The sequence below is a fragment of the Candidatus Saccharibacteria bacterium oral taxon 488 genome (genome assembly GCA_005697215.1).
Lineage (GTDB): Bacteria > Patescibacteriota > Saccharimonadia > Saccharimonadales > Saccharimonadaceae > Nanosynbacter.
The window spans coordinates 459271-889964 of sequence record CP040003.1 but is presented as its reverse complement, the minus strand read 5'-3'; the positions used below and the strand labels follow the sequence as shown (position 1 = coordinate 889964).

433 protein-coding genes, 22 tRNA genes and 3 pseudogenes (1 of these 458 running past the window's edge) are annotated in these 430694 nt (G+C 49.7%); 312 read left to right on the top strand and 146 right to left on the bottom strand.

Going from position 1 to position 430694, the window contains the following annotated elements; all coding sequences use genetic code 11:
* The first annotated feature begins 220 nt into the window (after positions 1-220).
* The 4 genes from FBF24_04710 to FBF24_04695 are packed head-to-tail and all read left to right on the top strand — an operon-like array spanning position 221 to position 2206.
* Positions 221-358, top strand: a complete 138-nt coding sequence (locus tag FBF24_04710; GenBank protein QCT41157.1) for a 50S ribosomal protein L34 — start codon at positions 221-223, stop codon at positions 356-358.
* 51 nt (positions 359-409) lie between these two features.
* Entirely contained in the window at positions 410-757 is a 348-nt protein-coding gene (gene rnpA, locus FBF24_04705) for a ribonuclease P protein component (protein ID QCT41156.1), read from the top strand.
* A 24-nt stretch (positions 758-781) separates the two neighbouring features.
* The gene (locus FBF24_04700) at positions 782-1735 is read left to right on the top strand and encodes a YidC/Oxa1 family membrane protein insertase (GenBank protein ID QCT41155.1); all 954 of its coding nucleotides are present in this window, start codon (positions 782-784) and stop codon (positions 1733-1735) included.
* A gap of 9 nt (positions 1736-1744) precedes the next feature.
* Complete coding sequence (locus tag FBF24_04695) at positions 1745-2206, top strand: KH domain-containing protein (protein QCT41154.1); 462 nt, start codon at positions 1745-1747, stop codon at positions 2204-2206.
* Here the strand turns inward: FBF24_04695 and FBF24_04690 are convergent.
* From FBF24_04690 to FBF24_04680, 3 genes are all read right to left on the bottom strand, one after another.
* Positions 2203-2571 (bottom strand): GtrA family protein, encoded by a 369-nt coding sequence (locus FBF24_04690; protein ID QCT41180.1) that lies wholly within the window; start codon positions 2569-2571, stop codon positions 2203-2205. The genes FBF24_04695 and FBF24_04690 overlap by 4 nt on opposite strands.
* 81 nt (positions 2572-2652) lie before the next feature.
* Positions 2653-3810, bottom strand: coding sequence for a glycosyltransferase family 4 protein (locus FBF24_04685; GenBank protein ID QCT41153.1), 1158 nt, complete (start codon positions 3808-3810; stop codon positions 2653-2655).
* Between the two features lie 7 nt (positions 3811-3817).
* On the bottom strand, positions 3818-5017 hold the full coding sequence (locus tag FBF24_04680; GenBank protein ID QCT41152.1) for a glycosyltransferase family 4 protein: 1200 nt from the start codon (positions 5015-5017) through the stop codon (positions 3818-3820).
* On the opposite strand from FBF24_04680, the gene FBF24_04675 reads away from it, so the two are divergent.
* Entirely contained in the window at positions 4919-5818 is a 900-nt protein-coding gene (locus FBF24_04675; protein ID QCT41151.1) for an ABC transporter permease, read from the top strand. The two genes, FBF24_04680 and FBF24_04675, sit on opposite strands and share 99 nt — an antisense overlap.
* A complete protein-coding gene (locus tag FBF24_04670) occupies positions 5819-7000 on the top strand; it encodes an ATP-binding cassette domain-containing protein (protein ID QCT41150.1) in 1182 nt (393 codons plus the stop codon). It abuts the gene before it with no gap.
* A 48-nt stretch (positions 7001-7048) separates the two neighbouring features.
* Here FBF24_04670 and FBF24_04665 read toward each other — a convergent pair whose 3' ends face one another.
* Positions 7049-8053, bottom strand: coding sequence for a glycosyltransferase family 2 protein (locus tag FBF24_04665; protein QCT41149.1), 1005 nt, complete (start codon positions 8051-8053; stop codon positions 7049-7051).
* Between the two features lie 97 nt (positions 8054-8150).
* Here FBF24_04665 and FBF24_04660 point away from each other — a divergent pair, with 97 nt between their 5' ends.
* Both FBF24_04660 and FBF24_04655 read left to right on the top strand, forming a co-directional pair.
* Entirely contained in the window at positions 8151-8744 is a 594-nt protein-coding gene (locus FBF24_04660; GenBank protein ID QCT41148.1) for a hypothetical protein, read from the top strand.
* A complete protein-coding gene (locus FBF24_04655) occupies positions 8741-11404 on the top strand; it encodes a hypothetical protein (GenBank protein ID QCT41147.1) in 2664 nt (887 codons plus the stop codon). The genes FBF24_04660 and FBF24_04655 overlap by 4 nt, the downstream gene beginning before the upstream one ends.
* 9 nt (positions 11405-11413) lie before the next feature.
* On the opposite strand, the gene FBF24_04650 is transcribed toward FBF24_04655, so the two are convergent.
* The gene (locus FBF24_04650) at positions 11414-13552 is read right to left on the bottom strand and encodes a glycosyltransferase (protein QCT41146.1); all 2139 of its coding nucleotides are present in this window, start codon (positions 13550-13552) and stop codon (positions 11414-11416) included.
* Between the two features lie 67 nt (positions 13553-13619).
* On the opposite strand from FBF24_04650, the gene FBF24_04645 reads away from it, so the two are divergent.
* The 5 genes from FBF24_04645 (at position 13620) to FBF24_04625 (ending at position 19228) form a co-directional block, all read left to right on the top strand.
* Positions 13620-14972, top strand: coding sequence for a hypothetical protein (locus tag FBF24_04645; protein QCT41145.1), 1353 nt, complete (start codon positions 13620-13622; stop codon positions 14970-14972).
* The gene (locus tag FBF24_04640; protein QCT41144.1) at positions 14965-16080 is read left to right on the top strand and encodes an FAD-binding oxidoreductase; all 1116 of its coding nucleotides are present in this window, start codon (positions 14965-14967) and stop codon (positions 16078-16080) included. Before FBF24_04645 ends, FBF24_04640 begins: the two co-directional genes overlap by 8 nt.
* The gene (locus tag FBF24_04635) at positions 16067-17071 is read left to right on the top strand and encodes a glycosyltransferase (GenBank protein ID QCT41143.1); all 1005 of its coding nucleotides are present in this window, start codon (positions 16067-16069) and stop codon (positions 17069-17071) included. Before FBF24_04640 ends, FBF24_04635 begins: the two co-directional genes overlap by 14 nt.
* Positions 17068-17901: a glycosyltransferase family 2 protein gene (locus FBF24_04630; protein QCT41142.1), complete on the top strand. Its 834-nt coding sequence runs from the start codon at positions 17068-17070 to the stop codon at positions 17899-17901. Before FBF24_04635 ends, FBF24_04630 begins: the two co-directional genes overlap by 4 nt.
* Positions 17902-17983: 82 nt before the next feature.
* Positions 17984-19228, top strand: a complete 1245-nt coding sequence (locus FBF24_04625) for a hypothetical protein (GenBank protein QCT41141.1) — start codon at positions 17984-17986, stop codon at positions 19226-19228.
* On the opposite strand, the gene FBF24_04620 is transcribed toward FBF24_04625, so the two are convergent.
* Positions 19229-21346, bottom strand: coding sequence for a hypothetical protein (locus tag FBF24_04620; GenBank protein QCT41140.1), 2118 nt, complete (start codon positions 21344-21346; stop codon positions 19229-19231).
* 102 nt (positions 21347-21448) lie between these two features.
* Here FBF24_04620 and FBF24_04615 point away from each other — a divergent pair, with 102 nt between their 5' ends.
* From FBF24_04615 to FBF24_04595, 5 genes are all read left to right on the top strand, one after another.
* A complete protein-coding gene (locus FBF24_04615) occupies positions 21449-22210 on the top strand; it encodes an NAD-dependent epimerase/dehydratase family protein (protein QCT41139.1) in 762 nt (253 codons plus the stop codon).
* Positions 22211-22228: 18 nt separating this feature from the next.
* Positions 22229-23062 (top strand): sugar phosphate isomerase/epimerase, encoded by an 834-nt coding sequence (locus tag FBF24_04610; protein QCT41138.1) that lies wholly within the window; start codon positions 22229-22231, stop codon positions 23060-23062.
* Between the two features lie 15 nt (positions 23063-23077).
* Positions 23078-23896 (top strand): sugar phosphate isomerase/epimerase, encoded by an 819-nt coding sequence (locus FBF24_04605; protein ID QCT41137.1) that lies wholly within the window; start codon positions 23078-23080, stop codon positions 23894-23896.
* A 50-nt stretch (positions 23897-23946) separates the two neighbouring features.
* On the top strand, positions 23947-24915 hold the full coding sequence (locus tag FBF24_04600) for a hypothetical protein (GenBank protein QCT41136.1): 969 nt from the start codon (positions 23947-23949) through the stop codon (positions 24913-24915).
* A 78-nt stretch (positions 24916-24993) separates the two neighbouring features.
* Positions 24994-26037 carry a mannose-1-phosphate guanyltransferase gene (locus FBF24_04595; protein ID QCT41135.1) on the top strand — a complete coding sequence of 348 codons (1044 nt, stop codon included), beginning with the start codon at positions 24994-24996 and terminating at the stop codon, positions 26035-26037.
* Between the two features lie 76 nt (positions 26038-26113).
* On the opposite strand, the gene FBF24_04590 is transcribed toward FBF24_04595, so the two are convergent.
* From FBF24_04590 to FBF24_04575, 4 genes are read right to left on the bottom strand one after another with little or no spacing between them, the layout of a single operon-like run.
* Positions 26114-27220 (bottom strand): glycosyltransferase family 4 protein, encoded by a 1107-nt coding sequence (locus FBF24_04590; protein ID QCT41134.1) that lies wholly within the window; start codon positions 27218-27220, stop codon positions 26114-26116.
* Positions 27204-28349 (bottom strand): glycosyltransferase family 4 protein, encoded by a 1146-nt coding sequence (locus FBF24_04585; protein ID QCT41133.1) that lies wholly within the window; start codon positions 28347-28349, stop codon positions 27204-27206. Before FBF24_04585 ends, FBF24_04590 begins: the two co-directional genes overlap by 17 nt.
* Positions 28349-29773 (bottom strand): sugar transferase, encoded by a 1425-nt coding sequence (locus FBF24_04580; GenBank protein ID QCT41132.1) that lies wholly within the window; start codon positions 29771-29773, stop codon positions 28349-28351. The genes FBF24_04585 and FBF24_04580 overlap by 1 nt, the downstream gene beginning before the upstream one ends.
* Entirely contained in the window at positions 29757-31253 is a 1497-nt protein-coding gene (locus tag FBF24_04575) for a hypothetical protein (protein QCT41131.1), read from the bottom strand. The genes FBF24_04580 and FBF24_04575 overlap by 17 nt, the downstream gene beginning before the upstream one ends.
* Positions 31254-31298: 45 nt before the next feature.
* Here FBF24_04575 and FBF24_04570 point away from each other — a divergent pair, with 45 nt between their 5' ends.
* The 20 genes from FBF24_04570 (at position 31299) to FBF24_04475 (ending at position 50276) form a co-directional block, all read left to right on the top strand.
* Positions 31299-31631 (top strand): hypothetical protein, encoded by a 333-nt coding sequence (locus tag FBF24_04570; GenBank protein QCT41130.1) that lies wholly within the window; start codon positions 31299-31301, stop codon positions 31629-31631.
* Between the two features lie 41 nt (positions 31632-31672).
* A tRNA-Asn gene (locus FBF24_04565) sits at positions 31673-31747 on the top strand.
* 198 nt (positions 31748-31945) lie between these two features.
* Complete coding sequence (locus FBF24_04560) at positions 31946-33058, top strand: TIGR02391 family protein (protein QCT41129.1); 1113 nt, start codon at positions 31946-31948, stop codon at positions 33056-33058.
* A complete protein-coding gene (locus FBF24_04555; protein ID QCT41128.1) occupies positions 33051-33755 on the top strand; it encodes a hypothetical protein in 705 nt (234 codons plus the stop codon). Before FBF24_04560 ends, FBF24_04555 begins: the two co-directional genes overlap by 8 nt.
* Before the next feature lie 293 nt (positions 33756-34048).
* The gene (locus FBF24_04550) at positions 34049-36769 is read left to right on the top strand and encodes a glycosyltransferase (GenBank protein QCT41127.1); all 2721 of its coding nucleotides are present in this window, start codon (positions 34049-34051) and stop codon (positions 36767-36769) included.
* A 19-nt stretch (positions 36770-36788) separates the two neighbouring features.
* Positions 36789-37262, top strand: a complete 474-nt coding sequence (locus FBF24_04545; protein ID QCT41126.1) for a hypothetical protein — start codon at positions 36789-36791, stop codon at positions 37260-37262.
* A 173-nt stretch (positions 37263-37435) separates the two neighbouring features.
* Entirely contained in the window at positions 37436-37855 is a 420-nt protein-coding gene (locus FBF24_04540) for a DNA-binding protein (GenBank protein ID QCT41125.1), read from the top strand.
* Between the two features lie 221 nt (positions 37856-38076).
* Complete coding sequence (locus FBF24_04535) at positions 38077-38490, top strand: hypothetical protein (GenBank protein QCT41124.1); 414 nt, start codon at positions 38077-38079, stop codon at positions 38488-38490.
* A gap of 89 nt (positions 38491-38579) precedes the next feature.
* Positions 38580-38852: a winged helix-turn-helix transcriptional regulator gene (locus tag FBF24_04530; protein ID QCT41123.1), complete on the top strand. Its 273-nt coding sequence runs from the start codon at positions 38580-38582 to the stop codon at positions 38850-38852.
* A gap of 495 nt (positions 38853-39347) precedes the next feature.
* A complete protein-coding gene (locus FBF24_04525; protein ID QCT41122.1) occupies positions 39348-39722 on the top strand; it encodes an ASCH domain-containing protein in 375 nt (124 codons plus the stop codon).
* A 149-nt stretch (positions 39723-39871) separates the two neighbouring features.
* Positions 39872-40864: an LD-carboxypeptidase gene (locus FBF24_04520; protein QCT41121.1), complete on the top strand. Its 993-nt coding sequence runs from the start codon at positions 39872-39874 to the stop codon at positions 40862-40864.
* Between the two features lie 75 nt (positions 40865-40939).
* Entirely contained in the window at positions 40940-41614 is a 675-nt protein-coding gene (locus FBF24_04515) for a response regulator transcription factor (GenBank protein QCT41120.1), read from the top strand.
* A gap of 215 nt (positions 41615-41829) precedes the next feature.
* Positions 41830-42624 carry a HAMP domain-containing histidine kinase gene (locus FBF24_04510; protein QCT41119.1) on the top strand — a complete coding sequence of 265 codons (795 nt, stop codon included), beginning with the start codon at positions 41830-41832 and terminating at the stop codon, positions 42622-42624.
* Between the two features lie 27 nt (positions 42625-42651).
* A complete protein-coding gene (locus FBF24_04505) occupies positions 42652-43401 on the top strand; it encodes a hypothetical protein (protein ID QCT41118.1) in 750 nt (249 codons plus the stop codon).
* The gene (locus tag FBF24_04500) at positions 43314-43652 is read left to right on the top strand and encodes a hypothetical protein (protein ID QCT41117.1); all 339 of its coding nucleotides are present in this window, start codon (positions 43314-43316) and stop codon (positions 43650-43652) included. The genes FBF24_04505 and FBF24_04500 overlap by 88 nt, the downstream gene beginning before the upstream one ends.
* Positions 43649-44188: a uridine kinase gene (locus FBF24_04495; GenBank protein ID QCT41116.1), complete on the top strand. Its 540-nt coding sequence runs from the start codon at positions 43649-43651 to the stop codon at positions 44186-44188. The genes FBF24_04500 and FBF24_04495 overlap by 4 nt, the downstream gene beginning before the upstream one ends.
* Positions 44189-44346: 158 nt before the next feature.
* On the top strand, positions 44347-46482 hold the full coding sequence (locus tag FBF24_04490; protein ID QCT41115.1) for a ribonucleoside triphosphate reductase: 2136 nt from the start codon (positions 44347-44349) through the stop codon (positions 46480-46482).
* Positions 46430-47173, top strand: coding sequence for an anaerobic ribonucleoside-triphosphate reductase activating protein (locus FBF24_04485; GenBank protein ID QCT41114.1), 744 nt, complete (start codon positions 46430-46432; stop codon positions 47171-47173). Before FBF24_04490 ends, FBF24_04485 begins: the two co-directional genes overlap by 53 nt.
* A complete protein-coding gene (locus FBF24_04480; GenBank protein ID QCT41113.1) occupies positions 47158-47820 on the top strand; it encodes a hypothetical protein in 663 nt (220 codons plus the stop codon). The genes FBF24_04485 and FBF24_04480 overlap by 16 nt, the downstream gene beginning before the upstream one ends.
* Positions 47817-50276: a hypothetical protein gene (locus FBF24_04475; GenBank protein QCT41112.1), complete on the top strand. Its 2460-nt coding sequence runs from the start codon at positions 47817-47819 to the stop codon at positions 50274-50276. The genes FBF24_04480 and FBF24_04475 overlap by 4 nt, the downstream gene beginning before the upstream one ends.
* Here the strand turns inward: FBF24_04475 and FBF24_04470 are convergent.
* On the bottom strand, positions 50165-50962 hold the full coding sequence (locus FBF24_04470) for a hypothetical protein (GenBank protein ID QCT41111.1): 798 nt from the start codon (positions 50960-50962) through the stop codon (positions 50165-50167). The genes FBF24_04475 and FBF24_04470 overlap by 112 nt on opposite strands.
* A 117-nt stretch (positions 50963-51079) precedes the next feature.
* Here FBF24_04470 and radC point away from each other — a divergent pair, with 117 nt between their 5' ends.
* The 8 genes from radC (at position 51080) to FBF24_04430 (ending at position 61451) form a co-directional block, all read left to right on the top strand.
* Entirely contained in the window at positions 51080-51736 is a 657-nt protein-coding gene (gene radC / locus FBF24_04465) for a DNA repair protein RadC (GenBank protein QCT41110.1), read from the top strand.
* Between the two features lie 101 nt (positions 51737-51837).
* Entirely contained in the window at positions 51838-52971 is a 1134-nt protein-coding gene (locus tag FBF24_04460) for a Fic family protein (GenBank protein ID QCT41109.1), read from the top strand.
* 1 nt (position 52972) lies between these two features.
* Positions 52973-54817, top strand: a complete 1845-nt coding sequence (locus FBF24_04455; protein QCT41108.1) for a site-specific DNA-methyltransferase — start codon at positions 52973-52975, stop codon at positions 54815-54817.
* On the top strand, positions 54817-56334 hold the full coding sequence (locus FBF24_04450) for a hypothetical protein (GenBank protein ID QCT41107.1): 1518 nt from the start codon (positions 54817-54819) through the stop codon (positions 56332-56334). The genes FBF24_04455 and FBF24_04450 overlap by 1 nt, the downstream gene beginning before the upstream one ends.
* An 11-nt stretch (positions 56335-56345) precedes the next feature.
* A complete protein-coding gene (locus FBF24_04445) occupies positions 56346-57305 on the top strand; it encodes a virulence RhuM family protein (protein ID QCT41106.1) in 960 nt (319 codons plus the stop codon).
* A 3-nt stretch (positions 57306-57308) separates the two neighbouring features.
* Positions 57309-57914 carry a hypothetical protein gene (locus FBF24_04440; protein ID QCT41105.1) on the top strand — a complete coding sequence of 202 codons (606 nt, stop codon included), beginning with the start codon at positions 57309-57311 and terminating at the stop codon, positions 57912-57914.
* A gap of 87 nt (positions 57915-58001) precedes the next feature.
* Positions 58002-60758: a DEAD/DEAH box helicase gene (locus tag FBF24_04435; protein QCT41104.1), complete on the top strand. Its 2757-nt coding sequence runs from the start codon at positions 58002-58004 to the stop codon at positions 60756-60758.
* A 90-nt stretch (positions 60759-60848) separates the two neighbouring features.
* On the top strand, positions 60849-61451 hold the full coding sequence (locus tag FBF24_04430) for a hypothetical protein (GenBank protein ID QCT41103.1): 603 nt from the start codon (positions 60849-60851) through the stop codon (positions 61449-61451).
* Here the strand turns inward: FBF24_04430 and FBF24_04425 are convergent.
* Both FBF24_04425 and FBF24_04420 read right to left on the bottom strand, forming a co-directional pair.
* Complete coding sequence (locus FBF24_04425; protein QCT41102.1) at positions 61448-61840, bottom strand: hypothetical protein; 393 nt, start codon at positions 61838-61840, stop codon at positions 61448-61450. The genes FBF24_04430 and FBF24_04425 overlap by 4 nt on opposite strands.
* Complete coding sequence (locus FBF24_04420; protein QCT41101.1) at positions 61837-62343, bottom strand: ImmA/IrrE family metallo-endopeptidase; 507 nt, start codon at positions 62341-62343, stop codon at positions 61837-61839. Before FBF24_04420 ends, FBF24_04425 begins: the two co-directional genes overlap by 4 nt.
* A 119-nt stretch (positions 62344-62462) precedes the next feature.
* Here FBF24_04420 and FBF24_04415 point away from each other — a divergent pair, with 119 nt between their 5' ends.
* Positions 62463-62693 carry a DUF167 domain-containing protein gene (locus tag FBF24_04415; protein ID QCT41100.1) on the top strand — a complete coding sequence of 77 codons (231 nt, stop codon included), beginning with the start codon at positions 62463-62465 and terminating at the stop codon, positions 62691-62693.
* A 38-nt stretch (positions 62694-62731) separates the two neighbouring features.
* On the opposite strand, the gene FBF24_04410 is transcribed toward FBF24_04415, so the two are convergent.
* The 3 genes from FBF24_04410 to FBF24_04400 are packed head-to-tail and all read right to left on the bottom strand — an operon-like array spanning position 62732 to position 65573.
* Positions 62732-64252 carry a hypothetical protein gene (locus FBF24_04410; GenBank protein QCT41099.1) on the bottom strand — a complete coding sequence of 507 codons (1521 nt, stop codon included), beginning with the start codon at positions 64250-64252 and terminating at the stop codon, positions 62732-62734.
* Positions 64252-64968, bottom strand: a complete 717-nt coding sequence (locus tag FBF24_04405) for a hypothetical protein (GenBank protein QCT41098.1) — start codon at positions 64966-64968, stop codon at positions 64252-64254. The genes FBF24_04410 and FBF24_04405 overlap by 1 nt, the downstream gene beginning before the upstream one ends.
* Positions 64965-65573, bottom strand: a complete 609-nt coding sequence (locus tag FBF24_04400) for a hypothetical protein (protein ID QCT41097.1) — start codon at positions 65571-65573, stop codon at positions 64965-64967. Before FBF24_04400 ends, FBF24_04405 begins: the two co-directional genes overlap by 4 nt.
* A 198-nt stretch (positions 65574-65771) precedes the next feature.
* Between FBF24_04400 and FBF24_04395 the strand changes: the two genes are divergently transcribed.
* The 3 genes from FBF24_04395 to FBF24_04385 are packed head-to-tail and all read left to right on the top strand — an operon-like array spanning position 65772 to position 69242.
* Positions 65772-66314 (top strand): PadR family transcriptional regulator, encoded by a 543-nt coding sequence (locus tag FBF24_04395; protein ID QCT41096.1) that lies wholly within the window; start codon positions 65772-65774, stop codon positions 66312-66314.
* The gene (locus FBF24_04390; protein QCT41095.1) at positions 66295-67020 is read left to right on the top strand and encodes an ABC transporter ATP-binding protein; all 726 of its coding nucleotides are present in this window, start codon (positions 66295-66297) and stop codon (positions 67018-67020) included. The genes FBF24_04395 and FBF24_04390 overlap by 20 nt, the downstream gene beginning before the upstream one ends.
* On the top strand, positions 67017-69242 hold the full coding sequence (locus tag FBF24_04385) for an ABC transporter permease (GenBank protein ID QCT41094.1): 2226 nt from the start codon (positions 67017-67019) through the stop codon (positions 69240-69242). Before FBF24_04390 ends, FBF24_04385 begins: the two co-directional genes overlap by 4 nt.
* Before the next feature lie 169 nt (positions 69243-69411).
* On the opposite strand, the gene FBF24_04380 is transcribed toward FBF24_04385, so the two are convergent.
* The gene (locus FBF24_04380; protein QCT41093.1) at positions 69412-71553 is read right to left on the bottom strand and encodes an AAA family ATPase; all 2142 of its coding nucleotides are present in this window, start codon (positions 71551-71553) and stop codon (positions 69412-69414) included.
* A gap of 169 nt (positions 71554-71722) precedes the next feature.
* On the opposite strand from FBF24_04380, the gene FBF24_04375 reads away from it, so the two are divergent.
* Positions 71723-72208, top strand: a complete 486-nt coding sequence (locus FBF24_04375) for a hypothetical protein (GenBank protein ID QCT41092.1) — start codon at positions 71723-71725, stop codon at positions 72206-72208.
* On the opposite strand, the gene FBF24_04370 is transcribed toward FBF24_04375, so the two are convergent.
* Positions 72156-72896 (bottom strand): hypothetical protein, encoded by a 741-nt coding sequence (locus FBF24_04370; GenBank protein ID QCT41091.1) that lies wholly within the window; start codon positions 72894-72896, stop codon positions 72156-72158. The genes FBF24_04375 and FBF24_04370 overlap by 53 nt on opposite strands.
* Positions 72897-72943: 47 nt before the next feature.
* Here FBF24_04370 and galE point away from each other — a divergent pair, with 47 nt between their 5' ends.
* A complete protein-coding gene (gene galE, locus FBF24_04365) occupies positions 72944-73957 on the top strand; it encodes a UDP-glucose 4-epimerase GalE (protein QCT41090.1) in 1014 nt (337 codons plus the stop codon).
* A 71-nt stretch (positions 73958-74028) separates the two neighbouring features.
* Here the strand turns inward: galE and FBF24_04360 are convergent, their stop codons facing one another.
* A complete protein-coding gene (locus FBF24_04360; GenBank protein QCT41089.1) occupies positions 74029-75549 on the bottom strand; it encodes an LTA synthase family protein in 1521 nt (506 codons plus the stop codon).
* A gap of 84 nt (positions 75550-75633) precedes the next feature.
* Here FBF24_04360 and FBF24_04355 point away from each other — a divergent pair, with 84 nt between their 5' ends.
* The 5 genes from FBF24_04355 to FBF24_04335 all read left to right on the top strand — a co-directional run bounded on the left by FBF24_04355 (position 75634) and on the right by FBF24_04335 (position 79530).
* Positions 75634-76458, top strand: a complete 825-nt coding sequence (locus FBF24_04355; GenBank protein QCT41088.1) for a basic amino acid ABC transporter substrate-binding protein — start codon at positions 75634-75636, stop codon at positions 76456-76458.
* On the top strand, positions 76455-77171 hold the full coding sequence (locus tag FBF24_04350; GenBank protein QCT41087.1) for an amino acid ABC transporter permease: 717 nt from the start codon (positions 76455-76457) through the stop codon (positions 77169-77171). The genes FBF24_04355 and FBF24_04350 overlap by 4 nt, the downstream gene beginning before the upstream one ends.
* 40 nt (positions 77172-77211) lie before the next feature.
* Positions 77212-77937, top strand: a complete 726-nt coding sequence (locus FBF24_04345) for an amino acid ABC transporter ATP-binding protein (GenBank protein QCT41179.1) — start codon at positions 77212-77214, stop codon at positions 77935-77937.
* A 12-nt stretch (positions 77938-77949) separates the two neighbouring features.
* Positions 77950-78561 carry a hypothetical protein gene (locus FBF24_04340; GenBank protein QCT41086.1) on the top strand — a complete coding sequence of 204 codons (612 nt, stop codon included), beginning with the start codon at positions 77950-77952 and terminating at the stop codon, positions 78559-78561.
* 117 nt (positions 78562-78678) lie between these two features.
* Entirely contained in the window at positions 78679-79530 is an 852-nt protein-coding gene (locus FBF24_04335; protein QCT41085.1) for a hypothetical protein, read from the top strand.
* 101 nt (positions 79531-79631) lie between these two features.
* On the opposite strand, the gene FBF24_04330 is transcribed toward FBF24_04335, so the two are convergent.
* Positions 79632-80099, bottom strand: a complete 468-nt coding sequence (locus FBF24_04330; GenBank protein QCT41084.1) for an NUDIX domain-containing protein — start codon at positions 80097-80099, stop codon at positions 79632-79634.
* Positions 80100-80167: 68 nt separating this feature from the next.
* Positions 80168-80244 (bottom strand) — tRNA-Pro (locus tag FBF24_04325).
* A 108-nt stretch (positions 80245-80352) separates the two neighbouring features.
* Between FBF24_04325 and FBF24_04320 the strand changes: the two are divergent.
* The 3 genes and pseudogenes from FBF24_04320 (at position 80353) to FBF24_04310 (ending at position 84082) form a co-directional block, all read left to right on the top strand.
* Positions 80353-80595, top strand: a pseudogene (locus tag FBF24_04320) (ABC transporter ATP-binding protein).
* A 95-nt stretch (positions 80596-80690) separates the two neighbouring features.
* Positions 80691-81536: a DUF1837 domain-containing protein gene (locus FBF24_04315; protein ID QCT41083.1), complete on the top strand. Its 846-nt coding sequence runs from the start codon at positions 80691-80693 to the stop codon at positions 81534-81536.
* A complete protein-coding gene (locus FBF24_04310) occupies positions 81536-84082 on the top strand; it encodes a DEAD/DEAH box helicase (GenBank protein QCT41082.1) in 2547 nt (848 codons plus the stop codon). The genes FBF24_04315 and FBF24_04310 overlap by 1 nt, the downstream gene beginning before the upstream one ends.
* A 91-nt stretch (positions 84083-84173) precedes the next feature.
* Here the strand turns inward: FBF24_04310 and FBF24_04305 are convergent, their stop codons facing one another.
* The gene (locus FBF24_04305) at positions 84174-84635 is read right to left on the bottom strand and encodes a YbhB/YbcL family Raf kinase inhibitor-like protein (GenBank protein QCT41081.1); all 462 of its coding nucleotides are present in this window, start codon (positions 84633-84635) and stop codon (positions 84174-84176) included.
* A 9-nt stretch (positions 84636-84644) separates the two neighbouring features.
* Positions 84645-85379: a hypothetical protein gene (locus FBF24_04300; GenBank protein QCT41080.1), complete on the bottom strand. Its 735-nt coding sequence runs from the start codon at positions 85377-85379 to the stop codon at positions 84645-84647.
* Between the two features lie 93 nt (positions 85380-85472).
* Here FBF24_04300 and FBF24_04295 point away from each other — a divergent pair, with 93 nt between their 5' ends.
* From FBF24_04295 to FBF24_04260, 8 genes are all read left to right on the top strand, one after another.
* The gene (locus tag FBF24_04295; protein ID QCT41079.1) at positions 85473-86090 is read left to right on the top strand and encodes a hypothetical protein; all 618 of its coding nucleotides are present in this window, start codon (positions 85473-85475) and stop codon (positions 86088-86090) included.
* Between the two features lie 46 nt (positions 86091-86136).
* The gene (locus tag FBF24_04290) at positions 86137-87165 is read left to right on the top strand and encodes a VanZ family protein (protein QCT41078.1); all 1029 of its coding nucleotides are present in this window, start codon (positions 86137-86139) and stop codon (positions 87163-87165) included.
* 88 nt (positions 87166-87253) lie between these two features.
* The gene (arcA, locus tag FBF24_04285; protein QCT41077.1) at positions 87254-88489 is read left to right on the top strand and encodes an arginine deiminase; all 1236 of its coding nucleotides are present in this window, start codon (positions 87254-87256) and stop codon (positions 88487-88489) included.
* Complete coding sequence (gene argF, locus FBF24_04280; protein QCT41076.1) at positions 88490-89479, top strand: ornithine carbamoyltransferase; 990 nt, start codon at positions 88490-88492, stop codon at positions 89477-89479.
* The gene (locus FBF24_04275) at positions 89480-91066 is read left to right on the top strand and encodes a YfcC family protein (GenBank protein QCT41075.1); all 1587 of its coding nucleotides are present in this window, start codon (positions 89480-89482) and stop codon (positions 91064-91066) included.
* Positions 91066-92019 (top strand): carbamate kinase, encoded by a 954-nt coding sequence (gene arcC / locus FBF24_04270; GenBank protein QCT41074.1) that lies wholly within the window; start codon positions 91066-91068, stop codon positions 92017-92019. Before FBF24_04275 ends, arcC begins: the two co-directional genes overlap by 1 nt.
* Before the next feature lie 110 nt (positions 92020-92129).
* Positions 92130-93056, top strand: coding sequence for a magnesium transporter CorA family protein (locus tag FBF24_04265; protein ID QCT41073.1), 927 nt, complete (start codon positions 92130-92132; stop codon positions 93054-93056).
* Between the two features lie 59 nt (positions 93057-93115).
* Entirely contained in the window at positions 93116-93688 is a 573-nt protein-coding gene (locus tag FBF24_04260; GenBank protein QCT41072.1) for a hypothetical protein, read from the top strand.
* A gap of 49 nt (positions 93689-93737) precedes the next feature.
* Here FBF24_04260 and FBF24_04255 read toward each other — a convergent pair whose 3' ends face one another.
* Positions 93738-94394, bottom strand: a complete 657-nt coding sequence (locus FBF24_04255) for a CHAP domain-containing protein (GenBank protein ID QCT41071.1) — start codon at positions 94392-94394, stop codon at positions 93738-93740.
* A 156-nt stretch (positions 94395-94550) separates the two neighbouring features.
* Between FBF24_04255 and FBF24_04250 the strand changes: the two genes are divergently transcribed.
* The 6 genes from FBF24_04250 to FBF24_04225 all read left to right on the top strand — a co-directional run bounded on the left by FBF24_04250 (position 94551) and on the right by FBF24_04225 (position 101850).
* Positions 94551-95315 carry an ABC transporter ATP-binding protein gene (locus FBF24_04250; GenBank protein ID QCT41070.1) on the top strand — a complete coding sequence of 255 codons (765 nt, stop codon included), beginning with the start codon at positions 94551-94553 and terminating at the stop codon, positions 95313-95315.
* A gap of 1 nt (position 95316) precedes the next feature.
* On the top strand, positions 95317-96435 hold the full coding sequence (locus FBF24_04245; protein QCT41069.1) for an ABC transporter permease: 1119 nt from the start codon (positions 95317-95319) through the stop codon (positions 96433-96435).
* A 608-nt stretch (positions 96436-97043) separates the two neighbouring features.
* Positions 97044-98570 carry a lysine--tRNA ligase gene (gene lysS / locus FBF24_04240; protein QCT41068.1) on the top strand — a complete coding sequence of 509 codons (1527 nt, stop codon included), beginning with the start codon at positions 97044-97046 and terminating at the stop codon, positions 98568-98570.
* A gap of 74 nt (positions 98571-98644) precedes the next feature.
* Entirely contained in the window at positions 98645-99016 is a 372-nt protein-coding gene (locus FBF24_04235) for a nucleotide pyrophosphohydrolase (GenBank protein QCT41067.1), read from the top strand.
* A gap of 224 nt (positions 99017-99240) precedes the next feature.
* Entirely contained in the window at positions 99241-100893 is a 1653-nt protein-coding gene (locus FBF24_04230; GenBank protein QCT41066.1) for an MFS transporter, read from the top strand.
* A gap of 36 nt (positions 100894-100929) precedes the next feature.
* Positions 100930-101850: a magnesium transporter CorA family protein gene (locus tag FBF24_04225; GenBank protein ID QCT41065.1), complete on the top strand. Its 921-nt coding sequence runs from the start codon at positions 100930-100932 to the stop codon at positions 101848-101850.
* Positions 101851-102212: 362 nt separating this feature from the next.
* Here the strand turns inward: FBF24_04225 and FBF24_04220 are convergent, their stop codons facing one another.
* A complete protein-coding gene (locus tag FBF24_04220) occupies positions 102213-102914 on the bottom strand; it encodes a hypothetical protein (GenBank protein QCT41064.1) in 702 nt (233 codons plus the stop codon).
* A gap of 46 nt (positions 102915-102960) precedes the next feature.
* On the opposite strand from FBF24_04220, the gene FBF24_04215 reads away from it, so the two are divergent.
* Together FBF24_04215 and FBF24_04210 are read left to right on the top strand one after the other, a co-directional pair.
* A complete protein-coding gene (locus FBF24_04215; GenBank protein QCT41063.1) occupies positions 102961-103995 on the top strand; it encodes a CBS domain-containing protein in 1035 nt (344 codons plus the stop codon).
* Between the two features lie 27 nt (positions 103996-104022).
* Positions 104023-104880 (top strand): PH domain-containing protein, encoded by an 858-nt coding sequence (locus FBF24_04210; protein ID QCT41062.1) that lies wholly within the window; start codon positions 104023-104025, stop codon positions 104878-104880.
* Between the two features lie 16 nt (positions 104881-104896).
* Here FBF24_04210 and FBF24_04205 read toward each other — a convergent pair whose 3' ends face one another.
* Positions 104897-105289 (bottom strand): type II secretion system protein, encoded by a 393-nt coding sequence (locus FBF24_04205; GenBank protein ID QCT41061.1) that lies wholly within the window; start codon positions 105287-105289, stop codon positions 104897-104899.
* Between the two features lie 87 nt (positions 105290-105376).
* Here FBF24_04205 and recA point away from each other — a divergent pair, with 87 nt between their 5' ends.
* From recA to FBF24_04185, 4 genes are read left to right on the top strand one after another with little or no spacing between them, the layout of a single operon-like run.
* A complete protein-coding gene (gene recA, locus FBF24_04200; GenBank protein ID QCT41060.1) occupies positions 105377-106447 on the top strand; it encodes a recombinase RecA in 1071 nt (356 codons plus the stop codon).
* A 3-nt stretch (positions 106448-106450) separates the two neighbouring features.
* Positions 106451-106888 (top strand): NUDIX hydrolase, encoded by a 438-nt coding sequence (locus FBF24_04195; GenBank protein ID QCT41059.1) that lies wholly within the window; start codon positions 106451-106453, stop codon positions 106886-106888.
* Positions 106885-107487 carry a hypothetical protein gene (locus FBF24_04190; GenBank protein ID QCT41058.1) on the top strand — a complete coding sequence of 201 codons (603 nt, stop codon included), beginning with the start codon at positions 106885-106887 and terminating at the stop codon, positions 107485-107487. Before FBF24_04195 ends, FBF24_04190 begins: the two co-directional genes overlap by 4 nt.
* Positions 107474-108133 carry a hypothetical protein gene (locus FBF24_04185; GenBank protein QCT41057.1) on the top strand — a complete coding sequence of 220 codons (660 nt, stop codon included), beginning with the start codon at positions 107474-107476 and terminating at the stop codon, positions 108131-108133. Before FBF24_04190 ends, FBF24_04185 begins: the two co-directional genes overlap by 14 nt.
* Before the next feature lie 11 nt (positions 108134-108144).
* Here FBF24_04185 and FBF24_04180 read toward each other — a convergent pair whose 3' ends face one another.
* Positions 108145-109410, bottom strand: coding sequence for a hypothetical protein (locus FBF24_04180; protein QCT41056.1), 1266 nt, complete (start codon positions 109408-109410; stop codon positions 108145-108147).
* A gap of 80 nt (positions 109411-109490) precedes the next feature.
* On the opposite strand from FBF24_04180, the gene FBF24_04175 reads away from it, so the two are divergent.
* The 8 genes from FBF24_04175 (at position 109491) to FBF24_04140 (ending at position 113357) form a co-directional block, all read left to right on the top strand.
* On the top strand, positions 109491-110153 hold the full coding sequence (locus FBF24_04175) for a hypothetical protein (GenBank protein QCT41055.1): 663 nt from the start codon (positions 109491-109493) through the stop codon (positions 110151-110153).
* A 63-nt stretch (positions 110154-110216) separates the two neighbouring features.
* Positions 110217-110423, top strand: coding sequence for a hypothetical protein (locus FBF24_04170; GenBank protein QCT41054.1), 207 nt, complete (start codon positions 110217-110219; stop codon positions 110421-110423).
* A 151-nt stretch (positions 110424-110574) separates the two neighbouring features.
* Positions 110575-110892 carry a hypothetical protein gene (locus FBF24_04165; GenBank protein ID QCT41053.1) on the top strand — a complete coding sequence of 106 codons (318 nt, stop codon included), beginning with the start codon at positions 110575-110577 and terminating at the stop codon, positions 110890-110892.
* A gap of 122 nt (positions 110893-111014) precedes the next feature.
* Positions 111015-111090: transfer RNA gene (locus tag FBF24_04160), tRNA-Met, on the top strand.
* Positions 111091-111274: 184 nt separating this feature from the next.
* The gene (locus FBF24_04155; protein QCT41052.1) at positions 111275-111460 is read left to right on the top strand and encodes a hypothetical protein; all 186 of its coding nucleotides are present in this window, start codon (positions 111275-111277) and stop codon (positions 111458-111460) included.
* Between the two features lie 665 nt (positions 111461-112125).
* Positions 112126-112566 (top strand): hypothetical protein, encoded by a 441-nt coding sequence (locus FBF24_04150; GenBank protein ID QCT41051.1) that lies wholly within the window; start codon positions 112126-112128, stop codon positions 112564-112566.
* 28 nt (positions 112567-112594) lie between these two features.
* A tRNA-Met gene (locus FBF24_04145) sits at positions 112595-112671 on the top strand.
* A gap of 131 nt (positions 112672-112802) precedes the next feature.
* On the top strand, positions 112803-113357 hold the full coding sequence (locus tag FBF24_04140) for a hypothetical protein (GenBank protein QCT41050.1): 555 nt from the start codon (positions 112803-112805) through the stop codon (positions 113355-113357).
* A 3-nt stretch (positions 113358-113360) separates the two neighbouring features.
* Here FBF24_04140 and FBF24_04135 read toward each other — a convergent pair whose 3' ends face one another.
* The 4 genes from FBF24_04135 to FBF24_04120 are packed head-to-tail and all read right to left on the bottom strand — an operon-like array spanning position 113361 to position 116095.
* Positions 113361-113681, bottom strand: coding sequence for a divalent-cation tolerance protein CutA (locus FBF24_04135; protein QCT41049.1), 321 nt, complete (start codon positions 113679-113681; stop codon positions 113361-113363).
* Positions 113681-115105, bottom strand: coding sequence for an FAD-binding protein (locus tag FBF24_04130; GenBank protein QCT41048.1), 1425 nt, complete (start codon positions 115103-115105; stop codon positions 113681-113683). The genes FBF24_04135 and FBF24_04130 overlap by 1 nt, the downstream gene beginning before the upstream one ends.
* Positions 115065-115364: a hypothetical protein gene (locus FBF24_04125; GenBank protein ID QCT41047.1), complete on the bottom strand. Its 300-nt coding sequence runs from the start codon at positions 115362-115364 to the stop codon at positions 115065-115067. Before FBF24_04125 ends, FBF24_04130 begins: the two co-directional genes overlap by 41 nt.
* A complete protein-coding gene (locus FBF24_04120) occupies positions 115364-116095 on the bottom strand; it encodes a hypothetical protein (GenBank protein QCT41046.1) in 732 nt (243 codons plus the stop codon). Before FBF24_04120 ends, FBF24_04125 begins: the two co-directional genes overlap by 1 nt.
* A gap of 437 nt (positions 116096-116532) precedes the next feature.
* On the opposite strand from FBF24_04120, the gene FBF24_04115 reads away from it, so the two are divergent.
* A tRNA-Met gene (locus tag FBF24_04115) sits at positions 116533-116609 on the top strand.
* 141 nt (positions 116610-116750) lie between these two features.
* Positions 116751-117068 carry a hypothetical protein gene (locus FBF24_04110; GenBank protein ID QCT41045.1) on the top strand — a complete coding sequence of 106 codons (318 nt, stop codon included), beginning with the start codon at positions 116751-116753 and terminating at the stop codon, positions 117066-117068.
* Between the two features lie 5 nt (positions 117069-117073).
* Here the strand turns inward: FBF24_04110 and FBF24_04105 are convergent, their stop codons facing one another.
* Entirely contained in the window at positions 117074-117757 is a 684-nt protein-coding gene (locus FBF24_04105; GenBank protein QCT41044.1) for a hypothetical protein, read from the bottom strand.
* On the opposite strand from FBF24_04105, the gene tilS reads away from it, so the two are divergent.
* The 12 genes and pseudogenes from tilS to FBF24_04045 all read left to right on the top strand — a co-directional run bounded on the left by tilS (position 117749) and on the right by FBF24_04045 (position 131290).
* Positions 117749-118612 carry a tRNA lysidine(34) synthetase TilS gene (tilS, locus tag FBF24_04100; GenBank protein ID QCT41043.1) on the top strand — a complete coding sequence of 288 codons (864 nt, stop codon included), beginning with the start codon at positions 117749-117751 and terminating at the stop codon, positions 118610-118612. The genes FBF24_04105 and tilS overlap by 9 nt on opposite strands.
* A gap of 27 nt (positions 118613-118639) precedes the next feature.
* Positions 118640-120508, top strand: a complete 1869-nt coding sequence (hflB, locus tag FBF24_04095; protein QCT41042.1) for an ATP-dependent zinc metalloprotease FtsH — start codon at positions 118640-118642, stop codon at positions 120506-120508.
* Positions 120509-120544: 36 nt separating this feature from the next.
* Entirely contained in the window at positions 120545-122176 is a 1632-nt protein-coding gene (gene murJ, locus FBF24_04090) for a murein biosynthesis integral membrane protein MurJ (protein QCT41178.1), read from the top strand.
* A complete protein-coding gene (locus FBF24_04085; protein QCT41041.1) occupies positions 122176-123207 on the top strand; it encodes a GTP-binding protein in 1032 nt (343 codons plus the stop codon). Before murJ ends, FBF24_04085 begins: the two co-directional genes overlap by 1 nt.
* A 7-nt stretch (positions 123208-123214) precedes the next feature.
* Positions 123215-123850: a hypothetical protein gene (locus FBF24_04080; GenBank protein ID QCT41040.1), complete on the top strand. Its 636-nt coding sequence runs from the start codon at positions 123215-123217 to the stop codon at positions 123848-123850.
* Positions 123851-123899: 49 nt separating this feature from the next.
* Entirely contained in the window at positions 123900-124136 is a 237-nt protein-coding gene (locus FBF24_04075; protein ID QCT41039.1) for a hypothetical protein, read from the top strand.
* Positions 124126-124803: a YdcF family protein gene (locus FBF24_04070; protein QCT41038.1), complete on the top strand. Its 678-nt coding sequence runs from the start codon at positions 124126-124128 to the stop codon at positions 124801-124803. Before FBF24_04075 ends, FBF24_04070 begins: the two co-directional genes overlap by 11 nt.
* A gap of 348 nt (positions 124804-125151) precedes the next feature.
* Positions 125152-125760, top strand: coding sequence for a GIY-YIG nuclease family protein (locus tag FBF24_04065; GenBank protein QCT41037.1), 609 nt, complete (start codon positions 125152-125154; stop codon positions 125758-125760).
* 44 nt (positions 125761-125804) lie between these two features.
* A complete protein-coding gene (locus FBF24_04060) occupies positions 125805-126119 on the top strand; it encodes an RS21-C6 protein (protein QCT41036.1) in 315 nt (104 codons plus the stop codon).
* Positions 126120-126353: 234 nt separating this feature from the next.
* On the top strand, positions 126354-129134 hold the full coding sequence (locus FBF24_04055) for a hypothetical protein (GenBank protein QCT41035.1): 2781 nt from the start codon (positions 126354-126356) through the stop codon (positions 129132-129134).
* Positions 129135-129408: 274 nt separating this feature from the next.
* Positions 129409-130237 (top strand): annotated as a pseudogene (locus FBF24_04050) (nitroreductase).
* A 93-nt stretch (positions 130238-130330) separates the two neighbouring features.
* Positions 130331-131290, top strand: coding sequence for a GTP-binding protein LepA (locus FBF24_04045; GenBank protein QCT41034.1), 960 nt, complete (start codon positions 130331-130333; stop codon positions 131288-131290).
* Between the two features lie 56 nt (positions 131291-131346).
* Here FBF24_04045 and FBF24_04040 read toward each other — a convergent pair whose 3' ends face one another.
* Positions 131347-131802 (bottom strand): hypothetical protein, encoded by a 456-nt coding sequence (locus tag FBF24_04040; protein QCT41177.1) that lies wholly within the window; start codon positions 131800-131802, stop codon positions 131347-131349.
* A 187-nt stretch (positions 131803-131989) separates the two neighbouring features.
* Between FBF24_04040 and FBF24_04035 the strand changes: the two genes are divergently transcribed.
* The 7 genes from FBF24_04035 (at position 131990) to dnaK (ending at position 139114) form a co-directional block, all read left to right on the top strand.
* Positions 131990-132457 carry a hypothetical protein gene (locus tag FBF24_04035; GenBank protein QCT41033.1) on the top strand — a complete coding sequence of 156 codons (468 nt, stop codon included), beginning with the start codon at positions 131990-131992 and terminating at the stop codon, positions 132455-132457.
* Between the two features lie 143 nt (positions 132458-132600).
* Positions 132601-133470 (top strand): hypothetical protein, encoded by an 870-nt coding sequence (locus tag FBF24_04030; GenBank protein QCT41032.1) that lies wholly within the window; start codon positions 132601-132603, stop codon positions 133468-133470.
* A 52-nt stretch (positions 133471-133522) separates the two neighbouring features.
* A complete protein-coding gene (locus FBF24_04025) occupies positions 133523-134242 on the top strand; it encodes a hypothetical protein (GenBank protein QCT41031.1) in 720 nt (239 codons plus the stop codon).
* Positions 134243-135643: a hypothetical protein gene (locus FBF24_04020; protein QCT41030.1), complete on the top strand. Its 1401-nt coding sequence runs from the start codon at positions 134243-134245 to the stop codon at positions 135641-135643.
* 43 nt (positions 135644-135686) lie between these two features.
* A complete protein-coding gene (locus FBF24_04015; protein QCT41029.1) occupies positions 135687-136397 on the top strand; it encodes a transcriptional regulator in 711 nt (236 codons plus the stop codon).
* 145 nt (positions 136398-136542) lie between these two features.
* Positions 136543-137067, top strand: a complete 525-nt coding sequence (locus tag FBF24_04010) for a nucleotide exchange factor GrpE (GenBank protein ID QCT41028.1) — start codon at positions 136543-136545, stop codon at positions 137065-137067.
* Positions 137068-137221: 154 nt separating this feature from the next.
* On the top strand, positions 137222-139114 hold the full coding sequence (gene dnaK, locus FBF24_04005; protein QCT41027.1) for a molecular chaperone DnaK: 1893 nt from the start codon (positions 137222-137224) through the stop codon (positions 139112-139114).
* A gap of 45 nt (positions 139115-139159) precedes the next feature.
* Here dnaK and FBF24_04000 read toward each other — a convergent pair whose 3' ends face one another.
* Positions 139160-139906 (bottom strand): hypothetical protein, encoded by a 747-nt coding sequence (locus FBF24_04000; protein ID QCT41026.1) that lies wholly within the window; start codon positions 139904-139906, stop codon positions 139160-139162.
* A gap of 92 nt (positions 139907-139998) precedes the next feature.
* Positions 139999-140541: a CYTH domain-containing protein gene (locus tag FBF24_03995; protein QCT41025.1), complete on the bottom strand. Its 543-nt coding sequence runs from the start codon at positions 140539-140541 to the stop codon at positions 139999-140001.
* 82 nt (positions 140542-140623) lie between these two features.
* Between FBF24_03995 and dnaJ the strand changes: the two genes are divergently transcribed.
* From dnaJ to aspS, 17 genes are all read left to right on the top strand, one after another.
* Entirely contained in the window at positions 140624-141739 is a 1116-nt protein-coding gene (dnaJ, locus tag FBF24_03990; protein QCT41024.1) for a molecular chaperone DnaJ, read from the top strand.
* A gap of 120 nt (positions 141740-141859) precedes the next feature.
* Entirely contained in the window at positions 141860-143140 is a 1281-nt protein-coding gene (locus tag FBF24_03985; GenBank protein QCT41023.1) for a hypothetical protein, read from the top strand.
* Complete coding sequence (locus FBF24_03980) at positions 143141-143641, top strand: hypothetical protein (GenBank protein ID QCT41022.1); 501 nt, start codon at positions 143141-143143, stop codon at positions 143639-143641.
* 2 nt (positions 143642-143643) lie between these two features.
* Positions 143644-144588, top strand: a complete 945-nt coding sequence (locus FBF24_03975; GenBank protein QCT41021.1) for a RimK family alpha-L-glutamate ligase — start codon at positions 143644-143646, stop codon at positions 144586-144588.
* The gene (locus FBF24_03970) at positions 144585-145073 is read left to right on the top strand and encodes a DUF192 domain-containing protein (protein QCT41020.1); all 489 of its coding nucleotides are present in this window, start codon (positions 144585-144587) and stop codon (positions 145071-145073) included. Before FBF24_03975 ends, FBF24_03970 begins: the two co-directional genes overlap by 4 nt.
* Positions 145070-145561: a hypothetical protein gene (locus FBF24_03965; protein ID QCT41019.1), complete on the top strand. Its 492-nt coding sequence runs from the start codon at positions 145070-145072 to the stop codon at positions 145559-145561. Before FBF24_03970 ends, FBF24_03965 begins: the two co-directional genes overlap by 4 nt.
* Before the next feature lie 69 nt (positions 145562-145630).
* Positions 145631-145707, top strand: a tRNA-Lys gene (locus FBF24_03960).
* A 97-nt stretch (positions 145708-145804) separates the two neighbouring features.
* Complete coding sequence (locus FBF24_03955; protein QCT41018.1) at positions 145805-147259, top strand: ComEC family competence protein; 1455 nt, start codon at positions 145805-145807, stop codon at positions 147257-147259.
* 164 nt (positions 147260-147423) lie between these two features.
* On the top strand, positions 147424-148311 hold the full coding sequence (locus FBF24_03950; GenBank protein ID QCT41017.1) for a hypothetical protein: 888 nt from the start codon (positions 147424-147426) through the stop codon (positions 148309-148311).
* Between the two features lie 57 nt (positions 148312-148368).
* Positions 148369-149085 carry a YebC/PmpR family DNA-binding transcriptional regulator gene (locus FBF24_03945; protein QCT41016.1) on the top strand — a complete coding sequence of 239 codons (717 nt, stop codon included), beginning with the start codon at positions 148369-148371 and terminating at the stop codon, positions 149083-149085.
* 115 nt (positions 149086-149200) lie between these two features.
* Positions 149201-151093 (top strand): hypothetical protein, encoded by a 1893-nt coding sequence (locus FBF24_03940; GenBank protein QCT41015.1) that lies wholly within the window; start codon positions 149201-149203, stop codon positions 151091-151093.
* A gap of 69 nt (positions 151094-151162) precedes the next feature.
* On the top strand, positions 151163-151645 hold the full coding sequence (gene ruvC, locus FBF24_03935; GenBank protein QCT41014.1) for a crossover junction endodeoxyribonuclease RuvC: 483 nt from the start codon (positions 151163-151165) through the stop codon (positions 151643-151645).
* A gap of 7 nt (positions 151646-151652) precedes the next feature.
* Positions 151653-154079 (top strand): PBP1A family penicillin-binding protein, encoded by a 2427-nt coding sequence (locus tag FBF24_03930; protein QCT41013.1) that lies wholly within the window; start codon positions 151653-151655, stop codon positions 154077-154079.
* On the top strand, positions 154076-154654 hold the full coding sequence (gene ruvA, locus FBF24_03925; GenBank protein QCT41012.1) for a Holliday junction branch migration protein RuvA: 579 nt from the start codon (positions 154076-154078) through the stop codon (positions 154652-154654). The genes FBF24_03930 and ruvA overlap by 4 nt, the downstream gene beginning before the upstream one ends.
* 137 nt (positions 154655-154791) lie before the next feature.
* Entirely contained in the window at positions 154792-156591 is a 1800-nt protein-coding gene (locus FBF24_03920; protein ID QCT41011.1) for a DUF262 domain-containing protein, read from the top strand.
* Positions 156591-157592, top strand: a complete 1002-nt coding sequence (ruvB, locus tag FBF24_03915) for a Holliday junction branch migration DNA helicase RuvB (protein ID QCT41010.1) — start codon at positions 156591-156593, stop codon at positions 157590-157592. Before FBF24_03920 ends, ruvB begins: the two co-directional genes overlap by 1 nt.
* A gap of 8 nt (positions 157593-157600) precedes the next feature.
* Positions 157601-159448, top strand: coding sequence for an aspartate--tRNA ligase (aspS, locus tag FBF24_03910; GenBank protein QCT41009.1), 1848 nt, complete (start codon positions 157601-157603; stop codon positions 159446-159448).
* A gap of 45 nt (positions 159449-159493) precedes the next feature.
* Here the strand turns inward: aspS and FBF24_03905 are convergent, their stop codons facing one another.
* Positions 159494-159844, bottom strand: a complete 351-nt coding sequence (locus FBF24_03905; GenBank protein ID QCT41008.1) for a MerR family transcriptional regulator — start codon at positions 159842-159844, stop codon at positions 159494-159496.
* A gap of 64 nt (positions 159845-159908) precedes the next feature.
* Between FBF24_03905 and FBF24_03900 the strand changes: the two genes are divergently transcribed.
* From FBF24_03900 to FBF24_03890, 3 genes are read left to right on the top strand one after another with little or no spacing between them, the layout of a single operon-like run.
* Positions 159909-160739: an SDR family NAD(P)-dependent oxidoreductase gene (locus tag FBF24_03900; GenBank protein ID QCT41007.1), complete on the top strand. Its 831-nt coding sequence runs from the start codon at positions 159909-159911 to the stop codon at positions 160737-160739.
* Positions 160740-160786: 47 nt separating this feature from the next.
* Positions 160787-161200, top strand: coding sequence for an NUDIX hydrolase (locus tag FBF24_03895; protein QCT41006.1), 414 nt, complete (start codon positions 160787-160789; stop codon positions 161198-161200).
* Between the two features lie 54 nt (positions 161201-161254).
* On the top strand, positions 161255-161776 hold the full coding sequence (locus tag FBF24_03890) for a hypothetical protein (GenBank protein QCT41005.1): 522 nt from the start codon (positions 161255-161257) through the stop codon (positions 161774-161776).
* 11 nt (positions 161777-161787) lie between these two features.
* Here the strand turns inward: FBF24_03890 and FBF24_03885 are convergent, their stop codons facing one another.
* Positions 161788-162321, bottom strand: coding sequence for a hypothetical protein (locus FBF24_03885; GenBank protein ID QCT41004.1), 534 nt, complete (start codon positions 162319-162321; stop codon positions 161788-161790).
* A gap of 58 nt (positions 162322-162379) precedes the next feature.
* Between FBF24_03885 and FBF24_03880 the strand changes: the two genes are divergently transcribed.
* The 5 genes from FBF24_03880 (at position 162380) to FBF24_03860 (ending at position 164780) form a co-directional block, all read left to right on the top strand.
* Positions 162380-163144, top strand: a complete 765-nt coding sequence (locus tag FBF24_03880; GenBank protein ID QCT41003.1) for an A/G-specific adenine glycosylase — start codon at positions 162380-162382, stop codon at positions 163142-163144.
* Between the two features lie 94 nt (positions 163145-163238).
* A complete protein-coding gene (locus FBF24_03875) occupies positions 163239-163460 on the top strand; it encodes a hypothetical protein (protein QCT41002.1) in 222 nt (73 codons plus the stop codon).
* A gap of 49 nt (positions 163461-163509) precedes the next feature.
* Positions 163510-163785 carry a hypothetical protein gene (locus FBF24_03870; GenBank protein QCT41001.1) on the top strand — a complete coding sequence of 92 codons (276 nt, stop codon included), beginning with the start codon at positions 163510-163512 and terminating at the stop codon, positions 163783-163785.
* A gap of 43 nt (positions 163786-163828) precedes the next feature.
* Positions 163829-164371 carry a hypothetical protein gene (locus FBF24_03865; protein QCT41000.1) on the top strand — a complete coding sequence of 181 codons (543 nt, stop codon included), beginning with the start codon at positions 163829-163831 and terminating at the stop codon, positions 164369-164371.
* Positions 164364-164780 (top strand): hypothetical protein, encoded by a 417-nt coding sequence (locus FBF24_03860; protein QCT40999.1) that lies wholly within the window; start codon positions 164364-164366, stop codon positions 164778-164780. Before FBF24_03865 ends, FBF24_03860 begins: the two co-directional genes overlap by 8 nt.
* A 7-nt stretch (positions 164781-164787) precedes the next feature.
* Here FBF24_03860 and FBF24_03855 read toward each other — a convergent pair whose 3' ends face one another.
* Positions 164788-165690, bottom strand: a complete 903-nt coding sequence (locus FBF24_03855; protein QCT40998.1) for a mechanosensitive ion channel family protein — start codon at positions 165688-165690, stop codon at positions 164788-164790.
* Between the two features lie 12 nt (positions 165691-165702).
* On the opposite strand from FBF24_03855, the gene trmB reads away from it, so the two are divergent.
* Positions 165703-166422: a tRNA (guanosine(46)-N7)-methyltransferase TrmB gene (gene trmB / locus FBF24_03850; GenBank protein QCT40997.1), complete on the top strand. Its 720-nt coding sequence runs from the start codon at positions 165703-165705 to the stop codon at positions 166420-166422.
* Here trmB and FBF24_03845 read toward each other — a convergent pair.
* Entirely contained in the window at positions 166398-167549 is a 1152-nt protein-coding gene (locus tag FBF24_03845; protein ID QCT40996.1) for a hypothetical protein, read from the bottom strand. The two genes, trmB and FBF24_03845, sit on opposite strands and share 25 nt — an antisense overlap.
* An 88-nt stretch (positions 167550-167637) precedes the next feature.
* On the opposite strand from FBF24_03845, the gene FBF24_03840 reads away from it, so the two are divergent.
* A complete protein-coding gene (locus FBF24_03840; GenBank protein QCT40995.1) occupies positions 167638-168342 on the top strand; it encodes an NUDIX hydrolase in 705 nt (234 codons plus the stop codon).
* Positions 168332-168673: a hypothetical protein gene (locus FBF24_03835; protein QCT40994.1), complete on the top strand. Its 342-nt coding sequence runs from the start codon at positions 168332-168334 to the stop codon at positions 168671-168673. Before FBF24_03840 ends, FBF24_03835 begins: the two co-directional genes overlap by 11 nt.
* Here the strand turns inward: FBF24_03835 and FBF24_03830 are convergent, their stop codons facing one another.
* Positions 168674-169312 carry a hypothetical protein gene (locus FBF24_03830; protein ID QCT40993.1) on the bottom strand — a complete coding sequence of 213 codons (639 nt, stop codon included), beginning with the start codon at positions 169310-169312 and terminating at the stop codon, positions 168674-168676.
* An 84-nt stretch (positions 169313-169396) separates the two neighbouring features.
* On the opposite strand from FBF24_03830, the gene FBF24_03825 reads away from it, so the two are divergent.
* From FBF24_03825 to FBF24_03770, 12 genes are all read left to right on the top strand, one after another.
* A complete protein-coding gene (locus FBF24_03825) occupies positions 169397-171178 on the top strand; it encodes a type II/IV secretion system protein (protein QCT40992.1) in 1782 nt (593 codons plus the stop codon).
* Positions 171179-172405 carry a type II secretion system F family protein gene (locus FBF24_03820; protein ID QCT40991.1) on the top strand — a complete coding sequence of 409 codons (1227 nt, stop codon included), beginning with the start codon at positions 171179-171181 and terminating at the stop codon, positions 172403-172405.
* Between the two features lie 60 nt (positions 172406-172465).
* Entirely contained in the window at positions 172466-173515 is a 1050-nt protein-coding gene (locus tag FBF24_03815) for a pilus assembly protein PilM (protein QCT40990.1), read from the top strand.
* The gene (locus tag FBF24_03810) at positions 173508-174068 is read left to right on the top strand and encodes a hypothetical protein (GenBank protein QCT40989.1); all 561 of its coding nucleotides are present in this window, start codon (positions 173508-173510) and stop codon (positions 174066-174068) included. The genes FBF24_03815 and FBF24_03810 overlap by 8 nt, the downstream gene beginning before the upstream one ends.
* A complete protein-coding gene (locus tag FBF24_03805) occupies positions 174065-174694 on the top strand; it encodes a hypothetical protein (protein ID QCT40988.1) in 630 nt (209 codons plus the stop codon). The genes FBF24_03810 and FBF24_03805 overlap by 4 nt, the downstream gene beginning before the upstream one ends.
* The gene (locus tag FBF24_03800; protein QCT40987.1) at positions 174691-174978 is read left to right on the top strand and encodes a hypothetical protein; all 288 of its coding nucleotides are present in this window, start codon (positions 174691-174693) and stop codon (positions 174976-174978) included. The genes FBF24_03805 and FBF24_03800 overlap by 4 nt, the downstream gene beginning before the upstream one ends.
* A 27-nt stretch (positions 174979-175005) precedes the next feature.
* Positions 175006-175590 carry a hypothetical protein gene (locus FBF24_03795; protein ID QCT40986.1) on the top strand — a complete coding sequence of 195 codons (585 nt, stop codon included), beginning with the start codon at positions 175006-175008 and terminating at the stop codon, positions 175588-175590.
* Positions 175587-176063, top strand: a complete 477-nt coding sequence (gene tsaE / locus FBF24_03790) for a tRNA (adenosine(37)-N6)-threonylcarbamoyltransferase complex ATPase subunit type 1 TsaE (GenBank protein ID QCT40985.1) — start codon at positions 175587-175589, stop codon at positions 176061-176063. Before FBF24_03795 ends, tsaE begins: the two co-directional genes overlap by 4 nt.
* Positions 176060-176434, top strand: coding sequence for a hypothetical protein (locus tag FBF24_03785; protein QCT40984.1), 375 nt, complete (start codon positions 176060-176062; stop codon positions 176432-176434). Before tsaE ends, FBF24_03785 begins: the two co-directional genes overlap by 4 nt.
* 155 nt (positions 176435-176589) lie before the next feature.
* A complete protein-coding gene (gene rny / locus FBF24_03780; protein QCT40983.1) occupies positions 176590-178080 on the top strand; it encodes a ribonuclease Y in 1491 nt (496 codons plus the stop codon).
* On the top strand, positions 178077-178613 hold the full coding sequence (locus FBF24_03775; protein ID QCT40982.1) for an NUDIX hydrolase: 537 nt from the start codon (positions 178077-178079) through the stop codon (positions 178611-178613). The genes rny and FBF24_03775 overlap by 4 nt, the downstream gene beginning before the upstream one ends.
* Positions 178474-179262, top strand: coding sequence for a 2,3-diphosphoglycerate-dependent phosphoglycerate mutase (locus FBF24_03770; GenBank protein ID QCT40981.1), 789 nt, complete (start codon positions 178474-178476; stop codon positions 179260-179262). The genes FBF24_03775 and FBF24_03770 overlap by 140 nt, the downstream gene beginning before the upstream one ends.
* A 13-nt stretch (positions 179263-179275) precedes the next feature.
* Here the strand turns inward: FBF24_03770 and pncB are convergent, their stop codons facing one another.
* The 4 genes from pncB to nadE all read right to left on the bottom strand — a co-directional run bounded on the left by pncB (position 179276) and on the right by nadE (position 182833).
* Positions 179276-180514, bottom strand: a complete 1239-nt coding sequence (pncB, locus tag FBF24_03765) for a nicotinate phosphoribosyltransferase (GenBank protein ID QCT40980.1) — start codon at positions 180512-180514, stop codon at positions 179276-179278.
* Positions 180511-181149: an isochorismatase family protein gene (locus FBF24_03760; protein QCT40979.1), complete on the bottom strand. Its 639-nt coding sequence runs from the start codon at positions 181147-181149 to the stop codon at positions 180511-180513. Before FBF24_03760 ends, pncB begins: the two co-directional genes overlap by 4 nt.
* A gap of 135 nt (positions 181150-181284) precedes the next feature.
* The gene (locus tag FBF24_03755) at positions 181285-181962 is read right to left on the bottom strand and encodes an NUDIX hydrolase (protein QCT40978.1); all 678 of its coding nucleotides are present in this window, start codon (positions 181960-181962) and stop codon (positions 181285-181287) included.
* A 43-nt stretch (positions 181963-182005) separates the two neighbouring features.
* The gene (gene nadE, locus FBF24_03750) at positions 182006-182833 is read right to left on the bottom strand and encodes an ammonia-dependent NAD(+) synthetase (protein ID QCT40977.1); all 828 of its coding nucleotides are present in this window, start codon (positions 182831-182833) and stop codon (positions 182006-182008) included.
* Positions 182834-183062: 229 nt separating this feature from the next.
* Between nadE and FBF24_03745 the strand changes: the two genes are divergently transcribed.
* A complete protein-coding gene (locus FBF24_03745; GenBank protein QCT40976.1) occupies positions 183063-183551 on the top strand; it encodes an NUDIX hydrolase in 489 nt (162 codons plus the stop codon).
* A 548-nt stretch (positions 183552-184099) separates the two neighbouring features.
* On the opposite strand, the gene FBF24_03740 is transcribed toward FBF24_03745, so the two are convergent.
* Positions 184100-184726: a CPBP family intramembrane metalloprotease gene (locus FBF24_03740; protein QCT40975.1), complete on the bottom strand. Its 627-nt coding sequence runs from the start codon at positions 184724-184726 to the stop codon at positions 184100-184102.
* A 108-nt stretch (positions 184727-184834) separates the two neighbouring features.
* On the opposite strand from FBF24_03740, the gene FBF24_03735 reads away from it, so the two are divergent.
* Positions 184835-184911 (top strand) — tRNA-Pro (locus tag FBF24_03735).
* A 156-nt stretch (positions 184912-185067) separates the two neighbouring features.
* The gene (locus FBF24_03730; GenBank protein ID QCT40974.1) at positions 185068-185457 is read left to right on the top strand and encodes a hypothetical protein; all 390 of its coding nucleotides are present in this window, start codon (positions 185068-185070) and stop codon (positions 185455-185457) included.
* 12 nt (positions 185458-185469) lie between these two features.
* On the opposite strand, the gene FBF24_03725 is transcribed toward FBF24_03730, so the two are convergent.
* Complete coding sequence (locus FBF24_03725; GenBank protein ID QCT40973.1) at positions 185470-186189, bottom strand: glutamine amidotransferase; 720 nt, start codon at positions 186187-186189, stop codon at positions 185470-185472.
* Positions 186186-187451 (bottom strand): DUF1727 domain-containing protein, encoded by a 1266-nt coding sequence (locus tag FBF24_03720; GenBank protein ID QCT40972.1) that lies wholly within the window; start codon positions 187449-187451, stop codon positions 186186-186188. The genes FBF24_03725 and FBF24_03720 overlap by 4 nt, the downstream gene beginning before the upstream one ends.
* 44 nt (positions 187452-187495) lie before the next feature.
* Here FBF24_03720 and FBF24_03715 point away from each other — a divergent pair, with 44 nt between their 5' ends.
* From FBF24_03715 to FBF24_03705, 3 genes are read left to right on the top strand one after another with little or no spacing between them, the layout of a single operon-like run.
* On the top strand, positions 187496-187876 hold the full coding sequence (locus FBF24_03715; GenBank protein QCT40971.1) for a hypothetical protein: 381 nt from the start codon (positions 187496-187498) through the stop codon (positions 187874-187876).
* Entirely contained in the window at positions 187786-190338 is a 2553-nt protein-coding gene (locus tag FBF24_03710; GenBank protein ID QCT40970.1) for an ATP-dependent Clp protease ATP-binding subunit, read from the top strand. Before FBF24_03715 ends, FBF24_03710 begins: the two co-directional genes overlap by 91 nt.
* A gap of 40 nt (positions 190339-190378) precedes the next feature.
* On the top strand, positions 190379-191767 hold the full coding sequence (locus FBF24_03705) for a hypothetical protein (GenBank protein ID QCT40969.1): 1389 nt from the start codon (positions 190379-190381) through the stop codon (positions 191765-191767).
* A 5-nt stretch (positions 191768-191772) separates the two neighbouring features.
* Here the strand turns inward: FBF24_03705 and FBF24_03700 are convergent.
* Both FBF24_03700 and FBF24_03695 read right to left on the bottom strand, forming a co-directional pair.
* A tRNA-Arg gene (locus tag FBF24_03700) sits at positions 191773-191849 on the bottom strand.
* Positions 191850-191898: 49 nt separating this feature from the next.
* Positions 191899-191975 (bottom strand) — tRNA-Arg (locus FBF24_03695).
* Between the two features lie 47 nt (positions 191976-192022).
* Between FBF24_03695 and murB the strand changes: the two genes are divergently transcribed.
* From murB to FBF24_03670, 5 genes are all read left to right on the top strand, one after another.
* Positions 192023-193051: a UDP-N-acetylmuramate dehydrogenase gene (murB, locus tag FBF24_03690; GenBank protein ID QCT40968.1), complete on the top strand. Its 1029-nt coding sequence runs from the start codon at positions 192023-192025 to the stop codon at positions 193049-193051.
* Between the two features lie 20 nt (positions 193052-193071).
* Complete coding sequence (locus FBF24_03685; GenBank protein ID QCT40967.1) at positions 193072-193686, top strand: prepilin-type N-terminal cleavage/methylation domain-containing protein; 615 nt, start codon at positions 193072-193074, stop codon at positions 193684-193686.
* A complete protein-coding gene (locus FBF24_03680; GenBank protein ID QCT40966.1) occupies positions 193656-194069 on the top strand; it encodes a prepilin-type N-terminal cleavage/methylation domain-containing protein in 414 nt (137 codons plus the stop codon). The genes FBF24_03685 and FBF24_03680 overlap by 31 nt, the downstream gene beginning before the upstream one ends.
* Positions 194047-194712: a hypothetical protein gene (locus FBF24_03675; protein ID QCT40965.1), complete on the top strand. Its 666-nt coding sequence runs from the start codon at positions 194047-194049 to the stop codon at positions 194710-194712. The genes FBF24_03680 and FBF24_03675 overlap by 23 nt, the downstream gene beginning before the upstream one ends.
* 187 nt (positions 194713-194899) lie before the next feature.
* On the top strand, positions 194900-195325 hold the full coding sequence (locus FBF24_03670; GenBank protein ID QCT40964.1) for a prepilin-type N-terminal cleavage/methylation domain-containing protein: 426 nt from the start codon (positions 194900-194902) through the stop codon (positions 195323-195325).
* An 89-nt stretch (positions 195326-195414) separates the two neighbouring features.
* On the opposite strand, the gene FBF24_03665 is transcribed toward FBF24_03670, so the two are convergent.
* Together FBF24_03665 and FBF24_03660 are read right to left on the bottom strand one after the other, a co-directional pair.
* On the bottom strand, positions 195415-195837 hold the full coding sequence (locus FBF24_03665) for a type II secretion system protein (protein QCT40963.1): 423 nt from the start codon (positions 195835-195837) through the stop codon (positions 195415-195417).
* 29 nt (positions 195838-195866) lie between these two features.
* On the bottom strand, positions 195867-197138 hold the full coding sequence (locus tag FBF24_03660; protein QCT40962.1) for a serine hydroxymethyltransferase: 1272 nt from the start codon (positions 197136-197138) through the stop codon (positions 195867-195869).
* Between the two features lie 67 nt (positions 197139-197205).
* On the opposite strand from FBF24_03660, the gene FBF24_03655 reads away from it, so the two are divergent.
* On the top strand, positions 197206-198729 hold the full coding sequence (locus tag FBF24_03655) for a UDP-N-acetylglucosamine 1-carboxyvinyltransferase (protein ID QCT40961.1): 1524 nt from the start codon (positions 197206-197208) through the stop codon (positions 198727-198729).
* Between the two features lie 24 nt (positions 198730-198753).
* On the opposite strand, the gene glgP is transcribed toward FBF24_03655, so the two are convergent.
* Positions 198754-200523 (bottom strand): alpha-glucan family phosphorylase, encoded by a 1770-nt coding sequence (glgP, locus tag FBF24_03650; protein ID QCT40960.1) that lies wholly within the window; start codon positions 200521-200523, stop codon positions 198754-198756.
* Positions 200524-200558: 35 nt separating this feature from the next.
* Positions 200559-200633 (bottom strand) — tRNA-Gly (locus FBF24_03645).
* A gap of 43 nt (positions 200634-200676) precedes the next feature.
* Here FBF24_03645 and FBF24_03640 point away from each other — a divergent pair.
* Both FBF24_03640 and FBF24_03635 read left to right on the top strand, forming a co-directional pair.
* Positions 200677-200753 (top strand) — tRNA-Arg (locus FBF24_03640).
* Positions 200754-200775: 22 nt separating this feature from the next.
* A complete protein-coding gene (locus FBF24_03635) occupies positions 200776-201204 on the top strand; it encodes a hypothetical protein (protein QCT40959.1) in 429 nt (142 codons plus the stop codon).
* 58 nt (positions 201205-201262) lie between these two features.
* Here the strand turns inward: FBF24_03635 and FBF24_03630 are convergent.
* Together FBF24_03630 and FBF24_03625 are read right to left on the bottom strand one after the other, a co-directional pair.
* A tRNA-Lys gene (locus FBF24_03630) sits at positions 201263-201339 on the bottom strand.
* A gap of 73 nt (positions 201340-201412) precedes the next feature.
* Positions 201413-201489, bottom strand: a tRNA-His gene (locus FBF24_03625).
* 41 nt (positions 201490-201530) lie between these two features.
* On the opposite strand from FBF24_03625, the gene FBF24_03620 reads away from it, so the two are divergent.
* Positions 201531-202379 (top strand): bifunctional 5,10-methylenetetrahydrofolate dehydrogenase/5,10-methenyltetrahydrofolate cyclohydrolase, encoded by an 849-nt coding sequence (locus FBF24_03620; GenBank protein QCT40958.1) that lies wholly within the window; start codon positions 201531-201533, stop codon positions 202377-202379.
* Between the two features lie 4 nt (positions 202380-202383).
* On the opposite strand, the gene FBF24_03615 is transcribed toward FBF24_03620, so the two are convergent.
* On the bottom strand, positions 202384-202755 hold the full coding sequence (locus FBF24_03615) for a response regulator (GenBank protein ID QCT40957.1): 372 nt from the start codon (positions 202753-202755) through the stop codon (positions 202384-202386).
* A 1055-nt stretch (positions 202756-203810) separates the two neighbouring features.
* Here FBF24_03615 and FBF24_03610 point away from each other — a divergent pair.
* Complete coding sequence (locus FBF24_03610) at positions 203811-206159, top strand: hypothetical protein (protein QCT40956.1); 2349 nt, start codon at positions 203811-203813, stop codon at positions 206157-206159.
* An 11-nt stretch (positions 206160-206170) separates the two neighbouring features.
* On the opposite strand, the gene FBF24_03605 is transcribed toward FBF24_03610, so the two are convergent.
* Entirely contained in the window at positions 206171-206386 is a 216-nt protein-coding gene (locus FBF24_03605) for a hypothetical protein (protein ID QCT40955.1), read from the bottom strand.
* Between the two features lie 66 nt (positions 206387-206452).
* Entirely contained in the window at positions 206453-207685 is a 1233-nt protein-coding gene (locus FBF24_03600) for a DUF11 domain-containing protein (protein QCT40954.1), read from the bottom strand.
* Between the two features lie 136 nt (positions 207686-207821).
* On the opposite strand from FBF24_03600, the gene FBF24_03595 reads away from it, so the two are divergent.
* The 3 genes from FBF24_03595 (at position 207822) to FBF24_03585 (ending at position 209254) form a co-directional block, all read left to right on the top strand.
* Positions 207822-207896: transfer RNA gene (locus tag FBF24_03595), tRNA-Glu, on the top strand.
* A 542-nt stretch (positions 207897-208438) separates the two neighbouring features.
* Complete coding sequence (locus tag FBF24_03590) at positions 208439-208879, top strand: hypothetical protein (protein QCT40953.1); 441 nt, start codon at positions 208439-208441, stop codon at positions 208877-208879.
* Positions 208880-208915: 36 nt separating this feature from the next.
* Positions 208916-209254 (top strand): hypothetical protein, encoded by a 339-nt coding sequence (locus FBF24_03585; protein QCT40952.1) that lies wholly within the window; start codon positions 208916-208918, stop codon positions 209252-209254.
* Here FBF24_03585 and FBF24_03580 read toward each other — a convergent pair.
* The 3 genes and pseudogenes from FBF24_03580 to FBF24_03570 form a co-directional block, all read right to left on the bottom strand.
* A pseudogene (locus FBF24_03580) lies at positions 209231-209578 on the bottom strand (hypothetical protein). The gene FBF24_03585 and the pseudogene FBF24_03580 overlap by 24 nt on opposite strands.
* Positions 209556-209738, bottom strand: coding sequence for a hypothetical protein (locus FBF24_03575; GenBank protein QCT40951.1), 183 nt, complete (start codon positions 209736-209738; stop codon positions 209556-209558). Before FBF24_03575 ends, FBF24_03580 begins: the two are co-directional and overlap by 23 nt.
* 29 nt (positions 209739-209767) lie before the next feature.
* Positions 209768-209980, bottom strand: coding sequence for a hypothetical protein (locus FBF24_03570; protein QCT40950.1), 213 nt, complete (start codon positions 209978-209980; stop codon positions 209768-209770).
* A 276-nt stretch (positions 209981-210256) separates the two neighbouring features.
* Between FBF24_03570 and FBF24_03565 the strand changes: the two genes are divergently transcribed.
* Positions 210257-211063, top strand: a complete 807-nt coding sequence (locus FBF24_03565) for a hypothetical protein (protein QCT40949.1) — start codon at positions 210257-210259, stop codon at positions 211061-211063.
* A 454-nt stretch (positions 211064-211517) separates the two neighbouring features.
* Here the strand turns inward: FBF24_03565 and FBF24_03560 are convergent, their stop codons facing one another.
* Positions 211518-212369, bottom strand: coding sequence for a hypothetical protein (locus FBF24_03560; protein QCT40948.1), 852 nt, complete (start codon positions 212367-212369; stop codon positions 211518-211520).
* Complete coding sequence (locus FBF24_03555; GenBank protein QCT40947.1) at positions 212366-213550, bottom strand: hypothetical protein; 1185 nt, start codon at positions 213548-213550, stop codon at positions 212366-212368. The genes FBF24_03560 and FBF24_03555 overlap by 4 nt, the downstream gene beginning before the upstream one ends.
* Positions 213551-213741: 191 nt before the next feature.
* On the opposite strand from FBF24_03555, the gene FBF24_03550 reads away from it, so the two are divergent.
* From FBF24_03550 to FBF24_03540, 3 genes are read left to right on the top strand one after another with little or no spacing between them, the layout of a single operon-like run.
* Positions 213742-214476 carry an SDR family oxidoreductase gene (locus tag FBF24_03550; protein ID QCT40946.1) on the top strand — a complete coding sequence of 245 codons (735 nt, stop codon included), beginning with the start codon at positions 213742-213744 and terminating at the stop codon, positions 214474-214476.
* Positions 214463-215020, top strand: a complete 558-nt coding sequence (locus FBF24_03545; GenBank protein QCT40945.1) for a hypothetical protein — start codon at positions 214463-214465, stop codon at positions 215018-215020. The genes FBF24_03550 and FBF24_03545 overlap by 14 nt, the downstream gene beginning before the upstream one ends.
* On the top strand, positions 214974-216911 hold the full coding sequence (locus tag FBF24_03540; GenBank protein QCT40944.1) for a glycosyltransferase: 1938 nt from the start codon (positions 214974-214976) through the stop codon (positions 216909-216911). Before FBF24_03545 ends, FBF24_03540 begins: the two co-directional genes overlap by 47 nt.
* Here FBF24_03540 and FBF24_03535 read toward each other — a convergent pair.
* A complete protein-coding gene (locus tag FBF24_03535) occupies positions 216906-217556 on the bottom strand; it encodes a hypothetical protein (protein ID QCT40943.1) in 651 nt (216 codons plus the stop codon). The genes FBF24_03540 and FBF24_03535 overlap by 6 nt on opposite strands.
* 48 nt (positions 217557-217604) lie before the next feature.
* Here FBF24_03535 and FBF24_03530 point away from each other — a divergent pair, with 48 nt between their 5' ends.
* Together FBF24_03530 and FBF24_03525 are read left to right on the top strand one after the other, a co-directional pair.
* Complete coding sequence (locus FBF24_03530; GenBank protein QCT40942.1) at positions 217605-218195, top strand: NUDIX domain-containing protein; 591 nt, start codon at positions 217605-217607, stop codon at positions 218193-218195.
* On the top strand, positions 218192-219148 hold the full coding sequence (locus FBF24_03525; protein QCT40941.1) for a hypothetical protein: 957 nt from the start codon (positions 218192-218194) through the stop codon (positions 219146-219148). Before FBF24_03530 ends, FBF24_03525 begins: the two co-directional genes overlap by 4 nt.
* On the opposite strand, the gene FBF24_03520 is transcribed toward FBF24_03525, so the two are convergent.
* Complete coding sequence (locus tag FBF24_03520; GenBank protein QCT40940.1) at positions 219129-219560, bottom strand: NUDIX domain-containing protein; 432 nt, start codon at positions 219558-219560, stop codon at positions 219129-219131. The two genes, FBF24_03525 and FBF24_03520, sit on opposite strands and share 20 nt — an antisense overlap.
* Positions 219561-219800: 240 nt before the next feature.
* On the opposite strand from FBF24_03520, the gene FBF24_03515 reads away from it, so the two are divergent.
* Positions 219801-220187: a helix-turn-helix transcriptional regulator gene (locus FBF24_03515; protein QCT40939.1), complete on the top strand. Its 387-nt coding sequence runs from the start codon at positions 219801-219803 to the stop codon at positions 220185-220187.
* Here FBF24_03515 and FBF24_03510 read toward each other — a convergent pair.
* On the bottom strand, positions 220182-220490 hold the full coding sequence (locus FBF24_03510) for a hypothetical protein (GenBank protein ID QCT40938.1): 309 nt from the start codon (positions 220488-220490) through the stop codon (positions 220182-220184). The genes FBF24_03515 and FBF24_03510 overlap by 6 nt on opposite strands.
* Before the next feature lie 258 nt (positions 220491-220748).
* Here FBF24_03510 and FBF24_03505 point away from each other — a divergent pair, with 258 nt between their 5' ends.
* The 9 genes from FBF24_03505 to FBF24_03465 are packed head-to-tail and all read left to right on the top strand — an operon-like array spanning position 220749 to position 231423.
* The gene (locus FBF24_03505) at positions 220749-221090 is read left to right on the top strand and encodes a hypothetical protein (GenBank protein ID QCT40937.1); all 342 of its coding nucleotides are present in this window, start codon (positions 220749-220751) and stop codon (positions 221088-221090) included.
* Between the two features lie 7 nt (positions 221091-221097).
* Positions 221098-222615, top strand: a complete 1518-nt coding sequence (locus FBF24_03500) for a type IV secretion system protein (GenBank protein QCT40936.1) — start codon at positions 221098-221100, stop codon at positions 222613-222615.
* Positions 222612-223118 carry a PrgI family protein gene (locus tag FBF24_03495; GenBank protein QCT40935.1) on the top strand — a complete coding sequence of 169 codons (507 nt, stop codon included), beginning with the start codon at positions 222612-222614 and terminating at the stop codon, positions 223116-223118. The genes FBF24_03500 and FBF24_03495 overlap by 4 nt, the downstream gene beginning before the upstream one ends.
* A complete protein-coding gene (locus FBF24_03490) occupies positions 223090-223731 on the top strand; it encodes a hypothetical protein (GenBank protein QCT40934.1) in 642 nt (213 codons plus the stop codon). Before FBF24_03495 ends, FBF24_03490 begins: the two co-directional genes overlap by 29 nt.
* Positions 223709-225502: a DUF87 domain-containing protein gene (locus FBF24_03485; protein ID QCT40933.1), complete on the top strand. Its 1794-nt coding sequence runs from the start codon at positions 223709-223711 to the stop codon at positions 225500-225502. Before FBF24_03490 ends, FBF24_03485 begins: the two co-directional genes overlap by 23 nt.
* Complete coding sequence (locus FBF24_03480; protein QCT40932.1) at positions 225499-226101, top strand: CHAP domain-containing protein; 603 nt, start codon at positions 225499-225501, stop codon at positions 226099-226101. Before FBF24_03485 ends, FBF24_03480 begins: the two co-directional genes overlap by 4 nt.
* Before the next feature lie 14 nt (positions 226102-226115).
* Positions 226116-228653: a hypothetical protein gene (locus FBF24_03475; GenBank protein QCT40931.1), complete on the top strand. Its 2538-nt coding sequence runs from the start codon at positions 226116-226118 to the stop codon at positions 228651-228653.
* Between the two features lie 44 nt (positions 228654-228697).
* The gene (locus FBF24_03470) at positions 228698-229753 is read left to right on the top strand and encodes a DNA cytosine methyltransferase (GenBank protein ID QCT40930.1); all 1056 of its coding nucleotides are present in this window, start codon (positions 228698-228700) and stop codon (positions 229751-229753) included.
* Complete coding sequence (locus FBF24_03465; protein QCT40929.1) at positions 229750-231423, top strand: DNA mismatch repair protein; 1674 nt, start codon at positions 229750-229752, stop codon at positions 231421-231423. Before FBF24_03470 ends, FBF24_03465 begins: the two co-directional genes overlap by 4 nt.
* 13 nt (positions 231424-231436) lie before the next feature.
* Here the strand turns inward: FBF24_03465 and FBF24_03460 are convergent, their stop codons facing one another.
* Positions 231437-231661 (bottom strand): hypothetical protein, encoded by a 225-nt coding sequence (locus FBF24_03460; protein ID QCT40928.1) that lies wholly within the window; start codon positions 231659-231661, stop codon positions 231437-231439.
* Positions 231662-231663: 2 nt separating this feature from the next.
* Positions 231664-232233, bottom strand: coding sequence for a hypothetical protein (locus FBF24_03455; protein QCT40927.1), 570 nt, complete (start codon positions 232231-232233; stop codon positions 231664-231666).
* Between the two features lie 164 nt (positions 232234-232397).
* Between FBF24_03455 and FBF24_03450 the strand changes: the two genes are divergently transcribed.
* The 4 genes from FBF24_03450 (at position 232398) to sbcB (ending at position 237398) form a co-directional block, all read left to right on the top strand.
* Positions 232398-233195 (top strand): hypothetical protein, encoded by a 798-nt coding sequence (locus FBF24_03450; protein ID QCT40926.1) that lies wholly within the window; start codon positions 232398-232400, stop codon positions 233193-233195.
* 324 nt (positions 233196-233519) lie between these two features.
* The gene (locus FBF24_03445; protein QCT40925.1) at positions 233520-234560 is read left to right on the top strand and encodes a LysM peptidoglycan-binding domain-containing protein; all 1041 of its coding nucleotides are present in this window, start codon (positions 233520-233522) and stop codon (positions 234558-234560) included.
* A gap of 64 nt (positions 234561-234624) precedes the next feature.
* Positions 234625-235944: a GTPase ObgE gene (obgE, locus tag FBF24_03440; GenBank protein QCT40924.1), complete on the top strand. Its 1320-nt coding sequence runs from the start codon at positions 234625-234627 to the stop codon at positions 235942-235944.
* 38 nt (positions 235945-235982) lie between these two features.
* Positions 235983-237398, top strand: coding sequence for an exodeoxyribonuclease I (sbcB, locus tag FBF24_03435; GenBank protein ID QCT40923.1), 1416 nt, complete (start codon positions 235983-235985; stop codon positions 237396-237398).
* A 42-nt stretch (positions 237399-237440) separates the two neighbouring features.
* On the opposite strand, the gene FBF24_03430 is transcribed toward sbcB, so the two are convergent.
* A complete protein-coding gene (locus FBF24_03430; GenBank protein QCT40922.1) occupies positions 237441-237860 on the bottom strand; it encodes a hypothetical protein in 420 nt (139 codons plus the stop codon).
* A gap of 147 nt (positions 237861-238007) precedes the next feature.
* Between FBF24_03430 and uvrA the strand changes: the two genes are divergently transcribed.
* Positions 238008-240842, top strand: coding sequence for an excinuclease ABC subunit UvrA (gene uvrA / locus FBF24_03425; GenBank protein ID QCT40921.1), 2835 nt, complete (start codon positions 238008-238010; stop codon positions 240840-240842).
* 43 nt (positions 240843-240885) lie between these two features.
* Here uvrA and FBF24_03420 read toward each other — a convergent pair whose 3' ends face one another.
* The gene (locus FBF24_03420) at positions 240886-241539 is read right to left on the bottom strand and encodes a DedA family protein (GenBank protein QCT41176.1); all 654 of its coding nucleotides are present in this window, start codon (positions 241537-241539) and stop codon (positions 240886-240888) included.
* Positions 241540-241583: 44 nt separating this feature from the next.
* The gene (locus FBF24_03415) at positions 241584-243347 is read right to left on the bottom strand and encodes an ABC transporter ATP-binding protein (GenBank protein ID QCT40920.1); all 1764 of its coding nucleotides are present in this window, start codon (positions 243345-243347) and stop codon (positions 241584-241586) included.
* Positions 243348-243602: 255 nt separating this feature from the next.
* Between FBF24_03415 and def the strand changes: the two genes are divergently transcribed.
* The gene (def, locus tag FBF24_03410) at positions 243603-244148 is read left to right on the top strand and encodes a peptide deformylase (GenBank protein ID QCT40919.1); all 546 of its coding nucleotides are present in this window, start codon (positions 243603-243605) and stop codon (positions 244146-244148) included.
* A 151-nt stretch (positions 244149-244299) separates the two neighbouring features.
* Positions 244300-245013, top strand: a complete 714-nt coding sequence (locus FBF24_03405) for a phosphohydrolase (protein ID QCT40918.1) — start codon at positions 244300-244302, stop codon at positions 245011-245013.
* Here FBF24_03405 and FBF24_03400 read toward each other — a convergent pair.
* Complete coding sequence (locus tag FBF24_03400) at positions 244994-245446, bottom strand: hypothetical protein (protein QCT40917.1); 453 nt, start codon at positions 245444-245446, stop codon at positions 244994-244996. The two genes, FBF24_03405 and FBF24_03400, sit on opposite strands and share 20 nt — an antisense overlap.
* Positions 245447-245526: 80 nt before the next feature.
* Here FBF24_03400 and FBF24_03395 point away from each other — a divergent pair, with 80 nt between their 5' ends.
* Positions 245527-246105, top strand: coding sequence for a uracil-DNA glycosylase family protein (locus FBF24_03395; protein ID QCT40916.1), 579 nt, complete (start codon positions 245527-245529; stop codon positions 246103-246105).
* A 42-nt stretch (positions 246106-246147) separates the two neighbouring features.
* On the opposite strand, the gene FBF24_03390 is transcribed toward FBF24_03395, so the two are convergent.
* Entirely contained in the window at positions 246148-248112 is a 1965-nt protein-coding gene (locus tag FBF24_03390; GenBank protein QCT40915.1) for a 1,4-alpha-glucan-branching enzyme, read from the bottom strand.
* A 39-nt stretch (positions 248113-248151) separates the two neighbouring features.
* Here FBF24_03390 and tgt point away from each other — a divergent pair, with 39 nt between their 5' ends.
* Positions 248152-249354: a tRNA guanosine(34) transglycosylase Tgt gene (gene tgt / locus FBF24_03385; GenBank protein ID QCT40914.1), complete on the top strand. Its 1203-nt coding sequence runs from the start codon at positions 248152-248154 to the stop codon at positions 249352-249354.
* A gap of 10 nt (positions 249355-249364) precedes the next feature.
* Here the strand turns inward: tgt and glmS are convergent, their stop codons facing one another.
* Together glmS and FBF24_03375 are read right to left on the bottom strand one after the other, a co-directional pair.
* Positions 249365-251191: a glutamine--fructose-6-phosphate transaminase (isomerizing) gene (glmS, locus tag FBF24_03380; protein QCT40913.1), complete on the bottom strand. Its 1827-nt coding sequence runs from the start codon at positions 251189-251191 to the stop codon at positions 249365-249367.
* 136 nt (positions 251192-251327) lie between these two features.
* Complete coding sequence (locus FBF24_03375) at positions 251328-251846, bottom strand: hypothetical protein (protein ID QCT40912.1); 519 nt, start codon at positions 251844-251846, stop codon at positions 251328-251330.
* A 128-nt stretch (positions 251847-251974) separates the two neighbouring features.
* Between FBF24_03375 and tuf the strand changes: the two genes are divergently transcribed.
* From tuf to FBF24_03345, 6 genes are all read left to right on the top strand, one after another.
* Positions 251975-253159: an elongation factor Tu gene (tuf, locus tag FBF24_03370; GenBank protein ID QCT40911.1), complete on the top strand. Its 1185-nt coding sequence runs from the start codon at positions 251975-251977 to the stop codon at positions 253157-253159.
* A 148-nt stretch (positions 253160-253307) separates the two neighbouring features.
* Positions 253308-254234, top strand: a complete 927-nt coding sequence (locus FBF24_03365; GenBank protein QCT40910.1) for an L-lactate dehydrogenase — start codon at positions 253308-253310, stop codon at positions 254232-254234.
* Positions 254235-254275: 41 nt separating this feature from the next.
* Positions 254276-254857, top strand: coding sequence for a hypothetical protein (locus tag FBF24_03360; GenBank protein ID QCT40909.1), 582 nt, complete (start codon positions 254276-254278; stop codon positions 254855-254857).
* A 151-nt stretch (positions 254858-255008) separates the two neighbouring features.
* Positions 255009-255326: a 30S ribosomal protein S10 gene (rpsJ, locus tag FBF24_03355; GenBank protein QCT40908.1), complete on the top strand. Its 318-nt coding sequence runs from the start codon at positions 255009-255011 to the stop codon at positions 255324-255326.
* A 114-nt stretch (positions 255327-255440) separates the two neighbouring features.
* Positions 255441-256355, top strand: a complete 915-nt coding sequence (locus FBF24_03350; GenBank protein ID QCT40907.1) for a hypothetical protein — start codon at positions 255441-255443, stop codon at positions 256353-256355.
* 92 nt (positions 256356-256447) lie between these two features.
* Entirely contained in the window at positions 256448-256780 is a 333-nt protein-coding gene (locus FBF24_03345; protein ID QCT40906.1) for a hypothetical protein, read from the top strand.
* 8 nt (positions 256781-256788) lie between these two features.
* Here the strand turns inward: FBF24_03345 and FBF24_03340 are convergent, their stop codons facing one another.
* A complete protein-coding gene (locus FBF24_03340) occupies positions 256789-257313 on the bottom strand; it encodes an RNA methyltransferase (GenBank protein QCT41175.1) in 525 nt (174 codons plus the stop codon).
* Positions 257314-257365: 52 nt separating this feature from the next.
* Here FBF24_03340 and FBF24_03335 point away from each other — a divergent pair, with 52 nt between their 5' ends.
* Positions 257366-258988: a type II/IV secretion system protein gene (locus tag FBF24_03335; protein QCT40905.1), complete on the top strand. Its 1623-nt coding sequence runs from the start codon at positions 257366-257368 to the stop codon at positions 258986-258988.
* 75 nt (positions 258989-259063) lie between these two features.
* Here FBF24_03335 and FBF24_03330 read toward each other — a convergent pair whose 3' ends face one another.
* A complete protein-coding gene (locus FBF24_03330) occupies positions 259064-260197 on the bottom strand; it encodes an NADP-dependent malic enzyme (GenBank protein ID QCT40904.1) in 1134 nt (377 codons plus the stop codon).
* 176 nt (positions 260198-260373) lie between these two features.
* Here FBF24_03330 and FBF24_03325 point away from each other — a divergent pair, with 176 nt between their 5' ends.
* From FBF24_03325 to FBF24_03315, 3 genes are read left to right on the top strand one after another with little or no spacing between them, the layout of a single operon-like run.
* The gene (locus FBF24_03325; GenBank protein ID QCT40903.1) at positions 260374-260895 is read left to right on the top strand and encodes a 50S ribosomal protein L19; all 522 of its coding nucleotides are present in this window, start codon (positions 260374-260376) and stop codon (positions 260893-260895) included.
* Positions 260896-260955: 60 nt separating this feature from the next.
* Positions 260956-261453, top strand: coding sequence for a hypothetical protein (locus FBF24_03320; GenBank protein ID QCT40902.1), 498 nt, complete (start codon positions 260956-260958; stop codon positions 261451-261453).
* Positions 261437-262513, top strand: a complete 1077-nt coding sequence (locus tag FBF24_03315) for a ribonuclease HII (GenBank protein QCT40901.1) — start codon at positions 261437-261439, stop codon at positions 262511-262513. Before FBF24_03320 ends, FBF24_03315 begins: the two co-directional genes overlap by 17 nt.
* A 44-nt stretch (positions 262514-262557) precedes the next feature.
* Here the strand turns inward: FBF24_03315 and FBF24_03310 are convergent, their stop codons facing one another.
* Entirely contained in the window at positions 262558-265074 is a 2517-nt protein-coding gene (locus FBF24_03310) for a M1 family metallopeptidase (protein ID QCT40900.1), read from the bottom strand.
* Between the two features lie 20 nt (positions 265075-265094).
* Here FBF24_03310 and FBF24_03305 point away from each other — a divergent pair, with 20 nt between their 5' ends.
* From FBF24_03305 to FBF24_03270, 8 genes are all read left to right on the top strand, one after another.
* On the top strand, positions 265095-265787 hold the full coding sequence (locus FBF24_03305; protein ID QCT40899.1) for an HNH endonuclease: 693 nt from the start codon (positions 265095-265097) through the stop codon (positions 265785-265787).
* Between the two features lie 63 nt (positions 265788-265850).
* The gene (locus tag FBF24_03300) at positions 265851-266303 is read left to right on the top strand and encodes an RpiB/LacA/LacB family sugar-phosphate isomerase (GenBank protein QCT40898.1); all 453 of its coding nucleotides are present in this window, start codon (positions 265851-265853) and stop codon (positions 266301-266303) included.
* On the top strand, positions 266300-266950 hold the full coding sequence (locus tag FBF24_03295) for a hypothetical protein (GenBank protein ID QCT40897.1): 651 nt from the start codon (positions 266300-266302) through the stop codon (positions 266948-266950). The genes FBF24_03300 and FBF24_03295 overlap by 4 nt, the downstream gene beginning before the upstream one ends.
* Positions 266951-266956: 6 nt before the next feature.
* Positions 266957-267817 (top strand): transketolase, encoded by an 861-nt coding sequence (locus FBF24_03290; protein QCT40896.1) that lies wholly within the window; start codon positions 266957-266959, stop codon positions 267815-267817.
* Positions 267814-268776, top strand: a complete 963-nt coding sequence (locus FBF24_03285) for a transketolase family protein (GenBank protein QCT40895.1) — start codon at positions 267814-267816, stop codon at positions 268774-268776. Before FBF24_03290 ends, FBF24_03285 begins: the two co-directional genes overlap by 4 nt.
* A gap of 260 nt (positions 268777-269036) precedes the next feature.
* On the top strand, positions 269037-269948 hold the full coding sequence (locus FBF24_03280) for a class II fructose-bisphosphate aldolase (GenBank protein QCT40894.1): 912 nt from the start codon (positions 269037-269039) through the stop codon (positions 269946-269948).
* Entirely contained in the window at positions 269948-270910 is a 963-nt protein-coding gene (locus FBF24_03275) for a sugar kinase (protein ID QCT40893.1), read from the top strand. The genes FBF24_03280 and FBF24_03275 overlap by 1 nt, the downstream gene beginning before the upstream one ends.
* On the top strand, positions 270910-271551 hold the full coding sequence (locus tag FBF24_03270) for a hypothetical protein (GenBank protein QCT40892.1): 642 nt from the start codon (positions 270910-270912) through the stop codon (positions 271549-271551). Before FBF24_03275 ends, FBF24_03270 begins: the two co-directional genes overlap by 1 nt.
* 17 nt (positions 271552-271568) lie before the next feature.
* Here FBF24_03270 and FBF24_03265 read toward each other — a convergent pair whose 3' ends face one another.
* Positions 271569-272255, bottom strand: coding sequence for a TIGR00730 family Rossman fold protein (locus FBF24_03265; protein ID QCT40891.1), 687 nt, complete (start codon positions 272253-272255; stop codon positions 271569-271571).
* A gap of 89 nt (positions 272256-272344) precedes the next feature.
* Here FBF24_03265 and uvrB point away from each other — a divergent pair, with 89 nt between their 5' ends.
* From uvrB to FBF24_03210, 11 genes are read left to right on the top strand one after another with little or no spacing between them, the layout of a single operon-like run.
* Positions 272345-274315, top strand: a complete 1971-nt coding sequence (gene uvrB, locus FBF24_03260; protein QCT40890.1) for an excinuclease ABC subunit UvrB — start codon at positions 272345-272347, stop codon at positions 274313-274315.
* 31 nt (positions 274316-274346) lie between these two features.
* A complete protein-coding gene (locus tag FBF24_03255) occupies positions 274347-275192 on the top strand; it encodes a hypothetical protein (GenBank protein ID QCT40889.1) in 846 nt (281 codons plus the stop codon).
* Positions 275185-277032 (top strand): hypothetical protein, encoded by a 1848-nt coding sequence (locus FBF24_03250; protein QCT40888.1) that lies wholly within the window; start codon positions 275185-275187, stop codon positions 277030-277032. The genes FBF24_03255 and FBF24_03250 overlap by 8 nt, the downstream gene beginning before the upstream one ends.
* Before the next feature lie 32 nt (positions 277033-277064).
* On the top strand, positions 277065-277352 hold the full coding sequence (gatC, locus tag FBF24_03245) for an Asp-tRNA(Asn)/Glu-tRNA(Gln) amidotransferase subunit GatC (protein ID QCT40887.1): 288 nt from the start codon (positions 277065-277067) through the stop codon (positions 277350-277352).
* Positions 277352-278722 (top strand): Asp-tRNA(Asn)/Glu-tRNA(Gln) amidotransferase subunit GatA, encoded by a 1371-nt coding sequence (gene gatA, locus FBF24_03240; GenBank protein ID QCT40886.1) that lies wholly within the window; start codon positions 277352-277354, stop codon positions 278720-278722. The genes gatC and gatA overlap by 1 nt, the downstream gene beginning before the upstream one ends.
* Positions 278722-279141: a hypothetical protein gene (locus FBF24_03235; protein QCT40885.1), complete on the top strand. Its 420-nt coding sequence runs from the start codon at positions 278722-278724 to the stop codon at positions 279139-279141. Before gatA ends, FBF24_03235 begins: the two co-directional genes overlap by 1 nt.
* A complete protein-coding gene (gatB, locus tag FBF24_03230) occupies positions 279138-280640 on the top strand; it encodes an Asp-tRNA(Asn)/Glu-tRNA(Gln) amidotransferase subunit GatB (GenBank protein ID QCT40884.1) in 1503 nt (500 codons plus the stop codon). Before FBF24_03235 ends, gatB begins: the two co-directional genes overlap by 4 nt.
* Positions 280640-281212, top strand: a complete 573-nt coding sequence (locus tag FBF24_03225) for an NUDIX hydrolase (GenBank protein QCT40883.1) — start codon at positions 280640-280642, stop codon at positions 281210-281212. The genes gatB and FBF24_03225 overlap by 1 nt, the downstream gene beginning before the upstream one ends.
* Entirely contained in the window at positions 281209-282117 is a 909-nt protein-coding gene (locus FBF24_03220) for a UTP--glucose-1-phosphate uridylyltransferase (protein ID QCT40882.1), read from the top strand. The genes FBF24_03225 and FBF24_03220 overlap by 4 nt, the downstream gene beginning before the upstream one ends.
* Positions 282104-282448, top strand: coding sequence for a hypothetical protein (locus tag FBF24_03215; GenBank protein ID QCT40881.1), 345 nt, complete (start codon positions 282104-282106; stop codon positions 282446-282448). Before FBF24_03220 ends, FBF24_03215 begins: the two co-directional genes overlap by 14 nt.
* A 58-nt stretch (positions 282449-282506) precedes the next feature.
* Positions 282507-286274 (top strand): DNA polymerase III subunit alpha, encoded by a 3768-nt coding sequence (locus FBF24_03210; protein ID QCT40880.1) that lies wholly within the window; start codon positions 282507-282509, stop codon positions 286272-286274.
* A 14-nt stretch (positions 286275-286288) separates the two neighbouring features.
* Here FBF24_03210 and FBF24_03205 read toward each other — a convergent pair whose 3' ends face one another.
* A complete protein-coding gene (locus FBF24_03205) occupies positions 286289-287707 on the bottom strand; it encodes a threonine/serine exporter family protein (GenBank protein ID QCT40879.1) in 1419 nt (472 codons plus the stop codon).
* Positions 287708-287785: 78 nt separating this feature from the next.
* On the opposite strand from FBF24_03205, the gene FBF24_03200 reads away from it, so the two are divergent.
* From FBF24_03200 to FBF24_03155, 10 genes are all read left to right on the top strand, one after another.
* Positions 287786-288112 carry a hypothetical protein gene (locus FBF24_03200; GenBank protein ID QCT40878.1) on the top strand — a complete coding sequence of 109 codons (327 nt, stop codon included), beginning with the start codon at positions 287786-287788 and terminating at the stop codon, positions 288110-288112.
* A gap of 46 nt (positions 288113-288158) precedes the next feature.
* Positions 288159-288527, top strand: coding sequence for a hypothetical protein (locus tag FBF24_03195; GenBank protein ID QCT40877.1), 369 nt, complete (start codon positions 288159-288161; stop codon positions 288525-288527).
* Between the two features lie 18 nt (positions 288528-288545).
* The gene (locus FBF24_03190) at positions 288546-289361 is read left to right on the top strand and encodes a hypothetical protein (protein ID QCT40876.1); all 816 of its coding nucleotides are present in this window, start codon (positions 288546-288548) and stop codon (positions 289359-289361) included.
* A gap of 16 nt (positions 289362-289377) precedes the next feature.
* Positions 289378-290961, top strand: coding sequence for an excinuclease ABC subunit UvrC (locus tag FBF24_03185; GenBank protein ID QCT40875.1), 1584 nt, complete (start codon positions 289378-289380; stop codon positions 290959-290961).
* 2 nt (positions 290962-290963) lie between these two features.
* Positions 290964-291332: a prepilin-type N-terminal cleavage/methylation domain-containing protein gene (locus tag FBF24_03180; protein ID QCT40874.1), complete on the top strand. Its 369-nt coding sequence runs from the start codon at positions 290964-290966 to the stop codon at positions 291330-291332.
* Positions 291333-291357: 25 nt separating this feature from the next.
* A complete protein-coding gene (locus tag FBF24_03175) occupies positions 291358-291729 on the top strand; it encodes a phage holin family protein (protein ID QCT40873.1) in 372 nt (123 codons plus the stop codon).
* Between the two features lie 9 nt (positions 291730-291738).
* Positions 291739-291975, top strand: a complete 237-nt coding sequence (gene secG / locus FBF24_03170) for a preprotein translocase subunit SecG (GenBank protein QCT40872.1) — start codon at positions 291739-291741, stop codon at positions 291973-291975.
* A 9-nt stretch (positions 291976-291984) separates the two neighbouring features.
* Positions 291985-293778, top strand: coding sequence for a peptide ABC transporter substrate-binding protein (locus FBF24_03165; protein QCT40871.1), 1794 nt, complete (start codon positions 291985-291987; stop codon positions 293776-293778).
* A gap of 24 nt (positions 293779-293802) precedes the next feature.
* A tRNA-Leu gene (locus FBF24_03160) sits at positions 293803-293890 on the top strand.
* A gap of 13 nt (positions 293891-293903) precedes the next feature.
* Positions 293904-293977 (top strand) — tRNA-Cys (locus FBF24_03155).
* A gap of 20 nt (positions 293978-293997) precedes the next feature.
* On the opposite strand, the gene FBF24_03150 is transcribed toward FBF24_03155, so the two are convergent.
* Entirely contained in the window at positions 293998-294723 is a 726-nt protein-coding gene (locus FBF24_03150) for a hypothetical protein (GenBank protein QCT40870.1), read from the bottom strand.
* A 10-nt stretch (positions 294724-294733) separates the two neighbouring features.
* Positions 294734-295324: a hypothetical protein gene (locus FBF24_03145; GenBank protein QCT40869.1), complete on the bottom strand. Its 591-nt coding sequence runs from the start codon at positions 295322-295324 to the stop codon at positions 294734-294736.
* 22 nt (positions 295325-295346) lie between these two features.
* On the opposite strand from FBF24_03145, the gene FBF24_03140 reads away from it, so the two are divergent.
* Positions 295347-295432, top strand: a tRNA-Leu gene (locus FBF24_03140).
* Between the two features lie 78 nt (positions 295433-295510).
* Here FBF24_03140 and FBF24_03135 read toward each other — a convergent pair.
* Genes FBF24_03135 through FBF24_03125 form a run of 3 tightly spaced genes read right to left on the bottom strand, consistent with a single transcriptional unit; the run spans position 295511 to position 297194 of the window.
* Complete coding sequence (locus tag FBF24_03135; protein ID QCT40868.1) at positions 295511-296260, bottom strand: ABC transporter permease; 750 nt, start codon at positions 296258-296260, stop codon at positions 295511-295513.
* Complete coding sequence (locus FBF24_03130) at positions 296257-296982, bottom strand: ABC transporter ATP-binding protein (GenBank protein ID QCT40867.1); 726 nt, start codon at positions 296980-296982, stop codon at positions 296257-296259. The genes FBF24_03135 and FBF24_03130 overlap by 4 nt, the downstream gene beginning before the upstream one ends.
* Positions 296979-297194 carry an AbrB/MazE/SpoVT family DNA-binding domain-containing protein gene (locus FBF24_03125; GenBank protein QCT40866.1) on the bottom strand — a complete coding sequence of 72 codons (216 nt, stop codon included), beginning with the start codon at positions 297192-297194 and terminating at the stop codon, positions 296979-296981. The genes FBF24_03130 and FBF24_03125 overlap by 4 nt, the downstream gene beginning before the upstream one ends.
* A gap of 158 nt (positions 297195-297352) precedes the next feature.
* Between FBF24_03125 and FBF24_03120 the strand changes: the two genes are divergently transcribed.
* The 9 genes from FBF24_03120 to FBF24_03080 all read left to right on the top strand — a co-directional run bounded on the left by FBF24_03120 (position 297353) and on the right by FBF24_03080 (position 304637).
* Entirely contained in the window at positions 297353-297922 is a 570-nt protein-coding gene (locus tag FBF24_03120) for a LemA family protein (protein QCT40865.1), read from the top strand.
* A gap of 71 nt (positions 297923-297993) precedes the next feature.
* On the top strand, positions 297994-298869 hold the full coding sequence (locus tag FBF24_03115; protein QCT40864.1) for a protease: 876 nt from the start codon (positions 297994-297996) through the stop codon (positions 298867-298869).
* Between the two features lie 2 nt (positions 298870-298871).
* On the top strand, positions 298872-299987 hold the full coding sequence (locus FBF24_03110; protein QCT40863.1) for a hypothetical protein: 1116 nt from the start codon (positions 298872-298874) through the stop codon (positions 299985-299987).
* Positions 299968-301998 (top strand): NAD-dependent DNA ligase LigA, encoded by a 2031-nt coding sequence (gene ligA, locus FBF24_03105; GenBank protein ID QCT40862.1) that lies wholly within the window; start codon positions 299968-299970, stop codon positions 301996-301998. Before FBF24_03110 ends, ligA begins: the two co-directional genes overlap by 20 nt.
* A gap of 13 nt (positions 301999-302011) precedes the next feature.
* Complete coding sequence (locus tag FBF24_03100) at positions 302012-302416, top strand: hypothetical protein (GenBank protein QCT40861.1); 405 nt, start codon at positions 302012-302014, stop codon at positions 302414-302416.
* 430 nt (positions 302417-302846) lie between these two features.
* Complete coding sequence (locus FBF24_03095; protein ID QCT41174.1) at positions 302847-303077, top strand: DUF1653 domain-containing protein; 231 nt, start codon at positions 302847-302849, stop codon at positions 303075-303077.
* 5 nt (positions 303078-303082) lie between these two features.
* Complete coding sequence (locus FBF24_03090; GenBank protein QCT40860.1) at positions 303083-303628, top strand: non-canonical purine NTP pyrophosphatase; 546 nt, start codon at positions 303083-303085, stop codon at positions 303626-303628.
* Between the two features lie 20 nt (positions 303629-303648).
* Entirely contained in the window at positions 303649-303999 is a 351-nt protein-coding gene (locus FBF24_03085; protein ID QCT40859.1) for a hypothetical protein, read from the top strand.
* Positions 304000-304067: 68 nt separating this feature from the next.
* Positions 304068-304637, top strand: coding sequence for a hypothetical protein (locus FBF24_03080; protein ID QCT40858.1), 570 nt, complete (start codon positions 304068-304070; stop codon positions 304635-304637).
* Here the strand turns inward: FBF24_03080 and FBF24_03075 are convergent.
* Positions 304627-305490 carry a phosphate acetyltransferase gene (locus FBF24_03075; GenBank protein QCT40857.1) on the bottom strand — a complete coding sequence of 288 codons (864 nt, stop codon included), beginning with the start codon at positions 305488-305490 and terminating at the stop codon, positions 304627-304629. The two genes, FBF24_03080 and FBF24_03075, sit on opposite strands and share 11 nt — an antisense overlap.
* A 20-nt stretch (positions 305491-305510) precedes the next feature.
* Between FBF24_03075 and FBF24_03070 the strand changes: the two genes are divergently transcribed.
* The 4 genes from FBF24_03070 to FBF24_03055 all read left to right on the top strand — a co-directional run bounded on the left by FBF24_03070 (position 305511) and on the right by FBF24_03055 (position 311406).
* Complete coding sequence (locus FBF24_03070; GenBank protein QCT40856.1) at positions 305511-305948, top strand: GNAT family N-acetyltransferase; 438 nt, start codon at positions 305511-305513, stop codon at positions 305946-305948.
* Positions 305949-306128: 180 nt separating this feature from the next.
* Positions 306129-307442 carry a hypothetical protein gene (locus FBF24_03065; protein QCT40855.1) on the top strand — a complete coding sequence of 438 codons (1314 nt, stop codon included), beginning with the start codon at positions 306129-306131 and terminating at the stop codon, positions 307440-307442.
* A 30-nt stretch (positions 307443-307472) separates the two neighbouring features.
* The gene (locus tag FBF24_03060; GenBank protein QCT40854.1) at positions 307473-308798 is read left to right on the top strand and encodes a hypothetical protein; all 1326 of its coding nucleotides are present in this window, start codon (positions 307473-307475) and stop codon (positions 308796-308798) included.
* A 13-nt stretch (positions 308799-308811) separates the two neighbouring features.
* Positions 308812-311406: a leucine--tRNA ligase gene (locus FBF24_03055; GenBank protein QCT40853.1), complete on the top strand. Its 2595-nt coding sequence runs from the start codon at positions 308812-308814 to the stop codon at positions 311404-311406.
* Positions 311407-311420: 14 nt separating this feature from the next.
* Here the strand turns inward: FBF24_03055 and FBF24_03050 are convergent, their stop codons facing one another.
* Positions 311421-311885 carry a hypothetical protein gene (locus FBF24_03050; protein QCT40852.1) on the bottom strand — a complete coding sequence of 155 codons (465 nt, stop codon included), beginning with the start codon at positions 311883-311885 and terminating at the stop codon, positions 311421-311423.
* Positions 311886-312233: 348 nt separating this feature from the next.
* Between FBF24_03050 and nusB the strand changes: the two genes are divergently transcribed.
* From nusB to FBF24_03020, 6 genes are read left to right on the top strand one after another with little or no spacing between them, the layout of a single operon-like run.
* A complete protein-coding gene (nusB, locus tag FBF24_03045) occupies positions 312234-312689 on the top strand; it encodes a transcription antitermination factor NusB (protein QCT40851.1) in 456 nt (151 codons plus the stop codon).
* Complete coding sequence (locus FBF24_03040; protein ID QCT40850.1) at positions 312664-313167, top strand: NUDIX domain-containing protein; 504 nt, start codon at positions 312664-312666, stop codon at positions 313165-313167. Before nusB ends, FBF24_03040 begins: the two co-directional genes overlap by 26 nt.
* On the top strand, positions 313168-313884 hold the full coding sequence (gene rnc / locus FBF24_03035) for a ribonuclease III (GenBank protein QCT40849.1): 717 nt from the start codon (positions 313168-313170) through the stop codon (positions 313882-313884).
* Positions 313885-313930: 46 nt separating this feature from the next.
* On the top strand, positions 313931-315355 hold the full coding sequence (pyk, locus tag FBF24_03030; GenBank protein ID QCT40848.1) for a pyruvate kinase: 1425 nt from the start codon (positions 313931-313933) through the stop codon (positions 315353-315355).
* Positions 315356-315367: 12 nt separating this feature from the next.
* Entirely contained in the window at positions 315368-316603 is a 1236-nt protein-coding gene (locus FBF24_03025; protein QCT40847.1) for a phosphoglycerate kinase, read from the top strand.
* A 16-nt stretch (positions 316604-316619) separates the two neighbouring features.
* On the top strand, positions 316620-317384 hold the full coding sequence (locus FBF24_03020; protein ID QCT40846.1) for a triose-phosphate isomerase: 765 nt from the start codon (positions 316620-316622) through the stop codon (positions 317382-317384).
* Positions 317385-317634: 250 nt separating this feature from the next.
* On the opposite strand, the gene FBF24_03015 is transcribed toward FBF24_03020, so the two are convergent.
* On the bottom strand, positions 317635-318579 hold the full coding sequence (locus tag FBF24_03015) for a hypothetical protein (protein QCT40845.1): 945 nt from the start codon (positions 318577-318579) through the stop codon (positions 317635-317637).
* Here FBF24_03015 and FBF24_03010 point away from each other — a divergent pair.
* The 22 genes from FBF24_03010 (at position 318578) to trmD (ending at position 341464) form a co-directional block, all read left to right on the top strand.
* Entirely contained in the window at positions 318578-319537 is a 960-nt protein-coding gene (locus tag FBF24_03010; GenBank protein QCT40844.1) for a hypothetical protein, read from the top strand. The genes FBF24_03015 and FBF24_03010 overlap by 2 nt on opposite strands.
* A gap of 5 nt (positions 319538-319542) precedes the next feature.
* The gene (locus FBF24_03005; GenBank protein ID QCT41173.1) at positions 319543-321636 is read left to right on the top strand and encodes an ATP-dependent DNA helicase PcrA; all 2094 of its coding nucleotides are present in this window, start codon (positions 319543-319545) and stop codon (positions 321634-321636) included.
* Between the two features lie 19 nt (positions 321637-321655).
* Positions 321656-322879 carry a DUF348 domain-containing protein gene (locus FBF24_03000; protein QCT40843.1) on the top strand — a complete coding sequence of 408 codons (1224 nt, stop codon included), beginning with the start codon at positions 321656-321658 and terminating at the stop codon, positions 322877-322879.
* A gap of 54 nt (positions 322880-322933) precedes the next feature.
* Positions 322934-323995 carry a hypothetical protein gene (locus FBF24_02995; protein ID QCT40842.1) on the top strand — a complete coding sequence of 354 codons (1062 nt, stop codon included), beginning with the start codon at positions 322934-322936 and terminating at the stop codon, positions 323993-323995.
* The gene (gene rsmA / locus FBF24_02990; protein QCT40841.1) at positions 323996-324787 is read left to right on the top strand and encodes a ribosomal RNA small subunit methyltransferase A; all 792 of its coding nucleotides are present in this window, start codon (positions 323996-323998) and stop codon (positions 324785-324787) included. It begins immediately after the preceding gene.
* Positions 324772-325521, top strand: coding sequence for a polyphenol oxidase family protein (locus FBF24_02985; protein QCT40840.1), 750 nt, complete (start codon positions 324772-324774; stop codon positions 325519-325521). Before rsmA ends, FBF24_02985 begins: the two co-directional genes overlap by 16 nt.
* Before the next feature lie 57 nt (positions 325522-325578).
* Entirely contained in the window at positions 325579-327090 is a 1512-nt protein-coding gene (locus FBF24_02980) for a methionine--tRNA ligase (protein ID QCT40839.1), read from the top strand.
* A gap of 26 nt (positions 327091-327116) precedes the next feature.
* Positions 327117-327911, top strand: a complete 795-nt coding sequence (locus FBF24_02975) for a TatD family deoxyribonuclease (protein QCT40838.1) — start codon at positions 327117-327119, stop codon at positions 327909-327911.
* Positions 327912-327924: 13 nt separating this feature from the next.
* Positions 327925-328287, top strand: a complete 363-nt coding sequence (locus FBF24_02970; GenBank protein ID QCT40837.1) for a hypothetical protein — start codon at positions 327925-327927, stop codon at positions 328285-328287.
* A gap of 13 nt (positions 328288-328300) precedes the next feature.
* Positions 328301-328804, top strand: a complete 504-nt coding sequence (locus FBF24_02965) for a hypothetical protein (GenBank protein ID QCT40836.1) — start codon at positions 328301-328303, stop codon at positions 328802-328804.
* 45 nt (positions 328805-328849) lie between these two features.
* Complete coding sequence (locus tag FBF24_02960) at positions 328850-329992, top strand: cysteine desulfurase (protein ID QCT41172.1); 1143 nt, start codon at positions 328850-328852, stop codon at positions 329990-329992.
* On the top strand, positions 329989-330585 hold the full coding sequence (locus FBF24_02955; protein QCT40835.1) for a YdcF family protein: 597 nt from the start codon (positions 329989-329991) through the stop codon (positions 330583-330585). The genes FBF24_02960 and FBF24_02955 overlap by 4 nt, the downstream gene beginning before the upstream one ends.
* The gene (gene mnmA / locus FBF24_02950) at positions 330585-331754 is read left to right on the top strand and encodes a tRNA 2-thiouridine(34) synthase MnmA (protein ID QCT40834.1); all 1170 of its coding nucleotides are present in this window, start codon (positions 330585-330587) and stop codon (positions 331752-331754) included. The genes FBF24_02955 and mnmA overlap by 1 nt, the downstream gene beginning before the upstream one ends.
* A 78-nt stretch (positions 331755-331832) precedes the next feature.
* Complete coding sequence (rpsP, locus tag FBF24_02945) at positions 331833-332195, top strand: 30S ribosomal protein S16 (protein ID QCT40833.1); 363 nt, start codon at positions 331833-331835, stop codon at positions 332193-332195.
* Between the two features lie 128 nt (positions 332196-332323).
* Positions 332324-333853, top strand: coding sequence for a BspA family leucine-rich repeat surface protein (locus FBF24_02940; GenBank protein ID QCT40832.1), 1530 nt, complete (start codon positions 332324-332326; stop codon positions 333851-333853).
* A 42-nt stretch (positions 333854-333895) separates the two neighbouring features.
* Positions 333896-335779, top strand: a complete 1884-nt coding sequence (locus FBF24_02935; GenBank protein ID QCT40831.1) for an alanine--tRNA ligase — start codon at positions 333896-333898, stop codon at positions 335777-335779.
* Between the two features lie 67 nt (positions 335780-335846).
* A complete protein-coding gene (locus FBF24_02930; GenBank protein ID QCT40830.1) occupies positions 335847-337109 on the top strand; it encodes a hypothetical protein in 1263 nt (420 codons plus the stop codon).
* Entirely contained in the window at positions 337110-338723 is a 1614-nt protein-coding gene (locus FBF24_02925) for a hypothetical protein (protein QCT40829.1), read from the top strand. It begins immediately after the preceding gene.
* Positions 338713-339117, top strand: coding sequence for a Holliday junction resolvase RuvX (ruvX, locus tag FBF24_02920; GenBank protein ID QCT40828.1), 405 nt, complete (start codon positions 338713-338715; stop codon positions 339115-339117). Before FBF24_02925 ends, ruvX begins: the two co-directional genes overlap by 11 nt.
* A complete protein-coding gene (gene mltG / locus FBF24_02915) occupies positions 339114-340202 on the top strand; it encodes an endolytic transglycosylase MltG (protein ID QCT40827.1) in 1089 nt (362 codons plus the stop codon). Before ruvX ends, mltG begins: the two co-directional genes overlap by 4 nt.
* A gap of 61 nt (positions 340203-340263) precedes the next feature.
* Positions 340264-340656: a KH domain-containing protein gene (locus tag FBF24_02910; protein ID QCT40826.1), complete on the top strand. Its 393-nt coding sequence runs from the start codon at positions 340264-340266 to the stop codon at positions 340654-340656.
* Positions 340657-340792: 136 nt separating this feature from the next.
* Complete coding sequence (gene trmD / locus FBF24_02905) at positions 340793-341464, top strand: tRNA (guanosine(37)-N1)-methyltransferase TrmD (GenBank protein QCT40825.1); 672 nt, start codon at positions 340793-340795, stop codon at positions 341462-341464.
* On the opposite strand, the gene FBF24_02900 is transcribed toward trmD, so the two are convergent.
* A complete protein-coding gene (locus FBF24_02900; GenBank protein ID QCT40824.1) occupies positions 341461-342585 on the bottom strand; it encodes a hypothetical protein in 1125 nt (374 codons plus the stop codon). The two genes, trmD and FBF24_02900, sit on opposite strands and share 4 nt — an antisense overlap.
* A gap of 247 nt (positions 342586-342832) precedes the next feature.
* On the opposite strand from FBF24_02900, the gene FBF24_02895 reads away from it, so the two are divergent.
* A complete protein-coding gene (locus FBF24_02895; protein QCT40823.1) occupies positions 342833-343336 on the top strand; it encodes a hypothetical protein in 504 nt (167 codons plus the stop codon).
* A 21-nt stretch (positions 343337-343357) separates the two neighbouring features.
* On the opposite strand, the gene FBF24_02890 is transcribed toward FBF24_02895, so the two are convergent.
* Positions 343358-343432, bottom strand: a tRNA-Gln gene (locus FBF24_02890).
* Between the two features lie 4 nt (positions 343433-343436).
* Here FBF24_02890 and FBF24_02885 point away from each other — a divergent pair.
* The 3 genes from FBF24_02885 to FBF24_02875 are packed head-to-tail and all read left to right on the top strand — an operon-like array spanning position 343437 to position 345637.
* A complete protein-coding gene (locus FBF24_02885) occupies positions 343437-344012 on the top strand; it encodes a phosphatase PAP2 family protein (GenBank protein ID QCT40822.1) in 576 nt (191 codons plus the stop codon).
* A gap of 41 nt (positions 344013-344053) precedes the next feature.
* A complete protein-coding gene (locus FBF24_02880; GenBank protein QCT40821.1) occupies positions 344054-344548 on the top strand; it encodes a hypothetical protein in 495 nt (164 codons plus the stop codon).
* Positions 344549-344566: 18 nt separating this feature from the next.
* Positions 344567-345637: a DNA recombination protein RmuC gene (locus FBF24_02875; GenBank protein QCT40820.1), complete on the top strand. Its 1071-nt coding sequence runs from the start codon at positions 344567-344569 to the stop codon at positions 345635-345637.
* Between the two features lie 60 nt (positions 345638-345697).
* Here the strand turns inward: FBF24_02875 and FBF24_02870 are convergent, their stop codons facing one another.
* Positions 345698-346693 carry a hypothetical protein gene (locus FBF24_02870; GenBank protein ID QCT40819.1) on the bottom strand — a complete coding sequence of 332 codons (996 nt, stop codon included), beginning with the start codon at positions 346691-346693 and terminating at the stop codon, positions 345698-345700.
* A 56-nt stretch (positions 346694-346749) separates the two neighbouring features.
* Between FBF24_02870 and FBF24_02865 the strand changes: the two genes are divergently transcribed.
* Genes FBF24_02865 through FBF24_02810 form a run of 12 tightly spaced genes read left to right on the top strand, consistent with a single transcriptional unit; the run spans position 346750 to position 358739 of the window.
* A complete protein-coding gene (locus tag FBF24_02865) occupies positions 346750-346986 on the top strand; it encodes a hypothetical protein (protein ID QCT40818.1) in 237 nt (78 codons plus the stop codon).
* A 1-nt stretch (position 346987) separates the two neighbouring features.
* Positions 346988-348031 carry a phenylalanine--tRNA ligase subunit alpha gene (gene pheS / locus FBF24_02860; protein ID QCT40817.1) on the top strand — a complete coding sequence of 348 codons (1044 nt, stop codon included), beginning with the start codon at positions 346988-346990 and terminating at the stop codon, positions 348029-348031.
* 29 nt (positions 348032-348060) lie between these two features.
* On the top strand, positions 348061-348987 hold the full coding sequence (locus tag FBF24_02855) for a hypothetical protein (protein QCT40816.1): 927 nt from the start codon (positions 348061-348063) through the stop codon (positions 348985-348987).
* A complete protein-coding gene (locus tag FBF24_02850; protein QCT40815.1) occupies positions 348977-349447 on the top strand; it encodes a hypothetical protein in 471 nt (156 codons plus the stop codon). Before FBF24_02855 ends, FBF24_02850 begins: the two co-directional genes overlap by 11 nt.
* A 49-nt stretch (positions 349448-349496) precedes the next feature.
* Complete coding sequence (locus FBF24_02845) at positions 349497-351209, top strand: hypothetical protein (protein ID QCT40814.1); 1713 nt, start codon at positions 349497-349499, stop codon at positions 351207-351209.
* Between the two features lie 37 nt (positions 351210-351246).
* Entirely contained in the window at positions 351247-351702 is a 456-nt protein-coding gene (locus FBF24_02840) for an HIT family protein (protein ID QCT40813.1), read from the top strand.
* Between the two features lie 29 nt (positions 351703-351731).
* Positions 351732-352238 (top strand): hypothetical protein, encoded by a 507-nt coding sequence (locus FBF24_02835; protein QCT40812.1) that lies wholly within the window; start codon positions 351732-351734, stop codon positions 352236-352238.
* An 18-nt stretch (positions 352239-352256) separates the two neighbouring features.
* On the top strand, positions 352257-354770 hold the full coding sequence (gene pheT / locus FBF24_02830) for a phenylalanine--tRNA ligase subunit beta (protein QCT40811.1): 2514 nt from the start codon (positions 352257-352259) through the stop codon (positions 354768-354770).
* Complete coding sequence (locus FBF24_02825) at positions 354770-356569, top strand: ABC transporter ATP-binding protein (protein QCT40810.1); 1800 nt, start codon at positions 354770-354772, stop codon at positions 356567-356569. Before pheT ends, FBF24_02825 begins: the two co-directional genes overlap by 1 nt.
* Positions 356570-356599: 30 nt before the next feature.
* Complete coding sequence (locus FBF24_02820; GenBank protein ID QCT40809.1) at positions 356600-357277, top strand: hypothetical protein; 678 nt, start codon at positions 356600-356602, stop codon at positions 357275-357277.
* Positions 357270-358202 carry a thioredoxin reductase gene (locus tag FBF24_02815; GenBank protein ID QCT40808.1) on the top strand — a complete coding sequence of 311 codons (933 nt, stop codon included), beginning with the start codon at positions 357270-357272 and terminating at the stop codon, positions 358200-358202. The genes FBF24_02820 and FBF24_02815 overlap by 8 nt, the downstream gene beginning before the upstream one ends.
* A 3-nt stretch (positions 358203-358205) precedes the next feature.
* Positions 358206-358739 (top strand): inorganic diphosphatase, encoded by a 534-nt coding sequence (locus FBF24_02810; protein QCT40807.1) that lies wholly within the window; start codon positions 358206-358208, stop codon positions 358737-358739.
* 331 nt (positions 358740-359070) lie between these two features.
* Here FBF24_02810 and FBF24_02805 read toward each other — a convergent pair whose 3' ends face one another.
* Positions 359071-360594: a bifunctional (p)ppGpp synthetase/guanosine-3',5'-bis(diphosphate) 3'-pyrophosphohydrolase gene (locus FBF24_02805; GenBank protein QCT40806.1), complete on the bottom strand. Its 1524-nt coding sequence runs from the start codon at positions 360592-360594 to the stop codon at positions 359071-359073.
* 66 nt (positions 360595-360660) lie between these two features.
* Here FBF24_02805 and gap point away from each other — a divergent pair, with 66 nt between their 5' ends.
* Positions 360661-361689 carry a type I glyceraldehyde-3-phosphate dehydrogenase gene (gene gap, locus FBF24_02800; protein QCT40805.1) on the top strand — a complete coding sequence of 343 codons (1029 nt, stop codon included), beginning with the start codon at positions 360661-360663 and terminating at the stop codon, positions 361687-361689.
* A gap of 75 nt (positions 361690-361764) precedes the next feature.
* Here gap and FBF24_02795 read toward each other — a convergent pair whose 3' ends face one another.
* On the bottom strand, positions 361765-362094 hold the full coding sequence (locus tag FBF24_02795; GenBank protein QCT40804.1) for a hypothetical protein: 330 nt from the start codon (positions 362092-362094) through the stop codon (positions 361765-361767).
* Between the two features lie 370 nt (positions 362095-362464).
* On the opposite strand from FBF24_02795, the gene nusA reads away from it, so the two are divergent.
* From nusA to FBF24_02770, 5 genes are read left to right on the top strand one after another with little or no spacing between them, the layout of a single operon-like run.
* The gene (nusA, locus tag FBF24_02790) at positions 362465-363586 is read left to right on the top strand and encodes a transcription termination/antitermination protein NusA (GenBank protein QCT40803.1); all 1122 of its coding nucleotides are present in this window, start codon (positions 362465-362467) and stop codon (positions 363584-363586) included.
* 40 nt (positions 363587-363626) lie between these two features.
* A complete protein-coding gene (locus tag FBF24_02785; GenBank protein ID QCT40802.1) occupies positions 363627-366083 on the top strand; it encodes an ATP-dependent Clp protease ATP-binding subunit in 2457 nt (818 codons plus the stop codon).
* Positions 366067-367044 (top strand): hypothetical protein, encoded by a 978-nt coding sequence (locus FBF24_02780; protein QCT40801.1) that lies wholly within the window; start codon positions 366067-366069, stop codon positions 367042-367044. Before FBF24_02785 ends, FBF24_02780 begins: the two co-directional genes overlap by 17 nt.
* A complete protein-coding gene (radA, locus tag FBF24_02775; protein ID QCT40800.1) occupies positions 367044-368393 on the top strand; it encodes a DNA repair protein RadA in 1350 nt (449 codons plus the stop codon). Before FBF24_02780 ends, radA begins: the two co-directional genes overlap by 1 nt.
* 25 nt (positions 368394-368418) lie before the next feature.
* Complete coding sequence (locus tag FBF24_02770; GenBank protein ID QCT40799.1) at positions 368419-369324, top strand: hypothetical protein; 906 nt, start codon at positions 368419-368421, stop codon at positions 369322-369324.
* A 76-nt stretch (positions 369325-369400) separates the two neighbouring features.
* On the opposite strand, the gene FBF24_02765 is transcribed toward FBF24_02770, so the two are convergent.
* Entirely contained in the window at positions 369401-372109 is a 2709-nt protein-coding gene (locus FBF24_02765; GenBank protein ID QCT40798.1) for a penicillin-binding protein, read from the bottom strand.
* Between the two features lie 73 nt (positions 372110-372182).
* On the opposite strand from FBF24_02765, the gene FBF24_02760 reads away from it, so the two are divergent.
* The 7 genes from FBF24_02760 to FBF24_02730 are packed head-to-tail and all read left to right on the top strand — an operon-like array spanning position 372183 to position 379687.
* Positions 372183-373400, top strand: a complete 1218-nt coding sequence (locus FBF24_02760; protein QCT40797.1) for a tyrosine--tRNA ligase — start codon at positions 372183-372185, stop codon at positions 373398-373400.
* Positions 373401-373402: 2 nt separating this feature from the next.
* Positions 373403-375169, top strand: coding sequence for a phospho-sugar mutase (locus tag FBF24_02755; protein QCT40796.1), 1767 nt, complete (start codon positions 373403-373405; stop codon positions 375167-375169).
* Positions 375166-377208, top strand: coding sequence for an ATP-dependent DNA helicase RecG (gene recG, locus FBF24_02750; protein ID QCT40795.1), 2043 nt, complete (start codon positions 375166-375168; stop codon positions 377206-377208). The genes FBF24_02755 and recG overlap by 4 nt, the downstream gene beginning before the upstream one ends.
* Positions 377209-377218: 10 nt before the next feature.
* Positions 377219-378037, top strand: a complete 819-nt coding sequence (locus FBF24_02745; GenBank protein QCT40794.1) for a hypothetical protein — start codon at positions 377219-377221, stop codon at positions 378035-378037.
* The gene (rsmD, locus tag FBF24_02740; protein QCT40793.1) at positions 378000-378578 is read left to right on the top strand and encodes a 16S rRNA (guanine(966)-N(2))-methyltransferase RsmD; all 579 of its coding nucleotides are present in this window, start codon (positions 378000-378002) and stop codon (positions 378576-378578) included. The genes FBF24_02745 and rsmD overlap by 38 nt, the downstream gene beginning before the upstream one ends.
* Positions 378571-379131: a hypothetical protein gene (locus FBF24_02735; protein ID QCT40792.1), complete on the top strand. Its 561-nt coding sequence runs from the start codon at positions 378571-378573 to the stop codon at positions 379129-379131. The genes rsmD and FBF24_02735 overlap by 8 nt, the downstream gene beginning before the upstream one ends.
* A gap of 13 nt (positions 379132-379144) precedes the next feature.
* Positions 379145-379687 carry a hypothetical protein gene (locus FBF24_02730; protein ID QCT40791.1) on the top strand — a complete coding sequence of 181 codons (543 nt, stop codon included), beginning with the start codon at positions 379145-379147 and terminating at the stop codon, positions 379685-379687.
* Positions 379688-379738: 51 nt separating this feature from the next.
* On the opposite strand, the gene FBF24_02725 is transcribed toward FBF24_02730, so the two are convergent.
* Both FBF24_02725 and FBF24_02720 read right to left on the bottom strand, forming a co-directional pair.
* Entirely contained in the window at positions 379739-380395 is a 657-nt protein-coding gene (locus FBF24_02725; protein QCT40790.1) for a hypothetical protein, read from the bottom strand.
* A gap of 75 nt (positions 380396-380470) precedes the next feature.
* A complete protein-coding gene (locus FBF24_02720) occupies positions 380471-382063 on the bottom strand; it encodes an alpha-amylase (protein ID QCT40789.1) in 1593 nt (530 codons plus the stop codon).
* 96 nt (positions 382064-382159) lie between these two features.
* Here FBF24_02720 and FBF24_02715 point away from each other — a divergent pair, with 96 nt between their 5' ends.
* The 3 genes from FBF24_02715 (at position 382160) to FBF24_02705 (ending at position 383975) form a co-directional block, all read left to right on the top strand.
* The gene (locus FBF24_02715) at positions 382160-382477 is read left to right on the top strand and encodes a TrpR YerC/YecD (GenBank protein ID QCT40788.1); all 318 of its coding nucleotides are present in this window, start codon (positions 382160-382162) and stop codon (positions 382475-382477) included.
* Between the two features lie 85 nt (positions 382478-382562).
* Entirely contained in the window at positions 382563-383228 is a 666-nt protein-coding gene (locus tag FBF24_02710) for a hypothetical protein (protein ID QCT40787.1), read from the top strand.
* Positions 383229-383255: 27 nt separating this feature from the next.
* On the top strand, positions 383256-383975 hold the full coding sequence (locus tag FBF24_02705) for a hypothetical protein (GenBank protein ID QCT40786.1): 720 nt from the start codon (positions 383256-383258) through the stop codon (positions 383973-383975).
* Positions 383976-384018: 43 nt separating this feature from the next.
* Here FBF24_02705 and FBF24_02700 read toward each other — a convergent pair whose 3' ends face one another.
* From FBF24_02700 to FBF24_02665, 8 genes are all read right to left on the bottom strand, one after another.
* Entirely contained in the window at positions 384019-384975 is a 957-nt protein-coding gene (locus FBF24_02700; protein ID QCT40785.1) for a DUF4238 domain-containing protein, read from the bottom strand.
* A gap of 100 nt (positions 384976-385075) precedes the next feature.
* Positions 385076-385151: transfer RNA gene (locus tag FBF24_02695), tRNA-Gly, on the bottom strand.
* Positions 385152-385304: 153 nt separating this feature from the next.
* The gene (locus tag FBF24_02690) at positions 385305-386189 is read right to left on the bottom strand and encodes a hypothetical protein (protein QCT40784.1); all 885 of its coding nucleotides are present in this window, start codon (positions 386187-386189) and stop codon (positions 385305-385307) included.
* Positions 386190-386454: 265 nt separating this feature from the next.
* Positions 386455-386634: a hypothetical protein gene (locus FBF24_02685; protein ID QCT40783.1), complete on the bottom strand. Its 180-nt coding sequence runs from the start codon at positions 386632-386634 to the stop codon at positions 386455-386457.
* Between the two features lie 422 nt (positions 386635-387056).
* Positions 387057-387284 (bottom strand): hypothetical protein, encoded by a 228-nt coding sequence (locus FBF24_02680; GenBank protein QCT41171.1) that lies wholly within the window; start codon positions 387282-387284, stop codon positions 387057-387059.
* A gap of 118 nt (positions 387285-387402) precedes the next feature.
* Positions 387403-388509, bottom strand: coding sequence for a LysM peptidoglycan-binding domain-containing protein (locus FBF24_02675; GenBank protein ID QCT40782.1), 1107 nt, complete (start codon positions 388507-388509; stop codon positions 387403-387405).
* A complete protein-coding gene (locus FBF24_02670; protein QCT40781.1) occupies positions 388506-388721 on the bottom strand; it encodes a hypothetical protein in 216 nt (71 codons plus the stop codon). Before FBF24_02670 ends, FBF24_02675 begins: the two co-directional genes overlap by 4 nt.
* Before the next feature lie 91 nt (positions 388722-388812).
* A complete protein-coding gene (locus tag FBF24_02665; protein QCT40780.1) occupies positions 388813-389217 on the bottom strand; it encodes a hypothetical protein in 405 nt (134 codons plus the stop codon).
* Between the two features lie 102 nt (positions 389218-389319).
* On the opposite strand from FBF24_02665, the gene FBF24_02660 reads away from it, so the two are divergent.
* Entirely contained in the window at positions 389320-389712 is a 393-nt protein-coding gene (locus FBF24_02660) for a hypothetical protein (GenBank protein QCT40779.1), read from the top strand.
* On the opposite strand, the gene FBF24_02655 is transcribed toward FBF24_02660, so the two are convergent.
* The 11 genes from FBF24_02655 to FBF24_02605 all read right to left on the bottom strand — a co-directional run bounded on the left by FBF24_02655 (position 389709) and on the right by FBF24_02605 (position 407227).
* A complete protein-coding gene (locus tag FBF24_02655) occupies positions 389709-390608 on the bottom strand; it encodes a hypothetical protein (protein ID QCT40778.1) in 900 nt (299 codons plus the stop codon). The two genes, FBF24_02660 and FBF24_02655, sit on opposite strands and share 4 nt — an antisense overlap.
* A 20-nt stretch (positions 390609-390628) precedes the next feature.
* The gene (locus FBF24_02650) at positions 390629-392632 is read right to left on the bottom strand and encodes a hypothetical protein (GenBank protein ID QCT40777.1); all 2004 of its coding nucleotides are present in this window, start codon (positions 392630-392632) and stop codon (positions 390629-390631) included.
* Entirely contained in the window at positions 392632-393285 is a 654-nt protein-coding gene (locus FBF24_02645) for a hypothetical protein (GenBank protein ID QCT40776.1), read from the bottom strand. The genes FBF24_02650 and FBF24_02645 overlap by 1 nt, the downstream gene beginning before the upstream one ends.
* Positions 393286-393295: 10 nt before the next feature.
* Positions 393296-399730, bottom strand: a complete 6435-nt coding sequence (locus tag FBF24_02640; protein QCT40775.1) for a hypothetical protein — start codon at positions 399728-399730, stop codon at positions 393296-393298.
* 23 nt (positions 399731-399753) lie between these two features.
* The gene (locus FBF24_02635) at positions 399754-400914 is read right to left on the bottom strand and encodes a hypothetical protein (GenBank protein ID QCT40774.1); all 1161 of its coding nucleotides are present in this window, start codon (positions 400912-400914) and stop codon (positions 399754-399756) included.
* A 272-nt stretch (positions 400915-401186) separates the two neighbouring features.
* Positions 401187-401960 (bottom strand): hypothetical protein, encoded by a 774-nt coding sequence (locus FBF24_02630; protein QCT40773.1) that lies wholly within the window; start codon positions 401958-401960, stop codon positions 401187-401189.
* Positions 401961-402344: 384 nt separating this feature from the next.
* A complete protein-coding gene (locus tag FBF24_02625; GenBank protein ID QCT40772.1) occupies positions 402345-402800 on the bottom strand; it encodes a hypothetical protein in 456 nt (151 codons plus the stop codon).
* 55 nt (positions 402801-402855) lie between these two features.
* A complete protein-coding gene (locus tag FBF24_02620; protein QCT40771.1) occupies positions 402856-403773 on the bottom strand; it encodes a N4-gp56 family major capsid protein in 918 nt (305 codons plus the stop codon).
* 40 nt (positions 403774-403813) lie between these two features.
* Complete coding sequence (locus FBF24_02615) at positions 403814-404695, bottom strand: hypothetical protein (protein ID QCT40770.1); 882 nt, start codon at positions 404693-404695, stop codon at positions 403814-403816.
* Positions 404696-405042: 347 nt separating this feature from the next.
* Positions 405043-405396 carry a hypothetical protein gene (locus tag FBF24_02610; protein ID QCT40769.1) on the bottom strand — a complete coding sequence of 118 codons (354 nt, stop codon included), beginning with the start codon at positions 405394-405396 and terminating at the stop codon, positions 405043-405045.
* A 1-nt stretch (position 405397) separates the two neighbouring features.
* Positions 405398-407227, bottom strand: a complete 1830-nt coding sequence (locus FBF24_02605; protein ID QCT40768.1) for a hypothetical protein — start codon at positions 407225-407227, stop codon at positions 405398-405400.
* Positions 407228-407420: 193 nt separating this feature from the next.
* On the opposite strand from FBF24_02605, the gene FBF24_02600 reads away from it, so the two are divergent.
* The gene (locus tag FBF24_02600) at positions 407421-408137 is read left to right on the top strand and encodes a DUF3800 domain-containing protein (protein QCT40767.1); all 717 of its coding nucleotides are present in this window, start codon (positions 407421-407423) and stop codon (positions 408135-408137) included.
* 154 nt (positions 408138-408291) lie between these two features.
* Here the strand turns inward: FBF24_02600 and FBF24_02595 are convergent, their stop codons facing one another.
* The 25 genes from FBF24_02595 to FBF24_02475 all read right to left on the bottom strand — a co-directional run bounded on the left by FBF24_02595 (position 408292) and on the right by FBF24_02475 (position 420271).
* Entirely contained in the window at positions 408292-408822 is a 531-nt protein-coding gene (locus tag FBF24_02595; GenBank protein ID QCT40766.1) for a hypothetical protein, read from the bottom strand.
* Complete coding sequence (locus tag FBF24_02590; GenBank protein ID QCT40765.1) at positions 408809-409060, bottom strand: hypothetical protein; 252 nt, start codon at positions 409058-409060, stop codon at positions 408809-408811. Before FBF24_02590 ends, FBF24_02595 begins: the two co-directional genes overlap by 14 nt.
* Entirely contained in the window at positions 409047-409544 is a 498-nt protein-coding gene (locus FBF24_02585) for a class I SAM-dependent methyltransferase (protein QCT40764.1), read from the bottom strand. Before FBF24_02585 ends, FBF24_02590 begins: the two co-directional genes overlap by 14 nt.
* Positions 409541-409999: a hypothetical protein gene (locus tag FBF24_02580; protein ID QCT40763.1), complete on the bottom strand. Its 459-nt coding sequence runs from the start codon at positions 409997-409999 to the stop codon at positions 409541-409543. Before FBF24_02580 ends, FBF24_02585 begins: the two co-directional genes overlap by 4 nt.
* Positions 409992-410333, bottom strand: coding sequence for a hypothetical protein (locus FBF24_02575; GenBank protein QCT40762.1), 342 nt, complete (start codon positions 410331-410333; stop codon positions 409992-409994). The genes FBF24_02580 and FBF24_02575 overlap by 8 nt, the downstream gene beginning before the upstream one ends.
* Positions 410334-410370: 37 nt before the next feature.
* Positions 410371-410787, bottom strand: a complete 417-nt coding sequence (locus tag FBF24_02570) for an adenine methyltransferase (protein ID QCT40761.1) — start codon at positions 410785-410787, stop codon at positions 410371-410373.
* Between the two features lie 10 nt (positions 410788-410797).
* The gene (locus tag FBF24_02565) at positions 410798-411148 is read right to left on the bottom strand and encodes a hypothetical protein (protein QCT40760.1); all 351 of its coding nucleotides are present in this window, start codon (positions 411146-411148) and stop codon (positions 410798-410800) included.
* Positions 411141-411386, bottom strand: coding sequence for a hypothetical protein (locus FBF24_02560; protein QCT40759.1), 246 nt, complete (start codon positions 411384-411386; stop codon positions 411141-411143). Before FBF24_02560 ends, FBF24_02565 begins: the two co-directional genes overlap by 8 nt.
* The gene (locus FBF24_02555; protein QCT40758.1) at positions 411383-411616 is read right to left on the bottom strand and encodes a hypothetical protein; all 234 of its coding nucleotides are present in this window, start codon (positions 411614-411616) and stop codon (positions 411383-411385) included. Before FBF24_02555 ends, FBF24_02560 begins: the two co-directional genes overlap by 4 nt.
* A 181-nt stretch (positions 411617-411797) precedes the next feature.
* Positions 411798-412256: a hypothetical protein gene (locus FBF24_02550; GenBank protein QCT40757.1), complete on the bottom strand. Its 459-nt coding sequence runs from the start codon at positions 412254-412256 to the stop codon at positions 411798-411800.
* On the bottom strand, positions 412257-412844 hold the full coding sequence (locus FBF24_02545; protein QCT40756.1) for a hypothetical protein: 588 nt from the start codon (positions 412842-412844) through the stop codon (positions 412257-412259).
* Positions 412845-413022: 178 nt separating this feature from the next.
* Positions 413023-413988, bottom strand: a complete 966-nt coding sequence (locus FBF24_02540) for a DUF4868 domain-containing protein (GenBank protein ID QCT40755.1) — start codon at positions 413986-413988, stop codon at positions 413023-413025.
* Between the two features lie 78 nt (positions 413989-414066).
* The gene (locus FBF24_02535; GenBank protein QCT40754.1) at positions 414067-414396 is read right to left on the bottom strand and encodes an HNH endonuclease; all 330 of its coding nucleotides are present in this window, start codon (positions 414394-414396) and stop codon (positions 414067-414069) included.
* Positions 414383-414706, bottom strand: a complete 324-nt coding sequence (locus tag FBF24_02530; protein ID QCT40753.1) for a hypothetical protein — start codon at positions 414704-414706, stop codon at positions 414383-414385. Before FBF24_02530 ends, FBF24_02535 begins: the two co-directional genes overlap by 14 nt.
* Positions 414707-414738: 32 nt before the next feature.
* A complete protein-coding gene (locus FBF24_02525; GenBank protein QCT40752.1) occupies positions 414739-416127 on the bottom strand; it encodes a hypothetical protein in 1389 nt (462 codons plus the stop codon).
* Positions 416124-416744 carry a hypothetical protein gene (locus FBF24_02520; GenBank protein QCT40751.1) on the bottom strand — a complete coding sequence of 207 codons (621 nt, stop codon included), beginning with the start codon at positions 416742-416744 and terminating at the stop codon, positions 416124-416126. The genes FBF24_02525 and FBF24_02520 overlap by 4 nt, the downstream gene beginning before the upstream one ends.
* A complete protein-coding gene (locus tag FBF24_02515; GenBank protein ID QCT40750.1) occupies positions 416692-416928 on the bottom strand; it encodes a hypothetical protein in 237 nt (78 codons plus the stop codon). Before FBF24_02515 ends, FBF24_02520 begins: the two co-directional genes overlap by 53 nt.
* A 108-nt stretch (positions 416929-417036) precedes the next feature.
* Entirely contained in the window at positions 417037-417300 is a 264-nt protein-coding gene (locus FBF24_02510) for a hypothetical protein (GenBank protein QCT40749.1), read from the bottom strand.
* An 81-nt stretch (positions 417301-417381) separates the two neighbouring features.
* Positions 417382-417639 (bottom strand): hypothetical protein, encoded by a 258-nt coding sequence (locus tag FBF24_02505; GenBank protein QCT40748.1) that lies wholly within the window; start codon positions 417637-417639, stop codon positions 417382-417384.
* 14 nt (positions 417640-417653) lie between these two features.
* A complete protein-coding gene (locus tag FBF24_02500) occupies positions 417654-418010 on the bottom strand; it encodes a RusA family crossover junction endodeoxyribonuclease (protein ID QCT40747.1) in 357 nt (118 codons plus the stop codon).
* Complete coding sequence (locus FBF24_02495) at positions 418007-418240, bottom strand: hypothetical protein (protein QCT40746.1); 234 nt, start codon at positions 418238-418240, stop codon at positions 418007-418009. The genes FBF24_02500 and FBF24_02495 overlap by 4 nt, the downstream gene beginning before the upstream one ends.
* Positions 418241-418279: 39 nt before the next feature.
* A complete protein-coding gene (locus tag FBF24_02490) occupies positions 418280-418813 on the bottom strand; it encodes a hypothetical protein (protein ID QCT40745.1) in 534 nt (177 codons plus the stop codon).
* A gap of 320 nt (positions 418814-419133) precedes the next feature.
* A tRNA-Gly gene (locus FBF24_02485) sits at positions 419134-419209 on the bottom strand.
* A 49-nt stretch (positions 419210-419258) separates the two neighbouring features.
* A tRNA-Phe gene (locus tag FBF24_02480) sits at positions 419259-419334 on the bottom strand.
* A gap of 49 nt (positions 419335-419383) precedes the next feature.
* Positions 419384-420271, bottom strand: a complete 888-nt coding sequence (locus FBF24_02475; GenBank protein QCT41170.1) for a glycosyl hydrolase family protein — start codon at positions 420269-420271, stop codon at positions 419384-419386.
* A 398-nt stretch (positions 420272-420669) separates the two neighbouring features.
* Here FBF24_02475 and FBF24_02470 point away from each other — a divergent pair.
* A tRNA-Gly gene (locus FBF24_02470) sits at positions 420670-420744 on the top strand.
* A gap of 78 nt (positions 420745-420822) precedes the next feature.
* Complete coding sequence (locus FBF24_02465) at positions 420823-422025, top strand: alpha/beta hydrolase (GenBank protein ID QCT40744.1); 1203 nt, start codon at positions 420823-420825, stop codon at positions 422023-422025.
* Between the two features lie 62 nt (positions 422026-422087).
* Here FBF24_02465 and FBF24_02460 read toward each other — a convergent pair whose 3' ends face one another.
* The 4 genes from FBF24_02460 to FBF24_02445 all read right to left on the bottom strand — a co-directional run bounded on the left by FBF24_02460 (position 422088) and on the right by FBF24_02445 (position 425132).
* Positions 422088-422336, bottom strand: a complete 249-nt coding sequence (locus FBF24_02460) for a DUF4342 domain-containing protein (GenBank protein ID QCT40743.1) — start codon at positions 422334-422336, stop codon at positions 422088-422090.
* Positions 422337-422384: 48 nt separating this feature from the next.
* Positions 422385-423251, bottom strand: a complete 867-nt coding sequence (locus tag FBF24_02455) for a hypothetical protein (GenBank protein QCT40742.1) — start codon at positions 423249-423251, stop codon at positions 422385-422387.
* 78 nt (positions 423252-423329) lie between these two features.
* Positions 423330-424073, bottom strand: a complete 744-nt coding sequence (locus FBF24_02450; GenBank protein QCT40741.1) for a slipin family protein — start codon at positions 424071-424073, stop codon at positions 423330-423332.
* Between the two features lie 24 nt (positions 424074-424097).
* Positions 424098-425132, bottom strand: coding sequence for a D-alanine--D-alanine ligase (locus FBF24_02445; protein ID QCT40740.1), 1035 nt, complete (start codon positions 425130-425132; stop codon positions 424098-424100).
* A gap of 61 nt (positions 425133-425193) precedes the next feature.
* On the opposite strand from FBF24_02445, the gene FBF24_02440 reads away from it, so the two are divergent.
* Together FBF24_02440 and FBF24_02435 are read left to right on the top strand one after the other, a co-directional pair.
* Positions 425194-426036 carry a hypothetical protein gene (locus FBF24_02440; GenBank protein QCT40739.1) on the top strand — a complete coding sequence of 281 codons (843 nt, stop codon included), beginning with the start codon at positions 425194-425196 and terminating at the stop codon, positions 426034-426036.
* Positions 426036-427211: a replication-associated recombination protein A gene (locus FBF24_02435; GenBank protein QCT40738.1), complete on the top strand. Its 1176-nt coding sequence runs from the start codon at positions 426036-426038 to the stop codon at positions 427209-427211. Before FBF24_02440 ends, FBF24_02435 begins: the two co-directional genes overlap by 1 nt.
* Before the next feature lies 1 nt (position 427212).
* On the opposite strand, the gene treF is transcribed toward FBF24_02435, so the two are convergent.
* Positions 427213-428811, bottom strand: coding sequence for an alpha,alpha-trehalase TreF (gene treF, locus FBF24_02430; GenBank protein QCT40737.1), 1599 nt, complete (start codon positions 428809-428811; stop codon positions 427213-427215).
* A gap of 93 nt (positions 428812-428904) precedes the next feature.
* Positions 428905-430694, bottom strand: partial view of a translational GTPase TypA gene (typA, locus tag FBF24_02425; protein QCT40736.1) — the 3' portion only. 34 nt of this gene lie beyond the right edge of the window; only the last 1790 of its 1824 coding nucleotides appear in the window; its start codon lies off the right edge, out of view; its stop codon occupies positions 428905-428907.

Below are 430694 nucleotides of genomic sequence, written 5' to 3'. Positions count from 1 at the left end.
AATACCTTCCCCCTCGGAACTAGCTTAATGACTTTACTATAGCAAAAAATCAGACTTTTCCACAAGCACAGGCGCCATCATAAAATCCAGGGCCTCTCGAGGTGACTTTTCCACAGCGATGAGCCACCCCTGATAAATATGTGGAAAAAGCAGCGGAAACGGTGGAAAGTTTATCCATGGCTTGCAAAAAATGTCAAAAAAGGCTACACTAAATGACGATATGCCAAAGCGAACATTTCAACCACACAAGCGACATCGCGCAAAGACGCACGGTTTTCGAGCTCGTGTTTCGACCAAGGCTGGTCGCGCTGTTCTGAAGCGCCGTCGCCTCAAGGGTCGCGCCAAAATCGCTATCTAACTGTGAACTCCCGCCTCGCCTAACAGGGCGGGATTTTGCTATACTGGACCTATGTTACGTCACGTCAACCGATTTCATGGTCATGGTAGCCTGCGCTACGTCTATATGCGCGGGCAGGCAATTCGCTCGTCGCAGCTCACCATGAAATATATTGCCAATCCACGCCGCCGTCATGGCCGCTTTTCGGTAGTGATTAGCAAAAAGGTGCTCAAGTCTGCCGTTAAGCGCAATCGTGTTCGCCGCCGAATTTACGAAATTGTCCGACTAGAATTGCCACATATTCGGGGCGGGTTTGATGTTGTCATTATGGTGTTTTCGCCGGAGGTGCTACTGATGCCGCATGACGATTTAAGAACGGCAGTAAAACAACTCTTTTCGCAAGCCGGGCTGTATAAATAGCGCCACCTCTGGTATAATGAGGACATGAATATGTTTGATGTGGTTATTGTGCAGCCAATTTTTAACTTGCTGATGGCGATTTACGCGCTGATCCCGGGCGGCGATTTTGGAGTTAGCGTTGTACTATTTACAATAATTGTGCGGTTACTCTTGTGGCCACTAGTTAAGAAGCAACTCCACCAGGCTAAAGCGATGCGCAAGATACAGCCCGAGCTTGCCAAGCTGAACAAAAAATATAAGAGCAATCCACAGATGCGGGCGATGGCGATGATGGATGTGTATAAAAAGCATAACATCAAGCCGATGAGCTCTATCCTAGTACTCCTTATCCAGCTGCCAGTACTGATCGCGATTTACCGCGTGGTGCAGATATTCGTATTGCAGCGCTCAGAGCTCGCCAAGTACACCTACGACGTAATGGAGCAGTGGGGACCGGTCAAGCACTTGATCGCTAATCCGGATCACTTTAACCAGAATTTCTTGGGGCTGATGGACTTGACGAAGCAGGCGTTATCATCAAATGGCGTATCAATCGGGCTGCTCATCCTCGCCCTGGTGGCAGCTGTTTTGCAGTATTTATTATCAAAGCAGATGTCGCCAAGTTCGGATAGCAAGAAGCGACTGCGCGATGTGCTGATGGAAGCGGGCGAGGGTAAGAACGCCGATCAAACCGAAGTTAACGCCATCGTCACGCGCAAAATGATGAAGGTTATGCCGGTGTTTATGTTCCTTATTATGATCAGTCTGCCGGGGGCGCTGGCGCTCTACATGGCAACCTCAAATATCGCTGCTTATATCCAAAACGCCATTATTCTCAAGCAAGACGGGACAGAAATGCAGCAAATTGCCGGCGAAAAGCGAGCGTCGAAATCTACGAGTAAGTCAGCGACAACGTCAGTGAAAAAATCAAAAGCCGCTTCGCAACGAGCAGCCACAGCGACTGAGGCGAACATTACGCGGATAAAGGCGAAGGATTAAGGGGGTTATATGGATCAAATCGCGACCATTGAATTTGTCAAGAAATACCTAGAGGATTTTTTGGCGTTCTTTGATCTCAATCTGGATGTTGATGTTAGCGTTGAAGACGATGTTATCAAGGCCGTTGTGCCATCGAGTGAGCGCAATAGCTTGCTGATTGGGCGGAATGCTGAGACGTTACGGAGTCTACAGACGGTGGTGTCAGCGATTTTGCGCAACCGTCAGGCGGCGCTGGTGCGAGTGAATGTTGATATCGCTGATTATAAGAAGCAGCATGCCGAAAAGATTGCTGACAAGGCGCGCGGCTGGATCGAAGAAGTGCGGCGGACGGGCGAGACGAAAATTATTGAACTAAATTCGGCCGATCGCTGGGTGGTGCATCACGTGGCGAGCGACTATAGCGATATTGAGACCCACTCTGAGGGCGAGGGCCGTGCACGGCACTTAGTAATCTCGCAGAAGAGCTCTTAATCTTTGAAGACAACGTTGGTATAGAGCAGGTAGTTCCAGATGAGGCTGGCGACGGTGGCGATGAGCTTACTGGCGAATAGTGCTACCGGCTGACTGAGGTTAAAGCCAATGAAAATTGGCGCGAGTAGCGCAATAATGATAGTCTGAATTACCCAGAGACCAAACAGAGTGACGAGGGTAAAGAGGAGTAGCTGACGGCGAATATTGCCGGTGCGTGAGCGAAAGGTGAATGATCGATTGGCGACGAAGCTGAAACTAAAGGCGATGGTTGTCGAGATAATATTGGCTAATTCTTTCGGCGTGCTGATAAACCAGGTCAACATAAACAACACACTAAAATCAATGGCGGTGTTGATGGTGCCGATGAGGACGAAGCGGAGCTTAGTGGCGTGGTTGGTGATGTAGTGTTTGAAGCGAGCCATAATGATAAGTATAACCCATAAACCCTAGTTGGTGCGATGTTTTTTAGCGGCAATGGCCTCCTTGAAAGCAGCGATGAGGCGATCGGTATTATTCTGCCAGGAAATAGTATTGAGATGAGCCTGAACCTCAGTTTTCATATCAAGGCGTGCTTTTTGCGGGTCAGCGATGATAGAGAGCATTTTTTTCATGAAGTCATCGGGATTTTTAGGCTGAGCGTAAAGAACCGCATTTCCACCAGCCTCGCGGAGCACAGGAATATCGGAGGCAACAACCGGTGTACCGCTAGTCAGCGCCTCAACAATCGGCATGCCGAATCCTTCGTAAATGGAGCTCATGCAAAAAAGGTCTGCTTGCTGATAAAATGCAGGTACGTCTTCTTGGGGGATGTAGCCCGGACGGATAATATGTTCACCTGCAGCCTGGGCTTCAGCGATGGTACGTTCAGTAGTTTCGGTCTTCCAGCCCTTACCGCCAGCCAACACTAACGAATATTGTTTGCGGATTTTTTCTGGCAGGGCCCGAAAAGCAGCAATCATTGTCGGTAAATCCTTGCGCGGTTCGAGATTGCCGATTGAAAAGATATACCGCTTGGTTGGTAAGTTGTATTTGGTGGCGACGTCGATTGCACCCGGTTGAGAATAAATTGGGTCAGCTGGTATTGGCGTGACGATAATTTTTGAAGCAGGTACGCCGTATTCGGCGATAATTTCTGATTTGACTGACTCCGAGACGGTAATGATGAGGTCGGCTACTCGGGTTGCATGGGCGACACGGCGGCGTAAATGGGCTAAATTGCGCCGTTCAATCGTCTCAGGAAAATAAAGATAGCCAAGGTCGTGAATAACGACGGCAGTGATAGTTACTTTACTGGTTGTCCAGCGGTCGAAATTCGGAAAAATCGCGACATCAACAGGTGAAGAGAAAAGGTCATACGGCAATGGCAGGCCGTAGCTTTGGAGTTTAGCAAATAGGCGCTGCGGCATGAGCGTGTGTTTTTCATGCTTAACTGAGCCGTCTAACATAGGATCTTGATGTTTGCTCAGAAAATTGAAATAAAACACTGAAACCTCAGTTCCTGGCGGTGAATAAAGGGCTAAACTATTGGTTAACATACGGGTGTAATGACCAACCCCGGATATATTAGGGGCGGTGAGGGCAGCGGTTTCAACACGAATCTTCATAGGTATATTATAAACCGTTTTCGTATAAAGGAATAAATTGTGTTTCAACGATGGTATGAAAAATAAACGAGGCGAGATATTGACGGCGGGCAGCGGTGGCTAGATGTGCGCGAAGCTTGGGGTCAGAATATAGCTGCTCCATGGCGTGATGCAGTGCTGTCGAATCTTTAGCGGGGACGAGGAGGCCGGTCTTATTATGATGAATAATCTCCGGATTGCCACCAACGTCAGTGGCGATAATTGGTAATTGGAGCATGCTGGCTTCAACAAGTGAAACACTAAACCCCTCGTGGTACGTTGGATGAAGATATACGTCAGTGGTGGCAACTTCAGGGAGGGGGTCTGTTTGGTGGCCACGAAAGGTGACCGGTAATCCCGTGGCCTGTTTTTCAAACCGTGAGCGATCTGGTCCGTCACCGATCAGAATGAGGCGCGTGTCGTGATGTGTAGCGTGAAGTCGTTTGAATGCAGCGATCGCTTCACTAACTCCCTTATCAACAACTAGGCGACCGGCGATACAGAACGTGAACGGGCGGCTTTTGATGGGTGTGTGTGTTGGTTTCTGGTCGTTGACACCATTATAGATAACGGTTAATTTACGATGAATTGGTGAGGTTAACGGCAGATTATCAGAAACGAGACGGCATTCACTCTGGCTAACGAGGGTAATTGCGTCGGCAAAGCGTGCCGCCCAAGCAACCAGCTTACCAGTCGGGTTTTTATACCATACGCCGAGCTGCTTCCAGACATGTTTGAGGTCGGCGTGATCAGTCCAGATAACATGGGCACCGATAAGCTTACCAGCAACTGACCCAGCAATAAAATCATCCTTACTCTGCAGGTGAACAACGTCAGCTTTGTAGCGATGAAATTGGATAATATAATACAAAGTGAGTAGCAGCTGCCAGAGTATATATAGTGGTGTTAATACAACTCGCCGGCCGCTCCAGTTTTGTCGAGACCACCACCAAGAGCGGTGATAAGTCAACCGTTCGTGCTTAGCGTAGTCACAGAGTGTCATGTGGTGACTAAAAATAACCGGCAAATGGCCCAGCTCTCGTAGCTCCTGAGCTAAGAACACTGGAAATCGCTCGCCACCACCAAAATCATGAGGTGCGGCATTTCGTACGATAACAACTCGCAACCGATTCATTTTACAAGTATATATCTTTTTGGTGTAATTTGGTATAATCGGGGGGTGAAACATCTCTTTGGTAATGAAAAAAATCGGGCAATTTTGCGCGCAATGGTTAGTACGGACTTTAAGGTTCGTTATCAAAACTCTGCCCTCGGGTATGTATGGTCGCTTCTGAAGCCACTCTTCATATTTGGTATCTTGTATGTACTTTTTACCTATGCATTCCCGCAAGGTAGCAGGGGGATTGAATATTTTGGTGTCTGGTTATTGATTGGCGTTGTGCTGTGGAACTTTTTCTCCGAGGCAACCATGGTAGGTACTCGTTCGGTGGTAGAAAATGGACAATTAATTCGTAAGGTGGCAATCCCGAGACACCTCCTGGTGATCGCTAGCTCTGTCTCAGCACTAATCAATCTTGGCCTCGGGATGGTTGTGGTGGTAATTTTTGCGCTACTGAGCGGTTTGATGCCAACCTTGTTATGGTTGTTGTTAATCCCAATAATTGCCCAGTTATTTTTGCTATCAATTGGCCTATCTCTGCTACTCTCGGCACTCTACGTAACGTTTCGTGATATCGCGTATATCTGGGAGATTTTGTTGCAGGCTGGGTTCTATGCTAGTGGTATCATCTTTGCCATCATCTATATGCCTGCAGTTATCCAGAAGGTGGCGTTTTTCAACCCAGTCACACAAATTATTCAGGATGCTCGGTACGCATTAATGCCTAATAACCCAGCGTCTCAGACAATTTGGCAGACATTTCACAACCCACTACTATGGTTCATCCCGATTGCGACAACTATCGGGTTATTTGGGCTGGGGTGGTGGCATTTCCAGCGTAAGCAACGTTCATTTGCGGAGGACATTTAGATGACGAAGCCGGCTATTGTAATCAAGGATATACATAAAGAGTTTATATTGCCACAGACCAAAAACTCAAGCATTAAGCATGCCTTTGTTAATATTATCAAACGAAATAAAAAGACCGTCCAGAAAGTACTAGACGGGGTTAGTTTTACTGTTAATCAGGGCGATTTTTTCGGCGTTGTTGGTCGGAATGGCTCGGGAAAAAGTACCATACTTAAGATTCTCGCCGGTGTATATCAACCAACGAGTGGAGATGTCCAGCTAAATGGTAAGTTGACGCCATTTATTGAACTAGGCGTTGGCTTCAATCCTGAGCTGTCTGGCCGGGACAATGTTTTTTTGAATGGAGCGCTACTTGGGTTCACTCGTAAAGAGATGGAGGCGATGTATGATGAGATCGTTGCCTTTGCTGAACTTGAACCGTTTATGGATCAGAAGTTAAAAAATTATTCGTCGGGCATGCAGGTACGGTTGGCGTTTTCAGTAGCAATTAAGGCGCGTAACGATATTATGATTTTCGATGAAGTGTTGGCTGTCGGTGATGAGGCGTTTCAGCGCAAGTGTATTGATATATTTGAGCAGTACAAGGCAAGTGGCCAGACGGTTGTTCTGGTTACCCATGATATGGAAACAGTCAAGAAGTTTTGTAATCGTGCCGTACTAATCCAAGACGGCACAATTATCAAAGAGGGAGACCCAGTGCAGGTGGCTGACGAGTATAGTCGGCTGAACCAGGCAGTGATTGACGCGAGTATTGATAAGAACCGGCAGTATACTGGCGGAAATGTTGATGTTACACTCCGCGACGCGACAGGTAAAAAGCAGCGTAGCTTTAAGGTTGGCGAAACCATCTCGTTTGATATCGCTTGGCATCATGATAAGACGCGAGCAATCATGGTTGATTTGTATCGCAAGGACAGTGATTTGGTATCGAATTTTATTACTAATCGTGAGGGTTTTGCTGAGCTACCGAAAGACAAAAAACTGACACTTGATATCGAGGCAAACTTGGGCCCGGGGTCGTATTATGTTGATGTTAATCTTCTCAATCACGATGGGTCAGTAAAGTATGACGTTGCTTATCGTGCCGAGGAATTTACTATCACGAAAGACTTTTCAGTGGTTGGGCAGTCGTTTGGGGGATTAACATTGATTCCGCGGCAGTGGCGCCACGATCACAGATAGAAAAGGATAGCCCGTCCAATAGTTTGGTGATCTTCTGTCTTCGTACTACTAAGCTGCTGTTTTTGTTTTTCGACGTGATGGTCTAAGCTTAATCTTAATGATATCAAGTCCCCACTTAACAACGATCTTGGCGGCAGTACGCCCGGTTGATGCCACGTTCCAAAGCTGACGGAGCCCCTTGCCAACCTGTCCCTTTTGAAGCATACGATAACCAATGCGCATTAGTACAAAAGTGTAGGCGTGCTTGTGGCTAATTCCAAAATCATGGTTAATTGGATTTTTGATATAATAGGCGAAAGCACGTTTGATGTCGGCACGACTAGTGACCGTCGGCTGAACGATATCCCAGTTGCGAAACGAAAACTTTTTAGCGAGACGATTTTGCTCATCGCGGCGTTTAGCCGAGATACTGCCGTCACTAATGCGATAGCGAAAAACGGGGTAAGGTACGTTAGCAAGTTCACCATGTTCGGCAAATTTACTAAACAGGTCATAATCCTCGGCTGGACAGGTGTCAGGGTAAAGACCAGCATCAAGTGCTGCCTGGCGGCGATAAATGACCGATGAATGGCAGAATTGATTAAAAATGCAAAGACCGAGTCTAATATCTTCGTCACGAGCAACGTTAAAAATAAAACCAGTCGGTACGCTATTTTGGTTCATGATTTCTGCGCCACCGCCAACCAGAACCAGGTTTTTGTTTTTCTCTAGCATAGTGACTTGAGTCTTGAGCTTGTGCGGTAGCCACTCATCGTCGCCATCAATACGGGCAATGTAGGTGCCACGCGCTTCAGTAATGCCGCGGTTGAGTGAAGCCACGAGGCCGCTATTTTTTTGATTAATGAGGCGAATGCGGCTATCTTCTTTTTGAAGGCGCTGAACGATTTTTTTTGTATTATCGGTTGAGCCATCATTAATAATAAGGTACTCGAAATCAGTAAAATCTTGTGACAGCACGGAGCGAATTGAGGACTCAATGTATGTTTCGTCATTATAGGTGGCGGTAATAATTGACACCAATGGTGTTTTAGCTTGGGACTTCTGTGCACTCATACAGGATATTATAACATCTTTATCTATAAAAACATTGAAAACTCAGCGATTAATTGTTATGCTTAAATCTGTAGTATAAAACAAGGGAAATAACACTATGCGAGTTAAACAAACATCGCCAAAGAAGACCAAGATTGTAATAATTAGTTTAGTAAGTGCGATTGTCGTGATTGCTATTGCGGCGGCTGTTTATGCGATAACGCGGCCACAACAAACAGAGCGGGCCAAGGATGATGCTAATTCGTCCCGAGCAAAGGAAAATAACAGCAACAAAGATGGCAATAAGAAAGTTGACGACAGTAAGACGAAGCCAGAAGAGCGCGATGGTCGAAGCCCCGATAAGCCAGCCGGTCCTAGCGAGCAACGCGGCTCAAGACGAGCAGTGACGCCAATCGTAAGTGGTTACGGTCTGAGTGGTGATCGCCAGCGTCTACAGATTGATGGCGGCGTTAACGCTATTGTCGAAAATGGTGGCAGCTGTACCTTCACAGTCTACTGGTCTGGTGGTCAAGTTTCGCGCCAAACTGGCGCATACGCTGGTCCGAGCTCGACGAATTGTCGGATGGCCGAGATTCCACTGTCAGAATTACCATCGGGCACTGACATGTCAATTAAAGTTACTTACTCATCGAGTGCATATGTTGGAGAATCTACAAATGGGCCGTCGTTCCGCAAGGAGGGGTTACGATGATTCAGTTACAGAATATGAAACCGTCCTGGCTAAAGCGTGTCGGGTATACACTGATCGTCGTTGGTGTTGTTGGTCTAGGGGTTGTCTTCTGGCCAAAAACAGGAGCATTGTCACCATGGAGTCCCGGGCGAATTATTGATGACAATGTTTTTTATGACACCAATACATTTTCAAGTGTTCAAGATATCCAAAACTTTATCAACAGTCATACGCCAGCCTGCGATACGTGGGGAACTGGGCCGTCCGAGTATGGCGGAGGTACGCGAGCGCAATATGCAGCCAAACGCGGTTGGCATGGGCCACCGTATGCCTGCCTGCGTGATTATCATGAAAATCCAAGCACGAAAGAAACCTCGTTTGAAAAAGGAGGCGGCTGGTTTGCTGGTGGCCTGTCGGTGGCCAATATTATCTGGAATGTATCAAAAGAGTTTGGCATTAATCCACAAGTAATGCTGGTGACGCTAAAGAAAGAACAGGGGTCGCTGTTCACCGATGTTTGGCCGCTCAAGAGCCAGTACAAGTACGCCATGGGCTTTGCTTGTCCAGATAGCGGCCCGGGTAATACAGCAAACTGTTCAAATGAATATGCTGGCATGTATAATCAGCTACGGATGGCGGCGCGCCAATTCCGGTTGTATACTAATCGGCCGGGTGAATATCGCTACAAGGCTGGTCGGTCAAATTATATCCAGTATAACACAAACGCAGCCTGTGGCGGCTCATGGGTATATATCGAGAATCAAGCAACAGCCAACTTGTACAACTATACCCCATATCAGCCAAATCAAGGTGCACTCAACGCCTATCCAGGAACGGCCCACTGTGGCGCGTATGGCAATCGTAATTTTTGGCGCTTCTTTAATGAATGGTTTGGTTCGCCGCTGAAATCTGTGCGAATTGAATCGCCGCTGTCGGTGAGGACGGAGGGGACCGGGTCAAAACTATTTACGGACATGACAATAACCGCATCGTTTACTATCCGTAACGCCACAAATCAGCGCCGTGATCTAGGCACTATGGCAATAGCTGCCCGTGATAGCAAGTGGAACAACTATGACTTTGGTAGCCAACGGGTTATTCTTGAGCCATGGCAGACATATACCTACCGAGTGACAACTAAGTTAACGAAAGAGGAGAATTATAAATTCTGGATCACAAATTACCGTGAGGGCAACGGTTGGAGTAATAATTATCCAGAATCAGCTCCGGGCCATAGTCGTGAAGTATCGGCGTTCGTGCAGACAGCACCGACCGTCACCTCTCCGGTGACTGTTCAGAATCAACGAACCCACGTTGGGCAATCAACGCGGATCCGCTTTACTGTCAAAAACAACAGTCCGAAGCCAATCGACCTCGGTTATTTTGGCGCGGCAATTACCAGTCCGAGCGGACGAAATGCTGATGCTCGTTTTGATACGGTTAATAACCTTGCGCCGGGTGCGACTCATACCTATGACCAAGAGTTTATTCCGCGAGAAAGCGGTGTATATAAGGCACGCATTAGCGGCACTCTTGACAAGGGGGTAACCTGGACCGAGGCGCAGTATCCAGTGCCAACACCAGCTAGTGTTGGTAATCGGGCGCAGTTCACCATCCTCCCCAACCCCACACTCACCCAGGGCATCACTTTCTCTAATTCCACTCCACGCGCCGGTGAGCCAGTGACTGCCACCTTTAAGATCAAGAACTTTGCTAGTCAACCCATCACCACGACCAACCACATCTGTTTTGTCATGCGCAACCAATATGGAGCAAACTACGACCTCGGCTGTCTCCAGCCGGCCACCATCCAACCTGGGCAAGAACAAGAATTCAAGACCACTCGTTCCTTCCCAGTTGGTGTCTACCGCGCCTACTTCTCCACCTTTGACGGCCGTACGTGGCACGAATATGCCGCTCCACCGCTTGAGACTGGTAATGAGGTGGTGAAGGGTGAGATGAGGGTGCTGCAAGATGTCGTCATGTCACAGGGACTATCAATAACGCCAGCGCCAGCGCGTGCTGGTGACAAGCTGACCGGCTCATTCACTCTGCGTAATCTTAGTTCGGCGGTGTCGCAGACTGATCAGCGCTTGTGCTACATTATTCGGGGTCCACGTGGCGAGAACCATGACCTCGGCTGTCAATCGACAAAGGGAATTGCTCCAAATGGTAGTGTGCAGTTTTCGCTCAGTCGTCTTTTTGACAAGCCGGGTACGTATAGAGCCTTCTTTGCGCTATACGACGGCAGTCGCTGGCACGAAGGGGTGGCGCTACCGGGGTTGACTGGTAAGGAAGTAACCAGCTTATCATTCACCATCCTCCCCAACCCCACACTCACCCAGGGCATCACTTTCTCTAATTCCACTCCACGCGCCGGTGAGCCAGTGACTGCCACCTTTAAGATCAAGAACTTTGCTAGTCAACCCATCACCACGACCAACCACATCTGTTTTGTCATGCGCAACCAATATGGAGCAAACTACGACCTCGGCTGTCTCCAGCCGGCCACCATCCAACCTGGGCAAGAACAAGAATTCAAGACCACTCGTTCCTTCCCAGTTGGTGTCTACCGCGCCTACTTCTCCACCTTTGACGGCCGTACGTGGCACGAATATGCCGCTCCACCGCTTGAGACTGGTAATGAGGTGGTGAAGGGTGAGATGAGGGTACGCGAGTAGGACGGACAATTATCGCTTAAGCATACGCCTAACTTCTGTCAAAAACCTTTTTTGTGAAAAGTCACGTAGCGCCTGCTTTCGTAGAGATTGGGCGTTGGCAAACGCTGTCTTGGGATTGTCCAGAACAACAGTTAACGCATCAGCGTAGGCTTTTGGATTGGTGATATCATCAACAATCTGTCCATATGTACCAACAAAGTCTGCTACTCCACCAACTCGCGCTGCCACGAGCGGCAATCCGCACAGGGCTATCTCGATTGGTGTATTTGGCATGCCATCAAAGAGCGATGTATAGAGAAAGGCGTCATAGTTGTCAACAGGCAGTGACGGTACACCATTAAAGCCACCGCGGTAATGAACCCGCGGATGTGACGGTAGTTTATGAGTGGGAAACTCGCTCGATGCGTCACCGTACATATCAATGTGGACATCACCCGGTAACAAATCAGCAATGGCTGCGACTAATTGAGGTAATTTCTCTGGTGATAGGCGGGATGCCCAAAGGACTCGCCTTTGACCAGCCAGCTTTGCTATCGGTGTGTACGTGCTGCTATCAAGTGGCTGATGGTGAACGGTAATTGCATCCGCGTCATAAGCATATTCATTAACCCACATCGACTTGACGGCTTCATTGTCGGTGGTTATCTCAGAGAGCAGGTGATAGACCTGCGGTAGGTGACTGTGCGAAAAACCAAACACTCGTCCAGTTTCATCGGTGCTTTGGCTATAGGACGTAGCAATAACTTTTTTACCAGTGGCCTTGATATATACTGCGTGATCTCGCACAAAATCATAGGCTAGCTCTGAGTTGAGAATATGGAGTATGGGCGCATGAATATTCTCGATTAATTGTTCTAGCAGTCTATATTTTTGTTCTATTGGGAAGAATCGGGTAATTGTTCCGAATGGCACGAAGTCTACATCGGTATGAAGTCGTGGTCGCCACTCTGAATAATTAGCATCAACCTCATTTGTGGCAATGACCAAAACTTTCTTGCCGAGTGACGCAGCGGTGTTGGCATAGTTAAGAGCAAACAGATCAGCGCCGCCACGCTTAAGCCACGGTACAAACAACGCATAATCATACGTATCATTTCGTAAATCACGACATATTTGCCAGTAGGCTAAACCAACGCGATAATGATCGTCAGTAATTGTGTGGTATACTGTCGGTAATGGATGTGGTGGAAAAATTAGTTTCTCAATATGATGTAATGCTCGCCATTCAGCATCAAGCCACGCTGGCAGCACCTCGGTCGCCGGCGTCGACTTCTTTTTTTTGAGCACATTGCGTCCGCGTCGGATAATTGCCAGCGGCCGCTTGACTAACCCTAGTGGAACGCGAGAACGAATTAGCAGCTCTTTGATGGTATTTTTCGTTTGGCGCCGCTGCTCTGAGGCAGGCGTGGCAACCGAGTCAAGCTTGATGGTACGAAAGTGCGATGGACTAAAGAGTGGGTGGGCGTGGAGCACTGAGCGGCTAGTTTTTTGACGTGCCCATTCCGAGCCGGTGGCCTTACGGCGAACAAAGATAGCGGTTTCCGGAATGAGGACATTTTTGACACCATGCTGGATGAACTGACAGCTCATAAACCAATCCTCGTAGCCATATCCGGGGCTATTTGGTGTATATGGGAATTGGCGAAGTAAAGTACTTGGCGCAATAATGACCGAGTTCCATCGTCCCGAAAGTACACTCAGCAGGGTGTCGCGGTCTTTGTTAGTATGGCCGACTTTTTCGACAATGGCGCTCGCCCCCTCAAACTCAATAGTATATGCGCTATGAGCAACGTACTTACCATAGGAATGGGCTGTTAAAAATTGTACACCATCGCGCAACCAGTTAGCGCTCATTAAATCATCCGCGTCAATAAATGCGATAAAACGACCATGTGCCTTGGTGATTGCACTATTGCGAGACTGTGCGAGGTCGCCATGATCCCATTGGTGTATAGCGATCGGTAGAGCGGTATAATTACTGAAGTAGCGAATTGTTTCTTCATCGCCACGGTCAATTGATATAATTATTTCGTAAGAAATATCGCTATCACGAAGAAGACTAACAGCGCGCTCAATAGAGCGCATGGTTTTATGGGCAATAAGGCCTTCGTGATGGGCAGTAACGATGATGGATAAAAGTGGTTTCATGACGCTATTATAATTTAGGTAGTCACTTTAGTCTATCGTTAAGTTATGATACTATATGGTAAGTATTATGGAGAGAAAAAAGAGCATACTGTTTTTTGGAGTTGTCTGGGGAGTTTTGTTTTTATCTTTCTTTGGTAATATTTTTGGAGTCGGTTTGTGGCGCGAATGGTTTGATGGCTTTCAGCGCGACTCATCGGCTATAGTAGAAAAGACGGCTCGTTGCAAGGAAAAATCTGGTTATAGCGGGCCGCTAATCGTTGCTAAAAATGAAGACTATAATTCAGTCATGACGACTGGGGGTTGTGATGCCAGCCTGCTCAAACCGTATGCTTCGCAATATGGTCTACAGGCGAGAATAATTACCGCACTAGCACCAAACGATAGTGCGAAATTACCGGTATATTTTAAGAAAGTTAATGTGGTTCTGTCTGCGGCCATGGCGGCCCTTATGGCACTTGTAACCCTTAGAGTCAGGAAGTTGTTTGGCCTTGTTGCCGCAGCAGTATTCGCGACACTGGTTGCATTTAGCCCGTGGATTGTCGGCTACGCCCAAAACATGTACTGGATAGAACCGCTGATGTTTGCTCCGTTTGCCTTTGCCTTTCTGAGTTACTCATACTGTAAATCATCGAAGAAAATGTGGCTATTCTACCTCGGTGAAACCATATTGCTATTCTTAAAACTTCTGGGCGGCTATGAGTATATATCAACAATTGCTATATCTGTATTTGTACCAATTATATTCTTTGAGCTCGTCAACAATAAACAAAAAATTATCAAGCTATGGAAGCACGCCGTCATGACAGGTGTCGTGGTTGTCATAGCCTTTGTCGGTGCATATGTAACCAACTTTATGGCACTCGCTGATTACTACCACTCATCGGACACCGCCCTCAAGATGATTAATGAGCGGGCATCGGAGAGGGGGCTTTCGGGGATTCGAAAGATGCGAACACATGCTGTTGGTAACTTAAAGACGCTTCTACCTGAATCATATGAATTTGCCAATCGATTTATTAACATGGAGGAGCTAGCGGAGGACAAGGGCTCAACATATCAGTATCTAGCAATAAACGCAGGTAACTATGTGCTATTGCCAGCATTAAGCTTGCCGCTATCGATCAAGGGGGTGTTTGGTGAGATTGTTCAGTCGATACTCATTTGGGTACTTGTGGGGTATTTAGTGTTATTCTATCTTAAGAGGCGACACCCGTCTTTCAAGTATTATCGTTCATTCCTATGGTCGTTACACATTTCATTAGCTGGGGCACTGAGTTGGTTAATTCTTATGCCTGGACATGCTTTGCCTCACGCCCACATTAACGGTATCGTATTCTATATGCCGCTGCTTCTGTTTGTCTATATGGTAGTTGGTTTGTATATTGGTAACATAGTTAAAAAACGGAGAAAACGTGCATAACAAAACGATAATAATTGGCGGTGGTTTTTATGGATTGAGTGTAGCGCTGTACCTGTACGACACCCTGGGCGTCAAGAATATTGATATTTTAGAGAAAGAAAAGCAGACGATGACTCGGGCGTCATATGTTAATCAGGCCAGGGTACACAATGGCTATCACTACCCGAGAAGTATTCTAACGGGATATCGTTCAGCGGTTAATTTTCCACGCTTTACGAAACAGTTTGGGGCGGCAATTCATTCAGATTTTAATAAATATTATGCTGTTGCCAAGCATCTATCCAAGGTTAATGCACATCAATTCAAGAATTTTGCGGATAAGATTGAGGCAGATATAGCGGTAGCTCCGCTAAACATTCAAAAAATGTTTAATAAAAATCTCATTGAAGAAGTCTTTAAGGTTAAAGAATATGCCTTTAATGCCCACGCCCTGAGAGACGACTTGTTGCGGCAAATTAACGATCGTCCGGGGATAACGCTTCACACGGGCTGTCGCGTTACGATGATTGATGAAACGCCAGATGGGCTGTGCGTTGTCACTGATGGTGGCAAATTCAGGGGCGACTTCGTATTAAATTGCACGTATGCCAATATTAACACGCTCCATCGTGCATCAAATATACCACTTGTTGGCTTGAAGCATGAAGTTACAGAAATGTGCTTAGTAAGTTTGCCGGAGCACCTAAAGGATTTTAGTATTACGGTGATGGATGGTCCATTTTTCTCCATTATGCCGTTTCCCTCCAGGGGATTATATACACTCTCTCATGTCAGGTATACGCCGCACGAGTCATGGGTTGACAACGAGGATACGCCGGCTGAGAAAATTGACACTCACGCCTATCTCGACAAAAGTTCTTTCCAGAGTAATTATAAACAAATGTATAACGATGTGGTGCGTTTTATCCCAGCCCTCAAGGACATGAAATACGAGGAGTCGATCGTTGAGGTAAAGACAGTGCTCGTTAAGAGTGAAGATGACGATAGCCGTCCTATTTTGTTTAAGGCCCACTTGGGCTATAACGGGTATGTTTGTATAATGGGCGGTAAGCTAGATAATATTTACGATGTATACGAGGAGTTAGACAAGCTATATGGCAAAAAATAGTTCGACTAAGACAAATAAAAAATCGAGTAAACAAGATATCTTTGTGTCGGTTATTGTCGTAACGCGCGACTTTGATGATTTTCCCGACTATTGTCGCAGGCTCTCACAGAGATTAATGGGTAGCTACACAAATTATGAGATTATAATTGTCGATAATGATTTGAGTCAAAATAGTGTGATTGCTGTCAGTGGGCTTCTCGATGAACTGCCATGTATGCGGCTTATCCGCCTCTCTCGACAATACACATATGATATCGCCATTATCGCTGGTCTTGAAGGGGCAATTGGCGACTATGCGGTAGTAACTAATCCCGCTATTGACGGTATAGAGGATGTAATGAACATTGTTGAGGCGAATAAAAAACACGATATCGTGCAGGGTGTTGCCGACATAACCACAAAGCGCCTTCTGTCAAAATCTGGTATCGGTCGCAGGTTGTTTTATTGGTATAATCGCAAATACATCAATATAGATATTCCACTACAAGCAACATATCTTATATCTCTCAATCGTCGTGCCATGCGAGCGATAACTCTATCAACTCGACATGATAGCCACATTCGGCACATGATCAGGACTATCGGCTATTCATATACCGAGTATACCTATTCACCTCTGGTTGATCCTGTAAAAAAACATGGCTTCGGGCGAGGGACACTAGAGGCGCTCGATATCATTACCAGCCACTCGACACACCCGCTCCGCTTTATGTCGTGGGTTGGGTTCTTTGCCAGTGTTGTAAATATGATGTATGCGCTTTATGTTGTGGTCATAGCTCTCACCAAAAAGAATGTTGCAGAGGGCTGGGTATCGACTTCGCTTGAGCTATCAGGAATGTTTTTCATCCTATTTTTATTTATGGTAATTCTGTCCGAATATATTGGTAAGATATTAGTGGAATCACGGCGGGATGCTCGGTATTATGTGCTTGACGAGCTAAGTAGTACAACGTCACTAGCGAACGCAGAAAGGAAGAATATTACATCATGACAAAAGCTCCGACCAACAAGCAAGATCGTATCCGCCGAGATCATCCAGGGTGGGAGTTTCCAGACTTTGAGGTAAATGAAATAAACAAGAAAAAGCATAAATATTGCGTGTGCGTTTTCGTCATTAATGAGGGAGAGCGTGTTCAAAAGCAATTGCAAAAAATGAAGCCGCTAGCAAAACAGATTGATATTGTAGTGGCTGACGGCGGTAGCACTGATGGTTCACTTGAGGCTGATTTCTTGAAATCTCAAGACGTACGCGCTTTATTGACAAAAAGGGGCAAGGGTAAATTAAGTGCACAGATGAGAATGGCGTTTGCCTGGGCTCTTTCTGAGGGTTATGAAGGAGTGGTTGTTGTTGACGGTAATGGCAAGGATAGTGTAGAGAGAATTCCTGACTTTATTAAGCTGCTTGATCAGGGATATGACCATATTCAGGGTTCACGGTTTATACCGGGCGGCAAGGCGGTAAATACGCCGCTTTCGAGAGAGATAGGTCTTCATCTTATTCATGCGCCGCTGATAAGTCTGGCGGCTGGTCAGAGGCATACCGATACTACAAACGGCTTTCGTGCTTATAGCACAAAGCTGCTCAAAGACCCAGACATTGCCGTATTCCGTGATATATTTCAAACCTATGAACTTCATTATTACCTCGCTATCGAGAGCAGCCGCCGTAAACAGTATAAGACAGCCGAAACGCCAGTGGTGCGAACCTATCCGAAGAAGGGCAAGACACCAACAAAAATCAGTCCCATTAAGGGAAACATGCACGTTCTGAAGGTGTTATTCTATGCGGTGGCCGGAAAATATCGCACGCATAAAAAATAGCCTCTCAAAATTTCACACCCAGTCTGCGCTAGTAGCAGTGAGTATGCTAGCGCTGCTTGCCATTGTTTTCTATCCTGGATATATGTCGCCCGACTCCATTAGCCACCTTGAGCAAGCCACGGGCGTAGCTCACCTCACTGATTGGCATCCGCCAGTGATGACGCGGCTGTGGGGATTTCTGATCGGGGTAACTGGCCACATTTCATCGATGTTGATTTTTCAGCTGGTACTGCTTGTCGCGGCTATGTTTATGCTGTCGATTCTCGTGTATCGGCACACTCGTAACCGCGCATGGGCTCTTTCCGTCTACATAATTATACTACTGCCTAATATAGTGAATATTGCTGGCGTGATATGGAAAGATGTTCAGATGGCATTCAGTTTAACATTGGCGGTGCTGCTCATATGGTTCATCATAACTAGTAAAAAATCACTAGGACGCATTGCTATGTGTGGTATCGTCGGACTGGCGCTGCTATTGATTCTCTATGCTGGTATCTTACGATATAACGCATTGTTTGCAGTGCTACCTATCTTGTTTGTATTGCCGAGCTTATTTACCAAGCGACCTCCTGTGTGGAGCGGTCTTGCCAGTGTAATAATTGGTTTAGTGGTAACGATTGGTGTCACCATTGTTATTAATCAGCCTAGTGAAAAAACCCATCCAATTACCGCTGTGCAGCTTGACGATATAGTTTACGTTGCTAATCTTGATGGAGAACACCACGGTAGGTGGTCTATGTATAAAAAAATTCATGGTACCTGTCGCGATAAAACAAAAGATATCATGAATTCTTACATCATATGCACGACAGCGGCCCAGCGAGAAGTGCTCAAAAATGAACACCAAGGTGTATTTAACGATTGGCTATCGACGATCATAAGACATCCAATAAGATATGCATCATATCGGTTGGCAACTTTTTCGATATTTCTCTTTCCGCAACCAGAGCGTATGTATATTTTTCAGCCTGGAATTGAGCAAAACCAGGTCGGTGCCGCGGTAAAGAATGAATATGCTACTAGTGGTCTAGCGGCATATGTTAAAGGCGGTGCCCAGGCGAATATCCCTCTGATTTTTCAGCCATGGCTATATCTTGCTGTCCTTGTCTTCATTTACTATAAGAGCGGGAGAATACGAGAACAGGTACAGCGACACTTTATCCGCGCGGTGACTTTGTCGGGTCTTATATATATCGTGGCGTACGTTCCTATGGCTGTGGCGGTTGATTATCGGTATATTTACTGGTCGGTCTTTGCAACGATATTGTCCGGACTATTCACGATAATATTAAGTCGACCAAAGAAAGAAGGCCGCCGCTCGTAGCTAGCGTTTATTAATCCCTTCACATTTATTAGCGTTATGTAGGCAAAAGTTACTTTGATAGATGTACAGGTTGTTTTGGGCGGTGACCTCGCGGTAAGATACGTCTTGTATTTCCAGAGAAGCCCCCGGTATCAAACTATAAACTTTTGGCGAAATTCGTATGGATGAATCGTTTGGTGCTAGCGCCACAGGGAAGCTCCAGCTCGTGTCGTATTGTGGTAGCGACACAGGATGTTTTTGTAGTGATGATCCAGATAACTCTAAGAGGTATCTGGGTAATTTAGCGGTCATAGGTAGAACGCTTCTAGCACTGTAGCGAACCGACACCTCAAACACGCGTATATTGTTTGCGGCACCAGCAGTAATGACATAATCTCCGTTTGTGTCTTTTTGTATGCGGTGTTTCGGATGGCTCGTCTTTTTCTGTGCCGCAGTACCCGCCCGGCGTTTCCACAAAACATGAGAATCATTTGTTGCAATGATAGTGTAGTTATCCTGAAGCTCCTTATAAAATGCCCAGTGACGAGTCCACAGCCACTCCTCATACTTAAAATATGAGGGATTTAGGGTTATGACGTAATCAGGCTTTTGGGTTATAAAATCTTGAGTGTAGTGATTTCTTCTGGCGGGGCCTAGGGCGTGTATAATATAGTCTTCACCCCCCGAAGACCCATTCTTCTGTTGGCGAGTCGAGTCATAAACACTGGTGTAGGTAGACCAGACACGTGCCCCCTTTTCAATATGTGGAGCAAAGGCCTCGAGGCGCTTCCTCCAGGCGGTGCTGACATATTCAGCATCATCAGTAGAATGCCTGGCCTTTTTTGACTCGGCAATAATGTGTCTTAGCGGCATCCAATCAATTTTTTGTAGAAATACCGCAGTGTTATATCCTAGGGCAATGATGCTACCAAGCAACAACCCGAATGCTAAGACCGAGAAGCCTTTACTTTTAGCGCTAGGAGTCGATTTTTTTGCTCGGATCAGGTTATATATCATATGAGTTACTATCGTCACAAGAATAACTCCTGCTGCTCTCTCCAGTGGTATGAGCTGCGCACTGGGTGCCCAGTAACCAGTGGCAGAAACAGCAAACACCACCAGGCCATATAGTAGCAAGATAGAGAAAACGAACGTTTCTTTTTTGGACAGTAGAGCTTTCTTTACACCAATTATATAGGCAACAACACCGCCGATAATGATGGGCAGCATGTAGAATAGCATCCTGTTGGTGAATAACTGATCAAGATTGCTTAATTGCAAAAAACTGTTCGGCGGAGCGCCAAAGTACCATCCTTGGTCGCCTGAAACCTCAACGAGTGCATAGTAAAGTGCCTCATACGCATGGCCAAGCGTCATAATTGAAAGCACGACATACGTAGCCAGTGCTACACCACATAACTCACCAATAAATGCCAGCACTCGCTTTTTTATCATCTCTTTGGAACGAATATATTGAATTGCCCTGATGAGCACATAAGCAAGAATGAATGCGAGGCCCTGTTCGGTTCCGCACGCGACGGAAATCCCCATGAGGGTATAGAGAATAGGATAATAAAAGTCGACTCTCGTCTTATGTTTACCGATATTAACATGCCAGTCTGGGTGCCATAACATAAATGCTGCTGCAATGAATGGAAAGGCTGCCCTGAGACCTAGAAGGGAATTACCCGCCCAAATCGCATCGATGCACAGCAGTGAAATAACGGTAAATATACTTGTCGTAAAGACCGCTTTCTTTACGTTTTTGAAGTAAGCCCAAAATAGCAAGAAAGACGAGATAAGGAATAGAAGCGGTGACACTAGTAACTTTGCAACCTCTACAGCAAATAAGTTGTGCCCCATGATGTAAAACAAGGGGAAATGAAGCAGGGGAACTCCTACCCCATGAAAGAATGGAAAGTCTCGTGCTAAAACTTCACCATCAAGTAATCGACGGAGGGGGTTGTATAGCTGGAACGTCCCATTGGCCGCATAGGAATCCATCGCCAGGCCATTCCCGAGAGCTGCGAACACAGCGTAGCCTACGAAAACCAACAAGTGGGCAATACTTACAAATACTGCGGTAAAAAGCAGTGCTTGTTTAAGAGTTATCTGGCCTAAAATTTTAGGTTTCTTCATAGTGCCTAAACCATTCTATAATTGATATCGCTCCATGTCCATACTGGCCATCGTTGTGTTTTATCTGGAATTTGACATAATGAGACATAGGAGGAATATATTATGAGAACCGCATTAATTGGGTACACCGGGTTTGTTGGTGGAAACATAAAGGGTCAACATGAGTTTGACGACTATTATAACAGCAAAAATATAGCTGACATTGAAGGTCAAGAGTACGACCTGGTGGTGAGCGCTGCAAACCGTGCTGAGATGTGGCGGATCAATCAGGAGCCAGAGGTTGACCGTGCGGAGATTGAAGGGTTTATCTCACATATCAAAAAGGCAAAGATCAAGAAGCTCATCCTGATTTCAACAGTCGGTGTTTATAAAAACCCAAATGGCGCTAACGAAGATACGCCCATTGAAACCGAAGGGCTTTTGCCATACGGAGTTAATAGATATTATCTTGAGCAATTCTGTCGTGAGAACTTTGACACAACAATTGTTCGCCTGCCGGGGCTATTTGGCGACGGGCTGAAGAAGAATGTTATTTATGATCTGATGAACAATAACATGGTTGAAAAAATTCATGCTGATGGCATGTATCAGTACTATAATCTCGCCAATATTTGGCGCGATATCACCATTGCTTTAGAGAATAATCTGCCACTGGTTAATTTTGCGACGCCACCAGTCAGCACGCGGGAAGTCGCCAAGGTTGCCTTTGGTATAGAGTTTACCAACACACCAGAAGGAGTAACACCGGCCTACTGGGATATGCACAGTAAATATGCTGAGGTGTATGGCGGTGAAGGTGACTATCTATACACAAAGGAGCAAGAGCTGGCAGGCATCAAGGAGTTTGTTGCAAAAAATAAGTAATCATGGTATAATGCGAGCATGAGTTCAAAGGAGTCAATGAAGCTTGCTATCTCGAATATTGCTTTTGGTGAAGATCAACAAGAAGCGCTGAAGCGTGTGTCGCAGTGTGGTGTTGAGGGGCTTGTAATTGCGCCGACAATGATTTGGCCGGAGGCGCCAAGTGTTGGACTGAAGGAAGCAGATGAATATCGCAAAAGACTTGCAGAACGTGGTATGGTAGTTGTTGGATTGCAGTCTTTGGTGTTCGGGGTTGATGGGGCGGCGCTTTTTGGCGAAGAGTCGGGGCGCCAACGTTTAGCTGATCACTTAAAGAAACAGGCCGAGCTTGCCGGGAGGCTTGGTGCGGTGTCAATGGTGTTTGGTTCTCCTGGTTTGCGTAAAGTAGGAGACCTTAGTGCTGAACAGGCTATGAGTGAGGCAGCTGAGCTATTCAGCTTGGTTGCCGTTGAGGCTAATAACAACAATACGCGGCTAATGATCGAGCCTCTATCGGGTTATGGTAATGAGTTTGTGCGTACAGCACCAGAGGGTATGGAGTTGGTTGATCGTGTTGACAATCCAGGGTTTGGAATTCATCTTGATTCGGCGGCGATGGCTGGCGCTCAGGACGATCCAGTGCATTTAGTTCGTGCGGTTCGCTATTATGGTATGCGCAGTTTTGATATAAGTGCTCCAGGACTGGCGCGTCCTTCACTTGCGCCGGAAATTCCTCATAAAGACTATGCTGCTGCCCTTAGAGAGGTAGGTTATGGCGGTTGGTTGTCAATTGAGATGAGAGGTCCTCTGGGTTTGGATGATATTGGTCAAGAAATTGATTATGCTAAAGGTCAGTATGGTCTTCGCGATAAGTAGTGATATAATGACTACATGAAACTAGCTATATCGAACATCGCATGGACAAATGAAGAAGAAGCGGACGTCGCCGCAAAGCTGCGGGAGCTTGGCGTACGCTACGTCGAGATCGCGCCGACGAAGCGCTGGGATGATCCGACCAAGGCGACTCCCGAGCAAATTAACGAGTATGTCGAGTGGTGGAGGGGGTATGGCATTGAGATCGCGGCCTTTCAGTCGATGTTGTTCGCGCGCCCCGATCTGAAGATGTTTGAATCAAGCGAACTTCGCGACGAAATGCGGCAATATTTGGCTGACTTTTTGCGATTGGCTGGAGACATGGGTGCTGGTCGATTGGTGTTTGGTTCGCCAAAGAATCGACAGCGCGGTGCGGTGTCGGTAGAAGAGGCGGACAGCATCGCAAGCCGTTTCTTCGCCGAGCTCGGTGACATTGCCAAGCAGCATAACACCATGCTCTGTATCGAACCGAATGCACTTCAATATAATTGTGACTACGTAACAACGGCGGATGAAGGCGCGCGGCTGGTTCGTACGATTAACTCGGAGGGGATCGGTCTGCATCTTGATACGGCGTGTATGGCGTTAGCTGGCGATGATATTGGCGAATCGATACGAAATAATGGCGATATCTTGAAGCATTTTCATGTTAGCGCTCCGATGCTTGATCGAGTTTATGATCGCGACGACGTTGACTATCGCGCCGCAGCTGGTGCGCTAAAACACATTGGCTATAAGGGCGTTGTATCAATCGAAATGCGTCCGGGCGAACAGGGTGAGAACGTGAAGCGTGTAGTAGACGCGATATCGTTTGTACAAAGCGTTTTTGAAGTGTAAGAGGACTGATCTGTTATTGACAAATTAAACTTATATGTTAAAATGAATACATGAAGCGAGTAGAGAGCCCTCCTATAGATGGAGCACCGGTTGTTATGGTGACGGGAACAAAGTATAAGCGTAACGATCTCCGTTACGACCTCGCGCGCACGACCGTAAAGAGATGTGTCAAAGACCATGAGCTGCCATGCGTTGTGGTTGATGCGTCGCCTGATCCGCTTATTGCAAAGGACCTCGGTCAGCTCGGGGCTGCCGTAGTATGTGTTAAACCAGAAGAAGGAGGAATTCCCAAGCAGCGACAGATTGGTGCGAGGTGTGTACTAGATCAAGGTGGAAATAAAATTATCACCTCCGAGCCAGAGAAAACGGGTATGCCAGATTTTGCAGAAGAGATTAGTAGGATGCTGGATGAGTTTTCAGTCGTCGTTATTGGGCGGACAGAGCGTTCAAAAGAATCAATGCCGCCATTCCAGCGGCGTACCGAGGAATTGATCGGCTGGTTATTCGAGTATATACTAGGAATGCCGGCGGATGCGCTCGCTGGTCCACGGGGCTATAATCGTCAAGGGATGCAGCACCTATTAGATTATCCTTCAGATGCACCGGGAATGAACAACTGGTTATATATGTACTATACTGTTCTGGCGGCAATGGCTAATGGAGAGCGTGTCGGTGGAACTGAGGTCGACCTGATGTATCCAGAATCGCAGGTTAAGCAGGAAACAGATAATCTTGATTTTGACAGAAAGCGCGACGAACAAGCTAGAATGCAGGCCCACGTATTACTAGGAAAGAAGTCTGAGGCTCCTCAGGACTATGAAGCCGAGATACAGCGCATCAAATTGCTGAGTGAGCTTGATGCCGAGAAGGCTGTTCTGCGCGAAATGATACTAAAAGAGCTTACATTAATGCCAAAAGATCCAACGATTGAGCGGATACAGCAGTTCTTTGGTAGGGTAGAAGCTATAGCGATGTTATTTGGCTACGAGGGCGGTGTTGACGCTGACAGGTCCCGCTAGTGGCTCATTGTGATATGGATACAGAATCCTCTAAAGAATAGGTGGCGTTTGTGTGCCTAACTCGGTATACTATATAGTATGATAGCTGTAATTATTGCCGGTGGTTCAGGTACGCGTCTCTGGCCACTCTCAACCTCCACTCAACCAAAACAACTTTTGGCGTTAACTAGTGAGCGCACCATGGTCCAACAAGCCTATGACCGGGCCAGAAAGCTGGGTGATACAATTTATGTGGTGACCGAGGCTAGTCATGCTAGGGCGCTGCGGGCGCAGCTACCCGAGCTGCCGGACGAGGCCTTTCTGATCGAGCCGGGACGGCGGGGGACAGCGCACTGTATCGTATTGGCCCTGGATTATATCAATCGCCACCATGACCGGACTGAGCCGATTGCCTTTATTCACTCTGATCATAATGTGCGTGACACCCAGGGGTTTGCCCACTCGTTCGATACAGCAGCGCGCATTTCTCGTGAGCGTGGTTGTATTACGCTTATCGGCATTGAGCCGACCTTCCCGTCGACTGGCTTTGGTTATATTCAGCGCGATGGGGTGATTGATGCTCAAGCGGGCGTCTATAATGTCGAGTCGTTCAAGGAAAAACCTGATTACGAGACAGCGAAGCGGTATGTTGAGTCGGGAAATTATTTGTGGAACTGCGGCTATTTTGTTGGCTCGGTTGAGGTGTTTAGGAATGAAATGCAGCGGAGTGCTCCAGATCTGTGGTCAAATTACCAGACGTTAGCGTCAATTGCTGACTTTGGTAGCGAGGCTTACAATCACGCATACCTGGCGCTAGATAATCAAGTCATCGACATCGCCCTGATCGAAAAAGCTCATCAGCTGGCTATGGTATCGGCCAGCTTTGACTGGATGGATATCGGTAATTTCAAGGATCTACACGACGCGGTTACCAAGGATGAGGCGGGTAATTACGCATATGGTGACAACATTCATACCATTGATGTCGCTAATACCTATATTCGCAACGAGCAGCCGGACAAGCCGGTGGCGGTGATCGGCCTTGATAATGTAGTGGTGGTTAACACACCAGACGGTGTGCTGGTGGCACGGCGGGATGTGGCCGCCAAGTGTGGTGACATCGCAAAGCAGTTGCAAAGATAGCCCAGCAGCCGAGCCACGACCTAACGACTATGATTACAAATGTAAGTATCTAGTGTGGATAAGCCAGGATCATCCGCTATGAGTTGGATTCTTTGCGGCCATACTGCTCATACACCGCCAGCGTCTGCTCGGCCATTCGCTGCCACGAGAAGGTTTTGACGTGCTGCTTACCCTTCTTGATGAGCTCACGGCGTCGTTTCTCGTCCGTCAGAAGCTCGTCAATTGCCCGCGCCATGTCCTCGACGCTATACGGATCAAAGTAGTGAGCCGCCTCGCCATGCGTTTCCGGCAGGCAAGTGGCGGTGCTTGAAGCGACCGGCGCGCCGTGCAGCATGGCTTCGAGACCCGGCAGGCCAAAACCTTCGCTCAGCGATGGGAAGCAATACACAGCCGTATGCTCGCACATCCAGCGCAGTTGCTCGTCCGACACAAAACCAGTGAAAACGACATTTGTAATACCGCGTTCAGTAACATACGCCTCATGGCGAGCGTAGTTACCGTCCTTTTTGCCAGCCAACGCCAGCGTCAGCTCGGGGTGCTTTTGTTGCAATAATTTAAATGCATCAATCAGCCGCCGCAAATTTTTATGCGGTGTCGGTCGGCCAACATACATGATGAACTTTTTTCCAACCAGCTCTTTGACTGGATCATTGCCCTTTGGTAGCTCGTCGGCTGACTCAAGCGTCACGGTAATCTTGTCTGGACTGACTCCGGTAAAATCCACCAAGTCGCGCTTGACAAACTCAGAAATAGTAATGACATGAGCTGACTTTCGGGCAACTTTTTTGTTGACCCATTTATAAATTTGCTGCTTTATCCAGAAGACCATCGGGTTCTTGTCGGGGTTGTTGAACCGAACGGTGGTCAGGTCTTGCATGGTGGTGACGACCGGGCTGGCCCGGTACCACACGGGCTGCTGAACCATTGCAAAATGCACGAGATCTGGGCGCAGCTCCTCCAGCTGTTTCTTAAAACCTCGTTGCTCGGCAAATGAAAATTCAGCAAATGGACAGGCGACTTTCTGAAAGCGCGGGTTATCGGCCTGCCAGCTATCCATGTCCTTTGGCTTGAGTAAGATAATATAGTCATTCCTGTTATCAATTTTTTGTAGATAATGAATCAGCCGTTCGACGTAACGGCCGGTGCTCGTCCGTAGCGTACGAGCATCAATGGCGATGCGCATGAGTGTTCCTCCATTCGTTGGTTACAAGTTTCTTTATAGCGAGTGTAAAAGCATGTTCAGCAAATGGTTTGGCGGAGGTGGCGATGGTTCGCGGCGAGATCTGTTGACCAGGCAGTGTCTGTAGCGTTGCCACCAAGCTCTCAACGGTTTGTTCAGCGAAAAACCAGCCGTTCTTACCAGGGTTGATATAATCCAGTGCGCCACCGGCCTGGTATGCTACCACCGGCAGTCCAGCGGCCAAGGCCTCAACTGGTGCGACACCAAAGTCTTCATGGGCGGTAAATAGGAATAGGTCGGCTTGTTGAATGGCGGTAGCCCGGGCCTCGTCACCGACGTAGCCAAGCAGGCGCGTCGAGTCACCCGCCAGCTTCTCCAGCCGCTCACGATCAGGCCCATCGCCCATAATGTCGAGTGGCCAACCGAGCTGCTGGCAGGCTTGAATTACCAAGTCTAGCCGCTTCATCGGCACCAGTCGCCCCCACACCAGGCAGCGCGGTCGGTCAGGTAGCGTCACGGAGCGCGGCCTGGTTTTTGCGAGCGCCATAAAGCTGGTTGTTTGCACCGGCGGAAAGACGACAATGCTGTCCCGGTCATAGAATTGCTTGATATCGGCTTGAATGGCGGTGGAATTAGCCAAGAAAACATCAACGTGCTGGGCTGCTTGATAATCACGTCGCCGGAGGGGCCGGACCAGCAGCCGCAAGCCCAGTCGCGCCAGCCACCGCGGCCGAAAGCTCGGTCGACGCAAGTATTCCTGATAGTGTCGCCAATAAAAATGCGTCGGCGTATGACAATAACAGATATGTTGTTGATCGGGACGGGTGGTTCGGATAAACTTCGCCTCGCCGTTACCAGAGCTGGAAATGATAATATCAAATTGCCCTAAATCCAGCCGCGCAAACCACCGCTGTCTGAGCACCGGCAGCAGTCGCCTGAGCTGAGCGAATGGCCAATGCTGCAAATAACCAGTTACTACCTTGTTATCAAGTTTTTTCCGCCACTTTCTCGAGCAATACGAGGTATAAATTGGGGCGTCAGGATAGAGCCGGTGTAGCGCCAGGACAACTTGCTCGGCGCCACCGCCATACAACCAGTCATGAACGATCGCGATGGTCGGCTGGGTGCGCATCAAGACTCCTTTTTAAAGATGACCAGGCAGGTCTTGAGGAGGATGGTGATATCCAGCCATAAACTCCAGTTTTGTACATAGTAGAGATCCAGTCGCCGCCGCTCTTCAAAGCCGATACTGCGCCGCCCCGACACAACCGCTAGGCCAGTCAGGCCAGATTTGACCGTCAGCAGCGTGTGCTTTTTTTCATAATTACTCAACTCATGCGGCACCAGCGCCCGCGGCCCAACGAGGCTAATATCGCCCTTGATAACGTTAAATAACTGCGGCAGCTCGTCGAGGCTAAACCGGCGGATGAAACGACCGACTGGTGTGACGCGAAAGTCATGATCGAGCTTGTCGCCGTTCTGCCGATATTCGTCGATCAGCTCTGGCTTGCCGATCATCGTGAATACTTCCTCGTCAGTCTTGCCGTCAAACTTGGCGTAGTGCGAGCGAAACTTATACACCTTGAACGGGCGATTAAACTGAGTCAAGCGTCGCCGCTGCTGCCCATGCATCAGTACGGGGCCGCGCGGGTCGCCGAGCTTAACGGCGATTGCCACTAGCAGCATAATTGGTGAGGTGATAATAATGCCGATGGTCGCACCGATGAGATCCATCAACCGTTTGACCACGCGTCCGTAGCCGGTGGCTAGCGGTGTTGGGTGAATATACGCTAGTGGCACGGAATTGATAATCTCGACCGTATGCCGTGCGGTCATCAGACCGTCGAGGGCTGGCGCTTGATAAAAATCGAGATAGTGCTGCTCCGCCAAGTTATAGTGCGCTTCGCTGCGAGCAGTGTCGGTCTGAATAATGGCGTCAATTTTATCGCGAGTCAAGGCCGATGCCAGTGTCGAGCGCCGCAAACCCTTGAGCCGTGGCGGGATGAGTCCGTCTTTGGATATGATGGCACTGAGATGAAAGCCGGTTGAGGGATGGGCGCTGATAAACTCGGCCAGCGTCCGCGTCGATTCGGCATTGCCGACCAGCGCCACGCGCTTGATGCCGATGTTTTTGCGCAGCAGATGCAGCCGCACGATATTGGCAGCGCTACGCAGAATGAGTAAGATGACAAAGCTGATGATCAGCGCGTAAATCACCACCATCTTGGCCGGAAAGAGCGGCGTGTTGCTAAAGAAGCTGAAGGAAATCATCATCATGATGCCGCAAACCGCCGCCATACCAAGCCGCCAAAATTCACGCAGCGGATGAATATAGTGTTCACGGTCGTATAGCCCAAAAAACGAGAACAAGACAACCCACAGCGGCAGCATCAGCACAATCGACGTGATAAACTCCAGCGCTCCAATTTGCACATGGAAGGGTCGCGTGTCGAGTGATACGCGCATGATGTATGCCGCCGTGAACGCACCAACTAGCGCCAGTACGTCCAGCCCGATCAACACCAATTTGAAGTAAAAATCAGAGTTCTTCTTCATGACCTTTGGGGTGATTATACAAGAAAATACCAATCCATGCAAGGCAATGTACCGAGTTGATCAAGCTGCCAAAAAACCAAAAGTGGATGGCGATGGCCGTCGTTAACAGTAAGGCAAATCGCCCCCACGGTTTTAGTAGCCATCGGCCACTGCGCCATAGCGTGACAGTGAGCAGGGCTAGAAGCGGTAGCACACCGACAACGCCGATATTACTCAGCAGCAAAACGTAGAAAATATACACCGTGTGGTCGGTCGATACCGGTTGATGTAGCTGATGTTGGATAAAGCTGCCGAGATTGCCAAGGCCAGTCCCAAAGAGTATGGTGCGTGGACTTGCTGCCCAGGCTCGGAGCGCCAGTTGAGCGGCGTTGAGTCGGTCATTAGCCGAAGCGGCGACGAAACCCGATGGCTGGAAATTGGCTGGTGGTGTGGGCTGGTTTGGTTGGGTGGCGGGCGGTGACGGTGATGATTGCGGTGCCGTGGTCTCGTTGGTTGGTGGTGCTTGCGGTGAGGGTGTGCTGCCCGGCGTCGGGATGGTATTTTTCTGCGGTAATTTGATGCGGCCGAGCGACAACTGGTCAAGCATGCTCACTGCAGTATTATAGGCAATGTGCGGTGTGTTGTGATAGCGAACCACCGCTGATACCAGCAGTAGAGTGCATCCAATCACGAACCCGGCCGTGATGATGCCGAGTTGACGCCACACGTCACGATGAATAGGCTCCGCGGTGTCAATGGAACGAGCCTCGCTTCTACACCGCTGCCAACAGCGGACGATACCATACACGATGCACGCACCGATTATCGCGATAAACGCACCGCGCGAAAAGGTCAGGCTGATCGCCACACTGCTACTAAAAACGCTCCAGCCTGCCAGTTGCCGCCTTTCTCGCCAGCACAGTCCAACAAACAGGGCTGGCAGTAAGCTACTTGCTAAAAATTGCGGCTCAGCGGCAAATAAATTGATCCTGACAAAGCCAAACACGCCGGCGTGACAACCTGAGCAGAGCGTACCGAACGCCGTTGGCTCAATGTGGGCGATGATGAGCTGCAGCACCGCTAATATACCAAACACAATGCCGCTCCACAGGCCAATTGTCATGAGACGGCGCCGATCACTCGTCGATAATGACCGGTACATCAGGGCAGCGCATACTGCGGTTATCAGCAGCAATAAAAGCGATGCCGTGTATAATGCGGTACGCGCTCGGACATAGGATAATAACAGCCCAACGATACTGGTGATAGCCAGCATGCTAATGCCGAGCCACCACCATCGCCCTTGGAGCCACAGTCGCTGGCGCACCGCTATACCCAGACCGCAGCCAACCACACTGATCACCGCCACTTGATATAGTCCAATGCGGAATGATGGAAAATCAAGCATCGCCAGACTGATGCTCGGCTGTAGTGACAGCGCGCCGCCAAACAACACAACGGCCAGTAGCCACACATACATCGTTGATGATACTCGCTTCACCTCTTTAGTATAGCGCAAATAGTGCGGGCAGGTTATACTAAAGGCATGCAGCCAACAAAAAAGCAAAAAATACTGCTGGATTTTATCGATGGGTTTATTAAGGGCAATGGCTACAGTCCGACGCTACGGGAAATTATGCGGGCGCTGGGGTACAAGTCGGTCTCAACGGTGGCCAAGCATGTCGATAATTTGGTGGCGGCCGGGATGCTAGATAAGCGCGACGGCGAGGTGCGGTCATTGGTGCTGCACCAGGTGGAAAAAGAGGCTTGGTGGCAAAACTTGGTGAAGGAGATTAAGCAGCGGGAAGCGGCGGATGATGAGAAATCGCGCCTGGAGGCAGAAATCTTGAAAAAAGCCCTGGAAATCGTCCGCCGGTAACTTTACAACTGATTGAAAACTCGCTATAATACGACACGTATTCCGGGGTAGCTCAGCGGTAGAGCGGTTGGCTGTTAACCAATAGGCCGCGGGTTCGAACCCCGCCCCCGGAGCCAAGAAAAGACACTTCCCCAGGGAGGTGTTTTTTCTTTGTTGACTAAAATGGCCAAAGGTATTGGTTATTCCAAACAGTTGTCTTAGCAGTCGTATGGAGCTGTAAAGGGATTAAGTAGAATCTCAAAATACTATTTAAAGGGTAATTCAGGCTAATTTATCACTTTTCTGATTGATGTATAATCTAGGTGGAGATATGTATGAAAAATAGCGCACAAATACGGTTATTGAAAGATCAGATTGATAAGATTGATGACCTTGAAAGGGCTGAAAATTATGATAATTATAAATCATGGCACACACAAACTGAGCTTTTATTAAGAGATATATTAGGTGAAAAAGCTGGTGAGGTTCGGGATTTCCATCTGCTCAGTGGTGAACATAGAGCTGTTATCAACCTTAATCCTAATATTAATGCTAAGCGAAGGACTGAAGCTTATTTTATAAATTTAAATAAGTGTCGTAGTCTCTTAATTGGTATTCTAGAATTTTTAAAGAGTAAAAAGGTGAGTAACACTGAGAAGCCGATAAGCACTCAAGCTTTAGAGAATTTGCATAAAAATGTTAAACAAAAGTGTTCTAAACTGTATACAGATGGGTATTATCCAGAAGCTGTCGAAAAAAGTTTTAAGGTTGTTCGCGATAGGCTCCGCGAACTAACTACATACGAAACTGGATCTGAAGCATTTGGTAAAGGTGGGCTGTATATTAAAGGCGCGTCAGCAGAAAATGTTGACAATGATTTCCAGAGTGCCGTCAAATTCTTGACTATGGCTATTGATCGGTTTCGTAATGAAAAGAGCCATACATCAGATGGTAATATAAATGATTCAGTACGTGCCTATGAGTATCTCACGTTGAGCAGCTTAGCAATGCGTCTATTAGATGATAGTGAGGTGCGAGAAAAAATTGAGCAACCAAAAACGAAGCTAGATAGCACCAGTTCCTCAAAAAAGATACAAAAAAACGCTATGGATGAAACTCGAGTAACACTTGATGCAATTCAGATTTTAGCACTGAGGCTCTTTGGAGCCATGACTGACTACAAGGAGCTACTCGTTTTGCGAACTATGGGTGGCAGTTTCATTCGTCCGGTAGGAGAGATTAAAAACGCTAGTCTTATGGACGAATTGAATAAAGTAGATGCGGCCGAATTTGAAGCGAACCTTGACCAAATGGTTTTATGGGGACTGTTAACTCTCGAGTATAGCTCAAGGGGCACGCCACGTTATAAACTTGCAAAACCCGGATATGACATCCTAAAGGAGCATCCTGAGCTCACTTCATGTTCAAGCGGTAAAACTGATGTCTAGAGTTTGTGTTTTTTGCGGTTCTAGTAAAAATATTTCGCGAGAACATATATTTTCCGACTGGCTATCTCAGAAGTTTGCGAAAGGCACTAAAGGTAATAATGAAGTAAGGGGCGATGATTTAAGCAGAAATTGGCAAAGCTCAATTTTTCAAGACAAGATAAAAATTGTTTGCGAAAAATGCAATAACGGATGGATGTCTGATATAGAGACAAGAGCCAGTAAGCTACTCGGTCCGCTTATTTTTGAACATAGACCAGCTAGTTATTCTAGAGATGAACAGGCCATTATTGCATTATGGGTGCAAAAAACCGTACTAATAATTAGTAAGACAATAGGAGGTGCTTTTCAGATACCAAAAGAATTTTATTCACAACTGTATAATTCAAGAATTGTACCACTAGATAATATGATGGTTCATATTGGCTGGCGACTTGAGTTTGGAGGTATGAAACACACCGAACAGCCGATTTCTTCATTTGAAATAAAACAAGTAACGAGAGCTGAAGTCGATAGATTATCAGTAAATAAGATAAAGGATCAGATTAATGATGGAAAAATGATTTGGGCTGCATCATTGGCTATAGGTTATGTGGTGTTTAATATATTTGGGTCTAATCTTGATGGTAATGTTCAAGTTGGTAACAGTGATGATCGCATTTTCGTATGTATACATCCCTACCTAAGTGATTTTGACTAGCCAACTGAATGGCCAATTAACGCTGTAGGGGGATTGATAGGTGTTCGCAAAGGACTTTATGGTGATTAAAATTGCTTAGCCAAAGTTATAACTTCATTTATCGTAGTGAGCAAAGAAAATACACTCCTATGGAGGCGTCTTTTCTTTGCTCTGATTTTGTGATGGCTGATGATAGTTTGTTAAAAATTTTACCTAAACTCATAGGTCTACTTAATTTGTGGTTGGCCAAAATATAATATTCCCCGAAAATGGCTTAAAGTATTTTTACAGAGAGATTATTTATAGTTGCTAGCATGACTATGAAAGCAGCAACCATAACCCAACCGCTGGCTCGGTCGCGACACCTCGCCGCTACTGAGAGCCAGCCGCCATTTCGGGCGATTACCCGTCCGCTCATTGATATTGTCGTGCCGGTGCTCAATGAAGAAAAGATTCTCCAAAAAAGTATCACGACGCTTGATGAGTATATGGCAAAGCATTTGCCGTATCGTTACCAAATCACCATCGCGGACAACGGTAGTCAGGACAAGACGCTGGAAATTGCCGAGAACTTAGCGGAAAAACATCAGTCGGTGCGGGTGGTCAGCCTGGCGGAGCGCGGTCGCGGGCGAGCGCTCAAACGAGTCTGGCAGAATAGCCCAGCCGACATCTTGACCTATATGGATGTTGATCTATCGACTAGCCTGGATGATTTTCTGCCGATGATTCAACCACTAGTGGCGGGCGAAGCTGGCGTGGCGATTGGTTCGCGGCTGATGAAAGGTTCTAGAACTAGCCGTGGGCTGAAGCGGGAGCTCATCTCGCGTTGCTATAACAACATTATCAAATGGACGTCAGGCACCAAGTTTAGCGACGCGCAATGTGGTTTCAAGGCGATTCGCCGGGATGTCGCCGCAAAATTCTTGCCGAAAATCAAAGACAATGAGTGGTTTTTTGACACTGAATTACTGATCAAAACTGAGCGGGCGGGTGTGCCGATTCACGAGCAGCCGGTAACCTGGATTGAGGATATGGATAGCCGCGTGAAAATTGTGAAAACGGCCGTCGATGATCTGAAAGGGCTGTACCGCGTCAATAAGGAGCTAGACAAGCGATCGTGGTTTGAGAAGTGGACGCTACCGGTGTTGTTGGCGCTGACTGGTGGGTTGTATTTGTTTGGTGTGCTGCATAACGGCATGGCCAATAGTTACTATGCGGCGGCGGTGCAGGCGGCCAGTCAGGATTGGACGGCGTGGTTGTTTGGTAGTTTGGACGCGGCAAATTACGTGTCGATTGATAAGCCACCATTAGCGACGATGGTGATGGGACTATGCGCTCGGTTGTTTGGTTTTTCAAGCTTCTCGATGTTGCTGCCAAGTGTGCTGGCGGGAGTTGGTTCGGTGTGGCTGGTGTACGAGGCAGTAAAACGGCAGTTCGGTTTCATGAGTGCGGCAATTGCTGGGGCGGTACTGGCATTTACACCAGTGGCGGCACTGATGTTTGGCTTTAACAACCCTGATGCTATTTTGACATTGATGTTGACGGCTAGTGGCTATGCGTTTTTACGCTCGCTGGAGGGTAAGCGGCCGCTACTGTGGCTGGGTCTGGCGGGACTATTCACAGGACTGGCGTTTAACACCAAAATGCTCCAAGGGCTGATGGTATTACCAGCGATGGTAGTGGTCTATCTGGTGTTTGCCAAGCCACCGATTGTGATGCGATTTTTACACGTGATGTTTGCCGGCATAATCACCACGATGTCGACGCTGTGGTGGAGTGCGTTGGTCTGGCTGACGCCAGCTGGTAGTCGGCCGTGGGTGGGCAGCACTAACGATAACAATATTTGGAGCTTGATATTTGGCTATAACGGCTTTGGTCGATTGCTCGGTGGGCGTGGTGGAGGTGGTGGCCCGGGTGGTGTGCCACCAAGTGGTGGAATAGGCGGTACGACAACACTTCAAACTGCTGGTAATACCACGCAGACTATGGCAGATGGCGCCGGTATGATGCCGGGTGGTATGGGCGGTGGCCCTGGTGGCGGGCATGGTCCGGGTGGTACGGGCTTTGGTGGGCAAACGGGAATTTTCAGGATCTTTAACAATGATTTTGGGCCAAATATTGCTTGGTTGTTGGTCTTGGCGCTGGTGGGTGGTGGGCTGATGCTATGGATTTTGCGAAAAACGCCACGCACCAATCGTGGACGAGCGGCAGTAATTTTCTGGATGCTGTGGCTACTGATTCACATCGTGATTTTCAGCATGACCAGCGGTGTGATTCACCCGTACTACGTGGTGGTGATGGCGCCGGCGGTGGCGGCACTCGTTGGTATTAGTCTGCCGTTTTTGTGGGGTGCTTATACTAGGCGCAAACCATATGCGTGGCTACTACCAGTACTGGTCGGCGTGACGGCGGTGATTGCAGTAATTATCCTCGGTTACGCCGGCACGATGACGTGGCTGGTGTGGATAGTGGGCCTGTTGGGTCTGACGGGAATGATTGGATTGTTAGTTAATCTTTACGCACCGCGGCGGTGGCTGCAAAACTTGGCAATTATCACTGCCCTAGCTGCCTGCACACTCGCCCCGACGGTGTATACGTTGGCAACAGTCAATGTCGTACACACTGGCAGTATCCCAACGGCCGGGCCGAGTTCGACGGCGATGCAGGGTAGTAATAATGAATCGTCGCAGGCGGACAGCCAGTTGGTGCAGTATCTCGTAGAGCATCAAAACGGCGCAACCTGGCTGGTAGCGGTGGCCAGCGCCAATGAATCAGCGGCGCTTCAGCTGACCAGCGGCCAGCCAGTCATGGCGGTCGGTGGATTCAATGGTAGCGATACGCCACTGACGCTGGAGCAATTCAAGCAATTAGTGAAGGACGGCAAAGTCAACTATTACGCCATCGGCTCACATGGTCGCGGTGGTGGCGGCCCAGGCGGCGGTAATAATGAAATCACGGCGTGGGTCAAACAAACTGGCACCGTCGTTAATTATGGAGGTAGCGATGTAACACTGTACGAATTATCGAGAGAGTAACGTAACGAAAGGAGAAATTATGGCAATTTCACAAACCAAGCAAGCACAGCTCACCACGCCAGAAGCGGTTTATGATCAGCCACCAGCGCCGCGTCCGAATGGCACAAACTCTAGCAAGAACGGTTTAAGTGCCGGGGTAATCACTGGTTTAGCGGTTAGCGGTGTGGTGGTTTGCGCCCTGAGTTTCGTTGTCGGCATGCAAGTCGGTGGCACGCAAAACGGCATGAACAATCAGGCTGGCGGTCCACCCGGCATGAGCCGCGGCCAAAATAGTCAGCAGGGCGGGACGGGTGGACAAATGGGCGGTGTGCCAGGTGCTAACCAAAATCAGACTGGCCAAAACTCACAAACACCAGCAACACAGAATAATAATAGTGCCAACCAAAACAACCAAACTGCTCCGTCGGGTCAAACCGACTCAGCACAGCCGCCAACCACTAACACCGCGCCGCAGACTAATTCAGCGAAAGGGGGTGCCGGTCACGTTTTCTAGTTAACAGGGGTGATACGCAGATTATCGGGAAGCTAATTGCCACATATCCCGATAGCAATATATATCGATTAAAACATAAAGGCTGTTTTTGAAAACATAAAGGCTGTTTTTGAAAATATAAAGGCTATTTTACAAAACATAAAGGCGATTTTGCCGAATAGATAGGAGTATATATGCCAATTCATTATAAAGCAGTTGAACGAACTAATCCAACCAAGCCAAGCGAACCAAAAAAGTTCTATGCCACCGTTACCGGGCGCCAGCCGGTCGACCTGAAAACCATTGCCCAAAGTATATCAGACACATCGACCACTGTTAGTCATGTCGATGTCTATGCTGTGCTGATGGCACTTACTGATGAAATCCGGCACCGGCTGCTGAATGGCGAGAATATTCACCTGGGCGACCTTGGCTATTTCCATATTACCCTGCAATCTAAAGGCGTCGATAAAGCAGAAGACGTCAATGTTGCGACCATTGAAACCGCGAAAGTGCGCTTTGTCTCGGGCAAAGACCTAGAAGCCGGTCTGGCTGCTGCCGAATTCAAAAAAGCCGCCGAACCAAAGAAGGAGAAGTCGACGCCGCAGCCGTAAGGGTGCCGGGGTAGCAGCTACCTGTGCTTTGTTGTGACGAAGAGACCCAGGCATGTCGGTAAACTGCTCGCCTTTTCTGAGGTAGATATATGATTCCGTTTCTTAAACTTCCGGCTACGTCCCAGGCCGACTGCATTACCATAAAAGAGGTGCTTCGTAATGATATATGGCGGCTGTTGTTGTCCACCGCCGTGCTTTTAGGGGTGTTCTATGGCGCCGGTATGCTAATTGCCGATGTCGCCAATAATAAATATCCAGTTCGTTATTATACGCAACTAGTCTTTGGCTATACGCCAGCACTAAGGCTAATCGTACCGCTTGGTTTTTGTGTACTGGTGATGGGAATAAAGCGCGATGAGCGGTGGTGGTCGTGTTTGATAGTATCGGAGCTAATATTCGTTATTAACATGAGCAATCAGACGCACCGATTTGACTTTAGCGGTATGATTTCGCTTGGTTGTGTCGTTCTCCTAATCATCTGCGCCTGGCGTTTGTGGGATTATTATGAGCTGCGGCGGATATACCATTATGATACGCCGTATCTGACCCGACCGGCGTTGGGGTTGTATATTGGACTGGCTGTAGTTTCGTTGATTATGCTGCTGCCATCGGCGTGGATACCGTGGTTTTGGTAGGTTGTTTTATAGAGGCTACCGCCACTTACAGCAAAATTACAGATCGTCTGGTTATCATATACTCACGATAACCATAAGAAAGGATAAGTATGAAGACGATACAATCACAAGAAGCAATCTTAACCACCAACGAAGCGCTGGTGTTGCAGCAAGTCTATGAGGATGGCAGCGATGAGGCGGCTATGCTGGCGGCACAAATGGGTATGCCGCGCCGAACGGCGATGCATGTGCTGGTGGATCTGCGGCGTAAAGGTTTGATGGCGATCGACCAGGTCTATGGCGACGCTTGGGTGCGGCTAACCACGCGCGGCAAACGGCTGGTGCAGCGAATTTGGCCGGAAGCGCAGGCGATGGCTGTTTAATTTACCTAATCTGAAGATTTTTGACTACACTTCATAATCAAAGTAGAATTTATCATATAAATGCACTATATACACAGCTAGCCTGGTCGGCGCGATATATGCGTTAGTGGATATATCGTGAAAAGTAAAGTAGGAGACGGATTTAGTACTTTATAAAATCTAGAGCACCTATATCTAGAAGATATCGTCAATTAAATTATCTGAGTATGGTTTGTAGTAGGTATCTGTCCTAAACATTGGTACCTTTTGGCGTAGGAAATCATAAACAATTTTAGCTACCTTTCACGCAAGAGATATCTGATGTTATCACGGGCAACACATTGCCATCTTAGAGGTTTTAGCTTATGGAGGGCTATATTCATAAAATATACCCTAATATATCCTTGTAGGCATGCCTAGTAGAAACACTTTTATAGGCTGTGCTATAATTCTATGGCATCGCTGTTGGCAAGAAGTTAAGAAAAACTATAAAAAAGATACAACACTGTAGGAATTATGAAAATCTGGCACTCAGGACGAGAATCAAAATTACTCGACGATATTATCGCCGGGCGGAAGACGGTTGAAGGTCGGTTGAATCGTGGAAAGTTTGCCGAGTACCGAGTCGGCGATAAGATTCGCCTGCGCCGCGATGTTCGCGATGCCGAAGGAATACTACACGACGGCGAACCAGATCAAGCACGCGTGGAGATTATCGCTATCCGCCACTACAATTCCTTTTTAGAAATGGTGCAGGCCGAGGGTTACCACCGTGTTATCCCGCACGCCACCAGTGCCGAAGCTGCCGCTGCCGAATACAACAAATATTATTCCGTTGCTGACCAAAAACATTATGGCGTGCTAGCAGTGGAAGTTCGTTCGTTGCTTTAATCTTTCAGTATGGCTATGATGTACTGAAGCCATGACGAATTTACTCTCAATTTGTTACCATCTCCACGTGTAAGCAGAAGGCGTTTTATTGTTGTGTTTTGCCTCCTGCGGGAGGTTTTTTGCTTGATCAATTTTAGGAAAGGAAATATATGATACCAGAGAAATTACAGCCAGGTGATGAAATAAGGGTGATTGCACCGGCGCGTTCCGCGAGTGATATTGATGAAAGAGTTTTAGATCGGGCGAAAGCAGCCCTAGAATCACTGGGACTAAAAGTTACGTTTAGCAAAAATGCTTTTTCTCGCAATCAGCGAGGTTGTCCGACGGACGACGAGAAGGTTGAGGATTTGCACGAAGCGTTTATGGACGAAAACGTGAAGTGTATTCTGGCGGCGATTGGCGGATTTAATTCAAATCAGATGCTGGGTAAAGTTAACTGGCAGATTATAAAAGACAATCCGAAGATCTTTGGTGGCTTTTCTGATATCACCGTTCTCAATCATGCGATTTTGGCAAAAACTGGTCTGGTGACTTATGCGATGCCAAATTTCTATTGTTTTGGTTTGCCGCCAGAAGCTAATTATTCGTTGGAGTATTTTCGGCGGTGTTTGTTTACCAATCAGCCAACAGAACTTGTCGTTCAGCAATCGGAAACATTTTACGATTTCCCGTGGAATTATGACGAAGCTTCGCCGCGCCAAGCTTTGAAAAATAATGGACCGCGAGTTGTACAGAGCGGATCGGCTGAAGGAGTAATGATTGGCGGCAATTTGTGCAGTCTAAATCTGTTGAATGGTACGGAATATTTTCCGAAAGTTGAAGGCGATATTATTTTGTGCATTGAAGACGATAGCTATGATTCAATTCCTGAAACGTTTGAACGCCACGTGCAGGCGTTGATGCAACAGCCGTTCTTTCGTCAAGTAAAAGCAATTTTAGTTGGGCGTTTTCAGGGCGAATCTCGGGCGACAGACGATATGATTAGCGACATCATTCTTTCAAAGAATATCGATTCAAAAATTCCAGTAATAGTTGATCTGGATTTTGGTCACACTGACCCGAAGTCCACGTATCCGGTGGGCGGTAAATGTAAGGTCGTAGCGGGAGATAGTACTAAAATTGTCATTCGTTGCGGCGACTAATTTCTTTTTGAGAGGGGTGCTTTCAGCAGTTTTTCAGATGCCTGTGCTAAAGTTGAAAAAGAGGATAGTTAGTTAATGAGAATTTTACTAGTAGAAGATGACGTGGCGATTGCGCGGTCGCTGAAAGAGGGTCTGGAGGATGAAGCTTATGCGGTCGATGTGGCGCATGACGGCGACGAGGGCTACCGAACGGCGACGGCGGATGACTATGATGTGATTATTCTTGATGTGATGCTGCCGGAAATGAATGGCTATGAGGTTTGCCGGGTGCTACGTCAAGATGGTAATCAGACGCCGATTTTGATGTTGACGGCGCGTGATGCTGAGCGGGATATTGTCGAAGGCTTGGATATGGGCGCTGATGATTATCTGGCGAAGCCGTTTAGTTTTGAGGTGTTATTGGCGCGTCTTCGTGCTTTGCTGCGTCGTCCGAATGAGAAGCTGGAAGAAGTCTTGCGAGTTGGTGATTTGACGCTTGATCCGAGTTTGAAAAAAGTGACACGCGCCGCACAGGAAATTAGCCTGACTGCCAAAGAATACGCTGTGTTGGAGTATCTGATGCGTAACGCCGGCAAGGTCCTGTCCAAAGAGCAAATCATCTCGCACGTGTGGGATTTTGATGCCGATGTCTTGCCGAACAATGTTGAATTATTCATCATGTTTTTGCGCCGCAAAATTGATAAACCATTTGACGCAAAATTGATTCACACCGTCCCGGGCTTTGGCTACAAGCTGGAGGATAAATCATGAAACAGCAGCGCGTCAGACGCCTGGCACTGAGCTATCTGGCGGTGATCATGACGTTATCACTAGTGTTTAGCGTGATTATTTATGCTATCACTTCCGTACAATTAGATCGTCCGTTGCCGCCGAGTGAACATGCTCAGCAGCCACCATAGCTCGTCGAACGTCAGTTCAATCGCCGCCTGGAACGGCGCAACCGCGAGACGCGCGGGTCGGTGATTATGTCGCTGGCGGTATTGAACGGGGTGATGCTACTGGTTGGTTATTGGCTGAGTTTGCTATTGGCGCGGCGGACGCTCAAGCCAATTGAGCGGGCGATTAAACAGCAAGCACAGTTTGTGTCTGACGCTAGTCACGAACTGAGAACACCGTTAGCGGCGTTGTTACTTGTGAACGAAGTGGCACTCAGAAAATCAACGCTGACCGATAAGAAAGCTCGCCAGGTTTTGAGTCAGAACGTTGCAGAAATTAAGAGATTGACCGAGCTCAGTAATTCACTGCTTGACTTAGCAAAGTCGGAGGGTGTCGTAACTGATCCGGAACTAGTTAATCCAGCTACGCTTATCGAAGAAGTGGTGACGCGGTTTACACCAGCTGCGCAGGCAAAGCGGGTAAAGCTCGTGTATGACAATCAATCACCGACCGGCGACGTGCCGCTTCAGGCAAATGCGGTTCGTCAAATTCTAGCAATTTTCATGGATAACGCTATCAAATACGTGCCACCAAAAAACGGCGAAGTGAATGTGATTGCGTGGGTGAATCGTAAAAAACACGCACTGGAATTCGCGGTGAGAGATAATGGCCCAGGCATTGCGCCGGGTGACCAAAAGCACATTTTTGAGCGATTTTACCGGGCAGACGCGGCGCGGACGCGGACCGATGTGTCGGGTCATGGTTTGGGGCTGGCGATCGCCAAGTCGCTGGCGGATCGCTGTGGCTACACAATTCGGGTTAAAAGTCAGCCGCCAAGTGGCGCGGAATTTATGTTGGTTGTTTCGCACGTCGACTCGCGGTAAACTCGAGGTCAATGCTATAATTTCCATATGAAAACTTCGCTCAGTCCCAACAAATTGCTGACCAATAGAGCGCTGCAGTGTGCGGCAGTGGAACTCGGTGTTGACTCTTCCGACCTGCGAGTTACTTCGGTGAGCGGCGGCTTTTCGCGTAATCGCCGGGCTTTGGTGTCGGCCGGCGATCGGACAATTTTTGTCAAAGAAGTTGATATTGATGTGTTGCCTGATGATGGTAAGACCGAGTTAGCTTGGCTGAAAAAAGATTATGAAGTGATGCGGTTACTGCAAAAAGTTCACCCGCAATATGTTGCTGATTGGGCTAAGCTGGAGGGCGACGGACACGTGCTGATGACCAGTAGTTATGCGTCAGCCGACGGCTGGTTGTGGCAACCGCCAGCAGAAAAATCCCTGGTAGAACGATATATTTCAGCGGTGGTAGCGGCAACTCGCGAGCTGGAAAAAACAGATTTGCAACATGAGGTGATTGAGAAATTGCAATTGCAGCCATTTACGACGGCGGAGCTCGGCTTGAATAACGGCATTGATCAAGTTATTGCCGAGGCTGATATTCGCCGTCAGTTGATTGATAATTATCGAACATTATTACCGGAGCAATCAGAAGTCAACCAGCGGCGCTGCCAAAAGATGATTGATTTACTGGGCGAGAGCGATAAATTAGTTGATATTTCGGTATGCGCCAAAAACAACCAGAAGACTGTTTTGATCACAGTGATGTTCGCAGTGATAACTTGGCGTTTCATCCGCAAACTGGTCAGTTGAAATTGGTCGATTGGAATTGGGCTTCCTATGCGCCGCGAGGGGCTGGTGCGACGGAGTTTCTGGTCGATATGGCGCGACACGGTCAGGACGTAACGCCGTGGCTAGACGAACTCAATGCAGAGATGCTAGCAGCGTTTGTTGGTTTTTACCTTATTCGTAGTCTTAAACCGCTGCTTAAGCCAGGCGATAATCTTCGTCAAATGCAGGCGCTGTCAGCGGCCACCGCTTATGATTTACTGGAGCGCACGTGACGACCTCTCATCCGCTGATCATTCTCCGCGGTAATTCTGGCTGCGGTAAAACCAGCACGGCGCGCTTGCTCCAGCGTCAACTAGGCTACGGCACGATGTTGGTGTCGCAGGATGTGGTGCGCCGAGAAATACTTCGCGTGAAAGACAGTGAAAGCAACCCGGCGATTCAGTTGATTTATGATCTATGTATGTACGGCAACAAAGTTGGTTATACGGTGATTTTGGAAGGTATTTTGAGTAATAAAAAATACGGCGCGATGCTACATCGGCTGCTGAATGATTTTCAGGGCGAAAAACTGATTTATTATTTTGATATATCGTTTAAGGAAACGGTGCGCCGCCACGCCACTAAGCCAAACGCTCATGAATTTGGCGAATCGGAAATGCGCCAGTGGTGGAAAGATCAGGATGTTTTGGATGTGCCAGGTGAGCGGCGAATTGGCGAGAAGCTGGCTCAGGCGGAAATTGTTGATATGATTTACCGTGACGTCTTGGCGTTATCAGAGGAAACAAAGACTTCCGCACTTCATATGTAAATAATACAATGTATTTTCGTTGACAAACGCTATATATTGCGTGTATATTCTATATTAAGCACTACATATGGTGTCTTAGAAAATAAATAACGTTTTTTGCAACACGAGCCCCTCGGGGAGGTTGGGGCTGGTTTGCTATTGCCATAATAAGGAGGGGTATGTACAAATCAATCAAAAAACGCGATGGTCGGACTGTTAAATTTGACCGTAAAAAAATTGAGAAAGCCATCGAGAAGGCGGGCCTGGAGACTGGCGAATTTGATGCCAAACAGGCTGTCAAATTGACTGACAAGGTGCTGGCAGTACTGGAAACCCGCAACCCAAAACGCTTGCCAGGTGTCGAAGATATCCAGGACATTGTCGAGGATATTTTGATTGATTCTAAGTTTAAGAAAACCGCCAAGGCCTACATCATTTACCGCGACCAGCATAAAAAACTGCGTGAAATTACATCCAACGCGCACGTCGATTTGATCGATAAATACGTCAATAACTTGGATTGGAAAGTCAAAGAAAACTCCAACATGGGTTATAGTTTGCAGGGTCTGAATAATTACGTTTCGGCGGAAATTACCAAGACCTACTGGCTGGATAAGATCTATTCGCCGAAAATCGGCCGGGCGCACAAAGAGGGTGATCTGCACATTCACGACCTCAATTTGCTAAGTGTCTACTGTGTCGGTTGGGATCTGATGGATTTGCTGCGCCAAGGCTTCACTGGCGTTAAAAACAAGGTTGCTTCCAAGCCGGCTAAGCATTTTCGTTCAGCTCTTGGGCAGGTGGTCAATTTCTTCTACACTTTGCAGGGCGAGGCGGCTGGCGCTCAGGCGTTCTCTGACTTTGATACTCTCTTGGCGCCGTTCATTCGCACTGATAAGCTGAGCTATGACGAGGTCAAGCAAGCGCTGCAGGAGTTCGTCTTTAATGTCAACGTGCCAACTCGGGTTGGTTTCCAGACGCCGTTTACCAACATTACGCTTGATCTGGAATGTCCGAAGCATATGGCCGGCAACCCGGTGATCATCGGCGGCGAGATGCAGGATACCAACTACGGCGATTATCAGGAAGAGATGAACATGCTTAATAAAGCGCTATTGGAGGTGTTGTCCGAGGGCGACGCCAACGGACGAGTCTTTACCTTCCCGATTCCGACAGTCAACATCACCAAAGATTTCAACTGGGATAATCCGGTCATTGAAAATCTTTGGGAAGCTAGCGCCAAATACGGCATTCCGTACTTCTCGAACTTCATCAATTCCGACATGGATCCAGAAGATGCGCGCTCGATGTGCTGTCGCTTGCGCATTGATAATCGCCAGCTGGAGTATCGCGGCGGCGGCTTGTTTGGCAGTAATCCGATGACCGGTTCAATTGGCGTGGTGACGATTAACCTGCCGCGCTTGGCGCTGAAATCGAAGAACGAGAAAGAGTTTTTCAAGGGCTTGGGCGAGCTGATGGATATGGCGCGCGACAGCCTGGAGACCAAACGCAAGGTGCTGGAGCAGCTGACCGATTCGGATATCAGCCTGTATCCATACACCAAGTTTTATCTGCGAGATATTAAAAAGCGCTTCAACGAGTACTGGAAAAATCACTTCTCAACCATCGGTTTGATCGGCACCAACGAGGCAGCGTTGAATTTGCTGGGCGTTGACATCGGCACTGAGAAGGGTAAGGCATTTGCCGAGAAAACGCTTGACTTCATGCGCGATCGGCTGGTCGAGTACCAGAAAGAAACGGGCAATAATTACAACCTGGAGGCGACGCCAGCCGAGGGCACGACCTACCGTTTGGCGCAGCTTGACAAGGCCAGCTTCCCTGACCGAGCACACTTTGCCAATGGTTTGGGCGCGGCGGTCAAGCATCCGTTCTACACCAACTCCAGCCACTTGCCGGTCAACTATACTGACGACCTGTTCGAGTTGATGGATTTGCAGGATAATTTGCAGACCAAATACACGGGCGGCACGGTGATTCACTTCTTCCTGGGTGAGCGCATGGATGATCCACAAACGCTCAAGAAATTGGTCAAGACAATTTGCGAAAACTACAAATTGCCATACTTTACCTTCACGCCAAGCTTCTCGATTTGCGCTAATCACGGCTACATCGTTGGCGAACATCCGGCTTGCCCGAATTGCGGCGAAAGTACCGAAGTTTACTCACGTGTGGTTGGCTTCTTGCGTCCAGTTTCTCAGTGGAATAACGGTAAGCAAGCTGAATTTGACATGAGGGAGCATTATGACGATGCCGCCGAACACCAGCGAGCTAGCGCCGTCGCTATCCCAGCTTAAGGTGGCGATTGGCGGGATTCAGAAGCTGTCGCTGGTGGACTATCCAGGGCATGTGGCGGCAGCGCTGTTTCTCTCCGGCTGCAATATGCGCTGCGGCTATTGCCATAATCCGGAGCTGGTACTACCCGAGCGGTTAGCGCCGAGCATCCCGGTCGAGGAGGCGATGATTTTTCTGAAATCGCGCATCGGCAAGCTAGACGGCGTGGTGATTTCTGGCGGCGAGCCGACGGTTAACGAAGATTTGCCGGTGCTGTGCCGGATGATCAAGAACCTAGGTTTTGATGTCAAGCTGGACACTAACGGCACGCATCCTGACATGGTGCGCGGCATGGTCGAGGAGGGGACGATTGACTTTATCGCTATGGACGTCAAGGGGCCGCTGGAAAAATACGTAGAGATTGCGGCGCGGCCGATTGATCTGGAAGCCATCAAGGAGAACGTGCGGTTGATGATTGACTCAGGAATTGGTCATGAATTTCGAACGACGATCGTCCGCGAGCAGTTGGAGGTAGCGGATTTTGAAAAGATTGGCGAGCTAGTCAAAGGCGCCAAGCGATTTGCCTTGCAGCATTTTCGCACCGGTACAACCATTAGCCCGAAATTTGCCAACTACCACACCTTTACTGATGAAGAATTTAGAGCCGCTCAAAAAATAATGGAAAGGTATGTCGAGGAATGCGTGATTCACTAACTGTCGAAATTGTGCGGGTGCGCCAGGAAAACCCCGAGGTGACGACACTGTATGTTGCGCGGCCGTTTGACTTTATGGCGGGGCAATACATCACGGTGTTCATCGAGGGCAGCCAGGTGCGCGAAGGCAAGGCCTATAGTATTTCTTCGCGCCCGCACGAGGAATTGATGTCAATTACCGTGAAAAATGTTGGCGGTGAATTCTCCAGCTATTTGTGTTCACGCCAGGTTGGTGACACACTGCAGATTAGCCGGGCGTACGGCGATTTCAATCCGCAGACTGAGCGGCCATTGGTCGGCATTGCGGCAGGGTGCGGGCTGAGTCCAATTTGGAGTATTTTGGCGGACGCCCAGCAGCCGACCTTTCTCTATTTCAGTCAAAAATCGCCAGAATATATGGTGTTCTCGGAGGAGTTGGTAGCATCAAATATTACGGTCAAAAAGTTTAGTACCCGCCAGCAGGTTGAGGAACGAGACGGCTGGCATAATGGACGGTTTGAGGTGGCTAAAATTGTGAGTGAAGTGCCAAATGATGCGCATTTTCTGGTTTGTGGCAGCCTGCCATTTGTGCGCGATGTTTGGCAAAAACTAACTGCCGCTGGCGTTGATGAATCACATATTTCAACGGAGACATTTTTTGAACAATGATTGAGGCGACGACTACAGTAGAATTATCACCGACAGGAATTGACGGTGATGGTTTTGATGTGTTTTCGTCGTTGAGGAGTGGTGCTGAGAGTGACAATTTTTCGTCTGGTGCTGGCGAAGCAGGTGGTGCTGATACAGACGAGGCGGCAAGCAGTCTTGATTTGGTGGCGGTGGCCAGCGGTGAGGCAGAACTCAACACTGTTACAAACAGCAAACCCGAATCAAAAGAAACATCAGCACCAGTCAATCCCGAGCAGTGTCAAAAGTATGGGACGATTGCTTGTATTGGCTGCGGTCTCAGACAATTTTGTGAAGAGCGTCAAGCCGCAATGATGGCAGACAATACTGAACTTCAGCCCGGGGAACAGCTAAGCACCCTAGAGCAATTACTCCGAGAAGACGACGCGCCGGGCGAGATTGTCTGGGCACGGCCCTTACCTGACGACTTTGATGGCAGGGAACTGCCAATTGCTGATAGTCCAAGAGTGATTGAAACTAGCGCCGACAAGACAGATGGGTCAACTGAGAAGATCACGCCGCAGGAACAAGAAAGTAAAGCTTCGACTAGCGAGCCGGTCGGAACTTCGGGCGAAGATATGGATACTGAAGCGGCAGAAGCGCCATTCTTTGGACTAAAAACAACCCCAGAAACTATCGCTGACGATACTAAAGATGTCGGAGAATCTCGGCCAGAAAGTGCTAGCAAAATTTCTGACGAAGGGTATTTTACCGGAGCGGCAGAGGCGAGTAATTCTTCAACAGATGCGAAGCCGCGCGTCATTGATGCCACTTCTGATGCAGATGATGATAACAAACAGCTGACGCTAGAACCCCTAGATACACCGGCGCAGGCGGGAGCTGCGCCAGTACCATTAGAGATAAATAAGGATGCTCAAACTGGTGATGAGAATCGCAATCCGCTGAAAAATGAAACAGCTTATCCTATGGTTAGCGAGGATAAGGCTATCGCTAATGTTGTAGAAAATACATATGATGGCGATGAAACTACTGGACCGTCAAGCGTAACAACTCCATCAATTGAACGTCAAAAAGAAAATGATTTGGTTATAGCAGGGTCAAAATCAGCCAATTCTGAGCCGAGCCGGGTAGCAGAAAATGATGAAAGTGCTACGCCAGTTTCCGAGCAGCAGCACTTGGCAGCGCAGTTTGAGGCGGTAAAGGCGGATGAATCTGCGACCACGGGGCCAATTGATAATTCTGGCACGAAAGCATCAACAGACGCTCAATCTAGCGAGATTAATATAGATGCGGCGCCGGATTATAATAATTTTGTTGAATCGACCGATGGCGTTGATGTCGAACAGTCTAAGCGCGTAACTCCAACCGCAACTAATGTACCGTCGTCTCAGGCGCAAGAGGACGCCGTTAACGTATCGGCGGAATACGAAACAAACGAGACGTCTATTGAAAAGATGGTTAATGCGACCGCATCAATTCCAGCGAAAGAGCAGCCTGATCAGCCGGCGATTGTGCCATTATCAACTCAAGATATCGTTGAATATGGCGAGAGCTTGCTTTCTGTGGGTAAGGAATGTGCGGTTGATCGCAGCCCGACACGGCCCGATGTTATTAACAAGCCTACGACACATGAGGTTATAGAGGCGACACATGAGGCTAATGAGATGGTAGAACTAGATGTGATGAATGTAACCTTGCCAGCTGCTGTCGTTGCGGTTAGCGAGGGTAAAAGTCAAATTGATCTGCCGCCAGAATTGAACGAGAAATTGGTAGTAGACCAAAGGGTTTATGAGGCGCAGACTTCCCTGATTAAACAACTTGATCATAACCATGTGGCGGTAGAGTGTGATTATGAGGAGGATGGCGAAGTTTGGGCTGAGGAGGGTATGGTGTTTTTTGTCGAACAACAGTTGCCAGTAGTAGAGCCGGGAGTATCTTCGGCTGAAGTGGTGATGATTGCGCCGCCAATGGAGGCAACTACGGTGCGTGAAGAATATGGTGATTTGAAACTCTCTGTAGACGACGAGATTGGTGTTGATATGGATTCTGTGGGGCAATTGGACAACTTCAAGACATCATCAGTGCCTGAAATCACCAATGATGATTATGAGTTAGAGGAGCAGATAGTTACTTCCACCTCACCAGCCGTTGAGCTAATACCTGATGCTGAGTTGGACGAGGCGGTAGAGTCTGAACTGGGCGAGCAGAACGATTTGGCGGTTGCTGGCGCGGTTAACAATTACGGTTATGATAGCGAAATGAGCGCCGTGAGTGACAATGTCTTGATTGTCAACAACCACCCACCCTCCGGCTTATGGATGGATGACAGTCGGCTGAATCCGGAAGAGGAAGCTACGGCAACAATTCAATCTGGTGCGGATGATGCGTCATTGGTATCGCGACTGGTCGGTGTGTTGGTGGTGGCGATGTGCGTGGCGCGCGGTCGACAAGCCAGGGCGATTTTGAGCAGCCGATAGCCTTGGCGCGTGGCCAGCGATGAATGAGCTACGCGAGGCACGCGGATCACAGGGATTGGTAATTGATATTTGGTAAGATTTTGTTTTATGATACGAAGTGGAAATAGCGTGTCATGCTTTCCTGATATTATGACGATGCGGCGATTGTGACGATGAACCTGCTGAAGGTCGCTGAAGCTATTAACAGATAATCCATGGACAAATTGGTGCTTGATTGTGGCGTTAGTAAGATTAACTCGCTTCATGACGGTGCGATAATTACGCCGCATATATTTGTCAGTGAGAAGCGATCCGAATTGACGCAACATATTTCTTGCTACGCGCCGTCGAAATAACGTGATAACGCGCCGGCGGGATTGGTAATAGTTATGAGTTAGCCCAAGTGGTTGAATGAGACTGAGATGACTGAGACGCGACAGATACTTTGGCTGCGCACAACAAAACATTGTTGGCGGGGCGGCCTGTGACTCGGCGATGATGTGAAGCTGATTTTGAGCGTGTGCTAACAAAAAGTCAAGCACTTGTTTTACAAAGGTAGCCATAAAATTGTTAGCATTATCTTCGGTAATAAGCCAGTGGGGTGCACCCTGAACGACGGCGATGTTGGGTGGGCATATCTGTGCCACCCGGTGAAATATTTGCTCAACTTGGCCGCTACCAAGCAAAAGAATTGTATCAAACGACATGTCATCACTCGTGAAAAGTATTTCGCACGGTATGGTGTGAGAATTGTAAGAAAAGGAAATAGTTTGCCGTCGCATTGGCCCTAGTATAGCATGGCGAGAGCTTGATATAATAAGATTATGAAGGTGCTCGACAAGCCGAAAATCGACCGTCCGCGCGAGAAATTGGCGCGTTACGGTACGGCGCGGCTGAGCGACTTGGAGTTGTTGATGGCGATTATCGGTAGCGGCAATAAACAGGCCGATGTCGGTAAAATTGCGCGCGAAGTGCTGAAAATTTTGCGTCAAAAAGGCGGTGATGTTTCGTATGATGATCTGAGCAGTGTGGTTGGTTTGGGTGAAGCGAAAATTCCGGTGATTGTGGCGAGTTTGGAACTGGCGCGGCGGTACTTGCTGGATAGCGACCAACCAATCATCGACAGCCCAGAAAAGGCCGTCGAGCTGCTGGCCGACATTCGCGACAAAAAGCAGGAATATTTCGTCTGCCTGACACTGGACGGCGCCAATCGTTTGATCGCCAAGCGGGTGGTGACCATCGGCACGCTGACGGCCAGTCTGGTGCACCCGCGCGAGGTCTTCGCCGACGCCATCGCCGACCGCGCCGCCAGTATCATCGTGGCGCATAATCATCCGAGCGGGAGTTTGGAGGCGAGTCAGGCTGATAAAGATGTCACGAATAGGCTAGCAGAAGCGGGAAAATTGCTCGGTATTACGCTTAATGATCATATTGTTGTTACTAAACTGTCGTATATTTCGATACATCACACAAATAACTAGTGCTTTTATGTATCATGAGTGATACATAAATACCGTTAACCTATTAACGATAATACATAAAAAAACTTCCCATTTGTTTATGTATGGTATATACTTAAATTATGAGTTATAACCCAGAGGTACCATATAAATTACCGCAGATATCAAAAGATACGTTGCTTGAAGTGCAAGCAAATGTATTACAGGAATTAACTAAGGCGAATATAGCTATGGCACAGCTAAAAGGTTATCTGAGAGGCCTACCGCAAACAAGTGCCATGCTCATGAATCCTATTTTTATCAAAGAAGCGGTTGAAAGCTCCGAGGTTGAAAATATTAACACTACATTGCTTGAGGTTATGCAACGTCAAATAGCGCCAGATGTTGAAAGTAAGTCTAGTAGCCAGCTGGTTGTAAATTATCTATCAGCTTCTCGTTGGGGATATAATCATATTGAAAAATATGGCCTTACGCACCGTATCATTACTGGCATTCAGCATAAACTTGTTCCTGATGGCGTTGAAGGTTTTCGAAGATTACCAGTGGTGATTGGTGACGGTCGAGGTAAGGTTCATTATACCCCTCCTGTGGCATCAGATATTCCGAATCTTATTGCCGAGTGGGAAAAACTTGTAAACAACAATAAGCAAGTTGACCCACTATTATTAGCTGCTGCTGGACATTATCAATTTGAGGCGATTCACCCGTTTGAGGATGGTAATGGTCGTACTGGTCGTATGTTGATTAATCTTCATTTTATTAACGCAGGACTGCTCGATGTGCCGGTCGTTCATGTCAGTCAGTATATTAATGCGCATAAGTCACAGTACTATAAACTACTACGAGCTGTTACTTCAGAAGGTAATTTGGAAGATTTTGTGCGCTTTATGTTAAAGGCGTTTACTACTCAGGCTAATCATAGCTTTGCATTACTTCAGCGAATTCAGGAATTACAAGAAGAATACCGAGATCAGGTCCGTACGAAGTTGCCGAGTATATATACTAATGAACTACTTAATGCTATCTTTGCAAAGCCAGTTCGAACACCGTTTCAGCTAGCAAAGGATATGGGATCGCACTATATTACCTCAAGTAAATATTTGAGAAAACTTGAAGAAATAGGCTTACTCACTAATGTTAAACAGGGTAGATATATGTACTACGTGAACCATAAATTGCTTGCCTTGATTGAGAATAAAAGACATATGGAGCCTAAAAAAGCGGCAATCATAAAAACAGAGGCAAGAGAGGTGTAGAATGAACGGCTACAACGACAATATACATCAGCAACAGATTGATAAGCTCAAGCAGCTCTTCCCCGAGGTAATCACCGAAGGTAAGATCGACTGGCAGAAGCTCCAGGCGACTCTGGGTGAGGCGGTTGATCTGGGTGAGCGCTATGGGCTTGGCTGGAAGGGCAAGAGCGACGTCTTCGCTACCATCCAGGAGAAGACCGTTCAGACGCTCCACCCCGACCGGGCGAATTCCGTCGATTGGGATACGACGGGCAATATGTTTATCGAGGGCGACAATCTGGCGACGCTGAAGATCTTGCACAAGGCGTATTACGGCAAGGTCAAGATGATTTATATCGACCCGCCCTACAACACTGGCAATGATTTCATCTACAATGACGACTTCAAGCAGACACGCCGCAGCTATGAGGCAGAGGCAGGCATCACCGATGATGAGGGTAATGTTGTCCGAGATGACGGCCTGCGCACCAATACCGGCGGGCATAAGCACAGCAACTGGCTGAACATGATGTATCCACGCCTCTTCTTGGCACGCAACCTGCTTCGCCAAGACGGCGTCATCTTCGTCAGTATCGACGACAACGAAGTCCACAACCTCCGCCTGATGATGAATGAGATATTTGGAGAGGAGAATTTTGTAGCGCAGATTATATGGGAGCGAGCTTATGCGCCAGTCAACCTAAAGTATCATTTTTCTGAAAGTCATGATTATATCGTTTGTTTCGCACGTAATATTGATCAGCTAGGTAGGCTGTCATTAAAGCGTAACGAGGAGGCTGATGCACGATATAAAAATCCAGACAATGATCCGCGTGGCCCATATAAAGCAGATAACTTCTCTGTAGGTCCTGCGAATCCAAAGAATATCTATGAAATTATAACACCAAATGGACGAAGGGTATTGCCTCCGAGCGGATACTCCTGGCGTTTTTCGGAAGAAAAAACACGTGAATTGATAGCTGATAACCGTGTGTGGTTCGGAAAAGACGGTAACAATGTTCCTGCATATAAACGATTTTTATCAGAGGTAAAAGACGGCGTAACGCCAATGACAGTTTGGAAATATACTGATGTTGGACACTCGCAAGATGCAACAAAAGAAGTAAAGGATTTATTTGACGGTGTTGCGTATTTTGACTATCCAAAGTCAGTTAAACTAATCAAGCAGCTAACAAGCCTATGCACTAGTAACGACGATATTATCCTCGACTTCTTCTCTGGCTCTGGCACAACCGCTCATGCTGTTGCTGAACTTAACGCCGAAGACGGCGGCAATCGCCGTTGGATTTGTGTGCAGCTGCCTGAGCTGACTGACGAGAAGTCGGAGGCGTATAAAGCCAGCTATCGCACTATCGCTGACATTGCTCGTGAGCGTATCCGCCGGGCGGGTGCCAAAATCCGTGCTGACCAGGCGGACAAGTTAGCTTCTCGTAATGCTCCGCTTGACCTTGGCTTTCGGGCGTATCGGGTGGGTGATAGCAACTTCAAACAGTGGAACGAGCTGGTTTCTGACCCAGAGGAGATTCGCCAGCAGGCGCTCGCCAGCCTTGACCCGCTAGAGGAGGGTACGACTGATGACGACCTGCTGACTGAGCTCCTGCTCAAGCGTGGCATCTCGCCATTGACGAAGATTGATCAGCATGATAAACTCTGCTTTATCCTGTCCGAAAAGCTCGCCATTTGCCTGGCGCACTCCATGACAGAGGAACTATTTACAGCCATCCTCGCCACCAAACCATCATCCATCATCCTCCTCGACCGAGCCTTTGGCGACGACGACATAAATCTAAAAGTAAACCTACTCCTGCAAGCCGAGTGGCAAGGTGTTGAGGTGGAGGTGGTGTGATGGCGAAAAAAAATATACATACAACACCGAAAGTGTACTTTTCTGATCATTTTAATGTAGATCGCTCGATGATAGAAGACTATGGTGCTGTAGATATATCACTAGTAGCCGATATACCGTTATTTATTGACCCGTTTTTAATCTTTGAGAGCGATAAGGAGGAATACAAGAAACTCCATGAATCTATTATTGATTATCTAAAGTTCCTTAAAAAAATGGCACCATTAGCTCACGATAATATCGCTATGCAGAAAGCTTGGTTTCGTTTTGGAGAAGTTAAGCAAAATTGGCTAGGATTTTCAAAGAATTCAAATAGGGGCGCTGGTTTGGGTGAAAGATTTGCACGAAGCCTTAGCAGTGGACTAGGTAAGATATTGGATAGTATTGATGATAAAGGGTTGGCTAGGGGGGTGCACTTAGAGAAGTTGTGTATCATAGAAGAGGGTGTGGGTCGTGATAGAATAAGTGACTTCACTGTTAATTTAATTAAAGGTTATCTTGCTGAGTATACGGAGAAGTTTGCAAAGCTTTACATCGACAATAAGTTGGTCAAGGAGGTAAGTGTAGAGCGTGCGTTCTTTAACTATAGAACAAGAAGATGGATGCCTAAGAAATATAAGCTGCCTTATATTTCTAGCTACAGCAGTTACGTATTGTTGACACCTGTTGATATATTAACAAAAGATGATACATGGATTAGTAGTGCCTCGTTCTATTCAGAATTACCCAATTTACCTAATGCTGTTGAAAATGAAGAATTAAGGCTTGCTGTAAACAACTACATTAACTCCTTGATGCCTGATGATCCTGTAGCAAGCGATAAGAAAGAGGTCTACCTACGTACTGCTAAAAAATTTCCAGAACTTGTAGATGTATATATTCGTAGACAGGAAGACAGTGGAGAACAAGCTGTTCACCAAAGTCTATCTAGAGTTCAATACGCAAAAGATATCTTTACAGGAAATGCTAAAGATGCTATAAATAGGCTTTCTCATGAGACTAATTTTTATGCCGACACTCCTCAATCACAAAGTAGTTTTGAGGAGGCTATAAGACGTGTTCATATACTGAAGAGCTTTATAGAAGACAACGATGGTTATAAGTGCTTTTTTGATAGGAAAGGAATACGCATTCATAATGAAGATGAACTTCAGCGTCTATTCAAACTAATATGGGTTGCTAACAAGTCTCATTATGACGTTAATCCCGAAACAAACCACGGGAGAGGTCCGGTTGATTTTGTTGTATCTTTTGGTTCAGAAGATAAGACATATGTAGAATTTAAACTCGCGTCCAATACAAAATTAAGAAATAATCTCAGTAAACAAGTAGAGATTTATCAAAAAGCCGACATAGCATCTTTAGATACGAAATCATTAAAGGTTATCTTATTTTTTGACGAAGATGAATACAGGAGAGTTAACATGATATTAGAAGAACTGGGTATTAAGAATTCAAACGGAATAGTTATGATTGACGGTAGTTATAATAATAAGCCATCTGGCTCAAAGGCATAAGGAGTGTTCTAATGACGGATTTTCTCCTCTACAAAACCTCCGACAACAAAGTCTCCATAAGCGTCCAAATCCAAGACGAAACAGTTTGGCTGACACAAGAGCAAATGGCGGAGCTGTTCGATAAATCAAAGAAAACCATAAGTGAACACATTCGAAATATTTATCTTGAAAGCGAGTTGACCGAGCTAGCGACTATGAGAAAATCTGGAAATTCCGGATTTTCTACAAAACCGACGAATTATTACAATCTTGACGTCATCATCTCTGTTGGTTATCGGGTTAAGTCATTGCGCGGCACGCAGTTTCGTCAGTGGGCGACTAAGCGGCTGCGTGAGTACATTATCAAAGGCTTTACGATGGATGACGAAAGGCTAAAGCAAGGCGGAGGGCGTTATTTCAGGGAACTTCTCCAGCGCATTCGCGATATCCGTAGTAGCGAGCGTAATCTGTACCAGCAGGTGACGGATATCTATGCGACGAGTATTGATTATAAAGAGGACGCCAAGCTGACCAGACAATTCTTCGCAACAGTGCAAAATAAAATGCATGTTGCGGCGCACGGCAAGACTGCGGCTGAGCTGGTTTATGAGAGAGCGGATGCTAAGAAGCCCAATATGGGACTGACGAATTTCAAAGGTAATTATATTACTTCGGACGACGTTAAAGTCGCTAAGAACTATCTAAGTGAGGAAGAGTTGAATATTCTGAACCTGATTGTCTCGCAGTACCTTGATTTTGCTGAGCTGCAAGCAACCAGGCAGAAAGCGATGACAATGCAGCAGTGGATAGACAAGCTAGATGAATTTCTGAAGCTTAGCGATTCATCAGTGCTGGTCGGAGCCGGTAAAATTAAACACGAACAAGCGATGATTAAGGCGAGGTGTGAGTTTAAGAAATACCGTGATGAGGAAATGCGTCGGCTGGAGAGTGATTTTGATAAGGTAACAAAAGAGCTAAGAAGAAGGGGTTGATTCATGAAGGGTGCTATAGAAGATAATTTAGAAGCTGCAATAGATATTTTTTCAAAGAGTATCTCTGGTGATAAGCTAACAGATCAGCAGCTAGATATACTAACTAATATACCTGTTGTTAAAAATATAACTGCTATAGCTAGGTTTTACAGATCCATACGCGAAGCTTCTACGGTGAAGAAAATTGTGAAATTTATAGAAACACTGCAAAAGGGACACCTAGATAAGGAATATTATGAAAGATTAAAGAAAAAATATGGTGATGAAAAAATACTAGAAGAGGTATTATTTCGCATTGATCGTATGAGATCTGTGGCACATGTTAAAATCCAAGCCCATCTATATAGAGCGCTTTTGGAAGAAAAGATTACTTGGGACAGGTTTATTCAAATATGTGATGCTGTTGAACAACTGAGTGTTGTAGACATAGACAAGGAAACTGGCCTAGGCAATCCTGGTTCAAGCTTTATATCTTCCGGTCTTGCATATCTATATTACAATAACGATGTTCCACCTAGGATTGCTCGTAATGGCCGTTTCTATAATGATTTTTGGAATTATGGGCTAGAACCCTATCAGAAAGAGGTTAATAATGAATCAACTATCTGATGATGCGAGTGATTTATTACTATTAAACAGATACGTAAAGATGGAAGAGCTTTTTGTTAAAGAAAACTTAGAATTCGGGGCAGTGTTATGAAGCTCCAATTCGAATCCAACCAACAGTACCAACTCGACGCCATCAACGCGGTAGTGGATATATTCGCTGGGCAGCCAGCGGATAGTGACGATACGACTCGCTATATGGATCAGGATAGGCAGTTAAGCCTGGAGGCGACTATCGCCAAGGGAAATAGCTTGATGCTGGATATAGCGCAGATAATTGAGAATACGCATAAAATTCAAGAGAAAAATGGTATCGAGAAAAGCGAGACGAAAGAAGGTGGCTTTAGTATTCCGATGACTTTTCCGCTCGAAATTAACGAAAAATCTCTGAAGTACGGCATGAACTTCTCCATCGAGATGGAGACCGGTACCGGAAAAACGTACGTATATCTGCGGACGATTCATGAGTTACATCAGTGCTATGGCTGGAAGAAGTTTATCATCGTGGTGCCGAGCGTGGCGATTCGTGAAGGCGTGCTGAAGAACTTGGCGATTACCAGGGAACACTTCGCTGATCTCTATACCAAGCCGGAGATGGACTACTACGTCTGGGACGGCAAGAAAACTGGTCAGGCTCGTGAGTTTGCGACGAACGATACGTTGCAGATCATGGTGATTACCATCGACAGCTTTGCCAAGGCACAGAATGTGATGAATCGGCAGAGCGACTATGGTCGACCGCTCGATTTCATCAAGGCTACTCATCCGGTGGTCATTCTCGATGAGCCGCAGAATATGGAGACGGACATACGGCGGAATGCTATTGCCAGCCTTAATCCGCTGTGCACGTTGCGCTATAGTGCCACGCACAAGCACTTATACAATTTGCTTTACCGGCTGACTCCGGTCGATGCCTATGATAAAGGTTTGGTCAAGAAGATCGAGGTGCATAGCGTCCAGAGTGAGGATAATTATAATGATGCATATATCAGTGTATTGTCGTTGGAGCGTCAGTCGAAGACTCGCTCATTTGCCAAGATAGAGGTGGATGCGAGTGATGAGTATGGCTTGCAGCGCAAGATTATCAAGGCTTTTCCGGGTGATGACCTGGAGGCGAAGACAGGGCGTTCGGTCTATGCCGGCTACTATGTCGAGTCGATCAATCACGGCGATGATTGCGTCGAGTTTAGTAATAGTAAAGTAGTCTACGTTGGTCAACGTGATGAAAGTCTGCATGATGACATCATCAAGCGACAGATTGAACTGACGATTGATGATCACTTTGATAAACAGCACCGACTGGGGAGTAGCGTCAAAGTGCTGAGCCTATTCTTTATCGATAAAGTGGCAAATTATCGTGAGTATACGGCGAATGGTGCCCGGAAAGGCAAATTTGCTAAGTGGTTTGAGGAAGCCTACGCCAAGGTGGCATCTAAACCAAAATATGCCGGTGTGATGGACGGTTTGTCGGCGAGTGAGGTGCACGATGGCTACTTTGCGGCGGACAAGAGTGGTCAGTGGAAAGACTCTCGTGACACCAAGGGTGAGGGCGGCCGTACTAAGGATGACGATACGGCGTATAACTTGATCATGAAGGACAAGGAGAGGCTACTGGATACCGGCGAGCCGTTGCGGTTTATCTTTAGTCACTCGGCACTGCGTGAAGGCTGGGATAATCCTAACGTATTTCAGATTTGTACGCTTAATGAGACGTCGAGTCAAATGAAAAAGCGCCAAGAGATCGGACGAGGGTTGCGCCTGCCGGTGAATGTTGACGGGCAACGAGTCTATGACGATAATGTTAATATACTAACGGTGATTGCTAATGAGAGTTACGCGGATTTTAGCCGTAAGCTCCAGACGGAGATTGAAGAAGAGACTGGTATCTACTTCGGTGGACGGATCAAGAATCGTGACAATCGGCGAGTCGTCAGATTTCAGAAATCACGGGTGCTTGACCTGGCCTTTAAGGAACTATGGGATAAAATTAAACATAAAACGACCTACCGGGTGGCGATTGATACAGAAAAGTTGGTGACGGAGGCGGCTCATGAATTAGCACAAGTCACTATTAGCAAACCGAATATCGCTGATGTTAAAAACCTGATTGATTCCATGGGTAATGATAATGGCTTTATGGTGCGCGAGACCGGTTTCAACGCCTATGCAGCGCGCCAAACTGAGGTAAAGATACCGAATTTATTAGCGGATATTCAGCGTCAGACACAAATGACGCGTCGGTTGATATTTGAGGTGCTTGATCAAGCGGGGATGTTTGCGCAGGTAGCTATTAATCCACAGCAGGTGATTGATGAAACAGCTCGGGCGATTAATCGGGTAAAACAGCGCTTGGCGGTTGACGGCGTTAAATATCACAGGACAGGCGAGTATTATGACATGACGTTGTTTGAGAATGGTGAGCTACAGGCGTACTTGTATGATGTGGCAACAAAGAGTGGGGCGATTGCAGTGACCGACCAGGCAAAAACAATCTACGATTACGTGGCGGTTGATTCAGAAGTTGAGCGTGAATTCATGCAGTCGCTGGAGGATAATGCTGACGTGAAATTCTACATCAAGCTACCAGGTTGGTTCAAAATTGATACACCGGTTGGTAAATATAATCCGGATTGGGCGGTGGCATTTGATGGCGATAGGCGGATTTACTTTGTGGCGGAGACGAAAGGCTCGGATGATATTAACGATAATCACTTGAGCGCCAATGAGCGAAGTAAAATTACTGCGGCCCGCCAGCATTTTGCAGAAATTAATGTACCATATGCGGCGCCGGTGCGGAGTTTGCGGCAGGCGTTGACTATGGTCGGAGATGGTAATTGTGACATCTGATACACACGCAAACTATTCTTTTCGCTCATTGTTGGTCGCCGGGTGTCTACAAGTGCTTTCCGAGTGGCGTAAAAATATCCAGGAGAATGTGTGAATAAGACGAGCAAAACCATCACCATCGCTCGCGCCATCATCCGCATTGGCGATGCTGCTAGAAATGCTAATGATTATAGTTTGCTGGGCGCGCTGCATGAAATGGTGGAGCAATTGTCGCAGCATGGCGTTAAAGACACTGACGTCGATATGGATTTGCTGCTGGAATATGTCGAGGCGGCAGACGGTTGCGACTATTGCCGAGCAGGCGACGGTAAGCCAAGTGTTGATGAATTGACAACAAAAATCAATCAGCAGCTAGCGCGTCGCGGTCAGGCGCAGGTGGAGGCGAGCGATCAGTCTGTTCTGAAATTTGAGCCAGTGGTCCATCTGGCGACGGCGGCGTATGCTAAAAACGAAGATGGCATGACGTCGGGCTTATCGATAGCACTGGTTGTCAATCAGGACGGTTCGGTGGATCTGCCGCGCGAGCATTTTTTGAATGCGGAATTGCTCGATTATTTTGACGAGAACCACCCGATCAACTGGCGCCGTGCCGAGAGTGACTTGCCGCGACAGTTGCAGGGTTACCACTTGGTGGCGGGCTCGGTCGAGGTGCAGGAGATTTTGCCACGGGAGTTGGAGGCGATGTCGTTTTAGTCGGTATTTGTGCGAAATAAGAATTTAACAACTATAATACTCAGAGCAAATATTTGAGCAAGGTTACTGCCAATAAATAGAGGTAGAGATATTCCCGTAAACTTTAGAATTCCGAAACCTGTTAAGTAGGTAATTCCAATATCACTTATAATTATTAATATAACTAGTCTGAGTAATTTTACGCTCCATTGCTCTCTGAGATGTATAATACTTTGTAATTCTTGTATTTTAATTAAACTCCAGTCACTTTTAGCCTTAACTTCATCTTCAGTAGAAGTCTCAATTTCAGAATCGTCTTCAATTTGCCCTGGAACGGCATCTAGAGCTTCAAGCATATTTTCTACGTTATCTATAATCTGGTCGTTAGCAGACTCTTCTTCTTCGCTCATCGCTTTATTATCCTCAGATTCATCAGTCTGTAAGCCATTGCGCTAGGAGAAACTCCAAACCTGTCGGCTAGTAGTTGGATGGAGCTTTTCAGGAAGGGATATTCTCTTAGTTCTTTTCTGATCATATTTTCAGGCATTAATAGATTAGCCGCAAAACAATCAGCCTCTTTTTCTTTTTGCTCTTTTATTTCGTCGTATGAATTGTTTCGTCGATATAAACCATACTCGTCGGGTTTATGTTCTAGAAAATAATGTCCAAGTTCATGTGCGACAGTGTATGTGCGGCGAGCTATGGAGTTATCTACATTTACGTAAATCGTTCTTGTTGTGCTATCGAAAAACCCCGAGACATCAGTATTGCCTTGTGGCATCTTTCTATATTCAATTGAAATACCCTCTCCATTTGCTATATCAAAAACATTAACAAAAGGCTCTATTATGTAATTATCGGACAGCACTTTTGAGGCTTTTTGTTCAATTCTTTTAAAGTCTTCCTTAGTCATATGCTCTCCGTTTATAATACTATATTATAGTTTATGCAAGCATAACCTACTTACTAGTATAGCAAAATATACATTAAAATAACGTATAATGATAAGTATAAAAGTATTTATATATAACCATGAAAATCTCCATCCATCTCAAACCTAACTCCCGCCATCGTGAAGAAGTGGTGGCGAATGACGATGGTTCACTGACGGTTTATACCAAGGCGCCAGCCATTGAGGGGCGGGCGAATGTGGCGGCGGTGAAGCTATTGGCAAAGCATTTTGGCGTGGCACCGTCAACGGTGAAGCTGGTGCGCGGCGTGGCTTCAAAGCACAAGGTTTTTGAAGTAGATAAGTCAGAATAGCCGCTACAACGAACATCTGCAACATCTAGCTACGGATTCTACGGATACCCAGCTCCCGCCGCCATATTGCCGAGTAGTCCCTGTACGGTCACAAACGAATACCCCTGCTGCTTCAGTGTGCTGAGGATGCACGGTACGGCATTGACTGAGGTTTGGTGAATGTCGTGCATCAAGATGATGGCTCCGGGGTGGGCGCCAGCGACGGCGCGCGAGCAGACGATGTCGCTATTGCGATCAGCCCAGTCGCGGGTATCGACCGACCACAAGATTGACGACATGCCGCGCAGGCGAAGTTGCTCCAAGACAGCGCTGTTGACCGCACCATAAGGCGGGCGCATAACAGTTGGTGTGACGCCGGTGGATTGCTTAATGGCGTCGTTGGTACGGTCAATTTCACCGGCAATTTGGTTAACTGGTAGCTTAGGCAGCTCTGGATGCGACCACGAGTGATTGCCTAGTTGGTGGCCGCGTGCATGGATGCTGCGTACGACGTTGGCTTGGCTGGAGACTTTGCTGCCAATCAGGAAAAAGGTGGCCTTAGCGCCATGTTGGTCCAAAATATCCAGCAGCTGCGCGGTGTACGGGCCTGGTCCGTCGTCAAACGTCAAGGCTATCACTTTACTCCCAGAATTCGCGGCTGGCGGCGCGGCTGGCGCCGGTGTTGGTTTTGGCTCGGGCGGTTTAGGAACATTAGCCAGTTTCCGGGCTGTCGGATTTTGCAGATATTTGGCAACGGCGGCGATCGGCACTTTGATCATCGTTTCGCCGTAGGCTGACGGCAAGAGCGACGCCTGTCCGATTGGCCAAGCCAAGGTGTTACCATCATCAGTGATGGTGAAGTTCGATAACGCCTCCTTGGTGATCATCTCCTCGAGATTTGCTTCTGGTTGGTGGCGTTGTTTGATGGTTTGCGCGACGTCGTGCCGGGCAGCTGCCACGATTGCCTTGATGGCTTCCTCCGATTTCTCGGTCAAATTATCCAAGCTGATCATCTCACCAGACTTCTTGTCAAACGTCCAAAAATGCGTTAGTGACACCGGATGCGCGCCGTGCATATCTTGCTTAATATTGACAATGATCGATAAAGCTACCGAATTATTATGCGTCACTTGGTAGCTAATCGTCTCTGTCATTGGTCGGTCGAATGTCGGAGCGTTAGTGGCGGTGTGGCGAAAATCGCCGTCGGCGCGGTCAATTGTTCGGGCGATGAGTTTGTTGATTTTGGAATTGCCGGTGATTGGGTATTCAATTGAGACTTTTTCGTGTTTGGTGTCGCGCGTCACGAACTTGGAGCGAATGCCAGCATAGCGTGAATCGGTGAAGTAATATTTTTCATCTTCCAAGACCGTTGGGCGCTGTGCTGGTGGTTGCTTGGAGTGGAAGTAGAACAATATACCTATCGCGGTCACTACCAGTAAAAGCAGTGTAGTGAATAAAATACTGCTCAGTTTGGGTCGGTTCGCAGGAACTGTATTAGTTTTTGGCCCACGACTGGGCCGAGCTGATTGTCGTTTTGCCGATGATTTTTGAGGCTTACTTTGTATTTTTTTGGTGGGCATCAGTCCGCTCCGCCGGCTTTCAAAATTGCCTTCAGCCCATTTTCGCCGCCCATAAATCCACTGGCGACATAGTCATTGACTACCATGTATGGCAGGCCGCTCACGCCAAGCGAGAGGGCTTTCTTGGTATTATTCTCAATCTCGTTTTGGTGCGGTTTCTTAGTCATACAATCAGCAAATTTTGCCTCGTCCATGCCGACACTCTTGGCAGAAGTTAGGAAATATTCTAACGGTAGTGGTGGAATTTTTTGCGGTGTGGCGACGTTTTTTACGCCAATTCCCTTATCAAAATAATCACGTTTGATGCGCGGCACGATGTCGTGGGTATATTGCCAATATTTGTCTTGGTCGGCGGCACAGAACGCAGCGTGGGCGCCAGATTCGGTGTTGTTAGTGACCTCTTTGAGCAGCGTGACTACGCGGTGTTCATAACGAACTTTGCCTGATTTGATATAGTCATTCTTGAAAAAATTGGTGTTGGTGGCTGCTTCGACTTCGGCACAAAACGAACAAAAATAATCAGTGTAATCAACGAACACGTGCTTGGCTTCGCTAGAGCCTTGCGACATTTTTTCATTCCACGGCTTGCCGTCACCAATGTGGCGATTTGGCGGGCGATTGACAATACCATAAATAAATAGTGCCACAATGCCTGCGATCATAATCCCCAAGATGACCCGAATGAGCGCTATGCCGGCTGTTTTTTGTCGATTCATACGTCCCCCTGTTTTGCTAATTCTGTATACATAAAGGCGATTTGTCCAGATTTGTAGAGTGAAAAGAGGCTCAGAAGTAGCGCTAAGATCAGAACGAGGGTGCTGGCGACAGTGGCGGCAGTGGCTGCAGCAGCGCCTGAGAAGAACACGGCAACGAGCGGCAAAATGAGTGACGTGCCGCAGGGAACGCAGCCCAAACCGATAGCGGTAGCTACGGAGGCCAGGCCGCTGAGTCCGACCTGTTTGGTGACAGCTTGTTCATTACGCTTATTTTTCTTGGCGGTGAAAATGACGACGGTAATTGACAGGCCCTGGAGGGTCGACACCATGAGTAATAGTGCACCGTTTGGCGAGGTGAAACCTTGTTTGAATATATCAATAAACATGGTTCCCAAAAGGGCGACCTTGTCCAGTACTGGCAGCCGCGACATCATCAGGGGGCCGTAAAAATTAGCGTTGATGGCAAAGAAAATAATGAGTGCAAAAAGCAAAGATAAGACAACTGCTAGTAGTAAGTATCGTGGCAAGCTGAGAATTTTGCCAATTCCCAACAGAGCTGACTTAACCGATCGCTGTTTACGGTATACCCGGCAAAATTGTGCCATGAACCTATTATACGCCAAAATTGAATAATAGTCTGTATTCTGGCGAGGTGGGCTACTGATCGTGGCGGTTTGGTGGGGTGAGCTGTCTGTGATGGGGCGGATGCTGTGTCAATAGGGTGAATGGACGTTGTAATAGCAACTATACACTGAGTGTATAAAACTCTTGCAATAACTAAACACTGGGTGTATAGTAAGGGTATGAACGTTCAATATACACTGTTAGGTTTTTTAGCGGAAGAGTCAAATTATGGCTATGAGTTGAAGAAAAAATATGACGGCTATTTTGGTAAGGATAAACCAATTTTAACCGGTCAGATATATTCAACTCTGGCACGGCTCAAACGCGATAATAAGGTCAAGGAAATCGCTGACGTTAGCGAATCGGGCGGGCCGGACAGGGTGCGCTACCAGATTACCGAGCAAGGCAAACAAGATTTGCAAGCTTGGCTGGAAGCTCCCGAGGCGCCATCGCCGCAGCTGCAAGCGACGATGTATATAAAGGCGGTATTGGCGATTTTGAAAGACGGCGATGCATCACCGTATTTGGATAACCAACGGCAGGCGCACATCCAGCGGATGCGCGAGCTGACAGCGCAGCGGCGCGATAGTAGCTTGTCGGACATGCTGCTGATCGACCATGCTTTGTATCATTTGGAGGCGGATTTGCGCTGGATTGAATTAACAATTTCGCGTTTAACGCGGCTAAAGGAGGAAATTTTGCATGAGCAAACCAATAATTAGCGCTAAAAATATTAAGAAGTCGTTCGGGCAAACGCACGCGCTGCGCGGCGTCAGCCTGGATGTCGAGGCGGGCGAAGTCCTGGCGATTATGGGTCCGTCAGGTTCTGGCAAGTCGACGCTGCTGCATAGCTTGGCGGCGATTACCAAGATTGATAGCGGCGAGATTGATTTCGACGGACGGCGGATCGACAAACTGAGCGATGATCAGCGCAGTATTTTACGGCGCACCAGCTTTGGCTTTGTCTTTCAGTTTGGACAGTTGGTGCCAGAGCTGACAGCGCTGGATAATGTGGCGCTGCCGCTGCTACTGAACGGTGTCAAGCGTAAAGAAGCCTATCAGCAGGCGAAAACATGGCTGAATAAGGTTGAACTAGGCAATAAAGCCGACAGTATGCTAGGCGAGTTGTCGGGCGGGCAAATGCAGCGGGTAGCGATTGCCCGGGCGATGGTGATTGAGCCAAAAGTGCTGTTTGCTGATGAGCCGACAGGTTCGCTGGACAGTTTGAACTCAGAGAGAGTTATGGAGCTATTCATCAAAACTGCTAAAGAGCACGGTACGACAGTCATCATGGTGACGCATGAGCCGACGATTGCCGCCTATGCTGATCGGGAAATTATTGTCCGCGACGGGCAGATTTCTGGTGTTGATACAGCGGTAAATACATCAAGCAAACCCGGTAAAACCAATGCGGGGACTGTCAAATGAGTGTCAGTTGGATGTTATTAAAAAAGTCTGGCCGCCAGTCAGTAGTGCGTTTGGGTTTGACTACGGTGGCGGTGGCGCTGGGGATCGTGCTGGTGTGCTACTTTACGGCTGGTGTCAACGGTCTAATGGGGCGTGCTAGTGGACTAGCAATTAATACGGCGGCGTATCAGGCAACCCGCGGTGTAGCCGAACAAAAACCGATTGCTGGTGTCGAGCCGCTGAAAGTTGGCGGTACTCGGCGCGGTGATGCGTCGAAATGGCGCGGTCAATATATCCAGTATTACTCGATGTACGGTACGGCTAAATCACCGCAGTTTGCTAAACTGAAAACGCCGCGTCCTGGCGAATATTACTTATCAAAAGCGTTGGCTGATGCGGTCGCTAAACACCCAGAGGATAATATCTTGGCGCGTTTTGGTAAAAATACCAAATACCTCGGCGTAATTCCTAGCGAATATACCGCCAGTCCGGATGCGCTGATGATAGTGCGCGGTGCTAGCGCCGAGGAAGTGGCCGAGAGCGATGCTTTTACCAAATCTCAGGGACAGCCATCATACTTTGCTGATGTTTATCGGACGGATGCTAACGGATTAAAATCGGACGCTAAAATAGGTCCGGTTGCCGTCATCGTATTTAGTGTCGGCGGGACGATTCTGCTGTTTCCGATTGTCATTTTCGTGTCAGTAGCAACGCAGCTGGGCGCTGCGCAACGCGAGAAACGCTATGCTGCTTTGCGGCTGATCGGCGCGACTAAGCGGCAGGTGGGACGGGTGTTGATGTTGGAATCGCTACTGGCGTCGGTGGTTGGCGTGATTATCGGGCTAGGCACGTTCTGGCTGTTGCAAGCGCCGCTGCAGGATTTCAAGATGGACGGCATGCGGTTTAATCCTGGTGATTTGGTGTTAACTGGCACGCAATATGCGTTGATTATCGGTTTGACGCTGGGACTAACGATGTTTGTCAACTGGCGGCGGATGCGCCGGGCGCAGATTTCGCCGCTGGGTGTGTCGCGTTCGGTTGAAAAGGTGAAGAAATTGCGCGCTTGGCGGGCGCTGGTGCCGGCACTTGGTATTGCGTTCTTTGCTTGGCTGTCGTCGAAGCCAGGGCGGGATTGGCTGGCGGCTAATAAAGAATCAGCTCTGCCGTCGGTACTATTGATGGCGGCGCTGCTGCTGGTGATGTTCGGCTTGATTCTGGCTGGCGGCTGGCTGACTAATAAGCTGTCGCTGTTGGCAGCGCGCTGGGCTAATAACGCTTCAATGTTGATTGCCGGTAAGCGTACGGCGGTGCATTCGCGGACAATTTTCCGCAGCGTCAGCGGCGTGGTATTGGCGCTGTTTGCGGGCAGCTTTTACTTGACGGCAACTAGCGGTATTGAAGGCTTAAACGCTCAAGCGCTTAAGGACAACGGCTTTTCGCAATTAAAGCGCGGCACGGCAGTTGTCATCGGCCGGTCGCTGCCAGGCGACATGGCAGAGCAGCTGCAGCAAAAATCTTACATCACGTCGGTGGCGACGATCTATCCGCGTGAGGATGGTGACGCAATTCGCTGCCAGGATTTGGCAACGTACACCGAGCATGCTTGCCCGAATAACGCCCGACCCGACCAATTTGCGCTGTTGAATTTTGACGCGCCAGTGGTTAAAAACGTATCGCTGATTAATGACCGGGTTGATACGAATGGCGCCAAAGAATATTTGGTGACACTGAAGTCAGATAATGATATCGAGAAATTGCGTACCTTGGTGACGGCGAAGGCTAATCAGTACGATTTAACCTATGCAGTGAGCGGTACTGATGCCAAGAAGCCGCATATCAATCCAACGATTCGCGAGTTTGCTGACTTGGCCTATGTCGGTATCGGCGTAACGCTTTTCGTGGCGGTGGCAAGCTTGATCGTCTCGACGATTGGCGGGCTGATGGAACGCCGCCGTTCGCTGTATACGCTGCGGCTGAGCGGTATGCGCCTTGCGCAATTGAAACGTTTGGTGATGGTTGAATCGGTGGCGCCGCTGCTCACCACCTCGATTCTGTCGTGCGGTTTTGGCGTGTGGACGGGAGCGGTGTTTACCAGCACATTCTCGACGACGCTGAAGCCGGTGCTGACGCCAACTTACTTCGCCATCGTTAGTATCGGTCTGGCGGCAGCTATCATTGGTATTTACTTGATCCTGCCGATGGTTGATAAGCTGACGCGGGCGGAAGCCAACCAGACCGAGTAGTGTGTTTGTATCGGCCCGAGGATACTCTACCGAAAAGCGTTCCAGTTGGTGACTGGGACGCTTTTTCTTGCTCTGCATTGATTCAATCAAGGCGGGGCTTCGGACATTTGCAATCAAATGCGGCCGTACGACGATGGGGGTGTTAATCAGGGAAATAGGTGAAAATTAATTATTGTTTTTGGAACTTCACGCGGTCGTTAATTATATTCACTTTTACTGCCATACCGTCATGAATTCGTCCGTCGATCAGCTCCAGCGCCAACGGGTCAAGCACTCGCTTTTGCACCAAGCGCTTGAGCGGCCGAGCGCCAAAGGCCGGGTCGTAACCGTCGCGGGCCAGCATGTCGCGGACGCTATCGTCAAATTCCAGCGTGATGTCGCGGCTGTCTTTGACTTGGCGGGCGACGCGTTTCAGCTGGACATCGACAATTGCCCGCATGGCCTCTGGTCGAATGCGGTCGAAGATAACGATGTCATCGATGCGGTTGAGGAATTCTGGGCGGAAGTGCTGCCTGAGCACCTCAAGCATTTGATTATCCAGTGCCGACAAATCGTCGCCAGAAAAATCCATGATTGCCTGCGAGCCGACATTGCTGGTCATGATGATGACCGTGTTGGAAAAATCGACTGTTCGCCCCTGGCCATCGGTCAGGCGGCCGTCGTCGAGTACCTGGAGGAGCACGTTAAAGACATCGGGGTGGGCCTTTTCGATTTCGTCAAACAGCACCACGCTGTAGGGGCGGCGGCGCACCGCTTCGGTGAGTTGCCCGCCTTGGTCGTAGCCGACGTAGCCTGGCGGTGAACCGATCAGACGGGCCACGGCGTGGCGCTCCATGTACTCGCTCATATCGATGCGGATCATGGCGTGTTCATCGTCAAATAATTCGCGGCACAGGCTGCGGGCTACTTCTGTTTTGCCGACCCCGGTCGGGCCGAGGAAGAGGAAGGAACCAATTGGCCGGTTGGTATCACTGAGGCCAGCACGCGAACGGCGAATAGCGCTGGCGACTGCGGCGATGGCTTTGTCTTGACCAATCACTTGGGTGCTGATATGTTCCTCTAATTTGGTTAATTTGCTGGATTCGGTCTCAATCAGCCGCTCCACCGGTATGCCCGTCCAGCGCGCCACCACACTGGCGATGTCGTCAGGAGTGACTTCTTCGCGCAGCAAGCGGTCAGCCGGCGGGATGGCAGCCAGTTCCTGGCGAGCGGCAGCCAGCTTTTTCTCCAGCTCTGGCAGGTCGCCGTATTTGATGCGGCTGGCGGTGGCCAGATCAGCGTCGCGTTCAGCAATTTCCAGTTGCGAGCGCAGACTATCCATTTTTTCAGTGGCGGTATTGACGGTCTGGAGAATGTCTTTTTCGTGCTGCCATTTATTGTCAATCACCTCGGCCTGAGCTCGAAGGTCAGCGATTTGCTGATTGATTTCTTCTTTGCGGGCCTTGGCGTGGTCGGATTTGTCTTTTTTCAGCGCGGCTTCTTCAATCTCCAGCTGCAAACGGCGATTATTCAGCCGATCGAGACTAATCGGCACACTCTCCAGCTGCATCTTCAGCGCGCTGGTCGCTTCATCCAGCAAATCGACCGCTTTGTCAGGTAAAAAGCGATCAGGCAGATAGCGGGTGGACAGCCGCGCCGCCGCCACGATGGCATCGTCAGAAATTTTGACGCCGTGATGCACCTCGTATTTTTCTTTCAAGCCGCGCAAAATCGCCACGGTGTCGTCAAAACTCGGCTCGCCGACATAGACTGGTTGAAAGCGCCGCTCCAGGGCCGCATCCTTCTCGACATGCTGGCGATATTCCGCCAAGGTTGTCGCACCGATCATGTGTAGTTTACCGCGGGCCAGGGCGGGTTTGAGCATATTGCCGGCATCCATGCTGCCTTCGGTTTTGCCGGCACCGACCATGGTGTGAATTTCATCAACGAACAAAATAATTTCGCCAGCAGCCTCCTCAACTTCTTTCAAAATTGTTTTGAGGCGCTCTTCAAATTGACCGCGAAAACTCGCTCCCGCCAGTAAGCTAGAAATTTCCAAGCTAATCAATCGCTTATCTTTCAGCGATGCCGGTACGTCGCCCTTGACGATGCGCTGCGCTAGGGCTTCGACGATGGCGGTTTTACCGACGCCCGGCTCACCGATCAGCACCGGGTTGTTCTTGGTGCGCCGGCTGAGGATTTGCATGGTGCGGCGAATTTCCTCGTCGCGCCCGATGACCGGGTCGAGTTTATGTTCCTTGGCGAGCGCCGTGATATCGGTGCCGAATTTCTCCAGCGGCTGTTCAAGCTCTTCTTGCATATTTGGTGGCATAGGTCCTCCTTTGATTTTTGGGCTTTTCTAAGTCCGTATTTATGATGCGCCGCGACGAGAGACAGAGCGGGGATAATTGATACGATTATCATAGCAAATTAGCACTCTCAGTGCAAGAGTGCTAATTCGGGATTTGCCACCCGATAAACGTGTACCGTATACTGAAGACATGAGCCAAATTCGCATTCTGATGTCCATCCAAACCCGCTATGCCAAGAAGATTTTTTGTGGTGAGAAGCAGTGGAAGTTTCGTAAATCCTTGCCGCGCCACAGCAAAGACGATGAGCTAACCGTAGTCGTTTACTCGTCAGGGGGCGACCGAGCGGTTATTGGCGAATTTCGGGTTGGATGTGTCATGCGCTGTCCACTGGATGAGTTGATGCGGCTTACTGGGTATGATGCAGATGAGCAAGCCGTGCAGTGGTTTTCGCGCTATTATGCGGGGCGGAAACAGTGTGGCGCGTTAGAGATACTGGCGCCGGTGCGCTACAACCAGCCAATTTCTCTGGCGCGGTTGCGTCAATCTATGCCAGCATTTCGCCCGCCGCAAAACTTTAGGTATATTTGGCCGGGTAGTGAGCTGGCGGCGCTACTTAATGGCATTAGTGTGATGCGCCCAGATACTCCTCCCAAACCCTTAAAATACCGTCGCTAAACTCTGGCAAGATTTGCTCCTCATCAACCAATTCTCTGATAAACTCGTAATATGTTCGCTCTTTACTACGGATGTCGCTGGAAAAGAACAATCCTACGATCTCATCGTTATGCTGCTTGTCTAGTTCCTTATATATATTTTCAGCCGGGCGACCTGCACTTCGCGCTTGGGCTAATTGCTCGATAAATCCGTGATAACACTTGTACGCCGACCAATACTCCTGGCGATGCCGATGTTTGACATAACGCAGCGAACCTATCAAAATATCCAGATATTCATGCTGCCGGGGCGATTCTGTCCATGTTTTGACGGACTTTTTATCTGGTTGTTTGGCGTGGTTATTGTTGAACAGCAAGGCTGAGTTCGGGAATAATTTGGTTTGATTAGGCAAGGAAAAACCAATGTCAAGTTTATGAAACAAGCTCATACCGCTCAGGAAAAACGATCGGGCGATTTCATGATTGTTCTGAGAAATAGTGTACGTCGCAATAATACCAAACTGACCTTCGAGGGTTTTGCGCGTGTAGTCCTCGGCGCCAGTCGGAAAGCTGGTGATGGCTGTCATATTGATGTCGGAAAATTCATCGTCATCCAGTGTTGCCCGCGAGCCGAACATATACAATTTGTCGATATATGGATTGGCAGTCAGCGCTGTAAGTAGCTTTGGTGGTATGGGAATATTACACATCTGCTATAATAGTACTATTCCATGAATCATAGCAAAAGGGGTACTTCATGAACATTCTCGTTACTGGCGGCGCTGGATATATCGGCAGCCACACTATCATTGAACTGCTGGCGTCGGGTCACGGCGTGGTGGTGGTTGATAACTTATCAAATTCATCTGCCGAGAGTTTGCGGCGGGTTGAGGAAATTACCGGCCAGTCGGTGCCGTTTTATGAGTTTGACCTACGTGATCGGGCGCGGCTGGCGGAGTTATTTACGTCTGAGACGATTGACGCAGCGATTCATTTTGCGGGCCTGAAAGCCGTTGGTGAGTCAGTGGAAAAGGCGCTGCTCTATTATCAGAACAATTTGGAAAGCACGTTGACACTGCTGGATGTCATGCAGGAATTTGACGTGAAAAAGCTGGTTTTTTCTAGCTCGGCAACGGTGTACGGCGATCCGGCACGGCTGCCGATTACCGAGGATATGCCGCTGTCAGCCACTAATCCGTACGGTCAAACCAAGCTGATGATCGAGCACATCCTCCGCGATGTGGCGGCAACCAAGCAGGGTTGGCAGTTTACCTCGCTGCGCTATTTCAATCCCGTTGGCGCCCATCCGAGTGGTCGCATCGGCGAAGATCCATCGGGCATTCCGAATAATTTGCTGCCATTTGTATCGCAAGTGGCAGTCGGCAAGCGCGACCATTTGAACGTGTTTGGCGATGACTATGACACGCCGGACGGCACGGGCGTGCGCGATTATATTCACGTGGTTGATCTAGCGCGGGCACACGTGGCGGCGTTGGAGCACCTGGGAGAGCCGGATGAGTATAAGGTGTACAATGTCGGTACTGGTCGCGGTACGTCGGTGTTGGAATTGGTAAAAGCGTTTGAAGCGGCGTCTGGTCGGGAGATTCCATACCAGATTACGCCACGCCGGCCGGGCGATATCGCCGCGTGTTATGCTGACCCGGGCTTGGCAGAGACAGAGCTAGGTTGGCGGGCGGAACTGACGATTGAGGATGCCTGCCGTGACGCCTGGAATTGGCAGAGCAATAATCCAAACGGCTACGACGCATAAGGCAAGGCGCTTGATATATAGTTAAATCCGGCGGGGCGACTCGTCGGATTTTATATGGGCAAGACGTCTATTTATGAGCTACTTAAGATCCGCCGCTCGTAGTAGGTCGAGCGTTTGGCGAGCTCTGCATTGAGCTGGTCAATGCCGCCAAATTCTTCAACCAGCGTTTGGCGATTCGAGAATAAATTCGTGCCTAGTCCCATACGGTCGCCGTCCACTGTCACGCCCAGTGCCGCCAAGGTCGATGGATACATGTCAAAGGCAGCAAACTGGCGGTTGGTGGCGCGAGTTGGCTGGACGGCGGGGTTGATGAAGGCGTTGTAGACGGTTCGTTGGTAGGGAGCGCCGGCGATTTTCTCTTCATAATATGGCGTTTGCATACCGAGGTGATCACCACTGATGATGATAGTGGTGTTAGCATAAAACGGCTGCTGCTTGGCCCACTCGACGAAGGACGCGATTTGTTTGGAGGCGCAGGAATGAACATTGTCGTATTTTGCTGCAAATTGCTCCTTGCAAACATCTTTATCCATCCAGCCATCAGTGAAGTGCGTATCAACGGTCAGCATTTGTAGGTTGAATGGCTTGTCGGACTTACTGAGACGGGTGGCCTCGTCGCGGGCAAATTGAAAAAGCTTTTTATCTTCGTAGCCCCACCACACCTCGTAGTTTTGTGGGATTAAACCATGCTTTCGGGCATAGGTGAGGTCAATGATGTGGTAATCGCCGTGTTGCTCCAGTAGTTTATCGCGCCCGCCGAAGGCTTTGTTTGAGCCCATGAGGAATGATTGGTTGTAGCCAGCTTTTTCAAGCACTTGCCCAAGGGTATAAGCGCCCGGCAAGAATTTATTAAAATCACCCATGCCGTTGCGGTCGCGATCACCGAACACACCGCCGTCTTTGAGTGGTACACCAGCTGATTGTGCAGTCATACCAGCGACCGTCCAGGTAGTACCGTGGGCAGGTAGGGCGCCGCCGAGGCCTGAGGCTCGGTGTGAAAAGGAGGTATTAGTCAGTGCCAATTTCTCCAGCTCTGGAATGACTGATTTGTCGCTCATGCCGCCGTTGGCTTTGGAGGCCGGTGTATTTTCCAGCGACTCGACGTAGATATAAATCAAGTTTCGTTTGGTACTAGGAAACGTCAATTTAACGCCGCGCGGATCGATATAATGCTGATCATAGATCTTTGACGACTGGGCGAGGGCGATGACGTAGGCGGGGATGCTGAAACTTTGAACCAACAGCGCTAGGCTGATCATGAATAGGCCGCCTGCATAATAGGCTTGGTGACGCAAGCGGAGCGGTCGTTTTTTCCAGCGTAGTTTGAGAATGATTGGCAGTAGCAAAATGATGAGCAGCCCAATGACGTAGGGGATATTTTCCCAGACGGCTGAGGTAAAGCTGCTAGACTGCCCACCCGCCAGGCCGTTCTTGAAATAAAATAAAATCTCGTCAATCTTGGCGTCACGAAATTGCACAATTTTATAGCGGCTAGCGACAAAGAAAACAGCGCTACATAGTAATAGCAAGACGATAACCACGCGAATGATAATGCGGTTGTTGGCGCCGCGGCCAGACGGAGAGGTGCTCATAATGATATTATACAACGTTTGGCTGGGCGCGTGGGCTGGTTTGGGGGCTTATCATTTCTTTTCAAAGCGCGTATACTGATAAGCATGAACAGAACGAAAGCGCATCATCGGGGGTTTGGTGTTAGTTGGTGGATAGGCCTGGGGCTGTTTGTGGCGTTGATTGGCTTTATGGCGTTTGACATTTTGCAGCGCGAAGGCGGGTTTGGTAAAAGTAATGATGTGTTGGTGATGGGCACCAATGCTGGGTTCAAGCCGTTTGAGTACAAGCAGGGCAATGAAATTGTTGGCTTTGATGTTGATTTGGCAAAGGAAATTGCCCGCAGCGTGAATAAAGAGCTAAAGATTGAAGACATGGCGTTTGACGGATTGCTGCCAGCGCTGGAATCAGGGCAAATTGACATGGCGGTGGCTGGCATGTCGGTGACGCCAGAGCGTGCCAAAAATGCGTTATTTTCTGAGCCGTATTATTCAGCCTCGCAGCGGATCATTGTCAAAAAGGGTAGTCCGATTCGGAATCGACATCAATTGACGGGCAAGAAAATTGGTGTGCAGTTGGGTACGACGGGCGATACGCTGGCCAGGAAGATTGTCGGCGCTAACGTGTCGCAATTTCCAACCGCGCCAAGCGTGTTGACAGAGCTTAATGCTGGCGGCGTCGAGGCGGTTATTTTGGATGATGCGCCCGCGGCTCAATACACGACTGGCTTTCCAGACCTAGAAATTTTGCCGGGTGAGTTGTCGAGCGAGCACTATGCGATTGCCATCAAAAACAATAATCACGACTTGCTAAAAAAAGTTAACCGAGTGCTGGTGGAGATGAAAAAGGACGGCCGATATGACAATCTCATCCGCAAACATTTTGGGCCGAGGGCTCTTGAATCGATGAAGAAAAAGGAGCTTGAACCATGAATTTCCTGGAAGTGATCTTCGGCGACGGTCGATGGCTGTATTTGTGGCACGGTCTAGAAGTGACCTTGGTATTGACCGTTTTGTCGCTGCTGCTCGGTACGGCCATTGGTGTTATCATCGCTCTTTTGCGAACTTCAGACGTGCGGCCATTTAAACGACTGGGTCGCTATGCATGGGCCAGGGGATTGAGCCGTTGGAATCCGCTGGCGTGGACCGGGAAAGTGTATGTCGACATCATTCGGGGCACGCCGCTTCTGGTCCAGCTGTTGATTATGTACTACGTTGTTTTTGGCTCATATCAATTCATGCCGAAGATTTTTGTGGCAGCAATTGCCTTTGGTATCAATAGCGGTGCGTACATTGGCGAGATTATCCGCGGTGGTATCGAAAGCGTCGACAAGGGGCAAATGGAAGCGGCTCGTTCGCTGGGCTTTAGCCGCTGGCAGGCCATGCGTTTGGTGATTTTGCCACAAGCGCTCAAAAATTCGTTGCCGGCGCTGATCAGCGAATTCATCGCTCTGTTGAAAGAGACCTCAGTCGTCGGTTGGATTGGGCTAAATGACATCATGCGCGGCGCTGATAATATTCGTTTTCAAACTGCCACGGCGTTTCAGTCATTGTTTGCTGCAGCGGTGATGTACTTGGCATTGACCGCGATATTTACCCGTGTGATGACCCGAGTGGAGAGGAGATTGAAAGATGGCAGTGAATAAGGTGAAGGAAGCGGTGCAACTAACCGCTGAGCGCCCAGTAATTATCACAGTAGCCAACCTCAAGAAACAGTTTGGTAGCAACCGTGTGCTCAGGGACATCGACGTTGAAATTCACGAAGGCGAAGTTGTCGTCGTCGTTGGCTCAAGTGGTTCAGGCAAATCAACCTTTTTGCGCTGCTTGAATCTGCTGGAGACGCCGACGGGCGGGCGCATTGTCATCGACGGCGTGGAAACAACAGCGCCGAAAGTCGACCTGAACGCTTTGCGCCAAAAAGTTGGCATGGTGTTTCAATCGTTCAATTTGTTCCCCAACTTGAGCGTGCTGGATAATGTCAAACTAGCGCCGCGAAAACTGCGCAAATTATCTGATCGAGCGGCGACTCGCCTGGCAAAGAAATTGCTCGCAGACGTGGGGCTGGCGGACAAAGCCGGGGCCTTTCCTTCGCAACTCTCGGGCGGGCAAAAGCAGCGTGTCGCCATCGCCAGAGCTCTAGCCATGGAGCCAGATATCATGCTGTTTGATGAGCCAACCTCGGCGCTTGATCCAGAGATGATCGGCGAGGTGTTGGATGTGATTCGTGAGGTGGCCGCCAAAGGTATGACCATGGTTATCGTCACGCACGAAATGAAATTTGCGCGCGAAGTAGCTACGCGGATGATTTTCCTGGACAAGGGTGAGATCATCGAAAACGGTCCACCAGAGCAGGTGATGGATCATCCAGTGACCGAGCGGGCGCGGAAGTTTTTTGGCGTCAAGGATAACTAACAGGAGGTCCAGATGAAACATGCGAAAACAGCCAAGAACTATACCAAATGTATGCTTCTTGTTGCGGTAGTTGCTGGTATCATTACCATCGTTATATGCGGTTGGTATATCTGGTCGCGCCCGCACGCGCCAGCGTCACCGCAGCCGTCAGACGCCGCTCGCTTTAAGGCTGCGTATTCTCGCGTGGCGAATGACAACCGCTTCGTCTTTGCTTCGGCTGGTGAGGTTTTGGAGAAATTTGAATCAGGCAGCGGCTTGATTTTCCTTGGCTTTCAGCAGTGTCCGTGGTGTCAGCAGCTAGCGCCAATCGTCGATGAAGCCGCCAAAGCCGAAGGGCTGGACAAGATTTACTATCTCGACATTCGCCATGCCCGCGAAACCAATGATGATACCTACAAAAAATTAGTTGAGAAGTTAAAGCCTCATCTTCGCACCGATGAGAACGGACAACCGCGAGTGTATGTTCCTGACGTGACGGCGCTGAAGGACGGCCGTGTCGTTGGTCATTTCCTCCAGGAGACTACCGCTGACGGCGAAAAGGCTACACCTGATACCTATTGGACAAAAGAACGCCGCGCTCGGGCGGTCGAGCAGCTGAGGCAGATGATTCGGGCTATGCGGTAGTACGATATAGCTATTTTCAAAATAATAATTTTATGTTATAACACAAATATGGATACCGAGCGTGGAGCAGCATGTCGCCTTTTGGTTGAGACAACTAGAAGGCCGTTTTTGCCTGACATGTCAGAGCAAGTTGATCATATGTCCAGGGAGTTTTATCCAGAGCTTGATTTAGACAATAAACCATTGCTGTATGTTACACCGAACTTTCCCCCTGTCACTACAGCTGAGCCACACAGAGATTTATCACGTGAAGGCTCGTCTCGCAACGGAGCATTTACCGTAGATGTGAAAACAGTTAGTGGCTCCAAGGAAGAGTTTGCTATTAAGCGGCTTCCGCTGACAACTGCTCTTGCCGAGGTCGCCATGACCCAGTATGTTGGTACGCAGGGGCTGGCCCCCTTCTCAGTTCAAGCACTTATGATAACAGGGAAGCCCAGTGGTTCCAAGGACCGTTTGGCATGGATTATGACTCAATTCAATGGAAAAGCGGTCAACTTTGAGGGTCTTGCATGGCGTGAAATGAGCTCAGAGAATATCAAACAGCATTTAATGGATGCTCTTTTGGCATTATCTGCGTTGCATAAAATGCATATTGCTCACAAGGATGCCTTTATGCGTAATCTTATCCGGCTGTCGGGTTCTGATGGTGATAATTCAGCGACTCGCTATATTGACTTTGAATATGCGAGGAGTTTTCGTGGTGATGTTGAGCAAGTTGATCGCGGTGAGGATATTCTTCGTGCGCAAGGATATATCAATAGATCAGTTCAAGGTGACCTCCGGTCGTTACTTATTGATGCTATATCAGTTTTGGCGAATCAGCTCAACCAGTCTCCAGCCGATAGGTGGAAGCTATTAGAAAAATGTCTGGGCAGTTACCGAGAAGTGGTGTCTGCGAGTGAAAATTCACCCGCACTTAAGGAGGCGGCTGTTCATGCAATAACCACCCTACGGCGTGACTATACGTAGCAAATTATTGGGGTGTTAGCTAAAAATGGTACGTTAAGCACGATAGATTATCCGAAAACTGACTATAGTAAAATCTTTGGTAAATAGTCTCGGTGGGATTGTTACAATTCACTCATTATCTGAACATCAGTCGATTCATTAACCAGCCAGTTTAGGTCAACCTCTGTTAGGTAACTCGGTAAAATCCGTGTGGTTTTTGAATCGACAAAGCCGCACTCTGCTACTTCCTCGACGCCGTGCGATGTTTGCTCCAGGTCGATATGCTGGTAATCTTGCCAGTTGGTGACGGAAAAGAAAAACTCAAGTTGCTCGGTCATGCCGTGTTTAGACGAGGGGTTGGTGTCGGTAAATTGTTGGATGAATAATAGCTTGCCAATGGTTGGTTTGATGCCAGTTTCCTCGATCATCTCTCGGCGTAAACCGTCCAGTAAACTTTCACCCATCTCCAAACCGCCGCCCGGTGCACACCAAAACTCTCGCCCCGCGCCGTTATTGGCGGTCAATTTTTGGCAAAATAGCTCGCCCTGATCGTTGATAATAATTCCGCGTACGTTAACTCGCCGCCGCATAAAACCTCCTTTTCTTTTGTACTCGCCAGAGGTTCTAATTGGTGAACGTGCGCTTCAAATAATTCCTATGGTCGGGGTGATCCGATTTGAACGGACGACCTCACCGTCCCGAACGGTGCGCGCTACCAAGCTGCGCCACACCCCGACGCTAAAAATAGTATAAGCCGAGTGGGTGATTTTGTCCAATCGGGTTAGTGTTGGGTAGTATATAAAATAAACCATCGGCCTTAGATGATAAAAGAGTAGTATTTCTATTCTGGATGAAGCCATCAGCTCGGTCGACACCCGCACCGAAGTGCTCATCCAAAAAACTATGGATAAATTAATGCAGGGCAAAACCAGCTTTGTCATCGCCCATCGCCTGAGTACCATCCGCGACGCTGATCTGATTTTGGTCGTCCGCGACGGCAACATCATCGAGCAAGGCAAGCACGACGAATTGCTGAAGCAAAATGGCTTTTATGCCGAGCTGTATAATAGTCAGTTTGCTGAGTGAGCAGTTGGATGTTGATAAAAACTAACAGCTGATTGTATTAATCGCTAAAATGATATAATGAATATTGAATTAAGTATTTTAGATAAAAATATTATATGTGGAGTAAACCCAGTACAATGACTCTATCTGATGATGTATTATGTGTGGATGATGAGCATAATCGTGTGAAGTATAGAATACTAAAGATTAGTAGTCATCATTTTGACGGTCTCAAAGAAATGATAAGGGATCAATTGGCAGAGGTTTGTTATGGTGCAGAGCCTATTGCTATTGAGCCCGATCAGTATACCTATCATGCTGCTTGTAGGCAAATGTATAACAATCTAATGAGATATAAAGACGAAACTAAGAAGTATGGACTTGTTGGCGAATTATTGATGCATATTTTAGCTCCAAACTATCTAGATTTTTCAGCTGAAAGCATAAGTAGAATATTTGCACTTCAAAATCAGAATATAAAGCAGGGTTTTGATTTAATTTTCTATGATAAGGACTGTAAAAAAATATGGTATGGCGAGGTAAAATCTGGGCTAGTTGGAAAAGCTAATCGCAGAGAGTTAATTAATAAGGCGAGTAATGGTCTTAAGAATTACTTTGATAATATTATGGCGGAAGGAAATGATTCCACGCAGTATAGATGGGAGGCTGCTAAGGCGGAGGTGGCGGTAATGTTTGCGTCTGAGAAAAAAATAGAGCTAATCAAGCTGCTGCCTAATAGTAAAAACATGATCCGTCAACGAAAAGGGTTTAATCGTAACGCAATTCTTATGGCGGTTAATTTTGGAGATTTTGCTTATAATATAACAGATACGAAAGATGTTATTAAGAAAATTGATAGCATAAAGAAGACAGGGTGTTTTGATAATTTTATAATTATTTGTATTCATCGTAAAATATTCGATGATATTATTGATTTCTTAGGGGCTGAAGGAGGGGTTTGATGTACAAGATTACTCTTAGCTCTTTAAGATCAGCATTAACAAGGAAAGCTGAGGATCATAATTTCTTATTTGCTAAAGTATACAGAAAAATAATGTTGAGACAGCATCTAACTCAAGATGAGGCGCAATTTATATATAGGATCTTAAACTATTTTTCACTTTATGGCGATGAGTATGTGCAAAAAATGGCATATTCAATAGCCCTAAATTACGGGCTTCTTAGTAATAATTTTTATGCATTATCCCATTTTGCTAGCTTATTACGATACTATCCTGTCCTTATGCTCATAAGAGCCATGCACGATAGTCATATTGCAGAATTAGAGTCCGTGGACGATATGAACAGTCTATTTAATAAAGCTTTAGCAGAATCATACAAGGAAGAGTATTACAAATCAGAGCAACAATTTAGACTAAGTCGTAGTGTCAGAAATGTTTCTAATCTTGCTATCGTTGCGCCAACCTCTTATGGTAAGTCTCATTTGATGGTGTCTAAAGCTATTGAAAAGTTCAATAATGGTTTGTCTGTTTGTATAGTTGTGCCCACTAAATCATTGATAAATCAAACTGTATCAATGGTTTTGAACAAAAAAGGAAGTCGAACTGATGTTATAACTCATCCTGACATGTATGTTGAAAAATACAAGCACAGCCAATTTATTGCTGTGCTAACACAGGAGCGACTAATGGCATTATTGGCGAAACATAATGAGCTAATAATAGATTATCTATTTATTGATGAATCTCATAATTTATTTAAAGATGAGGATAGATTCTTAACTCTCTCGAGGGCGATCATAATCGCTAGTAATAGAAAATCAAGTGTGGCCATCGATTACTACTCTCCTTTCATTGTAGATCCAAGGTCAAGTCTACGTCCTATAAATGATAAACATAATTCAAAAAAGATACAGTCAAGGGAAATTACTGAGTATATGAAAATACCACGTTATTTTCTTTGGGATAATAATAGTCAATGTTTAGAGCTGTTTGATCAGTTTACGGCAAAATTTTACGAAATAACTGAATCGTCTACAGACTATTACCAAATATTATTTAGTAGAGGTGGGGATAAAAATATTATTTATGTTAATAAGCCAAGCGGAGTTGAAAAGCTTGCCGATGCGCTAGCTGCTAGGACGCCAGAAATTAAATACAGCCCTGAAAGCCAGGTTATAATTGATGATGCATGTAATGTCCTATCAAGCTATGTTCATCCTTTCTATAATCTAATAAAGCTCGTTAAACGCGGCATAGTTATCAGTCACGGTAAGATACCGGACACTATTAAGGAATATGTAGAGTTTTTGTATCGTAATATTCCTGAGATTAGATTTATTGTCACTACGAGCACATTACTCGAAGGTGTGAATATCCCTGCAAGTAAATTATTCTTAATGAGCTATTCCAAGGGGGCTAAATGCTTGGACGTTCCTGATTTCAGAAATTTAGTGGGCAGGGTGGGCCGTTATAACGTAATCTTTGATTTTACAAACCCAAGAATGGAACTATTAACACCAGAAATATATATAATTAAAAATGATGATTATATGAAGAAGGGGGCAAATGCTAGTAAATTCTTATCGGAGCATGCCAAGGAGGGGGTTGTAGTTGAGGACAGTATCAATAACCCGCTCCTTGCTTCTTATAAAGGAAGCGATAAGGAATATAGAATTGCCGATGAAGTTAACATACTTGCAAATATAGATAAAACAAGAGAAGCCATGTATTCGCAAATTAACAACTCAAAGCCATTATTGGCGCAGACTGAGCTAGGTGCTAAGTGTTATGCCCATAACGTGAAAATATTTGATATTGTGAAATATGAACAAATCATCTCTAAAAAGATGGAGCATTTCTTGAACACTCAAATAATTGATGATGGTAATAAGTTATTAAATACGATTATTAGTGTTTTTCTTGAGGTGACATATCAGACAGGTCTCAGGATCGATAAGCATAAGTATGGGAATTGGATATATTTACTATACACAGAGCCATCTATAAGGGATATTTATATAAGAATTATTGACGAAAAAGCTAATAATGAAGCCAGCTTTTCTACGTTGATTGCAAGGTCTGTTTCTATGTGGCGCGGTAAAATCGGAAATCCAGTATATGTTGGCGATATAGGAAGTTGTGGTATCGATGGCAAGACTGGATCGTGGAATAAATATCATATATTTCAGCAGCAGACTCAAAATTTGATGCCAAGTTATGCGGCTGCTTTAGCTAAGGAGAATCTTGATAATGTTGACCATTATATTATTCCATTTCTTGAGATATTGAATGATTTTGGCGTAGTCAAGGAGTCGTTTTATAAACGTATAAAGTATGGTACTGATAACGACTTTAAAATTGCTCTTATTAGAGCGGGAGTTGACTTTAGTTTAGCAAAAATAATTCACGAAAATGATAATCTAAGAGTGCTTATCTCAATTAATCAAGAAAGTCCTATGTGTACCGATAAGGCTTCTTTCTTAAAAATCATGCGCGAAGAAGGCATCTCTTTGATGTATATTAACCTAGCGCGTGAACTATTATAAATTAAAAAATATAGATGGCAGAATAGGGTTAGCGGTGTCGTTTAATAGCCTGTAGACTTTTGCCCAGTAAATTATTGGTAGAAAGTGGTACTTAATTCTGCCGAAAAATATCCAACACACCAAACTTTCCAGTCAGCATGGCTTGGCTAATGATGTGCGGCGTGAGGGTGGCGATTAGTTCTTTTGGTTTGGTGTTGTCTGGTAAATCTAACGTCGTGTCCAGCGCGTACACATAAAATTGATAGCGGTGCGTGCCAAATGGCGGTTGCGGTCCGCCCCAGCCAGGCTGACCCCAACTCGTAACACCTTCGACCGCGCCCGCGGGCAGTGATTCGCCAGAAATTTCAGCGGTTTTGCCCGGCACGTTCCAAACCGTCCAATGATAAAATCCATCGCGCCCAGGCGCGTCAGGGTCGTGACAGACGATTACCAGACTTTTAGTATCTGCTGGCACGTCGCCGATCTTGAGCGGCGGGCGTTGATTACCGCCGAGCTTGGAGTAAATTTTTGGTATTTTAGCGTTTTCGGCGAACGCAGGACTGGTAATTTTCATACTACAATTTTAGCATAATGATATTCTTGTCGCCCTTGGTACATGTAGATCAAAATCAATATCGGTTTTCTGGACAATCTCGTAATAAGATGATACTGCTAGGTTGTCTGGTAATTCAATTATTTTTCCATCATTAAATAGTTGCCCTTGTCGATAGATATTGTGAATAAACGGTACATTTGGTTTTGTTTTTCTCAGGCGATATAATGCTGATTCATGCCGTATTTCGCCATCTGTAACAACTTTGGGCTGCGTATGCCATTGTCCCATAATACATAATGTTGGTAGAGAGTCGTCAATCCCGAGGATATTTTTAGCTAGCTGCTCTTCTCGTTCCTGCGGGCTTGGTGGTATGACGGCGTCCTCATCTAAATTGTCAAAAAATGTATCAATAAAAACGAGCTCTTTAAGTTGATTTTGCTGCAGAAGAATTGCTATCGTTTTTATCACCTCAAGAGATAAAATGCTTGAGTCAAAAAGGTCTTCATCAATCAGGGAAAAATCATAAGAACCGGTTTTTACTGAATTGATGAAGTTAAGTACGGCGGGGCCGGCTTCAATAGCCAATTGCTGGATGTCAAGTTTTCTAACCAGGGTATAGATAATATCGGCATTTTCTTTGATGCCGTGAATTTCGCCATATACAATTAGGTTCGATTTTTGTAAGGCAAACTGCAGGAGGTCTCGGTGTTTTATATCTAGTTGTTTTGGTAAAAATGTTTTGATAATTTCATATACATTCATGATCTCTAATTGAGAGTTTACTGTATGGAGTTATCAACATACAAGAGCAACATTATTTGCCGATGACCCATAGACTATTTATAATAAACCGTTATGAACATAGCCGACCGACTCCTCGCCAAATATCCCATCATTTCCGACCAAGTTGACGCCAAAGAACTCGGCGTGTTGCTGCGGGAGCTGGAAAAGGTGCTGCAAAGCGGCGCGGCAGGAAACATCGTCGAGTTTGGCTGTTACGTCGGCACGACCAGCTTGTTCATTCGGCGACTGCTGGACGCCTATGATTTTGCTGGCGAGTTTCACGTTTACGATTCGTTTGCCGGGTTGCCAGAAAAAACCCAGGCGGATAACAGCGCTGCGGGTGAGCAGTTCAAGGCGGGTGAACTGTTGGCGCCGCGTAAAACCTTCGTCCAGAATTTTAAAAAGGCTGGCTTGAAACTGCCAATTATTCACAAAGGCTGGTTTGCTGATTTCACTCCTGAGGACGTGCCGGAATGTATCATCTTTGCGTTTTTTGACGGCGATTTTTATGAGTCAATTGCCGATTCATTTCGCGTGTGTGACGGCAAATTTCAGGAAACGGCGACCATCATTGTTGATGATTACGCCAATGAAGCCTTGCCGGGCGCGGCGCGGGCGGTCGATGAGTGGCTGAGACGCCATCCGGCTCGGCTGACAGTCGAGGCATCCTTGGCGATCATTCGAGAATGAGGCATATTTGACGATAGCTAATTTTTCCTGCATAATAATTAAGGCTATGATGGCATTTTTTACTACATTCTCCTCGTCATTTCAGCTGGCGATATCATTCTGGCCATTTGCTGCACTGCTCTTGACATTTCCGCTGCTCGTCGTACAGTATATGCGATTACGACGGCTAGTAGTCGGCAGGATGGTCATGGTGTATTTGGTTGTATTGTATGCACTGGGACTCGTGGCGTTTACGCTCTATCCGATGCCAGATAATCCAGCATGGTTCTGTGCGCATCATGCAGTCTCACCACAACTACATCCGCTCGCATCAATTATGGACATACAGGCTGAAGGGTTGCGGGCTGTTCTACAGGTAGTGATGAATATAGTCTTTTTTATGCCGTTCGGTATGTTTTTACGAGTGATGTACCCTGTACGCTGGTACATGGTTGTACTATTAGGACTCACCCTATCATTAACGATTGAAGTAACCCAACTGACAGGTGCGTTTGGGCTGTATCCATGTAGCTATAGGCTGTTTGATGTTGATGACTTGTTGCTCAATACCGGAGGTGCTTTGGTCGGCTATTGGTGTGGTCGGTTGCTACCAGATCTGCGCAATGTAAAGCATGGCGAGACCGTGACAACACAGCCGGGCCTAGTGCGGCGATTAGTGGCGTTTATACTTGACGTGGTTGCGGTGCTTGTGGTGAGGACGTGTATCGGTATTATATTGTATATCACGATGCCGGGTTTGGCGGGAAATACTGTTGCGGGACTGTCATATGGTATTCTCGCTGGCGGTGAGTTAGTAGTCCAGCTGATCATGCCGCTCATGATGGGTGGGCAAACGATTGGCGGCTGGATGACGGGAATATCATTGGATGATCGTGAACGTTCTTGGCCTCATCGATTGACAATGTATCTGCTGCGATTGGGGTATATTGGCTTGTTCATGTATGGCATTGTGCTAGGGCCTAGGGCTGGTATGCCTGTTGTCATTGGCTGGCTTGGGGTGACATTAGTTAGCTGGTGGCGATACCGGCGTTTGCCGTATACGATTATTGATGCAGTTTGGCCTCGTAGGCGGTAATTCACACGGCTCGCTAAGCGATACTTGTGTTCTTGGGCGTATATGCTACTATTGTTAGTATAACCATAAACAAAAAGGGGATGGGGGTATGGATCCATTACATATTACATCAGAAATTGGCCGACTCAAGGCGGTGCTGTTGCATCGTCCGGGCGAAGAATTAGAAAACTTAACACCAGACTACTTGACTGATCTGCTGTTTGACGACATTCCGTATTTGCAGGTCGCCCAAAAGGAGCATGATGCGTTTGCTCAGGTGCTGCGTGATCACGGTGTCGAGGTGTTGTATCTCGATCAGCTGGTGACCGAAGCGCTACACACTGATCAATTACGTGAGCAGTTTGTTGATGAAATGTTGGCAAATTCGAAGCAAGGCTCGCGCCGTGTTACCAGAGTGCTGCGCCAGTTCCTGCTGGACCTGCCAACGAACGCGATGGTGCGTAAAATTATGGCCGGTGTGCGCAAGGACGAGATTACGCTGCCGCCAGATCAGCATCAGCAGCTGCACAATATGATCGAGAAAAATCACTATCCATTCTATCTCGATCCGATGCCGAACTTGTACTTTACGCGTGACCCGGCTGCAACCATTGGTCACGGTCTGACGATCAACAAGATGCACTGGCCAGCTCGTCGTCGTGAGTCGCTGTTCATGCGCTACATCATTGATCATCATCCGCGGTTTGCTAATAAGAATGTGCCGGTGTGGTATGATCGTCACGAAAAGTTCTCAATCGAAGGTGGCGATGAGCTGGTATTGAGCAGTGAAGTGATGGCCATCGGCGTATCGGAGCGCACCACGGCTGAGGCGATTGAAAAGATGGCGACGAAACTGTTTGCTGGCTCTGGCTTTAAGAAAGTCGTTGCCATGGAGATTCCAAAGTCGCACGCCTTTATGCACCTGGACACGGTGTTTACCATGATTGATCGGGACAAGTTTACCATTCATCCGGAAATCCGCGATCGCGGCGGCAAGATGAATTGTTTCGTATTGGAAAAGGTTGAGGGACAGCCGTTTCCGCGCATTACGCATGAGACGGATCTCGAGCATGTCTTGCGGGTGGCCTTGGGTCTGCCGAGCGTTACCTTGATCGAATGTGGTGGCGGTGATCCGATCGCAGCAGCCCGCGAGCAGTGGAACGACGGCTCGAACACCTTGGCGATTGCGCCGGGCGTGGTGGTGACGTATGACCGCAACTACGTCACCAACCAAAAATTGCGCGAGCACGGCGTTGAAGTTATCGAAGTCAGCGGTGCTGAGCTTGGCCGTGGCCGTGGTGGTCCGCGCTGTATGAGCATGCCACTAGTACGGGAGGATGTATAAATGGCACAAAGTTTGAAAGGGCGATCATTCCTAACGCTGGGTGATTTTACTGCGGGTGACATTCGGTTGCTACTAACGACGGCAAATGAGTATAAGCGGATGAAGTACGCTGGTACGCCGCATCGGATTCATGAGGGCAAGAATATTGCGTTATTGTTTGAAAAAACCTCGACCAGGACGCGCTGCGCCTTTACGGTGGCGGCTAACGACCTCGGTATCGCGCCGGAATATCTCGGTAAAGACGATATTCAGCTTGGCAAGAAAGAGACGGTCGAGGACACCGCCAAGGTGCTGGGCCGGATGTTTGACGGTATTGAGTTTCGCGGTTTTGCACACAAAACGGTAGAAGATCTAGCGAAGCACGCCGGCGTGCCGGTGTGGAATGGATTGACTGATAAGTTCCATCCAACGCAGATTCTAGCCGACTTTATGACTATCGAGGAGCACCTCGGTCGGCTGCACGGCGTCAAGCTGGTGTTTGTCGGCGACGGCCGCAATAACATGGCTAATAGCTTGCTGCTCGGCTCGGCAATCATGGGGCTGGACTTTCGGATTTTAGCGCCGCGTGAATTGTTCCCTGAAGAGGGCCTTGTCCATCACGCGCATGAGCTGGCGCACCAGAATCACGGGCGGATTACTATCACTGATAATTTTGAGGAAGCCTTGCGCGGTGCCGATGTCATTTACACTGATGTTTGGGTGTCGATGGGCGAAGAGGATAAGTTCGCTGAGCGCATCAATCAGCTGCGTCATTTCCAGGTTAATCGTGACATGTTGAACCTCACCGGCAATCCTGAAGTCAAGTTCATGCACTGCCTGCCGGCCTTTCATGATGCATTGACCACGACCGGTCAGCACATCAGGGACGACTTCGGGCTAGAGGCGATGGAGGTGACGGATGATGTCTTCCGCTCGCCAAATTCGATCGTCTTTGACCAGGCGGAAAATCGTATGCATACCATCAAAGCGGTTATCGCTTTGACGCTGTAGATGTCTAATACAGGAGTAAAGGAGGCTCCGGACATGGTAGAAAAAATGAAAAAAATTAAGAAAAAGCTGCGCTCGCCCTCAGCCTTTACCGTGCTGTTTGTGGTGATTGCCTTGATGGCAGTCCTAACGTGGATTATCCCGTCTGGTGTGTACAACACAAAACCAGATCCAAATGATGCGGAAAAGACAGTGCGCATCGCTGGTACGTATAAACAGACTGATAAAGTCACTACTAAAAAAGCCGATGACGGCACCGAGACAACCACTGACTCCCGCCAGGGTTTGTGGGATGCAGCACTTGCGCCGATCAAGGGCATGAGTGAGAAGCTCGACGTCATCGTCTTCGTGTTGATCCTCGGCGGCTTCCTCGGGGTGACGATGAAGACTGGCGCGCTGGATGCGACACTGGGTGCCATGCTGCGCAAGATGAAGGGCAAGGAGAAATGGCTCATCCCAATTCTCATGACGTTCTTCGCTATCGGTGGTACCACCTACGGTATGCAGGAAGAGGCCGTGGCCTTTTATGCGCTGGTGGTGCCGATCATGATGGCGGCTGGCTACAACGCTATGACCGCGGTGATGGTGATCGTGCTGGGTGCTGGTACTGGTGTGCTTGGTTCAACGTTAAACCCATTTTCAACTGGTATCGCTGCCAAGTCGGCTGACGTGCCGCTCGGTAATATATTGGGTCTCCAATCAATCATTTTGCTGCTCTGTTTGATCGCGGCTATCGTGTTCACCATGCGATACGCGTCAAAGGTAAAGGCTGGTAAGTATAAAGATGATGTTCGGTATAAGCCAGCCACCACCGCACTTGATATGAGCAACGTGCCAGAATTTACCGGTCCGCGTAAAGCAGTGATGGCGGTCTTTGGCGTCACTTTCCTACTGATGATCATCTCGCTTATCCCGTGGGGCAACTGGGGGATCACACTGTTCGCCGATATCCATAAATGGTTTGCAGAGCTACCGGTCGTTGGTGCTATCTTGGGTCTCGATCATGTCTTGCCATTTGGTGAGTGGTACTTCAACGAGATCTCGACCCTGTTTCTGTTGTCAACCTTAGTCATCGCAGCGATTTATTATCGCCAATTCAAGAAAGAAGAAGTCTTCGTTGTTGACACCTTCCTGAAGGGTACAGCCGATCTACTGAGTGTGGCGCTGATCATTGCGGTGGCCGCCGGTGTCGGCGTGGTGATGCAGAATGGTGCCATCCAAGACACGATTATTAGCTGGGGCGAATCTGCCCTGAAGGGTGCGGGTAGCTTTGTTGGTATTCTCGCCTATATCTTCTACTTGCCGATGAGCTTTATCATTCCGTCATCATCAGGTCTAGCGGCGGCAACTATGCCAGTCATCGCGCCAGTGGCTGATCTAGTCGGCTCCAGCAAGGAGATCATCGTTGTCGCATTCGCAGCAGCATCGGGTCTGTTGAATATGATGGCGCCAACCATTGCTTCGTTGATGGGCGGTCTGGCCCTAGCCGGCGTGTCGTACCGTGCATGGTTGAAGCGTTCAATGCCAATCATGGTGGTCTTTGCGATAATTAGCCTCGTAGCTATCACGGTATACGGAGCCATCGCCTAATGAATCAGCAGCGAACCATTGTCGTCGCGCTTGGAGGTAACGCCCTGCAACGTCAGGGCGAGGCCTCGTCCCAGGCGCAGCAGCGAGTGGCCGACGAAACCATCGCCCAGCTTCTGCCGCTGATTCAAGCCGGCCACCGCGTAGCCATTGTCCACGGTAATGGCCCGCAGGTCGGCAACATTGTCCTACACGAGGAGGCGATTAACACCGAGGCGGTGCCGAGCTTGCCGCTGGAAGATTCTGGTGCGATGAGCCAGGGGCTAATTGGTTTTTGGTTGCAGCAAGCGATCCACGATGCGCTGGCAACTCGTGGTGTGCATGATAAGTATGCAGCGAGCATCGTTACCCAGACGGTGGTTGATCAGGCTGATCCAGCATTTCAAAATCCAACCAAGCCGATCGGGCCATTCTATTCGGAAGAAGAGGCCAAGAAAGTGCAGGCTGAACGCGGCTATACAGTGCGCGAGGACTCGGGCCGTGGTTGGCGGCGCGTTGTGCCGTCACCGAAGCCTCAGGAAATTGTTGAGGCTCCCGTCATCAAGGCGCTGGTCGATGCCGGCGTGTTGGTAGTCTCGACTGGCGGCGGCGGCATCCCGGTGCTGCGTGACGCATCGGGTCAATTGAGCGGCGTGGCTGCAGTGATCGACAAGGATTTTGGAGCGGCCAAGCTGGCGGACACGCTCGGGGCGGATACATTGCTGATCCTAACCTCGGTTGATGCAGCTAAGGTCAATTTTGGTCAGCCGACGGAGCAGGCGCTTGGCGAAGTATCAGCCGAGGAGCTGCAGCAGCATATTGATGCTGGGCAGTTTGCGGCTGGCTCAATGCTACCGAAAACCCAGGCGGCGTTAAGTTTTGTGGCCGGTGCTTCGGGGCGCACGGCGATCATTACCTCGCTCGAAAAAACCGCTGACGCTATCAACGGTGCCGCTGGTACGCGCATCAAGAGTTAGCTCTCATATAAATAAACACTCAAAACCACCAGTCAGACAGCTCGGCTGGTGGTTTTCGATGATGGCCTCCGCAAGCTTATTGTCATCTAACCGGTACCAAAATATTTCAAATGAGCTATACTGAGTACATGATAGAATACCTGCATTCAACAGGCGAGGCGATCGCACCGATTCAGACATTGCGTAGCGGCAGTTGGCTGCGCTGCGAACGGCCAACCGAAGAGGAAGTGTCCGAGCTGCTAACGCTGGGGATGGACGAGGACATGATTAGTGACGCGCTTGATCCGCACGAGGTACCGCGTATTGAGTTTGATGATGAGTGGACGTACTTGATCGCCCGGCTGCCGGATACGGATGATGATTTTAATGATTTTACCACGCCAATTTTGTTCGGCATTCACAAAGAGTATGTGGTGACATTGTCGCGCGATAGTCTGGGTCGGCTGTGGCAGCCGTTTATCGACAAAACCAGAGTGCGGACATCGCGGCGGATTGAACTGGTGGTGGCGATGATTGAGGCGGTGTCAAGTCAGTACCAGCGGCGGGTGGCGACCATCAATCGTCAGATGCGGGCGGCGACTGACGATATTCACACCTTGCGGGCGCGTGATATCGTCACCTTGACCGAGTATGAGCGCAAGTTAAATGATTACCTGGATGCCTTGCTGCCGATGAACTGGGCGATTGAGCGGCTGATCGCCAATCGCAGCTTGCGGCTCAAGGATGACGACAAGGATGACGTCGAAGATATTTCCATCGACCTTGAACAGGTAATTAGCCGTTGTAAATCGCTGCTGCGAACCATCACCAATGTGCGTGATAGCTACCGGGCGGTGATGGATACGCGGTTGAATGAGACGATTCGGCTGCTGACGGTGATCACGGTGGCGCTGACTATTCCGACGATGGTGGCCGGGCTGTATGGCATGAATGTGCCCTTGCCGGCCGCGGAGAGTCCGGTGACCTTTTGGGTGGTTATTGGCGGCAGCGCACTGGCAGCACTGGCGATTGGCTATTATTTTTTGAAGCGGCGCTGAGATCCTTGGGCGGGGATGGCGCTTGTGCTTACCATTGTTTTTAGGTATAATAAAACGACATGGACATCAAGAAACTAATTCACTTTTTTAAGGATAAATTAGCGCAGCTACCGGCTATGCGCGAGCTGCATGATCCTGAGAATTCGCGGTTCGTTGCCTGGTGGAGTGAGGTGATGGCAACTGGTGAGGAAATGGGTGATGCCTATATGCACCGAGTCATGCGGATCGAGTTTTTGCCGGCAATTGTTTCCGAGGGCGGGGATAATTCTGAGGAATTTGCCCAGGCCTATCAACGCGGCATGGACGAGGTGGAGGCCTTGATGCGGGCAACGATTGAAGGCCTCGAAAACCTCCAACGCAAAGCCGAAGCCGCCAAGCGCAGTCCCAAGCATGCTCACGAAGTGGTCTCGCCCTACGTTGCTCTCAGCGACGAGCAGGTCAAGCAAGTCACTCAGGCGATGCGCCTCGATCGGTATGATGGCCAGACGCAGCGGACGGTCAAGCGCCTCCTCGATGAGCTCAAAAATGGTGGCAAGAACAAGGATGCTATCGTTGACGCCGTAACGTGGCTGGCTGAGCAGCAGCCCGATGCGTTGGTGGCGTTTTTGCTAGCGGCAAGTCACGCGGCGTAATGCGGCGACTCGGTTAGGCGCGGGCGATCCCGCATTAGATGGGCCAGGCTTATTCTGCCAGTACGCCATATCCCAGCAGTCCATCGTAGCGCTTATCGCGGTTGACGAACACGCGGATGCGGTTCGCCTCATTGCCGCCGACGGTGGTCAAAACGCCGTCGTCATTTTTGAGGACGATGTTAGTGTGATCACCAAACACTGGCGAACCACGGTAAATTGCTACGTCGCCAGGACGCGGTTGATAGCCAGAGCCGGCGGGCTTGAATCGACCGGCCGCTTCGTAATACTCGCGCAAGGTAAACGTCCCCGGGATGCGCCAGCCGCCAGTATGCGGATTTTTCAGCGGCGCGCCCGCCTGCTGCATGATCCAGCTCACAAAATCGGCACACCACGCTTCACGAACACCTTGGCTGAATTTGGTACCGGCGGATTGTGCTTCGAATTCGGTTTTGGCGAGGCTGATAATTTTTTGCCGAGTCAGATGTAAATTTGTGGTATCAATTTGCGGGAACGTCGCCTCGCCGCGTGATGAATCAATGCTGCCGGCCACCCTCAGCGAGTGAAGTTTATGAGTAATTTTTGGCCAATACAGCGCGCCGAGGCTGATACAAACAGCCGTCAGCGGTACTAGCACCAACGCGAACACATACCGTTTCTTGAGACGACTGCGCGGCCGCGTGATGGAGAGGTGGGGCTTCTTCGGCATATGGTTAGTATAACGGTATCGTGTCGGCTTGGCTAGCCCTCTCGGGTTGCATACCCTACACAGAGTGTTATAATGACTAACTAAAGATAGGCTGGCAGGGAGTCATTCTATCGCTGAGATATGAGATGCTTAAAGAGAGCACGGAAAGGAGTTTATATGGCTCAACCCGAACCAATCATAACAGTTGACCAACTCGTCAAGACGTATGGGGATAAGAATGTCGTCGATAGCGTGTCGTTTGAGGTACAGAAAGGCGAAATCTTTGGTATCCTCGGGCCGAATGGCGCCGGTAAGACGACGACACTAGAGATGCTGGAGGCGCTCCGGCCGATTGACGGCGGCACGGCGACCATCGACGGAATTGATGTTGCTAAGCAGCCGAAGCACATTAAAAACATCATCGGTATCCAGCTGCAATCGACAATGTTTTACGACAAGCTAACCTTGCGCGAACAATTGAAAATGTTTGCCAGCCTGTACGGACAAACGGTCGACGCCGACGCGCTGCTGGCCAAGGTGCAATTGACCGACAAAGCCAAAAGCTACGTCGAGCAGCTGTCGGGTGGGCAAAAGCAACGCTTCGCTATCGCTTCGACGCTGGTCAATAACCCGACGGTGCTATTTCTTGACGAGCCGACCACTGGGTTGGATCCGCAGGCTCGCCGTAATCTCTGGGATTTGATCAAAGAGATTCGCGGTGAAGGTATTACTATCGTGCTGACAACTCATTACATGGACGAGGCCGAACTGCTGTGCGACCGCTTGGCGATTATGGACAATGGTAAAATCATCACCATTGATACGCCACATAATCTGATCCAGCAGCTGCTGGCGCGCGGTTTCAAGAAAAAGCAAGTTGTCGAGCAGGCCAATTTGGAGGACGTATTTATTGACTTAACAGGAAAGGCGATTCGGGATTAGTATGAAAAAATATTGGACTGGTGTATTCGGGCAAGTACGCGCCCAACAAAAGCGTTTCATCCGCGATAAAATGTCGCTGTTCTTTACCTTCCTGTTTCCGCTCATCTTTTTGTTGGTGTTCGGCTCGATTTTTAATAATCAATCGACCAGCTTTGACATCGCGATTATCAATAATTCGCAGACGGAATTTGCTAAAGGTTTTGTTAAAGGCGCCAAAGAAAATGCCAAAGACTCGATTCTCAAAATTAAAGATGTCAAGGATATGAACGAGGCTCGCGAGAAGCTCAAGCGTTCTGAGCTGAACGGCATCATTGAACTGCCCAGCGATTTCGGCGAAGTGAAGGGTGAGGGCAGAGATGCTCGCCCGACTGGCACTATCAATGTCTTGTACGCCAAAGGTTCCGAGCAAACTGGTAGCGCCTTAACGGCGGTGATGAATCAGATTGCCAATGAAATAAATAAGCATTTGGGCCAGCCAGAGGCACCGCTCAAGGCTGCGGGCAAAGCGGTCGGCGACGAGCGGTTGAAGCCATTTGACTATACATTCACTGGACTGTTGGCATTTAGTTTAATGAGTATGGGCATCTTTGGTCTGGCCAATCAGATGCCGGCCGAAAAACAGCGTGGCTCCTACCGCCGACTGCGCGCGGCGCCGTTTACCTCGGGTCAGCTGATTATTTCTATGGCGATTCACTACACGATTATTTCGCTGCTTAGCCTGACTATGATGGTTGTCGTTGGCATGTTGATGTTCCAGTTTAATATGCGCGGCGATTGGGGGCTCTTTGTCCTTATGGCGGTGCTGGCGGCCTTTATGATGGTAGGTATGGGTCTCATGATCGGTGGCTGGGCAAAGAATGAAAATCAGTCCGCACCGCTGAGCAACTTACTGTCTTTCCCGATGATGTTCTTGTCTGGTGCATTCTTCCCGCTGTACATGTTCCCAGAGTGGTTACGCGGTGCCGCCCAGTTTATCCCGATGACGCCGATTACTGATGGTTTCCGTTTAATCATGACTGAGCATGCCAGTTTTATCGAGGCTCTGCCGCAAATTGGTGCTGTCGCTGCCTGGACTCTCGTTATCTATGTCGCTGCGATTAAGCTGTTTCGGTGGGAATGAAATTTGAGAGTTGGCGGTAGGGTAGCTACCATTCCTGCTCTTATTCTGTTAATCCAGACTTAGTTCTATATGCTGTTAGCCACGAATCGAGTTCAGTGTAAAACTTCTCAGGATTACAACCGAAGAATTGATGTCGCAATCGCGATGAAATACGCTCGTGTAGGGAATGTGGTTGGTAGATTCGCAGATATTTGAGCGGTGCCATAGTTATCGTACTCGAAATTCCATCCCATTGAGATATTGGTAAAATTGATACGAGTTTGTTATCAACTGATGGGTCAATGTCGCAGGCTGATCCATTAATAAATACACGAAGCATAACGTGTCGCTCGTTTCGACATTGACGTAGTTTAAGAATACGATCAGGTATTGGTAAATCCTGCCAATTAAATACGCCAATTAACAACTGGCTTACTATGTCAACTTTTTGTAATTCTCGCTGTAAATACACGCATTTTTGGTAGCATGACCATATCCCATTATTACCACTTGTTCCGTATGGCAAGTCGCGGATCTTCTCGAATAAGATAACTGCTTTTTGAATATTCATAAGGCGAATGGTTGGGCTAATGTGCAGAATAATATTTTCATGATGTATAATAGCACATATGAAGTGGCTTAATGATATCGTCGATCAGTTTCGAAATCTAGATAAAGAGGTGCTCGTTTCTTCGGGTGCGTCGCCGTCGGGGGTGTATCATGTGGGGCATTTACGTGAAATTGTTATCGCTGATGCCGTAGTACGGGCGTTGAAGCAAGCAGGTATTCGGGCGCGCCACGTTCACGTTTCGGATAACCTGGACGCCTTTCGTAAAGTACCGGTTAATTTGCCGGCTAGTTACGAGCAGTACTTGGGTATGCCGCTCTGTACGGTGCCCTCACCAGATGATCGGTATGATTCGTGGGGGGATTTTTGCCTGAAGCCATTTCTTGATAGTGCTGATAAAATTGGCGTCACCATGGACGTGATCTATGCTAGCGATAAGTATCGGAGCGGGTTTTTTGTGCCGGCCATTGAGCGCTCGCTGAGCCGCATTGACAAAGCCAAGTCGGCCATCCAGGAGGTATCGGGCCGGCAGCTGGATGACCAGTGGTCGCCAATTCAGATCATGGAGCATGGTCGGCTGAAAAATCGCCGGTTCATCAGCATGGATAGCGATGCTAAAACGATCACCTATCGTAGCCACGATGACTCGGAGCACACAGTTCGGTATGATGACGGGCAGGTAAAGCTGGACTGGCGGCTGGACTGGCCGGGGCGATGGTGGTTGCTCGGGGTTGATGTTGAGCCGTTCGGTCGTGATCACGCGACGAAGGGCGGCTCGTATGATACCGGTAAGCGGATCGCCCGCGAGGTTTATAACATTGATGCGCCAGTACCGGTGCCGTACGACTTTATCAATCGCACTGGTGATACCAAAAAGATGAGTGCCAGCAAGGGTACTGGCGTGAACGCACACGACGTTGTTGATATGCTGCCGCCTGAGGTAGTGCGCTACTTTATCCTTCGGTATTCGCCGGCCAAGCGACTGTATTTTGACGAGACCGATAGCCTGGTGCGGTTGGTTGACGACTTTGCGGCGATGAGGCAGCATCCGCAAAATGAACTTGATGAACGGTTGCTATTCTTGTGTACTGATGGGTTGAACCAGCTAGCGGTTAGTTCAGTTCCATTTTCGCATCTAGTTATTTCATACCAAGCGGCTCTGTGCGACACGGCAAAAACGGTGGAGATTTTGCGGCGTAGTGTGGAATATGCGGACATTGTTGATAAGGAAGAAGCAGTGATCATCACGGAACTAGGCTATGTCAGTCGGTGGCTGGAGCGATGGGCGCCTGAGTCATTGAAGTTTCGCTTGGCAGACGAGGTACGTCCCGATGAGTTTTCGCCAGAGCAAAAAGAATACCTATGGCGACTAGCTGACGACATCGCCGGGGTGTCGGCTGAGGCTGATGGTAATTGGTTTCATCAAGCAATTTACGCCTACAAGGAAAGCGGTTTGCTGCCGCCGCGGGAGCTCTTCACCACCATCTACCGCGTGCTCATTGGCAAAGATTCCGGGCCGCGCGCTGGCTGGTTTTTATCAATCCTGCCAAGAGACTGGCTGGTTGAGCGACTACGGCTGATGAAGTAAGAGTTTTGGCGAGGCCGGGTTGGGACTGAGCTATCAGTAGTACCATAGACGTGACAATAGATAAAGGAGACAGCATGACATTTGAAGAAGTACAAAAGTTAGTAATGAGTCACGTCTGTGCTCGTCAGTGGGATAAGACGAAGGATTCACGTGGTTTAGCAATTTCGTTATCGTTGGAGGTCAATGAGTTGCTTGAATATTTTCAATGGAACGACACGCATATTGGCACAAAAGAAGATATGGCAAGCGAGCTGGCTGACATCATTATCTATGCGATTCAATTTGCCGACCGATTTGATATCAATATTTCCGAAGCAGTTGCTGCAAAAATTGCTAAACTAGATGAAAAGTATCCAGTTGAAATTTTTGAGATCAAAGATAAAGTTGAACAAAATCGCCGCTTGCTAGAGGCTAAGAAAAATTATAAAAAGGATACGACGCTATAAGGCTGCTGCCGTAGAATGTCATTGCGGCTATTTTGCATTGCAGGTATCGGGGTGGTTTGGGTGATGGGCTTCACGGCGCGATGTCACTTGCGGCAGCTCGGCTTGACACCCACTGCCCATCCGGCGTAGAATATTACACTTGGGTGCAGGGTAGACCGTACTGAGTAGTTGGAGAATTCTTACATTTATGGGCTACTGATACTTGAATAACGTGAAAGGTAACAATGCTACACGAATTATCAATCAGAAATAAATTAATCGTCATGAGTGCGGTGATGAGCGCACTGTTTTTGGTGGCGCTGGATCAAACGATTGTCTCGACGGCGCTGGCGGCGATTGTCAAGGAATTTAATAGCTTTTCATCGCTTGGCTTCATCGTGACTGCTTACATGTTGACCACCACGGTGACCGTGCCGCTGGCTGGTAAGTTGAGCGACATGTATGGCCGCAAGCCGCTACTGCTGGCTGGGGTGAGTATCTTTACCATCGGCTCGCTACTGAGCGGCCTGGCGCCGACAGTCGAGTGGCTGATTGCGTGGCGGGCGCTGCAGGGCATCGGCGGCGGTATCATCACTGCAAACGCCTTTACCATTGTCGGCGACCTCTTTCCGCCAAAGGAACGTAGTAAATGGCAAGGACTGTTTGGTGCGGTCTTTGGGATGAGTTCAGTAGCCGGGCCGTTAATCGGTGGTTGGCTGACAGATGGTGTGTCGCTATTTGGCATGGTCAGTGATTGGCGCTGGACGTTCTTGATCAATGTGCCGATCGGGGTAATCGCCACGGTGCTCATCATTCGCTATTGTCCGCAGATCAAGCATGACCGCACGCACAAGCCTGATTACATCGGTGCGCTATTGATTACCATTGCTCTGGCGACACTGGTGCTGGCGGTAGACAACACAGAGATGCTCTTTAAGGGACTAATCGAGCGCGGTGTTAGCCTAGCGTTGGTTCAGGGCATGCTACTAACGATATCAGTACTGGCGGCGCTGAGTTTTGTGCTGATCGAGCAGCGAGCCAAGCAGCCGATTCTGCCGCTACGGTTCTTTGCCAATCGGACATATAGTTTGATTATGGCGGCGGCTAGCCTGTTTGGCGCGGCCTTTATGGGGGCAATTTTATATCTAACACAGTTTAACCAGCAGGTGTTTGGCGCCACTGCCTCGCAGGCTGGGCTGATGCTGCTACCGATGGTAGCAGGCAGTATAACAAGCTCGATAACTATCGGTCGGCTGGTTGCTAAAACCGGTGCATATAAACGCTGGATAGTGGCCGGTTTTGGGCTAACGGCGGTCGGTGTCGCCGTGCTAACAATTCTACAGCCAGAATCGCCATATTGGCACGAAGCTATCGTGGCGGTATTTGTTGGGCTTGGATTCGGCGCGGCGATGCCGATCTTGACCTTGGCGGTGCAGAATGAGTTTACGCAAAAAGACCTCGGTGCGGCGACCTCCAGCGTGCAGCTATTTCGTGGGCTGGGCTCGACAATTGGTGCGGCAGTATTATCGGGCATATTAACCGCTGGCATCCTAGCACATGTTGGCGATCCACATCAGCTGCCATACATCCAGAGCTTACAGCGCTCACCAGCTGCCCAGCAGATGTTGTCTGGCGAATTGAATGCTGACGTGCTGCTGCGGCTGAATGCTCAAAAAGAGACGATTGCCAAGGCGGCAGCTCAAGAGTTTGAGCGGCTACCAGCGCCGGCCCAGGCCCAGGCAAAACAGCAGTTCAGCCAGCAGCAGGAGGAATTTACCAATGTCATTCTCCATGCCTTTGCCGATGGGCTGCATCAGGTATTTTTGATCAGTTCAGGGCTGATGGTTGTCGCAATGATCGCGGTGATGCCAGTTAGGGAAAAGCGGCTACGCGGCTAATTGCCAGAGTGGTGTTTTCTGGGGTATAATTTTTGCATGACGGTGGGCTACTTTGAGCGGCGATGTATGGGTGATTCGTTGGGGCGAACGCATCAGTTTCATCGTGGCGTCTGGGCGCATGTCAGCGGCACGCTGCGCCCAAGCGAACTCGCCGAGCAGTTCGGCCTTGATGAAAATATCGTCCGTGACGCGGCCGATGTGCGCGAGCTGCCGCGGATGGAATATAGCGGCGGCATTGAGTATGTCTTTGTGCGGCTGCCGCTGGTTCGAGACAATGCCATAAAGACCGCGCCGCTACTGGCCGCTGTATCAAAAACCCAGTTCGTGACGATTAATCCTGCCAATAATTTCTCGCCGCAAACCGCCGAGCCGTTTCTCACAACTACGACCGACAAGCCCGGCGCCCTCCTCGCAGCGACCATCGCTTGTGCGGTGGCTGCGTACGAACAACAGATTCATGACCTTGCTGGTAATATCGCTGCGGCCAGGCACCGGCTGTCGCGCCACGAGGTGAAAAACGCTGACTTTATCGAGTTTGTAGCCATCGAAGATAGCCTCAACGAATTTCACTCTAGCCTCGAGGGGTTAGCGAGCGTGCTCGGCCAATTAGCGCTCAATCGCCGCGGCCTGTTCACGGTGCGCGACCTCGAGGCGCTGGGCGATCTGGTGCTGCACGTCAAGCAATTACTCGTCATGGTCGCCGCCAACAGCCAGACCATCACCAGCATCCATAACGCCTATTCAACCATCGCCAATAATGTCCTCAACCAGCGAATGAAAGTCTTGACCGCCATCACCATTCTCCTGGCGATCCCGAATGTGTTTTATGGTATGTACGGCATGAATATTGCCCTGCCGTTTCAGGGCGAGGTGTGGGCCTATCCGGTGATTACCGGGTTTACGGTGCTGCTCATCGGCATTGTATATATCTTCGCCAAGCGGTTGCGCTTGTTTTGAGGCTGGTATCAGGGGTCAGATCAGAGGTAGCTTCTGCTTGACGTTCGTATCAGTCTTTGCTATCATGGCTGATGTGTCTCGCGCCGAAGCATGTCGCTGCTTATCATAAAGTGGGCAATAAAGGTCGAAGCGCGTGAGGCTGCACTAGTACAAAGGAGTACGAAACACATGCCAATAGCAATCAATGTTGTGTCGACCAGTCGGCGCAAAAAGGTCGCAGTGGATGTGGTGCCTGCCAAATGGCAAACATACATAGCACAATAAGTGCGCTCGTCCATAAAAAGGGACGGCATAAAATCACCCCACAGGCACCGGGGTGATTTTTACTTGGTCACTAGTTAATGCTTTTGATCAATTTGATGTTATTTTTTTGCTTCATCAACTGCGACGCCGGCTTTTTTCAGGGCGTCTTTGACAGCATTTTCGATAGAGCTAGCGTCACCGAGGTTAAGCTTGTTGCCATTGATGAAAAAGGTTGGTGTGCCATCAATTTGTAACTGTCGCCCGACCGCCACGTCAAAGTCAATTTTCTTCGTGACAGCGCTGCCGGCTAAGTCAGCATTAAATTTCTCAACATTTAGGCCCAGCTGCTTGGCGTAGCCACTGAAGACGTCGGTGCGTTCTTTGGCACGGGCATTGCTCCACGCACCTTGGTTGGTGTAGAGTAGATCGTGCATCTCCCAGAACTTGCCCTGCAGCCCAGCTGCCTCGGCGACCGCCGCTGCCGCTCGGGCGTTTGGATGGAGCGACGGGATCGGATAATTACGAAAGACCAGCGCGACGTGATCCTTGTATTTCTCGGCCACACGCTTGGCTTCTGGTGCAGCAGTGCGGCAGCCCGGGCACTGGTAGTCGCCGTATTCGATCATCAAGACTTTGCCGTTGGTATTACCGATAGTGTGCTCGCTGATGTTACCAGTGCGCGCTTCGGCCGGTATGATGCGCATAGCTGCGTCATTTGAGATATCACTAACGTTCAAACGATTCTGTGTTGACAGATAAATCATACCGCCGACGATAGCCGCGACAACGATTGCAAAGATAGCCCAGGTTTTTCCGTTCATATTTCCTCCAAATTAACTCTGGCTATTATAGCATAAAAAGTATACAATGAACAGCATGAGCGATATTTTGCTAGGAATGCTGTATATGATAGTGCTGATATTGCTCGTAATAGTCATGGGCGTTCATCCGCAGGCCTCGTCACACAGTAAGTTTGAGCTGCAGCGGCGAGCGCGCCGCGGTGATCAGGATGCGCGCCATTTGTTAAAGCGACATGCGCTGATGCGGGATATTTTCTCATTGCAGCGGGTGATCGCAGCGGTGCTGCTGGTGACGCTCAGTGTCATCGGTGTGGAGTTGTTTCATTGGCTACTGGGTATTATTATCTCGCTAGTGATCGCATTGGAGATAGGAGCACTGGCGCGGATTTCATTATGGCAGCAATATTCCCAGCGGCTCTACGAGCGGTATGAGGGGCGAATTTTGGCGCTGATCGAGAAATTTCCGACGTTGTTTGCAATGATTCGCTCGGTGGCGCCGATGCCCAATGACGGCTATGACATTGAGTCAAAAGAAGAGCTCGTCGCCATGGTCGAGCAGGCGGGTGAGGCGCTTAGCGAGGATGAGAAAAAGATGGTCATCGGTGTGCTGTCGTTTGACGCAGTACCGGTCAAGGAAGTGATGACGCCGCGTAGCGTGATTGATACGGTGGATCAGGATGAGGTATTGGGGCCGCTGGTATTGGATGCGCTGCACAAGACCGGACATAGCCGCTTTCCGGTCATCAAGGGTGATATTGATCATGTGGTAGGGATGCTATACATTCAAGACTTACTGACAATTAACCGTTCGTCAACAAGTAGGCGAGTGCGAGCGGTCATGGAGAAAAAGGTGTATTACATCCGCGAGGATCAGACGTTGCAGCATGCACTGGCGGCATTTTTGCGAGTGCAGCATCACTTGTTCATCGTGGTGAATGAGTTTCGCGAGACGGTTGGTATCGTCAGCCTGGAGGATGTGATGGAGCGGATGCTGGGGCATAAGATCATTGACGAGTTTGATGCGCACGAGGATCTGCGGCGGGTGGCGCAGCGTAATCCACGCCATAACAATCGGACAAAACATGCTCGCGACGTCGCATAATTCGGTCGATATGCTATACTAGAACTAATGAATCCGAACCAGACTAACCCTGAGCCTGACTATACCCAGCCGGTTGCGTATGATTCTGATGGTCGGCCGCTGTATCATCATCCGCCGGCTGCCGCGACACCGCCACCGGCGACGACCGCGCCGCCGATTGAGCCACAGCCAGCCTCGCACGTCACCATCCAGCCAGAGATGATTGAGGGGCAGAATTTCAATCCGCAGATCCGTGCCCAGTACGCTAACGAACCAAATGTTGTTCATGCTGCGCGGCCGCTTGAGCCGACCGTTCCCGCAGTCAGCCCAGAGACCAAGGCGCGTCACGACCAGTCCGTTCGCGATTATCCGCAGCTCAATCTCAGCGAGGGCGAGTACGTCATTCTCGACATCAAGCGCCACCCGATCGGCATGGTCATTCCTACAGCCATCACCCTCCTGTTGGTCGTCGTGCTGCTGGTATTTGCGGCCTCGTTCTCGTCGCTGACCGCTAATATTCCGCTGTTTCCGGCGGTGAATCCGGGAGCAGTGCTAGGTATTGCGCTGCTGCTCGTTGCCTTGGTGGTGCTCGGCGGCGCGATCACTCTGTGGGTGTATCTACAGAATCATTTTTTCATGACTAATGAAAGCGTCATCCAGGAAATCCAACAGAGCCTCTTCGTTCGGCACGAGCAGACAGTCAGCCTCGGTAGTATCGAGGACGCCAGCTTTTTCCAGGCCGGCATCGCCCAGACAATCTTTAACTACGGCACCATTCGCCTCAGTACTGAGGGTGAGGAGACGACTTATATTTTTCATTACGTGGCCAATCCCAAGCACCAAGTGGCCATCCTCAACAACGCCATTGAAGCCTTCAAAAACGGCCGGCCAGTCTGTTACGATTAGTTTGGTTATGATTTAGCTATTTATGGCGGCTGTCTTTGACGAAATCTGCCTCACCATCAAGCATGGCCCTGAGCGAATATGATTTACATTTACCACCGGTACAGTTTGTTGGTTCGTAGCGATAGGCGCTGCCATTGTCGCCAAGCTTTTTACCACTCGGATCTTTGAGTAGCTTCTTATCCATGGTCGGCAGCGTCTCGTCGGTAATTTTTTCCGGATAAGAGCCGTGCTGCTTGTAATAGGCTTCCTCGAGACTATAATGCACGGCATTAATAGCGGTTTTTTTCCGGTCGTTTTGGTGCTCGCGTTGGATCGTCACCAGCTGGGTGAACGCCACCGCCGTGGCCACGCCGAGAAATATAATCGCCACCAGCACCTCAATCACCGTAAAGCCCGCTTGTCGTTTCATGTGGTCTATTATAACAAAGTTTCATCGCTCGCGGTAGGCGCTTGATTTATGGTATACTATACAGCATAAGATAACGGAGGGAGAGGTATGGCTAGCACAGCGAAAACCGATGACAAACATCAAACAGACGCCGCGACTGGTACGGCTCGGGTGACAGAGAAAAAGATTGATGACGGGAAGTTAAAAGCCTTGGGTCTGGCGATGGATCAAATCACCAAGCAGTTTGGTGATGGCTCGATCATGAAGCTGGGCGAGGCGCACAAAGTTGATGTTGAAGTGATTCCGTCGGGCTCGCTGAGCCTTGATTTGGCGCTGGGTGGTGGCTATCCAAAGGGACGCATCATCGAGATTTACGGCCCCGAGAGTTCGGGTAAGACAACTTTGACATTGCATGCCATTGCTGAAATTCAAAAACAGGGCGGCACGGCGGCGTTTATCGACGCTGAGCACGCGCTTGACCCGAGCTATGCCAAGCGGTTGGGTGTGGACACCGAGAATCTGCTGGTATCGCAGCCAGACAACGGTGAGCAGGCGCTGGAAATTACCGAAACCTTGGTGCGCTCAAACGCGGTGGATCTGATTGTGGTGGACTCGGTGGCAGCATTGACGCCGCAAGCAGAAATTGACGGCGATATGGGTGATTCGCACATGGGTCTGCAGGCGCGGCTGATGAGCCAAGCGCTGCGTAAATTGACTGGTATCATCAACAAGTCGAAAGCGACGGTGATTTTCATCAACCAGATTCGCATGAAGATTGGTGTGATGTTTGGCAATCCTGAGACTACGACGGGCGGTAACGCACTGAAGTTTTACGCCTCGCAGCGGGTGGATATTCGTCGGATTGGGCAGATCAAGGTTGGCGATGATATTCTCGGTAACCGCACCAAGATCAAGGTGGTGAAGAATAAGATTGCGCCGCCATTCCGCATCGCTGAGTTTGACATTATGTATAATGAAGGCATTTCTAAAACTGGCGACATTCTGGATTTAGCAGCTACGCACGGTATTGTCGAAAAATCTGGCGCCTTTTACAAGTATAACGGCGAGACTATTGGCCAGGGCCGCGATAAAACTAAATTGTATCTGAAAGAAAACCCTGAGGTTCTGGCGGAAATTGACCAGAAGGTTCGGGAGAAGGTCAAAGAAGCAGAGGGGTAGCCAATGGCTGGTCAGCGAGTAACGCTGCGTGATGAATGGGGAAATCTAGCAGTCACGCTGTCATGTAAAGCAATTGTTCGTGATGGTAACAGTATATGGCTACGAAAAAATGAGCGCAATGATTGGGAGTTGCCCGGCGGTCGGCTTGATGAGGGTGAGCAACCAGAACAGACGATCGTTCGTGAAATTGCTGAGGAGCTGGGTGTTGAGCTAGTATCACCACGTCTTGTCGATGTGTATATTTGGAAAAAGGATTTTGGAACGACAACACATATCGGGATCGTTACCTTTGCTGGTGATGTAGGCCGAAAGGTCGGTGGGCCTGAGCTTAACGGTGAGGCTGGCAAGGCTGAGTTTCAAAAGTTTATTATTCGTGCGGCGCTTCAACTCGATAATCTGCCAGAGGTATATAAACGGGCAATCCGAAAGATACTTATATGAGAAAGGCGGTCTTACTTCATGGGACAGATGGTACACCAGGAGAGCATTGGTTTGTTTGGTTGCACGATTGGCTAAAAGCGCATAACTACAAAGTTTTTGAACCGCAACTACCAAATTGCCACACGCCCAATAGGGAGGAATATCATCATTTTCTGTTGAGTCAGGGCTGGGATTTTACAGATAATCTTTTAGTTGGACATTCTTCTGGTGCGACGACAGTTTTGAATCTATTGCAGTCAGACGATATCCCTGTAGTCGAGACGGCAATTCTCGTCGGTACATTCTTGAATGAACGATTGACGATCGGTACGGATCAGTATGAACCAGGTCAATTTGATAGATTATGGCCTGATACTGGTTTTGATATTGAGAAGATTCGCTGTGGCGCAGGGCGGCTGCTATTTATTCATAGCGACAACGATCCATATTGCTCATATGGTGACGCTAGGGTGTTTGCTGGGCGGCTTGGTGCAGAATTCGTAACTGTCCACAATGGTCATCATCTTGGATCAGAGTCGGGGCTAAAAGCGTTACCGCAGATCATTGATTACCTTGAGGATACCGGGAGGAGTGATAGGTTGCTTCATGAAAATCACTGACATCTCTCTCCAAACTCGCGACAAAAACCGCGTTAACGTGAGTATTGACGGTAAATACCGCTTTAGCCTCGATGTGTTTCAGGTAGGTGAGCTGGGGATTAAGGTTGGGCGAGAATATAGCGACGAAGAACTGACGGCGCTAGAGGATGAGAGCCAGTTTGGTAAGCTGTACGCCCGCGCCATGGAGTATTGCTTGGCGCGGCCGCGCTCGGTTAAAGAACTGCGCGATTATCTGTGGCGTAAAACCAGGCCGACCAAAAAGCGTTCGCCAAAGACCGGTGAAATTACCGAGCGTCCGGGCGTGAAACTGGAAATTACCGAGCGGGTGCTCGCGCGGCTGATCGAGAAAAAGTACCTCGATGATGAGAAGTTTGCCCGCTTTTGGCTGGAACATCGTTTTTTACAGAAAGGCACTAGTGTCAGGCGGCTAAAATTAGAATTGGCGCAAAAGGGCATCGACCGCGAGACGATAGGGCAGCTGGTTAGCGAAAATATCCGCTCCGACGACGAGGAGCTACGAAAAATTATCGCTAAAAAACGTTATAAATATGCCGGCGACCAGCAAAAATTCATGGCGTATCTAGCCCGTCAAGGATTTTCATATGACGATATCCGGGCAGCACTTGGTGGTGAGTCTGACGAGTAGGCGAACCGTGATCAAGCGTTGCGGCCTAGCTGTTCGCGTAGCCACCCGTCGATTGTCCCGGCACCCATACCGATTACCAGCGCACCGCGTGTTCGCTGCTGCTCAATCGTGTGCCACAGCGCCTCATCCAACTGCGCGATATGCACCTTGTCCATCGTCAATTGGCGCGTCAATTCCTCCGGCGTCAGCACCGGCAGGTTCGGGTCTTCGCGGGTCAAGTACGTCGGCAGCCAATATATCTCGCTGGCATGGGCAAAAATCTCATCAGTGTAGCGCTCACGAACCTCGTGCTGGCGAATATTTTGGTGTGGCTGGTAGACGAGTATCACGTGGTCGTTTAGTTCATGAGCCAGCTGCAACGTAGCAGCAATCTCTGACGGATGATGGCCATAATCGGTGTAGAGATTGTCAGCCAGTTTCTCAAAGCGCCGGCCTGTACCCGGAAAGGTATTGAGCGCCGTGATAATCGCCTCAGCCTCAATCTCGAAGGCAGCCGCCTCTCGCACCAGCATCGCTGCCCGTGCTGCCAGCGTGCCGTTACGCCGGTTGTGTTCGCCAGCCAGCGTTATCTGTGGATCAGTCTGTTCAAGTACTGTTGCATTAGCCGGAGTAAATACGTCAGCGTCCTCTCGCCACGCGACCACCCGCGTCGACTGCTCGCCAAATTGCCGAAACGCCGCTCGGTAATCATCTGGCGTCGGAAAGGTGTCGGGATGGTCATAATCGACTGCGGTAATGAGGCTCAGCCACGGTGAAAAGTGGAGGAAATTACGATCAAACTCGTCGCATTCATACACCAAAAACTGACTGGCCGGATCAAACCGACCGCTCGGGCCAAAACTAAGCGTCGAGCCAACCAGGTAGCTCACTGGCACGCCGAGCTGCTGCAGGGCCCACACCAACATACCGGTCGTCGTCGTCTTGCCGTGCGTACCGGTGACGGCGATGAGCTTGAGCTGCTTATCAGCAATAATCTGAGCGAGTAGCTCGTCACGCTTGCTGGTGCGAATCCCTAGCTGTCTCGCTAGTACCAACTCTGGATGATCCGCCGGCAGGGCCGCCGTATACACGAACCAGTCAAAGGGCTCTCGCTGATGCTTGCTGCGCAAAAACTCGCCCGACTGATCAAACGACACCGTGATGCCGGCCTGCTTGAGCGCCTCTGTCATCAAACCGGCCGCCCGGTCAGAGCCGCAGACCTCGTGCCCAGCGCCAATGGCCATTTCTGCCAGTGGTCCAATTGCCACACCACCAATTCCCGAAAAATAAATCCTCATAGCGTCATTATACCACTGACGCTAGCCCCGTGTCGCATTCACTCACCATCTTTGGTATAATGAGATGAGAAAGGTGGGGAATGGCAGATAAGCGAGGCACCCGTCGGGCGATTCGGCGACTAGAAGAAATCAAGACATGGCAGCTAGTCATTTTGCTAGTGATGGCGTCGTTTATCAGCGCGACATTCCTCAGGCTAAATAATATTGGCATGATCGAACGCCGTGATGCCGTCATCAATGCCGACAAGGAGGGTGACGAGGGAGCACTGGAGCGGCGGGTGTATGACTTGCAGCGCTACGTGGTTGCGCACATGAACGCCGATCCGGGGCGCATCGCTCTGGAGCACTCGTACAAGCGGGCCTACGAGGCGGCCTGGAAAGAGTTTGAGTCAAAGTCAGCTTCTCGCTCCAGCAACGACACGGTCGCCAAAGTCCGCCAAGTCTGCGACGCCCGAGCCCAGGCTGGTGGTTGGGGGCGATTTTATGCTACAGCCGACCCGCGCTACGTCAGCTGTATCAATGATGAATGGGCAAAGTACCCGGCTGCTTCGTCACTTGACCTCAAATTTACGCCGCCTGCCACCGCGCCGTATTATCAGACATTTGTGCCGCCACTCTGGTCATCGGACTTGGCGGGTTGGTCATTGGTGGTAACAGGGGTAATTATGCTGATTATCATTGCTCGACTGGTAGCTTTGGCGGTACTGAAACTACTGCTTCGGTATCGTCAAAAACCGCTTTAGGCTTGACAGGGGTTAACAGAGGCGCTAATCTAGAATAGTATAATACTAACAGGAGGTATACGAATGGCTTATAAGCACACAAACTCAAAAGGCATTACATACTACTTGCATAAAACGGAAGTCACGCTGCGCGGTGGCAAAACGCAGACGATTTATTTTTTCGCCAAGGTTGAAAAGAACGCCAAGGGCGAGCCATGCGACTTGCCAGATGATCGAATCGTTACCGAAAATCCACGCAACGGCTTTTTGACGATCAAAAAGAAGAAATAAGCACTTGCATTATACACCTGGTTACCGGTACAATGGTATCAAACAAACAGGTGCCTCAAAGACTCTCGCTCATGCGGGAGTCTTTTTGTGGTAGGGGTTGTGCCACCGAGATAGCCTTGCTTTTATGAGTAAAATGTGATATTTAATAATTATGAGTGAACTGTTGCCGGTTAGTGAGTGGGATCGTGAGTTAACTGATGAGGAGTGGGAGCAAATTGAGAGGGATGTTGACATGGGCTACCTGTCATATGATGATGCGCGGCGGAGGAAGTTGGGGGTTGAACCGCCAGTTGATCAGAACGCCCCCTCGAATAGCCAGCTATCGTCTGGTCAGAGCGTCCCTGCGGATGAGAAGCCGCGACCTCGTCGGCGCTGTTATTTTGCAGCATTTGATACACGTACTGGGGATGCTATGTCGGCCTATGCATCAAAGCAAGAGCCGTCGGATAAGGAACGGGGGATAGATTAGTAGGCGTGGAGCTGCGATAGCGCGCGCTGCATTCAGGAAGGCACGAACAGCTTGACGGTCGGTAGTGGGGTAAATTGACGCCACTTCTCACTCGGCCACTTTTACGGTATAATATCGCTCATGGGGGTGTAGCTCAGCGGTTAGAGCAGCGGGCTCATAACCTGTTGGTCGCTGGTTCGATCCCAGCCACCCCCACCAAAAGCGTCATCTTAGAACCTCCGGCCACCGGCTGGAGGTTCTTCATGTTGTCCGGGGTTACGGCATCCCGCTGCTTGTCAGGGGTCACGGCGTCCTGTCGTGTCTTGGTCTCGGATGCCACCACGCCCTGCTGCCTCTTGGCTTCACCCTCCAAGACTGCTGGGAGGTTGCTGTCGAGGAGGTAGTGGTAGACGGCTTTGTGTTGGCTGCTGGTGATCTCGTCGTCGTCGAGGTAGATCTTGTCGAAGACGGCTTGGTTGAGGTCGCGGCGGGAGTTGTCGGTGGCTGCGAGGTATTGCTGTTGTCCGTTGTGGAGGACGGAGAGGCATTGGTCGAGGGCGGTGTGGAGTTTGTCTCGGGAGGTTTGTAGGTGGCGGAGTTGGCGTTCGGCGGTTGTTCTGTCGGTTCTGATGCGGTCTTGTTCTTTGCGGAGTAGCTCGACATCGATGGCTCCGGCGTAGTAGGCCTGCATGAGGCGTTCGCTGTGGGTGGTGGCTTCGGCGAGGGTGGTGTATACGGGAGATGTGCCTACTAGTTCCTGAGAGTTTGTGTTATATTAAAAAGTAGGATGAAGAAACGATGGCGACTATTCCGATCACGAGAGCAAGAGCCACCAGTAGCTCAGCAGCCAGAGGCTACATCTGCCGCAGATGCAGCTCACGGGAGAATGTCTCACGAGGAAACAGTGTGTGAAAAATGCGGACGCCGTATGAGCATACGAGAAAGCTTGGGGAGAGGGCCCTGGAAACAGGCAAACAGGAGGCGCCTAAAGTGTCAAAACGACGGTTCGAGACAGCTGAAGAACTTGTGCATGACTTCTCTCTCAGATATCCAGAAGCAGCGGCACAAATTCGAAAAAGATTGTCGCCTGAATGGGAGCGCCGAACATGGGAGCGTATTGACAAAAACTGGAATTTGCTCACTATCGATGACCTTCCATAGGATACTATCATAAAAACCCTCCGTATACTCACTCATCTTGACTAACCCCACCTGACCCCTCATAATATAGCCATACCTTCTGATAAAACCAACATGAACATGCTGAAACTCAAACGATTTTGGTACCACGTGCGTCACGATTATTTGACGCTGAATAATGTTGTGGTTGCGGCGGCGGCACTGATCGCGCTGAGTTGGGCGTGGGGGTCGATCGAGTCGATGCAGCGCAATTATGAACTGCAACAGATGGTCGATCAAAAAAAGTACCAGCTGATGGTCGAGAAATTACGCACTGAGCTGCTGGCGTATGAATCGAAATATTATGAGAGTGATGAGTACCTTGATCTCGCGGTGCGCCAGCGCCTGGGCCGTGGCTCGCCCGGCGAAAAGCTGCTGATCGTGCCGTCAACCGACGCGGCCAAGCAGCAGCCGACCGCCCACAATACGCCGCAAAAGCAACCGACCAGTAACTTCCAGCAGTGGATCAATTTCCTCTTTGGTGCGCGGCGGACGAGTCAGAACTTGCAAAAATAATTCGTGTTTGCTAAGATGGACAATGTGCCGCGGGGTAGAGCAGTCTGGTAGCTCGTTTGGCTCATAACCAAAAGGTCGCAGGTTCAAATCCTGCCCCCGCAACCATGTTTCATTGATTTTTCGGCCTCATGAGTTGAGGTCGTTTTTATTTTGATACATGTGAAGCTATGACGTAAATTGACCGCAGTGGCCTAGTTTCTGGCCTTTTTGACCTGGTCATGCTATATTAGAACATCATGACAGAGCGTCTAAGTTCATTGCCTCAACTACCCGCTAGACAGTTTCCTCCAGAAATCGATGCTCAGTGGAGGAGTCAGATTTATAGAGATTTTAGAGAGGGCTGTCCTGATGGTTTGAGTAATTCGAGGTCGCCAGAGTATCAGATGTACCTCGGGGCAATTGCACGCGCCAATGAGGCGAGAAATCAACTCTTGAAAGAAAATCAATTCCTGACGACAGAAGAGGCTGTCAAAGAACTTGGTGGTGGGGAGTATGCTTCCAGCATTACACTTGCTGCGGTGCGCCGCGGTAGCGTTCTTGCAGTTCCTGATCACGGATATCACCTTTATCCGACCTTTCAGTTTGATAGTAATAGAGTATCGCCGCTGGTAGGTTTACTTCATGATGTGCAGATGCAACGTTTGGACGGGGAGAAGCCCGATCCCTGGGATTTATTAACTTTTTTCAGTGTTAGAAGGAAACTTCTCGGGGGTGTGGCCTTAAAGGATTGTCTGTGGAAAGAGAAATTTGCAGAGGCCCCTCAATACATTATTGAGAATGCTCTTGTTTAGCATTCATCTACATGTCTCATCGATCCAGTCAAGGTATAGCTGTGATCCAGCAGTAATATCAAATGAGATTATCTCTGCTACGTCATAGCTATGGAGCGACCTGACTACTCTTTCAATTGCCACAAAGTCATCTTTGCGCGACTTGATAAGCATCAAGATCTCTGCATCGCATTCAAAATTTCCTTGCCAAATGTAGGTTGACTGAATCGGCAGCAGCTGCACACACGCGGCCAGTTTTTGCTCGACGAGAGCTTTGGCGATGTTCTTCGCTTCGCTCTCTTCTCCTACTGATACCATAGTCATGGAGTATTTACTCCTTACCATCACGCTGCCAATTTCCCCGCCGCAATACGCACCGCCTCTGACCAGGCAACGAAACAGTTTGGCGTGCTCATCAGTTGTTTGGCGGTCAGGCCGTGGCGGATGGCGAGGCTGAGGCCGGTCATCAAGTCGCTGGCGCCTGGTGCGACGATGGTGGCGCCGAGCAGGACGCCTTTTTTGTCGCTGATCAATTTGACAAACCCACTGCGTCGGTCGGTGATGTTGCTGCGAGCGGTCAAGGTCAGTGGCGCAAGGGCAATGCTTACTTTCAAATCGCGGCGCAGACAGTCGTCCTCGTCCAGTCCCGTCCGAGCAATCTGCGGGTCGGTGAAGGCGATCGTCAAACGCGGCCTATCGTCAAGCGCGATGAAATTACGGTGTAGTAAGTTGTGTGCAGCGGTGCGGCTGTGGCTGAGAATGGTGTGTGTCTGTGCCTGAAGGTCAACGACGCTGCCAGCCGCAAAGATGTGCCGCGCCGAAGTCTGCATCGCTTCGCTGACTTGAATGCCATGTTCAGTATATGCTACGCCCGCATTTTCTAGGCCAATGTCGGTCGTCGGTAGGCGGTCGTCGGCGATGAGGATTTCATCAACGCGCACTGAATGCTGCTGGCCACCACGAGCGTAGGTGACGCGCTTTGCGATGCCGTCTTTCTGGACGGCGACCAGCTTTGTCTGGGTGAGGATGTTCATGCCGCGCTGTGCCTTGGCGTCAGCGGCGATCAGCTCGCCAACTTCTTGATCAAACTCGGGCAAGATGCGCCCGGCGGTTTCGGCGACATACACCTTGCTGCCAAAGGTCGAGAACAAATATGCGAGCTCCATCGCCGTTGTGCCAGAGCCGACAACGAACAGCGTTTTGGGCGGGCGTTTGAGCGAGAGGATGGTTTGCGGCGTGTGATGAGCCACTTCGTCGAGACCCGGGATGTGATCATCGCGCCAGGTTGAGCCGCTGGCGATCAGGAATTTGCGCGCTGATAAGTGGCGGCGGCTAACGGTAATCTCGTTAGGACTGAGAAAGTGGGCGCTGCCGGTAAAGACGCTGATGCCTTGTTTTTCGTAGTAACTGCGGTTGCCGCCGGTGCCGGTGCGCTTGATGGCGGTGTCTTTCCAGGCGAGTAGCGAAGGATAATTATAGCCGACCGTGCTGGTGCGCAGGCCGAACTTGGCCGCTGTTTTGGCCTCGTGGTAGACGTCGGCAGTGTAGAGTAGGGCGCCCGTCGGAATGTCGCCCCAGTTTGGGGATTCGCCGCCAAAGGTACCGCGCTCAATGATGGCGACTTTCTTGCCAGCGCCCGCCAAGACAGTTGCGGCTGGTGAACCGCCGGCCCCGCTGCCGATAACAATTACATCATAGTCAAAAGTTGGTTTTTGTGCCATGTGCCCCCTACATGATCGTCTTATGGTGTTGATAAACAAATGCTGCATCGGTGTGTAGTTTCTGCAGCAGCTGCGTCGCGCGGTGTCGGATGTCGTTTGTGGTAATTTCTGGCCGGGTCTCGCACCAGCTCATCACGCCGAGAGTGACTGACTTGGCGATATCATCAGCTTGGCCTTCGGGCGTGCGGATACTCAGGCAGGTCGCCATGATAGAGTGGTGGAGCTTTGTCGGATCAAACTCTTCGCTCGGCCGCTTGCCGCGCTTAACGACATCGATGATTGGTCGGTTTGGGTGCCCTTCTGACATCAAAAACCTCCGTAGCTGACGATGCCAAGTACTCGATCAACGAACAAAAAGCTGCCCAAGATGATCAAGCTGCCGCCAGCTGCAAATTGCAAGAAACGTTTATGCGCCATCCGCCACTGTTGCAGATGGGCGAGGGAATGGCCGCTACCGACCAGCATTAATACGACGACCAGTGATAGCAGCGATATGACGACGTAAAGGGCGATGGCGATGAGCCGCCACTCGGTTGATGGTAGTAGGACGGTTGCCAGCCCCGCCGCTGCCATTGGCCCGATGATAAACAGTAACTCGGCCACCACGCTCGCCATCCCGAGACTAAAGGCCTCGGCGCTGTGACGCGTCGCTTTTGAGCGCTTTGATAGGTAGGTCGCGAAGCTGCGCGGTAGCCACAAGGCCGTACCTTCGCCTCGTCGGTAGTACACCGCCCAAGTCGCCACACCCAGCCCGACCATCAGCCCGCAGATGATGGCCGCTACCAGCTGCTCGGCCTGAGCGGCGTGATGAATGACCAGCGACAGATAGTAGACGATCGCCGATATTAGCAGTGCGGTCAGCACCAACACTCCACACACAAATCCATTCATCAGTCGCAATACTTTTCGGCGGGCGGTTTGCTTGCCGAGGGAATGGCCGCTGAGCAAGGTCAAGACGCTGACGCTGAGCTGAAAACTAGCGTGGATCAGTGCCGAGAAGGCGACGATGGCGAGTGATGAAATGATAGCCGGGGTCATGTTTGTGTAAAATCCTCTCCCTCCAGTTTATCACAAGCGGTTTGCTGAGGGAAGCCGGTGGGAGCATTGGTCGGGTAATGATGCGAACTGTCATACTATTGCACTTATGTCAAATGTGTGCTATAGTAAAGCCACGGTTTAACAAACACAGAAAGGCAACAACATGGATATCACTGAGCACGAGCTTGGGCAATTTTTAGCTGCGGTCAATAATGACCAGCTGCGGACATGGCAGCGCCGGCGGACGTGCGAGGAGCTACGTTCATTGGTAGTGCGGCGACTGGAGCTGCTGGACGAAGAAGGCGTGGAGCTGGCAGCTTAGCTCTGTGGGCAGTACGGATCGGCCTTTGTTTGGGTAGCAGTTTGGTCTCATCTGACAGATAGGCTTTTGAGGCGGTTGAGATTTTCTGACTCGTTTGGTACAATTGGTGACGTGTGGCACCGTAGCTCAGCTGGTTAGAGCGCAGGACTCATAAGCCTGAGGTCGGTGGTTCGGGTCCACCCGGTGCTACCAGAATTGTTTTTTATCCGCGGTCTGTACGGGCCGCGGTATTTTAATGTAGTGTATGAGGAACATATTACCCTCCTTGTTGCAAGAGTTGACGATATGATGATATACTTGTGAAAATAATATCGGGGAGGATATAGACAAACTATGAGCGAAATGATGCCAACTATGCCGACGAAGGAATTACCATCTCAAGACCATGGGGGGTGGGACACTCTGCGTCAGCCCGAGGCTTCTCCGGCTGACGCCAATATTAGTGAAGTGGCAAAGTTTATCCTACGTCGTGCTGGTGATGCTGGTATAAAAAGAGCTGATTTTTTCAAAAATCTAGCCTTTAAGGGGTTAACAGAAGAACGAATTTCCTCAGTATTAGCGGCAGCAGCAGTGCCTATTTTTGAGGCTGGCGATCGAGTCTATTGGGTGGGGCCCAGCGAAATCGAAGACATCAAACTAACTGACGTTTGAGTATTCTACGCTATCTCACGTATCATCTGGGCGATTGCTCGGGCAAATCGCTCGTGACCCGCTGCTGTCCAGTGCAGTCCGTCTACACCGGCCTTGGCATATGTGTTGGCGTCGAAAAACGCAACATTATATTTAGTAGCATAGGTTCGAATTTTTTCAGGCAGTGCAGTTAGTGTCGCCACGGCTGTATCATCAAAGTGCCATGCCGATCGCGGTACGATTGCCTCGTTGAACAGGCCAGCAGGGTCTGGGATGAGTGGTGCAACAAGTAGCGGTGTGACGTCTGATTCGTGACAATACGTGACGTAGTGCGCCAGTGCCGTCACGATCGCCTCAACTGGTCGCTGGTGGCAGAGCTGGGCATCATTTGTTCCCAGTATGATGATGGCGATGTCGGGCTGATGACTGGCCAGGCACGGCGGAAAATACGTCCAGCCATTTCTCGACGGCTTGGCTGGGTCAGGATGATCAAGGTCAGTCCGCCGACCGCCTAGCCCCTCCTCGATGACATAATATTGGCGTGCCTCGTCCGCTAGTAGCACCCCCAGCCGCCGCGGCCAGCGCACCGACTCGTCATATCGCGCGTTCATATCGGGCCGCTGTCCAAAGGTGTTGGAATCACCAAAGCAGAGGATGGTTGTCTCGTGCATAGTGAGTATTGTATCACGTAGCCCCGCAGTATGTGTCATAATATCCTCATGAAGCGACTGATTGCGGTATCGGGTGGGGTGGACAGCGTGGTACTCCTCGACAGCGTATTACGGCATGGGCAAGACGAGGTGGCGGTGGCTCACTTTGATCATGGCATTCGGGCAGAATCGGCGGCCGATGCGCAGTTCGTGGCAGGGCTAGCACGCCGGTACGATGTACCGTATATTACGAGGCGTGAAGAATTGGGCGCGGCAGCCAGCGAAGATGTGGCGCGTCAGCGGCGGTATCAATTTCTCTTTGACGCGGCGGCACGTTGGGGTGGGCGCGTGATGACAGCTCATCACCAGGATGACGTGATTGAGACGATAGCACTCAATCTGCGGCGTGGTACGCGCTGGCGGGGCTTGGCGGCTATGGGTGATCAGCGGATTGAGCGGCCGCTATTGGAATGGACGAAGCAAGACATATATGATTATGCACTGCGCCATCGGCTGGAGTGGGTAGAGGACGCGACGAATCAGTCAAATGCTTATCTGCGTAATCAGCTGCGTCGGCAGCTTCATATGAAATTGACTGATCAGCAGCGGGTGGCGCTTGGTCGGTTATGGCGTCAGCAATGGCGGCTACGCCGAGAGATTGATAAAGAGACATTGCGGTTGTCGTCACGTCTTGGCAGTCGTTATTTTTGGGCGCATATCCCAATTGAGCCGGCGCGCGAGCTACTCCACCGAGAAGTGCAGCGACTGACTGGCGTGTCGCTACTCTCAGCACAGCTGGATCGACTGCTGATTGCTATCAAAATTGGCCGAGCAGGAACGGTGTGGCAGCCAGCCGCTAATGTGCGGGTGAAATTGTCCGTAAAAAGTGTTACAATAAAACGAGTGACTCGCTAGGACGAAAGAGAAAGGATTATGTGACGTATGGCAGGAAAGACGCCAAAGAATACTAAGAAAGGGGTCGGGCAGGTTGCTCGGCTGGGACTGTTTTGGGCAATCATTGTGTTTCTTGGGCTGGCAGTGTACGCGGCGCTGTCACCAAATAGCAACTTGAAGAATGTCGCGTTGACCGATGTAGTGCGACGGGCAAATGCCGGGGAAATTGCCAAGATTGATATCCAGGGCAATGATTTGAAAGTTACTCCCAAAGGCCAAAAACAGCCGACCGAGAAATCAGTCAAGGAATCCGGCAGTACGATTTACGAGCAAGGTTTGAACAAGGACGCCAAGGTCGAAATTAACGTTCTACCGCCATCGCAAACCGGCGAGGTGCTGTGGAATCTGACAGTGATGATCGTGCCGGTAGTGATCATCGTGATCTTCTTCATGTTCATGATGCGCCAGGCCCAGGGGCAGAATAATCAAGCGATGGGCTTTGGCAAGTCAAAGGCGCGGCTGTATGGCGAAGACAAAGAGAAGGTGCTGTTTGAGGATATCGCCGGTAATGACAACGCCAAGCAGGACTTGCAAGAGGTTGTCGATTTCCTGAAGCACCCGAAAAAATACAAGGAGCTGGGTGCTAAGATTCCGAAGGGCGTATTGCTAGTCGGTAATCCGGGTACCGGTAAAACCATGCTGGCGCGGGCGGTGGCCGGCGAGGCCGGCGTGCCGTTCTTCTCGATTTCTGGTTCGGAGTTTGTGGAGATGTTCGTCGGTGTTGGGGCCAGCCGGGTGCGTGATCTCTTTTCTAAAGCTAAGAAAAATGCGCCGTGTATCATTTTCATCGACGAGATTGACGCGGTGGGCCGCAAGCGCGGCTCGGGTATGGGCGGCGGCCACGATGAGCGCGAGCAGACCTTGAACCAGATTTTGGTGGAAATGGATGGCTTTGATGGCGACACTAACGTGATCGTGCTGGCGGCGACCAACCGGGCGGATGTGCTGGACCCAGCATTGCTGCGGCCGGGTCGGTTTGATCGGCGAGTGACGATTACTCTGCCGGAGCGCAAAGACCGCGAGGCAATTCTGAAAGTTCATTTCAAGAAAAAGCCGACCGACGAGACGGTTGACCTGGATAAATTGGCCGCCAAGACGGCTGGCTCATCGGGAGCGGATCTCGCTAATATCGCCAACGAAGCAGCAATTATCGCGGCGCGCCGTAACAAAAAGAAGATTTCAAACAATGAGCTGACCGAGGCATTTGAACGAGTGGCAATTGGCCCAGAGCGCAAGGCTAAGGTGATGAACGACCACGAGAAGGAATTGACGGCGTATCACGAGGCGGGTCACGCCATTGTTGGTCACGTCTTGCCGGATTCTGATCCGGTTCACAAGGTGACGATCATTCCGCGCGGCGGCACTGGCGGCGTCACCTGGTTCTTGCCGCCAGAGGATAAGAGCTACACCAATGTCTATGAGTTCAAGGATATCTTGGCTCGGGCGATGGGCGGCCGGATCGCTGAGCAGATTATTTACGGTGATGACGGCATTACTACTGGTGCTGGCTCAGACTTGCGTAAAGCCACCGAGATTGCCCGGGAAATGGTGATTGAGCAGGGTATGGGCAAGAGCTTGCGCGACCAAGTGTTCCACGAAGACAACGGCGGGCTGATGTTTGATAAGATGACTCGCGAGCGGCCGTACTCGGATGAGACTGCTAAATTGATTGATCAGGAAGTGTCGCAGCTGATCACCGAGGCCAAGCAGCGGGCAATGCTGGTACTAAAAGCTAACCGTCCGTTCCTTGACAAATTGGCTGAGGCGCTGCTCAAGGACGAAACGCTGGAGGAAGCGGCGGTGGACGAGATTCTTTCGGGAACGAAACTACCAAAGGAAGCAAAGCTGCACGCATAAATTGGTATGGGGCGCGTTCGTAATGTTGTCAACAAGATCAATCAGCGGCTGACAGTCAAGTTAGCCGCCACGATTTTAGCGAGCTCAATGTTGCTGTCAAGCTTGCTGGGGCTGCTGCGCGATCGCTTTTTGAACGCGGCGTATTTCCCTAACGAGAAAGCTCACTTGGCTGGTTATCCAGTCGGGCTGGACGCTTATACCGCAGCGTTCATGGTGCCGGATTTTATGTTTGCGATTCTAGTGTCGGGAGCGCTGAGTGTTACTTTCATCCCGGTATTTAACGAACGGTGGATCAAGGGCAACAAGCAATCAGCCTGGCAAATTAGTTCGAGCATGATTAATCTCATGGCGCTGGTGACGCTAGTAACCAGCGTTCTGATCATCGTTTTTGCTGATCCGCTGATGAAATATCTGATCGCGCCGGGGTTGAGCGAGGCTGGTCACGCGTTGGCAGTTAGTATGATGCGGGTGATTGCCGTAAATCCACTGATCTTTGCGGTGGCAGCGGTGATCGCCAGCATCCAGCAAGCGGTCGGTCGCTTCACCTTCTATGCGCTGGCGCCGATGCTGTACAACGTCGGGATTATCATCGGTACGCTATGGTTTACTAATGGCATCAATCTGTTCGGTTGGCAGATCTTTGATGGCGGTATTATGGGCGTGGCGCTCGGCGTGGTGCTCGGGTCAGTGCTGCAACTCATCGTCAGTGCGGTTGGATTGATCGGCCTCGGTTTTGATTATGATTTCAAGATTTATTGGCGCAACCATGGCTTTCGCAAAGTCTTGTCGCTGCTACCAGCCCGCTCAATTGATCAGGGGATGGATTATGTGGTTAGCCTGGCCGAAGTCAACTTGGCGTCGCGGATGGGGGACGGTGTCATTCGTCGCTATAACCAAGCATTGACGCTTCACATGATGCCGATCAACCTCATCGGCGTCGCTATTTCCAACGCTGCCTTTCCGCAGCTAACTGAACGCCTTGCCTCAGAGCGGCCGGATCTATTTCGCAGAGACCTGCGGTCATTTCTCAGGACGGTAATCTGGATGATTATCCCGATCTGTGTGGTGACATTTTTCGCGCGCGGCTACATAGTGCACTTTATCAATAATAATGGCGATCCGGTCATGGCGAATATTCTCGGTTGTCTGGTGATGGCGATTTTATTCAGGACGGTGTATCACATGGTGGCGCGCGGATTTTATGCGCAGCAGGACACCAAGACGCCGATGTATGTGTCGATTTTTGCGATTGTGCTGAATGTGGCGCTGGCGGTGATACTTGGCTACTACGTGAAACTTGGCCCGTACGGCCTGGCCTGGGCGCAGTCGATCGTGGCCTTTGTCGAGGTGGTGATTTTATGCGTCATTTTAGGTCGGCGCATGCCACAGCTGTTTGATGCGACGTTTGTCAAAGCGGTCGCCAAGATGGCGCTGGCCGCAGTGCCACTAGCGGTAGCGTGCTACGTCAGCGTGTTGGTAATTCCATTTCGAGCGTCGGATGACAGCTTTTTAGGGGCGCTGCCCAAGTTTGGGGCGATCACGATTTTCAATTTTGTCGTGTACGGTGCGCTGTCTAAGTGGCTAAGGCTGCCAGAAATCGACCCAGTTTTGGCGCGAATTAAACGCCTGCTGTTTTCGCGATTTGATATGGGTAAGTTGAGGCGCTGATGAAACCGCTGACTAGTATTCGGAATTTTTGTATCATCGCTCACATCGACCACGGTAAATCAACGTTGGCGGATAGGATGATGGAGATGACGGGGACGGTGGAGAAGCGCGAGATGAAGTCGCAGCTGCTCGATAGCATGGATCTCGAGCGCGAGAAGGGGATCACCATTAAGCTCGCGCCGGTGCGGATGAAATATCACTATACAGCAACTGATCCAACACCATTCGCACCAACGGCTTCCGCGCGCCGTGAATCTTCCTCGCCAATCTCTGGGGATTCTGCGGGACTCGCTTCGCTCAAACAGTCCTCGAATCGCCCGGAACTTAGCGAGTCTGATTCTCGGGCTTGTGTAGATATTGGTGTGAATGGGTTGGCTCAGCCAACTGTCTACGATCTCAATCTCATCGACACACCAGGTCACGTTGATTTTAGCTACGAAGTCAGCCGCTCATTGCAGGCTTGTGAGGGGGCGGTGTTGGTGGTTGACGCCAGCCAAGGCATTCAGGCGCAGACGCTGGCGAATGTGTACTTGGCGATGGAGCAAGATTTGACGATTATCCCGGTGCTGAACAAGGTTGATTTGCCGGCCGCTGATGTGCCACGGGTGTCCAAACAGGTGATTAATTTGCTGGGCTGCGATGAAAGCGACATTATTCATATTTCTGCCAAAACTGGGCAGAATGTTGACCAAGTTTTAGCGGCGATTGTTGAGCGAATTCCAGCGCCAACTGGCCAGCCGGACGACCCGACGCGGGCACTGATTTTTGATAGTTATTATGACGATTACCGCGGGGTGATTTTGTATGTGCGGGTGGTTGACGGCCAAATCAAAAAAGGTGAAGCAATTCATATGATGGCGACTGGCGCTAACGGGCTGGCACTAGAAGTTGGCCATCTTAGTCCTGGCATGATCCCTGACTCATCGCTGGATACCGGTGAAATTGGCTACATCGTCACCAACTTGAAGACTACGCGTGAAGCACGGGTGGGTGATACGGTGACGTTGAAAAAGTATATGACAAAGGAGTGAGATAGTGGTGAAGCAAGGCAGTCGGCGTATTTCGTATATTGGTAGCATTGTATGGCTGATGGGTTTTGGTTTGCTTGCCGCGGCCTGCATTAGTATTGCAATGTCACTGCCGATACCTTCAGTAGATGCTTCAGGTGTGATGGCGTGGGTGCAACAGCATCAGACTCTTCTTCAGTTGGCGGATGAAATACTGGCATGTGGGGCATCAATATTGTTGGCGATCGTTGTAGTGCTGTACGGTAAGTTTAGGGAGCGACATCCTGTGGGCGCGAGCGTCTTGCTTGCTTTAGGCGTTATCGCGACAATTGGTGCATTTTACGCGATGATGGCGCTCGGCCGTCTCGTTTATCCGGTAAATGGATTACCGATTGCTTCAGAGACAAGTGTGCTATCCGCGAGCCAACTGTTTGCGGGGTTGCATTGGATGGCACTGGCATTAGCTGCATGTGTTATTGCGGTAGCAATTATTACGAAATCTCGGCTGATTATCCTAACGAGCGCGTGTGTTGCACTACTAAAGGTCGTCGGCACATACTATGCGGGTGAGGTTTCGGTGCCATTGACGGTAGTGTCGGAGGTGTCACTATTTGGCTGGTCTATCATGATGGTCGTGTGGATATCTCGTAAGGAAGTTGAAACGTAAGTAACCCTGTGGATGTCACTCCATCTTTGTAAGATGCTATACTGAATGAATGACATCCTTCTTCAGAGAATACAACACGCATTTGGCAGTTGCTTTCGCAGCGTCGTCGGTCGCGTTTGTGGTACCGGAGTTTTGGCAGCGGTGTCATAATCAATCTCAGTCAGGGTATGATCCTAGCCCATCGCTGGACACCGGTGAAATTGGCCATATCGTCATCAACTGTGAAGTGCGGGTGGGCGATACAGTGACACTGAAAAAGTCTCGAGAGCGTATACATGTCGCGTAGTCAGCTAGCTCTCACTGATCAAGACTGGCACCATCTTCATGTGCTGTGGGAATATCTTTGTGTTGAGAGTCGGCTACCGGTGCGGGCGGATGCTATTGTGATCGGTGGCGCGGGAGCTATGATCGATAGCGCCGAGCGAGCGGCCGAGCTATATCATGCGGGCGTGAGTCAACGGATCGTGGTGTCGGGATTTGCTAATCCCTATCATAGGGCCACGGAAACCGAAGCGACACTGTTAGGGCGACAGCTCCAACGTTTGGCGGTGCCGAACTCGGCAATCCTGTTTGAGCATCAAGCCGCCAACACCGGTGAAAATATCACCCGTTCGGCTCGGCTGCTGGCAGAGATGATGATTCAGAGTAAGGACATTATCTTGGTTCATAAACCATATATGACGCGTCGATTTTTGGCAACTGCCGAGGCTCAGTGGCCGTATCCGCGGCCGCGACTGTATGTAACTAGTCAGCCGACAACATTAGAGGCATATTATCGCTTATACGAGGCAACCTATGGGAGTGCCGCTATGATGCTGACGTTGATGCTGGGTGATTACGAGCGGATAAAGACCTATCCTGCTAAGGGATTTTCAACGCCTCAGCCATCATCTCTCTCGGCGGACATGGCTTGGCAGGCGCTCGTGGCGCGCGGTTTTTTGCCGAAAGCATAGTGAGTTAAGAATGAGCTGCCATTATTTATAAAATAGAATAAAATGCTACAACATTATGTATAGAGCGATTGGGGCGACTGAATATTCCGGAAAGGAAACACTGCTACCCGGCTACATTATTACCAACCTCAACACCACTCGTGAGGCGCGGGTAGCTGACACGGTTACGTTGAGAAAATGCAGAGTAAACTGTGATTGATACTTCAGACGACCCGGTCAAAGTGTCTGCCAGCCAATATTTTCAACTGAGAGACCGGCTGGAGGCTTCTCAGGTTATAAATAGGGATTCTTCAACAAGCTAGGTTCTGTGAAAGTAGTGTAGAATATTAGTTATAAGGAGGAATTATAATGAGCAAAGGCATCATCTACGTCATGACCACCGCAGTGTCGGGCCTTATCAAAATCGGCAAGACACAAACCAAGCAGTACCCAGAGCGGATGCGCTTTCTCGAGGCGAATGGCTACTACAATGTGGTTGGTTTGAAGCGGTTGTTTGCGATCGAGGTGGCTGACTATTCCGAAAAGGAAACGCTACTGCACGAAATATTCGCCAAGCATCGAGTCGGCAGTAGCGAGCTTTTTGCGCTTGATTATGATTTGGTACGGCAGCTGTTGCTATCGTTTGAGGGCGAGGTGGTCTTTCCGGAGCAGAAAAATAAAGAAGCGGAATTTGATAAAATCACCAAAGCCAAAAACAGTAATCAAAAGTTTAGCTTTTACCGGAAAGGTCTCAAAAATGGCGATGAGGTTGTCTTTCTCAAAGATAAAACAATTGTAGCAAAAATTGTTGGCGAGCGCGAAGTTGAATATGGCGGGCAGAGGTGGTTTTTGTCGCCGCTGGTGCGAAAAATATTTGAGGATAAAAATCAAGTCAACAACAGCGGTGCCTACCAGGGCGCAGCATATTTTTGTTTTGAGGGCAAGAAGCTGAAAGACTTGCCGGATGTTAAATTATAAACGCAAGCCATTCGCGTCGATAGCGAGATAAGTAGAGGAGAAGTATGAATCCACAAACAATAAGCTTAACTGAATTACAAAAACACCTCGATCAAACGTGTAAAGAAAAAGGATGGGATAAAAATTCTGTTACCGAAGTATTCTTATTGTTTACTGAGGAGGTTGGCGAGCTGGCGAAAGCGATTCGCAAAGAGACGGGATTTAAGGGAGAAAAAAGACCTGATAACCATGATAATCTGCGCGAGGAGTTTGCGGACGTGTTGAATTATTTGATGGAATTGGCAAATCGGTTTGACGTCAATTTGGCGGAAGTGTATTTTGAGAAGCACGAGATCAATAGCACGCGGCGGTGGGAGTAAACCAAGTATTTTGCTAAATCAAGCTGGTTGAAAAACCATGTCAAGACCCGATCCCCTCAGCCGATCCACCATGACCATAGTCGTTAGATACGCCATGCTAAATATGGCGGAACAGTCCTCTCTGAGCTGCAAACCTAATCCTGCGAGTAAGACACTTTAGAATAGAATACTTGCGGCGTTCAGTGTCTATATATTACAATATAGACCATAATCATCAATAGGTAAAAGGAAAAAATGAACGGTCACGAAACAGGAAAAATTATAAGAGTAGATGATTCTGAACACATAACCGAAGGTTCACTGGACTCTGAAGACTTGACAGGGGACTCTGCGGGTCGGGCAGAGAATCACGAAGGTCTTTCTTGTGTCGAGAATTCTCTTGTTGGTCATGTTGCGCGAGATGGTGAGAGAGGGTTTAAGCAGGCGGTAGAAGATACATACACTGTTGATGAGTTGCTTGAGACTCTGGTAAGCGAGAATTCTAACCATCAATTGACGAACCATGACATCCACAAACTCATCAATGCCGGCCATGGTCGGGCAGTTGCCCGCAACCTCGATAGCTTTACCGGCCTTGATGCTAGTATCGCCTACGAACTCATTGATGCTGGTTGTGGTGGGAGAGTCGGCCGCTACCTCAAGAACTTCACCGGCCTTGATCACAATGAAATTGCCCACAAACTCATCGACGCTGGCTATAGTTGGGTAATCGCCCACGTCCTCACAGACTTTACCGGCCTTGATGCTAGTATTGCCCACAAACTCATCGATGCCTGTGAGAGTGGGACAGTTGCCTACTACCTCAAGAACTTCACCGGCCTTGATCACAATGAAATTGCCCACAAACTCATCGACGCTGGTAATTGTGGGACAGTCACCTACTACCTCAAGAACTTTACTGGTCTTGATCATAATGAAATTGCCCACAAAATCATCAATACCGGCCACGGTGATGTAGTTGCTGGCTACCTCAAGAACTTTACCGGCCTTGATGCTAGTATCGCCTACGAACTCATTGATGCCGGCTATGAATTACAGGTACTGCAATGCGTATATGTCTTTGGTGAAGCTGCCCCAGAAATAGTCCTTAGCCGTATAGATAAGATAAAATTAAGCGACGATCTAGCAGATGCCGTCCTTAGTCATTTATCATACTACGGTATGGACACAGTCGCACGGAGTACTGTATTGTGGGCATGTGCAAACCACTACTCGACTGCGCAAAAAGTTACTCAGCTTGACCTGGAGGGGCTTATTGGTGCAGAAGAGGCGTCTAGGTTACGTGCATATATTGCCGAACTCAAGCCAGAGCTGCGCGGTATAGTGAAATATCATCCATACGCAGACGAGGCGGGTGACATAGAGCATGTGACATCATCTCGACCGGGGACGGAATTTCACAAAAGAGCGGTTCAGGCCGATCGACGTTTGCGACTTCCCAAAACCGAAGATGATAGGAGATTGAGAGAGACTATTAAACAGGCCTACGATAAACTACAGAAGGATATAGCGTCGCGGTACGGAGACCGGTATGCCCAAGAGTTATTCGGTGGGCGAGGAGACAAGACGGGTGATGCCTGGCCGACCTACCGCAGGCTGGTGGCAGACTATATAGCCGAGATGGGAGAGATTGATATATCTGAAACCCTGGAAAGAGCGGCTAAAATATTCAATCAGGTACTTGAAGTTGATACTGGCTACTACGATAGACTGTTTGCCGAGTGGGACACTAAGCGGATAGGCGAGAGAGAATTTGAAGAAGTATTCCTCGGTCGTGACGGTGTCTATGCGTACGTGGGGCGCCGTGCTCAACTCTACGCCCGCCGCCGCAAACTCGGTATGAGTAGCCGTGCGACAGGCGGGTCGCTCATAGAGTTTCCTACCTACCTTGTGTATCCGCGAAAGTTTTGCAATAACTTTAACGACGAAGTAAAAGGCGAGTACCTGCGTTCTCATATCCAGCACCCAGACGCCGCCCATTACTATGACACTGGATTTATAGGAACGATTCCTGACGATATCATGAGCGTGCTAGGGGTGCCAGGGTCAGACTATGATTATGATAGCCGAATTAGACTGCTTAGTGCGAGAGACCGACCAAGAACGGTGCTGGGTCTGAAAGGTGACAAGCTGGAAAGAAATAATATAGTAGATACTATAGAATACAATGTCAAGGACGAAGAGTCAGCAGGGGGTTTGTATCGCACTGAAGATGGCCGGTTGGAACCGTATAGTCGACCGACTAGCCCCAGTGAACGTCTGGCTTTTCGTATGACACAGCTAGCTCTGCACCGGCATTACTATACTCGCGAGCTAAAAAACACGGAGCCGGTTAACTTGGGTTACGAAGTGAGAAGCCTGGAAAATCAGCGAGAAATGAGGATCGACAGTAGTTATAGTGAGGCAGTAAAAGGCCAGTTATCCGAACTGTTCTCAAGTCCTGATATTGGCACCGAACTACTGCAGTCGGCGACATCACTCAAAATAGCGAACCCAAACGATCCGTATCCTGGTGAGGCAGTTTTTGGGCTATCGCTTGCTGGCGACACCGAGGTGATTGTGAAGAATGTCGTGGAGGCAAAGCGTCGGGGGCCAGTCGATGAGTTCGAGGCGCTTTTGTTGCTGCGCAAGCTTGGCGTTGACGCGCCAAAGCCAATTGCTCGGGTCTTTACGAACGGGCAACAAGGTTTTGTTGTGATGGAGAAGATAAATGGCGAGAGCGGGCGAACGGTCCGCAATTTCTTTGCAGACAATGCTGTGCCGGAGTCAAATCAGCGAGAGCTGATGACTGACGCTCTTTCGCGCATACAAGACATCGCTGAGACCGTACGGCGCGATACAGGGATTGATAAACCATGGCGTTTGAAAGATTTTATCATTGAGTATAGCAGGGACGATAATGGGCAATACCGCATTGCATCAATGCGGCCGATCGATTTTGAATGCGCAGAAGTTTTTGATCCAGCTTATCCTTACAGTATCAAACTTGGCCAGGGGCTAGATAGTCTCGTATAGGAACATGCATACGAGTTGGTAATATAGACCAATCTAGCCTGCGATATCTGTCTGGCAATACATAGAACACTCTCGCCCGCCTAAGGTCAGGACTCAGGCGGTTAGAATGGTGTAAGTAGGATAGTCAGGCTTTTTCCTGGCATCTAACGAAGATTACAATGATTTCAAGAAGAATGGCTGAAAGCTTGACTCGGCAATATTGATTGACCTTACAGTATACTTTATTACAATAAGTAGCTAACGAGATAGAAAGGCTTGCGTATTGGGTAGAATTATGGCAAGAGTGTCTCGCAGTAACAATATATCACCAGCTAACTTTGAGTTTTTGGTTTCTGAGGCTGTCAAAGCGCCATCAGGCCACAATACTCAGCCGTGGCGCTTTCGTCAGAGCGAGTCGGCAGTAGAAATTCACCCTGATTTCGACAGAAGATTGCCGGTGGTCGATCCTCACGATAGAGAGTTGTTTGTGAGCTGTGGCTGTGCGACAGAGATGAGGGAATTACCCAGACGCGCTAAAGAAGTTACAATCTGTCCGTAGTGAAAAGGGTATCTCGGTTCATTATTACGCGCGCCAAACTAAACAGTTTAATGATATTGAACAATACGTTCTTCAGGGGAATACGCATCAAATGCAAAATGAGGCGTTTAAGGTTGAATTGAAAAGCTGGATGCGATTTAATAAGAAGCATCAAGATCAAACACTTGATGGGCTGAGTTACGCCGTGTTTGGCGCGCCTAATGTGCCGCGCTGGATGGCTGAGCCAATCATGTCGATGGCTATCAATGCTAAGGCGCAGAATAAGGCCGATCGCGAAAAGATAGCATCGGCTTCTCATCTGGTTCTTTTTACGACGAGAGAAAATAGTCGGCGCGAATGGGTGAGTTTGGGTCGGACGCTGCAGAGATTTTTGTTGACTACTACGGAACTTGGGATTGTGCACGCCTATCTAAATCAGCCAAACGAAGAAGTGGAAATTGCCTTAGAAATGACGAGGACGCTGGGTTTGGCCGGAGAGTGTCCAACTATTTTGCTACGCATCGGTTATGGCAGGCAGCAGGCTTATTCTAAGCGTCGAGCCGTTAAAGACGTTATTGAGCACTAGACCGTCGTGAATTATAGATATTGTTGTGTTTGATTGACGACGATATAAGTGGAGTGCATCATTCTTCGCCAGGAGGGTGGTATAATTGACTATATGTCAAATATCACTGTCCAACTCCTGCCTGGCTACAAAGAAGTCAAACCCTTCGTCTATGCGGGCTTCTTTCCGGTGAGCAATGAAGATTATAATGACCTGAAAGATGCCATCGAAAAGTTGAGCCTCAGCGATTCGGCACTGCAGTTTGAGCCGGAGAATTCGCCAGTGCTGGGCTATGGTGTGCGAATCGGCTTTTTGGGGCTGCTACATATGGATATCATTCGCGAGCGGTTGGAGCGCGAGTATAATCTGGACCTCATCGTCACCAATCCGAGCACGGATTATCAAGTTAGTCTCACCAACGGCGAGGAGTTGGATATCAAATCAGCCAGCGAATTGCCCGATCCAGCACAGATCACGGAGGTTCGCGAGCCGTGGATTGACGGCGAAATTGTGGTGCCGCAAGATTATATCGGTGCGGTGATTCAGCTGATTGTCGCCAAGCGCGGCCGGCAAAAAAACCTCAGCTACATCGATGAGCGCGCCCTCATTTCCTTTACGGCACCGCTGGCAAATCTGCTGACGGATTTTTATGATCAATTGAAGTCGGTAACTAGCGGCTACGGTTCGTTTAATTATGAGCTAGCGGGGTACCAGCCGGAAGATTTGGTGCGGGTGGATTTTTATGTGGCGGGCGAAATGGTTGATGCGCTGAGCGTGATGTGCCACCGCTCAGAGGCGCCAGGTTTGGGTCGGGAGATCGTCAAAAAACTCAAAGACGTGGTGCCACGCCAGAGCTTTGAGGTGGCGCTGCAGGCGGCGATTGGTGGCAGGTTCATTGCCCGCGAGAATATTGGAGCTTATCGCAAGGACGTTACCGGCTATCTGTACGGCGGTGACGTCAGTCGTAAGAAGAAGCTCCTCGCCAAACAAGCCCGCGGTAAAAAGCGCATGAAACGCTTCGGCAAGGTTGACATTCCGAGTGAAGCGTTTATGGTGATGTTAAAGAGAGATTAAAATAGTCCGCAAACGTCGGACTATTTATTATTGCATGCTGCGGTCTATATAATTAATTAGAACCCAGTAATTTCTTTGAACCGTACTGTCTCGATATTTTGACCAGAACACATTGCTTCAAACTTCCACTTGCCATTGGCATCAACAGTATTAGCATTAGCAAGGCAATCTCCGACATTAGCGCCACTAGCATCAAGTCCTGAAAAAGTAATTTGAATATAGCCATTAATTGCCTGGTTAGAATTATTTGAAACCGTGCCGACAACCTTTGTGAGATATTGATTGCTTTTATCAATTTTCCAGCCGTCATCCAGTGTCAAGCGTGCTTTGTTTTCACTGGTTTTTTGCTCCGGTTGTGATTGGCTTGTCGAGTTATTGGTTGATTTGGTCGTTTCATTGGCTTGATTCTTTGTGCCGTTCATGCCAGCGCCAATTGCGCCTATGATGACAACAGCCAATACCCAAAACCAAACCTTTTTGTAAATTGGCTTTTTCTCTTTTGTATTCATAATCCCTCCTTTAGGAATGCTGCCCAACAAAAAGGACAGCCGTTAAATTGGCTGTCTACACCTAGAACGTAAATTCACACGTCCGATAACGGCTGCCCATTATGCGTGTGAATCAACTCCCGATTGGACATGTTCTAGATGTAGACGTCTTTATTGTACTACAAAAGTGCTATAATTGGTGAAGTAATTTATGAAATTAAATAGCAAACCAATCATCTACATCGATATGGATGGCGTGCTGGTTGATTTTGAATCAGCTTTGACGAAGATTCCGCCCGAGATGCTTGAGAAGTTTGCGGGTGAGTATGACAATATTCCGGGTGTTTTTGCATTGATGGATCCGATGCCGGGCGCCCTTGAGGCAGTGGATGCTTTGAAAGAAAAGTATGATTTATACATCCTGTCGTCATCGCCATGGGAAAATCCGACGGCGTTGGGCGACAAACTGGCGTGGGTGAAGAAGTATTTTGGCGGCGATGGCCAGGAAAATATTTTCTATCGTAAGGTTATCTTTTCGTCGGTCAAACAGTTGAGCCGCGGCGATATTTTGATCGATGATCGGACGGCCAGGGGTGCTGCTGAGTTTGTTGGCTGGCACATTCATTTCGGTACTCCGCAGTTTCCTGATTGGCAATCAGTGCTGGACGAGTTGCTCTAGTGGCTGAGCGGTTGGCTGCTTGAAATCACTGAGCATAACCAGTATAATGGTGACAGAATCAATCAGAGGAAGGAGAGTCATATCGACCAGCTGACCGTAATCATTTTCGGTATCGACATCTCCCAGGGGATGAGGTGGCGCTGATGAAGTTGACAAAGCTATTCAAAAAAGCTCGGCTCGGTAAACGCCGTAAGGGTGAGGTATCAGATGTTGATACGGGAGCCCCAGTGCCGCGTCAGCGTCCAGTGGCTGCATCAGTACCCGCCGCATCTCCCACATCACCCGCGCCACGTTCTCCTCACTCCGCTCCGGCTCGGCGTCATAGTATTCAGCGGCAAACTGTAGCCGCGCAGCCGGCTCGTCCTTCGGCTGCGTCTCGCGTTGTGCCGCCGCAACCTTCTACTCATTTACCTCGCTCGCGTTCTGCCGCTCCTCAAAAGACTCCCGTTCCCAATCCGCCGGCTAAACCTTACCCTAAAAAGCCGGCAGTCTTTCATGACATTATGCCGCCGCGTGGCGTCCAGCGCTCGCGAAGCGCATCATTTACCAAGCCATCCGTCAAGCCCCAGCCGCCAAAGCACGCCCTCTCACCGTCACGCGCTTCATTGATCAAGCCCACTGCTTCGGCGCCGGCCCCGGCCAAGCGCCCGCTCAACAAACTTTCTTCCGTCAAGGCTCAGCCAGTCAAGCCGCTCTCATCACATCCGCCGCACCCGCCGCTAACAAAACCGCCGCTTTCATCTCAGCCTTCGAGCCCGACTCGTCCGCTCAATCCTGCAGCGGCCGCACCTCGTGCTGATGCACCACGCACCGACACGCAATTGACTATCAAGCGCCCACTATCCCAGCCGCACCAACTGCCGACCCAGCCAAAATTACCGCCACAGCCAAAGGAGTTGACCCACCCGCAAGCCACCGCTCATTCCCGTGCTCACATCGCTGTGCCGTCTCGCCGCCCTCAGCTAACGCATCGTCCGCCGCATATTCGGGCGATGGACATGGTGCATAGATAAGAAGTCGCAGCTGCCCCCGGAAGCTTAGTCAATAATCTGGTATAATACTCATATGTCAGATCTTGAACGTGTCATTAGGGAGTACCAGCCGATCGAAGCGGCCATCGCGCTAGTACGAGATACTAAAATTGCACTGCTAACCGGTATTTCCGGCGCGGGCAAGGATACGATTAAAAGGCGGTTATTGCGATCGCCGTCATTTCGTGATATCGTGTCGCACACCACGCGGGAGCCGCGGGCAAATAACGGTCAGCCAGAGCGCGACGGCGTTGATTATCATTTTATTGATCAAGCAACCGCACTGACCATGCTCAAAAATCATCAGTTCATTGAGGCCAAGTTCGTCCACGGCAAGGTGTATGGCACCTCGACAGCCGAGCTGCAGTTGGCGCACGATCATCAGCAGACGGCGATCACCGACATTGACGTACAGGGCGTGGCTGAGTATGAGCAATTGGCACCGGGCTGTATCGCTATCTTTATCGTGCCGCCGGATTATCCGACATGGCTGGAGCGATTAAAGCAGCGGTACGCGACGGAAGCAGAATTTCAAACGGCCTGGCCGAAGCGCCGCCAGTCGGCCATCGCCGAGCTCAGTCACGCGCTGGAAGTACCGTATTACCACGTGATTATCAATGATGATTTGACTCGAGCGGTGCGGGTTTGCGGCGAAATTATTGAGCGCGGTGACGTATTCAACCGGCGCGATGATGAGGCGCGGTTGATAGCACGGGACCTTCTTGATTATTTGATGGGTGAGGACGCAGTCTAGATGGCGACGAAGAAGTCGTCGTTTTCGCTGAGACGGCCGTTTTGGTCATTGTCGGGGTTGCTTGACCAGATATTTTTCTTATTAGCCGGTGCGGCGTCGTTCTGGCTGGCGTGGCTCGTGTGGCGCGAGGGTTGGCATTCGGGCGGCTGGTGGATGGTCGGGCTGTTTGTGGTGGTGTGGCTGATTACGGCTTACCTGGCACTGCCGCGGCTGCATCGTATCCTGAGTAGTCTATACGTACCGAATTATTTCATCGGGCGGACACGGACGGCGGACGGGCTGCTGGGTGATCCAGTTAATCTAGCCTTACGCGGCTCGGAGGCACAGGTCCATCAAGCGATGACCGCGGCTGGCTGGACGTTAGCGGAGGAAATAACCGTGCGTTCATCGTGGCGGATGATGCTGGCGACACTGACGCGACGTAGCTATCCGCAGGCGCCGGTCTCATCACTGTTTTTATTTGGTCGGCGGCAGGACTTTACCTACCAGCAGGAGGTTGACGGCAATCCCGGCAAGCGCCATCACGTGCGCTTCTGGCGTTGCCCGCAAGGCTGGCTGCTGCCGGGTGGTCATCAGGTGGACTGGCTGGCGGCGGGCACGTACGACAGAAGCGTCGGTTTTAGTCTGTTCACCTTGCAAATCACTCATAAGATTGATGAGAATACTGACATCGAGCGGGATTATATCGTCCAGTCAGCGCTCAAGGCGCGAGCCTCAATTGAGGTGACTACCCTGAAAGATTTTTCCACCGGGTATCATTCGCGCAACGGCGGTGGCGACACCATTCAGACCGATGGCGATCTGCCAGTGCTTGAGGTCGGGCGAGTGCGCGCCAACCAGTCCTTGATAGAGGAGCGCGACGAGGTGATTCTCGATGCTACTTCGCACGAGGTAATGCCGGTGGCGCACGATACATTGATACAGCAATTTTGGAGTCGGCGACCGCCACAGATTGCGTTTGGCGTGGTGGCAATGTTTGCGGCGCTGGCGGTCAGTATCATCAATACCGTTGTTGAATTACTTGCGATTGACCAATTTCATAGCCAGACGGTGGCTGAACTGATGGTGGATGGTCAGGTGAATGACGCGGCGGTGATTGCTAATTGGCTGATTGGTTCGTCGATTATCATTGGCGTGGTGTGGGTGATCACGACCATCGTGCTGGTGAGCCGGACATTTAGCGGTAGTAATCGATTGCGGCTGGTATTGATGATGATATCCGGGCTGGCAGTTATCGCTAATTCACTCACCTTGACCATCGGCAAGATAACTTGGTCGACAGCCAGTACGCTGCTGTTCATCGGGCTGAATATTGTAGCGGTACTGATGTTTTCATCAGACGCCGCCCGGCGATTTACGCGAGCGCGTAGCCAGGCCAGGCGCGCGGCAAGGTCGCATTAGCACTCGCTTGCGATGAGTGCCAGATTCATGCTACAATGAGCCTATGACCGAACGTCAACAGGCGATTTTAGCTACCATTATTGAGCAATACGCCGAGATTGCGGCGCCAGTTGGCAGCGTGACGCTAGCCAAGTTGTTTGGCGTGTCCAGCGCCACCATTCGCAGCGAAATGGCCAAGCTCGAGGAGATGGGTTTTATTGAAGCGCCGCACACCAGCGCTGGGCGAATTCCTACCGACAAGGGCTATCGATTGTACGTCAATGGCATCACCAACGCCCAGATGACCGAGCTGCCGAGCGGCATTGATCGCAGTGCGAGAGCGATCGAAGCGCATGTTAATTCGCACGTTGACAAGTCTGACCGAGCGATTCGCAGTGCGGTTGATAGTCTGGTGGAGTTGACGGGTAATTTCGGCTTTGCCTCGTTTGGTGATCATCTGTATATGAATGGTATGACGCAGCTGTTTAGTCAGCCGGAATTTATCGAGGGTGGACACGTGCAAGCGATTGCCAGGTTGATTGATAACATCGAGCCTTGGCTACGTGAAGCGGCACCGAATGAGCCGTTGAATGTGTTTATCGGCAGTGAGAATCCGATTGGTAAAAGTTCTGGAGCAACGTTGATTATTAGTAGGTTTTGTTCAAAGTTTAGTAATGATAGTTACATCGGCGTGATCGGCCCGACTCGGCAGAATTACCGTCGAACGATGGAGCTGGTTAGGCGAACGGGTGCGATGTTGGAGGAGGTATTGTAATGGCTGAATGGATTGGCGGACTACTGAGCGGCTTGCCAACGTGGTTAGTGGTGATTATTTTGATTATTATTTTCATGGCTATGATCGCGTTCTTTCCCTGCACATATGGCGACGAGCCGTTTTGGCCGTTTAGAAGGAGGAAAAAATGACGAAGAGTAAGGCTAAAAAAGCTGAAGATTTGGAGCAGCAGTTGGGCGAGTTGACGTTGGATTTGCAGCGGACGCGGGCCGATTTTGAGAATTATCGCAAGCGCGTCGAGGCGGAAAAGCAGTCAGCGCATCAAATGGGCCAGGCGAAGTCGGTGATGAAACTGCTGCCAGTGATTGATACGATTGAGCGGGCGACTGCTAATGTGCCGGAGGAGCTAGCGGATAATGCTTGGGTGAAAGGCGTGTCTGGCCTGAATAAACAGCTTGACAAGCAGCTCAAAGAAATTGGCCTCGAGAAAATTAACGCTAAACCTGGCACGCCGTTCAATCCCGAACTTCACCAAGCTATCCAGTTTAATGAAGAAGCCGAGGGCGAAAAAGAAGTTATTGCTGAGGAACTGCGTGCCGGCTACACGCTAGACGGTACAGTGATTCGCGACGCGATGGTTAAGGTGACGCGCCAGCCGTCAGCGCCGGAACAGGCGGAAACCGGACCAAACGCTGCCGCACCAGCGGCATAATTAGCAACTAGTAAAAACCTGAATTAGCACTCTTGACACGGGAGTGCTAATTATTTATACTGAAATAGTTGGCACTCGTGAATAAAGAGTGCTAAAATGAATATAGAATATAAGCAAAAACCAGATGTGATCATAACAAAGAAAGGGGAATCATATGGGTAAAATTATTGGAATTGACCTCGGTACAACCAACAGCGCCTTTGCGTATATGTTAGCGGGCAAGCCAGAAGTTATCGCTAATGCTGAGGGTAACCGCACGACGCCATCAGTGGTGGCGATTAATAAAAAAGGTGAACGCTTGGTCGGACAAGTGGCGCAGCGTCAGCGCGTGACTAATCCAAAGAACACAATTTATGGTGTCAAGCGCTTTATTGGCCGTAAGTTTGATGACAAAGAAGTCCAAAAAGACCGTGGCCTCATGCCGTTTAAGATCGTCAAGAAAGGTGCGGGTGTGGCCGTGGAAATGGGCGGCAAGGAATACACGCCAGAAGAAGTCTCAGCCATGATCCTCAGTAAAATCAAAGCTGATGCTGAGGCATTCTTGGGCGAAAAAGTCACCGAAGCTGTCATCACCGTGCCGGCTTACTTTGACGATTCGCAGCGCCAGGCAACCAAAGACGCTGGTAAAATAGCTGGCTTGGAAGTCAAGCGCATCATCAATGAACCCACGGCTGCTGCCTTGGCGTACGGCCTGGAAAAAGGCAAGAATGACGAGACCATTGTGGTATTTGACCTTGGTGGCGGTACCTTCGACGTTTCCGTCCTGGAACTCGGCGACGGCGTGTTTGAGGTGAAGGCGACGAATGGTGATACCCACCTGGGCGGCGAGGACTTCGACAATGTCATTGTTAACTACTTCTTGGATGATTTTAAGTCTAAAGAAGGCATTGACCTACGCAAAGACAATGCGGCCATGCAGCGCCTCAAGGATGAGGCCGAAAAAGCTAAGAAGGAGCTGTCAACGGTTACTGAATATGAAGTCAATATTCCGTTTATCACCGCCGATGCTGACGGGCCAAAGCACTTTGAGTTGAGCCTGACACGAGCGAAGCTGGAAGACTTGGTGAAAGATCTGTTAGACCGCTTGGATGGTCCAGTCGAAAAGGCACTCAAAGATGCTAAATTATCAAAATCTGACGTCAATGAAATCGTCATGGTTGGCGGTATGACCCGCATGCCAGCAGTGGTTGAGCGGGTAAAGAAGTTGTTTGGTAAAGACCCAATGCAAGGTGTTAACCCAGACGAAGTGGTGGCTGTCGGTGCGGCTATCCAGGGTGGCGTGTTGGCCGGCGATGTCAAGGATGTGCTGCTGCTGGACGTGACGCCATTGAGCCTTGGTATTGAGACGATGGGCGGCGTATCGACCAAGCTGATCGAGCGTAACACCACAGTGCCAACCAGTAAGTCAGAAGTATTCTCGACCGCCGCTGACAATCAGCCGCAAGTGGAGATTCACGTCTTGCAGGGTGAGCGCGAATTTGCCAATGACAACAAGAGCTTGGGCCGCTTTGTGCTTGACGGTATCGCGCCAGCACCGCGCGGCGTGCCGCAGATTGAAGTGACGTTTAATATCGACGCTAATGGTATTCTTAACGTTACTGCCAAGGACAAAGGCACTGGCAAAGAGCAATCGATTACCATCCAAAACTCTGGCAATATGAGCAAGGAAGATATCGAAAAGGCACAAAAAGAAGCCGAGCTGCACGCTGATGAGGACAAGAAAAAACGTGAAACCGTTGACGCTAAAAACCAGCTAGAAAACGCCATCTACCAAGCAAAGAAAATGCCGGATGAGTTCAAAGATAAGATTTCTGACGACGACAAGAAGGCGATTGACGAAGCGGTCAAAGAAGCAGAAAAACACAAAGACGCTGACGACAAAGACGAGCTAGAGGCGGCAGCCAAGGCACTGCAGGATACCATCATGCCAATCGGCGCCAAAATGTACCAGCAAGCCGCTGAGGACAAAAAGGCTGATGAGTCTAAGGACGACAAAAAATCTGACAAGGACGAACCAGTCGAAGGCGAGGTGGTCAACGAGAAATAGCAGAGTCTAATGCAGGCTAATATAATACCCCAAGTCTCCGGGGTATTATATTTTTCGCTGGACGACACAGTTGAGCGGTGGAACTTCGGTAGTTGGCGGCGCGCGATCAACTACGACAAGATCTTGGACAGAGTGAGCGGTAAAAAGTTGATTAATCGCATAGATCATTGCATCTGTATAGCGCTCCTCATCTGGCGGCGGCTGGTAGTTGGGATGGCTAAAGCCAGGTGTTGCCCAACAGGCGCTAACCTGTACATGACGAGTATCTTCATGCAGAAAGGATGGCGCCACGATCATGTCGGCGCAGATTAATGACTGAGTTGAATATGGCTGTTGGAGTGCTTGAGTAGTTAAGGCTGGCCAAAAGTTGCCCTCTTCACTGGGTGTAAGTAGCCATTTCCGTACGTTTGTTTTGTATTGACCATTGGTGATCTTCAAGAGAGTATTATAGGGCAATTCCGTATCATCATAAAAACTGGGCGTGCCAACCATGAAGTCAGCATTGGGTAAATCGCGTGAAAGTTCGCATAGTTGCAAAATCCTTCTACTAATTTCTCGTTGAAACCTTGTCGCTTTCTCAAGTGGTATATCAGTAATGGTTATCAATTCTGGACTAATGACTTGTCCTGAAAATTTACTTGGCAAATTTTCGATATGATTTAGATAATCTTCCCATGTCTGAGCCGATATACCGATTACTGGCTTGTCATCTGAGTTGGTGAAATTAAACAACCCATTCTGGCGATACCAGGTGATTTCAAGATCGGGACGAGGCATTGTGCGGAAGATCATAGTAACTATAAATATAACAATAATGTATAGTATGTCAAATCACAACTATACTAAATACGGACTGGGCTAAAAAAGGTCAGCGTAGAAGGGCCCTATGTCGCTTGAATATCGTCACCATACTCCAACAAATCATTATACGAGCCAACCACTAAATCCGTATCCTTGATACCAAGTTCACGCATGTAGTGTGAGCATTGCTGTTCCAGTTCCTTGGCGTTTCGTTTACCATTGGCATCGATAGCTTCAATTTCGACAAAATTCCCGAGACCCTTAACGGTGTCGATGTGAAACTTGACATTGTCGATGAAGTAAATCTCGCGCTGCTTATCAACAACCGCACGCACACCAAGCGCTGCTGTTAGCACCTCGCCGATGGTCGAGTCCGGCGCGACCGGCGATAGGTTGATAGTCGATTGTTTTGGCCCGTCGGTGTCCGCCCGCTGATAAAAGATAAGGTTATTTTCGATCGGTCCTTGACGTAGCTTCAGGCGCCCCTCGGGTACATCAAAATACATATCAATTTGATGATCCGTCCCCTTAAAGTCCGCGCCGTGCTCACGTAGATATTGGCGCACCGACTCTTGATCGGCGCACCGGGCCTTGATTTCTGAATTGATAATTGCTGTTTGTTTCATAACACCTCCTACATTTTAAGTATACCACGGGCGAGGCTAGCACTCTTGCATGTCGAGTGCTAAAAGCGTATAATGAACACATATGAGTAAGCGCGATTATTATGAAGTGTTAGGTGTGTCGAAAACCGCTTCTGAGGATGAGATTAAGAAGGCTTTTCGTAAGGCAGCGGTGAAGTACCACCCCGACAAAGAGGGTGGCGATGAAGCCAAATTTAAAGAGGTCAACGAGGCATATGAAGTCCTAAAGGACAAGCAAAAGCGCCAGCGCTACGACCAGTTCGGTCATGCTGGTGTCGGCGGCGCAGCAGGCGGTGGCTTTAGCGGTAATCCGTTCGAAGGATTTGGTGGCTTTGGTGGGCAAAACGTGCAGTTCGACTTTGGTGGTGATGGCGGCATGTTCGGCGATATTTTTAGCCAATTTTTCGGTGGTAGCGCGACTGGTTCACGGGGTGGCTCGCGGCGTGGTCGTGATGCTGAAACCAATGTGACGCTAACCTTTGAGGAAGCGGTGTTTGGTGCAGAAAAGAACCTGAACATAACCTTAGACGCTGAGTGTGAGCATTGTCATGGCGATAGCGTCGAGCCGGGCCATAGCTTGAAAACCTGTGAGGACTGTAAGGGCTCTGGTCAACAGACTCGCGTCATGAACTCGATTTTTGGACAAATTCAGCAAGCAGTCACTTGTCCGACCTGTCACGGTCGCGGTAAGATTCCGGAGCAAAACTGTTCAGTCTGTGGCGGTAAGGGTACGACTCGCCAGCGCCAGGAGATTACGGTCAAGATCCCAGCTGGCATTGATGATGGCGCGACGATCCGCCTGCGTGATCGCGGTGAAGCTGCTCAAGGCGGACCGCGCGGCGATCTATACGTTCACATTCGGGTCAAAGCGCATAAGAAGTTCACGCGTGAAGGCGATATCATCCTTTCAGAAGAGCATATCTCGATGGTTGATGCGGCATTGGGAACGGAAATTGACGTGGAAACCGTGGACGGCACGGTGCGGATGAAAATCCCAGCCGGCACCCAGTCGGGGACTGATTTTAAGTTGTCAGGCCACGGCGTGCCACATCTGAGAAATGATGAACGCGGCCCGCACATTGTCGGCGTCATTGTCGATACGCCAACTAAGCTCAGCAAGAAACAGCGAGAACTCCTGGAGCAGTTTGATGGCGCACGGAAGCGGGGGTTGTTTTCGTAGTCTTTGCTATACTGTGAATGTGGCTGGATGTGCTAACTGACATTTTATATTTTTAACGGTATGTTAGATCACAACAGTGGTTTACTTTGTAATCATTATATGATATAAATTGATTCGTATATGCATAGATTTGATTCAATCATCACGGTTACTGGCACAAAGGGCAAAACAACAACAGTTCATGTTATTGAGGATGTTTTGCGCCATCTTAATCTTCATACAATAAAAGTCGATACAACGGGGCATTTTGTGAATGGTGTGCGTCGAAGCACGCTGGATGATTCTAGGAGAACTTGGCGTTTGGTGCCGACAGTATGCCCGGGGCGTTATTTATGGGAAATTCATGGTAATCCGGAGTTAGTAGATGGTGTTGCAGTATTCGAGGCGGCTCTTGGCAGTAGCGCCTCCTCCGGGCTGGGATATCGAAACCATAAAGTAGGGGTCTTTCTTAACGTCTTTGAGGACCATATCGGTAGTTCTGATCGGATCCAGAGTAAAGACGATATTGTCCGTGCGAAGGATTTTGTCTTTCAGCGTATTAAGCCAGGTGGTTGGGCAGTGTTTAATGCCGATGACGAATATGTCGCTAAAGCACTTGATAAAATTCCTGATAGTGTCAATAAATTACCGGTTGGCTTTGCATTTTCACACTTTGATGTTGGGGCGCATTTGCGATCTGGCGGGGTGGCTATCACTGTCGATGAGTCTGGTAGTCAGATTGTCTTGCTAAAGAGTGACGAGAAAAGAATTCTGGCAGACATATCAACTATTCCATGGTCGTTTGGTGGTAAATTTCAGCCGTCGGTTTGGAATCTTTTATCTGCGATGGGGGCAATATATGGTTATTTTGATGGTAAGCTTCCGGACGATTTACGCCTAGCGTTTGAAGCGGTACGACTTGATAAATATGGTGGTCGTCTGACATTGCTGCAGAATCAGCAAGGTGTGAAGATCTTAGCTGATTATGCGCACGAAAAGTTTTCCTTGCGACAAGTTGCCGAGCTAGCTCGCACCATGACGGGAAAGGGTGGTCGAGTGATCGGTGTGGTACGTTTGGCTTACGACAGGACAGAAAAATTGATTAAGGAAACGGCTGAATATATCGCGAAAATTTACGACGCCTTTGTTATTTACGATAAAATTGACGGTTATTGGCGCCAGCCTGATGCAACACTAAATGGTTCACGTTTTCCACAAAAGATCGGCTATGTATCACAGATGTTGACTGATGAGCTGAGAGACAATAATATGAATGTGGAGCGAATCATACGTGAGGACAAAGCGATCCAGCGTGCCGCAGAAATTGTGCATCCCGGTGACGTCGTTGTCGTGATCGTCAACGATAATATTGAGCGCTCAATTAAGTTTATCCAAGATAGTTTTGAGGCGGAGTTTGCATAGATGGGTCTGCCTGTACTTGGCCGTACCGTTCGTGTTAACTTTGGTAACCGTGCTATCGGTGTAGCAGCTAAGGTTGACACCGGTGCGGACGGCTCATCAGTGTGGGCAAGTAATATTCGCGTTGATAAAGATGGCGTGTTAAAGTTTTCGCTATTCGGCAAGGGGTCGCCCCACTATAACGGCAAGGTGTTTCGGCGTACCGATTATTCGGTAGCGATGGTTAAGAGCGCCTCTGGCCATGAAATTATAAAATATCGGACACATTTTACCATTATATTGGCCGGCAAGAAGATTAAAGCGTTATTTAGCCTGTCTGATAGGGCTGTGCATAATTTTCCAGTGCTAATTGGACGACGGACATTAAGCGGTAAGTTTTTGGTTGACGTAAGTATGAATGAAGTAAAGAACCCGAAGAAATCACAGACTATAAGGCTAAATAGAGAACTAGCTGAAAATCCTCACAAATTTTATAAAAAATACCATAAACCAAAGGATAAGTAGTCATGAATATTGCAATCCTCAGTAACGGTAACATCAACTACTCCACCCTCCGTCTCAGAGAAGAGGCTGAAAAACGTGGTCATCAAGTCAAGGTTATTAAGTATAAAAATTGTTATGTGTCAATTGATGAGCGGCACCCAAAGGTTATTTATCGTGGTAAGGAGATCGGTAATTTCGATGTGCTCATCCCGCGGATTGCTAGCTATATGACGCGTTACGGGACAGCAGTGGTGCGGCAGCTAGAGATGGCGAATCCGCAGGCGTTTTTTATGAATCGGTCAATCGCCATTACGCGGGCGCGGGATAAACTGCGCTCGACGCAGTTACTGGCGCGGGCTGGTGTGGCGATCCCAAAGACGGTGTTCTCGCGCAACGAAACGGATATCGATGTGCTACTGGATGAGATTGGCGGTACGCCGGCGATTATCAAGCTGGCGCGCGGCACACATGGCAACGGCGTGGTGTTAGCCGAGACAATTAAAGCTGCCAAGTCGGTCATGCAAGCATTTTATCTCAGTAATTCTGACGGCACAAACGTGCTATTGCAGGAATTTATCAAGGAGTCGGCCGGCACCGATATTCGGGCATTTGTGGTTGGTAGCCAGGTGGTGGCCAGCATGAAGCGGCAAAGCTTGGATGATGATTTTCGCAGCAATTTGCACAAAGGCGGCGAGGGGACGGTCGTTAAGTTGACGCCGGACGAGCAAAAAATGTGCGTCAAGGCCGCCAAGGCGATGGGCTTGGTGGTAGCCGGCGTTGATTTTATGCGCTCGAACCGCGGCGCGCTGGTGCTGGAGGTGAACGCCAGTCCAGGATTTGGCATCGAAAAAGTCACGGGCCGCAATGTAGCTGGTCGGATTATTGATTATATTAATCGCAACGCCAAGCGTGGCAACAAAAAGATAAAGTCGGCGCCTGACGATAAGCTTGCTATAATGAAGGTATGAGTGCAAAGTCGGCGTCGATAGTGCAGCGGATCATCGTTTGGATGATCGTGCTCGGCGTGTTGGCCGGGATCGGCTACGGCGTATGGGCGGTGTCGCGCCAGATGAATAAAACGTACACGACTGTTGACATCGGCAAGGGCACATTTCGAGTAGAGGTCGCTGATACGGACGAGACGCGGGCGCGGGGCTTGGGCGGTCGGCAGGAGCTGGGTAAGAGCGAGGGGATGTTGTTCGTGGCCGAGAAAGACGGTGATATACCAATTTGGATGAAGGATATGCGCGTCCCGATTGATATTATCTGGCTAGATGCCAAGAAAAAGGTCGTGCACGTCAAGCGTGATGTCTGGCCCGACAACGAGCCGCATGAGGTATATCACACGCCAGTTCCGGCGCGGTATGTGTTAGAGCTGCCGGCGGGTAGTGCCAAGGAGCATGGTATCAAGCCGGGCGTCACTGCGCGGTTTAGTACGGGGGCGCAGCGATGAGCATGGTGTTGTTGTTTGGCGGCGTGGCCGTGGCGCTGACAGCACTAGCGTTCGTGCTGAACCGGCGATTTGGCGTGTTGGCACTGGCACTGGCAGCTGGTGCATTGCTGGCGGAATTGTGGGCCGAGTGGTTGGCCGGGGTGATCGGCGGGCTGGGTGTTAGTAGTGTGGCGGGACTGCCAAATGGCGTGGTGGCGACGATCATCCTCACGGTGGGGCCGCTGGTGCTATTATTAATTGCCGGGCCAAAGGGACCTGGCAAGTTGCTACGGCTGATCTCGGCGGTGCTGGTCGGCGTCTTAGCAGCGGCGGTGCTGGTGCGGCCACTGGGCAAGTTTATGACCTTGGACGCGGAGGCGATGAAGACGTACAAATTGCTGAGTGACTGGTGGCGCTATGCGGCGACCGTCGGACTAGTGGCGGGGCTGCTTGACATGAGCTTGCCGCTTCGGGCCAAGGCGCCCGCTGCCAAGAAAACAAAGCGTTGAAAATGCCGCTCCTCTGTGATAAAATGTGAAAAGTCGCGTTCTCGCTTCGTTGCGCTGCGCGTCATGTGCGGGCCCATAGCTCAGTTGGTTAGAGCACCTGCCTTTTAAGCAGGGTGTCCCGGGTTCAAGCCCCGGTGGGCCCTCCAAGTGGAGTACAATCCTAGTTCATGAACTAGGATTTTTATTGTATCCATTTCAGGTGATTTGATGTAAGTCTGGCCGCACTTCGCGTATACTAACTATATGAAGTCTCTCGGCCTCACTCAGCGTTTGCATGTGTCGTGGCTGTTGGCGGCAGCTGGTGTCGGCATCGTCATCAGCGTTATCGGCGTGATGCGAGCGCCGTACGGGTTGTTTGCTGGCTGGATGTGGTTGGGGGCGGGAGTGATATTGGCCTTAGCGTCGCTCGTCGGGGCGCGGCGCTGGCTGATCATAGTGGCTCTAGTCGGCGGAGTGCTGGTTGGGCTGTGGCGAGGCAGTTTGGGACAGATTGGATTGGAGCACTATCAAACGCTAATCGGTCAAACGGTGCGGCTGAGCGGACGGGTGCTGGAAGATCCTGATGTCGATAAAAAGGGGCAGACAGTGCTGCGGCTGGGCGATATCGTGAGTAATGATCGGCGGCTGCCTGGCAGTGTCTGGGTGGTGACGAGGCATAGTCAGGCGATTAAACGTAGCGACGTGGTCACCGTTCGGGGCACGCTAACCGATGGGTTTGGGTCATTTGCGGCGCGGATGTCGCGGGCAGCGGTTGAACGAGTGACGCGCGAGCAGCCGGGCGACGTGGCGGTGGGCGTCCGTGACTGGTTTGCGGAGCGGGTGCGACGGTATGTGCCGGAGTCGGAGGCGGCGCTGGGCCTCGGGTTCTTGATGGGTTTACGGCGGGCATTGCCGCTGGAATTGATGACGGCGCTGCAGGTTGCGGGTTTGACGCACATTATCGTGGCCAGCGGCTATAACTTAACGATTTTGGTGCGGCTGGCACGGCGGCTGTTCGTTCGGGTGTCGAAATATCTGGCGGCACTGAGTGCCGGTGTGATGATCATTGGCTTTATGGCGATGACCGGCCTCAGTCCGAGCATGTCGCGGGCCGGGCTGGTGGCGGGCCTGAGCCTAGCCGCGTGGTATTGTGGACGGACGATTCATCCGTTGGTGCTATTACCGGTCGCTGCGGCGATGACGCTACTCATCAATCCGCAGTTTGGCTGGAACGACCTTGGTTGGCAATTGAGTTTCGCGGCGTTTAGCGGGGTGATTATCCTGGCGCCGCTGCTGCAGCGATACTTTTTTGGTACGAAGCCGCCCGGGGTGATCTGGCAGATTATCGGCGAGACGGTGTCGGCACAAATCATGACGTGGCCGCTGCTCGTAGCGTCATTTGGTGTGATGAGTAACGTGGCGCTGATCGCGAATGTGCTCATTCTGCCATTGGTGCCGCTGGCGATGCTACTGACCTTTGTGGTTGGCGTGTGCGCGGATGTGCCGGTGGTGGCCGGACTCGTCGCCGCGCCGACGACGTGGCTGCTCCAGTATATGGTCGGCGTTGCCACGTGGCTGGCAGGGCTGGACTGGGCGCAGCTGGAGGTGAACTTGAGCTGGCTGTGGGTAATCATTACCTACCTTATCATTATCGGGGCAATGTGGTGGATGCGGCGACAGACCGGGCTGCGGCTGCGTGAGAGTAATGTGGTTGAGTAGCGTGGACGATTGTGGCAGGCTACCGATCTCGCTCATGCTTGAGGAAACCTGATGGATGTACTACTATCAGGTTATTTGGCTGATCACTTGGGACAGGTGGGTACAGGTTCAATCCTCGGGCGATGGCTAGAGAGGTATAACATTATTCAATCTGGAGGAGTGAAATGGGCAAAGAAAGAATAGGTGGAGATAGCAGTAATCAAGGCCAGGGCTTGACGGGTCCATGGGAGGGGCTGGCGGTCGCATCGACTAATGATGGTGAGCAACAGCCTGATGGGGTCGAGGGCTATAGTGATGTGCAAGACGATGAGACGCAGGAACTGGGCAGGCCAATGACACCTCGGCGGTTGAACGCGATACGTGATGAAATCACTGAGGTATATAATGCGTACCTGGAAGAAGCCGCTAGACAGCGCGCTGAGAATAAGGCCCCGACAGACGGAGAGGGTCTGCACACTAAGGAAGTATTACAGACTGCTCAAGCCGCAATTGAAGAAAAGTATTTAGAGCGGATGCGAAAGGTAGTAGCGCCTCTTGTTGAATCCGACAAGCTTAGCGATGCAATTATGTATCAGTTTATCGGTGACTTAAATATGTGGCGAGGACAGGGTAGGTTGAGCTCCTATGAGATAAGCGTATCGGATCTTGTGGTGGGGATTGCTGAGGATAATTCTCGGCGTCGAAAAGAGGTCTTGCAGAACGTTATGGATCTCGAGCATGGCAACCCCAATATCTGGGTGCCGAAGTTAGATGAATCACTTCCCAAGGCATATTTAGTAGGTTCTGATGTGACTTTGCCAGAGGACGCCCACTGTCCTGCCATACAAGTCCCATGTGGGATTTTGCAGCAGAATAACGACAACGCGGCCAGGTGGTATGTCGCAGGGATGCTGGGTTTGTATGTCCACGAGGGAATCATCTCCTCTCAATATGGGTTGCGCATTAAGGACAAGAAAGGCCTCAATGACGTACCTGTTAAGGTGATATATATAGAATCAGATTGCGGTGGCTTTACCTTTCCGGAAAACATTGACGACCGGATCAATAGTTAACCCTTCTCCTGTTTTCTGCTATACTAAAAGAAACGAATTTTCTGGAGGCATAGACACATGGCAGGACATAGTAAATGGGCGACCACGCACCGGCAGAAAGCGATTGTTGATGCGAAGCGCGGCGCGATTTTCACGAAATTGGGTAATCAAATTGCGATCGCAGCACGTGGCGGCACCGATCCAACATTGAATGCAAGTTTAGCAATGGCCATTGAAAAAGCCAAGGCTGCCAACATGCCGAGTTCTAATATCCAGCGGGCGATTGACCGCGTGGCTGACAAAAGCGCGGCGGCACTGGAAGAAATTACCTATGAAGGCTACGGTCCGGGCGGTGTCGGTATCATCATCGAAACAGCGACCGACAATCGTAATCGCACGTTGCCGGAAGTAAAAACCGCATTGGTGAAGAACGGTGGGCGAATCGCTGACGCTGGCAGCGTGGCGTTTCAATTTACTCGCAAGGGTGTGATCACCGTGGAAGGCACGGGCGAAGAATTGCTACTGCAAGTGCTGGACGCTGGCGCTGAAGACGCGGTCGAGGAAGACGGCGAGATCATTGTTTACACGGAGCTGAAAGATTTGGCGAACGTTAGAAATCAGTTGGTTGAGCAGGGTTTGAACGTAAAAGACGCCGAGCTGCGCTACATTGCCAATACGCCAGTTGAGATTGCCGACTCGGAAACTGCGCAGAAATTGATGAAGGTGGTTGATGCACTGGATGACCTGGATGATGTGGTGAATGTGCATACCAATGCCGATATCACTGCGGAGTGACCTTCGCTTAGGTTATTGACTGTATATCGAGCGCCTCCGACGGCGCTCTTTTGCGTTTCGGAGGAATTTCTTTTACAATATAATCAGTCAACATAAGCCAAGCAGGGAGTTCACAATGAAGGTTTTGACCCGCCTACTACTTATGTCAACGATAATTGCGCTGGTGTTTCAGCCGGTGGTGGCGTTTGCGAGCGACTCCCCACCAGAGGCCGCACCTCCTGCTAGCGGCTCGACACCGGTTGCGCCAACCCACACGCCCGCGCCGCGCCCAGCCAATCCAGCACCCAGCCCGACCAGGCCATCAGTCCCAGCAGTGGCTACACCGGACACGACTTCTGGCAGTACGTCTGCATCTACGTCTACGCCTGCTCCGTCGATGCCACCCAGAGATCCATCGACACCCACACCAGTTAAGCCAACGCCTTCCGAACCTCCTGCGCTACCAGCTGCGGCTCGTACATCGGCTAAACTCTTGATCACTAAAATTGGCCTCGATACAGCGCGCGGCGCGTACGTCGAACTCTACAATCCGTCGCCAGGGCCAGTCAATATCGCTGGCTGGACGCTGCAGTATGTTAACCAAAAGGGGCATGTGACAGTGCTTAAAACAATATCGACTGACCTAATGGTGCCGGCGGGCGGGGCGTTGGTGGTCGGTGATAGCCAGCTAGCTGATGAGCAGGCTGACCTGCGGTTTGATAGCAAGAAGGTGCTGGCAAAAACCAGCGGCTCTGTCAAATTGGTGATGAGTGATGGGCGGGTGTCGGATCTGGTTGGCTGGGGCGCGGCGTCAGAGCGTGAGGGTAGCCCGATTAAGCTAGGCGGCAAGCTACACGCCTGGCGCTGCCAAACAAATGGCGTGGTGACTGATACGGATAATAACGCCAGCGATTTTTCGGTCGGCGAGGCGCCGCACTTACGTGAACTGCCAGCCTGTACTGAGCCTGACGAGCCGCGTCCGCCAGTTGATCCGGTGCCACCGAGCAATCGTTGCAGCGGCTTGAAATTACATGAGATCGCGACCAATGTCGACGCGCCGTTTATTGAGATTATCAATGCCGGGACCGGCGACCTCGACCTCACTGGCTGCACCATTCTCGTGAAAGGTCGAGGCAAGAATAAGGACACGACGCACACGTTCAGGGGTGTTGAGCTGGCGGCCGGGGCGCTGCATGTCGTTCGCCTGGCAGAAACAAATCTCAAACTGACAAAAACCGGCGGCGGCGAGGTGTACGCACTGGACGAGAGCGGCAATGAAATTGACCAGACATCGTTTGCTGGCCTGGCCAAGGACTCGTCGTGGAGTTTGCTTGACGGGGAATGGAAGGTAACATTTTCACCGACGCCGGCTCGGCCTAACGAATTTAAGCAGTGGCCAGATTGCAAGGCGGGCTATGTGCGTCACGAGCTCACGGGCCGTTGTGTCAAGGAGCCGGTGGAGCCAGTGCCGACGCCGTGCCGTCCGGGGCAGTACCGTTCGCCGGAGACGGGCCGCTGCCGTAATATCGTGAGTGAGCCGGAGCTCGCGCCGTGTAAGCCCGGCCAATATCGTTCGCCAGAAACCGGTCGGTGTCGCAACATCGGCAAGCTCAAAACCCAAACGCCGTGCCGTGAAGGGTATTATCGGAGCGAGATAACCGGTCGGTGCCGGTCAATTGCAGCCGCGGCCGCCAAAACCTTGAAGCCATGTCCTGATGGTCAATTTCGTAACCCAGCAACTGGCCGCTGCAAGAAAATTGCTGCCGCCGATGACATTCTAAAAGACCGTCCAGAAGGATTTGAGCGCAACCCAAAGACGAAACGTTGCCGTAAGGTTGCGCTGGCTACTGCGCCGAAAACTGGCTTTGCGCCGGAACAGGTCAAGCAGGTGACAGGCGCGGTGTGGGGCTGGTGGGTGCTCGGCGGCGTCAGTCTGCTGGCGGTTGGTTATGCTGGCTGGCAGTGGCGCTGGGAAATCGGCCGGGCTGCTACGCGGCTGAAACACACCATCACGCGCGGCAAGCGATAATTTGGCACGAGCTCGTCGAGGTGGCCCTCGCATTAATTATTGTCACCGGCCGGGTGCTATAATAAACGCATGAGAATTATTGGCATTGATCCGGGGACTGGTATCTTGGGCTTTGGTGTGATTGACACGAAGCGGGGCGGCTACCGGCTGGTGACGGCTGGTGTGATCAAGACGCCCGCGCACACGCCACTGGACGAGCGGCTGGCGGAGATTTTTGATGGCCTGACGGAGATCATCGCTGAGACCAGACCTGAGGTGATGTCGATTGAAAAATTGTTTTTTGCGCGCAATGTCACCACCGCTATTTCTGTGGCTCATGCTCGCGGTGTGGCGATGCTGACTGGACACAAAGCGGGCCTCGTGATCAGTGAATACACGCCGCTTCAGATCAAGCAAACACTGACTGGCTATGGCAAGGCTGACAAAAAGCAGATTCAGGAAATGGTGCGCCTAAATCTAGGCCTCAGCCAAGTGCCCAAGCCAGATGATTGCGCTGATGCGCTCGCGGCGGCTATCACCCATGCAGCGATGTCACGCCTCAGCGTGGTATAATTGATATATGGTGCAATTAGGCAAGGGAAAACGAGCTCCGATAAAGAAGCAGCCGCCGCACATGGGTCGGTATGCCAATCTCGGTCAAGTCAAGGCAAAACCTGGTAAATTACCGCGTCAACACAAACACTTTTTGTGGTTCTGGCGGCTGAGTCGGCCGAAAAAAATTATGGTGTGTCTGCTGCCGATTCTACTGTTCTTGATCATCGTGCCAATTGCCAGCTATTTTTATTATGCGCGTGATATCGGCGATCAGGAGCGGCTAATGAACCGCAATAATACCGGCATCGTGCTGACTGATGCCAATGACAAGGTGATTTATAGCGTTGGCAATGCCGAGCGGCGGAACTTGGTGCAGCTTAAGGATATCTCCGAGAGTATGAAAAAGGCATTGATCGCCAGCGAGGATAAGGATTTTTATAAGCACAGCGGCTTTAATATTTTCAGTATTTTCCGGGCAGCGGTTACGCGGCATGGCGGCGGCTCAACCTTGACACAGCAGTTGGTCAAGAACAATTTGCTCAGCAATGAACACAGCTTTATGCGCAAATACCAAGAGCTATTTATGGCCATCGCCATCGAGCAAAATTATAGCAAAGAGCAGATCTTGATGATGTATCTGAACTCGGTGTACTTTGGTGAAAACGCCTTTGGTATCGAGGAGGCGGCCAAGGTTTATTTCAATAAATCGCCGAAGGATTTGACGCTGGCCGAGAGTAGTATGCTGGTTGGCGTGCTGCCGGCACCGAGCCGGTATTCACCGATCAGCGGTAATGCCGAATACGCCAAGCAACGCCAAAAGACGGTGCTCGGTCGGATGCAGACCGAAGGCTTTATCACCGAGGAACAGAAGCAGCAGGCGGAAGCCACACAGCTGGCATATACTGGCGGCGGTGCGGCTCACACAAATTCCGAAGCGCCGCATTTTGCCGAGATGGTCATCAAACAGCTCAGCGACAAATATGGCTACGAAAAAGTCATGCGCTCGGGCTACCGCGTCAAGACCTCGCTGAATCTCGACACGCAGCATCTCCTCCAAGAAAATATTGCCAAACAAATGAAGCAGATCAATCGCCTCGGTGGCACCAACGCCAGCGGTATCGTCATTGATCCGAAAACCGGCGAAGTGCGGGCTCTGGTCGGCAGCGCTGATTATAATAACGCCCAGTGGGGCAAGGTCAATATGGTGACCACCCCGCGTCAGCCCGGCTCGAGCTTCAAGCCGCTGTATTATGCGCAGGCGATGGCTGATGGCGCTATCACGCCGGCGACAGTTTTTGATGATAAGTTAACTAACTTCAATGGTTATGTGCCCTACAACGCTACCCGCCGCTGGAACGGCAAGGTGACGACGCGCAAGTCGCTGAGCTGGTCGCTGAACATCCCGAGCGTTCTGATCATGCAAAAGTATGGCATCAATCGTTCCATCCAAGCCGCCAAGAAGCTCGGCATCAGCACGCTGGACGAAAACAAAAATTACGGATTGTCACTGGCGCTTGGCTCGGCCGAGGTGCGCCTGAGCGAGATGACTAACGCCTACGCGGCCTTTGCCAATGGCGGTACGCAGTACGAATCGCTCAATCTTATCACCGAAGTTAAGGACAAATTCAACAAAAATGTTTCGTGGAAAGCAGCGAACACACGCCAAGCTATCAGCCAGGGCGGTGCCTATCTCATCTCTAGCATCCTGTCGGACAACGCTGCGCGGGCGGGGATGTTTGGCAGCAGCCTGACGGTGGGCGGCAAAACGGTTGCTGTCAAGACGGGTACCACCAATGATAACCGCGATGCCTGGACGATTGGCTACACGCCGCAATATGCTGTCGGCGTGTGGGTTGGCAATAACAACAATAAGGTCATGAACAGCGGCGGTTCGGATGTGGCGGCGCCAATTTGGCGGGCGACAATGACCAAGCTGCTGGCGGGCGCGAAAACTGGTTTTGATGTGCCAAACGGCGTTGTCCAGCGAAGTGTTTGTAGTAGTAATGGTGGCCTGGCTGATGATTCTAGCCCCGGTGCTTACAAAGAATATTTCCTCTCGAACGCCCTCCCGACCGAGAAATGCGATCAGACCAAGCCAAAGATTGAGGTGTGTAACCTCGCGACCAAGCAAATGGAGTCGATTTTTGAAGATCAATTTGACGCCGCTAAATATTCCAAAAACGCTGCGGATTGTCGGCAAACGTCCACCACTAAGCAGATTACCGTCTGCGACCTAGCTACCAAGCGTCTCATTACTATCACCGAAGATAAATTTGATGCGACGAAGCATTCGCGAAAGACGACGCCGTGTGGCAATACGGGCAATGATGACCAAAATCCGGGTGGTGGCAATGGCAGTGGTGGTGGCAGCGGTGGCGGTTCGGGTGGTGGCGGTGGCGGCACCTCGCCTGGCCCAACCAATCCTCCGGGCGGCGGAGACAGACAACCGTGATCGCCCATCTCTCTGGCACGATTGCTGAGAAGTTTGGCGCGGGCAGCATCGTGATTGATGTTCACGGCGTCGGCTACGAAGTCAGCGTGTCGGCTGGTGATTTCGAGGCGGTGACGCTGGATCAAGACGCTAAGTTTTACACCTACCATCATGTGCGCGAGCAGGCGGAAGAATTGTTTGGTTTTTCGAGTCTGGCAGCAAAGAAGATGTTTGAAATGCTCATCACGGTTCAGGGCGTTGGTCCGAAGGCAGCATTGGCCATCCTTGGCCTCGGCGATGCGGAGCAGGTGCGCAATGCCATCGCCAACGCCGACAGTACGTTTGTGCAAAAAGCTGCTGGCGTCGGCAAAAAAACCGCTGAGCGCGTGGTGGTTGATTTGAGTGATAAAGTTGGCTTGCCAACGCAGTATGGTCGAGCGGCTGCGCCAGTCCAAACTGAATTGAATACTTCCGATGAAGCGTTAGAGGCGCTAATGGCACTGGGTTATACCTTGGCTGATGCCACAAAGGCGCTAGAGAACGTTGATGTCAATCTGCCGACAGCGCAGCGGGTGACCGAGGCGCTGAAGAAGTAGGGTCTCTTTATTTGAAATATTTAGTTCGTGATGTTGTTTATGGAGTTTGTGTTTTTGGATTTGTTGGGAGACACTTGAGGGGTGATTACTACTACATCTTAACGTAGGTCTTATTCTCAGGATGCTATAATGGATATATGGAAGATACAAAATTTTCTCTTAATCAAACGCCAATTAGTACTATTCTGGCCTGGGTAGAAAGCGGTGCAATTGCTATTCCGGAGATCCAGCGGCCGTTTGTATGGATGAGTTGGCAGGTACGCGATTTGATGGATTCGTTATATCAAGGCTATCCAGTCGGCTATATCATTACTTGGCAAAACCCAGACGTGAAGCTGAAGGATGGGTCGACGTCGCAGGGCAAGCGTATTTTGATTGATGGCCAGCAACGTATCACTGCACTCAGGGCAGCGATTAGCGGGCTTGATGTGATAGATAAAAAATATAAGAAAAAACGGATTGCTATATCGTTTAATCCGCTGACTGAAGAGTTTCGTACTCGTACAGTTTCAACTATTCGCGGTAAAGAATGGATTAGCGATATTGCTGAAGTGATGGTAAACGGCTATGATACGCTGACGTTTGTTGAAGAATATGCAGAAAAAAATCCGTCGTTAACGCGCCAAGAGGTTAATACGCGACTTAACCGTTTGATCCAGATTAAAAATAAGCAAATTGGTGAAATCCAGCTTAGTCCGTCTTTGGATATCAATATAGTAAATGAAATATTTGTCCGAATTAATGCCAGCGGCGTTAATCTCAGTAATGCCGATTTTGCAATGAGTAAAATTGCGGTCTATGAGAACGAGCCGGGCGATGAAATGGGCATGAAACTCCGTAAATTTATTGATTATTTTGCACATCTGTCGGTTGCCCCCGAGCAGTTTGACATTATTAAGGAAAACGATACAGAATTTGCTAAAACTGATTATTTTACGAAAATATCTTGGCTTAAAAATGAAACAGACGACCTGTATGACCCATCTTATAATGATATTATTCGGGTTGTTGGTTTGACGCAGTTTGCAAGGGGCAAGCTTGGCGATATCGTGGCATTGCTTTCGGGTCGTAATTTTGAAACTCGCCAGGATGAAAAAGAAATTGCCGACGAGTCCTTCCGAAAGCTTGAGAAGGGTTTGTACCAATTTACAAACGAAAATAAATTTAAGCATTTTGTGCAAAACATTTTGCGCGGCAGCGGTTATGATGAACCTAGTATGTTGATTGCTCGCAATGCAGTTAATTACGCCTATGCAATGTACCTGCGGCTATTTGATATTGGCGAAAATCATGCCGAAGCTAATTCGCTAGTTCGTAGATTGCTGGCAATTTCGTTACTGACTGGTCGCCATTCCGGTAGTTTTGAAACTAAGTTTGAGCAGGATATTAAACGGATTCAAAATCCTGGAGATTTGGCTAAATTTGTTGCTACGCTGGAAAAGCAGGAGTTGTCTGATATATTTTGGGACTCAACATTGGTTGATGAGCTTGATAAGCCGACGATAAATAATCCGTTTTGGCACATGTTTGTTGCGGCGCAGAATAAATTACTGAAGCAAGGATTCTTGTCGAAAAATAATATTGCCAGAGACTTGGCGACTGATGACGTGCATCACATTTTTCCTAAAAATTATTTAGTTAAGCATGGTTATGATAAAACTAAATACAATAGAATTGCTAATTTTGTACATCTGCGCAATGATATAAATATTTCAGTCGGAGATTTAGCCCCTCGCGATTACTTAAGCGATATTTTAAGTAGTAAAAATGACCATCACAGTGATATTACTGGCGAGGATGAACTAAAAAGCAACTTTAGTGACAATGCAATTCCAATTTTATTAATGAAGGCGGTGGCCGTTGATTATGAAGAATTTTTAAAACAGCGGCAGCGACTGATGGCTAAGATGCTAAAAGAATATTACAGGAGCTTATAATGGCAATTCAGAGAATAGTCGATACCAGTTCGCACGATGATGATACTGAGGAGCAACGGATTGAAGTCAGTCTGCGTCCGCAGAGTTTTAGCGAGTATGTCGGTCAGGAGCGATTGAAGCGTAATCTGCGGTTGGCGATTGAAGCGGCAAAGAAGCGCGGCGAGCCGCTGGATCATGTGTTACTCTACGGCCCGCCAGGACTAGGCAAGACGACCATGGCGACGGTGATCGCTAACGAGATGGGTACGAATTTGCGCATTACCAGCGGCCCGGCCATTGAGAAAGCGGGTGATTTGGCGTCGATTTTGACCAATTTGGCAGACGGCGATATCTTGTTCATTGATGAAATTCATCGGCTCGGTCGGGCAGTGGAAGAGATTTTATATTCGGCCATGGAAGATTTCAAGCTGGATATTGTCATCGGCAAGGGGCCGGCGGCTCGGTCAATTCGGCTGGATCTGCCGCGGTTTACGGTGATTGGCGCGACGACGCGGACGGGCAGCTTGGCAGCGCCGCTGCGCGATCGATTCGGGCATATTTACCGCTTGGAATTTTACGAGCCAGAGGATATCGCTAAGATTGTGACGCGGAGCGCGGCCATACTGGAGTCGTCGATTCGGCACGAAGCGGCGGATTTACTATCGACGCGGGCTCGCCTGACGCCGCGTATTGCTAACCGCCTGCTCAAGCGCGTACGCGACTACGCTGACGTGAATGGCGATGGCATAATTGATGTGAAAACGACAACGAGCGCCTTGGAAATGCTAGAAGTAGACGAGCTGGGATTAGACCCAGCCGACCGTAATTTACTGCAATCAATCCTGGAAAATTACGGCGATAATCCAGTGGGGCTAACGACCATTGCTGCGCTGACGGGTGACGAAGCGACGACGATTGAGGATTTTTATGAGCCGTATTTACTACAAATCGGCTTCATTGAGCGCACGCCGCGCGGCCGGCGGGTGACGCCAAAGGCGAAAAAACACATCAATATGCTATAATAACAGATATGAAAAAGAGAGTTTTGGCGATACATACCCCTGATAGGGTTGGGGAAATGATTACGGTGGCTGGTTGGGTGCACTCCCGGCGCGATCACGGCGGGCTGATTTTTATTGACCTGCGCGATCATACCGGGTTGGTGCAGTTGGTGATTAATCCTGATAAGGCGGAGGCCTTTCGTCTGGCAGAAAGCCTGCGTGATGAGTTTGTGATTCGTGTCAGTGGTGTGGTGACGGAGCGTGGCGAAGGTTTGAAAAATCCAAATATTGCCAGTGGTAATGTGGAAATTGTGGTGGAAAACTTGGAGATTCTTAACCGTGCTGAAACCTTGCCGATCCAGCCATTTGCTGAGGAAAACCAAGCGGGTGAGGATTTGCGTTTTAAGTATCGTTACCTCGACCTACGCCGTCCAAAGATGCAGCAGATGCTGAAAAAACGCGCCGAAATGTACCGACGGATGCATCAGTACATGGATGACCGTGATTTCATTGAGATTCAGACGCCAATTTTGGCAAATTCCAGCCCCGAGGGTGCGCGTGATTTTCTGATCCCCAGTCGTTTGCAGGAAGGTAAGTTTTACGCCCTGCCGCAAGCACCGCAGCAGTTCAAACAGCTGCTGATGGTTGGCGGCGTGCCGCGGTATTATCAGCTGGCGGCGTGTTTTCGCGACGAAGATCCGCGGGCTGATCGACTGTACGGTGAGTTTTACCAGCTGGATCTCGAGATGAGCTTCGTTGAAGACGGCGAGGAAGTTCGCCAGGAAGTTGAGCCGTTGATGCAGCAGCTGGCGACTGAGTTTGCGGGCAAGAAATTACTGGATTTGAGTGGTCTCGCGGTCGGTGACGGCAGCCCAATTCCGCGCATTTCCTACCGCGACGCCATGGAGACGTATGGCTCGGACAAGCCGGACCTACGTTTTGGCATGGAACTGATTGAGCTGACCGACGTGTTCGCCAATACCGAGTTTGGCGTGTTCAAAAACGCTGAGTGCATCAAGGCGATTTGCGTGAAAAACGGCGCTAGTTTGAGCCGCAAGCAAATGGACGAATTTACAAAGATTGCACAGTCTGAGGGGGCTGGTGGACTACCGTACATAAAAGTTGGTGAAAACGGCTCATATACAGCAGGAGTTAAGATTAATCTAAATAGTGGCGATGGAGTAAAGTCGGATTTTATAGAGGCTCTATCCTCTCCAATTATTAAGTTTCTTACTCGAGATGAAATGGTGCAAACTGCGAATATATTGGATGCTGAATCTGGTGATCTCATTGTTTTTGGCGCTGATAACCGCTCGGTCGTCAACGCCGTGCTTGGTCGCCTGCGAAACGAATTTGCCGCTCACTTCAACCTGAAAAAATCGGATGAGGTAGCCTTGGCTTGGATTATCGATTTTCCGTTCTATGAATGGGACGACCACGGCAAGAAGCTCGACTTTGGACACAACCCATTTGGTATGCCAAAGGGCGGCTTAGAGGCGCTGGAGTCAGCGGCGACTGACGCCGACAAGTTGGCCATCGTGGCTGACCAGTTCGACATGGTGATGAACGGCTATGAGATTTGCTCTGGCGGTGTGCGCAACCACAACCCAGCGGTGCTGTACAAAGTATTTGACCTGCTAGGTTTTAGCGAAAGCTACGTCGAGGAAAAATTTGGTGCTATGCTAAACGCCTTCAAATACGGCGCGCCGCCGCACGCTGGCTGTGCCTTTGGCGTTGACCGCATCCTCATGGAGCTCATCGACGAAACAAATGTCCGCGAAACCTTGGCCTTTCCAAAGAACGGCTCGGGCGTTGACGTGATGATGGATTCGCCGTCAACGGTTGATCCAGCGCAGATAAAGGAGTTGGGACTGTAGTAGCCTCCCAAAGTAGGTAGCAGATGCTCAATTACGGCAATGTAGCTAGGGGCGTAGCTGTGTTATCTTACTTTTTAATATCGCTTCTATTGCATCAAGCTCAGACTTTTTCTTTCGTACCATCGCAATCTTTTTATGCAATATATCAATAGCCGTATCGGGTGTAATCTGACCGTCATTCCATTCCTTGATGTATTGCTTAATCTCCATCAGCGTAAAGCCTGCTGACTTAGCGAGGCGTATTTCCGTGAGGTACTCGAGTGCACTCTCGTCGTAGTCTGAATAACTGCGGCTTCCAGCAGGACGTTGTGTTACCGGTAAAATACCGAGTTTTGTATAGTAACGAATGGTGTCAATAGAAACACCAGATTTTTTGGAAAGTTGATGAATTAGCATGGTAAAACCTCTCTCATCATTACCTATTGACTATAGAGTATACTCCATAGATTATACTACTATTATGAGTAGAAAAAAGTATAATTCAAATCATAAAGTAGTGTTAATTACTGGAGCATCCAGCGGTATCGGAAGAGCGACCGCCGAGCTGCTTTTGCAGAAAGGCCACATAGTGTACGGATTTGCTCGAAATAGTGAGGTGCTTCAAGAAATTAAAGGCCTTCGGCCAATACCAGGTGATATGAAAGATGAAAAATCACTTGAGGCTGCGGTAAAAAAGATTTGTGACGAGCAGGGAAGAATAGATGTACTTATCAATAATGCTGGCTATGGATTACTGGGGGCGGTAGAGGACGTTCCAATTGAACAGGCCCGCAGGCAGTTTGAGGTGAATGTATTTGGGTTGGCTAGGCTGACGCAGCTTGTGCTGCCTAGCATGAGAGAGGCGGGCTCGGGCTTGATTATTAATATGTCATCGGTTGGAGGCAGAGTGTATTTTCCGCTCGGTGCCTGGTATCATGCTTCAAAGCACGCTATCGAGGGGTTTTCCGATAGCTTGCGGCTAGAGCTGCAGGAATACAACATCAAGCTTGTGATAATTGAGCCTGGCTTGATCGCTACAAATTTCTACAAATTAGCTGAAGAGCCGCTTACTCGTTATTCGTCAAATGGGGCCTATAGCGGCGTGGCAAAGGCAATATCGCACAACTTATCTCAGTCATATAGGACCATGTCACCGCCTAGCGTGGTCGCGTATACAGTAGCGACAGTTATTGAGAGTAAGCATCCACGACGTCGGTATCTTGTTGGTAAATTGGCGAGAGTTCTCTTCTACGCACGGCATCTCTTGGGCGATGGCGTCTTTGAGCAAATAGCTAAAAAACAGACGAGGTAAGTGAAGTTACTTGCCGGTCGGGGTCTAGGTTTGGTATAGTGACATTGATGTATGATCGACACGAAGTTAGCGTAAAAGTAGCGTTGTATAGTAGTGATGGCGAGCGTGCGCTAGTGATGTATTATCCGCGCGATGATGGTTTTGGCCTGCCGGGCGGGCATATTGACTTTGGTGAAACGCCTGACGTGGCATTGAGGCGGGAATTACGCGAGGAGCTGGGCGTTACAATTGATGCGACGCCAGCTAATTTTTATGTGCGCGATCCGCAGGGCGGTGCTGTCAAAGACCATAAAATTATTCTTGGCTACACGGCCATAGTTGACGGTAACATTGAACTACCGGACCGAGCGTGTGATGGCGGTGAGGAGCGACCAGTCTGGTTGACGCGGATAGAAGTTGAAGCTACCGACAAACTCGCGCCGGGCTACCGGGATTTTTTATTGAAGTGGTGGCCCGATTGATGTGTGGTGTATAAATTTGACCATATTTTTATAGTATGATATAAAATTCACACGATGCACGAGAAATTACGTCGCGTTACTGCCGAAGAATTTTACGTGGCAATAAAACAAGCTATGGCTGGTGATAGCAGGGAGTGTTTTTTGTCTGATTACTCACAGGTTGATTACGAAACGATGGTGACGGTTCTTATGTATAATGATCAGGCTGGGTTTGCTCTTGAGGGGGATAATTTGGCAAATATCTTTAGCTCAAGACAAAACCCTGTGAAACAGTCGCTAGATATTATGATGCCGTCGGTGTTATCTTTTGGAGTGACAAAATTAGATTGTTTTGGTGAGGATTTATGTCGTAAATACGCTAAGTACGGGTTCGCGGCAGTTGCTGTAACACGGTTTCTTGATGAATATGCCCCTCGTAATTGGGATTACGGGAAATTTGGCAGGCCCGCCGTATACTTTATGGCGCAAGCGCAAAAACTACCAAAGGGATCTCTCAATAATGTAACAGATAGTGTACCGTATCTATCGTATGATGAGGCCTGGGCGTACCGGGAAAGATTACTCGGTGGCATCTGACACGCTATTGATTATAACTGAACACCCAGCCACGCCGCCAATACATCACCGGCAAAGTACGCCAGTCCAGCGGCGACCGCCCCGAGGAGTAGGGTGATAGCAGCTTCTCGCCATGGTGATTGCTTGCCAACTTTGCCTTTGATGAAGCCAATTGCTAGGAAGGCAACCGCTGTTAGCGCGGAGCTGACATAAAACAGGGTGGTGCCTGGTACTTTTGAGACTGCAACGACATCAATCAGGTAAGGCAGCACCGGTACGCTACCGACGGCGACGAAAGCCAGGAAGGTGACTGCACCAATGATCTTAGGGGAGGCTCGTTTTTGCGTATCGCGGGCTGACTCTTCGTGTTCGGCGCTGGCTGCCAGGTAAGCACTAGAACCCATTGAAAAGCCGTCAGCAATTAAATTTGCAACGCCCAAAATGAGGATAACTGCACTGGAAATACCGGCGCCAGCCGAAGCTGCCACTACGGCAAAGGTTGTGACTGTGCCATCAACTGCACCGTACACAAATTCCGAAATGTATCGTCTAAAAAGTATTTTCATAACCGTGCCATTATAGCACAATTAGGTGTTGTGAGTTTTATTCGCGTATACTAAAGCAATGACGACTGATGATTTTCAGGCGCTGATCCACCAAAAAGGCCGCGAGCTCTACCGACCAATGCCGTGGCGCGATCAGCCAACGCTCTACTATGCGTTGGTGAGTGAGCTGATGCTGCAGCAAACCCAGGCTGCTCGCGTCTTGACGAAGTTCAGCGAGTTTACTGCGAAGTTTCCGGACATTGAATCACTGGCAGCTGCTGAGCTGACAGAAGTACTGCGTGCGTGGCAGGGGCTGGGCTATAATCGCCGCGCTCGATACCTCCACCAAACAGCGCGAGCCATCGCTGGTGGTGCTCTGGCGGCCACCCTTCATGACCTTGTCCGGCTGCCGGGCATCGGCATCAATACCGCCGGTGCCATCATGAACTACGCGTACCAAGTGCCAACGCCGTTCATCGAAACCAATATTCGTACAGTCTATCTCAATCATTTCTTTGCGGACCAGACGGCAGTCGCGGATCGTGACATACTGCCCATCGTCGAGCAGACGATGGACCAGGCAAATCCGCGTCAGTGGTTTTGGGCACTGATGGATTATGGTAGTGAATTAAAAGCTCAGGGCAAGGGTAAATTGTCCGCCAGTCGCCATTACGCCAGGCAATCGCAATTCACTGGCAGTCTCCGCCAGATGCGCGGTGAGATTTTGCGTCGATATGTTGGCGGGCAGTCGCTGGCCGAAATTACCGCGAAGTTACAGGACGATCCGCGATTTGCGGCGGCACTGGATGGTCTGCGGCGGGACGGTCTCATTGCTGCAAAGTGACAGAATAGATCGCTAAACTATTGACATTTCAAATTGCCTATGCTATCATAGCCACAGTCAATACGACAAACATAAACAGTAACAAAGGAAGGGTATGGAAGACATGCAAACAGTTATTATACTGATGACCGTAGTGATCATTATCCACTCGGTGACGATTATCGTCTTGTTCGGTGTAATAATTTCACTGCTGACGAAGCTCAAGCGCCTCGTCAACCAGGCTGAAGCGGCGGTGTCCAACATCGCTCAAGCAACTGAGTGGCTGTCTCCAGTAAAGTTATTTACTGAAGTCGTGCAACTCTTTCGCAAAAAATAATCATCTGTTCCATATATCAATTTAATAGAAACAAACAAGGAGATATTATATGAAAAAAGTATTAACAGTTCTCGGCGCCGCAGCGGCTGGTTTCGCGGCTGGTATTTTGACCGCACCAAAAAGTGGCAAGGAAACTCGCGCTGACATCAAGAAAAAAGCTGGTGAGCTAAAAACTGCCACTGTCAAGACTGCCAAAAAAGCCCAGGCCGCCGCTAAAGACAGTGCTGAAGCGGTCAAGGCAGGCGCTCAAAAGGTTGGCGATGTCGTTACTGGAACCGCTCGTACCGTCAAGGCCGATACCGAGAAGCATTTCAAGAAGTCGTAGTAGCAGTTTGACCTAAACGCAAAAACGCGAGATAATAAAAAAGATGAAACATCTTCGTAGTCTCGCGTTTTTTGTGTGCGGTGTTAGCCTGGCCGGCGTAATGATACGGTCGGGTATTGCTGTGGCACAGACTGCGCCGAGTTCGCCGCCGCTCCATCTGATCCGCAGTCAGTGTCAGTCCATTCGTTCGACATTGCAGCGGATTCAGCATAACGATGCCTTGCTGCGGGTTAATGCTGGCCAAGCATACAACACGATATCGACCAATCTCATCGCCAAACTAAACAGCCGCTTGGCATTGGCGCAGATCGATAGCTCGCGGATGGTGATGATCGCTCGCGACTACGAGGAGGCACGCAAGGCGTTTGCCCAGCAGTACAATGAGTATGAGTCCAATTTGACGGCGCTGGTTAAGACAGATTGTACCGACAAACCGGGCGAGTTTTATACACAGCTGATCAAGACGCGCGACGCACGTCGACAGGTCAGTGAGTCGGTGACGACGATGAGTAAACTGGCGGCAGATTATCGTGTGGCGGTGGAACAGCTCAAGGTGAAGCTATCGAGCGGAGGCAGTCGTGGATAAGTTCAAGCGACTCAGTCGCCGGATGGCCAGGTTAGTTATGCAGCATAAGTTACCGACGATGGTAATTAGCGTGATCGTGGTGTCGATCGTGCTCGTTGGTATCTCGATGCACTTATATTACTCGTCAGATGCTTTCCGAGTGGATTTGAGTCGGCCGGACTATGTACCGTATCGAGCGCAGATTGATAATTCCAATAATCATAATCGAGACATGTTTGAGGCGCAGGGTGAGGTGACGGGCAAAGTGCTGGATGATTTTCTGCAAAAATATAAGCAAGAAGAAAAGAAAGCCGATGGTGCGCGGGCGTTTGCTAGCGATGTGTTGAGCGATGATCAGCTGGGCGTCAGTGGTAGTGGCAATGGCGCGGGCAGTACGACGACACAGGGTCAAGACGGTTCGTCAGAGTGAGCTATGATTATTTTTTATGCGTTATCGCTGTTGGGATAACAGCTAGTTCGATCTCTTGTTTTTCAAATTCTTTAAGGAGCCGGCGGCGCATCTCTGAGGTAACCGCCCATTGATCGGATGGCTGAACCTTACCGGCAACGATCAATTCAACCGAGCGGCCGGTGATATCACCGACGGAGACAAATTTTGGCGGTTCAATGATTTTCTTGTCCCAAGACTTTTCCTTGCTCAGTTGCTGACCGGTCTCGTTGATGATATCAGCGGCGCGGCTGATGTCGGTACTTGGATCAAGCTGCAAGGTAAAGCGCGACATGCTGTACCCCATCGTTTTGTTGATGACATGCTGGATGGTGCCATTTGGTAAGTAGTGCACATTACCATCAGCATCACGGAGTACAGTTGACCTGGTACCGACGCGTTCGACAGTACCGCTTGCACCCATAACGTCAACGACGTCGCCGACGCGATATTGATTTTCAGCGATGATAAAGATGCCGGCCAGAAAATCTTTGACAAGTGATTGTGCACCAAATCCGAGCGCTACGCCAATGATGCCGGCGCTGGCAAACAGTGGTGACAAGTCGAAGTAGAATAACTTACTGGCGACCATGGCGGCGATGTAGGCAATGATAGTGATGCGCCAAAAACTACGGATCAGCTGCGTCAGCGTATTTTCGCGCTTTTCGATATCTTTGCGGTGCCATGAGCGGTGCTTGGCGGTGGAGTGGATCGCGTAGCGAATTGCCCAAGTAATGAAGATGCGGCCAAGATAATAAACGATAACCGCGCCAATGACGATACTGACTGTTTCAACCATCCGCTCGCTTACCAGCCAGCCTAGTCCATGCTCAGTCATCCATTCATCAAAGCGCGACGAATTTAACAGTTGTTTGATAAGTGTATCCGTCATGAGTTTAGTATAATGAAAAGTATGAGTTTTGTCGATCCAAATCAATTCGTCATCACCCGGCGACGCAAGAAGTATAAATTTGCATTATTTAACAATTCGCCGCTTTGTTTTGAGTATGATGAATGGACGCCGCGGTCGATTGATGTGCTGGAGGTCGGTGCTGGAACGGGACTGTTTAGTGTCGAGCTGGCGGCGCGACATCCGGAGCAGCGGTTTCTGGCAGTTGACGTCAAAGCCGATCGACTACAAAAAGGGGCACGCACGGCCGAGCAGCGTGGCCTCACGAACATCTGGTTTGTGCGGGCACGAGCAGATCAGCTGGGAGAATTGTGCGAGGCTGGATCGCTCAGTCAGTTGTGGGTCACTTTTCCTGATCCGTTTCCACGCCGGCGTTCTAGCGGTCGACGCTTGACGCATCCACATTTTCTAACACAGTACGCAAAGTTGCTTGATGGGAGGGGTGAGCTACTACTCAAGCATGATAATCACAACTTTTTCTGCTGGAGCTTGGAGCAGCTGGTGGTGGCTGGCTGGCAGCTTCGGGAGCTAACGTTTGATCTGCACGAATCGGAGCGACTTGATGAGGAGAGCGATGCCCGGATCATGACAACCTACGAGCAGCGGTGGGTTGGCGAGGGGAAGGTGATTGGGTTTGTGCGAGCAGTCGACCATCGGATTAATGAAAGCCAAAGTGAGCCCTCATCCCCTCAAGCATTGGTTGGTTGCTGTTGAGCACGATATGCTGGCTCGGCCTCACTCAATAAATAGAGTAGATTTTCCGAGGGGTCGCAAAATTGCGGGCGTTCGTTAAGGTCACGCAGGATACGCCGACCGATACAGGTGGCAAGTGGGGTTGGTATCTCATAGACAACACTGTTGTCGGTGATAATGTCGGGCGACTTGGCGTAGATGCCCTCAATGATAATTACTTCTGCTGGGCTGACCGTACCCTGTACATAAGGCTCCGCGGTTTGCCAATTCATGTGGCGATGGTATATCTCCTTATTATTAATGAGGTTCTGTAGATCGACGGCCATTGTTTCGGTGTCGTATACAAACGGGTCATCCCAGTGCTGCCATGGCTGATGATTATTGCGGTAATAAAGATAGGTTGCGCCACGGTGGTAGTCATCAGTCGACATAGTAATTGAGTTAATGTTGAGCTCATCCAGCCGCTTGCGGAGTTGTTTGACGATGGTTGATTTACCAGAGCCACTACGGCCAGCGATATGGATGATGCGCGGAGAGTTTGCGGTAGGGGTGAGAATATCAGAGACGATATTTTCAATGTTGAGGTCCGGCTGAATTGACAGTGCCTCGCGACCCTCGTGCTCACGCCGGAAGTCGTAGTGCGCCTGCCACTCACTGGTAGCCATTATTTCACCGGTCACTTCCATGAATATATTACCAAACTGGTCAGTAAATTGTTGCCATGATCCATTATCTTCTAATTCAGCTTGTACTAGACCGTCGTTTTCGAAAAAATCAATAACGACACCGGGTAGCGGTTCGGCGCGTAGTTTGCGGATAATTGGTGTCTCGTCGTTACGGTAGTATTCATATAACTCGGGGCTAATCTCAGTCGTCACCTCTAGTCGACGCAGACCATCGCCACTCTGGAAGCCATTGTCTTTGAGGGTTGCTTCGTAATGTAGCTTGCCGGTATCACGCTTAAGGGTTGAGCGGAGGCGTAGACTAAATGGCTCGTCCGGGTGTGATAGATATAACTGTTCAATCGGCTCGGCTTCTTTGCGCAGATCGGTGAGTTTTTCCGGAAAGATAGCCATGAATTTACGCTCAGTCTCTACGGGCAATCTCCCTTCAAATTCGGGTGTGTGGATGAGTGATTCGATTGACATAAGCGTCGCTCCTTTAGTTGTGTTGATGACACCAGTGATTGTAGTGTAGAATTACTAGTATGAATAGCAAGTATAATTTGACTCAACTATGATTGACCAATTTATCCCCGAACATCACATCCAGAAGCATATCCTTGGCGTGTTGATGCATATGAAATATGCGCGATTTCGGGATATGCGGCCGCCAAAAGTCGATACTAATCTCTATACCTATCACTTAAATATATTGAAGAAGCGAGGATTCGTCATCAAGACGGATGATGGATACTGCCTCGGGCGGGAGGGGTTGTCGTACGTCGATAGAGTTAGTATTAAATCGCTCAAAGTTCGTACCCAACCAAAAATTATTACTATGATTGTCGTCCAAAATGCCAATGGCGATGTGCTGCTCCAGCGGCGCACCAAACAGCCGCATATCGATACCTGGACACTGCCGTACGGCAAGCTACATATTGATGATGAGTCGGTCTTGGCTGCCGCTCAGCGGGAGGCGCGCGAGAAATTGGCGGTGGATAAGCTGCCGCTAACCCATGCAGGTGATTGTTATATTCGTGTCCTTGTGGGGAAGGAAATATTATCATCAACGTTGGCGCACGTGTTTTATGGTGAGACTGATGAAGTCGTGGCGGGCAGAGAATTGGTGTGGGCCCGTCCGCATCGATTGGCCGATTATGACTTGGCGCCAGCGGTTGAGCAAATCGTAGCACGGACGTTCTTTCACGACCCGTTCTTTTTTGAGGAATTTGTGGCAGAATTAAATGAGGTAATTGAAAGGAGAGACTATGACAATTGATGAGTACGCCAAGAAAGCCATCGCGACACTGATTGGTACGCATGAGTATGGGGAGATTGATGCGCGACTGATGGCGCAAGTGCTTGGGCTGGTCGGCGAGTCAGGGGAGGTAGCTGAAAAGTTCAAAAAGCTGGTTCGCGACAAGCAGGGAATACTGACAGACGATGACCGTACAGAAATTCTCAAAGAATTAGGCGACGTGTTGTGGTATGTTAATGCAGTGGCGCACCTGCTCGGTTCTAGCCTCGAGGAAGTTGCCCAGATGAACAACCAAAAGCTCGCCAGCCGCCAAGCCCGCCAGCAGCTGCACGGGCGGGGTGATAATCGCTGATCATAGCACAACGCCAAGGGACAGTAGTTTATCGGTTATTCCCATAATGATCGTTTGCTCAGTTTGCGCTTGTGTTGCTTGGCGCACTACGAGGAGGGTATGCATGCCACAAGCCGCTGCTGCGTCGAGGTTATTTTGATGATTGTCAATAAACAGTACGTGCTCTGGATTATCAGATAGGTTTAATGCTGAGAGGGCAGATGTAAATGCACCCCGTTCAGGTTTGTGGTGACCAATCTGCCACGATAAAAGACATGGTCTAAAACCGTCATAAATACCTGCTTGCTGCAAGATAGCAGAGTGGCTCGGCATAGCATTGCTGAGGATACCGATCTGTAGTCCATGCGTCGTCAATGAACGTGCAAATGTGATGACATTTTGGAAGTATACTTGATGATCACGGAAGCCACGAGTTAGCCGATCGTATTGCTCTGGGGATGGATGATCACAACCTAGCCTCCGTAGAAACACGTTCTTGTCTATGAAACCACTTTCGTAGTCGTGCAAAGCTTTTGGCCATTGTTGGTCGAAATGTTCGGGGTTATGCAGGGCGTTTCTCAGGTCACTTTGGATGTCGTAGTCACTTACAAGTACACCACCAACATCAAAAAGGATTGCTGAAATTACTAAATCGTTCATGTCTGATATTGTAACATGTACTACTTTTTCTCTTTTTATTGAACTCCCATACGATATGCGCTATACTCAAGCATAAGGGTAATTATGCGCATTTCTGACAGTAGTATTGAGAAGATTTTGCGCCAGGGTGAGGTAATTTCTGAGTCACAGCTGGCCGAGTTAAAGATGGAGGCGGAACGTACGCACCATTCATTGCAGACGATTATCTTGGAGCACAAAATCCTGAGCGAGGTACAGCTCGGGCAAAAGATTGGTGAATATATCAATGTGCCGTTTGTGACCATTGAGCCAAAGGATATCCCTGATGACGTCCTCAAACGGATCCCCGAGCATATCGCCCGTCAGTACAATGTCGTATTGTTTGCAGCTGATGATAACGGCGTCTTGAGTCTGGCGATGGAAGATCCCGACGATGTGCAGGCGCTGAACTTCATCCAGAAAGAGATTGGCTACAACATCAAGGTGTTCCTGGCGACAAAAAATAACATTCTTGACTGCCTGGAGAATTATCGCGGTAATATTACCGATGAGCTGGATGAGGTGGTGTCAATCCAGAGCGGTGCTGAGTCAGACTCACAAAACGTCTCTGAGGAGGAGATCTCTGAAAATTCGCCGATCGCCCAGACGGTTAACTTGCTGCTCGAGTATGCTATTAAGTCGGGCGCTTCGGATATCCACATTGAGCCGCGTGAGGATTTCGTCCAGGTTCGTTACCGAATTGATGGTGTACTCAAGGAAGTAAATAAGTTGCCGCGCAATGTCCAAGGTGCGCTGGTTAGTCGTATCAAGATCTTGTCAAACCTAAAAATTGACGAACGCCGCGTGCCGCAAGATGGTCGCTTCAAGATCAAGGTCTCGGGTAAGCAATACGCGCTGCGTGTGTCGACGCTGCCGATCGCTGATGGCGAGAAAATCGTTATGCGTATTTTGGACGAGTCCAATCAGGCGGTTGCCCTCGATAGTCTCGGCTACTGGGGGTTGTCGCTGAGTACACTTAAAGACGCCATGGCGCAACCAAATGGTATGATCTTGGTGACCGGGCCAACTGGTTCGGGAAAGTCGACTAGCTTGTTTAGTGTGCTATCAGAGCTTAATACGCCAGATGTGAATATCTCAACCATTGAAGATCCGGTTGAATACAAGATCCCCGGGGTCAACCAAACCCAGACTAACTCGAAAGCCGGCATGACCTTCGCTTCAGGACTGCGCGCACTGCTCCGTCAAGACCCGAACATCATCATGGTTGGAGAGATTCGCGACGGCGAGACCGCCAACCTGGGCGTGCAGGCAGCGCTGACCGGGCACTTGGTGTTTTCAACCCTCCACACCAACAACGCAGCGACCTGTCTGCCGCGTCTATTGGATATGGGAATTGAGCCGTTCCTGATCGCTTCGACGGTCAAGGCGGTGATCGGCCAGCGCTTGGTGCGGCGATTGTGTATGCATTGTCGTCAGCAATATGTGCCGGACACCGGAGAGCTGGCCTACATCGTTCAGATGTTTAATCTCAAGCAGGGCTCGATGCAGCGACTGCATGCGCTGGAGCAGCAGGCGGCAGCTGACAAGATTGGCGGCAATACACCGCTCGGCTCGACTGACGTGACGATTCAATATTTATGGCGACCAAATCCCGAGGGCTGTGACGAGTGCGGCCATAATGGCTTCAAGGGGCGCGTCGGTATCTACGAGGTTCTCGGTATTTCGATTCCGATCCAAAAGATGATCACCGCCAATGCCACCAGTAATGAGATTCAGCAGCAGGCGATTACTGAAGGAATGGTGACAATGCAGACGGACGGTTTTGTCAAGTCGCTGCGTGGCGTGACAACGCTAGAGGAAGTTTTGAGAGCAACAAGGGAGCAATAAATGACAAAATTTAAATATATCGCAACTAAAAATAACAATCAGCCGATCAACGGCGAGCTAGAAGCCAGCAGTCGCGCCAGTGCTATCCAGCTCATTCAAGCTCAGGGTATGAGGTTGGTCGACCTCAAGGAGGCTGGTGACGAGAAGAAAGGTTTTCGCTTTGGGGGTGGCAAGAAGTCAGTGCCGACCGAGGAGTTGGTTGGTTTTACCAGGCAGCTTAGCACCATGGTGTCTGCCGGTGTGCCGATTCTCAGGTCGCTCAACTCAATGGCGCAGCACGCCGAGAGTCCACATTTTCGCGAGATTTTGAACGCAGTATCTAAGGAGATCGAGGGCGGTGCCTCGTTTGCTGATGCGCTGAGTAAGCACCCCGAGGCCTTCAGTGATGTGTATGTGAACATGGTGCGTGCTGGTGAAACGGGTGGTATTTTGGACGATATCTTGAAGCGCTTGGCTCTGCAACAGGAAAAGAATTCGTCAATGAAAAAGAAGATCAAGAGTGCTATGACCTATCCAATGGTGCTGATCGTCATCACCATCGGGGCGTTCTTTGGTTTGATGATTTTTGTCTTGCCAATGATTGGCAAGACGATTAAGGATCTGGCGGGCGAGGACGCAGAGCTGCCGGCGCTGACGCAGATACTGATGAGTATCAGCCAGTTTATGGTAAGTTTTTGGTATATTATTTTCCCGTTATTATTTGGCGGTGTGTACGTCCTTCTTCGCTACATCAAGTCGCCAAAAGGTAAAGTCAAGTTCCATCATTTCGTCCTGAAAGCGCCGATCATCAGCAAGATTATTCGCAAGGTGGCGGTGGCGCGGTTTACGCGTACCTTTTCGGCGCTGATTGGTGCGGGTGTGTCGGTACTCGAGGCGCTGGAAGTGACGGCCCGGGCAGTCGGTAACACGGTGTATCAAGATTCATTGCTTGACGCCGCCAAGCGCATTAAGAATGGCGAGGTTTTGTCGCGGATTATCAATGAGCGCGAAGATCTCTATCCACCAATCGTTGGCCAGATGCTGGCGGTCGGTGAAGAGACGGGCCAGACGGATAAGGTGCTGGTCAAGGTGGCGGATTTTTATGAGGAAGAAGTCGATGCGGCGATTAGCGGTTTGAGCTCGACGATTGAGCCGGTGATGATCGTCTTTATGGGCGGTATGGTCGGCTTGATCGCGGCGGCGGTGATGATGCCGATTACTGGATTAGCAAATCAAATTAAGGGATAGTTGGTTTTTCAAAATGCTTATGCTATACTTAACAAAAAGAAGAGATGTGGGCAAACGATAGTGGCAAATATTTTCTACAAGTCAAAGCCGATCATCGGGCTTGATATTAACAAGGCCGGCGTTCGGGTAATGTCAGTCGATATGGCGCGGATGACGGTGCACGGATACGGCGCAATTGAGCTGGATCCGGCGAAGGACGAGAGCGATGACCGGGCAGAGTATCTCTGCGGCAAGATTAATCAAATGTTTGAAAAGAATATTGTCGGGCGGCTCGGCAGTAACCGCGTGGTGCTGGGATTGCCGACGACCAAGACGTATGCGCGCACCTTTGCGCTGCCGATCAAGCAGGAGAATAAGATTGAAGAGGCGGTGAATCTCGAGGTCGAGCAGTACGTGCCGATGCCGCTTGATTCGCTCTACGTCGATCATCAGATTATCAAGCGCGGCAAAGAAAATTTATCAGTCTTGATGTGCGCGGTGCCGCAAAAGATCGTTGACGAGCAGCTAGCAATTGTTGAATCGTGTGGCATTGAAGTGGCGATGATTGAGCCGAGCATCAATGCGGTGGCGCGACTGCTTGAGCGCACCAAAGAGGGGTCGCTGCCGACAGTCATCGTTGACATCGGCCCGGCGACGACCGATATCGCTATTCTTGATGCGGCAATTCGCGTGACCGGTGGTCTAAACATTGGTGGCAATACATTGACGCTTGACATCGCGAAAAAATTGAACGTACCACTTGAGACGGCGCACCAATTCAAGGTGCTTAATGGCCTCAACACTGGTCCGCGCCAAGAAAAAATTACCGAGGCACTAAAGCCGAGCCTGCAGCGGATCATCGGTGAAATCCAGAAAGTTATTCGCTACTACACCGATCGCTTCCCGGATGAATCGCGCCTTGAACAGGTGCTAATCGTTGGTAGCGGCAGTAGCGTGCCGGGGCTTGGTGAGTACTTTACGGGCGAGCTGACCTTACCAGCACGAGTGGCCAGTCCGTGGCAGTCGCTGAACTTTAATAATTTAGCACCGCCGGCCAAACAGCTACGACCGCGGTTCATGACGGCAGCTGGTTTGTCGCTGGTGCGAGCGGAGGAGATTTGGCATGATTAATCTGTTACCGCCGAAAGTTAAACGCGAGATTGTCGCTGGCCGGTCAAATGTAATATTGTGGCGCTACTGCGTGGTGTCGTTGATTCTTGGCTTCTTACTCATCGTGGCGACAGCGGGTATCTACTTTATTATGGCGCACACTCGGACAACTGCTCGACAGACGATTGAGACGGGTAATCGTCGAGCGCTGCAATATCAAAAAGTTCAGCAGGATTATGAATCGTTCAGCGCGAACCTCAAGATTGCCAAGGCGATTCTCGATAAAGATGTGCGGTATTCAAAGGTAGCACTCAAGATCGCTCAGGCGATGCCGTCAGGAACAATTTTACAAACGTTGACGCTAGATAGCAAGAAGCTCGGCACGCCGATGACTATCAACGCACGCGGTAAAACGTATGGCGATGCGCTGCGGCTCAAGGACAGTTTTCAGCAGTCAAGCCTCTTTAAGGATGTTAATCTCGCCTCGGCGGTGGCCGAAAAAGAAAACAAGGACGGTTACCCGATTAATATTACAATTAATGTGACGATGGTGCCGGAGGTTGCGAAGCAATGAGTGAGAGAAAACGAGAAAAAATGACACCGGCGGTGACCATGCGGATCGTCTTTGCGCTATCGCTGGTACTGATCTTGGTCGGCATGGGAGGGGTCGTCTATTTTGGCTACACCATGCTGCAAGGTACTGCCGAGGAAGTTTCTAAAATTCAGACTGAGGCAAAAGCGGTTGATGCTAAAGTGCAGAATCTAGCGCGGCTGGAAAAAGAGATGGAGAAATATAAGGATAGTGTTGCCAAGGCGCAGCAGCTAGTGGCAGAAACGCAGCAGTATCAGTATCAGAACCAAATTATCAATGACCTCACGGCCTACGCCAATAAATCTGGTGTTGGCATCGCTGGGTTCACCTTCACATCAGGCTCGGCTGGAGCCAAGTCAAACTCGGGTTCATCAGGAACCTCGGGTACGAATAATAGCTCCGGTTCAAACAGCGCTGTTGGGCCAAAAAGCATGAAAGTGTCGGTCCGCCTCAACGAAAAAACAGATTATATGGCGCTGCTTCGGTTTATGCATTTGATTGAGCAGAACTTGACACGGATGCAGATCGCTAGTGTCAGCATGTCCAAGACCGAGGGGACAGGTCAAGTGAATACACAAACCTTGGAAGTGGAGGTATATGTTCGATGAAAAACTCACCTGATATTTCACAAATCGGTACGCTAGTATCGCGGTTTTTCCATCGCTACCACGTTATTCTCTATACGTTGACAGTGGTGGTTGGCGTATCGGTGGCAATTTTCCTGCTCTATAGCCTACTCGCCTCGTCAAATCCAAAAGAAGATACCATCCAACAACAGACGACGCGATTTGACCAGAAGACAATTGACCAGATCAACAGTTTCCGCACGCGCGATACCGCCAACGCCAATTTTAGTCTGCCGGCGGGGCGGACGAATCTGTTTGCCGAATAGCGTGGATATCGCTATAATGTGAGAAGTATGCTAATTTCTGCTGAACGATTTGATAACGCACCGGTGATGAGCCTGCAGACTGGCTCGGAACTGGCACGGACATCGCGGGCGGTGATCGACCCGCGTAGTTTATCGATCGTGGCGTATGAGCTGGAGGGGCCGACGCTTGATCAGTCACCGAGCTTACTACGGATCGCCGATGTGCGGGAAATTGGGCCGCTGGGTCTGATCATTGATTCGGCGGACGAGCTGATTATGCCGAGCGACGTCCTGAAGATCAAGGAAGTGTATGAATTTCAGTTCGCACTAGTCGGCAAGCACGTTATTGACGGGAAAAAACGTAAGGTCGGTAAGGTCATTGGCTATACGCTAGAGGCTGGTAATTTTGTTATTCAACAGCTTCGGGTACGGCGACCGCTACTCAAGAGTTTTGGCGATACTGAACTGCTGATTCATCGTTCGCAGATCGTTCGTGTGACTGACGAACATATCGTTGTCAAGACGCCAGAGATCCGCCACAAGGAGCCAGTCGTGCAGCCACAAGCAACGTTCGAAAATCCATTCCGAAAGGCGCACCCTGCGGCCGAAGCTGACGGCAGTGACAGCAAATGAACCAAATTATTACCAGCACCGCAGCGATGCAGCGGCTGGGTCAGGTGATTGGGCGCAGCCTCAAGGGTGGGGAAGTTATTGAGTTAATCGGGGACATCGGCGCTGGCAAGACGACGCTAACGAAAGGTGTTGCCAAGGGGCTCGACATTACTGAACCGGTGCAGAGCCCGACGTTTACTATTTCCCGTGTGTACCAGTCGCCGGGCGGCTTGACGCTGGCCCATTATGATTTTTATCGATTGGGCGAGGCGGGCATCATGGCAGAGGAAATTCGCGAGGTAACCATGCAACCGCAGACCGTGACAGTGGTTGAGTGGGCTGGTGCCGTCGAGCAGGTGCTGCCGGCCGATCGACTGACGGCGAGGATTCTAGCAATTAACGAGCAATCGCGGCGTGTCATACTGAGTGCTGGCGGGCCAACGAGCCAGACGCTCCTCGCGGCAATCAGCGCGGCGGACGAGGAGTTGGCGTGATTATTCTGCTTGATACATCAACGATGACGTGCCGTTTAACGATTGTTCAGGGCGATACCCGGCGAGAGGTGACTTGGGAAGCGGGTCGTGGTTTAGCCCGAGGGTTGCTACGATTTTTGGACGAGCAGGTCGGCGGCATTCACCACATCAGTGGTATCGGTATCATGCGTGGGCCGGGCAGCTTTACGGGACTGAGGATTGGTTGTGCGGTGGCAAACACGCTGGCGGAGGGACTCGGTGTTCCGATCGTTGGCAGTAGTGGTGATCACTGGCGAGATGACTGCTTGGAGCGGCTGAAGCGCGGCGAAAACGACACGATTATTCTCCCCGAATATGGCGGCGAAGCTCACATCACGGCACCGCGCAAATAGTGGTATTTTCATCCGCAATATCGTACAATAAAAGTAAGGCGGCTTTAGATTAGTGGCTTGGGCCGTTTTATTGCATCAGTTGAATATGGTCAGTCGTTGATACATTTCTCGGGGTGTATACCCGGGGCGATTGGTCAGAAAAGAAAGGAAATCATATGGTAGGAATAGTTATTGGCGGCCTGGTTGGCGCGGCACTTGGCGTGGGCGGTTTTTACGCCTATCAGCGAACAAGGCAAGCTAATGGCAAGTCGCAAATTGAGCGTGACATTGCCGAGGCAAAGAGTAAGGCCAGCGACATTGTCCTGAAAGCTAAGGACGAAGCCTTAAAAATCGAAAATGAGCGCCGCCGCGAGTGGCAAAAGACTGAGAATCGGTTGGCGGATCGCGAGCAGACGCTGGATCGGAAATTGGACGAACTAGATAAGCGGGCGGAGAAGCTGCGCACGCACGAAGATGAGGTTGACAATCTCAAGGAAGAGATTCGCACTATTCGCACGCGCCAGCAGGAGAAGCTCGAGAAGATTGCCGGCCTAAAGAAAAAGGATGCTGCCGACAAGCTCATGCAAATGACCGAGCGCGATATCAAGAACGACCTAGTTGGCTTGGTGTCGAAATTACAACACGAGGCTATGGATGATGCCGAAGAGCGGGCGCAGATGATCTTGCTCACGGCGATGGAGCGGATGAGCAGCGAGGTAACGGCTGAGCGAACAGTTACGGCCGTCAAGCTGACTGATGATGAGATGAAAGGTCGGATTATCGGTAAGGAAGGCCGCAACATTCAGGCACTGCAGCGCGAGACTGGTGTCGATATTTTGGTGGATGACACGCCAGGTATGATTGTGCTCTCAAGCTTTGATCCAATTCGCCGGCAGGTGGCTCGCTTGAGCCTCGAGATGCTGATGAAAGATGGCCGTATCCATCCAGCGCGCATCGAAGAAGTCGTCGCCAAGGCAAAAAAGCAGATCGATAAAGAAGTCAAGCAGGCCGGCGAGGACGCCATGCGCGAAACTGGCGTTGTCGGCGTCCCGAAGGAAATGCAGCGACTGCTAGGTGAGCTGAAATTCCGAACGAGTTACGGGCAGAACGTATTGAAGCATTCGACCGAGATGGCTCAGATGGCTGGAATGATCGCTGAGGAGGTTGGGGCTGATGTGCGCATCACGAAAATTGCGACATTGCTACATGACGTTGGCAAGGCGGTAACGCATAAGATCGAGGGTAAGCATCACCACATCGGTGCCGAGCTAGCGCGCAAATACGGCATGGACGAGCGGATTGTTCATGCTATCGAAGCGCATCACGATGATATCGAGGCGACGACACCAGAGGCACTGATCGTGCGAGTGTGCGACGCTGCCAGCGCTGCTCGGCCAGGAGCGCGCAATATTTCGGCTGAGAACTTTGCTGAGCGGATGCGCGATCTAGAAAATGTAGCAACCAGCTTTGCCGGCGTTGATAAGGCCTATGCGATATCGGCTGGGCGTGAAGTGCGGGTGATTGTCCGGTCAGAGGACATTGATGATCTAAGCGCATTCAAACTGTCGCGCGATATCGCCACCAAGATTGAATCGACCATGCAGTACCCAGGCACCATCAAGGTTAACGTTATCCGCGAAACACGGGCGATCGAGTACGCAAAATGATAAAAAGTGGTTGGTTACCGTATGAGGAATGGCAGAAGGCGCAGGACACTCGGATCGCCAGCGCCGCACTACTGATCGAAAATTCAGCGGGCGAGCTGCTCACAGTCAAGGCGTATTACAAGACGCATTGGAGTCTGCCTGGTGGTATGGTTGACGCTGGCGAAACGCCGCTACAGGCAGCACTTCGCGAAACCCAGGAAGAGGTCGGGCTGGTCGTTACCGAGGATGAGGTTTCATTTTTTGCGGTAGCCTCACGCTCCAGCGACAAAGGACTGGCGCATCAATATATCTTTCGGGTGGTTCTGGATGATGCGCGACTGGAACGAATTGTCTTGCAGCAATCAGAAATTGATGCCTATCAGTTCCTGAGCCGCGACGCAGTGCTGGCAAGCAATGAAGGATTCGCGTGGTCAATACCACATTGGGCTCATCATCGGCCAGGCGGCTATGTCGAGACGCAAATCATCGACAGCGATGACAAACGTCAAGAGGCGGTTACGCAATTCGTGGGATTTGGCTCGAAGGAAAAATAAACGGAGGAGGAAGATGGGAATATTAGTGATTAGTCGACACGGTGAAAGTGAATGGAATCTGCTCGGCAAGTGGACGGGCTGGACTGACGTGGAACTTACGGAAAAGGGGCGAGCTGATACGGTGCGGTTGGGCGCACTACTGAAGGATATCAAGCTCGACGAGGCGTATACGTCGGCGCTTAAGCGGACGCACCAAACGCTGAAAGCATTGCTTGAGGGGCGCGGCAAGGGCAGTTTACCGACGACACAGACGGCCGAGCTGAACGAGCGTGATTATGGTGATCTGACCGGTAAAAATAAGTGGGAAGTCAAGGCTGAGATCGGCGAGGAGGCGTTCAATGGTATCCGGCGCGGTTGGGATTATCCAGTGCCAGGCGGTGAAACGCTCAAAGATGTTTATGCGCGGGTCGTACCATACTTTGAGCGAGAGATTTTACCGAAACTACAGGCAGGTGAGAACATTCTATTGGTGGCGCATGGTAATTCTATCCGCGCGCTGATGAAACATCTCGACCACGTGCCAGAAGCAGACATGGCCCATGTGGAAATGCCGTTTGGCCAGCTATTGGTATACACCTTTGGGCCGACGTCTGATCTACCGACGAATAAAGACGTATTGTCGGTGGAGATTGAGGCGGTGAACGCGTAGCTGATTGCGTTACTCATGCGGCAACCGATTGGCGTAACGCCTGATGTCCGATCGCTGTTTTTACGTACGTTTTATATTCTTCAATTTTATCGTCTGGGCCCGTGTGCTTGCCCTCAACGTCGCTCAGTTTAACTGTCGGCACACCATCAACCGCCGTGGCTTTCATGACGAAATTATTCGCCTTAACCCCGAGGTCATTTGTCAGTGTTGTGCCCCAGCCAAATGTCACCTTGATACGATCCTTGAAATAATCAGCCAGTTTGATAATTGTCTCGATATCCAGTCCATCGCTAAAGACGATCGTCTTTTCGTGCGGATCAATACCATGTTGTTCATAAAATGCAATCACCGTATCACCAAACTGCATCGGGTCGCCAGAGTCATGACGCAGAGCCTGCCATGAAGTCATTTGCTCCGGTGTGAAGTCAGCGAAAAAGAACTCTGTCGTAAATGTGTCGGTTAGGGCGGTTGATAAACCTTCGCCATACAGCTGCCGCCAGTCTTGGAGTACCTGATAGTGGCCATCTAACGGATTGTCGCCGGCCTTGTCGGCTAGTGCTGCGTAAACCATCGGTAATTCATGTGCGAATGTACCAATTGGCTGCAAGCCAAGCTCATGTGCCAAATAAATATTTGAAGTGCCAACGAAATTATCAGGCAGTTCACGTGCGACGCGCTCAATGACATGCTTTTGCCAGTCGTAGCTAAACCGTCGTCGCGTGCCGAAGTCCGAGAACTTGATGTCTGGGCGATTTTTTAACATATCAATTTTCTCGCTTAAGCGCCGATCTCCTTCGGCATATAGTTCTTTTAGCGAACTACCTTCATGGGCAAGTTTATTCTGGAAATATAATTCGTTCAGCTCGCTCATGACCACTGTTTCCCAAAATGTAACCAGTGGCCATTTGCCTGTAGTACTAACCGCTAAATCACCGCGCTCATCATAACCAATGTCAACAGGCGGTAGGGGATTGTCATGTAAAAAGTCAAGGTATTCTGGCGTGAATTGTGCTGTGCCGTCTTGATTTTGTAGGCTGGCGAGATAGGCGATCTCATCAGGTTGCCAACCGTTTGCTACGTTACTGAGCCGGTCGCGTAATTCTTCTGCGCTTACAAATTCTGATAGCAGGGTAGAGGCGCGATTCTTCAAGGTGAAGGTGACCTCGGCGTCAGGATGCTTGTCATACTCCAGCTGCCCCATGGTCGCTTTATAATAATCTAGTCCCTGTGATAATTTAGGTTCACGGTTCATTGAACACTCCTTTTGATTATCATCTTAGCTTCGTCGGTTGAAACCGCCAGGACGCGGGCCTCTTTCATGGCGGCTAAGGCCTCTTCTTCGTCAGTTGGTGTGAGTCCGACGGCACGGATAGCCTCTCGCAGTAGATGGATGGAAACTCGCGCATCGTCTCGGAAGTGGTTGGCAATATTCAGAGCAGTCGCTTTGACGCAAAAGTCAGTTGCGAGTCCGCCGAGAAATACTTTAACCTTCTCGTGAGGTGTTCGTGGTGTGATGATAGTCTCTAGCGTCTCGCCTGTGTCACTTTGACCCTCCCAACCAGAATACCCGTCAGTTTGACCCATGCCTTTATTGATAATAATATCATTGGGCTGCACGTCAAGCTTATCATGAAAGCTAGCGCCAGTTGTGCCAGCGACACAATGAACTGGCCACTGGCCGCCAAAGTTGGTAAAATGTGGTGTTTTAGCGGGGTGCCAGTCGCGAGTAAAAACCACTTGTCCATCATGGTGCCGCACCGTCTCGGCGATGGTATTGAGCGGGGCAACGACCTGCTCACCCTTGGTAACTGCCAGGCTGCCGTCGATGAAATCATGCTGCACATCAACGGCAACAAGTACATTTCGAGTTGATTTTACTGTTTCCATAGATTACCTCCTTACTTAATGTATAAATTACACTTACTATATAGTCTAGCAACTAGTTATTGTGTAGTCAACACTAATTGGTAAAATAATATAAAAAATTGATACCCTATCCCGCCCCCGGCTTGGTGATATTAGCTAATCAAAGCTCCGCGATAACGTCTCGAGATTCTGGGAATTAAATTCGTATAGTTTTGCTGGACGGTGTGCGCCGTCACGCCACAGCTCGTTGGTTTCATGAATGAGGTTGAGGCTGAGGAATTTTTTGCGAAAATTACGCTTGTCAAATTCACGATCAAAGATAATTTCATAGGCGTTCTGCAGTTGGGTCAGGGTAAAACGCCGCTTCAGAAATGCCGACACAGCATTCGTATATGTTAGCTTGGCGATCAGCCGCTCTCTAGCGTATTCAATAATACTGGCGTGATCATAAGCCAGCGGCGGTAGATTGTGTACATCAAAAAATGTCGCGTGTGATTTCGTCTCATCTAGCGTGATAGCGCGTCCACACCCGAGGTACGTCACTGATACAGCATGTCCTCGTGGGTCACGGTCAACTGTGTCAAAGGTGTAGAGTTGCTCAATGTAGCTCAAGTCACTCTCGACATCCACGCCTGTTTTTTGGGTAACAATACGTCTCAGCGCGGCTATCGTCGTCTCACCTTTGGCGTTGTATCCGCCGGGTAGCGCCCATTCACCCTTGAACGGCTCACTGGGGCGCTTTAGGAGCAGGACTTCTAATACACCGCTGCTAATTTGAAATATCACTGCGTCGACGGTTAGTGTAGGTGGAACGTATGGTTTCGTGTATTTCATACAATATATCTTACCCTGAAGTAGCTAGTTTGCCAAGGTAGATTTACTGCCTACTCCTATATGCTACCGGTAGGTTTCGTTTGTGTTGAGTCTTGTCGTAGCGTTCTTCTATCTTCTCAGCAATCTTGGGGTCAACTTCTTTGCCCTCGAGATAATCATCAATATCATCATATCTTAGGCCCAGTTCTACTTCATCAGGTTGGGCCGGGCGATCATCTAATAAATCAGCAGTCGGCACTTTGTGAAGGAGGTGTTCGGGAACGTGTAATGCATTCAGCATGGCCCAGCCTTGACGTTTAGTTAGGCCAGATAGGGGCATGATGTCGGCAGCGCCATCGCCAAACTTGGTGAAAAATCCCGTGACTGATTCGGCGGCATGATCAGTGCCAACTACCAATAACCCGCAGGCACCAGCAATAGCATATTGTGCCATCATACGGGTACGAGCCTTGATGTTGCCTTTGTCGAAATCACTAATTACTTGACCATCGGTGCATAGGTCTGCAACAAGTGCGTCGACGCTAGGTTGTATATCAATGTCATGTTCTATGACGCTCGATTCGCCATAAGACTTAATAGTCTCAACAGCTAGCTCAGCATCCACGCGGTCATATTGATCACCGTAGGGCAGCAGCATAGTGTGGAGGCAGCAGTCTTGGCCGCTTTGGCGTCTCAGCTTGATGGCGCGCTGTGCTAAAATTCCTGCGAGCAGTGAGTCCTGACCGCCAGAAACCCCCAACACAAAACCCTTAAGACCAGTTTGCCCCAGATAGTCAGCTAGGAATTTACTACGCTTCTCAATCTCTTTAATTGGTTGGATGGTGGGTTCGACACCGAGGGCGGCGATAATCTCTTGTTGCTTGGCTCGCATATATAACTCCTTTATTATTTCTGCAGGCAGCCTGGGGCTGTACATAGAGTGTAACATAGTTAGTGTTTATTCAACAATAAGCCACAAAAAGTATGTGAATACATCAATTATTTGTTAAGCTAATTCTTGTGAATAGAGACACTATACCGTACAATGTGCGTATGATAGAGCAAAAGGAAACGATTGAAGTTAAGTCACTCGCCCGGCCTTATTTGGTTAAGCGGGGCGTTTGCCAGTTTCTGTTAAGGCTGTCATCTCCCTTAACGGTCAGATTCCGCTCTTGCGAAATGAGCGTAACGAATGGGAGCTGCCGGGAGGAAAATTAGATCTTGGGGAAAGTCCAACAGTGTGCGTACAACGTGAAGTTCATGAAGAATTGAACATTGATATATCAGTTGGGATGAATGTTCACAATTGGGTGTATACAATTTTCCGTATCATCACGTTTTTGTGGTCACATATTTTGCGAAAGCGGTCGAGAGCGCAACGCCGCACTTTAGTCATGAACATAAAGAGTTGGCGCTTGTTTCTCCGGATAGGGTCAATGGCCTCAACATGCCCGAGGGATATAAGGTTGCCATTGGTCGGGCTTTGGAGCTTGGTTTGTTCAAGCAAAAATAGTGTCTGCGCTCCAACGTGCATGAGGGACGTATCGGTCTGTGTGGATGAGTTCGTCGACGCGATCTCGCTCTTCGAGGACGAAGGTGCAGACTTTTAGCAAATCTTGATACTTTTCTTCTAGTAGATCATACTCACTTTTTGACATTCTCTTGGTAGTGCGCTCCTCGTATGCCAAAGTCATCGCTTTGATGGCTCCAAGCTGCTCGATTAAATGAAAATACAAATCATTCCAAGCATCTCTCCGTTCTTCCATCTCTTTGCGAGTTGTTTCCGATTGCTTTAGCCCTGGAAGCAATTCCGCCGGGAAAGGGTACCGATAGAGCGAGTCATCGAGATTGATATACGGGTATTGAATATCCTCTTCTGGCGAATTTGAATCTTGCCCAACCGTATTATTAGCTGGATTTTTAACCCTCCCGAGTAGGGCACATTTCACCGCCTCAGGGGAAAGCTCGGACATCTGCCTGCGCTTTTCCTTCCTGCGCCCAAGCAGGCTACCCATTGCTCGTGCCGCCCAACGTACTAGTCTTAGTGCTTGATTTTGCTGTGCCTCGCAGTTCAACGGTGATCTCTCTGGTTCCTGGGCTTGTTCCATCCCTCTCATCTTGTTTACTATTAAACAAAATGGGGGGTAACTTGTCAATGTTAATCAATAATCCCCAAAGCAATCGTCATCACACCAAGTACCACGTGGCTTATCGTTACGCCGATGAGGTTTGATGAGCGCTGGTACGCTCGGTACCAGAAAAGGCCAACGATGCCCATGATAACAACAGTGAGTATGTCGCCGTAGATGATATGTACGTAACCGAAAAGGGCGGCTGCTACGCCAAGCTCCAACACCCGGTGTAGCCGTAGTTCTTGCAGCATACGGCTGAGGATGCCGCGAAATAACAGTTCTTGCGCCGGGCACGAGATGAGAACATAAAATACATAAAACCCTATTCCTTCGGTTGGTGAGAATCGAGGCTTTTCGAGGAGTAGAAACAGCCCGGCTGCGATAATGAGGGCTATGGTTATCGGTAGCACGGTTCTGAGTGAATAGATGGTACGTTGCTGTGTGATACCGATGTCACTATGCGTATAGCCGAGAATTCGCATCACTATGTACATCGCTACTACACCGACGACGAGTGCCGCGAACTTCATACTCCAGGGGATAACGCCGATACAAATGAGGATGGGCAACATGAGATATACGCAGACAATGGCATAGAGATATATCATTTGTCGGCGGTGAGTAGTGAGGGTAGTGTGATTAGTATTGGGCATAATTATGAGAGAGTACAGTTATATATTAACTGAAATCGCTAATTATTGCTGTATTTAATGTGTAATATGTGATAGAATGAAGCGGAGTGAGTATCGAGATTAGCTTCTCGGGGTGTGGCGCAGTTGGCTAGCGCGCGCGGTTTGGGACCGTGAGGTCGAAGGTTCGAGTCCTTTCACCCCGACCACAACACTCATCTTGTTCGAACACGCGCCCTCGGAGTTCCGCTCCGGGGGTGTTTTCAGTCTGTCGTGGCTATGATACACGCCCGTTCCTGTAATTTTACGCTATTAACCAGCCTCTGATATAATCAAATAGTGACTATAATGGAAGGAGTGTAAGAATGAATGGAGGTCGTGAGCAGATTTCTAAAAACCCCAATTTTGAGTGGCCTGTCCCGACGGATGAATCACGCGCTGAACTCACTGAATTGGGCATTTCTGAAGAAGAGCAAGGTCAGCGGCTGAGCCGTGAGGCGGCAGGGGAAGCCTTAAGCAGGGCTGCAGTTGGGGGTCAGAAAATAACTGTATGTGAGCATAGAGAGCGCCAAGCGACTGTTCGAGAAATATTACAGACTAACGGTGGAAGCATGTGTTGGTCAGATCTTATAGGCGTAATGACCAAGCCTCCCCACAGCTTTTTTGAAGGAGAAGCTGTTATGGCACTCATTGATGATCCTAAAGGTTTTGAGGTTGATCATTTTAACCTCATCGTCTCCATTAGCGACCGCTAGACCGCACTGAGCTTATCGCCCTCGCTCCATCGCCACCCGCTGGGCATGTTCTGCGGTGCGGTCGATGGGCAGTGCGCTGAGTTTATCTGTATAGCCTTTTCGCGTGAGTGCCGCGGTGATCAAAAAATCAGCGAGTCGTGGATTCTTTGGCAAGATCGGCCCGTGCAGGTACGTCGCCACGATATTGTGCAGCCTCGCGCCCTCGATTTGGCCAGTCTCGTCATTACCAGCGCCCCGCACCACGCGCCCCAGCGGCAACCCTCCTTCATCAAGCAGCGTCTGGCCGCTATGGTTTTCATAGCCAACGATCTGCCCAAACTCCTCGCTCTCGAGCGTGATATTGCCGATCAGTCGTTCTGCCTTGGCGTATGTCTCTAGCGGTAAAATCCCCGCACCGCGAATCACGCGCCCATCGTGTGTGGTGAACGCTCGGCCAAACAATTGATACATGCCACAGACCATCAACATCGGCACGCCACTCTCGGCTAGTTGCCGCAGCTCGTCCGCCCGCGCTAGCAAATCGTCCTGGATAATTTCTTGCCCAGCGTCCTGACCACCACCGCCGATGAATATATCTCCCGCCGCAAAGTCAGTCGTATCGCCCGGATTATGATCAATAATGCGCACCGTAAAGCCGCGCCATTCCAGCCGCTTTTTCAGCGCCAGCGTATTGCCCCAGTCGCCATAGAGATTCATATCGCGCGGATACAATTGAATAATCGTGATCGTCATCGGATGGCCTCCACATCGGTTTTGATTGATAATAATTTGCGCAGTCGCATCATCGCCGTGTAGGTACAGTAAATGTGCTTTGGCTGGCGTGGATGATGGGCTAGCAATTTTTCCAGCGCCGCCGCCAAATCCGGCTCGATAATTTCTGGCGTAATGTCGTCATACTCCAGCCGCAGCGCCATATCATGAGCGCGCACACCGCTGACCACCGCCACCTGCTCGAGGCGTGAAACATCCACGTCCCACAGCCAACTAACGTCGCGTCCGTCAGCATAATTATCGTTGATAGCAATCATCGTATCCGCTGTTCCGTCGGCAAATGACAGCAGGCTGAGTCGAAAGCCGCTCGGGTTTTTCACGAGAATTAGCTCAATCGGCGTGCCGTCAATCACGATGGTCTCGCCTCGACCGAATGCTGGCGCTACGTCTGACAGGGCGCCTAGTAACGTCGTTAGCTCGGCTTTCTCTCCCATAATTTGCCGGACCAAACTCAGCGCCGCTGCTGCGTTCAATAGATTATACACACCATTCAGCCGCATTCGCACCGCGTGCTTGGCATTGTCAATCTGAAAGGTCGCCGTTTGCTTATCGATGTCAGCGAGCAGCACGTCGGCTGGGGCTAGGTGATTTGCCTGAGCCTGGCCAGTCTTGAGTGCATCGTCAGTTGGCATCAGCTTGAGCAGCTGGTCGGTTGTGCCAAAAAACGTTACGTCTGCCGCCGTTTTTTGGTGCAGGCGATAGATGCGTGGGTCGTCGCGATTGAGCACCACGGTATCAGTGGTTGCCTGGGCGATTTTTGCCAAGAAACCAGCCGCCGTGTCGATCTCGCCAAACCGATCCAGCTGATCGCGCATGACGTTGAGTAGCAGGCTGTAGCGCGGCGGTACTAGCTGTACAAACTTGACCGCCCAGGCCTCGTCAAGCTCCAGCACCGCGATGTCGGCATCCAGCCGCCCGCGCATATCTACCTCGCCGAGCAGCGCTGCCGCCACGCCGCGCGAGAAATTACTGCCCGTGCGATTGGTAAAAACCTTAAGGCCGGCCGCCTCGAGCAGTTCAACGACGATTTTAGTAGTAGTGGTCTTGCCGTTGGTGCCGCTAATAACCACCACGCCGCGCGGTACTTGCGCCAGGGTGCGAGCGATAAAGCCCGGGTCGATCTTTTCGATGACCAGCCCCGGGAGCGCCGAGCCGCCACCGCGTAGGCGAGCAGCTTGTTTGACGGTTTTGCCGATGAGTGTGCTGAGAATCTGTCGTGACATATTTCGTATTATACCGCGCCCAAGCAGTGTGCTACAATAGAACTATGTTTTTGGTGGGTATTTTCCAGTGGTGGTATGGCGCAGGTTGGCGGCGGCATATGCAGCGAGTTGGTCTCGGTGTGTTGCGGACAGCTGATTTTTTCTCAATCGGTTTGTTGGTGCGGACGCTGTTCGATCCATTTCGCCAAATTTCCGCAGGGCAAGTTCGTGCTCAGGCGCCGCTCGCTGTCAAGATGCAGGCCTTTTTCGACCGGCTGTTCTCGCGGGCAGTTGGTGCGGTGGTGCGGCTTTTGGTGCTGTTTGCGGGGCTGGTAGTTATCAGCCTGCGGGCAGTATGGGCGGTCGGCAGCATCGTGGTGTGGGCGCTGTTACCCGTAACGCCGGTGATAGGAATTGTCTTGTGGCAGATGAGGGTTTTGGCATGAACGAGGTGCGACCGGAGTTTCGCTATCACAGCTTACGGGCGCAAAAGGCACGGTTTACGGCGCGGTTTGGTACGGTCTGGCATGTGTTGGTAGTGCTCGTCGCCGTTGCATTGGGCCTGGGTGGCGTTTGGCTATTGATCAAGCACGGGCCGATTGGTTGGTTGATGATTGGTCTAGTGGGGCCATTGGCGATGCTCAGTGTGTGGTGGCAGGGCGATCTCAAGACGATGGCGGTGAGCGCACGGGCGGAGACGATTGATGATGTGATGGCGGCGGACGTGCTGGGCCGCCTGAGCCAGCGGCCGTCGCCAAAAGAAATCGCCCTGGCGGTTGGTCGGTCGCGGGCCGGGCAATTCCTCGGAGTGCGGTTGGGTCTCACGCCGAACTTTTTAGCGAATATCGCTTCGGATGATCCAAATAATACGCCGGCCCTATGGCAATCAGCGCTGCAGATTTGGCGTGACACTAATAGCCCGAAAGTAACAGGTGCGGTGTTGGCGGCGGCGATCGTTGAGCAATTTCCGAATCATGACGCTCTGCTAGCAAATCTAAAAATTGATTTTCGCGATGTATTGGGCGGTATCATGTGGTATGAGCGCCTCAAGTCGTTGATCGAGCAGTTCAAGCAAAAGCCGCTCCACACTGGCGGTATCGCCCGCGACTGGTCATTTGGTTATACGCCGCTTTTAAGCCGGTTCGCTCAGAACCTTAGCCTCCAAGTATCGGGCGGTACAATGATCGCGCAGCTGGACGCTCATCAGGCGGCGCTGGATCAATTGATGACAATTTTTGGCTCGAATGGTCGGCAAAATGCAGCGCTGGTCGGGCTTGATGGGGCTGGCAAAAGTACGGTCGTGGCGGCGTTCGCCGAGATGCTCATTGACGGACATAAAACCGTGCCGTCGTCGCTTCTCTATCGGCAGATTTTCCTGCTGGATGCCTCGTCGCTGATCTCGGCGGCGGCTGGTCGGGGCGAGCTGGAAGCGCTGGTGACGCAGATTCTCAACGAAGCATTTTTATCAAAGAACGTCATTTTGTGTCTCGATAATGCTCAGCTGTTTTTCGAGGAGGGCGTTGGTTCAGTTGATCTGAGTAATTTGCTACTGCCGATTTTAGAGGCGGGTAGGCTGCGAATTATCCTCACCATGGATAGTCAGCGCTACTTGCAGATTTCTCAGCGTAATGCCCAGCTGGCGACGGCGCTCAATACTATCGTTATCGAGCCATCATCACCGGAGGAGACGGTGCGAATTATGCGCGATCAGCTGATCAGCCTCGAACATCGCCATAAAGTGACCTACATGTATCAAGCCCTCGCTGAAGCCTACCGCGTTGGCGAGCGCTACGTCCAAGACGTGGCGATGCCGGGTCGGGCGCTCAAGGTGCTGGAGGCGGCAGCTCACTATGCGTCGTCCGGTCTGGTGACAGCTCAGTCGGTCGATGATGCGGTCGAAAAAACCATGGGCATCAAGATCGCGACCGCCTCGACTGACGATGAACGAGAGAAGCTCTTGAATCTCGAAGACCTGATTCATCAACGGATGATCAATCAAACGCGTGCCGTCAGCGTCATCTCTGATGCCATCCGGCGAGCACGGGCTGGTGTACGCAACCCTGATCGGCCGATTGGTACGTTTCTGTTCCTTGGCCCGACTGGTGTCGGTAAAACGGAATTATCCAAGGCGTTGGCGGATATCTATTTTGGCGGCGAGGGCAATCTCATCCGGCTGGATCTCAACGAATTTGTCCGGGCCGAGGATGTGGCGCGGCTGATCGCTGATGGGGCGAATGATCCGATGAGCCTGACCGCCCAGGTGCAAAAGCGGCCGTTTTCGGTGGTGTTGCTCGACGAAATTGAGAAGGCGCATCCGCAGGTGCTCACGACGCTTTTGCAGTTACTAGACGAGGGAATTTTACGTGACGAGAAGAACCGCGATATTAGTTTTCGTGATTGCTTAGTCATTGCGACGTCGAATGCTGGTGCTGAGAGAATTCGCGAATACATCGAGCGCGGCTACCAGCTGGAGCAGTTCGAACAAACATTTATCAACGAGCTGATTAATGCCAATCTGTTTCGTCCGGAATTCTTGAACCGCTTTGATGAAATTGTGCTATTTCGTCCCCTGGGTAAAGAAGAGCTGCTGCAGGTCGTTGATCTCATTTTGGCTGGTATCAATCGAACGCTGGCGCCACAAAAAATCCAAGTTGCTGTCGAAGAGGCGGGCAAAAAATTATTGGTTGATGCTGGCTATGACCCGCGCCTCGGCGCTCGTCCGATGCGCCGCGTGGTGCAGCGAGCCGTCGAGAATACCGTCGCCAAGCAGCTGCTCGCTGGCTCTGTCGCGCCGGGATCAACGACGATTATCACGGCGGAGCAGATACGAGCGGTGGTCGGCGAGGCGGCTAATGGTAGCAGTATGGTGTCCCCGGGCCCGGGCGTGCCACCGATATCACTCGGATAGTAGAGTTGCCAATGCGGTAGCAATATTGTATGCTAGGCACATGGCTAAGAGCGGTATGGAGTCTTTCGGGCGCGGAAGTGAGGTTAGAGAACGATCGCCCAGCTCAATCGAGGGGCTTGTAGAGAGTGGTTTTATTGATGAAAGTGGGCAACTAACCAAGCGGACACGTCGTGCCATACCGCGAGGGGGTGTGGAGATACTAACACCTATTAAGGTGCTAGAGGATGGAGAATTGGTTGACCCGAAGCTTTCAAGAGAGGTGCAGGACTCCTGTTTTGTTATCGCGGACGGGGTAATTGTAGGGGGGTGTTTTCTTGATCTCCCCGGGTCTGAGATGGTTGAATATAACGGCCGCATCTCCAGCCAGGGCTTTGTTACCATATGCCAAGATCCTATGCTCGTGAATATCGTCGAGCAACTTGAAGATATAGCTCGGGAAGATCGACATACTAGGCTAACACTACGGGATATGGGTGCTCTCGGATTTGGCGGCTTTGTCGCTGGTGGAGGTATGTCATGGCTAGGTTCTGGCGAGCCATTTCTGACGACAGCTGGGACTGTTGTGGGTGGTGCGGCTGGGTCGATTGGCTTTCGACTGACTGAAAGAAAATGGCTTGAGGGGCAGGTAGAACAACTTAGTCGGGTAATACATGAACGCCCCGACAACATTACCATTAACCTCGACCTTATTGACAAGGCGCGAGCGAGCAAGCCGTCACCGGTGGTATCTAGTCTGCAGTGGTTTTGGGAGACGAGCAGAGTCGACCCTAACTTTAGATTTGATGCACAGATAATAACTATCAATAATATTATTCGGTTTATATTTAGAGATCCGCGATATAACTCGGACGCCCTTATGTTTGCCAAGAAGTGCCAAGAGTGCCAACAAGAGTATGACGCAATACAGCGTGAGCGAGCCGCACTGGAAGTTCGTACTAGCATGGGCATAAAAACTAACGATGGTCAATTGGACGCGCGTGAGAGTCATACTGATGAATATTTGGCGGACTGTTTCTTGCAGCTGTTCGATGGTGTGAAAGAGACACACGACCGACTAGAGCGGGAAGAACAGCAACGACAATCGCGGCGCGAGTTTGATGCCACAATAGAGCGCCTCACGACCGTTACCGAAGAAGAAATTAAGTGTCAATCAGCGAAAGTATTTCATGATGAGTTGATGCGGTCTCTGAGCGGAGAAACGCTGATAGGTTTTAGTGGAGGCGAACAAGGCGTCTATACACCAGCAATAATATGGGCAATGGACTTCATCCATAAATTACCGCAGATGATCACCCCCAGTCTGTCGATACACGAGGCGTATGATTATTTTCAAGGTGAAATCAAAGACATGACGGATGGCAAGTTGACATTGCCAACAACTGAGGAATTCCAACAAAAATACCCCGTCATCGACCAGGGTATCGTCTAGTATAGTGGTACCCCGCACAGGAATCGAACCTGCAACCTTTGGTACCGGAAACCAACGCTCTATCCAGTTGAGCTAACGGGGCACACTAACGCGCTGATAGGAAAAGGTCCGGTGGGAAAGCGCGAAATTCATGGTACACCCGGCAAGATTCGAACTTGCGACCCCTTGGTTCGAAGCCAAGTACTCTAATCCACTGAGCTACGGGTGCACACGAGGATATTATACCACGCACCGCGCCGAAATAGAAATGATATAATGTATCACATGGAGATACGAACAGAGATTCCGTTGCAACAATATACGACGATGCGGCTCGGCGGCAAGGCGCGCTTTATGGCATCGGCGACGTCGGTGAATGAAGTCAGAGAGTTATATAAGAGTGCCAAGATGCAAGGTATCCCGATCTTTGTCCTCGGCGGCGGCAGCAATGTTATCGCTCGCGACGAAGGGTTTGAGGGGGCGGTGCTACTCAATCGAATCAAGGGGTTTGCAGTGCTGACTGATGATGGCCAGACGGCAACGATCAAGGTTGGTGCGGGTGAAATATGGGATGAGGTGGTTAAGCGTACAGTTACCATGGGACTGAGCGGCATTGAGGCGATGTCGGCCATCCCTGGTACAGCCGGCGCTGCGCCGGTGCAAAATGTCGGTGCGTATGGCCAGGAAGTTGCTGATGTGCTCACTGAGCTAGAGGCGTACGACTCACTGACTGACCGGGTGGTAACCTTGAGCGCGGCAGAGTGCGGGTTTTCGTATCGGCATAGTATTTTTCGCGGTGAGGCGAGCGGTCGCTACTGCATTCTCTCAATTACCATCAAGCTCCATCACGCAGCGCCGAAACCGCCGTTCTATGCCGGCTTGCAGCGGTATTTGACCAACATGAATATCACGACCTTTACGCCGCAGGTGATCCGCGACGCGGTGATGGCGATTCGGTTTGATAAGTTACCTGATCCGACCGAGCGACCTAATGCTGGCTCATTCTTCAAGAACGCGCTGATCGAATCATGGCAACTGAATGAACTTCGTGAACGGTATCCAGATGCCCCATCCTATGATATGCCGGACGGCCGACACAAGGTGCCAACGGGCTGGTTGATCGAGCAGGCTGGGCTCAAGGGGGCATTGCTTCACGGCATGCGGGTGCACGACAAGAACGCGCTGGTATTGATCAATGAGTCGGCGACCAGCTACCACGATCTGGCGGCGGCACGTGACGCTATCATTCAGTCAGTCTACGATAAGTTCCACATCCAGATCCAGCAAGAACCGTTGGAAATTTGAGCGCCAAAACGCTTGCGCTTATGCATATTTCCGAGTATGATGGGGGTATGAAGGGACGGGGGTTTACGCTAGTCGAGCTGATCATTGCTATTGCCGTCATGGCGATTTTGCTGGTGCTCGCGACATTAAGTTTTCGTAATTATCAGGCAGCGGCACGCGATAAGGAGCGTGAAGCCGATGTGCTAGCCTTGCAGAACTACCTCGAGAGCGTCTATCCGCGGGAAATTCGTGACAGTGCCGGTAACGTCATCAAGCCTGCTGGCGGCTATCCGGCGTATGTTTCTGGCGCCAGCGGTGCTGGCAAGATGACTGCGGCGCAGTTTGCAGCGGCGTTTGACGAACTGGGTGGTGCCGCCAAGACCGGCCCACTGGATCGAGAACGCCTTATTTCGGCGATTAACGGTACATTCGGTGTCAATCCGATCGCTAACGTGGGTCAGCTGTTTGCCAAGAAGGATGATTACGAAAACACCAAGATTACTAATTATCCGAACGGTGCGTACGTCTACATTGCTGGGGTTTACGGTGGCGTGTGTGACGAGATAGGTACGGCCTGTCGGCGCTATACGATTTTTTATCATTTAGAAACAAAGGAGCCGGGTAAATGGCAAGTACTCAACAGCAAACGTCTCTAAAGCATGCGGGCGGTTTCACCGTTGTCGAACTGATGATCACCTTGATTATCGCTGGGATCTTTTTGATGAGCGGCTACCAGCTGTACGGGGCGGTGTTGGCGCGCAATACTGAGGCTCGCCGTACGTCGGAGGCCGCTAGTATCGGATACAGCATTCTGCGTGAACGCGGCCTATACAAAACGGTGTCCGAGGTTTGCGGTAGTGGTGCGGTCAAGACTGAACAGGTGACGCCACCAACCACACCAATACTACCGAGTCCGGTTCGTGCCCGAGTCGAGTATTGTAAAGTGCCAAACAGCGTCGCAGTGATTCGCGTCGCAGTGATTATTACTTATGGAACGCCAGCGCAGGAGGTGGTGCATGCGACGTACATTTCGGGCTAATTCTAACCGGCGGCAGCACAGCCAGGGCTTTACGCTGATCGAGATCTTGGCGATTGCGCCAGTCATTATCTTGGTGCTGGCAGGTATCATCGGCTTGATCATCAACCTTACTGGCTCATCGATGATCACTAGTGCCAGGTCACAACTACAGAGTGATGTGCTAACGGCACTTGATCGGATTGAGGCGGACGTGCGGCTTAGCACTACGCTTGAGGGAACAACCTCGTCATATGTACGCATGCATAGTCTCGCCACCAGTGATAACCCCTACAGCCCGACGCGGCGTCTGATCCAAAAAAGTGATTGCGGTGTGGCGTGGGGAGCGGTTGCCATCGCTGATGCAAAGACCTATACCACTGAGTATTTCCAGAGCGGCTCGGAACTCAAGCGCAAGACGATGTACGATGGCTCATGCCCGAGTGCCAGTGATCGTATCTGGCAGCTGAACGGGGCAGTCGAAACAATCATCGACACCAGTACAGTGCTTAATTTCAATGTCTGCAAGATTAATGACGGTACGCTCAAGGTCAGCCTCGGGGTGACTAAAACCGTTGCTGGTGAAAACATTCAGTACTCCAGCCAGCGCCTCATCAAGTCAATCAATGTTCCTGTAAACGGCACTGCCGGCGCCTCGTGTCCATAGCGGGTTCGGGTGGGTCGTGTGGATAACGCCTGTTCCGAGCAGGAAGTGCTTTGAGGTACTACCTCTGTTTTTATGGCCAACGTGAGTCGAATCAGGGAATTATTCATAAAATACTTGCGCTTTTATAATCGCTTTGCTACAATCAAGTTACAATAATAACTAACTAAAAATAGGGGGCAAATCAGAAATGATTTCTTCAAACAAAACTAAAGGTTTCACATTGGTTGAGCTCTTGATCGTTATCGTGGTCATCGCTATCTTGGCTGCTATTTCGATTGTGGCGTACAATGGTGTGACAAATAAGGCTCGGGATGATGAGCGTGCAACCGATGCGCGTAACATTATTAACGCAGCAGCTGCATATAATTCTGAAAAGGATAAGTGGCCAACGGATACCGAAATCAAGGGATTTGATACGATTAAGCTATCAAAGAATGCGAAGGATAATATAGGCAACACTGCCCCAGGTCCAAACGATAAGGGCAAGTACAAATACGAACTTTGTCAGGACTCAAACAATAACAACACCGGTGCTAAAGTTACCTACTGGAAAGATATTATCGAAGGAAGTGCTCAGCACGAGCAGGTGATTACTACTGGTAGCAACTGCTAGTAAGCTTACTGTAGTATTATTACACTAAAGCCCCGGAATTACCGGGGCTTTTTATACGAGCAGCATAACAGTTTGTTTGTCTCTTTGTTTTAACAACCGCTACCGCTACTGACTATCTTCTCGTGAGCTTCGTGTCCATCAATAGCTTCTTTCCAGTAGGTAACTTTTGCTCCGGTAACGTTTGGAGCAGTTCCGCACAACTCGTATAGATACTTGCTTTTATCGGTTGGACTTGGTGCGGTAGTTCCGAGGCGACTTTTTACCTGGTCAGGTAACCTAATCGTATTAAATGACCCCAGCTCTGCTATTGTCGGCCAGTGGCCTTTTTCTGAGTTGTACACGGCGGCAGCATTGATGATGTCGCGTGCGCTGGCTAACCTCTCGCTATCCCGAGCTTTGTTGGATACACCATTGTACGCTGCTATCGAAATAGCAGCCAAGATAGCGATGACCACGATAACGATCAAGAGCTCAACCAATGTGAAACCTTTAGTTTTGTTTGAAGAAATCATTTCTGATTTGCCCCCCAAGTTATTTAGTATTAGTTATATGGTAGCGGAAAACGCGCCGCAAGGCTAGTAGTTTGTTGCTTAATTTTTGCGTATTCTGCCGGGTCCTCTGTAGTTATCGCTGTAATAATCCACTCAGCAATTTGCTTAATTTCCGCTTCCATCATGCCGCGCGTAGTGAGCGCTGGCGTGCCTAGACGCAAGCCGCTGGGACGGAATGGCGGCAGAGTATCGTTCGGGATGGCGTTGGCGTTGGCGGTGATACCGCTGGCTTCCAGTCGCTCCTGAGCAGTTTTACCATCAATACCAAAGCTGCCGTAAATATCCGCCAGCACCAAGTGGTTGCTGGTGCCGCCTGTCACTAACTTCAAACCGCCGCGCTTCAGCTCATCCGCCAGAACGGCTGCATTCTTTACGATTTGCTGGGCGTATTCCGTGAACTCTGGGCGGAGCGCCTCGCCAAAGGCTACTGCCTTGGCAGCGATGGTGTGCATGTGCGGGCCGCCCTGGGTGCCAGGGAAGACCGCCCGGTCGATCAGTGTCGGCAAGTTTTCCAAGGTTTTTTCCGGCCGCTTCAAAGGGTTGCTGGCTATGCCCCTCGACAAAATCAAGCCACCGCGCGGACCGCGCAAGGTTTTGTGCGTGGTAGTGGTGATAACGTGAAAGCCATAATCAAACGGATTTTTAGCCACGCCGCCAACGATTAATCCAGCGATGTGGCTCATATCCGCCATCAACATAGCGCCGACTTCGTTGCCAATCTCGGCAAACCTGGCGTAATCCAGCTCTCTCGGATAAGCTGAAAATCCCGCCAAGATAATCTTTGGCCGATGTTTCAGCGCCAAACGGCGAATTTCTTCATAGTCAATTTCACCAGTCTCGACATCCTTGATACCGTAGCGGACGAAGGTATACTCACGGGCTGAGCGGGTGACTGGCGCGCCATGCGTCAGGTGGCCGCCATGCGCCAAATCCATCGCTAGGATAGTATCGCCAGGCTCGCACCATGCATAATACACCGCCTCGTTGGCCTGGGCGCCAGAGTGCGGCTGGACATTGGCGTGATCAGCACCGAATAGTTGTTTGGCGCGGTCAATCGCCAGCTGCTCAATCTGGTCGGTGTTTTCTTGTCCGCCGTAATAGCGTCGTCCGGGGTAACCTTCAGAATATTTGTTGGTAAAGACGCTGCCCAGCGCCTTGAGTACACTAGTTGAAACGTAATTTTCGCTTGGGATCATTTCGATCCCCAACTGCTGCCGTTTTATTTCTGCCGCAATCAAATCGGCGACCTGTGTATCTTGCATGACACTCCCTCCTTTTCCTCTATTATAGCACTTTACAACATATATCATGTGTGATATATTGTACGCTATGAGCATGAATGACTATCTCCAAAAAATCGGCGTTATTATCACCGAAAATCGTAATCGTAAAGGCCTCACCCAGACACAGCTAGCTGAGGCCATTGGTACATCACAAAGTGCCATTAACCGTATCGAGAACGGCGGTCAGAATATTAGCGTCGAGATGCTAATGAGGATTAGCGATGTACTCAATTGTGATATCGTTACGCTCAATCACTCAGGCAAGATGAACTTTCGGGTGCATGGCGGTAAAAAACTTTCTGGTGATATATCGGTCAAAACGAGCAAGAATGCAGCCGTGGGGCTGCTCTGCGCCAGCCTGCTCAACAAGGGAAAAACGACGCTGCGCCATGTGGCGCGTATCGAAGAGGTTAACCGGATCATTGAGGTGCTCAACTCGATTGGCGTTAAAACCCGTTGGCTGCGAAAGAACGACCTGGAGATTATACCACCGGCGCGGCTGAGGCTGGAGGATATGGACATCGCTGCCGCTAAACGCACGCGTACCGTGATCATGTTCCTTGGCCCGCTACTTCATCAATATCATGATTTTCAGTTGCCATTTGCCGGTGGCTGTAACCTCGGCAAGCGCACGGTGGAGCCGCACCTGTCGGGCCTGAAGCATTTTGGGATGCAGGTAGCGGCCGAGGGTGGGTACTATCATGCGCGCGTCGAGCCGACAACGGGCGATCGGATAATTTTATTGACTGAGCGCGGCGACACGGTGACGGAAAACGTTATCATGGCGGCGGCGCTGTCACCAGACACCACCATCATCCGCAACGCCAGCCCGAACTACATGGTGCAGGATGTGTGTTTCTTCTTGCAGAAATTGGGCGTGACCATCGAAGGAATTGGTACAACGACACTGAAAATCACGGGCCGGTCGCACGTCAATACAGCAGTTGATTATTACCCGTCTGAAGACCCGATTGAGGCGATGAGCTTTATCGCGGCGGCCGTGGTGACTGATTCAGAAATCACGGTGCGCCGGGCGCCAATTGAGTTTCTGGAAATTGAGCTGGCAACATTGGCTGAGATGGGTTTGCAATATGAGTTAAGTGAGGAATATGCAGCCAACAACGGTCGTACTCGCTTGGTGGATATCACGCTGAAACACTCCAAGTTGGTTGCGCCAAAGGACAAGATTCACGCGCTGCCGTTTCCGGGGATTAATATGGACAACCTGCCGTTCTTGGGGCTGATTGCGACCGTCGCTAAAGGCCGGACATTGGTGCACGACTGGAGTTACGAGAACCGAGCGATTTATTTCACCGAGCTGAGTAAATTGAACGCACAGATCGAACTGGTTGACCCGCATCGGGTGTATATCACTGGCCCGACCAGGTGGAAGCCCGCTGATGTTGTGGCGCCGCCAGCGCTGCGGCCGTCGGTTGTGGTACTGCTCGCCATGTTAGCGGCGCCGGGCGTGTCAATCTTGCGTGATGTGTATTCAATTAATCGCGGCTACGAGGAACTAGCGCAGCGGCTCAATTCACTGGGTGCAGAGATTGAAGTTATCACCGAGTAGCTACGCAGTGTTCTGCTATCGGTTCTATTTGGTTGTATGGCGGGCGGGAAACAGAAACTTGAGGTAATCTTTGAGCATCCGTGCACCCGATATGATCGGTAGATAGGCTATGAGCTGGCGATGAATGTGCTGCGTCAGTAGCTCATCACTAGCGACGATTTGCGCTGCTCGCCGCATATTAGCGTAGAGCGAGATGGTCTCGTCCTCTGAGCTCACACCGCTTACCTCGAGACAAGCGATTGGCTTGATATCGGCAACGCCGCCGTCGCTGGTGGAGATGAGTAGCTTGAGATTGGCGATATCTTTTTCCCATGATGTACCGCAGGCCTCGAGGCCAATGATCGGCACGTTGATAGCAACATCTGAGCCAATCGCCAGCGCTCGCCCCAGGGTCTCGTCGTAATCTTGAATGTAGTGGACGCGCTCACGCAGGACAGGGTCGCTATCGACGAGCTTGAGGATGGTCAGGAGCTGCTGATACATACCATGATCGCCCTGATGGACCTTGCCGGCGAGAATGTAGTGAGCATTGTTATCAAGTAGAATCTGCTTGAGTACTTCTGGGCGCTCAAATGCCAGGTGTGGCCGCTTGTAATTGGCGAATCGCCGCTTGAAGTCAAACACCAGAGCATTCTCGGGCAGGTGAACTGGGTTGTTGTATTGATCCTTGCGCCTTGCGAGAATTCGATTTAATTTCAGCCGACCAGTACGCTTGAGCGATCGAATAGTAGCGGCTGATAGCCCAGTGATTGCCTCTTGATACTGCTCTGTTGGCAAGCCAAACTTATCAAGGATAGTATGCTCACGATAGGCCTGTAAGATTTCTGGCAGTACCCATGTCTCGAGGTCGATGCCGTTGGTGATGGCGTGGAATTTGACTTTGTCGTTGTTGCGGTCGCGGAAATTTGCCACACGGGCGTGCAGTTTACTGACGCCATTTTTGGCTTCGGTCAGCTCAATTGCCAACAAGTTTGGTCGCAGGACGTCGCCCCGAAATTGCTCCATCAGCCAGCAGCGCACAGCATTGCTTTTGAGGTTTGGCAGTACTAATTTTTCAAATTGCGAGCGGTGGAACTCCGGTTCAGCTGCCTGGAGTAGAGTGTGGTTGGTGTAGAGCGTGTGTTTGCGGACGTAAACAATTGCTTCATATAAATTCATGCCGTTGGCGCATAGCTCGTCCAGCCGGGCCAATGCCGCAAAAATTGTTGCGGTTTCATTGAGCTGGATGACGGCTGGCTTGATGCCGAGTAATTTCAAGGCTTTATAGCCGCCAAACCCAAGCGCCACTTCTTGGTACAGCCGGTGATCACCCGAGCCTTCGCCTTCGTACAATTGCCCAAAGTTTGGCTCTGAGATGGTAACAAATTGCGTTGAGCCGAGTGTCTTGCGAAAGACGCTGAGGCTAGCATCGGGAAAGCCGGCGGAGCTAACCGAAACCTCATCAATATAATGAAAGCCATACTCCTGGGGCGAGACCTTCTCAACGTATTCAGTTTGTGCGAGGTCGGTAATTTTTTGGTGTGATTCGCTGCGGTAAAATGGCGTCACCACCACAAATGGTACTTCCAGCTTTTCGGCTACCCGCCGCGTGTCTGCCGCCAATACGCCCAAGCCGCCACCGCCTTTGATGCCGTTGGCCTTGTCATAAATTTCCATTGTCCAGTAAACGTACGGCCGTGACTCAGACAATTGATGCGTCAGGCTACTACGCTCAATTACGTCATAGAATTCGGAGGCGTCTTCAATGTCCTGTGGCTGGTATGGTGAAGTGTTTGTGTATGAATATGAATCCATGATGCCCTTTTTTGCGGATTGAAATTATCTTACATTGGTGCGGGTGGGGAGAATCGAACTCCCATCTCAAGTTTGGAAAACTTGCATACTAGCCGCTGTACTACACCCGCGAGCTTGCACTATTGTACCAGAAAGATGCTATAATGTGAACATGCCCTGATAGCTCAGCTGGATAGAGCAGAGGACTTCTAAGCCTAAGGTCGTAGGTTCGAATCCTACTCGGGGCGCCAGGAATGATCAAAGGAGGGTCATATGGATGCTAGTGGTAAACCGCGAATGTCGCGTCGGTTAGTTCAGCGGTTAATGGCGCATCGGCCACGGACGCAGCCGGCGTTTGGTAATACCGGTCGAAGTCGTCGAGTGAGCGACCGTAACTGCGATCGCCAGCGGATCGGGAATTATCAGTCATCAGCGCTGGGCGCGCGTGGTTATGTACCATCAGCAAGCACCGACGATACAGCGGAAGACTATGACACGACTAGCGACGTTCCGCTCTCTAATCGTACCTTTGTGGACAATTCGCTGCGCCAAGCAGAGCCATCGTCCCTGTCACGAAATTCACAAAATACCCCAGGCGCTGCGCCACTAGGTGGTCCAACGGGGGGCAATAATATCGCTCGGTCGCCATCATCACCTCGATTTCAAGAGCCGCCTTCGCGCGGCTATAACCCATTTTCATAAACGGTATGATTTACCAGGCATACTAAAACCCCAGGCAAACTGGGGTTTAATAATTCCTTGGAGGGCCAGGAGGGGCTCGAACCCTCGACACCCTGCTTAAGAGGCAGGTGCTCTAACCAGCTGAGCTACTGGCCCAATCAGTCCAGATTATAGCATAATGAGTGGTGAAGGTAAACATAGCGTCGCACCTTTTGCTACGGACAATGCTTGGGGCGAATGATGGGGCTCGAACCCACGGCCTCCGGAGCCACAATCCAGCGCTCTAACCAACTGAGCTACATCCGCCAAGCTTCCCGATTATACCACAGACGGCTACCATCCTCAAGGTGCTCGACGCGCCCATGCTGATTTGCTACAATCAAACAATGAAATCTCTCAATGGTGCAGAACTTGCGTCGTTTATCAAGCGGCGTCAGGCCAAGCAAGTGCGCATGCTCCGCCAAGCGCACCACATTCAGCCACGCCTCGCCATCGTCACCGATTCGGACAATCCAGTCATCGCCACCTACATGCGCCTCAAGCAGCGCTATGGTGCGGATATTTTGATTGAGGTAGAAATTTGTCGTGTGGCGACTCAGCAGCTACCGGAGACAATCGCGACGCTAAACCAACGCGATGATGTCCAGGGAATTATCGTCCAGCTGCCACTAGCCGAGCCAGAGCAGACCGATCAAATTGTGCGGCTGGTGGCACCGGAAAAAGACGTCGATGGCCTTAATTCTGAGCGAACGCTGTTTGACCCGGCGACACCGATGGCCATCAATTGGCTGTTAGCGGGCTATAGTGTGGAGCTGGCTGGTAAAAGGTTGGCTATTGTCGGGCGTGGGCGGCTGGTCGGTGCGCCGCTGGAGCGGATGTGGCGAGCGTCGGGACTGGACGTAACGGTATTTAGTAGGGGTGATGATTTATCGCGACTACACGAATATGACGTCATCGTCACGGCAACCGGCGTGGTAGGACTGATTCAGCCAAATATGATCCGACCTGGTGCGGTGGTGGTTGACGCAGGAACCGCCTCGGAGGATGGTAAGATTGTTGGTGACGTGGCACCGGCGAATCGGACGCGCACCGACATTCACTTGACACCAGAAAAGGGCGGCGTCGGCCCACTGACGGTGAGTGCGTTGTTTGATAATGTGATTACGGCGTGCCTGCGCCGGGTTAATGCTCGGTAGAAACTCACGGCTTTGCGGTGATTGCCTTGACCTGGGCGACAACTTGGCGCGGGGTGAGATTAGCCTTGACGATATAACCCTGGATGCCGAGTGAACGCATCTCGCGCGGGGCTTCTTCCTCACCAAGGTTGGTTAGCACAATGACTGGTATCGTCTTGCCCCATGCGTGTGAGCGAATACGCCGTAAAGCTTCGGCTCCGTCCATCTCGGGCATTTGGATATCAAGCAGAATGACATCTGGTCGGAATGATTCAATTAAGCTAACGCCAATGATCCCATTGCCGGCTAGTCGCACGTCAAATCCGTCAGCCTCGAACTTCATTCGGTACATCTGACTGATTGTCGCATCATCCTCGATGATAGCAATTTTAACCATAATTGTATTATAGCAGGCAGTAGTGTATTGTAAAACTATCACTATAAAGGTGGGCAAAGTGGGGATAGAGTGGAGTGACGAGATAGATATTCAGCCAGATCGTGGTGACTGGGCTAAAATACTGGCCGAAGTGCCAGGGTACGGCATGGAAATTGGTACAGCCGATTGGCAGATTCATCAGGTGTCGATACGTGACCGATATCAGACGCAATCCCACGAGAAGGTAGTGTTGGAGCTAGAAGAGCTGACTGATATGGGCTTTCGTGGTGAGACTGATTTAACGGCGGCAATTAAACGCCAGCGAACGACAATTGATTATACGAATCGAGCGACACGTGAGTTGATCGCTCGGGTTCCCGGCGTTGAAAACTGGTTGGAACTGATACCGACGGCGGCGGCACTGGACCTGTTGTATGATCCGAGCATTGAGCGATTAGCAAATGGTAAGCCAGTCTCACCAGAGGTGCGCGACTGGGCCTGTAATATTTTGGATGCTCACGGTATTCGTAGTCGTGGTGAAATTGTTCAGGCTATTCTTGAGAGGCATGGTATTGATCAAGCGTCTCCGGGTGCTATAGGACAGCAGTGGGTTAGTCTAGCTTGCGGTGCTGCTCAGCCAGTTTGTCATGCACTCCGGCACATCAAAGAGAGTGGTCATGCTATGCCGCAAGTCACACTGGTTGATCTTGATCGGTCGGCGCTCAAGGCCGCAAAAACGTATGCTCAGGCAATGAAAGTCAAGCAGTCTATTGATGTTCGCTGTATGAATATTCTGCGCCCTCAGGGTTTAGCCTTGCCCGCAGTAGACGCGCAAACGAACGTGGCAGCTCGAGCACTGCGGCAACGGGTTGGCCTTGAGGGGGCCGCATATGATGCAGTCGATGCTGTTGGAATTTTGGAGTATGTGCCCGAGGCGCTTTCAGATGAAAGTCCGACGGCGTTGCAGGTTAATGCCGCAACTTTCCTAGCTAATGCTGCCCAACTGGTGAAATCCGGCGGACTGCTGCTAGTCGGCAATATGCGCGATACGCATCCACAGCTAGGCTTTACGCTTAATGTTGTGCAGTGGCCACATATCCAGCCTCGGTCAATCGAAACAATGCAGCGGATTGTGGAGGTGGCGGGTCTGGGTGATTGGCGGGTTGATGTGTATTGTCCTGATGATGGTGTCTACGCAGTATATGCTATGCGTAGACCGGAGTTTGGTGATACACTATAGACATGATAGGGGAGTGGGCATGGAAATAGCGGGGCTGATCATTGCCGGGGTAATGTCGCTGATATTCGGTATTATGGTTGTAGCTAATCAACCACAACAGCCGGCAACCCGGTTCTTTTTTGTGCTGACGGTTGGCATTGCCCTGTGGGCACTGGGTGTTGCGGCATTTTTGGCGACCAATGATCTGGCGGCGGCACTGATATACATCAGAATATACTATATTGGAGCAGCGCTAATTGCGGCAGCCATGATCTCGATGGCGGCCCATATCGGCTCTCGACGAACGATAAAATGGTTACCGGTCACTGCTTGGGTGTTATTTAGTATCGTTGCTGCGGTGATTGTCGTGCGAGTTGATTGGCTGATAGCGCGGGTGGTCTTGAATGATCATACGGTCGTGATTCATCCGATCGGCTATTTCATCTATATGGCATATTTCATACTGCTGTTTTTGGCGGCACTTATCATCCTCGCTCATCAAGCTCGTCGTCGCAGCGCACTCTTGGTACGCTCTCAGCTACGACTTATTTCCTATGCCTATGGCATTGCTGGTAGCGTAGGTATGGTATTTAATTTATTGCTGCCAGCTGTCGGCCGCTATGACCTCATCTGGATTGGGCCGCTGAGCACCTTTATTTTTATACCGCTGGCGTATCTGACAATTGTCAAGCATCGTCTCTTTGGTCTGAAAGATGCGGCGGTGCGAACGATTGCATATGCGATGTTGTTGAGCTTGTTAGCGATCGTATATTACGCGGCGACGTATATTATTTCGGCGATTGTCAGTGCGCTCAGCGGTCATGACATCGGTGGGATACCGGGCTTTTGGGGCGTGCTGGCAGCATTGTTTTTAGGGTTTTTGTTTCAACCGACCAAGCAGTTTTTTGATCGCCTGACCGACAAGTTGTTTTATCGACAGGATTATACCATTGAAAGTTTTATCAACGAGATTGGGCAAATTTTGCTGCACACAATGGGGCTGCGGCTGCTGACGACTCGATTAGCGGCGTGCCTGACGCGGCTCCTCAAGGCTCGTCAGGTGATCTTTGCGGTCTATGATGACGGGCGCTTTCGGATATTTGGCTCACGTGGACACACTCGTCCGCCGCAAGTGGACCTAACGGGATTGGCAGCGCAACACCAAATTGAACAACTTGATGACGTAGCGGTCGTCGAATCGCTGCCAGAGCAGCTACGGCGGACGATGAAACTACAAAAACTGGCTATCGTCATGACATTATCGCTGCAGGAAGACATCGTTGGTTTTGTGCTGATCGGCGAAAGTCAGAAAAATAACTATGTCGAGCGTGATCTCTCAATGCTTCGGGCGGTGCGCGGTGAACTAGCGATCGCCATTAAAAATGCTCAGTCGATGGAGGAGGTGAATGAGCTGAATGCCGAGCTACAGCAGCGTGTCGAGGCGGCGACGCAGGAACTGCGGATGAGTAACCAGCAGCTACAGCGGCTAGACGAGGCGAAGAATGAGTTTATTTCTATGGCGTCGCATCAGCTGCGGACGCCACTAACCAGTATCAAGGGCTATCTCGACATGCTGCTCCAGGGTGATCTCGGCCCAGTTCGTCCGACCCAAAAAGCTGTTCTGCGCGAAGCCTTTTCCTCGAGTGAGCGCATGGTACAACTGATCAATGACTTTCTCAGTATCTCTCGCTTACAGACCGGGACATTCACTATGAATCGTCAGCCGGCTAACCTCGGTGATATTGTACAAAGTGAAATGGCTCTGCTGAAGATTGTGGCCAAGCAGCATAACATCACTCTTTCGGTGCATATTGACGATGATGTTCCGACGTTGCCGATTGACGCCGAAAAACTCCGCCAAGTCATCATGAACATGATTGATAACGCAATCTTTTATTCTAAAGAACAAACAACTGTCAAGGTGTCGCTTTGCTGTGACGCGCAGGAAGTGGTGTTTACGGTTGAAGATCAAGGTATCGGTGTGCCAAAAGCTGAGCAGTCTGGCGTGTTTGGTAAATTCTTTCGCGCCTCAAATGCTCGCAAGCGTCGTCCTGACGGCACAGGCGTTGGCTTGTTTTTGGCGCGTAAAGTTGTGTTGGAGCACGGTGGGGCGATGATTTTTGCCTCAAAAGAAAACAAGGGCAGCACGTTTGGTTTTCGTCTGCCACTTGATAGGCCGAATAAGAAAAAAGCAATGAGTCGCTGAGGAAATATTGATTATCGGAACAGACTAATAATACCCGTGATAATCACAATAACGATGATGACTATTACTACGCCGATGCCGACACCACGCAGTAATTTTTTGCGTTCATATAGCCATTGACCGGCCGACGAGCGGCTGACCGCCTGGATGCGCGTGACACTGGGCCGAGTTGTTGCGGCGTCAACGCCAGAGTATTTCTTAGAGCGCTTTTTCTTCTGTTTTGCCATAATACTATTGTACCATGAAATGCCCCTCGGGGTGCGAGGGGTATCCAAGTCAACCAGATTTATGATTTACACATGACGTCGACTGATGAGGTAGGCGACTCCAGCAGTGAGCAGGGCGCCAAGACCCAGTCCACCAACGAGCGTGTCAGTGGCGTTACCGGTCCGTGGCAGCTCGCCAACGGTCGTCGGTGCGGCAGGTGGGTTGGTGGTTTGTGTGCCGCCCGAGGCTGAAGGTGACTGCTGATTATCGTTGGTCGATGGCTGCTTCGACTGGTCTGGCGTTTTTGGCTCAGGTTTTGGTTGGGGAGCTGGTTGGGCTGGGTTTGGTTGTTTTGGGTCAGCCGGTGCTGGCTTTGGTTGCTTTGGCTGTGGCGTTGGCGCTGGTTTCGGTTGGGGAGCCGGGGCCTGCGGCTTAGTCACCTCTATAGTGGCGCTGCTACAATTGCTATGACCCTCAAGCGAAGCCTGCTCGCTCTTGAGGCAGGTTGTGCTGGTCAATGTGCCCGCGACGTATTGTTTAACGACTGCGTCAATAGTAAATGTTTTTGACTCATTTGGCTTGAGCTCACTAATCAATGTCTGCCAGGTATTATTCTGAATTGTGCCGCCAGACGCCTTTAGATAGGTTACACCTTGTGGTGCGGCATTGGTGGCGTACGTATCCCGCAGCGTAACCGTCCCCGTGTTGGTGACAGTTACCTGGTAAGTGAAGGCCTCGTTGACGGCGACTGTCTTGTGTTGCGCACCATTGACGGTAGTCTTGACGGCAAGCGCTAGAGTGATTTTCGGTGGTTTATCTGGCTTCGGTTCAGGCCTCGGTTGTGGCTTTGGCTCAGGTTTTGGTTGGGGAGCCGGGGTTTCGCCGGGGACTGTGGCCTGTTTGGTGCAGGCATCGCTGGTCACCATCTCTTCTTTGCCGTTTACGTCAACGACGATAAAGGCTTTGACCGTGTATGTACCTGGTGCGAAGCCCTTGAACTCGTTACCAGTTCGGTATACCTCTTTGCCGCTGGCGTCGTAGACTTTGTAAATTGTTGTCTTATAGGTAGCGCCGCCATGAGCGGAATATTTGACTGAGAACTTGAAACTAGTAGCCGAAAACTGATCAATACTGAGCGCATTACAGCTGTAAACTGGCGTAGGTTTTGTGTTCGTCGGCGCTTGGGTATTGGTGTTGGCGGAGTGATCAGAATCTAGCGCCCATAATGTAGTTGGCACTGCCGCTGTAACTGCGACTACCGCTAAAACAGCGTAGTGACGCAGCGATAGCGAGCGGAATAGTGATGATAAGTTTCGCATAGCTTCCTCCTTTATCCTCATAACTCTATGTAGAATACACCAAAATGTTGTAAAAGTCAATTTTTGCCACAGCCAGCAACCGCAGCTAATTCCTAGACAAAATATTGCCAATCTGCTACAATACGACCTGTTTGATGGCCTCATCGTCTAACGGTCAGGACACCAGGTTTTCATCCTGGCAATCGGAGTTCGATTCTCCGTGAGGTCACCATAAAGGGATTTGTATTCCGTTCGGATTTGAAACAGCTCGTTTACCTCTGGTGGCGAGCTGTTTTTGTGGGTTCCAAAGTTTATTTGTTCGTAGGTTGGAAGTTTGTTGAATATAGCACCGAAAAAGGCGGCTTTTCGCAGTGGATTACAGAGGTCGAGTAGTAGTTCTGGCAGGTGTTCCAAAATATATTTTGCATATTGCAAAACTTGGTCAAATTCGGCTTGCAGATTGGGCTGATTGGCGATTTCTTTGTCTAGTTTTTCTAACTCATTTTCGGCATTAACTATATCCTCCTCTAGGTACGCAAGCGCTGTCTCGCTCGTGACAACGCGCATTCTGTCCACGGTCGCCCGAATTTGGTTTTGCAGGCTCTGGCGGTGCTCTAGGCGCTGCTGATCGGCTTCTAGCTGATTCGCTTGGCGTTCGCGCCACAGCTCGGCAATAGCAGCGATAATGTCATCAACATACTCTGGTTTTACAGTAATAGTCCGCACAAAATCGTCAAGCGTCTTGTCAAATTCAGCCTTAGGCACACGGAAATAATGCCCATCACGACTGCAATGATACGCCGGATAATACGCGCCCATCTTGCCACGCGAAGCGCTGCCAGAAAGAGTTTTGCCGCACTTCGGACAAGCAACGACCTGTTTATACGGATATTCTGGATTGTAAATTTGTTTATTTTTCAGGTGCTCAGGCACAGCTCTGCGTTTGATAGTTATCATGTCACGACTGTCAATCTCCACAAAAATCCGCCCGCGATTCGCTTCATTAAAAAGCTCGACGCCAACCAACCCATCAAACTGCGCTTTGACTGGCTGGTCGTGCGTCCATTTTTCTTTGATGATGCCACAATAAACCAGTTTACTGGCGTACTGGTCGATCATTTTGGCGGTCATTTGTTTGCCGCCAATTTGCCGCTTAATTTTCGTTCGGTCGTATTTGTCGCGCACAATCGTAACACGCGAGCGAAAGCCCATTGAATTTAGCTCGTCGGCAATTTGCTGATTGGTATAAATATGAGCGGCGCGCATTTCAAAAAGTTTGATGATGAATTTCGCCTCGTTCTCATCAGGCTTCAAAATCGTGCGCCGACCATTTTTCGTATCCACCTTGACACTGCGAAAACCATAGTGCGGACGGCGCATCCAATAACCGAGCTGCGTGTAACGAATCTCCGCACCAATCATCCGACTCATAATGTCGCGCATCTCATCTTTAGCGCGTTCCGCTTCCAAATACTCCGACTTTTGCGTCGGGTTAAACTCGCTCCAATAATACTTAAATCCAGTGTGCTCCAGCGTGTTTATTTGCTGCTTGCCAATCACGCCATACATATCCTCAAGGGCGATGCCTAGACGCGTCAACTGTCGTTTCAACGGCGAATAATAATCGCCGCCACCGCGCGTAAAACGGTCGATTGACTTAATCAGCACAACTTGAAAACCTTTGCTTTTGTCCTTGCAAACGTCGATTACTTTTTGCATCGGCTGCGTTTCGTGCGACGCCGATTCAAGCAAAATAATCGTCTCGGTGATTATAATATTGTGCGCCTTGGCGTAAGCTTCGCCTTGCTCGCGCTGGGCTTCGGGTGAGTCGCCGTCAAGACCTTGCTTGTCAGAAGAAACCCGTATCGCCAGCAAGCCAATTCTCGGCTGGTTATTTGGAGACATTTTTATCATCCTCCAATATTGTGATGAGCTTTTTGGCAAATGCGCCGTCTTCGATGATCTTCTCAACGATTAAATTTGCCACCAACCTAATCCGCTGCTCGGTCGTGAACGAAAACTGCTTCACCAGCGGGGCTTTTGGTTTATTTTTACTTCCTTTTGGTCGCGCCATAATCCCTCCTGTCGCGACTCGTTATAACATCAACTAGACTTGGACTGCTGCGGACGACCGCGCCCGGAACGCTCCTGCAAATCCTTTTCAATCAGCTGTTTCAGCTCCTTGTCGCCAGCCGTCGCCAGCGCTTTTAACACCAATTCTGTCAGACTCATGCCTTGGCTATAAGCAACGGCTTTGGCTCGGTTGCGCACTTCTTTTGACGTGTCGATTTGTAGCTGAATTCTTCCTTGACTCATTAATCCCAGTATACTACACAGGGCGATAACCAAAAAGCGCTACTGTTTGAAGCCTAGTTTTATCGTGTTATTAACGAGCCAGCTTTATGATTAAACCTCTACTTAAATTGTACTACTTGTACTACAAATATTCAATAGTTTTTAGTTACTTTATGCTATAAAATATACCGAATGTCGATATACGTTATAAGTCATCTATAAAATTACTGTTAACTATTGCTATTTTTCTCTTCTTTTTATATAAATATACTAGAAAGGAATCGTGAAAGGCTGATAATGAAAATAGACAAACGTTTAGCGCTCAAGCAGGGACAGATAGACATCCTGGAAACGCTATACAAATATCGGTTCGGTAGTCGTCAATTGTTGGCAGATAGTCTGAGTATTAAGTCGGGTTCAAATTTGTTTGAAAAGTTGAATGTACTGATGAAACATGGTTTTGTGGCTAGACGATATGACAAAAGCTATAAATTGCGGGGTGTGCCGGCAGCGTATTATTTGACACCAAAAGGACTTAAGCAACTGCAGTTGATTTATGGCAGCGAACGCGTTACCAACGCCATCATCAAGGCGAGCTACCGCGACAAAGTCGTTGGTCAATCATTCGTTAATCATGTAGTTAATGTGTATTCGTGCACCAATAAACTACAGCACCAATATCCACCGCTAAAAGTATTTTTGCGGCGCGAAATGGCGCTTTATAGCTATTTTCCGGCTAATCCGCCCGACGCATTTTTGTCGCTCAAAACAGCCGATGGGTTGCGGCGATTTTTCTTTGATGTCGTGCCTAAAGACATGCCGCCTAGCGCCATCAATCGCCGTCTGGTAAATTATATGGAATTTTTCGATGATGGCGGCTGGGACGCGACGAACAGCAACCTACCGAGGTTCTTATTTTTACTGGAAAATCCAGCCGCAGAAAACCGCTTGCGGCGCGCTACTCATGCCGTGCGGAGTCGGTTTGACTTGGATGATGAAATTGAGGTATATACAGCGACGGCTGAGAATTTGCTGAGTGAAGATGCCGCGATTTGGTCGAACATTGATGAGTCTGGTGAGCTTCTTTCATTAGGTGAGTTGTAAATTAATTTAAGGATGCGTATGTGTCAATCGGCCGTGCGATGATTGCAAGCGCGCCCCGGCGAGGTTGCAATGATCGCACGAAAGCCATAGCGTAGCTTGCAGGGTGAGGCTTATTTCGCAAATGACAGACAGATGGCGCGTTTTGTGCGCTAGCGCAGTACGCGCCAGCTGACTTGTCTTTTTGTGAAATAAGATAACGATTCATCAACTAATATTGCCAGCTTCCGGCCTAAGCGCGTTCATTCTTACCTCCGCTCATCTTGACTGCGCCAATAAGGCGTATGTCAAGTGAGCGGGGTAAGTATGGACGTTGTCTGGTGAGGTAAATTGAGTGTACGCTCAATAACTAAGCTGTCTTTGTTCTGGGTAGTTTCTTGTCATACCCAGGACGGCGAAGTTAGCGATTATTCTCTATGATCTCTTGCCAACTGACTCGACAGAGAAAATATTGACCTTACGGATGTATGGGCAGTTTAGTAAACCCTAAGTCCTGCAAGAAGATCTCTTTTACATCAGATGCCTGTTGTACACATATAAAACGATCGATTATATCTACGTACCGTAGGCAAACTTCGTTTGTTATGAGAGACTTTGTGATAGTAGAATATTCTTTGGTGTATAGAAACTTTCTGATGATGCTTAGATTAAATAAAATATAGTCAGCGTAGGTAGCGCATAATTTTCTGTCTATCTTCTGCTTATTCAGGTAGTTGTCTAGATTGCTCCCTGTAATCCTTGTTTGGTCAAGTCCTGCTTTGACAAGATGTTTGGTGTCTCTCATTATTTCGTCTTCTAGTCTAGTTGGTGCTGTTATGCATGCATTTTCTATATCGTCAATAATGGTTACTATCTTCGCCCAAGCCAGAGCCTCTTGAGGCAACGAAGCTGCAGTAGATTGATCAAGAAACTCAACGGTTCCATGATACTTAATAACAGTTCGCACAAGGCGAGCCTCTGGAGTGTTGGCTATAGACTTTTCCAATATTGCTGTGTTTATAATATCCTCTCCTAAGTCATTGTGATGAATTATCTTGTCATCATACGACCCTATCATTGCCAATTGTTTAAATCTTCCGATGTCATGTGCTTTGACGGAGACCCTAAGAAGCTTACAGTAAGCTTCTTCGCACTTGGGATATAACATATCAAAAATCTTACAGCATGATTCAGTATGTCTAATTTTTCTTTCAGCATCATTGTTTCCCTGAAATAGATTGTGCTGCTCTAACAAATAGGTGTTAATAAAATTATCTACCTCTGCTACAGCACGCAAGTCAAAGTTGTTTTCTTCTTTTGAGTGTGTCATATGCTTATTCGTATAACACCTAAAATAAAAGGTTGACCATCAATAACGTTAAAAGGGTTATACGGCTCATTAGTGAGTCGTTCTACAGCTCCGATAGCCACATACTCGCTATCATTTATTGTCGTAGCTGTCATAATTCCGTATACGCGCCTTGCACCACCCCTAATCTCTCCTATACTTTCGGCTTTAAGGGTGTCTTTATTAATCATTATAAATTGCGAGAATCCACTAGCCATCTCTGTTCTGTTATAGTCGAATAACCCTATTGAGCTAGCGTAAAACATATAATCTTTACTTTGTGCTAACGAAAGAGTAGGAAAAATATTAGATTTTCTATCAGGAGAAGTGTTATTAGAAGATAAATCCTCCCCTAGGGTAATAGACAGACTTAATGGGTCTAGAGTAAATATTCTAGATTCTGAGCTTAATATTCCAAAAAATTTTTTACGGTATTGACAGAAGTAAATTCCTCTCCATAAAGATCTGTCTAGCCTATTAACACCCCCTCGAGAAGAACTGTTCCATTGTTTTGTTGATGATGTAGGCAGAAAATTATCATGTAAACTCAACTTCTCTTTCTCTGGATCGTAGACGAAGAGCCCACCTCCTTCATAACATCCAAAGACCCTGCCATCATGATCTATCGCGAAATTACGACTTACGCATGTAGTGCTCGGAATATCGCCTACGCGTATGAGCTCGTTGTCTGATATATTATACCTGAATAAGCTAGCATCGGGGATTGTCAGTAAGTAGATGACACTTCGCTTATTATCAATAGCTGTGTAGATAACTCCATTACCGGGTTTAATGAGCCCAAGGTCAACCGCGTCTCCATACTTACTTACCTTTATAAGCCTGCTTCCAGGGTAGTTAATCGGTTGCGGCAACCCGTACGGATAGGCAAAGTGGGTAGCACAAAAGCGATCTCCGTATTTATCCGTTACTATAGGAGTGTGAATTTTGCCGTGAAGACTGCTATCAGGCAGTATTAGGTTGGTATCAGAAAAGCGAGCTACAGAGTTGTCTCTAATATTGTAACTATAAATTACGGCTGGTTTTTCGGGCATGTGTGTGCAGCAGGCAAAAAGTAGAGACTCGCCAACTAAAGAGTCGCTTATAGCTGAATATGAACTATCTACTTCCGATTGATTATTAATTGGTATTATAGTTACTTTCATGTTCTTTACTATATCATATCTAGGGTTCGTTCCGTACATACGCTGACCCGCATGTATTCGTATCTTGATCTTCCTTGAGACTATAGAATGCTCTTGGAGTGGTATGAAGCTTACCTACGCATTAGTGGCGTGAATGTGGCCTTACTAACCTATTGACGATGAGATTTCTACATTGTATTATATGATAGTAGATGATAACGAATGTAAACAATAGGGTAATTTTTATCACAGGTTCAACTAGAGGTATTGGTAGAGCCGTTGCTGAGGCCGCAATCAAAGTAGGATATACAGTCATCTTACACGGCAGAAAAGAAAGTGAAAAGGGGTTGGTGTTGGCGAAGATGCTTAAGTGTGACATTTACTACTTTGATGTGTCAAATAAGGTGGCTGTTGATTTCGCAATGAAGAGACTGACACAGAAGTATCCATGTTTGTCGTCCGTTGTAAATTGTGCTGGTATTGTCATGCCTCAATCCTATAACGACTACGCGACTAAAAACTGGATGGATCATTTCGCCGTTAATGTACTAGGGGCTGTCAATGTAGTTACTGCATTACGTGACAACATCCGGTCGGGAGGTGCTGTTGTTAATGTGGCCTCAATCCGGGGCGTACACGGGTCTGCGTCTGACAGAGTAGCTGCATATTCTGCCTCAAAGGCTGCCCTGCTCAATGTGACAGAAACTATGGCAAAGCACTACAGTCCTTTTATTCGTGTTAATGCTGTTTCTCCGAGCTTTACGTTAACAGATATGAGTAAGTCCTGGGACGAGTTAACTATAGCATCTACTAAAAGTAATTTACTCCAACAGCCAGCAACTACAGAGGAGGTGGCATCAGCCATTATGTTTCTTGCGAGCGATAGCTCGTCGCACATTACGGGACAAAACCTAATAGTCGATGGAGGTTTTAATGTCAGAAATTAACAAGCCCTCGCATGATGTACTAGCTATAGTTAAAAATGATGCCATTGAGGATGGTATAGCTGACGCTATAGTTGATAGACTGGACCAAACAGAGAGGTTGAGGGTAGTATCACGCCATATAATAAATTTAACAATTAGTGATGTATTGCATATATATAAACACGAGCACGAAGTTGATCCAACCGAAGTGCGTGAGATACTCATTGCTATGAATGCTATAGCAATGAGAGGAGATAACCTACTGGTAGGCCTAAATGCACAAGGTTTCGCAAACACTAGCGATGCCCTTTTACATCTTGAGTCAGTTAAGGGTAAAGTAGGTCGTGATACGGAAGATACTATCCGTTCAAATTTTCCGTTTTCAAAGCCTGATGACTTTAGCTCCCATTCGTTCTGGTTTCAAGCTCCATTTTTTGTGAGAAATCGCATTCACTCACCGCACGATGAAGTCGATTTAAGCAATATAGAAACTATAGCTTTAGAAAAAGGCATCTCCATTGATGATATTTACCCGAGGCTTGGTCATGAAGATTTTAATATTTAGCATGGAGTATCCTCCTATTAAGGGAGGCGGCGGAACATATGCGCTTAATCTCGTAAATGCACTGACTGCACACTATCCTGACACGAGTATAGCCGTTATGACAAGCGGCACAGAAGACAGTGTCGATCACTTGAACGAAAGAGTGAGTATTTATAGGTTTAGGAGCTGTCAACACGCATACGACAATAATTCTCTGTCTGCAAAATTAATAGACGACTTCAAGGCTGTAGTTACATCCATTAAACCCGATATTATCCATGCTTTCCACTCCATTCCTATTATCGTTGCATGTCTTACTCGTGAGCAAATTAAAACCCCCTACGTATGTACACAGCACCGAACACCGGAGCCGGGCTGGATGTCAGAAAAGCTAGATGGTAAAGGTGAACTAGCTAGTTTAGCCTACGATCTAGGGCTTAACAGTACTTGGATAGCTCCATCTGTATGTTTTCGCAATAATTTATTGAAACATGGCGTTAGCCATACTAACATAAAAACAATATATACATCTATAAACGAAAACTACTTTTACTATAAAGATTTTAGCAAAGCTAGAAAAAGGCTGCATAAAATGCTTCGTATTGATGATGACCAAAAGATAGTCACCATGCCTGTTGTCAATAGGCCTAGGAAGGATATCAGGTTCTGTTTGCGGGCGGTTGATGGCCTTGATCCTGCTGAAAGAGCGGACATAAGTGTTCTGATAACGGGTGTTAATGCTGGATCAAATGATATTCTTGAATTTCGTGAATTATATCCGAAAGTTAACATCGTAGAACATGGAAGCTTTGATAATAGTATTATGCCTTCAATTATTGCAGGATCTGATGTAGTAGTAATGAGCTCGCTTTACGAAGGCTTTGGCATATCTTGCATTGAGGCACTTGCGAGTGGAGTAAGAACTGCAATTCGTGTTTCACCAGGCCAAGAGGAAATAATTAAACTTATGAAGCAGTATGCGTATCCGTTTTCAACTATACAAGAGCTGCAGCAAATAATCTCTGGCTCTACTTTTACGACCGAGCAGCACAGAGAAAGCCAAGCAGTTCAAACAAAATCTATTTTTTCACAGGAGAAACAAGCATCTAGCCATATGGAGGTGTATAGCCGTGTGCTTACACAGGCAACACCAATACCAACGGTTGTGCAGCTGCAAGATGAACTTGAAAAAGTATTTAAGAATAGATCTAAGGTGTTATTAAAAGAGGTTGACGCAATATTCATATCTGGTAGCGTAGCAAAGGGCGACTACATACCAGGATGGAGTGATATTGACATTGTTGTAATATGTAAAAATGGAGCTGCTTCAGATGCGGTAGTTTCAAAGATTAGAAAATTTCAGCAAAATCTAACAGCAATTTATAAATGTAAAGTTGGTATAGATTACATATCATCCCAATATCTTCTGAGTCAGTCTAAATCATCGCTCATATCGCAGCATGAAGTCCCGAATCTTATATTATTTCATGAAGGTAATGTAGATCATACCCAAAAGGGAGTTCTATACAAAGATGGTTCATTCAAGTTTCCGGTTTTTGCAAATGATAAATTTCAATACCTATCTCTTGATGAGTATAAAGAAATGTGTAGAGGAATAGTTCACGAAACACTTTTTAGGGCAGGTGATTCGCTAGCTTCTTCTGTAAAAGCGCTACGCATTGTCACTAAGACCTGCGTTTACTTGTTGCGTATGCGTGTACTAGTGCAGAGCGGGGAGTATATACAAAGTTATGACGAACTTATATCCGATCATGTTCAACAGTACAACACTAAAATACTACAAGATGTATATGCGTCAGCAAGAGGTGCGAGACTCAATAACAGGCATGATGTTGAAAAATATACGAAGAAGGCTCTTGCCTGTTTCCATCGCCTGGTCGAAACACTATAAGTACTCTATGCCGGGGCTATCTATTTTGCTGTTATATAGTTTATGTACGTGAGAAGCAAATTCATCAATCCATGCATAGTATTCCGTCTCGGTTCCGTTATTCTGTATAACTAGATCAGCTCGTTCTCTTATATCGTATAGTCCACAGGCAGCTTTACTAGAGTCTTTGTCTATAATGTATTCTAGCATCTTTTCCCCGGAAACATTTAGTCGGCTAGACTCACGATCTACTCTTATGTTGATGTCGGCATCTATGTATATGACATAGATGCACGCGTCTATTGCGGCCTTTCCAAAACTGTGAAGTAAGTTTGGATGCTTGAGCGACTCAATAACCGATATACGATTGCCCTCGCTTGCCACCTGATCAATAGTCTGCCAAGTGCCTATTTCATTTTGCATACGCTGATGCTCATCTGCTGTACTTAACATATAGAACGGATCTGTAACAGAAGCACCATTTAACGTGCCATAACAGTGTGTAGCTTTTAAGTATTTAATTCTATTTGCACTATGCTCGTGTAGCATTCTTTTACTAAAAGAACTTTTGCCGGATTCACTAGAGCCACTTAAACATATGAAAAGTTTTTCTGTGCTGTTTCTAGGAGGTGCAACCGATTGCCTTGTTTCAACTGTTAATTTCATAGGTTGAGATGATTTTATCATGTAGCAGCAAGCATTTGCAATACAGTAATGGTCGTATATAATAGTTTCATGGAGATGCCTATGGAGTTTAAAGATCAGAAGTCGGAGTATATGTGCAACAATCTTGGTATTGTCCGCAATCTTATTAGTGCATTGCCCGACAGCATTAATCGTATTGATATGTTAGCTCAAAATGTCGAAGGTGGCGATATGCCTAAACGATGTAGGGCTCTGTTGTTTAGCAATGATGGAAAAAATATTGCTATTATTGGTAGAGAGCGTGATGGGTGCAGTTATGCTGTTCTGCCGGGTGGGGGCGTTGAGGGCGCAGATTTTAATGCTATAGATACTGTCAACCGTGAGCTTTATGAAGAGCTTTCTATTAAGGCAGATCAATTTACCGTGTACGAAGAAGAGGCTATAGAAATGGAGCCTGATGTATGGGTATTTTTAGCGGTGGTAAACGATAAGAATATAGAACTATCGCTTGGTGACGATAGCCCAGAGGCTTTCAGAAACGGAAATTCTGAGCGTGGATTTTATTATCCTATGTGGCTTCCAGTAGAGAACTTGGCATCTCTAAACTTACGGCCATATCATTTTAGGGACGCTATAGCAGAGGCTATTAGCAAACAATGACCTTCATTAAAAATTTTTCTGACATAGAACATCTAGAACTAGAGCTTGCTGGATATGACTTCTTTAGGCAATATTACAAAAGAGTACCAAGCATAATATCGATAAACAAGAAAGGTCTCTATATAGAATATAGTGACTTATGTGATACCGGCAATCAAACATTATTTCACATTCTTCGTAGTGGCACGGGTATAGATATGTCTGAGTTTTTCAAAGATCTGTCTAACCTTGCAAACACAATGGGTATTTGGTCTCATGTTGAAGCTGGAGGCACAAAAATTTTTTATATTAATCGATTGCATATGATAGAATCGCCGCAGCTCTTGAAACAATACGAGGAATTTTGTGCGGATGAGTCGCTAAAAAGCGTGAATGACTTAAGCGTCTATATACGAAACGACCTGCTTTATATGGTAAAGAAATACGTTAAAGATATGCAAAAGAACATGAATAATACATACGTTATACCCTCTCAAGGGGATGTTCATGATATGAATATATTTCAAAATGGCTATCTTGTTGATTTTGAGGCGGCTGGATGGAACAGGCTATCTACTGACATATCAACATTTATCCATCACATTATGTGTGGAGGAAACCATTTTGGACCCCTATATGCGAAATGGGCGAATCCTGAGCCTAATCCGCTAAACAGATCTAAAGAAATCACTTATACTGACGGTAGGGCGTGGATAAGACTCAATACATCGCGTCAAAGAATAATTCGTGATTATATGGAGTACTATATAAAAGGCATAGACAAAAGTATTCTTAGCAAAATTAATAGAGAGGTGTGTGTAATGATGTCTCTGAGGTTGTTGACTGTTTTTAATGTTGCTGCTATGTCTCCAGAGGATAGAAGTACCATATTTATCCTAGCAAATTACTTTTTCTCGCACTACACCATAGAGGAGTCTGTAAACAGCTGTTGCTTCAGTGATGATACATTTTAATTGCCATGGCAAGAAGTTGTCTCGTGTTTTTGTGGGTGAGGAGTTGAAAAGCTTTTGGTAAGCTGACCCACAAGGGGCGTATATTTTCTCCTGGCTGAAGCTGTTGTTCTTGTCGAGGTACTGAACTATTAATAGACATAGCATAGTATGAAACCTCTTTTGCTACGTGGCCATCACCTGTTGAGAATTCATATATTAGGGTATCAATAAATCCTAGGATCGTTGCGTGGTATCCAGTTTCCTCGAGTATCTCTCGCACTGCAGTGTCACGGCTATGTTCTCCGGGTTCTATAGAGCCTTTAGGGAAAGAATATTCCTTGGCTGGCTGTAGTGATTCAATTATAAGAACCTCATTATCTTTAACGATAACCCCTCCCGAACTATAATGGTGAATAATATTTTTTGAAGCCATGTGTATCTAAGTATAGCATAGGATTGTTAGTATTTTCTTAAACACAGCATAAATTTCACGAGGTACTTTTAATAACTTACACTTAGGCGTTTATCCGGGCAATATTTTGACATTTGACCAAAAATCTGCTATATTTACCTAGAGGTCATTATTAATACACATCTCTGGAGGGCATCTCCAGAGATATTTTATATCAGCCATTCTGCGCCAAATATACATTTACATCAATGGGAGGTAACCATGACAAAAACTACTGTATCCAAAAATCAGTACGCCGATTCGCGCGATTTCATGACAAGCCTACTGTTTCGCAAATGGACTATCGCAATTATTCTTTCGCTTGGTGTTGAGACTAAGCGCTATTCTGCATTGCACCGTTCTCTTCCGGGAGTGACTCAAAAAGTGCTCACCGAGCACCTCAAACAGCTAGAACGCGCCGACATCGTCCGGCGCTTTTTCTATCCGACAATTCCGCCGCGAGTTGAATATAAATTAACAAAAACCGGTCTCGAATTATTAAAGCTAACGGATGATATAACTATTTGGTTTGATTCTCATTCTGAAACTCTGCACAAATCCCAGAAGACCTACGACAAGAAACGCGCGACCGTGTTGCGGCGGCTATAAGTTACGATTTTTCTCTATTGCCTCCAGCACTTCACGATGCCGCAATTTTGTTTGCTTTTGCTTGCGACTACTTCGCCGCAGTAGCCGATACGGAATGAACAAAATTCCAAAAACAACGTAAATCAGCACATACCAAAACGCCACAAAAACCCAAGCAAACAGAATGAGCACGACAGCCACCAAACCAAGCAGTGCCTTTATCGCTGGATTATCTACGTCCGTAATTTTCCAAATGCGTTTTGCTGAACCGCTAAACGATAGCGGCGAAGATATAACAACCTTTTCAGATTTTAGTTTGCCCATGTTTTTAGTTTACTTGTAATTTTTATTAGTGTAAAGTTAGCGATAAAATGTCATTTTTTGGTAAGTTCGTTAATTTAATTTTTGACTCAAACTAAAACATAACTATACCTCTATAAATTTAGCGAACTTACCAGAAACTAACACACTAACATGGCTGCAACAGACTTTTAAGTGCCGTCTTGCCAAGTAAATTAATGCCTGCTAACGTAAAAATAACAGAAGTAAACACAAAGTTTACGCTCTGGTGAAAGGGAGTTTATGGTGTCAATAAAAACATATTGTTTGGCGGCAATATTTATCGCGGTTGGAGCGCCACTTGTGCTGGCGAATGTAGCCCTAGCTGCGCCGGCGGGCGTCAGCAATGTCGAGAATTTTATACGAAGCGTCATCCAAGTAGTGGCGGGGCTAGCCGGTCTGGTGGCGACCGGCTTTTTTGTTGCTGGCGGTTTTACTTATATCACTAGCTCGGGAAATCCTGAGCAGCTCGACAAAGCAAAGCGCACTATCACGTGGTCAGCAATTGGTCTGGCGATTGTCATTGCGGCGTTTGTTTTGGCGAACATCGTAACGACCTTAGCGCGACAAGCCTTCGGAGGATAACCCGTCCATGTTCGACTTTGTCGATATTTTCACTAGCAATTTAGTATTCTTTGCCGATGCGGCTGGCGCCATAAAAACCGTGCGCGACTATGTTTTGCCGACAGCCAAAATCTTATCGGGCATTGCGTCGCTGGCTTGCGCTTTCTTTTTGGCGCATGCTGGCTATATTTACATAACCAGCAGCGGCAAACCAGACCGCATGGAGCACGCTAAAAGTATCGCCAAGAAAGCGGTGATCGGGCTGGTCATCGTACTGGCTGCCGTGACAATAGTTTCTATCCTTAATGGTTCGTATCAAGCGGTGCAAAATCCAAATGACGCAAACCTACCGAACCTACAGGCAGTCACGCCCAAATCAGAAAACAACGGCTTGATCGAGATGATCATCAAAGCTGTGACGGGGCTATTGTCGTCGATCATTAACGCCATAGCCTCGCCATTTTTGAGCGCGCTAGAATTTTTCACCAAATCGACGCCGTTGATGGCGAGCAATAAAGCCGTGTTTAATCTATGGCTAGCGATTGTCGGCATCGCTGATGTGCTGTTAATTTTAGTTGTGGCGCTAGTCGGATTTCAGGTCATGAGCGCGTCGAGTTTTGGTTTTGACGAAGTTGAAGTCAAGCACCTACTGCCACGCATAGCGCTGATATTTTTGCTGATGAACACCTCGATATTTTTGATTGATGGCATCATTAGTTTATCCAACGTTCTCATCTCGGCAGTCAACCAAATTTCGGGTGCATCGACCGTCTGGAGTACGCTCATCAAAGTTGTCGAAAAAACGTCTGGTCAGGGCGTGGCGGCGCTGCTGATCATGGTGGCTTTTCTGATTTGCTCGGTCATATTGTTGGTGTATTATGTTATGCGTTTAATCACTTTATTTATCGGCACTGTCCTGTCACCGCTGGTAAGTATGTTGTGGTTAGTGCCGGGGTTTCGTGATTTTGCCGAAACTTCGATGAAGACGTTCTTATCAACAATTTTCGTTTTGTTTGTCCATGTGGTTATATTGCAATTAGCGTCGTCGCTGTTTTCTGGTATGGCGACTAGCGGCAGTAACAATGCATTTCCCGACACCTTGATGGCGATGGTAGCAGGCATAGCAACTATTCTGACTTTATTAAAAGTTCAAGGCGTGATGATACAATTTAGTTTCGTTAGTATGGGTGCGCGCAATCTAAAGAAGCTGGGTGGTCAGTTTATGAACGGCGTCGGCTACATGACAGGCACTGGCTCGAAAGTGGCGCACAAAACGACCCAGCGCGTGAAGAATACCACTCACGCCGCCAAAAAAGCCCGGGTTCACTCGACTCTCGAAACGGTGGCGCGTCAAACAAAGTCGCCGATGAAAGTGAGTTATCTAAACAAAAAAGGCGACGCGGAAATCACCTACGCCGTAAATCCGCGCAGCAAAAATAATCCAACCGTTGTTAATATGCCTGAATCAAAACCACTCAAAACCGGCACAACTTACCGTGCCGGATCGAAAATAAAATCGACTAAACAGCGAGGTAAAAAATCATGAAAACGACAGTCGTTCCTGCGCAGGTTACTACCGTAGAAGATCGGATTATCGGCAAGCTCGGTTTTTCACAAATCGTGCTCTTGATGATTCCTGTTTTCTTTAGCGCGGGAGTTTTCGCGCTGCTGCCGCCGGTTATGAACGGCGCGCTTTATAAATACGTTTTGATGACGTTAAGTTTGATGATTTGTGGAGTTTTGTCGGTTCGTGTTAGGGGTAAAATCATTGCGCTTTGGCTGGTGACGGTACTGCGTTACAATTTGCGACCAAAATATTATCTGTTCAATAAAAACACTACTGCGTTTCGTGATGAATATAAAAGTGCTCCACCTGAAGACGAAGAAGCCACAAATCAACCAACCAAAAAGCCGCAAAAGCTAGAAAAATTGGATGACGCATCAACCATCAAAACCCGCCAAATTATAGACGACCCAGCCGCTGATGTTCGTTTTGAAACTGATAAGAGAGGGGGTTTGCATGTTCGGTTTACGAAAGTCAAACGCTAAATCTAGCGCCAGGCGGCAGATTGCGCTAAAGGGTGTGCGCGACGGAATTTTGTTATTGCCACAGAATAATTATCGGGCAATCTTGTCCGTTTCGGCGCTGAATTTTGAGCTGCGTAGCGAGGATGAGCAAGACGCAATCATTGATACCTACGAAAGTTTTCTCAATTCAATTGGTTGGCCGATTCAAATTTTAGTACGTACGCGCGAAATTGATATGGACGGATATTTAGAGGATTTGAACTACCGATTGCAGAGCGAGACGATTCCCGTTTACAAAACTCAACTGAAAAATTACGATGAATTTATTCGTTCGCTCATCACCGACAACAAGATTTTGACACGGCATTTTTATATCATTATTCCTTTTCGACCGACCGACAACAAAGCTGATTTTGATTTAATCCGCGAACAGCTCAAACTCCGCATTGATATTATCGCCAAAGGTATGGCGCGGCTCGGCATGCGCGCTGATCAGCTAGATAGCCTCGAAGTGCTTGATTTATTCTACAGTTTCTACAGCCCAGCGCAAGCAAAAATTCAGCCGCTAACTGAACGCGCTTTGCAGACAATTCACACCGCGTTAATGCGAGATGGGAGTAAAATTAATGATTAAAAAACCGCGCACACCAGTATTTATCAAAAGAATTAGTGACTCAATTAGTGCTCCGAAACGACGCCGCGACCGCCAGCGCGAGGAACAGCAAAAAGAGCTCAATATCACATTTGGCAAACAAGATGCGCTGGATATTTTATCCTACGCTGGGCTGGAAGAAAACGTTGATTATCTTTGCATCGACGGTGTGTACATGCGCACGTTGTTTATTTCTGGATATCCGTTCGTAGCGAGTTCGGACTGGATGGATAGCTTGATTCATTTTAATCACGACATCGACATTAGTTATCATCTGCATGAAGTAGACGCCCGAGCGGCACTGCCAAAACTAAATCGTAAAATTACCGAGCTTGAATCCACACGCCGGGCGATGATGCGCGAGGGACGAATCGTTGGCTCGGAAATTACCGACCCGCTTGAGTCGGCGATTGATTTGCGCGATAAAATTCAGCGCGGTCAGGAAAAATTATTCCAAATGGCGATCTATATTTGCATTCATTCTGAGACCAAAGAAGAACTTGATAAAACCACCAAGTTGCTTGAAGCTAATCTGTCGGCGCGGTTGTTTTACTCAAAAGTAGCGCGCTATCAGCAGTTAGAGGCGCTGCAATCAATTTTGCCACGCGGCGAAGACCAATTGGCGCAAAAGCGCAACCTTGATAGTTCCAGCGCCGCTCTGACTTTTCCGTTTATGTCATCAGAATTGGTGCAGGAATCGGGTATTCTTTATGGTGTCAACAAATCAAACAACTCGCTGGTTATTTTGGACAGGTTTAGTTTACACAATGCTAACTCAATCACATTTGCGCAGTCGGGTGCTGGCAAAAGTTACACCACCAAAGTCGAGATTTTACGCCAACTCATGCAAGGCACGCGTGTCATCGTCATCGACCCAGAGCGTGAATACAAGCGCCTCGCCGAATCAGTAAAAGGCACGTATATAAAATTATCAGCCAAGAGTAAGCAGAAAATTAACCCTTTTGACCTAGCGACGACTGTTCACGAAATTAGTGATTTATCTGAGCATGCACAAGATCTAATGGACGTAATCGGTTTGATGGCTGAAAGTTTAACGGCGCGCGAAAAAGCCGCCATTGACAAAGCGGTTTTGAAAATCTACAAAAAGTCAAAAACCAAACCGCCGCTTTTAGAAGATTTATACGCGGAACTTCGAAAGTTGGGTCAGCTAAAATTGTGTGAAAAGTTAGAAAAATATATTTCCGGCTCGCTGGCGGATGTATTCAATGCGCAAACAAATGTTAAATTAGACAACCGCTTGGTTATTTTCGATATCAAAGATTTACCAGAAAATCTGCGCCAAATTATGATGTTAATTATCTCTAATTTTGTGAAAAATCAAGTCATGGCTAAGCCAGAAAAGCGGCTGCTGATTATCAATGAGGGCTGGATTTTATTGCAACACGAGGAGTCGGCGCGGTTTGTGGCGGGGCTGGTACGGCGGGCGCGCAAATATTACCTCGGCGTGTCAATTATATCGCAACAAGCTAATGACTTTCTCAAAAGTGAGTATGGTCGCGCTATTGCTTCGCAAAGCGCACTGCGGATTTTAATGCGCCAGGATACAACGACTATCAAGGGTGTGGTTAACGAATTTAATCTCAGTGAATATGAGCAAAGTTTTCTGCTCACTTGCGAACGAGGCGATGCTTTGCTTATCGCCGACCAAAACCACGTCGCCGTTAAAGTTGTGGCAGCTGAAAAAGAACACCCGCTCATCACTACCAACCCCGCGGAGCTATATTCATCATGAATGGCGTGACAGTTTTGTTTACGAATTTTGGTTTCAGCATAAAGAAAATTCTGGCTATAGTCATCGCTACTTTACTGCTTATTTTGATGTTTCCGATTTTAGCTATTTCATCGCTTGGCTTGCCGGCAGTGAGTTTTTTGGCAAATGCGCCGAGCGCCAAAGCGGCGGAAGAGCGTGGTTTTTATAATGGCGGTGTGATGCCCGAGAATACCTACGCTTGGGGCAATTGCACTTGGTGGGCGTATGCGATGCGCCGGTGGGCAAACAGTCCGATCCCGAACACTTGGGGCAACGCTAATACCTGGGATGACAACGCCAAGCGTGACGGCTACATCGTCAACGATACGCCAGCGGCTGGCGCAGTTTTCCAGACCGATGAAGGTCCTTATGGTCATGTTGCGTATGTGATAGAAGTTAATCAAACCAGCGGCGATTGGAAGATTTCTGAAATGAATGCACGCGGTTTGAATATAGTGTCGCAGCGCACTTTTTCTAAAGAAGTCGCCAAATCGTATAAATTTATTCATAATAAACCAGGAGCACAGCCGTGGAATCCACAGCCGATTACCTCGCCACCGCCTTATGGCTTGGGTCGATAGTTTTAGGCATAATCGTGCTTGCGATTAGCACGGTCATTTTATGGCTGGCGATTCGCTTTGTTTTGAATCGTCGATATTTACGAACGCGAGAAATGGTTTGGCTAGAAATTACGCCACCCACCACGGTCTCCAAAACACCCGAAGCAACCGAGCAATTATTTTCGGTGATTCATGGGTATCGGGCGGCGCGTTCACTCAAAGAAAGACTACTTGGTAGGGCACCAGTTACGGGTTTTGAAATTATGTCAACTAAAAAGAGCGGTGTGCGGTATTTGGTGCAAGTCGAACAGCGTCACATCGCGAACATGCAAAAAGCTATTACATCGTACATATCCGACTCAAAAGTTCGCGCGGTTGAGCGGGAGAATGGTGATAATTACCAAGTTGTTGAATTTCGAGAAACTGGGCATTATGTTTTGCCACTAGCTACAAATTCGGCGCTGGAACAGCGCGATCCGCTTAGCTATGTAATTGGCGCGATGACTAGACTAAACGATGACGAGGAAATTATTCTGCAACTTATATTAACACCGACACGCTTACGCGAAGCAGAGATCTTGTCGCATAAAATTCTCGGCAATGAAAATATTTTACAATATGTTAGCGGTAAAAATCTATCAATTCTCGGCAAGCTAGTTAGCTTCTTTGGTAAAATTTCTTCTGGCGCAACCGACCTCGTTAGCGAAGTTCATACCAGCCTAACGACTAGCCATCGTAATTATTACAATTCAAAAACTACACCCTCACGGCAACAAGTTAGACTACCGCGAGACGACCGTCCGGCGCGCATGCTCAGCGCTTTTGAATTAGAGCTAATGGAAACCATGCATCAAAAAGTGACCCGTCCGCTATTTCGCATCAACCTTCGCGTCGTGGTAAATAGCCCAGAACCGAAGAGGCATATCGCCGCGCTTAAATCCGCGCTGGACGGTTTTAGTGCGCCGCCATATCAATCGCTCAGGGCGAAATATAGTCTGCCGATTTTGAGCAACTTGCTAACTCGCGCAGCTACAAAACGCCTGCCATCGCTACATAAAAACAACTCCATAATCCTCGCTTCAAGCGAGCTTGCCAGTTTATTTCATTTTCCTTCAAGCTATCATAGCAAAACCGATAATTTGATAACTTCACTAAGTCGCACCCTACCAGCGCCGATTTCACTCAAACAATCGGAAAAGTTTGATGTGGTTATTGGCGAAAATCACCATCACAATACGACGACGCCGATTGGTTTGACGGAGGCTGAACGCGAGCGTCATCAATACGTCATCGGCGGCACGGGTAGTGGCAAAACTACGATGTTGCAATATCAAATCATGCAAGATATTTGTAGAGGTAAAGGTGTGGCTGTAATTGATCCGCATGGTGATATGGCGGAGACGATTTTGAGGCACGTTCCGCCGGAGCGCCTCAGCGATGTGATTTATTTCAATCCTGATGACTTGGATTATCCGATTGGCTTGAATTTATTAGAGCTAACGCTCGGGCTAGATGGCAGCGAATTGATGCGCGAAAAGGATCTTATCACTGAGTCGGTTGTGTCAATTTTTCGAAAAATCTTTAGCGACGAAGATTCGGGTGGGCATCGTATTGAATACATTTTGCGCAACACAATTCAAACCGCACTCACGCAAGAAGAATCCACGCTTTTCACTGTGTTCGATTTGCTAAACGACCCGAAATATCGCCGAAGTGTTGTTAAAAATCTTGATGATGCAAACTTGATAAACTTCTGGAAAAACGAGTTTGGTAAAGCTGGCGACATGCAGAAAGTAAAAATGTCGGCAGGAATTACGGCGAAAATTGGGCGGTTTTTGTTTTCGGCGTCAGCCCGGCAAATTCTTGAGCAGCCAAAATCGACGATTGATTTTGACGACATCATCAACTCGGGGAAAATACTGATTTGTAATTTATCTAAAGGTTTGCTCGGCGAAGACACGTCTGAGTTGTTTGGAATTACCGTACTTGCGAAGCTTCAGCTCGCAAGTCTTCGCCGCGCCCGCCTCAAACAGGCGGAGCGGCGGACGTTCTATTTGTATGTCGATGAGTTTCAGAATTTCGCTACGACGTCATTTGTGCAAATGCTGTCTGAGAGCCGCAAATATCGTGTCTTTATAATTATGGCTGAGCAATCCACTTCGCAGCAAAGCGACCGACAAACGGTAAATATAATCTTGGCAAATGTCGGCACAATCGTCTGCTTCCGAACCGGCAACCCTCAGGACGAGCAGCGTTTGCTACCGATATTTAGTCCGTACATTGAGCCGGGCGAAATCAGCAATCTGCCAGCGTACAATTATTACGCTCGGCTGGCGGCAGTGCATGCGCAAGAGCCGCTATCTGGGCAGACTTTACTGCCAGAAAGCGAAGGTGATGAGACGGTACGAGATGAAATTGTTAAACATTCACGAAAGGAGTTTGCTAAGAAGCGAGAAGAGACTTTTGAACGAAAAAAGGTTGGCATAACTGCATCAAGAAAAGTCGCCAAAGCCGATAAGCGAACAAGGAGGCAGTCACAGGTTAAGACGGAGCCGATGATAGATGAAATCTGAGGCTTTAGCTAGGCACAAGCGGTATATATTGCTATACTATAAATATGAATAGTAACGTTGCCGTCGTAGACCTGTTTTGCGGCGTGGGTGGGTTAACTTGCGGACTAAAAAAAGCTGGCTTGGACGTCGTTGCCGGTATAGACAATGATGCAACGTGCCGATACGCTTACGAAGAAAATAATCATACAAAATTTATTGAAGCAGATGTGTCGAAATTGCCAAGTTCAGATGTAGACAGCATGTTCGGAAAGGCTGATATTAAGGTCTTGGTAGGATGCGCGCCTTGTCAGAGATTTTCGCGTCACGCCAACAAATACCGTAAAAGTATAGACACCAAGACGGACGTCCGCTGGAATTTATTAAGGTCGTTCGCTCAGTATATTGAAGATATAAAACCAGACATTGTATCTATGGAAAACGTCCCAGAACTTCATAAGTACGACATATTCGAAGATTTTCTGGAGAAACTAGATGAATTAGGTTATCACACAAGCTACAAAATAGTCGACTGTAGCAAATATGGGCTGCCACAGAAGCGTCGTCGGCTTGTTCTATTGGCATCAAAACACGGCAACATTCAGCTAATCCCGGAAACTTCCATAGAGAAAAAACTTACCGTCAGAGACGTATTAGCGGAACTACCTGTGATATCTCAAGGACAAATTGACGAAAGCGACCCTCTTCATAGAAGTGCTGGATTAACCGGGATAAATCTTAAGAGAATCAAGCAATCAAAACCAGGTGGCACATGGCGAGATTGGGACGAATCTCTACTGCCAGAATGCTACAAAAAGCCGTCTGGCAAGTCATTCGGTAGCGTGTATGGTCGTATGGAGTGGGACAAACCTTCTCCGACCGTTACAACGCAATTTTATTCATTCGGTACTGGTCGTTATGGTCATCCTGAGCAAGATAGAGCGATATCTCTTAGAGAGGGCGCACTACTTCAGACCTTCCCAAGAGATTATAAATTCTTTGAAGACGTCAACAATGTTTCAATCGGCACAATTAGCAGGCACATAGGTAACGCTGTACCGGTTGATTTAGGGAAAATCATAGGCATGTCTATTAATGAGCATTTGGAGAATATAAAATTATGAACGATGAAAAAGATAGTCAATTTACTTTCAATATATCTCTAGCAGTACTAAACAGTCTGGGCAGAAATCTCTATCGAAATTTTATAACCATACTAGGTGAGGCCATATCCAATTCTTGGGATGCGGATGCTGATAATGTCAAAATAATTATAAATAGAGAAAAATCAGAAATGCTCGTTATTGATGACGGCGATGGTATGTCTGCATCTGATTTTAGTGGCAAGTTTTTAAGAATTGGCTATTCAAAACGAGCAAATGGATCAAACTCACGAAAGGGTCGCCCGTATATAGGCAGAAAAGGAATCGGGAAGCTAGCCCTTCTTTCGTGCGCCAATCGTGTCATTATCGTGACAAAAAAATCTGGTGATTCAGTAACTGGCGGGGTGATAGATAATAGTAAGCTGGATGAGGCCATACAGGATGATAGGGATCATGAATCATATAAACTAGAAGGGCTTTCTGATGAGGATATAAAGTTGCTAGACGAGATAGACCATGGGACTGTTATTAAGTTCATTAATCTCAAGGGTGGCATAGCTAATACGTTAGAGAATATACGAAAAGCTATTGCGCTATATTTTCGCTTCTCTCTCGTTGACAAAAGTTTCAAGATTTATGTTGATGGCAATGAGATAGACTTAGGCGATATAAAGGACTTAACTGATAGAACTCAATTTTTGTGGTCAATTAATAAAAATGGTCAAGACCCGTTTATTTATACTCTATCGGCATTAGCAATACGAACAGAGAATATCAATATTGCTAAGAATATTAGCGGTTTTATAGCCTCGGTCGAAAAGCCGAAAGATTTGAATATATTAGGAACCGGAGAAAAGGTTGGTATAGATTTATTTGTCAACGGTCGCCTTCGTGAACGAGACATACTGAAACACATTCAGAGCGCGAGAGTCCCGGAAAGCTATTTGTATGGCCAGATCCACTATGATGACCTTGATGGGGATGAAATAGATAGGTTCACCAGTAGTCGTGAAGGTATAGTTTCCGACGATACCTTATTTCTTGAGCTACTTGAAAATATTAAGCCCACTATCAAGTCTATTATTGACCAATGGGATAAGTGGCGTATTGAGATTAAGCAAGACGGAGATGATGATAATCGTCGTTTTTCGCGCAAAGAACGTGCATCAAAGAAGTTATATAATGAGACGGCAAATGAATATAAGCCAGACCTATCGGATATTTCGGAGCCTGCCACAAGAGTAAGAAAATGGATAAATGAGCTTGAGGGAGATGCTACATTTAACCTTCAATCGTATACCGAATGTTTTATATCAGAGAATCTCGTTCGTAAGTTAATAAAGCATAAAGCTATAACACTTGAAGGTGATGAAAGGCGAAAAAAGGATGCCAGGAATCAAATTCAACAATATAGAGAATCCGAAGAGACCGGAAAAATTAAAGGGAACCTAGTCATAGATATACGTGAAAGTAATGATGATTTATTCTATCTTGACCTAGAAGGATTAGCTTCAATTGCAGATCCACCAAGAAATGGTTATCAAGGAAGTATTCTAAATGATGAAAAAACTTTTACACCTATTCGCAACGCATTGATGCATACATCAAGACTTACGCTGGATGCAAAGAGTAGGTTAACGACAGTATATGCTAATATAAAAGCAAAAATTAAGAACCTACTCTCTAACTAAGCATTACTGAGCATTAAGAATTTGAAGACTTCTTATACCTTTCCAAAAACCCCTCAAAATCAAACCCTTCACTTTTGCTGGCAGCATGCGCAAATCGCTGCATAAACTTCAAGAATCCGACCGCGTATTCACGATTAGCGTTGTCTGGGTCGTGAAGCTCCAGATAGTGGATCGTTTTCTGAATCGTTTCTTCGTCTTCGTACAGATGAAGATTTTTGATCGTGTCCTCGTCGTTCATAATTATTTCACCTCCATAAATTTATTTAAGCCGATAAAACCTATCAACATCTCCGCCTCCAGCGCGGATGTCGTCCTTCTCATTATCTCACAACTGTCACGATATGAGAGAATATTTAGGCTACCTTCGTAAATAATTTCTCTGTCGATGATGGCTAATTTGCGGTGATGCTTGACTGTAAAAAGCACTTCGACGCCTGCTGATTGTAGTAAACTCAGAGACTTTTGGGCTTGTAGTTTGTATATTTCGTCGTGTTCTTCAAGTGGTTTGGTGTTAAGTAATATTGCCACGCCACGCTTTTTGAGCCGGTGGAGTATTGGAGTGAATTTTTCAACTCGGGCGACTCTAAGGAACGGGCTTTCGATGATAATGCTTTTGCGGGCTTTTCGTAAGTCGCGCATAAACTGGTTGTCAAAAGTATTTTGGTCGTAGAGTTTTGAATCTGGTTTTCGCAAATTAAACATCGTGCTCCTCCAAATCCGGCAAATACACCTCGCCATTTTTGATAACCATACCAATCCCCTTGAAGCGATCTCGTAGCACAAACAAATCGCGAAGAAGGAGTTCCACATTTATATTGGTTGGCTCACCATTTTTATGAGATGCTTATCTCGTTCGTATTTGCAGTAGCTCGCTCAGCTTTGATAGCGAGCTATTTTTGTTGACGTCAAAACGTAAAAATACTCTGGTATAATAGACAGTAGGATACTTCAAAAAGAAAGGAGAAAATCCTCGAATGACAAAGACGACGACCACAAAGGATAAGCCCAAGAAACAAGCTACGTCTTCGCCAGAGCGTAACATTCGATGTGAGGCAGTCATTATTATTGAGGCGGCAATACTTGTTTGTTCAGCAGGGGTATTCATAGGTCAGCTGCCGCTATTCTTTAGGAACCTTCAGGATATGCCACTAATACTGGCTATTATCGGTATGGCTATCACGTCGCTCCTCGTCCAGGGCCTCATTGTCTTGAAGCAGTCCCGTCGAACTGACCAGTACCGGCAACGAATCACTGCGCTTGCCATGACTGTGGTGTATCCGGTGGTGCAATTTATTGTGTTGGCGCAATTTTATGTCTTTCAGGTTGGTCCATTTAGTTCAGCGCTTCGAGAGGCTACCCGTGCGATATTTAGTGCTACACTAGCCTTTAATAACTCGCTCCCGGCTATATTGTTTATGGTGGCGTGTACGACTATTGGCTCACTGTGGCTATGGAAGATTATCGCGATGCCTAAGGGGGCGTCATATTGGCAGCCACGTCCAGCCGATCAACTATCTGAGGCGGAGAAAACCAAGCAGGAGCGGGGACTACGTTGTCGCAAGATTGGCGTGACCTTGATGGTGCGAGTGCCGTTCGCACTCATATGTGCGTTCATACTTGTCGCGACACTGTTGTATATTACTCCTGCTACCATTCTCTTTGTGATGATGATGGCGATGTCTGCGGTGGTGCCACATGCAGTTATATTGAGTTTTGTTGTTGGGCTGGTGTATATGCTAAAGGGCGAGGTGTATTACAAGATAAAGCATTGACAAATTATGAGAGGATCGCGTATAATAGAAACAAGCTTGCGCTCATACAGGGTATACGCCGTGTAGGCGCGCGGGCCTACCAGAACGGTCGCACGGATGCGGAAAACTAATCGTTTAGCAATATTAACTAATTATTAGGTCGACAATGCATCCTGTTCTTGTGCGAGAAGAAAGACTTAGTACGGTAGTCAGTGTTGATGGAGACATTGACACGGGAGAAGCGTTATTCGTAATCAAGTATCTGCCCGTCGGGGCAAAAAACTCAAGTTAAGCGCAGTATCGGCGTACGGTGGGATTTTTCTGTTAGTTATTTCATTTTTGGCATTGAGCTACCAAACGGGCGGGGTTGCCAGCCGGCAGGGCTCGGTGTCCGCCTCCCAGCCGGTCGCACCGTCTGCTGGTCCAGCTCATGAGACGAATAAGGCCAATAAGGTTTCGGTAGACCAGCTAGCGGCTGCTAATGCGGTAACTGATCTAGCTGAGACAGTTAATCTGCCGACTGCGGGTGACTTGCGCGAAGCGACGGCAACACTGTCGATCAAAAAAGAACTGGCTCAGGGCGATACTGAAGTTATCTCCAAGCCACAAATCGTCCAGCCAGAAAAGTCGGCCCAGCGCGGTATCAAGACTTATGTCACTAAACAGGGTGATACGATCAATTCTATTGCCAAGAAGTTTAACGTGACAGCACAGACGGTACGCTGGGCGAACAATACGACATCTGATGCGGTTGAAGCCGGTAAAACATTGACTGTCCCGATGGTTGATGGTGTGGTTTATACGGTCAAAGACGGCGATACTATTGAAAAGTTGGCAGAAAAGTATAAAGCGAATCCTGAACGGGTGGCACTATATAACGACCTAGCAAATGGGGCGGCGCTAACCAAAGACACACGGATCGTCTTGCCGGGTGGCGTACTGCCAGAAAATGAGCAGCCAGGCTACGTGGCGTCGCGCTCGGGTCGTCGAGGCCATACCGGGCGGACAACGGGCGGTGCGATCGGCGGCATTAGTTATGGCTACGCTCGGGCATCAGTCGGCAACCGATACGCTCTCGGTAACTGTACGTGGTATGTATATGAGCGACGGGCAGCACTTGGTCGACCAATCGGTAGCTTCTGGGGCAATGCGATATCGTGGGCGGCAAGTGCTCGGGCAGCAGGTTTTGTTGTTAATCATACACCAGCGCCAGGGGCAATCTTCCAGACGACATGGGGCGGTGGCGGTCTTGGCCACGTCGGTATGGTCGAGCGGGTTGAAGGTGGCACGATCTACGTTAGCGACATGAATTATGCTGGGTATAACGTCGTGACGCATCGAACAATCCCGATGTCTGAAGTTGGTCGGTATAACTTTATCCACTAGGATGTTCTAAGGCAACAAAGTGCCTCCGCTATCTCTCGGGGGCGCTTTTTGGTATACTGAAATTATGTTTGCAGATACAGCGAAAGTATTAGTGCGAGCTGGCAAGGGCGGCAACGGCGCAGTCAGTTTTCGGCATGAGAAATATGTTGACAAGGGTGGCCCTGATGGCGGCGATGGCGGACGCGGCGGTGACGTTGTGTTTTTGGCGACCAAAGACCTGAATACGCTACTTAACTTTCGCTATAAACCAGAGTTAAAAGCGGAACATGGCGGTGACGGTAGTAAGCGCAATAAACGCGGCAAGAGCGGCTCGCCGCTGGTTGTCAAAGTGCCAATGGGTACGTTGGTCAAGCGTGACGGCAAGGTGGTGGTAGACTTGACAGTAGACCAGCAACAAGCAGTGGTCGCTCGTGGCGGCGATGGCGGCTTTGGTAACGCGCATTTTACGTCCAGTACGCGCCAAGCACCAAAGATCGCTGAGCTCGGTGAGGCGGGTGAAGAATTTGAGGCAGAGTTGGAGCTAAAATTACTGGCCGACGTTGGTTTGGTTGGGTTTCCTAATGCTGGTAAATCGACATTCTTAAGCGTGGTTTCTAACGCCCGACCGGAAATTGCTAATTATGAGTTTACGACATTGACGCCAAATCTGGGCGTAGCGGATATTGATGATAGTTCGGTGTTGATTGCCGATATTCCAGGGCTGATTGAAGGCGCCTCGGAAGGTAAAGGCTTGGGCGATCAGTTCCTGCGCCACGTTGAGCGGACAGCCGTGTTGCTGCACATGATTGACGCGTATAGTGACGACCCAGCAGAAAAATACCAGACCATTCGCCGTGAGCTGGAAAAATATTCTGAGGAACTAGCGGCACGTCCAGAGATCATCGCCCTGACGAAGTGCGAAGGATTAGACGATGAAATTATTGCCATGCAGTCGACGGCGCTACAAAATGTAGCCAATGGTTCGCCAGTGGTGGCGATTTCCTCGCAGACACATGCTGGCGTGACGGAACTACTACGCTTGCTGCGCCGGGAAGTTACTGAATATCGGGCACGTGAGGCGGAGATGGTTGAGGAAGAGGGCGATGATCTGCCGGTAATCGCGCTGGATGCACAAGCAGCGTCTGACGCCTGGACGGTAGAGCGGGTGGTTGGCGCGGAGCCTGACAATGTAGACGATGAAGATGCGGTCAGTTTCATTATCCACGGGGCTAAGATTGAAAAGTTTGCTCGCCGTACTAACTTTGATCAATTTGAATCGGTCAATCGCCTGCGGGACATTATGCGAAAAATGGGCATCACTCACGAACTCATTCGCCAGGGTGCAGTCGGCGAGACCGTAGTGCAGATCGGCGAATCGACACCGTTTACGCTGGTTGAGCAGTAGATTTGGGTGTCATCTCGTGGCTTTGCTATACTATAGTTATGGCACAAACATTTTTCTTCTATGACCTGGAAACCAGCGGACTAAATCCGCGGCAAGACCGCATTATGCAGTTTGCTGGGCAGCGAACAGACATGAATCTCGAACCGATTGGTGAACCGTATAATCTGCTGGTGACATTAAATGATGATACCTTGCCGAGTCCTGACGCGCTGATGGTAACTGGCATCACGCCGCAAAAAACGGTCGAGGAAGGCTACACTGAGGCACAGTTTGCACGGATGCTGAGTGAGGAGATTTTTACGCCGGATACCATCGCAGTTGGATTTAATAATATTCGGTTTGATGACGAGTTTATTCGCCATTTGTTGTGGCGTAATTTTCATGATCCGTACGAATGGAGCTGGAAAGACGGCCGCTCGCGTTGGGATTTGCTAGACGTGGTGCGATTGACGCGGGCGCTCAGGCCGGAGGGGATTAACTGGCCAGTTGACGATAAGGGTGAGCCAAGCAATCGCCTGGAACTAATAACTAGCGCCAATGGTATTGCCCACGAAAATGCTCATGACGCCTTAGCGGACGTGACGGCGCTGATTGCAGTGACAAAATTGATCAAGCAAAAGCAGCCGCAACTGTATGATTATTTGCTGAAAATACGCGACAAAAAAGTAGTCCAGCAGCTGGTCAACGTGGACGACAAAAAACCGTTTATCTATGCCAGTGGGCGTTACGATAAGGAATTTGCCAAAACCACGGTGGCCTTTCCGCTGACGACTAGTCGAAACGGCGGCGTGGTTGCCTATGATCTGCGCTATGATCCGACGCCGTTTGTTGGGCTGGATACGAACGAGCTAACGGCGAAGATTTTTGCTTCGTGGGAGGAGCGTCAAGCTGAGGATTTCGTTAAATTACCGGTAAAAGAATTACAATATAATCGCTGTCCGGCGGTGGCGCCGCTGGGTGTACTGGAGCAGGGCGACGGCTGGCAGAAGATTTCGCTTGATCTAAAGACAGTACAGAAACATCAAAATATTTTACTGAATCACCCAGACTTTGCCGAAAAATTACGGACTATTTTTGAAAATAAGCCAGCTTTCAAAAAACTGCCTGATCCAGAAGCACAATTATACGACGGCTTTTTGAACGACCGTGACCGCCTGCGAGTTGAGGCGGTGCGCAATGCTGATGAGCGTGAGCTGGCTGATTTTCATCCAGAGTTCCAGGACGAACGTTTAGCGCCGCTATTGCTGCACTACAAAGCACGCAACTTTCCGCGTTCGCTCAGTGAAGATGACCTGGCTCAGTGGGAAGTCTGGCGGGCGCAGCACTTGCAGACGCAACTACCACAATTCATGGCGTCTCTGCAGCGTCTGGTGCCGACAGCGACTGATGAACAACAGTTTATATTACAGGAATTGCAGCTGTGGGTAGAGGCAATAGTGCCGACTGAGGACTAGGATGAGAACTTAGCTAAACTTGAATAAGTCAGGCGTAGCGTACTAATTCGTCGCCACGGCCAATCGTGCGGTTGATTGGTCATCTGCTTTTGTAGTGGCATCAGCCTGTGTTAAATAGCGCTGTGTTATTGCTAGCCACGTGGCAACCATTGCTAAACTCACCTGTTGTGTGGCAGCGTGATGAGTTCGCGCTGCCAGGCGGAACTGTCGATTAATACGGCGCTGATCAAATCGTCCTAGCATCTCAATGCTGTTCCAGAACGTGACGCTGATCGACTTGGCCCAAATAATGCATGCTGGTACAATGATCATCCAAAAACCCATCATCATAGCTGCTGGCAGAATGATACCGGTGAACGGAAGTCTGCCGATAACCATGAATGAAAACCACTCTTCACGAGTCATGTAAAACAAGGTTGCGACGGCAACGGCGATTCCACAGATGATCACAAACCTCTTCATGTATTTTACTATAACAGCCGATTATTATATTTGCAATCATAAGCATAATATGTTTTTATAAATACATTTATGGTGTGGTATCAGGGGAAATTATCTCGTCCGCTGCAACTGGAAAAATAAACGTCTATTCGGTATAATAGACCAGATATGCCAGAGGTAATTCGCGTCAAGGGCGCCCGTGAACACAATCTGAAAAATATTGACGTGGAAATTCCGCGCGATAAATTAGTGGTGATCACTGGCCTGAGTGGCAGCGGTAAGTCGTCGCTGGCGTTTGATACGATTTACGCCGAGGGACAGCGCCGCTATGTCGAAAGCCTGTCGAGCTACGCGCGGCAATTTTTAGGCATTATGGATAAGCCGGATGTTGATAGCATCGAGGGCCTGAGCCCGGCAATTTCAATTGATCAAAAGTCAACCAGCCGTAATCCGCGTTCAACCGTGGCGACGGTGACCGAGATTTATGATTATCTGCGCCTCTTGTTTGCGCGGATTGGCACGCCGCATTGTCCGGCTCTCAAGCCAGACGGCACGCGCTGCCATAAGCCAGTGTCGCGCCGTACAGCCGAGGCGATTATCCAGGAGATTGCTAAGCAATATGATGGCAAGCGATTGCTGCTACTCGCACCAATTGTCAAGAATAAGAAGGGCGAGTTTGCGCACATTCCAGAGCAGTATCGGCGGCTAGGCTACGCCCGGGTGCGCGTGGATGGCGTGGTGTATGCACTGGATGAGTTTCCGCAGTTACAGAAAAGTTATAAGCACAGTATTGAGTTAGTGGTTGATCGCCTGGCAATGAACAATGACCTGACTAGCCGGTTGAGCCAGAGCGTCGAGCAGGCGCTGGAGCTTGGTCAGGGTGTGGTTGAGGTGCTGGATGCTGATACTGATGAATTAAAGACATTCTCGCAGCGTTATGCCTGTGTTGACCATCCGGATGAGGAGATTCCAGAGCTTGAGCCGCGTCTATTTAGTTTTAATGCACCGCAAGGGGCCTGTCCGAGTTGTACTGGACTTGGCAGCCGATTGGAAGTCGATCCTAGTTTAGTACTGAATGAGAATCTGACGATTGCCGAGGGGGCAATTCGGCCATACAACCGGATTAATGTTGATAACTTTTACATGCGCAAGATTTCGGCGGTAGCCGAGGCGCATGGTTTTAGTATTCGGACGCCGGTTGGGCAGTTGTCTGATGAGGCGCGCCAGAAAGTACTCTACGGCACGGGCGATCAGAAGTATCCAGTGCAGCTTGGCAATGGGCGGCATTATGATACAACCTATGAAGGGGTGATTCCGAATTTGGAGCGGCGCTGGAAAGAAACCGATAGCGAATTTATGCGCAAGGACATTGAGCGGTTTATGCGCCAGCGGGATTGTTATGTTTGCGGCGGTGCGCGGCTAAAACCGGTTGTTTTGGCGGTAACCGTGCAGGGTCTGAATATCATGGATATTTGCGACCTTGGCGTTGATGATGCGCTCGACTTGTTCACTCACAAGTTAACATTGAACGAGCAGCAGGCAATGATCGCGCGGCTTATTTTGAAAGAGATTACCGCCCGCCTCGGCTTTATGAGTAATGTCGGGCTGAATTATTTGGAGTTAGGGCGCGCCGCCAATACACTGAGCGGTGGCGAGGCGCAGCGAATTCGGCTGGCGACACAGATTGGCAGCGGTTTGCAGGGTGTGCTGTATGTGCTGGATGAGCCGTCGATTGGCTTGCATCAGCGCGATAATGATCGGCTGATTGCTACGCTGAAGCACCTACGTAATCTCGGCAATACGGTGCTGGTAGTCGAACACGACGAGGATACCATTCGGCAGAGTGACTTTTTGATCGATATGGGCCCAGGCGCTGGTGTGCATGGCGGCGCGGTGGTGGCGCTGGGTTCTCCTGAAGAGGTAGCCAAATGTGCAGATAGCGTGACTGGCCGGTATCTGTCGGGTGCAGAAAAAATTGCCGTACCAAAACATCGCCGCCAGGTTGATGCGAGCCGTCAACTAATCGTCCGCGGGGCTCGCGAGAACAATTTGAAGCAGATCGACGTGGCGTTTCCCTTGGGTCTAATGACGGTGGTGTCGGGCGTATCAGGTAGCGGTAAGTCGACGCTAGTCAATGATATCGTCGCCAAAGAATTAGCGGCACGGCTTAATCGAGCCAGTGACGTACCAGGGGCACATGATAAAATTGAGGGTATTAAGCAGCTAGATAAAGCTATCGTCATCGATCAGTCGCCAATTGGCCGCACGCCGCGTTCTAATCCAGCGACCTACACTGGCATTTTTACGCCAATTCGCGAACTGTTTGCTAGTACTTCTGAGGCTAATGTCCGCGGCTATAAGGCGGGCCGGTTCAGCTTTAATGTCAAGGGCGGCCGCTGCGAGAATTGCCAAGGCGACGGTATGATCAAGATCGAGATGCACTTTTTGCCGGATGTCTACGTCCAGTGTGACGAGTGTCATGGTCGGCGCTACAATCGTGAGGCGCTGGAAATTAAGTATAAAAATAAGACGATTGCTGATGTACTCGATATGACAGTCGAGCAGGCGGCGGAGTTCTTTGATAGCGTGCCAAATATCGCTCGGAAACTACAAACGCTGGTGGAAGTTGGCCTTGGCTATATCAAGCTCGGCCAGCCAGCAACCACCTTTTCGGGCGGCGAGGCGCAGCGGATTAAACTAGCGACGGAACTGTCCAAGCGCTCGACGGGCAAGACGATGTACATTCTGGACGAGCCGACAACTGGGCTGCATTCTGCTGACGTCAAGCGGCTGCTGGGAATTTTGCAGCAGCTGGTTGATGGCGGTAATAGCATGATTATTATTGAGCACAATTTGGATGTCATCAAATCGGCTGACTGGATTATCGATATGGGGCCTGAGGGTGGCCTCGGCGGCGGTACGGTGGTGGTAAGCGGCACGCCAGAAGAAGTCGCCAACGTGCCAGAATCGTTTACCGGTACGTATCTGAAAAGTTTGCTGTAGTTTGACGTACAGTTACTAACGAGCAGTCTTCATACATGAAGGCTTATTGCTTTTTGCGGCGAGTCTTGCCGAGCAGGACTAATACTTGTTGGCGCAGTGCCGCGCGAGTGTGCTCCTGCTTGAGGGCGTGAATGATCATTGGCAGTACTGACAAAAAGATGATGACCAGTGCGGCGACTTCTATATTAACACCAGCGTCGGTGAGCGCCTTGCCAGCAAAGAATCCGAGGTAGGTGAAAAGCGTGGCCCAAATAACGCCACCGAGAATATTAAAAATAATAAAAGTTCGATAGTGCATCTTGCTAGCGCCGGCCACGATTGGCGCAAACGTACGTACAATCGGTACAAACCGTGCCAGCACCACAGTAAGTGAGCCATGCTTTTCGTAAAACTTTTCGGCTTGCACGAGATATTTCTTCTTAAAGAAGCGAGAGTTTTTGCGTTCAAATAATTTACGGCCAACTTTATGTCCAAATGCGTAGCCGACGCTATCGCCAAGGATAGCCATCAGCGAGAGTAACAGCGCAAAGAGGTGGATGTCAATTGGTAAAATATGCTGCTGCACCATATAGCCAGCCGTGAATAGCAGACTATCGCCCGGAAAGACGAAACCAAAGAGTAGGCCCGATTCGGCAAAGACAACCAGCAAAATCGCGACAACACCAAAATGAACAATAAAATCAATAAACGCGTGCATCATATCATTATGCATTATAGCATACTACCTAGAGACTGTGCTGGTTAGGCGTCAATAAAGCCACCAGACTGATGCTGCCATAGCTTTGCATAATGACCACCGCGCTTGATAAGCTGGTCATGCGATCCATCCTCGACTATCTTGCCATTATGCATCACGATAATCCGATCAAGCTTGGCAATCGTTGAAAGTCGATGAGCAATGACGATAGAGGTCCGGTTTTTCATCAGCGTCTTGAGTGATTTTTGGATTAACGCTTCTGATTCAGAATCAAGCGCTGAGGTTGCCTCGTCCAGCACCAAGATAGGCGCGTCTTTTAATATTGCTCGGGCGATAGCAATGCGCTGGCGCTGTCCACCCGACAACTTTACGCCGCGCTCACCGACCAGTGTGTCAAAGCCGTCCTGCAGCTGAGTAATAAAATCATAGGCCCCCGCCTTTTTGGCTGCTTGTTCAATCTCGGCATCAGTAGCGTCGGCCTTGCCATAGGCAATGTTCTCACGCACCGAACGGTGAAACAGCAGCGGCTCCTGCGGCACGTAAGCGATCTGCGAACGGAGGCTGGCCTGTGTGACCTCGGCAATGTCCTGCTCATCAATCATGATTGCGCCCGAGTCGATGTCGGCAAATCTCAGCAGCAATTTCGTCAGAGTCGTCTTGCCCGAACCACTAGAACCAACCAGCCCGACCTTTTCGCCTGGCGTAATATGCAATGAAAAGTCGCGAAACAGCATCGCCCCCTTGCCTTCGTCATGCGTAAAGGTTACGGCATCAAAATCAATAACACCGCGATTAACATGAAGCTTTTTGTCACTTCTATCAACAAGTGATGTTGGTGTGTGTAATATCTCGATCATCTCATGAGCGTCACCGATGATCCGGTTATAATTGCGCATGATGCTATTCATATTCCACAGCTCACGGGCAACACTACCAGTGTAGGTAATGATTAAGTACACCGCTGCGACCGAAACGACATTATACTGTGCTGCATAAATAGCGAACACGATGGCACCGATTCGGATGCTGGTGTTTATCGTTGAGTAAACACTGCTGACAGTGAGGAACCCTCGCATGGTGGCCAGGCTAGCCTTGCGCCATGCACGATTCGTTTTATCAAATCGCTGCTGCTCAATTTTTTCAGCGCCGGATGATTTGACAGCAAGTACATTCGACACCATGTCAGCGAGGTTACCGCTTACCTTATTGCTGGCCTCTGCTTCACGCTGGCTTAATTTTGCCATTGGGCGCGAGCCAAAGAAGACGGCTACACCAAAAACAATCGAGAACATGAATAGAAAGAGCGCGTATTGCCAGAGTAACATCGACAGAATGACAATTGATCCGGTGAGTGAGATGACTAGCGGCAGTACTGCCCATACTAGCTCATCCCAAAATCGTTCAACACAGCCACTGAGCTTGCTGTTTTGGCTAACGAGCGAGCCGCCAAATTTATTGGAGTGGAAAAACATGGTCTCGCCAGACAGCTTGGCGAATACCTTGTTTGCGATGTCGCGCTGCATAATGGTTTCTAGCGTCCACATCAAATACAGTACTATTCGCCATCCAATAATCTCTGACCACAGTTGGCTGAGGCCATAGAGAATGACAAGAGTCCACACAGAGCCGGTCTGTAGCTGACCATGTTGAATCATATCCAGGAGCTGTGCGATAATCAGCGGCCCGACGATTGTGCCTACTGCCAAGGTTAAGGTAGCTGTAATGAGCGCTAGATTGCGTCGCCATTTGTATGGACGTGACGCTCGCCATAGTAGTTGTAATGTTGTTTTTGCGTGTTGTTGTCGCAAGGTAAAACTCCTTAGATTTATATTTTGATATAAAGATAGGTCATCCACGATCCGTTATGGTTGGCTCGTTGGCTCGGGCGACCAAGACTCACGATAATAATACAAATTTCATTGTATAACAGAGGTGTGTCGACTGTCAACTGATGGAAGAACCGTCAATATTGCGATGGTCTTACTATTTATTACCCGATAAATATGGTATAATAAAGACATGAAACGCGAAATTATAAATTTTTTACTGAAGATGGCCATGAAATACTAACGCGAGAAGCGATACCCGTCGAACATGAGGACATAGGGAGCGGTCATGTACAGCAGACCATAACAGATATGCTCGATACGCTGCGCTCACAGGGTCCCGAGGGTGTAGGTATCGCTGCCAATCAAATTGGGAGCAATCTCGCAATCTTTGTTATTGATGTGCGGCCGCCTGAGGATGCTAAAGCCAAGCCATTTCGGCTCGTGGCAATTAACCCCGAGATTGTTGAATATAGTGGTGAACCTGTGAAGAGCTCGAATCCAGAGGGCTGCCTGAGTGGAGTGACGGGTGATTCCGAAACGACACCAATGGGCTTTACCACGCGTTACCCTAAGGTGACGTTGCGCTGGACAGATGAGCAGGGCGAGACGCATGAACAGGCCTTTAATGGTATGCATGCTTGGGTTATCCAGCACGAGACAGATCATCTGAACGGTATCTTTTTTACAGACAGGATAGAAAAAAGTGAGCCGCGGACAGAGGAGGCCGACCTGGCCGAGCTGGCGATCCGCAGCGCCTCGGCTGACAGTGCTCAGGAATAGTGTAACTACCGAGATGAATCGAGCAGTCTGATGTTATCCTGCTGCATGTTACGTTGTTCCGAGTGTGTATGATGCATTATGCACCTTGGGGTTTCGTAGCTAATAAATAGATTTACGTCCATAACTTGCATGGGGGTGTATAATAAAGTCTATGAACAAATCAATGACGATAGTAAGACGGGAAGTTTGCCGACTGCTTGGCGGCGATACGTCAGGCCATAGCGACGATCACGTTGAGCGTGTAGCACGGCTAGCGGAGCGATTCGCGAATGAGCATAAAGAAGCGGCTTCGATGGACGAAGTGCTGTTGACGGCATGGCTGCACGACGTTGATGATTATAAATTAGTTGGCAAAAAGCAGGCGGATAAACTCAATAATGCCACGTCAATTATGGCGAAAGCTGGTGTTGCGGCTGATTTGCAGGATGCGGTGCGTCATAATATTGCTCGGATCGGCTATAGTCGTTATCTACATGGTGTGCGGCCAGAGCGTCTAGCTGGTCGGTTGGTGTCTGACGCTGATATGTGTGATGCAATTGGGGCATGCGGTATCGAGCGGGCACTTATTTATGCGGTGAATCACGGTAGTTGTCGGATATTTGATCCAACTGTTTGGCCTGATGTGAACATTGATGCGCATCGATATAACGCTAATGGTGGCACGCATGATGGCGATAGCTTCATTAATTATTTCTTTGAAAAGTTATTGAAGCTACCAAAGATTATGATGACCGACCCGGGCCGAGACGAAGCATTAATTCGTCAGCAAACTATGGTTACTTTTCTTCGTGCCTATTTTCGAGAAAAGAATGCACCGGAGTGGGGCGATTTCCTGGAAGAATATCTTACTTCGATGGATGAGTAGAGGTATATTGCTCTTCCCAGGTCGTTATAGCCTGCCAAATTGTTTCGTTGATTACGCTACACAGCTCAGCTATCGTGGTGATATCTGATGAAAAATCACTGTCTGCTTGTTCGGCTGACGCTGCGTGTAATTCGTCAGCCAGTTTGTCGAACAGCAACATACGTTGTTGAATGTAGGTGACGAGCGGCTTGATAGCAAGGGCGATATGCTGCCGCCGTGAACTGTCTATCCGGTAGGAGATCATATCAAGTGTTTCTAGATAGCGTAGTCCACCGGTGATAGCTGCTTTGCTAAAGCCAGTTTGCTCATGCAGGCTTGTGTGGCTATGGTGGTACGGTGGGGTGATAAGGAGGCAATGGATAATTGTCGCTGAGGCTGGTGGGATGCCGAGCGAGATCAAGGTAGCTATGATATTTTTTGAGTTTATATCCATGTGAACAATATATCACATAATATTGACGAAGGGTAGTCTGAAGCGTGAACAGTATAGAATGATTGTGATATACTAATGTGATGACTAGGCCGTTGCTATATGATGAAATCGATCAAGATAGTATGAATGCTTCGTTTCACGCTCGTGGTTGGCCGCCAGTCTATACCGCTTCACCCTGCTCACGTATCGTGCTGGTTGGTCAGGCGCCGGGACGAATAGCGCAGGAAACACGCACGCCATGGAATGATGCCAGTGGTCGCACGTTGCGTCAGTGGCTGGGGGTTACCGATGAACAATTTTATGATCCTGATTTGTTTGCTCTAATGCCAATGGATTTTTATTATCCAGGTAAGGCTGCGCATGGTGATTTACCGCCGCGATCGGAGTTTGCCAAAAAGTGGCATCCACGGCTGCTAGCACAGATGCCGGATGTGAGGCTGACGATTTTAGTTGGTGCTCATGCTCAGCAATACTATCTTAATAAGCAGGCGAAGCGCAACCTGACCGAAACAGTCGCGCATTATGTGGAGTATCTGCCTCATTATTTTCCACTTGTCCATCCATCACCGCTTAACTTACGCTGGCGGGCGCACAATCCGTGGTTCGAAATGAACGTCATTCCGATTCTGTCTGAGATGGTCAAAGAATTAGCACAGTAGTCAAGATCATGGTAGGGTATTCATACTAACATAGCTTCGCGGTCAATCTTTTTGTAGCACGAGGCCACTTCGTGTCGGTGTGTATACACGTATAATATGCTCGTTGCCATGTGGCGTCGTAAAGTAGCGGCCATTAGGATCAACCCGGCCCTGTCCACCAAACTGTTGGTCGTCGCTGCTGAGTGCTACCCGGTATGACCCAGCCGCCGCTGGTACGCCGTAATCCGTCCACGACTGGTTGGGTGAAAAATTCATGATAAACAGCAGATCGCCGCGTATGAAACTAACCACATGGTCGTGTTGGCGAATGTTCAGATAGTGAATGCCCAGGTCGTCAACCGCTTGGACGATTTTCATCAGCGCCGCGTCAAATTCGCCCAACCATTGGTATTTCAAAAATCCATTGTCGCGTAAACTCCACTGGCGCCGCGCGTGCTTGAATGACCAATTATTACCTTGGCGCGGAAAGTCGATCCACTCGGGATGTCCAAATTCATTGCCCATAAAATTAAGGTAGCCGCCGCCGTGCAGTCCGGCTGTCAGCAGTCGAATCAGTTTATGTAGGGCTATGCCACGTTCCACGGTCAGGTCCGGATCGTCTTTGTTCATATGCCAATACATGTCTTTGTCGATCAGCCGAAAAATCAGTGTCTTGTCGCCGACCAAGGCTTGGTCATGGCTCTCGGCGTAGCTGATGACTTTTTCCTCTGGGCGGTGCGAGCTCAGCGTATGCGCCAGCTCGCCCAAATCCCAATCTTCATCACGCCTCTCCTTCAATGTCTTGATCCAGAGGTCGGGCGCACCCATCGCCAATCGATAATCAAAGCCTAGGCCGCCGTGTTCTGTCGGTGCCGCCAAGCCCGGTAGTCCGCTCATTTCCTCAGCAATGGTCGTGGCATCGGGGCGAACGGCGTGAATGATGTCATTGGCCAGTCTGAGATAGACCAAGGCGTCCTTATCGACATCATCAGTAAAATAATCATCATAGCTGGTGAAACTTTTGCCTAGACCGTGGTCGTGATATAGCATGCTGGTCACGCCATCAAACCGAAAACCGTCAACGTGGTATTCATCCAACCACCAGCGGCAATTGCTGGCCAAAAAGTGCAGTACTTCCGGCTTACCATAATCAAACAGCCGCGAATCCCACGCTGGATGGTCGAGAGCTTTGAAATACTGCGTCAGGCTGCCCACGAAATTGCCGAGGCCCTCGACTTCATTTTTAGCGGCATGAGCATGGACGATATCAATGATGACGCGCAGCCCCAGTCCGTGTGCTATGTCAACTAATCGCTTGAAATCATCCGGTGTGCCAAACCGTGATGACACCGCGAAAAAGTTGCTGACGTGATAGCCGAAACTGCCATAGTACGGGTGCTCGGCGATGGCCATCAGTTGGATGGTGTTGTAGCCGGCTTGTTTGATGCGCGGTAGGACGCCCGCGGTAAATTCATTGAAAGTGGCGACCTTTTCCTCCTCGCTGCTCATACCGACATGCGCCTCATAAATTAACGGCACGTTTGGCGCAGATGGAATGTTGTGCTGCCACTGATATGGCTCATCGGGCTGCCATACCACGGCCGAAAAATCCACCGAATCATCATCTTGAATAACGTAGGTGGCATATGATGGCAAGCGCCAACCAGCTCCGCCCGGCCAATAGACGCGCAGCTTATATTTCTGCCCGTGGTGCAGTGCGTCTCTCGGCAAATCAACACTCCATTCGCCATGCGCACCGGGTTGCAGGGTAAATTCTTCACGCTCCTGCCAGTCAGAAAAATCGCCGACCATTACTATGTGTGTAGCGTTTGGCGCCCATTCTCTAAAAATCCAACCGTCTTGAGTGCGGTGCAGTCCAAAATGATGAAACCCCAGCGCAAAATCTGCCGGCGATTTTCCATCCAAAACCTTTTCGAGTGTCGACGAAACATAGGCCTCGCGCGCCTTGATGACGGGTTCATGCGGCGCCAGCCACGGATCAAGCTCAACCAGGGTTTTCTTGCTCATGGTTATAGTGTAGCGGAAAAAACTGATATAATCTATCAAATGAAGCCATTTTCTTTTGAAATAACGTCTAGGCTCGACGACACTTTGGCGCGCACTGGCGTTATTCATACACCGCACGGCGATATTAAAACACCGGCGTTTATCGTGGTCGGCACTAAGGCTAATGTCAAGGCGATGCTGCCCGAGATGGTGGCGGATGTCGGCGCGCAGGCGGTGCTGGCGAACGCCTATCATCTGTATTTGCAGCCGGGTCATGAACTGATTGAAAAGGCTGGTTATTTGGGCAAGTTTATGAATTGGTCGGGGCCGACATTCACTGATAGCGGTGGCTTTCAGGTGCTGAGTCTGGGTTCGGGTTTTAAGAAAGTTTTGGCGATGAGTACGGATGTTGACGAGGAGATCGCCATCGCCAAAAAATCGTCGCGCCACGCTTGGGTTGATGAAAATGGCGTGATGTTCAAATCACACCTCGACGGCTCGTACCATAAGTTTACGCCGGAATTATCCATGCAAATTCAGGCGGGCATTGGCGCCGACATTACTTTTGCTTTTGACGAGCTGACCTCGCTGATTGATCCGTATGAATATCAAGTGGAAGCCTTGGCGCGAACGCACGCGTGGGCGGAGCGGAGTTTGGCGGAAGTGAAACGTCTGCGCAAGGCTCGTCCCGACAAGCCGTATCAGGCATTATTTGGCGTGCTGCAAGGCGCAAATTATGAAGATTTGCGCAAGCAAACGGCTGCGTTTTTAGGCGCGATAGATTTTGACGGCTATGGTATCGGTGGCGCGCTGGAAAAGGAAACCATGGCCCAGACGATTCAGTGGGTCAATCAGATCTTGCCCGAGAACAAGCCGCGGCATTTGCTCGGTATCTCCGAGCCGGACGATATCTTTGCGGCGATTGAGCAGGGAATCGACACCTTTGACTGCGTCAGTCCGACGCGCGTGGCCAGAAACGGCGCGGCCTATACGCCGTTTGGCCGGGTCAATGTTCGCGGGAGAAAATACCGCGAAATGTTTGAACCAATTATGGAAGATTGTGACTGTTATACGTGCCGTCACTATACCGCAGCTTACCTCTGTCATTTGCTGCGCGCCCGCGAGTCTTTGGCTGGCACGCTATTATCAATTCATAACGAACGATTTATCGTCAAATTGGTTGATGACATTCGCGCTAGCCTGGAGGACGGGACATTTTATGAGTTTCGCGAGGCGTTTTTAGCGACGTACTATCGCCACTAGCGCGAGAGCATTATTCGACCGTCACGCTCTTGGCCAGATTGCGTGGCTGATCGACATCATGACCGCGCCTGACAGCCACGTGATAGGCTAGGAGCTGCGACACGACATTGAATAAGAGCGGCGTGAGGTGCGTCAATTTGGTTGAGACGCGGATAACGGTTTCGCCTGGCACCTTTTTCGTCGTATCGGTGATAACAATGGCATGAGCGCCACGAGTGTTCATCTCGATCAAGTTGCTCTGCGACTTCTCGTACAGCCAGTTGTCTTGGAGGTAGCAGACTTCAAAGAAACGATCATCGATCAGGGCAATCGGGCCATGCTTCAGCTCGCCAGCGGCATACGCTTCAGCATGAATGTAACTCACCTCCTTGAGTTTTAGCGCACCCTCCATAGCGATCGGATACAGCGTATCACGACCGATATAGAGTGCGTGATTGTAATCAGCATACGCCCTAGCGATGGAAGGTATCTCGGCACCTTGTTTATCGAGGACTTTTTGGATCTCGCTTGGTAGTATCGCTAATTCTTGCACAAATTCATCAATAAATTGTGGGTTGGTGCCCTTGGCATTGGCGAGCATGATACCAAAGATCGTCAGAGCGGCGACTTGTGAGGTAAAGGCCTTGGTGCTGGCGACACTAATCTCGGCGCCAACGTGTAAGTACACGCCGCCATCAACCGCTCGGGCGATTGTGCTGCCGACGGCATTGACGACGCCGAGGCATTTAACACCACGTCGCTTCAATTCATTCAGGCAGGCGAGGGTGTCAGCTGTTTCACCGCTCTGGCTAACAATCATAGCGACCGAGTGCTCAGGTACATTGAATGCGCGGTAGCGTAGCTCACTGGCAATCTCGACGCTGATAGTCACGTCATCGGTCAGTTGCTCGATAAAGTAGCTGGCTTGCACACCAGCAAAGTAGGCAGTGCCGCAGCCAACGATGATGACATGTTTGACTTGGCGTAGTTCATCATCGCTCATATTGAGACCGCCGAGGCGCGCATATTTTTGGTCGGGTAGTACGCGGCCAGCCAGAGTGGAGGTGAGACTGGTTGGCTGTTCGTAAATTTCTTTGGCGAGGAAATGGTCAAAGCCTTGCTTCTGAATCGCCTGCATATCCATGTCGAGCATTTCGATTTTAACATCAAGCTTCTGTGACTCGATTGTCTGTAGCTCTAACCCATCGCGAGTGCAGCGGCCAATTTCACCATCGTGTAGATACACCACTTGATTGGTGTAGCCAACCAGCGCCGAAGCATCACTAGCGATATATGTTTCGCCATCTCCGACGCCAATGATCAGCGGGCTGCCTTGGCGAGCCACGATAATTTCTTCGGGGTTCGTAGTGTCAAACACTGCGATACCGTACGCTCCAACCACCATTTTCAACGCGCCAGTGACTGCTGTCAGCAAATCCGGCGAGTCACGCCGTAGATAGTCAATCAGGGCCGCCAACACCTCGCTATCGGTATCGCTCTTAAACTCGTACTCATGGCCAGAAAGCATCGTTTTAAGGTCTTGGTAGTTCTCAATGATACCGTTATGTACCAGATAAATCTCGCCAACATGGTGTGGGTGAGCATTGCGTTTACTTGGTTCACCATGCGTTGCCCAGCGGGTGTGTCCGATGCCGACCGTATCGCTCGTCTTATGTTGTCCGACGAGCTCTTCCAGCGCTGCCACCTTGCCTTTGGTGCGCAGCAGGGTTGGTGTGGCAGAACCCGACAGGGTGACAATTCCGGCGCTGTCATAGCCGCGGTACTCGAGCCGCTTTAGTTCGGCGACAAGGATGTTCTGCGCCTCGCGCTCACCGATATAGCCAACAATTCCACACATAGATTATTTCTCCTTTAGCATTAACTGATGCACATTCTTCAGTATACGACATCACAGAGAAAATAATAAACAAAAAGTAATAATTACAACAATCTACCCCTGTAAGAAACTGTTGTATATAATACAATCATCGATATTACCACTCAAAATGGACGCAGCATTTGGCGAGTATACTCGTCGCAACGTAGTGTCCACCAGTAGCGACCAACAAAGTTGGGAGCGGCAGTGACAGAAGTGTATGAAAGGGAGCGACACCGAGTTGGTGGCAGCACCCGAGTACGACACTAATGAGTGCGACGTAAACGATAACAAATTTTGTGCCACTAACGCTGAGCCTATCAAGGGTACGCTTGACGTAGAAAAATGTGACACCGTAGCAGATCGCGATGAAGATAAATAGAAAGAATAATAGAAAGACGGCAGACTGTCCGCTGGCCTTGATAAATAAGGTGGTGAGCTTGATGAACATCCAGGTTGCTGCGAGCGCTATGGTTAGAAGGAAGGCGATACTTAAGGAGGGTAGCTTCGGTAGACTGGTTTGATGACGACGATCATACTCGGCATTTAGCTCCTGACGCTCGTCATACGATAATCGTTTTGGGTACACACCAGCGCGAGCTGCTTCGGGTGTTACTTTCTTAGAAAAGATACTCATGCCCTATAGTATAAACCCTATTTACAACAGTTTGCAAACCAGTTATAATCAAGAACATACGCCGTGAGGTCTGTTTAATGGACTGTACCCGCGTGAAAATATAATTAAGTAAAGGAGAACTTCTACAAATGGCAGATGCATTTGACCGAAGCAAGCCGCACGTGAACGTCGGTACTATGGGCCACGTTGACCACGGCAAGACGACACTGACCGCCGCAATTACGGCAGTGCTCGCAAAGCGCCTCCCAAGCGCAGTTAACAAACCAATTGCGTACGACCAGATCGACAACGCACCAGAAGAGCGCCAGCGCGGTATTACTATCGCCAGCTCGCACCAAGAATACGAGTCACCGAACCGTCACTACGCACACGTTGACATGCCAGGCCACGCTGACTACGTCAAGAACATGATCACTGGTGCTGCCCAGGTTGACGGCGCGATCCTAGTGATTGCGGCGACCGACGGTCCAATGCCGCAAACCCGCGAGCACGTGCTGCTGGCAAAGCAGGTTGGCGTGCCAAAGATCGTTGTCTTCCTCAACAAGATGGACATGGCTGACGCAGATATGGTCGAGCTAATCGAGGAAGAAGTTCGTGAACTTCTCGAGAAGAATGGCTTTGACAAAGACGCTCCAATTATCAAGGGTTCGGCTCTTAAGGCGCTGGAAGGCGACGAGAAGTACGAAGACGCCATCATGGAACTGGTTGACGCGATGGATAGCTACATCCCAGAGCCACCACGCGACATGGATAAGCCGTTCATTATGCCAATTGAGGACGTCTTCTCAATCAAGGGTCGCGGTACTGTGGCAACCGGTCGTATTGAGCAGGGTGTTGTTAAGCTGAACGACGAGGTTGAAATCGTTGGTATCCGCCCAACTCAGAAATCAGTAGTCACTGGTATTGAGGCATTTAAGAAGTCTCTGGATCAGGGTCAAGCAGGCGACAACGCTGGTGTCTTGCTACGCGGTATTGAGCGGACTGACATTGAGCGTGGCCAGGTCTTGGCAAAGCCAGGCACCATTACGCCGCACACCGAGTTTGAGGCTGAGGTTTACATCTTGAAGAAGGAAGAAGGCGGTCGCCACACTCCATTCTCCAAGGGTTACAAGCCACAGTTCTACTTCCGCACCACTGACGTGACTGGTGAAGTTGAATTGCCAGCTGACAAAGAAATGGTCATGCCAGGCGACACCGTAACCTTCAAGGTTAAATTGCTCGCCCCAATCGCTATGGAGCAAGGTTTGAACTTTGCTATCCGCGAAGGCGGCCGTACCGTTGGTGCTGGTGTGGTAACAAAGATTAACAAATAATCTTCATAACCTAAGCATAAAAATCCCCCGGGAAACTGGGGGATTTTTGATGGGCTACATTGGCGACGGACTATCATAAGCATCTTGACAAATTAACAAGATAGCGTTACAGTAGAGAGGTTATCGCAATAAAAATTAGGAGACAAACATGAATAAACAGAAGTTGGTGATCGTCGGTGCGGGTGGCATGGTCGGTGCGACGGCGGCGTACGCCTGTGCGCTCAGGAGTGTAGTTGAGGAAATCGTGCTGATTGACCGTGACCCCGATCTGGCGTGGGGTCAAGCGGCGGACATCACTGATGGAATGGGAATTGATCGGTGTGTCGTGGTGCGGCCTGGTAGTTATGATGACATCAAGACTGATGATATCGTGGTTATCACCGCTGGTGCACCGCAACAGCCGGGGCAGACGCGACTGGAGCTGCTCGGCGTGAATGCTGAGATTATGCGTGGGACAGTGAGAAATATTATGAGGAACGGTGCTCGTCCGTATATCCTTGTGGTATCAAATCCGGTTGATGCACTAACGTATGTGGCGCTGAAAGAATCGGGCCTGCCAAAGAGTCGGGTGTTTGGCACGGGGACAACGCTTGATACGTCGCGGCTTAAGTCGTATATCGCGGATCAGCTAGATGTACATAGTCGAGAGGTTGACGCCTATATTCTAGGGGAGCATGGTGATTCGTCATTTGCGACAATTGAATCAGCGCAAGTCGGTGAGGTGCCGCTCGCTGATTATCCGGGATTTAAGCCAGCGATGGTCGACGGTATTGAGGAGCAAATTCGTCAGCGAGCGTATCGGGTAATTGAGACCAAGCGGTCGACGTATTATGCAATTGGTTTCGTTATCTCCAAGATTGTCTCGGCACTACGCTCGTCGTCACGCTCGGTCTATCCAGTCTGCTCACTGGTTGAGGGCGAGTATGGGCTGCACGATGTAGTGCTCGGCCTGCCATCAACGATTTGTGCGGATGGTGTGAAGATCTTGACTGGGTATCCGCTTAATGAGCGCGAACAGGCGGCACTGCGTCATTCGGCCAAAGTGGTGACAGAAGCCATTCGTAGTTTAGAGTGATGTTTGACGGAATAAATATTATATGTTACAGTTAGATTACTATGGAAGAGTTGTCGCACAAAAAAGCGCAAAAATTAAGAGTCGAAAAACTCGGTGAGTGTATCAATCCGCTAGCAGGCGATATTTACGAGACCGCCTTGAATTTGTTTCCGGCTCGGACACTAGAGGAGATGCAAATTGTTATTGATGAGAACAGTGGTGACTTCAGGGGTGGTGAGGGTGAGACATGGAATGGTGAGAAAATTCCAATGATTGTCATCGGCACGAGGGAGACGCTGTCTAGTCCGAATCTTATAGCACGGATGTCGTCTCGACTGGGTGTGCCGCGTGAGCGACTTGAGGATGCAGAAATAGGTCGTCAAATCGTCGGGTTGATAGCGTTTTGTCATGAGTTAGGGCACGTAATCCAGCTTGACGAAAAGATAATGCAGGTTTTTGGTGAGATAGATAATACCATCGTACCTCTGCCGGTGGACTATACTAGTGAGCAATACCAAGAATATGTCCGGTCTGACCACGAAGCTAGTGCCGACTATATTGCAGCCTGTATTTTGGCGGCGAGCCGGTTGGGTGAAGCTATGGGTTATCGACCGCCGATTGAAGATGTCGCGCAGTGGCGTTAGTGGGTGGCAGCAAATCCGGTAGTTCTTGACTAGCCATACTTCAGGTATTGTGATATAATCGCCAAACAGTATTAATTTACTCCGAGAACTCGGCCATCCGCGAGGCACGGACGTGAGCAGAGGTTACGGAGTCGCACATAAAGGAGGAGCTATGGCTCAAGACACTGGTATCAAGATTCGTATTCGCCTGAAAGCGTACGACCATAAAGTCATCGACCAGTCAGCAAAACAAATTATCGATACGGCAATTCGCACCGGCGCGAGCGTGGCCGGCCCTGTGCCGCTGCCGACTCGTCGCAGTACCTACACGGTGGTAAAAAGCCCGCACGTCTATAAAATGGGCGGCGAGAGCTATGAGATGCGCACCCATAAGCGCCTCATTGACATTACCAATGCCACGCCAAAAACGATTGATAGCCTGCAGAATCTGAGCTTACCGGCTGGTGTTGACGCCGAGATTCGGATGTAATTGGTCGCTAATCCTACAGCAGAATTTACCACGATCCCGCTTGATAATCACAAGCGGGATTGCTTTTATTTAGAAAACGTAGTACGGTAGGAGTGTACTAAATAAATACCGTCTATGACGGTGGAGGGACGTATGGGAATACTAAAGAAAACGGTAACGGTGCTTGGGCTGTCGGCGACGGTGTTTGGCTTGGTGCTGAGTGGCGCACCAGTTGCGAATGCTACCGAGGGTGTTGTCTTCAGTGACGCAGTTGGCTTGAGCAAAGATGGCTCGTTGTGGCTATATCAGAACAATGCTATCCCGGGTTGGCCATTTAGTGGCGGTTCGACAAAGATCGGGCAGGGCTTTAATAAATACACAAACATTACATTTGCTGACATGGATGGTGATGGTCGTCCGGATATCGTTGCCTATTCAAAGAATCAAAAGGCTCAAGTATTCCGTAACAATGGCTCAGCAACGACGCCATTTGCCGACAAGCCGGTTGCGAGCGACATCGACCATCATGGTGGCGCGGTATTTGCTAAATTGAACGGTAAGGATAGCCCAGTCTCACATGTTTATGTCGACGCTAACGGTAACTTGATGGCAGGCAAGGTCTATCTGCGCTACAAGAAGCTTGAAGGGACGTATGATTTCGTGTCAGATGAAGCCCGTCAAATCGGTCACGGTTGGAATAATGTTCGATCGATTGTTGCTGGTGATTTGAATGGTGATGGTTATGATGATATCGTCGCAGTACGCCAGGACGGTACGATGTGGGCATATCTCAATCGTGGACGCGACAACAAGACGACAATGTTCGAGAGCGGTCGTCAAATCGGTCATGGCTGGAACGGGTTTGATACCATTATGCTCGGTGATATGAACACTGATGGCCTGGCGGATATTGTCGGTCGGACGAAAGACGGACGGTTGCTGCAATATACAAATAGCGGTAATATGAATTGGCCGTTTAGTAGTGGTTTAGCAGAAGTTGGTCACGGCTGGAATGGATTTAAGTCGGTCCATCTGACAAACATGTGGTAATTTATTTCACATAATCTGAGCCTAGGGCAGCCTCGCTTTCATGCGGGGCTGCTTTGCTATGGTATGCATGGTATGATATGATAAAAAAGCTTATGGCAAAACAAAAATCGCGAACGTACGCTCGTAATCGCTCAAAGGCAAGTAGCATTACCAACCGCAAAGGTCGGGAGCGGCTGTACGAAACTGACAGCACCTTTTTCGTAAAGTTGGTGGTGTGTGTCGTGCTGGCGGCATTGTGGTTGCGACTGAAGCAGCCGATTGAGCTGGGCGTGGTAGCGATCCAGGCGCTGCCGGTTGGACTGATTGTCGGCCTGCTTTTAGTGGTGTCGGTCGAGAAGTATCAATTTAATCGCAAGATTTGGTACGTGACGCTGATTTTAATGGCAATTGTGACATCATTTACACCTGTAGGGATTATGATCTAGCCTAGAGCTTATATTGAGTGCGGGAAACAGAGGCCGTAGAGTGCGATGCCGGTCGCGACCGAGACATTAAATGACTCCTTGGTACCTCGCATGGGGATTTCGACGATGTAGTCGCACTGCGCTAGAATGTCCGGCTCAATGCCATAGACCTCCTCACCGAGAAATAGGGCAAAGCGGGCTGGTGGCCGAAACGTGTTAAGTTCTGTGCTCGACACTGATTGCTCTAGGGCGACCACGGGCAAACGTTCCCTGTTGGCATTCTCCGCCAACCACTGACGAATATCGGCTACGTAGCTAAAAGGCAGCATTGTTTCTGCGCCTAATGCAGTCTTGTGAATCTGGGCGGTCAACCTTTCGGTAATATGCGGTAGCCTTGGGTCGATAGACCGGGGGTTGACCAATCGTAAATCGGGGTACGGCGTATAGCCGCTAAAGATAATTTGCCTGACGCCAAAGCCTTCGGCTGTTCTCATAATTGCACCGACATTGTACGTCGAGCGAATGTTGTGCAGGAGGAGGGTAATTTCTGGCATGATATCATTATAGCACTCGCCCAAGGATAAGCTTTTTGCTATAATAAAATTGATGGATGAAGATCGAATTCAACAACAACGTCGCGATCAAGATGAAGACGCAACCCGGAAACGAGCGGCGATTTTAGGCCTACAATATCTGGATGCTCGCGAGTTTGAACAAACAATTCCGCTGATTCGTGATATTTTGACGATTGAAGAGATGTATAACGGACACGTTGTGCCACTGGCGATAAACCCTGACGAGCAGTCATATCGATTTGGCATTACGTCACAGACGCCACAATCATTAGTAGCGACGATGACTAATAACTACCGCGAGCAGGGTATTATTGCTAAGTTCTTCCTGATATCGGCCTCGGGCTTTCGGGCCTTAATGCTGCGATTTGATCCGCCGAAAAAAGTGATTTATGATAATATCAAAATCGCCAAAGAGGGCGATAGTGACACACTCCAGCAGGTCAGCCAGACATTGGCGACCGTCGGTACAAACGACGTGTTTAACTATTTGATCGATCAGGCGGATCGGCTGAATGCATCGGATATTCATATTGAGAATCAGCGCGACACCATTCGGGTGCGGATGCGCGTTGATGGCGCGCTGCACTCGGTGGCGGAGCTGGGCCGTGATCGTTATCGAGTTATCATGGCGGCACTGGCTTCGCGAGCAAATATTTCGACGGCGTCCAATGAGCCGCAGTCGGGGCACATGCAGCAAGAAATCCATCGTGACGGGGTATCACACCTCCTTAACCTCCGTGTCGAAGCGGTGCCAACCATGTATGGTCAAGACGTAGTGCTGCGCTTATTTAATTTTGACACCTCGATGCTGAACCTAGACTTGCTCAGTATCGGTGCGGCTGAACGGGCGCAAATTGATGAGATTATTTCTCATCCGCGTGGCCTGGTGCTGTTAGTTGGGCCAACCGGTTCGGGCAAGTCAACGACTTTGTACAGCATTCTCAATGCGCTCAATACGCCGGATCGTAAAGTGATTACACTGGAAGATCCAGTAGAAAATACCATTCCCGGCATTACGCAGATCCCGATTGATACGACGGCTGGCCAGCGGTTTGATGATGGGCTGCGTAGCGTGTTACGTCTTGACCCAGACGTGGTGATGGTTGGTGAGATTCGTGATCAGGAAACTGCCAAGACAGCAATTCAGGCGTCGATTACTGGGCATCTGGTTCTGTCAAGCTTTCATGCTAACTCGACGTCAGCGGCATTTAGCCGAATTATTGATATGATTGGGCAGAATCCAATTTTTAGTTCAGCGGTGCGACTATTGATCGCTCAGCGGCTGGTGCGGCGGCTACACGATGAGAGCAAGGAAGAGTATGAACCAGATGAGGCAACGCGCAACTGGGTAAAGGAAGTCTTACAGGATCTACCGTCACATGTTGATTGTCCTGATCTTGATACGTTCAAGCTGTGGCGACCCGTGGCGACCGACGAGGTACCGTTCGGTTACAAGGGGCGTATCCCGGTGATGGAACAGCTGGTGGTGACTGAGGAAATTCAGAAATTCCTACGTGGCGATATTGCCGATGTTCACACTGAAGCAATTGAGGCTACAGCCAAGAAACATGGTATGGTGACATTATTGCAGGCGGGCGTGCTGGCGGCTTTGCGCGGCGAGACGACACTTGAGGAAGTTAATCGAGTTATCTAGTGGATATCAAAAAGCCGCGCTGAGGCCAGCTCTCCGACAGCTTTTATTATGATCGTTAGCATGTGGCGAATAGGGTTATATGATAACACGAGCGACGGTTGGCGCTACTCGCTCATCAAACGGCGAAGGAATGACTTCCTCAGCAGTTGGGTTTTCGACTAGTCCAGCTAGCGCTTCGGCGGCCGCCAGTTTATGCTGGTCGGTGATTTTTTTCACACCATGATCCAGGGCGCCGCGGAAGATGCCTGGGAAGGCCAAGGAATTATTAATTTGGTTTGGAAAATCACTGCGGCCAGTGGCGATGACTGCTACGCCCGCCTCTCGAGCGATGTCTGGCATGATTTCTGGTACTGGATTTGCCAGGGCAAAGACGACAGGATTTTTGGCCATTTTTGCTACCATTTCCGGAGTTAATAGTCCTGGCTTTGATACGCCGATGAAAATGTCGGCATCGGTAATTGCGTCGTCTAGCGAGCCGCTAATGTCGGTTTTCAGGTATTGTTTTAGGGCGGTTTTTTCGGTGTTCAAATCATCGCGCTCATCGGAAATAATGCCGCGGCTATCAACAGCGTAAATATTGTAAACACCATAAGCGTATAGTAACTTAGCGATGGCTGTGCCAGCAGCTCCCGCGCCAATCATGACCACTTTACAGTCAGGCAGATTTTTACCAACGACTTTCATAGAGTTAATCAACCCTGCTAACACCACAACTGCGGTACCGTGCTGGTCGTCATGAAACACGGGGATGTCCAGCTCAGCTTTCAGGCGCTCTTCAATCTCAAAACATTTTGGTGCAGCGATGTCTTCGAGATTAATTGCCCCAAAGCTCGGTGCGATTGCCTTGATCGTAGTAATAATTTGTTCCGGCTCGTGAACATCCAGTACAACTGGCACAGCGTCAACATCAGCAAAATGCTTGAACAGCAGCGCCTTGCCTTCCATGACTGGCATGGCGGCTTTTGGCCCCAAATCGCCCAAGCCCAGAATCGCTGAGCCGTCAGAAATCACGCCGACTAGATTATTCGTCCAGGTATACTTTGGCAGGTCTGCTGGGTTTTCGGCGATCGCCTGGCTGACCGCACCCACGCCTGGGCTGTAATAGGCGCTTAATTTATCGCGATCCAACTCCTCCTGGTCGCGCAAACTGGTGGTAATTTTACCCTTATATTTTTTGTGTAGTTCAAGTGCTAATATATTGTAATCCATGCGACCAATTATAGCGCAGTTTAGTGAAGTTTTCAGGAGTTGTCATCTTTGGGTAATTGTGCTAAAATCGGTAACTGATTGTATCGGTGATATTAAATATCGAGTCTTTCAGTGTGGAGCTATAGGGATACAACTATATGGCCAGCTGTTAAGATCCCGAAACAGAGGAAAACAGTATGAGTTTTGAACTAATCAACAAAGTCAACCAAGCGCAGAAAAAACAAGCAGTTGTCGATGTCCGCAGTGGTGACACCGTGCGTGTGTACCAGAAAATTAAGGAAGGTAACAAAGAGCGTATTCAGATGTTTGAGGGTGTGGTTATTCGCACCGACAACAAGCAGTCACACACCTCGCGTATCACGGTTCGCAAAATTGCGTCAGGTGTTGGTGTGGAAAAATCATTCTTGCTGCACAGCCCACTGATTGAGAAGGCGGAAATCATCCGCCGTGCCAAGGTTCGCCGTAAGTTCCTCAGCTTCTTGCGCAAGCGCTCTGGCAAATCAGCTCGTCTGACTGCCAAAAACTTTGACCGCGCTGCCGTCAATGATGTCCACGATGCTAAAGCCGAGGCTGAAGCGGAGCGCCTGAAAGAAGAGGCTGCTAAGGAAGCCGCTGCCAAGCAGGCTGAGAAAGACGCTGCTCAGGCGGAGCTTGACGCCAAGGCCGCCGAAGTAGCAGCTCGTCACAAAGAAGCGTAAGTTTTGAAGCATACAGGGCCGCCCTCTCTGGGGGCGGTTTTCTCGTGGTATAATGCCAATATGTCAATCTTTCATTATATTTCCGTGTTTGTTCCGGTGACACTGGCATTTATAGTGCCGTATGTATTGCGCTATCATGGTTTCACTGACGAAAAGAAGTATCGTTGGTTGTTATATCTAGCGTGCGTATTGTTTTTCATCTCGTGGTATTTGCCGTCGCCGCTGATTGAGGGGCGAGACACCAGCTTTACCACGCATTTCGTGGGCGGTGGATTGTTCACTGGGCTGGTGTGGGTGTACTTGGTGTTAGCAATACGGTGGCGAGCACACTGGCTAGTGATGGCGTTCTCAGTATTTGCGTTGGTGTCGGCGCTCGGCTGTGTTAATGAGCTAGCTGAATTATTGATGGTGAAGGTAGGACTAGCACGTATCACGCTGGATGATACTAATTGGGATATTTTGGCAAATACGCTGGGCGCGGCAGTTGTATGGCTTGGTTGGGTAGTCGCAAATTTGGCGGCGAAAAAAGGTCGGCGTGCACATGATCCTCGGCATTGATGAAGTTGGACGCGGGCCGTGGGCCGGGCCACTGGTGGTGGGTGCAGTGATTTTGGGTGGTGTCGAGATTGAGGGTCTCAATGATAGTAAAAAGTTAACCAAAAAATGCCGTGAGGATCTGGACGAGGTGATTCGCGAGCAGGCGGCTGCATGGGCGCTAGGCTGGGTGAGCGCCAGGGAATTGGACGACGTTGGCATGAGTCAGGCGCTAAGGCTGGCGACACGGCGAGCGGTCAAGCAAATTCAGGCGCAGTGTAAAGAGAAAAATTTGGCATTTGATGAAATTATCATTGACGGGACGGTTAATTTTCTGGCGGATACAGCGCTGGAGCGATACGTGACGGTGATGGCCAAGGCCGACGGTTTGATTCCCAGTGTGTCGGCGGCGTCGATCATCGCCAAAGTAGCGCGTGATCAGTACATGACCGAGCAAGATGCGGTCTATCCAGGGTATGGCTTCGCGTCAAATGCTGGCTATGGCGTGGCCAAGCACCGTATGGCAATTGAGCGGTTGGGCGTGACGCCATTGCATCGACTGAGTTTTGCGCCGCTACAGAAGTATGTGGAGGCTGGTTCGCTACCATTCTCCTCCAGAGTACACTCTTCACTCGCACCTCCACCGGAGATGGCTCGTGAGCGTTCGGCTGAAACGTCCGCTACTCGCGAACATTTCACAACCTCTGTCGGAGGAGATAGCGAACCCGCTGCTCGCCTATCCACTACTCGCGACATTGGCAACGCGGGCGAGCAGGCCGCCGCAGACTGGCTAGTGGCGGACGGCCATGAGATCATCGCCCGCAACTGGCGGACACGGTACTGCGAAATTGATATTGTCAGCTCGAAGGACGATACGTTGCATTTTACAGAGGTAAAATATCGTAAAAACGACAACTTTGGCGGTGGACTGGCGGCAATTACCGCCAAAAAACAGCGTCAAATGCGCTTCGCGGCGGAATTGTTCGTAGCGAAGCATCCACAGTATGAGGGGCGCGACATGCAGATACTAGCGATAGCTGTTGACGGAGAGCAGAGTAGCAAACAATCTGTCGTTATCGACTAGCTATGCCACTACAACATAGAGGTAACGCCTAAGGCCAAATAGATCTAGTTACTAAGTGCATCAATAACCGCCGCCTGATCCCGTTCAATCAGTGCTACTCTACCGGCTATCTCACGGATACCCAAATCAATGGTGCGGGTCAGGGCTGGTTCGGCGCGCAGCGGCTTAGTGAATTTGGTGAAGTCGTTTAGCTCATCGCGGGTCAACAGAGCGCTGGCGGCGTAGCGGATAAAATTATCGTAGCTTTTATCGCCGCCAAAGGTATCTTTCACCCACGACCAATTTTCTTTCAGCCAATTCCAGGCAATTTGCCGATTTTCCCGCGTGCGGATGAGGTAAATAAACCAGCGGCTGGCGTCTTGCGGGCGGATAATGTCAGCATCCTTGATCGCCGTTAAAATTCGTTCGGCGGTTGCTGGATTTTTCGTCGAGGTCAGGCTTAGCGCGATATCAACTTGCAAGTCGGCTGACGGTGTATTCTGGTATATCGTAAAAAGCTTGTCAATCATTTCTGGCGTCTCGAAGTATCTGACATTGGCGTTGATGATCAGCGGGCGAATTTCAGCTGGTAAATCCTCTGGGTTAGTCTCATTAAAACGTCGTTTGGCCTCCGCGAGCGCTGCTGAGTCTTCGCCGTATAACATCAAACCTAGCGCTGCCGTGCGCCGTTCGCGGTCGTCATCAGACTCGCCGTCCTGCTCATCCCAGCCAAGTTCCATGAATGTATCGCGGGCAAATTCAGCAGAAATCTGCTTTAGCCGAGCGCGTCCTGCTTCACTGTCATCGACGAATTTGCGCAATTCCACCAAATTTGTCCCGGCTTTATTAAAGACTCTTTCATTGGTCTCGTGCTGAAAAACGCGTGCCAGCGGCAGTAGCGCCGCCGAACTTTCTCGTCCAGACCGCGCCAACAACGTCATGTCTTGCAATAAGCAAATTTTATCTAACGTCGGTAATTCTGCCGCTTTTTCGATCAATCGATCTCGTGTTGCTGAGTCGTAGTGCGTTACGAAATGTCCGTTCAGTCCGCAGTTTAGCCGAACGTCGCCATTTGCCGTAAACGTTTTCTCGTGCTCGGTCAGAATATCATCAAGCGGCTGATTGGCGAACAGTGGAATTGGCCACAGGGCGTCGGACGGCTGATGGTCGCCGATGAAAAAGCGTTCCTGGCGGAGGGTGACAGTGGACTGCTCGCCAGAACTATCCTGCTCGACCTGCACAATCGGCAACCCCGGCTGAGAAATCCAGGCATTCATCAATTCAACAACTGGCTGGCCGCTGGCGGTTTCTAGCTCTTGCCATAAATCATTACCAACAGTGTTTTGATAGGCAAATTTTTCAAAATATGACTTTAGTCCTGCGCGAAACGCCTCCTCGCCGATCAGCCGCCGCACCATCACTAATAGCCGTCCGCCCTTGGCATAGACAATCGCCGGGTCAAACAAAGTGCTGATCTCGTCCGGATGATTAACGTCGGCCTGCACTGGCTGCACACCATCCAAGCTGTCGCGCCGCAGCGCCGCGGTGACCTCGCTGGTGGCGAAATCCTCCCACATTCGCCATTCTGGATGCAGCGCGTCGACTGCCACGTATTCCATCATATTAGCGAAACTTTCGTTCAACCACAGGTCATTCCACCACTGCATGGTCACCAGATTACCAAACCACTGGTGGCTGAGTTCGTGAGCGATGACGGTGGCGATGAAGCGCTTGGACGATTCTGGCGTTAATTTCGGGTCAGCCAGCAAGCAGCTTTCGCGGTAGGTGATGAGTCCCCAGTTTTCCATGGCACCAGACGAGAAATCTGGCAGCGCCACGTGGTCAGATTTTGGTAGCGGATACGGCACGCCAAAATATTCATCATAAAAATCAATGGAGCCAGTGGCGATGTCCAGCGCAAAATCCAGTATGTCTTCGCTTTGGGCTGGTGTGGCCCAAACATTTACCTCAACGCCAGAGGTGGTGTGGGCGGATTTCTTGTGGAGTTCACCGACGACAAAAGCCAGCAAATAACTACTCATTCGTGGCGTGGTGGCGAAGGTGGTTGTCAGCGCGCCGTTCTTTTCAGATGATTCAGTGACGGGCATATTGCCAAGGACAGTCAAGTCCGGAGCGGTCACGAGTGTCACGTCATACGTGGCTTTGGCGGCTGGCTCGTCAACACACGGAAAGACTTCGCGGGCGTGGTGCGATTCAAATTGGGTAGCAAACAGCTGCTTTTTGACACCGTCGTGAGTGAAATAGCAAGGGTATAATCCATGCATGGCGTCGGTGATGGCGCCGGAAAAGTCGATGCGAACGGTGTGCTGTCCACTGGACAGCTCTGGGCGTGACAGGCGTAATTCGTCAAATTCACCAAGAGAAAACTCAGCTGGCTGGTCGTCAATCAACGCTGAATGAATAGTTAATTCTTTGGAATGTAGTGAAATTGACTCGCCAGTCGACTCGCCAGAAATAATTACCGAGCCAGAAAAAGATTTTTCTTCGGCGTGCGTCAGATCAAGAGTTAATGCGTAATGATGTGGCATAAAGGTGTCGAGTAGGCGTGGAACTGTTTTCATACTTTCATTATAATATAAATATGGCAACGAGGAAAATTAGACGGCGGCAGATAATGGTACTGCTTGTCACGGCGGTAGTGGGTGCAGTAGTGTGGGCGGTGCAATTGCAGCAGCCGCGGGTTGCACCAACTTCGCCGTCTATGCAGCGGCAATTATTTGGTGATTCAAACGCTCAGGCGGAGTTAGCTAAACTAGAGGTTAAAGGTCGCGCACCCAAAACGGGCTATAGCCGCAAACAATTTAGTGATGGTTGGGGTAAAATGAGCGGCTGCTCAGTGCGTGAAGTAATTTTGGCGCGGGATCTAATGGAAACAAAAATTGATGATAAATGTCGCGTGTTGGCTGGGACACTACGTGACCCGTATACTGGTCGGACAATCAAGTTTCAGCGCGGGCCAGAGACCTCGTCGAAAGTACAAATCGATCACGTGGTGGCGTTAAGTGATGCGTGGCAGAAAGGTGCACAGCAACTACCACGTGAGGAACGAGAAAAATTGGCAAACGACCCGCTGAATTTGTTGGCTGCCGACGGTCCGGCCAACCAAGCCAAAGGTGATGGCGACGCGGCAACCTGGCTGCCTCCCAACAAGCCGTTTCGCTGTCAGTACATTGAACGGCAGGTGGCGGTTAAGCGTAAATATCGTCTGTGGGTAACAAATGCAGAGAAAGAGGTGATGGATAAGGTGTTGGCCAGCTGTGGATCGGCGTCGTAATGGGCCGGACTTCCAAGGACTTGATTGGTTGCAAATATCGCCCAAACCGCTTATACTAAACCCATGAAGATTTATCTTGGTTCAGATCATCGCGGGTTTACGCTGAAAGAAAAAGTATTTGCGTATTTGGCGAAAAGTGGCTACGCAGTCGAGGATGTCGGTGGTCGTGAGCTTAATCCTGATGACGACTTTCCGCAGTTTGCGGCAGCGGCAGCGCTGCGAGTGATTGGTGATAGCGAGGATGATCCACGGGCAATTTTAATTTGTGGCGGCGGTCAGGGTATGTGTATGGCGGCGAATCGTTTTAAGGGGATCCGCGCCAGTGTTATTTGGGATGCACATGAGGCGAGGATGACGCGGCGTGACAATAATTCGAATGTATTATGTCTGCCGGCTAGGGTCCTCGAGGATAACGAAGCTGCCTGGAAGGGCATTGTTGAAACGTGGCTCAATACTGCATACACGGATGCCCCGCGGTATAATCGGCGCAATGCGCAACTGGATGAGATCGTATGAGTAGTGTTATCGCCCCGGCAATTTTGGCAGAAAATGCCCAGCAATACAAAGAGCAAGTCGATAGAATTACCGGCTTTGCTGAGCGGGTGCATATCGATTTGACTGATGGTGAATTTGCGCCAACCTTTACGGTCAGCATCCCAGAATTATGGGCACCAGAAGGTTGGACGATTGATATTCACGCCATGGTGAACAAACTAGATGAGTATGTACCGAAGTTAATCGCACTGAGGCCGCATTTGATTATTATTCATGCCGAGGCCGAAGGCGACGTGTTGGGGGCACTCAAAGAAATTAAGCGCTCGGGTATTATGGCTGGGCTAGCACTGCTCAAGCCAACAGTGCCGCAAACCGTCGAAGAGCTTATCAAAGAGGCAGAGCATGTCCTGATTTTCAGCGGTGAGCTAGGTAAGTTTGGCGGAACAGCCAGCCTGATGCAGCTGGAAAAAATTCGGCTCGTCAAGATGATTAATCCGAATGTTGAAATTGGTTGGGATGGTGGTGTGATGGTTGACAATGCTTATAGCCTTGTTCAGGGCGGCGTGAACGTCCTGAACGTTGGCGGGACAATCCAAAAAGCAACTGATCCACCAGCAATGTTCGCTAAACTCCAGCAGGAAATTAGCAAGACGGGTGTGCTCGGGTAGTTTACCATGAGCCAACTCACGACTGGCCAGCTAGAAAAGAAGGCGCAAGAATTACGGCAGCTGATTATTCGCCAAGTGACGGCTGCTGGTAGTGGTCATGTGGCGGGACCGCTGGGGTTTGCTGATGTGATGGCGGTGCTGTATTTTCGGATTCTTAGATTGCGGCCAGAAGAGCCGGATTGGCCTGATCGCGATCTGTTCGTCATGAGTAACGGCCATTATGCACCACTGCTATACGCGGCGATGGCGATGCGCGGATTTTTATCGGAATCAGAGTTAATGAGTTTGCGGCAGTTTGGCTCGCGGCTACAAGGGCATCCGGAGCGGGTAAAATTACCAGGGCTAGAGACGACGAGCGGGCCGCTTGGCTGCGGTCTCAGTCAGGCTGCTGGCATGGCATATCATTTGCAGTATTTACAGAATTCGGAACGCTTCATATATTGTAGTTTAGGTGACGGTGAACTTAATGAAGGCAATATTTGGGAGGCGGCGATGTTTGCAGCCAAGTATAAATTAGGCCGGCTAATCACTATCGTTGATCGTAATACTATTCAAATTGGCGGCGATACAGAAAAAGTCATGCCGCTGAATGATTTGGGTGAGAAGTGGCGCAGTTTCGGTTGGCAGGTGCAGGAAATCGACGGGCATGACGTGGCGCGAATTATCGCGGCAATTGAAGCAGCACAGGCAGTACGCGAGCAACCGAGCGTGATTATCGCGCATACGGTACCTGGGCGCGGCGTTGATTTTATGGAGGGAGATTATCGATGGCACGGCAAGGCGCCAAATGCCGAGCAGGCCGCCGCGGCGCTGACACAATTGGGTTTACTGGCTAAGAAACAGTCGGAAGAAGGGGTGGGCGTATGAGCATGCTGCGGGATGATTGGCGCGCGGGAAATACCGCGTCGATGCGGCTCGGTTTTGGCCGTGGACTAGTTCACACAGCAATGAACAATAGTCAAATTGTGGCGCTAAGCGCTGACCTGGCAGACAGCGTCGGCTTTGGCGAGTTTGCCGAGCGAATCGGCGCGCCGCGGTTCATTGAGGTTGGTGTGGCAGAGCAAAATCTGGTGACGGTGGCATCAGGGCTAGCAGCCATGGGTAATATTCCGTTTGCAGCCAGTTATGCGGCGTTCAGTCCGGGGCGTAATTGGGAACAAATTCGGACGACAATTTGCCTGAATAGTCAGCTGGTCAAGCTGGTCGGTTCGCACGCCGGGCTGAATGTCGGTGCGGACGGCGCGACGCACCAAATGCTGGAGGACATCGCGCTGATGCGGAGTCTGCCAAACATGGTGGTCTTGGCACCAGGTGATGCCTACGAGGCCGAAATGATGGCAGCAGTGATGGCGGCTGATCCGCGGCCAAATTATGTGCGGTTGCCGCGAGCTGACATGCTGCTGTTTTTGGATGGTGAGGTGGCCATAGGCCGAGCGTCCGTACTGCGGCAGGGTAAAGATGTAGCGTTACTAGGTACTGGCACGATGACCTATCAGCTGCTCATGGCGGCAGAACAATTGGCGTACTCCGGCGTTCAGGCAGAAGTCGTGCATTTTAACACTATTAAACCGCTGGACGAAGCAGCGGTCGTTGCCGCCGCCCAAAAATGCGGCCGTGTGGTGACAGCAGAAGAAGGGCAAATTGCAGGCGGATTTGGCAGTGCGGTGGCGGAAGTACTCGGCGATAAATTGCCAGTCAAAATAAAGCGTATCGGCGTCCGCGACCAGTTCGGCGAAAGCGGTACGGTAGCTGAATTATGGCAGAAGCATGGACTTGATGTTGAAACAATTGTCCGGCACGTAAAAGATAACCTGTCATTTATTTAGGCTTACGCAGGCGCCAGGGAATTTCTCGAGCGTCTACAGCTATACAGGAAATTGTCACAAGTGTTGCGATCTCCCATGCTGCTGCATAAGTAAAAATACCAAGTTCCCTCATGAGGATTGACCCCATGATGAGCCAAAAGATAAGACCAGCATTTTGACGAAAACCGTACAAAAATAAATCATAAAACCCCTTCGCCTCTTTTCATTTTCCATCGCCGTTGCTATAATAACCATAAATAGCATAAGGGATAAAAGGGTATATGGGACTGACAATTTCTGACATTCGGCGCAATACCACGCATGCACGCCATTTGATGCAGCGGACACGGGCGCAACATTTTGCGGTCGGGGCGTTTAATATTGATAATCAAGAAACGCTGATCGCGGTGGCGCGGGCGGCGCAGAAGCTCCAGTCGCCAGTGCTGGTGGAAGTATCAGACGCCGAGGTGAAGGCCATGGGTCTGGAGAATGTGCGCGATTTGGTGGATAATTATAAGGCTGAATACGGCATTGAGATGTATTTGAACTTGGATCACGGGCCGACAGTGGAGGGCTGCAAGCGGGCGATTGACGCGGGTTATGAGTTTGTGCATATCGATATTTCCCAGGCAAATCACGATGCCTCGGATGAGGAAATCATCGCCAAAACCCGCGAAGTTGTCGAGTACGCCAAGTTCACCGGCGCGTTGGTGGAAGCCGAGCCGCATTATTTTTGGGGTTCATCAAACGTCCATACCGAGGCGATTGACTATGAAGAAATTAAGAAAACCTTTTCCACGCCAGAGGGCGCGCGTGATTTCGTAGAGGCGACGGGAATTGACACGTTTGCGGCGGCGATTGGTAATTTGCACGGGTTGTATCCGGTGCCGAAAGTGCTGGATTTGGAATTATTAGCGCGTATCCGCGAGGCGCTGCACTGCCAGATTTCGCTCCATGGCGGATCAGGCACGCCGCTGCATTATTTTAAGGATGCGGCGAAAATTGGCGTTTCTAAGATTAATATTAATTCCGATATGCGTTACGCTTTCCGCACGACGCTGGAAAAAACCTTGCGCGAAAATCCGAACGAATACGCCATTGTCAAGCTGATGCCACCAGTCTATGCGGCCGTACAGGAAGTGGTCGAGACTAAAATTCAGGCCTTTGGTTCAGCCGGAAAGGCAGTGGTGTAGTGGCAAAAATTATTACTGTCGGTGCAGGCGTACAAGATGTTTTTTTAAGTCAGTCAGATGCACTAACACCCGTGTGCGAAAGTCCAGAACATTGTTTTGCCAAGTTGGAACTCGGCGCCAAGGCTGATGTAAATCAAATCCACTTCTCGACGGGCGGCGGTGCGACGAATGCTGCGGTGACCTTTGCCAGACAAGGTCATGAAGTTATGTTTATGGGAGTTGTTGGCCGCGATCCGGCTGGTCAAGCGGTGTTGGACGATCTGGACGCCGAGAATGTTGATACGCGATATGTTCGATTTTCCCAAAAATACAATACGGGCTACTCGGTGCTATTGTTGGCGCCAAACGGTGAACGGACAATTTTGACGTATCGCGGCGCATCAACGCATTATCACGCGGCTGATTTTACCGTGGCAGGTGTCGAGGCTGACTGGCTGTATGTATCAACACTGGCAGGTCAGATGACGGTCTTGGATAAGGTATTTCGTGAGGCGCGAGCAGCTGGTATGAAAATTTGCTTTAATCCAGGCAAGCGAGAGCTAGCACAGCGCGAGAAGTTAATGGGACTGCTGGATGATGTGGAGGTATTGGCACTGAACAAAGAAGAGATGCAACAGTTAGTGCCGGGTGATGATCTGGAACAGCTGGTGCGGCGAGCAAAAGAGCTCGTGCCGGTGGTGTTGCTGACAGACGGCGTGAATGGCTCGATGGCGTCTGATGGTGTAACGATTGTCAGAGCAGCGATGTACGAGGATGTGCCAGCAATTGATCGGACTGGCGCAGGTGATGCATTTGCCAGTGGCTTTTTGAGTCAGTGGGCTCATGGCGCCCAGCTGAAGGACGCAGTAGTATTTGCCAGCGCAAATTCAAGCTCGGTCGTCAATCATATTGGTGCTAAAACCGGTATCTTATATCAAGGTGCGCGACTACATGCCATGCCACTAAGCGAAAAGGAGTTTTAATGTCAAGAAACTTAACAAAATTATTGGGTGATTCAGTGCGGACACGAGTTGCCGTGAGCGAGCTCAGACGAATGGCCGGCGATGATAGCGATGTGAGGTTGATTACTGAGATTTTAGCTCGGGCTCATTCAATTATCCGTGCACTTGGGCTTGATCCGGCGGACACGACGGGCAGAGAAGTGTACCAGGCGCTAATGGCTGCTGCGCCGCGAATTGACCAGATAGCCTGGGCGAGAGCTAGCGACTGGGTGATGATGGATTTTGACGGGCAGGTTATCTCGTTTCATCCGGTGGATATCGTTGAAAATTATCATCATCAATTACCATACGGTCAGCATCGTATCGAATCTGGTAAGCGCGGGCTTGGCTATAAAATAACCCGTCGTTTTTCAGCCCATCCGCGCACGCACACGCCGACTGTTGAGCGCGTCGTCTGCGAGGGCGGGATTTGCTATGTTGCCTCGGCCGTCAGTGAGCCAGTCAAGTCCGCGTCGCCGTTCCAGCTACCGGTAGCCAACGCTAAACCAAAATGCCGCAAGTCAGCTGCCGTGCCCGTAAAATCTAAAAAATCTGCTAGCAAAAAACCTCATAAAAAGTCCCAGCAAAACGCAAATACCCTGAAGAAATCCCAAAAAGTCTGAATTGACACGATAGGTGATCAGCAATAGGTCTTATTTGCTTGTACCAGCTCAATGATCTCATCGACGCTGTCGGTGATGGTGTAAATATCCAGGTCTTTCTCGACGATAGCTCCCTCGGCCAGCATATGATTACGGAAAAAGGCGTCCAAATCACTCCAGAATGCTGTGTCAAATAGGATCACCGGTGCGCGGTTGGCTTTCTCAGTCTGGATTAGTGTCAATATTTCTGCTAGTTCATCCAGTGTACCAAAGCCGCCCGGGAAGTAGATATACGCGTCGGCAAACATAGTCATGACAATCTTTCGCGGGGCAAAGTGCTGAAACTCAAACACCTCGGTAGCATACTTATTGACCTCCTGTTCATGCGGCAGGCGGATATTGAACGCGATCGACTCGCCGCCAGCAGCTCGCGCTCCCTCTTGGACGGCCTTATTAGCGCCTTCGTTGGCGGCGCCCATGATGCCGTGTCCACCACCAGAAACAATAGCATAGCCGAGTTTGGCTAGCCGTTCAGCCGTTTCTTTCGCGGCGTGGTAATAGGCGCTATTCGGGTCGGTGCGCGCCGAACCAAAGATAGTTACTGTTTTCTGATATTTCCGGAGAATTTCGTAGCCGCTCTGGATTTCATCTTCCATCTTACCGAGGCGGAACATCGCAGCCTGCAGCTGCACATCGCGCGGAATACATGTATTTTGTGGAGTCATTGAAGTGCCCTTTTTGTTTTATCGCTAATAACTGGTTAACTATATCATGAAAAGTTGTTATTTGTCAATAATGCTACAATAGTAATGATATGAGCGCCTTTAATCTCGTCTCCAACTATCAGCCGACCGGTGACCAGCCGACGGCGATTGCTCAGTTGGTGGATGGTTTGAAGCGGGGCGAGCGTGAGCAAACCCTACTAGGCGTGACGGGTTCGGGTAAGACCTTTACTATGGCAAATATTATTGCTCGAGCCAATGTGCCGACGTTGGTGCTGGCGCACAACAAGACGTTGGCAGCGCAGCTATTTTCTGAGTTTAAGGAGTTTTTTCCGGATAATGAGGTACATTACTTCGTCAGCTATTTTGATTATTATCAGCCAGAAGCCTACATTGCCAGTAGCGACACCTACATTGAGAAAGACTCAAAAATTAATGATGAAATCGATCGGCTGCGGCATGCGGCGACCTCGGCGCTGCTGACGCGGCGCGACGTTATTATCGTGGCCAGCGTGTCTTGTATTTACGGCATCGGTTCGCCGGAAACGTATGCTGATATGGCGATTCAATTGACGGTTGGTGAGCGGCGGGTTCAGGACAAGTTTATTCGCTTGCTAACTGATATTCAATATAAGCGCAACGACGTTGATTTTGCGCGCGGGACTTTCAGGGTGCGCGGCGATGTAGTGGATATTTTCCCAGCTGGGCAGGACACGGCGGTGCGAGTGGAGTTTTTTGGCGATGAGGTCGAGAGACTTACGCGAATTGATCCGCTGACTGGCGAGATTTTGGATCAGCCAAAGCAACTGACGATTTTCCCGTCTAGTCACTATTCGACGCCGCGTGAACGAATTGAAAAAGCCATCACTGGTATTGAAAAAGAGTTTGATGAGCGGCTGAAATGGTTTGAATCGCACGATAAGTTACTCGAGGCACAGCGTCTCAGCCAGCGCACCAAATATGATCTAGAGATGCTCAAAGAAACTGGCTTTGTCAAAGGTATTGAGAATTATTCGCGCTATTTGACAGACCGCGAGCCGGGCGAGCAGCCAGCGACCTTGATTGATTATTTTCCCGACGATTGGCTGCTGCTGGTCGACGAGTCGCACATGACCTTGCCGCAAGTTCGCGGTATGTATAACGGCGACCGAGCGCGCAAGGAAGTGTTGGTGGAGCATGGTTTTCGTTTGCCGAGTGCGCTGGATAACCGCCCGCTGAGGTTTGATGAATTTGATCAGCACATTCATCAGGCGATTTATGTGTCGGCTACACCGGGTGACTATGAAATTGCTCATTCGCCAAAGCCGGCCGAGCAGTTGATTCGGCCGACGGGGCTGCTTGATCCGCCGATTGAGGTGCGGCCAACTGAGGGGCAGGTTGATGATTTGATGGAGGAGATTCGCCAGACCATCGCCAACGGCCACCGCGTGCTGGTAACCACCTTGACCAAGCGCATGGCTGAGGATTTGAGCGCCTACTTGACCGACAATGGTGTGAAAACAGCGTATCTACACAGTGAAATTGACACATTGGAGCGCGGCGATATTCTGAAGGATTTGCGGCTGGGGACGTACGACGTCTTGGTTGGTATTAATTTACTGCGTGAGGGGTTGGACCTGCCGGAAGTTAGCCTGGTGGCGATTATGGATGCTGATAAAGAAGGCTTCCTGCGCTCTGAACAGGCGCTGATTCAGACGATTGGCCGGGCGGCGCGGCATGTCGATGGACGAGTGTTGATGTATGGTGATAATGTAACTGACAGTATGCGGCGAGCGATTGACGAGACGAATCGTCGGCGTGCAATTCAGCAGCAATATAATGAAGAGCACGGCATCACGCCGCAAACCATCCAGAAGAAGATTGACGATGGCCTGCGCTCTATCATCCCACAAAAAGAATCAGACAAAAAGCCAAAACTTGATTTGAAGAAGATTCCAAAGGACGAATATCCAACGCTGATCAAGGAGTTGACTGGTCAAATGGAGCTCTATAGCGCCAACCTGGAGTTTGAAAAAGCCGCGGAGCTGCGTGATTTGATTGCAGAAATTCGCCAGACCATGTAGAATGAGGGTAGCATAAGCGGAGGTAATAATTATGACACAAAAGAAAACAGCATCAACACCAGAGATGGTGCAACCGGTACAGGACGCAGATGTTCCGCCAGTTCCACAGTATGCATCGCAGCCAACGGCGTATTACCCTCAGGCTACAGTTGATCCAAATCGCGGCAAGGCAAAGTGGCTGACATTTGAATATCTGCTGGCGATGGTATCAACAGTCGTTTCGGCGTTGTTATTTGCGCAGGTATTGGTGGCGTTGTTTGGCGCTTGGGTGAAGGCTAATGGTGCAACGACAACGACTTCGACTTCGATTGGTGGCTGGTTGGCTGACATACTGTCAATAAATATGGTGACACCAGGGACGGGTATCGTCATGGCGGGTGTGTTGGCGACACTATTTGCAGTCGTTGCGCTCATCACATTTGGTCGTGTCTCACGGGCTATCTCGGATCGCGACAACTACACTAGCCGGACAGCGTATAAAGTAGTAACATACGGCGCATTTGGTGCATTGATAATTCCAGCAATAGTGCTTGTAGCAAAAATAATAACAGTTCTCATTAGTTCACTACTGTTTATCGGTGCGGGCAGTGCCGATAGGGTGTACGGGGCGCTATATCTCGCCGAATTTGTGCCGTATCTCTTGGCGCTAGGGGTGATCGGCGCGACATTGTGGATGCTCAAGGGGATTATTTCTGGCCGTAACACATCTAAGACAATGTCTCTGATTTTGCTGGGTGCAACCGGAGCAGTGCTGGTCGCCGGGGCGATTACGGCAGCCGTCCAAGTACACGATACCGGGTCGACATACACTAGAACCAATGTGCAGCGCAACATTCGTTCGACAATGTGCGATAAGTACGGAGTTGGATGTGACTAACAAAGCGTCTGGGTGGGATAAGGACGGTGGGTTCGTCTTGCCGACCGTCCTTGTAGCGAGCATTATGCTGTTGCTGATTTTGTTGGCTGGTCTCCAGCTGGCGTCGGCAGCAGCTAATGCCTTGATGGAGCAGTATTATAATCAGCTGGCGCGTGAAGCGGCTGAGGCAGGCGTGGTGCGGATGAATGAATGTATCAGTCGTGGTCATGACAGTGCCATTGCCTCGGGCGTGCGTCCAGGTACCGATTGCCGCGGCAATGGTACGGCGATTGACGTATTTCGTAATGACAAATTACGTTCATATTTTATTGGTGAATACACCTCAACAACTAATCCGCGGCGTGCTGATGTCAAGGGCTACCTTGAGTTGATTCGAAAATCTGATGGCCGCCCGTATAAGACCTATATTTACAATTCACGCCAGCAAGCTATCCCGGAAGTTGATTTTAAGGGGACGCGCGCCAGTAAGCGCTGGTGGTGTATCGGTGGCTCAGTCTGTCTCGATTTCGGTGCGGGCGGGTCAAATAAACCGACTCCACACCCTCATCCAACACACTCAAGTGGCCCATCCCATGAGGGTCTAACGACAATTTCCGATCGTAATGGTAATTTGAAATTCTACTCTGACGGACTTCGTATCTGGAACTCGGCACGGAATATTATGCAGGTTGATAGCTCGGCTCCCGACGGCAATCCAACATGTGACGATGGTCAAACAGCATACTATAGTGAATCACCACAGGGATTGTGTGGCTCGCGTACTGGCACGCAGGCGGTAGTTGCTTTCCCGATCAATAAGGAGGAGTCTAAATATCTCGTAGTATCAAACTCGGCGAATGGTCGAGAGCGGGCAAAATTCGGTACGCTATATTACCACGTCGTTGATTTTACCAATGATCCACTCGGACGAGTGACGAAAAAGAACATGTCCATTGGCATGGCGGGCAGTTTTTCGCGCAACTATTCTGGCGAGGCGATGAATGCCGTGCCGAATAATGCGGGAAATGGTGCGGTGGTATATACCTATCGGCCGGGTTCGCCGAATCAAGTCTATGCCTTCAATATTTTCTCGACTGACAACGGAGCAACTATTCAGACGCCAAATGCAGCAGTGTATAATGTGCCGTCTGGTCCGGCTCAGCCGTGTATCGTGCAACCAAATCCATCAAGTCCTTCGCGAACGGGATTCGGTTCAATTAACTTTAACAACGAGGCCACCAAAATGCTGGTGTTTATGGGGGGTAGTGTCTGTCCAAATCGTAATGGTAACGCTGGAGTATTACACGTATTTGATATATCTGGGGCTGATACTAATATGACACCAATAGCTCATTGGTCGGTCGGTGTATATAACAATGATCCACTTGATAATAGTCTAGGCTATGCAGCTGATTTCTCGCCTAATGGCAGCCATGTCTATGTGTCAAAAATATATACTGGTGAATTATTCCGCTATGATATAACGAGTCGCAATGGTAGTGCTATCAAAGCAAGCGAGCGATTTATCGGCTTTACTGGCTGTGAGCACTTTAGGGATTGCATCATAGCTGATTCGCTACCCAACTCGCCAACCCCAAATCACCCTGACTGGAAAGGCCTTGGTGGTGATGGCGGTGGACAAGTTTTGCGCGGCCCAGATGGTCGAGTGTACGTAGCGGATCGTGGGGCCAACAAGATTAGCTACATCGAACGACCAGACGCACCAAATGCGGCAACCGATGCGGCAACGGCGGCGGCTATCGGCTGGAACCGCGGTGGGTTATCACTTGGTTCAGGAATGAGTATGTACGGTCTGCCACAGATGGTGACGCTCCATTCGCCGCGACTGCTGAGTTATTAGATTTTCCTCGAGACAGTGCTATAATAGACTGCATGACAACTATTTCTACCAGTGATATTCAGCACTTGGCGAGTTTGAGTAGTCTGGCTTTGGCCGATGATGAAGTTGATGGACTGCGCCAGGATTTGGAAAATATAATTGGCTACATTAAGCAGCTAGGTGAGCTTGATACAGCGGGCATAGAGCCGACTTATCAAGTGACGGGACTAGAGAATGTCTGGCGCGAAGATGAGGTTCAGCCGGGTATTCCTGCAGAAAAGCTGCTTGAGATGGCGCCTGAGAAACAGAATAATCAAGTGAAAGTGCCGCAGGTATTGTAATGAGTAGGATTAGTGATTTTACCGGGAAAAGCGCAGTCGAAAATGTTAAAGAAGCATTACGACGGGCGCGCGAAGTTGAAAAATATCATGCACTGCTGAGTTTGACAGAAGAGCGGGCGCTGGAGCGAGCCGCCAAGGTTGATGGGGGTGAAATTTCTGGCAGGCTGGCTGGTGTGCCATTTGTTGTGAAAGATAATTTCTTGGCCTTTGGCGCACCGACAACTGCTGCTTCAAAAATGCTCGAGAATTTTGAGGCGCCGCTCCAGGCAACAGCGGTTGAAAAATTAGAGGTCGAAGGTGCGATTTGCATCGGCAAGGCGAACTTGGACGCCTTTGCTCACGGCGGTTCGACAGAAAACTCAGCCTTTGGTCCAACCAAAAACGCTGTAGATAAAACCCGAGTAGCCGGTGGCTCGTCGGGCGGCTCGGCGGTGGTGACGGCGCTTGACGTGGTGCCATTTGCGCTGGGAACAGACACTGGCGGTTCGATTCGTCAGCCTGCCAGCTTTAACGGCGTGGTCGGTGTCAAGCCAACCTACGGCGCAGTCAGCCGTTACGGCGTGGTAGCCATGGCATCAAGCACGGACACCATTGGTTGTTTCGCCACGAACGCTGATGATGCTAATCTGGTGATGGAAATCATGGCGGGCCGCGACGACAAGGATATGACGACACTGCCGGACTTTTGGCAGAACCAGCCAGGCTTTACCAAGAAAAAGATTGGTTTGGTTAAGCAATGTATGACTGACGATGTGGACGCGGCAGTTCGCCAAAAAACCCTCGACTATGCTGAAAAATTGAAGCAGCTGGGCTATGAAATTGAAGAAGTGAATCTGGACATGATGCAATATTCGCTGGCGATGTACTATATTATTGTGCCGGCAGAATTATCATCAAATCTGGCGCGCTATGATGGCGTGCGTTATGGTCACCGGGCAGCTGAGGTAAAAACGCTGGCGGAATTGTACGGCCGCAGCCGTAACGAAGGTTTCATGACGGAGAATAAGCGGCGGATTATGATCGGTAGCTTTGTATTGTCGAGCGGCTTTTTTGACGCCTATTATATGCAGGCGCAGAAAGCACGTACGCTGCTTATTAACGAGTTTAAGGAATTGTTTGCTGAGTACGACGCGCTATTAATGCCGACAGCACCAACGCCAGCGTTCAAACTTGGTGAAAATACCAATGATCCGATCAAAATGTACCTAGCGGATATTATGACCGTACCAGCCAGCCTGGCCGGACTGCCAGCAATTTCCGTGCCGGCTGGAAGTAACGACGAGGGCTTACCGATCGGCGTGCAGCTAGTTGGTAATTACCGTTCGGATGGAAGCCTGCTGAAACTGGCGGCGGAAGTGGAGGTCATCTGATGGATGGATTGTTGATCGCACTGGTGGTAGCGGCGCTGGTGATCGGTGGCCTATTGATGCTATTCATTCAGTTGACGTCAAAACAAACGGAGAAGCTCGACCGGGAACTATACCGAAAAGTCTGGCAGGCGGTGCAGCGGGTGGCTGATACAAACAACCCCGACAGTCTGCAAATGGCGATTATCAAAGCTGACAAGTTGCTCGACCGGGCGATGCGCGAATACGGCGTTAGCGGTACGACGATGGGTGAGCGGCTCAAGGCACGGCATGGTCTGTGGACGAATGAGGACGCGGTTTGGTCGGCGCATAAGCTGCGTAATCAAATTGCCCACGAAAGTCGGGTCACCATCACCACCCAGACATTCAAGCGGGCAATGGCCGCCTTTGAACAAGCATTAAAAGATTTGGGAGCGTTATGATGAGTGTATATGATGAGTACGAAATGACCATTGGCATTGAGTGCCACGTCCAGCTGGCGACCAAAACCAAGCTGTTTAGTCCGGCTGATAACGACGCTCGCGACGCTGAGCCAAACGAAAAAACGCACGAGATTGATTTTGGCTTGCCTGGCATGCTGCCAGTGCTGAATAAGCACGCCGTCGAGTTGGCGGTGCGTGCTGGTAAGGCGTTGAATGCGCCGATTGCCCGCGTTAGCCGGTTTGATCGCAAGCATTATTTCTATCCTGACCTGCCAAAGGGCTACCAGACATCGCAAATGTACCAACCGATCATTTTGGCTGGCTATGTCGACGCGCCGCTGGAAGACGGCTCGCTCAAACGGGTGCGGATTCATCACGCGCACATGGAAGAGGATGCTGGCAAGTTGACGCACCACGACGGGTACTCGTTGGTCGACCTCAACCGCGCTGGTACGCCGCTGATCGAAATTGTTTCTGAGCCGGACATGCATTCTGCCGAGGAGGCGAGGGCATACGCTTCGGAGCTGCACAAATTGATGGTGTATGCTGGCGTCACGCACGGCGATTTATACCACGGCAACATGCGTTTTGACGTCAATATTTCAGTGACCAAGAAAGGCGCGACCGAGCTCGGTAAGCGGGCGGAAGTGAAGAATCTCAATTCATTCCGCAGCGTCGAGCGTGCCGCTGAATACGAGTTCAAACGCCAAGTTGACCTATTGGAGCGCGGCGAACCAGTGGTTCAGGAAACTCGCGGCTGGAGCGATGACCAGCAAATTACTACCTCGCAGCGCTCGAAAGAGGATGCCCAGGATTATCGCTACATGCCTGATCCGGATATCCCGCCGATTGTTTTGACTGACGAGGAAATCGCCGGTATGCAGGAATATATGCCACTGATGCCGGGCGAGTGCCGCGAGCGTTGGGCTGATCTGGGGTTGGATCATTCGGTGATTACGACGATCCTCGGCCATCAGCCGCTCGCGATATTGCTTGACGCTATCAAGACGCTGACGGTGCATAACGAGCAAGCTGTTCTTGATGAGCTGGGAGTTGACAAGATAAAATATCAGCGGCTGGTCAAGCGGATCTTTAACTGGTTTGCTTCGACGCCGGAGGAGTTGATTGATATGGATCTCATCGGAGAGGGCTATGTCGGGCCGCGTCGGTTGACAGAGTTATCACTGCTCGTCGAGGATAACGAGGTCAGTTCAACTGGCGGCAAGGAGATTTTCCTTAGTCTATTCGACCGACAATATCTCAGACAGGGGCCGCGTGAGATTGCTCAAATCAAGAACTTGCTGCAGGTATCTGACGAGGGGGTGATCGCAGCCATCGTTGACGAAGTATTGAATGACCCAGCCTCGGCGGCATCCATCGCTGATATTCGCTCGGGCAAAGACAAAGCTATCGGCTACCTCGTCGGTCAAGTCATGAAGCGCTCTAAGGGCCAGGCCAACCCGAGTCTCGCCCAGAAACTAATCCGAGAGCGACTGTAATGAAAACATTCACGCGTATTCAGCCAACCACCACGCAAACAGTCGGCGAGGCGTTCAAGCGTTCGGCCGTCATCAAGCGGTATCAAGCAGAGGATGGTGAGCAGCATGAGTTTACAACCTTCTTTTCTGAGGAATTAGTGTCAGTGTTGGTGGTGGCAGTGACGACGGATAGCAAGATCGCTATGACCTACCAGTTTCGAGCTGGTCCAGAAAAATGGCTCTATGATTTTCCCGGCGGTGACGGGGAGCCGGGTGAATCAGTAGAGACAGTGGCGCGGCGTGAGCTAGTGGAAGAGACTGGTTGTACACCGGGGCACTTTGAATATATTGGTGAATGCTATGAGGGCCCGTACATTAACATTAAGATTGCAGTGTACTTGGCGACTGATTGCGTGTACAATGAAGATGCAATCCACCTTGATGAAGCTGAAAGCAGCCAAGGCGCTGAATTACGGTTTGTTTCGGCGGCAGAGTTGTTTGCCATTGCTCGGGCGGGTGATTTATGTGTGACAGGGCCATTCGCACTTTTGTTTGATTATTTAGATAACCTACGACAGGAGGAACTATCATGAAAAAACCAACCAAAGCTATCATCGCCGCCGCTGGCTTCGGTACGCGGTTCTTGCCGCAGACCAAGGCCATGCCAAAAGAAATGATGCCGCTGATCGACAAGCCGATTATCCAATACGTCGTCGAGGAATTAGTCGAGGCCGGCATCAAAGATATCATTATCATCGGTAGCGCCAACAAACGAGCAATTGAGGATCATTTTGACAGGCCGAACGAGGAGCTGCTAGTCAATCTGCGGGCGGGCGGCGCCAAGAAGCAGCCACTGATTGACATCGTGAATAATTTGTCAGAAATGGCTAACTTTGTCTATATCCGCCAGAAAGGCCCGTACGGCAATGCCACGCCGTTGACCTGCGCCGCACATTTGATCAATGGTGATGAGCCGGTTATTTATACGTTTGCGGATGACTTTATCGCTGCTAGCCCTAGCCGATTTCGCCAGATGATCACTGCGGCGCAAAAATTAGACGGCGCGGTGCTATCGTGCAAGAAGATTATTGATGATGCTGAATTTGATCGCTACGGTGTGGTTAACGGTGAGCAGGTTGCTGACGGCGTGATCAAGATGACAAACATCGTTGAAAAGCCAGGTAAGGCCAATGCTCCGTCCGATCTTGCAAGCGTCAGTAGCTATTTGCTGCCGGGCGAGTTCTTTAGCTATCTCGAAAAAGCCAAACATACGTTTGATGGTCACGGCGAATTTACAGTGCAGCCGATTATGCAGAGTATGATTGATGACGGCCATAGTTTTTATGGCGTGGAAATTACCAATGGCACGTACTATGACACTGGCGACAAGCTAGAGTATCTCAAGACAGTGATCGATTTTGGCATGCGTGATCCGAAGCTTGGTGCGAGCCTTCGTGAATATCTAGTCAAGCAGCTTGAGGAAAATGGCGCCAACTAAATCGTCAAGAGAAAGTGGCCATGAGGACAAGAAGGCCGCCGACCCACGTCCCTCGGTAGCCCGCCGAGCCATTCATCGCATCAAGCGTGACAATGAAAACGGCGCCCGGCAGGCAGTGATCGAAGATTTGTTTTTTGATTTTCATCGATCGCGGCGGCAGATCTATTGGATAAACTTTTGGCGCGGCTTTTTCTTTGGCATGGGTAGCCTTGTGGGCGTGACGGTACTGATCATGGTGTCGGCTTGGCTGCTGGGGCGGTTTGCCGACGTCTTTCCGGCGCTGGCGGATTTTCTCAACCAGCTGATTGATACCATGCAGCGGCGGCGCTAGCATGCTATACTGGGTGGAGAAAGAGGAGGTGGCGCCCACAAGGGAGGCGCAATAAATAATGGCTACCAAACATACGACAGCTTCAGTCCAAGCCGCGGCCGCGTTGCAGCCGTCTGATTACGTACACCTCCATAATCACACCCACCATTCGCTTCTGGATGGGCTGACTAAAATTCCTGACATGGTGGCTCGTGTGAAGGAACTGGGCATGGAGGCCTGTGCCATTACTGACCACGGCACGATGTCGGGCGCGATCGAGTTTTATAAAGCGGCCAAGAATGTTGGTATCAAGCCAATCATCGGCATCGAAACCTATGTGGCGGCGCGCACTCGTCACGACCGTGACCCCGCCAAGGACAAGGCACGCTATCACCTGACGCTGCTGGCGATGAACCACAAGGGCTATCAAAACCTGATGCAGCTCAGTACCATTGCTAATCTTGAGGGCGTCTACTACAAACCGCGTATTGATCACGAGCTACTCGAGCAATACAATGAAGGCATCATCTGTATGTCCGGCTGTATCGGTGGTGAGCTGGGTGAGAATTTGCGTAATGATGATTATGAAAAGGCCAAGGAAATTGCTGGCTGGTACAAGTCAGTCTTTGGCGATCGGTACTACATGGAGCTGCAAGACCATGGCCACCCGGAGGCGCGCAGTCACTGGCCGGAGCAAAAAAAGGTCAATGATTACATTGAGCGTATCAGCGAGGAACTAGACATTCCGTGTGTGGTGACCAGCGACGGCCATTACCTCAATCACGAAGACCAAGAAGCGCATGAGATTTTGCTGTGCGTCGGTACTGGTGCGTATTTGAGTGATGAAAAGCGGATGAGCTTGAAGGATTTTGAGCTGCATTTGACGACGCCAGAAGACATCATTTCGCGGTGGCAAACAACCAATCCTCAGGCAATTGCCAATACCAAAGCCATCGCCGACCGCTGTGACGTGGAAATCAAACTGGGTGATATTCTCATCCCGAAATTTCCAACGCCAAACGGTGAATCCGAAAAAGAATATCTGGATCATCTGGTGTATAGCGGTATGGCAGTACGGTACGCTGGCATGAAGTTGGAGGACGCGAAGAAGCTCCCGAATGATCAGCTGCGAGCCAAGTTATCAGAGGCGCAGCTAGAGCGACTGGACATGGAGTTTGGTGTGCTCGACAACATGGGTTATAACGGCTACTTCCTCATTGTTCAGGATTTTATCAACTGGGGCAAATCCCAAGGAATTATCTTTGGCCCGGGACGTGGTTCGGCGGCTGGTTCAATCATCGCTTATGCGCTGAATATCACCGACCTTGATCCGCTGCATTACGACTTGCTGTTCGAGCGATTCCTCAATCCCGACCGTATTTCCATGCCCGACATCGACATCGATATTCAAGATACGCGCCGCGGCGAGGTGATCGAATATTGTGCCAAGAAATATGGCTCAGAACGAGTGGCTAACATCTGTACCTTTGGCACCATGGCGGCGCGCGCTTCGGTGCGTGATGTGGCGCGGGTGCTGCAGGTACCATATGGCGAGTCGGACCGGCTGGCCAAGCTCATTCCGCCACCTGTGCAGGGTCGTCATGTACCCATCAAAAAGTCGCTGGAGGAAGACCCTGATCTCAAGAAAGAATACGAAAGTAATCCAACCGCCAAAACCGTCTATGACTTTGCCTCGCGGCTGGAGGGAACGATTCGTTCGCACGGTGTGCACGCTGCTGGTGTGGTGATCGCGCCGGATGATTTGGTGAAATACGTACCGCTCGAGATGGCGCAAAAGGGTGTGGTGGCAACGCAGTATCCAATGGGCCCGGTTGAGGAACTCGGGCTGCTGAAGATGGACTTTTTGGGCTTGTCTAACCTGTCCATCATTAACAACGCTCTGCGTATTATTCGTAAAGTCTATAAAACGGAAATAGATTTATCAACGCTGCCGCTGGATGATGAAGAAACCTACAAATTATTCCAGCGCGGTGACACCACTGGCGTGTTTCAGCTAGAATCGGCCGGCATGAAGCGGTACCTGCGCGAGCTCAAGCCGAGCGTCTTTGAAGACATCATCGCCATGGTGGCCTTGTACCGCCCGGGGCCGATGCAGTTTATCGACTCATTCATCAAGCGTAAACACGGCGAAGAAGAAATCACCTACTTGCACCCCGGTATGGAAAACTCGCTGAAAAACACCTATGGAATTTTGGTTTATCAAGAGCAATTTATGCAGATTTCCAAAGAGTGGTGCGGCTTTACCGGCGGCCAGGCCGACACCTTGCGTAAAGCAGTGGGTAAAAAGAAAATTGACCTGATGAAAAAGGTCAAGCCAGAGTTTGTCGAAGGCGCGGTCAAGGTTGGTGGTGCGACTAAGGAAATCGCTGAGCAGTTTTGGGACGCGCTGGAAGAATTTGCTAACTACTGTTTCAATAAGTCGCACGCGGCGTGTTATGGCCTGATCGCCTACTGGACGGCGTATCTCAAGGCGCATTATCCTGACGCATTCATGGCGGCGCTGATGACCAGTGACCAGGATGATACTGAGCGCCTGGCCATCGAGATGACCGAGTGTAAGCACATGGGCATTGAAGTGCTCAACCCGGACGTTAATGAATCATTTGTCGAGTTCGCGGTGGTGCCTGGTGAAAAGAAGATTCGTTTCGGTATGGCGGCGGTCAAGGGCGTTGGTGTCGGCGCGGTGGAAGAAATTATTCGTGCTCGCGAGGCTGATGGCCCGTTCAAGTCGGTCGAAGATTTTGCCAAGCGAGTGTCGACCAGCAAGTTTAACCGCAAGGCCTGGGAGTCGCTGATCAAAACTGGTGCCTTTGACGGCTTTGGTGATCGGTCTGATTTATTGTTTAATCTTGATACCATTGTCGCCTTTGCTCAAAAAACTCAGAAAGAGGCCGCGTCGGGGCAGACTGACCTATTTGGTATGCTTGGTGATGAGTCGGCTAATGTTCAGCCAACGATGCAGCTACAGCCAGCGCCGGCCAAACATACCAACAAAGAGCGGTTGATGTGGGAGCGCGAGCTGATGGGGTTGTATATTTCGGCGCATCCGCTCGATGCGTATGAAACATATCTCAGCGAGCAGGCGCAGCCATTAACGCAGTTAGTGCCAGAATACGACGGTCGCCTGATGACGATCGGCGGTATTATCACGACCGTGCGCACCATCGTTACCAAGTCAGGCAGCAAGATGGCATTCGTTGGGATCGAAGATAAGTTTGGCGAAGGCGAAGTTATCGTCTTTCCGAATTTGTATGAGCAAGTCGGCGCCAAGCTCGTCCAGGACGCTGTCATTCGGGTGACCGGCAAAAACTCAGCCCGCGATCGGGATGGTAATTTGGGATCAGAGAGCAAGATGATTGCTGATGAAATTGAACTGATTTCTGACGATGACCTCCGGCAGTATCAGTCGACTGGCCGTAAAATGGAAGCGCCAAAGATGAGTAGCAAGGTCAAGCAAGAGCGGCGTACGGCATTTCGAACTCAAACGACTCAGCGAGCAGGCGCAGCCCGAGTATCGACAGCGAAAGGGACGAACATGAAGTCAACACCGGCCGACACGACAAACACGCCACCGCATCCAGCAGCCACGCACGCCGTGCCCGAGACAGAAAAGCTATTTCTTCATATCAAAAACCCGAGCGACCATGATAAACTAGTAGCACTCAAGTCGCTCTGCTCCGAATACGCTGGTGCGACTGACGTGGTGTTGGTGCTGGGTGAGGCAAATAAGTCTGCCATGCGCATGCCGTTTCGTGTTGAGGCTGGCGATCAGCTCATGAGTCAGCTGCGTCAGACACTGGGCGACGAGTGTGTAGTCTTGAAATAAAATTTGCGCGTACTTTATTGAACTTTTATCTCTCGTCGTCGCAGGAGCTCATTATACCAGCGAATCATACCGCGCCGTACTGGTCGGCCGACCATATTACCAAGCGACGCGCCGATCGCGATGGCCACGCCGATCATGATAGCTCGCGCCAATATCGCTAGGGACAGTAAAAATTCAGGGTCGGTCGGTGGATTTTCGATCACCCCCATCAAGCCGTTGTAGAGCGATAAGCCCGGCACCAGCGGCACGATGCCAGCAGCGATAATGGCCACTGAAGGAAAGCGCCATAGTCGGGATAATAGCACCGACATCAGTCCAACAACTGTTGCAGCAACGCCACTTGCGATAACGACTCCGAGCGGCCCAACGAGTGCACTCGATATCCACCACCCCAAGACGCCGATACCACCAGCGATCAGCATCCCGAATAGGCGCGCATGATTGCCTGCTGCAAAAGCAGCGGCAATGATCAATGCCCCTAAGTATTGCGCTCGTATGTCTGCTGCTAGCCCCAGCCGATCTGGTGTAGCCGGAAAGCTAATCCCAAATCGCTGAATAATATATAGCCCGGTCATTACACCGACAACAATACCCATCGTCGCCATAGTTACCCGCAGCAGTCGGGCATTTGCTGTTACATAATATTCATCAATCGCATCCTGAAAAGCACCGACGATCATCAGTCCTGCCACCAACAACACGATACCGCTGATCACCAGCATTGTTGTATCAACCTGCCAGCCCAGCCAGCCATTCAGCCACTGGGCAGCGCCCGCCGCCAGGGTGATTAGGAGTGCGGTAATGATTTGGAGGTAAAATGTTGCGAGGCCCCATTTGTCCAGAATCCTCATCGTCGCCGTCGCCACAAAGCCCATCACAAACGCCAGTCCGCTCATCAGGATCGAGCCGTTAAATAAAATCACCACGCCCATTGACACGCTACCGCCTGCTAGGCAGACGATCCAGCGCGAGTGCTCTCGTGAGCCTGCTAATAATTCCTCAGTGCGTTTTTCAGCTTCGGCCAGTGGTAAATGATGGTCACGGATTGTGAGGGCGAGGTTTTGCAATGCCTGAATTGTCTGGTAATTAACGTATTTTAAGGTAATCGTCCGCACTAATGTGAGTGGTTCACGTTCGGTACCGCGATCTTGAGATATGGTAATGAGCGTTGAGCTGATATCAATATGAACCCGTCGCCTACAGTACGTGCCGGTGATCCCCAACGCCATATGCACGACGTCCCGTGCGGCCACTCCCATCGCCAGTAGTTCCTCGGCGATTGTCATTGTCATCCGCAGCGCTCGCATATTTGGCGTCAGGCTCTCGTCGATTTTATCTAATTGCCAAATGGGTTCTGGCGTTGGTAATCGTGGAATTCGTCCCAGTGATCGCTTGATAAATTCAGGTACTTTTCTTTTGACAGTTGTTTTCACATCACTACTATAGCGCCTCTTGGCTAAAATGAAAATAGTTTAGTGGGTCGAGACCTGCATGGGTGATACAATAAGCTTATGGACGAACGGCAGATAGCTCAACTTGAGACAATAAAAAATAAAGTGCGTGATATATTAGGCGGCGATCCATCAGGCCATGCTGATGATCACGTTGAGCGAGTGGCGCTGCTGGCGGAACGTTTTGCGAGCGAATGTAATGAGCCGGTAGACCTGTACGAAGTGCTATTGACGGCTTGGTTGCATGACGTTGATGATTACAAATTAGTCGGCAAAGCGCAGGCAGAGAAATTGACGAACACGGTCAATAGTATGGCGGAGGCGGGAGTGGCCGCTGACTTATGCCAGGCGGTATTAGAAAGAAAATATTGCGGCGATTGGTTATAGCAAACGGCTGAACGGCCAGCAGCCGCGGCGGCTGGCGGGGCAGCTGGTGTCTGACGCTGACATGTGCGATGCTATTGGTGCGGTTGGGATTGAGCGAGGGTTGATGTATGCCTGCCATCACGGTGGGCGGATTTTTGACCCCGCGGTTTGGCCAAATGTTAATCTGGCGGCGGAAGAATACGACATTAACGGCAACACGCATGATACCGACGGCTTTATTAATCACTTTTTTGAAAAATTACTGAAATTAAAAGGCTTGATGTTGACGGAGCCCGGGCGAATAGAAGCAGGGAAGCGTCAGTACGTTATGGTTGATTTCTTACGTGCCTATTTCCGCGAAAAGAATGTGCCGGAGTGGAGTGAGTTTTTGGAAGGGTATTTACTTGATATAACTAAGGCAAATGATTTACAATAGGCGGACAAGGACTATAGTATGAGTGAAGTTTCAGAAAATATATACCCACTGCTGGTAGAACACAGCATTCATGACAGAATGAAAGATCGCAAAGTTCCGTATAACGTTGTCGGCGGGCTGGGTCTACATGCAGTTACCAATGCTGCCGAAATTGATTGGGATAATCATGTCGTTTGTCTGCCTGATGACGTGGATTTACCGCGTCTACGTGATAACGGCACGGTGCGAGACCTTGATACATTAGTGCAAAGCACAGATAAGGTTGTTGTGAAGGGTTGCCAGCAGGAAATGACCGATGCTATCGGTGATAAGTTAGTAATTTCAACCTTTGGACTTAATCCATACGAAGAAAATCGTCGTGGTATATTTGATTTTGTTGGTGATCGTTATGTTGCTGTTGAAGGAGAAGAAGAAAGTCGTCTATACTGGCGTCTTGGCGGTATTGAGACGGAAATTCCTTTATCTAGTCTTGATCAGTGGCTTGTGAAGAGAGATGGCGAGACAGTATGTGCTATCCTTAATCCAATTGCTCAATTAGGAGCGTACGGATGTCGTTCAATTACCGGCTGGCGTCCAAAAGACAAAGAAAAAGTCGAGGAGTTAATAAAAGTTATAATGCCAAACCGCAAAATTTCAGATATTCCGCAAGATTGTCGCGACCAGTATTATACGTTCAGGGAACAATCAAAAAAAGTTGCCGAAGCTAGAAAAAAGTTAGGCTGGTTTGGGCTAAAGGCTGGATTGCTATCATTCCTTGAGCGTCAAGAGTGGGCGGTACGACTTGCTCAGGGTGAACTGGATGGCGTACTAAGCGGCATTGTCGGTAAGGCTTGACTGTTATAATGATACTGTGAATAAACGGTTGCAGCAAAAACTCAAAACCCTGCCCCGCACACCGGGCGTCTATTTCCACAGGTCGGTCAGCGGCGAGATTATTTATGTAGGCAAAGCGGCGGTGCTGAAAAACCGCGTGCGCCAGTATTTTCAAGATTCGCGCGGGCGGGACAATAAAACCATGGCGTTGGTGGCGGAAATTGCTGATACTGATTGGATTGAGACCGAGAGCGAGGTTGACGCGTTGTTTCTGGAAAGCGAGATGGTCAAGCGCTATATGCCGCGCTACAACGTACTGCTGCGCGATGATAAATCGCAGATGTATGTGCGAATCGACATGAAAAGCGAGTGGCCGATCGTCAGTTTTACGCGCAATCCAGCTGATGACGGCGCGGAATATGTTGGCCCGTTTTATAATGGCTTTGCCTTGAAAAAAGCCCTACGATATCTGCGTCGGGTGTTTCCCTATTTGACCAGGCAGCGGCGACCAGGGCAGTCGAAGTTGGATGAAGATTTGGGACTAAGTCCGCGGCTGAGTGATGGGCCGGAGCTATACAAGGCTAATCTACGCAAACTCATCAGCTATATCAAGGGTAATCGTAAAGCCATCGCCGCCGAGCTGGAACGCGACATGAAAACGGCGGCTGGGCTGCATGATTTTGAGCGGGCGGCTGATCTTCGCAATAAGCTGCGTGCCATGCAGGAGTTGCAGCGGCGGGTTTGTTTTGGTGACAAAGAGTTTTTGGATATTTCTAAGGACAAGGCGCTGGCTGATTTGGCGAAATTGTTGGGTCTAAAGAATATCCCAGTGCGCATCGAGGGTTATGACATTTCGCACATGAGTGGCCAGCAGGTTGTCTCCAGTATGGTGGTGTTTACTAATGGCGCCAGCGACCGGGCGGAGTACCGCAAATTCAAAGTCAGTGAGAAAAATGATGACACGGGTAATATGTACGAGACGATTTTTCGCCGGCTGAGTGAGCGTAATCTGAAAAGTTGGGGTCGTCCTGATCTGCTACTGATTGACGGCGGTAAAGGCCAGCTAGCGGCGGCCATCAAAGCGCGCGATGAGCGTGGTGTCACCGTGCCGATTGTCAGCATCGCCAAGCGCGAGGAAGAACTGCTAGTGCATAAGATTGGTTCGCAGATTGATACGGCGTTTATCAAACAGATCCAGTCGCAGCCACGGACAGGCATTGCAATTCACGAAGACGGTGACGTCTATGTGGTGAATTTACACCCAAGTCAGCGTAATGCCGGTTCGCATTCAAAAAACTTGCGAGCCAGTACCGAGCAAAATCGTAAAGAACGTCCGACGACAGACGAGAGCGGTCTCGCGACAACCGACATAATCAAACTGTTCCAGCGCATCCGCGATGAGTCGCACCGCTTTGCGGTGAGTTACCACACGGCGCTGAAGCGTCAGCAGCAAACGAAAAACCAGCTGGAAGAAATTCCTGGTGTGGGGCCAAAAACCCGCGCCAAATTGCTGAAAAAATTTGGCAGCATCAACCATATACGGAACGCCTCGCTGACTGATCTCGAAAAAATTATAGGTAAAGAGCTAGCGAAAAAGATTATGCTTATGCTATCATCATAAGTATGAGTCGAAAATATGGATTTACCGTCATAGAAATACTAATTGTCGTTGTGGTTATCGGCATCTTGGCGGGCATCGGTCTCGTCAGCTATAACGGGTGGCGCAAAGAGACGGTACGTAAAGCCATAACATCAGATCTACAGAACGCGCTATCAGCGGCGGAGCAGGAGAAAAACTTCAAAGGGTCATACCCAACGACATTGCCGCAGTCGTTCAAAAGTGGCTCGCCAGACATCGTAATCACTGTACGAACAATCCCGCCGTCTGGCTCGACGCCGGCCGCGATCTGCATTGAGGGGACGAGTAGTCGCCAGCAACTCCAGATGCACATCAAAAGCACCGAGCGCAAGGTAGTCGACGGCGCCTGTTAGCGTTATGATATAATGAAATGTAGTCATGAGACGACAATTTGCAATATTTTTTGTCAGGTGGATACTTAATTCTGTTGGCATCTGGGTGGCGGTGCGGCTTCTCGGGACGAGTGAGCCAGTGGTCGAGACGACGGCAACGTTTGTCCTCGCTGGCCTAATCTTTTCGATCGTCAACTCTATCTTAAAACCGATCGTTGTCATTTTGTCGCTACCGGCGATCTTACTGACGCTCGGCTTATTTACGCTGGTGGTTAATGGCATCATGGTTTATATATCATTGGCGCTGGCGCCGGGATTATCCATGAGTTTTGGCTCGTCAATTCTTGCCGGAATCATACTCAGTCTGGTAAACTATATAGTAAGTAGCGCCTTCGTTATCAAGCTGGCGCCAGAATAAGGAGAAAGCATGTCACTTGATACTATTTTGCCGTATGTCACATTAGGATCAGCCATTTTGATGATCATTGCCATATTGTTGCAGCAGCGTGGCGCGAGCCTAGGCGCAGGCTTTGGCTCGTCGGGCGAGCTGTTCACCACGCGGCGAGGTTTTGACAAGAACTTGTTTGATGTGACTATTGTGTTTGCTGTTGTGTTCGTGCTGTCGATCTTGGCGAGTTTGGTGTTGCCGAGTCTGAAGGGCTAGGAGCACGCCTTGGACACAAAAAAATCATCTTGGAAAAAATTTCTGCGACTGGACTTCGCAACAAAAGATCTTGATGGGCAAGCGCAAAAACTGACCAAGACGACCTTGCGTCACACGCATATGTTTATCTCTTCGCGCCTCGAACATTTGGCTGGAGTCAAGCGGCATGTCCTGGGGTGGATCTTTCTGGTTATTCTATTGATTACCATCAGTATGGTGCAGTGGCTGTCATTTCGTGAATTGTACGCTCATAACGCACCAGCCAGGGGTGGGTCGTATTCAGAGGGTGTGCTGGGCCCGCTAGAGACGCTGAACCCAATCTTTGCTCGTAGTAGTGCCGAAAAGTCAGCGGCCCGACTGATGTTTGCGAGTCTCTATAATTATGATACGACCGGACATATCAAGGGGGACCTCGCTGAGTCGGTCACAGTCAATGAGGCCGAGACTGAGTACACGGTCAAATTGCGCCGTAATCTCAGGTGGTCAGACGGAGCGCCACTGGATGCTCGCGACGTGGTGTTTACTGTTAATCTACTCAAGGATGCACGGACACAATCGTCAATTACCGGCTGGCAGTCGATCAACGTCAAGCAGGTTGACGAGCGGACAGTACAATTTACTCTGCCAGCCCCGTATGCACCATTCATGCACGCTCTCACCTTTCCGATTTTACCTCAGCACAGCCTCAGTGAAGTTAATCCGGCTGAGCTACGCGAGCATGGTTATGGTAAGTCGCCCGTAACCTCTGGGCCGTTTGCTATGCGGATTCTACAGAATGCCAATGCTGAAGGGTCGAAAAAAGTGCTTCATCTCGTGGCTAACTCGCAGTATCATCATGGCGCGCCAAAGCTAGATCGTTTTCAGCTGTATGTATATCCGACGCGGGACGAGATCACCAAAGGTCTCAAGACGAGTGAAATTATGGCTACACCGGAGTTGTCATACATGGCTCAGTCAGACCAGATCCGTCACATGTATGCCTCGCGGTCGTACGCTATTAACGATGGCGTTTATGCATTATTTAATACCCAGAGCGAAGTGGTGAGTTCGCGCAAAGTTCGGCAAGCACTGGTCCAGTCGATTAATACCCAAGCGCTACGCGAGAAGTTTGCCTTTGCCAAGAAGCCACTACACGGCCCAATTTTTGACGACCAAGTAGACGGGCAACTGGCCGGTCGTTTGCCGTATGACACAGAAGCAGCAAAAAAGTTACTGGACGAAGAGGGGTGGAAGGTAGTCGGTAATCAGCGTAAAAAGGGTGAGCAGGTTTTGCAATTGTCGTTCGTGACGCTCAAGGGCTCTGATTTTGAAAATACTGCTCGTGAATTAGTAAAAGCTTGGCAGGAAACGCTGCACATCACCGTTGACTTGCGGGTGGTTGATCCAAATGATGCCTCGCAGAACGTTTTGCAGTCCGTCCTGCGGCCGCGTGGCTTTGATGTACTACTGTATGAGTTGGTGCTGGGCGGTGATGCTGACGTCTTTGCCTACTGGCATTCGTCACAGGCCAATCAAGGCGGTCTCAATTTTGCTAACTATAACAGCGCGGTGGCCGATGATGCTCTCGCCGCAGGTCGCACCAAACAAAGCGCCAAGCAACGAGTTAGCAAATACCAAACATTTACCAAGCATTGGCAGTCCGATGTGCCGGCCCTCGCACTATATCAAGTGCAACTGGATTACATTCACTTGCGTTCCGTGTCGGCGCTTGATAAGTCAATGCGGCTGGTATATCCCACCGATCGGTTTGCCGACGTGATCTACTGGACAGTTCGCCGCGAATCCGTTTACAAAACACCGTAATCAGGTATAATGGTAAGTGGTCATGCGGGCGTGGCGGAATTGGTAGACGCGCTAGCTTGAGGGGCTAGTGAGCATTACGCTCGTGGAAGTTCAAGTCTTCTCGCTCGCACCAAATGTAACAGAGCGGCGCGTTGGCGGAGCGGTTACGCAGAGGTCTGCAAAACCTTTTAGACGAGTTCGACTCTCGTACGTGCCTCCAAATATAGTCCCTATGCGGGGCTATTTTTCTTTAAGAGGAAGGTCTAGTTTTGATGCGATAAGCATACTTTCGGCGATGATAGTGAGCGCTATTTTCGGGTCGATGATACCCTTTGCATGGATGATCGCTTGGTGCAGCACGACGCCGTAGCAACCAGGCCATTCTTGTTGATTAGGTACAATGGCGCTAAGATGTTCTGAACAGGTTTTCCACAATTCTGCAAAATCTTTGGGCGCTAGTACGTCTGGTTGATGATTCTTAGGAACCCTAATGTTATAGAAGTCATCACTACCCATAACTTGAGCACTATGACCAACACATTCTTGAATATCAAATGCTTTGAATACTTTAACTTTACCGATTTGTTCCATGCCGCCACCAACAAATGACCAAGGAGAATATGTTTCTAAGAATACCTTTTGTAATATCTTATCGCCCAAGTAGAATTTTTGACCATCTTCCATGCCAATCTCAAGGATATTTTCAGGACTTTCTGCACGGGCTGCTATTTGTGTCGCATAACCGGCGAGCATACTGGAGACGCAAAGAAATATTTGGATAGGAAGGCGCGGCTCTGTATCGTCTTTGTGCGGTTGCATAAGAAACTCGAACATTTCTTGACCACCAATAGTTATACGATCTGACTCATTCATACTTTCTAGTTGCTCTCGTAGCGAGACAATAAGATTATCTTTCAATATTTTATCGTTGATGGCTTTAGGTTTCTTCTTAAATAATCCAAACATAATATCCTTTCTATTTTTTCTCTAACAATTCTTTCAACTCTGGAAAAGTTGGTTGGAAAAAGTGATTGCGGTCTTCAAAAATATGCGTCTTGGCGGTCGGTAAATCGTGCTGAAATTTAGCAAGTTCAGAAAATGGTACAACGGGGTCATCTGTGCTGTGAAACAGGTGGATTTCCTTGGCGGACTGTTCAAGTCCTGTGGTACTATTTAACCTAAAATTACCCAAGTCCTCATTAGTCTCGTCGTCATACGGACCAGCGACTAAAATCAGCTGGCTTACTGGCACACTAAGAGGATTCTCGTGTAGGTACTTTGCTAAAAATACTGCCCCGAGACTACTGCCGACAAAATGAACGTCATCGCACAGGAGTGGTAATATCTTCTTAAAGTAGATTTTCCATTCTTCATATTGGGCATTTTGTTTGTTTGGCATACTGGGTAGCAAGACGTCGGCATCATCTATTTCTTGGGCCAACCATTTACGCCATGTTGGTGTGTAGAGCAGTCGCTCGTACCGAATGGAGTCATTTTTGAGTGTCTCAAGATATTGCGCATAACTATTGAACGTATTGCCGCCGTGGATGTGTACAATTTGCCGCATAAATATAGTATACTACGGATAGGCGCGAGTGGCGGAATTGGTAGACGCGAGGGACTTAAAATCCCTTGACCAAAAGTCGTGCGGGTTCGATTCCCGCCTCGCGCACCACAATTGTTACAAAAGCCGCCGATAAAGGGCGGCTTTCGTTATGGATAGTTGAATTCTAGGGTGCCAGATCCAGATAAATTAGGTGTTTCGTCCGGTCATCTTTCGCCGAAAGATATAGATGGCGAGTGTAAAGATAACGGTGGTATAACACAAAACAATCAGTAGATGTGGTGTGATGACTTGCCAATTCCCCTCAATGCTGCCTTTAATGGCGGCAACACTGTGGTAAAATGGCAGTGCTTCCGCAACCATTTTAAAGCCACCGCCGATGAGATCAACCGGGACAAATACGCCCGACAGCCAGCCAGCGACATTGGTGAGCAGGGCGCCACATATACCGCCAACTGCTCGCTCGTTAATGAGACTGCCGAAGAATAACCCACATCCAACAAATAGAAGCGACGTTACCGTTGTAATAACGATTGCCCCAATAATATGCACTGAAAAGTCGAGCCCGATACAGCAGGCGATAACGAGGGTAATCACTGCCTGCATGGTAGCAATGATAATCATCGGAATTGTGTATCCAATGATAAAATCTCGGGCTGTCATAGGCGAGGTAAACAGACGCATCAGGAATGATGAAGTTCGGTCTTTTGCTAGGAGCATACCTGAGAATAGTGCTAGGAATGCCGTACCGAACATTGCGATACCTGGTGCCAAATTTCTGATGGCAAACATAGTGTTATTGGCTTCGGCGGGAATGCTGGCATCTATAATAGAGAGCAGTCCAAGCAAAACGAGTGGAAAGACTAATCCAAAGAATAGATTGATCGGATCGCGTACAACTTCTTTTGTACAGCGTTTAGCAAATAGTAAAGCTCTCATCGAATATCTCCTACAAGTGCGACAAACGCATCCTCAAGGGTGCGTGTATTAGTTTGTTTTTGCAGTTCTGCTACTGTACCGATTGCCACGAGCTTGCCGCGCGCCATAACGCCGACACGATCAGACAATGCTTCAATTTCCTCGAGATAGTGAGTTGTGAGCAGCGTCGTCACTGTACCTTTGAGCAACTGGATCGCCTCCCATAACTCACGGCGCGAAAAAATATCAAGACCTAGCGTTGGTTCGTCAATGAATAATATTTTTGGATTTGAGATGAGTGCCATGGCGATCGACAGGCGTCGCTGCATGCCGCCAGACAAATGCTTAGCTTTTTTATGTTCGACAGTTTCGAGCTTGAATTGGCTTGCCATACGCGAGGCGCTCTCACTGGCGTTATGAGCAGATTGTCCGTAGAGTCCAGCGATCAGTTCGAGATTCTCGCGGACTGATAAATTACCAGCTACAGCAGTTTCTTGCGGTGAAACGTTGATCATCTGTTTGACTGCCTGAGGTTTTTCGGTAATACTATTGCCGAGTAAAATAGCATCACCTTGTGTTGGTTGGCTTAAGCAAGATAACATTTTAATCAATGTCGTCTTACCCGCACCATTGACACCAAGTAGTGAAAATAACTCACCCTTTTCAATTGATAGATTAAGGCTGTCGACTGCGACAAAGTCACCGTAGCGTTTTGTTAAGTTGGTCGCAGTGATTGCATTCATGATTTCATCTCCGTATCATTGAGCACGGCGGTGATTGTATCAATGACTTTATTCTTAGTCGGAATAGCAATCCCTTGCTGCTTGTCGCCGAGCATGATAAGTGTATCGCCAGGCTTGATATTAAAAATATCTCGTGCCTCTTTGGGTATCACAATTTGCCCGCGTTCGCCAACCTTGACTGTCCAAGCATGTCTACTCTTTGGTTTTGTCATATAATTCCTTTCTTTCATATAAATATGATTTATATGAATAAGTATACGACTATGATGAGCTGCGTGTCAACAATGAGTTGGCATGATTTTGCTGCTATACGACCCGTGTGTATGGTATAATTATGTGTATAAGGTACTAACCATAAGGAGAATAGAACATGGATGCAGTAATAATAACCTTAATTATCGTTGGTGTCGTTATCGTTCTGATCGTGGCGTTTTTGATCGGTACGTACAACGGACTGGTGACGCTGCGTAACCGCGTCGAGGAAGCATGGAGTGATATCACTGTCCAGCTCAAACGCCGGACTGACTTGATTCCAAACCTGGTTAACTCAGTCAAGGGCTACGCTACGCACGAGAAAGAAGTGTTTGAGAAAGTCACTGAAGCGCGATCGGCCATTATGGGTGCCAAGGGCGTGGCTGATACGGCTCAGGCGGAGAATATGTTAGAGGGCGCCCTAAAGAGCCTGTTCGCTGTCGCTGAGGCATATCCAGAACTAAAGGCTAATGAGAATTTCTTGCAGCTACAGCAAGAACTGGTTGACACTGAGGATAAGATTCAGGCATCGCGTCGCTTTTATAATGGCGGCGTTCGCGATCTGAACACAAGGATTCAAAGGTTCCCGGCTAACATGGTTGCCGGCATGTTCGGCTTCCAGGCCAAGGAGTTCTTTGAGGTTGCTGATCGAGCAAGTGTTGAGAATCCAGTCGAGGTGAAATTCTAAGGCAGGATAATCTTTGCCTGAACTAAGCCGCTCGCCTATTTTCGGCGGGCGGTTTTTGGTATAATAACTACATGTATAGTGCAATTTCTCATAATAAGCGAAACACCGTGCTGATCATGGCAGTGTTTGTGGCGATTATCGGCGTAATCGGTGTACTGGTCGGTATGTATCTACGGAACTATTCATTGTCGTTGATCATTGTCGGTTGTGCGCTGCTTTATGCGTGGTTACAATATTATATCGCTGGTAAATTGGCCATGGCGATGAGCGGTGCGCAGCAGATTGAAAAGAAGGATGCGCCGGAGCTGTGGCGAGTAGTAGAAAACCTCGCGATTGCTTCCGGCATGCCGATGCCAAAAGTCTATATCATTGACGACCCGGCACCAAATGCCTTTGCAACCGGCCGCGATCCAAAGCACGCTATCGTCGGTGCGACTACTGGGCTGCTAGAAGTTATGGACAAGCGCGAACTCGAGGCGGTGATGGCGCACGAGATGAGCCATGTGCGTAATTACGATATTCGCGTTAGTATGATTGCCTTTGGGTTGGTGAGTGCCATTGGGTTGCTTGCTGATATCGCACTCCGGATGATGATATATGGCGATGATGATGACGGGGATACCAGCCCGATTGTCTACGTCGTGGGTATTATAGTAGTAATCTTGGCACCGATTTTAGCAACGATTACGCAACTGGCAGTCAGCCGCCAGCGCGAGTATCTTGCGGACGCTTCGGGTGCATTATTGACTCGCGACTCGGAGGGGCTGGCGATGGCACTGGAGAAGTTACAAAGTTATGGTCGGCCAATGCGCAAGCAGAGCACCTCAACAGCGAACTTGTTTATGAATAATCCGCTGCGTCCTGGCTTTTTCTCAAAGTTATTTAGCACCCATCCGCCACTAGAAGATCGAATCGCACGCCTGCGAAGTAATGCAACGAAGATGTAATCATGACGAAGTCAACCAAAAAACAACACACCACGCGGCGTAAACGAGCAACTTCAAAAGCAGATAGTCGCGCCGCGACAAAGAAAACAGTATCGTTAAAAGAGAGGCTTAATAAGGCTTGGCAGCGACTAACGCAGCGCCGCCAAGCCTTTCTCCGCCGTCGGCCGCACCGTAGTTTTCGAGTGACCAAGCGACGTGACTATCGTCGTTCGCTCAAGTTGCCAGGCTACTTTGCGCTGACCAAACAAGCATGGCAACTGATGCGAAAGCACTGGCGGATATTCGTTGGGTTGACGGCGATATACGCGGTGCTGGGTGTGTTGCTGTCGGGGTTGATTTCACAAGACACATATCAGCAGCTAAAGGATACGATCAATGGAACGAATCAGGGGGGCGCCCTGGGCACTATTGTGCCGACGTTGATGCTATTTACTGGCGTGGTTACCAATCAGCTCGGTGGTTCGACGGGTGGCGTAGCATCGTCGCAGCAGGTTATTGGCGCGCTGATCGGGCTGTATATATGGCTGACGACGATTTGGCTGGTTCGCGGCGTAATTGTCGGTAAGCGTCCAAAGATTCGCGATGGGTTGTATAATGCGGGCGCGCCGGTCATCGCCCTGTCGGTCCTAGTGTTTATCGCGCTCATTCAATTATTACCAGCAGCGATAGCGGTCATTATTTACGGAGCGGCGGACACGTCAGGCATGTTGCAGCAGACGGTGGTGTTGATGTTGGCGGCCGGCGCCACCATATTAATCGTCACCTTGTCGATATATTGGCTGACGAGTACGTTGTTCGCTATGGTAATTATTACCCTACCGGGGATGTATCCACTAGAAGCAGCGCGACTGGCTTCAGACGTTGTACTAGGGCGGCGGATGCGGATCTTGCTGCGATTAATGTGGCTGCTGCTGGTGCTCGCCGTGGTTTGGGCGGCGGTGCTTATTCCGGTTATTACGATTGATGGCGCACTCAAAACGGTGATACCGGCGTTGAACTGGTTGCCGCTGGTGCCGCTCGTGGCGTTGATGTTGGTGGCGTTCTCGATTGTTGCCTCGGCGTGCTACATTTATCTATTCTACCGAAAGGTCGTCGCCGATGACAGCGCGCCAGCTTGACCGGCAGGCGGCCGAGCAACGAATTGTCAAACTGCGAGATCTGATCAATGATTATCGCTATCATTATCATGTGCTTGACGAATCGATCATGAGCGAGGCGGCGGCTGATAGCCTGAAACATGAACTGTCGCAGCTGGAAGAGCAATTTCCGGAACTTATCACGCCAGACAGCCCAACCCAGCGGGTGGCAGGAAAAGCGCTCAGTAAATTTACCAAGGTTCAGCACCAGACGCGGATGATTTCACTGCAGGATGTGTTTGACAGGGCGGAAGTTGCGGCGTGGATAGAGCGTATGCACAAAGTGCGTAGTGATATCACTGAAGAATTTTTGTGTGATATCAAAATGGACGGCTTGGCGTGTGCGCTGATTTATGAGGACGGTGTGCTGACACGGGCCGTGACGCGGGGCGACGGACTAGTTGGTGAAGATGTGACCATGAATGTGCGGACGATTCAGAATGTGCCGCTGACACTACGCGCCAATCAACGATTTGCTCATTTTTTGCGTGGTCGAACGGAAATTCGTGGTGAAATTGTGATGCACAAGGCTGACTTTGCAGCATTAAACCAGCGTCGGCGAGCGGCCGGTCAGCCAGAATTTGCTAATCCGCGTAACTTGGCGGCGGGGACGATTCGCCAGCTTGATCCAAAACTGGTGGCAGAGCGTCCGCTCAATTTTGTTGGCTATGACATTATTCGCGACAACCTTGAGGACACGCCGACGATTGCCTTTGGCTATCAAATGATGAACGAGCTGGGTATCACCACTAGTCGGCAGACACAAATTGTCTATGGCTTGGATGAAGTGATGAGCTATGTTGATCATCTGGATGAAGTGCGTCAGTCACTGCAGTTTAACACCGACGGAGCGGTCATCAAGCTCAACGACCGGCGACAGTTTGCCGAGCTCGGCATCGTTGGCAAGACACCGCGAGCGGCAGTGGCGTATAAATTTGCCGCCGAAGAAGCTACGACCATCGTCCGTGATATCGTTATCTCCATCGGTCGAACCGGTGCGGCCACGCCAGTAGCGGTGTTTGACCCCGTGGTGGTGGCAGGTACGACGGTGCAGCACGCTAGCCTACATAACGCCGACGAAATTGCTCGGCTGGATGTGCGCCGCGGCGATACGGTGGTGATTTTCAAGGCGGGCGATATCATCCCGCAGGTTGAGAGTGTTTTGAAAGAATTGCGGCCGGCAGATTCTAAGCCAATTGATTATTCGGCAGAACTGTCGCGCCAATATCCGGAGCTAGAATTTATACGGCCAGCAGGCGAGGCGGTGTACCGCGTTAAAGGTTTGAGCGGCCCGCTGATTTTGAAGCGGTCCCTAGCGCACTTTGCCTCCAAAGGTGCGCTGGACATTGATACGCTGGGCGAGAAAAATGTCGAGGCGCTGGTCGAGGCTGGGCTAGTTAACGATTTGGCGGATATTTACCGGTTGACGAAAGATGATTTGCTGCAGCTGGAGCGCTTTGCTGAGATTTCTGCGCAAAAGCTCATTGATGCCATTGCTGCTAAGAAACAGCCAGCCTTGGAGCGGTTTTTATTTGGTCTCGGTATTCGGCATGTTGGCGCGCAGACAGCGATTGATCTCACAAATCACTTTGAAAGTGTTGAGAAGCTCAGCCAAGCGACTATTGATGAGCTACGCGAAGTAGACGGAGTGGGCGAAATTGTCGCCGAGTCGATCGTGGCGTGGTTTGCTGATGAAGATAACGTGATGCTGCTCAAAAAATTTGCTGACTTGGGCGTGGCGCCACAGTTTAGCCAAAAATCCGACCGTCTGGCTGGCCAAAGTTTTGTCATCACCGGCACCCTGCAGTCGATGGGCCGCGACGTTGCTGCTGAAAAAATCCGTGATCTTGGTGGCACCTTCCAAACTGCTGTTGCAAAAGATACAACATATTTGGTAGCCGGCGGTAAAGTTGGCGCCAGTAAATTGAAAAAAGCCGAACAATACGGCACCAAAATTATTGATGAACAAACATTGTTAGAGATTATACAATAAGGAGGTAATAATCATGAATCAGCAATCACATCGCGCCCTCGCCATCAAACCTGCCGACACGGTTGTGTTTACGGCGATGTCAAAGAAATATTTTTACATGAGATTTTTCGTAACGAAATTTGCACTCGAACAAGGCGTTGTACCAATCAATCCGTTTACCAGTTTTGACTATTTTCTACTCGACGCGGTGGAGCGTGACACGGTGCGGCGCGCCAATAATACGCTGGTGGCGCGCGCTGATGAGCTCTGGGTATTTGGCGACATCGCTGATGGCGTGCGGGCGGAAATAATCCAAGCTTGGCAGCAGCAGAAAACCGTTCGATTTTTTGCGTTTCGTGATGATAAGCATATTTACGAAGTTGAGATTGGCGAATTGGTTTATGAAGATGGCGTTGAAACATTAACCCAACGGAGGTAACTAGATGATCCGATTTTACTTACAAAAGTTAGTTCGCGACAAAGTGGTAAAAAAGTGCCTGGATGATCCAGAATTTTTGCATACGGAGTACCGGACATTAGACAAGCAAGCGTTTCGCCGCGAGCTGCTCCGCAAGGTTCACGAGGAGGTAGATGAGATTCCGCTGGATGATAATCAGCGTGATGAATCGCTCAAAGAGCTGGCTGATTTGCAAGAAGTCGTTGACGCGCTGCGCCAGGCCTTTGGCTTTTCTATAGAGCAAGTTCAAGAAGAAATGGTGCGTAAAAAGCAGGATAATGGTGGCTTTGATAATCGGCACTATATTGAATACAATGATTTTACGGATGACAGTAGATGGGTGGAAATACTGCGCGCCCAGCCAGGGAAGTATCGTGAAGAAACAGTGGATATCGAAAAGCAGAGCCATCATATGGGGGTCAGCAAGGGTACGTACAGGCATGGCAAATCAGGCAAGCTATACGAGGTAATCGGCCTAGCCTTAGAAACTGAGACAGCAGAACTCCTGGTGATTTACCGACCTCTCTATGAAAATGAATATGAACTATTTGCCCGCCCTGCCAGTATGTTTACGGAAACAATAGTACTGGACGGGAAATCTGTGCCACGATTTCAGAAAATCACCTCCAAAACTCGGGTGTGAGTGTGATGAAGGTAGTTACGTTTATCACTAGCAATCAACACAAAGCAGATGCTCTAGCGCGTGTGCTGGGCTTGCCACTAACGCACCAGGTAGTTGATTTAATGGAGATTCAATCAACGAGCTTGGAAGAGATTGTTGAGCATAAGGTTCGCCAGGCGTATGTGGTCGCCAAATGTCCGGTTCTGGTCGAGGATGTGGCGCTTGAGTTTACAGCGCTCGGTGGACTGCCGGGTCCGTTTATCAAGTTTTTTGTCGAGGCGCCGAACGGCTTAGAGAATCTCTGTCGGATACTCGATAGCTTTGACGACCGATCGGCAGTAGCGGCATGTGTGTTTGGCTACTGCGACGGCCAGCGGATCAAGTTATTTCGCGCTGAACTTCATGGCGCCATCTCTGAGCATCCCATAGGCGATGGCGGCTTTGGCTGGGATAAAATATTTTGCCCGGATGGCTACGAGGGTAAAACTCGTGCCGAATTAACGCCAGATGAGGACGCTGGCACTTTCAAACCAATTGCTGCTGTCCGTCAATTTCTCACCACACTTGAATAAATACATGCTATTATTTATATATGAAAGTGATCTATCTAGCTGGCAAAAATCTCGACAGGGCGAATCGCGTGGCAAAAACCCTAGAGGATTCCGGCTATAGTATTCCGTGTAATTGGTACTATAATTACAAAGATGACGAGACAAATTTCGGCCCGGAAGATGAAGTTCAGGCTGTTCGTTCTGCCGATGTTTTGGTATATCTATGGGAATCCGACCAGGAGAGCGCACGCTACGAAGTTGGCATGGCGATAGCGCTTGGTAAACCAGTGGTCGTCGTTCATGATAACCCGAAATGGTTTTTACAACTACCAAACGTTCGTGCGGTCTCACGGGATGAGGATATTATAAAGGCGCTGAGTGAGGTTGGTTGACGAAGGATTCCCTATGGCAAAACCAGTGCTACGGCTACACTAAAATAAGAAATGCTATAATAAACCCCATGACAAAACACATCAATCTCGTCACTGGTAACCCACGTAAAATCGAGGAAGCGACAGCCACGCTGAGTCAATACGACATAGCGGTGGAGATTATTAATCTAGATATTGATGAGATCCAGCACCGTGATCCATTGAAAATTACCGAGGCTAAGGTTCGGGCAGCGTACGAGAGGGCTGGCAAGCCGGTTGTTGTCAACGATAGTAATTGGGAAGTGCCCGCGCTCGGCGGCTTTCCGGGTGGCTATATGAAGGATATCGCGCACTGGTTGACGCCCGAGGATTTTTTGGCGCTGCTACGCGATAAAGACGATTGGCAGATTATCCTCCATGATATTGTCGCCTATTACGACGGGCATACTCTACAGACATTTATCTTTGATCAGCCGGGGAAGTTTGTCGCTCTGCCGCGTGGCAAGAGTGGTGCGTCGGTCAACAAGATTATTACGATGGATGGCAGTAACGGCCTGACGATGTCCGAGGTGTTTGATCGGCGCGACCAAGGCTTGGCGGTTAGAACCGACACGCTGCAGCAATGGCATCAATTTGCGCAGTGGTATGTCACCCAGTAGCCTTCGTTGCTAGGCGTGTACCCCGCGCCATGCTGGCAGTGATGAGCGTGGCGCCGATCACGTCATCAACGCTGGAGCCGCGCGATAAGTCGCTGATCGGTCGGGCAAAACCCTGCAAGATTGGCCCGTACGCATGACCGCCGGCCAGGTGTTCTGCTAACTTATACGCGATATTGCCAGAATCAAGATTAGGAAACACAAGGACATTAGCCTGACCAGCAACCGGACTGTCCGGTGATTTTTTCTGGCCGATAGTCGGGACGATTGCCGCGTCTAATTGCAGTTCGCCATCAATTGATATATCGGGCCGCTCTGTTTTGACGAGTTGTAGGGCCTGCGTGACGAGCTCGACACTGTCGCCACCAGCGCTGCCTTTCGTTGAGTATGACAGCATAGCCACGCGTGGCTCCCAGCCGAGCGACGCCGCACTATCCGCTGAGGCCACAGCAATTGCCGCCAGTTGTTCGGCGTTTGGCTGAATGTTCATGCCGCAGTCGGCAAAGAGGAGCAGACCCTGTTCGCCGCCCTGAAACTGTGGAATGTCTATCACGAAAAAGCTGGATGCATACCGAACATCGGGCGCCAGTCCAACAATTTTCAGCCCAGCTCGGAGCACGTCTTTCGTTGGATGATCAATTCCAGCCACCATAACGTCAGCCTCGCCGCTCGTTAGCATCGTTGCACCGCGACTGATAGCGTCCTCTTTTCCATCAAGCAGCACCGGCTGCACCGCGCCGCTTTCTTCTAGTGCGCGCGCTGCCTGCTGGATGATGTGATTATCGCCCTCAGGAAATACCACGCGCGGCGGGTTTAAAGCTAAAATTTTTGCTAAGTCTCGTATGTGCTGATTCATGAGTATAGTATAATGGAACTATGAACGAATTGACAATTAAACGAGCATCCCACATCGCCGAATCTGATGTGGCAGACATTACTAACCTCATCGCGGCACTCACCAGCAAGCCACATCCGGCTGATGCCGAGCTGTTACAGCAGATCATTGACTCGCCAAGTCATGTGTTGTTATTGGCGCGACTATCGGGCAAAGTTGTCGGCATGGCAACGGCGGCACTGCTACTTGGGCCAGCTGCTGGGCGCAAAATTTACCTTGATGATTTTGTGACTGACCCAACGGTACAGGGCAAGGGTGTCGGTTCTCGACTCTGGGACGCTGTCATTGACTGGGGCCGCGAGCAGGGCGCTCAAAAACTGGAGTTTACATCGCGCCCAGAACGTGAAGCGGCGCAGCGATTCTACTTGAAAAAAGGCGCGGTCGTGCGTAGCACTAATGCCTTCGCTAAACAATTGTAGGTAAATATTGATCAAACCCCTTGTGCTTTTTAACAAAAAAGCGCATAATATCGTCAGAGCTGGTACGCATAGGGGCGTTTCCTATGCTGCCATCCAAAACAAACACACGAAATTGCCCCGGGTGGGCGCGTAACAGCTCTTTTTTGTTCGTCAAGTAGCGCGTTTGATAGCGCTTATGGTATGATAAAGGGGATGTTCAAGAAGTCGTTTGAGAAAAAAATGATACGCTATGTCCGGCAATTTTTTGCCGACCATGCTGATGTCAAGTTGATCGCAGTGACCGGGAGTGCCGGTAAAACGAGTGCCAAAACAGCGATCGCTACTGTGCTATCGCAGCAGTTTGCTGTCGCCATGCACGCTGCTGAGCCAACGTCGCACTTACAAACGCTCCTGCAAATCATGGGCGTGCGCTACCCCGAGAATCGTCCGGAGGAGAAGTGGGGATTTTGGCACCGCCGCAAGATGATGCGAGCTGTCAAGAAACGTGCTCGCGCCGAGCATCCCGAAGCTCATGTCATCGTCCAAGAATTCAGCCCGATGCAGCCTGGTTTTAATGCATGGTTTCAGCAGGTTATTTTGCCGGACATGGCCGTTGTGACGTCAGTCACCTCTGGCCGCATGCGGGTTGAACATACCGTCGAAGAGGTAGCTGGCGAGATGTTGACATTGGCGAATAATGCTCGCTTTGCGGCTATTAACCGTGATGATATCGACGGTCGATTTGCCGCATTTTTGACGAATCCCCAGATGACGACATATGGTACCAGCGAGGTCGCTGAGTATTATTTTGAGCAGCATGATTTCTCGCTGGAGCACGGTTATGTCGGCAAGATTATCGGCCCGGAATATCCTAATGGCATCGCAGTGACGCTGCCGCTGCTTGGTGAGCATAATCTGCGACCAGCCGTCGTGGCGATGCTCGCCGGGGTGCGGATGGGTATGACGAAAGAGTTGATTGAAAAGGGCTTGAGTCAGTTACTTCCGCTGCCGGGTCGGATGCAAGTGCTTCGCGGCGCGGATCAGACGATTCTGATTGATGATAGCTATAGCTCGTCGCCGCTGACGGCATTGTCAGCACTACAAACGCTGTACAGTCTCGAGGTGCCGCAGCGTATCGTGGTGTTTGGTAATATGAATGGGCTACGCAAGGATACGCAGGCCGGTCATGCGAAGCTCGGCGCCCAGTGCTCACCGGACGAGCTGGATTGGGTAGTGACCGTTGGCGAGATGGCTAATCAATACCTGGCGCCGGTAGCACGTCGTCGCGGCTGTCAGGTCAAGGAGTGTCGTGATGCGCTGATGGCCGGCGGATTTGTGCGCGAAAAACTTCATGCGGGCGGCGTGGCTCTCTTCAAAGGTTCGAGCGGGGGTGTTTGGCTCGAGGAAGCGATTAAAATTAACCTGCACAGCACCGAGGATGAGAAAAAATTAGTGCGCCAGTCACCTGACTGGATTAAGCGAAAAAATGAATTTTTCTCGCGCTTTCGCGGATAGCGATACAATGAAAGTATAACGAGGAGAAATATGGACGACAAGGGTACGAATAGTAAGAAAACACCAGCGGATAAAGCCGCTGCGTCAACACCGCCGGCAGCGTCGCAGTCGACGGGCACATCAAGCTCATCACAGTCGACAACGACTCCGCCTGCACAGGCTGATCAGCCTGCGTCGACGCCGGCACGACCAGCATCGCCGACATCGCAACCACCGATCATGAATTCGGTTATGCCGCCAAAAAAGAAAACCGGCCTCATCGTCGGTATTGTTACCGGCTCGGTTGTATTGCTGCTGGCTATTGCTGCGGTACTGTTGTACTTTTTCTGGTGGCAAGATCCGCAGAGGATGGTAACTGATGCAGTGATTAATTCATTTCAGACCAAAAAGGTGGTTTCCTCGGGTAAACTCGTCATGAATCTCGGCAACGGTAATCGTATTGATGTCAAGCTCAAAGCCGCTGCTGACCCACCAAAATCAAAAACCGAGGCTACCATTACATTAGCGATCAACGGCATGGAGATCCAGCAAGACGTCATCCTCACAATGGTGGCTGACGGCAAAGGCACGATTTATATTAAGAGCGAACATCTAAAAGATATCGTGCGCCAGATGGTAGAGACGATCATCAAGGCTCGAAGCCGGGGGATGCTACCAGATACGCAGTCGACGATGGTACGCGACCAGATCCTCAAACAGCTTGATGAAAAACTTAACAAAATTGAAGGCAAGTGGCTTAAGGTATCATTTGATGAGCTTGGAGCATCACATACAAACAAAGACACGTGCTCTCAAGAAATCTTTGATTTAATCAATAATGACCAGCAGGTGCGTAGCGAACTGATCAACGCGTATCGCAAAAACAGCTTTGTGACGGTCAAAAAGGACGCTAAGGTCGAGCCGCGTGATGGTGCGCCTGGTTTTGAAATTGATTTAGCTTCAGACGGTAAAATGTCAGACAGACTACGCGCATTTATCGATTCTCTGGGGGATACGAAACTTGGCAAGAAAATTAAAGAGTGTTATGGCGATAAAGTATTCAATACAGCAAATAAAACTACGTCATCGAAGAGGTTGCCCACTATACGCATCTGGGTCAATCCGTGGTCGCACCAGCTTAAAGCGATCGAAATCAAGGCGCGCGGCTCAGATGGCGACAAGGATCGGGATCTCACTATGGACATGACGTTCGACTACAGTAAGTCAGAGCAAATTGATATACCGTCAGACGCCGATAATCTTAAATCAGTACTTCGGGATTTTGCCGGCTCATCACCAATACCGCCGCCGTTTGCTAGGGGTGGTGCCTCTACGGATGAGAACGATGAAGACGCCGACACTAGCGTCGAGAGATGATATACTAAGGAGTATGAAACGCTACAATCCGACGGAAATTGAGAAAAAATGGCAAGATAAATGGGAGGCTGACGGCACCTACGTCACCGACCTTAGTGATACGACGCGCCCAAAGTACTACAGTCTCAGTATGTTGCCTGGTATCACTGGAGCCGGTATTCACATCGGTCACGGTCGGACGTTTCAGTTTGCCGACATTAAAGCGCGCCTCAAGCGCCAACAGGGCTATAATACTTATCATCCAATTGGTTGGGACAGCTTCGGACTGCCAGTGGAAAATTACGCTATCAAGGTTGGTAAAACGCCGCGGGTAGCACATGACGAAGCTAAGGCTCATTTCATTGCTCAGTTGAAGCGCCTCGGCTTTAGTTATGATTGGTCAAAGGAGATTTCTACTGCCGACCCTGAGTATTACAAGTGGACTCAGTGGATTTTTACGCAGCTATACAAGCACGATTTGGCGTACCAGAAGGAGCAGCTACAATGGTGGTGCGATACCGACAATACGGTGCTAGCTAACGAGCAGGTTGAGGGCGGCAAATGTTGGCGCTGCGGCAATCCTGTCACCAAGCGCAACCTCAAGCAGTGGTTTTTCCGTATTACGGCCTATGCCGATGAGATTTTGGAGGCGACTGACGACTTGGATTGGACGGAAATGGTCAAAACTATGCAGAAAAATTGGATCGGTCGGTCGGTCGGTGCGGAGGTTGAGTTTGCGGTTGAAGGCTGCGACGATGTCATCACTGTTTTCACTACGCGCCCTGACACACTGTTTGGTGCGACGTATGTGGCACTGGCACCAGAGCATCCGTTAGTATCCCAGTTGGTCAATGCCGACACGCGGGCCAAGGTTGAAGCGTACATCCAAGCAGCCCAGCAAAAGTCTGACGTTGAACGTCAGGAAAACAAAGACAAAACCGGCGTCTTTACTGGCAGTTACGCTATCAATCCAGTCAACGGACAGAAAGTGCCAATTTGGGTGGCTGACTACGTACTGAGTGGCTATGGCACAGGTGCGGTCATGGCAGTGCCAGCGCATGATGAACGCGACTTTGCCTTTGCTGAGAAATTTGATCTACCAATTGTTCAAGTAGTTGACAAGCCGGAGGATTCGGCAGATGTTGGTTGCTACACTGGTGAAGGTGAATTGATCAATTCTGGGCAATTCGACAGTACGCGTAGTGAGGATGCCCGCGAGCAAATCGTAGCGTGGCTGGAACAACAGGGTTCTGGTCGTGGTAAAACTACTTACAAAATGCGCGATTGGCTGATTTCTCGCCAGCGGTACTGGGGTGCGCCAATTCCGATGGTTCATGTTGACGGTTTCGGGCCAATAGCTGTGGCGGACGAATGTTTGCCGGTGATTTTGCCAGAGGTCGAGAACTTCAAGCCGACGGGCGGTAATACGTCGGTCCTAGCGCAAGTTGATGATTGGGTGCGCGTGTGGGTTGACGTCGAGACGGGTAAAACCGCGCCGATTACTGAGCCAAAGCCCGCGGGTGACAATTGGCATGAAGGCCGACGCGAAACGGACACATTGGATGGCTATGCCTGCTCCAGTTGGTATTTCCTGCGTTATCTTGACCCGCACAATGACGCCGAGGCGTGGGATCCAGAGCGCATTAATCACTGGATGCCAGTTGATTATTACAATGGCGCCGATCATGCGGTAGCACACCTATTGTATAGCCGTTTTTGGATGCGATTTTTCTATAAACTGGGCTTGGTGCCAACACCCGAGCCGTTCAAGCGGATGATGTATAACGCCTACATCATGGCGCCAGACGGTCAAAAAATGTCCAAATCTAAGGGCAACGTCATCGACCCGATGGAGATTATGGATAGCGGCTACGGTGCCGATGCACTGCGTGTTTACGAGATGTTCATCGCGCCGTACGATATGGATGCACCGTGGGATCCGCGCGGGGTGCCGGGGACGTATCGGTTCTTAAACCGAGTGTGGAATTTGGTACAGGAGTTTGTTGAGGCGGCTACATTACCTCCTCTGACAGAGGCTGTGAAGTGTTCGCGAATAGCGGACGCTTCAGCCGAACGCTCGCGAGAAATCTCCAGTGGAGATTTGAGCGAAGAGTGTACTCTGGAAGAGGATGGTGATGTAGTTGCGGAGCTGTTGCGCCTCACTCACCTCACTATCAAGAAAGTCACCCGCGATATCGAGGACGAAAAATTCAATACGGCAGTGGCGGCGATGATGGAAATGGTCAATGGCTTGTATAAAATTAAAGAAGCGCAGGGTATTCAAGCATCAGCAACGTGGCGGTTTACCTTGGAGAGTTTGCTACAAATCTTAGCACCATTTGCACCGCACATCACCGAAGAATTGTGGCATGAATTGGGCCATACTGATACCATTCACGTCAATCACTGGCCAAAGTGGGATGAGAAATATCTGGTGAGTGATACGATGACCATCATCGTTCAGGTCAATGGCAAGCTTCGATCAAAGTTAGAGCTGCCGGTTGATGCCGATAAAGAGGCGATTGAGCAGCGGGCGCTGGATGATGAAAAAGTTCGTGCCTATCTCAATGCCCGGGCACCGAAAAAGGTGATTTATGTACTGGGGAAGTTGGTGAATATTGTTGTCTAGATGTATTAATACTGCTAAGTACTAAGTAGGGAAGCTCCTTGGCTGTTAATACATACGAGGTTGTCTTTGTTGTTGGGATCTAGTCCTATTCCGGGCATGGCTTGGCCAGCAGTGCTTTCGGTTATGCAAATCCACGGTCCACTGTTCGGGTTGTCATTACGCCAGACGCCATCAGTCACAGAGACTTCTAGTTTCCCCGTTGACGTAAAAGTTGCTAAAAGGTTATCATCGGTAACTCCGCCGGTATCGCGTATCTGGGCGCCGCCTTCCACGATAAGGGTTCCGGTGTCGGTAATATGATTCATTGATTCCTTCTCGGCACTACCTAAGTGCTGGGCGGTAAGGTTACACCCAAATGTAACCATTGCCACGCCTACGGCCGCAGCGCCCACTTTAGCTAATGTGCCGCGCCGCCTCGCTGCCTGCTCTGGTGTTTTTGGAGTTGTCTCAGCGATCCAGTTGTGTAATAAATTGCTCATCGTAAAATATCCTTGCTTAGTGGTTGGGTATGATGTCTTTAATAATATCATAAACACTCAATAAAGTCAATAACTCACTGCCACCACCTCACATCCCCTTGAGAAATCTATCAAAAACCAGTATAATGAAGCCCAAGTGTTACGATAAACTGAAATAAAGGAGATTTTTCTATGGCACAACCAAAAAAGCAGAGTAGCCCGCGCAAGACCGGTCTGCGTCGCAGCCACTTGGTACTGAAATTAGCACGCCGCGTCAACGGGACGTCACCGGTGAAAGTCAAGACGACCAAGCGTGAGACTGGTAATAAGAGCGCAAAATAAACTAACACGAACAGGAACGTTTTTGTCATGGCTTCAAACCGTCATTTAGGACGAATCGTCGCGTTGCAGACGTTATACGAGATTGAGTTTCGCCAGGAAGTTGGCGACAGCGAGGTTGATGTCGCCGATATCTTGACGCGCAATCTTGAGAAATACAAATCATCAGTCGATGATGTTGAGTTTGTACGAAGTCTGATCGATGGCGTCACCACGCATAAAGCAGAGCTTGATGATAAGCTTCGTCCGCTGGCGCCAGAATGGCCAATTGAGCAGATATCGCGAATTGACCGGACGGTACTACGGCTCGGGCTGTATGAATTATTGTTTTCTCGGGCGGCGGTGCCACCAAAAGTGGCTATCAACGAAGCAGTGGAACTAGCAAAAACGTTTGGTTCGGATAACTCAGGGAAATTTGTGAACGGTGTGCTCGGCACAGCGTATCGCTCCCTTCAAGAGGATGCCGATGAAGACAAGCAGCTTTGATCATATTAAGAAATATTTTGGCGGTCGCAAAAAACCGTCGATCCAAGAAATAGTTCGCGAACCAACTGCTGGCGGCGTGGTGTTTCGACGCAATAAAAAGGGTGATGTTGAGTTTCTGCTCTACCAAGACGCGCGGGATCGCTGGACAATTCCCAAAGGTCACGTTGAACCGGGCGAGACAGCGCAGGCCGCCGCCAAGCGTGAGGTTGGTGAGGAAGCTGGCCTCAAGAACATCGAGGTGTGCGGTTGGCTGGGCAAAATTAATTTTCGCTACCGCCGACTCGATAAGTTAGTGTTGATTTCGCAGCAAGTGTACCTGATGAAGGCGCTTGATCCGGATGAAAAACTGCAAAAAGAAGACTGGATGAATGGCCTGGCGTGGTTTACCTTTCATGAAGCGCTGGATGAAATTGAGTATGAGGATATTGGCAAGCTAATTCTGCTCGCCATGAAACGAATCAGGCAGGAGAATCTATAAATGAGCGGGATGAACACGGCGCCGTATCAGGAGTTTGCGCGTGAGAAGTTGGGATTTGAGTTTAATAATTTGGATCTGTTGATTACGGCTTTGACGCATCGTAGCTACGTTAATGAACACAGAAAATCAGTCCACGAGCATAACGAACGGTTGGAATTCCTCGGTGATGCGGTGTTGGAGCTAGCGGTAACGGAATATTTGTTTACGCATTTTTCTGAGCCGGAAGGAGTTTTGACGGCGTGGCGGGCGGCGTTGGTGCGCACAGAAAGTATCGGCGATGCGGGCGATAAATTAGGTTACGGGCCGCTGATTCGCATGTCAAAGGGCGAGAAAAATGGTTCAGACCGGGCGCACTTGCAGATTCTAGCTAATGCGTTTGAGGCGGTGATCGGTGCGATTTATCTGGAGCGCGGCTTTGATGATGCGCGCGATTTTATTCATAAGCATATTATCGTTAAGCTAGATGGAATTTTGGAATCAGGCAGCTGGCGCGATCCGAAGTCGTATTTGCAGGAAATTTCTCAGCGTGTTGATGGTCAGACGCCGGTGTATAAAGTTTTGAGTGAGGAAGGGCCAGATCATGATAAGGTATTTACGCTTGGGGTATTCGTTGGTGAAACGATGATGGGTCGCGGTACTGGCCCTTCCAAGCAAGTGGCTCAGCAGCAAGCTGCCCGTCAAGCAATCGCTCGATATCGGGCAGCGAATTCTGAATAGTGATTATATCTTTTCTCAGCGCCTAACCGGTGTTATAATCAAAAGGATGAGTAACACAATTTTTAAACGTACCAAGATCCTAGCGACTGTCGGTCCGGCAACGATGAGTCAGGATAAAATTAGTCAACTTATGCAGGCCGGTGTCAATGGCTTTCGTCTGAATTTTAGCCACGGTAGTTATGATGAGCGGCGTGAGCAAATCGACTGGATTCGCACGGCCAGTCATGAGCAGGGTAAACCAGTTGCTATTCTCCAAGACCTTCAAGGTCCAAAAATCCGCCTCGGCGTTCTCAAAGACAACATGCTGACGGTGCGGGCTGGTGATATGCTGACGCTTGATTCGTCGATTACAGAACACGATGGAAGCTTTAATCTACCTGTCCAATATAACCTCGCTGAGAAAATGAAAGTTGGCGAGCCGCTGTATATGTTTGATGGCAAGATCAAGTCGATCGTTCGTGAAATTGCTGGCCCAACGGCTATCAAGGTGGAGGTGCAGAATGACGGATTTTTGATGAGCCGTAAAGGGTTGAATCTGCCAGATACCGATTTTGGTGGTGACATCTTGACGCCAAAAGATATCGCCGATATTGAGTGGGCAGCCAATCAAGATTTTGATTATGTAGCGCTTAGTTTTGTACAGACAGAGGACGACATTATCGATCTGCGCTCGCGGCTGACGGCGCTGGGTTCGGATGCGTATATCATTGCCAAAATCGAGACTAAGTCAGCGATCTCTGATGAGCATCTGGAGGAGATCGTCAAGGCGAGTGACGGCATTATGGTGGCACGTGGCGACTTGGCGGTTGAAGCCGGGGCGGAGATCGTGCCAGTTATCCAACGGCGTATTATCGCTCTTTGTCGTAAATATTCTAAGCTCAGCATCGTCGCCACGCAGATGATGGGCAGCATGGTTGACAATCCTGAGCCATCTCGCGCCGAAGTGAGCGACGTTGCCAATGCGGTCATCCAGGGTGCCGACACGGTGATGTTGTCTGATGAAACGGCCAACGGTAAATATCCGATCGAGACAGTGCAGGCGATGCGTCGGACGATTATGTACACCCAGGAGCACAGTGATGTCATGGCAGTTGAGTCGGGTGAAAAGCGTCGCAAGCATGATGCGCTGCTCAGTTACACAGCGGCGCGGTTGGCTACTGAACTTAAGGCGCGAGCAATTATTGCTGAGACCAGCACCGGTGTGACCGCAGTGAATGTCGGTGCTTTTCGACCGAATATGCCGATTATTAGCGTCACTGATAGCCAAAAAACGGCCCAGAAATTAGCGTTAAGCTACGCTACGCGCTCATACGTTCGCCCAAGTGGTCTGGGTTCGGCGAATAAATTAGCAGAGGAATTGAAGGCCGAAGGTTACTTTGGCGAGGATCCAGTGACGTTGGTATTGGTCAGCGGCCATCAACCGGGCCGGCCGGGCAAGACCGACAATATCCAGATCCGGACAATGGAGTAGGACGAGAAAAGGGTGGGCAGATTTTTCAAGCAGACAATTCATGACGTTAATCTCCGCGGGCTAACCGTCCTGGTGCGGGTTGATTATAATGTGCCCTTGACTGCGACTGGTGGGATTGCCAGCGACTTACGAATTCGCGCCAGTTTGCCGACTCTATGCTATCTATTGGAGCAACGCTGCAAGATTGTTTTGATGAGTCACCTCGGGCGGCCAAAGGGGGTCGACCCGGCATACAGCCTGCGTCCAGTGGCACGTCGACTGGCTGAGCTGCTTGGGCGGCCGGTGCAGTTTATTGATAGCTGTGTCGGTGATCAGCTGCGCCAAGCAGTGCGACATATGGCGGCTGGCGACGTGCTGATGCTAGAAAATCTGCGGTTTTATGACGAGGAGTCGCGTGACGATATGGTGTTTGCCAGGGCAATTGCTCGGGCGGTGCGGCCGGATTATTTTGTGCAGGATGGTTTTGCGGTGGTACATCGAGCTCACGCCAGTACCCATGCGATTACGCTATATGTTCCGGGGCTGGCTGGTGACCTATTGGTGCATGAATACACCACGCTAACCGCAGCGATGTCACGTCCAGCACGCCCCCTAGTGGCAATTATTGGCGGTGTGAAAATTGCTGATAAGATTGCGCTGATTGAGCGGCTGATTGATAAAGCCGACACGATCCTTATCGGTGGGGCGATGGCCAACACCTTCCTCGCCTATCGCGGCCATAGGATGGGCCACAGTACAGTTGAGCTGGATCAAGAGCAAGTGCTGGCGGCCATCTACCGCCGTGCTGCCGAGAAAGTTGGTGGTGAGCGGGTCGATCAGTTTTTGCGGCTGCCTAGTGATGTAGCGGTGGCTTTGTCACCAGAAACATCGGGCGATCGCTATGAAGTGTCGGTTGATGGGATCGGTGACGATGAGATGGCGCTAGATATTGGCACTGAGACAATGGCGCAATTCGCCTCAGTGATTGCCTCGGCCAAAACAGTCATTTGGAATGGGCCGCTGGGATACTCGACTAATCCGTTGTTTGCCCGAGGGTCGGCCCGGGTAGCCGAAGCCATCGTACAAAATCGTGGCGTTACCTCAATCATTGGCGGCGGCGATACGGCGGAGTTTGTCCTTGGGTGGGATGGGCATGACGGCAAGCGATTTTCGCATATTTCTACCGGTGGCGGGGCTAGTCTCGAGCTGATGAGCGGTAAAAAATTACCAGGTGTGGAAAGTTTACTAGACGCGCACGGACTAAAATGATACACTAAACATAAGCATTATGACGCGAAAAACACTCATTATCGGCAACTGGAAGATGAACCTCACCATGCATGAGGCCAGTTTGTATTTACATAAGCTGATGGAGCAGCTGCCGGTACACCGCGACGTCGAGGTGGTGGTGGCGCCAACGATGTTGACACTGCAGAGTTTGAGCTTGCAAATCAAGCGTCGGATCGTCAAGCTCGCCGCCCAGAATTGCTACTGGCGCGACCATGGTCCGTATACCGGCGAGGTGCCAGCGTCACACCTACACGGTATGGTCGATTATGTCATCATCGGTCATTCCGAGCGGCGACATATATTTATGGAGAGCGACAAGGATATTCGTTTCAAGGTGCAGGCGGCACTGCGTAATCGGCTGCAGCCGATTCTCTGCATTGGTGAAACGGCGCACGAGCGGACGCTAGGCGAAACGCGCGAGGTGCTCCAGGATCAGATTGTAAACGGTCTCGCCAATATAACAGCCGAGGAGGTAGACCATGTGGTGATCGCCTACGAACCGGTCTGGGCGATCGGTAGCGGTGAGTATGCGCAGCCGAGCGATCTTATGAAGGCGCTTAGGGTAATTCGCCAGCAAATTACGCATTTATTTGGTAAAGAAGCAGCCGAGACGGTGCGCGTGGTGTATGGCGGCAGTGTTTCGGTTGACAGCGCCGGTGATTACCTTGCGGTGGCGGGACTTGATGGATTATTGATCGGCGGAGCGAGTCTGGACGCATATCAATTTACGGAGATAGTAAAAAAGGCGCATAAGGAATAGGGGGGCTTATGTCAGACATTGATTTTGACGAACTTGATCGGGCGGTGACGTCACTGATGCAAAAGCGGGCAGAGAAAGAAGCGGCTCAGCAGGCGGCTGATGTTGATGCGGACGTGGCGACATCGACAACATCTGTGACTAGCGCCACTGAAGATGCGGTGAACGTGTCGTCGCCTGAACCTGGTCAACCTAGCGCCTCCGCTTCTCAGCCTAAGCCAGTAGCGACACCTCCGGTCACGCCGCCAAGCCCTCAACCCCAGCCAGTTGCGCCGCAGCCTACGGTGTCATTGTCGACGCCGCCGAGCGCACCAGTGGCTGCCGCCCCACAACCGATTGAGAAGCCGGAACCGACGTCGATGCGGCCGTCGCTGTCTTCGTCGGTAACACCAGTGGCCCCTGCTTCGTCAACCTCACCGTCGCCTGCCACCACGCCATCAACGCCGATTCCGCCATTGACCATCAAGCCGCTAACGCCTCCGTCGCCGACTGCTACACCAACAGCGACGCCAGCACCGCCGTCGACGCTCGTGTCTGCACCTGCAGCTCCATCTCCATCTCCATCTCCATCTCCAGCTTCAGCCATAGCAACCGTACCCGCATCCGAGCCAACGAGTGACGATACAAGCAAGCCGCCATCCCCGGCCAAGACAACACAATCATCAGCCCTATCGGACACTCCAAGTGCGCCGCCAGCGGCTGCAGCAACACCAGTACCGACTGCTGTCCCGATTTCTGTTACAAGGCCAGAGCCAAAGTCTGTCTCGAAGCTGACGCTCGAGCCGATACCGTCGTTCAAGACAACCTCGTCGCCTGCCTCGCCATCGCCTGCCTCGACACCAGCACCGTCGACCCAGTCAACAACCTCGGAGCCTAATAATGATAAGCCACAAGATAAGTCACGGGCTGAATCACCGGCTTCGCCACAAAAATCATCTACCGAGACGACTTCGTCGTCGGCGGAGGTTAACGGCTTCCCACACGCTGCCTCAGAGACTAAACCGGCTGTGGTATTTCCAGATATCAAAACACCAGATAAAAAGGCAGACGACCAACCCGCCTCAGACGCGCCGCAGGATAAAGTGGCCGATACGTCAGCAGCAAAACCAACTGACGATTCCTCTGATACAGAACGCGGTAACGAGTCAACTGTCGCTCCCTCACCAGCTATTTCGCGTCGACCATCTGGCCGTTTCATGGACGTTGTACATCCGTCGTCCGTCATGCGCGGGCATAGCGTTTCTCAGTCGCGCACCGGCGTGACGCTTCAGCCGACTGGTTCGTATCTCTCCGGTCGGACTGGTAATGACGGCCAGCAGGGTGTTAACATGGCTGAAACTACTGAGGACACGTCAAGTGATATGATGGCAGATGATAGCACCGCTCACTCATCGGTAGCTGATCGCGAGATCAAGCGTCGACCACCACGTCTCGTTCTGCAGCCCGATCCATCGCATGTGGCCGAAGGTCTAACGTCAGACAATGTGTCGCTCAATACCAAGGACGTGCCTGATTATGAATCAATGGCGAGTGAAGCCGAGGCTAGCACTGACAGCGCCTTTATCGAGGAGGGCTTGCTGGCAGAGGACGCTCCGGCTAAGGCAGCCGATAGTGAAGGGCTGACCATGGATGAGTTGACGGCCGATGATGATCATCTGGTGACGGATGCGGCGGCTGGAGACGAGGTAGTAGAACATCGTGATGAGGCGGCTGATACTGACATTGCTGCTGATCGTACGAGTCTTGAAGCAACCATTGATGAAATTAAAGCCAGCGAGGTCAGTGAGCAGCTCGACGCAGATGCTACATCGGTAGGCGCTTCATCCAAGCAGTCCGCCACTGATACATCGGAGCTAGACAGTGAGCTGATGGCGATTGAGCCGATGGACGAAAGTGATGCTGAGACAGTTGATAAGACGCCACGTCGACCGCACACTCCGGGCGATATTCCTCAGCAATACACCGCCGGTGACGAGATCGCACCAGATCCAGAGCCGATGTTTGATGCGGCAGCCAGCCAGCCAGCCACCGGGGAAGCGCTCCAGCCTGATAAGAAAAAATCTGGCATCGGGACGATTCTATTGATCATTCTCTTTGCCCTTATCGGCGTTGGTGGCGGTGCGGCAGCGTACTTTTTCCTGCTATACTATAAGTAATGGACATCCTATCTGAGCTCAATCCTGAACAGCGGCGAGCCGTCCAGCATGATGGCGGGCCGCTGCTTATTTTGGCGGGAGCGGGGAGTGGTAAGACAAAAACCTTAACGCATCGCATTGCCTATCTGATCAGCCAGCAAGGGATTTTTCCCAGCCGCATCTTGGCGGTAACCTTCACCAACAAGGCTGCTCGAGAGATGCGCCAGCGCTTGGCTGATATGCTGGGTGAAGACGCCTCGGATCGACGGTTTATGCCATGGATGGGGACATTTCATAGTATGTGTGTGCGACTACTACGGATGGACGGAGCGTCGATTGGCCTCGGTCGTAATTTTATTATTTATGATGAAGATGATCGGCTGGGTCTGATCAAGCAGTTGATGAAATCGCGCGGGCTGACTGATCGCGACATCAAGCCGCGCCGCATTGCTGCGGCTATTTCTGCGGCAAAAAATGATATGCTCTCACCCGATGAGTATACGATGCAGGCGGTCGGCCCCGTTAAACAGCAAATAGCCGAATTATTTGCCGTATACGAGGCCGCTATGCACCGGGCCGGGGCGCTCGATTTTGATGATTTACTACTCAGGGCGGTGGAGCTGCTGCACCAGTCGCCCGACATTCGCCACAAATGGCAGCAGCAATTTCGCCACATTCTCATTGACGAGTACCAGGATACCAATGCGGTGCAGTACGCACTGATCAAGCTGCTAGTCGGTCCAGAGCGCAACCTCTGTGTGGTCGGTGATGATGCGCAATCAATTTATAGTTTTCGCGGCGCAGATTATACCAATATTCTTCATTTTGAGCGTGACTTTCCGGGTGCGGCAGTGATTAAACTAGAGCAAAACTATCGCTCGACGGGCGCGATTTTAACGGTGGCAAATAACTTAATCCAACATAACACCCAGCGCACCGACAAGAACCTCTGGACAGAAGCGGTTGGCGGGATGACACCGCAATTATGGCAACTGTACAGCGAGGCTGAGGAGGCGCAAGCAGTGGCTGACGAAATTTATCGCCAGGCCAAGATGGGCCGAGCCTATAGCGACATGGCGGTGTTGTATCGCACCAATGCCCAGAGCTACGCCATAGAGCGCGCGCTGCGTCAACGGCACATCCCGTATAAGATTGTGGGCGATCTGCGGTTTCTGGATCGAGCAGTCGTCAAGGACGTACTGGCGTATCTTCGGTTATTATATCAACCCAGTGACCGCGTTAGCTTCGCGCGGATCGTTAACCTGCCAAAGCGCGGTATCGGCGCAGTGAGCGTGGCGAAATTTCTCGACTGGACCGATCAGTCGGGTCGGAATATTATTGAGGGGCTAGTGGCGGTTGATGAGGCTACAGAGTTGACGACTCGTGCCAAGCGGTCGCTACAGGCATTCGGTCAATTGCTGCAGAAATTACAACAATTGCTTAACAGCGCACCGGCTGAGGTGATTGAACAAATTATTGAGCAGACTGGCTATGGTGAAGCAGTGAATGATGGCAGTGTGCAGGCTGAAGAGCGGCTGGGAAACCTCGGTGTTTTGGTGGCCGAGGCGCGCGCCTATGCCGACGTGTCGACATTCCTCGAAGATATGGCGTTGATGTCGTCAAGCGATGACCAAGCGGACCAGGAAGTAACCTTGATGACGCTGCACGCTACGAAGGGCTTGGAGTTTCCGGTGGTGTTTATGACTGGCTTGGAGGAGGGGATCCTGCCGCATGCACGGGTATTTGATAGCGGCAAGGCGGACGACATTGAGGAGGAGCGCCGCCTCTGTTACGTGGGGATTACGCGGGCCCGAGAGGTGCTGTTTGTGACCTGTGCTAGTTCACGGACGCAGTTTGGTCAGATCGGCTATAATCTGCCGTCGCGATTTCTCGATGAGATGGGGCTGATGAGCGGTGGTCTGGATGCACCTGCCGCGCCGCCATCCGACGATGCGTTTTATACTGATGACATAGGTCTAGAGGTCGGTGATCGGGTGCGAAGCCCACAATTTGGTGCGGGTGAGGTGGTGGATGTTGACGGGATGGCGGTGACGGTGCAATTTGATGACGGTAATACGAAGAAGCTTAATGTAGAATTCGCCAGATTAGAGAAAATTTGATATAATACATAACAGTTTTGTGGCGTTGCCCACGAGCGAGATTATGGAAAAGAGTTTATCAATTCGCTACCACTCAAAGAAGATTTTTCTCTTGATCGGTTTGCTTGTGCTTGGAGTGACATTGATCCAGCTGGCGGATGCTGCACTGGCGCAGGGTACCGAGCGTCCATCACGGAGCGACGGCCAGCGTCTGATGAGTGTCTATGATAAGGGAGTCGAGAAAACAATTATCACTCGGGCAAAAACGGTGCGCGAGGCACTGAAGGCGGCGCGGATTGAGGTTGACGAGCGGCGAGATGTAGTGGAGCCAGCACTTGATGAAGAGCTGGTCGCTAGTTCATATAACGTTAATATTTTTCGGGCGCGGCCGGTAACGGTAGTCGATGGTCAGGCGCGTATTCGGCTAACCACGGCGGAGCAAACCCCGACGGCGATCGCCAAAGCGGCGGGGATCAAACTCTATAGCGAGGATATTGTCGATATTCATGCTGCCGAAAACGTGGTTGCCAACGGCACGAATGCAGTCTTGACTATCAAGCGGGCCACGCCGCTACAGCTCAATCTCTACGGGTCACTGGCTGAAGTACGCACCCACGCGAAAACCGTCGGCGCGCTACTCAAGGAAAAGCGTGTCCAGCTGGCCAGTAACGATACCGTATCAATGCCGCTCGAGGCGCCAATTACCAGTGGTATGCGGCTGGATGTTTGGCGCAACGGTAAGCAGACGATTACAACTGATGAAGATGTCGCTTTTCCGGTTGAGACAGTACGGGATGCCAATCGCGAGACGGGCCACAAGGAGGTGAAAGAGGCGGGCGAAAAGGGCCGGCGGATGGTGACTTATGAGATTGAGGTGCAAAATGGCAAGGAAGTGAGCCGTCGGGAGCTTGCTAGCCAAGTAACAAAACAGCCTAAAAAACAAATTGAAATTATCGGCACAAAGAATGCCGCTATGCCATATACTGGTGGTGGCAATAAAGATCAGTGGCTATCTGCGTCAAATATCCCGCGTGACCAATGGGGTTATGCCGAGTGGCTGGTGCAGAAAGAAAGTGGCTGGAATCCAAATGCTCGCAACCAGAGCGGTGCCTGCGGTCTCGCACAAGCGTTGCCATGTAGTAAAGTACCAGGAAATCCGCTCAACCCAGTCGATTCGCTAAATTGGATGCATGGTTACGTGATGGGGCGATATGGTTCATGGGAGAAAGCGGTAGCGCATAGCAAGGCCAGAGGGTGGTACTAGTAATTATTAGATAAATATGGTATAATACGTCCGTTAATTAGGTATTAGAGCAGAATGATGAACTGGTGGAAATGGCACATAGAGAAAGGCTGGCGGCCGGTTGTTTTGCTGGGCTGCTTCATGACTTTCGTGGCTGGTGCGGTTGGCTTACTGCTATCTCAGCCTGTCCAAGCACAAGATAATCATGCCCAGTCGTCAGCGGAGCGGCTGGTGACGATTCGCGACCGTGGCCGCGAGCAGACGATCATGACCCGAGCACGCACCGTACGCCAGGCGTTACAGTTGGCGCGGGTAACAGTTGATGAGCGGCGTGACGTTGTTAAGCCAGACATTGATATGGAGCTGACAGGAACAACATTTACGGTGACAATTTTTCGGGCTCGGCCGGTAACGGTCATTGATGGTTCGCGGCGTTCACATATTACCACAGCGGAGCAGACGCCGCAGCGAATTGCCAAAGCGGCGGGTATCACGCTATATGTCGAGGATAGGGTTGAATTTATGACGAGCGATAATATGTTGCTGGATGGGACAAACGTGCTGATGAACATTACTCGTGCACCGCTGCGAACCGTGACCGAGGAGGTTGACATTGACTTTCCTGTGGAGCAGCTTAAGGATGCGAATCAACCGATTGGTTTTAAGGAGATTAAGCAGCTGGGCGAAAAGGGTATTCGTACCGTGACTTACCAGGCCCAGGCCGAGCGCGGTGTTGAGATTAGCCGTAAGGAAATAAGTAGCCGTATCAGCAAACAACCTAAAAAGCAAATCGAAGTGATCGGCACCAAGCCAAAAAATCCACTGACGAAGTCGAAGGGTGCGCATATCTTTACTGATTCACGCGGCGTGGCGCACCGCGAAACTTACTATGACCTACCAATGAATATCGTCATCAATGCCTGCGGCGGCGGTGGCTACACGGTGCGGGCGGACGGCGCCAAGGTGGATAAGGACGGCTATATTTTGGTGGCGGCAAATTATGGTAATTATCCGCGCTGCTCAGTAGTAGAAACCAGCATGGGGCCTGGCAAGGTGTATGATACCGGCGGTTTTGCGGCTCGGCATCCGCATGGGTTTGACCTAGCGACTGACTGGACAAACGGAGACGGTCGCTAGATGGTGTCAACTCGCGGGCCGAAAAAAGAATTAGGCCAGCATTGGCTGCGTGACCCAGAAATCTTGGCAGAGATTGCCGAGGCGGCGGAACTTGGTGAAGATGATGTAGTTTTGGAAATTGGGCCAGGACTTGGTACCTTGACCAGTCGGTTATTGGCGCGAGCCGGGCGGGTGGTGGCGGTGGAGTTTGACGCGGATTTGGCGCGGAAATTACCAGGGCAATTTCCTGGCAAAAACCTGCAAGTGATTAATGAAGATATTTTACAATTTGATTTGAATCAGTTGCCGGCTGGTTACAAGGTAGTCGCCAATGTACCGTACTACATTACCAGCAAAATTGTCGAGAAGTTGATGACGGCGGAAAATAAACCGAGCTTGGCGGTGCTGTTGGTGCAGAAAGAAGTGGCTGAGCGCATCGCAGCGGAGCCTGGCGAAATGAGCGTTTTAGCGGTTAGCGCGCAGCTATTTGCCGAGGCAGAACTAGACATCGAAGTGCCGCGGCAGTTCTTCACACCGCCGCCAAAAGTTGATTCGCAGGTGGTGGTATTGAGGACTCGCACCGAACCACTGGTCGATTCTGAAGACCAAAAAGACTTTTTCCGTGTTGTCAAAGCTGGCTTTTCAGCCAAGCGTAAAAAACTGCGCTCTAGCTTGAGCGGCGGGCTGGGTATTAGTAAAGCTAACGCCGAACAGCTACTACTAAACGATGCTGGTATTTCACCCGATGCTCGTGCTGAAGATTTGGCGATTGACGATTGGCAGCGGCTGCTCAAAGAATGGCGGGCGCGATGATTGCGGCAGATCAGCCAACATGTTTTGACGATAGTCTGCTTGTGGCAATGTCGTCACGATCGGATGGGACCATGCTCGATCGTTCGGCTAGCAGGCACGCCCCACAAGTAGTTGCTAATCGGCGAAAGTTTTGCCAGCAACTAGCCGTGCCATATGAAGATGTGGTGTTCATGGGCGTGCTTTACCTGGCGGGTCGGCGCTATGATTGTATCGTTGAAGTAGATGCGGCAGCTACAGCGCGGCATACCCCGGATGTAGTAGCGGATGCACTAGTCACGCGCACACCGGGCGTGGCGCTAATGCTGACCGAAGCTGACTGTGTCGCTGTAGTGATGTATGATGTGATCAAGGGACTATTGGCGTTACTTCATTTGGGGCGGCATTCGACGGTGGCAAATTTGATGCAGCGGATGGTCGAAAAATTTATCCACGAAGGATCAAAACCCGAAGATATTATCGTGTGGATGAGTCCGAGTGCACAACAATCAACCTATGTAATGAAATACTTTGATCAGGCAACTGATCCGGTGTGGCAGCCATTTTATGAAAAACACCACGACGGCTACTATTTAGATATGCAGGGGTACAACGCTTCTATTTGCCAAAGAGCAGGCATATCGCCGAGCAATATTCATATCTCACCAATTAACACTATGACCGATCCGCATTATTTTTCGCATGCTCAGGGTGATACAACGGGCCGGACTGCAGTGGTAACAATGATGCGTGGGTGAGCCTTCGGCGAACGCATATCGGTGAAAATTGTTCCAGATAATGATACAATGAGTATCATGACTAAACAACACGCCTACATCACTACTGCTATTCCTTATGTCAACGGTTTGCCGCACATTGGGCACGCCATGGACTACATGCTGGCGGATGTGTGGACGCGGTATCAGCGGCAAAACGGCCGCGAGGTGCGTTTCCAGACGGGCGTGGATGAACACGGCAATAAAATTGCTGCCAAGGCTGCCAGCCAAAATCAGACACCGCAAGCCTATGTCGACCAAATGCATGGCAATTTCCAGAACATGATTGCCGAGTTGAATATTTCAGCGACGGATTTTATCCGCACAACTGATCCGCATCACGTTAGCGCGGTGCAGTATATTTGGCAGAAGCTGGCTGCGGCTGGCTATATCTACAAAGGCACTTATGAGGGCTGGTATTGCCAAGGTTGCGAGGCGTTCGTCACTGACAAAGAAGCGGCTGAAAATAATGGCATTTGTCCTGATCATCAAGCGCCGTACCAGCGGCTGAGCGAAGAAAATTATTATTTTAAGACCAGTGCTTTTTCGGACAACATTCGCCAGGCAATTGAATCAAACAAGATGAAAATTGTGCCTGAATTTCGTAAAAAAGAGTTTTTGGAATTGATGAAGGACGGACTGAAAGATGTGTCGGTTTCGCGTCCGCGCAAGAACCTTAGTTGGGGTGTGCCGGTGCCAGGTGATGACACGCAGGTGATGTACGTTTGGCTGGATGCGCTGAGTAATTACATCACGGTCATCGGCTATCCTGATCGAGCTGATGAATGGCAGGCATTTTGGCCGGCGGATGTACAGGTGATCGGTAAGGATATCCTTCGTTTTCACGCCGGGATTTGGCCGGCGATGTTAATGGCGCTGGACTTGCCACTGCCAAAGGTGCTATTAGTTCATGGCTTTATCAACGTTGGCGGCACCAAAATGAGCAAGAGTCTCGGTAATGGTGTTGGTCCGGTTGATATCATCCCGCACTATGGTGTTGAGGCTTTCCGCTATTATTTCCTGCGCCACGTGCCAACTCAGGACGATGGCGACTTTACTTGGGAGAAGTTTGAAGCGGCTTATAACGGTGAGCTGGGTAATGATCTGGGTAATCTGGTGCAGCGGGTGGCAAAGATGGTGCAGAGTTATCAAGCCGGCGTTATTGGCGATGCGCCGCAGTCTAAGCACGATATGGGGCCGTACCGTGCCGATATGGAGTCTTTGAATTTCAATCTAGCGATTGATGAAATTTGGCAGATTATCCGTTCATTGAATCAGTATATTGAGCGCGTGCAACCATGGCAAGTTGCTAAAAAACGCGATAAAGACCCAGAGGCGGAAGCGCATTTGGGCGAGATTTTGGCGCATGCCTGCGGCACATTGCTGCAAGTGTCTGACATGCTACGACCATTCATGCCGCAAACTGCCGAGAAAATTCACGACATGTTTGCCAGTGGCGTCGTGCCGTCAGAGCTGACTCCATTATTCCCGCGCAAATATCTACATACGCCCGATCCGCGCGCGCCAAAAGCAGAAGCCCAGGGCAAATAATAATGAGTCTGACGGCGGAGAATAGTATGGCGGCAGACTTACGCTTGATTGATTCGCACTGTCATCTGCATGATACCGAGTTTTTCGCGGACAATCGCGAGGAATTATACCAGCAGTCAATTGCAGCGGGTATCGGCATGATTTGCGTTGGCACTGACGAGCGCAGCAGCCAGCAAGCCGTGGAGTTTGCTGCAAACCGCGACTTTGCTTGGGCGGCAGTTGGCGTTCATCCGCATGACAGCAAATGTGGCTGGAATGAGGTGGAGCAACTGCTTAAAAGTAGAGAGGATAATTCGCCGATTGTGGCGATTGGCGAGATCGGTCTTGATTATTATTACAATCATAGCCAGCGAGATGTGCAGATCCAGGCGCTGGAGGCGCAGCTGCAGCTGGCGGCGGACTATGATTTGCCGGTTAGTTTTCATGTGCGTGATGGCGCGCCTGACCAGCCGTCGGTGTGGGATGATTTTTGGCCGATTTTTGATAATTTTCATGGCCTGCGCGGTGTGCTGCATAGTTTTACTGACACGCGCCTCAATTTAGAGAAGGGATTTGCCCGCGGGTTGTATGTTGGTTTGAATGGCATTAGTACTTTTACCAAAGACCAAGCGCAGCAGGAATTGTTCGCCTCGATTCCGTTGGAGCGATTATTGCTAGAAACTGACGCGCCATTCTTGACACCAAAGCCATTTCGTGGTAAGCTGAATAAGCCAGAATATGTGGAGTTGGTGGCAAAGTATTGGGCGGCGGAGCGCAAGCTAGTGCTTCATGACCTCGAAAAAGTAGCGACCGATAACACGGTAAAACTTTTTGGCTTGTAAACGTGGAGAGATAATGAATCAGCAGCCAAGACCAATCACAGAAATGATGTCGATTCAAAAGGCGCGGGCCGAAGCGCTGGATTTGGCGACACAAGCACACCCAGAGCGATCACAGCGAGTGGCGCCGCGTCTGTCCGAAGCGGCAGTGCGTGGTAGTGCCGAGGTGGTTGACAGTAGTACCGAGCCGGTAAAGATATCGCTAGAGGAGCGACGAAGACTGGAGAGTTGGGTTGAGGAATGTTTGCAGGCTGTTGAAGCAGTTGGTAGGCGCATTGCGGCGTATCGAATAGGTCATAATACACCTGCAGCAGGAGCACTCGGCGCATCCGACACCATGCCAAAGGATCATAGAAATAATTATAGACGAGCAGCCTAAAAGGAGGTGATTTATGCCAACGATTCTCAAAAAAGCTCTTGGTCTCATCTTGGCGGATAACACACGCCTTTCGCGCTCGTCTCAATCAGCGAAGTCTGCTCACGCCGCCTCGACGCCAAAAGTCCCGAGGTCAACGCGTTCGCTACTGCGACTCACCCGCAAAGATCGGCCACTGAAGAAATTAACTGAGCGCGAACTGATTCAACTGGAGAGTGAAATTGGTGCAACGATTTTTGGTGACAAGCCTGACCACGTTGTACGGCGGACATTCTTTAACCTCGATAAAACGACGTGGATTTGGCACGAAGAAGTGATGAGTAAGGACGGCAAGCGCCACGAACTGACGACGCGCTACGAGGTGCAGCCGAAGGGCATCTTGAAAATTCAGCCTAATTATCAGTATAACTACCTCGAAGGGCAGGAATTACAAAACTTTGTGCTGGCAGTCAATGAATATCATGAACGAGTGGCGCGCCAACTATATAATCGTGATCCGAAAACTGGACAGTTGGTGTAGTCGCCGTCTGGGCTGCTTGGTATAATAGTATGTGTGGAATCCTCTATGATATATCTTGATCACGCTGCTGCCACGCCGATGGATCCGTTGGTGATTGAAGCAATGCGGCCGTATTTTTCCGAGAAGTTTTTCAATCCGTCCAGTCCGTATGCACCGGCGGTCACCATCAAGCGCGACTACCGCGAAGCCAAGTCGCGCATCGCGCGAGTGCTGGGCGTAGGTGCGGATGAATTAGTGATGACGGCTGGCGCCACGGAGTCAATCAATTTGGCGTTTACTGCGGCGGGTGGCGTGAGTTTAGTCTCGGCGATTGAACATAGCTCGGTTATCAATTCTGCAAAATCGCGTTCGGACGTTCGGCTCATTCCGCCGATGAAAAACGGACGCATTGATCCGCAGGCCATTAAAAAACTGCTGACGCCAGATATTAGTTTTATGAGTATCGCGCTGGCGAATCATGAACTCGGATATATTCAGCCCGTTGAAGAAATTGCCGAAGTTGTTAGGGCCGAGCGACTCAGACGCCAAGAAAATGGTGAATCAACGCCGCTTATATTTCATACCGACGCCTCGCAGACCGCGACACTGATGGATGTGAAAGTTAAACGGCTGGGCGTTGATTTGTTGACACTATCGGCAGCAAAAGTTTATGGGCCGAAACAGGTTGGTTTGCTATGGATACGGCCGGGCGTCAAGCTACGGCCAAATATCGTTGGCGGCGGCCAGGAGGCGGGGCTGCGCAGCGGCACGGAAAATGTGGCTGGCGTGGTCGGCTTTGCGACGGCGCTGGAGTTAGCTGCCAAGCGTCGCAGCGGTGAAGTAAAACGTCTGCGAGGCCTGCGTGATATGTTGGTAAAAAAACTATTAGCGGCTTTCCCCGACATGATTATTTCTTCTGATCAGAAAAAATCGCTGGTTAATTTCCTCAATATTTCATTCTCTGGTGTTGATGCTGAGCGATTAGTGTTTTTATTGGAAGCGCGTGGCGTGCTGGTGGCGACGGGTAGTGCTTGTGCGGCTAATTCGGGTACGCGATCACATGTTTTGGCGGCGATCGGGTTGAGTGATGCGGCGATTGATGGTAGTCTGCGGCTGACGTTGGGGCGGTTGAACGATGAGGCGCAAGTTATGCGGGCGGCGGACGAGATTATTACTGCAGTGCGTACGGAACAGGAGCGAAAGCGATGATCCATCGATTGATCGGTTTGGTAATCATTGCGATTGCGGTCATCGTCGGCTTGAGCCATTATCTATCGCCGGATGACTTGAAAGATTGTCCGCAACCTGGCTCGGGGCAATGTCAAAAGGCGGGTGCGATCATCGTTATCAGCGGCGGTGACACCGAAGCGCGCACGGCCGAGGCAGTCAAATTATATCAAGCCGGCTGGGCACCGACGATCATTTTGTCTGGTGCTGCGGCTGATAAAACCGGCCCGTCTAATGCTGCTGCCATGAGAAAACAGGCCGAAGCAGCGGGTGTCCCGGTGGCGAACTTGGTGATGGATGAACGTTCAGAAACCACCAAGCAGAATGCCCAGGAAGTGGCGAGCATCATAGCGCAGCGCGGCATCAAGCGCGTCATTCTGGTCACCAGTGGCTATCACATGCGGCGGGCGCTGGCTGAGTTTTCAGCGCAACTGCCGAATGTTGAGCTGCGGGCACGCCCGACGACGCGCGACAGGCATTGGAGTACATGGTGGTGGCTGACACCGTGGGGTTGGTGGCTGGCGGTCGGCGAATTGCTGCGGATCGGTTTGTTTGCGCTGGGAGTGTCGCGCTGATGGCTCGGGTATTTGTCGGTATGTCGGGCGGCGTTGATTCATCGGTGGCGGCAGCGCTACTAGTCGAGCAAGGCCACGAGGTGACCGGCGTGTATATGAAAAATTGGTCGGAAGATCTACCGGGTATGCACTGTCCGTGGGCAGAAGACGTGGCTGACGCCAAGCGTGTGGCGGTGGGGCTGGGAATTGATTTTCAGGTGTTCGATTTTCAGAAAGAGTATAAGCAAAATGTCGTTGACTATATGATCCGCGAATACCAGGCGGGTCGGACGCCAAATCCTGATGTGATGTGTAATCAAGAGGTGAAGTTTAAGTTATTTTTAGAGGCGGCGTTGGCGGCGGGCGCGGAGTATATTGCGACAGGGCATTATGCGCGCACTTTTCTTCCCGCGGGTCCTGTCGCTCGGTCCGCCCCTGAAAATTTTTCAGATGAGCTGAAAATATTTTCGGGCGCTACCCCGCCTCGCGCCACCCGCAGAGCGGATTCTTGCTTGAGCGAGGGTCGGTTACTCCGTGCTCACGATGACAACAAAGACCAAACTTATTTCCTGTACCGCGTGACGTCCGAGGCACTGGCAAAAACTATGTTTCCGCTCGGCGATTTTACCAAGCCTGAGGTGCGTAAGATGGCTAAAGAACGGGGTTTGTGGACTGCCGGCAAAAAGGAATCGATGGGGATTTGCTTCGTTGGGCAAGTGGGGATTCGTGAGTTTTTGTCAGAATATATCGAGACTAGCCCGGGCGATATCATTGATCAGCCAACGGGTGTGGTTGTTGGGCGGCATGACGGGGCGATATTTTACACTTTGGGTCAGCGTCATGGCCTGAATGTTGGTGGCGGCTTGCCGTATTATGTCGTCGGCAAAGATATGGCCAAGAATGAAGTTTACGTGTCCCGCTCAATTGATAATGCAAAATTGTGGCGCAAAGAGTTGACACTGGCTGACGTTCACTGGATCAATCAGCCGCCAAAAGGTGATGCCTGTCAAGTTCGGGTGCGACATCGGGCGCCGCTTATTAATGCGGAGATTACGCGTGTGAACGACGATGCTGGCGAGAAGGTGACAGTGAGGCTGTCTGAACCGCAGCGTGCTGTTGCACCGGGACAGTCGGCTGTGATATATGACGGCGAGGAATGTCTGGGCGGCGGGATAATTCAAACAGATTGACGTACATAGCGAAATAGTGTACACTCTCTAGGAGTAATACATTAATCAAAGAGTTGTAAGAAAAGGAAGAAATCACACATGCTAGCAATTCGTTTGCAACGGTTGGGTCGCAAGGGTTATCCGGTGTACCGCCTGGCAGTACAAGAGGCGCAGCGCCATCCATCAAGCGGTCGCGTGGTCGCGTATGTCGGCAGCTACAATCCACACACTAAAGCAGCAAATATTCAGGCTGAATTAGCACAGAAATATTTGGACAATGGTGCCCAGCCAACACCGCGTGTTGTTAAGTTATTGAAAGAAGCTGGCGTCGCCTTGCCAAAGTGGGTTAAAGAGCCAGCTGCTGATAGGCACAAAGCCATCCGCAATCCAGAGAAGCTTCGTAAAAACCAGCCAAAAGAAGAGCCGGTTCAGTCAGATACTGATGAGTCAGGCGCTGAATAATACGACGTGATAAACTGAGACATTTCCCGCCCGCGATGAGGGCGGGATTTTCTTGACAATGGAGGGCTTAGTCGCGTATTATTTGAGGTAATAGTACAACGAAGTAACATGAACATAATAGGGGGTTTATGAAATATTTACAACAACGCAGGCGCCTGCTGCCGACGCTAACAGCAGGGGTTATGATGCTTGGTGTTGGTGGCCTGACGCTACTTGCGATGACGCAGCCAGCGAAAGCTGATGCGATTAACAACACGGATTTTGTTATGACGATCGACACCACGAAACCGGGCGTATCAAACACCGATCAATTTACTATACCGGTGACAGGCGGGGGATATAATTATACGGTTGACTGTAACAATGACGGTATTCCTGACGCTGTGGGCGTGACCAGTAGTCACACCTGCACATACAGCGACGAGGGTCGTCACACAATTCGTATCGGCGGTACATTCCCGCAGATTTATGTGAATAATGCCGGTGATCGTTTGAAAATCATGTCAGTTGACCAGTGGGGAACGGGTGCGTGGCGCAGCATGGACTCGGCGTTTCGGGGCGCTGAGAATATGGATGTCAAGGCGACTGACGTGCCAAATCTCACGAACGTAACGAGCCTGCAAGGTATGTTCGACACAGCTCACTCGCTCAAGGGTGAGGGTGCCAACTGGCAATGGAATACATCAAATGTGACGACAACTGCTAATATGTTCCATGGCGCCGGACAGTTTAACCAAAATATCGGTTCGTGGAACATGGGAAAAGTGACGAGCGCTGGCCATATGTTTGCGTATGCAGGGGCGTTCAATAACGGCGGCAGTTCGTCAATTGCCAGCTGGAATACTGCAAAACTTGAATACGCTGATAGTATGTTCGAGTGGGCAAATTCGTTCAACCAGCCGATCGGGCTGTGGAATATGACGAAAGCACATGCTATGGTGCGGATGTTGGCTAATGCGCGGGCATTCAACCAGTCGCTGGCTGGCTGGCAACTGACCTCGCTGCAGGACGTTACGGGTAATCCGTATGCTGGTGGGGCGAATATGCTTGATAATACGGCGCTATCGGTGCAAAATTACGACGCAACACTGACTGCCTGGAATAATGCAGTACTCAAGTCACCAGTGACGCTGGGTGCGGCTGGCCTGAAATATTGTACGGCGGAGGCGGCGCATGCAGCACTGCAAAAGACAGTGGCCGACGGTGGTCACGGCTGGACGATCAATGGCGATGCCAAGCAGTGCCCGACCTACACGCTGACGTTTGATACCGGCTCAGGCTCACCGGTACCATCTCAAACGGTCGCCTACACTGCCAAGGCGGTGCGGCCGGCTGATCCGACGCGGGCTGGCTATACCTTTGCTGGGTGGTACGCTGATCCAACTTATCTGATGCAGTGGAACTTTAACGTCCATACGATGCCAAATTCTAACTTCACGCTATACGCTAAGTGGAACGCTGTGCCAACAGCGCCGGGTAATCCAGGTGCTCCTAACCAACCGGGTCAGCCGAGTCAACCAGGGCAGCCGGGCGCTTCGCAAGGCCGAGCAGGCAGTCAACTAGCCGATACCGGTACGAGTTTGCTGGTAGCCATCGGGGCTGGGGTCGCGGCCATCATCAGCGGTGCAGTGCTGCTGATGCGGAAAAAACGCTCATAAAGATCCAGAGTATCTGAGGAGACTTGTGCTATAATTGCTCCTATGAACGCTCAAGAAATTCGCCTCAAATATCTCGACTTTTACAGCAAACAGGCTCATGCAGTCATTAGGCGCGCGCCGCTGATTCTAACCGACGATCCGACCACGCTCTTCACTGGTGCGGGCATGCAGCCAATGATCCCGTACCTGCTGGGTGAGCCACACCCTGAGGGTAAGCGAATCGCTGATTCACAGACGTGCTTGCGGGCCCAAGACATTGATGATATCGGTGATAACCGCCACACGACGTTTTTTGAAATGCTCGGTAACTGGAGTTTGGGCGATTATTTCAAGAAAGAGCAGATCGACTGGATATGGACGTTTTTGACCGAAGAGATTGGGCTCGATCCGCAGCGGCTATACGTGACATGTTTCATCGGTGCGCCAGAATATAATATCGCCAAGGATACTGAAGCGGCCGGGTTATGGCAGCAGAAGTTTGCCGAAAAAGGCATTGAGGCGGGACTGGCCGACATTGGTAGTGAGGAGCAAGGTGCAGCGCGTGGCATTCGCCTAGGCGAGCGGATTTTCTTTTATGATGGCAGTAAAAACTGGTGGAGCCGTAACGGTGGGCCGGAAACCACGCCGATTGGTGATCCGTGTGGGCCGGATAGCGAGATGTTTTATGAATTTGACTTCATTGAGCACGATCCGAAGTTTGGTGAGCATTGTCATCCGAATTGTGATTGCGGTCGCTTTATGGAGATTGGTAATAATGTCTTTATGGCCTATAAAAAGGTGGCGGACGGTGTGTTTAAGCCACTAGAAAAGCCAAATATTGATCATGGTTCGGGCCTGGAACGAATTGCGGCGGCCGCTAATAACGACCCTGATGTCTTCAAGATTAGCTTGCTGTGGCCAATCGTCGAGAAATTGCAGGATTTGAGCGGCAAAAAGTACGCGTCACATACCGAAAGTATGCGGGTAATCGCTGATCATCTGAGGGCCGCTACCTTTATGGCGGTCGATGGCTGCGTGCCGAGCAATAAGGAACAGGGCTACGTGATGCGCCGCCTGTTGCGCCGGGCGATTCGCTATAGTTTTGACCTGGGGATCGAGCAGAATTTCCTGGAGGAAGTCGTACCAGTAATCGCTGATTTATATGAAGCGGATTTCCCAGAAGTTAAGGAAAACCGCGAGAGTATTGTCGCTGTGCTGGTCAAAGAGGAAAAAGCTTTCCGCCAGACACTACGCAAAGGTCTCGGGCAAATGCAGCATTATATCGACGACGGCTTGACTGGCGAAGAGTTGTTTATGCTGTATGATACGTTTGGTTTTCCGGTAGAGCTGAGTACCGAGGAGGCGTATAAACAAGGCATCAAGCTTTCTGATAATTGGCGCGCCGAATTTGATGCGCGAATGGCCGAGCAGCGCCAACGCTCCAAGACGGCGCGCAAAGGACAATTTAGCGGCGGCCTAGAGGGTCACGATCCGATTCATCTGAAATATCATACGGCGACGCACTTGTTGGGAGCGGCGCTGCGCAAAGTTCTGAAGGCGCCGGATTTGCAGCAGCATGGCAGCAATATCACTGCCCAGCGCCTGCGTTTTGATTTTAATCACGATAAATTGACGCCAGAGGAAAAACAGGCGGTGGAAGATCAGGTCAATGCGTGGATTGACGCTGATTTACCAGTCAGCTTTGCCGTTTATCCGACTGACGAGGCGCTAAAAATGGGTGCAATCGGCGCCTTTGGCGAGCGCTACGGCGATAAAGTAAAAGTCTATTCCATCGGTGAAGGCGACAATATTGTTAGTTTCGAAGTTTGCGGCGGCCCGCACGTCCAGCACACCGGCGTCTTGGCCGAGGGTGGCAAACGCTTTACAATTACCAAAGAAGAGGCCAGCGCTGCTGGGATTCGCCGGATCAAGGCTGTTCTTATCTGAGGTCGGTTAGTTATCCTCGTAAAAAACTAGCCAATCCACATACAAATGGTATATAATCATAAAGACTATGGTGTTAGATAGGCTTTTCAAGAAGACAGACAAAGATGAACACCAGTACCTCGTCGGTCTCGACATCGGTACGGAGTATATTAAGGCGCTGATTGCCGAGATCAAGGATGATGATATCGAAATCATCGGAGTCGGTCGGGCGCAGCAGAATCTGGGCGACATGCATCAAGGCGCGATCGCTGATATCGCCGGTGTGGTGACCAATTGCGAGGCAGCGCTGACCGAGGCCGAGGATAAGGCCGGCGTTCAGGCCAAGCGGGTGATCATCGGTATCGCCGGTGAGCTGGTCAAGGGTGTGACCAACACCATTCGCTATCGCCGACCACAACCTGATAAGCCGCTGGACGTTGCCGAGATGGAATTCATCATCGAGAAGGTACAGGAACGGGCGCAGGGCAAGGCGCAGGCGCAGATTGCGCTGGAAACTGGCAACGAGGACGTCGAGGTGAAGCTGGTTAATTCAGCACTGGTCAGCATTCATATTGACGGCTACAAGGTGTCGAACCCGATCGGCTTTCAGGGGCGGGACGTGGCAGTGCAGATTTATACGGCATTTGCGCCGATGGTGCATATCGGGGCGCTGGAAAAGGTGGCTGATGAGTTGGCGCTAGAGCTAATCGCCGTGGCGGCCGAGCCGTTTGCAGTCAGCCGGAGTGTGCTCGGTACAGATGCGAATTCTAATTTCACGGCGATCTTGATCGACTGCGGTGGCGGCACGACTGATATCGCGGTTGTCAATGACGGCGGCGTTGAGGGCACCAAGATGTTCGGCATCGGTGGACGGAGCTTTACGCGGATGATTGCGACGGATCTTGACCTGGGCTACAAAGAAGCGGAAAAGTTGAAGGTAAATGCTGATAAGGAATATATCAAGCCGACACTCAAGCGCAAACTTGATGGGGCGATTGATAAAACCCTTGAGGTATGGCTGTCGGGCGTTGAGCTGGCGCTCGGTGATTTTGACAGCGTCGATCATTTACCGAACCGGATCTTGCTGTGTGGCGGTGGCGCGAGCTTGCAGCAGCTCGTTGATGCACTGGCCAATCAGCCGTGGTACAAGGAACTGCCGTTTACGAAAAAGCCAACCATTCAGCATATCAAGCCCTCTGATGTCATCGGTATTACTGATACAACTGGTGATATTACGGACCACACTTTTATCACAGTGATGGGCCTGCTGCGGGTTGGGTATGATACAATGGTAAGTAATCAAGACGCTCATGGCTTGATGGATAAAGTTAACCGATTACTTAAAATATAGATGAATAAAGATGTTATTTACATTGACGTCGAAGATGATATCACTGCCATTGTTGGCAAGATAAAGGCGTCGAAGGAACGGATTATCGCGTTGGTGCCGCCCAAGCGGGTTGGCGTGTTGCGTAGTGCTGTTAATATGCGGCTTATCGCTCGGACGGCCGCGTCGGTTGATAAGCGGGTGGTGTTGATCACCGGTGATACGATTCTGTCTGGCCTAGCGGCGGCGGCCAAGATTCCAGTGGCCAAGACGCTCCAGAGCAAGCCAGAAATGGCTGAGATACCGGTACTAAAGGTGGATGATGAAAATGACGTCATTGATGGGCGTGAGTTACCAATTGGTGAATTAGAAAAGAGTGCGCAATCCATCAATGAGACAGATAAAGCAATTGATTCGGCCATCGCTGACTCGTCCACTCAGCAAGATAGTGAGACCTCAAAGCCAGCGGACAAAGCTGATAAGAATAAAATAGCGCCAAAAGTTCCGAACTTTAATCTATTTCGTAAAAAATTCCTACTGATCGGCGGCGCCGCGCTGCTACTCATTGGGTTTTTGGTATGGGCGATTTGGTTCGCACCGCACGCACGAGTGATTATCACGGCCAAGACGACAACGGTGACGGTAAATAAAAAAGTGACACTCAGGACTGACGGGACGACTGATCCGGCTGCTGACGTGATCAAGGCGCGCCGGCAGGAGCAAAAAGCAGAATTATCCGTTGAGTTCTCGGCAACTGGCAAGAAGAAAGTTGGTGAGCGGGCCAAGGGCAAGCTACGTGTTGCGACTGATTCTATTAGCCTGCTGGATAAGACCATTCCGGCAGGGACGTCGATTCGTACGAGCGGTGGGATGACCTTTACGACTGATAGCGCGGTGACGTTTAGTCGCTCCAATGCCTCGGGCTCAACGGTCATGGTGACGGCTGCCAATATCGGGGCGGAATATAACGGTGAGAGTGGCTCGGTTTCAGGGATGCCATCAGGAGTTAATGCGACACTCGTTGGCGAGACTTCGGGCGGTAGTAGTCGCGAGGTGACGGTGGTTAGCAGCGACGATGTTAAGCGTGCCGGTGATTTATTGAACGAAAAGAAAGCTGACTCTCTTCGTGGCAAGGTCGAGCAATCATTCGGCGGTTCAACAGTTACTATCAAAGAAAGCTACCAAGAACAGCGTAGTGCGCCAACTCCAAGTGTTGCCGTTGATAGTGAAGCGACTGGTGCAGTGACGCTTAAAACAGTGGTGACCGCCTCGATGGTTGGTGTCGAAAAATCAGAGTTAAGCACCTACCTCAAGGCGACCGCCAACAAGGAACTAGAGGGCAAGCAGTCACAAAAGATCTATAAAGATGGTGTTGATAGCGCGCAGTTTGCGCAGTTCAGTGGCCGGGGCAGCAACTTCATTGCTCACATCACTGCCAATGCCGTCGTCGGCCCAACCATTGATGAGGAAAAGGTCAAGGAGCAGTCGCGCGGTAAAAGTTATGGCGACATCCAGTCAGCGCTCGAAGCCATCAAGGGTATCGAAAATGTTGATGTGAAATTCTCTCCGTTCTGGGTGCGCACCGTACCAAATGATACCAAACGAATAAGCATCGAATTCAAGCTCAATGAAAGCTAAAAACTTTCTAGCGCTAGATGTGGGCGAGAAACGGATCGGTCTAGCTATGGCCGATTCACAGGTGCGGATCGCGGTACCGTTTGGCTGGGTGGCTAATGACGAGCGGGTCATGGAGGAGCTGGCAGAGATTATGCTGCGGCACGATATCTCGCTGGTGGTGGTCGGCTATCCACGCAATCAGTCCGGCGAGCCAACACAACAAACAGAGTTCGTGGTCGATTTTGTCAGGCGGCTGGGTCAGCTGGACATTGATGCCGAGATCGCTTATCAGGATGAGTCGCTAACCAGCGTTCAGGCCGAACAGCGCCTAGCTGGCAAGATCAAAGATAAGGGTGACATTGACGCTGAGGCGGCGAGTATTATTTTGCAAGATTATTTGGAGGTGCACGGATGAAGAAATTGAAGATTAAAAAACGGCGGTTGTGGCTCATTATTGTATCAGCAGTTGTCGCGGTGGCGGGCGTGGTGCTGCTTGGCAGCGTCATTTGGTACAAACAAATGCTTCGTCCGGTCAACGCCGGGGCGCGGCAAAAAATCAGTGTCGAGATCGCTAGTGGCGACACGGCACAGGTTATCGCCAAGAAACTTGAAGATAAAAAAATTATTCGTAGTGCCTTTGCCATGACGATTTACCTCAAGTTAAATAACGTTACCGGCACCTTCAATAAGGGCGTGTACAGCTTTACACAAGATCAAGATGTGGCGGCGGTGCTTAAGCATTTACTCGGTGGCAAACCGGATCGGCGTTCGGTACTATTTTATCCAGGGGCAACACTGCGCGATAAGACCTCGACGCCTGCCGCCCAAAAGACCGATGTTGCCAGCGCTCTCAAGCGGGCTGGCTACAATGATGAGCAGATCACGGCCGCCTTTGCTGCTACCTATACCGGTACGGTACTAAAAAGTAAGCCAGCGACCGCCGATCTCGAGGGGTATATCTATGGTGATACGTATTTTTTGCCGTCAGACGCGACCGCCCAGCAAGCCTTGCAGCGGGCCATCAGCGAGCTAGACCGGGTGGTGGCTGAGAATAATCTCGAAAAGAAATTTGCAGCTCGAGGGCTGTCGCTGTATCAGGGGCTGACGCTGGCCTCAATTATTCAGCGTGAGTCAATCGGTTGTCCGGGTAAAACGACCTGTGAGGACATGCGGCGGATTGCCAGTGTGTTTTATAACCGTCTCAAAAAGGATATGCCGCTCGGGTCAGACGTGACGTATCATTATGCCGCCGACAAGGCTGGCGTCGCTCGCTCGCACACGCTTAATTCACCGTACAACACGCGCATTCACAAGGGGCTGCCGCCTGGGCCAATTGCTTCGCCTGGTCTCGCGGCGCTGAATGCTGTGGCCGATCCAGCCCAGGAGGATTACCTTTATTTCTTGAGCGGCGATGACAACGTAACTTATTTTGCGAAGACCGAGGCTGAGCACAAGGCGAACATTACCGCCCACTGCGCCAAAAAGTGCCAATTGCCATAGTTGCCCTCGGCAAATCGCCTATGCTATACTAGGAGTACAGTTAATTCCAAGGAGGGGCAGTATGTCAACGATAGATCAGCAATTTGTAGAATACGTAGTAAAGGCGCTGGTTGGGCATCCAGAAGATGTCGTCGTCGAGCGTTTGATTGATGAAAAGGGAGTGTTGCTCACGCTGACGGTCAACCCAGAGGATCTCGGTCGGGTCATCGGCAAGCGTGGCGGTACGGCACAGAGCCTGCGGACGCTGCTCAGGGCGTTAGGGACGAAAAATGATGCGCGCTACAACCTGAAAATTGTCAATAACGACGGCTTTACGAGTGCTAAACAAACTACGACTGCCGCTTCAGACGATGATTCTGTGGACAACTCAACAGATGAAACTGTGGAAAATAGCTCTTCTTATGCAGAAAATGCTCGAAAAGAGCTTGCAGAACTGGATGATCTTGATATATAATCATAACTAGTTCAAGCACAGACGATATGCGAGAACAGCTCTATGCGAGCAATGGGTAACCATTGAGAGCCTTATTTGTGCTAAAAAACCGCCTAGCTAAAGGGCGGTTTTTTGGTGGTTTTTATGTGGGCGCGGTATAATGAAGGGTATGCGAAAATTTCAAGTCATTACCCTGTTTCCCGAAATGTTCTCTGGGGTGTTTGGAAATTCTATGATGTGGAAGGCGCAAAAAGATGGTATCGTTTCACTCGAGACAGTGAACTTGCGTGAATTTGGTCTGGGCCCGCGCCGCCAGGTGGATGATACGCCATATGGCGGCGGCGATGGGATGCTGCTGATGATTGAGCCGTTATGGCGGGCGGTGGAGTTTGCGAGGTCGCGAGATGAGAGCGCAAAGGTTGTCTTGATGAGCCCGCGCGGTCGACGCTGGCGGCAGACGATGGCGCGTGTGGCGGCGGATGATGGCCGGGGGCTTATCATTATCTGCGGGCGATATGAGGGTGTTGACGAGCGCATTATGGAATTGGTTGATGAGCAGTGGAGTATCGGTGATTTTGTGCTGACTGGCGGCGAGCTGCCGGCGATGACCATTATTGATTCGATCGTGCGGCTGCTGCCAGGTGTGCTGGGCGGTGAAACGTCAGCGGAGATTGAGAGTTTCTCAGACGGCGAAACACTAGAGTATCCACAGTACACTCGGCCAGAGGTATTTAATGGCTTGCGAGTACCGGAAGTCTTACTGAGTGGGCATCACGGCAAAATCGCTGAGTGGCGCAAACAGCAGTCGCAAAAAGCAACTGTTGATTAGGCGGATAGCAGCGACTCTTGTTCGTAGCCATTGACAGCAGGAGTCGCTAATGCCTTGGCTTTTGCGACGAACTCCTCGAGTTCAGCTAGCTGTTCGGGCGGCATATTTCTTGGATCGTCTCGACAGGCATGCCGCATGGCCGATACGGCTGTCTTACCGAGGCGGGTCTCTGATGCCTTTCGCTGAGCTCCAGAGCTGGTTTCTGCTATAAGGTCAAAGCTGGGCTGGGCATTGATAATTCGTAGTTCTAGGTCTCTAATCTGCTGTTCAATATAGTGATTGCGCTTCTTGGCGCCAAGGAGGTCTTCAACAATGGTATTCGCCACGATATGAAGGTGATTCTCGACATAGGTCTTACAGTCTTCCCCGTCCATGGTTTGCCCGAGCGAGAGCAACTTCTTATACAGCTCACCTCGTTTGCGCATTAGCGGCTCGAGTTTGACGAGAGTCGAGTAGGGGAGGATATCACCATGAGTGGTAGCAAGTTTTTGGATACTTTCCGGTAAGCGTTGAAACCGTAGCGCAGTACTAATAATGCCTTCACTAATCCCGGTCATCATAGACAGTCGCCTGTAGGTTGGTTGTGCCCCTTCTTTGTCTCGGAGGTAGATATATAGTTGCTCAATATATTTGGCAGTTTCAGTAGGTGACACTTTCTCGTGCGTATTCTCGCGCACTTGGGCAACGAGTGCCTCCTCGAAGGTAATGCCACGGCGAAGATTGACATTTACTAGGGTGCATTCCGGCGCAATGCCATGTTGGCTCAGTAGCTGCTCGATAGCGCGTTTACGACGATGCCCAGAGATTAGGATGACGTAGTTACCATCATCATCCGGTGTGAGATTATCGATTGACTGAGATCCTTTATGAAACGCAGCGTGTTCCTTGAGGTATTGCTCCGCCTCCTCTGGTGTGAGGCAGGCGGCTAGGAGAGGATTGTACATATCGAACCAAGTATTACCGTCTTCCTCGTGAACAATTGAAGTCGCTAGCTCAGTGATTGCCCCTGGATCATATGTTTTACGAATCTGCTCAATTTCATTAATGGCAGGTAATGGTACGGGTGCGGTATTTTTTGGACCAAACTCAACAAACCCTCTCGACTCACGATATTCTTTCATATTGTTACTATAGCACGTATACGCTATATATAGCGTTGTGATTTATCCAACAACGGAAAATACCGCTACATCTCCGTAACGGTATTTTGTTGTGGTGGATGTCGTAGAGCGAAAGAAACGTCAGTAGTGTTTGTTTTTGTATCGTTCGCTTGTTGTTACTGTACGTTTTTTTAATAAAAAAAGCAAGCGCTTTGGTAAATAATACAACAAGCTTGAGCTTTTTAAGGCGGGTCGGTATACTGTATCTATGAAGAAAACATCAACCCAACGACCAATATCAGTCGTACACATTGTACGGTTAATCATTGCCGGATATATTCTCGTCATCGTCTTGAGCCAGCTATTTTCGTTTGATAAGTTCCCAGCAATGCTCGCTGGATTGCCGAGCGTGATGGCGGCAGTGTGCGCCATTGTTCTCGTTGTCGCAGAGATTGGGGCATTGCCATTCCTGCTGGCCATGGATATATCGGCTAGATTGAGAAAGGTCAGTGCCATGATGGGCATCGTGGCGCTACTACTGTTGACGCTGCTAGAAAGCATGGCATTCTGTCACGGAGTATCAATGATATTTGGGGCGACGTTTGACCTACCGGGCGGTAGCTGGTCGCTCCTGTTCCTGGCCGGCGTGTGGATTTTGGCGATATGGGCAAGCGGTTTCGGCCAGGGTGGCGCGACAACCACGGTAAAATCTCAAGAAACATCAACTGACCATCAGGCTCATACCAAACCAAAGTGTAAGAAAAAAGATTGACAAAACGTCAATCCTTTTTCTTGGCTGGGGATGAGGGATTCGAACCCCCGAATGCCGGGACCAGAACCCGGTGCCTTACCACTTGGCGAATCCCCAATGCGTGTCTGATTATACTACGAACGGTAAAGTGGCGCAAGTCGGCAGGCCGAGCTCGGGGTTTGACGCTGACGCCCAGCAGGGTATAATGGAGCTTATGGATATCTCATGGATGGTGAAAATTATTGCCGACGGGCTGGTGATCCCGGTGGTGTTAATCGGGATGTATACGCTCATCCGACATGTGCCGCGAGGCCGGCGCTATCAGGTGTATATGCGAGTGCTGATGGCGGGATTGACGGCGTTTGTGGCGGCGAAAATTATCGGGTTGTTATATCAGCCATCAGGCCTCCGTCCGTTTGAGCTGGCGGGCGTGAGCGCCGGCGCCTCGTTTTTGGATAATCCGGGTTTCCCGTCCGATCACGCCCTGTTCACTATGGCCATCACGTTGGCGGTGTGGTTCGGCGCGAAGTGTCGAGGGTGGGCCGTGGCCTGTTTGGTGATGACGCTGCTGGTCAGTATAGGGCGGGTGGTGGCGCTGGTGCATACGCCGCTTGATGTGGCTGGGGGGCTCATTATCGCCTGGGCGGGTATATTCTGGTACATGCCATTGCGACGGGTGTCACGCACTGCAAAATAGGGTTGCGGTTTTATCAAATTACTGCTATAGTTGTATCTATTGTGAAGTGGTTTGAGAAAGTTTTTCACGAGGAAGAATCAGACTATATGTTTCCTGTGACGCCGGCGGTGTTCTGGCGAGTTGTCAGCAGCGGTATGATTGGCGGTGTCGTGACATGGCTGATCGCCCTGGCGCTCGATCGCTTTATCCTAAAGCAGATTATTTGCGGTCCGACGGCCGACCCATCAATGTGTACGAACAGTGCGCAAATCGGTGTCTACGTTGCGCTGGTATTGGTCAGCGTTATGCTCGTACCAATTATCGCCCTCAATCGAGTTCGGCGGCCGCTGCTCGTGGTACTCGCGGCGGTTGGTGCACTGTGGGGTGTTGGTGTCTCGACTGCTGAGGTGTGGTGGTTGTCGCTGATGGTAACAACCGTGGCGTTTGGCTTCGTATACGCAACCGCAATGTGGCTGAACCGTATTCGCGGCAACGCTGCAGCAATTTTATTTGTTGCTATATTCGTCCTGCTGGCGCGAGTTGTCTTGTCTCTGTAATCCCTGTACACTAAGAGTATGGAAATCATTATCATTATTCTCTTAGGTATTATCGTTATGGGGTTGGGTGCGATGCTATTTGTATTGCAGTCAAAGTTAAGTGAGCTAAAAAATCAGTCATCGGTCGAGCTCATCAAAACTGACGTGGTGGAGCTGGGGCGAACCATCGCCAAGCTGAATGAATCAGTCAGCGATAAACTTGAGCGCAGCAATGCTCAGGTGCAGACCTCGGTGCAAAAGCAGTTGTCGGAAAGTGCCAAGTTGGTGGCGGACGTGACGCAGCGGCTGGCCAAGCTAGACGAAACGAATAAGCGAGTGGTCGACGTGGCGACTGACCTGAAAACCCTGCAGAACGTCTTGCAAAATCCTAAACAGCGCGGCGTGTTTGGCGAATTTTATCTGGAAAGCGTACTAGATAACGTGCTGCCCGCCAAGCAGTTTCAGATGCAATATCGCTTCAAGGACGGCGAGATTGTTGATGCGGTTATCTTCCTGGACAAGGGGCAGATTTTGCCGGTGGATAGTAAGTTTAGCTTGGAAAATTATAACCGCATGATCAACGCCGAGACCAAAGCTGAGCGTGAGCTATGGCTAAACAAGGTGAAGGCTGACCTGAAAGGTCGCATTGACGAAACCAGCAAATACATTCGCCCGCGTGAGCATACCATGGACTTTGCCTTTATGTTTATACCTAGTGAGTCGCTGTATTATGACCTACTCATCAATAATGTTGGTGCGGGCGGTTCGAGCCGCGATTTGATCGAATACGCCTTTCGTGACAAGCGCGTGATCATCGTCAGTCCGACCAGCTTTTTGGCGTATTTACAGACGGTGCTGCAGGGTCTGAGGAGTCTACAAATTGAGGAGCAGGCCAAGGGCATCCAGGTGCGTGTTGGCCAGCTGGGTGTGCATATTAAAAAGTTTGATGAGCTGATGACCAAGATGGGCAAAAGTCTCAGTACGACTGTCGGGCATTATAATAATTCGTACAAGGAGCTGGACAAGATTGATAAAGACGTGGTGCGGATCTCTGGTGGTGATCACCAAACGCAGCCGGAATTAATCGATCGGCCGGCGCAGGAAGAATAATTGTCTCACCAAAAATCCCCGCCAAGCGGGCGGGGATACGGTAACTACCGAGGAAGAGAATTATTCTTCAACCTTATTGCGATAGCCAATCAGCAGGAACAAGTTACCGCCGAGTGCTGCTCCAACGAGGGTTGCGGCAATAACCTCGAGGCTGAGGCGGGTATACATTTTCTCTGTTTTCTGTGCTGGTGCTGAGGCGTTCTGTAGCTGCGAGTTAGTCTTTTCAGTGACCGCCAGAGCAACTGCTGGGTTCAGTGTTGCACCGCTGATATACACTTCGCGTGGGTAGGTGCGCTGGTCTTTTGATTGTTGAGTTTGCCGAGAAGCATTCGCCTGCTCCTGTTGGTACTTTTGGACAGCAGCATTTTGGGCGAGTGGTAGCAATGCACCGCTAACCACCAAGCCAAGTGTCAATGACATACCAATGACTACGGCCCTGCTGGTGTTCTTGAGATCAGTGCGTGACAGAGCAGCGCTCACCCCGAACATAAAGACCGCCATACCGACGAGCTCGACGGCAAAGATCGCCCACGAGAAAGTGGTAAATTGGTCAAAGTTAATGACGAAGCTACCTGATGAAATTGCTCCCATCAAGACAACGGCAGCCATTGCGCCAAGGAATTGTGCTGCCCAGTAGAACGGCACGAGTATAGCCCGAAGCTTACGCATCGTCCAGAGACCGAACGTCACGGCTGGGTTAATGTGCGCGCCGGAGATTGCACCAATACCGAGCACTAATACTACCAGTGCTAGACCAATGTAAAACGGTGTCATCATATATGCCGAGAACAAGGCGACTAGCGTCAAGATGAACGTACCAGCAACTTCGGCGAGTACGATGTTGACGAGGTTGCGCGGTAGCTTGGTATCTAATTTTTTGCGTGGTGAGCTAGTTCTGACGGGTTTAGCAGCAGTTGATTTGACCTCTGGTTTTTTCGTCTCAGCCTTGCTGGTGACACGCGTTACGGTTGTTTTCGATGTAGCAGCTGCAGCAGTCGTTTTCTTTGAACTGGATTTTGCAGTCGCGGCCTTTTTAGTAGTCTTCTTCGTGGCCATAGTCCCTCCTTACTGTACTATTACTATCATTATAACATATCTGGTATAATCGACATATGGGATTATTTGTAAATCAACAAGATAGTCGTAGTGAGCTCCAAGAACGCATTGCGGCGGAGCTGCGCGAGAAGGCCAAGGCGTCGGGCCTTCAGGAAAAAGCCAGTCTAGACGGCGTAGAGGATGTAAAATATTTGGAAGATACGAAGCAGACGACGACGCTGGCGCCGGCCTGGATTTTAATTATCATTATGGCAGCGGTGGTTGTCGGTATGTTTTTAATGCAGGGGCGATGACATGGAAAAGTTGGATGAAGTTCGAGCACTATTATTATCGCGCGTAACCGAAGTAGCTGAACCGCGCAGCGTGTTGCGGAGCGCAGAGCTGCGGGAACTATATGGCATTATTGCGACGTTACCAGCCGAGGAGCGCGGGGCGTTTGGTAAGAAAGTTAATGAACTGAAGCAGGAGTTGGAGCGGGCGATTACGGCTCGTGAAGATGAACTATCAAAAGTTGATTTGCCGCCAATTGACGTCACGGCGCCTATGGACGTCAATGCTCCCCGGCCTGAATTACTGCCGAGTGAGCGGGGTACGATTCACCCGCTGAGCGCCGAGATTGAGCGTATTTCTGACATTTTCAATCGCATGGGTTTCGTGACGGAAGAGTCGCGTGAGATTGACGATCAATTTCATATGTTTGAGAGCTTGAACTTTCCAAAGGGTCACCCGGCGCGTGATGATTACGATACCTTCATGACCGAAGAGACTGACGCTAACGGCGACCGTTTGATTGCGCCGGCGCACACCTCGACCATGCAAAACCGCGTGCTGAAAAAATATCATGGCAATTTGGAAAAAGGCGAGGCGATCGCTGCTATCGTGCCCGACCGGGTGTTTCGCAACGAAGACCTGGACGCGCGGCACGAGCACACGTTCTATCAAGTCGAGGGCGTGTATGTCGCCAAGGGAGTTAATGTCGGTAATCTCATCGCCACACTGCAGGAGTTTTTGCAGGAATATTACGGCAAGAAACTTGACGTGCGCGTCAATCCATTTTACTTCCCGTTCACCGAACCGAGCTTTGAATTTGCGCTAAGCTGTCCGTTTTGTGAAGGTAAGAATCCAGATTGTAAGGTTTGCTCGGGCGAAGGCTGGATTGAACTACTGGGCTGCGGTATGATCCATCCGAATGTGCTGAAAGCTGCTGACATCGATCCGAATGAATACACCGGTTTTGCCTTTGGCTGCGGCATCGACCGCCTGGTGATGATGAAATACGGCATCGAGGACGTGCGGCATTTCGAGAGTGGTAAGTTGGATTTTTTGGAGCAGTTTTAATTCACCGTTAGGTTCATCGGAGAGCTGTGATGATCAAGCGCAACGTCTTTCTCTACAACATCACCAATCGTGACGATGAGGGATACGGCAGCTACCCATTTGAGGATGTTCTCCGTGATTTGATGAATCTCGAAGAAGACGATAGGAATTGGCAGTATAATCCAAATGACGACGAGTCGTTTATGCGGCTCTTGCAGTTTGACAAGCTACATAAAACCAGTGAACTATCCAAATGCTATGCTGGCATCATTGCCGTGTACGGGTCAAACGTGATTACCATAGGCAGGGACGATGATGATCTCGTCAGGCGCTATCCGTTGCCTGATGGGCAGCTGCCGGTGCAGGTAGTGCATTTCCTGTACTATGCTGACAAGGGAATTATGGCGTTAGAATATAACCGAAATGTTGCCACAAATGTAAAGATTTTAGCATATATTAATAATCAAGTAGTAAAACTTTCGCTCTCCGAAAAGACGGCATTTATCGGGACAGTAGTTTGTCATCCAGATGCCATCGAGCTAATCAGGCGGGCGCATCGTATAAAATCCGCGAAGATATTTGTTACTCGCGAAGCTATAGAACACAATAATAAAATCAGCCAGCTAGCGAAAAGTTTATTCTCCGCGCCCTCGATCGACAATCGTACCGATACGCTCGGCACCGTCGTTATCGATTTTCGGCCAAGTAGAGGTAAGTTTCTGTCTCCTGGCGCGTACATTGATCACTATATGAAGGAATTTCCGGGCGTCGAAAAGCAGGTCTACGAAGTTGAAATTGAAGAGGGCATGGAAGTAACGTCGGTAAATATCATGCAGCCGCAGTTCAAGAATACTATCGAATTGCCAGACAGCAGCATCGAAGATAGAGAAGAGTATGATAATCAGGTTTTTGGTAAAATCCACGAGGTATATAAAGCAGCCACCAATGTCATAACGGGAGCGAACAATGCGGACTAGACGATGGAGTTCCATTGGGCTAGTGCTGATCACACTGGCGTTATTTTTTGGGGTGTCATTCGGCATGCAAGAGATTGTGAAGATGGTGAGGCCTGATATCATGAAGGTTAACCCGTGGGATATATTTGAGGGTATAATAACTATCCCATCATATATCGTTATTGTGTTATTAGTGTTGTTGCCGTCAGATGCTCGATATAACCTGAGGCTGTCAATATTTCAGCGCTCCAGTTACGTGCGTGAAATTATCGTCTCCGGACTCTTGATCATTCTCGTGATGGCCGTAGTGGGATTTGTGGCGTACGACCCGACAGGCAGCCCGACCCGCAATCCTTGGAATGATTTTAATTGGGGTAATTATCTAAGCGTGATTGTTTGGGGAATTATTATATTTTTGTATAATGTACTGCTGCGATTGGGTGGCGGGGCGAGGCGTAGATCTGATAAAAGCTTGGTATGATAATGGCGTGTTCCTTGTAATTATTACATTAGGTGATATAATATAAGCTATGAGTGAGCATATTTCAACTAGTAGCGATAAAGCTGCGCTGGATAAAAATCCTAACCATGAGTCGATATCTCATCAAATTCGTGAGGTTTTTGGTAAGTATAACCCCATGTACTTAAAGGAGCGAGCAGTATTAGATACACTGTGTGAGTCGGCACAAGGTATTATGTTGCCGCCTAATTTCTTTGATAGGATAAAAGACCCTGATAATGACGGAAGCTTGCATGCCCTAGGAAAAGAGGCAAGGCGAATGTGTGATTCTGCGGAAGTGGCGGATTTTACCGACTATAGGAGCGGTTTTGCTGATCATTGCCATGAATATGGTGCGAGCCTTGCTGATATCATGAAGTATACACTAACATTAGCTCACTGTGCGCCAGAAACCGTGAAGTATCTTGATGTATATTGGAGTGATCTATTCGAAAAATCAAATTGGCCCACTCGTAAAACAACCGAGGAGCTTCGTGGTGACTGTCGCACATGGTTCGGAGAGCATGAACAGGAAGTGGCGACACTACTGCATGCGCCATTGACAAAAATAGTTGCTGATGCTGAAATACTTGATAAGTATGGTACGGATATTTTGGTGAATGGTACTGACAGGATGGTTAATAGACTACTGGGTGATGTCGAGGGGAGTATCGAGAGCTTACCATTTAGCGAAGCATGTCGCAATGATCTACTTAAAAAGGTGAAAGATGAGATCCTAGCGACTCTGAACGACGAGGATAATCGTAATATTTGGCTTGACGCGCTGGAAGACGGGTTGTGGAGTGAGATTAGATGGGGTGAGCAGGGCGGTGGCCTTTTATTGGAATATGATGATGGGTATAGCTACGAAGACGTCATTTCGTGGCTTAAAAAGAGGCGGAAGGTGTTACCTGGGGACTGGGAAGATGGTGAAGATTTCAAGCAGCACATCATGAGGCTTGAGCAGTGCGGTGAAGCGGTAGAAACTCTTGATGGCATTGCTAATGCCCGGCTCGAGGAACTTGGTATCAGACTGAGCGAGCCTGATCGTCGGCTGCCAAAAAGATCATGGGAGTTTCCCGAGGGTTCGCCTAGACAGAAGATGGCTAAAGATTATGAAGAGAGGTTTGACACCGTCAATTCACCAGAGGAGCTACGTCACGTAGTTGAGAATATCGACCCAGCATATAGCGAATATGTAAGAGAGCGGTTTGCTGATACGGTGAGAGCAGCGAGCGACCCGCAGGTGATAATTGACCGGTTACTTAATGAGGATCGGTACGATATCCGGACGAGAATTAATCCTTTGTGGATGCTGCGTAACACTCTTCAGATCTTATTACCACGGGAGTCGGATGATCTTGTACAAGAGTTTGGTATTGAGCGGGAAGTGGAGAAGTTGCGACGACACAATGATGATGTCTATAGTCAACTTGGCGAAGAGGAGTACCAGCGATTATCAGATGACAGCTTGGCGGCTGAGATTGCGTGCAGGATAATTGACGATATGTGTGGTGACGATCATGAGCTGTATGATGCGATAATGGTGCGCGTGGCAGCCCATACGTATGAACAAATTCATAAGAAGCAGGGGGTTCCTGCGCGTAGTATGCTGGATCGCTTTGCGGTATTTATTAACCATACCAATAAGATCAAATTCCCTATAGACTTGCCTGATGGTGAGGCGGTTTTGCGGGCAATATCCCCAGATGAGACTACCTTTAGTCGTTGTATGCAGATCTAATTTTACCGATTTAGCATAAGTTTGATATAATGGACGCATGAACCATACAATTTTCGACGACATTGTATCAGGCACCGTAAAATCATGGAAGGTTTGGGAGGACGAGCAGTTCCTGGCGTTTCTCACGCCGTTTCCAAATACCCCGGGGGTGACAGTGGTCATTCCAAAGCGCAACCCGGGCGATTATATTTTTGCGATTGACGAGACGCTGTATCTCGAGTTTATGCGAGCAGTGCGCCAGGTGGCGCGGCTGCTGGAGCGCGCGTTTGATACACCGCGGGTAGCGCTGGTATTCGAGGGGACGGGCGTGGCGCATGTGCACGCCAAGCTGTATCCGCTACATGGTGACTTGGCAGGGCGGACTGATGTCTGGGCAGAGAACGCAGAGTTTCACGAGAGCTATCGTGGTTGGCTGACGACGACCGAGGGGCCAAAGATGGATGAGGCCGAACTAGACCGGATTCAGGCGCAGATCATTGCTGCTCAAGGGTAATATTTTAACTTTAACCAACGGGGCGAACTATGAAGTGGCTCGGAGTTGTCGGTACACGTGAAGTAAATGACACGATTCGCCGCGATATTGAGCAGTTTGTCGGGCAAAAGATTGCTGAAGGCGGCGGGATTGTGTCGGGTGGCGCGACTGGTGCTGATCACGAAGCGGCGCGGCTGGCGTATGAATGTGGCCTGGAGGCGGCACGGTTTCGGATATTTTTGCCAGTGGAGCTGGAGCTGTATTGCCAAGCATTGTATGATCGTGCAGCTGTCGGCAAATGTCGCCAGGATGATGCGATTGCGACGATCGCTCTTTTGCGAGACATCGCCAAACATCGGCCAGGAGTACTGCACGATGCTACTGATTTTAATGGAGTTAATGCTGATTCATTTCATGCGCGTAATTGTCAAATTGTTGACTTGGCGGACGAACTGGTGGCGTTTCGGGTCAACGATAGCTCTGGCACGACGTTTACGATTGACCAAGCTCAGGAAAAAGATATTCCTGTCAAGGTGTTTGACTACACCGTTGATTAGAATGATATACTGGTATATATGAAAGTCAGCCTAAACATTATCAAACAATTGATTAATTTTGAATTGCCGCCGGTAGATGAGTTGGTGTCGCGGGTCAATCAGCAGCTTGGTGGCGTCGAAGAAGTGATCGACCTCAACGCTAAATATGGCGGCGCACGAATCGTCCGGGTGGTTGAATGCGTCAAGCATCCTGATGCTGACCGGCTGAGTGTGACCAAGATTGATGATGGCGGTGTGGTAGCGGATGTGCCGCGCGATGAGAGCGGTCTGGTACAAGTGGTCTGCGGCGCGCCAAATGTGCATGCGGATATGTGGGCGATTTGGCTGCCGCCAAAAAGCACGGTGCCGGCAAGCTTTGACGACGACGAGCCGTTTGTGCTAGATGCGCGGCCACTGCACGGCGTGCTGAGTCAGGGTATGTTGGCGGCGGCCGACGAGCTGGCGATTGGTACGGATCACGAGGGAATTGTTGAGATTTATGAACACGACGTGCCGGTGGGCGTTGAACTTACGGCAGGTGCGAGTTTCGCGGAAACGTTTGGTTTGGACGACTACGTGCTGGACATTGAGAATAAGATGTTTACTCACCGGCCGGATTGCTTTGGGCAGCTCGGCGTGGCACGCGAGATTGCCGGGATTTTTCACCAGCAGTTTACCAGCCCCGAGTGGTACAATGTGATTCAAGAATTTGCTGGCGGCGACGGTCTTGAGCTCGAGATCTTCAATGAGGCGACTGAAGTAGTGCCGGTGTTTTCAGCGGTAGCCATCAAAAATATTGAGGTGCAGCCAAGTCCGCTGTGGTTGCAATGCCAGTTGGTGGCGATGGGTGGCAGGCCAATTAACAACATTGTCGATGCCACGAATTACATAATGCTCATGACGGCGCAGCCAACGCACGCCTATGATTATGACAAATTGCGCGGGTCTACACTCGGGGCGCGGCTGGCTCGTGACGGCGAGAAAGTCAGTCTGCTCAATGGCAAGGAATATGAGCTGAAGAATGACGATATCGTCATTGCTGACGGCGAGGGCGTGATTGGTTTGGCGGGAATTATGGGTGGTGCCGACACTGAGGTTTCAAATGACACCAAAAATATTGTCCTAGAATGTGCTAATTTTGATATGTATGCGCTGCGCCGCACGGCCATGCGCCACGGCATTTTTACCGATGCGTTGACGCGGTTTAATAAGGGTCAGTCACCGGCACAAACCGACCCGGTACTCAAGCGACTCATGGGTATGACTGGCGGTGAACAAGCTAGTCCCGTGCTGTTTAAGAATCATCAGTCTCTGCGGTCTGTGTTGGCTGATAGTATGCATTGGTGCGGTGGCCTGTTGGTGCCGAGTGGATTTGTTGAAGAGCGGCTCGGCGTAAATTTTACCGATGGTGAAATGAACACGCTGCTAGGAAACGTTGAGTTTTTCGTTGATGAAGGGCGCGAGTATAGTGAGGACGGCATGATGGTCTACAGCCCGTTTTGGCGCACCGATATTGAGCTACCTGAGGATATCGTTGAGGAGGTTGGCCGGCTGTATGGCTTTGATAAATTGCCGCGTCAATTGCCAATGCGCAGCATCAAATCAGCGCCGAAAAACCTGCGCCGAGAATTGAAAAACGCCGTTCGCCGTAGTCTGTCGCGTGCTGGTGCCAACGAAGTCTTGACCTACAGTTTTGTTCACGAACGCATCCTGAAAAACGCCGAGCAAGACATCAGCCAGGCATACAAATTATCAAACGCCCTCAGTCCTGATTTGCAATATTATCGCCTGACGGTATTGCCGAGTTTGCTCGACAAAGTTCACACCAACATCAAGGCCGGGCACGATGAGTTCGCTTTGTTTGAAATGGGCAAGGGTCACAGCAAAATGCATGGTTTGGGTGAAGATGGCCTGCCAGAAGCCAGTCAGTTCACGGATATTGTCTACGCTGCCAAAAAGCCGGGAGCGGGTGCACCATTTTACACGATTCGCCGCCTGGTTGAGCAGTTGGCTCATGACCTTGGCGCTGAGTTGGTATTCAAGCCAATTGAAGAGGAGCTCAATTTCCCAGTTACGGCACCGTTTGACCAGTCGCGCAGTGCACTGGTCGAGACGACTGACGGGCAGTTTATCGGCATGGTCGGTGAACTGAAGCAGTCGGTCATCAAGAATTTCAAATTGCCGGCGTACGTGGCAGCGGCGAGCTTGGATACGGCTGGCTTGGAGGCTGTCTACGCCAAGCGTGACAGTCATTATCAGCCACTCAGCCGCTATCCTTCAACGACGCGCGATATCTCGCTCAAAGTGCCATCCGCTGTCAAGTATCAGCAGCTACTACAGACGCTGGACGAGGTTGTACGGGACGTTGATATGGCGGTGCGAATTGAGCCACTCACTATTTATCAGTCTGAGGAGGATGTGGCGCAGAAAACGATAACATGGCGGCTGACGTTTACTTCACTCGCACGGACATTGGCGGATAAGGATATCGCGCCGGTGATGCAGCAGATTGAGCGGGTGGCCAAAGACGCGTGGGGCGCTGAAATAGTCTGATGAAGCCGCTGATCCACATGCTCCGATATGCGCGCGGCATGGGCAGATACTACATCGGAGTTAGTGTCAGCTCGGTTGTCGTGGCGCTGACCGGCATCGCAGTACCGTTCGTGATTTCGCGGGCGACCAACTTGATGGTTGAGGTGGTTGAGGGCGGTAATGTAGGAATTGAGCAGGCAATTTTCCTGGCGCTGGTGCTACTGGCGCTTGACGTGACGAATACGATTGTGCGAAACCTTGGCGGTTACTGGGGCGACGTGATGGCCACGCGGCTCAAACAGCAGCTGTCGACGCGGTACTATCATCACTTGCTTGGCTTGCCGCAAAGTTATTTTGATGGCGAGCTGACCGGGACGATTATCAATCGCCTCAACCGGGCGATTACCGAAACGACGAATTTCCTGAACATGTTTGCCAACAACTTTTTCCAGATGCTGCTGACGACGGGTATTACCATCGGCATCGTTCTGATGTACAGTCTGGAGCTGGCGATCATGGTGGTCATCATGTACCCGCTGTTTATGTGGCTGACGGCGCTGACCAGCAAGAAGTGGCAGGCCTTTCAGAACCGTAAAAATCACGAGACAGATATGGCCAGCGGCCGGTTCGCCGAAGTCATTGCTCAGATCAAAGTTGTCAAAAGCTACGTCCGCGAGTCGCTCGAATATCGTCATTTTGCCAAGCGTTACCGCAAAACAATTGCCATTACGCGCAAGCAATCGCGCTACTGGCACAGCATGGACATTGTGCGCGGCGTGGTGCTGTCGGTCATTTTCTTCATGATTTTTGCCTACATTTTTGTGCAGACGACCGAGCGGCGCTTTTCGATCGGCGATATGGTGCTATTGATCACACTGATTAATAATTTGCGGATGCCGCTATTTAATATGAGTTTCATCGTTGATAATTTCCAGAAAGCTCTGGCCGGGAGTAGGGATTTCGTTGGTGTGATGACGCTGCGCCCGGCGATCGAAGATAACCGTCACGCGCCGGAATTAGTGGTGAGCCGCGGGGCGGTCGAATTTCGCAATGTCTCGTTTCGCTACGCCTCTGCCATGCAAAAACCAGTGTTGACCGATATCTCGTTTACGCTTCGTCCCGGTGAGCATGTCGCTCTCGTCAGCGAGTCGGGCGGCGGCAAGACCACTTTAACGAACTTGCTGATGCGCCTGTATCAGCCAGACAGTGGTGAGATTATGATTGATGATGTGGCAATTGATGTGGTGCAGCAAAAGAGCTTGCGTCGCCACATTGCCACGGTGTTTCAGGAGCCAGCGCTCTTTTCCGGCACAATTCGTGAAAATATCGCCTATGGCGCCGACGAGCCGACGGATGAGCAAGTGATTGCCGCCGCCAAGGCCGCCAACGCGCACGACTTCATCAGTGAGCTTGACAAAGGGTACGACACGCAAATTGGCGAGCGCGGCCTCAAGCTGTCCGGCGGTCAAAAGCAGCGCATTGCCATCGCGCGGGCGGTACTCAAGGATGCGCCAATTCTCATTCTCGACGAGGCAACGAGCAATCTCGACAGCAAGAGCGAGCATCTAGTGCAGCAGGCGCTGGAGCGGTTGATGAAGGGGCGGACGACGCTGATTATCGCTCACCGGCTAAGTACTATTGCCACAGTAGATCGAATTGTGACGCTAAAAGATGGCCGGGTCGACGAGATCGGTACGCCGAAACAGCTGGCGAAATCGGGCGGCATTTATGCTGATTTGCTCAAGCTACAGCGGACAGCCGGTGTGGGGATTGACGATGAGCTGGCACGCTACGACATTGCGGTTGAGGGGAAACATTGATATAATTTCAAGGTAAGATAAAGGAGGATTATGGCGACGAAGAGGGGACAGCGACTCGGTATATGGATCATCACGGGGACATTAGCGATTGGGACAATTGGCGGGTTCATCGCCATGATGGTGCAGCCAGGCAATGACGCCAAAGATCAGGCCGAGCTGAAGCAGGCGCAAGAAGATTATAAAAAAGCAACCACGGAGTGGCAAAAGAAAGTTGACGCTCAGACGGCGGAATTGAACAGTAAATATCACGGCAAGTTTTCGGGGTTTAGTACGCGAGTCAGCGCCTTTGAGGCTGCTGGCGTGAAGGAGCTAGGCAAAGAAGATTTGGTCGTGGGTGACGGCGCGGAGGTCAAAGATGACACCAAATTTGCGGTTTACTACATCGGTTGGAATGCCAAGGGTGAGATTTTTGATCAGTCAATCAACAGCGGTAAATTGAAAGCGCCGTTTGCGGTAAACGGCCCAGCACATACGTCGGTGATTCAGGGCTGGAAAGAGGGGCTGATTGGTATGAAGGTTGGCGGTGTGCGCGAACTGACGATTCCAGCTGACAAAGCTTATGGCGATAAAGGCCAGGGCGATAAAATTCCTGCCAATGCGCCACTTAAATTTGTGGTAATGGCTATCGAGAAACCGGCGGAGATTCCACGGCCGGAGATGCCAGAAGTTATCAAGCGATATTATAGATCAAGGGGGTTGAATGTCTAAGGAGGTTATCATTGTCGGCGCTGGCCCAAGTGCGCTGACGGCCGCAATTTACCTATCGCGCGAAGACGTGCCGACAACACTATACGAACGCGGCGTGGTTGGCGGTATGGCGGCCATCACTGATCAAATCGATAATTATCCAGGGTTTGCCGAGGGTGTGACCGGTATGAAATTGGCGTCCGAGCTGCAGCAGCAGGCTGAGCGATTCGGTGCGGAGATCGAGTACGGCGACGTGACGGCCCTGAAGCAAGTTGACGGCGAATTGGAATTGACGGTCGATAGTCAGCCGGTGCGCGCCAAAGCGGTGCTGCTGGCGACCGGCTCAAATCACCGCAAGCTGGGCGTGCCGGGTGAAGATGAATTGTACGGCCGCGGCGTACACTACTGTGCGACGTGCGACGGTGCATTTTACCGCGACAAGTGCTTGATCGTCGTTGGCGGCGGCAACTCGGCGGTGCAGGAAGCGATATTTTTGACTCGTTACGCCAGCCACGTTGACCTATTGGTGCGCAGTAAATTACGCGCCAGCGATGTCTTGCAGAGGGAGCTGCAAAAATATGTTGATGCAGGCAAAATAACCGTCCACCTTGGCGCGACAACCGATGAAATTATTGTGAAGGACGACAAATTCTACGGCGTCAAATCAACCCAAGACGGCGAGCAAAAAGAATTTACTGCAGATGGATTGTTCGTCTTTATCGGCCTCATTCCGAACACGCAGTTCTTGAAGGAGTCAGATGTTGAGCTGGACCTCGGAGGACACATCGTCACTGACGAACACTTGCGTACCAATGTCCCCGGTGTCTTTGCCTCGGGCGATGTCCGTTCGGGTGCAACCATGCAAATCGCTTCGGCGGTCGGTGAGGGCGCAGTGGCGGCACTGCAAATTCGTGAATATTTACAAGAAAAAGCCAGAGAGGAGTAGTATATGGCAGATTTTAACCAAGTATTAACACCGGGAAACTATCAGGACGGCGAAATCACCGTTGTCGTGGAGATTCCGGCTGGGTCAAATCATAAAATTGAATGGGATCGAAAAGTTGGCGTCATGCGGCTAGATCGGGTTGATCCGGCGATTTTTGCCAAGCCGACTAATTATGGTTTTATTCCACAAACGCTGGACGAGGATGGCGACGAGCTGGATGTGCTATTGGTCACGGACACGCCGCTGACGACTGGGCTGGTAGTCGAGGCGCGAATCCTCGGCGTGATGAAGTTTGTTGATGACGATGAGGTTGATGATAAAATTATCGCCGTGCCAAGCGACGATCGTCATACTGGAAACGCCATTCAGTCACTGGAAAATTTGCCAGCGCAGCTGATTAAGCAAATTGAATTCCATTTTAATCACTACAAGGATCTGAAAAAGCCAGGCTCGACCATTGTCAAAGAATTTGCTGGCGTTGATGCTGCCAAGCAGGTTGTAGCGGCGGCGATTGAGCGCTGGAACGAGCAGGCGTAATACTACTATCTTGCAAAGCAAAGCGATATCGCATCTTGCAAGAATCGGGTATGCGTATTTGTTACAGCGTGACCGTCAGTCTCTCCGACAAGTCGATAGTTCTGCAGACGGCGTTGCCGGATGCATTCGACTTGGAGGAGACGGCTGGAAAACGAACCGCAGCAGCCGCTCCACCGTCCGCCGCCAGAGTACACTCTTCGCTCAAATCTCCACTGGAGATTTCTCGCGAGCGTTCGGCTGAAACGTCCGCTCCTCGCGAACGTTTCACAGTCTCTGGCGGAGGAGGTGTCGCGGCTGCCACAGTCTCTGGGATGAGGTGTGAGTGTTTTGCTTACCGTCGAAACAGCGATGAAACGCCGTCGGTTAATCCGGTCAAATGTGCTAGTACGCCGCCGCTTTTTGACAGTTGCATACGCAGTTTGGTTTTGGCGTGCGGCGTGATGACCATGTCGCGCCAGGCTGGCTTGGGCTTGGCAGATTTGCTGGTCAAAACTTCAACGACGTCGCCGTGCTGCAATTCGTAGGTAAATGGCTTCATGACGCCATTGACCTTAAAGCCGCTGGCGTGCGCTGCGATGTCGGAATGGATACGGTACGCGTAATCCAGCGGGAAGGCGCCGCGCGGCAAGTCATAAATATCGCCTTTGGGTGAATAGACGAAGATTCGATCCTCAAATAGCTTCATGCGGAATTTCTCTGAGTCAAATGATTTACCCTCGCGTGCCCGAGCCGCCGTCTCCTGTAGGTCACGAATCCACGCTAAATCTGTCGGCAGTGCAGCAATTCGCCCCTGTCGGTAGGCGTCAGACATCTTTTGCTCGTTATAATGAAAGCTCGCCGCCAAACCGCGCTCGGCGTATTCGTGCATGTCTCGGGTGCGGATCTGGAACTCAACGATTTGCCCGGTCGGCGTTTGTATCGTCGTATGTAGGCTTTGATAGCCATTTGGCTTAGGGTTGGCGACATAGTCTTTGATACGTTCGTAAAACGGCTGGTACATCTCATGCAGCACGCCCAGTACCAGATAGCCGGTCGCTAAATCATCGACGATGATGCGCAGGGCGATCAGGTCGTAAATCTTATCAATATCGCCAACGCGGTCGAGCTTCTTGAACAAGCTATATACGCTTTTCACTCGGCCGTCCATCTCAAATTGCAGACTCTCACTCTGGAGGCGCGCCGTAACGTCGCGGCGGACTTTGGCGAGTTTGCGCTGGCTTTTCTTTAGGCGGCTGTCCATCAGGCTCTTGGTGCGCTGAAAATCCTTGGGCATCAAAAATCGGAAACTGAGCTCTTCTAGCTGCACGCGCACCCGCCCCATATTGAGTCGGTCTGCTAATGGTGCAAACACTTCAATTGTCTCGCGGGCGATTTTCTTCTGCTTGTCGCGCGGCATATATTGAAGCGTGCGCATATTGTGCAGCCGATCCGCCAGCTTGATAATAATCACTCGGATATCCTCTCCGACCGCGATCATCAGTTTGGCGAGGTTATCTTTGGTGTGCGGCAAATAACTATCAAGGCTGCGCATACCAGCGCGCGCCTGTGAAACCTTGGTTACGCCATCAACCAGAAAGGCAATGTCGCGGCCAAACAAACTTTCTAATTCATCCAGTGTCGCATCGGTATCCTCGACCGTATCATGCAGCACGCCAGCGATCACCGTGTCGATATCCATGCCCCATTCCACTAAAATCCCAGCCACCGCCAGCGGGTGCGTGATGTAGGGTTCGCCGCTCTTGCGTTTTTGCCCGGCATATTTTTTGGTAGCGTAATCAATAGCGCTATCTAACACCAGTACCGGCACTTCATCGTACTGCGGTGTTGCTAGGTGTAGTAATTCCTCGCGCGTCATAGTTTCATTATACAACTTTGTAGTATAATTAGTAAAAAGCTAATGCTACTCGGGAGGGATACTTGTATGGCGATAACGAAAATAGCGATTAATGGTTTTGGACGGATCGGGCGCAGTGCCTTTAAGATCGCACGTGAGCGCAGCGATCTGGAGATCGTGGCGATCAATGATTTGACGGACACGAAGACACTGGCGTACCTATTAAAACACGATAGCAATTACGGGGAATATGGCCGCCAAGTTGATTTTACAGAAAACGAACTGGTTGTTGACGGGAAACCTGTCAAGGTGCTGGCCGAAAAAGATCCAACGAACTTGCCGTGGGGCAAGATGGGTGTTGACGTGGTGATCGAATCGACCGGATTCTTTACAGATAAAGATGGCGCGGGCAAGCACCTGACTGCCGGCGCTAAGCGTGTGGTCATCAGTGGGCCGACCAAATCCGACGGCGTCGATACTATTGTGCTCGGCACCAATGACAGCAAGATCAAGGACGCGACGCCGATAGTTTCTAATGCCAGCTGTACCACCAATAGCTTAGGTGCAGTGATGGCGATTCTGGATGCGGAATTTGGCGTGGAAAAATCAATGCTGACGACGGTGCATAGCTATACCGCCAGCCAGCGCCTGCAGGACGCACCGGCTAAGGATCTGCGCGAGGGTCGCAACGCGGCCGAGAACATCGTGCCGACAACGACAGGTGCGGCCATCGCCGTGACCAAAACCCTGCCGCAGCTAACCGGCAAGTTCGACGGCCTGAGTGTACGCGTACCGACGCCGGTGGTGTCGCTCAGTGACGTGACGGCCTTGCTGCGGCGTGACGTGACGGTCGAGCAGGTAAATGAGGCATTCAAGAAAGCCGCCGCCGATAGTTTCTATCAAGGGATTTTGGGTGTCAGTGAAGAGCCGCTGGTCAGCCGCGACTTTATCGGTAATTCACATTCTGGCATCGTTGACCTGCCGCTGACCAAGGTCGTTGGTGGCAATATGGTGAAAATCATGGTCTGGTACGATAACGAGTGGGGGTATTCTAATCGTCTGGTCGAGCTGGTAGCGGACGTTGGCCACTACCTCCAGCAGCCAGCAATGTCATAAGTTCTATCTATAAAATAAGTTCAGTGATGTGAGTGGGGCGGGAGACGTAGCAACGTCAATCCCGCCCCGCACCTCTCAGTAGTTACCTCCTTTCCGTCGGGGAAGGTGGACGAAATCGTCCACCAAGAAAACGACACTCAGAATCAGAAGGCCCGCGGTGACCGCGAGCCCGACGTACCCCACCCATTCGGGCAAGGTAGCGAGCGGCCTGTACAGCCACAGCAAGGATGAGTCCTTGCTGAGGTACTGGACAGTACCTCTTGCAGTCCAGAAGAGTGCCGTTAGACCCAGGGTTGTGAACATGATCCCGTTGGTCAACGCCAGACTATCATTTTCAGAAGTCAAAACGAGAATCCCCCCGAGAACAATGATCACGCCGATGATGATAGTCAGCCCTTCAAGCACAGTGCTTTCCTTTCCACTTTTTGAGGTGCGGCCGTTCCGCGCCTCAAGCCACCGTAGGTATCCGACCCAGGGCAGCGAAGCGCAGTTGACAAAACTTACGGTAAGTTGTCAAAAGGCTGATATATATATCACTATTAGTAGAAAATGTCAATGCTTTTTGTCAAGATTGTGGATGGCTATGAGTCACTACCTCTGTTAGATGCTTATACTCGTTCGCAGGCTGACATGGGCGAATGAGATGGCTGAGCTTGACGCTGCCTGGCTGAGTATGCTACACTACTAGCATATCCGGCCAATCAGGTCGGAGTTTTTCGTCTCTTGGGCGTTTGCAATGAAACGTAGTATAATAATATAGCGTAAAGGAGCTAATATGGAAGATTTGAATATTAAGCAGTTGACATTGGCGGTGCGCACAATTGCCGAGGAAAAGAACCTGCCAGAAGAAACGGTTTTGGAGGTGATCGAGCAGGCTATCGCGGCGGCGTGGCGGCGTGATAACGGCACGCGCGAGCAGTTGGTGCGCGCCAGCCTGAATATCAATAGCGGCACGGCTGTGGTGTCGGTCGTCAAAACCGTGGTTGAAGAAGTCGAAAATGACGTCAACCAAATGAGCCTGGACGAAGCTAAAACTGTTGACCCGGCAGCTGAGCTGGGTAGCGAAGTGACGGTCGAGACCCACAACGTGACGACGTTTGGTCGTGTGGCAGCCCAGACCGCCAAACAGGTGATCTTGCAGCGGCTGCGCGAGGCAGAGCGTGAGGTGGTGTTGGCAGAATTTGAGGATAAAATTGGCACGGTGGTGACCGGTACAATTCAGCGAGTTGAGCCGCGCGTGGTGCGCATTGAGCTAGGTAAGGCCGTCGGTATCATGCCGCAGTCCGAGCAAATTCCTGGCGAGTACTACGGCGTTGGTCGCCGCGTCAAGGTATATATCAAGGACATCGAGCGCGAGGGACGTGGTCCGCAGTTGATTTTGAGCCGCGGTAATGAAGAATTTGTGCGGTTCTTGTTCAGCCAGGAAGTGCCAGAGATGGAAACGGGCGCCGTGGAGATCAAAGCCATTGCCCGCGAGGCGGGTCGCCGTACTAAGATAGCGGTAGCATCGGCGCTGCCAGGTGTTGATCCAGTCGGTACGTTCGTCGGCGGTCACGGTACGCGTGTTCAGGCAGTGATGAACGAAATCGGCGAGCAGGAAAAAATTGACATCATTCCATTTGAGGAAGATGCGGCTGGCTTCATCGCGAATGCCATGAGTCCAGCAGAGGTGCTCAGTGTGACGGTCAATGAAGATGAAAAGCGAGCAACGGTCTATGCCAGCGAGGATCAGCAGTCAGTGGCCATCGGCCGGGCTGGGCAGAATGTTCGCTTGGCAAGCCGGCTGACTGGCTATGAACTGGATATTGAGGCGAAAGCGGCTGCTAAGCCTGAAGCAAAACCTCGCAAGAACATTGAGGATAGTTTAATGAGCGTGGTTGAGGAGGTGGCGGAATAGGCTGCCTCGTGAGAATCGCCGAAAACGAAAGGAGGGCGATATGCCGGAAGATTTTTCTGAATTGGAATCTCGATTGACGGAAACGGCTCGCGCGAGTTTGGAGCGGGCTGGTTCGCTGGCGCATAATGATGGCAGCGCTTATGTCGGTACCGAGCATATTTTACTCGGCGTGCTGGCGCAGAATTCGTCGCTGGGCGCGAAGATTTTGGCAGAGAGCGGCGTGACCTTGGATCGGGCAGAATTGGCGTTAAATTTGACTGCCAAGCCGCTGGTAATTACGGTGGTACAGAAGGGTTTGAGCGCTGAAGTGGTCGAACTAATACGGACGTCGTGGCAATTAGCGGTAGAGTTTGGACAGGAGCGAGTTGGCACTGAACACATTATATATGGCATGTTGCAGCAGCACGAGGCGCGGGCGACCAAATTGCTGCGCGATATGAATATTGATATTGAACATTTGCGCGGGAGTTTGGAAGATGTGTTTGATAAGCAGCAGTTTGAATCGCTGCAAAGTGATCGCGGTACGGCGACTAAGAAGTCGGGCGATTTGAAAATTCTGGACAAATTTGGCGTAGATTTGACGCGGCGGGCCAGCGAGGGATTTTTAGATCCAGTGATTGGCCGGGCGGCGGAGATTCAGCGGATGATTACAGTACTGGGACGCCGCAGTAAGAATAATCCAGCGCTAATCGGCGAGCCGGGCGTCGGTAAGACTGCGGTAGTTGAGGGTTTGGCGCAAAAAATTGCCGATAATAAGGTGCCGGAGTTTTTGAAAGGAAAGCGGCTTTTTCAACTGGACTTGACGGCAATGATTGCCGGGACGAAATATCGCGGTCAATTTGAGGAGCGGCTGCAAAAAGTTTTGGCGGTTGCTAAGAAACATCAGGAAGTTATTTTGTTTATTGACGAGCTGCACTTGCTGGTTGGTGCTGGTTCGGCGGAAGGTTCAATGGACGCGGCTAACGTATTAAAACCGGCGTTGGCGCGCGGCGAAGTGCGGCTGATTGGCGCGACGACTTTTGATGAATATCGCAAGCATATCGAGAAAGACGCGGCCCTCAGTCGGCGGTTTCAGGCGGTGACGGTAGCGGAGCCGGATGAACAGGCGGCAGTGGCCATGGTGCGGGCGCTAGCCAGTCGGCTGGCGACACATCATCGGCTGCGGATTTCTGATGAGATGATCGAGCTGAGCGTGGCCCTCAGCCAGCGCTACGTGACGGAGCGTCATTTGCCGGACAAGGCGATTGACGTACTCGATGAGGCAGCGGCGCTTGTCAGTACACAGCGGCCAGCCAAGCCGACCAAACAGCAACAGCTAGCACGGCGGATCAAACAGCTAGCGGGCAAGCTCGATGCGGCGGTCGAGGCTGAGCAGTATCAACGCGCGGCTGAACTCAAGGTTCGCATCAAACAGCTGGAGCAACAGGCCAAGCAACTACCGGCTGACGATCCAGCATTGCCGGAGCTAACCGAGGATGATGTACGGCGAGCGGTCGCGGCGATGGCTGGTGTGCCAGCGGAAAAAGTGACGGTAAATGAGCGTAAAGACCTGGCGGCACTGGAGCAGCGACTGGGCCGGTCAGTGCTTGGCCAAGAGAGGGTCGTGGCGACATTGGCACGAACCATTCGCCGGGCGCGGGCTGGGCTGAGTCGGCGGTCGGGGCCGCTTGGGTCGTTCATTTTTCTCGGGCCGACTGGTGTGGGCAAGACGGAGCTAGCTCGCGTATTGGCACGGGAAGTGTTTGGCGGCGACAATAGTTTGATCAAGATCGACATGAGTGAGTTTTCAGAGCGGCATACGGCCAGTCAGTTGATTGGTGCGCCAGCTGGTTATGTTGGCTATGATGAGGGCGGCAAATTGACCGACAAGGTTCGCCGGCAGCCGTACAGCGTGGTGCTGTTTGATGAGATTGAAAAGGCGCATCCAGATGTACTGAACTTGCTACTGCAGATTTTAGAAGACGGCAAGCTGAGCGATTCGCACGGACGGTCGGTGAGCTTCCAGCAGACAATCGTGATCTTGACCAGCAATGTTGGCGCCGAGGCGATGGTGCGCGACGGTGAGCTGGGCTTTGGCTCGCACAGTGACGGTACCTCACGGGCGGACGATGTGAATGAGCGCAACGCTCGGGCGGCGCGACGCGAGCTGGAGGAGTTACTGCGGCCGGAGCTAATCGGGCGATTTGATGCGGTGGTGAATTTCAAGAGTTTGACTCGGCCGGTGGTGGGCAAGATTTTTGATAATCTCGCCAGCGAGCTTAAAGAAGCAGTGCGAGCGCAGCAGATGACGCTGGTCATCACGCCGAGCGCTAAGCGTTGTATCATAGACAACGGATTTGATGAGCAGCGTGGCGCGCGGGTGCTCAGGCAGACGATTCAGACGATGTTGGCTGATCCGCTCAGTGATGTCTTATTGTCTCGTCAGGCCCGTCCCGGTGCGGTGTTGGTGGCAACCACGAAAAATCGTGAGGTAGTGATCAATGTTACGGCTGCGTAATCTCGTTAGTGTCGTGCTATTTGTGGGTCTGGTAGCCGGCGGTAGTTGGCTAGTGCTCAATCGCCAGCTAGTGCTGGATCATATCAGGGTCTGGCAGTACCAGCCCAGCCAGGACATAGCAACATTGGCACGGCGGGCAACGATGACTGATAAGGCTAAATTTAGCTTTTATCTGGCGCAGCCGCGGCTAGAAAACGCTACGCAATTTAATCAAGATTGTCGTCGTGTCGAACAGGCCAGCCCGATCGTCGGCTGTTACGCTCACGCCAAAGAGACCATTCACATTTATAACGTGCAGAACGCGGAGCTAGACGGTATCAAAGAGGTGACGGCGGCTCACGAAATGCTGCACGTGGCGTGGTCGCGCTATTCGGCGGAGCAGCGTCGGCGGCTGGGCGAGCTGCTAGAGGCGGCTTATGTCAAGGTCAAGACTAAAAAGCTGGAGGAGCGGATGGCGTATTATGAACGGGCTCAGCCGGGTACGCGCGCCAATGAGCTGCATTCGATTTTGGGTACAGAGTTTGCTGATCTCGGATCAGAGCTGGAGGCGCACTATGCCGAATACTTTAGTAATCGAGCGGCGCTGTTAAAATTGCATGCTCAGTATAATGAAAAGTTTACTAGCGCCGAGGCCGAGGCTGATGCACTGGCGGCCAGTCTCGCCAGGCGAAAGCGTGAAATTGAGCAGCTGACGACATCATACCATGCACGCATTAGTGCCTATAACCAAGACGTAGCAGCATTTAATCAGCGGGCGACGACGGGCGGTTTTCAGACGCAAGCTGAGTTTCAGGCTGAGCGAACCCGGCTGAGTCAGCGCGGTCTGGCGCTTCGTCGTGAACAGCAAACCATCCAGGACAAGGTCGATGCCTATAACACTGATGTTGAAAAATTAAATGCGTTGGGGCGCAAGATTGATCAGCTCAATCAAAGCCTCGATAGCCAAAAGGCGGTCAAGTGATGGCACGGGCAAAATCACAATTTATCTGCCAGCAGTGCGGCGCCAGCTATCCGAAGTGGGTCGGCAAGTGCGAAAATTGCGGCGAGTGGAATTCGTTGGTTGAGCAACTGCCAGTTGAGACGGGTGCCTCGGCGGTAGCTCGCAGCAGCGGTAAAGGTAAGGCGCTGACTGCGCTTAGGCTCAGTGAGACGGCTGCCGAAACCAAACAGACGCGGCTGGCAACCGGCATCGCCGACCTTGACGCAGTGCTCGGTGGTGGCTTTTTGCCAGGCGGCGTGGTGCTGGTGGCAGGGCAGCCGGGAATTGGAAAAAGTACTCTGCTGGCGCAAGTCGCGGCGTTTATTGCTCGGCAGAAACAAGTACTCTATGTCAGCGGCGAGGAGTCGGTGTCGCAGGTCAAATTGCGGGCTGAGCGGTTGGGTGCGGTTGATTCAGAGAACTTGCAGCTGGCGTCCAGCAACAGCGCCGAAGACATCGCCGCCTCCATCCAGACTGGCCAGTACAATCTGGTGATTGTCGATTCCATTCAGACCTTGTCGCTGGCAGACATTGCCTCAGCGCCGGGTTCGGTCAGCCAGATCACCAACTCATCCAACGTCATCATTCGCGCCGCCAAGGCCGCCAACACCGCAGTGATTTTGGTCGGTCACGTCACTAAGGAAGGTTCAATCGCCGGGCCGAAAGTCCTGGAACATTTGGTTGATGTGGTGTTGAACTTTGAGGGCGATCGCTACGGCGGCTTCCGGGTGGTGCGGGCGCAGAAAAATCGCTATGGCTCGACGAATGAGGCGGCAATTTTCGAGATGAGTGAGGACGGTCTGCAGATTGTGGCAAATCCATCAGCCAGCTTGCTAGCCGAGCGGCAAAACCTTGACGGCTCAATTGTCCTCGCCACCATGGAGGGTGCGCGGCCGCTACTAGTGGAGATCCAAGCGCTGGTCAACCCGACGAATTTTGGCTACCCTAAGCGCGCAGCCAGCGGTTTTGACCTCAACCGCTTGAATTTGTTAGTGGCGGTGCTGGAAAAGCGCACCAAGCTCAATCTCTCTGACAAAGATATTTACATCAACGTGGTTGGCGGCTTGAAACTCAGCGATCCAGCAGCGGACTTGGCGGTCGCCATGGCCATTGCCTCAGCCTCAGCTGGCCGCAAACTCAGCGACGAAGCCGTGGTGTTTGGCGAAGTTGGTTTGGGCGGTGAAGTGCGCTCCGCTCAAGGCTGGCACGCCCGCGTCAAAGAGGCCAAGAAGCTCGGCTTTACCTACGCCATCGCGCCAAAAACTCATAAGGACGCATTTGTGCGCGGTGTCGGTGATTTACGCCAGGCACTGATCGACTATTTACAATAACGTTATTAGATAAAAGGAAATTAATATGGAAAAAACAATTGAACTTCTCATCATTATCATGCTGCTGGCCATCATGGTGGAGATGTATCTACTGGTCAAGCCGCGGCGACAGGCAGGCAGCGGCACGCAACTGCCGATTCTGGTTGACACCTCGGTGCTGATGGACGGCCGGGTGGTTGATCTAGCAAAAACCGGGTTCCTATTGGGGCAGATAATCGTGCCGCGCAGTGTGTTGATAGAATTGCAACTGTTGGCTGACGGTGCTGATCACGCCAAGCGCGAGCGTGCCCGCTTTGGCATGGACGCCATGAAGGAACTAAAAGATGTGTTGAGTGGCTCATTTACGCTGCTTGATGACGCAATGCGCATTCCTGAGGGCGTTGATAACCGCTTGCTGCAACTCGCCAAGGAAATGAACGCTGCTATTCTGACGCTGGACTACAACCTGAATAAGGTGGCGCAAGTCGAAGGTATTCAGATTCTCAATATCAATGAGCTGGCCAAGAGTTTGCGCATGAGCTATCTACCTGGCGATGAGCTGGTGCTCGAATTAACACAAAAAGGTCAGGACTCTCATCAGGCGGTCGGCTACTTGCATGACGGTACGATGGTGGTGGTTGAGCAAGCCAAAAAGTTCCTGGGCCAGAAAAAACGCATTGAAATTATTCGTAGCCTACAGACCGACGCTGGCAAGATGATGTTTGCGAAAGTTTGCGCCGAGCCAAAAGAAGCAAAAGAGGCGGCGCAACAGTCACCAGCTCAAGCTGCCCCCAAACAATCCAAGCAGCGCTCCACCGGTCGTCGGCCGCAAACCAGCAAAGCAACGAAGCCTGACGCCCCACGCGCTGCAGCTCAAGGTCACCGTTCGACTCGCCCCAAGACTCAGTCGCAGCGCGAGGCTGACTTGATCCGGATGGTTAATGAGCAATAATCGCTAAGGCTAAGAAGGAGTAAAAACCAGACTAAAGCGGTCTGGTTTTTATGTGTCACGGGGGAAGGGGCGCGAGTTAGTCGGAGCTTGAGCCGCTGCCTACCGAGAAGCTACCACTGTCTGATGCAGTATAGTAGCCTTCGTCGCGGGCAATCGCTTGAATGGTGTGTCGACCTGGTTTATCAACTTGGACGCCAACCGAAACACTACCGCCACTACCGGAGATCGACTCGCTTTTGACGCTGCGACCATCAACGAGGATGTCAATTGAGGTGAGCGGGAATGTGCCGTTGGTGGCGCGGGCGGTGATGGTGCGGCTGGAGCCAGAGCCAGAAAGCGATAGGCTGACACTTGGTTTGGCGTCATCACATTTGTGCTTATCGTCATCAGCGTTGGCGTCGTAACCTTCAGGCGCTGAGTATGATGGTTTCTTAGTGAGCGGGTCAATGGTCTTGGTGACCTCAATTTCCTCGATGGCGTCAGCTGGCGTACAATTTGTCGCCTTTTTCTTGGAGACGCGGTCAAACTTAATCTTTTCAGTAGTCTCGCCCTGTTTTTTATTCCACCACGATGGATAGAGCTCTTTGCCTTGCTGCTGGATACCATTTGGCCGCTTGAACCAATCATTTGGCTTCCATTTGCCCTGTTTGGCATAGACCTCGTTGTGAGCAAATGACATGACGCTGCGCACCACCGGCATACCAAAGGCCGAGTTCGGGGTGTTGATGGTACTGGTGTCGGAATTACCGAGCCACATACCCATGACTAGCGCCGGACTATAGTTAACGATCCAGACATCCTTGGCGTGGCCGTTTTTGTCGGTAGTACCAGTCTTGGCGGCGGTTCTAACGCCAGGCACATTCATTGCACCGTAACCGTGCAAGTCACGCGCCGCGTCCGCGTCACCCAAGATATCATTGATGATGTAGGCGACTTGCGGGTCGGTTGCCTGTTTGCTCTCGTCTTTCCATTTCTTTAGCGTATCGCCCTGGCTGTTGGTTACCTCGAGGACGTTGGTGCTTGGTTTAGCGACGCCCATGCGGGCAAAGGTGCCATAAGCATTCACTAACTCGGTCTGCTTTGTACCGCAGGCGCCAATGGCTGCTGACAAGCCGTAGCCGCCGGCCGCTTCTTCTTGTTGGCAATAATTGGTATTACCCATGTTGTGAATATAGTCAACAGTTGGTTTTGGCGAGCCGTTGCCTGCGATATACATTGCCTTGACCGCTGGGATATTACGGGAAAGCGCTAGCGAGCGGCGAATAGAAATACTTCCCATAAATCGTCGATCCCAGTTGTTCAGCTTGGCACCATAAATCTTGTCTATGTTCTCGTCGCTGAGGATTGAGCCTGAGCCGTAATTTTGTTGATTACTGCCGCGATTCTCAAACAGTTTGGCGTAGTCGAAAGCCTTGATGGTCGAACCCGGCTGGATAAAGGCGGTGGCGGCGTTATCCTGCCCAAAGCCAGCATAATTAAAATCACGACTGCCAACGAGGGCGACAATCTGTCCAGTCTGTGCGTCCTCAACCGTTGCCGCGCCGTTACTAATGCGCACTCGACCCGGACGGCCCGATTCAAAGAAGGCTTTCATCTCTGTTTCGAGCTTCTCCTGAATCCTCCAATCCAGCGTCGTCTTAACGGTCAGTCCGCCGCGGCCAACGACCGCTTTGCCGAGTTCACGCTCCAGTTGATTGCGCACCATGAGCACGAAATGCGGCGCCTTGATGCCGGCTAGCTGCTCGGTCTCGGGCTTGATCTTGTCAAGGATCGGATACTGCTTGGCTTCTTTGGCCTGCGCTTCAGTGATGTAGCCCTGTTCCAGCATGTAGTCTAGTGTTGTATGCTGGCGTGACAGGAGCATCTTGCGCCCAGTGATGTTGTACGGATTAAATGTACTCGGGTTTTGCGGAATTGAAGCCAGCAGGGCTGCTTCAGCCAAGGTGAGGTCCTTGGCGGATTTACCAAAGTACGTCTGAGCGGCCGACTCTGCGCCGTTACGCCGACCGCCATATGGCGCTTGGTTGAGGTAGAGCGCGAGAATCTGATCCTTGTTGTACATGCGTTCAACTTCAATTGCCAGGATAATTTCCTTGATTTTGCGTGGAATACCGCTGAGGCCGCGTTTGTCGGCATCCTCAGCGAAAAAAACTTGCTTGACGAGCTGCTGCGTCAACGTCGAGCCACCCTGAACTTGTCGACCTGATGCTGTACTAAACATAGCGCGGGTCAGGCCACTAATACTAATACCGTGATGCTTATAGAAATCACGATCCTCAATGGCGATAGTTGCTTTCTTGAGATAGTCGCTAATTTTATCAGCCTCAACCACCAGCTTATAATTGTCGGTACCCTTATCTTCCCATAAGAGCTCGCCATTGCGGTCATAATACTTGGTGACCGTTGTCTGGACACGCTTGGCGAGTTCGCCCGGGCGGATCTTGTCGAGGTCTTTACGAAAGTAGGCGAACAGGCCGCCGATCAGAATAATCATCACAACGATGGCGACACCGAGAATTTTTAGCGCCATCAAGCCGCCACGCTTTGAGAACCAATAGCGAAAGACGCGCTTCGGGTGAAGGCGGTAAAAGAACCGCTTGACGGGGTGCTTTGGTAGGCTCGCCAGGTACTCCGCTTTTTCGCGGGAGCGCTTATCCTTCTTGAGCCGACGCTTATTCGCCAAGTTTGCATAGACACTCAGCCGTTTTACTGGCTTTGGGTGCGGACGTGATGGCGCTGGTTTGGCGCTGGAGCCCGACTGCTTATCTGAGGGTTTCTTGTTCACACTATCATTATATCACGCCTATGTTTCGCTTCAATCATAAAATTGCTATACTATTACTGAGAAAAGGAGGAATATGCAATTATCAGAGGAGCTAAAGTGGCGCGGGTTTTGGAATCAAGCGACATTCACCGATGATGAGCGTATTGATTCGGGAAATTTTACGCTCTATTTGGGGACAGATCCGTCGGCGGACAGTCTACATGTTGGGCATCTCGCGGTCTACATGATGGTGCGGCATTTTTTGGAGCGCGGTCACAAGGTGTTTCTGCTGGTTGGTGGCGGCACGGGCATGATCGGCGATATGCGTGACACCGAGGAGCGGAGTCTGCTTTCTTATGCAGAGATTGAGTACAATAAACGAGCCTTAAAGGCGCAGGTCTCGCAAATTTTTGCTGGACGTGATTTTACCCTGGTGGACAATGCAGATTGGCTGGGCAATCTGGAATTGTTGTCGTTCCTCCGCGACATTGGTAAGAATTTCAACATGGCAGATTTGATCGGTCGTGAGTTTTTCAAAGCGCGTATTGCTAATGGCAAAGGTTTGAGTTTTGCGGAATTTACTTACACGTTGCTGCAGGGTTATGATTTTTGGCATCTGTTCAAGCATCACGGTGTCAATTTGCAAATCGGTGGTTCTGATCAGTGGGGCAATTTGCTCTCAGGTGTGGAACTGATCCGCAAAAAAGAAAACACCGAAGTCTACGCTATGACCGCGCCGCTGCTCATCAACAAGTCAACTGGGCGCAAATTTGGCAAGTCCGAAGGCGGCGCCGTCTGGCTGGATGAAACCAAAACCAGCGTCTACAAGTTCTATCAATTCTGGCTGAACGTTGATGACGAAAGCGCCATTGAGTACATGAAGATTTTCACCATGCTTGATCGCGATACCATTGAAGCCATTGCCGAAAACCACGCGGTCAATCCAGGCGCACGCTCAGCTCAAAAAGTCTTGGCGCGTGAAGTCACCGACATCGTTCACGGTGTTAATCGACGCGAATCAGTGGAGCGGGTGACGGAGGTACTGTTTGGTGGCGGCGATTTCCGGCAATTGTCAGACGACGACTTGGATACCCTGGCCAAAGAAATTCCACGTGTTGATGTCGGCGTCGGCGTGATCGAAGCGTTGGTGGTCTCTGGTGTAGTCAGTTCTAACGGTGAGGCGAGGCGCCTCCTCAAATCTGGCGCCATCAGCCTCAATGGCGAAAAAATAGCTGAAGACCAAGCCGTTAACGCCACGTCGCTACTCAAAAAGGGTAAAAATACGTTTGTATTAATTATGGAAGGAGAATAGTCATGGACTCAGTCAAACAACACGTATCAGCAGAAGCAGCGGCCAACATCGAGCGCTGGCTAACAGAGCCAAAATATGCTGAATATAAGGTAGAGCTAGAGCAGATGATTGCAAATGAGCAGTGGCAAGATCTGGAAGACGCATTTTTCAAGGTAATTGAGTTTGGTACTGGCGGTCGACGCGGCACGACAGGAGTCGGCTCAAATCGCATCAATCGCGTCACGATTGGTGAATCGGCGCAAGCACTGTGTCGCTATGCCCAGCAGTTTGATCCTGATGCGCCAGCAAAAGGTGTGGTCATTGCCTGCGATACGCGCTTAACCTCGCCAGAGCTAAGCCAATACACTGCGCGGGTGTGTGCCGCCAATGGATTTAAGACATATATTTTTGATAGCTTTCGGGCGACTCCGGAGCTGAGCTTTGCTGTGCGACACCTTGGCTGTGCTGTCGGAATCGTGATTTCAGCCAGCCACAATCCACCGACTGATAATGGCTTTAAGGCGTATTGGAATGACGGCGCACAGGTGGTGTCGCCGCATGACCGAGGTATCCTAGACGCGGCGGCAGCGGTGACCGAGGTGTTAGCTGAGCCAGATTTTGAGGCAGCAGTGACTGAGGGCAAGATTACCATTATCGGTCAGGATGTTGACGAGGCGTACTATGCTGCGGTACTGGCGCAAGCTGACGGTCAGGAGCGTGATTTGACAATCGCCTATTCACCGCTCCATGGTGCGGGGCAGACTAATGTCCTACCGGTATTGCGTCGGGCTGGATTTACTCAGATTACGACGGTTGATGAGCAGATGGTGCCGGATGGCAATTTCCCGACGATTGCTAATCGTAAGCCAAATCCCGAGGAACGCGCTGCTAACGATATGGTCGTCGCAAAGATGATGGAAATATCAGCTGACATTGCGATTACCAACGACCCTGATGCTGATCGAATTGGTGTAATTGTGAATCATCACGGCCAACCGATCTATCTGACTGGCAATCAATCCGCCGCACTTGCGACTGATTATGCCCTCCGGAAATTGCAAGAGCGAGGCGGCGTCACCCCGCAGCATTACATCGTTAAGACCATCGTTACAACTGATATGATGAAGGCGCTGGCAGATAGCTATGGTGCTACCTGCTACGGCGACCTGCTGATTGGCTTTAAGTATATCGGTGAAGTTATTCGCCAGAAAGAAGGCACTGATGAGGTGTTTGTGCTGGGTGGTGAGGAAAGTTATGGCCTGCTCAAGGGCGACTATGCTCGTGACAAAGACGGCGCGGTTGGCGCGCTGGCGCTCGCAGAATATGCGGCTGAACTCAAGCAGCAGGGAAAAACGCTCGTTGATAAGCTGATGGAGCTGTATCGTGAAGTTGGGTTGTATGTGGAGCGGCTCGAAGTTGCTATTTATCCGGGTGCCGAAGGGTTTGCAACGATGCAGCAGATTATGAACTCACTGCGCACCGATCCACCAAAGATGATTGGCGATCAGGTAGTATCGGCGGTATCCGACTATCAGACACTGGTGCGAACGGCAGCCGATGGGACGACCACGGCAATTAATTGCGTCAAGGGTAATGTACTGGTATTTGAGTGTGGTGATTCACGCCGCCGTATTACGATTCGCCCGAGTGGTACTGAGCCAAAGCTGAAATTCTATATACAGTGGCATGAAGAGACGACAAATCCAGAAGAGGACTATACACGAGTACAAGACGCCCTCAAGCAGCTATTCGAGGCGCTGCAGGCTGAGGCGCTCAGCCGAGTGCAATGAAACTAACAACTCCCCTGGAACACATCAAAGGCGTCGGCCCCAAAACCGCCCAGGCGCTGGCGGTGGCAGGGTTGGAGACGGTGGCGGATGCTCTGGAATTTTTGCCGCGGGCATATGATGATTATTCGGCGGCAGTCAACATCGCTGATCTTCAGCCGGGTAAGGTGACAGTGCGGGCGCGCTGCGAGTCGATTTCCACGCGGATTGTGCGCCGAGGTTTGAGAGTCACCACGGCGGTGCTGGCGGATGATTCTGGCAAGGTCAAGGCCGTTTGGTTCAATCAGTCGTACCGCGAATCGCAGTTGAGATCCGACGCCGACTTCATGTTTTCCGGCCAGTTTGGTATGCAATATAACAGCTATCAGATTAGCAATCCATCTGTCGAGCTGGCTAAGCAAAACGATACGTCCGACGCCCAGCCTACGTCGGGCATCCATCCAGTCTACAAATCTATCAAAAACCTTCGCCCAAAAACCGTGCAGGATTTGCTGAAACATCTGCGTCCCATCATGGAGTTTTTGCCCGAGACGCTGCCGGAGCACATTGTCCAGCGGCAAAAACTAGTCAGCCGCGCGGAAGCTGTCAGGTTTCTTCATGCGCCGAAAAATCACGAGGAAATCGTCCGCGGCCGTGAGCGTCTGGCGTTTGAAGAATTGTTTGAAATGATCTTGGCGGCGCAGTTGAATAAGCAGGAACAAACCAAGTTGACCGGCTGGCGTATCCCGTTCAATCAGCCGGTCGTCAAGCAATTTGTTGAGAAATTGCCATTTCCCTTGACTAACGCGCAGCGCCGCGCCGCCTGGCAGATTTTGCAAGATTTGGAGTCCGAACATCCGATGAACCGCTTGTTGCAGGGCGACGTTGGTTCGGGTAAAACGGTGGTCGCTGGGGTGGTGGCGGCAGAGGTGGCGCAGGCTGGTTTTCAGACGGCCATCATGGCACCGACGGAGATTTTGGCGGCTCAGCACGCCAAAACGCTGGATGAGCTGTTATCGCCGTTTGGCGTGTCAGTGGCGCTGCTAACGGGACATGTCAAGGGTGCTCAGCGGCGTCAGCTGCTGGATAATTTAGCAAATGGCAACATTAACGTGGTGGTCGGTACGCACGCGCTGATTCAGGAAAAAGTGACGTACCACAAACTGGGGTTTGCGGTGATTGATGAGCAGCATCGGTTCGGCGTCAAGCAGCGGCAGGCGTTGTTACAAAAGGCAGACTACATGCCGCATCTACTCAGCATGACCGCCACGCCGATTCCGCGGAGTTTGGCGTTGACCTTGTATGGCGAGCTGGACATCTCGATTTTGGACGAGCTGCCGGCCGGCCGTCAGCCGATTGCAACGAAAATTTGGTCGCCAGCCTCAGCACCGAAGCTCTATGAAATCATCGACCATGAACTAGCTCAGGGTCGCCAAGCATATGTCATCTGCCCGTTGATTGACGATAATCCTGATAATGACAAAAAATCGGTCGAGGCGGAATATTACAAATTAGCGAAAACGATGTTTCGTCATCGCCGCGTCGGATTGTTGCACGGTAAACTGCCGCCTGAGGAAAAAGCCGCGGTTATGCAGCAATTCGCGGACGGCGACATTGATATGCTAGTGAGCACCACGGTGGTGGAAGTTGGCGTCAACGTGCCGAACGCTACGGTCATGCTCATCGAAAATGCCGATAACTTTGGGCTCAGCCAGCTTCATCAGCTGCGCGGGCGGGTTGGACGCGGCCAGTACCAGAGCTTTTGTCATCTGATGATGTCGAGCCATGACAAGCCAAGCCAGCGCCTCAGAGAGATTGAGAAGTCGCAAGACGGCTTTTATTTGGCGGAAGTCGACTTGAAATTGCGCGGCCCTGGCGAGATTTACGGACGAGCGCAGCATGGTGCGCTCAACCTAAAAATTGCCTCGCTGAGCGACACACCGCTGATTGCTCGTGCGCAAACGGAGGCCGAGCGCTTTGTCAAAGAGGGGCAGGATTTGCTACAATATAACCATCTGGCGCGTGCCGTCAGTCGCTATCAGCGATTAACGACACTAAATTAGTGAGATAAGTATGTATTCAGGAACCACATTTCACACCAAATCAGGCAATCTGATGGGTGTTCATCAAAAAATTGATCGGGTCGCGCGGCGGCACATCGTGCAGCTGTTGCCGTCGTGGTGTAACTTTCCGTCGAGCAGGCAGATTTTGCATTTCGAGGGTAATAATGGACCTGATGGTATCAAGCGGAAAAGTCCGGCCGTTGATGAGCCGTGGCATTTCATTGACCCGCACGATCCAAATGACGTAGCACTCCTCGAGATGGTTGATCAACATATTGCTAATCTGGCAGCGGCGCTCAGTGCTGACAACTGTGAGCGAGCGGCGTTTGAGGCAGCATGGATGGCACACGCGATCACTGATGGCTTGACGCCGCCACACCATTTTCCGCTGGAGGAGAAATTGGCTCAGCTGCGCGGTGAGGGTATGGAGACCCGTAATTCGCTGATCAAAAAGAGCCTCATGCCGGGCGAAACGGTGCTCAAAACCCTGCGCAATAACTGGGAATTTTGGGGCGCAAAGGGCGTGATGACTATGCACCTGGCGTTCGAGGCGGGCGTCGCTAGCGTGGTGGCCTACCAACGATTTGCCACTGGCCTGCCGCAGCAGCGCGACATTGAGGAGGTACGCCAGGCGGGCTTTCGGGCGTTTTATCTCGGCTGCGTTCACGAGGTGGCGGATATGGCCATGTATGAAAAGTTTGCCAAGACTGGCTGGACGACGGAGCTGGCGCGGCAGACCAATCGTCAACTGATGCCGCTGATTATTCGTGCGGTGGTGCTGGGCTGGCTGAGTGCGGTGTGGCTGGCCGAGGAGCAGCGTGCGCGTTAAGCTTATCGCTGGCGAATTTGGCGGACGATTCATCCAAGCCCCGCCAGGCTCAACAACGCATCCCATGGGCGAGCGAGTCCGTTCGGCGATGTTCAATTCACTGGGCGAAACCGTGCGTGGCGCGCGGGTACTGGATACTTTTGCTGGCTCCGGTGCGATTGGTTTGGAAGCGCTCAGCCGCGGCGCCGAGTCGGCGGTTTTTGTGGAGCGAGACCGCGTTGCCCAGCGGGTGATTGCTGAAAATATTAGCACCGTGGGTGCCAGCGAAAATGCTATTGTAATAAAAACAACGGTATCAAATTGGCTGGAAAGCATGAGCGTAACAGAGGAGTTTGATATTATTTTTGCCGATCCGCCATACCACAACCCGCAGTTTTCCACAGTCTCGCGACTAATGGGACTTCTCAAACCGGGTGGACATATGGTATTATCACACTCAGGAATAGGTGAGGTGCCAATTCAGAACGGAATTGTTGTGGTGGACAATCGTAGTTATGGGGGTGCGCACCTCACTTACTTCCGTAAGGAGATAAGTGGCTGACGCCAGTGAGGTGACGATGGAGAAACGGCGAGACGAACACAATCACTCGGCTCTTCGCCCTGAACCCCTACCGTTATGGACGAAAATGGCGGACGTAGCAATGCGGCCGCTGATGTTTATGTTGGGCGGTTTTCGCCGAGACAGTATGCAGGAGACCCACCCGTGGCATTGCCAGCGTGATATTGATCCATCGCTGATAGATCCAGCGCTGACGGTGACGACGAATGGTGAGACAGACGAGCTACTGCCGGGCCGCTTTTCATTTCTTTTTCATGCGCCAGGGCTCGTTGGTTGGCGGCATTATTGCGTGCTGCGGGCTAAGCCGCCGTTTCATATTGGCTGGATAGTGCGTGAACGTGGGAGTGGCCAGGTAAAGCAGTCGATAGTCCATCGTCTGCCAATCAATGATCAATACGTGCGAATGTTGAGCGGGCCGGCACACCTAGAGACAGAGTTTTTTGCGGTACATCCTGATGGAACGCAGATCGGACTGGAGATTATAGACACTGGCGTGCTCGGTGATAATAACTATCCAAAGATACGATTATTATAAGGAGGAGGCGAGTATGAAAGAGCAATTTGACAGTGAAGCGCCACTACGGCCACTCCCATACGGTTTGCTAAAACGAATGGCGGACGTAGCGATATCGCCACTGCGGCTGCTGGCGGCTGGAGGGCGTGCACATGATATTAATCATTCCAGCCCATGGTCATGTCACGAAGTTGACCCGGATGCTATTGATCCGGAGAAAGCACTTATCATGCCAGAGGCCGAGGAAGAGGTGCCAGATAAAGGGACGCCACGATTTCAGATGCCAGTTGCTGGCGGCTGGTATGAATATGGGGTGCTGCAGCCTCAGTTTGAGGGTAGTGGTGATGAGCTTGATAAGTTGCTATTCTATATCGGCTGGGTGTCGGTGGCTGGTAAGGCTGAGTTAAATGATCGGCCAATTGAGGGGGCGGTACGAGTGCTGCGTGGCCCGGATCCAACCGCGTTCTTTGCGGTCAATGGCTTGGGTCAGCAGTTGAGGTTGAAGTGTATCGGTGCAGGGCGGCTCGGCCCAAATGGACTCAATAGATATGTTGCGTCGTGGGCGCAGCTGTATTAGCAGGGGATTGTTGGCGGGGTGACAGGTCTAGCCTTGGTGAAAGCACGGTAATTAACTGATTAGTTTGTCAATCGCCTTGGCAACCTCGGCATCGGTAAAGTTGATAGTCGACTTTTTCTTAATGAACAGTCTCAGGCTACGAATAACATCGGGTGACTTAATAGCCTTTCTCATGTTGTCTTCGGTTAGCGCATCAAAACGCTTCCAGTATTTATCTAAATCACCTCTGAGCACAGATTTCTTGGTGAGGTTCACTAGGTGCTTTGCTGCAGTTCTAATTGTTGATAAATTGGTTAAGTCATAGGCAAAAATACGCTGTGAGCGAATCGGCTTTTCAAAGATAACACGGTGAAGCTCGACGCAGCGACCATTAGTTAAGATCACCCAGTCAACACCTTCGTTTGAGGCATAGTCAACAGCCTGTTTGAGGTGGCGCTCATTGAGGTCAATAGAGGTGGCCTTTGCTTCAACAATAAAATGAATTTTCTTATTTAACTGCACAACGTAGTCAACATATGTACCACGAATCATATGTTCTGTTTTAATCTCGTCAATGAGAGTATATCCAAGCACCATACTGAGCAGGCTATTGACCATCAGGCGTGCCGTTGACTCATCAGCATTGAGGTTTTCTTTCTTTGTTAAATATTTTTTACGATACTCACGCAAAGCCTTTTCACAAGCTTTTTCCTGGAAGTCTGTAGCCATAGTTACCCTTCGTTATTAACTAACTTGCAGATATTGTAGAACAGTATACTCAAACTGTAAAGACATAAGCAATAGTTACCTATTATTCTGTGGCAATAATAAAACCCCACAATATTTCTGAATTGTTAGCTGCTGATTATTGTCGATGGTAGAGCAGTAGGGGTGGGTTGAGGCGATGATTTTGGTATGTTCTGGGATAAAAAAATGCTGTGGTGCATCAGCGAAGTTAATATAAATATAAGCCCACTCGCTGCCTAGCTCTCGTTTGATACCGAGGACAAATCCATTACCGGTGTTAATCACTTTAAGCGTGCCGTGCTGCAACACTGGCATACTCCGCCGCAGGTGAAGCAGCCGTCGGTGCAGATGTAGGAGCGAGTCAGGGTGCATGGCCTGTGTCAGGACGTTGGTTCTTATCGCGTTGGCGTGAACGGGCAGCCACGGTTGTACGCTTGAGAATCCAGCGAACTGCGTATCGTCCCATTGCATCGGCGTGCGCTCCAGGTCGCGGCTGTCGATGGCGGAATTGGCGGGACTGAAATTATCCTGAATGTCATCAGCGGTCAGCTCGCCATTGGTTATGCCAATCTCATCACCATAGTACATTACGCTAATACCCGGTGTGAGCAGATTGAGAAAGTGCAAAGCCCGCGCTCGTTCCGCCCCGAGCCGCGAGGCAATGCGCGGCTGATCGTGATTGCCAACGCAGAAAAACGGTTTGGCCGAACCTGCCGCTCGCAGATAATTCTCAATCTTCTGCCCGGTATGCTCCGCATGCCACTCGTCCTGGCGATACTCCATGAAAAATGCCGACGCCTTTGGATGGGCGGTCAGCACTTGGCGGTACTGCTGGTAAATATCGCCCAACTTCTCGTCCGGATAAAATTCAAACACCATCTGCTTATCGTCATATTCATCACAAACCGCCGCCAGCTCACGCAGGTATTCTTGAAAATGCGGCCCCATTTTACAGTGGTCGTGGATGAACGCACCGTAAGCTTTTGGGTCGCCAGAAAAATCAGGATTTGGCGAATCATTGCCAAATTCCGGATCTTTAGAAATGCCCCAAATCGCGTCAACCCGCATGCCGTCCACGCCCATATCAAACCAAAATCGCACCACGTTTTTTATCTCATCGCGAACCGCAGGATTATCCCAATTCAAATCCGGCTGTGTCTTCAGGAATGAGTGGAGATAAAATTGACCGGTTTGCTCATCAAACTCCCATGAACTGCCGCCAGATAAACTTCGCCAATTATTTGGCTCATTGCCGTCTCGCCCGTTACGCCAGACATAATAATCACGCTTGGGATTGTCGCGCGATGACCGCGCTTCCTGAAACCACGAATGTTGATCAGACGTGTGGCAGGGAACGAGATCGATCATGACTTTGATATCGAGGATATGAGCTTTTTCTAATAGCGCCCGAAAATCATCCAGCCCGCCAAATGTCGGATCAATCGCTCGGTAGTCAGCGATATCATAGCCAAAATCAGTCAGCGGCGAGGTAAAAAACGGTGAAATCCAAATCCCGTCAACGCCCAGCCACGCCAAATAATCCAGCTTCTCGGTAATGCCATTCAAATCGCCAATCCCATCGCCATTGGTATCCCGAAAACTACGCGGATAAATCTGATACAAAGAAGCAACATCTTGCCAAGTTTTCATGATTTAAGTATAAGCGAGATGAGAGCAAAATGCCAGTTTTTAGTCGATGACACGAAGGCTATTGACATTTTTACTTTACTTTGGTAAACTAAAAATATGAATGGCAAGAACGATATTTGGAAAGATGAACAGTCGCGTCAGCTGGCGGATGTTCTTGCTAGTATAAGTGACCCTAATGAAATGCGGGCGTTTCTTCGCGATGTCATGACTCAGAAGGAGATTATTGAAGTTGGCGCGCGCCTACAAGCTGCCAAAATGTTATCAAAAGGCGAAAAATACGCTGACGTCATTGCAGCGACGAAGCTCAGTAGCCGTACGGTTGCTCGGATTAGCGACTGGATGCAAAACGGTACTGGCGGCTATAAAAACGTCTTTAAGCATCATTCGCACGTTTGGCCAGCTCGCGCTGAGTAGTTTGCGAATAAATCCAAATAAATGCCGGCGCGACGCTGGCGTTTTGATTTTTTGACAGTTAATTTAGTTAATTTTGGAGATATTTATGAGTGAAATAAGAACAGCGAGGTTCGCTGCGCCAGATGAGGCGAGGGAGAAGTATGACGCGATTATTCCCGCGTATCAAGCGGCGTTCGCGGCAGAACCTTGGTATGAAGTAAGTAAATGCGGCGGCTGCTCGTCGGGTTATTCTCGTCAAAATCCTGGTGATATATGTCAAGCTTGCGGCAGCGCGACTGGCGACGAAGCCTATACAGAACAGGAATTGACCGAGAAATTTAATGCTATCGGCGAGACGCGCCCAACATGTTGGTATATCGAGGAGACGCCAGCGGGACTGGCATTGGCGGCGGTCGCTTGGACGGCTAATCCAGCGCAGATTGCGGCGGAAAAATACCCTGGGTCGCTAGAAATGGCAGCGTGGCTTAAGCGTAAGTACGCGCCAACCGCTGCTCCTAACCCAGAGATATTATGGCTGGATGAAGTTTTCGCCGACCGCCAAGTCTCGAGACGTAATAATCTAGTAAATTTTCGCCCAATGATATACGGGTTTTCCAATCGCCTAGATCAGATGAAGGTAGCTTATCGGACTATTGCGCCGGCAATGACGCGCGCAGCCATGAGGGATTTTGGCGATGATGCGACCATTGATAAAGCCAAATCTGATGTTCCTGATTGGCGGAATTTTGTATCAATTGATTTATCTCGGTAAAAAATAATATATAAGGAGGATAAGAATATGAAAATATTAGTAATCGGCGGCATGCACGGGAATGAAATGCTGGGCATTGATTTGGTCAAGAGTTTACAGGAAAATCCGCTGGAAAATATTGACAGTGTACTGGCGAATGAGGAGGCAATAAAAAGAAATAAGCGGTTCATCGAACAAGACTTGAACCGGTCATTTCCTGGCGTGAAATCAAGCGGCATATACGAGCAATGGCGTCCGATTGAGCTATTGGAAATGTGCAAGGAGTATGATATTGCGCTTGACTTTCACAATACGTTTTGTCCGGATAATGATTGTACGTTTGTCGGGGAGGGTGCAAATGAGGAGCTGCTGGCCGCGTCGTGGCTGCTAGGTTTGCCTCGGGTGATTGTGGCAGATTATGATTGCATAAATAAGTATGCGCTTAATTGCGTATCGATAGAAATTAGTGTTCAGAGCAGGCTGAACGATGTGAAAGTCTGGCGCCAGAAGCTGCAAATGCTTGCTGAAAAGGAAATTGCTGATTGCCGGGCGGTCTCAGGGGTGGAGAAGTTTCGCTTTGTATATCGGATAACCCTGGAGGATAAAACAAGGTTAAACCTTGATCAGGCAAACCTAAGAGCATTCCAGCCGATTGACCAGAATTTGGCAGAAAAGATGGGAGTAAAAACTCCGGCCTATCCGATCTTTATCAATGACAAATTCACGCCGTATAATTATGGAGGGCTATTGAACAGGATTGATAGCTAGACTATTTTTGTGATTGCTACGACGGATTGATTGTAAGCTTAAATTATTTGTTCTGTTCTTGTTTATTTTGCTTCTTAATAATCTTGTCAATTTGACCGTCCGGCAGTTTCAGAAAATTAAGCAGTAAGCTCTGCGGTGCACGCTCGACTATGGCCTTTTCTTCGTATTCTGGGATTGGACTTGCAGAGATAATTATCTTATCTGCTCGCCGTAGTGTACGGTTGTCTATTTCACGAACAAAGTTATAATCTATTTCTTTGTATCCAGTGATGCCGCACCTATTACCGAACAGTGCTATTTTTGGAGTGAGTGGAACTATACATTCGGCTGTTTTATGCCAATGATTAAGTCCGAACGGAGAGTTGTCTTTAGTAAAATCAGTAACTGTTACGGGGTGATCTGATGTTATAAATTCAATGTCAACAGTATCTGATGGTCTTAGAAAACAAAAATCCAATGGTCCCCATTTATTTACGTCTAAAGATACGAGTATTGATTCGAGAAAAAATATTTCCTCCATCATTTCTATCTTTTTACTCCACCTATCAGCTGCATCTGGTGCGTTATGTCCTAATGATATTGCACGACCCATTTCATTAAGTTGATTCAGGAAATTATTTAGATGGTTCTGCTGTTTAATTGTGCGGCTTTCTAGTGTGCTTATATATAAAGCTACTTTTTCATGATCTTCTCTGCTAAGTCGCTTACTCTTTTTGATTTTATTATCTAGTATCTTTCCATAGTCTCCTTCTATTTGAGCTAAAACATTCTCAACGGCATTGGTCGGCAGAAGTGGCATTTCATATAGATTATTTTTTACAGCAACATTGATAGGTGCTATGTCTTTTTGTTCAGCAGTTTGTATAAACTTAGCACGGCCATTATTTCCAAGCCAATAAGTCTTGACCTTGCCGTCAACGGTGAAGTTTTGCAAATAAGAACTACGAGGTAGCCAATGCTGTCGTTTTGTTGGTTGCTTTTTTATCTGTTGGTTGCTCATATACTATTACGGCTAATCGCATACTATAATTAATTAAGAACAAATAAGGGTTATATCCAGGAAAATCAAAAAGACCCTCCAGGCGCTGAAAAGTCTTATATGGTGCGGGTAAGGAGACTCTAACTCCTGGCCTCTTCCATGGCAAGGAAGCGCTCTAACAACTGAGCTAAACCCGCATAACGTTTGTTATGCATCGTAGATAAGGTATCAAGTTCTGTGAGCTTATCTAACATTTATGATGCAATGTACGTGTCTTTCGACTGTGTACCTAGTATAGCAAACAAAGCTGCTTATGTCAATAAGCAGCGGCTGTTTTATGTAATTGCCCCTTATGTTTCGCCGTGGGCGCGGTCGTAGATGGCTCGTAATTGCGGATTTGTGTAGTGCGTGTAGACCTTGGTTGTATTTAGATCAGCATGTCCCATAAGGTCACCAATGTAGCGTAAATCTACGCGCCTATTCAACATCTTAGTAGCAAAGCTGTGGCGTAGTGCGTGAGGTCTAATGCCGACAAATTGTCCGCCAGAACGCGCGCATGCTGCCTCAAACGCATTACGGACGTTGCCTGGTGTCATTCTCTTTTCGGTTTGGTATGAAATGAATAATGCTGGGCTATTGTCTGTACGAATATTTAGATAATCTGCGATACATTTTTCAGTCTGAGAATCAATAAAACATATCCGTGAGTCTCGGCTTTTACCAACGATAGTGAACTGGCGGTTTTTGATTGAATTACGATTTAGAGAGCACACCTCACTAACGCGTATGCCTGATGAGAATATTAGTCTGCCGATGGCAACATTACGCAGCCTATTAGCATTACAGTAGCCGCGCCGCTTCATGGCTAAGATGGAAATAAACTCTTCAACTTCATCTTCTGTCGGAATGTCTAGGGTGCGTTTTTCGCGCTTAGGTATCTTAATGTCTTCGGTGTCGAATAATAGCTGGCGACCCTTGCGCTGGCAGTATTTGAAAAAACACTTGAGGCAAACTATATAGCCTCTGACAGTATCTGGCTTCTGGTATGAGTAGAGCATCTCACGCCATTTTCTGGTATCTTCTAGAGATACGGAATCGATAGGTTTGTTCCCTAAGAAATTGATCAGTAGCCTGCAAAAGCACTGGTAACGCTCTATGGTTTTGCTACTCCTGTCGCATAATATGACTTCGTCTCGCAAAAAGTCACTAAAACAATCTGAAATATTATTCATCATGAAAAACTCCACTGGTCTCTTTATAAAGATCGTTATAATGAAAGATTTACTAAAATAGTTCTTTATAGAGCTGTTTATTGGCTAAAAAATATAAAAATCATGCTTAATACCCACCTTTCTTAAAAAATAATACAAGAATCGGTTAGGATTCAGTGCGACAAAGTCTTATTATTTGAAAATATAAGCATTTTGTTATATAAAAACAGAGGTCAGACAGCAAGAAACACACGGTCGTCGCCGTGTTAGAGAAGAGAATCAACCAGCTCTATAGCAGTAAATTACCAGCTATAGACTTACGCTGCTTTTTAATTTCAGTTAGCTTCAATAGTCCAGCTGGATTTATCCGCTTCAACTGTTTAGCCACTTTGGCGTCATGAACCTCCTTAGCGTGTTTAGCTATTCGCCGTGCGATGTATTTAGCCAGCATCTTCACAGAGGCTATCATGTTTTCGCACGACCATACTTTAGCTAGCCATCGCTTTGGGTCTTTCTTGCGTGCAGCTTGAATCAGGCTCTCTTCGAACTCTTTGGGATAGCGTATCTGCCGGTTTCGAAACATAGGTAGGTACGCGTCGTTTGTTATTAAATCTGATGCTTTGCCAAGTCTCTTGCGCAGGGTCTTGACACGAGGATCAGAATCCTTATTACCGTCCACTAATTACCCTCAAAACTTTTACTATTTTAGTGTCGGGACAAATGAAAACCCCGCACCAAAATATGGTGGCGAGGTTCAACTAATGGGTTTAGCTTACTACCACCATAGCAGACGATTGCGAGAATAATCAACATTTTGTGAAAAAATGTCAAAAAACCGCCTCCGAGCTTTCGAGGCGGTTTTAACTCAACTATAAAGAATCACTTTACAGTTCAACGTTTCTCAGTGCCATACACACCGCGAGCTTCACGCTCAGCTTTGCGATTAGCCAGCCACATGATAGCTTCCTCGATTTTTGTAAGAGCCACACTGTTTTCGCGGCACGGCAACTCTCGATTGTAGCCTGCTAATTTTGCGTAAGCGACAATAAGCAAATCCTCGATAAATACGCCATTACGTTCTGTAGTAGCTGTGCCGCCAGTTTGAAACTTGATTTTCAGTACCTCTTTGCCGCCGATATTAAGAGAAACTTCATCGCCTGGTGTGCCGCGATTCAGTTCGTTATGCAATTCTTCTAGCGCGTTGTATTTGGTAGTTTCCATTATTTTGACTCCTTCTTTACTTATTTATAACTTGCCCTGGATAAATCAATCCGCGGTTAGCAATTCCATTTCGCTCAGCCAGCCGCTGTGTATAGCCAGAATTACCGAACAGATTGCCTGTACCGTTATACCAGCCGTTCCGCAAAGCAATATGTCCGAGCGTATCACCGCGACGCACAACGTAACCACTCGTGTTGTTAGCTACATAATTCTGACGCGGTGCAACTACTTGCGGTGCTTGTGCTGCTACGCGTGAATTTACTACTGCCTGTACTTCGGCTGGATTATAGCCAGCGGCTTGCAACCGTGCTACGCGGTCAGCACCACTGCCGTACACGCCTTTTAATACATCAGCCACCACTTGATCGTTTACTGCTTTTGAATTGGCTGCTGGAGCGGCTGGCGCGCTAGCAGTGCCGTTCCAGATGTTTGGTCGATAGTAACCGATAATAGAGTTGCGGTAGCCGCCTAAGTCCATCAGATTAAATGCATTGCCGACATAGATATTGCCCGAGCCTTGGTTCTGTCCGAAAAACCTACCCTGATAATACATAGCGACGTGCCCATACTGTCCACCACCGAATATTGCCCAGTCGCCGTCTTTCATACCAGCTTGCCCGCCATGCCACGTAAAGCCAAGCGCTTGAATTTCACCTACCTGATTAGCATAGCCGCTTGCGCCACCGGTGCGGGTAGCCACCACACGCCCTGAGAGACTAAACATAAACTGCTTAAATCCTGCTACGCACTGTAGTCCGTAGCCCTCATTAAATCCGCGGCCATTCATAGCATTGACAAACGCCGTAGGACTGGATAGGTCGGTCTTGTAATAAACGCCAGAGCCAAACTGTGCTAATTCTTTGTCCTTTGGTTCGCAGCCGCTGCCTTTGTCTTGTGGCGCATCGAAGCCAAGCGTGCTTGCGATAGCCGCGTCAGTCGAAGCTTTGACCTTACAGTGCGCCTGTTCAATTGCCTCGCTGTATTTTGGCGCTTTTCTGTCAAACGTGCGCGTGCCGTCGTCGTTCTGATGTGCTAGTGTTGCCATCGTGCCAATCACAGCAATCACCGCGAGAACAATGACCGACGCCAAATGACGCTTAATAAATGCTATTACTCGTTTCATTTTTCGCTCCTTTCGTTCTTGATTTTTTCAGCCGTGCTACCGAAGAAATACATATTTACCAAAGAAATTGTACCCGTGATTGACGAGAATATTTGCTTTGCTAAAGGGGAGAATCCCCATGTATCTCCTTGAAACAGCACGAACGCCGCGAAGAATGACAATATGCCCATTGCCAGTGATATTTTTTGATTGGTGGATTTGTCGAACTTCATTGTAGTCCTCCTTTGTCGTTATTGTTGCTTCGAAAAATCAGGTAGAGAATAAGCGAGATTGTGGTTAGTGATATCAGTGTGGCGATTACGGTCATTTCTTTGCCTCCGCCTCTAGCCGCGAATTGACGTAGTGATTAGTCTTATTGATCTCGTCTTGGGTCTTCTGTATTTGAGTAGTTATCTGGCTATTGTAAAGGTAGAATAATATTGCTGCGATGATAATCTTACCGATTTCCTGGACCATTGCGTCATTGAACCATCTACCGAGCTTTCCGGTGAACGTAGCAGCATTGACGTTATTTTGTCCTTCCAGAGTATTTAGACGATTATCGTAACTCTCTTTCATGGCGGAGACGAGAGTGGCTAGTTCATGGTGTTCAGAACGGCTAACATTATCTTGGCTGGCAAGCGTGCGTTTTATCTCGTCAACAGCCTCTTTGACATGCTTTACGTCTGATTTCATTTCGCCAAATTCTGTTAAGTCTATTTCTTTCATTTGCTATCCTTTGCCAAAATAAAAGACTGCCGCTGATCACCATTAGATCAAATTGGCAGTCTCTACATTGTAGCTAACTGATTGTATTATATATTGTGAGGCGTGATTTTATCAATAAAACAGACAAAATCGTGCAACATCGATTTTAAGACACTATTCGCGAGTAAAACAAATGGTGATATTGTTACCGTTGGTAATCTTATGATTCAGGCAGGCTGGACGCAGTTTTTAGGCAATAACCGGAATACTATAGAGGTGCCGATTGCGTTTCCTAAGCAATTCAAAAAAATATTTTCAATCACCGCATCGTTCAATGGATATAAGAATGGAGAGAGAGCTGGTAATATAGCAGAGTTAAATATCCCCGTGCGCACCGGTAATGCAATTGAGCCAACCAGCATAACAAATGATGGATGTAAGCTGATGGCGACTTCTCAAGGAAATTTTGGTTCAGCCTGGCACGGTGTTTCGTGGATAGCTGTAGGCGAAATCTAGAAAAGTGCAACCAGCCGCATCGAGAATCTACTGTGTGTTGATGGCCCGCCATAGTCGCGGTTTTCAGAACAATGCGCCCGCACATCAATGATATCGCCCTTTTTAAGAAGCACATCAAATGTATGAGACAAGCGCAATAAGGTCAAGCCGTTGCCGCTACCAGCCACTCGTGTCATTTCCTCTAACAGTTTACCGTTCTTATACACCATAACAGTAGCGGTAGTTGCCGAGTTATATCCAGCTGATGTTACAGCTGCTTTAGCAGAGATTGTATAAATACCGTCTACTGGCACAGTGGATTGATGAGTGCTCTTATCAAACATCTTCACAGTATCGTATTCTACTTCATTATAGTTCACTATTGAGACGCCTCCCCCTGGGAGGCTATCCCACTTTGAGGTGGTAGCGGCAAACATAGGCATAGTCTTAAAATCGATGTTGTCTGACGCAACCTTACTTACCGAAGTTTTGCCTTCTTCTCCCACCATAAGCACACCCTTTTTAGTACCTCCGTTGATAGAATCGAGAGGTATAGATTTTTCTTTTGGCTTGCCTTCGGGCGTTAAGATCGATGACATGCCATCAATCAAGTCATTATGCAATACAGACGTCGAGATATTGTATTCAACCACAGCACCTTGCTCATGCGGCATAGCCGGGGCAGTACGCCCTCGAACAGCGTTAGTGCCGTTGTTCCCAGATATCAGGACCGTGACGACTTCCATTTTGTCAGGAGTCTTTTCACCAGCGGCGTCAATTCTATCGATGACAATATCAATGCACGTACTGGTTTCCGCACCTACAGTAGACGACAATGGAATAGTTGTGTCCGTGTCGCTGATTGACGCACTTAATGTTGTAGGCGGTATGTTTGAAGTTTTTCGTAGTTTATCCATTTCATTTTTCCTTTAGTTATTTACTTCTTCCAACTGGCAGGGTCTGGTACTTTCTTTGGTATGACCACAGATGTGATTGTGGCTATACCATAGGAGGCGTTGCTTGATCTGCCGTCTACTCGGTAGTTATTGACCACCTTATTTATTTTCAGTGATTTTTTGGTACTTGGGTCGCTAAAAGTTACGTGTCCTCCTTCTGTATCGTTAAACGCAAAATCGTTGAATTTATCGCTGTTAAATCCGGTCGTTACCATAGCACTAGAGACCGTAATGTCTTTCAGGGTGCGCAAAACACGTTTCTTGCCGGTACCGCTCACCGTAATGGACAATGATCCGCTCACGCGTAGTAGCTCGATGTAGGTCTTCTTCATCTTTGCCCAGCTCATATGCCCCTTATCGAAGTGGAGCAGTCCTGTCCGGAACGTAGACACAAACGGCTCGCCGTCATCGGTTATGTATTTTTCGCTAAACTCGACAATTCGATATTTGCCGTTGTTGTCTGGTGTTGAGCGAAGTCCCATCAATCGCTCGCGTCCGTCACTCGGAGTAAAGGTAATAAGCTTCTTGATACCAATAGTCCACGGACGTATCCATGCCTTCAGCTGCAAGTCCAGTATCCAGATTTCATTATTGACTTTGGATTGGGCGGCCGGTACAGCATCAAATATTTTTCCATCAAAGTGTACACTCGATATTCCGCGGCCATATAGCGGGTTGATACCATCAAAATCTGGGCGAATAGCTAGACTGACCTCTTCAGTACTCAATACGTTCAGCAGGTCAGGTTTAGCGCCAGTGGTATTTTTGCCTCTGGAGCAGGTAAAGAATAGGTTGTTGTCTGCCTCAGTAACTGAGCCAGCGGCGTATGTACCGTAAGAGCCGACAACCCGGGCAATATTAGGTACAATGAACGATGTATTACCAACAGTCATCGAGGTGAGCGTAAGCTGGTTTTGAGAACCCTCGCCAGATGCGGTTGTCATAAACACTACGTTTACTGGTTCACCACGTCCATCACGATAGCTGCGGACGGTGATTGGTATTTCACCAGTACCTTTGTTTATCTCGACCCACCCGCCGCCATAGAAGGCATTGAATGCACTGATATATTTACCAACGCCGCCCCAGTAGACCTTATCGTCTACACCAACGCCAAATATACGGTAGCTTGATCCAGTGATATCACGAAGAACGGGACCGGAAGTAGTGTCGGCTACAGGAGCCTCCACAGCTACGTTTTGCGCGGTACGCCCCAAATCTCGATACGAGTTAGTCGATACCGAGTCAATATACGTTTCGTCATTCGACATGTCGCTGTAGTAGATATTGTAACGGGTAGCTTTTGGTACGGCATCCCAGGTTAATTCCAGGTAGTCCTCAACTTCGCCTGTCTGGCGCCACTGGTTGCGGATACGGCTGGTTTTTACGGAGATTTCAGCTGATGCCATTGTTTCGCCAACCTCATTGACCGCCGAGACTTTATAAAAGTTGGAATAGCTGCCGGTTGCTAGATTCTTAGAATTGGTAACCTTGAGGTTTTTTGGCGTGTCGATACCTTCAAACTTCTTCACCTTATTGTTAGCGATGTCGTAGAACGCCAGAACATCCTTACCATTGACGATGTATACGCAATCGTCCACTTGATAGAACTTTGCTTCATATCCAGGTGTGAGCTTTTCTCCGGTTGCTTCCTGCCATGCTCCGCCGTTTGATCGCTTGACAACGCCGTCTTCCACGATGATAGCCCATTCTTCTAGCCCGCTGGCCGTTGCTAGCATTTTTACGGTGAACTTGTCAAAACCGTCGGGCATTTTGTCTAGAACAGGGAAAAACGTTTTTGTACCCCAACGCGGATACAGCACACCATCCTGCCTTAGCATGTAATTTACGGCAGAACGGAGTGTGTTATTCGGTAGGCGTGCCTCGTCTAGATAGCTGTTAACACCACCGCTAAAATTCGGGATGATAATGTTCTGTGTTTTAGCGCTGCCGCCTGTCATACGTGGGGGAGTTTGTACTGCCATTACCAATCTCCTCCTATCCCAATGTCGCCCTCAAGTCCGCTAAACTGCCCATCAGGAACTAGCTCATTGCGCTGCCGCATATTTGCTAGGAGTATCATGGCGTCACTGTTATATTTCGTGTATAGGTTGGCATCGTCATTTACGAACAGTTCTGCTGTTACGTAGGCTATGGCGAAGTTTGGGTCGCTCATTTCTAGTACATCATCTAGTTTTGTTGGAATAAACGGCTCGCGATAGTATTTAACGATGATAGTTTTGCCAATTTCCTGATCGCTAGATTTTGGTATCCAACCTAGCCGAAGCTTGTGTCCGATTTGTGGATTTCCCAGAATAGTAACAAACTTGCCATCTTCGCCAGTTAGCTGGCTAGGGGACTTTACATATAGAGGCTCTGAGCTGCCCTGTAGGTAGAATCCGCTAGATAGCGAATATCCTTCCGGCAGGTCATACTCGCGCTGTCCAGGTTGAATAGGACCGATATCGCCTACACTAAACAGCTCATTCCATTTAGTAACATTATCCGTTGACCAGCGGCGTACAGCCTTCTGTAGCAGGTTTAGTCGTATTTGCCCGTCCTCATCATTGAGTGCAGGCGCATCCGCTGCTTGTTCGTATGCTACGTGGACACTCTTTAGTATCTCGTTGACTTTCATTCTGAACTCCTTATCTTACGCGCGGCGTTGGTAGCGCCGACTTACTAATTTTGAACTGTGACGGTGCTTTGATACCGGTAACGATGTTCTTGTTTGAACCGACGTTGCCAAGGCTCACATTTGGATCTTTCGCAAAGCCGTATGGACTAGAGAGCTTCATCATCTTGACGTTGTAGTCTGGCACTGAAATTCCACTGACAGTACCGCCTCTTCGTCCACCGCCACTGCCTGAGCCGCGTCTAGCACCTCCGCCACCGTTTCTGGATTGCGAAGTAACATTACCGTTCTCATCCATGATTAGGGACCGCAGGGCTTGGTACTGATCTTTGGATATACGTCCGTCGTTGTAGAAACTCTTCAGCATAGAATCTTCTACGAAACACTTGTCGGCGATTGACTTCCTGCGTCCAGCATGTAGAGTGTTAACCAGCTGCTCATTCGACATATCCTTGGTTGCCTCTTTGAGGTATTGCAGTTTAACATCTGCTTTATAACTTGCCTGCGTTGCATAGGTTAGCTGTTCCTTGTCAATGCCATTTTCTGCAGCGTAGCGTTCTTTAACCCAGGCTGGCATATCGGCGTACTTCTTATTCTTGTTCAGGTCGATAGCTTGATGGACTATTGCTTTATCGTTTGATTTAGCGGCGAGGGCAGATAGTTTATCGGTAATATCGTTTCCGGTATTGCTGTTTGTTTCACTCGAACCTCTTTGCTTTAATCCGTAGCCTAGTACGTAGTTGCGGTAGGTGGCGTCTGATTCATCTTTTGAATCTTTAGCAAGTCTCTTATGAACTTCTCGAGCAACTTCGCCGCCTTTTGTTCTGATCGTCCCATCACTGTCTTGTGTGTAGTCGCCGCGAGCAATCTTGGCTTTTAGTGCCACGGGCAGTCCGTCTGAGCCAGTTGCCTGAGACATTTTGCTGAGTTTACCCATTGCTGCGGTGTCGCCATTTTTAGCACGCTTCTCCAGAATATCCATCTTTCTGGAGTCCTGAACGAGGTTATAATACTGCTTAGCCTCTTCGGGATTGTTTAATAGCATCTCTCTAAACGCAGCACTGTCTTTATCGCTGAGCGCATGCTGTTTGGTGTCGTAGAACTGCTTCTGCTCATCAAGGGCATTCTTGCCGAAGAGCATTCCTTTAACGATATTTGTCGGCGAGCGGTCAACAGGTGTCTGAATGTTGCCTTTGCTATCCTGTGTATAGCCATCTTTTAGGGCAGCAGCCCCTTGAATTGTGCGCTTTATCTGTGCACCGGTTGGGGCTATATCAAGCATTGCGGTGCCGATCTTACCAGCATCACCACTCGATAAACCTTCGCCAGCGGTAAGTCCAGCCTTAATCAACTTTGATACAGCGGGCGTGCCGTAACGGGAAATGTCTGAATCTTCGCCAAAAATGGTTTTCTTAGTTTTGTCGTCTATAAATGCTCCAACAAGTGCGGGACCACCCGGAACAAACTTGGAGGCTTCGCCTAGAAAGCGCTGACCTGCTTGCGCGGTATTATTCAGAAGGTTGTCGTTAGCATCGTCCTCGTTACTGGCAAAGTCGTTATAAGTGTCTATTGTCGCCTTCAGGAAGTCTGGCAGTTGTTCTTGTCCGGTTACCATCTTCAGCCCATAGTTAGCAGCTGCTGCTGCGATGATGAATTTGGCTTTCTGGGCGGGTGTAAAGTCCTTAAAGAACTGTAGTCTCATGTTGTTTACTTCTAACCCAAACTGTGTGAACACACCGAGTACTTTCGAGTTCATGACCAATGGTCGGTCGCCAATGCCGCGCCCAGCTAGAGTAGCCTTGGCGGCTAGGTCAGCCTGCCTAATGGCTGCGTCTCCAGTTAGCCCTTTGCTGAGCGCCTCGTTGTATGCGCTGCGCCAGCTCAGCTCTCCAGTAAACTTCTCAATAGCTTCCATCGGAATAGAGGCAGCATCAGTGTACTTTCGGATGATGCCGCGCCGCTGCGATGAGGCGTCGGTATAGCGGGCTTTCATGAATGAAGATTTATTCAGCGGGTCGCTTGCTTTGTCAAAGCCAGAGTGGATCATCTGCTTGACAGCTTTCATGAACGATGGCAACCCGTCTCGAGCAATTGTCTGCGGAACACTTAGGACCTGCGCTACGGCTGCCGTGGCTGAGCCTGGTATAGTGTTAGCGCCGACGATACCTTGTGCCTTGATTGAAACATCCACAGCCCTACCAAAGCCTTTATCAACGGCCAATCGGTCAATAGCGTTTGTTTTTCCAGCAAGGATATTGCCATATTCCTGCCATGCGGCGATGAGAGGGGAGCGCTCGCCTTCTTTGAAGTTCTTGTGTTTTGGCTTGCCAGTCTCGACTTGCGCCATCGCTTCGTTAAATCCGAGCTCTTCAATAGCTTTGTCTAGCTTAATCTCCTTAGCTTTCTGGAACGTTCGGAAAGCATTTTCGATTACTCGCACGCGTGAAGCAGCAGGAGTCATGTACTGGTTATAGAGCATTGCCTCGTAGTACCTGTCGATAGCGCCGAAGAAGTCTTTGTTGGCTAGTTCGCCGCGGCGTGTCTGCGCAAATGGATTCCACTTGCGACGCGCACCAGTGTTTTCAGTATTTCCGACTATCTCATCAGGGACACCTCCGCGTACTCCGCCGGGGATTGTTTCGCCGCTTACCGAGCCATTCATTCCGGTGATGTCCTTAATCTTCAGTCCAACCTTCTCGAAGAATGACGGGTCGTTCATGATATGCGAGATGTAGTTTTTGCGGCGCGGTATTGGGTCATAGCCGTTTGCTTCCAGTACACGGTTAGTGTTATTGAGGATATCGTCTGCGTGAGTACGCCACCAGTCCACTGCCGGCTTCATGTAGGTGTCTACATAATCCTTGCCGTATTTGGCGTTTAGGTCGGCAACATCGACTTTCTTTTCTACCAGGTCAAACATATCCTCGGTCAGGTCTTTTCGTAGCTGCCGAGAGGGGAGGTTATCCAACATCTTGCTCTCTAGCTTCGTTAATCCGTCGCGGCGAGATTTCAGCTCGACTTTCATGGCTGCTTCTTGGCTGTCTTTGAATACGGAGGTAAATTCCTTGGTAGCTGCGGCCGTTGCGGCATCTGGCGCATTTGCGTCGATGATACGGTCAATGTCTACAAGCGGGTTATTCCTGTTGCCCCAGCGGTCAATATCTCCGACGATTTTACCTAGGTTTACTGGTTTGCCTTCAACGTAAGCATGCTGATTGCCGTTCTCATCGATACCGACGTAGCTGCCAACACTCTTGCCATCTTTGTCGACTACCATACCAGTACTGCTGATAGTATGTTTATTGCCGTCAAGCGGGACCAGATCGAATATTGGCTTGCCTTGCTCGTCCACACCTTTCGCTAGAGCAAACTCTGTTAGATCAGGTTTGCGATTAGCTTCCGTGCCCTTGACGTGGATTTTTTTGCTAGCGTCAATCCACTCCTGGCTGCCGACGACGCGGTTATATGCTGACTGTACGATGGTTGGATACTGTTTCATGCCTCGTATGTCGTGAACATCGTAGCCGGTTTGTTTGCGGATCTCATCGCGAACTAGGCGGCGCTGTGCTGGAGTACCGGCGTTCAGTTTGTCGATAACATTATCAACTGTCGCTTGGGGGTAGGTGTTGATGTCTGCGGCTTGGCTTTGTGACGTAATATCATCGATTCTGTACCCGTCGGCTACATCGGTGGCGCTTCGGGCTGCCGCTACCGCCTGTAGGTCTGCTGTATTGTCAGGAGCGACGCGTTCGATTGTTGTGACGCCGGTGTCCCCGTTAGTGGTGGATGTTAGCTTTGAGCCGTCGCCGAGGTCTAGCTCCTCCTTGACTTTTGGTACAGTACCCTCAACTTCGTATGTTCTCGCCGGCTGGTTTGGACCGTCGAGGCGGGCGTCACTCTCGCGTAGCACCCCCTTAATACCATACTTACCTCGCGTTATATCGTGGCTATCCATATGCTCGGCTGGCTTAATCTCCCAGTCGTACTCTGGGCGGGTTGTTTGTAGCTTTTTCAGCTCAATCTCAGCCGCTCGTTCAGTGAATCCGTTGTAGCCTTTTCCGGTTTCTTCAACTTGGATTGGTTTTTCTAGTCCTTCAGCTAATCTCTGTGCTTCACGGCGAGCAATAGCAATGTCTGAATGTGTCGAATATCTCTGTGATGGACTGCCGTCAGTATACTCTTCAACGATTGCGTATTTGCCGCGTGGTGTCTGCTCGATTCGGTAGCGGTAATCTTCAGGAGCTGTACCGAAAAAGCCTGGTTTCGTTGGCCTGTAAACATCCCCACCATTGACATTTAACGTGTTGTTTGATACACTGCCAGTACGAGTTCCTGATGGATTACTAATAGGACTTGTGCCTGTAGCAGATTCTAGATTGCTACCTGCCCGGGTAACGCCCCGCAAGTCGTCGTCCATCAGGGGCGTACCAAGCTCAGCTTGGGCTTTTTTAATATCTGCCTCAATTCTTTCGGGGCGGATTTTTTGTACACTCTTAAGGCTTAAGCCATCGTTAAATTGACCCATTAGGACTCGACCGCTCGGTGCGTCAGTGTTTGCATAGGTAACATTCTGGAGTCCTGTATCGTTAGGGCTGCGAGTGAGTGTGCTGTTATTACCATAAATAGACTTTTCCGCTATATTTACATACTCCTCAGGTGTTACTCCCTCCTGAATAATCCGTTTCTCCACGTGGGCATTATGTGCGCCCGGATACACTGTTACGTCTCTGTTGGTTACGAAGTCTTGACCAGTTTGTGCCTGAATCGCGTTGTGTTGATCTAGAGTGCTCTGGCTAACGCGCCCGTAGTTAAATGGCTCATCGATAGGATAATTCTCAATGGCTGTGCGCATTCGCTCATTTCGTCCAGCATTCGGTGTGATTTCCGTACGTGGAATATGCAGGTTGCCATCGACATACGCTTGGCGAAGTGCTGTAGCGCCGCGTCCGATAGCTGCACCAGCTCCTGCCATTCCAGCACCAAAGGCAGCACCGGTCGCCGCTTCTTGCAAAGCATTTTCAGGTTTCCAGTCGGTGCCAGCTCGAAGCGACCCGCCTGCACCTAGAGCGGCGTTCGTGGCTGCCTCATGAGCAATCAGTTGGGGAACGGTTTTCTCGGCTGCTTGGCTGATGATACCTTTCTCTAGCGCGCTTTTAGCTAGCGTTGGTGCAATACCCTTGACAACTCCCTTGGCAAGAGATCCTACAGGAGCAACAGAAGAAGCGACATCAACAGCTGTACCAGCTGCGCGAAGTATACGGTCTAGAGTTCCTTTGTCTTGCATGCCTCCAGTTATGCCGTTTATCTCTTGGTCTATGGCGTTGTACCTGCGAGCGTATTCTTCCTCTGAAAGCCTACCTGCTTTATATTCTGCGGTAAGCGCATCAAGCGGGCTATGATTAACTAAAGCTTCACCTGAACGATAAACCGTCTTGAATGGTTGTGTTATGCCGCCAACTATATTGCCGCCAATATTAACAATATCCTTGCCAACAGTCTCTACATTAGGACCTTTCTTTGTTGCTCGGTCATCGATTAGGTTGCGTAGTAATTCTGATTCAGCAACGATACGCTCAAACTTCGCGCGCTGTTCAGGGTTAGTAAATCCGTACGGGACCTTGGCGTAGTCTGTCAAGTTCTTGGATATTTGCTCGATAGCCTCACGCTGCCTGCCGGCGTCCATATTATTAAAGTCTTCTAGGAATTGTGTCGGTGTCCTGCCACCGTAATTTATCATGGGCGATTGTCCGTATTCGCCCAAGGCAGCGTCAGCGGTTTTCTGGCGATACTGAACATTCTTTATCTTCTCGATGGTATTTTTCAACTGCTCGTCAGAGGTGATGCCTTGCTGTGCTTCATCGAGTAATTTCCGTTCGTTTGTCCAGTTGCCGCGGGTATCATTAAGCAGCGTCGTTAATTCGTCTCGACGCTTTCGGTAGTCCTCAGAGTTTAGGTTGTTGCGGCGTACAGTCTCATTCAGCTGTTGCATCTGCGGTGATTGCTGTGCTGGCTGCTGAAAAGGGGAGGGTTGCTGCGGATGTGGTAATTGTAGCTGTGACTGGTTATTTATCGAGAAGTTTTGCTGCTTGTCTTGCTGCTGCACTTTCGACTGGTTCTGTTCGATGTACTTTTTGGCGTTCTCATCGCCCAGTGCGGCATACTTTTTGGCTTTTTCTAGCTGCGATTCAATTGTCTCTACGAAGTTCGGTTGAAACATTGGCGTTTTGGGCTTCTCTGGCGAGAAGTTTTGCTGCTGCTCCTGCTGGCGCGGCTGCTGAATAGTAGACAGGCGTGTTGCATCAAACCCCTGAAACTGCTTTGGCTGGCTTAGCGGATTATCGTTGTGCTGCTGGATTGGCTCGCGGTGGTTTTGCTGTTCGCGGCGTTTTTCTTCTTCGTCGTCTCTCCATCCGAAGAAGCTGCGTATCATTTTTCCAAAGTCAAACATTGGTATTTAGCTCCTTTCGGCTATTAGAATTGGACGTCGTCTGCGGAACGCCGTGGACGCATAAAGTAGCTGTCGTCATCGTCAGAGCGTCGGCCAAGAACTGATTCTGTTGCTTGTCCTGCACTCAGGCTAGGCGAGTTGATATTCGAGCTATCTACTGTGCCTTGAGTGATATTCTTCGCCTGGTATGCCGGAACACTTGCCAGTGACGCTTGCGGAGCAGTGATATTTTGGTAGGTCTGTACGATTTGACCTAGCCGTCCGTTGATAGCTCTATCGACGTCCTGAATTTGGGCTGTCGATATTGCACCCGCTTGAGCGAGAGCTTGGGCGCGCTGGTTATCGTTCATGTTCATCTTGTTGAGGATTTCGTTGCGCTGCTCGTTGAAGGTGTCGTGGATTTCTTGGTACTTACTCTGGCGGAAGTCATTCAGCTTGCGTACTTCGTCTTCCAGCTTCCTCTGTACTTGTTGACGGTTGACTTCAATGTCGGTCTTCTGCTCGTTCAGGTCGTCTAGCATCTTGCCTTGTTCGCTGTTTTGCAGGTCAGCCACGCCAACGCCCAGCATGCCGATGGCGCTTGAGTTGCCGCCGCCTAGCATACCGATGTTGTTTGATTCGCCCTGCAGAGTGTTGCGGACCATCTCGCCCAACGACTGCTTGCCGCGTGCATAGCTTTTTTCTAGTTTCTGGTCTTGACGGTCGAGGTTCTGGAAGGCACTGTCGCGTTCGCCCTTTAATGAGTTGATGGATGTATCTACCTGCCTGTCAACAGCCGCTCGTGCTGCGTTGCGTCGCGGATCGATGGAACCGAGCATATCGTTGTAGTAGCGGTTATTTTGCGCCCACTGCTTGTCGATGGCTTGTCGCTGTACTGCTGACATACCGCCTCCGCCGCCGCTACCACCTCTACTGTAGCCACCACCCCAGCCACCTCCACCGTGTTGCTGGCGAGGCTGCTGGCGATTATTATTCCAACCTTGCCATTGCTGATATAGCCCGCTGACGTACTGCTGAACTTTGCCAGCTTGTCCTTTGTCGTAGCTGATCATTTTTGTATCGGCGCCGTTGTTATTGACCTTGTTCCAGTCAATCCTGCCGTCGTTGCCGGTGTAGGCAAGTGCGTAAGGATCGTGTACTGCCAACCATCCGCGGAAGTCTGGGTTTCCTTGATATTCTGCCATAAAAATAGCCCTTTCTTGCGCTTCGCAAAAGGGCTGTTGTTTCGCTTGGACTGTCCAGTTGCGAAGACACACTTAATACAAGTTTGTCTTTCGCCTCTGGAGTCCTGATGTCCGCCGTACGACCGGTCGTCCAAAGCCGTTGCCGAGCTTGCGGCTCACGGAGCGGTGTTTCTCGTGGTTTAATACAGGAAATACCGCATGCTTATTTATAAGTTATCATGCGTTTTTTCAAATCATCAATATTTTGGTAAATTTTGTGAAAGTTTTTGACTTTAGAGATTTGGACTATAAAAATGCTCAATAAAATACCAATCACCCCATTCGTCGTGGTCGTTCTTGGTGCACTTGCCAAAGCCAGTTAGCGTGTATCGAGAGTCAAGGATAGCCTTAGCGTGCGGCTCACTTTTCATCCAGCCATATGTGCCACTGAAGACGGTACGCTCATCTAGCCGGTCTCCATTTACGTCAGCAGCACCTTTATCTGAACCATGGATAACATTCATATTTTCGCCATAATATCCGCGTATGCCACCCATTGTCTTGATAGCAATTTCATAGCCTTGCTGTCCTGTTGTTGGATTCTTGTGATTGTAATAATTATTGGTAACCATGTCCTCGCATTTCTCTTGCGCAGATTTATTTAGAGCTGGACTGAGCTGCATTGGTGCGACGCCATGCTCGGCACGTATCTTGTTGACTTCAGCTAGCATTGTCTCTGGCGTGATGTCGTAGACAGTGTGCTTGCTATGCGAAGCAGACTTATTCTGGCTCTGATTTTTGACTGGAGTTCGTCCTTGCAAGTCTCTCAACTCCTGTATCTTATAGTCCAGGGTGGCTTCAGTGTTTTTCCTATCAGATTCTAACTTGTTATGGTATAGAATAGGGTATGCTGTGTGACAGAATAAAAAACCGATAAAAAAACAAACAACACCGACGATAGCTACGTCGATGAGGCACTTCTTTCTAGTGACCATCGTGTCGTTTTTTTCTTTTTTACCACCTTTTTTCATGGCGTCATTATAGCAAATATGGTATGATTTGTCCATATGAAGAGGTTAATTGAGTGGATAAAGGATAACTCCTTGATGTTATTCTGCGTATTATTTAGTATTTATTGTGCTATGATAAACCACCGCCCAGATTTGTATAATGTTATTAGCGCTGGGCTTCTAGCCTCACTCCTCACGTTTATGTTTTTTATCGCCGAGGAGGCTCAATCTATGAGGAAAGATAGTATGCTTGTCGCTACGGTGGGTCTTTGGTTAGCTGTTGGTATTATAATAGGGAGATACTTTCCATAGCAAAGACACCCTTGCGAGTCGGGGTGTCTTTACCGTTCTCCGTAGCGTCCAGTAGATTGCGTGTCATACCTGCGCTATCAGTGGAGGTTTTATGTTTTGTGTGTATTTTTTGGTTTGTCTTAGTTTTTGTTAAACCTTCAGCTCGGCCGCTGGGGTAGAGACCTGGTTGTTTGCACGGAGCAGATCTGCTTCGTACTCCAGGTTAGTCTCTTCAATGCGGTACAGCTCGTCGGCAATTTCTTTTGGTACCGTCAGGTCTTTGCCTGCTGGATAGCCCTTGCCGTTAATCATCACCGTACGTCGCAGCTTGACGTGGACATACACTGGTTTTGTGTCTGGCTCGTATTGTGCGTCTTTTGGTTCTGATTCTACTGGGTCATGCGAAAACTCCCGCGGGTCGCTTAGCGGTACTGATGTCGGCTCCACTGCTGGTTGCGTCTCTGGCGTTGGTACTGGCGCTGGCGAGACGGCCGGTGTTGTGTCCGGTGCTGCTTGCGCGGCATATTCAGCCTGCGGCGTGCGGGGCTGGGGAGTCGGCACGTTGGTCATAGTGGGACCTAGAGTATTTGGTGCGTTACCTTCCATGATTATCCTTCCATGGTGTGGGCGGTGGCCCGTATAGAGCTACCGCCCGGTTAATTTAGTATAGCGAGCCGGATTCCAAACGACACATAAAGTTGTTGTTTAGAATGGCAGCCTTGGCGGCAAACTTCCAACCAAGCGTCATCTTCTGATGAAGTGGGTCGGACACGCCGCCTGGGCCTTCCTTGTACACCTTCAGATGCTGCAGGTCGGTGTTGCCGTAGGCGTCTTCGCCGAAGAGCAAGCTAATGTGAACCTTCGCATTTGATGCGCCCTTGTCGGTGATTAGGTTATTACTTCGAACAACCGTTACACCAGCAAACGAGACTAATTCGCCCTTGTATAGCTCGTTGGATTTCTCCTTCGATGCTTGGCGGTAAACCGTCTGGCGGAACGCCTCGTCATCCATCAAGTCTTGCTCGACGGCTGGATCGACAACTAGGACATAGTTACCGTCCTTAAAGGTTGGTGCGCCTGCGGTGCGCAAGCGGGAAACCTCTTTGCGAACATCTGCCCAGGTCAGCTTGTCTGCGTCAGCCAGCAAGTTGCGTGCGGTCTTTGAATTGGCGTAGCGTACAGCAGTACCGGCGATAATGACCTTGTTGATAGCACGGTCATAGCTCTTCGATGACTGCTCGCTGAGCTTCTTCAGAGCGTTTTGAACAGATGAGTGTTTTGGTGTTAATTTTGCGAGGTCAGTAAGCGTCACAAAGTCGCCATACTGGTCAACAACCGCATTGATAGCAGAAGTTGTCAGCTGGCTGCCGGCTGGGGCTTGCCCTTCCGTCAGAGGGTTAGTAACGATATCCAAGTCCGAGTAACGGGTAAACTGGATCGTCTTGCTTGATGCCTCTGGCAATGTTTCTTTGTGACCGAACTGGTCAAGCACAGTCTGAAACTCCGCTCCGCGAAGGACTTTCTTCGCAAAATAGGTTTGCAGATCGTGCTGAAGCTGCGCAGTAGTAGTGTCAGCCATGTTAAACAGCCCTTTCTGTAACCACTACCACCCAAATGGATTACGATAAACTAATGTTTCCGATCCTTGCCTCTAGTTCCTCTAAGGAATCTCCGCCGCCACCTGAGCCTGCTGCCGACGAAAACATGCCAGAGCTTTGTCCGTTCAGGTTCTGTAGGCTTTGCTGGGCACGCTCGCGCTCGGCTTGCGCTACAGACATGATAGGCTCTAAGTACTCATCGGCTAGCTTCCGAATCGATAGCTTCTTAAGAGCTCCGACGTTCCTTGCTAAAATGTGCGGCTCAATACGTCCTCGGACATAGCTGTCAACCGCCTTAGCTAAGGTTTCGTTGTAGCAGTTCGGATCCGTTGGGTCTAACGAAGCATTGTTTGGGTCAAGCATAGGATATGCTTTTAGTATTTCTGCCTCTTCGCGGTCAAAGCGCGATGCCACCTGTTCACCGTCCAAGCGTTCCTGCATTGCCTCTACTGCAGTATTGGCAGCTTGCTGGGCTTGTTTTTGGTTATAGTCCATGATGTCGCTGGCGCTGTAATTACCATCTTCATCAGGAGTAGGGGGCTTAAGCTGGTCTTGCTGGTTTTTTCGTGCCATTTCCTGCTTAAGAGACTCGATATACTCGTCCTTCTCGTGCAATTGGCTGGTCAATGCAGCGAAACGCTGATTGAGGCGCGATTGCTTGTCTGGACGCCCGTTTTGTGTGTCTGTACCGACTTCTGCTTCAGCTTTGGAATCACCATTGGACTGCTGTTGACCGTCGCCATCAGCACCCTCCGCACCAGTCGCTGTTGTTTCGTTCGTAGTTTGATTCTCACCAGCCGGCGTCTCTGGTGTGGCGGTTACTTCTCCGCCGTCTGTTAGCGCCATATTTTCTACCGCCTCGACCTGTTCGGCCGATAGTCCGGTATCGCTAGAAGTAGACATGCTACATCCTTTCGTTTAATTTAGCCAAGACACTTACGCAGTCCGCGGCGGGAGATACGCTCCGTTTCCGGCTAGTAGGGTGGTAAAAGACCAGCCGGAAACGCAACCCACCTCAGAACCTCTTCTCAACGATAGGCAGTCCTTTCTCGTCAGTTTTGCCAGTGTAGAAAGTCCCCGGCGGCAAAAATATACCGTGTTCATTCTGGCAACTTATGCACCTTAGGCTTGTGCCGTTTTGTCGCCATTCACTGTCTGGTTTGTGTTGCGGCGCGATGCTACTCATATCCAGTTCGGCATAATGTGGTTTTTCGACTAGCTCTGACTCCGTATTTGACGTCTCATATGGGTTAGGATTGCTGTTCATCTTCAGCCTCCTTGGTCATTACTTCGACAGCTAATACCGCACCCTCGATTCTCTCGATATACTTCTCGATCCACTGCGCCATTAACAGCCTAGACCGCACCTCTTTACCAACTTTTTCATCAGAATCATTAGGACCAAACTCTAGGTCTCTGTGGAGCCTCAGATTTAACGCGTCCTGCTTCATCTGCTCCTTGATGCGTGGCCAGCCCGGGATTGAAGCAATGTCGGCTACCTCAGCACGCTGGCGGGCTTCTGCTACTTTTGCCTCTAGGCTTAGCTCCTCTGCCACTGGTGTAAGTGGCAGAGAATTGATATCGCTGTCTAAAATGTTTTCCATCTTATGCCGCCTCCATCGGCTGAAGTTGTTGGACTTCTTGAGTTTGCTGCATTTCCTGCGGTGCTTGAGGCTGCTCCTCGGACTGACCTTGAATCTGTTGCTGTAACATGTTTACTATTTGAGGATCATTGAGCATCTCTGGGGTAAATGGCTTCGTCTTGTCGTTTTCCTGAGTGTACGGGTCAAAGATTTTATCTTTGTTTTTGATGCCACTAGCTGCGATAAGCTGGTCAAGTAGCTCTGTCCTGTTGACCTTACGTCCATCTTCTTGCGCGCCGTCCATTAGCCATGCACCAGCCTGAGATGACAGCAACTCAACGAGATTATAGACGCGCTCATACTCATCTTTCTGATCGTTAGCAGCGGTCGTGCCAGCATCTATTCGATACATCCACTTACCGGACAGCTTGGTATGGTCAATCTTCATTTCGGCTGTACCGTGAGCGTTGATGTACTCAACCATACCGTTTTCGCCAGTCTCTGGGTCGGTACCTATTCGGTAACTCTTGGCTGAATCGAAGATGTCTAGCAGATCCTTGTGTCCAGATTTGATGATATCCAGGATCTCGTCGTCAAAGACATGAAACTTTATCGGAACAGATTGTTTGGTGCCAATTAGGTTTATCATGCCATCGACTAGCTCTTCATAAGCTTCCTCAAACATATTTCTATCCCACTGATCGCGGGCGTTTTCGCGCTTTTCAAGTTTACTCAAGGCTTCTGGTGTTCGACCAAAGCCCGGCAGACCGTCGCTTGCGGATATCGTGGTGTCAGTCGTACCGTTTTGATTGAGCAACGCACCCTTCAGGAACTGATAGGTTGCTTGGAACTCATTCGATGGGCTAGCGCCTGGATTGACGAAGCCAAAGTCAGATTGTCCATTAGCAGTACGGATTTTGCCACCTGGCTCATAACGCATTAGAGACGGATCAACAGCATCACCTTTATACCACATTGGTGGGAATATCTTGAACTTGGAGAAGTCGAGATTTAGGTTTACGGTCGTGTCGATTGCTCGCTGTAATGAAGCGCCACGCTCAACATCGCCCATACCCCACAGCGAGTCAATCAATGGTATAGCGTACTTAAATACAACAGGTATACGCCCAGATTCGTGCGGATTCTTAATGTTTCGAACGATGGCATTTTCAAAGTCTGGTGCGAACGTAATCCAGCGCCCATTCTTGCCGCGTTCATAGCGAGTAACTAGGGCGATATGTCCCTGATGTAGGGTAGTTGCTTCGCCGCGCTCCTGTTGCAGGTTAGTAGTCGTTTCCTTAGCGTCTGATGGCTGATGCTTCTCGGTTGCTTTATTGAGGATAGTCTGGATAGAGGCTCTATTCCAGTCCTTAAACTTCATGCGGCTTTGCAGATAGCGTTTGCTATGGTAGGTAACGATATAGACAGCGTCGCAATCATTCAAACTAGTATTGCCAACCTGCGGAAAGCATTCCGTCGGATTTATCACTCTAAAATCAGGACCGACATAATCCTCGTCAACTCGGTAATCGTACTGAACTGGCATAGCACCGTAGATAAGGGAGTAGTAATCCCACATACGGAGCTTCGTCATGAATGACCACTGGCTTTTAGCGTTAGGAATAACATATTTAGTCCATACTAAATCCATCAGCATTGCCTTACCTTGGTCGCGCCTGCTTAGCGAACGGATACGCCCAGTCGGTAACTGTGCTACCACGCGAGAGGATCGTTCTAATATCAGAGAACTCAAGCTACCTTCGCGAACACGAGACTTAAAACCTTTTTCAGTAGACAGCTTGGCATAGGCAATATCGAGTAAGACACGCCATGTCTCGTGCGTGTGGATCATATTTGTCCTTGATTCTTGATAGTCTTTACCTAAGTCGCTTGCTTTCATAATTTCTTTTCCAAAATAAAAAGCCCCCAGATTTCTCTGCGAGCCTACTGCGGCATTACCGCTCGTGGCTATTACATATTCACCATATCATGAGCTTTTTGGATTCTCAAACATTTTTACGAAAAATGTTATAATTATTACTAATATGAGTGATAAAGAGTATCAAGAAATATCGATATACCTAGATGATTCTGGTGTTTTCTCTCTTAATTCTGGGCATGATTATTTTATATACGCTGGATATCTGTTCTTGGATAATCATGAGCGTATTGCAGCAAGAGAGCAGTTCAAAACAATGTCCCGAGAGATAAAATCCAGTCTCGGCATGTCGATGGGGTCGGAGTTAAAAGCGGCTGGCTTAGAGATTAAATACAAGAGAAGTCTGTATAATTGCGTCAAGTCATTCAATAGTCTTAGTGCTACGGTAAAGCTGTCTGACGTCAATGAATCTATTATGGCAAACAAGCTATCGATTCATCGCTACAAAGACTACGCCCTAAAGAGAATGATAAAGTCCAAGCTAGAGAAGCTAATTGTGTCTGGCAAGATTGATGCAGACAAGCCAGTTTCTCTGCGAGTCTACATTGACCAGCAACACACATCAACCAACGGATACTATAAACTCTCAGATAGTATTCGAGAGGAGCTAATACATGGAATTCGTAATTTTGATTACGGTATGTTTTACCCTCCGATACTCTTTGCCGACTTCAAAATTAGCATAAAGTTTTGCGATTCATCCCTAGACTATCTGGTTCAGGCAAGCGATATTCTAGCCAATCGCCTATGGTACGGCAGGAATTTCAACCGTCCGAAGCTCTACACCAACATCCCATATCATAATGATATTTTATTGCCATAATGCTTGCGCCATTGTGCTTAGCATGGTAGTATAGTGTTACAGACGTAAGTACTGTTGCACAGCCATAAGCGATCAAATTGATTAAGCGTATTGTAAATACGTCGCCTGGTTGGGATAACCCTTCTGATTCAGAAGGGTTATTTTTGTCGCTAATTTATTTGGCAAGTTTAGCCATAACCTCTTCAAGTATGGTACGCGCCTTAAAATACAGCTCATATTTTGCCTCATCTGGTGCATTAGACAGATCAAGTAGTAAATCCATCCCGCACAGTTCGCCAATTTTTGGCGTGGAGTTTTTGCCTTTGGAACTGCTTAGCTTGGCAATAGCAGTGTTATCTAGTTTGCTCGCTAAATCTAAAGTTGCAAAGATTCGGGTGGCCTCTTCTGGAGTAGGGAGGTCTGTTATGGTTTTCTTCACTTCAATGCCCTTTCTTAATGATTTACTAGATTCTGGGTCATATCTCACATCCACAAAAGACATATCTCTAATGAGGCGCGTCATTTCGTAGTTTCGCATGCTATCGTCTCGGATAAGGCTTATAGCGTGCCTGCGCGCTTCTTCAAGCTCACAAATGTCTCTCGCATGCTTAGTGCAGAAATGCTTATAGCCAGAATGCTTGTCGTATCCTATCCACTTATGGCATTTGTCGCACTGGATAGATGATCTTGATTTACTCTTCGTCATTTCTTTTGCTCATTTCTTCTTCCGTTAGGTAGACGATTTTTGCTTTATATAACAAAATCTTATTATCATAACGATTTATTCTCCACTCAAGAAGTTGTAGGGTACTGTAGTCCCAGCGACCCTCTATAGCGATACGATTATAAGTATTCATCGCATAATTAAGCCAAACTCTATTTCGTTTGATCCGCCACCTCAGCCACTCGATTTTTTTCTGGCGTATAAAGCTAGATATTTTCATCATCTACTCCTTTCACAAAAAACAGCCATCGCGTCATTCCAGATTTATCGCCGAAAGCTGGTTTTTGAGGTAATATTTTTAGTAATTCAGTTGTTTTAATATCGCGCTCGCTCCACTTCATAGCGACGACACAACCAGGCTTTACAACGCGTAGACACTCGCTCAAGCCTTTGCTCAGTGTTTCACGCCAAGTATCTTTATCAAGCTTGCCATACTTTTTAGCCAGCCAGCTATTCTTGCCGCAGTTGATGAGGTGAGGTGGATCGAAGACGACAAAGTTAAAGCACTCATCAGGAAACCTCATATCTGTAAAGTCTATGACTAGGTCTGGGTTGATTTCTAATGTCCTAATCTTGTCTCTGTCTTTCATCTCGACAGTTTCACGGCGTCGGTCAATATACAGAATGTTTGGGTGGTCTTTTTCAAAGTAAAACATGCGGCCGCCGCAACAAGCGTCAAGTATGGTTGTTGGGGCAGTTTTCATTTCTCCTCCAATAATTCAGGATTTTCGTGAATATTGCCAATGACTTCAATTTTTCTACGTAATTCAACATTGCCTAGTACTGGGTAACGTGGCGAATTGTATCGTGGCTCAAGACCAAATCCACTGCGAATCCACTTCACTCGGTAGATCTCGCCATCTCCCTCAACTTTTACGACGTCGCCCTCATAAATCTCTGTGCCGTTTTTGTCTTTACATCCTGTATATTGTTCAAAAACTAAACGATTGTTATCTACACTGTCTGTAAGTTTGAAGCTTAGACATCCTCCGTAGTGTGGCGATGGATTGCGCATTGGAACGCCTTCTGGCGGGAACAAGTGTACATATTTGAAATTACAGAAAGTACCTCTATCTTCCACGCCGCCCCAGTCTGCACCAGCTAATGTCAGATATAAGCGGCATCGTTTATCCCAGATTCTAAATTTAATATCACGCATCTCTCAAAACCCCATAATGGTTACTTGGTATTTCATTGCCGCCAGCTAGAATGAGTAGGTGAATAACATCTTTCAGCTCTCGGTTGTCGTGAGCGCTACGAATGCATGTCGTTGGATTCTCGTAATGATGGTCGTTCTCGTTGATGTGCTGCTCGGCGGCTTTGCCAGTAAAGTACATGACTGCGCCGTAGTCTTTGCTGGCTTTGTTATTATCTAGGATCGTCCAGACTGGCATGCTAGTACATCGATTATCTTGATTAACTAACTCGTTGCTCAGGGCTTTAATGCGCCACAACAGGGCTTCTTCAGCTGGATTTTCTGCTATGATTTTCATTAACATCTCCTTTATCTATGTCTACAAAATTAGTGGTTTAGTTGACATTTACTGTTTCTCTATTAGCTCTAAAAATCACTATCGCACTCGGAAATGGTGCTGGGTTTGGCTGGTCGTCGAACTTCAGCCTGCCTTTTATGTAGCGGATTTCGGTCGCTTTCATGCAATAATCGTGCCACCAGCGCGTGTCGGTTCGGCTTGGTATCAGAAATACAACTGTTTTGCCTTTCCGCCACTCCCGATAGCCTTTCTCAATCCATTTTGGTAGCTCTCTGCCGTATGGTGGATTGACGTAGTTTGTACCCCCCCAATCGCTTGTCAGCCCATCGACCTTGCCGTCCCAATTAGCGGGGCAAGGGTCATGATCAAACTGAAACTCTGAATCAAGTACCTGATAGACTGCTTTTGGTGTTCGCCAATCCATTCTTAGTGAGCTAAAATGTGGTTTGGCCATAATCTGTTCCTTATCTACACAATTTCATATAATTTATTTTTGCTCTTCGAATATTCAGCTCGACGCAGCGTCGTGAGCTAACTTCAATCTCGCCGCTAGTGAGCATATCCAATAGCTCTAGGCACTGCTCATCGGTCTCTGCGCCAATGTTAAAAATTAGGTTGCTAGGACCGCGTATACCAAGCTCCCAGTCGATGATTGTGTACAGTACGGTTTTGCTGATATTGAACGGCTTGGTCAAAATTGCAAACGCTGTATTAGACGCTCTAACCGTGTAGCCTTGTCTTTCTGATTCAAACCATATCTTAGTACCGACTGGCACAACTCTATGGCTGTAAACATCGCCTAACTCTCTAACCATCTCCGTCTAGCCTCACATTCTCTTTAGGCAGTAAATGAGATAGCCGTTTTATCGTCTCGCTCATGATTTTATTTCTGAGTTTGCGGCAGCCAGATTCATGAGCCCCAGTTGCTAGGTGTCCGCATTCGCAGAAAAGGTCATGAGCATCTGACAACTCTCGCTCTACTTGGGCATGAGTTTTTACCCATTCATACAAATGGTTTTTTTGTAAGTAATCTATCTTTTCTAGTTTTTTCATATTTCTTTTCCACCCTTAAAGCATTTTCCGCCGCCATAATTACCCTGAAGCGATTCACAGCGAGACTTTTGTGCATCAAGGTGAGAATCTTGCGCGTCAAGTCCACCTCGAACGCTTATTGCTGCTGTTATTGACCAAGCAGTAGCAGACACAAAAATACAAATAATAACTATCCCAATGACAAAATTCCAGAACTTTTCTAGGGCTGAGCAATATGAGTAAGACTCCATTCTATTTTTCCTCCTTTGCGGCATAAAATCCAAACGTGTTAATGAAAAATAGTATTAGATAGAATATTGATCCGGTGTATTGCTTTTCGATAGCAGTAAATATCACTGAGGCTGCACCGGATATCATACCGATGATATAGATTGTCATGAGTATTTTACGTTCCATATCGTGTCCTTTCTATTAGCTAATTTTTACCTCATCTTTAATAACCGGCGTACCCAGCTGAACTCTGAGCCCCGGGTTATTTCTGATGTCCATATCGCACATCGGGTAGGTTTCTCGACGAGTGATTTTAATGGTTTTATGAAACTCTACCTTCTTATGCAGATACTTGATAGGAAACTTCTTGATAAACCACTTTGGCATGTAGTCATTCTTGAAGTGTTGCCATGGAGTTTTCGGGAAGAGAAGCGTCTGAGAGTCTGATACGCTGTATGAATCCTCGCATAATTTGTTAGACAGCACGTCAGAGCAAAATGCAATTGCCAAATCATCTATGGCGGCGCAAGGATTTTGAAACTCTCGCAATTCTAGATTCCGTAGCATATGTTTTCCGAGCCTATGTTCCATAGCCACTCGGCATCTTTCTAGCATCAGATCGCGAAAAGTAGTCGTCTCTGACATATCTAAAAGTCCCATTTAACAATCCTCCACGTTAAAGTAGGTTAGCCAGTCTTTCTTGTGTTCTTTGATGGATTTTTGAGCATCTTCTCTGGTTGCGTAGCGTACAGGCTCACCACTATCAGTGCAACAACTTCGCATAGAATATAACTTTTTATTTGAATAGTTATAAAAGACAATCCAACCGCCATTATCATTTTCGAAATCTGGCTTAAATGTTGAGGTTCGGTGTAGTCTGACTTCGGCTAGTTGACGGTCGCGGGCTTTTTCGCACTCTTCTTTGGTGCGGTATATTTTACCCAACCCATAACGCCAAAAGTCAGCAGGAGTGCCAGTCCAAAAATCGTGATTAGTTTTTCCTTCTATTCCGACAAACCAATATATGTCGCCATTTTCAGTCCTCCAGTGAATGCTGTCTGTTGACTCTTCCTGAATTTCCTCAAACCATTCAGTTAAAATGTTTGGAAACATGTCAAGGGTCTGTCGGGCGTAAGCTGTAACGCCAAAGTCGCCACCATCATGGATCAAATCACCATATTGAGATATATAGAATAAATCTCCAGCTTTGAACGTCGGTAAATCTTTAAGCAGTTTGTATCGTTTCATAACACCTCCTATTAAAATATTCCGTTATCTTTCTTATTCCGCTTGCGGGACTTGATGATTTTGTCTTTGTACTGTCTGACCTCGCGTTCACGTTGCCATTCTTTGTCTTCTCGCGCCACCGCAATCTCTGTAACGACGATGAATGCGACGAGTATTATGAGTGTCATAATCCAGAACATTATTTATCCTCCTTTGGCTCAAGTTCCTTCTTGTTTTTGGCGATATAAGCAGTGCCGTTGGTACCGCGAACGAAGTTGTCCTCTACAATATCTAGCAGTTTCTTAGCATCGTTAGCGTCCATGATGATGAGTTTGTCGTTGGTGGCATCGGTCATTAGATCTACGTTGTAATCGCGAATTATCTCCTCAACAACATCGCGGGTCATATTGACGGGGTCAAGCTTAGCAAGCCGCTTGACTAGTGTGCGGTTGTCCTTACAGAGAAATTCAATTCCTTGACCAACCGTCGGCGTGGCGATAGACAGCCTCTCGTCAAGTATCTTGCCATTCTTGCGAGCTTCAGCGACTGACACTGGGTCGTATTGAAACATCGATTCAAACTTGGACTTATTGAACACAAACATCGTATCTTCAAACACTAAAACTTGATTCGACGGATCTATCTTTAATGCGCACTCTGACGACAGCTCTTCCATGCGTCCGACTGAAATAGTGTAGGAGACAGTGCTGCCGACTAATACGCTAGCTGGGCGAATGTGCTTAAAAATGTAAAAGCGTTCGTTCGTCTCCTTGTCGGTGAAGCGTGCGCAAATCGCTAGTAGCTTCTTTGCCTCGATTTGATTTAAGTCGAGTAGGTCGATGTCATTTGTATACTCCAGATATTCCATGATCGTTTCAGCAACCGGTACGTCATTTACCTTGATGGCGGGTAGGGTATTCTGACAGCCCTCAGATGCCGCATAATCGACAATCCTTACGCCGGTGATACTGTCAACTTGCACTCCACTAATGATGTCGTACAAAAACAGCGCGAACAGCTGATGATTGATTGCCTCGTCATGGTCAATGCGAAATATCTCAGACGATTTGGTGATTGCAAATAGCTCAATGCCTAATTTATCCTTACGTCCGTCCGTTTTGTTTGCCCAGAAAAATACGTCTGGCAATTCTGTTTCTTTAGTCATTTTTACCTCCCTTTATTTCGTTAGTTATCGCTCGCTGTTTACGTTTTCGGCGCTGTTTCTTTCGTAAAGCCTTCTTCGTCATAGTTTGCCGTCCGTTTTCAGTCGATGATGATTACGGCACAAGTATTGCAAGTTGTTGACGTCATAACGCAAATGTGGGTGAGAGCCGCGCCCCTTAATGTGATCAACATCTAGGTTTTTAGTCTCGGTACATCCGGCGACCGCACACACATGCCCAAATTTCATGTCGAGGTATGGCTTCGCAACCTTATCTCGGAACGCTGCCCACGCTTTTGCATGTTTGCCGCACTGCGATATTTTCTGTCGTTTTTTGAATGGACAGAACGTCTGATAATGTCTTGTGCTGCCGCAGTTCTTACATAGCACCTTGGCTTTATCTGTCGTCATCTGCTTTATCCTCGATTATCGTTGTGATATCTGATGTTGTAGTAATCTGTTTGACCCTACCGTTAGTAAATTTAACGGCAAAAACGACATCTCCAGACTTGTCGGTCGGCAGGGTCTTGATGTAGTCCACCAGATATATAACTGCTTCTGCCGTGGTTTTGAATCGGATGATCTCCGATGTTTGCCCGCGTATACCCACGGTCTCGCCTTTGTGTCTCATGAGATAGAACGGACCAACTTCACCAAACGGCGTATCGCGTGCGGCTCGCTCTAGGTTAATGATGTATTGTGGTAAATCTAAGCTTTCCAAAATATACCCTCCTTTAATTTTTTATCGGTAAACTACCCATAATACCCTCCATCGCTAAACAGTCCCGGATCAGACTGAGGCATAGAATCCTCAACTGCCGCCTTACGCTCATTGACAAGCCCGTAGCGCAGTGCATCGTAGAGATGGTCTTCACCTGTTGTATCAACGTCCTCGGGTCGTTTAGTGTCAACCACGAGGCTCGGTAGGGTACGGATAAAATGAACACAGTTACTGAATACCTGCAGGTATGGCAATCCGTCTGGTGCCAGAGACAACGCTTCATGAACAGCAGTGACTCCTTGAAGTCGGTCGTTATTGGCGGGCGTGAAGTTGATGCCTTCTTCGGTAAATCGATCAGCGATAGTTTTTCCGTCATCGGCATTAGCGATATGCTTCCATAGTGACGGGTCGGCTAGCCTAACAGGCAGTTGCTCGTTTGACTGTTCAAGCTGCTTCATCTCGCGTGCCTGGATCCTTGGACCTTTGCCGCTAGCATAATATTCGCGGTAAAGATATATCCGTTGACTAATTGGGTCACGTGCTAGCCAAACAGCACCCGCATACGTACCTCGTCCATAGTCATATGCCATCCATCTCGGCCAGTGGTCTGGTATGTTAAACGGCTCGACAACGTGTAGATGTCGCCGCCACTCGCTAAACGCCTGACCAGCAAACAGATCCCAGTTACCATACAGATATGCTTCGCGCTTCTTTAGGTCTGCCATTGTCAGTAGGCTACGCATGTATGACTGTCTGAATGACGCGCTCGGGTGGTCTTCTAGAGTGGCAGGGATAAACATACGAGTTGTCTCGATGTAGTCAATTGAGCCGTCTCGCTTGACGTACGGACGCTTGTCATAAATTATCTGCTCAGGTGGTGCGGCATCGATGAATCGAGTCTTGACCCAGCCATGCCCGACGCCACCTGGGTTGCCAGCTGCGAAGACGGTAAGTGGTTTGTCTGGATCGTCAGAACGAACGCGCCCAACGAGGTTGTCGTACCAGCTTTCGTAGAACTGAGTTAACTCGTCGATACCCAGCATGTGTATCTCTGAACCCTGATAGTGATTAAAATCATCTTCGTGGTTGTAGTAGCACAAGTAAATCCACGATTCAGTGGCGGTGAAGTAGTAGCCCTTTTCTTGCGACCTAAATATCATGTTGCCGTCCTTGATATATGCACGGCACTGTTTATCTATTTCTCGCATGAGGGTCTTTTTCGTATCCTCGTACGTTCGCCGAAATAGATACGCTGCGTAGTGATCGTACTCAAGGCAACGTGTTACTGCTTCAGCAACTAGTGCGGCAGTCTTTCCTCCGCCGGCAGCACCACCGTAGAATCGCTCAAAAGCTGTTGATGTATGAAACAATGTCTGACGAGGCGAAGCAGTGTAATCCGGTACTTTGACTATTTCTGTCATGATTCTGGCGTCCTCGGAACAGTGTTAATGAACTTAACCTCACGGTTAGTGTTCTCGGTCTCATATTTGTCTTTGAATCCCCAGTTATTCTTCAAGCTGAATATTACGCCAGCAGTATTAGTGCCAAACAGAGACTCCTCCGCATAGGCTTTAATCTGTTCTTTTGCTTCTTTTATCGTGTTGGAAAATTCTGGATATTTCTCTGAATATGTGGTCTCATAGTCTAATAACACATCGCGTGATGTGCCTAGTGCAACAGCTAAACCAGTAACGGTGAGTGGTTTCTGTTTGGTTTTAACTTTGCGGACCACCTTGTCCTGGACGACCTTTCCGTTTTCAATGATAATCTTTCCAGACTTAGAGTCGCGGCGGTCAATATACTCAGTTTGTTCTTCCCAGTGGGGCGCTGCATTCTTAAAGTATTCAAGTATCATGGCGCGTAGTTCGTCGATATTCTGAAACTTCATCGGACGACCGGGCGAGTACTCATAGACAGGCTTTGGCGGCTCAGGTGCAGGCTCGGCTTTGCGGACCACCACATCTACAATACGCTGAGCATGCGCCTCAATCGCCACTCTGTTGTTTTTCTGAGTCATTGCCATCATCTTCCTTTCCATGTTTAACTCTTACCGCCACAATCCTCGACTCTGGATCGGCGCTTTCTTCTACGCGGCGCATATGAGAAGGCGAGGAGTAACTTCGAATAGTTTGCGGACGTAATCCAAGCCGTCGAGATAGCTCGTCGGCTGTGCCTATTCCCACTATTTCTTCTCCCTTGTACAGGACATACTCGACCGCCATAAACCTATCCCTCGCTCCGTAGTCTCTTTAGCTCTTTGCGAAGTTCAACAATGGCGCGTTCAGCACGTCTTAGCGCACTCTCAATCCGTTTGATCATTTCGTCTCTTGTCATAGCAGCGATACCTGTTCGTCTTTCTTGATAGCATCCGGACTATGCTCCATCAGCCACGCATAAGCTTTCTCGCGAGCATCTTTCTTTAGGTCGCCAGCATATAACTGTTTAGACAGAATATCGACCTTCGCTTTGAGATAAGCATCATTACGGTTGTTAGTAATTAACGTGTCAATTTCCGCAACCGTATTGCATCTATGGCAAATAAGCTTATCTACTCGGAGACACTCCCATTTGTGTACGTGCTTGCTATCGTTCATATTTTTTACCTGTCTCTGGCTGCTGCTTGGCAAGGGTGGGCATCGCCAAGCCATTTAACCGTTTTGGCACCAGTTTAATGATTAGCTAACTTCTTTCTCCTCTCGGATGAATCCGCCCTGCCACTCCCGGCGAATAATTCTTGAATGGATATGGTAAAAGCTTTTCGCCAGCAGTCTTTTATAATCGCGCGCATCAGATCGGGACCGAAAGGTTAATGACAAGTCTCTTGCTTCAAAATCTGGCTTGACGTGCCACTCGGTATAGTCTTCGTCCTCACTGCGAATTTCAAGCTCAGGCTCGTCATCTTTCTTTCTGGATAAAAGCTGTAAGATTCTCATTCTCGGATTCCTCCTTAAGTTTCGATAGTTATTCCGCCGTGTTCCGCCCATATCTTGGATGCACACACCTTCCAGACGTACGAATCATCCTCGCAGAGATGATCCAGAAACGCCTTAACCAGATTGTCTATATCCGGTTTCTGCTGGTGCGGACATCCATTCATGGCTTTACGCTTCTTGTTTGACCAACTTTTTGGCATGGGCAGAGCAAATTCAATCGTAAACGTTTCAGGCAGCTCATATCCTGGCAATTTCAGCCTTAGCTCGTCGCCGTACGCTCGATAGCTCATTACTGACGGACGCTCATTCCACTTATCGCTTCTCGTCATGCGCGGTTTGCTAACTGGTGTGATACTGATATGCTTTTTCATCTCTTCTTTTCACTTTGCGAGCGAAGCAGAGAATAAACAAAGACAGTCACATCAGTAATGAGAATTGCTCCGAGGATTTGTGCAATCGGTAAAGCTCCGATTGCGGTCTCTATGTACTGGACTCCAAAGAGTTTTATTCCCGCTACTATCTCTGTGGCGCGGACCATGATAGTCCAGGCATTGTCTAAAAAGACAGTTATGTTGTTGATTGCTGTTTTAAGTTTGCCCATAGAGTTGATCTCCTTTCCGGCTGTTTTTGTTGTTTGTTTTTACCACCAATGTCCCGGGTAGGGGCGCGGGTCGGTACGTTTCCAAAACGCGGCGGCTGCCTGCCAACTGCCATATCGGCTGATGGCGTAATTGTGACACCAGCGTAGCTGCGTAACGGGATTTGTCATGTAGTCATCTCCCGCAGATGCCATCTTGGCTGCTGGCAGGCTTTGGCACAATCCGTATGCGCCAGAGCCGCCTTTGTTCCAAACATTGTGCCGCCAAGAACTTTCGTGTTCGATGATGTAGTCTACTGATATCCAATCACTTTCGGGAATACCAGCGGCACGCATCAAGTCGTACTTAGTGCTCGGCGGTTTTGCTTCGGACACCGCCAAAATCGCCTGAGGCTTTGGTGATATCGTCTGCTGAGGTTTTTCAGCAGGCTTGATAGTCTGCTGTTTCTGAATCTCGTTATTGCGTGATAGCGGTGCCACCATCTCTTCCTGGGGCTGTTTAGCCGCTGGCATGAGTAGTGCTACTATCGCTATCACGAGGACCATGCGTATGATACGAACGGTTTGTACCTCCATTTCTTGTTATTATCAGCCTTCCGGTATTGAGCTCTCTGTCGCCGCTTGTGATTATTATTTCGGCCGTTTGCTTAAATACAGGAAGGTGATTGTTGTTTGCAAAAGTCAAATTGTTAACGTTCTCAACATTTCCATCAGGAGTTTTGCTAACCCTGCGGAACAGCTAAACCCGTTAGTTGTCCCGGTTGGAATAACAAAAGAGAGGCATGCCTTGCGGTGCATGCCTCTCTTTTACGAAAAATAACCCGCAAGGCGAGCTCCAGAACAAATAAAAAAGGTACCTTCTGGTACCTTTGAATAATCTACTTCATAACTTCGGTTGGTGCGGGTAAGGAGACTCTAACTCCTGGCCTCTTCCATGGCAAGGAAGCGCTCTAACAACTGAGCTATACCCGCATGCAGTTCACGATTTATTGTAACAAAGCCGCGAATAAAATGCAATGTTTGGTGGCTCCTCCCAGACTCGAACTGGGGACACAAGGCTCTTCAGGCCTCTGCTCTACCAACTGAGCTAAAGAGCCACAAACTTGCTATCTCATTGTACTAAAGTTGCCGTTATCTGGCAAGCCGCTATTTCCGCACGTAATGCGTTACATAGTCAATTTCGATATCGGATACAGCTGGCGTGAGTGGATTAGGTACACCGCCGTCAACGGTCTCAGTATGTTTATTAATGCCGTTCGGGTTCATCGCTCCAGCCTGCACGCCGAGGAACATCTGCTTGTCAGTTACGTTCGGATGCTTGATGCGACCCCATTCTTTACCATCCAGCGTAAAGATTATATGATCCTTCTCGACGATAACGCCGTACGTGTGCCAGCCGCTCATATCGTGATTATCGAGGGATGCTTGCTGTTGCTTGTTATCTGGATCCCAGTGGTACGTCGCCTCAATGCGAGGACCATTGACGCGCCCCTCAGCGAAATCAATCTCTGGCGGCCAGCCTTCGTCCTTTGGCCAGAGAAGGAATGCGTAGCCAACGCCTTTGGCTTTCGGGAACTTGGCGCGAACTTCCCAGCGGCCGCGTGAGGCGGTGAATACATCACCTGAACCGGCGCCACCAGTGCTCCACTGGCCGTTCTCGTACTGAGTGCGAATTACCAGTTTGCCGTCTCGAGTGAACGAATTACGCTGCGACATCACGCCCATACAGCCGTGGCCAACCGCTGGATCGCCCCAACCGTATTGCACCCATTTAGTTTGCTTGATCGATGAGTCAAAGCCTTCAAAATAATCCATCTGCCAGCCATCAATTGCCGCCTGGTTTCGGTCGTGGTTCGCCGGGCCGCTGGGCTTTGATGGCTGAGGCTGGCTTGGAATGCTACGCTTGCGCCTCTTATTGCTAGAGTTATTGTTTGATGAGTTGTTGTGCGGTAGTTGATTAGTCTGCTCAGTTGAGCCATGAGGGTCGCGATGTTCGGACTGTTGATTTGTGGTCTGGGCTTGATTCTGGCGCATCGTCTGCGTTACCCAATTGTGCTCAGCTGGCGTCGGTTTATTGTCAGTGTTTTGGTTGGGCTTGCTTGGTTGCTGGTTGTCGTTCGTGGAGTTGGTATCAGAGCGAGAGCGATTATCGGTACTCAATGAGCCAGATGAGCCAGTCGGCGACGTAGTTCGGTCAGCGTATTTTGTCGCTTGGGGCGGGGCGTTATTTACCTGCGACAAGAAGTGCAGTGCACCAAGCGACAAGCCGCCGATGACGATTAGAGTTGCTATGCTAGTTGTAACCAGTTTTCGCTTCGTCATATGTCTATTGTAGCGCACCAAAATTATATGTCAAACTTTTAGCGTAAGCGTCAAGAAAATGCTGCAATACTCTAGTAGTTTGGCGGAGAATCAGGTATAATATTCTCGTCGCGGGTGTCGTATAACGGCTATTATGTGACCTTCCCAAGGTTGAGACGGGAGTTCGACTCTCCCCATCCGCACCACGTCGATGAAGGATTGTTTGCCTGATCACGATACTGTATAAAATTATTCGTTTCAAAAAACGTCCAAAGGGGTTATTCATGCAAAAAAACGAAAAGATCCTCAAACGGCAATCGACTAAAATATTCTTTGATAATGACGATACCGATTTCTTTTTCAACTGGATGCTCGGTGTGGCGGAGCTGTTCGGGATGTCGCATGGTGAGTTGTTTTATCTGGCACATAAGATCGGGCGCGACGGAAAACCGAGTAAGTGGCGATCCTGTTTTACGGACCATGCTGATTATCTTGTTCGCTCGGCAAAAGCAGCCACCGGTGAACAAATGGCCGTCGACTGCTATTTTGGCGCAACCTATGCCTATCGGGCAGTACTGCAGTTCGCTGATCCGTTTTCTCCGGAATATCCGAAGCTTGTCGGCGCTATGGAAGACGCTTTCGCTGGTGCCGCTAAGGCGATAAATATACCGATCAAATCCGTGCGCGTTCCGTATCAAACCGGCTATTTACCCGGCTACTATCTTCACTGCGACAGCAAGCGTCCGACCGTGGTCATGGTCGGCGGCGGTGATACGTACCGGGAGGATTTGTTCTATTTTGCCGGCTGGCCGGGGTGGCGGCGGAACTATAATGTACTGATGGTCGATTTACCCGGTCAAGGCTCTAATCCCGCCAGAGGTCTCACTTTTACCGTCGACGCCGGCGAGCCGATTGCCGCGTGCCTTGACTGGCTGCAAACCGAAAATCCCGACGCGCGTCACATTGTGCTATACGGCGTTAGCGGCGGCGGGTATTTTACTGCTCAAGCGGCCGCAAAAGACGCGAGGATTAGCGCATGGATTGCCAGCACGCCTATTTTTGACGTGGCAGAACTGTTCCGCCGTGAGTTCGGCGCAGCGCTCAAAGCGCCCGGCTGGCTGATGAATCTCGCCTTAAAATTAGCGGGGAACATCAATGAAGCCGCCGATATCAATTTGAAAAAATACGCTTGGCAGTTCGGCACGAGCGACTTCCGCTCGGCGATCGATGAAGTTTTCGAACAGGCAAAGGTTGTCGACCACCAAGCTATTACTTGTCCGTCGCTGTTTCTCATGGGGGAAGGCGAAGGTGCTGAACTCCAGCGGCAAACGCGATGTCTCTACGATGAATTTATCCGGCGCGAACTTGATACGACGCTGCATGAGTTCGATTCGCAAAGCGGCGCCGACGCTCATTGTCAGCTGAATAATTTACGTTTGGCGCATAGCGTAGTCTTTGATTGGCTGGACAGTCGGCTGGTTGATTGACAAGGTTTTCGGACTGAAGGGTTGCGCTGCGGAGCCCAGTAGGTTATTTATAAAGATTGGCGCTAATCCCATCGCTCCACCGCGATCGTGCACTGCGCCATCAACGCCACTGCTGCGCCGAGAGCCGCGAGGGTTGGCAGCAGCAGTACGCCAACGACGCCGGCAGTGACGGGGAATTCCATGATACTTTCGCCCTTTTCGTTTTTGATGATGACGCGGCGGACGTTACCTTCTTTGATAAGCTGCTTGACCTTCTCGACAACTTGATCGCCGTTAACGCTAAATTCTTCGGTGCGGTTTTGTTTGCTCATAATTGCTCCTTACTTTTTACTGCTCTTAGATAGTTTATTTATGATGACTTAGCTTTTTTGGGCTATATCTAGTATCTTGCGCCACAACTTTCGTGATTTATTAAGACTTGCCTGTAATGTGGTCTTATCTTCGGTTGAGCCAAACTCTAACATATTTGTAATATATGACACTGCCAAGCCATTATTTTCAAGTAGCGATAGCCACTTTGAATACATAGTCTGCTGATCGTGTATATCTATAGGCTCGTGTAGTGTCGCTGGTGATATAGCGCCAAGATGTTTTATCTCACCTAAATCAGAGTGACTTCTTACTTTGTAAACAGATTTATCATCAGCGCACTGCATGCGCCGCAGGGCACGTCTGGCAATTATGTCAACCCAATCTTTGCCCGGTACTATTGTTTTCAGATATTCTTTAAGACGTTTTTGCCCTTTTTCGTCTATCGCGCGGATGTCATCAGTATTCATCATATAAGTACACATCGTAGAGTAGATATCATACGGAGTGACGATTGTTTCTGGCGACAGGAGTATATCACGAGTCTCTACAGGAAATATATATCGTCCATTTTGAGTTGGATGGAATGCACCCCAGTGAAGAAAAGTGTAGTTATCTAGTCCAAGCGATTTGTCTAGTCTGCTAGTTTGCGATCTCCAATCCTGCCTGTCTGTCAAGTCGCTTGGAGGAATTATACCCTCTGCTTGGAGGAGTTTAGGGTCGCTAGCAGTAGCATGTGACAGTTCAATATTAAGGAACATCTCTCTAACGCGCGCTAAAGCTCTTTGCTCGTGGATGTCAGGATTCCAACTAAACTCAGGATAGTTATATTTATTTGATAGTACTTTTTCGGGATCTATAACAGATTCCATCTTTGAAGGCAGTGATGTTTCAGATAACTCATGAGACTCAGACATTACTTAGAATATATTAACACATCATTGAATATATTTCAAATCCAGGTTCTTAAAACTAAGGTTAAATTAGATAATTTTCTACTTCTTGCCGCCGCGAATTGCGTCAATCAGTTCAATCGGGAAGAGCATCATCGTCTTTTGTGATGGCTCAGTGGAGATACGCTCCAGTGTGTTCAGCGTACGCAGGTTAATCGCGCCTTGGGTTTTTGCCAGGATCTCGGCGGCTTGTGCCAACGTTTCGGCGGCAGCTTTTTCACCGTCGGCGTTGATGATGTTGGCGCGGCGCTCACGCTCGGCTTCGGCTTGTTTAGCCATGGCGCGCTTCATGTCGCCCGGTAGTTCAATGTTCTGAATCTTAACATTCTCGACATCGATACCCCATTTGTCGGTCTCGGCGTCAACAATTTCCTTAATTTGCTGCGAAATCTCTTCGCGCTTGGCGAGCAGGTCATCCATATCTACGTTACCGGTGACGTCACGCAGGGCAGCTTGGGCAAATTGGCTAGTGGCATAAATATAGTTGGTCGTCTCTAGCACCGCTTTTGGTGCGTTAATCACTCGGAAATAAACCACCGCGTCAACGCCGACAGTGACATTGTCTTTGGTGATAACCTCTTGTTTTGGCACATCAATCGGTGTCGAACGCACATCCACCATCATCATCGTCTGAAAAATTGGTATCACCACCCGTAGGCCCGGCTCGCGTACGCCAGTAAATCGTCCCAGTGTCAATACCACACCACGCTGATATTGATTGACAACCTTGATACCGCTCAGCACAAACATCAGTACGATGACTAAAATTACTGCTACTATTTCCATATTGACCTCCTGTTTATAAGGAAATTATACGCCATGTATAGAGCGGCTGGCAAGCGCCTCCTCGATCAGCTCATCAATCAGCGCCCGTGGACTGAGGCCCGAAGTTTCCCATAGCTTTGGATACATGCTGATATTGGTAAAGCCGGGGATGCTGTTAATTTCGTTGAGAAAAATCTGGCCCGTCGGATCAAGGAAAAAATCAACTCGTGCCATGCCGTGTCCACTAGTCGCGTGGTAGGCAGCCAGTGCGAGGCGCTGCAATTCTGTCGTCACTGACTCGTCAACGTCCGCCGGGATAACAACACGTGAGGTGCTATCGGTGCTGTACTTATCGTCGTAGCTATAAAACTCTTCGCCAGGAAGAACCTCACCAGGTACGCTGACGCGGGCGGATGTGCCGTGGCCGAGGACGGCTAGCTCGATCTCGCGGGCGGTGATCGCTTGTTCGATCAACACGGTGTCGTCGTGGCGAAAGGCTTCATCAAGCGCGGTGGTGAATGCTTCAGCCGAGTGGACTTTGCTGACACCGACGGACGAGCCAGCGCGGGATGGCTTGATAAAAACAGGCGTACCAAGCTCATCAGCTATCTCGGCGAAGGTCGGTCGCGGCGCATCACTTACTAGCGTTCGCCACGGCACAACCGGAACGTGAGCGCCGAGCGCCAGCCGCTTGGTCATGTCTTTGTCCATGGTGACGGCCGCCGAAAGGAGACTCGGGCCGATATAGGGGATATGAAGTAGCTGCGCCAGACCCTGCACGCTACCGTCCTCGCCGTTTTTGCCATGAAGCACCGGAATTATCACGTCAATCGGCAGCTGGTTAACGCCGTCGATGAGCAGTGAGCGCTGGCCGAGTTGTGGCGTTAAGTGTGGGCTTGGCTGGTTGCGTGTCTCAATCGTCTCGACGAGCCGCCACCGACCAGCGCGGTCGATGTAGCATAGGTTAATGTCGTAGCGTGCTGCGTCCAGTGCCGCCTGCACATTAGTAGCGGAATTGATCGAGACTTCGTGCTCGGATGACTCGCCGCCAAATATGAGGAGAACGCGTAATCTATCCATTATTCTAGTATAGCGCATTGCACCTTGGCGGGGCGAATTTATGGCGTGATATAATGAAATGATGATGGCGGATAACGGGAATAAGAGGCTCAATAGATCGCTGACGCCTGAGGTCATTGGCGGTAGCGACTCGGTAGCTGAGTGTGCTAGGTGTGGGGTCGTCGGTAATATTGGTACGATTGCCGGTATGTTAACGACCTTGTCAGGTGAGGTGTGGCACAACGTGTTATCAGAAGCTGGTCGGCAAGTGACATTTTTTGGTGGTATAGCGGTAGCGGTGGGTGGCTTGGGGCAGATATCTCGGGCTATTCGATTGCAGAAGTATAGTGAATGTGAAGCTAATCTTCTCCAGAGGGCGATTAAGAATCTGCCGCCACTGGTTGGTAGTATCAAAGGTAGCAGTAGGTGGTTAGACGAGCTGTTCGGGGAGCTCGACCAAAAGCGATTGGCATATGAGATGGCGGTTAAGACTGGCAATACGTCAGCTATACCGTTGACCACTGATGAGGCGGAACGTCACGCGGCACTTGTGCGACTGACTAGTCACTGCTCTGGCGGCTCCGGTCTCGTCAATAGAGCAGCGGCGCAGGTTTTACACTGGGCTGGCTGCGCGTTGCCGCCGGAAATGACGGCGGCTGAGCGGCGCTGGTCTGGTCGCAAGGCTGGTCAAGCGGAGGCAAACAGCATGCATCAAACGACGCTGGATATGTTGGAGCAATATGTGCCGTTGGATGGGATGACGTGGCGAGAGTACGTGGCGTCACCGGAGTTTGCGGCAGTCTGCGGAAGTGCTCAGCAGATTGATCGAGGGTTACGTCTGCAGACAAAACCGCTCGGGCGGCGACCGGCTGATTGTTTTTCACACTTTTCGCAGTATCGGCCGCGAGAGGATAATTGGTGGTAATGGACGCGCGACAACCCCTGGCGGAGCAGATGCGGCCGCAAACCCTGGATGAAGTAATCGGGCAAAGTCATTTGCTGGGCGAAGGCGAGCTGCTACGTCAAATCGTGAGGCGCGCTGAGCCGGTCAGCTTGATTTTGTGGGGGCCACCGGGGACGGGCAAGACGACCTTGGCACGGATTATCGCCCGCGAAGTTAATGCAGAGTTCGTCGAGTTGTCGGCGGTGACCAGTGGCAAGAAAGATGTCGAACAGGTGATCGAACACGCCAGGCAAAATTGGAATTTGGGACTGAGGACAATTTTGTTTGTTGACGAAATCCACCGCTTCAATAAAGCGCAGCAAGATGCGTTTTTGCCGCACGTTGAGAGCGGGCTGATTACTTTGATTGGGGCGACCACCGAGAACCCGAGCTTTGAGGTGATCACGCCGCTGCTCAGCCGGACACGAGTGCTGGTGCTCCGTCAACTGACCAAAGATGAAATTATATTGGTGCTGAAGCGAGCGCTGAAGACTTTGAAAAAATCCAAACAAGTCTCGCCCAAAGCCTTGGATTATCTGGCGGAATTGGCGGACGGCGACGCGCGGGTGGCGCTGGGTAATTTGGAGTTGGCACTGAGTTTTGGTGAGAAGGTTACACCAGAGATCGTCAAGGCGGCGGCTCAGCGGCGACTGCCGGGCTATGACAAAAAGGGCGATGCGCATTATGACGTTATCTCGGCGTTCATTAAATCACTGCGCGGTAGTGATGCGGTGGCTGCGGCATACTATTTGGCGCGCATGATTGACGCTGGTGAAGATCCGAAGTTTATTGCTCGGCGGATGGTGGTTTTTGCGTCGGAGGATATTGGGTTGGCGGGTAACGGCGCGCTGAGCTTGGCGGTCGCCACTTTTGAGGCGGTGGAGCGCGTCGGGCTACCTGAAGCCAAATACAATTTATTCCACTGTGCCATCGCCCTGGCTCGCAGCCAGAAATCGCGCGAGATTACTGATTTGATGAATGAGGCTTTTTCTCTGGCGCACAAGTACCCGAACTCGCCGGTGCCGCTGCATCTTCGTAACGCTCCGACCAAGCTCATGAAAGATCTAGGTTATAACAAAGATTACAAATGGCAAGCTGGCTTCCAGCACGAAAAAGGATTTTTGCCAGAAGACATTCCGCGTCCGACCAAGAACTAGCCTACTTTGGGCAGCGCTCATCAAACCGATCATACAGCGCCGCGTACACGCCATTGGTCCAGCCAAAGCCGTCTTGCAACGGATATTCACCACCGCCGCCAATGCGTGACTCGCTATCAACGTCATATTTCTCGATCATCTTGCCCTGATCAGCAAAGACGCGCTCGGTTGAAGCCAGCCAGCGCTTTCTAATTTCTTCCGCTAGCTCGTCAAGTCCGTATCGTTTCAAACCGCAAACCGCCACCCACTGCAGCGGCGCCCAGCCATTTGGCGCGTCCCATTGCTGACCATTGTCAACCAGCGTCGTGCGTAGTCCGCCGTCGCGTAAGAACTCGCGTTCTAATTTCTCGGCCACGTGCTTGGCTTGTTTTTTGGTGGCGATACCGCTGTAGAGCGGGAAGATGCCGGCCAGTGTGGCGTGGCTCGTCTGATGACCAGTGCGGAAATTATAATCATAGAAAAAGCCGTCGGCTTCATTCCAACAGTGCTGGCGGATGCTCTCGGCGCGGCGCTCGGCCAGGCGGATGAAGCGCTTCTTGAGCGGCGCCTGACGCAGTACGCCGTAACAATGGGCGATCGTCATCTCTAGTTCGTATAGCAAACAGTTCAAGTCAACCGGCACGAGATCGGTCGTCATGATTGTTTCAATGTCGTGCGGATCATCAAACCAGCGTGAACTAAAGTCCCAACCACTCTCAGCCCCGGCCCGCAGGTCGAGGTAGACCTTGGCCTTGTTGGCGGAGCGGCTGTTCCTGGCGGTTTCGATATCTTCACGGCGACTTTCTGGGCGCGGCGTGGCCTTATCGTCGTAGTAGCGATTGAGCACCTGGCCATCAGGCATAGCTACCACGCGGTTGGTGGCCATAAAGTCGATGCTCGAAAGCTTGCGTTGGCCTTTCATCCAGAATTTATATTCGGCCAGTAGTGAGGGAAAGTACTCGAGGTACGTCAAGCTCGGAGCGCGCCGGCCGGGCTTGCTGGCGAGGAGCTTGACCATCGCTGCAAAAAACGGCGGCTGGCTGCGACTGAGAAAGTACGTCCGATTAGCAGTCGGGATGAAACCAAAACGCTGAATCATGTACACATAATTTTTCATCATGCCGTCGATCAGCTTCCACTTGCCGTCCACCGCCAGACCCAGCATGATAAAATACGTATCCCAATAAAACTGCTCGGCAAACCGACCACCCGGCACCACGTAATCATGCGGCAGGGCGATCAGCGAACCCTTCGACTTGTGGGCGCGGCGGATGAGCAGCGGCCAGAGATTGGTGACGTGCTGTCTGGCAGAGTCTGCCTGGACAAAGCTCACCTTTTTGACCGGCGATTCAAATTCATAAAAATGTAGCTTCACAAATTCATCCAGCCGAAAGTTGGGATCACGCCGGGCTAGGCGATACTCCTGGAGGATGCGGGTGGCTCGCTTTCGCGGTACGAGATCGACGAAGGTTTTACCGTCAGCAAACACGCGGTGTGACTGCACTTCATGAAACAACTGTCCGAGCTTTTCGTCGGGATCTTTGCGGTCGATTGGCGTAATGCGCTGGGCGGTGCGTGCTAACGTGCGCTTGATAATTGTTGTGGTTTTCTTGGGAAGCATATGGTTAAGTATAGCGTGTTACCGTGGGATAATCTATAGTAACGTTAAGTTTCTTATGTATTTTGTCAATCGGGAGTTTGTCGGGGCGGGGATCTACCGCTTGGCGGCACGCTTTCGCTCATTAGCGTCAAGGTAACGTTTACGCAGACGCAAAGATTTTGGCGTCACTTCCAGCAGCTCGTCGTCCTCGATGAAGTCGATGCATTGCTCCAGGCTAAACTGCGTAAATGGCGTCAATTGTACCGTGCCGTCGGATGATTTGGAACGCATGTTGGTCAGGTGCTTAGCTTTACAGACGTTGATTTCAATGTCTTCTTGGCGGTTATAAATACCGACGATCATACCGGCGTAAACCTCAGTGCCCGGCCCGACCAAGAGTTCACCGCGCGCTTCGGCTGCCTGCAGCGCATACGGCGTGGTGGTGCCAGCTTCAAAGGCGATGAGTACGCCGCCGCGGGTCTTTGGCAATTTGCCGCCCAGCGGTTGATAGCCATGTGGCAGGGAATTCATGATCACCGTGCCTTTGGTGGCGGTCAGGAGTACGTTGCGCAGGCCAATCAAAGCCCTGGTCGGCAGCACATAGGTGATGCGGGTAGCACCGCTGGCGGTGGTTTCTTGTGATTTCATTTCAGCGTGGCGCGCACCTAATTCTTGGCTGATCGCGCCGATGAATTCGCTGCTAATTTCGATCTGTAATTCTTCAATTGGCTCTTTTTCGACGCCGTCCTCGGTGATGGTGACCACTTGCGGGCGGCCGACTTCGAACTCAAAGCCCTCGCGCCGCATGGTCTCGATCAAGACGCTGAGGTGTAATTCACCGCGGCCAGACACCGTAAAGCCGATGCCGTTTTCCTCGACGCGCAGTGCCACGTTGGTCTCCAGTTCTCGCCGCAATCGGTCGCCAATTTGCCGCGAGGTAGTAAACTCACCCTCGCGTCCTTTCATCGGGCTGGTGTTCGGGCCAAGATACATGCTCAATGTCGGCGCTTCAATGGCAATCGCCGGCAAGGCCTCGGGTTGTTCTTTGTCGGCAATGGTATCGCCGATGTGCGCCTCGCTGACGCCCACTAGCGCCACGATGTCGCCAGCAAACGCCTCTCCAAGCTCTTCGCGGTTCAGCCCACGGTAACCAAAGACTTTCTCGATTCGCGCCGAGCCTGATACTTCGCCCTGTTTCATCAGGCTAACCGCCAGCCCGCGCTTGACCGACCCGCGAGCGATCCGCCCAATGGCATATTTACCTTGAAAGGTATCGTACTGCAGGCTGGTCACCAGCATCTGGAAACCGCCGTCAGCCGTGACGCTCGGTGCCGGGATGTCATTGATAATTGCTTCAAAAATCGGTGTGAGATCGGCGTCTTCAGTCGGGTCAGTAGGGATCTTCCGCCACGCCTTGCCGTCGCGCCCAACGGCGTAATAAATCGGATAATGCAGCTGACTATCATCGGTCGCCAACTCCAAAAATAGATCGCTCAGTTCATCTTCAACCTCGGCAATTCGCCGCGCCGGCTTATCGATTTTATTAATCACCACCACTGGCTTCAAGCCCAGTTCTAGCGCCTTTGAAAGCACAAACTTTGTCTGCGGCATCGGCCCTTCCTGCGCATCGACGATCAGCAGCACACCGTCCGCCATCTGCAGCGTTCGCTCGACTTCGCCCGAGAAATCGGCGTGTCCTGGTGTATCGATGATGTTAATTTTATAATCACCGTAAAAAATCGAGGTCTGTTTGGCGGTGATGGTGATACCGCGTTCGTGCTCCTGATCACCCGAATCCATGATCAGTTCTTGGCTCATCTCAGCCTGGTTGTCGCGAAATGTGCGCGACTGTTTGAGCAGCCCATCAACCATGGTCGTCTTGCCGTGATCGACGTGGGCAATAA

Coding starts and splice junctions, on each gene's coding strand:
- FBF24_02970 (QCT40837.1), top strand. CDS start 327,925: ATGAATCAGCAGCCAAGACCAATCACAGAAATGATGTCGATTCAAAAG.
- FBF24_04305 (QCT41081.1), bottom strand. CDS start 84,635: ATGAAAATTACCAGTCCTGCGTTCGCCGAAAACGCTAAAATACCAAAA.
- FBF24_02655 (QCT40778.1), bottom strand. CDS start 390,608: ATGGATAAACTACGAAAAACTTCAAACATACCGCCTACAACATTAAGT.
- FBF24_03090 (QCT40860.1), top strand. CDS start 303,083: ATGAAGGTAGTTACGTTTATCACTAGCAATCAACACAAAGCAGATGCT.
- FBF24_02455 (QCT40742.1), bottom strand. CDS start 423,251: ATGTCTGAGTCTCATGAGTTATCTGAAACATCACTGCCTTCAAAGATG.
- dnaK (QCT41027.1), top strand. CDS start 137,222: ATGGGTAAAATTATTGGAATTGACCTCGGTACAACCAACAGCGCCTTT.
- FBF24_02705 (QCT40786.1), top strand. CDS start 383,256: ATGAAAATATTAGTAATCGGCGGCATGCACGGGAATGAAATGCTGGGC.
- FBF24_03555 (QCT40947.1), bottom strand. CDS start 213,550: ATGAAAGTAACTATAATACCAATTAATAATCAATCGGAAGTAGATAGT.
- rpsP (QCT40833.1), top strand. CDS start 331,833: ATGCTAGCAATTCGTTTGCAACGGTTGGGTCGCAAGGGTTATCCGGTG.
- FBF24_04360 (QCT41089.1), bottom strand. CDS start 75,549: ATGAGCACCTCTCCGTCTGGCCGCGGCGCCAACAACCGCATTATCATT.
- FBF24_03830 (QCT40993.1), bottom strand. CDS start 169,312: ATGAACGATTTAGTAATTTCAGCAATCCTTTTTGATGTTGGTGGTGTA.
- FBF24_03365 (QCT40910.1), top strand. CDS start 253,308: ATGAATAAACAGAAGTTGGTGATCGTCGGTGCGGGTGGCATGGTCGGT.
- FBF24_04605 (QCT41137.1), top strand. CDS start 23,078: ATGAAACTAGCTATATCGAACATCGCATGGACAAATGAAGAAGAAGCG.
- ruvB (QCT41010.1), top strand. CDS start 156,591: ATGGCAATTCAGAGAATAGTCGATACCAGTTCGCACGATGATGATACT.
- FBF24_04670 (QCT41150.1), top strand. CDS start 5,819: ATGACGAAGCCGGCTATTGTAATCAAGGATATACATAAAGAGTTTATA.
- FBF24_04205 (QCT41061.1), bottom strand. CDS start 105,289: ATGAAACGACAAGCGGGCTTTACGGTGATTGAGGTGCTGGTGGCGATT.
- FBF24_03220 (QCT40882.1), top strand. CDS start 281,209: ATGAAAAAACCAACCAAAGCTATCATCGCCGCCGCTGGCTTCGGTACG.
- FBF24_03290 (QCT40896.1), top strand. CDS start 266,957: ATGAGCCAACTCACGACTGGCCAGCTAGAAAAGAAGGCGCAAGAATTA.
- FBF24_03955 (QCT41018.1), top strand. CDS start 145,805: ATGAAGTCTCTCGGCCTCACTCAGCGTTTGCATGTGTCGTGGCTGTTG.
- FBF24_02505 (QCT40748.1), bottom strand. CDS start 417,639: ATGAGAATCTTACAGCTTTTATCCAGAAAGAAAGATGACGAGCCTGAG.
- ruvC (QCT41014.1), top strand. CDS start 151,163: ATGAGAATTATTGGCATTGATCCGGGGACTGGTATCTTGGGCTTTGGT.
- FBF24_03500 (QCT40936.1), top strand. CDS start 221,098: ATGTTCGACTTTGTCGATATTTTCACTAGCAATTTAGTATTCTTTGCC.
- FBF24_02605 (QCT40768.1), bottom strand. CDS start 407,227: ATGATCCACACGCACGAGACATGGCGTGTCTTACTCGATATTGCCTAT.
- recA (QCT41060.1), top strand. CDS start 105,377: ATGGCTAGCACAGCGAAAACCGATGACAAACATCAAACAGACGCCGCG.
- FBF24_04190 (QCT41058.1), top strand. CDS start 106,885: ATGAGAAAGGCGGTCTTACTTCATGGGACAGATGGTACACCAGGAGAG.
- FBF24_02475 (QCT41170.1), bottom strand. CDS start 420,271: ATGCGCCAGAATCAAGCCCAGACCACAAATCAACAGTCCGAACATCGC.
- FBF24_04435 (QCT41104.1), top strand. CDS start 58,002: ATGAAGCTCCAATTCGAATCCAACCAACAGTACCAACTCGACGCCATC.
- FBF24_04035 (QCT41033.1), top strand. CDS start 131,990: ATGAAATTAAATAGCAAACCAATCATCTACATCGATATGGATGGCGTG.
- FBF24_03175 (QCT40873.1), top strand. CDS start 291,358: ATGAGACGACAATTTGCAATATTTTTTGTCAGGTGGATACTTAATTCT.
- FBF24_03585 (QCT40952.1), top strand. CDS start 208,916: ATGAGCGGCGCGCATTTCAAAAAGTTTGATGATGAATTTCGCCTCGTT.
- FBF24_02540 (QCT40755.1), bottom strand. CDS start 413,988: ATGACTAAAGAAACAGAATTGCCAGACGTATTTTTCTGGGCAAACAAA.
- FBF24_02675 (QCT40782.1), bottom strand. CDS start 388,509: ATGAAACGAGTAATAGCATTTATTAAGCGTCATTTGGCGTCGGTCATT.
- FBF24_03300 (QCT40898.1), top strand. CDS start 265,851: ATGAAGATTTATCTTGGTTCAGATCATCGCGGGTTTACGCTGAAAGAA.
- FBF24_04015 (QCT41029.1), top strand. CDS start 135,687: ATGACCGAACGTCAACAGGCGATTTTAGCTACCATTATTGAGCAATAC.
- FBF24_03705 (QCT40969.1), top strand. CDS start 190,379: ATGGCTAAGAGCGGTATGGAGTCTTTCGGGCGCGGAAGTGAGGTTAGA.
- FBF24_03525 (QCT40941.1), top strand. CDS start 218,192: ATGACCTTCATTAAAAATTTTTCTGACATAGAACATCTAGAACTAGAG.
- FBF24_04065 (QCT41037.1), top strand. CDS start 125,152: ATGAGCAAAGGCATCATCTACGTCATGACCACCGCAGTGTCGGGCCTT.
- FBF24_03225 (QCT40883.1), top strand. CDS start 280,640: ATGAAAACATTCACGCGTATTCAGCCAACCACCACGCAAACAGTCGGC.
- FBF24_03730 (QCT40974.1), top strand. CDS start 185,068: ATGAATGGAGGTCGTGAGCAGATTTCTAAAAACCCCAATTTTGAGTGG.
- FBF24_02960 (QCT41172.1), top strand. CDS start 328,850: ATGATATATCTTGATCACGCTGCTGCCACGCCGATGGATCCGTTGGTG.
- FBF24_03455 (QCT40927.1), bottom strand. CDS start 232,233: ATGTGGAACTCCTTCTTCGCGATTTGTTTGTGCTACGAGATCGCTTCA.
- FBF24_02985 (QCT40840.1), top strand. CDS start 324,772: ATGGCGGGCGCGATGATTGCGGCAGATCAGCCAACATGTTTTGACGAT.
- FBF24_02630 (QCT40773.1), bottom strand. CDS start 401,960: ATGGACAAATCATACCATATTTGCTATAATGACGCCATGAAAAAAGGT.
- FBF24_02610 (QCT40769.1), bottom strand. CDS start 405,396: ATGGAAAACATTTTAGACAGCGATATCAATTCTCTGCCACTTACACCA.
- FBF24_03360 (QCT40909.1), top strand. CDS start 254,276: ATGGAAGAGTTGTCGCACAAAAAAGCGCAAAAATTAAGAGTCGAAAAA.
- ruvX (QCT40828.1), top strand. CDS start 338,713: ATGAAAGCTAAAAACTTTCTAGCGCTAGATGTGGGCGAGAAACGGATC.
- FBF24_04130 (QCT41048.1), bottom strand. CDS start 115,105: ATGCAGCATTTGTTTATCAACACCATAAGACGATCATGTAGGGGGCAC.
- FBF24_04275 (QCT41075.1), top strand. CDS start 89,480: ATGTCTAATACAGGAGTAAAGGAGGCTCCGGACATGGTAGAAAAAATG.
- FBF24_04225 (QCT41065.1), top strand. CDS start 100,930: ATGACGGTGGGCTACTTTGAGCGGCGATGTATGGGTGATTCGTTGGGG.
- FBF24_03110 (QCT40863.1), top strand. CDS start 298,872: ATGACGAAGTCAACCAAAAAACAACACACCACGCGGCGTAAACGAGCA.
- rny (QCT40983.1), top strand. CDS start 176,590: ATGGTAGGAATAGTTATTGGCGGCCTGGTTGGCGCGGCACTTGGCGTG.
- FBF24_03565 (QCT40949.1), top strand. CDS start 210,257: ATGAAAATAGACAAACGTTTAGCGCTCAAGCAGGGACAGATAGACATC.
- FBF24_03335 (QCT40905.1), top strand. CDS start 257,366: ATGGATGAAGATCGAATTCAACAACAACGTCGCGATCAAGATGAAGAC.
- FBF24_02835 (QCT40812.1), top strand. CDS start 351,732: ATGAAGTGGCTCGGAGTTGTCGGTACACGTGAAGTAAATGACACGATT.
- rnpA (QCT41156.1), top strand. CDS start 410: ATGTTACGTCACGTCAACCGATTTCATGGTCATGGTAGCCTGCGCTAC.
- FBF24_03820 (QCT40991.1), top strand. CDS start 171,179: ATGACAAAATTTAAATATATCGCAACTAAAAATAACAATCAGCCGATC.
- FBF24_04020 (QCT41030.1), top strand. CDS start 134,243: ATGGCGACGAAGAAGTCGTCGTTTTCGCTGAGACGGCCGTTTTGGTCA.
- FBF24_03295 (QCT40897.1), top strand. CDS start 266,300: ATGAGTAGTGTTATCGCCCCGGCAATTTTGGCAGAAAATGCCCAGCAA.
- FBF24_02560 (QCT40759.1), bottom strand. CDS start 411,386: ATGAAAAAACTAGAAAAGATAGATTACTTACAAAAAAACCATTTGTAT.
- FBF24_04175 (QCT41055.1), top strand. CDS start 109,491: ATGGCAGATAAGCGAGGCACCCGTCGGGCGATTCGGCGACTAGAAGAA.
- FBF24_04230 (QCT41066.1), top strand. CDS start 99,241: ATGCTACACGAATTATCAATCAGAAATAAATTAATCGTCATGAGTGCG.
- FBF24_02580 (QCT40763.1), bottom strand. CDS start 409,999: ATGCGTGATATTAAATTTAGAATCTGGGATAAACGATGCCGCTTATAT.
- FBF24_04105 (QCT41044.1), bottom strand. CDS start 117,757: ATGACACATACTGCGGGGCTACGTGATACAATACTCACTATGCACGAG.
- FBF24_03590 (QCT40953.1), top strand. CDS start 208,439: ATGCCCATCACGACTGCAATGATACGCCGGATAATACGCGCCCATCTT.
- FBF24_04625 (QCT41141.1), top strand. CDS start 17,984: ATGTCGCCCGACTCCATTAGCCACCTTGAGCAAGCCACGGGCGTAGCT.
- FBF24_03635 (QCT40959.1), top strand. CDS start 200,776: ATGGATGCTAGTGGTAAACCGCGAATGTCGCGTCGGTTAGTTCAGCGG.
- FBF24_03075 (QCT40857.1), bottom strand. CDS start 305,490: ATGAATCAGCACATACGAGACTTAGCAAAAATTTTAGCTTTAAACCCG.
- FBF24_03740 (QCT40975.1), bottom strand. CDS start 184,726: ATGCCCAATACTAATCACACTACCCTCACTACTCACCGCCGACAAATG.
- pheS (QCT40817.1), top strand. CDS start 346,988: ATGGAAAAGTTGGATGAAGTTCGAGCACTATTATTATCGCGCGTAACC.
- FBF24_03870 (QCT41001.1), top strand. CDS start 163,510: ATGAAAAAAGTATTAACAGTTCTCGGCGCCGCAGCGGCTGGTTTCGCG.
- FBF24_04410 (QCT41099.1), bottom strand. CDS start 64,252: ATGCCCACCAAAAAAATACAAAGTAAGCCTCAAAAATCATCGGCAAAA.
- FBF24_03055 (QCT40853.1), top strand. CDS start 308,812: ATGAAACGCTACAATCCGACGGAAATTGAGAAAAAATGGCAAGATAAA.
- FBF24_04635 (QCT41143.1), top strand. CDS start 16,067: ATGGCAAAAAATAGTTCGACTAAGACAAATAAAAAATCGAGTAAACAA.
- FBF24_03795 (QCT40986.1), top strand. CDS start 175,006: ATGCTAATTTCTGCTGAACGATTTGATAACGCACCGGTGATGAGCCTG.
- FBF24_04615 (QCT41139.1), top strand. CDS start 21,449: ATGAGAACCGCATTAATTGGGTACACCGGGTTTGTTGGTGGAAACATA.
- FBF24_02875 (QCT40820.1), top strand. CDS start 344,567: ATGGAAATCATTATCATTATTCTCTTAGGTATTATCGTTATGGGGTTG.
- FBF24_03615 (QCT40957.1), bottom strand. CDS start 202,755: ATGGTTAAAATTGCTATCATCGAGGATGATGCGACAATCAGTCAGATG.
- FBF24_04425 (QCT41102.1), bottom strand. CDS start 61,840: ATGAGCGAAGAAGAAGAGTCTGCTAACGACCAGATTATAGATAACGTA.
- arcC (QCT41074.1), top strand. CDS start 91,066: ATGAATCAGCAGCGAACCATTGTCGTCGCGCTTGGAGGTAACGCCCTG.
- FBF24_03995 (QCT41025.1), bottom strand. CDS start 140,541: ATGAAACAAACAGCAATTATCAATTCAGAAATCAAGGCCCGGTGCGCC.
- FBF24_02995 (QCT40842.1), top strand. CDS start 322,934: ATGATGAACTGGTGGAAATGGCACATAGAGAAAGGCTGGCGGCCGGTT.
- FBF24_04075 (QCT41039.1), top strand. CDS start 123,900: ATGACATCCTTCTTCAGAGAATACAACACGCATTTGGCAGTTGCTTTC.
- FBF24_03940 (QCT41015.1), top strand. CDS start 149,201: ATGAAGGTTTTGACCCGCCTACTACTTATGTCAACGATAATTGCGCTG.
- FBF24_02650 (QCT40777.1), bottom strand. CDS start 392,632: ATGGCAGTACAAACTCCCCCACGTATGACAGGCGGCAGCGCTAAAACA.
- FBF24_04070 (QCT41038.1), top strand. CDS start 124,126: ATGTCGCGTAGTCAGCTAGCTCTCACTGATCAAGACTGGCACCATCTT.
- FBF24_04650 (QCT41146.1), bottom strand. CDS start 13,552: ATGAAACCACTTTTATCCATCATCGTTACTGCCCATCACGAAGGCCTT.
- FBF24_04170 (QCT41054.1), top strand. CDS start 110,217: ATGGCTTATAAGCACACAAACTCAAAAGGCATTACATACTACTTGCAT.
- FBF24_03535 (QCT40943.1), bottom strand. CDS start 217,556: ATGAAATTAACAGTTGAAACAAGGCAATCGGTTGCACCTCCTAGAAAC.
- FBF24_04135 (QCT41049.1), bottom strand. CDS start 113,681: ATGGTAAGGAGTAAATACTCCATGACTATGGTATCAGTAGGAGAAGAG.
- FBF24_04485 (QCT41114.1), top strand. CDS start 46,430: ATGACGATGCCGCCGAACACCAGCGAGCTAGCGCCGTCGCTATCCCAG.
- gatB (QCT40884.1), top strand. CDS start 279,138: ATGATGAGTGTATATGATGAGTACGAAATGACCATTGGCATTGAGTGC.
- FBF24_03945 (QCT41016.1), top strand. CDS start 148,369: ATGGCAGGACATAGTAAATGGGCGACCACGCACCGGCAGAAAGCGATT.
- FBF24_04475 (QCT41112.1), top strand. CDS start 47,817: ATGATTGAGGCGACGACTACAGTAGAATTATCACCGACAGGAATTGAC.
- FBF24_04235 (QCT41067.1), top strand. CDS start 98,645: ATGACATTTGAAGAAGTACAAAAGTTAGTAATGAGTCACGTCTGTGCT.
- hflB (QCT41042.1), top strand. CDS start 118,640: ATGGCAGGAAAGACGCCAAAGAATACTAAGAAAGGGGTCGGGCAGGTT.
- FBF24_03680 (QCT40966.1), top strand. CDS start 193,656: ATGGCAAGTACTCAACAGCAAACGTCTCTAAAGCATGCGGGCGGTTTC.
- FBF24_04375 (QCT41092.1), top strand. CDS start 71,723: ATGAGCCAAATTCGCATTCTGATGTCCATCCAAACCCGCTATGCCAAG.
- FBF24_02515 (QCT40750.1), bottom strand. CDS start 416,928: ATGGCGGTCGAGTATGTCCTGTACAAGGGAGAAGAAATAGTGGGAATA.
- FBF24_02460 (QCT40743.1), bottom strand. CDS start 422,336: ATGAGCAAACAAAACCGCACCGAAGAATTTAGCGTTAACGGCGATCAA.
- FBF24_03265 (QCT40891.1), bottom strand. CDS start 272,255: ATGACTCCACAAAATACATGTATTCCGCGCGATGTGCAGCTGCAGGCT.
- FBF24_04405 (QCT41098.1), bottom strand. CDS start 64,968: ATGAATCGACAAAAAACAGCCGGCATAGCGCTCATTCGGGTCATCTTG.
- FBF24_03980 (QCT41022.1), top strand. CDS start 143,141: ATGGGTCTGCCTGTACTTGGCCGTACCGTTCGTGTTAACTTTGGTAAC.
- FBF24_03190 (QCT40876.1), top strand. CDS start 288,546: ATGAGTGAAGTTTCAGAAAATATATACCCACTGCTGGTAGAACACAGC.
- FBF24_02805 (QCT40806.1), bottom strand. CDS start 360,594: ATGACGCGCGAGGAATTACTACACCTAGCAACACCGCAGTACGATGAA.
- FBF24_02870 (QCT40819.1), bottom strand. CDS start 346,693: ATGGCCACGAAGAAGACTACTAAAAAGGCCGCGACTGCAAAATCCAGT.
- tgt (QCT40914.1), top strand. CDS start 248,152: ATGAAGCCATTTTCTTTTGAAATAACGTCTAGGCTCGACGACACTTTG.
- FBF24_04185 (QCT41057.1), top strand. CDS start 107,474: ATGAAAATCACTGACATCTCTCTCCAAACTCGCGACAAAAACCGCGTT.
- FBF24_03760 (QCT40979.1), bottom strand. CDS start 181,149: ATGGAAACAGTAAAATCAACTCGAAATGTACTTGTTGCCGTTGATGTG.
- gatA (QCT40886.1), top strand. CDS start 277,352: ATGAGTAGGATTAGTGATTTTACCGGGAAAAGCGCAGTCGAAAATGTT.
- FBF24_03235 (QCT40885.1), top strand. CDS start 278,722: ATGGATGGATTGTTGATCGCACTGGTGGTAGCGGCGCTGGTGATCGGT.
- mltG (QCT40827.1), top strand. CDS start 339,114: ATGAAGAAATTGAAGATTAAAAAACGGCGGTTGTGGCTCATTATTGTA.
- FBF24_03675 (QCT40965.1), top strand. CDS start 194,047: ATGCGACGTACATTTCGGGCTAATTCTAACCGGCGGCAGCACAGCCAG.
- arcA (QCT41077.1), top strand. CDS start 87,254: ATGGATCCATTACATATTACATCAGAAATTGGCCGACTCAAGGCGGTG.
- FBF24_02665 (QCT40780.1), bottom strand. CDS start 389,217: ATGAAAGAAATAGACTTAACAGAATTTGGCGAAATGAAATCAGACGTA.
- FBF24_03985 (QCT41023.1), top strand. CDS start 141,860: ATGCATAGATTTGATTCAATCATCACGGTTACTGGCACAAAGGGCAAA.
- dnaJ (QCT41024.1), top strand. CDS start 140,624: ATGAGTAAGCGCGATTATTATGAAGTGTTAGGTGTGTCGAAAACCGCT.
- FBF24_03280 (QCT40894.1), top strand. CDS start 269,037: ATGGGACTGACAATTTCTGACATTCGGCGCAATACCACGCATGCACGC.
- FBF24_03900 (QCT41007.1), top strand. CDS start 159,909: ATGAGTAGAAAAAAGTATAATTCAAATCATAAAGTAGTGTTAATTACT.
- rnc (QCT40849.1), top strand. CDS start 313,168: ATGAGCGGGATGAACACGGCGCCGTATCAGGAGTTTGCGCGTGAGAAG.
- FBF24_03350 (QCT40907.1), top strand. CDS start 255,441: ATGACGGTGGAGGGACGTATGGGAATACTAAAGAAAACGGTAACGGTG.
- FBF24_04420 (QCT41101.1), bottom strand. CDS start 62,343: ATGACTAAGGAAGACTTTAAAAGAATTGAACAAAAAGCCTCAAAAGTG.
- FBF24_04400 (QCT41097.1), bottom strand. CDS start 65,573: ATGGCACAATTTTGCCGGGTATACCGTAAACAGCGATCGGTTAAGTCA.
- FBF24_02440 (QCT40739.1), top strand. CDS start 425,194: ATGATGGCGGATAACGGGAATAAGAGGCTCAATAGATCGCTGACGCCT.
- FBF24_03330 (QCT40904.1), bottom strand. CDS start 260,197: ATGGATTACAATATATTAGCACTTGAACTACACAAAAAATATAAGGGT.
- FBF24_02845 (QCT40814.1), top strand. CDS start 349,497: ATGAGTGAGCATATTTCAACTAGTAGCGATAAAGCTGCGCTGGATAAA.
- FBF24_03895 (QCT41006.1), top strand. CDS start 160,787: ATGTATGATCGACACGAAGTTAGCGTAAAAGTAGCGTTGTATAGTAGT.
- FBF24_04535 (QCT41124.1), top strand. CDS start 38,077: ATGCTAATTGCCGATGTCGCCAATAATAAATATCCAGTTCGTTATTAT.
- tuf (QCT40911.1), top strand. CDS start 251,975: ATGGCAGATGCATTTGACCGAAGCAAGCCGCACGTGAACGTCGGTACT.
- FBF24_03920 (QCT41011.1), top strand. CDS start 154,792: ATGGAAGATACAAAATTTTCTCTTAATCAAACGCCAATTAGTACTATT.
- FBF24_04555 (QCT41128.1), top strand. CDS start 33,051: ATGTCTAGAGTTTGTGTTTTTTGCGGTTCTAGTAAAAATATTTCGCGA.
- FBF24_04215 (QCT41063.1), top strand. CDS start 102,961: ATGAACAGCATGAGCGATATTTTGCTAGGAATGCTGTATATGATAGTG.
- FBF24_04310 (QCT41082.1), top strand. CDS start 81,536: ATGTACAAGATTACTCTTAGCTCTTTAAGATCAGCATTAACAAGGAAA.
- FBF24_04700 (QCT41155.1), top strand. CDS start 782: ATGAATATGTTTGATGTGGTTATTGTGCAGCCAATTTTTAACTTGCTG.
- uvrB (QCT40890.1), top strand. CDS start 272,345: ATGAGCGCCTTTAATCTCGTCTCCAACTATCAGCCGACCGGTGACCAG.
- FBF24_04055 (QCT41035.1), top strand. CDS start 126,354: ATGAACGGTCACGAAACAGGAAAAATTATAAGAGTAGATGATTCTGAA.
- FBF24_02770 (QCT40799.1), top strand. CDS start 368,419: ATGGAAAAAACAATTGAACTTCTCATCATTATCATGCTGCTGGCCATC.
- FBF24_04490 (QCT41115.1), top strand. CDS start 44,347: ATGTACAAATCAATCAAAAAACGCGATGGTCGGACTGTTAAATTTGAC.
- FBF24_03085 (QCT40859.1), top strand. CDS start 303,649: ATGAAAGTGATCTATCTAGCTGGCAAAAATCTCGACAGGGCGAATCGC.
- FBF24_04595 (QCT41135.1), top strand. CDS start 24,994: ATGATAGCTGTAATTATTGCCGGTGGTTCAGGTACGCGTCTCTGGCCA.
- FBF24_03530 (QCT40942.1), top strand. CDS start 217,605: ATGGTCGTATATAATAGTTTCATGGAGATGCCTATGGAGTTTAAAGAT.
- FBF24_02940 (QCT40832.1), top strand. CDS start 332,324: ATGAAATATTTACAACAACGCAGGCGCCTGCTGCCGACGCTAACAGCA.
- FBF24_02495 (QCT40746.1), bottom strand. CDS start 418,240: ATGGGCAAACTTAAAACAGCAATCAACAACATAACTGTCTTTTTAGAC.
- FBF24_03390 (QCT40915.1), bottom strand. CDS start 248,112: ATGAGCAAGAAAACCCTGGTTGAGCTTGATCCGTGGCTGGCGCCGCAT.
- FBF24_04260 (QCT41072.1), top strand. CDS start 93,116: ATGGACATCAAGAAACTAATTCACTTTTTTAAGGATAAATTAGCGCAG.
- FBF24_04620 (QCT41140.1), bottom strand. CDS start 21,346: ATGAAGAAACCTAAAATTTTAGGCCAGATAACTCTTAAACAAGCACTG.
- FBF24_04660 (QCT41148.1), top strand. CDS start 8,151: ATGCGAGTTAAACAAACATCGCCAAAGAAGACCAAGATTGTAATAATT.
- FBF24_04695 (QCT41154.1), top strand. CDS start 1,745: ATGGATCAAATCGCGACCATTGAATTTGTCAAGAAATACCTAGAGGAT.
- FBF24_04645 (QCT41145.1), top strand. CDS start 13,620: ATGGAGAGAAAAAAGAGCATACTGTTTTTTGGAGTTGTCTGGGGAGTT.
- FBF24_04675 (QCT41151.1), top strand. CDS start 4,919: ATGAGGTGCGGCATTTCGTACGATAACAACTCGCAACCGATTCATTTT.
- pyk (QCT40848.1), top strand. CDS start 313,931: ATGAGTAACACAATTTTTAAACGTACCAAGATCCTAGCGACTGTCGGT.
- FBF24_03470 (QCT40930.1), top strand. CDS start 228,698: ATGAATAGTAACGTTGCCGTCGTAGACCTGTTTTGCGGCGTGGGTGGG.
- FBF24_04630 (QCT41142.1), top strand. CDS start 17,068: ATGACAAAAGCTCCGACCAACAAGCAAGATCGTATCCGCCGAGATCAT.
- FBF24_02935 (QCT40831.1), top strand. CDS start 333,896: ATGAACGCTCAAGAAATTCGCCTCAAATATCTCGACTTTTACAGCAAA.
- FBF24_04000 (QCT41026.1), bottom strand. CDS start 139,906: ATGATCTTCCGCACAATGCCTCGTCCCGATCTTGAAATCACCTGGTAT.
- FBF24_02615 (QCT40770.1), bottom strand. CDS start 404,695: ATGTCTACTTCTAGCGATACCGGACTATCGGCCGAACAGGTCGAGGCG.
- FBF24_03970 (QCT41020.1), top strand. CDS start 144,585: ATGAGTGCAAAGTCGGCGTCGATAGTGCAGCGGATCATCGTTTGGATG.
- FBF24_04445 (QCT41106.1), top strand. CDS start 56,346: ATGACGGATTTTCTCCTCTACAAAACCTCCGACAACAAAGTCTCCATA.
- FBF24_04150 (QCT41051.1), top strand. CDS start 112,126: ATGAACATGCTGAAACTCAAACGATTTTGGTACCACGTGCGTCACGAT.
- FBF24_03520 (QCT40940.1), bottom strand. CDS start 219,560: ATGGCTTCAAAAAATATTATTCACCATTATAGTTCGGGAGGGGTTATC.
- FBF24_03855 (QCT40998.1), bottom strand. CDS start 165,690: ATGACGGATACACTTATCAAACAACTGTTAAATTCGTCGCGCTTTGAT.
- FBF24_02785 (QCT40802.1), top strand. CDS start 363,627: ATGCCGGAAGATTTTTCTGAATTGGAATCTCGATTGACGGAAACGGCT.
- pncB (QCT40980.1), bottom strand. CDS start 180,514: ATGAACCGTGAACCTAAATTATCACAGGGACTAGATTATTATAAAGCG.
- FBF24_03865 (QCT41000.1), top strand. CDS start 163,829: ATGAAACATCTTCGTAGTCTCGCGTTTTTTGTGTGCGGTGTTAGCCTG.
- FBF24_03420 (QCT41176.1), bottom strand. CDS start 241,539: ATGCACGCGTTTATTGATTTTATTGTTCATTTTGGTGTTGTCGCGATT.
- FBF24_03670 (QCT40964.1), top strand. CDS start 194,900: ATGATTTCTTCAAACAAAACTAAAGGTTTCACATTGGTTGAGCTCTTG.
- FBF24_03610 (QCT40956.1), top strand. CDS start 203,811: ATGTTGTGCAGTGGCCACATATCCAGCCTCGGTCAATCGAAACAATGC.
- FBF24_03395 (QCT40916.1), top strand. CDS start 245,527: ATGACTAGGCCGTTGCTATATGATGAAATCGATCAAGATAGTATGAAT.
- FBF24_03775 (QCT40982.1), top strand. CDS start 178,077: ATGATAAAAAGTGGTTGGTTACCGTATGAGGAATGGCAGAAGGCGCAG.
- FBF24_04085 (QCT41041.1), top strand. CDS start 122,176: ATGAAACCGCTGACTAGTATTCGGAATTTTTGTATCATCGCTCACATC.
- FBF24_03130 (QCT40867.1), bottom strand. CDS start 296,982: ATGAATGCAATCACTGCGACCAACTTAACAAAACGCTACGGTGACTTT.
- mnmA (QCT40834.1), top strand. CDS start 330,585: ATGGCTCGGGTATTTGTCGGTATGTCGGGCGGCGTTGATTCATCGGTG.
- FBF24_03465 (QCT40929.1), top strand. CDS start 229,750: ATGAACGATGAAAAAGATAGTCAATTTACTTTCAATATATCTCTAGCA.
- FBF24_03725 (QCT40973.1), bottom strand. CDS start 186,189: ATGACGATCACGATTATTCAATTGTATCCGCGCGATATGAATCTCTAT.
- FBF24_04395 (QCT41096.1), top strand. CDS start 65,772: ATGAACGTTCAATATACACTGTTAGGTTTTTTAGCGGAAGAGTCAAAT.
- FBF24_04125 (QCT41047.1), bottom strand. CDS start 115,364: ATGTCAGAAGGGCACCCAAACCGACCAATCATCGATGTCGTTAAGCGC.
- FBF24_04440 (QCT41105.1), top strand. CDS start 57,309: ATGAAGGGTGCTATAGAAGATAATTTAGAAGCTGCAATAGATATTTTT.
- FBF24_03550 (QCT40946.1), top strand. CDS start 213,742: ATGATAACGAATGTAAACAATAGGGTAATTTTTATCACAGGTTCAACT.
- FBF24_03345 (QCT40906.1), top strand. CDS start 256,448: ATGGCAAAACAAAAATCGCGAACGTACGCTCGTAATCGCTCAAAGGCA.
- FBF24_03770 (QCT40981.1), top strand. CDS start 178,474: ATGAAGGATTCGCGTGGTCAATACCACATTGGGCTCATCATCGGCCAG.
- FBF24_03080 (QCT40858.1), top strand. CDS start 304,068: ATGACAAAACACATCAATCTCGTCACTGGTAACCCACGTAAAATCGAG.
- galE (QCT41090.1), top strand. CDS start 72,944: ATGAACATTCTCGTTACTGGCGGCGCTGGATATATCGGCAGCCACACT.
- FBF24_03270 (QCT40892.1), top strand. CDS start 270,910: ATGTCAAGAAACTTAACAAAATTATTGGGTGATTCAGTGCGGACACGA.
- FBF24_03070 (QCT40856.1), top strand. CDS start 305,511: ATGAACGAATTGACAATTAAACGAGCATCCCACATCGCCGAATCTGAT.
- FBF24_02850 (QCT40815.1), top strand. CDS start 348,977: ATGCGGACTAGACGATGGAGTTCCATTGGGCTAGTGCTGATCACACTG.
- FBF24_04370 (QCT41091.1), bottom strand. CDS start 72,896: ATGTGTAATATTCCCATACCACCAAAGCTACTTACAGCGCTGACTGCC.
- FBF24_03600 (QCT40954.1), bottom strand. CDS start 207,685: ATGCGAAACTTATCATCACTATTCCGCTCGCTATCGCTGCGTCACTAC.
- FBF24_02585 (QCT40764.1), bottom strand. CDS start 409,544: ATGAAAACTGCCCCAACAACCATACTTGACGCTTGTTGCGGCGGCCGC.
- FBF24_02840 (QCT40813.1), top strand. CDS start 351,247: ATGAACCATACAATTTTCGACGACATTGTATCAGGCACCGTAAAATCA.
- FBF24_02635 (QCT40774.1), bottom strand. CDS start 400,914: ATGGCAGAATATCAAGGAAACCCAGACTTCCGCGGATGGTTGGCAGTA.
- FBF24_02520 (QCT40751.1), bottom strand. CDS start 416,744: ATGGAAAGGAAGATGATGGCAATGACTCAGAAAAACAACAGAGTGGCG.
- FBF24_03255 (QCT40889.1), top strand. CDS start 274,347: ATGACACAAAAGAAAACAGCATCAACACCAGAGATGGTGCAACCGGTA.
- FBF24_04470 (QCT41111.1), bottom strand. CDS start 50,962: ATGTCGTTTGATACAATTCTTTTGCTTGGTAGCGGCCAAGTTGAGCAA.
- FBF24_03480 (QCT40932.1), top strand. CDS start 225,499: ATGAATGGCGTGACAGTTTTGTTTACGAATTTTGGTTTCAGCATAAAG.
- FBF24_03880 (QCT41003.1), top strand. CDS start 162,380: ATGACGACTGATGATTTTCAGGCGCTGATCCACCAAAAAGGCCGCGAG.
- FBF24_02555 (QCT40758.1), bottom strand. CDS start 411,616: ATGGAGTCTTACTCATATTGCTCAGCCCTAGAAAAGTTCTGGAATTTT.
- FBF24_03120 (QCT40865.1), top strand. CDS start 297,353: ATGGATGCAGTAATAATAACCTTAATTATCGTTGGTGTCGTTATCGTT.
- radC (QCT41110.1), top strand. CDS start 51,080: ATGAAGGTGCTCGACAAGCCGAAAATCGACCGTCCGCGCGAGAAATTG.
- FBF24_03950 (QCT41017.1), top strand. CDS start 147,424: ATGGGCAAAGAAAGAATAGGTGGAGATAGCAGTAATCAAGGCCAGGGC.
- FBF24_02865 (QCT40818.1), top strand. CDS start 346,750: ATGGGATTATTTGTAAATCAACAAGATAGTCGTAGTGAGCTCCAAGAA.
- FBF24_04335 (QCT41085.1), top strand. CDS start 78,679: ATGTCAGAGCAAGTTGATCATATGTCCAGGGAGTTTTATCCAGAGCTT.
- FBF24_03015 (QCT40845.1), bottom strand. CDS start 318,579: ATGAAACGGCCAGATGGTCGACGCGAAATAGCTGGTGAGGGAGCGACA.
- FBF24_03095 (QCT41174.1), top strand. CDS start 302,847: ATGGGGGTCAGCAAGGGTACGTACAGGCATGGCAAATCAGGCAAGCTA.
- FBF24_02715 (QCT40788.1), top strand. CDS start 382,160: ATGAATGGCAAGAACGATATTTGGAAAGATGAACAGTCGCGTCAGCTG.
- FBF24_02895 (QCT40823.1), top strand. CDS start 342,833: ATGAAGAAAACATCAACCCAACGACCAATATCAGTCGTACACATTGTA.
- FBF24_03325 (QCT40903.1), top strand. CDS start 260,374: ATGAGTTTTGAACTAATCAACAAAGTCAACCAAGCGCAGAAAAAACAA.
- FBF24_03710 (QCT40970.1), top strand. CDS start 187,786: ATGGGCGGTCGGCAGCATCGTGGTGTGGGCGCTGTTACCCGTAACGCC.
- FBF24_04140 (QCT41050.1), top strand. CDS start 112,803: ATGACAGAGCGTCTAAGTTCATTGCCTCAACTACCCGCTAGACAGTTT.
- FBF24_03310 (QCT40900.1), bottom strand. CDS start 265,074: ATGAAAACAGTTCCACGCCTACTCGACACCTTTATGCCACATCATTAC.
- FBF24_03060 (QCT40854.1), top strand. CDS start 307,473: ATGGACGACAAGGGTACGAATAGTAAGAAAACACCAGCGGATAAAGCC.
- FBF24_02465 (QCT40744.1), top strand. CDS start 420,823: ATGCAAAAAAACGAAAAGATCCTCAAACGGCAATCGACTAAAATATTC.
- FBF24_04030 (QCT41032.1), top strand. CDS start 132,601: ATGAAGTTGACAAAGCTATTCAAAAAAGCTCGGCTCGGTAAACGCCGT.
- FBF24_03720 (QCT40972.1), bottom strand. CDS start 187,451: ATGTCACGACAGATTCTCAGCACACTCATCGGCAAAACCGTCAAACAA.
- FBF24_04340 (QCT41086.1), top strand. CDS start 77,950: ATGAAACATGCGAAAACAGCCAAGAACTATACCAAATGTATGCTTCTT.
- FBF24_04580 (QCT41132.1), bottom strand. CDS start 29,773: ATGAAGAAGAACTCTGATTTTTACTTCAAATTGGTGTTGATCGGGCTG.
- FBF24_02625 (QCT40772.1), bottom strand. CDS start 402,800: ATGGAAGGTAACGCACCAAATACTCTAGGTCCCACTATGACCAACGTG.
- FBF24_04245 (QCT41069.1), top strand. CDS start 95,317: ATGAAAAAATATTGGACTGGTGTATTCGGGCAAGTACGCGCCCAACAA.
- FBF24_04710 (QCT41157.1), top strand. CDS start 221: ATGCCAAAGCGAACATTTCAACCACACAAGCGACATCGCGCAAAGACG.
- FBF24_03135 (QCT40868.1), bottom strand. CDS start 296,260: ATGAGAGCTTTACTATTTGCTAAACGCTGTACAAAAGAAGTTGTACGC.
- FBF24_04010 (QCT41028.1), top strand. CDS start 136,543: ATGACGAAGAGTAAGGCTAAAAAAGCTGAAGATTTGGAGCAGCAGTTG.
- FBF24_02640 (QCT40775.1), bottom strand. CDS start 399,730: ATGTTTGACTTTGGAAAAATGATACGCAGCTTCTTCGGATGGAGAGAC.
- FBF24_03685 (QCT40967.1), top strand. CDS start 193,072: ATGCATATTTCCGAGTATGATGGGGGTATGAAGGGACGGGGGTTTACG.
- FBF24_03885 (QCT41004.1), bottom strand. CDS start 162,321: ATGAAAATACTTTTTAGACGATACATTTCGGAATTTGTGTACGGTGCA.
- FBF24_03755 (QCT40978.1), bottom strand. CDS start 181,962: ATGAAATACACGAAACCATACGTTCCACCTACACTAACCGTCGACGCA.
- FBF24_04195 (QCT41059.1), top strand. CDS start 106,451: ATGGCTGGTCAGCGAGTAACGCTGCGTGATGAATGGGGAAATCTAGCA.
- FBF24_03875 (QCT41002.1), top strand. CDS start 163,239: ATGGAAGACATGCAAACAGTTATTATACTGATGACCGTAGTGATCATT.
- FBF24_03460 (QCT40928.1), bottom strand. CDS start 231,661: ATGAACGACGAGGACACGATCAAAAATCTTCATCTGTACGAAGACGAA.
- FBF24_03605 (QCT40955.1), bottom strand. CDS start 206,386: ATGGCAAAACAGAAGAAAAAGCGCTCTAAGAAATACTCTGGCGTTGAC.
- glgP (QCT40960.1), bottom strand. CDS start 200,523: ATGGATTCATATTCATACACAAACACTTCACCATACCAGCCACAGGAC.
- FBF24_02760 (QCT40797.1), top strand. CDS start 372,183: ATGCAATTATCAGAGGAGCTAAAGTGGCGCGGGTTTTGGAATCAAGCG.
- FBF24_03665 (QCT40963.1), bottom strand. CDS start 195,837: ATGATTTCTTCAAACAAAACTAAAGGTTTCACATTGGTTGAGCTCTTG.
- FBF24_04165 (QCT41053.1), top strand. CDS start 110,575: ATGAGTGAACTGTTGCCGGTTAGTGAGTGGGATCGTGAGTTAACTGAT.
- lysS (QCT41068.1), top strand. CDS start 97,044: ATGAAGTGGCTTAATGATATCGTCGATCAGTTTCGAAATCTAGATAAA.
- FBF24_02730 (QCT40791.1), top strand. CDS start 379,145: ATGAAAGAGCAATTTGACAGTGAAGCGCCACTACGGCCACTCCCATAC.
- FBF24_03210 (QCT40880.1), top strand. CDS start 282,507: ATGGCTACCAAACATACGACAGCTTCAGTCCAAGCCGCGGCCGCGTTG.
- FBF24_04655 (QCT41147.1), top strand. CDS start 8,741: ATGATTCAGTTACAGAATATGAAACCGTCCTGGCTAAAGCGTGTCGGG.
- obgE (QCT40924.1), top strand. CDS start 234,625: ATGTTTGCAGATACAGCGAAAGTATTAGTGCGAGCTGGCAAGGGCGGC.
- FBF24_04220 (QCT41064.1), bottom strand. CDS start 102,914: ATGAACGGAAAAACCTGGGCTATCTTTGCAATCGTTGTCGCGGCTATC.
- FBF24_04300 (QCT41080.1), bottom strand. CDS start 85,379: ATGAATGTATATGAAATTATCAAAACATTTTTACCAAAACAACTAGAT.
- FBF24_04415 (QCT41100.1), top strand. CDS start 62,463: ATGAAAATCTCCATCCATCTCAAACCTAACTCCCGCCATCGTGAAGAA.
- FBF24_04540 (QCT41125.1), top strand. CDS start 37,436: ATGCCAATTCATTATAAAGCAGTTGAACGAACTAATCCAACCAAGCCA.
- argF (QCT41076.1), top strand. CDS start 88,490: ATGGCACAAAGTTTGAAAGGGCGATCATTCCTAACGCTGGGTGATTTT.
- nusB (QCT40851.1), top strand. CDS start 312,234: ATGGCTTCAAACCGTCATTTAGGACGAATCGTCGCGTTGCAGACGTTA.
- gatC (QCT40887.1), top strand. CDS start 277,065: ATGACAACTATTTCTACCAGTGATATTCAGCACTTGGCGAGTTTGAGT.
- FBF24_04110 (QCT41045.1), top strand. CDS start 116,751: ATGAGCGAAATGATGCCAACTATGCCGACGAAGGAATTACCATCTCAA.
- FBF24_04610 (QCT41138.1), top strand. CDS start 22,229: ATGAGTTCAAAGGAGTCAATGAAGCTTGCTATCTCGAATATTGCTTTT.
- FBF24_02575 (QCT40762.1), bottom strand. CDS start 410,333: ATGAAAATCATAGCAGAAAATCCAGCTGAAGAAGCCCTGTTGTGGCGC.
- FBF24_04025 (QCT41031.1), top strand. CDS start 133,523: ATGTCAGATCTTGAACGTGTCATTAGGGAGTACCAGCCGATCGAAGCG.
- FBF24_02565 (QCT40760.1), bottom strand. CDS start 411,148: ATGGTTAGAGAGTTAGGCGATGTTTACAGCCATAGAGTTGTGCCAGTC.
- FBF24_02690 (QCT40784.1), bottom strand. CDS start 386,189: ATGATGAATAATATTTCAGATTGTTTTAGTGACTTTTTGCGAGACGAA.
- FBF24_04060 (QCT41036.1), top strand. CDS start 125,805: ATGAATCCACAAACAATAAGCTTAACTGAATTACAAAAACACCTCGAT.
- FBF24_02910 (QCT40826.1), top strand. CDS start 340,264: ATGTCAACGATAGATCAGCAATTTGTAGAATACGTAGTAAAGGCGCTG.
- FBF24_04210 (QCT41062.1), top strand. CDS start 104,023: ATGAATCCGAACCAGACTAACCCTGAGCCTGACTATACCCAGCCGGTT.
- secG (QCT40872.1), top strand. CDS start 291,739: ATGTCACTTGATACTATTTTGCCGTATGTCACATTAGGATCAGCCATT.
- FBF24_03010 (QCT40844.1), top strand. CDS start 318,578: ATGGACGTTGTACATCCGTCGTCCGTCATGCGCGGGCATAGCGTTTCT.
- FBF24_04120 (QCT41046.1), bottom strand. CDS start 116,095: ATGACCCCGGCTATCATTTCATCACTCGCCATCGTCGCCTTCTCGGCA.
- FBF24_03845 (QCT40996.1), bottom strand. CDS start 167,549: ATGTCAATCGAATCACTCATCCACACACCCGAATTTGAAGGGAGATTG.
- FBF24_03975 (QCT41021.1), top strand. CDS start 143,644: ATGAATATTGCAATCCTCAGTAACGGTAACATCAACTACTCCACCCTC.
- FBF24_03430 (QCT40922.1), bottom strand. CDS start 237,860: ATGAAGAGGTTTGTGATCATCTGTGGAATCGCCGTTGCCGTCGCAACC.
- FBF24_04505 (QCT41118.1), top strand. CDS start 42,652: ATGAAAACTTCGCTCAGTCCCAACAAATTGCTGACCAATAGAGCGCTG.
- FBF24_02975 (QCT40838.1), top strand. CDS start 327,117: ATGGCGGCAGACTTACGCTTGATTGATTCGCACTGTCATCTGCATGAT.
- FBF24_03450 (QCT40926.1), top strand. CDS start 232,398: ATGACAAAGACGACGACCACAAAGGATAAGCCCAAGAAACAAGCTACG.
- FBF24_02595 (QCT40766.1), bottom strand. CDS start 408,822: ATGACGAAGAGTAAATCAAGATCATCTATCCAGTGCGACAAATGCCAT.
- rsmA (QCT40841.1), top strand. CDS start 323,996: ATGGTGTCAACTCGCGGGCCGAAAAAAGAATTAGGCCAGCATTGGCTG.
- FBF24_03660 (QCT40962.1), bottom strand. CDS start 197,138: ATGCAAGATACACAGGTCGCCGATTTGATTGCGGCAGAAATAAAACGG.
- FBF24_02535 (QCT40754.1), bottom strand. CDS start 414,396: ATGACGACAGATAAAGCCAAGGTGCTATGTAAGAACTGCGGCAGCACA.
- FBF24_03505 (QCT40937.1), top strand. CDS start 220,749: ATGGTGTCAATAAAAACATATTGTTTGGCGGCAATATTTATCGCGGTT.
- FBF24_02810 (QCT40807.1), top strand. CDS start 358,206: ATGGCAGATTTTAACCAAGTATTAACACCGGGAAACTATCAGGACGGC.
- FBF24_04510 (QCT41119.1), top strand. CDS start 41,830: ATGTCGCTGGCGGTATTGAACGGGGTGATGCTACTGGTTGGTTATTGG.
- FBF24_02550 (QCT40757.1), bottom strand. CDS start 412,256: ATGGGACTTTTAGATATGTCAGAGACGACTACTTTTCGCGATCTGATG.
- FBF24_04265 (QCT41073.1), top strand. CDS start 92,130: ATGAGCTATACTGAGTACATGATAGAATACCTGCATTCAACAGGCGAG.
- FBF24_02700 (QCT40785.1), bottom strand. CDS start 384,975: ATGAGCAACCAACAGATAAAAAAGCAACCAACAAAACGACAGCATTGG.
- FBF24_03215 (QCT40881.1), top strand. CDS start 282,104: ATGGCGCCAACTAAATCGTCAAGAGAAAGTGGCCATGAGGACAAGAAG.
- FBF24_02925 (QCT40829.1), top strand. CDS start 337,110: ATGAATAAAGATGTTATTTACATTGACGTCGAAGATGATATCACTGCC.
- FBF24_03180 (QCT40874.1), top strand. CDS start 290,964: ATGAGTCGAAAATATGGATTTACCGTCATAGAAATACTAATTGTCGTT.
- FBF24_03200 (QCT40878.1), top strand. CDS start 287,786: ATGGACGAACGGCAGATAGCTCAACTTGAGACAATAAAAAATAAAGTG.
- FBF24_03145 (QCT40869.1), bottom strand. CDS start 295,324: ATGCGGCAAATTGTACACATCCACGGCGGCAATACGTTCAATAGTTAT.
- FBF24_04380 (QCT41093.1), bottom strand. CDS start 71,553: ATGCCACCAAATATGCAAGAAGAGCTTGAACAGCCGCTGGAGAAATTC.
- FBF24_02780 (QCT40801.1), top strand. CDS start 366,067: ATGTTACGGCTGCGTAATCTCGTTAGTGTCGTGCTATTTGTGGGTCTG.
- FBF24_04355 (QCT41088.1), top strand. CDS start 75,634: ATGAACAGAACGAAAGCGCATCATCGGGGGTTTGGTGTTAGTTGGTGG.
- FBF24_02645 (QCT40776.1), bottom strand. CDS start 393,285: ATGAAAGTCAACGAGATACTAAAGAGTGTCCACGTAGCATACGAACAA.
- FBF24_02435 (QCT40738.1), top strand. CDS start 426,036: ATGGACGCGCGACAACCCCTGGCGGAGCAGATGCGGCCGCAAACCCTG.
- FBF24_02600 (QCT40767.1), top strand. CDS start 407,421: ATGAGTGATAAAGAGTATCAAGAAATATCGATATACCTAGATGATTCT.
- FBF24_02620 (QCT40771.1), bottom strand. CDS start 403,773: ATGGCTGACACTACTACTGCGCAGCTTCAGCACGATCTGCAAACCTAT.
- FBF24_02545 (QCT40756.1), bottom strand. CDS start 412,844: ATGAAACGATACAAACTGCTTAAAGATTTACCGACGTTCAAAGCTGGA.
- FBF24_03930 (QCT41013.1), top strand. CDS start 151,653: ATGGTGCAATTAGGCAAGGGAAAACGAGCTCCGATAAAGAAGCAGCCG.
- FBF24_04515 (QCT41120.1), top strand. CDS start 40,940: ATGAGAATTTTACTAGTAGAAGATGACGTGGCGATTGCGCGGTCGCTG.
- FBF24_03655 (QCT40961.1), top strand. CDS start 197,206: ATGAGCATGAATGACTATCTCCAAAAAATCGGCGTTATTATCACCGAA.
- FBF24_04665 (QCT41149.1), bottom strand. CDS start 8,053: ATGAGTGCACAGAAGTCCCAAGCTAAAACACCATTGGTGTCAATTATT.
- FBF24_03150 (QCT40870.1), bottom strand. CDS start 294,723: ATGTTTGGATTATTTAAGAAGAAACCTAAAGCCATCAACGATAAAATA.
- FBF24_03405 (QCT40918.1), top strand. CDS start 244,300: ATGAACAAATCAATGACGATAGTAAGACGGGAAGTTTGCCGACTGCTT.
- FBF24_04450 (QCT41107.1), top strand. CDS start 54,817: ATGGCGAAAAAAAATATACATACAACACCGAAAGTGTACTTTTCTGAT.
- aspS (QCT41009.1), top strand. CDS start 157,601: ATGAAAAAGAGAGTTTTGGCGATACATACCCCTGATAGGGTTGGGGAA.
- FBF24_03115 (QCT40864.1), top strand. CDS start 297,994: ATGTATAGTGCAATTTCTCATAATAAGCGAAACACCGTGCTGATCATG.
- FBF24_03575 (QCT40951.1), bottom strand. CDS start 209,738: ATGGCGCGACCAAAAGGAAGTAAAAATAAACCAAAAGCCCCGCTGGTG.
- FBF24_02820 (QCT40809.1), top strand. CDS start 356,600: ATGGCGACGAAGAGGGGACAGCGACTCGGTATATGGATCATCACGGGG.
- FBF24_03965 (QCT41019.1), top strand. CDS start 145,070: ATGAGCATGGTGTTGTTGTTTGGCGGCGTGGCCGTGGCGCTGACAGCA.
- FBF24_03315 (QCT40901.1), top strand. CDS start 261,437: ATGATCCTCGGCATTGATGAAGTTGGACGCGGGCCGTGGGCCGGGCCA.
- FBF24_04685 (QCT41153.1), bottom strand. CDS start 3,810: ATGAAGATTCGTGTTGAAACCGCTGCCCTCACCGCCCCTAATATATCC.
- FBF24_03545 (QCT40945.1), top strand. CDS start 214,463: ATGTCAGAAATTAACAAGCCCTCGCATGATGTACTAGCTATAGTTAAA.
- FBF24_03810 (QCT40989.1), top strand. CDS start 173,508: ATGATTAATCTGTTACCGCCGAAAGTTAAACGCGAGATTGTCGCTGGC.
- FBF24_04315 (QCT41083.1), top strand. CDS start 80,691: ATGTGGAGTAAACCCAGTACAATGACTCTATCTGATGATGTATTATGT.
- FBF24_03065 (QCT40855.1), top strand. CDS start 306,129: ATGATAAAGGGGATGTTCAAGAAGTCGTTTGAGAAAAAAATGATACGC.
- FBF24_03100 (QCT40861.1), top strand. CDS start 302,012: ATGAATCAGCAATCACATCGCGCCCTCGCCATCAAACCTGCCGACACG.
- FBF24_02900 (QCT40824.1), bottom strand. CDS start 342,585: ATGAAAGAATATCGTGAGTCGAGAGGGTTTGTTGAGTTTGGTCCAAAA.
- FBF24_04520 (QCT41121.1), top strand. CDS start 39,872: ATGATACCAGAGAAATTACAGCCAGGTGATGAAATAAGGGTGATTGCA.
- FBF24_04545 (QCT41126.1), top strand. CDS start 36,789: ATGGCAATTTCACAAACCAAGCAAGCACAGCTCACCACGCCAGAAGCG.
- FBF24_04570 (QCT41130.1), top strand. CDS start 31,299: ATGCAGCCAACAAAAAAGCAAAAAATACTGCTGGATTTTATCGATGGG.
- FBF24_04255 (QCT41071.1), bottom strand. CDS start 94,394: ATGCCGAAGAAGCCCCACCTCTCCATCACGCGGCCGCGCAGTCGTCTC.
- FBF24_03890 (QCT41005.1), top strand. CDS start 161,255: ATGCACGAGAAATTACGTCGCGTTACTGCCGAAGAATTTTACGTGGCA.
- FBF24_03495 (QCT40935.1), top strand. CDS start 222,612: ATGAAAACGACAGTCGTTCCTGCGCAGGTTACTACCGTAGAAGATCGG.
- FBF24_03515 (QCT40939.1), top strand. CDS start 219,801: ATGACAAAAACTACTGTATCCAAAAATCAGTACGCCGATTCGCGCGAT.
- FBF24_03490 (QCT40934.1), top strand. CDS start 223,090: ATGTTCGGTTTACGAAAGTCAAACGCTAAATCTAGCGCCAGGCGGCAG.
- tilS (QCT41043.1), top strand. CDS start 117,749: ATGTGTCATAATATCCTCATGAAGCGACTGATTGCGGTATCGGGTGGG.
- FBF24_04525 (QCT41122.1), top strand. CDS start 39,348: ATGAAAATCTGGCACTCAGGACGAGAATCAAAATTACTCGACGATATT.
- FBF24_04385 (QCT41094.1), top strand. CDS start 67,017: ATGAGTGTCAGTTGGATGTTATTAAAAAAGTCTGGCCGCCAGTCAGTA.
- FBF24_03050 (QCT40852.1), bottom strand. CDS start 311,885: ATGAGCAATTTATTACACAACTGGATCGCTGAGACAACTCCAAAAACA.
- ligA (QCT40862.1), top strand. CDS start 299,968: ATGACAGCGCGCCAGCTTGACCGGCAGGCGGCCGAGCAACGAATTGTC.
- FBF24_04295 (QCT41079.1), top strand. CDS start 85,473: ATGAACATAGCCGACCGACTCCTCGCCAAATATCCCATCATTTCCGAC.
- FBF24_04500 (QCT41117.1), top strand. CDS start 43,314: ATGCGCCAAAAACAACCAGAAGACTGTTTTGATCACAGTGATGTTCGC.
- FBF24_02590 (QCT40765.1), bottom strand. CDS start 409,060: ATGAAAATATCTAGCTTTATACGCCAGAAAAAAATCGAGTGGCTGAGG.
- FBF24_04560 (QCT41129.1), top strand. CDS start 31,946: ATGAAAAATAGCGCACAAATACGGTTATTGAAAGATCAGATTGATAAG.
- sbcB (QCT40923.1), top strand. CDS start 235,983: ATGGCACAAACATTTTTCTTCTATGACCTGGAAACCAGCGGACTAAAT.
- FBF24_04350 (QCT41087.1), top strand. CDS start 76,455: ATGAATTTCCTGGAAGTGATCTTCGGCGACGGTCGATGGCTGTATTTG.
- FBF24_03570 (QCT40950.1), bottom strand. CDS start 209,980: ATGAGTCAAGGAAGAATTCAGCTACAAATCGACACGTCAAAAGAAGTG.
- FBF24_04390 (QCT41095.1), top strand. CDS start 66,295: ATGAGCAAACCAATAATTAGCGCTAAAAATATTAAGAAGTCGTTCGGG.
- FBF24_03040 (QCT40850.1), top strand. CDS start 312,664: ATGCCGATGAAGACAAGCAGCTTTGATCATATTAAGAAATATTTTGGC.
- FBF24_03835 (QCT40994.1), top strand. CDS start 168,332: ATGACAATTGATGAGTACGCCAAGAAAGCCATCGCGACACTGATTGGT.
- FBF24_03400 (QCT40917.1), bottom strand. CDS start 245,446: ATGGATATAAACTCAAAAAATATCATAGCTACCTTGATCTCGCTCGGC.
- FBF24_02955 (QCT40835.1), top strand. CDS start 329,989: ATGATCCATCGATTGATCGGTTTGGTAATCATTGCGATTGCGGTCATC.
- tsaE (QCT40985.1), top strand. CDS start 175,587: ATGAACCAAATTATTACCAGCACCGCAGCGATGCAGCGGCTGGGTCAG.
- FBF24_02725 (QCT40790.1), bottom strand. CDS start 380,395: ATGGCTACAGACTTCCAGGAAAAAGCTTGTGAAAAGGCTTTGCGTGAG.
- FBF24_02745 (QCT40794.1), top strand. CDS start 377,219: ATGTATTCAGGAACCACATTTCACACCAAATCAGGCAATCTGATGGGT.
- FBF24_02965 (QCT40836.1), top strand. CDS start 328,301: ATGCCAACGATTCTCAAAAAAGCTCTTGGTCTCATCTTGGCGGATAAC.
- FBF24_03825 (QCT40992.1), top strand. CDS start 169,397: ATGCGCATTTCTGACAGTAGTATTGAGAAGATTTTGCGCCAGGGTGAG.
- FBF24_02720 (QCT40789.1), bottom strand. CDS start 382,063: ATGAAAACTTGGCAAGATGTTGCTTCTTTGTATCAGATTTATCCGCGT.
- recG (QCT40795.1), top strand. CDS start 375,166: ATGAAACTAACAACTCCCCTGGAACACATCAAAGGCGTCGGCCCCAAA.
- FBF24_04585 (QCT41133.1), bottom strand. CDS start 28,349: ATGCGCACCCAGCCGACCATCGCGATCGTTCATGACTGGTTGTATGGC.
- FBF24_04530 (QCT41123.1), top strand. CDS start 38,580: ATGAAGACGATACAATCACAAGAAGCAATCTTAACCACCAACGAAGCG.
- FBF24_03840 (QCT40995.1), top strand. CDS start 167,638: ATGATTGACCAATTTATCCCCGAACATCACATCCAGAAGCATATCCTT.
- FBF24_02450 (QCT40741.1), bottom strand. CDS start 424,073: ATGGAAATAGTAGCAGTAATTTTAGTCATCGTACTGATGTTTGTGCTG.
- nadE (QCT40977.1), bottom strand. CDS start 182,833: ATGCGAGCCAAGCAACAAGAGATTATCGCCGCCCTCGGTGTCGAACCC.
- trmB (QCT40997.1), top strand. CDS start 165,703: ATGAAAAGTATGAGTTTTGTCGATCCAAATCAATTCGTCATCACCCGG.
- uvrA (QCT40921.1), top strand. CDS start 238,008: ATGCCAGAGGTAATTCGCGTCAAGGGCGCCCGTGAACACAATCTGAAA.
- FBF24_03340 (QCT41175.1), bottom strand. CDS start 257,313: ATGCCAGAAATTACCCTCCTCCTGCACAACATTCGCTCGACGTACAAT.
- FBF24_02510 (QCT40749.1), bottom strand. CDS start 417,300: ATGAACGATAGCAAGCACGTACACAAATGGGAGTGTCTCCGAGTAGAT.
- FBF24_04600 (QCT41136.1), top strand. CDS start 23,947: ATGAAGCGAGTAGAGAGCCCTCCTATAGATGGAGCACCGGTTGTTATG.
- FBF24_03485 (QCT40933.1), top strand. CDS start 223,709: ATGGGAGTAAAATTAATGATTAAAAAACCGCGCACACCAGTATTTATC.
- FBF24_04680 (QCT41152.1), bottom strand. CDS start 5,017: ATGTTTCACCCCCCGATTATACCAAATTACACCAAAAAGATATATACT.
- glmS (QCT40913.1), bottom strand. CDS start 251,191: ATGTGTGGAATTGTTGGCTATATCGGTGAGCGCGAGGCGCAGAACATC.
- FBF24_04590 (QCT41134.1), bottom strand. CDS start 27,220: ATGCGCATCGCCATTGATGCTCGTACGCTACGGACGAGCACCGGCCGT.
- FBF24_03305 (QCT40899.1), top strand. CDS start 265,095: ATGGCAACGAGGAAAATTAGACGGCGGCAGATAATGGTACTGCTTGTC.
- FBF24_03905 (QCT41008.1), bottom strand. CDS start 159,844: ATGCTAATTCATCAACTTTCCAAAAAATCTGGTGTTTCTATTGACACC.
- FBF24_02855 (QCT40816.1), top strand. CDS start 348,061: ATGATCAAGCGCAACGTCTTTCTCTACAACATCACCAATCGTGACGAT.
- murB (QCT40968.1), top strand. CDS start 192,023: ATGTATCACATGGAGATACGAACAGAGATTCCGTTGCAACAATATACG.
- FBF24_02980 (QCT40839.1), top strand. CDS start 325,579: ATGACTAAACAACACGCCTACATCACTACTGCTATTCCTTATGTCAAC.
- FBF24_02670 (QCT40781.1), bottom strand. CDS start 388,721: ATGAAGTTCGACAAATCCACCAATCAAAAAATATCACTGGCAATGGGC.
- FBF24_03375 (QCT40912.1), bottom strand. CDS start 251,846: ATGAGTATCTTTTCTAAGAAAGTAACACCCGAAGCAGCTCGCGCTGGT.
- FBF24_03800 (QCT40987.1), top strand. CDS start 174,691: ATGAAAAACTCACCTGATATTTCACAAATCGGTACGCTAGTATCGCGG.
- radA (QCT40800.1), top strand. CDS start 367,044: ATGGCACGGGCAAAATCACAATTTATCTGCCAGCAGTGCGGCGCCAGC.
- FBF24_03285 (QCT40895.1), top strand. CDS start 267,814: ATGAGCATGCTGCGGGATGATTGGCGCGCGGGAAATACCGCGTCGATG.
- rpsJ (QCT40908.1), top strand. CDS start 255,009: ATGGCTCAAGACACTGGTATCAAGATTCGTATTCGCCTGAAAGCGTAC.
- FBF24_02525 (QCT40752.1), bottom strand. CDS start 416,127: ATGACAGAAATAGTCAAAGTACCGGATTACACTGCTTCGCCTCGTCAG.
- treF (QCT40737.1), bottom strand. CDS start 428,811: ATGCTTCCCAAGAAAACCACAACAATTATCAAGCGCACGTTAGCACGC.
- FBF24_04330 (QCT41084.1), bottom strand. CDS start 80,099: ATGCGGCGGCGAGTTAACGTACGCGGAATTATTATCAACGATCAGGGC.
- FBF24_02755 (QCT40796.1), top strand. CDS start 373,403: ATGGACTCAGTCAAACAACACGTATCAGCAGAAGCAGCGGCCAACATC.
- FBF24_04455 (QCT41108.1), top strand. CDS start 52,973: ATGAACGGCTACAACGACAATATACATCAGCAACAGATTGATAAGCTC.
- FBF24_03510 (QCT40938.1), bottom strand. CDS start 220,490: ATGGGCAAACTAAAATCTGAAAAGGTTGTTATATCTTCGCCGCTATCG.
- FBF24_02815 (QCT40808.1), top strand. CDS start 357,270: ATGTCTAAGGAGGTTATCATTGTCGGCGCTGGCCCAAGTGCGCTGACG.
- FBF24_04480 (QCT41113.1), top strand. CDS start 47,158: ATGCGTGATTCACTAACTGTCGAAATTGTGCGGGTGCGCCAGGAAAAC.
- FBF24_04550 (QCT41127.1), top strand. CDS start 34,049: ATGACTATGAAAGCAGCAACCATAACCCAACCGCTGGCTCGGTCGCGA.
- gap (QCT40805.1), top strand. CDS start 360,661: ATGGCGATAACGAAAATAGCGATTAATGGTTTTGGACGGATCGGGCGC.
- FBF24_02570 (QCT40761.1), bottom strand. CDS start 410,787: ATGGCCAAACCACATTTTAGCTCACTAAGAATGGATTGGCGAACACCA.
- FBF24_02445 (QCT40740.1), bottom strand. CDS start 425,132: ATGGATAGATTACGCGTTCTCCTCATATTTGGCGGCGAGTCATCCGAG.
- FBF24_03715 (QCT40971.1), top strand. CDS start 187,496: ATGTTTTTGGTGGGTATTTTCCAGTGGTGGTATGGCGCAGGTTGGCGG.
- FBF24_03125 (QCT40866.1), bottom strand. CDS start 297,194: ATGACAAAACCAAAGAGTAGACATGCTTGGACAGTCAAGGTTGGCGAA.
- FBF24_04180 (QCT41056.1), bottom strand. CDS start 109,410: ATGAGGATTTATTTTTCGGGAATTGGTGGTGTGGCAATTGGACCACTG.
- nusA (QCT40803.1), top strand. CDS start 362,465: ATGGAAGATTTGAATATTAAGCAGTTGACATTGGCGGTGCGCACAATT.
- FBF24_03560 (QCT40948.1), bottom strand. CDS start 212,369: ATGACACACTCAAAAGAAGAAAACAACTTTGACTTGCGTGCTGTAGCA.
- FBF24_04460 (QCT41109.1), top strand. CDS start 51,838: ATGAGTTATAACCCAGAGGTACCATATAAATTACCGCAGATATCAAAA.
- pheT (QCT40811.1), top strand. CDS start 352,257: ATGAAAGTCAGCCTAAACATTATCAAACAATTGATTAATTTTGAATTG.
- FBF24_03320 (QCT40902.1), top strand. CDS start 260,956: ATGTCAATCTTTCATTATATTTCCGTGTTTGTTCCGGTGACACTGGCA.
- FBF24_02930 (QCT40830.1), top strand. CDS start 335,847: ATGGTGTTAGATAGGCTTTTCAAGAAGACAGACAAAGATGAACACCAG.
- FBF24_02490 (QCT40745.1), bottom strand. CDS start 418,813: ATGGAGGTACAAACCGTTCGTATCATACGCATGGTCCTCGTGATAGCG.
- FBF24_04045 (QCT41034.1), top strand. CDS start 130,331: ATGTCAAATATCACTGTCCAACTCCTGCCTGGCTACAAAGAAGTCAAA.
- FBF24_04290 (QCT41078.1), top strand. CDS start 86,137: ATGATGGCATTTTTTACTACATTCTCCTCGTCATTTCAGCTGGCGATA.
- FBF24_04250 (QCT41070.1), top strand. CDS start 94,551: ATGGCTCAACCCGAACCAATCATAACAGTTGACCAACTCGTCAAGACG.
- FBF24_02500 (QCT40747.1), bottom strand. CDS start 418,010: ATGAAAAAGCATATCAGTATCACACCAGTTAGCAAACCGCGCATGACG.
- FBF24_03805 (QCT40988.1), top strand. CDS start 174,065: ATGAGTGAGAGAAAACGAGAAAAAATGACACCGGCGGTGACCATGCGG.
- FBF24_02825 (QCT40810.1), top strand. CDS start 354,770: ATGAAGCCGCTGATCCACATGCTCCGATATGCGCGCGGCATGGGCAGA.
- FBF24_02710 (QCT40787.1), top strand. CDS start 382,563: ATGAGTGAAATAAGAACAGCGAGGTTCGCTGCGCCAGATGAGGCGAGG.
- FBF24_02685 (QCT40783.1), bottom strand. CDS start 386,634: ATGATAGCCTCTGTGAAGATGCTGGCTAAATACATCGCACGGCGAATA.